Origin of the sequence: Nocardia sp. NPDC006630 (assembly GCF_040611495.1) — a bacterium.
Classification (GTDB): domain Bacteria; phylum Actinomycetota; class Actinomycetes; order Mycobacteriales; family Mycobacteriaceae; genus Nocardia.
Window position 1 is genome coordinate 172,146 of the sequence record NZ_JBEXOK010000008.1, and the last position, 356,436, is coordinate 528,581.

The following is a 356,436-nucleotide window of genomic DNA, read 5'->3' on the forward strand; positions in this document are numbered from 1 at the left end:
CTTGTAGGTGATGAGCGCAGCGCCCAACTCATTGGCCAGATTCACACCGGCCTGATACGGCGTGGCCGGATCCTCGGTGGTGGAGATCACCACGGTCTTGGGCAGATTGGGGATCGAAAGCCGGTGCGGGGTACTCGTACTGGGCACCGGCCAGATGGCGCACATCTCCAGCGGAGCCGCATTGCTGCCGTGCCCGTCGTCCAAGAACGGGGCGACGCGGCGGTAGTCGGCATCCTGCTGCGCGGCGACGGCCCGGTCGGTGATCGGCGGATCATCCACGCATCGAATCGCATTGAACGCATCGGAGCTGTTGTCGTAGCTGCCGTCGTCGTGCCTGCCGTCGTACATATCGGCCAGGGCCAGCAGGGTGTCGCCGTGTCCGGCGGCCAATTCGCGCAGGCCCTTGGTCAGCGCGCCCCAGAGCCGGTTGGAATACAGCGTCTGCTGCACACCGGTGATAGCGTCGCCGTAGTGCAGGCCACGCGGGTCGTCGGTGGGAACGGGCTTGTCCCACAGCGGGCTCACCAGCGCCCGGAAACGGGCGGTGGACTGCGCCGGGTCAGCGCCGAGCGGGCAGTCCGGCTTGGACGCGCAGTCGGCGGCATAGGAGTCGAAGGCCTTCTGGAAACTGGCGGCCTGGGCCACCGATTCCTTCACCGGATCCTGTTCCGGGTCCAGCGCGCCGTCAAGCACCAGGGCGCGGACGTGGTCCGGGAACTTCTCGGCATAGGCGTAACCGAGGCGGGTGCCGTAGGAGTAGCCCAGGTAGGTGAGCTTGGCATCGCCGAGCGCCGCCCGGATGACGTCCATGTCCTGCACGACCTCCCGCGTACCGACGTGCGCGAGAAAATCCTTACCGGTGCGCTGCACGCACTTATCGGCGAACTGCTTGTTCTCCGCTTCCGAGGCAGCGATGCCGGCGGGCGAATTGTCCTTGTTGGGTTCGGCGCGCTCGGCATCGTTCTCCGCGGCGGTCATGCATTTGATCGACGGCTGCGAGGCGCCGATCCCCCGCGGATCGAAACCGATGCGGTCGAAGCTGTCGGCCAGCGCGGTGGTGTCGGCAATGTTCACGATCGACATGCCGGGCACGCCCGGGCCGCCCGGATTGAACATCAGCGAACCGATCTTCTTGCCGGTGGCCTTGATTCGCGATACCGCGATCTTGGCGGTCGCGCCGTCCGGATTGGCGTAGTCGACCGGAACCGTGACGCGGGTGCACTCCGCGTTCTTCGGCATGTCCTCATCCCCGAACTCCGCACAGCTCCCCCACTGCACCGCCTGGTTGTAGTACTGCCCCATGCCCGCCGGGGCCGTCGCCACCGGCTTCCCGTCAACCACCGTGGAACACGCGGTCGCGGTCACTGCCAAGGCCGTCGCCAAGAGCACAACCCGCCCGGTTCGCATCAACGCCATGCCCCGATCGTGCCATCTCGCTTTACGCACCTTCGCATTCCCTTCGGTCACCACGGCGTCTTCGAATACATCGCGCTCGTCACGTGTCCCCGCAACACGGGGCACGCACCGCTAAGAGTTCGGAGCGGAGGCCGTTCGCGAGTGTGAGGAATTGCATCGAGGCGACAGGCGCGCGCGGTGGCAGACTTGGACCCGTCAGCAAAGCCCGGGGACCCGCAAGGGCCTCGAGGAAACGACGAAAGGGACGATGATGTCCGTATCAGATGCGGAAACACCCGCTTACGGCTCAGCACCTGCACCGCATACCCCCGCCAAGCGGAAGACGCGAGTGCATCACCTGCAGGAGCTCAAGGCCTCCGGCGAGCGCTGGTCCATGCTCACCGCCTACGACTACTCCACCGCCCGGCTGTTCGAAGAGGCCGGGATCCCGGTGCTGCTGGTCGGCGATTCGGCCGCCAATGTGGTGTACGGCTACGACACCACGGTCGCCATCTCCATCGATGAATTGATTCCGCTGGTGCGCGGCGTGGTGCGCGGTGCGCCGCACGCCCTGGTGGTCGCGGATCTGCCGTTCGGCAGTTATGAGTCCTCGCCCGAGCAGGCGCTGGCCACGGCCGTGCGCTTCATGAAGGAGGGCGGCGCGCACGCGGTGAAGCTGGAGGGCGGCGAGCGCATGGCCGACACCATCGCCAAGATCACCGCGGCCGGTATTCCGGTGATGGCGCATATCGGCTTCACGCCGCAGAGTGTCAATACGCTCGGCGGATTCCGGGTGCAGGGGCGCGGCGACGGCGCGGAGCAGCTTGTCGCCGATGCCATTTCGGTCCAGGAGGCCGGCGCGTTCTCCGTCGTCATGGAGATGGTGCCCGCGGATCTGGCCGGACAGGTCACCCGCAAGCTGACCATTCCGACCGTCGGCATCGGCGCCGGCGCGGAATGCGACGCACAGGTACTGGTGTGGCAGGACATGGTCGGGTACACCAGCGGCAAGACCGCCAGGTTCGTCAAGCAGTTCGGCAATGTGGGTGGCGAATTGCGCAATGCCGCAGCCACTTACGCGGACGAGGTGCGTCGCGGGGTGTTCCCCGGACCGGAGCACAGCTACTGATCCGCGCCATGAGGTTCGCCCCCGTGAACCATGACGGGGGCGGGCTACGATCCGGTTGATAGCCGATCGCTATCGACTCGGATTTCCCTACGGTCTTCACAGACCACCATCACATTTTGGTGGCAGACTCGGAAACAACGAGCTCTAACGACCAAAGGGAACTTCATGTCGCATCGCCGTTGGACCAGCACTCGCCTAGTTCGGCGCGCGCCGCTTTTCGTGACCACGGCGGCGGTCCTCGCATTGACCGCCGCCTGTGGTGGCAGCACGACCAGCGGATCGTCGCAGCCGCAGGGCTCTTCCGCACCGCTCACCACCAAATCGGGCGCGCCCACCACCGGCTCATCCACCACCCAGGCGCAGGGCGAGCAGGTCACCGTCTCCGATGACGCGGCAAAGCAGCTGTGCGACATGCTCCGTCCGCAGCTGTCGGACTGGCGGGTGCAGGGGCCGACGCTGGGCAAGATCTCGCTCAATGCCTCCGTGCACGAGTGGGCGCTGCGCAATGGCGGCATCAATCTCAAGGTGCTCGGTGACAAGGAAGTGCTCGACCGGGTCACCACCAAGAGCTGCTCCGACGTTCGCGATCAGGCGATCTCGGCGCTGGAGATCCCGAATCTGGCTGCGGGGCTGGTGGGCTGATGCGCAGTCTGTACCCGCCGATCGAGCCGTACGAGCTGGGCATGCTCGATGTCGGTGATGGTCAGCAGCTGTACTGGGAGGTCAGCGGGAACCCGGACGGGAAGCCGGTGGTGTTCCTGCACGGCGGGCCCGGCGGTGGCACCGCGCCGTTCCATCGGCAGTTCTTCGATCCGGCCGCGTATCGCATCGTGCTGTTCGATCAGCGCGGATGCGGGCAGTCCACGCCGCATATCGCGGACGGGGCGAGCCTGGAGTCCAACACCACCTGGAATCTGGTGGCCGATATCGAGGCGCTGCGCACGCATCTCGGGGTCGAGCGCTGGCAGGTGTTCGGCGGGTCCTGGGGTTCGACGCTGGCGCTGGCGTATGCGCAGACGCACCCGGATCGGGTGACCGAACTGGTGCTGCGCGGGATATTCCTGTTGCGCCGCAAGGAAATCGATTGGTACTACAATGGCGCTGCGGGGTACGTCTACCCCGATGAGTGGGAGAAGTTCCTGGCGCCGGTGCCCGAGTCCGATCGCGGCGACGATCTGGTCGAGGTCTATCACCGGCTGCTGCACTCCCCTGACGAGAAGATCGCCACCGACGCCGCCGTCGCCTGGTCCACCTGGGAGGGCGCCACGAGTTCCCTACTGCCGCAACCGGATCGCGTCGCCGAAACCGCCGATCCGCGGTTCGCGCTGGCGTTCGCGCGCATCGAGAACCACTACTTCCACCACCGCGGCTTTCTCGACGAGGGTCAGCTCCTGCGCGATATCGAGCGCATCGCACACATTCCCGGTGTGATCGTGCAGGGCCGCCACGACGTCGTATGCCCGGCGGTCAGCGCCTGGGATCTGCATCGGGCCTGGGCGAATTCGGAATTGCACCTGGTACCCGACGCCGGTCACGCCGCCGCCGAACCCGGCATCACGCACCATCTGGTCGAGGCCACCGATAAATATAGGACGTAAATGAACACCACAGCCGGTCCCGCCCTGGTCGACGCCCTCGCCGCCGACGTGGACCGGCTGCGGGTGGCCGAACCCGAAGTCCGCCAGGACCTTCCGGACTCGGTCCACCAGATGCGCGTGGCCACCCGCCGCCTGCGCAGCCTGCTCCGCTCCTACCGCCCCGCCTTCGCCCGCCGCCCCGTCACCGAGCTCAGCGACGAATTGCGCTGGCTGGCAGGACTGCTCGGCGTTGCCCGCGACGCCGAGGTCCGCGCCGACCAGTTCGAAGCGCTGCTCGGCGAGAACGGCGCGCTCTTCGACGACGGGTCCGCACCGACCGGCAAGAAGTCGGCGCCCGCGGCCGGCCGCAGGAAGGCTGCTTCCTCGAACGGTAGTAAGAAGTCAGCACCGGCGGCCGAGAAGCCCGCTGCTGGAAGCACTTTCGGCGCCCAACTGGTGGCCGAGCAACGCGACCGGTACGCCGAGGCGCACAAGGCGGCAGTGGAGGCATTCGACACCCCCCGCTACCGAACCCTGCTGGACAATCTGTCGGCCCTGCTCGCCGATCCCCCGCTGCGCGGCAAGGCGAACAAGCCCGCCGCCGACCTCTTCACCGACGTCCTGCACCACGACTTCCGCAAACTCCGCGACCTGGTCCGCACCGAACCGGAAGCCACGGGCGACGAACACATCGAGCACCTGCACGATATCCGCAAGGCCGCCAAACGATTACGCTACGCCGCCGAAGCCGCGACCACCGTCCTCGGCGACCCCGCCGCCGACCTGGGCCGCAAGGCCAAGAAGCTGCAGACCGTCCTCGGCGACCACCGCGATGCCGTCGAAGGCCTGCAAACCCTCCACACCCACGCCTCCGCCTCCGCAGAACCCGGCTACCAGCGCCTGCGCGCCGCCGAAGAAGCCGCCGCCGCCAAAGCCCTCGAGCAATACCCCGCCACCACAGAATTCCTCGACCACCACGCCCTCTAGAGCACGGTCGTCAGAGGCTATCGATATTGCGGAGGTCGATGTCGATGTCGAACGGCACGGTCAATCGCAACTGATCGTGATGGATGCCCGCGAGTGCGTAGCAGTTGGTCGCGGGATCGAGCTCGTACACGTACACGACCGGGCGACCGTCCACGTTTTCCACTCGCCAGAAATGCGGTATGCCCGCCTTCGCGTAGAGCTGCGGTTTGCGCTCCCGATCGCGACTGCGTGATTCGGGGGACACAACCTCTACCACCAGCACGACGTCTTCTGCCCGATAGGAAGTCAGGTCGAGATCACCATCCCGATCGGCGTGCACGACCAGCACATCAGGTTCTGGTCGCTGATTCCGTTCCAGCGTCACCGTCATCTCGCGGCGTGTGCGCATCGACTTCGGCGTGGACCCGCGCAGACCACTCTCCAACAGGCTGACTGCCAAGACGTGAAACTTCGCCTGCGGGCTCACGAAGACGAGACTCCCGTCGATCAGTTCGGTGTGCGGAGGCAGGTCGGGCAGGCGATCTAGATCCTCGGCGACGAATCCCCCGGTCGGTGGACGCAGCCACTGCGGAAACGGCTCGACGGTCATGGCTCCGAGTATGTCACCGAAGGCGCAGGTAAGGCAGGGAAGGCGAAGGTCACCGTGCGGGTGGCGGGGTCGGCGGTGGTGAGGCGGACGGTGACGTGCTGGCCCTCGGGCGGGGTGCCGGTGCATTTGGCGAGGACGGGTGGGTCGGCTACGAAGATTTCGGCGGTGCGGTTGCCGTTGGTTTCGCGCAGGACCACGGCGTCGAAGTCGGCGCCGAGGCGGGGGGCCAGGAGGGTGGCTTCGGTGAGGTCTATGCAGGCGCGTTCGAGTTTGCCTGCGATGGCGTCGCTGCGGCGCATGGAGTCGACGACCGGGACCAGGCCGTCGCGGACCCAGTGCGGGACTTCGGTTCCGGCGCAGTGGGCGAGGCAGATCTCGGTGGCGTAGCGGTCGGGCAATCGGCGCAGGGGTGCGGTGACATGTGCGTAGGCTGCCCCGATTCCGCTGTGCTGCAGAGTGTCCGGGGGCTGATGGTCGAGCAGGGTGTAGGCGGCGCCGCGCAGCAGGCTGGTGGCCTCGGACATGAGGACCAGGGCGGCGGGGGTATTGGGGTCCAGGCTCGCCAGCATGCGGCCGACGGATTCGACGGCGGGCCACTGGACTCCGACCGCGGCGGCGGTGCGGCGCATGGAATCGACGGTGGCCGCGGCGGGCGGCGGCATGGTGCGCAGCAGGCCCAGCCGGTCGGATCCCTGATATTCCAGCATGATTCGCGCGGCGCACATGCCGGTGAGCAGCGATACCTGCTCGTTCCAGTCGTCGGCGGCGGTGCGCGGTTCGATGACCAGTTGCCAGTGATTGCGGCCGTCGGCCTCGGAGCCGTCGCGGATCACGCTCTGGGCGGGCAGTCGCAGCGAGATCGCGCCGCGCTGTATGCCGGCTTCGATACGCAGCCGGCCGAATTCGGGCAGAGCGGCAATGGAGGGGTGCAGGCGGCCGGCGTCGGCATCACCCTGTACGCCGGCGTAATCCAGGCGGGCACGGGAGCGCACCAGGGCGCGCGTCACCGAATACCGCTGGGGCTCGGCATTCTCATCGCATTCGATGGTCCACAGCGCTGCCGGACGGTCCTGCTCGGGCAGCAGACTCGCGCGGCCCTCGGAGAGCACGAGCGGATGCAGCGGCACGGTGCCGTCGGGGAGGTAGAAGGTCTGGCCGCGAGCCAGAGAAGCCTGCGCCAGCGGCCCGTCCGGAACGACGAGGGCGGCGACATCGGCAATCGCGTAGTAGAGCAGGAACCCGGTCGGCGTGCGCTGCAGGGCCAGCGCCTGGTCCAGATCCATCGAGCCGGGCGGGTCGATGGTCACCAGCGGGATATCCCGGCGATCGACCCGAGCGCCCGCGAACGCGTCGACCGCGCTGCGGGCTTCCGAGACGGCCTCGGACGGATAGTCCGAGGCCAATCCGAATTCGGTTCGGACGGCGCCGAAATCGACCGGCGCCGAGACGATCCGCTGATGCAATTCCACTGGGTGGGGTCTGGTCAGCCCAGCCCTACTGCAGAGCCAGCATCGTGCCGTTCAACTGATCGAACGGACCGTAGACAGTGAAGACCACTCGGCCGTTGGGGTACTCCGTCGACAATGCGGCGGCAGAATCCAGCGACTCACCGAAAGACGCGGCCGACGGATGCGGCAGGCCCGCAATCGCCTGACCGATGTGGGAACTCGCGACCCAGGCGGTATCCGCCGGGGAGAGATCCACCTGCACCCCGCCCGGAAGCGGAGTCACCACGAGAGCCGAAGCGGCACCGGAGCCAAGCACAACCGAGACGGAGGCGGCAGCGGCGAGAATCGCACCGGCTGCCAGTTTGCGAGCAATTCGCATATAGACGAGACCTGCTTTCCGACGTTTGTTGAACACCCTTTGCTCCGCTGCATGGCCGCAACGGAACTTTCCAACGCGCACACTTTATGACGTCGATCACGTCTGGTGCCAGTCCCGGGTAAATCACCCAGTCGACACGCCGAGCCGCGCCGATGCACGCCATGCGACGCGCTGTCATTGTTGTCCAACTCGGCGGTTTTCGCACCCGTACGGCAAAGCGGTGTAGCTCACGCCGCTCTGCCGCGCCGGACAGCAGCTATCTCCTGCGTGCCTGGTGGTTATCGCCCGCCCGGCCGGCGGCTACTCGCTGCGCAATCCGGTCGGGTACTTGGTGGACAGCAGTTTGAACAGGTAGGCGATCACGAACAGCACGATTACCGCCAACGGCTGGATCAGTACGGACATGGTCTTGCTCCTCATCATTTTTCTTCGATCGCACCGAGGCCGTCTGCCCGCGGTTGCGCCGCTTTCTCATTCCCATCGGCTATCGCCGATTGTTGCGATCCGATGTCTTTCGCGGCCGAGTCCGCGGCCGCCGCACGCTCATTGGCCTTGGTGCTGCTCTCCAGGAAGCGCAGTAGCTCCACCGGGAACGGCAGCACCAGTGTCGAATTCTTTTCCGCCGCAACCTGAACAACCGTTTCCAGCAGGCGGAGTTGCAGTGCGCCCGGGGCCTCGGCCATCTTGGTGGCGGCATCGGTCAGCATCTGCGAGGCCTGCAGTTCGCCCTCGGCGGAGATAATGCGGGCGCGGCGTTCACGCTCGGCTTCGGCCTGCCGGGACATGGAGCGTTTCATCGAATCCGGCAGTGCCACATCCTTGATCTCGACACGATCGATGTGCACACCCCAGCCCAGCGCCGGATTGTCGATCATGATCTCGAGGCCCTTATTGAGCTCTTCCCGATTGGAGAGCAGATCGTCCAGATCACTCTTGCCGATGACCGAACGCAGCGAGGTCTGCGCGACCTGTCCGATGGCGAACAGATAGTTCTGCACCTCGATAATCGCGCGCAGCGGGTCGACGACCCGGAAGTAGACGACCGCGTCCACCCGCACGGTCACATTGTCGCGGGTGATGCCGTCCTGCGCGGGCACCGGCATGGTGATGACCTGTGTAGAGATCTTGCGCATGCGATCCACGCCCGGAATCAGCATTCGCATACCGGGTTCCCGCACCGCGCGCACCCGGCCCAGCCGGAAGACCACGCCTTTCTCGTATTGGGCGATCACCCGAACCCCCGAGGCGAGCACCAGCCCCGTCACCACGAACAGAATTGCGATCACTGCGATCAGCACAGACAGAACGTCCATTGCGCGCCAATTTCCCACCGTGCCACGGGTATCCGGCCGCAGCCCACCACCATCATGGCACCGCGCGATCATGACCGAAAGGGGCGAACGAGTCGGTCTGTAAGCCGGATCCTGTCCCCGGTGCGAACACCGGGTGGCGACCATCCATCTGGACACACCGTTGCCGGGTGCCTCGAGCAGTCAACCCGCAGGCTCGGGCGAGCAGCCCTCAGGCACCTGCGCAGCCGCACTCTCGCGAGTGCGACCTTCGACCTTGCTCCGGGCGGGGTTTACCTAGCCGCGCCGGTCACCCGGCACGCTGGTGCGCTCTTACCGCACCGTTTCACCCTTACCGGCAGTGTGCTCTCGCGAGCACGCCGCCGGCGGTTTGTTTTCTGTGGCACTGTCCCGCGGGTCACCCCGGGTTGCCGTTAACAACCGCCCTGCTCTGTGGAGTCCGGACTTTCCTCGGCGACGGGCGGCGGCATTCGCATGCCCGTTCCCATCACCGCGGCCGCCCGACCGACTCGTCCGCGCGCACCAGGGTACGGTAACGGGTCATGGAGCGTGTCGAGGTGGGGTTCCCTTCTGGTGGTGAACAGTGTGCGGGGTGGCTGTATATGCCGGACGGGCCGATGCGGCCGCGACCGCTGGTCGTTATGGGACACGGGCTCGGGGCGGATCGCGAAATGGGACTCGATCGGTATGCGCGGCGCTTCGCCGCGGCCGGAATCGCGGTGCTGGCCTTTGATTATCGGCATTTCGGGGCGAGTGGGGGTGAACCCCGGCAGGTCATCAATATCGGTAAGCAGCGGGCCGACTGGCATGCCGCAATCGCCTACGCCCGCACGATTCGTGGCATCGATGCGACGCGAATCGCGCTGTGGGGCAGTTCGTTCGGTGGCGGGCACGCACTGTCCGTAGCGCCGGACGACCACTACCTGGCCGCCGTGGTCGCGCAGTGCCCGTTCACCAGCGGCTGGGCTTCCGCCCTGGCGAAGGGGCCGATCAGCCTGGTGAAGACGGGGACGCTGGCCCTCACGGATCTGATTGTGAGCCCGATCATCCGGCGGCCGATCTCGGCGCGGCTGGCGGGTAAGCGGCATTCGTCGGCGCTGATGAGTGCCGCCGATGTCCCGGAGGGGTTCGGCCGCCTGGCCGAGGAGAGCACCCAGTACCGACCGAAAGTGCCTGCCCGAGTTGGAATGTCGACGCTGTTCGACGCTCCCGCCCGGCGCACCAAAGACATCAAGGCGCCGGTGTTCTACGCGATCTGCGATAACGACAGCGTCGCCCCCGCCGGTCCTACCCTCCGCGCCGCCGAACGCACCAAGCACGCAGTCGTCAAGCAGTACCCGATCGGCCACTTCGACATCTACTTCGACGACTGGTTCGAAAAAGCCGTCTACGACCAAACGGAATTCCTCACCGCCGTACTCCGCCCGTAGATCTCATCGAGAGGGCTCTGGTGGTGGCACGCTGCGGCGTGTCGCCACCACCAGAGCCCCCTCGGCGAAAAGGTAGTGGGGGGGCTAGAGGTATGAGGTGTCGTTGGCGAGGCGGACTGAGGAGCCGCCGTCGGGGTAGAACTCGGCGATCGAGAGGGATGCCAGGTCCAGGTGTAGGCGGTACAGGATTTCCGGGCCTACGCCCAGGGCCAGTTGCAGCAGCATCTTGATCGGCGTGACGTGGCTGACGACAAGGACATTCGCGCCCGGGTAGAGGGAGACGAGGTCTCGGCGGACGGCTTCGATGCGTTCGCGTACCTGGTCGAAGCTCTCACCGCCGGGCGGGGGCACCGACGGGTCGCCCAGCCAGCGGGCGTGCAGTTCCGGATCCTGCTGGGCTGCCTCGGGGAAGGTAAGTCCTTCCCACGCACCGAAATCCGTCTCGATCAGGCCGTCGAGGACGCGGACCGGAAGGCCGAGCGCCCGTCCGGCCGCCTCAGCGGTCTCCCGTGCCCGGCCCAGTGGCGAGGACACGATCGCGGCGATATTCCCCTTGGTCGCAAGCATTTTCGCGGCCGCGGCCGCCTGTGCGCGCCCCAACTCCGTCAGCGGCGGATTACCCCGGCCCGAATAGCGCCGTTCCACCGACAGTTCCGTCTGCCCGTGCCGCAGCAGCAACAAACGCGTCGGCGTCCCCATCGCCCCGGTCCAGCCGGGCGCCGAATCCTTAGCGCCTGATGCCGATCCCGCGCCGGCCGACAATCCAGCATCGGACGCGGCTGCGGCTGATGATCCCGCGTTGGCGGAGAGTGCGGCCGATGATCCCGCGGCCGTTCGAGCGGGACTCGCGGCGGTGTCGGTCGGTGACGAGAATGCCTCCGCGCGTGCCGATTCCACGGCGAGGTCGGCCGGTGACAGCAGCGCCGTGCGCACCTCGTCGACGGTGGGCGCGTCGTCCATGGCTTCATTGGCGAGGCGGTCGGCGTGCGAATTCTCCGCCCGCGGAATCCACGCGAAACTCACCCGATCGAATCCGGCGACCAGCTGGCGAGCACGATCGGCCAGCGGAATCATGGCCGGGTGCTTGACCTTCCAGCGCCCGGACAGCTGCTCCACCACCAGCTTGGAGTCCATCCGCACCGAAACCTCACGCGCCCCCAACTCGGCGGCAGCCTCCAGCCCGGCGATCAACCCCCGATATTCGGCGACATTATTGGTGGCGACCCCGAGGAATTCCTTCCGCTCGGCCAGCACCCGCTGCCGATCGGCATCCCACACCACCGCGCCGTACCCGGCCGGCCCCGGATTTCCCCGCGACCCGCCATCCGCCTCGATGATCACCTTGTCCACCACCGCTACACACCCTCCATAGGTCTGGAAGTCACTACCGCAACCGCGACACCACCGCCGAGCCGCATGCCCGAATCGATCGCCGCACCCTGCACTGTCCCACGCCGCCCACCCGGCACGAGCCGAGCACCGCTGCGGACGGTTCCGCGATCTCTGCGAGCGACCATAGTCGGCATCGACCACCGCCCCGGGTTGCAGGTCGGTCGGCAACTCCGGTAGGTGCTCGAGTCGCGCCACGAGGACCTCGGCGCACCCGCCCCACAGTCAGACACGTGACCGCCATGCCGCTCCCGCCGGTGCTCGAGTCCTGAATCGAGCACCTCGGCTCGCCTTCGACCACGCGGTGCACCGAACTGGATGGCTCGGCTCAGCTGATCGCCGAGGCGGGTGATGTCCGGGTGCGGTGGAGTCCGGACGGAGGGCTGGCGGCAGGTTGTCGGTGGCCTTCGCCGATCAGAGGCCGGAGTGCTTGGTGCGCACCAGGATTGCGTTGCATTCGGGGCAGCGGACGACCACGTCGGGGGCGGTCTGGGTGATGCGGGAGATTTCGCCGCGGTCGATTTCGATGCGGCAGGCGCCGCAGCGGCGGGCCTGTAGGAGGGCGGCGCCGATGCCGGTGGACGCGCGCTGCTTTTCGTAGGCGGCGATCAGGTCGGCGGGGAAGGCCTTGGACAGCGCCTCGCGGTCGGAATTGCAGCGCTGCTGGGCTACGGCGAGGTCGGCCATGGCGTCGTCGCGGCGGCGCTGGGCGTCGATCAGGTCGGTTTCGGCCTGGTCGAGGTTGGCGCCGGCGTGCGCGTGATCGGCGGCGGCGGCCTCGCGGCGCTCCAGCACATCGATCTCGTCGTCCTCGAGCACCTTGCGGCGGCGCTCCAGGCTGGTGAGCTCGTGCTGCAGCTCCGAAAGCTGCTTGGCGCCCACCGAACCGGAGGTCAGCATGGTGCGGTCGCGGTCCTCACGCTTGCGGACGGCGTCGATCTCGCCCTCCAGCTTGCGGATATCGCGGTCCAGATCGTCGATGAGGATCTGCACCTTCACGGCCGCGTCCTTGCGGGATGTCCGCTCGGTCTCCAGCCGCTGCACCTCCTGCTCCTCGGGCAGCACCTTGCGGCGATGCTCGATCCGGGTCAGCTCGGCGTCGACAGCGGCGAGGTCGAGCAGCTTGGACTGGATCGAAGGTTCGGCATTCAACGCGGAGTGTCTCCTGGACGCTATGGACGGTTCAAGACTGCCAGCGTACCCGCCCGAACAGGCCCGATCGGCCAACCCCGCATCTAGCTGGACATTCGATCGTGAAGGCCGGAAATCCCCGGGCGCGTGACGGCGCGAATATGGCAGTGTCGAGCCATGGGAGAGCACACATATGAGGTCGAGGTCACGTGGTCGGGCGCGACCACCGGCTACCGCTCGTACTCACGCAACCATGAGGTGCTGGCACCGGGTCGCCCGCCGATTCCCGGGACCGCCGATCCGAAATTCCGCGGCGACAAGAGCCGGTGGAATCCGGAACAGCTGCTGGTCGCGGCCCTGTCGGAGTGTCACATGCTCTGGTATCTGCACCTGTGCGCCGAGGCCGGGGTGGTGGTGACCGAGTACCGCGACAGCGCGATCGGGACCATGGACGACGAGCGATTCCAGCGCGTCACACTGCGCCCTGCCATCACGGTGACCGAACCCGGCATGCTCGAGACCGCCGAGCGGTTGCATGCGGATGCGCACAAGAAATGCTTCATCGCCAATTCGGTGAATTTCCCGGTGGGGCACGAGCCGACGATCGTCACGGAGGCGTGAAAACCGGCCTGAGCGGTCAATTTTCGCTGCAGAGCGTCAAATATTGACGGTCTGCGGGGTCTGTGACCGCTCAGGCCGGTATCACTCAGCAGACCCGATACTCCAGGGATCCGTGCGCACACCCGACACCCGCGTCTCCACCCCCGGCAGCGCCGCACGCACAATTCCTTCAGCCTGTGTGCACCAAGGGAATTCTGTGGCCCAGTGGGCCGCGTCGATCAGCGCGGGGCCACCGGCACGCAGATGTTCGTCGGCCGGGTGGTGGCGCAGGTCCGAGGTGACATACGCGTCGACGCCGAGCCGCGCGACGGTGTTCAGGAACGAATCACCCGCACCGCCGCACACCGCCACCGTGCGAATGATCCGGTCGGGCTCACCGGCGGCCCGCACACCCCAGGTGGTCGGGGGCAACCCCGCTCGGACGCGAGCGGTGAACTCGCGCAACGTCTCCGGTACAGCGAGCTCGCCCACCCGCCCGATTCCCAGGGTGGACGGCAGCTTCGCGCGCTCGGTCACGTCATAGGCCGGTTCCTCGTACGGATGGGAGGCGCGCAGCGCAGCCAGCACCGCCGCGCGCCGGGCGGGCGGCGCGACGACCTCGAGGCGGTAACCCTCGGAACTGTGCAGTTCGCTGATCGCACCGAGGGTCGGATTCGCACCCTCCATGGGACGGAACTGGCCGATGCCCTGCGCACGCCACGCGCTGTCCCGATAGTTCCCGGTCGCGCCCGCACCCGCGGCGAAAAGGGCGTCCAGCACCGACTCCGCATGCGACGTCGGCACCATCACCACCCAGGTATCCAGAGCCGCAAGGGGTTTCGGCTCCAGCGGCCCGGTCACCGTCAATCCGATGGCAGCCGCGAGTGCATCCGAGACGCCCGGATCGGCGGAGTCCGCATTGGTATGCGCCGTGAACAGCGCGCACCCGGAGCGGATGAGCCGGTGCAGCAGTGCGCCTTTCGGGGTGCTCGCCGCCACCGTGTCCACCCCGCGCAGCAGCAGCGGATGGTGCACGACCAATGCCTGTGCGCCCCAGGCGATCGCCTCGTCCACCACCGCGGCGGTGGCGTCCACGGCGAACAGGACGCGCGACACCGAATCGGCCGGATCGCCGCTGACCAGTCCCACCGAATCCCATGATTCGGCGAGCCTCGGCGGATATGCCGCATCCAATGCCGCCATGACATCGGAAAGTCGTACCGTCTGCGCGCTCGCCGTCACCACAACCGAACCTCCTCCGAGACACATTCACCAATATCACCCACAGTGCGGGTGATTCACAGACCGACTTCCCGAATGGCCGCCACCAGCCGATCGACTTCCCCGGCCGGGCGTACCGCCAATCGCAGGAATCCCGTTTCCAACCCGGGGAACGTATCACCGCGGCGGACCGCAATTCCCTTGTCGGCAAGCTTCTTTCGCAACAGTTCGGCATCGGGGACCCGAATCAGCAGGAAAGGTCCCTGCGCCGGTTCGTGCACGTCGATTCCGAGTTCGCGCAGTCGGGGAATCATGGCACGCCGGTTCATGACGATCGCCTCGGCCTGACGCTGTGATTCGGCGACGGCCGCGGGCGTGCTGGTGGCCGCGATCGCTTCCAATTGCAGTGTGCCCAAAGGCCAATGCGGGCGGCCGTGATTCAACCGCGCCAACAGCGCCGGGTCGCCGAGCAGGTATCCGCACCGCAGTCCTGCCAGCGCCCAGGTCTTGGTGAGGCTGCGCAGTACCAGTACATCGGAAGATGATTCTCCCGCAAGGGATTCCGGCTCACCCGGCACGGCATCGGCGAATGCCTCGTCCACCACGACAATTCGCCCCGGTCGCCGCAGCGCCCGCAGGCTCTCGGCCGGATGCAGCACCGATGTCGGATTGGTCGGATTGCCCAGCACCACCAGATCCGCAGCCTCCGGCACCTGCGCCGAATCCAGCGCGTACGGCGCCTCCAGCACCACACGAGCCACCGGAACCCCGGCCTCGCGCAGCGCCAATTCCGGCTCCGTGAACGAAGGATGAATCACCGCGGCAAGTTTCGACCCCAATCGCGGCAGCAGCGCAAACCCCTCCGCCGCACCCGCCAGCAGCAGCACCTCCTCGGCCCGCCGCCCGTGCCGCGCCGCGACCGCCTCCCGCGCAGCCCGCTCCTCCCCCGCATCCGGATACCGCCCCAGCTCCCCGAGCCGCCCCGCCAGCCGTTCCCGCAACCACTCCGGCGGCGCACCCCCCTGCACATTCACCGCGAAGTCGACCATCCCGGCATACGCCTCGACATCCCCGTGATGCCGCAGCTTCGAGTAGTCGACAGAACTCTCGTCATGACCGAGCCCGACCGTCGGTTCGCTCCCAAGTGCGCCGCCCACCACGGGTGCCGTATTCGCAGTGACGATCCGGTCGCTGCTTGCGGGAGAGTTCGATGTTCGCTCAAAGGTAGAGACCATCTCGCCGCCCACCACAGAGGCCGCGGCGACGATCGGGGCGATGCTCGCAGCGCCGTCCGATTTGTCCCTAGGGCTGGATGCCGTCTCGCCGCCCACGGCATCGGCGGTCTCACGGCGAACACCGGTGTCCGCCGCACCGGTCTCGGCGATGGCCGGGGTCATGTCCGCGGAGTTCCGGGCGGTGCCGGCGACGAGACCGGTCGCGCGGGCCGGGGCACGGCTCGCGGCGGGGTCTGGGTCGCGGCTTTCCGCCGTGTTCTGCGGCACAGCGAACACCCTACGTGGCCGGGCTCGGGGGTCACCGGACAGAATGGCTGTCGTGGGCGAGCTGCATGTGACATTCATCTGCACGGGCAATATCTGCCGTTCTCCGATGGCCGAGAAGATCTTCGCGGCGCATCTCGAGCGGGCGGGTCTGGCCGATCGGGTGCGGGTGAGCAGCGCCGGGACCGGGAGCTGGCATGTCGGGGACGAGGCGGACCGGCGCACGACCGGCGAATTGCGGGCGCACGGCTATCCGGTCGGGCATGCCGCGGCGGTGATCGGCGACGATCATCTGGACGCGGATCTGCTGGTCGCGCTGGATTCCGGGCACGAGCGGGCGCTGGCGCACCTGGGTGTGCCGCCGGAACGAAGGCGACTGCTGCGCAGTTTCGATCCGGACGCCGACGGGCCGGATGTGCCCGATCCCTACTACGGCGACCAGTCCGATTTCGTCCTGGTGCGCGAACAGATCGAGGCGGCGATGCCGGGACTGCTGGAATGGGTACACGCACAGCTCGGTGCGGGCGATCGCGCATGAGCTCGAAAACCGCACTGCTGCGCCGCTTCACCTTCCTGCTGCGACCGAGCTGGCTGATCCTCGCCGCGGTGGTCGCCGGATTCGCATACCTGTGTTTCACGGTGCTCGCGCCGTGGCAGCTGGGGAAGAACACCACCACCTCCGCACGCAATCAGCGCATTGCCGATTCGGTGCATGCCGCGCCGATCGATGTGGGCACGCTGCTCAGCGGGTCCACCAAGGACACCGAATGGCGGCGGGTCACCGCCAGCGGCAGTTACGTCCCCGAGTCGACACTGCTCGTGCGCCTGCAGCATCTCGGCTCCGCGCCCGCGTTCTCGGTGCTCTCGGCCTTCAAGCTGGACGACGGCCGCACCGTCCTGATCGACCGCGGTCTGCTGGCCGCAGTCAATGGCTCCGGCACCCCGCGGGTGCCCGACGCACCCGCCGGACCGCAGCATCTGGAAGCGCGCGTCCGGGCCTCCGAAGGCATCATCGATTCCAAGCCCCCCATGACCGGAGACGGCTACCGCCAGGTCTATTCGATCGACACCCAGCAGGAATCGACCGTTCTCGGCATCCCCCTGACCCCCCTCCCCACCAACGCCCGAGGCGGCTACCTCCAACTCGACGAGCACCAGCCCGGCGCCTTCACCCCCGTAGACCTCCCCCAACTGGACGCCGGCCCCTACCTCTCCTACGGCCTCCAATGGCTGGCCTTCGGCATCATGGCTCCGCTGGGCCTCGGCTATTTCGTCTTCGCCGAAATCCGCGCCCGCCGCCGCGAACGCGCCGAAGCCGCCCCCGCCGACCAGCCAATCCCCACCGGCGACCCCACCACCCCCACACCCGAAACCCCCACCCCACCTCCCGCCGCCAAACCCCCGACCAACGAAGCCCGCCTGGCCAGCCGCTACGGCGACACCCGCCGCTGACGCAGCCCGGCGCGCAGCACCCCACCGATCGCCGGGCACACAGCTCCACGCAGCGAAACAGCCTCTGTCTCAACCACGTACACCTTGCAGAGGTTGTACCGCCCAGCCATGCATTGTTCCGCCACATACCGGCGCTACCGGGCCTCCGGGAGCCGGTCGTAGCGGGATCCGGCGACTTCTGGCTGTTAAGGGCGTTTCCGGCGATCCGTGAGGGCGGTGGAGTGGGACGGGCCTGGGGTGGATAACCTCGCCGAGTGCGTACGGGGACTGTTGTCGCGGCCGGGTTGGTGGTGGGGGCTGCCATGGATCGGGTGCTCGGAGATCCGCGGCGGGGGCATCCGGTGGCCGGGTTCGGTTCGGCGGCACAGGCTTTGGAGAAGGTGACGTACCGGGATGGGCGCGGGGCCGGGGTGATGCACGAGGTTTTGCTGGTCGGGGCGGTCACGGGGCTGGGAATTGGGGCTCGGCGGGCGGTCCGCGGGCCGCGGCGGGCCGGGCGCGATCGGTCTCACACGGCGGGAATGGACCTCGGCGGCGCGAATGCCGGGAGGGGTGGCGCGGGGCGGGCGGTGGGCGAGATTCTGCTGACGGCGGCTGCTACCTGGACTGTGCTCGGTGGGACGACGCTGGCGCGGACCGGGCGGGAGATGGCGGATCGGCTGGAGGCGGGTGATGTGGCGGGGGCGCGGGAGTTGCTGCCTTCGCTGTGCGGGCGGGATCCGGAGTTTCTCGATGCGGACGGGCTGGCTCGGGCGGCGCTCGAGTCGATTGCGGAGAACACCTCGGATGCGACTGTGGCGCCGCTGTTCTGGGGTGCGGTGGCGGGGGTGCCGGGGCTGCTGGCTTATCGCGCGATCAATACGCTCGATGCGATGGTCGGGTATCGCAATGAGCGGTACGGGCGGTTCGGGTGGGCTGCGGCTCGCACGGATGATGTGGCCAATCTGGGACCTGCGCGAGTGGCGGGCGTAGTCACTACGGTGCTCGCGCCGGTGGTCGGGGGCAGGCCCGCCGATGCGTGGCGGGCGTGGCGGCGCGATGGCGGCAAGCATCCCAGCCCGAATGCCGGTGTGGCGGAAGCCTCTATGGCCGGTGCGCTCGGGGTGCAGCTCGGTGGGCTCACGCAGTACCGGCACGGTATCGAAATGCGGCCCACGCTCGGGGACGGCCCTGCCCCCAGGGTGCGTGATCTGCGCCGCGCGGTCCGGCTCTCCGAGGCCGTGCAGCTGGCCACCGTGCTGGCCGCCGCAGCAGTTGCATTCGCCCGCCGCTGAATCCGGCCCGGGACTCGGAACGCAACGCGGCAATGTCACAGTGGACGCGTCTGTTTCGTCGGCTGGGTGAGTGATCGTCCGGACGGGCGAGTGGAAACGAACGGTGAGGCGACAATGAGCAGCGACGAACGGCACGGTGCACCCGGTCAGGACGAATTGGCGCGCCGATTCGAGGAGCATCGCGGATATCTGCGCCGGGTCGCCTACAGCACGCTCGGCAGTCTCAGCGATGCCGACGATGTGGTGCAGGACGCATGGCTGCGGCTGCAGCGCTACTACGAGACCAGCCCGGACGGCGCCGAGATCGAGAATCTGCGCGCCTGGCTGACCACCGTCACCGGGCGCCTGGCGCTGGACCATCTGGGCTCCGCGCGCGCCCGGCGTGAGCAGTACGTCGGCGAATGGCTGCCCGAACCCGAGATCACCAATTGGGATGATCCGGCCGACCGCGTCACCCAGGACGAGCGCGTCACCACCGCGCTGCTGGTGGTGCTGGAATCGCTCTCCCCCGCCGAACGCACCGCGTTCGTGCTGCAGGATGTCTTCGGCATGACCGGTCCGGAGGTGGCCGAGGTGGTGGGCCGCACCCCGGCGGCGGTGCGCCAGTTGGCATCTCGCGCACGCAAGCATGTGGAGTCGGGCACCCCGCGCTTCCCGGCCGATCCGGCCGAGCACGAGCAGGTGGTATCGGCCTTCTCGGTGGCCTGGCGCTCGGGTGATCTGAGCGCCCTGCTGGGCGTGCTGGATTCGAACGTCACCTTCACCTCCGACGGCGGCGGCAAGGTGCAGGCGTTCCTGCATCCGCTGCACGGTTCGAGCTCGGTCGCGGAGACGCTGGTGAACTTCCAGCAGTTCATGACGAAAACCGGTGGGGCCTGGGGCCGTTCGGTGCTCGTCAACGGCCGTCCGGGCCTGGTGGTGTTCGACGGCAAATTCCTGGGCGTGCTCTCGTTCACCATCGACAACGGCCGCATCACCAATATCGATGTGGTGCGCAATCCTGATAAGCTGCACAATCTTCCGACCGAGGCCGACGCCGACTGGACGCTGGGCGACCACAGCTGATCCACGCAGCAGCGGGCCCGCCACCGAATTCGATCCGGCGGCGGGCCCGCTGTCTGTCCATGGTTACGCCCTCAGTGCGCTGCCCCGCCGACGGGGTGCAGACCGTGGGCCGCCGCGACCTCCGGCGAATACAGCTGCCCGGCATCGGCCGTAAGTCCCTGTGCCAGACCGGGATCGCCATCGCACGCGGCTCGCCAGCCCAGATCGGCAATGGCGCGGGCATACGGGAGCGTGGCATTGGTGAGCGCGACCGTGGCGGTGTGCGGCACCGCCCCCGGCATATTGGCGACGCAGTAGAACAGCGAATCCACCACGCGGAAAGTGGGTTTCGCATGCGTCGTCGGATGCGAGCTCTGGAAGCACCCGCCCTGGTCGATGGCGATATCCACCAGTACGGAACCCGGGCGCATGCGGGCGACCAGGGTGTCGGGTACCAGCTTCGGCGCCCGGGCGCCCGGTACGAGAACCGAGCCGATCACCAGATCCGCTGCCAGCACCGCCTTTTCCACCTCGACGGCATTGGATCCGATAGTGGTGATCCGCCCGCCGAACTGCGCGTCGAGCTGGCGCAGTCGCGGAATATTGGTGTCCAGCACGGTGACTCGCGCACCCATGCCCACGGCGACACCGGCGGCATTACTGCCTGCCACCCCACCGCCGAGCACCACCACATCGGCGGGCCGCACACCGGGCACCCCGCCCAGCAGTACACCCTCCCCACCCTGCGGTGACATCAGCTGGTATGCGCCGACCTGGGTGCCCAGTTTTCCGGCGACCTCACTCATGGGCGCGAGCAGCGGCAGCGAACCGTCCACCGCCCGCACGGTCTCGTACGCGATGGCGGTGATTCCGGAATGCAGAATCGCCTCGGTGCACTCGCGGGAGGCCGCCAGGTGCAGGAAGGTGAACAGCACCTGCCCCGCCCGCATGCGCGAATACTCCTGAGCGATGGGCTCTTTCACCTTCAAGACCAGCTCGGCCGCACCCCACACCTCATCGGGGGTGGCCAGCATGCGCGCCCCGGCGGCGACATAGTCGGCATCCACAAATCCGGAGCCGATGCCGGCACCCGCCTCGATCACCACCTCATGCCCCTGTCGCACCAACTCCCCGGCTCCGGCAGGGGTCAGCGCGACCCGAAATTCCTGTTCCTTGACCTCCCGTGGCACACCGATTCGCATACCCGTCATGGTGTCCCACGCACCCGGCCGCCGCCACCACCGCCACAGCTCGACTTCTGCCGTGGCAACCGGAGCAGCGTCAGCTGGAATTCACCGAATCCCCAGAAGAACTGCCGGTGTGGATCCCGGCCAGAGCATCCCGGGATTACGGAGGATCGCGGTGTCGCGCGACGGCTATCGGGCGGCTACCGCGAGGATTTCACCTGCGACCGGGATGACCAATTGGGCGGCGCGGCCCGCGTATTCGAAATTGCGGGCGAGGTAGTCGAGGGTTTCGGAGAAGTGGCCCCAGCCTTCACCGTGGACCGGGACGATCACGGCGTCACCGAGGGCGGCGGCGGCGCGGACGGCACTGCGGCCGTTGAGGGTGACGTCGCTGTCACCGAAGCGGTCGACATTCGCGGCGCCGACGAAGAGGAGGGCGATATCGATGCGGCCGATGCGCTGCGCGATCTGCTCGACGAGGTCGACGGAGGCATTGTCGCCGGAGACATAGATCGTCGGCAGCCCGGCGGCCTGCAGGACGAAACCGGTGACCACACCCGAGAGCGCTTCCGCACCCTCGGGACCGTGCAGCGCGGGCACGCCGGTGACCGTCACGTCACCGATGGTCACCGATTCCCAGTTCCGCAGTCCCTGAACGCCTTCCATGCGCCCGGCGGCGTCGGGGGTGGACAGCACCCGCTCGACGGTGGTCAGGAATTCACGGCCGGCGGGGTCGAGATTGTCGGAGTGCTGATCGTGCGAGAGCAGCACCACATCGACCGGGCCGACCTGATCGGCGGGGAGGGCGGGGCCGGTCAGCTTGTGCAGGACGAGGGGGCCGGAGGGGTAGTCGCCCGGCTCGTCGAACGTCGGATCGGTCAGCCAGGTGAGGTTGCCATAGCGGAAGCGCACGGTGGGGCCGCCGATGTGCAGGAGGTCGACGGTGGTGGAAGCGGTGCGATCGATCGTGTTCGTCATGACATGAAGTTTGCCCGGCTCCCGCAGCGGCGAACAGTGGCCCGAAGGCCGCTTATCGATATAATCGGGCCATGCGTTCGGTGGCGGTCCTCGCGTTCGATCAGATCAGCCCCTTCCACCTCTCCGTGCCCAGCCTGGTGTTCGGCCAGGTCGGCACGAGCGGTCAGAAGGATGCTCCCTACCGCGTCGACATCTGTGCCGAGCAGGCCGGAATCCTCTCTACCCCAGCAGGATTCGAGATTGTCGTGCGGCACGGCCTGGATGTGCTGGAGCGCGCCGAAACGGTGGTCATTCCGAGCTGGAAACGGCACCAGCCACTCAGCGAGCCCACACGCGCGGCACTGCAGCGGGCGCACCAGCGCGGGAGCCGCATTGTCGGACTGTGCCTGGGCGCCTGGGCCGTCGCCGACAGCGGTCTCGCCGACGGCCGCGAGATCACCACGCACTGGTCCGCGGCAGCCGAGTTGGCGCGCGCGTTTCCTGCCGTGCGGGTGCGCGCCGACACCCTCTGGTCCGATCACGGCGATCTGGTCACCTCCGCCGGTGTCGCCGCCGCTCTGGACTGCTGCTTACATCTGGTGCGCAGTGATCTCGGTAGCCGCATCGCCACCGAATTGGCCCGCACCCTGGTACTGGCCCCGCATCGGGGTGGTTCGCAGGCACAGTACATTCCGGTCGCCGTTCCCGAGGCTCTCGACAACGACCCCATCGAGCACGCAATGGTGTGGGCGCGTACCCATCTCAGCGAACCGGTCGACCTGGATACCTGGGCCCGCACCGCCCTCATGTCGCGCCGCACCTTCACCCGCCGCTTCCGCGACCGCACCGGTTCCAGCCCGCAGCAGTGGCTGTTGCATCAGCGCATCGACCGCGCCCGCCTACTGCTGGAATCCACCGACGACACCATGGACCGCGTTGCCGCCGACGCGGGACTGGGCACCGCCGTCAACCTCCGCCAGCACTTCCACCGGCAACTCGGCACCAGCCCCGCAACCCACCGCACACTGTTCCGCCTCTCCGGAACTTCAGCGGGCGGCTGAGTTCCCAACCGGCCATGCACCCGTGCCGGCGGTTAGGTGCTGGGGGAGTTCTGGGGGTACCCCGGGAGTTACCCCGACGCTCACGAGATCAGTTGTCGCCTTCGCGACGCGGGGCGGTGCCGCAGCGGGCGACGCGGACGATAGGTTCTCGAGTATGAGGATTCAGCTGGGTGAGCATGCTCCGGAGATTGACGAGAGTGCGTGGATTGCGCCGAATGCCACGGTGATCGGGCGGGTGCGGTTGGGGGCGGAGGTGAGTGTCTGGTATTCGGCGGTGCTGCGCGGGGATCTCGAGGACATCAGTGTCGGCCAGGGCAGCAATATTCAGGACGGGTCCGTGCTGCATGCCGATCCCGGGTTCCCGTGCACCGTCGGTGCGGGGGTTTCGGTGGGGCACAATGCGATTCTGCACGGGTGCACCATCGGTGACGATGTGCTCGTCGGCATGGGGGCGACGGTGCTCAATGGCGCGGTGATCGGTGCGGGCAGTTTGATCGCCGCGAATGCGCTGATTCCGGAGGGGGCGCAGATTCCGCCGGGGTCACTGGTGGCGGGTGTGCCGGGCAAGGTGCGGCGCGAGCTGGGCGAAGCCGAGTTGGATCGCATTCGGCTGAATGCCGCAGTGTACCTGCACAACACGAGTCTGCACCGTAACGGTCAAGAGGTGTGACTCGAGAGGGTGTGTGAGAGTTCCCACACTGAACAAGCGACCATATGGTCCGCTGTTAGCATTCGGCATAGCGTTCCCGGCGGCCCGGGCTGTGCCGCCGCCTGCCGGGCGCGTGCTCGTGGCTAGCAGGAGGTTTCATACGGTGTTGTACGAGCAGAACGGTATGCACCGGCAGCGGATCAGCGTGGCCGATATTGCGGACCAGCCGGGGGGCATCGAGGCGCTGCAGCGCCGAGTACACGAATTACGTTCCAATGGAATCGATTTCGCGGCCAATGCGATAGAACGCGAGATGGCCGCACTCAACGTCCACTGAGTGGACACCAGTCGACCGCCGACATTCGGGACTTCTCGCGCGATGCGATAATGACGCGTTCCCACCGCAGCGTCGCGGATGTCAACCGATCGACTGGAGACTCGATGCCGTCCGTGCCCGCCATCCTGCAACGCATTCTGGAGAAGCCCCGGGCCGAAGGCGAACAGCTCCTGGAGAGCGCGCTGTCGGCCTTCCTCGACTTCGGAATCAAGCGAACCAGCATGGGAGAGATAGCACGTCGCGCCGGCATCAGCCCCGCCACGCTCTACCGCCGCTTCGAATCCAAGAACGATCTGGTCGAGGCCGTGAGCGTGCGCGAGGCGCAGCAGTTCATCGCCGAGATCGACCAGCGGGTGCGGCAGCTGTCGCACAACGGCCAGGCCGGTGAGGATCAGCTGGTCGAGATCTTCGTCGCCTTCATCACGAATCTGGCGAACAACAAACTGCTGCAACGACTCCTGCGGACCGAACCCGATGTGATCCTGCCCCGGCTCACCACCGAGGCCGGTCCGGTGCTCGCGGTCGGCCGCACCTATCTCGCCGAAAAGCTGCGCGGGCTACAGGAATCCGGGAGCGTGGGCGATTTCGACGCCGACCTGGTGGCGGAAGTGCTCGCGCGACTGGGTCAGTCACTCGCGCTCACGCCGGACGGGCTCATCCCGCTCGGCGACGAACAGGCCGCCCGCGAATTCGCCCGGCGCACCATACTTCCCATGATCGGCGTACAGCCGAGCTGACCAGGCCGTAGTGGATCCCGGCCAAAAGCGTGCCGGGATGACAGGGGTCATTGCAAATATTTGCCGTACAGGGCGCTCGCGACCACCGAATCGCCCCTGGCCGAGGGATGGAAGGGCAGGCCGCCGGGGTCGGCACGGAAGTCGCCGAAACCGTTGAGCCAGGGCTGATCCGAGCACAGGCCGTGACCGGCGGTCGGGGTGCGGTTGTCGAGGAAGTCGATGCCGAGCAGGCCGGCGGCCTCGCGCTGCGCCCGGTCCATGCGGTCGAGGAATTCGATGAGGGCCCGGCCGCGCGGCTGGATGTAGGGGGCGACGCCGAGCACGCTGATGCAGAGGGCGTCCTGCCCCGAGGGGAACAATTCTGGATAGCCGACCAGCACGATGCGCGCATTGGGCGCGTAGTACTTGATGTAGGTCACCGCATTGCTGATGCGCTGTGCGTAGATCGCACCCGAAACGCCGTGGTAGTCGGGCATCCGGTCCTGATCCACCGCCTCCGGCCCGCACCCGTCGACCAGATCGAAGACGCATTTCTGCAGTGACGACCAGAGGGTCACATCATTCGAACCCCAGTGGTCGTTCAGTCCGAACTGCAGTGTCACCAGTTTGGTGCGCGGCCCGAAAGCTCCCGCCTGGTCGGCCATCTTCGTCTCGATACCGAGGGTGTACCCCGGCGGAGTGTCGATGGAGGCGCCCGGGCACGACCCGTCGAGCAGGTCGGAGCCGTGCATGAGCCCGGCCAACTGCGTGGGCCAGGAGGTGTCGCCGTGTACGCATTCGGCGTTCTCGGAGAAGAAGTCCCACTTGTTTGCACTGTACGAATCGCCAAGCACCACAACGGCTTTGCCGCCAGGTGCGGCATCCGCCCCCGCCGCTCCGGCCCCGCTCACCGAGGCGGCAATCGCCAGGGCGGCCGCACACATCCACCGGGCGCTGTTCCCGAATTGCATGAGATCCTCGAATCATGAACTGAAGTGTTCGTCATTCACTCCAGCGCGAGTGTACAAACCCGCAAAGGCCCCGCAGTCTCGTTCCGGGAATCCCTCCCGCCCCCAATTACCGGGGCACCCCCGCCGCGACCCGACCGGATCCAGCAGGGTTGCCCGGCCTTCACTCCGGATCGGAGTGCACAGCTTTACCGGCCTGCCGATGCTGCCGCCATTTCCAATAGGCCAGGCCGAGTATCAACAGCACCGGAATGACGATCGCCAGATCGGAATCGATCTGCTTCAGGATTACCGCGAACGATTGACCCACCAGATATCCCGCCAGCACCATCGCCGAACCCCAGATCACCGCGCCCCCGAAGCTGGCCACCAGAAACCGGCTGTAGGACATCGGTGACATGCCGACCAACTGCGGCAGCATGGTTCGGAAGAACGTGCTGAAGCGGCCGAAAACAATCGCCCAGCCGCCGTGCCGGTGCAGAAAGTCCACAGCCTTCTCGAGATTCGTGCGATACCTGTCGAAAATCGACCACTCCAGCACGCGCACGCCATAAATCTTGCCGATCGCGAATCCGACGCTGGCGCCGACTACCGCCGATACAGCTACCAGCGCCATCGCGGTCGGCAGATTCAAATGCCCTCGACTGGCCGCCACCCCCGCGAAGATCGCCGCCGTATCCCCGGGCACCAGCAGCCCGAAAACCATCGCCTCCTCGGCGAATACCAGCAGGGCGACCGCCAGATACGTCCATACCGGGGAAAAACTCAAAATTCGCTGCACCAGCGAGTCCATGGGGACGACGCTAGCTCTCCGAACCTCGGAAACACAGGAGGAACTCGCTCCACACACCTACAGGCAAAAAAACAGTGGCGTCCGAATCGGCCGACATGCTGAACCCCCTACGGCCGCACGACGAGTCCGATTCGGACGCCACTACCGATTCAATCCGCACACAGGTCGACCGAACCCGGAAGTAATCCGGTCAACCGCGATGATCAGAATGAATCGGAGACATTCCCCGCCGCGGCGCCGGCAACGCCGGCTGAGCCTGCGGCTGCGGCGCTGCCCGCGCAGAGACCAAGAAAGAGAGCTGCTAGAAGACCCATCCCGACGACCTTTCGAACCATCCATTCCCAATGAAGCAATTCGAAAACTACTGCAGCCCACGCACTTTGCCGAGCCCCGCAGCGGCATTCCCGGCAGACTCCATGACGATCCCCAGAAACCTCTCAGGCAGCCCTGAGCTGGCCCTGTGCTATACCCCCAACAGAAAAAGGGCGGAGCCTGCCGGATCGGCACAGGCTCCGCCCTTCTCGGCGGGATTCGGAACTTATACGGTGAACAGCAGCTGTGAACTACCCCGCGGAAATCTCACTGCGGTCGCCGCTCCACAGCGTGTGGTACTTGCCGTCCGCATCGATGCGCTCATAAGTGTGCGCACCGAAGAAGTCGCGCTGCCCCTGGGTGAGGGCCGCCGGGAGCCGCTCGGCGCGCAGGGCGTCGTAGTACGACAGCGAGGAGGCGAACGCGGGCACCGGAATTCCGAGCAGCGTGGCCGTGGCCACCACCCGGCGCCAGCTGTCGATGGCCGTCTCGATGGCCTCGCGGAAGTACGGGGCCAGAATCAGGCTCGGCAGCGCCGGGTTCTCGTCGTAGGCCTCCTTGATGCGGTTCAGGAACCGGGCCCGGATGATGCAGCCGCCGCGCCAGATGGTCGCCAGATCGCCGGGGTGCAGATTCCAGTTGTATTCGGCGCTGCCCGCCTCGATCTGGTCGAAGCCCTGCGCGTACGCGACGATCTTGGACGCGTACAGCGCCTGCCGGATGGCCTCGGTGAATTCCGCTACGTCGGTGGGCTTTTCGGCCAGCTGACCGGAGGCCAGGCCGACCGCGGCCTTACGCTGGGCCCGCGAACCGGACAGGGCGCGCGCGAATACGGCCTCGGCGATACCGGTCACCGGCACTCCGAGATCGAGCGCGGACTTGACGGTCCAGCGGCCGGTGCCCTTCTGCTCGGCGGCATCGACGATGACGTCCACGAGCGGCTTGCCGGTCTTGGCGTCGACCTGATTGAGCACCTCGGCGGTGATCTCGACCAGGTAGCTCTCCAGATCGCCGGAGTTCCAGTCGGTGAACACATCCGCGATCTGCTTGGCGTCGAAGCCGAGCGCATCGCGGAACAGGTTGTAGGCCTCGCCGATCAGCTGCATATCGGCGTACTCGATGCCGTTGTGCACCATCTTGACGAAGTGGCCGGAGCCGTCCGGGCCGATATGGGTGCAGCACGGGGTGCCGTCGACCTGCGCCGCAATGGATTCCAGCATGGGCCCCAGCGACTCGTAGGACTCCTTCGGGCCGCCGGGCATGATGGCGGGCCCGTTGAGCGCGCCCTCCTCACCACCGGAGATGCCCGCACCCACGAAGTTCAGTCCGCGCGCGGCCATGGCGGCCTCACGGCGGATGGTGTCGGTGTACAGCGCATTGCCGCCGTCGATGATGATGTCGCCGGGCTCCATGGCCGCGGCCAGTTCCTCGATGACGGCATCGGTGGGGTCGCCGGCCTTGACCATGATCAGCACGCGGCGCGGCTTCTCCAGCGCGGCCACGAACTCCTCGACGGTCTCGGTGCGGATGAAGTCACCGTCGCCGCCGTGCGCTTCGAGCAGCGCGTCGGTCTTGCCGATGCTGCGGTTGTGCAGCGCGACCGTGTAGCCGTGCCGTGCGAAATTGCGGGCGATATTGCTACCCATGACCGCCAGGCCGGTGACGCCGATCTGGGCACGCGCTGTAGAGGTCGCCATGAAACAGCCTCTCTCCGTTCGACAGATGTAGTTGCGAGGCCGCACGAACCCGGTCCGGCGGCAGCATCGGGGAAGACGCGGGTCTTCACAATGCCTGGACCTTTTCTACCGCACGCGGCAATCGCCACCCAGTGCGGATGCGGCCCGCACCTGCGTCCTCAGCGCTCGCCGGGGAGCTGGAACCCCACTTCCGCGCCGCCGCCGGGGCGGTTGGCGGCGAAGACCGAGCCGGAGTGGGCGGTGATGATGTCGTGCACGATGGCCAGGCCCAGACCCGATCCCGCGGTGGCCCGGGTGCGGTCGGCCCGGTAGAAGCGGTCGAAGACGGCACGCTGTGCGGCCGGGTCGATGCCCGGGCCGTGATCGAGCACCGCGAGCCGGGACCCGGTGAGGTGAATATCGATCGCGGTGTCGAGTGGGCTGTATTTGGTGGCATTGTCCAGCAGGTTGTCGATGCAGCGGGCCAGGGCCTGCGGGCGGGCGGTCACCGGGACCGGGTCCTCGATGTGCAGGGTGATGGTGCGGCCGGTGCGGCGGCGGAATCGGCGCGCGCAGTCCTCGGCGAGTTCGGGCAGGTCCAGGACCGCCGGGGTTTCCGCGGTGTGCTGGTCGGTGGCGAGTTCGACGAGTTCACCGACCAGGGCGTCGAGCGCCTTGGCCTCCTGTACGAGGGTGGTCAGCACCTGGGCCTCGTCCTCGGGGCCGAGTTTGCCGCGGGCGCGTTGCAGGAGTTCGGCGCTGCCGCGCACCGAGGTCAGCGGCGTCCGCAGTTCGTGACCGGCGTCCTCGACCAGACGGTGCTGCTGTGCGCGGGAGAAACGCAGGGCGGCGAGCATCGAGTGGAAACCGCGGGTCAGTTCGCCGACCTCGTCGCGGCCCGCCTCCGGGAGCACGGTGGCCAGATCGCGAGTGGTGGTGATCCGCCGCGCGGCATCGGCCAGCCGGCGCATCGGGCGCAGAATCCGGCCGATGGCCAGCCAGCTGATCACTGCCGCCGCGACGACCGCGGCGAGGGTGATCCAGGCTGTGCGCCACAGGAATTCGTTATCGATACGGTCGACCTCGGCATAGTTCTGGCCGACCATCAGCGCGCCGCCGCCGGGGCGGGCCCTGGTGAGCACACCGTGCGGGACATCGGCCACATCGACATCGGTCTCGGTGCTGCCCGCACCCGCGCGGGCGACCGCGCGATCGGAGTCGTTCACCGGCAACGGGTTTCGGCCCGGTGTCAGGGGTTGCACGGTGCCGTCCGGGAGCAGCAGCTGCTCGGTCATATCCGGTCGCGCCGGTATCGCCGCACCGGCATCCAGAAGGGCCAGCACCATATTCGCGCGATCGGCCAGGCCGCGATCGACCTGATCGGCGATCAGTGGGGACACACTGCGATAGGCGGTCACCACGGTGATCAGGATCGCCGCGACGGTGGCCGCGACCGCGACCGTGGTGAGCCGCGCGCGCAGCATCATGCCGACCGGATGGTGTAGCCGACATTGCGGACGGTGTGGATCACTCGCGGCGCACCGCCGGCCTCGGTCTTGCGGCGCAGGTAGCCGATATAGACGTCGAGGGAACGTGATTCGGTATCGAAGTCGTAGCCCCAGATGTGTTCGTAGATCTGGCTTCTGGAGAGCACCACACGCTGATTGCGGAGCAGTAGCTCCAGGACGTCGAATTCGGTGCGGGTCAGTTCGAGCAGGGTGGCTCCGCGCTGCACCTCCCGGGTCGCCGGGTCCAGGGTCAGATCGGCGATCGCGAGGATGGCGGCGCCGGTGTCCTCCGGTGCGCTGCGCCGCAGCAGCGCCCGGAGCCGAGCCAGCAGTTCCTCGGTATCGAAGGGCTTGGGCAGGTAGTCATCGGCTCCGGCGTCCAGCCCCGCGACCCGATCACCGACCTGCTGCCGCGCGGTGAGCACCAGAATCGGCAGGCGGTCACCGCGGCGGCGCAGCGCCCGGCACAGCGACAGACCGTCCAGGCGCGGCATGACCACGTCCACCACCGCCAGATCCGGGCGCTCGTGCGCCAGCAGATCGAGCGCCTCCTGACCGTCGCCGGCCAGCTGCACCCGATAGCCCTCGAAGCGCAGCAATTGTTCGAGAGTGCTGCGCACATTCGGATCGTCCTCGACCACGAGCACTGTTGCTGAAGTCACCGGCTCAGTCTGGCTGGCGGCGGTTGCGGTCATGGTGCTGGCCCTGTCAGTTCGTGACCGGAGCCACGACGATCGGCGGGATCGTGGTTACACAATCCGTCGGCCCGGCGGTACCGGTGCGGACGAAGTGCGCCACGATGCCGACCACGCAGCCGCTGGGTTCCAGATCCGGCACATGCCCGGTATTGGGGACCGAAACGAACGTCGAATGCGCGAATTTCGCCGCGGCCAGTTTGCCGTTGGCATCGGGGGTGATCGCATCCAGATCACCCGAGAGCACCAGCACCGGGACGTCGGGCATGGCGGTACGCACCTGATCGGGACGCTGCAGGCCCTTGATGCCGGGCCAGCGGATGCACGCGTCGCCGCCGTCACGCTGCGCGGCCGTGAAACCCTGCGCACTGAATGCGCCGAACCCGCCCGAGGCCTTCGCCAAGGCCTCGCCGAACTGCTGTTCACGCTGCGGCAGCGCCGCTTCGGGCGACCACAGTGGCGCATAATCGTTGCAGGCCACCGTGATATACAGCCCGATGTTCTCATAGGCCGGTTCGTCGGTGGTGCGGCGAACGAACTCGATCAATCCGGCGTCGTCACCGCGTACCGCCGAATGCAGTGCGGCGGGCAGCATTCCGAGTGGAGTCAGGGTTTCCGGGTCGGCGCCCACATTGCTGGTCGCGGCCTCGAACACCAGGCTGCCGAACTTGGCTTCGGTGAGCAGAATCGGCCCCTTGCCCGCCACGGTGATCGGCTTGTCCCGCAGCCGCGTCGCGACGGTGCGCAGGTCATCGACGGCCGTATTGCCGTCGCAGACGTGGCTGCGTTCGCAAATACGCTGCAGGGCAAGCGATACCGCTTCGGCGTTGGGCCGCTGCAACTGATCGCTGTCGTTCGGATAGGCGCCCGACAGCACGATCGACTGCACATGATCGGGATGCCGCTGCGCATAGATGGGGAGCAGGTAGGTCCCATACGAGATGCCGTACGGAATCACCTTGTCGATATCGAGTTTCGCGCGCACCGCGTCGAAATCGTCCACCGTCGCCGCCGAGGTGTATCCCGCCGCCTTCTCCCCCAGCTGCTGTCCGCAGTGAGCCACCGCCTGCAACTGCGCCTCCCGCGTATCCAGCTGATAAGCGTCCTGTCCCACACCGCAATCCAGCGCATCCGACACTCCCGTCCCGCGGGGATCGATCAGCAGCACGTCGTAGTCATCCAGCAGCGCCTGCGACAACGTCGCCGCCTCGGCGGCATGCCCGATCATCGGCACCCCCGGTCCACCGGGATTCGGCAGGACCGTGCCCGACGCCTCCACGTCGGCCCGGCTGTGCTTGATCCGCGCATACCCCACCTGCACGGTCCCCAGCTCCGCCCGCCCCTGCACCAGTGGCCGCTCCACCACACCGCAATCCACCCCGTGCCCCGCCACGGTCGGGCACCAACTCGGCGCGGCGCCGCCCCAATCCTCCGTTCCCCCACCGCATCCCGTGATCAGCCCGCCGAGCACAGCCGCTGCCAGCCCGAACCCCATTATCGACCGCACACCAGCGCGCATATCCCTCACTCCTCCGCACGTGACGACCCGGTTGTCTCCGAGCCACTCACGGCATCGTGCGCGGTCGATATCAAAGCCGTGTCAGACAAACGGCAAAGGCGTGTAAGAATCCGCTGCGCAAGCGAAATCTCTTGCACAGCAATATGAATGATCTATCTGAACGCCGCGAGGACGAGGGCGCCGAGCAGCGTCAGGCCGAACGCGGCCACCACCGCAAGCGCCAATGGACGCAACAGTCCCGGCCCCACGGCCCGCGCGATGAAATACCCCGCAGCGCCACCGAGCAGCGCCAGCACCACACCCTCACCCATGACCAGGTAGAACACCGAGGCCAGCGCCGCGTTCAGGGCATCACCGGCGCCACGCGCATTGTCGCCGAACGGGATCGGAAACCGATACACGATCCCCACCAGCGCCGCCGCGATCGGAGCCGTCAGCACCGCGGCGATCCCACCCCACGCCGCCACCGCCCACAGCACCAGCCCACCCGTCCGATTCTCCTCGAATCCCATGCGCGCCTTCCCGATTCCAGGTAGTCCGAGATGACTCAACTGGCACCCGCAATTGCCGAGCGAGGGGGTTCGGCGCGCACGTGCGCACATATCCCGCGCAGACCGGACAGGATCGTCAACTCGACCGCACCCCCGCGGCGCAACGCACGCCGTCGCGGCTGTACAGCGTCGAGCACGTCGTCCTCCGCCTCACGGTCCACGGGACCATCTTGCCGGAATCCCAAGATTTCGTATCAGATCGCGGTGTGTCAGCACCGTGCCCACCACTTCGCCACGTCAGCGCCGCGACCTGATCGGCAGCGACGACCGAGCGTTGATCAGGAGTCCAGCGACGGTAGCCGGGGCAACTTCGAATCTTCGGGCGCGGCGGCATCTGCGCGGAGGAGACGCTCGAGGAGTTCGGTGAGCTGTCCGAGGTCCTCGGGCGAGAGGTCGCGGACCGCCGGGGGCGGGCGCAGCAGGATGGTGTCGGCGGTCGCGATCGCATTGTGCCCGGCGGACGTGAGCGTGACCAGTTTGCGGCGTCTGTCATCGGGGTGCGGCCGGCGTTCGACGAGACCGTGCGCCTCCAATTTGTCGACGATCAGGGTCGCGTAGGGGGCGTCGACGCCATTAGCGTCCGCGAGTTCGCGGAGGGTGGCCGGACCTTCGCGGAGCTGGAAGAGGATTTTGCCGCGGCCGCCGCCCAGCCGGAATCCGAGCGCCTCGGCGAGTTCGCCCCGGCGATTGTGCGCCTCGACGAATCGGTGCATCAGAGCCCACGCCTGTTGGACGGGATCGGCCGAGGGTTTCGCGGAGTCGGTCACCACGCCACCGTCCGGCCGAGGAAGTCGACGTACCGCAGACCGGGTACCCCGCGCAGGGAGTCGATCGTTTTGACGATATTCGGGATGCTCTCGTCGATGCTGTACCGCGCGTCGGGGCCGCCGAGTTCGGTGCGCACCCAGCCGGGAGCCATGAGAACCAGCGTGCGCTCGCCGCCCTGCCGTGCCGCGTAGCTGCGCATGAAGGTATTGAGCGCGGCCTTGCTGCCGCGGTACACCTCGTGCCCGCCACGCACGTTATCGGCCACACTGCCCTGGCCCGAGGACATAGCGCCGATCGTGCCCGCGGGCTCGACAAGGTCCTGCAGCGCCTCGATGACGCGCAGTGGGCCGAGCGCATTGGTGACCATCACCCGAGTGAACTCCTCGGCCGAGGTCTCCGCGACCGTGCCCTCCGGCTCGTTGGTGACGCCGGCGTTCACGAACAGCAGGTCGAACCTACGGTCCGCCAGCCGGTCGTGCAGCGCCTCGATCTGCGCGGGCTCGGTGATGTCGACGGTTTCGATTTCGATGCGCCCGGCGGAGTCTTCGGCCAGATCGTGCAGCGGGGTTCGGCGCGCGCCGCGCACGGTGGCCACGACCTGCCAGCCGTTGTTCGACCACTCCTGCGCGAGTGCGAGGCCCAGGCCGCGAGAAGCGCCGATCAGGAGCACTCGTTTGCCCGGATCAGAGTTCGAATTAGTTGTAGTCATAGCAATCATTGTATGATCTATAAGTAAATCCGTAAAGCTTGGCGACTCGGAACGAGATCAAGGCCCGCCCTCCAGCGATCCCCGGGCACACTGGAGAGATGGACCCCGTGGTCGCCCTGCGCCGGATCGCGTACTACAAGGACCGAGCCCGCGAGGACTCGCGACGTGTGATGGCCTATCGCAATGCCGCCGATATCGTCGAGCGGCTCGACGATGCGCAGCGGGCGACGCTGGGGAAGTCGAACGGCTGGCAGTCGCTGCCGGGCATCGGCCCGAAGACGGCCACCGTGATCGCGCAAGCCTGGTCCGGGCGCGAGCCCGACGCCCTGGTCGAATTGCGAGCCGCGGCAAAGGATCTGGGTGGCGGGGCATTGCGGGCCGCGCTCCGGGGCGATCTGCACCTGCACTCGAACTGGTCGGACGGGTCCGCGCCGATCGCTGAGATGATGGGCGCGGCAAAGGAATTGGGGCACGAGTACTGTGCGCTCACCGACCACTCGCCCCGATTGACCGTCGCCAATGGGCTGTCGCCGGACCGGCTGCGGCAGCAGCTCGACGTCATCGACGAACTCCGCGAACAGTTCTCGCCGATGCGCATTCTCACCGGTATCGAGGTCGATATTCTCGACGACGGCTCGCTCGATCAGGAACCGGAACTGCTCGAACGACTCGATATCGTGGTGGCCAGCGTGCACTCCAAGCTCAAGATGGACGCCGCCGCGATGACCAGGCGGATGGTGCGTGCGGTCTCGGGCGGGCAGGCCGACATTCTCGGGCACTGCACCGGCCGGCTCGTCGAGGGCAATCGGGGCACCCGGCCGGAGTCGGCGTTCGATGCCGAGCAGGTCTTCACCGCCTGTCGTGACCACGGCACCGCCGTCGAGATCAATTCCCGGCCGGAACGCCGTGATCCGCCGACCCGGCTCTTGCGGCTGGCACTCGATATCGGCTGCGATTTCTCCATCGATACCGATGCGCACGCTCCCGGCCAGCTCGATTTCCTCGGGTACGGTGCGCAGCGCGCGCTGGATTGCGGCGTGCCCGCCGAGCGGATCGTCAATACCTGGCCCGTGGACAAACTGCTGACCTGGGCAGCATCCGAGTGAGGCCGATACCCGGGACAGCACCTGCCCCGGGCGAGCAATTACGTGGCGAGGTGGTCACGCCGCGTGCTGTGCGGTGCGCCGCCGTCCGAGAAGGCCGGGGACCGGCCCGACGCCGGCACCAGATCGCGCGCGGCCTCGGCTGCGGCGAGTCACGGCGGGCCGGGCCGGTGCGATCGGCGCGTAGCCTGTGAGGCGTGCCTCTCGATCACGGTGACCCGGGCGATGCCCCGTCCACTCCCCCGCCGCTGACAGCCGTCCGCAATGCTGATCGGCCGTCTCCCGCCGAGGAAGCCAGAACCGTTGTGGCGGCCACGAATACCGCCACGCTGGCGAGTCTCACGGCCGACGGTGCGCCCTGGGCCTCCTTCGTCACCTACGGACTACTCGATGGTCAGCCGGTGCTGTGCGTCTCGCGGATGGCCGAGCACGGCCGCAATCTCGCCGCCGATCCCCGGGCGAGCCTGTCGATCGTCAGCCCTGATCTGCCGTCCGATCCGCTGGCGGGTTCGCGAGTCACCTTGGCGGGCAAGGTCGAACAGCCGCAGGGTGACGAAGCGGCCGCGGCTCGCGAGGCGCATCTGGCCGCGGTTCCGGCCGCCAAGTACTACATCGACTTCAGCGATTTCACGCTGTGGGTCATGCGCGTGGAGCGGGTCCGCTGGGTCGGCGGCTACGGCCGCATGGATTCCGCTACCGCAGAACAGTATTCCGCCGCAGCCCCCGACGCGGTCGTGTCCGCGGCGGCCCGCGCCATCACGCACCTCAATGACGATCACGCCGACGCCCTGCTCGCCATGGCCCAGGCCCGCGGCGGCTACCCGGACGCCACCGCCGCCGTCTGCGAACGCGCCGACCGCTACGGCCTCGACCTGCGCGTCACCACCCCGCGCGGCATCGCCGTCACCCGCATCGGCTACGTCGCACCGCTCGATTCGGTCGGCGAACTCCGCGCCGCCACAGTCGAATTGACCCGGCTCTCGCGCGCGGAGTAGCAACGATCAACAGCCTGCGCGCGGATCGAAGCCATCGACCCGGCCCGCGCGAGTCGGCGGTTCAGTCCATATCCGTCAGCAGCTCGGTCCGCACTCCGCCAGCAGCTCGACCTGCGCAGTCAGCGACCCGGGCCACACCGGTCTGGTCGAGGCCGTCCCGTGGCCGACCCGTCCAGATCGGCGAACCGCGGCGGCATCCACCTTCTTCGCGATCCCCGGAAGTCGGCTCGCTACACCGCAATCCCCACAAGGTGGCCGATGCAGTAGGTCACCGCCATGGCGAGCGCCCCGCCGATCGCTATGCGAACGGTCGACGGGAGCGGCGCGGCGCCGCCGAGGCGGGCACTGATATTGCCGGTCAGGATGAGCGCGATCATGACCGCGGCGAAGGTGACGGGTAGTCGGTCGGCGGCGGGCGGAACCAGAATCGCCAGCAGCGGCAGTAGCGCTCCGAGGATGAACGACACCGCCGACGACAGGGCGGCGTGCCAGGGGTTGGTGAGATCGTCCGGGTCGATGCCGAGTTCGGCTTCCGCGTGCGCGGCGAAGGCGTCGTGTGCGGTGAGTTCCTCCGCGACGGTCTGCGCGGTGGCCTCGGTGAGCCCTTTCGCACGGTAGATCGCCGCGAGTTCGGCAAGCTCGGCTTCGGGCTCCTCGGTGAGTTCGCGACATTCGGTGGCCAGCAGCGCACGCTCGCTATCGCGCTGTGTGCTGACCGAGACGTATTCGCCCAGGGCCATCGACACCGCACCGGCGGCCAGCCCCGCGATCCCCGCGGTGAGAATCGGCGTGCGCTCGGAGGTGGCGGCCGCCACGCCGATCACAATGCCCGCGACCGACACAATGCCGTCGTTCGCGCCGAGCACCCCCGCACGCAGCCAGTTCAGCCGGGACGCCAGGCTGCCCGTATGCGGCTCGGACTCGTGCGGCACAAGCAGGTGTTCGGCGAGTTCTTCGCTCATAGCGGTCACCGTAACCAAAACCGCAGCAGCTTTCCAGCAATGAGAGCCTCACCAAAGTGAGGTAATGCGCTGCATACCAAGGTATTTCAACCCTTACCCACGGCCCGCCGAGCGCACCGCCGCGGACCTCTCACCGGCCGAGCGGTTTGCCGAGTGTTCATCCAGCAACCACGAGACCCCGAGTGCACCCCTCATCCTGGCCGAAGTGGTCGGAAAACCGCTGGGCGAGTACGCGCATTCGCCGATACAGTGCCGGGATGACACGTTTGAATCAGATTGTCGCCGTGGAGAAAGGGATCAAATCCCGGACCTTTTCCGAGCTCACCGAGGCCCATCACCAACTGGCCAAGAATCCGCTGCTGAGCGGCATCGCGCGCACCTACCGTCCGAAAGATGAAGAGGGCGAGCAATTGCCGCCCGAGTCGACGCGCGTACAGGTGAAGTCCGAGGGAGTGCTCGAGACCACGGCGGAGATCCTGACCAAACTGTTCGATGTGGTGGCCACCAAGGATTGGGCCAATTGCGCGGCGAAAGCCGATGTGGTGGTGGACGGCCGGACCCTGGTGCAGGATGCGCCCGTCACCTATCTGCTGTTCCTGGAGAAGCAGCTGGTCGACCTGCACACCTTCGTCCGCAAGCTCCCCGTGCTGGACGCCTCCGAATCCTGGGAGTACGACGCCTCCGCCGACTGCTACGCGACCGAACCGGTACAGACGGTGCGCACCAAGAAGATTCCGCGCAACCATGTGAAAGCCGAAGCGACGGAGAAGCATCCGGCGCAGGTCGAGGTGTACCACGAGGATGTGGTGGTCGGTTACTGGCGGACCATCAAGTTCTCCGGCGCACTGCCGGCCAAGCGGGTGAACGATCTGACCGAGCGCGTCGAAAAGCTGCAGCACGCAGTCAAGTTCGCGCGCGAGGAGGCCAACAATGCCGAGATCACCCAGCTGAAGCCGGGCGCGGAGATCTTCGGATATCTGTTTGGCTGACCGCCGCACCACCGGCTAGTGTCGGTGTTGCGCAATGAGCGCAAGCTGAATCAGAAGTTCAATGTGACAGGCACAGCGGCCAAGTGGAGGTTCGAATCCTCCCCCCGCCACTCGCGGCGGGGTAGCCCAATCGGCAGAGGCACCGCGCCCTCAAACTCACATTATCGCTCCAGAATCAGCATTCGCCGCCCAATGCCGAATCGAGAGAACGGATTGTCAACGTGGAGGTTGCGGGTTCAACTCCCGCCGGCTCAGCCACCAATGGGCCGTAGCTCAATCGCAGAGCACCGCGTTCATCAGACTGAGTCCGTTCTTAAACGTGTCGGCGTGTTGCAAATGGGCGGACACCGAGGCCCCGGGGCAGGCTAGTCCCCGGGGCTTCCCCATGTCTCCACCGTGGTGATCGATCACCGTTCCAGGGCTTTCCAACTTGTGACATAACAACATTTCACTAGTTTTCCGATTCCCTAGACAAGCGTCCAGTAGGTGCCGTTTACTCATACGCCAGATGACCTGTCACCGCCGAGCGGGACAGGTCATCGATCGATGAGGAATCGGTTCCGGAAGCCCTGGAACCACCGGAAGGAAACATGCGCCACACTTCACGATTGCTCGCGGGAATCGCGGCTTCCACCCTGATCGTCGCCGGTGCCGGCACTGCACTGACGACCGGAGTCGCGACCGCCGATACGTCGGCCTGCTCGGTGACCAGCCATGCCACCAAGAACGACATCAGCACGGTCGGCATCACCCACGTGTACGACAAGACCGTCAGCTCCGGTTCCATCGGCGTCGGCACGACCGTCACCTACACGATCGTCGTCGGCACCACGAGTATCGGTAATCCGTATGTGAATACGATTACCGACTACCCGCCGGCCGGTTTCGCGGCGCCCATCAAGACCACCATCACCGCGTATCACGCAATCGGCGGCCAGACCACCGAAGACGTGACCCCCGAGCCGAATGCGGGCGGTTGGAAGGTCACCAGCACCGGCTGGTTCGTCAATTCGGGCAACCCGGTGACCATGACCATCACCTACGCGGTGCCCGCCAGCGTCTCGGCCGGTCAGATGATCACCAGCGGTGGCATCGGCGTGGCCGGCACGGTCGGTGTCAGCAACAACCTGCCGAACCTGACCGCATGCTTCACCGCGCGCAGCGCCAATGCCGGTGAATCGCTGCTGGGCAGCCTGGGCAATAACGGCCTCGGCTCCTCCGACGGCCAGCTCAGCTCCACTGGTTCGGTCGGCGACCTCCTCACCGGAGTGCTGAAGAACCTGATCGGCAGCTGATCTCTCCGACTGTGGCCGGCAATGCTTTTCGCCGGCCGCAGTCCGGGGTGAGCGGACCCGCCCGGAATTCCGTCACCATCGAAACATTCCCCCGAGGACCATTTCTTGCTCGCGCGTAAACATGCGGTGCTGATCGCCGCTTCCGCAGTCGCCCTCTCCCTGTTGTCCGGCGCGCCGGGTTCCGTGGTTGCCGCCCACGCCGAACCGACCGTGTCGCATCTGGACCACATAGACCGCGCCGGGCAACGGCAGCAAACCTTTTACGTGTATTCGGCCGCGATGGACCGCGTGATCCCGCTGCAGGTGCTGACACCTTTCGATACCAGCGCGCCGCGCCCCACCCTCTATCTGCTGAACGGCGCGGGCGGCGGCGAGGACATCGCGAGCTGGTACAACCAGACCGATATCGTGCAGTTCTTCGCCGATAAGAACGTGAACGTCATTACTCCTGCCGCAGGGGCCTTTTCGTACTACACCGATTGGCAGCGGGACGACCCGAAACTCGGCCGCAACCAGTGGGAGACCTTCCTGACCCGCGAGCTGCCGCCGATCGTGGACGCGGCCCTGGGCGCGTCGGGCGTCAATGCGATTGCCGGTGTGTCGATGTCGGCCACCTCGGTCCTGGATCTGGCCGGTACCGCACCGGACCTCTACCGCGCCGTCGGCGCGTACAGCGGCTGCGCCTCCACCTCCGACCAGGCGGGCCGGACCTATATCCAACTGGTGATGGCACGCGCGGGCGCCGACCCCGAGAACATGTGGGGCAGCGACAGCGACCCCGCCTGGCGCGATCACGACGCACTGCTCAATGCGGATCGCCTGCGCGGCAAGGCAATCTATCTCTCCAGCTCCAGCGGCCTCCCCGGCCCCGCCGAGGCCATCGTCCCCCCGTTCACCGTCGGCCAGGCCGCCACGAAGGCGAATCAGATTCTGCTCGGCGGCCTGATCGAAGCGGCGACCAACTCCTGCACCCACCAACTCGCCGATCGACTGAACGCCCTGAATATCCCCGCCCAGGTCGAATTCCGCTCCGCCGGAACCCATACGTGGCACTACTGGGAGGACGACCTCCACAAGTCGTGGCCCCTGTTCGCGCAAGCCCTCGGCACGAACTAGCTCCGGCGGTATCCGGCCCGGCGTTCAGAGCGGCATGGCGGCTCACAGACACGCGGTGTGAGATGCGGAAATGCGAGGGTCTGCGGACTTGCGGGCGAAGCGCCGACAGGACTGGGCAGTTTCTTGGTATGTTCGGCGCGGTTCTCCTCCGCTTGCCGGATATTGGCTAGAACTCGGGCAGCAGCTCTGTGCGGGGGTGTGACCGCGAGTTGCTGAACTGCCAACCTAGGTACGGTCTGAGCAAGGAGTGTGGGCCTTGTCATTTCGAACAACCCAGTCTTTCAGAACAGTATGCGCTGCCGCCGCATCGACCGTGGCCGTCGCGGCGGGTTTGCTATCGACGGCCGGCGCACCGTTGGCTGTCGCGGCGCCGGGTAATTGCCCGGACCTCAATGTGATCGCCGTGCCGGGCACCTGGGAAACCTCCCGCGACAATCCGCATCCCGGCATGCTGTCCCAGGTCACTCGCGGACTACCCGGCAATGTGCGCACCGACTACGTCAGCTACGCGGCCACCGCCCTGCCCTGGGAGGGGGAGGTCTACGGCCGTTCGAAGCGGGAGGCCGTCGCCAATGCCCGCGGCATGATCGCGGATATGGCGGCCCGGTGCAGCGCAACGCGTTTCGCACTGGTCGGCTACAGCCAGGGTGCGGACGCGGCCGGTGATCTGGCGGCGGAGATCGGTTCGGGACACGGTGTGGTGCCGCCGGAGCGAGTGGCGGCGGTCGGTCTGCTGTCGGATCCGCGGCGCGGGCCCACCGATGCGCTGATCGGCCCGCCGGTGCCCGGCGCCGGTGCGGGCGGGGCGCGGATCGGCGGCTTCGGGTTTCTGAGCCAGAATGTGCGAACCTTCTGCGCGGCGGGCGATTTGTACTGTTCAGTGCCCACCGATGATCTGGCCGGACGCTTCGCCGGATTCCTCACCCAGCTGTCCGCACCCGATCCGCTGCAGATCGGCAACTACGTGCTGACCGTCCAGTCGATTCTCGGCGAGGCGCTGCTGCCGGGCGGATCGGCCATCCTGTCGGCCTCCCCCGACGATCCCGCCGGCGAACAGTGGACCCGCCAGGTGCAGGATTTCCTCTCCTCCGGCGTTCACCAGTCCTACCCGCGCTACACGGTGGACACCAATGGCGAGACAGCGACCGCGTGGCTGCACAACTGGCTCGCGGACGTGGCCGAGCACCCCTGACCGACCGCACGAAGGCGGGGCCTGTCACCGATTCCGGTGGCAGGCCCCGCTTTTCGTGACAGCGAGCGGCTAGAACGCCGGCAGTCGATCTCCTTGCACCAGCTCGATGTCGAGCTCGACCTTCACGGTGGTACCCACCGCGGCAATGCCCGCCCGGACCACGGCGTTGTAGTCGATGGCGAAATCGTCGCGGTACAGCAGGGTTTCGGCATGGAATGCCGCGCGCACCCCGCCCCACGGATCGGGACCGTGACCGCCGTAGGTGACGGCGAGATCGACCGGGCGGGTGTGACCGTGCAGGGTCAGGTCGCCCGGCATCACCCAGGTGTCGGCGCCGGTGCGGCGAAAACGCTTGCCGGTGAACGTGATCACCGGAAACCGCTCGACGTCCAGGAACTCCGCCGAGCGCAGGTGATCGTCCCGCATGCCGATACCGGTGTCCACGGTCGCCGCCTTGATCTCGGCGTAACCCGCTGACTGCTCGAAGGTTTCGGCGATATCGAGTCGCCCGCCGACCTCGGCGAAGCGGGCCTTGATGCCCGCGATGCCGAGATGCCGCGCGGTGACGATGACCGTCGAATGCATCGGATCGATCGTCCACGGCCCCGGCGGAGGCACGGTCACCGCATTCGCTTCCGGCGCCAGCATGATCTCACCCAGCGTGCCCGTGCCCGCCGCGGAGATGCGGGCGAGCTGCGCCACCGGCTGGTGACCGGGCGCGGTGATCACCGCGGTATGCATGCCCGGAGGCAGCGGATCGGTCTCCGCCGCCCCGGTCGCACCGGCCACCGCACGGGCGAGCTGCTGCCCGGTCAGATCGGTGACGGTCAGCACCGCACCGGATACCGGCCACCCCTCCGCGCTGCGAATTTGTGCGGTCAGGCCACTCATGACAACTCCGTGGACCGTTCGGCAGCGGATTGCTCGACGTCATAACCGAGTTCGACATCATGGTCGATCTCGCCGCCGGTCAGGCGCACCCGGCTGGTCACCGGCGGATATCCGCGCGCGACGACGGTGTACCCGCCCTCGACCAGATCGGGCACCGTGTAGCGGCCCTGCTCATCGGTGCGGGCGGTGCCGATCGGCGTGCCCTCGTCGTCGAGCACGGTGACCGAGGCGTCCGGCACCGGTCTGCCCTGTGCCCACACCTTGCCGGTCAGCATGGCCATCGCGGTCAGTTCGAGGTCGTAGCGCAGCAGACCGCTGTCGGGCACGACCAGGGCGGCGGCGGTCGGCCGCATATGCTCGGCCGCCGCGACCAGCGTGTAGGCGCCCGACACCACGCCGAGGCAGACATAGCCGCCGTCGGGTCCGGTGACGGCCGCGCCGACCACTTCACCGCGCGGATCGGTCAGCGTGATCGTGGCGCCCGGCAACGGTTCGCCACGACCGGCCGTGCGCACGGTGCCGGACAATTCGCCCGAACCCTGCAGGATCAGATCGCGATGCTGCGGGCGGCTGTCCACCGTGACGTTCACCGCGGCGGGCAGATGCCCGCCCGCCGAGACGATCAGCACATAGCTGCCGGACGCGGGCGGCTCGATGGCGTAGGCGCCGCCACTGTCACCGGTGGTGCGCGAAACCTGTTGCCCGCGTTGGTCGATCAGCGTGACCGCGGCATTGGGCACGGGACGGCCGTCCTCGCGCTGCACCCGTCCGCCGATCGAACGACCGCCGGTGGAGGCATTGACGACCGGCAGGGTCGCCGTCGCGGCGCCGGCCGAAACATGATGTGCGCCATAACCATTGGTCCCGGCGATCGGCGCAGCGGCGGCTATGCCATTGACCTGCGCACCGGCCTCGTAACCGTCGGCGGTATGCCGTCCCGCGGCCGCGAGCACCGGTTCGGGCTGCGAGATCGCCTGTGCGGCGCCCTCCCACACCTGCTCCTCGGACCACTCCGCCTCGGCGGCCTGCTCCGGATCCGCCGGCACCGGGGCCGCCGGCGCGGAATCCTGCAACGGAATCTCCTTCATGAACAGCAGCACCACGCACGCCAGCAGTGCCACACCGGCCGCGACCCAGAACACGCCGTGCATGGCATTGGTGAAGCCGATCAGAATCGGATCACGCACCTGCGCCGGAAGTGCCGCGATGCCCGCGGTATTGGACTGCACGCTGCTGAGCTTGGACGCGTCGAATCCTGGCGGCAGATGCCCGCCGAAGGCGTCGACGATCTTATTGGGCAGCAGGTTGAACAGAATCGTCAGGAAGACCGCGACACCCAGCGTGCCGCCGACCTGACGGAAGAACGTCGCCGATGCGGTCGAGACACCCATATCCGAACGCGGACCGGCGTTCTGCACGGCGATGATCAGCGTCTGCATACAGCCACCGAGGCCGAGGCCGACAATGCCGCTGAAGAGCAGCGGCTGCCACAGCGCGCTGTCGTAGTGCACCGTCGCGTACAGCGCCGCACCGCAGGCGATGATGAACGTGCCCGCCACCGGCAGAATCTTGTAGCGGCCGGTGCGCTTGGTGACCTGCCCGGACGTCAGTGAGCCGATCATGATGCCCGCCACCAGCGGCAGCATCAGCAGACCTGCCTTGGTCGGCGAGAAACCACGCACCACCTGCAGGTACAGCGGGACCATGGTGATCGCGCCGAACATGGCGATACCGACGATGAAGCCGCCGACAATGCAGACGGTGAAGGTCGAATTCTTGAACAGGCGCAAGGGAATCAGCGCCGCGTCCTTCATCACGTGCTCGATCCAGACGAACAGCGCCAGGCCGATGACACCGATGACGTAGCAGAGAATCGCCCGGCCCGAACCCCAGCCCCAGCCGCGACCCTGTTCGGCGACGATCAGCAGCGGCACCACGCAAATGGTCAAGGCCACCGCGCCGCCCCAGTCGACCTTCAACTGGCGGCGCTGCTGCGGCAGATTGAGCACCTTGGCGACCACAATCAGCGCGATGATGCCGACCGGCACATTCACCAGGAACACCCAGCGCCAGCCCTCGATGCCACCGAGGTGGTCGAAGCCGGACAGCCAGCCGCCCAGCACCGGGCCGAGTACGGTGGCGATACCGAAGACCATCATGAAATAGCCCTGGTACCGGGACCTTTCCCGCGGCGGGACGATATCGCCGATGATGGTCATGGCCAGCGACATCAGACCGCCGGCGCCCAGGCCCTGGAATGCGCGGAATCCGGCCAGCTCGTACATGGAGGTGGCGAAGGTGCACGCCGCCGAGCCGATGACGAACAGCGCGATCGCGGTGAGGAAGAACTGCTTCCGCCCGTAGATATCGGCGAGCTTGCCGTACAGCGGGGTGCTGATGGTGGCGGTGATCAGATACGCCGTCGTAGCCCAGGCCTGCTGATCGAAGCCGTGCAGACTATTGGCGATCTTGACGATCGCCACGCTCACGATGTTCTGGTCCAGCGCCGCCAGGAACATCCCCAGCAGCAGACCGGACAGGATGGTGAGGATCTGCCGGTGCGACAGTTTCGGCGGGGCTGCCGCCTGCACGTCCGGCGACGCCTCGAGAGTCGCAGATGTCATGTTTCGAAGCCCTATTTCGGATCGGTTGTCGTGGTAGTTCTTTCGATGTCGCTCACGAGTCGCTCGAGCAGTTGGGTCAGCGTCGAACGGTCGGTCGCGGACCAGTCCGCCAGGAAGCCGGCGAGCCAGACATTGCGCAATCGGCGGTTCTCCGCGAAGACACGCTCCCCCTCCTCCGTGGCCTTCAGCACGCACGCGCGGCCGTCGATCGGATCGGCCCGGCGTTCGACCAGACCGTGGCCGACCAGGGTTCTGGTCTGCCGGCTGATCGTCGAGATCTCGGCGTGCAATGACTCGGCCAGTTTCCCGGTACGTTGCGGCCCGTCGTGGACCAGGCAGAACAGCACCGCGTAGGCGAGTTGCTCGAGCCCGTCGGGGCCGCTCTTGATCACCCGGTGCTTGGTTCTGCCGATGGCCCGCATGAGCCGAACCAGCTGTGCGCCCAATAGATCGGCGCCCTCGAGTTCGGTCGTAGCACTGGGATCACTGGCAACATTCGCCATGATCGGCCCTTCTCTTTACTGCTTATTTACTTAGCGAATACAACTACTTGCCTTTGCCAACTATACACAAAGCGAGGGCACGGTTGAAGGGGTGCCGGGCATTCGCTACGGACTCGTTCGCATCATCGGATATCAAGCGTTACTCGCGAATTGAGCACCGCGGTCAGCGAGAGGCCGAAGGTGCGCCGGAAGGTCTCGCTCAAATGGGACGGGGAGGCGAATCCGGCATCGGCGGCACAGCGGGTGAGGTCGTAACCGGCTTCCACGCCCACAAAAACCATCCGCACCCGAGCCCACTGCCGGTAGCGGCGGAAGGTGGTGCCGGTGTGCGCGGCGAACATGCGCAGGAAGTAGTACTCGGACAGGCCCGCGGCGGTGGCCGCGTCCGCGGCGTGCGGGTGCGCGGCGGGATCCGCGCGAATCTCGCGCACGATGGCTTCGATGCGAGGATCGATGGGACGCAGGGGTTTCGGGTTCGAGATCAGGCGCTCCAGACTTGCGACGCCCGCGCGTGCGGCAGCGATGAGGGCGGCCTCCTCCCCCGGATCGATCGCACTGGGCCCGGTGCTCCCGGACAGGGCGCAGCCGGTCACCGCGCTACCGGGTTCGGCGAAGAGCAAGGCGATCCGGCCCGCCGAGACGATCCGGTGCCGCACCCGGGCCGGGACGAAAACGCTGCTGGTGACAAAGGTTCCGTGCTCGGCGGTGTCCACGGTGAACGGGCCGTCCAAGGCCAATCCCAGGCAGGCGATCGCCGTGTCGTGCATGCCGACGCCCAGATCCGGACCGAGATACCCGGCATGGCGGGGCCGCATCCACAGCACGGGCGCCGCACCGCAGGTTTGTGAAAGCGCGGCGACGGTCATATCGACCAGGCTAATCGGGCCCGGCGCGGCCGGTGCGAGCAGCAATGACAGGGAGCTGAGCGGATATGACACCCCAGGGAGAAACGGCGAAGCCGAGTTGGCAGACGAGAGCGGTCACCGCACTGTTGCGGGCCTCGGGCGGGCGCAAGCTGCTCGGCGATCCGGCACTGCTGCACGCGGCGCTGGAAAAGCGTGATCGGAAGGTCGAAGAGGTTCGGCCCCCGGCCTTCCTGAACAAGGCCGCGACCGTCACCAGGGACGACCTCGACGGCTGGCCGGTGTACCGGATCACGCCGACCACCGGCCCTGCCGAGGTCACCGTCGTATTCCTGCACGGCGGCGGCTTCTTCCGCGAAATCGTGCGCCCACACTGGAGTTTCGTCCGGGACCTCGCCGCCGCCGTACCTGCGGAGTGCGTGGTCCCCATCTATCCGCTTGTCCCCCATGGCCATGCCGCCGATATGGTCGCCACCACCGCCGCGATCCTCGCCCGCGCGATCGAGCAGCGCGGCTCCGGAAAGACTGTGGTGATGGGCAATTCGGCCGGCGGCGGACTGGCGTTGGCTGCCACCCAGGTCCTGCTCGAGCAGGGCGGCCCGCAGCCCGATCGCGTCGTGCTGATCTCCCCCTGGCTCGACGTCACCATGACCGACCCCACCCTGCCCGCCCTCGAAAAGGACGACCCCTTCCATCAAATCCCCGGCCTGCTCGAAATCGGCCGCCTCTACGCCGGTGACCTCGACCCCCGAGACCCGCGCGTCAGCCCGCTGCGCGGCCGCATCGAAGGCCTGCCACCCCTGACTGTCTTCTGCGGCACCCGCGAAATGACCGTGGCCGACACCCGAACCCTGGCCCGTCGTGCCGCGGCCGCCGGCACCCCGATCGACTATCACGAGGGCCCGGCGCTTCCCCACAACTACGCCCTCATGCCCTCCCCCGAAGGACGCGCGGCTCGCAAGATCATTGTCGACGCCTGCCGCGCCCCGCATCAGGTGTCGGCCATCGACCCGAAACCCAGCCCGCACAACGCCGGGCGATAACGACCGGCAACCCGAGTCGCCATTCCGGCGAGAATCGCACTTTCTCTCGACGCTCCTCTCGAGCGGCTGCTATTTTCACTGTGACAATGTCCCAGACATTGTCACATTGCTGCTAGCCGAACAGCGTGTGGCACAACGGCACACCGCGTTCGCGAATCGCGAGAGATACGCATATGGCTGATTCAGAGTTCTCCCGCCGGACACTCCTCCTCGGTGCGGCCGCGGGTGCGGTTGTCGCGAACACCTCGTTCCGGCGGGCGGGCGCCGCCCCACCGGGACGGCGAGTTGCGGTGCTGGGCGGGGGAATTGCGGGCCTGACCGCTGCCCACGAGCTCATCGAGCGCGGCTTCGAGGTGACCGTATACGAGCGTCGAATGCTGGGCGGGAAGGCGCGCAGTATGGACACCGATCTGCCGGTGACCGACGGCCGGTGTCCGCTTCCCGGGGAGCACGGGTTCCGGTTCTTCCCCGGCTTCTATCGCCACGTGCCGGAGACCATGCGACGAATACCGTTCCCGGGCAACAGGAATGGTGTGTGGGACAATTTCGTGCCGGTGCTCACCGCAACGGCGGCGATCGACGGACCGAACCTGACCGCGCCGTTCGAGCTCAGCCTCGAGGCCATCGGAAAGTCCGTTGCCACACCGGAATTGCTGCTGGACACCCTGCTCGGCGGGCTCACCTACGTACCCCGGGTGCCGTATCTCGATCTGCTCGGCTTCGCGCAGCGGCTGCTGACGTATTTCACCAGTTGCGACGAGCGGCGGCTCGGGCAGTGGGAACGTATGGCGTTCATCGACTTCGCGCGAGCGCGGGGCGCGAATCCGAACTATCTGTTCGTGATCTCCACCGTCACCCGCACGCTGGTCGCGGCGAAGGAGAACCTGGCCAGCGCGAACACCATCTGCAAGGTGGCCGAGTCGTTCCTGCTCACACTGATCGACCGCGGTTCCGACGGTGCGCCGGACCGGGTGTTGAACGCGCCGACCAATGAGGCCTGGATCGATCCGTGGGTGGAATATCTGAAGCAGCGCGGCGTGCGGTTCGAGGTCGGCAGCGAGGTGCAGGGACTGGAAGTCGAAGGCGGACAGATCGGTTCGGCGGTCGTGCGCTCGGCGGGTGGGGCGGCATCGCGGGTGGAGGCGGACTATTTTGTCGCCGCACTGGCCGCGGAACAGGTGGTCCGGCTGTGGAGTCCGGAAGTGCTGGCGCTGGATCCGGACCTGGAGCGGATCAGTCAGCTGTTCGTGGACTGGATGACCGGTATCCAGTTCTATCTGCGCACCGACAATCCGATCTCGGCGGGGCATATCGGTTTCATCGAATCACCGTGGCGGCTCACCGGTATCAACCAGGCGCAGTTCTGGAAGGGCCGCGATATCGCACGCGATTACGGCGACGGCCAGGTCCGCGACATCCTGTCGGTCGACATCTCCGACTGGGATGCCCCCGGCATGCTGTACGGCAAGCCCGCCAAACAGTGCAGTCCAGACGAAATCGCCAGGGAGACTTGGGCTCAGATCATGAAGACGCAGTCCGGGCGATTGCTGCTGCCCGACACACTGCATGACAGCGATCTGCATTCCTGGTTTCTGGACCCGGGCATCCACTGGGACCCTGCGGCCGGCGTCAACTCCAATGACGATCCGCTGCTGGTGAATACGGCCGGATCGTGGGACAACCGCCCGACCGGCGCCACCGGAATCCCGAATCTCTTTCTGGCCGGGGACTATCTGCGCACCAATGTCGATCTGGCCACCATGGAGGGGGCCAATGAGGGTGGGCGGATGGCGGCCAACGCGGTGCTCGATGCCGCGGGTTCCCCGGCCCCGCGCGCGGCGCTGTTCCCGCACGTTTCCATTGCCGAGTTCGACGGAGCGCGCGCCCTGGATCGGGACCGCTGGTTCGCCGGCCGGCCGAACCTGTTCGACCTACCGTGAATCCGATGCGCCTATCTGCGCTCATCCTCGGCGGATTGCGAAATCCCGTGCAGCACAAGTGGAACAATGGCGGCCCGCACAAATCCGCGCGCCTGCCGCGCATCCGAGAAATCCGAACCGCCCACCGGTGTGAGCAGCAGCGAATGCGCGAACCGGGCGAGCAATTCGGCCACCGGCCGCGGATCGTACCGCTCGATCACCCCGCGCTCCTGCGCCGCTGTGAGCGCCCCCGCAATGTAATCGATCCCCAGCCCGACACCGACTTCCCCACGCACCGTGTAGAACTCGAGAATCTCCTCCGGCGCAACCTCGAGCAACTGCTTCACCAGCGGATGACTACGAGTCTGCTCGATGACATAGAGCACCGTCTCCTCGATCTGAGCCGATACCCCCGCGACCGCCGCTCCGATCTCCGAAACCCCCTGCAGTACACGCTGATTCTCCCGAACCAGCACCGCATCAACCAACTTCTCCTTACTACTGAACCGCCGGTAAATAGTCATCCGATTGACCCCGGCCCGCCGAGCGATGTCATCCAAACTGCTCCGCCGAATACCCACCTGCAATATCCGCGCCAACGCGGCATCAAGGATCTTCTCGCCGGTCTCATCACGCGCGGAATCCATGCGGCAATGCTACGTGCCCTGCCACTTCGCACACCGGCGTCCCGCGACGGTCTCCGACGTCGCAACCCTGCGACCTATACGGTCGCCGCCGGGGCAGCACAGCGGCTGCACCGGCGCATCTTTCGGACCGCGAGCTATCCCACGTCGGCTGTCACCGGCGCCGGGACATCGCCCGCCTGCGCGACCATCTGCGGATACGTCGGGTATTCGATGCCCGAGATGTACTGCACCGTCCGGACAACCTGGCAGGAATAGCCGAATTCGTTGTCGTACCAGAGGTAGAGGATTGCGGTGTCGCCGTCGACGATGGTCGCGTTGGCGTCGACGATGGAGGCTGCGCGGGATCCGATGAAATCGCTCGAGACCACGTCGGTGGCGGCGGTGTAGTCGAGGTTGCGGCTCAGGGGGCCGGAGAGGGAGACCTGGCGGAGGTAGTCGAGTACTTCGGTTTTGGTGACTTCGCGCTCGAGTTGCAGGTTCAGGATCGCGACCGAAACATCGGGGGTGGGAACGCGAATCGAGTTGCCGGTGATCTTGGCTTTGAAGTCCGGCATGGCCTTGGCGACGGCGGAGGCGGCGCCGGTTTCGGTCAGTACCAGGTTGAATGGGGCGGAGCGGCCGCGACGGTCAGCGGGGTGGTAGTTGTCGAGCAGGTTCTGGTCATTGGTGAACGAGTGGACCGTCTCGACGTGGCCGCGGACGATGCCGTATTCGACGTCCATCGCCTTGAGCGGCGGCACGATCGCATTGGTTGTGCACGAGGCGCAGGAAACGATCTGCTCGGAGAGATCCAGCGCGAGATGGTTGACGCCGTGCACGATATTCGGGACGTCGCCTTTACCGGGCGCGGTGAGAAGGACTTTCGCGATACCGGGGCGCAGGTGCTGCTCCAGGCCCGCACGGTCGCGCCACTTACCGGTGTTGTCGATCAGAATGGCGTTGTCGATCCCGAATTCGGTGTAGTCGATGGTCGCCGGATCGTCGCTGTAGATGAACTTGATGACATTGCCGTTCGCGATGATCGCGTTATTGGCGGCGTCGACCTTGATCGTTCCGTTGAACTGCCCGTGCACCGAATCCCGGCGCAGCAGCGACGCGCGCTTGGCCAGATCGTCGGCGCCGCCCTTGCGCACCACCACGGCCCGCAGGTTCAGCCCGTTGCCGGAGCCGGTCTTCTCGATGAGCAGACGGGTGACCAGACGGCCGATCCGCCCGAAGCCGTACAGCACCACATCCCGGGGACCCTGCGACTGCGCCTTGTTGCCATCGGTGACATCGGCCAGCACCGCGGCGGTGAACTCCGGAATCGACAGCCCGCGGCCATCGGCGCGATAGGCCATGACCAGGCGGCCGAGGTCGATCTTGCACGGACCCAGATCCAGCCCGCTGAGCACCTCGAGGATCGGCAGGGTCTCATCGATCGACAGCTCCTCGCCCTCGATCTGGCGTGCGAACCGGTGCGTCCGCAGAATGCTGATCACCGATTTGTTCACCAGCGACCGGCTGTGCAGGAGGATGGTCACCCCCTTCTCGCGATACAGCCTTCCGATTATCGGAATCATCGCCTCCGCCGAGGCTTCGTGAGCGTTCCAGCGGTCAAGATGGTCGTTAGTCAACACACGTCCTCGGGGTTTCCTAGATCTGTTCGACAGCTCGATGCTATCCAGCGGCGCGATGTCACAAAGCCCCGCTACCCCGCTGTGAGGCCGAACAGCCGCGGCCGGGCACGATCATCGGCGAATTGCCTTGGGAGGCATCGCCTGCCGTCACTGTGACGGGTACGTCACATTTGCGGCGTCCTCGCCGCGCTGATGGCCGCGGCGGGCATCGCTGTCGAAGATCCCCAGGAACTCGCACGGCCGGCCGCCCTCGGCGCTCGGCTGGACCCGGGCTGCGGTCCACCCCTTCAGTCCAAAGGTGCTGGAGCCCAGCGCTGTTCGACCTTGGCGATGCGCCAGTAGGCCACGGCAGCGATCCAGGCCAGGACGAACAGCGCGACTATGGCGAATCCGACATTGTTGAGATCGATTCCGGCGATGGCGTCGGTGACGGGATTGCTGAAGCCCGCATCGTCGTGCAGGACGGTGATGAGTTCGATGGAGCCGATGAGCAGGGCGACCGCGATCGACAGGCCCGTGATGGTCAGGTTGTAGTAGATCTTGCGGATCGGGTTGGCGAAGGCCCAGTCGTAGGCCACATTCATGAACAGACCGTCGATGGTGTCCATCAGGCTCATGCCCGAGGCGAACAGCAGCGGCAGCACCAGAATCGCGTACCAGGGCAGGCCGGCGGCGGCGCCCGAACCGGCGAGGGCGAGCAGCGCGACCTCGGTGGCGGTATCGAAGCCGAGACCGAACAGCACCCCGACGGGGTACATCTGGAACGGCCGCTTCACCCCCCGCATGATCGGACCGAGCAGACGCGCCAGGAATCCGCGCGCCTGCAGCGCGGCTTCGAGTTCCGCGTGATCGAATTCGCCCTGGCGGGTCTTGCGGTAGACCCGCCAGATCCCCACCAGGGCAACAATATTGACGAGCCCGATCAGGTACAGGAACGATCCGGACGCCAGGGTCGACACGATTCCCAGATTCTTCCGGGTGGGCGAATCGTCCTCGACGAGCGTGCCGACCACCCGCGCACCCGCCACCACCAGCCCCGCCATCACGAACACGATGGTCGAATGCCCCATGGCGAACCAGAATCCGACCGCCTTGGGCCGGTGACCGTCGCCCATCATCTTGCGGGTGGTGTTGTCGATCGCGGCGATATGGTCGGCGTCGAAGGCATGCCGCAGCCCGAAGGTGTACGCGGTCAGCCCCAGGCCGACACCGAAGACCTGGGTCCCGATCTGATAGCTGTGCGGCGCGATCGCCCCGAACAGCAGCCCGAACGCCACCGCGTGCATAACGGCGACAACCCCGAGCAGCACCCCCGCCTCGACCCAGTCCCGGCGGGTCCAATCGTGCAGGACATGGCGCAGCATTCGCCCACGGACGGCGGGAGTCGTGCCGGATTCCGGCGTGGGCTCGATAGCCATATGTCGCTGAAACCTTCCAGGGCAGCCGCGCCCCCGAACGTAGGGACGTGACAAGGCGAGGTCTGGCTCCCAGCCGAAACTGGACACAGTGGCGCGACCGCACCGGATTTACACCGGTTTCCCGTCCTCATCACGAGTTTCCAGCGGACTATACCGACCGACCGAAACCCTTCAGACAGCCTGCACAGCTACCTCAGGCGCCGCCCGACCTAATCCGAAGTCACCGCCAACTGCCCGAACCGATTCACAGCAGCATGGTGATGCCCATCAGGGCTGGTGAGCACTACCTCCGTCGGATTGGTCAGAGCGATACAGCAGTAATTCCCCCGATCCTGCTGCACGCTGATAGACAACAACCGCTTGTTATTCGCCAGCTGCCATCCCTCCATGCTGTCGTACAGCCCCCGCATCGAAGGGTTTTCGAAGTACACAAGATTCTGCTTGTTCATCTCCGGCATGACACTGCTCTCCATTCCAGCAACGGGGCAGTCCACAACACCCCTGCACCCATGGTAGAACGCCACGACAGTCGCTCTGACACAACAGATTTCACCACGAAATCCGCCGCTGATCAGCACTCACGCAGTCACCGAAGGATCAGGTTTCACCGTCGCGGAGTCCACCGCTGTGCCGGAATGCGGCGATTCGGGCTGTTTCGGGGCGGCAGGCACCCATCCGCGCAGCTGCTGCACCACCGATCCGTAGAACGTATCGGTTGCCGAAGTCACGCTGGCGATGAAACTGGCCGCTGTCCCGGATCGCCGGCTTCCCATCGGGAAGGTCTGCTCCAGCGTGAACGAGACGATCGCACCGGGACGATCCGCCGTCAGCGACCGCGGATTCGTGCGGACTACGGCGAGGTGCTCGCAGGTTTCGTTGCCGGGAACCGAGAACACCGCTTCGACCTGCAATTCGCCCGGCGCGTCCTGAAGTTGCTTGAGCAGCCACGACAATCGGCGCGCCGAGGTTCCCTCGTTCGGCGCATCCAGAGTGGTACGGCACCGGATCCGGTTCGTGCGCAGGTCAACGACCACGACCAGATCACCTGCGGCATCAGGAATCTTGAGCACAGCGTCGAAGGTGCCGTCGGCCGCCAGGTGCTCGGCGACGGCGCCGTTGCGAGCAGCCGGATCGCTGCGGTACCGGCGAGGCAGCACGTGCTTTACCGGCACGCCGAGCTCGGCGGTCAGCCGCAACGCGAGATGCCGGGACAGTGCCACCCACGTTGCGGCGACCGACAGAGCCTTCTGATCGCCCGCACGTAAAGTGCCCGCGGTCACCGCATCTCGCACCGCCACCCAGTGCCGACCCATATCGACGAACTCGGTCGCACCGGATCGGGGATGATCGAGATAGCGCAGGAACTCGCTCAAGATCCAGGCGTGCATATCGTCTTCGATACCGCCGTGCGAGAGCAACATTCGAGCCTCGTGCGCCACCTCTGCCCAGGAAAGATGCCGCAGGGCGACCTTCGCTAGCTTGCGGCGGTCCACCTCGACCGGCAGTTCCCCGGGACCGGCAGGAATATCGTTCGACAGACTGACAACGACGTCGTACTTCCGCTTACGCGCTACATCGAGATAGTTCTCGAGCTGATCACGTTTGAGCTTGCCGTTGCCGGTCTTGACCTCGAGCAGAGCGGTCCACAAGCGGCTTCCCCGAACCACCTTGAGCACCGCATCCGGAATGACCTTCGTATCACCCCGCTCGTACTGCACCTCGACGAAACCTTCGAAAGCGCCTGTGGGAGCACCCATTCGCGCACACAGCGCTCGCGCGAAGGGGCGAACCGCCTGCATCGTCGCAATGAGCGCGGAGGTAGCTCGCCGTTCCTGCTCCTCACCGGCACCGACCCCGATCACCGAGAACAGCCGAGCCGGCTGCCAGGTGTCGTGCTCGGCAAGTTTGAATTCGATCGGCTTGGTCTTCTTCGCAACCTGCTTCGCAGTGCGCACGCCTCTGCTCCGCGCCGTGGTTTGAGCGTCCGGCTGTGTCGACCTGCCGTCCGCCGCGGCGATATCGGAGCCGTCCCCCGCCGCCTCGACAGTCGTACCGGGCTGGCTCGACGGCACCACACCGGATGACGGGTCGGCCGATTCGGTTTCCGGTTCGTCGTCGATATCCACACCGAAATCCGTTGCCAGACCTGCCAAACCGGAATCCCAGCCCTGCCCCACCGCGCGCACCTTCCACACGCCGCCCCGGCGATAAATCTCGCCGAACAGAAACGCCGACTCTTTGTCAGCATCCGCGGTCACGTACTCGGCCAGGGATTTGCCGGCTCCGTCTACGACACAAAATGCGACCTTGCCCAGATCGCCGAACGTACCCGTGCCGATACTGCCCGCCAATACCACCGCGTCGACGTTGTCCGGAAGGGCTGAGAGGTCGAGGGCAATCCTGGTCTGCGCTCCTTCTTCGGTCACACTCGTCCCCAGAAACCGCACGGAACCGTCCGCCGATTCGGGTTGGTTGTAGAAAACGAAATCGCTGTCGGACCGCACCTTTCGATCGCCTCCGAGCAGTAGAGCCGAAGCGTCGACCACGATCTCCGATTCCGTCCACCCGATCACGACGTCGACGCGGATGACATCATCCGGCAGCGCCAGATTCTGCCCCTTGGACATGATCGAAGACGTCACGACTTCCCCTTCTACGATTCAGCGCGCACAACCACGGGCAATCCGTGCACAGCCGCCGGAGATGCTGCCCTGCGCCATCGACACCCCATATCGATGGCGACGCAAGGGAATTCGACCGCGGCAAGCCTCCTGTTACACAACCGCGCGGCCGGTATGTCAAGCTCGCCCTAGGTGGACGGGTAGATGTCGCGGAACGCTTCCCGAACAATCGCCGCGTCGGCTACCCCGCGGCCTTCGATACCGGAGACCACCTCGGCCACCCGCCAGTAGTTCGACGGAACCAGACGCCCGGATTCCACCGCAGTCAGAGCCACGTCGGCGGCTTCGTCGGGCTTGTCCGCTACGACGAGGGCCAGGCCCAAATCCAGGTTCGCCGAAGCGATTCGACGTGGACGTACAAACGCAGCGCCTGCGAGATCGGCGAGAACATGCCGGGCGTAGGACTCGGCCGCAGGATCGCCGAGCCACGCCAGCGTGGTGGCGACGTAGGCATCCGACTTTGCGGGGTCATACCGGAAGTGATGCTCTGGCCGATCCGGAACGTTCAGCCCGGACACCAGCCTGGCGACTCTGCGCAACGCACCATATGTGCCCTCGCGGTCGCCGAGCCGCGCCAGAGCGCGGCCCTCCTGAGCAGTCGCCTGTATGAACGCCGAGCTGTCGTCGGGAGCAATGACCTGCGCGGCGCGGGACAGCTCCGCCGCCGCCGCGAAGCCACCTCCCGTGAGCTGTTGCCATGCCCGTGTTTCGAGGCACCACGCCGCTATCTCGCGATGCCCCGCTTCGTCTGCGAGCTTCCACGCCAGGTGACCGCGCGCCGCCGCGGCCGGCAACTCCCCCAGGTCGATATGGCAGGTGCTCGCCAGCAGCGAGAGCCAGCCGACCGTGACGAGCAGACGGCGATGCTGGGTCAGCGTCTTGCGGCTGTCCATCAAGCGTCCGGCATAGCCGAGATGCTGCCGGATACGAACCAGCAATTCACCTGGAGGAGTCGTTGGATACGCTGCCGCCAGATCGTCCACCGCCAACTCCAGGCGGTCCAGCGCATCACCTCCGATGTCCGACAACGCAACCCGCTCAATCCATTCGGCCGCTGCTTGTTCACCATCGGAGGGTTCGACGAACAGGGCGCACCCGATCCCCAGCGCATCGGCGTAGGCACTGACATGCTCGGGCCAGACCTGGCGCTGCCCGGTTTCCAGCATCCCGAGCAGCGCCTTGCTGTAATGCGTACGCGCCGCCAGGGCGGACAAACTGAGCCCCGCTGCCTCCCGAGCCGCCCGCAGCCGGGCACCCGAGATCGCGGAGTTCAGGTCTCCGGGGTTCATGAAAGACACGATAGGCGCGGGATGTGGTCCTTGTGGACGGTTGTGGACGGCAAGGCGGTTACCGGGCCAAACACGCACGGATAGCGTTGTTTTCGGCCCCATCGCCGGGTAGCTGCCGTGCCCCGCTCGATCCCCGGTGGTGGTTCCTCCCCAACCGCACTACCGAAAGGGCGGCTCGTGGACATCCCCACACGACACGATGATGAGGACGCTCGGAAAATGGCGCTGGCTCCAGACGACGGCGTGCGCCTCCTCCAACACCAAGATGGGTCATGGGGACTGGTCGGCGACGACGGATGGGAGATTGATTCGGAGGCGCTCCACGAAGTCCACGCCGACACGCTGCGCGCGCTCGCGGCCGCGAGTGTGAAGCCGGTCGTGTGTCTGGCCTATGAGGCCGTCTCGCTGGGAGCTGTGCCGGTGGCGAAGTGGCGGCGGTAGCGCTCGGGGGTGGTGGAGAGGCGGCGGGTGAAGAGGCGGTGGAGGGTTTCGGGGTGGCGGTAGCCTACGGCGCGGGCTATGGCGGTGATGGTGAGGTCGGTGGATTCGAGGAGGCTGCGGGCGGCTTCTATGCGGAGGTCTTCGACGAATGTGGCTGGGGTGGTGCCGGTTTCGGCGCGGAAGGCGCGGGCGAAGTGGCGTTCGCTCATACCGGCGCGCGCGGCCAGGGTGGAGACTGCCAGGTTGTCGGCCAGGTGGTCGGGGAGCCACTGCTGGACGGCGCGGATGGCGGGGGTGCGGGCGGGCTGGGCGCGCATCTGGGCGCTGAATTGGGCTTGGCCGCCGGAGCGGCGGGTGAAGACGACGAAGGCGCGGGCGATCTCCTGAGCCTTCTCCCTGCCGTGATCGTCCTCGACGAGAGCCAGGGCCAGGTCGATGCCCGCGGCGACGCCGGCGGAGGTCCAGCGATTGCGGTCGTGAACGAAGATGCGGTCGGGCTCGACGGTGACACGCGGATAGGTGCGCGCCAGCCGATCCGTTGTGCCCCAGTGGGTGGTGGCCCGGTAGCCGTCGAGCAGGCCGGCGGCGGCGAGCAGCAGCGCACCGGAGCACACCGAGGTCACGCGGCGGGATTTGCGGGCCAGGGCGGGCAATTCGCGGACCACCTCGGCCGACACCGGCCCGGTGATCCAGCCGCCGACGACCAGCAGGGTGTCGATCTCCTCGGCGGAGGCGGCCAGATCATGCAGTGAATGCTCGACCGCAATGGTCAAACCGCCGTCCGCCGTGATCGACCGGCCCGCCGGCGAGGCCGTGACGAGCCGGTACACCTCATCCTCGGCGAGCGCGTTGACAAACCCGAAAACATCCATCGGCCCGGCCAATTCGACCAGTTGCATCCCCTGGTAGGCGACAAAAACAATGGTGCGCGGCGCGGGCATGCCGCCATCATCGCAGCCGGGCCGCATGTCCGCCATGGTCAGCGCATGACCGTGACGGCCGTCTGCTCACGCACCACATGCTGTTCGAGGAATGGGATCACCACCGCGGCAATCCGATCCGCGAACTGAGCGTGCGGATAGTGCCCGCCGTTGTCGACCATCACGACCCGGCCCACACCCTCCGGCATGGCGGCCACGATCGCATTCGCCTCGGCCTCGGGATCGGCCCAATCCGGCTCCGCCGAACCCATGATCACCAGGGCGGGACAGCGGACGTCCGCCAGCCGGGCCTGCGCATCCGCAGGGGTGGTCTTCTGGGTTTTCATGAATTCCGCCCAGCGCCCCGGCTGCCGCAGCGTGTTCTCGAGTCCGGCGAGATACTCGCCGAAGTCGGCGGGCTTGGTCGGATAGGCGACGTCCAGATACCGCCGCCACCAATTCAGCGAATTCAGCATTGCGGTGAGCGCGAGGCGGACCATGCCGCGGCGATACCGGCGGCGGGTGAAAAGCGCTCCGATATGCAGACTCTGGGTGAGGGTGAAGGGTTCGATCTCGACGATCGCGCTCACCAGTTCCGGAGCCTGCGCCGCCGCGATCGTCGCCGAGCCACCCGACAGCGAATGTCCCAGGATCACCGCCGGACCGCCGAAGTGCCGGATCACACCCAGCAGATCCCCCGCCACATCGGTACGGCTGATGGCGGCCTTCCCGGTCACCGACGGCCAGTCGAGACTGGACTCCCCGTGCCCGCGCATATCCACATTGACCACCCGGTAGCCCGCGTCGACCAGCGGCCCGACGAGATGGCGGAAATCCTGTCGCACGGTGCCCATACCGTGCGAGAGCACCACCAGCGGCCCCGCACCCGCCACATCGCAGGCCAGCCGTCCGTGCTCGAGCGTCACATACTCGGTCATTGTCGTTTCCTTCCAGCGGAATCATCCGGTGGCCGCTGTCGCGACCTGCTGAAAGTGAACGCCGGAAACGCGGTTCGGCCGATACCGAAGGCCGGAACGGTCAGCCACCCGGCCGATTTCGTCAGGCGCTGACCGAGGTCGCCACGAAACCGGCAATCTTCCAGCAGGACCCACGCAATGCGGAATTCCCGACAACTCGGACGCGTACCAGATTATGCCGACCTACGGCGCCGGCCATGCGCAATACTGTGCCGCAGTGCGCCGGCTCCGGGCTGGTGGACGCGATGCGAAAGGAGTCCGAGTTGGCAATCCTTGGTGCACTTTTGGTGATTGTGAGTATGTTCGCTTTCGTAGTCGGGTTCATCGCACTGTTTCAGGGTCATATAAAAACGTTCCGAATCAATGACAAGAAGGCAGCGGTAGCGCTGCTGGTAGTCGCTTCGCTGATGTTCATCGGCGCGGTCATCATGCTGCCCTCCAGCCAATCGCCTTCTACCGCTTCGACAACGGCAGCTGCCCTGCCGACGAGTGCGGACACCGTGCCCGCATCGAGTCAGACGACCTCCGACCCCGCGACCGCGATCTCCCAGCCGGCGCCGAATGCGGTGCGCGGAATCCTGAGCCCGGTCGACTACTGGCGGCAGACATTCGCTCCCGACACCTCGAATGACTGTGTGGCAGAGGGTGAAAACCAGCTGAACTCGCAGGACGCCTGGCGATTGCCGGGGGCCGCCCTCGCCTGCGCCCAGGATCCGATCGCCCCGATCGCGAATGCTTGGAACGGGTCGATAGTCAGCGCCGACGTCTACTTCAACCCGCATCAGGATGCCGCGGGAGCGCTGGCGGCCGCCACGGCGCTGCTGCCCGCCGATATCCAGCAGATCGGCACCTATGACGGCGTCGATACCACCGCGGCGTACCCGAACGGCTCATGCCATACGGTCGTCTACCACTCCGACGCGGCCGCCGCCGCGGTCCGCCAGACCCAGCCGACATGGGCCGATCCCGATAAGGTCTCGATCACGCTGTACACCGGAAACACCACTCCGGCAGACGGTTCCGACAGCACCTACGTGCCGACCGATGTGCACCTCGCCATCGTCGGCATCGGAGGCGAGAACCGCGGCGCGGACGGCACCGTGCACTGCTGAATCAGCAACCGGCGCGCGGGGCAGCCGCCAGCGGGTGACCGGCGTCGGCGGCCTCCTGGGGCCGGTTCGGGCCCTCCGGGCGACCCCACCAATTGTCCCGCGCAACCAGTGGCATGCCGGACACGTCCACTTGCGAACCGCCCGCAGCGAGGCAATTCATCCCGGCACTGCCCAGCGAGCCGCCTCCGAAATCGATTGCGGCGCTGCCGATCGTCCCGTCCCGATTACTGACCCGCACCAGCACCTGTTGCGCACCGGCAACGGTGGTTCGCGCGACGCTCCCCTCCAGCACCGCCGTGTCGCCGACATTGGCAATATTTATTCCGTTGGCAGCGGTGGAGCTGACCGAGGTGTCGCGGATATCGAACGTCAATGCCGCAGTGGAGGGTTCGGAGCCTTGCGGAGTGAACGCGATCAGGCCGATGCCGTCCGCACTGCAATTCGCGAAGTCGGAGTTCGCGACACTGAGGTGAGTGTGACCGGTGCGGCCGAAATTCGTTGTGACCAGGCATGTTCCGAGATTCGCCGGGACGATCGGATTGAGCGCGGCCCCCGGGAACACCGAATTGAGCGCCCGGACATGATCCAGACTCAGTGAGTGGCGAGCGCCGTCGGTGCTGAGGTTGTAATTCTCGATGACGTCACCGGTGACCGTATCGAAATCGCTGTCGGTGACCGTGACTTCACTGTCGGGCGTGCCACTGGTGGTGACGTACTCCAGCCCGTTGGCCGAGAAATGCCCGCCGCCATTGCGGAATTGGTTGTCGGAGACGGTGACTCGCATCCGAGCCCGCCCCAGCGGGTTGATGAACAGTCCCTCGCTGTCCGCGAGACTATTGAGCGGTGACGTCGCCGGTGAGGCGATATCGGTCTGCGAATTGCCGTCGAGCGCCGCGGTCAGATCCGCCGAATCCGCGGCCTGTACACCGATCGCGAGCACCGACAGCTTCGCCAGGCCGAGGTTGATGTCCCGCAGTGCATTCCCCTCGACCTGAGCGGTCAGTTTGCTCGTGCCGGTGGCTCGCACGTCGATGCCGTCACCGCAGGCGGTGTCGTGGACGGTGTTGTTCTCGATCCGCACCGCGCCCGCCGCCGTCGAGAAGTCGGTCATAATGGCCGCCCAGCCATTGTTCAGCGTGATGAAATCGGGCAGCGGAGGCGCCGTCACCCCTACTGCGATCGAGGGCGGCAGAGTGAACGGTCCGATCATGAAGCCGTCCGCACAGCGCTGATTCGTAGCGGACACATCATTGCCCGCGACCACCGAATCCACGGCATCCGAACCGTAGATGCCACCCCGCAGCGCGCCGGTGATGACAAGATTGCGCACCTCGCTGCCACGGGCCAATTCGACCGCATCACCGTTTCCGGCGGTGGTGGTATTGGTCAGGCGCGGCAGGGCGGCGCCGGGCGCACTGCCCCGCACCGCGGGGCCACCGCCGATGAGTTTCTGCCCGGGCTTCAAGACGATTCCGCCATCGAGCGGCGGCACGTTCGCCGCCGCCGGCAGCACCAGGATGGTGTCATCCGTGCCGGCGGCGGCCGATACCGCGGCCAGTGAGCCGAACGGGGCGTCCATACTGCCGACGCCACCCGGAGCCGCGCCCGCCTCGACATACCAGGTAGCTGTATTGTCCTGCGCCACCGCAGGTTCCATCGATATCGCGCCACACGCCGAAACGGTGACCGCGAAGACCGAGGCGGCGCGCAGGACGTGACTCCTGGTGTGCATCAATTGCTCCATCGGGAAAGAGAGTGAGGGTTCCGGGCCATAGTGCGGCGCACCATAATTCAGCCCGTGGGCTGGGTCATGAACGCGGCGATATACGAACTCGCGGGCTCCGGAAGACCGTTGTTCTGCTTCTCGGCCGCGGTGACGACGTCGTAATGCCGGTATCCCGGAATGTATTTCGCGTTGTACGGGAGCAGACCGCCGAGCCCGGCATTCTGGACCGGCGAATCCCCCGACAGCAGCGTCAGATTCCGGCGTCCGGCGGGAGTGCTCTGCCAGCGGTCACCGTGCAGCAGGAAGTTCAGGATGCCGCCGGAGCGGTACTGCAGATTGGCGAGATCACCATCGCGACCCAGCCCGAGAGCGAAGACCATATCGGTGATCAGCCGGAACGAGGTGTACTCCTCGAAGTAGCTTGCCGGCTGCCATCCCGGATTCATCGCGTGCGCGAACTGCCGGACGTCGGTGACCTCGTGATCACTATCGGTCGGCGGACCGTGACCGATGCCGGGTGCGTCGATGCCGGAGGGCCAGACCTGATCGTAATTGCGCCACCCGCACAACTGATCGTGAGCGGCGGGCGTGTAGTTCTGCCCGTAGCCGACCCGCATCGGGATGACGAACAGCGTCGGACCCAGAATCGGCACGGAGGCAAGGCCGTTCGGGACGGGATAGGTCTTCCCGGCCACCGGGCAGTCATAGAACCCGAGACCGGCCTGCAGGACGTACTCGGCGGAGTTCTGATCGAAATCCATTGCCAGAGCGGCGGTATTCGTCAGCCGGAAGTCACTCGGCAGATTGGCGCCGGTGAACAGGTCCAGATAGTCCTTGCCATAGAACGTGCGCATCCAGGGTTCGGTACGCAGATCACGCGGTATGACGGTCTTCAGATCGCTTTCCGCATCCGGCTGCTGATCAGCCGCCATCGCGGCCACCTCGTAGGCATGCAGCACCTCCGATGCCGACAGCACCGGGAACTGCGCGACCGAAAGCCCGCCCTGCAGTACCGCATTGATCATGTTCTTCACCGCTCCCCCGGCGGCGGAGGCGAATTGGTCGAGCAGACCGGTGCCGGACAACCCGGCCGGATCGGTCATGGCGAATCCGTCCTCCGGAATGATCCCGCCGCCGCACAGATTGAATCCGGCGTAGTCGGCGGCAGCCGGGTCGCCCGCGAAGTTCCAGGCCATCATCGGCCCGGTGAGGAACGCGCCCAAAGAGTGTCCGCCACAGAACATCTTGGTCCGCTGCCCCGGATCGGGCAGCAGATGTTCGATCACGGCACGCCAGTCGTCGAGCACCAGCGACAGCCCGTACTCGCCCAGGAACGCCAGATCCTGCGGCGTCTGATAGTGGTAGGTCTGCCCGTTCACGGGCTTGTCGTGGAAGTAGTAGTCGGCGGCGACATGGTAGTCACCGGCCTGCTGCGCGGCCTGCCAGCCGGTGCGGTCCTCCGCGCAGCTGCTGCGCCGGACCAGCGCGATGTACTCGACATGTTTGCCCTGGGCGGCGGCCTTGCGCACCACCTGTGGAGCCTGGATATCGAGATTCGCCGCGCTGGAAAAGGTTCCGGGCTGAACGGTCAGCACCGCGTCGGCGTCCGCAGTGGCCGCCGGTCCCGCTGTAGACCGGTATCGCACATAGGAGATCCAGTCGCAGGCCTCCGGATGAGCCATCGTGGAGAACGGGCTCGGATAGTGCAGGCGCACATACGTGGCCTGCACATCGTCCCCGAGACCCGGATCGCCCGTGATCGGCGTGACAATCTCCTGATCCGGAACCCCGGGCCGAGCGGGCTCGGCCGAGGCGAACGGCACCGCAGCGGCGGCGATACCCGCAAGCGTTGCCACCAGCAGACTTCCGGCACGACGCCCGATCATCCGAGGCTCCCGACGAACTGTGCCAGCTGCTGTCCGCTGTAGTCCGGCTGACCGTCGTTCTGGATCGCCGCGGCGCCGATCGTATCGATGTGGTCATAGCCCGGCAGCGTCACCACGCGGGCCGAAGCCGGTGGCGGGAACAGGGTTCCGGCGCTGGCCTGCACCGGACTGTCACCGGCGAACGCCACGAAATTCGGCTTGGTGCGGCTCATCCCGTGATATTTCAAACCGGCCATCTCACCACTGCGGGCGCCCCCGTAGCCCGCGCCGATATCGACAACCAGCCGGAGCGGAAAGTAGGTCTCCCAGTACGCATCCGGTGATCCGGTCGACAATTGCCGTGCGACGTCGCGAATGTCAGCGACCTCATGGCCGGGGCTGGTGAAGGGCACACCGCGCACATCGTCATAGTTTCGCCAGGTGTACAGCGCCGTCCGATCGGCCGGCGCGACACGGGTCTGATTTCCGGCGCTGATCCGCAGATAGCTGCCCAGCAGCGGCAACTGGGTGAGCTCGCCCGGATTCGGGAAACTCTTGTCCTGCACCGGCCCGCCGGCCAGCGCACCCACCCCCTGCTGGAAGAGCGAGAAGTTGCTCGAATTGTTGTCGATCAGCACACCGAGCAGGGCGGTATTGGTGAAGCGGTAGTCGCGGATGGATCCGCTGCCGTCGGCGCCGTTGGTCATGAACGCCGCATAGGTGGGAGCGAAAAGATAGTTCAGCGTCGAATCGATCTCGAAATCGTGTGGCAGATGCGCCAATAGCTGACTCTCACCGTCCGGATCGAGATGCGCCGCCAGCCCGGCCAGCCGCAGCAGCAGGAAGGCCTTGGTGCCCAGCACCGGAACCGGGCCGAAGATACGGGGCATCACCCCGGCGCGAAATCCCGCCTGCACCACGCCATCCGCAGGCCCGACAATGGCATCGGTCAGGGCATGCAGCACCGGAGTGTTCTGGATCGCCACCGGATCCGAGCTGATCATCGAGTCCTGGGCGGCGAAGGCGGCGCACTGGTCGGCACCTGACGCACCGTCGAAATCCCAATCGGAGAAGAATCCGGTGACCAGACCGCCGAGGGAGATGCCCGTGCACACGAACTTCTGCTGGCGGCGCGCCTGATCGGGAATCTCGTGCAGCATGATCTCGTACTGATCGCGCACGACCCGCTCCAGGCCCATGAAGTCCAGCACCGGCAGATCGGCGGAGGACTTGAATCCCGGAAAGGTCTGCCCGTCAATCGATTTGCCGTTGAAGTAGTAGTCGGCGGCATCGAGATAGTTGCCGGTCCGCAATGCGTAATCGAATCCGGTCATTTCATCCAGGCAGGCACTGCGGCGCGCCAGCGCCCAGAATTCGATGTGCTGCCCCATCGCCCGGGCCGACTGCACCGTATTGAACGCGACACTGTCGGAATTGGCTGTGCCACCGCCCAAGCCCTGCTGCTGGATGACCACGTGGTCGGCATCGGCGGAGTTCTGCGGACCGTCCGCGGATCGATACCGCACGAAGCCCACACGGTCGCACGCGGCCGGATGCGCGGGCGCCCCGGCGGGTAACGGCAGTGCGAGACTGACGTACGACACCACAATTCCATTGCGCGCCGCCAGCTCCTGCTCCTGCCGATCCGACGCCGCGCTCTCCGGAGCCGCGGCCGCCGGACCCACGCTGGTGAAGGTCGTAGCGACAAGGGTGGCAAGCGCCAGCACGCCGATCCAGCGGCGCCGCACGGCGGCACGGTTCATCGAAAGAACAACGGTGTTCATGCGGATGAACGATTCCAGCGCCGCCCGAGTACCGGTAGCCACAAAACGACAGGAACCAGCAGGTTCGATTGGCAATGTGCACAGAACCGCGGGTGCGGCCGATCAGCGGAATGTCGATTTCAGGTATTCGACGACTTCGGATTCGTGCGTCGCGCGCTGTGCGAATCCGAGATAGCCGTCGGGCCGAATGACGAAGACCGAGCGGTGCAGTGCTCGATAGCTGCGGGCGAAATCGCCCGCGGTATCGCGGACGAGCGGCAGAATCGTCTCGGCGACATCGGCTTTCGGGTCGGCGATGAGATATGCGTCGAGATGACCGTATGCCGCCGCGACCGCGACTTCGGCAAGTCGCTCCAACTCGCGCAGCACGGGCCGGGTGGTGGTTTCGTCCGCGTAGAGCAGGATCGTGTGGTCGAGCCGCCCGAGGAGCGAGAACAAGCGCAGGTCGAAGCTGACGGCGTCCCGGGTGAGACCACGGGCATCGGGCGCCCGGGTGCCTGCCCGGGGCCGCAACTGACCGGCGTCGGCCCCGGCGACGATCGGACTGTCCCCGTAATCGATCAGCAGCTGGGCTTCGCGCCGGATCACATAGTCCGGATCCGCCGAATCCGCGCCGATGCCTTCCCGGGCGCTGCGCACGGTGCGGCCGACCACCTCTTCGCCGACAGGTCTGCGTTCGGCGTCATAACTGGCCGTCAGGCCCGTGGCCGCAATGCCCGCCACGGCGAGGGCGAGCTTCCATGCGAGATTGTGCGCATCCTGGATGCCGGTATTCATGCCCTGCGCACCGGTCGGCGGATGAATGTGCGCGGCATCGCCGGCGACGAAAACCGCACCGCGACTGTAGGAATCGACGATGCGATGACTGACCCGGAATACCGAGGACCACCGCAGCTGCGATGCGCGCGCCGGCTCGGGGGCGAGCCTGTCCAGCACGGCTTGCAGATGCGACAGTTTCGGCTGCGGCCCCCCGGATTCGAAGCCGTGCTCGATAGCGTCGCTGCTCGCCGCCGGTGCGCTCGCGAGTTCCGGGGGCACCAGCATCGAGACGCGGTACCGGCGCCTGCCCGGCAGCGGAATGCACACCAGCAGGTCGTCGGTGACGCCGTCGGTCTGATGCGTCGAACGAAGACCGTAACCGTGCGGCAGCGACCAATCCAGTTCGACATCGCCGAGCATGTACTGCTCGGCGAACGCCGCACCCCCGAAGGTCAGGCCGAGTCCCTTGCGGACAGTGCTGTGCGCACCGTCGCAGCCGACCAGATAGCGGGCCCGGACCGTCTCTTCGCCGTCGGTGCGCGACAGCACCGCGCGGACGCCGTCCTCGTCCTGCTCGAACCGGGACACTCGGGTGCCGCGTTCGATGGTCGTGCCGAGTGCGGTCAGTCGTTCGCGCAGGATCCGCTCGGTCTCGTACTGCGGGAGCCCGACGAATTCGAACGGGACGTCCGAGGGCAAGGCCAGGTCGAACCGCCCGGTCTCCGCGCCGTTGACGTAGAGAATCTGGCCGCGCATCTGAATGGATGCGTCCAGCACCTCGCGCAGCATGCCCATCCCCTCGAAGATCTCGAGCGTACGGGGTTGAATACCAACGGCTTTCGCATACTGCGGAGGTAGGAGCAAGGGGTCCACAATGCGGCACGACACTCCGCGGCGGCGCAATTCGATCGCGGCGGTGAGGCCGATCGGCCCGGCTCCCGCGATGAGTACCTCGGTATCGGTCATCGGCCGGCGGTGGTCGGGCCGCTGCCGGGCCCCGCACTGTGCTGGGCGGGGTCGCCGGGCAGGGCATCGGCGCCGTAGAAGACCGGCATCATGCCCTTGAGCAGCGTCACGGCCGACCCCTCGCCCGAGGGCACCGTCGCGAGATTCGTGGCGACCACAATCGTGAGATCCGAGTCGGGGTCATTGGTCATGACGGTCATGTACCCGGGGATCTGCCCGTCGTGTCCGATGAGATGCGTACCGAATCGGACAATGCCGAGACCGTATCCGGCGACCTCCGGTTGGGCCGGATCGATCGGCTGGATGCTGTCCATGCGCACCTGCTGCATCTTCGGGTCCAGCAGGCCACCGTGGACGAGTGCCTTGACATAGGTGGCCATGTCATCGACCGTCGAGATCACGCCACCGGCGGTCCACGTCCACGACGGGCTCGCATCGGTCGCATCGGCGGGTTTCAGCGTGCCCGCGACGGCGGCGGCCTGCTCCGCGGGCGGCAGCGCGAAGGTGTCGATGGTGGAGACATTGGTGCCGAACGCATAGCCCTGTGGATGCGGATTCGGAATCGAGGAATCCGTCGCCGCGGGCAGCGAGGTGTGCGTCAGGTTGAGTGGTTCGAAGATGCGCTGCTGGAAGTTCTTCGCGGCCGACATGTTCGTGATCTTCTCGATGACCAGGCCGAGCAGGATGTAGTTCGTATTGCAGTAGTCGAATTTCTCGCCGGGCGGAAAATTGACCGGATGCGAGAACGCGATCGCCAGTAACTCCTGTGGCGTCCACACCTTGTTCGGGTCACTGTCGAGCGAGGCGTTGAATTGCCGGTCGGCCGTGTAACTGTAGAGCCCGCTTCGCATTTCGGCGAGCTGGGCAATGGTGATCTGATCGCCGTTCGGCACACCGGGCAAGTACTTGGCAATCGGATCATCGAGGGCGAGCCTGCCCTCCTGCACCAGTTGCAGAATGACCGTCGACGTCATGGTCTTGGTATTGCTGGCGATGCGGAAGTAGTCGTCCGCCCGGATGGGGTCGGTGGTGCCGATGGCTCGGGTGCCGAAGGTTCCGGTCCAGTCGCCCTGCTTCGGGGATTTGACGACCACCACCGCGCCCGGAATGACGTTGTCCCTCATCAGCTTGGAAATTATCGGCGTGATAGCGGCGACGTACGCGGGCTCGGCCCCTGCCGAGGTGCTGGTGGCACTACTACCGGAGTCCGAGGAAGTACCGCAGCCCGCGGCGATGAACAAACCCGCGGTCGCGACCAATATTGCGATACTCGTCCGGTGTCCCATAACTCTCCGTCCAGCGCGGAACGTGGTCATGTAGCGCAGTGCAACTCTAACTCCGGGCCATGGAGCTTCGGGTAGGAATCAGCCAGCTAATCCGAAGTCGGTGAAATAGAACGAGCACCCGGGCAAAAGCCCGGGTGCTCGGAATACAGAGCTTGTTCAGCGAGTGGCGATGATTGCCGATCCATGACCGAAAAGGCCCTGATTCACGGCAATACCCGCGCTGGCGCCCGCTACCTGACGGCCGTCGGCCTGGCCGCGCAGCTGCCAGGTGAGCTCGCAGATCTGCGCGATGGCCTGCGCCGGGATCGCCTCACCGAAACAGGCCAGCCCGCCACTGGGGTTCACCGGCACGCGTCCGCCCAATGTTGTTGCGCCGCTGCGCAACAACTCCTCGGCGCCGCCCGCCTCACAGAGCCCGATATCCTCGTACCAGTCCAATTCCAGCGCGGTCGACAGGTCGTAGACCTCCGCGAAGGACAGGTCCGACGGCCCGATCCCGGCCTCCTCGTACGCGGCGTGCGCGATGGCGGAGCGGAAGGTCCGCGACTGCGGCTCGACGGCCACGGAGGAGTCCGTCGAGAAATCCGGCAGATCGAGGACGGTTTTCGGGAACGTCGGCGTGACGGTCGACAGCGCCTTGATGCGCACCGGATCCGCGATGCCGTGGCGACGGGCGTAGTCCATCGAGGTCAGCACCAGCGCGGCGCCGCCGTCACTGGTCGCGCAGATATCGAGCAGCCGCAGCGGGTCCGAGACGATCGCCGAAGCGGCGATCTCCTCGACCGAAACCTCTTTGCGATAGCGGGCATTCGGGTTGTTCAGGCCGTGCTTGGCGTTCTTCACCTTGACCGCGGCGAAATCGTCGAGCGTGGCGCCGTGCAGCGCCATCCGGCGGCGCGCGTAGAGCGCGAAGTAGATGGGGTTGGTCGCGCCGAGCAGATGGAAGCGCAACCAGTCCGGATCGTCGCGGCGTTCGCCGCCGACCGGCTGGAAGAAGCCCTTCGGGGTGGTGTCCGCGCCGACCACCAGCGCCACCTCGCACAGCCCGGCCAGAATCTGGGCGCGGGCATTGGCGATGGCCTGCGCACCGGAGGCGCAGGCGGCGTAGCTGCTGGAGATCTGCGCACCCGACCAGCCCAGCGCCTGGGCGAAAGTCGCGCCGGAGACGAAGCCGGGGTAGCCGTTTCGGATGGTGTCCGCACCGGCGATATACCCGACATCGCGGTGGTCCACGCCGGCATCGGCCAGCGCCGCACGCGCGGCGACCAGCCCGTATTCGACGAAATTACGCCCCCACTTACCCCACGGGTGCATGCCCGCGCCGAGGACGGCGATATCGCGATTGCTGTCAGTCATTGACCGGCCTCCACATCCACACCGTGTGCTCTGCCTCGTCGTCCTCGTACAGCACGCCGGCGGTCAATTCGACCGCCATGCCGACGGCCAGATCATCGACGGTGAGGCCGCGTACGACCTGCCCGAGCACGACCATCTGCTCGACCTCGAGCTCCACTGCCGCAACGACATACGGCACGAACGGATCGGGCGAGACATAGGGCGGCGGCGGCTTGTAGCGGGCATCCGCGTACGACCAGATCCGGCCGCGCGTGGAAAACAGGTACTCGGCGAGCTCGGAGCCGTCCTTCTTGCCCGAGCACTGCGGGTTTCGGCAGGCCAGCGTGTTCTTCGGAAAATACGGTGTGCCGCAATCATTGCAGCGAGTTCCCTGCAGACGCACCACACCGTCGTCCGCAGTGAACCAGTCTGCCACGGCGGGCCGTTGTTCTTTCTGCACAAAGCCGACGGTATAGGAACACGTTCTACTTTGGGAAGGAAACCGGCCACAGAGCCGCGCGAGCGGAGGTACGGTGAAGTCGAATTGAGGATGCCCTGACATCCTTGAGTCGATCTGGAGTACCTCGACACGATGGGCACCAAAGCTATTGACCCGCAGGCGATCCGCAATGTCACAATCGTCGGCGACCCCGATGAGACGACGCCGCTGATCCACCGCCTGCTCGGCCGGACCGGTTCCGGCCCGCAGACCGCCACGCACTGGTCGGCGAGCCGTATCGAACACACGATCCGCCTCACCGAGCTCTCGAGCCGCACCCCCGCCGCAGAACTGGAGCGATCCATTCGCGTGGCCGACGGGGTGATCGCGGTTGTCAACGCGGCTGCACACAACATGGCCCGACTCGAAACGACATTACGAGTCGCCGACGACCACCAGGTCGCCCGGCTGTGCCTGCTGACCGGACTGGATCAGCCCCGCGCCGACTTCGACCGCTGCCTCCGAACGATCGCCGACACCCGCGGCGCAGTACCGCTGACCCTCCAAATCCCCCTCGGCACCGGCCCCGCCTTCGAAGGCACCATCGACCTACCCCCGATGTGGACACTCGAACCCATGGCCGCCGAATTCTACGGCCCCCATTGGCAAGTCGCGATCCACTGGTATCGCACCCTCGCCAAAACCCTCATGGACACCGCAGACCCGGACCCGTCCCCCGCCCTCCGCAACATCTCCCTGGAACAACTACACCGCCGCATCCGCCGCCTCACCCGCATAGGCGACGTAGTCCCCGTCCTCTGCAGCGCAGCGCCCAGCAGCGAGGACATCACCCCACTCCTGGACGCCATCGTCCGCTACCTACCCTCCCCCCTGGACGTCTGCCAACCAGAACACGCCCTCGACTACTGAGACTGCTCCAGGGGGTTCTCGCCCGGCTGATCGCTAGCCGGCAGTGACCTTTTCGGCTTCCTCGACCTTCGGCTCGTCGGCGAATCCGACCAGCTTCACGTCCTTGATGAAGAACGAGACGACCAGGCCGACGACGCCGGCGGCGGCGCCCGCCCAGAACACTCCGACAATGCCGTGGGTGACTGCGGCGCGCAGTGCGTCCAGCAGGGGCTTGGGCAGGGTGTGCAGCATGGACGGGGGTAGCTGGGCGCCCCCGGAGATCAGTTTCGAGCCGGCGTCGCCTGCCTTGGCGGAGAGTTCGTGGGTGAGGCGTGTGGTGTACACGGTGCCGAGTACCGCTGTGCCGAGGGACATTCCCATTGTTCGCAGGAAGGTGCTCGCGCCCATGGCCGCACCCATATCGCGCAGGCCGACGCTGTTCTGTGCGATCAGCATCGAGGGCTGCATCAGGCCGCCGACGCCCAGGCCGAGGACGGCCATGAACAGTCCGAGCGTGAGTTTGGTTGTGTCCGTGTGCACCTGGGCCAGCAGCACCATTCCGGCGACGAGGACGACCGAGCCGATGATCGGGAAGATGCGGACCTTACCGGTGCGGGAGGTGATCTGGCCGATCGCCACGCTCGCGAACATCATCGGAAACATCATGGGCAGCAACAGAAGTCCGCTGTTGGTGGCGGACGCGCCCTGTACCAGCTGCTGGAACTGCGGCAGGTAGGCCGCCGAACCCATCATCGCGAGACCGATGATGAAGGCGAGCGCTCCCGCCAGCGAGAAGTTGCGGTTGGTGAAGACGTGCAGGGGCATGATCGGCTCGGCGACCCGTCGTTCGATGGCCACGAAGGCCACGAATCCACCGATCGCCACCACAATGGTCGTGATGATCTGCCATGAGCCCCAGGCATATTGGGATCCCGCCCAGCTGCCGAGCAGTACCAGCGCACTCGCCCACAGCGCGAGTGTGCCCGCGCCCCACCAATCGATCTTCGCCTTACCGGTGCTGCGCCGCGGTACGTGCAGCGTGAACCACACGGTGACCAGCGCGATGGCGCCCAGGGGCAGATTCACGTAGAACGCCCAGCGCCACGACGCATTATCGGTGATCCAGCCGCCGATGAGCGGGCCGCCGAGCATGGCCAGCGGCATCACCGCCATGAACAGACCCTGATACTTGCCACGTTCCGCGGGCGGAATCAGCTCGCCGAGGATCGACATGACACCGACGATCAGACCGCCGGCGCCCAAACCCTGCACGCCGCGAAATCCGATGAGCTCCATCATGTTCTGCGACATTCCGGTGAGCGCCGAGCCCGCCAGGAAGAGCACGATCGAGGCGAGGAAGGTCGGCTTGCGGCCGAACAGATCGCCGAGTTTGCCCCATAGCGGCGTGGAGACCGCCGTCGCCAGGGTGTACGCGGTCAGCACCCACGCCAGGTGCTTCAATCCGCCGAGATCGCCGACGATGGTCGGCAGTGCCGGACCGACGATGGTGTTGTCGAGCATCGCGAGAAGCATCGCGATCATCAGCCCGCTCATCACGGTGATGATTTCGCGGTGACTTCGCCGCTGGAATCCTTCGGTTTCGACCGCCGTCGATTGATCTGTCATGTCCCACTCATTACTTGCCGACCGGTCAGCTGCTTACCTGCCGTATAGTAATCTTCGGATTCGGCTTGTCAATCACACGGCAGCGGACAGGAGTGTGGGTGGATGGCGCCCAGCGACGGCAGCATGCGGGAGAAGATCCGGCAGGTCGCCTTGGAGTCTTTCACCGAGCGCGGCTACGACGGCACCTCACTGCGCGAGATCGCCGAGCAGCTCGACGTCACGAAAGCCGCGCTGTACTACCACTTCAAGTCCAAGGACGCGATCCTGCTCAGCCTCATCGTCGAACTCCTCGACGCCATGAGCGAGCTGGTCACCTGGGGCCGCGAACAGCCCTTCTCCCCCGACTTCCAGGACGACATGCTCGACCGCGTCGCCGACCTGTTCTTCGGTGACGCCAACCGCGTGGTCCGCCTCATCCAGCAGAATCAGCCCGTCCTGCGCTCGCTGGCAGCCGATGCCGCGAACAAGCAGGTCCGCGACGTCGGCGAACTCAAGGCCCTGATCGGCGAGGTGATCACCCTGATGACACCGGCCGACTGCGACCTGCACACCCGCATGCGAATCCGAACCGCGGTGGCGGCCATCATCTTCGGCCCGATCACCGGCGAGCAACTCGGCGACACCCTCGAAGCCAGCCCCGACGAGCAGAAGAAAGTCTCCCTCGCCATCGCCCGAGAACTACTGGCGATCTAGCCCATAACTTTTCAGTGCCCCGCTGGAAATCGGCGCACCCCGCCGCGCGTCGGGCGGATTCTCCCGGCCCGCCGCCATTACGATCGTCGCGAGATCTGCGATCAACTCCGCGAAACACGGCATAGGAGATCCATGTCTTACTCGCGCTTACCCGCTGCACTCGCATTCGTTCTGGGAATCGGAATCGTCTCGGCGGGTTTCGCCGACGCAGATCCCATTGCGCCACAGCCCGCCCCCGGACATGCCTTCGGTCTCGATATGCAGGCGGCGAAGGCCAGCCAGAACAAGGACACCAGCGTCGGCGACGCACTTCCTATTCTGCACTTGAGCACCATCAGCGAATCACCGGCTGAGTTTTCGCTCCGGCAATACGCCCTGCCCGCTGGCGACCAGGGGCAGGTCGGCGCCTGTGTCGCGTGGGCGACCGGCTACACCGGGTACGGCGTGCTGATGAACGAAATGAACATCAGCGGTGGGCCGATGGCTCCGATGTTCATCTACTCCCAGATCGCCAAGGGTCACGACTACGGCACCTCCGCCTCGGTCGCGCTGCCGATGGAATGGCGCGAGGGCAACGACACCAAATCCGATTACTGGCAGGGCGATTTCGACTACACCACCCAACCGGACGCCAAAGAGCTCGCGAACGCCGCCCACTACAAACTCTCCGGGGCCAAAGACCTGTTCTCCGGGGATAAGGTGGCCAACATCAAGATGGCCATCGCGGCCGGGCTCCCTGTCCCGATCGGATTCGATGCCCGCGAAAGCTTCATGAACCTGAACTCGGGCAACTCCCGGTACTCCCCCGCACCCGGCGAAGCGGTTCTGGGTGGTCATGAAGTCACGATCGTCGGCTACGACGCCAATGGCGTCACCCTCGAAAACTCCTGGGGCCCCGGCTGGGGTGACAATGGATTCTTCACCGCGCCATGGTCTTTCATCACAGGCGGCGATATCGCCGAAATCCATTCGATGGGCAGACTGGTCACCGAATAGGGCGTTTCATCCTTGTGCAGCCGTTCATCCCGGTGCGGCCCTTCAGCTTTGGGCGGCCGTTCAGGCGCTCGGCACCGTGGCCGGCCTGTCCAGCACCTGGTCCAAGACCTCGGTGAGGTACCGCACCGGGTCCGGAACCGACGCCGTAGCGCGCATCGCGACAATCCCGTCCGGACGGACGAGCATGGCGCCGTCGGACGGGAGCCACGGGACCGCGACGCGGTGCGCGGGGAGTCCGACATCCACTGCCGCGGTGAGCCAGCGTTCGCCCTCGGCGCCCACCAGCAGGGTCCATCCGGACGCGACCAGATCAAGGGTCGATACCCCGTCGATCCACGCGTGCGGCACCCGCGAACCCGGTGAACCATCCAGTGCCACAGCAAGATCCACTGTGGACGGGAGTTCCGGCCGCGGGTCGACGACGGCGCCCGAGTCGTACCGCTGGCCGAGGTGCACGACCGGTGCCGCCCACACCCCCGCCGTCACCCGGGCGGCATCGGCCTCGGGTCCGCGTCCCCAGTGCAGCTGCGGATCGGCGAGCCGGCGCAGCGCCTGATCCAGCGTCGCCGCGGCGACCGGTTCACGTTCGTGCGCATAGGTTTCGAGCAGGCCCGCACCCGCCTCACCGTGGTGGACGGCAGCCAGTTTCCACGCGAGGTTGTGCGCGTCGGCAACGCCGGTATTGAGGCCGAACGCTCCCAGGGGTGACACGGTGTGCGCGGCGTCGCCGACGAGGAACACGCGGCCGACCGCGAAGCTCTCAGCCGCAGCGCTGCGGGGGCGCCAGGGCAGCACGCTGCGCACCTCGACGTCGAGGCCGGGATCGCCGACCGCGGACCGGACGATCGCGGCGCAGCGCTCGGGCGTGAAGTCCTCGGGGCGTTCGCCGGCGTCGATATCGCAGGCCGCGTGGAAGACCCAGTTCGTCTCGCCGTCCACAGTGACCAGCAGGCCGGGCGTCTCCGGCACGGTGATGGTGCAGGTGGCGAAAGACATGCCCCGCAGGTGAGGTCGGAGGTCGGCGCGGAACAGGATATTGATCATCGACTTGCCGAGGTCGCCGGGACCGGAGGTGTTCACGCCGAGGGTGTTTCGCAAGATGCTGTGCGCGCCGTCCGCGGCGACCACGTGCGCGCACCGCAGCGAATAGCGGCCGTCGGGTCCTTCCAATTCGACATCGACCCCTTCGGCGTCCTGCGTGATGCCAATCAGGCAGGTCGACCAGCGCAGATCGGCTCCGCGGCGCGTCAGATCCGCGGCCACTACGGCATCGAGCCGGTCCTGAGCGCAGACGCCACGCAGCCTGAACGGGGTCACATCCAGTTCGCCGGCAGACGAGGTCGGCATGGGCACGGTCACGACATCGCCCGCGCCCATCTCGACGACGGTCCGCGCCACCGCCTTGCCCACAGCGCCCCGGAGGTCGACCGCGGTGGCATCCACCGCCGCGTCGAGCCCGAGTTCACGCAGGATTTCGACGGTGCGCGCCCCAATTCCGGTGGCGCGCGGGTGAATCGACGGACCGGCCCGGCGTTCGACCAGCACCGCCCGGACGCCGTGATGGGTGAGCAGCGCCGCGGTCAGCAGACCGACGCTGCCACCTCCGACCACGAGCACCGGCACTTCTGGATACGTTGTCTCCGTCATGGCTACACTGTATCCAGAAGGTAGGATGCGGAGCAACGAGGAAAGGAACCGCCCCGATGACCGAACCCGCTGCCTCATCGGTGTGGACACGGCCGCGCCCCGAACCGCGTCGCCGTGCCCCCGGCGTGGACCAGTACGTGGCCGCCGCACTCGCCGTCGCGGACACGGAGGGATTGGCAGCGGTCTCGATGCGAAGGGTCGCAGGCGATCTCGGCTCCGGAACCGCCTCGCTCTACCGCTACATCACCAACCGCGACGAACTCGTCGACCTGATGATCGACGCGGCGCAAGGCGAAGATCCGCTCCCCGAATCCACCGAGGACTGGCGTACCGATCTGGGAGCCGTCGCACGCGCACTGCGCACAACACTGCTGCGCCACCCCTGGCTGGCAGGCGAACTGACAGGACGCCCCGCCCTCGGCCCAAACTCCTTGCGCCGCTCCGAATCCGCCCTCCGCGCCGCAGTCGCCCTCACCCCCGACATCACCCTCGCCTCCCGAGCCCTCACCGCCGTACACGCCTACGTCCTAGGCTCAGTCGCCGCCCAACTGGCCTCCCGCCGCGCCGAGCAGCGCACCGGCCTGACCGAAGAACAATGGCAACGCAGCGTCGGCCCCTACATCCGCGAGGTAATCGCAGCAGGCCAACACCCCCTGCTCGCCCGCCGCATCCACGAAGCCGAAGACCTCGACCCCGACATCGAATTCACCTTCGGCCTGGACTGCGTCTTCGACGGCCTCGCAGCCCGACTGGGCCACTGAACAAAAAACCGGCAGATACATTGCTGCATCTGCCGGTTCATGGTGGGCACAGAGGGTTTCGAACCCCCGACCGCTGGTGTGTAAAACCAGAGCTCTACCACTGAGCTATGTGCCCGAGATTCCGGCGGGAGGCCGGGATCCGGATGTTGCCGCCGGGACCGGAGTCCGGGGTAACGGGTTATGAATCTAGCGCGGCCAAGGCTTTCTCCCAAGCCTGCTGGTCACGGGCTTCTCCGGGGCCGTTCATTTCGGCGAAACGGATGATTCCGTCCTTGTCGATGACGAAGGTGCCGCGGTTGGGGTAGCCGGATTTTTCGTTGAAGACGCCGTACGAGGTGGCTACCTCGCCGTGCGGCCAGAAATCGGAGAGCAGGGGGAAGGTGTAGCCCTGTTCGGCCGCCCAGATCTTGTGGGTGGGCGGGGGACCTACCGAGATGGCGAGGATCTCTGCACTGTCGTTCTGGAACTTGGGAAGTTCATCGCGGACCTTGCAGAGCTCGCCTTGGCAGATACCGGTGAAGGCCAAGGGGTAGAAGACAACCAGAACGTTCTTCTCACCGCGGTAGCTGGAGAGGGAGACGTCCTGATTGTTCTGGTCCTTCAGTGTGAAGTCCGGTGCGACCGTGCCGACCTCTAGGGGCATGCAAACCTCAATCCTGTCAGGGCATTCGTGGACGGCGCATCACAGCGTGATGCGCCGTCCATATCGAAAACCTTAGCGAAGACGCGGGTTAGCGCTGCTTCGAGGGCGTCTTGGGTTGCACCAGGCGGGAGCCGGACCAGTCACCGAGGCTGATCGACGAGGTCTGGGTCAAACCGGCCGGGGTTGCGGATTCGGCGATTTCCGCCGGATCAACATGCCCGCTCTGGCCGGTCTTGGGTGTCAAAACCCAGACAATGCCTTCATCCGACAACGGAGTAATGACGTTGAGGAGCTCGTCGACAAGGTCGCCGTCTCCGTCACGCCACCAGAGCAGCACGACATCGACCACCTCATCAGTGTCCTCATCGAGCATCTCCGAGCCGATGGCTTCTTCCACGGCGGCTCGCAAGCCGTCGTCGGTATCCTCGTCCCAGCCCAGCTCCTGAATCACCAGTCCGTGAGTAATGCCAAGCTTCTGAGCGTAGTTCTGCGCGTCCGCCGCGGCGACCACGGTGGCGTCCTCCTCAACTCCAGACAATAGGTAGATGCAAGCGAACATGGTTCTTGCTCTCAGCGCAAGCTGATCGAACGAATTCGCAAGCTAAATGTCGTATGTGCGACGCGCCGCCGGCTCGGCGCGAGGCCCCCCCGCGACCCCGGCTCACTTCGCCGGGCACGCGCCCCGAACCGCGTTCAAAGCGTCGTTGACCTTGTGACTCGCATCATTCAGCGGTCCGACGGGCGAGGTGCTCGCCATCTTCTGAACCTCCGCCGAGAGCCCCCGGGCGGCCGTCACATAATCCGTGAATTTTTGTGCGAGGTCTGTCGGCAAGTCGGGGCCGGAAGCGCCCACTCGGGTCTCGACGGTCTTCGCCGCGTCCTCCAGAGCGCCCGCGGCGGCGTCCCGCTTGGCGGTCTGATCGCCGGTATTGCCGTCGTGCGCGTCGACGAAATCGTTGTAGCGATCCACCGCCGTGCCCGTGGTCGCGCGGAACGGGTCGCAATTGTCGGCAATCGCCTTCGTTTGCGCGGCGGCCGCTTTCGCGGAGGCGGCTGCGGCGGAAGAGGTGGCCGCTTCCGCGCGATACGAAGTCGCGTCGGCCTGATTCACCGTCGGCGTACCCTCGACAGTGCTGGCGCAACCTGCGATAACCAGGCCCAGCCCCACCGCCGCGGCCGCGCCCGCCAATCCGAACCCACGTGGGTTCAGTTTCATCGTCCTCCCCGTTCCTGCCTCGGCCGGTTCCCTGAAGAACCGTACTGGATCAGCGGCTGACATGATGACCCATGACGCACCATGCACAAGGATGTGAGGTGCGCCGCAAACCAATCGTTACGGGTATGCCGCCTACCAGCGACAACCCGGGGTAATGGCACTTATCAGATGTCTCATCCCTGTGTACGAGGAGCAAACGTCTTGACCGACCTGATGCACCCGATTTCTTCGCCGAGTCCCACAAACGGCCCGGCACGCAACCTCCCGGCAGGGGGCCGGGTTCGAGTGATTCGCGAGGGGGTGGCGTCATACCTGCCGGACATCGATCCGGAAGAAACCAGCGAGTGGCTCGACTCCTTCGACGAAATGCTCGAACGCGAAGGCCCCGGCCGCGCGCGCTACCTGATGCTGCGGATGCTGGAGCGCGCCGGCGAACGCCATGTCGCGATTCCGGCGCTCACCTCCACCGACTACGTCAACACCATCCCCACCGAGAACGAACCCTGGTTCCCGGGCGATGAGGAGACCGAGCGCCGCTACCGCGCCTACATCCGCTGGAATGCCGCGGTCATGGTGCACCGCGCGCAGCGGCCCGGAGTCGGTGTGGGTGGCCATATTTCGACCTACGCGTCGTCATCCGCCCTGTACGAGGTGGGTTTCAACCACTTCTTCCGCGGCAAGGATCATGTGGGCGGTGGCGACCAGGTCTACATCCAGGGTCACGCCTCCCCCGGCATCTACGCCCGCGCGTATCTCGAAGGCCGGCTGACCGAAGACCAGATGGACGGGTTCCGCCAGGAGTACTCCCACGGCGGCCCGGGCAAGGGTCTCTCGTCCTACCCGCACCCGCGGCTCATGCCGGACTTCTGGGAATTCCCCACGGTCTCCATGGGTTTGGGCCCGATGAACGCCATCTACCAGGCGCGCTTCAACCACTACCTGAATGATCGCGGCATCAAGGACACCTCCGATCAGCATGTGTGGGCGTTCCTCGGCGACGGCGAGATGGACGAGCCGGAATCGCGCGGCCTGATCCAGGTCGCCGCGAACGAGGGCCTGGACAATCTGACCTTCGTCATCAATGCCAATCTGCAGCGCCTGGACGGCCCGGTGCGCGGTAACGGCAAGATCATCCAGGAACTGGAGTCGTTCTTCCGCGGCGCCGGCTGGAACGTCATCAAGGTGGTCTGGGGCCGCGAGTGGGACTCGCTGCTGCAGGCCGATCGCGACGGCGCTCTGGTCAACCTGATGAACTCCACACCCGACGGCGACTACCAGACGTACAAGGCCAATGACGGCGCGTACGTGCGCGAGCACTTCTTCGGCCGCGACCCGCGGACCAAGGAGCTCGTGAAGGGCTTATCGGACAACGACATCTGGAACCTCAAGCGCGGCGGCCACGACTACCGCAAGATCTACGCGGCCTACGCGGCGGCCATGGCGCACAAGGGACAGCCGACGGTCATCATCGCCAAGACCATCAAGGGCTACGGCCTGGGCAAGCACTTCGAAGCCCGCAATGCCACGCACCAGATGAAGAAGATGACCCTGGACGATCTCAAGGCCTTCCGCGATGTGCAGCGCATTCCGATCAGCGATGCCGATCTCGAGAAGAACCCCTACCTGCCCCCGTACTACCACCCGGGCATGGACGCTCCGGAGATCCAGTACATGATGGGCCGGCGCGCGAACCTGGGCGGTTTCGTCCCCGAACGACGCACTGCAGCAAAGCCTCTGCAACTTCCGGGCGACGAGGCCTACCGCAGCGTCCGCAAGGGCTCGGGCAAGCAGAGCATCGCGACCACGATGGCCTTCGTGCGCCTCATGAAGGACCTGTTGCGGGACAAGGAAATCGGCAAGCGCATCGTGCCGATCATCCCGGACGAGGCCCGTACCTTCGGTATGGACTCATGGTTCCCTTCGTTGAAGATCTACAACCGTAACGGTCAGTTGTACACATCCGTCGACGCCGAGTTGATGCTTGCCTACAAAGAGTCGGCCACCGGACAGATCCTGCACGAGGGCATCAACGAGGCCGGTTCCACCGCATCCTTCACCGCGGTGGGCACCTCGTACTCCACGCACGGCGAGCCGATGATCCCGCTCTACATCTTCTATTCGATGTTCGGATTCCAGCGCACCGGTGACGGTCTCTGGGCCGCCGCGGATCAGATGGCACGCGGATTCGTACTCGGAGCTACCGCCGGGCGAACCACACTGACCGGTGAGGGCCTGCAGCACAACGACGGTCACTCGCTGCTGCTGGCGTCCACCAATCCGGCGTGTGTCCCCTACGATCCGGCGTTCGCCTTCGAAATCGCCCACATCGTGCGGGACGGCCTGCGCCGGATGTACGGCGGCGGCGTCGGCACCACCGGTTATCAGGAGGCCCTGCCGGGCACCGATCCCGAGGCGCATTCGGTGCACCACGAGTTCGGCGGCGAGGACATCTTCTACTACATCACCCTCTACAACGAGCCCCAGCAGCAGCCGACCGAGCCGGAGAACCTCGATGTGGAGGGCCTGCTCAAGGGCATCTACCTCTACAAGCGCGGCGGCGAGGGCCAGGTGCGCGCGCAGATCCTGGTGGCGGGCGTGACCATGCCCGACGGTCTGCTCGCACAGCAGATGCTGGCCGACGAGTGGGGTGTGCAGGCGGACGTGTGGTCGGTGACCTCCTGGGGTGAGCTCCGAAAGGACGCTCTCGCCAAGGAGATCGCCAAGCTGCACCACCCGGATGTCGATCCGGGCCTGCCGTACGTCACCAAGGCACTCGGCACGGCGGGACCGGCCTCGGGTCCGTTCGTGGCCGCCTCGGACTGGATGCGTGCGGTGCCGGATCAGATCCGCCAGTGGGTTCCGGGCACGTTCATCTCGCTCGGCACCGACGGTTTCGGATTCTCCGACACGCGTCCGGCGGCGCGCCGCGTTTTCAATGTCGATGCGGCGTCCATCGTGGTCGCGGCACTCGCCGGTCTGGCCGAAGCCGGAACGATCGACCAGGCCAAGCTGGTCGAGGCCGCTGCCCGCTACCGCATCGACGACGTCAACGCCGCGCCGAAGGCGGCACCCGGTACCGAAGGTGGCGACGCATAACGCACCATAAGCACTGTGGAACGTAAACCGCCGAGGCCGCGCCGGATCAACGAAGGCTCCTCAGAACACGAGGTCTACCTTCCCACCGGCGCGCTCTCGCCGAATCGGCAGACACGCGACCCACTACCGGACACCCTGCTCAAGCGGGTGAAGCAGTTCTCGGGTCGCCTGTCCACCGAGGCGGTCTCCTCGATGCAGGAGCGGTTGCCGTTCTTCGCCAATCTGGATGCCGCCCAACGGGCCGGTGTCCAGATGCTGGTGCAGACGGCGGTGGTGAACTTCCTGGAGTGGTTGCAGGATCCGGAGAGCGACATCAGGTTCAGTCTCGATGCGTTCCAAGTGATTCCGGACGATCTGGCGCGGCGCCTGACGCTGCGCCAGACCGTCGACATGGTCCGGGTGGCCATGGAGTTCTTCGAACAGTGGCTGCCGGCGCTGGCACGCAACGACCGGCAGCTGGTGGCGCTCACCGAGGCGGTGCTGCGATACGGGCGTGAGCTCGGTTTCGCGGCCGCCTCGGTGTACGCCAGCGCCGCCGAATCGCGCGGCGCCTGGGATACCCGGCTGGAGGCCCTGGTCGTCGACGCCGTGGTGCGCGGCGATACGGGTCCCGAAATGCTTTCGCGCGCCGCGACTCTCAATTGGGATGCCAGCGCGCCCGCCACCGTACTGATCGGCACTCCCCCGAAAGATCAAGTGGCAGTGGTCGGTTCGGTGCACTCGGTGGCAGCCCGGCACGGCCGCAACGCACTTGCCGTGGTGCAGGGTTCCCGCCTGGTGATGGTCGTCAGCGGCCATCTGGGCGACACCCTGTATCCCTCGCCGTTCCTGGCCGATCTGCTCAGCGAGGCCTTCTCCGACGGTCCCGTGGTGATCGGCCCGACCACCCGCACCCTCGGTGTCGCACACATCAGTTCGGTGGAGGCGATGGCCGGAATGGAGGCGGTGGTGGGCTGGCGCAGCGCGCCGCGCCCGGTGCACGCGACCGAATTGCTGCCCGAACGAGCACTGCTCGGAGATCGTGCCGCGGTAACCGCCCTCAACGAATTGCTTGTGCTACCGTTGGCCGCTGCTGCGGGCGAGCTGTCCAATACTTTGGAGGCTTACCTGGACTGCGGCGGGGCCGTCGAGACCTGTGCGCGGCAACTGTACGTTCATCCAAACACCGTCCGGTATCGGTTGAAGCGCATCGCCGACATCACGGGCCGGGATCCGATGAATCCGCGCGATGCCTACGTGTTACGAATCGCCTCCACTATAGGAAGGCTGACTCGAACACGTAACGAATCGCCCACTTCAGCCCCAGATGTTGCGTCCGTCACAGATCCTAAGGACGGGCTGTAACGCAATTCGCGAACCGGACGATCGGCTCGACTCACTTGCCCTTTTGTGGACACCTCACAAAAGACCCCCCAAAGCTTCATTCGCGCCGACATCTCGTGAGAGCGCCCTCACAGTGTTGTCTTAGAGACGTGATCGCGTTGCTTGCCCCAGGACAGGGGTCTCAGACACCCGGCATGCTCACCCCTTGGCTCGAACTGCCCGGCGCGGCTGATCGAATCGCGTTGTGGTCGAAGGCCTCGGGACTGGACCTGCTGAGGTTGGGTACCACCGCTACGGCCGAGGAGATCACCGATACGTCGGTGACCCAGCCTCTGGTCGTGGCGGCCGCACTGCTGGCGTTCGCGGAAATCCCCCCGGATGCACTTCCCGCGGATACGATCGTCGCCGGACACTCGGTCGGTGAACTCGCCGCCGCTGCCATCGCCGGAGTCATCTCCCCTGATGACGCGGTGGCCCTGGCTGCACTCCGTGGCGCGGAGATGGCCAAGGCCTGTGCACTCGAGCCGACCGGTATGTCGGCGGTGCTCGGCGGTGACGAAGCCGCCGTGCTCGCCCGGCTCGAGGAACTCGGCCTGATCCCGGCCAACCGCAACGCGGTCGGCCAGATCGTGGCGGCGGGTAGGCTGGACGCGCTCGCGGAACTCGCGAGCAACCCGCCCGAAAAGGCTCGTGTCCGAGCCCTTCCGGTCGCCGGCGCCTTCCATACCGCGTTCATGGCACCTGCCCAGGACGCGGTGGCGGAGGCTATCGCCAGGATCGCTCCCAGCGAGCCGATCCGGGTATTGCTGTCGAATTTCGACGGTAAGCCGGTCACCTCCGGCCAGGATGCGGTAGACAAGCTTGCTGCCCAGGTCACCCGGCCCGTGCGCTGGGACCTGTGCACCGAATCCATTCGTACGGCGGGAGTTTCCGCAGTGGCAGAGTTGCCACCGGCGGGAACCTTGGTCGGCATTGCCAAGCGGGAGCTCAAGGGCACCCCGAATCTGGCGCTGAAGACCCCGTCGGACATCCCCGCGCTGGCCGAACTCACCACCACGGACTAGCTTGACTCGCGGTCTTGCTTCGTCAACGGCGACGGGCACGGTGACTTTTCAGTGACCGGACCGCAAGCACCAAAAAATCCCAACCATCGACATGAATTAAGAAGGGAGCCACCACAGTGGCCGCTCTGACCCAGGAACAGATCGTCGAAGAGCTCGGCAAGATCATCGAAGAGGTGACCGGTATCGAGCCCTCCGAGGTGACCATCGAGAAGTCCTTCGTCGACGACCTGGACATCGACTCGCTGTCGATGGTCGAGATCGCCGTTCAGACCGAGGACAAGTACGGCGTCAAGATCCCGGACGAGGATCTGGCGAGCCTGAAGACCGTCGGCGACGCGGTGTCGTACATCCAGAAGCTCGAGGCCGAGAACGCTGAGGCCGCCGAAGCCATGAAGTCCAAGTTCGGAAACGAGTAGGACCGACCTGTGACCACTCCTTCCACCTTGAATGGGAACTTCCCCAACGTCGTCGTCACCAGCATGGCGGCGACCACGTCGATCGCTGGTGACGTCGATGCGACGTGGAAGGGCCTCCTCAACGGCGAGAGCGGCATCGACGTTCTCGAAGACGATTTCATCGCGGAGTACGACCTTCCGGTTCGCATCGGCGGACATCTGAAGGTCGCGCCGGACACGCTGCTCACTCGGGTCGAGTGCCGGCGGATGGCTTACGTCGAGCAGCTCGCGACCGTTCTCGGTCGCGAGGTGTGGAAGAACGCCGGTTCTCCGGAGGTCGACCCGCTGCGTCTGGGTGTCGCTATCGGCACCGGTCTCGGCGGCGGCGACGCGCTCATCGATTCGGTCGACAAGCTGAAGAACGGCGGCTATCGCAAGATTTCGCCGCTGGCTGTTCAGATGGTCATGCCGAACGGTCCGTCGGCGGTTGTCGGTCTCGAGCTCAAGGCCCGGGCAGGAGTGATCACTCCGGTCTCGGCGTGTTCGTCGGGTTCCGAGGCAATCGCCAATGCGTGGCGCATGATCGTCATGGGTGACGCGGATATCGTTGTCACCGGTGGCGTCGAGGGCTTCATCGATGCGGTGCCGATCGCGGCATTCTCGATGATGCGCGCGATGAGCACCCGCAACGACGATCCGAAGGGCGCCTCGCGTCCCTTCGACAAGGATCGTGACGGCTTCGTCTTCGGCGAAGCGGGCGCGCTCATGGTCATCGAGACCGAGGAGCACGCCAAGGCTCGTGGCGCCACGATCCACGCTCGATTGCTGGGCGCGGGTATCACTTCCGATGGTTTCCACCTGGTCGCTCCCGATCCCACGGGTGACGGTGCGGCGCGTGCGATGACACGGGCGATGCAGACTGCCGGTCTGACCAAGCAGGACATCACCCACATCAACGCCCATGCGACTGCCACCCCTATCGGTGACGCCGCGGAAGCGAACGCGATCATCAAGGCCGTGGGCAACCACGCCTCGATCTACGCACCGAAGTCCGCCCTGGGCCACTCGATCGGCGCCGTCGGCGCGCTCGAGTCGGTACTCACGGTTCTGGCGATTCGGGACGGCATCGTCCCCCCGACGCTGAATCTGGAGAACCAGGATCCGGAGATCGACCTTGATGTCGTGCACGGCGAGGCTCGCCGTCAGGACATCCAGTACGCGATCAACAACTCGTTCGGTTTCGGTGGGCACAATGTCGCGCTCGCCTTCGGCCGGTACTGACGCACTGCTGAGCCCGTAACAGGTTCACCATCAGCGCCGGTTTGTAAGACAGGTGGTCCCGGCGGGGACTCGGATCGAGAACCCGCACCCCTCTGGGTTCTCTCGATGAATCCCCGCCGGGACTTCGACATTGGCAGCCGCTCTCTAGCGACCGCACTTCCTTAATCCAAGGAGAGTTTGCGATGACCATCATGGCTCCCGCGCACGCGGATACCGTGACCGATCCCCGTGACCCGCTGGGTCGGTTGCAGCGTTTCTTCGATCCCGGAACCGTTCTACCGCTGCACCCCCGCGACAAGTCCGGCGTGCTCGCCGCGATCGGTGAGGTCGACGGCGTTCGCACCGTCGCCTACTGCTCCGACGCGACCGTCATGGGCGGCGCCATGGGTGTGGACGGCTGCAAGCACATCGTCGATGCGATCGATACCGCGATCGACTCCAAGACTCCTGTTGTCGGCATCTGGCATTCGGGCGGCGCCCGGCTCGCCGAAGGTGTCGAAGCGCTGCACGCTGTCGGCCTGGTCTTCGAGGCCATGGTCCGCGCGTCCGGCCTGGTCCCGCAGATCTCCGTGGTGCTCGGCTTCGCCGCCGGTGGCGCCGCCTACGGTCCTGCCCTGACCGATATCGTGATCATGGCCCCCGAGGGCCGTATCTTCGTCACCGGCCCCGACGTGGTCCGCAGCGTCACCGGTGAGAACGTGGATATGGCGACCCTGGGCGGACCGGTCACCCACGGCAAGAAGTCCGGTGTCTGCCACATCGTCGCCAATGACGAGGCCGATGCGCTGCACCGCGGCCGTCGCCTGGTCTCCATGTTCGCCGAGCAGGGCGAGTTCGATCTCGTCGCTGCCGCGCATGGCGATGTGGATCTGAAGGCCATGCTGCCGGCCTCGGCCAAGCGCGCCTACGACGTGAAGCCGATCGTCAACGAGCTGCTCGACAATGTCGACGGCGAAAGCACTTTCGAGGAGATGCAGGGCGGTTACGCCCGCAGCATCGTCACCGGCCTGGGCCGCCTCGGCGGCCGCACCGTCGGCGTGCTGGCCAACAACCCGATCCGCATGGGTGGCTGCCTGAACTCCGAAAGTGCCGAGAAGGCAGCGCGTTTCGTGCGCCTGTGCAACTCCTTCGGCATCCCCCTCGTGGTCATCACCGACGTTCCCGGCTACCTGCCCGGCGTCAGCATGGAGTGGGAGGGTGTGGTGCGCCGCGGCGCGAAGCTGCTGCACGCCTTCGCCGAAGCCCGCGTCCCGCGTGTCACCCTGGTGACCCGGAAGATCTACGGCGGCGCCTACATTGCCATGAATGCCCGCTCGCTGGGCGCCACGGCCGTGTACGCCTGGCCCGAGTCCGAGGTCGCCGTCATGGGCGCCAAGGCCGCGGTCGGCATCCTCCACAAGAAGGCCATCGCGGCCGCCCCGGAGGAGGAGCGCGAGGCCCTCATCGAGCGTCTCACCGTCGAGCACGAGCAGATCGCGGGCGGCGTCGAGCGCGCCGTCGCCATCGGCGTCGTGGACGAGATCATCGATCCGGCCAAAACCCGCTCCATCGTCGCCGCCGCGCTGGCCGCGGCCCCGTCGCGGCCGAGCCACTTGAAGAACATTCCGCTGTAAGTCCTTATGCGGCAACAACTGTGGGCGGTCTCCTCGGAGGCCGCCCACAGTTGTCGGCTCCTGCGGCTATCTTGCTTCGTATGCAGGACTCCGAAGGCTGTGCAGGACACCGAAGGCACTGCCGTGCGGCGTAAGCCGGTCGTGGTGACGGGATTCCATGAGCCGCAGCCCCTCTCGCTCGCCTGGGAGGACGGCGAACAAGCCGTGTGGGCCGCGATCGATCTCGACAATCGGAACTGGCGGATGCCGGGCGATTGGCAGAAGTCCATCGACAGCGAGCTGAAGTACCCCACTCCGAGCGGTATGCGGCTGTCCTACATCCTGGCATTGGCGCCCGGCGATATCGCCCTGCCCTACCTTCGCCGCCCGCCGTCGGTCAGCCCCGTGGTCCCGATTCAGCCGCTGTGCCGCCTGCTGGCCCGTTTCGGCACGGAGGCAATCGATTTCGTCCTCACCATCGCCCAGACCAGACGGTCCCTCGTCCCCGCCGTCATGATGCCGATCACCGGATCGGCCATGACCCGGTGGATGGCCAACTGGCTGAACGGCAAGACCTATCACGAGTCGGCTCAAGCCTGGTTCGATCGCCATATCGACTGGGCCGCAGCCGATCTCATCGCCACCGCACTCGACAAACCCGGCCGGGACCGAAGGTCCGCCGAAACCGCCTTGCGCACACTCGCACTCGTCGAGGCCTATCGCGACCTGTTCCTGGCGGTGGCAGCGGATTTCGGACCGTCGGTGGCCGCGCCGATCACGGCACTACTCGAAGCAGCCGAGCCGGAGGGCGATTGATCTCGTCCTGCCACAGCTGATCGACGCACCGGAATACCGCGCAACGATTCACGAGTAGAGGCGGACCTTTTCGGCGGACTCGTTCTGGCTGGCGCACTCCTGGTAGGAGTTCGGGCTGCCCTGTCGCTCACCGCATACCCAGCGAATGTTGTTGACGGTGACGGGGATGTCGCCCTTGGGCTGGGCTTTGCGCGCGTCGCCGTAGGCATTGGTGACCGCGAGGGCAGTCGCGCAGAAGTCGGTGCCCTTGGTGGTGAGTGCGACAACCGAGAGACCGTTCACGCCGGGGCCGCAGTCGACCGCACCATCGGAGGTGACCGTCGGATAGGCATTGTCGCTCGGCGCGGCACTGGACGGAGAGGGTCCCTGAATGGCCTCTTTGGTCGCAGGTGCGCCGTTGCAGGCCGCGAGACTGAGGGCCACGGCGCCGGCTAGGGCGAAGGTGGCGACGGTGCGCCGCATGGAAGCTCCTTGATCGAAGGGAGGTGGGCCGGCCGTGCGGGGTGTGTCAGCCGACGTCGCGGCGCAGCCAGGTGACCTCCGCGCCGCCTTCGTCGCCGAGTCGGAGGGGTTCGAGTGCATCGTCCCAGGCGGTGCCGAGGGCGCGGTCGATTTCGGCGGCAATGTCGGTGGCGCTGCCCTGGCCGCGGCCGCGGGCCTCGGCGACGATGGCGCGCAGTCGCATCTCTCCGACCATGACGTCACCGCTGGCGCTGGTCGCGCCGTGCCACAGGCCCAGTCCGGGGACAAAGCTGTAGCGCTCGCCGTCGACGCCTTCGCTGGGTTCCTCGGTGACTTCGAAGGCCAGCACGGGCCAGTCTCGCAACGCACCAGCTAACCGACCGCCGGTACCGACCGGGCCGTACCAATCGGTGGTGGCCCGCAAATTCCCGGGGGCTGCCGGCTGCGCGGTCCAGCGCAGTTTGGCCGGGGCCTTGAGAGTCGAGGTGAGCGTCCATTCGATATGTGGGCACAGCGCGGCAGGCGACGAATGAATGTAGACAACACCAGACGTCGCGTCGGCGAACTGACTAGATCCGCGCACTACTAACACCTCCGGCTTCGACGGGTGCGTCTTCCCCAACGACCCTCCGAGCCAGCGTTGCCCGAGTGTACTGGAGTGCCCGGTGTTGCGTGTGTTACTTATTGGCCGTGTCGGATTTCAAGCAAACTCCGCGATCACAGCGTCACTGAACTTCGGCCACGCCACGCGCGCCCAGTCTCCGAAATTTTCGTCCGTCAGCGCGAGACACGCCATGCCGACTTCCGGATCGATCCACAGAAAAGTGCCGGATTGCCCGAAGTGCCCGTAGGTCCCGGCGGAATTCGCGCCACCGGTCCAGTGCGGGACTTTATGGTCACGAATTTCGAAGCCCAGGCCCCAATCGTTGGGCCGCTGCGACCCGTAGCCGGGAAGTACACCATTGCGTCCTGGGAACTGCACTGTGCTTGCCTCGGCGAGCAATTCCGCACTCAGGATAGCGGGGTTCAGCAATTCTTCGGCGAACCGTAGGAGATCTGCGACCGACGAGTTCGCCGCATGACCCGCCGGACCGGCGAGCACCGAGGATGCCATGCCGAGCGGCTCGAATACGCCCTCGTGCAGGTACCGGTCGAAAGGGATTCCGGTCTGCTGGGCCACGAAGTCCGCCAGGACCTCGAACCCGGCACTGGAGTAGATGCGCCGCGCGCCCGGTTCGGCGAGCACCTCGCTGGTATCGAAGGCCAGTCCGGAGGTATGCGCGAGCAGATGCCGCACGGTGGCGCCCGGCGGGCCCGCGGGCTGGTCCAGCTCGATCGCGCCCTCCTCCACGGCCACCAGGACGGCGTATGCGACAAGCGGTTTGGTCACCGAGGCGAGCCGGAACACCCGATCGAGGTCGCCCGCGGTATCCAGCACGCCCTTGCCGCGGACCACAACACCCGCCGCGGCATTCCGGACCGGCCACTCTCGAATCTGCTCCAGCGCTCGCACAGGAACGAGCCTACGAGTCGGCATGTACCGCGGCCGGCCGGGGCCGATTCAGCGCGGACCGGCGGCGGCCGTAGGTGAAGTAGACGACCAGGCCGACTGCCGACCACAGCGTGAACGCCAGCCAGGTCACGCCGGGCAGATGTGCGAGCAGCCAGACACACATGCCCACGCCGAGCAGCGGCACCACCGGCACCAGCGTCCGGAAGGTGCGCGGCAGATCGGGTTTGGTGCGGCGCAGCACCAGCACGCCGATATTGACCAGGCCGAAGGAGACCAGCGTGCCGATATTGGTGGCGTTCACCAGTTCGCCCAGCGGAACCAGTGCGGACAGCACCGCGACCAGGCCGCCGACCATGAGGGTATTGGTCGTCGGCACCCGCTTGGCGCCGACTTTCGACAGCACCTTGGGCATGAGCCCGTCACGGGACATGGCGACCAGAATGCGGGTCTGCCCGTACAGCACGGTCAGCACGACGGAGGCGATGGCGATCACCGCGCCCGCGGCCAGAATCGTTGCGGGCCAGCCCCTTCCGGTCACCTGCTCGAGGACGGTGGCCAGCGAGGCGCCGGAACTGCTCACATCGCCGACGCCGACCGCGGCGACCGCGGTGAGTGCGACCAGCACGTACATGAGGGTGACGATGCCGAGCGAAATGATGATGGCGCGCGGCAGATCCCGCTGCGGGTTCTCGGCTTCCTCACCGGCGGTGGAGGCGGCGTCGAAGCCGATGAAGGAGAAGAACACCATCGACGACGCCGCACTGATGCCCGCCACTCCGGCCGGGGCGAAGGGATGCAGATTCCCGGAATCGAACGCGGTGACCGCGACGACCACGAAGAAGATCAGCACCGCGATCTTGATCATGGTGGTGACGGTGGTGACGCGCGCACTCTCCCGAACTCCGCCGAGCAGTACCACTGTCGCCAGGAGCACCACCACCGCCGCCGGTAGATTGACGACCCCGCCCGCACTGGGCGCGGAGGACAGCGCATCCGGAATCCGCCATCCGACGGTCGATCCCAGGAATTCGTTCAAATACGCGCCCCACCCGACCGCGACGGCCGCGACCGACACCCCGTACTCCAGCAGCAGGCACCACCCGCACACCCAGGCGACAATCTCCCCGAGCGTGGCATAGGTGTACGAGTACGCCGACCCCGAGACCGGTACGGCCCCCGCCAATTCCGCGTACGACAGCGCCGAGAACAATGCCGCCAAGGCCGCGACCGCGAACGAGATGACCACAGCGGGCCCGGCCAAGGGCGCGGCCTCACCGAGCACCACGAAAATGCCGGTGCCCAGCGTCGCCCCGACCGACAGCGAAATCAGCGGAACAAGCCCCATGCTCCGGCGCAGCGCGGTGTGCTCACTATCCGACGTGAGCTGTTCCACCGGCTTGGTCCGCAGCAATGATGTGGCGATTCGAGGGAGTCCTGGCACGTTCCCGCACGCTACCCGGTCAATGCACCCAAATTCGACAGCCGCACACAGGATCGCTGGTGGCAGCGCAACCATTCGGCATCCCCGGCCGAGCTCACTCCGAACGGAACAGCGGGTCTCTCAGCGGCACAACGATTAGCAGGCCTGTGCCGCGGGGAAGAACGCTGCGCGGTCCGAGCAGGCTGTGCCGTCCGGGCACGGCTGGACGGTCCGAGCACAGCTGGACGATCCGAGCACAGCTCTGTGCGATCCGAAGCACAGCTGGACGATCCGGGCACAGCTCTGTGCGATCCGAGCACAGTTCTGTGCGACCCTGGCGCGGCCGCGCGATCCGGGCACGACCGCACGATCCGAGCACGGCTGTGTCGCCACGGGGTTGCGCACCGTCGTGGGGAATCTGTTGCTGTGTTGTCAGCGGCGGAATCGCGGTTGTAGGCGCGGTGTGCCGTCCGGGCGGGAGGGGGTGCCGCCCGGCTAGCATCGGATGCACCATGAGTGAGCAGGTCACGGTCCACGGTGAGGTGGACAGCGGGTTCGGTCCGGTAGCGGATGCATTTCGGCGCAACTTCGAGCAGCACGGGGAGATCGGGGCGGCGGTCGCCGTCTATGCCGGGGATCGGCCGGTGGTGGATCTGTGGGCGGGGTCTCGCGATCGCAAGCGCAGGCTGGGGTGGGAGCGCGACACCATGGCGCCGGTGTGGTCCACGACCAAGGGGATGACGGCTTTCGTAGTGGCTTCGGCTGTTTCGCGGGGGCTGCTCGACTACGAGGCGCCGGTGGCGAAGTACTGGCCGGAGTTCGCGGCGCACGGCAAGGAGTCGATCACCGTCCGGCAGCTGCTGGATCATCAGGCCGGGCTGGCGGCGCTGGACCGGCCGGTGCGCCTGCGGGAGATGGCCGATCTGGACAGCCTGGCGGTACTGCTGGCGGATCAGAAACCACTGTGGCGGCCGGGAACTCGGCACGGCTATCACCCGATCACCGCGGGGCTGTATCAGGGTGAGCTGATTCGCCGGGTCGATCCGGCGCATCGCACGCTGGGCCGGGTGTTCGCGGAGGACTTCGCCGCGCCGCTGGGCCTGGAGTTCTATATCGGCCTGCCGGAAGAGATCTCGCTGGATCGGGTGGCCACGCTCTCGGCGACCGAGGGCTTGGACATTCTCAAGTACGAGCGGGATCTGCCGCTGCGCATCGGGGCTCAGCTGTACGCCAAGCGCGGGCTGTCCTTCCGCGCCCTGAACAGCCCGCAGGTCGGTGCGCCCGCCCGGGCCACGCGCCGCGAATTCCTGGAGGTCGAATCTCCGGCCGCGGGCGGTGTGGGTACCGCGCGCTCCCTGGCCCGGGTCTACGGCGCGGCGGCGGGCGATACCGGCGAACTGCCGATCGACTCGGACCTGTTGCAGCGCTTGGCCGCCGCCGAGACCGCACAGGATGTCCCGGCCGACGATCTGGTCCTGCTCACTCGGAGCCGGTATCACCTGGGCTTCCGGAAGTCCTGCGGCAGTTTCCGTTTCGGCGCCGACGCGCGCGCGTACGGCACCACCGGTTACGGCGGCTCCTTCGGATTCGCCGATCCGGCAACGGGTCTCGGCTTCGGCTACACCATGAACCGGCTCGGCATGGCCGTCCTCGACGATGTCCGGGCCCGCAATCTCCGTCAAGCTCTGCGCCGCTGTCTCTGACCGCTCCCGGCCGGGAGCGCGACCACCTGATGTGAGGAGCGATTTCGATGCCCTGGGAGATGCCCGACGAAGGCAGGCCACACCGGCGCACCTGGATGGCATTCGGTGCGAGCGAACAGGTCTGGACCGCCGATCTGCTACCGCTGACGCAGCAGACCCTGGCGAATATCGCGCGCACCATCTCCCGTTTCGAACCGGTGGCCATGCTGGTGCGCCCGGCCGAGCTGGAGCTGGCCCGAAACCTGCTGGGCCCCACTATCGAACTGTTCGAGGCTCCGCTCGATGATCTGTGGCTGCGCGATTCCGGTCCGGCCTTCGTCGTCGATCCGGAGGTGCTCGGAGCCAAAGCCGGCGTCGACTTCAATTTCAACGGCTGGGGCGGCAAGCAGGAGCACAGCGAGGATGCGCTCGCCGCCAGTCTTGTCACGGCGCACGCCGGTGCGGAGGCCCTGCACACCGAACTGGTACTGGAGGGCGGCGGCATCGAGGTCGACGGTGCGGGCATGGCGATCATCACCGAAAGCTCTGTGCTGAACGACAATCGGAATCCGGACTGGACCAAGCCGGAGGTGGAGCGGGAGCTGCAGCGGCTGCTGGGCATCGAGCGGATTCTGTGGCTGCCGGGCATCGCCGGACGCGATATCACCGACGGGCACACCGATTTCTACGCGCGTTTCGCCGGGCCCGGTGTGGTGGTGGCGGGGCTGGAGAACAATCCGGACGCGTACGACTACGAGGTCACCCGCATCCATCTCGACATACTGCGCGAGTCCAAGGATCTGTACGGCCGGCCGCTGCACGTCGAGGTGATCGAGGGACCGAATGCCGTGCGGCCGGAGTGGGTGGACGAGGATTTCGCGGCGGGCTACATCAATTTCTATCTCTGCAATGGCGGGGTCATCGCACCGCAGTTCGGTGACGAACCCGCCGATGCCGCCGCCAAGGCCACGCTCGAACGGCTGTATCCGGATCGCGAGGTGGTGCAGATCGAGATCGATGCCATCGCGGCCGGTGGTGGCGGCATCCACTGCACCACCCAGCAGGAACCTGCGGTGCGTTAGGTCGTTGCGGCGCTGCGCTTCTCGACGTCGTGGACGTGGTGCACCACATCGTGGGTGAAGTAGCGCGCCAGTGACTCCACCGTGAACAGCGAACCGTTGCTGCGCTTGGCGGGGAGCTGATGCTCGCCGGCGGCAACGGATTCGAATGCGCGAGAAGTGGTTTCACCGGCGGCGCGTAGTTCGGCGGCGACCAGCGCCGGCTGCTGCGCGCCGTAGTTCTCCGCGAGCGCGGTGACGTCCTGATCCCAGTCGGCGAACATGGGGATGCCGGAGTCGTCGACGACGACCGAGGTGTCGTATCCGCCGATCGCCGGTCCGGGGCGCGCCGAACCGGTGCGGGTGATATCGAGGCGATGCTCGAAGATGCGGCACACATCGCGGACATGTGCGGCGTACTCGAGGGCCGACCAGGTCGAATCATCCGGCCGCACGGCGGCATTCGGGTGATCGAGGGCATCGGCCAGCGCGGCGGCGCTCGCACGCACCCGGCCCGGAATCGACTCGTACGTCATGGCGTCCGGGTCGAATCCGCATTCGGCGCAGGTGCGTTCGAGCACCCAGGTCCAGTCCTTGGCATCGGGAGCGATCGGCATGCCCCTGAACCTACTGTGGCAATAACTTACCGTCCACCAACATTCAGCCAACCGTCGCCAAATTAGCGACACCTGCGCCAGACCGTCGCACAACTCACTCCATCAGCTGATGCGCCAGCTCGAACAGCTCCAGCGTGATCGCGTGCAGGAAATCGCCGACCTGCTTGGGCGCCTTGCCCGCACAGGCGCGCGCATGCGTGCCCTCCAGCACGATGCCGAGCTTGAAGCAGGCCAGCACCGTGTACCAGGTGACATTGCTCAGGTCGCGGTCGGAGAACTTGCCGTAGTGCGCGATCATCTCCTCCGGCGTGGGCAGCCCGCCGACCGCGCCGAGGGTGCCGATGAGCGCCGAACCGGTGGTGCCGGGGCGCGGCCGGGTGGCGATCTGCCAGCCGAGGTCCAGCAGCGGGTCGCCGATGGTGGACATCTCCCAGTCCACGAGGGCCGCGACCTGCGGGCCGTCGTAGGAGAACATGATGTTGGCCAGATGGCAGTCGCCGTGCAGGATGCCGGCTTTCCATTCGGCGGGCCGATTGCGGTCCAGCCAGGCGCCGACGCGGTCGACGCCCGGAATCTCGGGTCCGGGGTAGCCCTCGTTGACGCTGTAGGACTCGAGTTCCTTGGTCCAGCGCGGCACCTGCCGTTCCAGGAAGCCCTCGGGCTTGCCGTAGTCGGCCAGGCCGAGCGCCTCGTGATCGAGCGAGCCGAGCCGGGCGATGGCCTCCACCGCGGACAGCCCCATCTGCCGCCGGATCTCCGGATCGCCCGCGTGCAGGTCCGGGAGTTCGGTCTGCGGATTGAAGCCGATGATCGGCTCCATGAGATAGAACGATGCGCCGATGAGGGATTCGTCCTCGGCGGCGGCGATCACCTTGGGCGCGCGCACGCCGGTGCCGTCGAGGGCGCCGAGAATGCGGGATTCGCGGCGGATCACGGTGTTGCTGGCGGTGCGCAGATGCTTGGGTCCGCGCCGCAGGACGTAGTCCTGCCCACCTCGGCGGAACTGCAGCATGACGTTCTGGGTGCCGCCGCCGAGCGGTTTCACCCCCTCGAATTCACCGCTGGGCAAGCCCTGCTCATCCATCCACTTCCCGACAACTGCGAAATCGACGAGGTCGCGATCAACATCGACCGGCTGCACTTCAGACATGCCCCACATTGTGCCGTAACCGTCCAGAGCAACTGAAGGCATATGCCAGCACAAGTGGCGGGCGCCTCGTTCACGCAGGTCAGGCATGACTATTCGAGCGCGGTGGTGCGCAGTGCCCGCCCGGTGGTGGCGTAATGTGCCTGCCAAATGCGCACGCTGCTGATCGACAACTACGACTCGTTCACCTACAACCTGTATCAGCTGATCAGTGAGGTGAACGGGGTGGAACCCGTGGTCGTGCGCAATGACGAGGCAGCCGAGCTGTCGGCGCTGGGTCTCGAATCCTTCGACAATATCGTCATCTCCCCCGGTCCCGGGCGGCCCGATATCCCTCGCGATTTCGGCATCTCCGCCGCGGTGATCGCACACTCGAATCTGCCGTTGCTCGGAGTGTGCCTCGGGCATCAGGGCATTGTGATCGCCGCCGGTGGCCTGGTCACTCCGGCGCCGCAGGCCCGGCACGGCTTCCCGGACCGCATCACCCACGACGGCCGCGACCTGTTCGCCGATGTGCCGCAAGACTTCACGGCCGTCCGCTATCACTCGCTGTGCGCGGCGCGACCGCTGCCGGAAGACCTCGAGGTCACGGCGACCACCTCGGACGGCGTCATCATGGGTGTGCGGCACCGAACCCGGCCGCAGTGGGGTGTGCAATTCCATCCCGAATCCATCGCGAGCTCGCACGGGGCGACGCTGCTGCGAAACTTCAAGGCCCTCACCGCCGCTCACGGTGGGTCGCGGCGGTTGCGCGGGGAGACGGTGACTGTTCGACCCTCGCCGAAGGAAACCCGCACTCCCCCGGTCGATTACACGGTCGAGCAGACCGTAGTGGAGCGGGCCGTGGATGCCGAGGCGATATTCCTGCGGCTGCACCGGGATTCGCCCACGGCGTTCTGGCTCGACAGTGAGCATGTGGAGCCCGGGCTCGATCGGTTCTCCTTTCTCGGAGACGCGTCGGGGCCGCTGGCCGAAACGGTGCGATACCGGGTCGGATCCGGGCAGGTGGAGGTCGAGTCGGCGGCCGGGCGGCGGATCGTGCCGGGCGGGGTGCTGGACTATCTATCCGAGGAGCTACGGCGGCGGCGGATCGAATTCCCGGATGTGCCTTTCGATTTCGTCGGCGGCTATGTCGGATACCTCGGCTACGAGATGAAGGCCGAATGCGGGGCGAGCGCCGCGCACCGCGCAGCTACCCCGGATGCGCAGTGGCTCTTCGCCGATCGGCTGATCGTGGTCGATCACGAGGCGGGCCGCACCCACCTGCTGACCCTGGCCGAGCCGGATTCCCTTGCCGCCGCGCAGGATTGGCTGGCGACCACGCGCGCCCTCGTGGAAACCCTTCCGACCTGGGAAAATCCGCCGGATCTCGAATTGCGCGCCGAGGAGCGCACGGTGGCCCCGCTGCTGACGCGGGGCCGGGAGCGCTATCTCGCCGATGTGCGCGCCTGCCAGGACCAGTTGCACGCGGGCGAGTCCTACGAAATCTGCATTACCGACAGCGCGTATCTGCCCGCCGACAGCGACGGTCTGAGCGTCTACCGCACGCTGCGCCGCTGTAATCCCGCGCCGTACGCGGCTTTCCTGCGCTTCGCCGATCTGGAGGTGGCGTCCGCCTCGCCGGAGCGCTTCCTCAAACTGGATCGCGCGCGCACCGTGGAGAGCAAGCCGATCAAGGGCACCGCCCCGCGCGGCGATACGCCCGCCGAGGACGAGCAGCTCGCCGCCGAACTCGCGCGCAATCCCAAGACCCGCGCCGAAAACCTGATGATCGTCGATCTGCTCCGCAATGATCTCGTCCGCGTCTGTGAGGTCGGCTCGGTGCATGTGCCCAAGCTCATGGCCGTCGAGACGTATACGACACTGCACCAACTGGTTTCGACGGTCCGCGGCACGCTGCGGCCCGGCCTCGGCATTATCGACTGCCTGCGCGCCTGCTTCCCCGGCGGTTCCATGACCGGCGCACCCAAACTCCGCACCATGGAGATCATCGACGACTTGGAAACCGAGGCCCGCGGCATCTACTCCGGCACCATCGGCTTCCTCGGCCTCGGCGGCACCGCCGACCTCAACATCGTCATCCGCACCGCGGTCCGCCACAACAACCACTGGCGCATCGGCGCCGGCGGCGCCATAGTCCTGGACTCCGACCCCGAGGACGAATACCAGGAAATGCTCTGGAAAGCCGCCACCGCCCTCCGCGCCCTCCCCGGCCTGGGCATCACACCCCCAACCCCACTCCCCTCTGCCTGACCCACGCCTCGGTTTTCATGATCACCAGGAACTGACGCAGGTCTCCTCTCGGCGAATGCCGCCACCATTTCCTGGTGAACGGTCTTTGCGGGCGCGAGCGGCTTCCCCGACGAGCACGTCCGGTGTCGGTCAGCAGGTTCGGATCGGGCTCGCGGTGTGACGACTGCTCTCGGGCAGCAACGCAGAGTGGAGGGGCCGAAAGCGGCCGAGGCCCTGCTACTTGCCGCCGCGGCGGGGTTTGGATTGGGGTGGTTCGGGTTCGGGGGTGTCGCGGGCGCCTGCCAGGCGGGTCAGGAGCGAGATGCCGGGGAGTTTGTCGAGGCGGGAGAGGGCTTCTTCGCCCAGGGCGGTGAGGGATTCGAGGCGCGTGAGGAGGCGGTCGTAGGCGACGAAGGCGGGTTCGGCGAGGGCCAGGGTGCGGTCGAGGCGGTCGATGGTGGAGTTGAGGCGTTCGACTGCGGTGGTGAGGTTTTCGATGAGGTCGGGGAGCTGAGCGGCCAGTTGGATGGAAGCCGGCGGGAGGCGGACGGCGGTGTCGAAGGCCTGGGTGGCGGTGACCTGGGCGGAGCCGAGGGCTTGGCCGGCGGCGGCCTGGGCGGCATCGACGGCGGCCTGGGCGGCGGCGAGTACGTCACCGACGGTGGGGACTCGCGGGGGCTGGGGTTTGCCGCGCGGTGGTTGGCGGCCGGGGTCCTTGGGTGTCGTCATGATTCCACTGTGCCGCAGGTTCGGTACCGCGGCTGGAGGTTCGATACGACGTGGATCAGGTGTCGGACCGGGTGGTCTTGCGGGCTGCGGAGGGTGTCGTAGCCGCGTGGCATAGTTCGATCACAATGAAACTCACCGAGGGTGGCCATGCGCCGGTTCCGACATCGCTTCTGACGGTTGTCCTTTCGTGGCAATCCGATCACGAGGTCGATGCGCACGCCTTGCTGCTGTCGAACGCCGGGCGGGTCAGATCGGACCGGGATTTCGTCTTCTTCAACAATCCCCGGCACGTCTCCCAGGCCGTGACGGTGGATCCGGAGCCCGCACCCGGCACCGCGCGCCTCTCGGTCTCGCTGCCGCGCACCGAATCCGAGGTCGAGCGCATTGTGATCACCGGTTCGGTGGCGAGCTCCTTCGCGGAGGTCCCGGGGCTCATCCTCACGGTGTTCGACCACAACCGCCCGGTCGCCTGGTTCGAGATCGCCGCCGAACCGGTGCGGGCCATGATGTTCGGCGAGTTCTACCGCAGCGACGGGCACTGGCAGTTCCGTGCCGTCGGCCAGGGCTGGACGAGCGGATTGAGCGGCGTCGTCACCGAATTCGGCGTACGTGTCGACGACCCCGGCGAGCCCGCACCGGCAACCGAACCGGATCGGCAACAGTCAGGTACGAACGGACAGCGTCGGAGTTTCACGATCGAGCGTGAGGTCCAGCCCGAGCCCCCGCGATTGCCGCCGGATCCGGAACGAGCGGACTGGCATCCGGACCCGGAGGGTGCGGGGGTGCTGCGCTGGTGGGACGGTGCGGAGTGGACCGCGGCCACGCGCTCGCAGCTGATCGCCGATGCGCGCCATTGCCCGCGTTGCGGGCGAGCGCGGCGGTGGCGGGTATTCGGCGGAGCGGCGCTCTGCCGGGATTGCACGGATCAGGTCGAGCAGTATCTGGCGTCCTGGCGCGGCCGGGCCGAGCGGGTGCTGCGTTCCACCGGCCCGAAGGGTGCTGACTGGGAGGCGCTGTGGGCCGGGCTGCGCTATCAGCGAATCGATGCGAACCCGGCGCGGGCGGCGCTGCGGCCGGTCGCGCACGATCACGTGGAGCGCCTGGTGGCCTTCGCTTTCGCGGACGGCAGCATCGACGAGCAGGAGATGGACGCCTTCGACGCGGCCGTCACCGCGCTGACGCTGGACGGCCCGCTCATCGAGGATCTGCACCGCCGTATGCAGCGCGGCCGCATGCTCACGCGCCTGCGCGCGGGCGAACTGCCGGTGCTCGGCGCGGCAGGCCTGCATTTGGATCCCGCTGAACAGCTGCACCTGAATGTCGCCGCCATCCATATCCGCCAGCTCTCGCGCGGTCCGAAGCTCACCGAGGGCCGCCTGATCTGCAGCAATAAGAAGCTCCGCTTCACCGGCCCGGACACCGGCACCGAAATGCCTTGGACGCGTGTTGTTTCGGTGATCGCGGAGAGCGGCCGCGTAGAGGTCGCCGCCACCTCGGCACGCGGCGGCGCGATCTTCGAGGTCGCCGATCCCGATCACGTGGCCGCCACCATGGAGGGCGCACTACGGGTCGCCAAACGCCTCGCACTCACGCCCGGCCGCCGCGACACCCGCACCATCGGCCAGGACATCAAAGCGCAGGTGTGGCAGCGCGACGGCGGCAAATGCGTGGAATGCGGCGACAGCCACTACCTGGAATTCGACCACATAATCCCGCTCAGCCGCGGCGGAGCCACCAGTGCCACCAACCTCCAAATCCTCTGCCGCGCCTGCAATCGCGCCAAGGGCGCCCGCATCTGACGGCACGTTTCGGGCGGTGCGCGACACTGCGCTCCGCCTCGACGCCGATGGCGAGGCGGAGCCGATCCGGAGTGCTGTGGTGCAGCGGGCCGGATCGGCGACCTGACTCAATCTTCGGCGCGCGGCACCGCCGGCGGTATCCGGAATCCCCCGGAGAATCCCCGGATTCCCGCACCAGGGCGCGGATCACCCGCTGCAGCAGCTGGTTCCGGCACGATGGTCGGCTCCGGCGCGCGACGGCTGTTCTGGCGCAGAAGCCAGCTATCGCGTGGCAGTCAGTTTCGGCGCGGCGGTCGGTTGCGCGGCGGTAGTCAGTTGCGGCTCACTCGGACTACTGCGGGTTCGGCGCAGAACTGGGTGTCGGCTTGGGTGGGGGTCAGGCCGGTGCTGGCCAGGCCGCCGGAATCTATTACGGCGCAGGTGGTTCCGGCTACTTTGCCATTGCCGTCGTCGATCGGGCGGACCTGGGCGGTGACGATGGGGCTGAGGTCGTCGGCGGCGAATTTCCAGAATTCCACGTCCCAGCTGGCATATTCGGCGCGGGCCGAGACCACGACGTAGCCCGTGGCCGAGGTGTCTATGCCGATTCCGGCGAGCTCACCGGCGCGGTGGTACTCGAGGGAGTCCCCATTGGCGTGGTAGACGGCGTAGCGCACATTGGCGGTGGCCAGGAAGATCGGAATGACGAGTTCGTCGCGGCCGTTGCCGTCGAGATCACGCAATTTCGGTACCGCGCCGGGGGCATCGGCTTCGGGTTCGACCAGGGTCTGCACGAACGCACCGGCGGAGTCGAGCAGGGTGACGGTGGTGACGAGGTGCGCCGGACTGCCGGTGTGCCGGATTTCGAAGGTGACGCCGGCGGGATCGCGGGATTGCAGCTGGCAGTCGGCAGGCATTGCGGCGGTACCGATATCGCCGCAGGGCGGCAGTTCCGAGGCGGGTTCGGGCGGCGCTTCCGTCGGCGGGGCGGATGCGGTCTCCGGCACCGATGCGGTCGTCTCGACCGTGGGTGCGGGCACGTCGGCCGGGTGCGATGAGCAGCCGGAAATGAGCAGTGTCGAAACCGCGGCCACGGAGCAGACCGCGAAATTCCTCACCATGGGGCGAGAATAGTCGCCCACTGGCGGATAACCGACAACATGTGCACAACTGCGCACCTATTGTCATATAGTGGGGTCGTGCTCGACGTCCTACGCCATACCCAGTTCCGGCGATTGTTCACCGCCCAGGTGGTCGCGCTGATCGGTACCGGCCTGCTCACGGTGGCACTGGGCCTGCTGGCATACGACTTGGCCGGAGCCCATGCGGGCGCGGTGCTCGGTACCGCGCTGGCGGTCAAGATGGTGGCGTATGTGGCTGTGGCGCCGGTGATTTCGGCGCTCACCGAGCGAGTGCCGCGCACCACGCTGCTGGTGTCCGCGGATGTGACGCGGGTGGCGATCGCGCTGGTGCTGCCGTGGGTGACACAGACCTGGCAGATCTATGTCCTCATCGCGCTGCTGCAATCGGCGTCGGCGACATTCACCCCGGCCTTCCAATCGGTGATCCCCTCGGTGCTGCCGGAGGAGGAGCAGTACACCCGCGCCCTGTCCCTGTCCCGCCTGGCCTACGATCTGGAATCGCTGCTGAGCCCGATTCTGGCGGCCGCCGCGCTGACGGTCATCAGCTATCACCTGCTGTTCGTCGGCACCGCCGCGGGTTTCGTGGCCTCGGCCGTGCTGGTGCTCACCACGCGACTCCCCCGGCTCACCTCGGACCGGCCCGAGCCGCTGTGGGAGCGGATCACCGGCGGCGCCCGGATCATGCTGGATCGCCCCGTCCTGCGCGGCCTGCTCGCCATGAATCTCGCAGTGGCCGCGGCGACTTCGCTGGTCGTCGTGAATACCGTTGTGTACGTGCGTGATCGGCTCGACGGCTCGAATACCGGGGTGGCACTCGCCCTGGGCTGCTTCGGATTCGGTTCCATGGTGGTGGCGCTGGCACTGCCCCGCGTGCTCGCGGATATCCCGGATCGCCAGGTCATGATGACCGGATGCCGCATTCTCCCCGCCGGGTTGGTCGCCGCGGCGGTGATTCCCCTGCTCGGCCCGGTCGCCGGCGCCTGCCTACTGGCGGTGACCTGGGCGGTGCTGGGCGCGGGCACCTCCATGATCAATACGCCCTCGGCCCGGCTGCTGCGCGCCCAGTCGGATTCCGATTCCCGCACAGCCGTTTTCACCGCGCAGTTCTCGCTCTCGCACGCCTGCTACCTCCTGACCTATCCCGTCGCGGGCACCCTCGGCGCGCTGGCGGGCCTGCCGATCACGGCGGTGGTGCTGGCGGTGATCGCTACACTGGCTGCTACTACGGCTGTCCGCATGTGGCCCGTGTCCGCGCCCGCGGACAGTGAGGCGGTAGCGGCGGAAAGGTGAGCGATGGCGAGCAAGCGCGACGCACAGGCATTGCCCGCCGCGCGTTCCAGCCTCGCCCACCCCGTAGAACCGGATCCGGCGCGCCTCGATGCCGCCACCGCGACGTTCCGCATGCTGTCGGATCCCACCCGCCTGCATATCCTCTGGATCCTCGCCAATGCCGAAGCCGACGTCACCGCCCTCACCGAGGCTTGCGGCGCCTCCCGCACGGCGGTCAGCCAGCACCTGGCCAAACTCCGCTTCACCGGCCTGGTCGACACCCGCCGCGACGGCCGCCGCATCATCTACAGCATCCGCGACGGCCACCTCTCCCGCCTGATCCGCGAGGGCCTCAACCACGCCGATCACATCGTCACCGGCGAACCCGCCCACGAATAGGGCGATCGAGCCGACACTGTCCGATCTGTCCGGCGAATAACCGCCCGTCCGAGCAGCCGTTCGCCGGCAGCGTCCGCTCGCTGCGGCCTCGATCGCCGGACCGCGGCTCCTGGTCAGTGGGACGAGGGGTCGCGACCAGCCGCTGTCGGCCCGACGATATGCCTATTCGAAATAGTTGTGGACGAGTCGAGAGGGCACGCATGTTTGCCAGCGCCGAGCAGGCCAGTCAATACGATGTGATCATCATCGGCGCCGGATTCGCCGGACTCTACGGCGTCCATCAGGCGGCCCGGGCCGGTCTGAACGTGCTCGGCCTGGAGGCGGGCGAGGATGTCGGCGGCACCTGGTTCTGGAACCGCTATCCGGGCGCTCGCTGCGATGTGGAGAGCGTGGACTACTCGTACTCGTTCGACGAGGAGCTGCAGCAGAGCTGGACGTGGACCGAGCGTTTCGCGGCGCAGCCGGAGATCCTCGCGTACATCAATCACGTCGCGGACCGATTCGAACTGCGGCCGCGTTACCGCTTCAACCAGTCGGTGACGGCAGCGCACTTCGATGACGAATCCTCGACCTGGACTGTGCATTCCGCCGCCGGTGACGAATTCCGCTCCCGCTTCGTGGTTTTCGCCACCGGCTGCCTGTCCGCGCCGATCAAGCCGAATATTCCGGGCGTGGAAACCTTTGCGGGCGAGGAGCTTTTCACCGCCCGCTGGCCCGAGGAGGGCGCGTCCCTGGCCGGGAAGCGGGTCGGTGTCATCGGCACCGGCTCCTCCGGCATCCAGGTCTCGCCGATCATCGCCCGGCAGGCCGAGGCGCTGACCGTCTTCCAGCGCTCCGCCAATTTCAGTGTGCCCGTGCCGAACCGGCCGTGGACCGCCGAGGAGCAGGAGCAGATTCGCGCCACCTACCCGCAGCGGCGCGCCAAGTCCTACTACGCTCCCGCCGCCACCCCGCACCCCAGCCTGCAGACCAAGGCGCTGGAGTTGAGCGCGCAGGAGCGCGAGCAGGCCATGGAGGACCGCTGGAACGGCGGCGGCGTGCTGTTCAACAAGGTCTTCCCCGATCAGAACAGTGATATGGCCGCCAATGATCTGGTGCGCGATTTCGCCGTGGCGAAGATCCGCGCCAAGATCGACGATCCGGTGGTGGCCGATGATCTGATCGCCACCGATCATCCGATCGGCACCAAGCGCATCTGCACCGACTCCGGCTACTACGAGATGTTCAACCGGCCGAATGTCACGCTGGTGAACCTGCGCCGTGAGCCCATCGAGGAGATCACCCCCACCGGGATCCGCACCGCGGACAAGTTCATCGAGATCGACACCCTGGTCTACGCAACCGGATTCGACGCCATGACCGGTGCGCTGCTGCGCATCGATATCCAGGGTGCGCGCGAATCGCGGCTGCGCGACACCTGGGCCGACGGTCCGGTCACCTACCTGGGCTTCGGCGTCCACGGATTCCCGAACATGTTCAGTATCAACAGCGTCGGAACCCCGTCGGTGATGGCGAATATGGTCCTGCATTCCGAGCAGCAGCTCGATTGGGTGATCGACCTCATCGAACACTGCCGCGCACAGGGCATTCGGCAGGTCGAGGCTCGCGAGGAGGCCGCGGCCAAGTGGACCGATCACCTCATGGAGGTCGCCGAGGGCACCCTGTTCGTCAAGGCGAACTCCTGGTACATGGGCGCGAACATCGAGGGCAAGAAGCGCGTATTCATGCCCTACATCGGTGGTTTCGGCAATTACCGCCGCTTCTGCGACGAGGAACGCGACAACGGCTACCCGAGTTTCGAACTCACCGCATAGCGAAAGGCGCGGCCGCGGTCGGCATCCCCACCGACCGTGGCCGCACCGCTGAACCCCGAATTCAGTTGGCGGGCAAACCCAGTCCGGCCGCGAGCACCGGCCACGAATTCTTCAGATCATCCTGCCAGTAGCCCCAGGAGTGGGTGCCGGTCGGCGTGAAGTTGAAGGTGGCGGGAATGCCCAGCTGACCCAGCTTGGCCTGCAGATTGTGCGAGCAGTAGTTGGTGGCGGCCTCCAGCGCGCCGCCGAGGGTGGTCTGATTCACCACTCCGCCGACACCCGGCAGGGTGTGCGGACCGTTCAGCGTGTCCCACGGCCCGGGCAGGCCGGAGCCGCTGGAGATGTAGAGATTCATGCCGCGCAACTGGTCGGCGTGCACGTACGGATCGTTGGCCGCCCACATCGGATCACCCTTGGGCCCATACATGTTCGCGGTATTGCCCCCGCCGGCCGCGACCACCAGATTCACGGCGTTGTAGCCCACCGGATCACTGATCTGCGCGCAGCCGCTGTAGGAGGCCACCGACTGGTAGAGCCCCGGCGCGGCGATCCCCAACTGCAGCACCGAGGTGCCCGCCATGGACAGCCCGGCAATCGCATTGCGGCCGTTGGTGTTCAGCGCCTTGTCGACGAGCGGGGGCAACTCCTGGGTGAGGAAGGTTTTCCACTTGTTCACGCCCAGCGTGGGATCCGCGTCGCGCCAGTCGGTGTAGTAGCTGAATCCGCCGCCGACCGGCTGCACCACATTCACGTTCTTGTCCGAGAGGAAGTTCAGCGCGTCGGTCTGCCGCTGCCAGGTGGCGGAATCCGTGCCGCCGCCCGCGCCATTGAGAAGGTAGAGCACCGGGCTCGGCGCGGAGGTGTCGGCCGGGCGCTGCACATCGACCTCGATGTTCTTGTCCATGGCAGCCGAGTAGACCTGCAGCTTCACCGTGCGGGCGTCGGTCGGTTCGCTGGAGGCGATGTGCGAACCGTCCGTCGAGGTGCCGCCGGCGCGCAGGGCAACTCCGGATGCTGCGGAGGCAGTACCCGCGGCGACTGGTAGCAGGATGGTTGCGGTCAACGCGAGAACCACGCTGCCCCAGGTCTTCGACAATCGCACGCCGGGTATCTCCTCAGTAGATGACTAATTCTGATCGGCAGATTTTCACACTGCCCTAGTTCACTGAGCGTTTGCTAGCTCCCTCCTGAATGGGTCCTGAGAGAAGCCTCCGACCAGCGCCGATACCCCGCCGATCGGTGTTGTCAGCGGGCCTGTCCGCGCTGTCGGCGCACTGTCGGCCTGCTGTCAGCGGCGCTCGGCAATCTGGTTTCAGACCGGATGAGCGGCCGAAAACGAGAGCCGCACACCGAGCACAGGAGAGGTACTGCAATGTCGAACATCGCACTGTCGAACATCGAAGCGTCGTCGGATATCGCGCTGTCGGAGATCGTCGAAGCCACCGCCACCGAATTCGGAATCCCGGGCGTCACCGTCGGCATCTGGGTCGACGGCCGCGAGATCTTCGCCTCGCACGGCGTGACCAGCATCGAGAACCCGCTGCCCGTCGATCCGGACACGCTCTTCACCATCGGCTCGATCAGCAAGAGCTTCACCGCCACCGTGCTCATGCAGCTGGTCGCCGAGGGCAAGCTCGACCTGGACGCGCCGGTCCAGCGGTATGTGCCGGAGCTGCGCCTCATCGATGCGGAGGTCGCGGCGGCCATTACGGTGAAGCAGCTGCTCAACCACTCCGCCGGGCTGGATTGGAACCTCATCAACGACACCGGCGAGGGCGATGACGCGCTGGCCGAGTTCGTGGCACAGCTCGCCGAGATCCCGCTCATCGCCGCTCCCGGCGCGCGGTCCTCCTACAGCCAGGCGGGCTTCAATCTGCTCGGCCGGGTCATCGAGAAGATCACCGGCCAGACCTTCGAACAGGCCGTCACCACGCGCATCCTGCGCCCGCTCGACCTGTCCACCAGCAGCTACTCCCGCAACGAGATCATGACGCGGCGGTTCGCCGCCGGGCACGAGCGCGGTGAGGACGGCGCGCTGTCGGTGCAGCGATCCTGGAACGGGACCCGCGCCAACAACCCCGGCGGCGGCCTCTCCTCCTCGGTCGTGGAGCAATTGCGCTGGGCCCGTTTCCATCTCGGCGCCGCCGCGAACGGTGAGACCGTGCTGCCCGCCGAACTGCTCAACCTCATGAAGCAGCCGACCATCGAGATGAAGGCGAGCACCCTCGGCGACGCCCTCGGGCTGTGCTGGTTCCTGCGCGACGTCGACGGTGTGCGCACCGTCGGGCACGGCGGATCAGGCTTCGGCCAGTTCTCCGAACTGCTGCTGGTCCCCGAGCGCAATTTCGCCATCTCGATCATGTCCAATGCCAGCCCCGACGGCATTCCGTCCAACCAGGCCATTGTGCGCTGGGCGCTGGAGCACTACCTGGGCGTCATCGACAAGGATCCGGAACCTTTGGCCTACAACGCATCCCGCGCCGAGGAGCTGGTCGGCACCTACGAGATCGACGCCATGACCATGACCGTCCTCGCCGGCGCCGAGGGCCTGTCCCTGGAATGCCGCATCCGCCCCGAGATCCGCGCCGCCTCGGAAACCGAACTCCCCCAGGACCATCCCGCGTTCCCCTTCGGCATGCTCCCCGGCAACACCGACGAGTACATCATCACCGAGGGCTCCTTCAAGGGCCAGCGCGGCTACTTCAGCCGCGACGCCTCCGGCGCCATCACCGGCCTCGACCTCGCCGGCCGCCTCTTCACCCGCGCCTGACAATCACCGAGAGGGCTCTCACGGTGGGGACACGCCGAAACTCCCCACCGTGAGAGCCCTCTCGGCGTTTGGCGTGGGAGTGCGACGCGCTATCGATCGGCGGGTGGGGGAGGATTCGGCCGGAGTGCTCGCGGTGGAGGGGTCAGGGGCGGGGGGTGGTTTCGGAGCGGAGTTGGTGGAGGGCTCGGTCTCGGGGGAGGTGGGATCCTTGGAGGTAGGCCGCGTGGAAGGGCTCGTCGCCGAGGCGGTTTACGAGTTCGGTGATGAGTGTGCGCAGTTCTGGTTCGCCGTTGTCGAATGCGCCTCGGATTGCCTCGGTCATGCCCAGTGTGGCGGCTGCGGACGGCGGATCGTTCTCCAGGAGTTGGAGTTTCGCCAGCAGTTCCGTTGTGTTGGCTACGGCCTGGGTGACGGCCGCGACGTCTCCGTTGACGAATGAGCTTTCGATGATTTCGGGCAGCAGGGTCCGGGCCTGGGCGGCTGCACCCTCTGCGAGCCGGTTGGCCATGCGGGCGACCGCGATTCGGTGTGCGGCCAGGCCCTCCGGGAACGGCAGTCGGCGGATGCGCTGCTCGAGCTGGTCCAGGTCTCGGTCGGCTTGCGCGATATCGCCTGCACGCCGGTGCAATTCGGCCAGGCTGAAGCCCATGACCGCGGCCATGCGGGAGTAGCCCAGTTCCTCGGCCTGCCGCTGCGCCACCTGGATATCGCGTTCGGCTTCCGGCAGATCACCGCTGCGCATGCGCTCGCGCGCCAGTTCGGTGCGCGCGATGAAGACATCGTCCTCCATGCCGAGCTCGGACGCGATGACCACCGCCCGCCCGAAGGCCGCCATCGCCTCCTGATGCGCGCCCCGCAGCGAGTGATCCCGCCCGACCGCCAGCAAGGCCATCCCCAGCCCCCACCGATCCCCGGCAATCTCGAAGTCGCGCAGCGCTTCCCGCCGCTCCACCGCCCCCGCGGCCAACTCCCCCCGCCCGGTGAACGCCAGATCCCGCGCCAAATGCGCACTCGCCCGCAACCATGGATCCGGCGACTCCAGCGCCTCTTCCAGCAGCCGCTCCCCCACCTCCTCCTCGCCTGCCTGAAACGCCACCAGCGAAGTCCACAGCGGCAATCCCGGATGAAACGCCGGCGCCCCCGTGCGCACACAATCCTCGACCAACCCACGCACAGAACCGGATTCATCCCCCGGCCCCCCGGCCATCAACTGAATAACCCCGAACGCCGCCCGCACCTCCGCCGGCAACGCCGCCCCGAACCGCAGCACCCCGGCAATCGCACTCTCGAACTGACTACTCATCCCCCGAATCCCCCAGTACCAGAACATCGCCCGCGCAAACCGCGAAGCCAACTCCGGCTGCCCGGCGGGCTGCCCCACCAGCAGGTCACCATGATCGGTGGAGGCGGTGCGGAGGGCGGCGGCCATATTGGCGTGTTCGGCGTCGAAAACGGCTATGGCGCTGAGTTGTTCGCCGGTGCGGAGGAGGGGTTCCTGCTGTTCGGCGAGGGTGAGGTAGTAGTGGGCGAAGGGTGGGGTCAGGTTGTCGGCGGAGTTGGTGAGTTGGGCGGCGGCGTAGGCGCGGATGGTTTCCAGCATGCGGTAGCGGGGCTGGTCGCCGCCGGAGGATTGCACGAGGGACTTCTCGACCAGGGCGCCCAGGATGTAGAGGATGTCGTCGGCGGGGAGGGTCTGGTCGGCGCAGATCGCTTCCAGCGCTTCGACTGTCGCGCCGCCGGGGAAGAGGGAGAGTCTGCGGGCCAGGATGCGCTCGGCGTCTTCGAGCAGATCCCAGCTCCATTCGACCAGGGCGAGCAGGGTGCGCTGGCGGGGCAGCGCGGTGCGGCTGCCCGAGGTGAGCAGGCGGAAGCGGTCGTCGAGGCGGCGGGCGATCTGGTCGACGCTCATGGATCGCAGTTTGGCGGCGGCCAGTTCCAGGGCCAGCGGGATGCCGTCGAGCTTGCGGCAGATCGCCACGACGGGCGCGGTGGTGTGCTCGTCGAGAGTGAAGCCCGGGCGGACGGCCGCGGCCCGGTCGAGGAACAGCCGTACCGCCGGAGAGCGCTGCGCCGCAGCAGGTTCCGTCGACTCGGACGGGAGATCCAGCGGACCGAGATGACACAGCGCCTCGCCGATGATCGTCAGCGGTTCCCGGCTGGTGGCCAGGATTCGCAACTGCGGCAGTCGATCCAGCAGATGCTCGGCAAGCTCGGCGGCGGCGCCGATCAGGTGTTCACAATTGTCCAGAACCAGCACCGCCGCACCGACATCCAGCAATTCGGCCAGCCGTGCGGTCTTGTCCGCGGGCAGTCCATCGGCATTCTCGAGCGCACCGGCGACCGCATCGGCGAGCTGATCGGGCGCACCGATCTCGGCAAGAGGCACGAAAAACACCGGGCCGCCCTGATATCGGGACATGGCCTCCAGCGAAAGCCGGGTCTTCCCGGCCCCGCCCGGCCCGACCACAGTGACCAGCCGGGAGGCCGCGAGCAGCTTCGCGAGCCCTTCCAGCTCACTGTCCCGGCCGACAAAACTCGTCAGTCGCGCCGGAAGCGTGCTGCCGACGGGTTCCCTTCGCGCAGTGTGGCTTTCGAGCTCGCCGCGCAAGAGCGCGAGATGGGTGTCCCGCAATTCCGCCGACGGGTCGATGCCGAGCTCATCGCCCAGCCGCTCCCGCATGCCCTCGTACACCGCCAGCGCATCGGATTGCCGCCCGGCCGCGGCCAGCGCCCGCATGCGCAGCGCCGCCAGCCGCTCACTCAGCGGATGTTCGGCCCCGGCGACCTCCAGATCCGCGAGAATGTCTGCGTAGCGCCCTAATTGGAGTTCGGCCGCGAACCGGTCCTCCACGGCCGCCGCCCGCAAATCGTCCAGCCGAGCCGCGACAACCTGCACGAACGGCGCATCCCGCACATCCCCGAGCACCGGTCCCCGCCACAATTCCAGCGCCTCGCCGAGCAGCCCGGCCGCATACTCCGCCCGCCCGGCCGCCAACTCCCGCCGCCCCCGCTTGACCAGCTCCTCGAACCGCTCGGAATCCACCACGACCCCGGGCAGCCGATACCCACCGGCCGTGAGCTCCACCGTCCCCGCCTCGCGCAGGGCGCGCCGCAACCGCGATACCAGGGCCTGCAGCGCACCGGGCGCGTCACCGGGCGGCTCCTCGCCCCACAGCCCGTCGATCAGCGCCGCCGCCGACACCGTCCCGCCCGCCTCGAGCGCGAGCCGGGCCAGCAGCATGCGCACCCTGACCCCGCCGATCTCGATCGGCGCCCCCGTATCCGTCGACGCCTGAACCGGCCCCAGCACCTCTACCCGCACCCGGCGAGTCTCGCAGAATCGCCGACCACTCCGATACTCGCCGCGTCGGACCTCTGCGCGGTGCGGCCTCCTACCCGCTGCCGCCGGTCTCCGCCCCGGCATTACCCCCGGGGTAATCGCGGCGCGGCACCTCATGCGGCAGAGTCGAACCCATGACCGAAACAGCACTGGATCCGATCGGAACCCAACTCTTCAGCACCATGCCGTTCGCCGATCGTCTCGGCATCGAGGTGCTCGAGCACGGACCCGAGCAGGTCCGCAGCCGCCTGGCCTGGGACGAATCCCTGTGCACCCTCGGTGGCGGCATGCACGGCGGCGCGCTGATGGCGCTCGCGGATTCCACCGGCGCGGTCTGTGCCTTCCTGAATCTGCCGGAGGGCAAACAGGGCACCACGACCGTCGAGTCCAAGACCAATTTCCTGCGCGGTGTGCGCTCGGGGTACGCCACCGCCACCGCGCGGCCGCTGCACGCCGGGCGCAGTTTCATTGTCATCGAGACCGAGATTCGGGATGATGCGGGCAAACTGGTCGCCAAGGTCACGCAGACGCAGGCCGTGCTCTGAGGCCCGCATCTCGGTGAGCCGAACCCACCTGTGAACCACCTCGGGGGCTGCGGATAGCGTCAGAGCAATTGTTCGCGGCACGAGGTGGGTAGATGAGGCAGATCTTTTTCGCGGTCCTGATCGCATTGGCGGTGTCGATCACACTGACACCGCTGTTGATCAAGCTGTTCGCGAAAAGGAATGTCGGGCAGGAGATCCGGTCCGACGGTCCGGCCAGTCATCAGGCCAAGCGCGGTACGCCGACGATGGGCGGCATCGCCATCATCATCGGCATGTGGGCCGGTTATCTGGGCTCGCATCTGATCGGAATTCGTTATGACTCAGAGGGTTTGACCGCCTCCGGGTTGCTCGTCCTCGGCCTGGCGACGGCACTCGGCGTGGTCGGCTTCCTCGACGACTTCATCAAGCTGTACAAACACCGCAATCTGGGCCTGACCGCCAAGGGCAAGTACCTCGGACAGCTCACCGCCGCCATCGTCTTCGGCGTCCTGGCGCTGCGTTTTCCCAGCAATTCGGGCCTGACCCCGGCGAGCCGGCACCTGTCGTACGTCCGCGACTATCCGTTCCTGTCCTTCGGCATCATCGTGTTCCTGGTGCTCGTGGTCTTCCTCGTGATCGCCTGGTCGAACGCGGTCAATATCACCGACGGCCTCGACGGCCTGGCTGCCGGATCGATGGCGCTGGCACTGGGCGCGTACGTCATCGTCACCATCTGGCAGTACACCAATGCCTGCTCGATCAAGCCCGGCGTCGGCTGCTACACGGTCCGCGATCCGCTCGACCTGTCCCTGGTGTGCGCCTCCGGCGCCGCGGCCTGTATCGGCTTCCTGTGGTGGAATGCGGCCCCCGCCAAGATCTTCATGGGCGATACCGGTTCCCTCGCCCTGGGCGGCCTCATCGCCGGCATTTCCATCACCACCCGCACCGAACTTCTCATGACGGTCATCGGCGCTCTGTTCGTCGCGGAAATTCTCTCCGTCGCTCTCCAGATCGCGGTCTTCAAGGCCAACCGCACCCGCCTGTTCAAGATGGCCCCCTTCCACCACCATTTCGAACTGAGCACCTGGCCGGAAACAGCCGTCATCATCCGCTTCTGGCTGTTGGGCGGCATTGCCGCCGGTGTCGGCCTCATGCTCTTCTACGGCGAACACCTCGCCGCCACCAGGTAACCCATTGACGCGCCGATGGCACCCATCGGAATTCCTATTTGTGCGATCCTCACCTCGTCAGCACGATGGGGGCATGCAGCAGCATCAGCTCGGCAGCGAATTGACCACTTCCGCAATCGGTTTGGGATGCATGGGCTTCTCCCAGGGCTACGGCGCGACCGATGACGACGAGTCGATCACCGCGATCCACACCGCGATCGACGCCGGCGTAACCCTTTTCGACACCGCCATGAGCTACGGCAGCGGCCACAATGAGCGCCTCCTGGCCCGCGCCCTGCGAGATGCGGGCGAACAGGTCCGAGTAGCAACAAAATTCGGCATCGTCCGCACCGATTCCGGTGTCCGCCTGGACGGCAACCCAGCCCACGTCCGCGAATACTGCGACGCATCACTGCAGCGACTCGACCGCGACGTCATCGACCTCTACTACCTGCATCGCATCGACCCCGAGGTACCGGTCGCCGAAACCATCGGCGCCATGGCCGAATTGGTAGCCGCCGGCAAAGTCCGCCACCTGGGCATCTCCGAAGCCACCCCGGCGCAGCTGGCCGAGGCCGCCGACGTCCACCCCATTGCCGCAGTCCAATTCGAATGGTCGATGCTCTGGCGAGAGCCCGAACACGACATCGTCCCCACCGCCCGGAAACTCGGCATCGGCCTCGTCCCCTACAGCCCGCTCGGCCGCGGTCTGCTCACCGCCACCCTGGACCCAACCACCGTGGCCAACAGCGACTTCCGCCGCAACGACCCTCGCTTCCAGGGCGACCACCTGGAAAACAACCTCACCCAGGTAGCCGCCCTCCGCGACCTGGCCACCCGCCTCGATATCACCGCCGGCCAACTGGCCCTGGCCTGGCTCCTGGCCCAGGGCCCCGACGTAGTCCCCATCCCCGGCACCCGCCGCCCCACCCGAATCCTGGAAAACGCTGCCGCCGCCGACGTCGCGTTGTCCCCCGCCGACCTCGAAGACCTGGAAATGCTCGTCTCCCCCGAGGCCTGGACCGGCGACCGCCAATCCTTCGCCGCCCCCGGCACAACAAGATCAACCAGCTGACTCCGGCGGTGGTCGGCGGCACTCACAGAAACTGAATCACAATCATTTCAGATTCTGGTCCGCCGACCAGTTCACCGTGATGTAATCACGCCGAACTCGGGTGCGGAAACCCTTCGACGACCGTGTCAAGGGACATCCGAGGTCTGTGGGAGATGCAAATGATGGACAGCAATACGCGGCGGGCAGCCGGTGCGGTGGCCGCGATCGCGGTAGCGGGCGGTCTCGCGGTGACGATGATCCCCGGCACGGCCGTGGCCGCATCGGGAACGGTCACCTGGACCGACGGGAGCAGCAAGTTCACCCGAACGGTCTCGGACACCACCCCGATCGCCGGCGAGACCATCACCGTCACGACGATGTTCGAGCGGACCGGCATTCCGGTGGAGTACATCTACTCGATCGCGGACGCGCACCCCACCTGCCTGACTCCGGTCGCGGGCTCGGCCACGATGGGCGGCGATCAGGTCTCGCTCGACACCTCGGCCGCGGGCACGGCCAGCGCCTCCTTCAGCGTCATCAAATACCCTGTGTACCCGAACATCTCACCCAAGTCCCAGACCTTCTCGGTGCAGTACACGGTGGGCGTCAACTGCGCCCGCGACACCCCGCTGCCGACCTCCATGAGCTACAACGGCTCCCTCGGCGCCGGCAACTACACCGATAAGGGCCCGGCCATCACCGTGTCCAGCGACGCCGTCTCGACCACCACGCTCGCCCCCGTGAGCGGCCTCCAGGTCAACACCGCCACCACCCTGCAGGCGAGCGTCTCTCCGGCGGCAGCGGGCGGCACCATCGAGTTCAAGGCAGGTGACCAGGTTCTCGGCAGCATCCCCGTCGCCGCGAACGGCACCGCCTCGATCGGCTGGACTCCAGGCGCCGCGGGCACCTACAACATCACCGCCACCTTCTCCGGGCGCACCGGCGTCGCCGGCTCCACCACGACCCAGGCGGTCACGGTCGCCGACGTCACGACCACCACCACAACGCCCCCCAAGCCCAGCACCGGCTCCTTCTGATCGTCACACCCGGCACGCCATGACCACTGCGGTCGCGGGTACTCCGCGACCGCAGCGTCGTGAATTCCATTGCAGCGCATCGCTGATCAGCTGCCACGCAATCTGGACGAGCGCTCGGCGCCACACAGACGCAAACAGCGCCCCCTACCCTCTGAGGATGCGCGATCTCCACGCCTCCCTCCCCCGCCCCGCGGCCGACGACGACCTCTCGGCCCGGATCCGTCAGGCGGCCCATCTGACCGGCGAGTTCCTCCTGCGATCCGGCGAGACCGCCACCCAGTTCCTGGACGAATACCGCTTCGCAGCCGACCCCGCCCTCCTCGACGCCGCCGCCCGCGCCATGGTCCCCCTCATCCCCCCGACCACCGAGGTCCTAGCCGGCCTGGAACTCGGCGGCGTCCCCGTCGCAACCGCCCTCTCCCTCCACACCGGCCTCCCCATCGCCTTCATTCGTAAGAAGGCCAAGATCCACGGAACCTGCCGACTGGCCGAGGGCGCCGACATCACCGCCAAACACGTCCTGATCATCGACGCCGTAGTAAACACCGGCGGCCAAATCGCCCTCTCCGCAGCCGACCTCCGCCCCCTCGGCGCCACCATCACCCACGCCCTCTGCGTCATAGACCGAGGCCGCAGCGGCCGCACCACCCTGGCCACCCATGGCGTGGAGTTGCTGAATCTCCTTGAACTGACCTGATACCGAACTACCTCGCGGTGGTGATTAGACCCATCTACTGATTGTGCGAGAGCTAAGACGATGGCCACGCACAGCACGCTGAGGCCGAGCCTCGCGAAGAGCACAACCTTCAGGTGGTGGTTGCGCCTGGCGAGGCCCGCGGTCAGCGGCGGCGCACCAGCTTGAGGAACCGCGGCTTGCGCAACGCGCTGGTGTCCAGCACGACATCGAGAGGAGCCGGCAACGTCAGTTTGGCTCCGAAATCGATGATCTCCACATGCTGATAGCTGCCGTCCTTCAGTCCCGAATGTATCCGCAACTGGCCCTTGCTCACATCAATCAGCAGATATAACAACACCCCAGCACCGGCATAGAAGTGACGCTTGTAGGCACGCGCGTCCGCGATGTCGGTGTCGAAACCGATATCGATCGCCAGCCATGCTCCGCGCCCGGCAAAAGCATCCCCGCAATGGCTACTACTGGTCCTGGGCGCATCGATCGGTACGGCAAGCAGCGTCGAGGTCGCGAATAATCCCGAACCGTCATCCAGGACAACGCCATTGGGCTGCACCACCAGGTTGCCGATCGAGTCGCAGTCGCGAATCAGCTGAGCGAAACACTGAGCATTCCGCAACACCGCGGACCCTGCCCGCCGCCCCAGCGAGGGGCGAATGACGATCCAACCCTGGTAGATGCCCTCTACCGACCCCCTGCCTCCCAGCTCACCACGGATGACTCCAGCCAGATCCCGGACACCGTCATCGACCATCCGATCCGATCGACAGACCCGAATCCTGTTGTCCAGCAACTCGGATTCGTATCCGGCCGTCAATCGGATATCGCGGCACAGCATAGATAGCTCATCGCGCCCGGCGAACACCGTTGCGCACATCAACCGGTGCAGTCTGCCACGGTGTCGGACGATCGCATCAGGCGCCTTCTGGCGCCCGTACTTGAAAAGCTGACGGACTGCCCGGTGCCCCATATTGTCCAGCAGAACCTGCACGATGGTCATGCGACGCACATCATCGGGGGCGGTGTCCTCGACGATGTCCCGAATCTGCTTGATGGTCGCTTGCCGGGTACGAGTTTTCGACAGTTCAGGCAACGAGCGGCGCTTCACATACCGCTCGGCCCAATCCCCCAGATCTCTGATGCTCAAACACGCCACCTGGACGATCTCTTCTCGGATCCAGATCGTTTCCTCGGCTGTGCAAATGTCCTCCACGTCCCGTTCTGCTTGCTGCTGCAGCTTGCGAACCGGGCCCATGAGACGACGCCCACCCAGAAATCCTCGCCAACGGTCGGGAGTCTGCGCACGCAACACCCCCGGCGCGGCAATCCCGCACAAGACAGTCGGCAGAAGAGTCGGCGCCAAACCGGACATCTCCCCCAGTTCTCCATGGCGAAACTGTTGAAAAACGGCGTTCACCGCAAGAAGGCCGGTACTGGCGATGGCATCGAAAAGAATGACATACGAGAATGGCAGCCATGCCTGCCACCGCAACGCCTTATCGTTCCCAACAGCTCTCAACATAAGGGACGAAAGTACCGCAATAAGTGCAGCAAGCGCCCACAAGGGGATATTCAAGGTAAAGAAACCGCCTAGTCGCCGATCACCGCGAATGCATCGCTACGGCGATATCTGATTCCGTCTAGCCTCTCGAGCGGCGTATCGATTGCGCCGATATCACGCAACGCCTGCAGTGCGACCGCGACCCTGCTCGGTGTCAACCTTGAACGGCTACACACCTGACACAGGTCATAACTGATACCAGATTCCATCGCAGCGAGAACGTGGCGTTCGTCCGATGTACCGAGATGAACCCGGTTTCCGGCCTCGCTCGGCGTGATCGAATCCCCCGAACTCGCTGCGACATAATCGTAAACCGCCTGCCGCGCGGCTTCCTTGTTGCCCAGTACAGCTTCGCAGATGCCGTACAACAAGATCGAGACCGAATGCTTGCTCGAATCCGGAACACGACTCGCAGTCAAGTAGGCAATCTTCGCGTCACCGTAATTTCCGGCCGCGTAGAACTGATTGCCCAGAGCAAGCGCCGGAGCTGCCGGATCACGACTGTCCTTCTCGCGGGCACCGCTCGATCTCGTCCCCACGGTCTCGGCCCTGGACGCGGCGACCAAGCCCAACATCAGGTTTTCGCGAATACTGTCGTCCTCCATAAGATCACGCAGTATCCGCACCGACTTGTCCACGTCCGGACGATAGGCCGGCGCATCCTTCGCGACATGGATCTGCCCCATGGCAGACTCCAGATAGTCCATCAACTGCGTCTCGGGATACGCCTGAAGCCTGGCGATCCGATCCACCTGGATCGCGGATATCAGCGCGGGAAGACCCGCCGCCGAGGACCGGCACGAGATGACCATCCGGGCGCTGTTCACAGCGTGCCATCGGTTGATCTCGTCCAGGAGCCGACCTCGCCGATCCTGCCGGACCTCGTCATACCCGTCGAGAAACAGGATGAGACTGCCACGGGTGAGCCAACGATGGGTCACCGATGGCGGAATCGCATACAGATAGGACGCTTGATCGCTGACCCACTCCGACAACGACACATCCGATGTCCAGTCCCGCAAGGGAAGTACCAGCGGAACGTGGGCCGTCACCCTCTCCAGATAGTCGTTCGCGATGAACGCGGCCAGCTTGAGCGACAGCACGCTCTTACCCGAACCCGGGTTGCCGAGCAACACCGTGCACAGTACGTCGTCCCGATACAGGTGTGGAACCAGGAATTCATCGGTGACGGTATCTGCATGATCGAGTGAGCTTTCGATATCGACCCTGCCATCCACAGGCACAGGGCAGGGTCCGATCGTGACATGCGGTGCGATATTGGGAGCATCGACGCAGTACGACTTCGCAAGCGATACATAGTGATTGCGCAGCCTTTTGACCGATTTGTTCGCATCCGCCGCGCTGTGCGAGTCCGGCTTTTGTGAAAACTTGAACAGCTTCTCCAAGGCCAATGCCGCGGGCACGACACCGAGTACCAGCGACAGCGGTGCGGAAAGGCCCGCATCGGCGGCCACCGCCAAAGTTGCCACCGACGCCGACGCGGCAGCAACCGAACTAACTCGCGCCACCCACGTGCGAAAGTCAGGATTGTGGGCCGTGATATCCATGAGGCGGCGCCCATCCTGATCGGCGGTGGCGCCGATCGACATAGCTGGTCCTGAGTTCATTACGCACGTCCTGGCTCGACGCCGGCTGACTGCAGCACGGCTGATCCCACCCTGCCGCCGCTATGACAGCAATAGAGTAGGGGCCTGATGGCCTGCGCGTGTGCCGGGAACCGACACAAATAGATAACGGTCGAGTTGCCAATAGTCAGGTCGACTGACCGGGATTGTTTGGCACTGAGGGCGTTTCGGCCGGTGCGCCCCCGCCGCACCCTCACAGCTGAACTGCAAGCCATCACGAAACCGCTCAGGTGCTCCACCCTGACGACGTCTTTTATCGTGCTCACCGGCAACGATCCCCTCTACTTCTTCGAGGCAGCCAAAACCATCACAGCTACCTCAAGCGCTGCAGGAATAATTGGATCATCTCGGGGTCACGATTTCGCCCCAGCCAAGACCGCACTGCACAGAATGTCCCACGGTTGGCACGGAATGCCGCACGTGGTCGAGAGGACAAGCCGCAGTACGGGGCGCAGCGCACCATCGCCAGGGCCCCACCACATGTCATCCAGCCGGCCAACCACATCGAAAGACCCAGCGCAGAGCGCCACCAGAGCCGACATCGACCGCCTCCGCTACCCGCACCTCTCACGACTCATCCCCGAACGCTGAGCCCGGCAAGCCCCGTGTGGGTCCGTCTCGATGATGTCTTCGACCACAAGGTATTTGAGAATTGTTGCTAGCTGCGGTACTGGCCGTGGTGGGTACCGCGACGAGAATGGTTGGCCTTGTGCCTGTTCGGGCGCTTCAGCAGCGACTCAACCAAAGCGCCGAGGTGCTCACGGGTGATGGCCAGCGTGGTGGTGGTCGGCAGCTCGTTCCCAACGAGGTAGTCGATGAAGTAGCCGATGCGGACCGGATAGATCGGTTGTGGCGTAGTTCGTTCGAGGCGGATGCTCTGGTCGATGTCCGGGAGATACCAGCAGCACCTGCGGCTGGTGTCCTGTATTCCACGCGTCACCACGACGCCGTGCTGCCGCGCTGGAGCCATTCGCCGACGACGAACAGCTCGTAGAATTCGGTGTCGGAGTCGATCGCGATCTCCGGTCTTCCAGAGTCTCGACATCTATGTGTCAACCAGCGGCCCAATGGTTTTGACATGTACATCGCACCGCAGAGGCTCCCGGACCAAGGACGAATTTCCGCACACGACCACTGCCCATTGGACTTCGGCGTGGCGGGATGTCAGTCTGCGGCGATTCGGGACTTGCCGTGGAATTCGTAGTCATAGGCTTCGTCGTCCCACGCCTCATCCCTCGCCGTGGACGGCGGCGCGGTGACGGTGGCTCGAGAGAGGACATCGCGGGCAGCATCGCTGGCGGCTCGCACCTCCTCCCGCTCGGCGATCGCATCGAGTTCTGTTCGGATGCTTTGCTGCGCAGTGGTGTGGGCCTGCCCGATCAGCTCGAGAAGATTCGTCACGAGTCGGTTTGTGTGATCGTCGGCACCGGCGATGCGCCAGTCGTGCACTGCGCCATCGGCGCTCACTGCCACGGTGATCCAGCCATCCGCTGAGGTCGCAGTGGTGGTGCGAGTCCGGATCGCGGCTTGCAATCGTTCAGTGTCCTCAGCGACCGCATCCAGCACAGAGCGGTTATGTGCAGAAATGTGATCAGCCATGGTAAGAGTCCCCTACTCGCTGGTCGCGGCTGCCGACCTCGTCGAGAGGGCGGAGCATCGCTGAATGGCGCTGTGTAATAAGCGCAGCTAAATTTGTATCATCACTTTCACCGATTGTTCAGTGTCGGCGACAAAAGGGGGGCCTCGGTCATGAGTGGGCGACTAGATGTGGATCCGAATCGCGTGCGCACGTTGGCATCCGGGTTCAAAGATGCCTCGAACACGCTCGGAGGGATGAGCGGCCATGATTCGGCGGATCAGATCACTGCGGGCCTCGCCGACACGTCGGTCGGTGGTGCATGCTCGGCCGCGGCTGCTGCCGCCGGTGCAGCGCTGACCGCGGTCTCCGGCCACTACGACACGCTGCACACTCATGGGCACAACAGCGCCAACGACTATGACCGGACAGAGGATGTGTCGGTCGACAAGTTCACCACCCTGGGGGACTCGATCTGATGGGTACGCCGACGATCCCGCAGGTAAAAGCGTGGGACCCGGGCGTACTCAACACCCAAGCCACCGAATGGGACCAGAAAGCACAGAGCCTCGGCAGCACGCTGGATGCGGCGGCACACTCGGTCGACGGCTCGCACCATTACTGGATCGGTGACGCCGGTGACGCGATGCGCGACAGACACGACGAAATCCATGGTGACGCAACAACGATCAAGACAGCACTGGAAAACGGCGTGACCGCCGCCCGCAACGGAGCAACCGCGATCCAGGCCGCCAAAACGGCACTGCTGAACCAGATCACTACCGCCGAAGGTGCAGGCTTCACCGTCAGCGACACCGGCGAGGTGAAGATCGGCACCTACATGCTCATGATGCTCCAACTCATGGGCGGGGACACCGCGCAAGGTCCACAGGCAGGGTTGGAATCGCGGGCGCAGGACTATCAGAAGGCAATCCAGGCCGCGCTGACCGATTGCGGCACCGCGGACGATCAAGCGATGACCGCGATCAACAACGCCTTCGCCAATCTCACCACCACCCAGGTCCAGCAGCCGACAACCGATCAGCTCGACCAACTCACCGCCGATCAGGCTCGCAAGGATCTCCAGGCCGTGAAGGACGGCACCGCCGACGATGCGACCCTGGCACGAATCCGGATGGCCACCACACTGTCCGATTACGACAAACAGGAACTGAACAACGGCGACACCGTCGGCCTTGCCCAATACCCTTATCTCCAAACACTCACCCAGGGCATGAGCGATATGTCCAGCGATGACATCAACCAGCTGGGGAGCAAGCTCAAAGGAAATGGTCCTGATCAGGTGAAAGCGGCAATCGCCAACGATTTCCGCATCATTTCCGACCCGCAGGTGCACAGTCTCGACGGCAAGGACACCGGCGGCTTGTCACAGCTGCCCAAGAATGTTCAAAAGGTACTCACCGAGAATCCCTCTGTACTCACCGGTACCGCGATCAGCGTGGCTCCCATCGCTGTCCCCGATCAACCGAACTACGACGCGTTGCATGACGCGGACAACATGCTGGCGCTCGGCCAGTTGATGAGTAACGGGGATTCGTCGATTCAGGGCAGCGATATCAACCGCGCCATGATCAAACAAGGCGCCGAGATCGCCACCCTGAACCCGAGCGCCGACACGATCAAGGGCATGACCGGCACCCTCGCGAACAACTTCCTTCAAGACGCTTCGGGCGACCACACCGCCGTTCACGATGCACTCGTCAACGCCCACGGTGTCATGGACGTCACCTGCACCCCGGGCGGTCACTACAACGCCAACAGCCACGTGCTGGATATCCTGCAACATCAATGGTCACCTGACCAGCACGGCGCGGAAAATATGCTCAAATTCATCGGGGACGACGCCGGTGCATCCAATCAATTCCAACAGCAGCGGGCAGGAGAATCAGCCCAATCACTGGCCACGATCATCGCTCACAACGAAGTCACTCTGTCCCACGACGTACCCGGCTATGGAGGTCGCGTTTCGTTCGGCGAACTCAATCCGGGTCTGAGTCAAGTCGTGGCGAAATCCCTCGAGCCTTATATCCCCAACCTTGCCGGCGTCACTCAAAATGACCTTCTCGTCAATCATTACTGCGGCAATCTTGATACGGCGAGTGGCACCGACACCAGTGTAACCGTCGACGGTACGGAGCTCACCCACACTCCCGGCGACCTGTCGAACCTATTCAAAGTGATCGACTCCAATCCGCAGGCCGCCACCGAATTCAATACAGCCGCAGCCCATCTGGCCGGACAACTCGACTTCGCCTACGGTGCGGGACACCACGACGCGGCCTACGAGCAGGGGCAACTCACCGGGGCCATGAAAAACGGTCTCGCCGATGAACTGTCAACCTTGATCAAAATCGATCATCAGAACACACTCGACCACGACACCTCGGCATATAATCAGAAAGCCGAAATCGCCGACATCGTTACCGGAATTGTGAATGGTGCTGGAATCTCCGAGAACCCTGCAGGCGGGGTTGTCTCCACTGCGGCGTGGATCCTCGACCCAATCATCAAAGCTCAGATACCCTCTCCGGACGCCTACGGCATCGATCACACAACGACCCACTGGGACAAAGATCTCGCACCGACAACCCTTGTAGACGGCAATAACACTTTCCGTCAGGATGCCAACATCATAAATGGATATAATTCGATTCACCACGACACCTTCGACCGATTCAACAACCACGAATACGGTGGCCACACCTACCAGTTCTTCGATTCGCAAGGCCGACCGAATATGGATGTCATCGAGCACAATCGGGATGCTTTCGATGATGCGAAGAAGAATATAATAGTAGAAAATGATTTTTTCGGCGACTATCGCGATACTCAACGCGCCGGGCTGACAAACCCAGCCATTACGCCTCAGAAGGATGGACCGAAATGAGACGGCTCGCCATCAAGACGATATCGATACTCGCGGTCGTGCTCGGGGCGGTTTTTCCGGCAGCCGCCTGCTCGACTGAGGTATCGAATCAACAGACGAGTGGTACGACGACATCACCCTCCGTCGCAACATCCACGCCAGCCTACCCTCAATCGTTCGTGGACGACGCCCGCATAATTACCGACTACGCTAGAACCGATCCGGGGATATTCGAGAAGTTCAATACCTATCACAACAAATTCACAGGGGAGACACGCGAATTTTTCGATTCGAACGGGCAGCCCAATATGGATACCATCATCCACAATAGGGAAACGTTCTTCGAAGCAAGATACGACCTCATTCCAAATGACTTCTATCAACAAGAATTGCAACGCGTACAGGAAGGCCGGGTCGAGGAGTCGCCTACCACGGTGAAGCCGACATCGTGACGATGCGCAAATTGTGGCCGCGAGCGTACTGCGGCGGCTGGCATGTGCACCTGTTCGGACGCGTCAGCAGTGCGTCGATGTAGGCGCCGAGGCGCTCACGGGCGACGGCAGGCGCGATCGTCGGTGACTTCTTCTCGACGATAAAGCCGGTGTGGATCAGATAGCCGTCGATGGCGATCTTGCCGTGGTTCTTGCGGCGCAGCCCAATTGCGAAGTCGTCCTTCAGTTCCCGGAGATCATCCACGTCGAGCGGCCCATACGGGCTCGTTTTCGCGCAGAATCCATAGCTGGACGTGTTTTGCGCTTGGCCAAATCGGCGGCACCCGATCGTATCGGTGCAGGTCAGAGGCCATACGTGGGGCGGGCGGGGCTCGAACCCGCGACCAATGGATTATGAGTCCACGGCTCTAACCGACTGAGCTACCGCCCCTGACCGCGGCGGTGTGCTGCGGGCCTCGCGATGCTACCGCGAGGGTTGGGGGGATGCCTAGTGGGGCCCCGGGTTTCTACGGTGTCGTAGGTTGGGGTGCGGAAGACCCCCGGCGGGGATGGCGCCGGGGGTCTTTCGTTGCGGTGGCTCGGCCCGAATCGGGCGGGGCGGGGCGGGTTTCGGTTATTGGGTGAAGCGGTCGGCGATCTTGTTGAGCTCGAGCTGGTAGTAGAGGATGCCGAGGCCGAAGACGAAGTTCAGGAGGAAGCCGAGGACCGGGTTGCAGGTGCCTTCGAGGCCGGCGGCCTCCTGGGATTCCTTGATGCGGGTGCCGGTGCGCCAGAAGCTGATGAGGGCGGCGATACCGGTCCAGGACAGGAAGATCATCACCAGGAGCGGGCCGGCGACGGGCGCATCCGGGTCGCGGCGCAGTTCCGCCATCTCCTTGTGAATCTTGTAGTACCAGACCAGGAAGTAGATGCCGAGCGTGATGAGCGGCCAGACGAGCCACACCAGCACGGCATTGCGGTTCTTGATCGGGGAGGCCACGAGGGCAGTGTTCATTTCTTCGATCCTGTTGTTGTCGACCGGAATTGGAGGCTCCGGCAGCGCGAGCAAGGCCACCGTATCGGCGGCTTCATGATCAGATCGTGAACCGCATAGGCTGGCGTTAACCGCGCAACAGGAGGAACCATGGCGAATCTGTTCGTGAACGTGCTTCGAGGCCACCAGTGGCTGTACGAGAACACCGGCGGGCTGGTCGGGCACCGTCTGCTCTTCGGCAATCCGACGCTGCTGCTGCGGACGGTCGGCCGCAAGACCGGGCAGCCGCGCACCTCGGCGCTGACCTATGCCAAGGACGGTAAGGACTATCTGGTGACCGCATCCAATGGCGGCTCCTCGAAGCCGCCGGGCTGGCTGGCGAATGTGAAGGCCGCGCCGGAGGTCGAGATCCAGGTCGGCACCACCAAGATCCAGGTGACCGCGCACCCCACGTATCCGGACGATCCGGACTACGCGCGGCGATTCGCGCTGGTCGACAAGGTCAACGGCGGCCGGTACGCGGAGTATCAGAAGAAGACGTCCCGGCCGATCGCGGTGGTCGTACTCAGCCCGCGTTAGCCCGGATTGCCGCGCCGGGTGACCACGCACACGGCGCGGCTTGTTGGACAGGTGAGTTAAGGGTCGGTTATCCTCTGCGGCGAGGGGAGTACTTCCCAAGAATCATTCCGGTCAGTACGGATTGCGCCATCGCGATCCCCGGGTGGTTGCCCGAGGACACGGGTGAAGGAGACCTCAGGCGGTTTTTCCTGCCCGAGGAGGTCCTGAATGAGTCCCGAACTTTCACTATTCGCAAGTCCCGCGGTAATCCACACCATCGGCACACCGTGGTTGTGGGGCGGCACCATCGCAGTCGTGCTGGCCCTGCTGGTCATGGACTTCGCGATCACCCGCCGCCCGCACGAAGTGTCCATGCGCGAGGCCATCGGCTGGACCGTCTTCTACATCGCCCTGCCGATCGCGTTCGGCATCTTCCTGTGGGCCGGCCACGGCTCGACCACCGGCATGGAATTCTTCACCGGATATCTGCTGGAGAAGTCGCTGTCGGTCGACAACCTCTTCGTCTTCATGCTGCTGCTGTCGGCTTTCGCGGTCCCGGCCGCGCTGGCGCAGCGAGTCCTGCTGTACGGCATCGCCGGAGCGCTGGTGCTGCGCGGCATCTTCATCGCACTCGGCGCCGCGGCCCTGGCCACACTGGACTGGGCGTTCCTGCTGTTCGGCCTGATCCTGCTGGTCACCGCCGTGAAGCTGCTGGCCGACGCGGCCGGCGGGCACGAGCAGGAGGTCGACGTATCGTCGATGAAGTCGGTCAAGCTGATGCGCCGGTTCATGCCCGTCACCGACGATTACCAGGGCACCCGCATGACCGTCCGGCAGGCCGGTCGCCGCGCACTCACCCCGCTCGCCCTGGTGGTGGCCGCGGTCATGGCCACCGACCTGGTCTTCGCCGTCGACTCCGTCCCCGCGGTCTACGGCGTCACCGGTGACCCGTTCCTGGTGTTCGCCACCAACGCCTTCGCGCTACTCGGTTTGCGCGCACTGTATTTCGTGCTGCACGCCGCGTTGTCACGACTGGTGCACCTGGCCTACGGCCTGGCCGCCATCCTCGCCTTCATCGGCGTGAAGCTGGTGCTGCACTGGGCGCACGGCATCTGGAGCGGCGTGCCCCAGATTCCCACCGCCGCTTCGCTGGTGTTCATCGTGGTGGTGCTGGCGACGGTCACCTTGACCAGCCTGCGCGCAACCCGCGGAGAACAGCGGCATGCGGGCGAGGAGCCCACTGTCGTACCGTGAATCATGGTGCTGCAACGCTTCCGGCGTCCACGACTCGATGAGCTGAATCGAGTCGTGGACGCCCTGGAACTCCCCGAGGCCGTCTTCAAGACCTGCCCCTGGCAGCCGCGCGAACTGGTGGAAACCGGTCTGCGGCAATGGCTTCGCTGCTGCGGAGCCGCCATGCGGGAGGACCGGATCATCGGGATGCCCTCGCACGCGGTGGATGAGGCCTGGCACGGCCTCATTCTCTGCACCAGGAGGTACGCGATGTTCTGCGACAGCGCGTACGGGCGGTTCCTGCACCACTTCCCGGATGGTGAGGGCGTACGCGGAGCAGCCGCCGCGGCCGATCCCATGGCCAATCAATTGGGACGCACCGTAGTGGCATGGTCGCTGGTGACGCGGCCGGGTGAGCAGTGTGTGCTGTGGAATCTGGATTCGGTAGCAGGAGTGGACACCCCATGGGGCATTCCGCATGAGCGGGTCACGGCTATCGAGCAGGCGTTGGCGGCCGAGGCCTGAACCTCGGCCGCTCCCCTCCGCCGGAGACTCAGCCGCCGCCTCCGCCACATCCGCCGCCCCCACCGCAACCGCCGCCCCCGCAACCTCCCCCGCCACAGCCGCTCCCTCCCCCGCACCCGCTGCTCCCCCCGCCGCAGCCACTGTGGCCGCCGTGACTGTGGCCACCGTCGAATCCGCCACCGCCGCCGCACGAACCCGCACAGCTTCCGCCGGAAACCCCATGGTTCCAACGGTTTCCACTGGTACTGCGACTTCTCGAGTCACTGCCGCCGAGCCCGGCGAACAGCATGGCGCCGAAGAAGATGATCCCCAGCACCACCGTCACAACAATCATCGGACCGCCTCCCCTCCGCTGCCGCCGGCAGCTTCGTGCTATAGCCGAAAGCTACTGGCCCCCCGAGCACTTCGACAGCCCCCTCAATTCGGGGAACCCCTCCTGGTGTGAACCACGTTTGTGCTGGGTACGAATCTCCCGCGCCACCGCAGCGACGACCGCGCGGTCACGGCGGCGATACCCGTACCCCGGCAGCACCCCGTGCACACTCGCGAGCCAGGACAGAGATGGGTGTGCCCCCTGCGGATATTCGCGGGGGGCACATGCTTACTCAGTAGTCCGCGCGGCTACGTCAGCTTCACCCGCGCCGCGAAGAAGCGGGCGACGGTCGGCGCGAAGCGGTTGAACCGGTACTGCAACCACGCCTCGGGCGTCACCGGCACGATGTCACGTCCCTGTTCGACGGCCTTGACGATCTGCGCCGCGACCTTCTCCGGCCCGTAGCGGCGGGCCGCGTAGAGCTTGTCGAAGCGCTCCTGCTTGGCCGCCTCCTCCTCGGCGGAAACGCCCGAGAAGCGGGTCGTGGCAACAATATTCGTGTGCACGATGCCGGGGCAGATGGTGTGCACGCCGATGTTCTTGCCCGCCAGTTCGGCGCGCAGGCAGTCGGAGAACATGAAGACGGCCGACTTGCTGGTGGAGTACGCCGAGAAACCACGCTGCGGGGTGTACGCCGCCATGCTGGAGAGATTCACGATGTGACCGCCGAGTCCACGCTCGGCCATGGCTTTGCCGAACGCCCGGCAGCCGTTGATCACACCGTGCAGGTTGATATTGAGCACCCGATCGAATTCGGCTGCGGGAGTGTCGAAGAAGTCCCCCGCCTGCCCGATCCCCGCATTGTTGATGAGGATGTCCGGCACACCGTGCGCGGCGATCACCGCGGCGGCGTGCTCATCGACGGCCTCCGCGGAGGATACGTCCAGCTGGTACGCGTGCGCCGTACCGCCTTCGCGGGCAATGAGTTCCACCGTCTCCTTGGCGGAGTCGAGGTTGATGTCCGACAGCACCACCTCCGCGCCGCCCCGCGCGAACGCGAGTGCGGTCTCACGGCCGATGCCACTGCCGCCGCCGGTGATGACCAGCAGCTGATCCTCGAATTTCCGCTGCTGCCTGCCGACTTCGGCGCGGCGCAGCGTGCGCGGGGCATCCCCGGTGCGCAGCGAATCGATGAGTTCGGCGGTGGAGGTGGCCAGCAGCTCGGGATGCGAGAACGGCAGCCAGTGCCCGCCGCCGACCTCACGCCGGTACAGGTTGGGCGCGTACTCCTTGGTGTCGGCGTATCCGGCCGGCCGCACCGCCACATCGCGGCGAGCGATGATGAGCTGCACCGGAACCTCGGTGCGGCGATCCCGCGGACCGGCCATGCGCTGCACGATATTCGCCCGGTAGATGCGCATACCGTCGAAGAAGTCGCGCCGGAACTCGGGCCCGAATTTGATGTTCTCCGGCGAGGTGTCGTTCATCAGCCCGACAAACCGCGACCACACCTTCTCGGTGCCCAGCGGGCGCAGCACCACCTTCGGCAACCCGGGCGTCATGAACAGCCCGGTGTAGGCCGAGGACAGCAGCTGGGTGAACGGACCCCACACCTTGCCGCGCGAGAGATCGGCGCGCACCCAGGCGCCCATGTGGTCCAGGTTCGGCCCGGACACCGACGTGAAAGACGCTACGCGCGTGGCGGCTTCGGGCTCGCACACCGCCTCCCACATCTCCACCGAACCCCAGTCGTGCGCCAGGATGTGCACCGGCTCATCGGGGCTGACCGCCTCGGCGACGGCGAAGAAATCGGCGGCGAAATGTTCGAGCCGGTAGTCCTCGGTGCGATCGGTACGCGTGGAGCGACCGTGCCCGCGGGTGTCATAGGTGACCACGTGGAAACGGTCGGCCAGCAGCGGCACCACCCGATCCCACAGGTGATTGTCATCGGGCCAACCGTGCACCAGCACAACAGTTTCGGCAGACGGCTCACCGTATTCGTAGACGGCGATATCGAATTCGCCACTGCGCACGATGCGCTCGGCGGCGGCAATGACGGTCGGTTGATCGGTCACGAGGTTCTCCTGAGCGGGTGTCACAGGTCCAGGACCAAACGGTCGCCGGCGCAACGGGATACACAGATGAGCATGTCGCCGGCGGCCCGTTCACCGTCGGTGAGCACGGTGTCGCGGTGCTCGACCGCACCGGCGAGCGTATTGACCTTGCAGGTACGGCAGAAGCCCTGGCGGCACGAATACGGGCTGTCGGGGCGAACCTTGAGCACTTCCTCGAGCACCGACTTGTCGGCGGGAATGTCGATGACCTCGCCGGTGCGCGCGAGCTGCACCTGGAAGGCGGTGCCGTTCACCACCGGCGGCGGCGAGAAGCGCTCGGAATACAGTTCCACGCCCGGCATCTCGCGCACCGAGTCGGCAATGACCTGCGTCATGACCACGGGTCCGCAGCAGTAGACGGAGGTATCGGTCCCGACGCCGGCCAGCAGCTCGGCGGCGGTGGGTATGCCGTGCTCGTCATCGGTGCGGATGGTGACGCGATGCCCGAAGGATTCGACCTCCGACAGGAACGGAATGGTGTCGCGACTGCGCCCGGCGTACACCATGGTCCAGTCCACGCCGAGCCGATGCGCCATCCGCACCATCGGCAGGATCGGGGTGATGCCGATACCGCCCGCCACGAAATGCACTCGCGCGGCGGAGGATCCGTAACCCGGCAGCACGAAGGGGAACGCATTGCGCGGCCCGCGCACGGTCACCGGCGTACCCACGGTCAGCGAATCGTGCACCTCGAGCGATCCGCCGCCGCCGTTCGGTATGCGGCGCACCGCGATTCGATAGGCGTGCCGATCCGCCGGATCACCGCACAGCGAGTACTGCCGCACCCGCCCCGACGGCAATTCGAGATCCAGGTGCGCACCCGGCCGCCATTCGGGCAGCGCCCGCCCGTCGGCCGCGGTGAACATCAGGCTGATGACATCGGTGTCGTGCGCTTCCACCCGGCGCTGCACCAGCACCAGCGGCAGCCGCCGATCATCGACGCGGGCGGGCGGTTCGTGCCGGTTCACCAGGGTGGTCCAGCGCAGCCGGGTCTCCGCGATGGCATCGAGCACGCGGGTGGCGCGGTCGGAACGCCCCTTCCCGTACAGGTCGAGCGGCGGCTGCGCGGGAACCGGTCGGCTCCCGCTCACGAGGCCATGGCTCGGGCAGCCGGCGACTGCGCGAGGTAGGCGATGGCCTGCGCGCTCGAACCCACGGGCTCGGGGGTGTACCCGGGCTTGAAGGTGGACAGCGCACTGATCAGCAGCGACGGAATGCCGGGTACCGCACCGCGCCACATGGAGGCGAAGATGCGGGCGACCAGCACCGGATACCGGTGATTGGGCAGCGACGGATCCTGATGCACCAGATACTTGGTGCCGCGCAGCAGCAGTGCGATGAAGATCGGGAAGACGATCAGCATGAGCGCACCGCGCCGCAGATACCCGACCCCGAAGTACTCGGCCACATCGTGCGCGACCATGCGGTGTTCGACCTCTTCGGCCCCGTGCCAGCGGAACAGGTCCAGCATCTGCGGATCGGCGTCGAACTTCTCCAGATCGGCATTGAGCACCCAGTCACCGAGGAATGCGAAGAAGTGCTCGAGCGTGGCGATGACGCCGAGCCGCTCCACCAGCACCTGCTGCTGGGCGGCGGCGGAACCCATCTCACGGTGGCCGAGGGTCTTGCGGAACAGGTATTCCGCCTGTCGCACATACGGTTCCACATCGATGCCGTGCCTCGCGAGCACCTCTTCGAGGGCGCCGTTATGGCTCTCGGCGTGCATGGATTCCTGGCCGATGAAGCCGATCATGGCCTCGCGCAGCTTCTCGTCCCGGACGAGTTCGAGGGCTTCCCCGTAGGTCACCAGGAACATGCGCTCACCCTCGGGCAGCAGCATGCTCAGCGCGTTCAGCACATGGGAGGCGATCGGTTCGGCGGTCATCCACACCGGGGCGGTATTGGACCAGTCGAAGTGCACGTTGCGGGCGTGCAGGGCTACCTCACCGGGTTCGGTCACCGGCCGGCGGCCCAGTTTCGGAAGTAGCTTCATCGATACTCCTGGTGTCGAGTTCTTGACAGCGTTGTCGGTGACCCGGGTGAGCAGACCCACAGTCGCCTGTTGCTTCGTGAGCGTAGCAATATTCTACGCGTACATGAAACCCACGGTTACAGCTAAAACGCGAACCAGTTGAGAACGGCCCCGCTGCACAGTGCGTCAGCGGGGCCGGGCGGGTTCTGGGAGGTCAGCTGTCGACGTGCACGTGCGGTCGCTGCGACCGGCGGGGCACGGCCCGGCGCAGGATCTCCCGCGTCACCGGAGCGACCTCACCCTCACCGAAGAACATGAACCGCATGAGGTTGGTCAGCGGATTGCCCTCGGTCCATTCGAAATACACGTGCGGCGGAGCGCCGGTGCGATCGCGAATGGCCAGCAGGATGGCGGCAATGCAGTTCGGCACGGCCGCGGCCTCGACCGAAAGAATGTGGTACTGGTCCACATCCACCTCGGTCACCAGCAATTCGGTGCTGAACTCCGAGGGGTCGCGCACGATGACCTCGAGGAAGAGGATCGGCTCCTCCGCCGGAATATGGCTCTCGCGCCGCTGATCTGCTTCCTTCTCCGCGTACTCCTCGGGCTCCCGATTGTCGATATCGTGCGTGACGATGCGGACCTCGCCGCGCGCGGCCAGATCGTCGATCATCTGCCCGGCCTTCTCATCGAAGGTCACGTGCACGGCCCGCAGTTCGAAGGCCCGGCGGAAGCGGGAAGCGAAGGACACCACCAGGATCGCCAGAATGAACAGCAGCGCCAGCTGCGCGCCCTCCGGCTTCTCGATCACATTGTCGATGGTGGTGTAGACGAAGATCGCCGACACCACACCGAACGCGAACACCCGCGACCGCTGCTTCTTGCGCGCCGCCGAGAGCGTCACCGCGACCGCCGCCGAGGTGATGAGCACCAGCACGCCGGTCGCGTAGGCCGCGCCCTGCGCATCGACACTGGCATTGAAATACCAGGTGATACCGAACGAGACCGCCGCGAAAACCAGTACCAGCGGCCGGATCTGGCGTGCCCACTCCGGCGCCATGCCGAAGCGCGGCAGATAGCGCGGCACCAGATTCAGCAGGCCCGCCATGGCGGAGGCGCCGGCGAACCACAGGATGGCGATGGTGCTGATGTCGTAGACGGTGCCGAAGCCATTGCCCAGATACTGATGCGCCAGATAGGCCAGCGCGCGGCCGTTGGCCGGTCCGCCGTCCTTGAACGCATCCTCCGGAATCAGGATGGTGGTGATGAAACTGGTGATGATCAAGAAGCCGCTCATGATGAACGCGGCAGTGGTCAGCAGTTTGCGCGCGCCGACAATGCGCATGCGCGGGAATTCCTCGGTGTCCTCCGGGCAGCCCTTGATCTGCGGCATGACCGCCACACCGGTCTCGAATCCCGAAAGACCAAGTGCCAGTTTCGGAAACACCAGCAGTGCGACGCCGATCATGGCTATCGGACTGCCGTGCTGCGCGGTCAGCGCATGTGTCCAGTCGGTGACCATGGACCCGTGCTGGGCCACCTTGACGATGCCGACCACCGACACCACCACGTTCAGCGCCAGATACACCCCGACCAGGACGACCGCAATGCTGATGGCCTCACTGAAGCCCTTGAGGAACACCGCCGCCAGCAGGGCCAGCAGCACCAGCGTGATGATCATGTTCTGGTCGTGCAGGAAGCCCGGAACGTTCGGGTTCTCGACGATATGCGCCGCGCCGTCGGCCGCCGACAGCGTCATGGTGATGGTGAAGTCGGTGGCCGCGAAACCCAGCAGCACCAGAATCAGGATCTTGCCCCACCAGTTGGGCAGGAAGTTGGCGAGCATGGCGATCGAGCCGCCGCCGTGCGGACTCTCCTTGGCCACGCGCCGGTAGACCGGCAGCGCGCCCAGCAGTGTGAGCGCCACCAGCACCAGGGTCGCCAGCGGCGAAAGCACGCCTGCGGCCAGCGCCGCGATACCGGGCTGATATCCGAGCGTCGAGAAGTAGTCGACACCGGTCAGGCACATCACCTTCCACCAGGAATGCTGATGTTCCTTGGGCGGGCGTTTGGTCATGGGCCCGGGTAGCTGGGAGTGCTGCTCCCCCGCGTCCTCGAGCAGCCAAGCCGCGAATCGCGAGCGTGGCTGTACGTCGGTCGTGGTCAACAGAGTCCTCCCCGGAACCCATGTGTCCGGTTTCCCGGAGTCTGCAATGACCTGGTCAATGTACTCACGACATAAACGACATATTTACACCCCGCGCCGTGAGTCGCGCAGACCGTTGTGCTAGCCGATGTACGCCGTGATCGCGTCCGCGAGGGAAGCCGCCAATCGGGCACGCCCGTCCGGGGATTCGAGCATGGCGATATCACCCGAATCGCGCATATTGCCGCACTCGACCAGCGCGGCCGGGACCGTGGCGAAATTCAGCCCGGCGAGATCCGCGCGCGGGTCCAGGCCGTGAGAGCCGACATAGTTGGATTCGGTGAAACCCTTGCCGTCCAGACCGTCTCGCAGCGCGGTGGCCAGCCGGATCGACGGATCGCCCTGCGCGTCATTGACCGCCGGCGAGGAGTAGGCGACGTGGAACCCGTGGTCACCCTCGGGAGCGCCATCGGCGTGAATGGAGACGACCGCCGCCGCACCGACCCGATTGCCGAGCGTGCCGCGCTCGTCCACACACGGCCCCCAGCCGGTGTCGTTATCGCGGCTCATGACCACCTGGATGCCGCGCGCGGTCAGCAGATCCCGCACCTGCTGCGCCAGCACCCAGTTGAATTCGTGCTCGCTGTACCCGTCATTGGCATTGGTGCCGGTGGTGTTGCAGGGCTTCATCCCGCCGCGCCCGTCCGGAACCTGCGCATTGATCTCATCGGGATGCGCACCGCCGCCGCCATTGTGGCCGGGATCGAGGACCACGATCCGGCCGGCGATCGGAAAGACCGGCAGCGCGGGCTGATCCAGGGCCGGACGGTGCTGCACAGGGGTCGGCACGGCCGCGGACCCCGTTCCCCCCGCCGCGATCAGTAGTGCACCGCAGATGGCCGCCGTCGATTTCCAGTGTCGGTTGCGCACCCGGCCCACCCTACGGGCCGAATGGCCCACCAGTGGGTCACTCTTCGAGCTTGCGCAGCAGATCCGCGAGTGTGCGCAGTTCCGCCGGGGTGAGGGCGGCGACGGGCGGCGGCGCCGGATCGGGCGTGGCGAGCACTTCGGCGACCGCCTCCTGCCCGGCCCGGGTCAGCGACACGAGTTTGCAGCGCCGATTGGTCGGATCGATTTCGCGCACGACCAGACCGCGTTCCTCCAGATCGTTCACCGCGACCGTGGCCGCGGGCGCGTCCAGGGTGGCGGCGTAGGCGACCTGTTTGACGGACATCGGCCCGGCGGCCAGGCGGCGCAGTACTCGAATTCGACTGAACGGCAGACCTGTTCGCTCTATCACCGCCCGCCGGTAGGCGTCGCGGCTGTCCATCACCAGATGGGTGAGCTGTCGCCACACCTGGTCCGGGGTGGGTGTGTCATCCGGCATGAGCGGGGACCTTCTGTTCGAGCAGCGGGGCGACGCGATCGCGGGTCCGGTATGCCCACGAGGTGTTCGCGGCGACTCCCAGCATGGGGATGGTGACGGCGAACATGGCGATCGTCCACCACAGCCCCGAACCGGTGAGCGCACCACACAGTGCCACACCGAGACTCACCCCGACCTGACGACTGGTCGAGGCCACCGCGGCCGCGGCCCCGGCGCGATCGAGCGGCATACCGCTCACCGCGGCCGTGGTGATGGGTGCGTTGACCATGCCGAAACCAATGCCGAACAGCGCGAACATAATGATCAGCTGCCACACCGGGGTGTCCGGCGCGAGCCGGGTCAGGCCGATCGCGGCGACCGTCATGAAGGCGCCGGCCGCCAGCAGCGAGGGCCGGGTGCCGTACCGGCCGACCAGCCGGCCCGACAGCGGCGAGAAGATGAGCATGCCCAGCGCCATCGGCAGATACAGCAGACCGGTGTGCACGGCCGAGAAGCCCCGCACCCCTTGCAGATACAGCGAGACGTCGAAGAGGAACGCACCCAGCGCGGCGAAGGCGGCGACCGCGATGACGGTGGCGGAGGTGAACGGGAAGCTGCGGAAGAAGCGCAGATCGATGAACGGCGAGGGGTGGCGCGACTCGTGCCAGAGGAAGCCGACGAGCGCCACGGCCGTCACGGCGAACATGACCGGCTTCTTCTCGATCAGGCCGAATACCAGCGTGAACATAATGGTGATGGCCAGAGCCTGTCCGGCCCAATCCATTCCGCGGTATTTGGCCGACTTGGATTCCGGCACGAAGAGCGTGGTCAGCACGAGCGCAATCGCGACGATCGGCAGATTGACCCAGAACACCGACTGCCAGCCCAGCGAATCGATGAGCACCCCGCCGACCAGCGGGCCAATGGCCGTCGAAATGCCGACCACGGCGCCCCAGACACCCACGGCGCGAGCACGTTCCATGCGCCCGGTGAAGACGGTGGTGATGATCGACATGGCGACCGGGTTCAGCATGGAACCGCCGACGGCCTGTAGAAACCGGGCGCCGATGAGGAAGTCGATACTGGGCGCCAGGCTGCACAGCAGCGAGCCCACCGCGAAGGTGAGCAGGCCGATCCGGAAGATCCGCTTGCGGCCGAAGCGGTCGGCGGCCGCGCCCGAGAGCATGAGCAGGCTGGCCAGGGTCAGGGTGTAGACGTCCACGATCCACTGCAGCCGGTTGAGCCCCGCGCCGAGATCGTCCCGAATGGTGGGGATGGCGACATTCACGATGGTCGCGTCCATCGACGAGATCAGCAGGCTGAGACAACAGGTGACCAAGATCAGCGTCTTACGCTGCTTGCTGAGTTCCCCGACAGTTGTAATCACACAACGATTGTGAAACTAAAACTATCCAGCCGCAAGCCCGGAATAACGTGCAACAGCTCACGCCCCGGCGCCGGCACCATCTCGTCGAGCATGGTGTTGACCGCCCCGAGCACATCCTCGGTCTGCTGCTCGGGCGTGCCGTAGGTATGGGCGGTGACCGCGAAGCCCGGGCCGAACGAGGCCGACGACACCTCCGGCACCCCGGTGTCCGACCAACCCCACTTGGTGCCCTGCACCCGGGGCAGGCGTGCGGTGCCCCAGTCCTGCCTGGTGCCGTCCGCGGCGACCTCGCCGGGCTCGCGCATCCAGGTGAGGATGGGGCTGTCCGGATCCGAGCGCAGTTTGGCCACCAGGAATTCGGACACATCGGCGGTGCTCGTCGAGGAGTTGCCCCACTCGGCGGCACCGTGCGTGGCGGTGAGCCCGTACTCGGCGGCGATCTCATCGATGGCATGCGGATATTTCGCGTCGATGGCGTCCGCGGCGGCATTGTCGGAGTAGCGAATCATGCGCTCCCCCAGGTCTTTATCGCCCGCGGACGCGTCGCCGTGGCGCAGCGCGTAGTCGATCAGGTACAGCTTGGCGAGCGATAGCGCGCTGACGCTCTCCGACTCATTGGCCGTGCCCCAGGCCAGTCCGGGCACCACCGAGCGCACGGAGATCGCGGTGCGAGCGGGAACCTGCCCCGGCGCCGGCACCGGCACGCTCGGCTCGGCTGCCGCGGTGGGCACGACGCAGAGGCACATACCCGCCGCGAATGCGCCGATCAGCCCTGCCCAATCGCGCGACCCAGTCCAATCGCGCAGCCCTGTCCAATAGCGCACAGCTACCTCCGGGTCGAGCCCCGCCCGGCTCCCAGCTTGCCCGCCGATTAGAGCGGGAGCTGGGAGAACAGCCTCGACACGCCGAGCGCCGCGCCGACTGTCAGACCGTGAGGATGGTGCGACCGGAGGCGGTGCGGGCCTCGATGGCGGCATGCGCGGCGGACGCCTCGGCCAGCGGGAAGCTCTGGCCGATGACCACTTCGAGCCGCCCGGCCGCCACCTCCGCGTGCGCCCGCTCGTGCAGCGCCGGCCAATCGACATCGCTGCCGGTGAGTTCGAACAGCGAGACCACCGTGATGTCCTGCGCCGCAGCCGCTTCGGCATCGATCGGCGCGAATCCCCCGGCGGCATTGCCGTATCCGATGATCCGGCCGCCCGGGACGGTGACCGCCAGCGCGGCCGCGCCGATCGCACCGCCCGCGCCGTCGAGCACCACCTGCACACCGCCGGTGCGCGCCCGCACCTGATCCACCCAGTCGGGCTGCGAGTAGTCGACCACCTCGTCCGCGCCGAGTCGTTGCGCCAGTGCGAGTTTGGCCGCACCGCGCGCCGCCGCGATGACCCGCGCACCCGCCGATCGGGCGAGCTGGATCAGCAGTGTGCCCAAACCGCCTGCGGCAGCGGTGATCAGCACCCACTCGCCCGGCTGAATGGCGGCCCGATCGGTGACCGCCATCACGGTGCGGCCGTCATGGGCAAGGGCCACAGCCTGTTCCAGGCTCAATTCCTCGGGCACGACCGCGAGGGTGCCGACCTTGGCGAGGGCCTTCTCGGCGTAACCACCGGTCGGGGTGCCGCCGCCGATCCCGCTGGCGGCGGTCGGCGTGGCCACGCGCGTGCCGATCCATGCCGGATCGACCTCCGGCCCGACCGACTCCACCACGCCGGAGATCGCGCCGCCGGGCACGAACGGCGGTTCGACCGGGAAGAAGTCCTTGGCCCAGCCGCTGCGCAGCAGGGTATCGAGGAACATCACGTCCGCCGCGGCGACGGCGACCACCACCTGGCCCGGACCGGCCACCGGATCGGGCGCCTCGTTCACCGTCAGCACCTCGGGTCCACCGAACGTCTTCGCTTCGACAACTCGCATTGTTCTGCCTCTCTGGTTGTTTCGTTCGGACACCAGCCTCCGACCTCGACAAAGGTTGAGGTCAAGTCGTCGCGTCGGCATTACGCGCAGAGCGAACCCCCGCCGAACTACATCTGACGCATGGCGAACCACATACGCCCGGACGGCGGGTCCGGTGTGCTCAGCACAACAACGATGTTTGCCAAGCCACTGACCTTGGGCTCTACCGAGCCCGGCGGTGAAGGTGAGTCATTTTCGAGTCAAACAGCCTTGACTACGACTCAGCAATTCGCCTACGGTTTGCCTCGAACCCCGGCACCCGCGGAAGGAATCCGAGATGACCACGCAGCAGTACCTCGAACAGGTCCGCGCGGCCACCGATGCCCGAGAGGCCGCCAAACAGGCGGCGCAGACGGCAGACGACCTCTGGCGCAACAAGATCAAGGAGGCGACGGTCGCGGGCGCGCGCGTCTTCCTCATCGCCAAGGCCGCCGGCGACATCACCACCTCCCGCGTCTATCAAATCCGCGACGGCGTGCGCACCGGCAGTCGCTAGCCGGCCGGTCGGCCACGACTCCGGACCCCGGTCACGTGTCCCGAACTCGAGGCAGCCGCATGCGACAATGACACCGTGCATGAGCCGTTGAAACAGTGGGTCGAGGAGCTGACGGGGGGCGACAGCACCCGGGCGATGGCCGTGGTGACAGGTATCCCGCAGGCCACCCTCGCCCGGCATCTGACAATGGCGACGCCCCCGGTGGAGACCCTGATCGAAATCGCCCGCGCCTACAGCGCCAATCCGGTCGAGGTGCAGGTGGTCGCCGGCATCATCACCGAAGCCGAGGCACAGCGCGCCGGATCCGGCAGCGCGATCCGGCAGGCGAGCACCCGGCAATTGCTCACCGAGTTACTGCGCCGGGATAAAGAGGAGAACGACTCGCCGCGTCGCAAACCCTCCCGCGGCGAGGCCGGCGCCAGGCTGTTCCAGTGAACAACGCCGTTCCGCTGCTGGCCGCCATCGCCGCGGCGGTGCGCGCACCGCGCTGGCGGAATCCCGTATCCCGGCCATTGACACTCGGTGTGGCGCTGTTGGCGGTGTGGGCACTGCTGCGCGCGCCCGCGGTCAACCGCTGGGGTGACGATCTCACCACGTCGGCAACACAATTGGAGCGACTGCCCGGGCTGATCGCCGATGTCTCCCTCGTGGCGGCCGGGGTGCTGCTCGCCATCGCGGTCGCCCAGGCCTGGGGGCGGTCCGGATTGATCAAGGCGGCGTACACGGCGCTGGCCGCCGTCGAAGTCGTCCTTCTCGCGACCTATGACCCGTTCGACGCGCCCGAATGGGTGCTCACCGCGCAGAAGTGGATCATCGCCGGAGCCGTAACCCTCGGCAGCGCGGCGATATTCGCGGCGGCCTGCATCACCTATCGCGCCCTGCCGTCCCGGCTGCGCCTGCCCATGGCGGTATTCATGCTGGGCGGGCTGCTCGGGGTGACCGTCGGCATCGTCCGGGGAGTTGTCCTGCTGCTGCCCGGTGTTCACCTCGGCGATTCCTGGGCCGTCCTGGGTAGTCTCCCGGTCTACGCCTTCGCGATAGGGTCGCTGATAGCAGCTGCTCGCACCCGCCACGCCACTACTACCGAGAAGTAGCGGACCAAGAGTGAGACGGCATCCGATGCTGTAGCAGCCTCGATCCCAGATCACCGAGAACCCCTGCTGTACAGCGGATTGCCGATACCGGAAGTTCGTCCCAACTATCGGGACCGACCTTTGCCAGGCCGGTTTCCCTCAGGTAGCGCCAACCTTCCGAGCCGCCTATGCTCGTCCGCTAGATCCGAATCCGCTTGCCGGTCCCCACTTTTCACGTGTGCGGAGCCGCTGGCGTGCTCGATCCCACCGCGGTGCCTGCCGTGGTGAACGTGAGTGCGGAAGTGCAGAGCTTGTCGGAGTCATCGAATCCCCCAGGCGGCGAGCCGAATACCGTTCGGGGTGCGCGGCTGCCGTTCGGGACGCTGTCGGCCGGTGCCGCGGCGGCCGTCGCGGCGGTATGCGTCGCGGTCTTCACCGCGCCCGGCGATATCCGGATCGCGGTGGCGATCAGCGCGAGCATTGTCGCCGTACTGCTGTGCGCGGCAACCACTGCGGCCGTGTACTTCCGCGCCCAGATCGGGCGGGAGCGACAGCTCGCCGCCCTGCGGGTGGAGCAGGCCGAAGCCCGCACCGCGGCGATCATCGCCGAGGCCGAGGCGCGACTCGCGGACGGCCACCGCCGGATTCAGACCATTACCGAGGCCGGCGCGGAACAGGCGCGCGAGACCAAGGACAGCGATAACCGGCTGTCGGCGGCCATGGCGGCCTTCGCCGGTGCGGCCGGGCGGATCCAGGCCATGAGCACCAGCATGCTGGCCGAACTGCGCGAAATGGAGCATCGGCACGCCGATCCCAAGGTCCTCGCCGATCTGCTGGAACTGGATCACCGCACCGCGCAGGCGGGTCGGCTGGCCGACAGCATCGCGGTGCTCAGTGGTTCGCGCTCCGGTCGGCGCTGGGCCAAACCCATTGCCATGGAATCGATTCTGCGCGGCGCCATGGGCCGGGTGGCGGGGTATCAGCGGGTGCGGATGCGGGCCGTCGCCGAGATCGCCATTGCCGGACATGCGGCCGAGGGCATCATGCACGCGCTGGCCGAACTGCTCGACAATGCCTGCAATTTCTCGCCGCCCACCACCGAGGTGCACGTCTACGCGGCGGAAGTCCCCGCGGGCGTGGTGATCACCATCGAGGACAGCGGCCTGGTGATGAGCGAATCCGCCCTGCGCCGAGCCGAACTCACCGTTTCCGGCCGGGGCGAACCCGGAGCCACCGGCGACCCCGCCCAGCGCGGCGGCCGCTCGCGCTACAGCGGCGCCGGCTCCGACCTCTCCTCACTGTCCGGTACCCGCCTGGGCCTGGCGGTTGTCGGCTATCTGGCCCGCAAACACGATCTCACCGTCTCCTACCGCCCCTCCGCCATCGGTGGCACCGCCGTGGTCGTGGTCGTTCCCCGCGAACTCACCACCCGCCTGGACCGCACCCCCGGCTCCCTCGCCGCCATCCCCCTGCCCGCCCGGAATCCCGGTGCGGCCACCGGCCGCTCCGCCCTCACCAGCCCTGAACCGGCTCGCCCCGCCGCGCTGACCAGCCTGGAACCAGGCCGCCCGGCCACCGCACATCCCGGCGCGGATGCCACCCGTTCCGGCGCGGGGACCGCCCTGCCCGGCGGCGAGGCGGCCCGTATCGGCTCGGCACCGGCCCTTGCCAGTGGCGATGCGGGCACCGGGCCGAGCCTCAACGCCACGGATTCGGCCCGGCCCAGTTCGCCGCCGATGTTCACGAATTCCGGCCCCTCCCACCCCGCGCATACGGAGACCCCGTACCTCCCGCCCGCCTTCACCAGCCGGGAACCGGGTCGACCCGGCGCGGCGGCCGAATTCACCGGCGGCGATTCGGCCGGACCGCGCACGAGTCCCGGCATGCGGCGCATCGATGCCTTCCTCGCCGAGGCCGATTCCGCGCTCTTCGGCGTGAACAGCGCGAGTGCCGTCAACGCCCTGGCGTTTCCGGAGGGGGCGGCCGGGTTCTCGGGCAGCACTTCGGTTTTGGGCGACCGGCCGATCGAGGCGGCCGTGGTGGACGAGAATGCTCCGACCTCCACCGCGTCCGGGCTCCCGAAGCGCCGGCGCGGTCAGACGCTCGCGGCCGTGCATCCCGAGGGGTTGGCCGCGCTGCACGATCCGGCGGGCCCCGCCCATGCCCGGCCGGTATCCCCGTCCGCGCTGGGCGCTTTCCAGCGCGCGGTGAACGGGCGCGAGAATGCCAGTGCCGCAACCCCTTCCCCGTCCGCCTTGGAGACCGATAAATGACACTGTCCGCAACTCAGCTGGGCTGGCTGCTGGAGCAACTGCTCACCCGTACCCCGCGCGCCAGGCATGCCCTGCTGCTGTCGGGTGACGGCCTGAAGATCTGTCACACCCCGGAACTGGGGAACGACAGCGCCGATCAGCTGGCCGCGATCGCCGCTGGTATTCAAAGCCTTTCGCACGGCGCCTCCGTGGAGTTCGGTGACGGCCGCGGGGGTGTGCGCCAGTCCATGACCGAGTTCTACGGCGGCATTCTGTTCATCGTCGAGGCCGGGGTGGGCGCGCATATCGCGGTGGTCGCCGCGGAGGACGCCGATGCCGGACTGGTCGGCCACAATATGCGCGAGCTGGTGGAGCAGCTGGGCGACCACCTCGCCGCCGCACCGCGCACCCGCGACACCTCCGGCGCGCAGGCGCGCGATACCGTGGCGCCACGAGGAGCGGGCGTGTCGTGACCAGGCCAGACGAGGATCCGGACCGGCTCTACACGCTGACCGGCGGCCGCAGCAGCCCGGATTCCGACGCCTTCGATCTCGTGACTCTTGTTGTCAGCGAGAGCGATCCGGCGCCGGGCATGCAATCGGAGCATGCGGCCATCCTCGAGATCTGCCGGGCGCCCACCGCCGTCGTGGAGATCGCGGCGGAGCTGCGGCTCCCGGTCGGCATAGTCACGATCCTGCTGTCGGACCTGCTGCATGCGGGCCGGATCACCGTGCGGCATCCGCGGCACAACCCAGCCACGCAATGGCATTCGCTGCCCGACACCACCACCCTGGAGAAGGTGCTCGTTGGACTCCGCAACCTTTGACCCCCGGCCGGCCCGCGCCGACGCACCCCTGCACGCCTCGGCCAGCCAAGGCCTCAAGATCGTCATCGTCGGCGGTTTCGGCGTCGGCAAGACGACAATGGTGCGCGCTGTCAGCGAGATTCGGCCCCTGGACACCGAGGCCACCATGACCCAGGTCAGTGTGGGCGTCGACGATCTGGCGGGCGCGCCGGGCAAATCGACCACCACCGTGGCCTTCGACTTCGGCCGCATCACCATCGACGCCGAGCATGTGCTGTACCTGTTCGGCGCGCCCGGACAGGAACGCTTCTGGTTCCTGTGGGACCGGCTGTTCACCGGGGCGCTGGGCGCCATCGTGCTGGTGGATCAGCGCCGAATCGCCGACTCCTGGTACGCCATCGACCGGCTGGAGCATCAGCGCACCCCGTTCATCGTGGCGTGCAACAACTTCGGTGAGTCCTACCGCCCCGCGGAAGTTCGCGAGGCGCTGGATCTCGATCCGCACGTGCCGCTCATCGATTGTGATGCCCGCCACCGTGATTCGTGCAAACAGGTGCTGATCACGCTGGTCGAGTATCTCTACACCCCGGAGAACGTGCGATGACCCCGACCGATCGAGGGTACTGCCCCGTACAGCCGGGCGCGGTGCTGCTGGGCGGCCCCCGGTTCCAAGCCGACCCGCATCACCTCTACAACGATATGCGGCGCGAACACGGTTCGGTGGTCGCCGTCGAACTCCCCGGCGGCGTACCCGCCTGGCTGGTCATCGGCTATCGCGAAATGCATCAGGTCACCAACAGTCCCGAACTGTTCCCGCGTGATGTGAGCCTGTGGAATCAGTGGGGCAATATTCCGGAGGACTGGCCGCTGCTACCCATGGTCGGCCAGCCCATGCCGTCCATCTATTTCACCGCCGGGGCCGAGCACCGCAGGCATCTGGCCATGGTCGAACCCGCGCTCGAATCGGTGGATCCGTTCGAATTGCGCCGCGTCTGCGAGGATTTGGCGGATCGGCTGATCGACGGCTTCTGTGGTCGCGGTACCGCCGAACTGATGGCCGAATTCGCCGAACCGCTACCGGTGCTGGCGCTGGGCGCACTGCTGGGACTTCCGAAAGAGGAAGGGCCGCATCTGGCCTGGAGCATGAAGGTGATGGCCGACGGCGGCGCCGATGCCCAGGGCGCGCACCTGCAGTTCATGGGGCATATGCAGCGGCTGGTGGCCATGAAGAAGGCCGCGCCGGGCGATGATCTGGTCTCGCGCATGCTCGCCTATCCCACACCGTTCACCGATGAGGAGTACGTCAACGATCTGATGGCGATCACCGCCGCCGGTCATCTGACGACCTCCGACTGGGTCGGAAACTCGGTGCGGCTCATGCTCACCGACGATCGCTTCGCCGCCGCGCTGGGCGGCGGCCGGCGCAGTATCAGCCAGGCCATGAACGAGGTGCTGTGGGAGGAGGGCCCGACCTCCATTCTCGCCGGGCGCTGGGCCGCCCGCGACACCCGGCTGGGCGACAAGGTGATTCGCGCCGGGGACCTGCTACTACTGGGCCTGGCGGCCGCCAATACCGATCCGCATGTGCGCCAGCACGTCTCGGATGCGGTGCAGACCGGCAACAATGCGCACTTCGCCTTCAGCCACGGGGAATACCGCTGCCCGTTCCCGGCGCAGCATATTGCCGAGATCATCGCCCGGACCGGTATCGAGGTGCTGCTGGACCGGCTGCCCGATCTGGATCTCGCGGTGCCCGCGCAGCAGCTGACGCGCCGTCCTTCGCCGTTCATGCATGGAATGTCCGCTCTTCCAGTTGTTTTCACACCAGTTCGCGCAGTCGGAGGTTTCCAGTGAGTTCAGCATGTCCCCACGCCATGGCGATCGATCCCATGGTCGGTGATCTGGCCGGCGAGACCGCCACCCTGCGCGCCGCCGGGCCGCTCACCCGTATCGAACTGCTCGGCGCCCCCGCGTGGACCGTCACCGACCATTCACTGGCCCGCCAGCTGCTCACCGATACCCGGCTCGTCAAGGACATCAATGCCTGGGGGCTGTGGACCTCCGGCGTGGTGACCCGGCAGTGGCCGCTGATCGGCATGATCGATGCCGGGCGCTCCATGTTCACCGTGGACGGGTCCGAGCACCGCCGGCTGCGCATCAAGACCACGCAGGCGTTGACCGCGCGCCGGCTGGAAGCGTTGCGGCCCTTCATCGAAGCGCTCACCGCCGAACTGCTCGACGATCTGGAGGCTGCGGCGCAGGAGGGCGCAGTCGTCGATCTCAAGCAGGTTTTCGCCTACCCGCTGCCCATGCGCGTGATCAGTGAGCTCATGGGGGTGCCGCCGGCCGATCAGGCCAAACTGCTGGACTGGTACAAGAAGTTCTTCTCGATGATGACGCCGCAGGACGAGCGACTGCGCGTGATCGATGAGCTGGACGTCTATTTCACCGAGATGGTGCGCCGCAAGACCGCCGCACCGGGTGACGATCTCACCAGCGCGCTCATCCTGGCCGACGAGGGCGGCGATCCGCTGACCGAGGAGGAGGTGGTCGGCAATCTCAAGGCGCTGGTCGCCGCCGGGCACGAGACCACCGTGAGCCTCATTGTGAATGCGGTGCGCGCCTTGCTCTCTCGCCCCGAGCAGCTGGAGACGGTGCGCAGCGGCGATGCGGAGTGGAAGCAGGCCATCGAGGAGACCCTGCGCTACGACGGTCCGGTCACCCATCTGCTCATGCGCTTCGCCACCGAGGACATCACCGTGGGCGACACCGTGATCGAGCGGGGTGAGGGTGTGGTCATGTCCTACCGTGCGATCGGCCGCGACACCGCCATTCATGGCGAGGACGCCGACGAATTCGACGTCACCCGACCGACCGCCGGCCGCAATATCTCCTTCGGCTACGGCCCGCACATCTGCCCGGGCGCGGCGCTGGCCCGGCTGGAGGCCTCGATCGGCCTGCCCGCACTGTTCGACCGCTTCCCCGGTCTGAAACTCGCTGTGCCGGAGCAGGAAATCGGCAATCTGCCGGTGCTCACCCAGAACGATGTGGCGGCGCTGCCCGTCCACATCTGATGCCGCGCGCCGTGGTGGCTCGAATTCTCGAGCCACCACGGCGACAGGGCCCGCATCTCCCCGAGATGACAGCGACTTGCTGGCATGCTGTGCCGCGTGATGAACAAAGGAGCATGGATCTCGACCGCCGTGTGCGCGGTACTGCTGAGCGCCGGATGCGGTGGGAGCACCAGCGATACGAAAGCTACCGCCGCCGGCCCGGCGCCGAGCACACCGCGCGATCAGCTGGTGCTGGGCGCCGCGGAATTCCCCGCCGACACCACCCCGCTGACCCTGCCGCCGGACAAGCTGCGCTCCAGCGTCTCCGATCTCGGTGACGCCATGGCGAATTCGACGGTCACCCCCGCGGACTGCAAACAGCCGCAGGTGGATCTGGCCGCACTCAGCAATGATCTGATCGGCAATTCTGCCGTGGCCGCGGCCACCACCGAGGATATGACCGTCTACGTGGAATTCGTCGCGAACAAGCTGGCCGACACCGGAACCATGGCCGCCACCAATGAGAAATGCGCCGCCCTCACCTCGGCCAGCACGGTGAACGGCCAGCACATCGACACCGTCGTCAAGATGGAGCGCCTCCCCTCCCCCGACGCCCTCTCCGGCGTCCAAACCCTCGCCTACCGCGCCACCAGCACCAGCACGGTTTCGGACACCAAACCCCAAACCCGCACCTCCTACCAGGCGTGGGCCACCCTGCGCGGCATGACCGTCGGCGTCCGCGCCGCCGCCCTGGCCGGCACCCCCGACCAAGCCGCCTTCGAAAAGCTCTTCACCGACGCCGTGCAAAAGGTCCGCACCGCCCAGTAGTGAAGGGGCAGGATGACCGTATGACGTCCGTTCCACCGCAGGCCGATCTGGCGGATCTGCTCGTACAGTCCCGAAAGCTACTGGACTCGGCGATTTCCGCCGTCGGCGCTTCGAAGACGGCCAGCGACAAGGTCATCCGCATCAGCCCGGACGCGAGCTGGGGCACCGCGCTGCATCGCATGCTGCGTGAGGCGCGCAATGAGACGCTGCTCGCTATCGCGGATCCGATCCGGCTGGAGCGCAGCTACTCTCGCGGTGGCTCCCTGCTGCAGCAGATGCACAGGGCGGGGAAGCAGGTACGCCTGCTGCTCTCCCCGTCCTATGCCGGAACCCGCCCACCCGACCTGTATTCGCATTCGTTCCAACTGGATTCGCAGGTGCGCGTCGCCGCATCCGACTTCTGCAACACCATTGTCATCGACCGGAAGACGGCCGTGCTGTGGACCGGTCCGCAGGCAGCCGAGCCGCGGGGCCTGATCGTCACCGACCCCATGCTGCTCAGCGCGATTCACGAGTCCACCCTGCGGACCTGGTCGGCATCCCGGCAATTTCGCGATCACCGCAACGGCGCGGACTTCAACGACACCGCGATCGCTATCGTCACCCTGCTCAACAGCGGCGTGAAAGATGAAGTGGCAGCCCGGCGATTGGGCGTTTCGCTGCGCACCTATCGCCGCCATGTTGCCGATCTCATGGTCCGGCTCGAGGCGAGCAACCGCTTCCAGCTCGGCGTGCACGCCGCCGAGATGGGGCTGCTGCGTTCGGCGCAATGACCTTCCGCACAGTGACATTCAGTGCGGTGACATTCAGTGCACGGACACCGCCGCATCGGCATGGTCTGCGGCGTACTTCTTGGCTGCGGGGTAGTTGGCCTTGCCGCTGGGCTGGCGGCTGACCTCCGCTACGATCCAATAGCTGCGCGGCGCTTTGTATCCCGCCACCTTGGTGCGCACGTGGCTGTCCACCTCGGCCAGATCGAACGTCAACCCCGTGCGAGGCTGTATTAGCGCCGCGACGCCCTGGCCGAACCTCTCGTCCCGAATGCCGATCACCAAGGCGTCCAGCACCTTCGGATGCGATTTCAACGCGGTCTCGATCTCTTCCGGATACACCTTCTCGCCACCGGTATTGATGCACTCCGAGCCGCGGCCGAGCAGGGTGACGGTGCCGTCCGCCTCGTAGCGGGCGTAGTCGCCCGGGACCACATAGCGTTCGCCCGCCACCTCGACGAATATGGTCGCGGTCTTGGCCGGGTCCCGGTAATAGCCGAGTGGTACATGTCCGGTGCGCGCCATCCGGCCGACCGCTCCCGGTGTGCGCGGCAACAGCTTTCCGTCCTCGTCCAGGAGTGTGGTCTGGGCATTGAACCGCACCCGTGCGCCCTGGGAGTGGTCGGAATCCCCGGTGACCACTGCCAGCCCGGTGCCGCCACTCTCCGAAGAACCGACTACATCGGTGATGAACAGCTTCGGAAACTGCTGCACGTACTGCTGTTTCAGCGCCTGCGAGAACAGCGCCGCATGGCTGCTGAAGGCGAAGAGCGACGGCGCCTCGTAGGCGCCCGCCTGGTACGCCTCCAGCAGTGGCCCGGCCATGGCGTCGCCGGCCACCGTGAGCACATTCACCCGATGCCGCTGCACCGCCCGCCACACCGCGTGCGGATCGAACTGCGGGACGAAAACCAGTGTGCCGCCGGAGTTCAGCGTCATGAAGGCGGCCCACTGCGCCGCGCCGTGGATCAGCGGGGAAAGCGGGGCCATCACCATGCCCTCGGGCGCGGCGGCCGCGTTCTTCGCCAATTCCCATTCGTCGGCGACGTATTCGCCGGTCACGAAGTTGATACCGCCGCCGAGGGCGCGCCACACATCCTCGTGCCGCCACATGACACCCTTCGGCATGCCGGTGGTGCCGCCGGTGTAGAGGATGTAGAGATCATCGCCGCTGCGCTCCCCGAAATCGCGCCCGGCCGGCTGAGCAGCCAGTGCCGCGGCGTATTCTGTACCGCCGTATCGGGTGAAGTCCTTATCGGTGCCGTCCTCGATGACCAGCACCTCGGTCAGCCCGGGGGTGTGGGGCAGCACCTCGGCCAGTACGTCGGCGTAGGCGCGCTCGTGCACCAGTGCCTTCAGCTCGGCATTGTCGACGATGTATCGGACCTCCTCCGCGACATAGCGGTAGTTCACGCTGATGGAGACCGCGCGCAGTTTGTAGGTCGCGATCATGGTCTCCAGCGCCTCGATGGAGTTGCGCGAGTAGATCCCGACATGGTCGCCGCGGCCGATGCCCGCAGCGGCGAGGTGATGTGCGAGCCGATCGGACCGCTCATCCAGTTCCCGATAGGTGACGCGGCGGTCCCCGCAGATGACCGCGGTGCGGTCGGGGACCGCGTCCACAGCGTGTTCGAAGAGGTCAGCGACATTGAAGGCCATGGTTGACGATGGCATCGGAACCGGTTGCGCCGGAAGGCGCTGCGCCGGCAGGAAGCGGCCATCGGTGGCAGCAAGATGTCACGGACGAGCTGGGCCGGATGTTCGTCTCCCGGGCACGCTGATGTAATGCGACACGCACTGATGTCCGTCTTGTCCTGCTACCGTCGAATTAGCGACATCAGCTAGACAAGGAGCACGACATGGGCATTATCGTCATGATCGTTATCGGTCTCATCGCCGGTGCCATCGCCCGCCTCCTCGTCCCGGGTAAGGAAAATTTCGGGTGGATCGGGACCATCCTGCTGGGCATCGTCGGTGGCTATGTGGGCGGGACCCTGGGGAGTCTGGTCTTCGCGCCGCACAAGTTCAGCGTTCATGCACCGGTGCAGCACACGTTCCTGGGTGCGATCGTGGGCGCGGTCGTTCTGCTGGTCATCTACAAGTTCGTGCGCGCCCGCGTCTGATACGCGACCACGCAATCGCCATGCGGCAGTGGGACTGCCGCATGGCGGCGCGTCAGTTCGTCGCGCGCAGAATTCGGGGCGTGTTGCCCGCGCTCGGCTGCGGTGACGTCCCGGCATATCCGGCGATCACCTCGGTCGCGGTCCGATCTTCGACCTCGGTGAATCCGGCGTCGGCCAGTGCCGCCGCCATATCGTCCGCGGTGAAGTAGCTCAGGAACGGTTCGCCGACCGCCCCCACTCGATCGGCGCGGGCCTTGAGGTCGGTCGCTTCCTCGGAAGTTGTTGCGGGAACCAGGTAGTCGAGCACCACCCGGGTCGGCGGCGCCTGCTGCGAGATGTACTTCAGCGTGCCCGAAATGGCGTCCCGGGTCAGGTACATGACCACGCCGAGCCAGACGAAGACGGCAGGCTCGTCACGCGGGAATCCGGCCTCGGCCAAACCTTCTGCCAGCGTGCGCGTTTCGAAGTCGATGGGGACGAAGGCGAGGGAATCGGGCACATCGATACCCGATTCCGCCAGCCGATGACGCTTCCACTCCTGGGTATCGGGATGGTCGACCTCGTACACCCGCAGCTCGGGGAACGGATTGCGGTAGGCGAAGGTGTCCAGGCCCGCGCCGAGGATCACAACCTGCCGCGTACCGGCCGCGACGGCGGCGCGCACCGTGTCCTCGGCGAAGCGCGCCCGGCCCGCCAGGAACATCCGCCGCCGGCGCGGCCACCTGGGGTCACCGGATTCGAGCGTCGCGGTATTCCGCTCGATCAGCTCGGCCTCGTCCACGCCGAGAATGCGCATGGCCAGCGGATCGGTGAATATCCGTGGCGCATCGGCGATCTGATGGTAGGCACGCTGGTATGCCGTTGCCAGTGCGGTGCGGCTCGGTTGACCCAGTTCCATATACCGTTCCTCTGCCATTCCTGATTCGGTTCAGCGACTGCGTATCTCGACTCGCACCTACGTTCGCCGTTTACAGCAGCCCGCGCAATCGGAGATCCGTCACGTACTTGCGAATCAGTTCCGGTCCCAGGTGTGGGATATCGTGGTCGGCGCCGATCTCGGCCTCCTGCACGGCGGCCTGGAATCGCTTGGCGGGCAATACCGATCCCGGAATCGGAACGCCCGGATACCGGTACGCGTGCAGCAGTGGCAGCACCGAATTCTGCCGCTGCTGCTCGGGCAGCGCCCGCAGTGCCGTCTCGAAACGCGCGAACCAGGCGTCGTAATCGTCGAACCGTTCGATGGGATGACCGTCCACGATCAGCCAGTCCACGAATTCGTCGAGCGAAATCCCGTCATCGTGCGGATTGAAGACATCGAAGGTGCGGAACCCCTCGGTGGCCCGGGCCCCGAGCGTGGTGATCGCCTCGGCGGTGAAATCGGCGGGCAGGCCGTCGTAGTGGGCACGCCGCCGATTTCCGGCACTGTCGGTGCGGTAGAACGACTTCGGGGCAATGCCGGTGGCGAGCAGGCTCAGCAGCAGGCGGCTGAACATATCGGTCAGATTGAACTGGCCCGCGAAGGTGCTGTGCGCCAGGATCATATCCGAACGGAATACCGCGACCGGCAGTCCGCACAGATCGTTGGCCTCGCGCAGCAGGACCTCGCCCGCCCACTTGCTATTGCCGTAACCATTCGCATACCCGTCGCCGACAATACGTTCCGCGCTGACCTCGCGAATATCGCCGTCCTCGTCGAAGAACTCCGGATCGACCTGATCGGCCACCCCGACGGTGGACAGATAGGTGACCGGCTTCAATCGGGTGGTGATCGCCAGCCGGATGACCTCGGCGGTGCCGACCACATTGGGGCCGAACAATTGGTCGTAGGGCAGCACATGATTGACCAGCGCTGCCGGATGCACGATCAGGTCGGCCGTTTCGGCGAGATGCCGCCAATCCGCCTCGCTCAGGCCGAGATTCGCATCACCGATATCACCGGCGAGTACCTGTAGTCGCCGGTCGGCCAGGTCCCGATAGGTGCGCAGCAGTTCCGGGTCACCCGTATCGAAGGCCGCATCCAGCCGCGCCCGCGCCGCCGCGGCGGTGCTCCCGCGGACGACGCAGATGAGGGTGCCGTCCACCTCGTCCATGCGCCGCAGCCATTCCAGGCACAGGAAGCGGCCGAGGTAACCATTGGCTCCGGTCAGCAGCACCGTGCGGGGTTGCTCGACAACACCCGGAATCTGCGTGGCAGCGGCGAGTGTCGCAGCATCGATGAACTTGTCCAGGGTCAGATCGGCAGCCCGGATCTGCGGACCGACACCGTGCACCGAGGCGGGCGTGGGACGGCGGACCACCGAATTCCGCTCCTGCTCGATATATTTCGCCAATCCCGCGAGATCGTTGGCCGGGCTGACGATGACGCCCACCGGCACCTCGACCCCGAAGATCTCCTGCAGCAGCGTCGAGAACGACAGCGCCGACAGCGAGTCTCCGCCCAGATCGGCGAAGTGCGCATCGGGCCGCAGATCGGTTTCGGCACAGCTGAGCAGCGCCCGTGCGGCGCGGCCGACACTCTCGAGCACCGGGCGCTGCGCGGCCTCGGACCGCAGTGCCGCCAGTTCATCGGCCTGCTGGGTGGCCAGATCGGTGTACAACTGCTCGAGTCGCTCCCCGTAGCGCTCTTTGAGCTTGGGCCGCAGGGCTTTTCCGATCCCGGACAGCATGCCGTTCTCCATGGTGAACGGCTCGGGCTCGACGAGGAAGTTACGCGGAACCTCATAGGATTCGAGTTCGGCATCCTTCGCCAGTCGCTGCAGCGATTCACTCAGCGCCGTGTGCAGCGAGTCGCCGGCCGCACCGCGCAGCGCCGCCGCGGTGGGCACGATCACCGCGAGCAGGTACGCGCGTTCACTGCTGCCGTAGACGTAGATCTGCTTGATCAGCGGGCTGGTCGAGTACACCGCCTCCAGCTTGGCGACGGTCACGAACTCACCCTGTGACAGCTTCAGCACGTTATTGCGGCGGTCGACGTAGACCAGCTCGTCCGGCGCGAGTTCGGCGACGATATCGCCGGTCCTATAGAAGCCGTCCTCATCGAATATCTCGGCGGTGACCTCCGGCCGGCGGTAGTACCCGGGAATCATGACCGTGGACTTGAGCAGCAGCTCACCGCGCGGGTACGGCCTATCGGTGCGGAAGTACCCGAGGTCGGGCACATCGACCAGCTTGTAGTCGATGACCGGCGGACGATTGATCCGATTGTCCATGAGAATGCCGCCACCGGCCTCGGTCGAGCCGTAACCGTCGTGCAGTTCGAACCCGAGCACGGACTCCATGAAGGTCTTCATCTCGGCGGAGATCGGCGCACTGCCGACGATCGCGCCGAACAACCGGCCGCCCAGCAACTGATCGCGCAGTTCGGATTTCACCTGCCGCACAGTCGTTTCCGGGTCCGCACCGGTGGGGAGCCGGCGGGCCACCTCACCCTGGTAGCGCTGGAAGATCATGTCGCAGACGCGGGGGACGAAGAAGAACTCCGTCGGCCGCACCAGCGCGATATCTTCGAACAGCGTCGACAGATCGCTGGCGGCCGCGAAGTGGGCGGTGCCGCCGCGGGCGATCGCCCCGATCAGCGCCATGCGACCGGCCACATGGCTCATCGGCATGTAGTTGAAATTGATTGCGGGCACAGGTGATCGCGCCGGTCCGCCGATCCACATGGACGCCACCAGGCGCTGCGGGTACATCGCGCCCTTCGGCGCACCGGTGCTACCGGAGGTGTAGATGAGCAGCGCGAGCGGATCCTCGTCCGGGCCCGGAACAAAAGTCTGTGCGGGCGGCAATGCGCGCCCGCGCTCGAGCAACTCCTCCAAGGTCTCGACAGTTACCGGGCTGCCGGCCTCCGCAAGCCGTGTACGTGCGGATTCCAGTGCCGCACAGTGATAGTCGTCATCGCTGTGATGGTCGAAGACCAGCAGCTGCAGCGGTGCGGGCGCGGCCAGCGCCGCGTCGACCGCGCCCTCGAGCAGCTCCGAACTGGTGGCGAGCAATCGCGGCCCGGTCTCGGCGAGAATCGAATTCCACTGCGCCACAGAACTACTCGACTGCAGGGGCACACAGACCAGACCCGAGATCTGGCAGGCCAGATCCAGCGCGATGTAGTCGGCGCTGGTGAAGCCGAGAATGCAGACGAAATCGCCGGTGCGCAAGGGATTTCGCGAATCGTGCTGCCAGGCGGCGGCAACGGCGCCGATACGCGCCGACAGCTCCAGGTAGGTGGTCGTCGTGAATCCTGGTAGCAATTTCCGGGTCCGCCGACCCGTGTCATCGGTGACGAGTTCAAAGGCCCGCTGCCCGAGCGCGGGGCGATCGGCGTATCCGTCCAGAGCCGTCGTGATGATCTCCGCCAGGCTCTGTCCGGGCTGCTGCATGGCCGCGCTCACCTCGGGGCGCTGCACAGCGGCACTGATCTGTTGATCGGCGAGCAATTCGGCGATGCGCTGCGAGCGCACGGCCTCCGGCGTGTCATTACCCACGTTGACCCTCCTGCGTATCCCCGACCGTGATCACACCCCTGGGCATACGGTGTCGCCCAGTACCCGAGCGCAATCCGACACATTTAGCCAAGCTAATCAATTCACGGTGCGCTCGCGCCGCCGGAATGTCAAGCACCGGCCGTCGGGTGTGATGACGATGGCGGGCAGCAGGGTGCCGTCCGCCACCACAATCATGACTCAGGAGGGATAAATCACCACTCAGACGTCGATGCCGTAGTCGCGGGCGATTCCCGCCAGTCCGGAGGCGTAGCCGCGGCCGATCGCGCGGAACTTCCATTCCGGGCCTTGACGATAGAGCTCGCCGCACACCACGGCCGTCTCCTCGGCGGCGTCCTCGGTGAGGTCGTAGCGGGCCAGTTCGGTCCGGGTGGCGCGGTCGACCACCCGGATATAGGCATTGCGGACCTGGCCGAAGGTCTGGCCGCGGACCTCGGCATCGTGAATCGATACGGAGAAAACGACATTGGTGACGGTGGGCGGCAGGTCGACCAGGTCGACGGTGATCACCTCGTCGTCACCGGCGCCGGAACCGGTCAGGTGATCACCGGTGTGTTCTATGGCGCCGTCCGGTGAGCGCAGATTGTTGTAGAAGACGAAATGCCGGTCGGTCGGTACTCGTTGATCCCCGCCCACCGCGAGCGCGCTGGCGTCCAGATCGAAATCGTCACCGACAGTGGCGCGTACATCCCAGCCCAGTCCGACCGCCACCGCCGTGAGATTCGGCGCGCGGTGCGAGAGCGAGACATTGCCGCCGCGGAGCAGGCGTACGCCGGTCGCCTGCGCGGCATCCCAGGGGAAGGCGGTCCACGGCCAGTCACCGGCAGCTTCGGTTTCCGGAGCGCCGCTCTCCTCGACCGCGGCGGACCCGTCGTCGAGCTGGTCGGCAATCCGAATGATCCGGCGCTGCAACTCGATCAGCTCGACCAGATCCCGATTCACCGCCAGCCCGGACCCCTGCGCCGCGGTCATCGCCCGCACCGCATCCTCGTGCGCCGCGGATACCGCACCCCGCAGCCGGGCCGCCACCCCCGCTCTGCGCGTGGATGCCGACCGAACCCGAGGTCCCCCCTCATCGGTAGTCACCCTCCCACCGTACCGCGCCGCCACCGCGCCGAAACGCGATGGCAAACCCGCACTGCCCGTGTTGCTTTGGCCGCACCACCAGCAAGATCGTTCGCGCGGCGGCTACCGGGCCTGCGGCGGCAGCGTGTCGCGCAGTACCTGGACGCCGGCGGTCAGGGCGGAGCCGGCGGTCTGCAGGCTCATGGTGGGCTGTGAACTCAGGACGACCACGGCGTAGCGCAGATCGGAACCAACCAGTCCAGTTGTGTTGAGAATCAGCGAGGAGGACATCCACATCCAGCCCTGCTTGACCGCCCACGGGGAATCGGACAGTGCGCTGGGAATGCCGAAGTACTGATCGACACCGTCGGCCGCGGTCTGGGAGGCTTGACCCAGCGCGTCCAGCACCAGATCGCGCACCGGAGCCGGGGCGCCCGAGGTGAGGTAGCGGTAAGCGGACACCACATCCCTTGCGGTGGTGAGCGTTTCGCCCCACTGCCCGGAATCGGACGGGGGCGTGGTGCCGGACATGCCGATGCGGTCGGCCATGCGCGTCACGATCGCCGCACCGCCGTGCGACTCCCACAGCTGGTCGGCGATACCGTCGTCACTGGCCGACAGCATGCGCCGCACGGCGTCGGTGGTGGACGAATCCGACTGTGCCGCAGGATCATCGAGCACATCCAGGGCGATGAGCAGTTTCACCACCGAGGCGGTGTAGAACTGCTGATCCTGATTGGTGGCGGCGAGCATCATCCCGTTCTGGGTATCCATGACCTCGATACCGGCCTCGGCGCCCGGCGATACCTCCTGGATCGCGGCCAGCATGCGCTCGGCCAGCGCGACCGACGATACGGTCGCCGTGGCAGCGGGTTTCGCATGCGACGGCGGTAGTGGCACCGGAGCCGGATGCGCGAACGACACCGGCACAGCGAACAGAGTCGAAATTCCCATCGTGGCTACCGCGGCAGCGACCCGTACAACGAAAGCCATGACTCTCCCTCACAACGAACCGGCTGAGCGAGACAGAGCCCGGCAGCCCGTTGTCTCGCCGCCGCAGCGAACCATTCGGATAGTACTAATTCCGAATTAATTCGCAAATCCGTTGGGTGGGGTATTTGTTACGTTCAGAAGAAGCGACTATTTCCGTAAAATTTCGGCAGCGAACGATTTACCGTGCTACCTCGTAGTAAGAGGACAGGTGAGGCTTCCGCTCACCCGAGATCCGCAGAACTCGGAGATGTGCCATGCACCTTCTGACCACCGAAACAAAGGCCGGACCGGCGCCATCCACGCTCGGCGCCGTCGTGCTCGGCCTGTTCCGCATCCTGATCGGCGCCTCGTTCGCCCTGCACGGCTACTCCGAACTCTTCGGAAAACCCGTACACCCCTACGGTGCCCAACTCCCCGCCTTCGGCAGCTGGCCGCACTGGTGGGCAGGCATCATCGAACTGGTAGCCGGTATCGCCGTAGCCCTGGGCCTCGGCACCCGAATCGCCGCCCTACTGTGCTCCGGCTCGATGGCCTACGCCTTCCTCACCGTCCACCTCAAACACGGCATCCTCCCCATAGTCAACGGCGGCGAACCCGCGGCCCTGTTCTGCTGGTCCTTCTTCCTGATCGCCGTCCTGGGCGCGGGCGCCTTCTCCGCCGACGCCCTGATCACCCGTTTCACCCGCTCACAGCGACATTCGGCCCCGGCTCGGGCGGTAGCGCCACACCTGGGATGAGGACCTCAGCGCCGGCTGAGGAACAGGGTTTGGGTGCTGCGGCCGATCGGGCCCTTTTCGTCGAAGAGGCGGGATTCGGCCAGGCCTACGCCGGTGCGCTCGGGGTAGGTGGCGGCATCGAGGCAGACCCATTCACCGACGGGCTCGCGGTGCAGGGTCACGGTGAGGTCGGTGTTGATGAAAACGTAGCGGTCCCAGTCCAGTACGGCGCTGACGCCATTGCCGGAGTCGGCGGCGGCGAGGGTGCGCTCCAGGGGGCTGGGGGTGGTGCCGGCAACGATGGGGTGGCGCAGGCGAATCCAGCAGACGGCGGGGCCGGGATCGGTGAAACTGCCTGTGATGAAGCGGTATTCGATGGCGGTATGGAAGCCGACCGGCTGGGTCGACGGGAAGCGCGCGCTGCCCGAGGCGGTGTCCGGGCCGGGGCGGGTGCCGGTGGGCAGTACTTCGGCGGGGAGGTCCAGCTCCGGGTCGGCGCTGCGCAGTCGCCAGGCATTGGCCTTCATGACCGGGCCCTGATCGGAGCTCAGCGTGGCCTCGATCAATTCGACACTGCGACCGGGGCGGACCACCCGCGCCCGGGCCGTGAGCGGGGCGATCGGAATCGGACCGAGGATTTCCACGGCGACGCGGCCGATGCGGAACCCGTCCCGCGGCTCACAGCGCTCGATAATGTGCCCGAGCAGCGCCGACGGCGGTCCGGCGTGCTGTGCGTCCGGCGACCAGGGACCGCGGGTGAGGTCGGTGGAGTGGAACCGATCGGGGCTCTCGGGATCCGGTAGGTAGAAGGCATCCATAGTGGTCCCGAGCCTACGTCGGGCTTCCCGAGGGCTGCTGCGGGCAGTCGGTGGTGAGCGGCGCGCCCCGCAGGGCGGCGTCGATCAGCTCCTGCAGTGCGCCGTCGATGGGCTCCTCGCCGTGTGAGACCGTCCGGCCGGGGCAGAACGACTGGATGCTGGCATTGGTCGCGCCGGGCAGCGAATTCTTTTCCGCCCCCGCGCTTTCGGAGAAGAAGTGATAGGCGGTCAGGCCCGGAGGCACCGCGGGATCCGCATTGAGCCGGGTCAGAAAGGGAGAACCGGGGACCAGATCCCGGCACCCCGGCGATACCGCGGAGCAGACCGATCCGAGGTCGTCGCCCTGCTCCGGCGTGCCGTAGTCGACGTAGACACCCACGGAATCGAGTCCGCCGAGGAATTTCACGTAATCGCGTTGGGCGAGGCCGCCCATGGAATGCCCGACCAGATCCACCCGCTGCGCACCGGTCTGGCTGCGGATATCGGCTACCTTATCGGCCAAAGCCTGCGCCGAATCCGAAATCGCCGCTGTGCCAGTGGGATTCCCCAGCAGCACCATCGAATACGCGGTATACCCGCGTGAACCTAGCCAGGCTCGAAGGGTTTCCAGTCTTGCCTGATCGGCGTAGATGCCACCGATCACCAGCACCGGATTCCGACTGTCGCCGCCCGCCGTGGCGGTCGCGTGCCCGGACACAAGACCCATTGCCACACACAGCATTACGACGATCGAGCGCGCGATTCGTGCGAGGGAGTACATCGACCTGCTTCCGAGTAGGACCCGACCATCTCCGAAACTAGCAGTCGCACCCTCGCCGATCTGCCCCCGGTTTGTGTGAACCTGCTAAAAAATTGAGGCCGGAACGCCGATCAACGCGCAGTGTTGCTCACCGACGCGATTGTTCGCCGTGCGCGCTGTGCCGATTGCTCCACGTGCTCCCGTGGCGCGCCCATGCCCACCAGCAGGTCGATGGTCGCGGGCACGAGAACCGTTGTCTGGCCGCGGCCTTCGGGCCCGAGACTGCCGGTCATCTCCAGCAGGACCGCGCCGTGGATGAGCGCCCACAGCCGTGCCGCCACCTGGCGCGGCGGATCCGCGCGCAGATGTTCACCAGTGATCATCCGCTCGACCACGCCGACCAACTGCTCGAAGGTCTCCGCACCGACGGCGTCGACGGGGCTCTCGGCGGTGAAGTCGCAGATCGGCGGCGGTTGTTCGGCGTGCGGTGCGGTGAGGCCGAACATGAGCCGGTAGCGCTGCGGGTTGGCCAGCGCGTAACCGCGATACGCGGCGCCCATGACCAGAAAGTCGGCCACCGGATCGTCCGACGCCGGGACCGCGGCCAGCGCCGCACCGAATCGCGAGAAGGCCTCGGCCACAACGGCGCCCAGCAGTCCGGTCATACCGCCGAAATGCGTGTAGACCGCCATGGTCGATGCTCCAACGGCGGCCACCACCCGCCGGGTCTGCAATGCCTCCGGGCCGTCCTGTTCGAGCAGCCGGATGCCGGCCTCGATCAGTTCCGCCCGCAGGGCCGCGCCGCGGGGTGGATTCGACGGGTCGGTTCGGGAACTCACTGTTGAAACACCTCCATAACAGCGTTATCCTAGTCCGCATAACACTGTTATTCCTCTTGGGGGCAGGCTATGGAGAACCGGTATCTCGAGGGCGGCTTCGCCCCGATCGAACACGAGTACACGCTGACCGAACTAGCGGTCACCGGCGCCATCCCACCCCATCTCGACGGCCGCTATCTGCGCAACGGCCCCAATCCCATCGGCGAGATCGATCCGCAGCTCTACCACTGGTTCAGCGGCGACGGCATGGTGCACGGCATTCGCATTCGCGACGGCCGGGCCGAGTGGTATCGCAATCGCTGGGTACGCGGACCCCAGACCTCGGTCACGCTCGGCGAGCGACCGCTGTTCGATCCACAGACCGCAGCGGGCATCGGCGCGAACACGAACGTAATCGGCCATGCCGGAAGGACTTTCGCACTCGTCGAGGCGGGCCTGACCAATTACGAACTGTCCGATGAGCTCGACACCGTCGGCATCTGCGATTTCGGCGGCACGGTGGGCGGCGGGTACACCGCGCACCCCAAGCGCGATCCGGATACCGGTGAGCTGCACGCGGTGTCGTATTCGTTCATGCGCGGCAACAAGGTTCAGTACTCGGTGATCGGCACCGACGGCAGCACCCGCCGCAGCGTCGACATCGAGGTCGGCGGGGCACCGATGATGCACGACTTCTCCCTCACCGAAAAGTACGTCGTGCTCTACGATCTGCCGGTCACCTTCGACGCGCGCCAGGCTGCCGAGATGACGGTGCCCCGCGGCCTGCGCCTGCCCGCGCGGCTGCTGCTGTCCGCACTGATCGGCCGCGTGCCGATCCCCAGTCCGCCACCGCGGGAACCGGAACCGTCGCGCGACCGCCGCCTGCCGTACGCCTGGAATCCGAAACACCCCGCGCGCATCGGCGTCCTCCCGCGCAACGGAGAGGGCTCATCGGTCCGCTGGTTCGACGTCGAACCCTGCTACGTCTTCCACCCCATGAACGCCTACGACGATGGCGACACCATCGTGCTCGACGTGGTCCGATACCCGAAGATGTTCGACACCAACAGATTCGGCCCCGATGACGGCGCACCCTCCCTCGACCGCTGGGAGGTCGACCTGCTCGCGGGCAAGGTCCGCCAATCCCGCTTCGACGACCGCGCCCAGGAATTCCCGCGCATCGACGAGCGCCTCATCGGAAAACAGCACCGCTACGGCTATGTGCCCGCCGTAGGCCCCGGCGTGAGCGGCGACTCGATGCTGTACAAACACGACCTGATCAAGGGAACCACCGCCACCCGCTCCTTCGGCCCCGGAAAAGGCTTGGCCGAGTTCGTTTTCGAACCCTCCGCCCCCGACGCCGCCGAAGACGAGGGCGTCCTGATGGGCTTCGTCTACGACGCCCCCACCGACACGAGCGAATTGGCGATACTCGACGCCGAAACCCTGGAATCGATCGCGAGCATCAAACTCCCCCACCGAGTCCCCGCCGGCTTCCACGGCAACTGGGTCCCGGCAACCTGACCCGACCTCCGGCGGCAATGTCTGCCGCTGGTCTTGTTCCGGTCGGGCCGCTACGGTTTCAGTGTACAGTTGTACACAGAAACCGATGGAGCTGCTTGTGGGCCTTCTGAATTGGAGTACTCGTCCGACCGCGGGCGTTGACGCAAAGAAACCCCAGGTCAACATCCTGCGCGGACTGTTGGCCAGAGCCACGACGCCGCTGCTTCCCGATGATTACCTACATCTGCTCAACCCGCTGTGGACGGCCCGTGAACACCGCGGCAGGGTTGTCGGGGTCGTCAAGGAGACCGAGGACACCGCGACGGTGACGATCCGCACCGGGTGGGGATTCCCGGCCGCGTACAAACCCGGCCAGTATGTCGGCATCGGGGTGCAGCTGGACGGCCGCTGGCGGTGGCGCTCCTATTCGCTCACCTCGATCGTCGGGTCGGCCGCGGAGAAGACCATTGCGATCACCGTCAAGGCCAACCCCGACGGCTTCCTGTCGAGCCATCTGGTCGATGGTGTCGCGCCCTCCACGATCATCCGGCTGGCCGCGCCGCGCGGGGATTTCCAACTGCCGGAGCCGGTTCCGGGCAAGATCCTGTTCGTCACCGCGGGCAGTGGCATCACCCCGGTGATCGCCATGCTGCGGTCGCTCGAATCGCACGGGCAGCGGCCCGATATCCGCCACATCCATTCCGCACCGACCCGCGACGAAGTCATCTTCCTCGACGAGATGGAAGCCCGCGCCGAGAAGACTCCCGGCTACGACCTGCAACTCCAGCTCACCCGGAAAATGGGCAAGTTCACCGTGTCCCGGCTCGATGAGTGGGTACCCGACTGGCGTGAGCGCGAGTGCTGGGCGTGCGGACCGCCGGCCCTGCTGGACGCGATGGAGTCGCACTACGAGGGTGGTGGCCTGCGGGATCGTCTGCACGTCGAGCGGTTCGCGATCGCTCGTACCGATCACGGTGGCGAGGGCGGTACGGTGCGGTTCGCCGTCTCGGGCAGGGAAGCCGAGATCGACGGCGCGACAACACTTCTCGAAGCGGGCGAGAAGTTGGGCATCAATATGCCGTTCGGTTGCAGGATGGGCATCTGCAAAACCTGCGTCCTGCCACTGGCGGGCGGTTACGTCCGCGACCTGCGCACCGGTGAGGAGCGCCGCGAAGGAGAACGAATCCAAACGTGCATCAGCAGTGTCTCTGGTGAATGCACTCTCGATATTTAGGAGCCCGATGGCCATCACAGACATCGACACCTACGCACATCTGACCGCCGAGGATATCGACGCTCTCGGCGCCGAACTCGATGCCATCCGCCGCGATATAGAGGAGTCACGCGGCGACGATGACGCTCGCTACATCCGGCGTGCCATCACGCTGCACCGCGCTCTTGCGGCCGGTGGCCGCGTCGCCCTGATGTTCAGCAACCGCAAGCCCGCATGGCTCGCGGGCACGGTGATGCTCTCGCTGGCCAAGATCATCGAGAACATGGAACTCGGCCACAATGTGATGCACGGGCAATGGGACTGGATGAACGATCCGGAGATCCACTCGTCCTCATGGGAGTGGGACACCACCTGCCCCAGCGTGCAGTGGAAGCATTCGCACAACTTCGTCCATCACAAGTACACCAATATCGTCGGGATGGACGACGATGTCGGGTACGGCATTCTGCGCGTGACGCGGGACCAGCGGTGGGAGTGGTGGAACGTCGGCAATCCGGTGTACAACCTCGTTCTCGGAACGTTTTTCGAGTGGGGCGTGGCCCTGCACCACCTCGAGGTGGAGAAACTCCGCAGCGGCGAGAAGACCTGGCGGCAGGCGTTCAAAGACCTGCGCATCATCGGAACCAAGGTCGGCAAGCAGGCGGCCAAGGATTATCTGATCTTCCCGGCGCTGGCCGGCAAGAATTGGAAGACGACCCTGACCGCCGATGCCACCGCCAATTTCGTCCGCAACTACTGGACCTACATGGTGATCTTCTGCGGTCACTTCCCCGACGGCGCCGAGAAATTCACCGTGGCGGAGTTCGAGGCCGAGGATCAGCCGCGCTGGTATCTGCGACAGATGCTGGGGTCGGCCAACTTCCGGGCGGGACCGTTGATGCGCTTCATGAGCGGCAATCTCAGCCACCAGATCGAACACCACCTGTACCCCGACCTGCCTAGCAATCGCTATGAGGAAATCGGCGTACGCGTGCGGGAGCTGTGCGACAAATACGACCTCCCCTACACAACCGGTTCACTCGGCGGCCAATACCTGCAGTCGTTCCGGACGATCGCCAAGCTGGCCCTGCCGAACGCCCTACTCGAAGCAACCTCCGACGACGCGCCGGAAACAGCGTCGGAACTGCGCTTCGCCATCCGCGACGGTCTCCAGACCCACTTCGGCGTCGATCCCGAAACCGGCAAGCGCCGCGGACTGCGCACGGCCCTAAGGGAATTGAAGCGCGCACCGGTGCGAACCGAGTGACGGCGGGCCGCACTGCGTAGTGGTCGCGAGGCACCGCGAATTTCGCGCAAGGGCTACACCTTTTCGCCCCGCGCCCGCGCAGCCGCGGCCTGAACCCGCCACTGCCCGGCAGCGGCCACAATCGCCTTGTTCCGCTCCGCCGCCGCATTCAACCGGGCGTCCCACAACGCCCCTGCCAGCAACACCCCGACCCCAATGAGGCCGAGCACCACACCGAACACCGGCTGTATCGGATCCGCCCACGCCAGAACGAGAAACTCCCGATTCTCCCGCCGCAACAGCAACGACCCGAACCCCAGCACCATCAGCCAAAAGCCCCACCGCGCCACCGCGTAACTCCCCTGTAGATGAAAAGCGTGCCGCGACAGCGTAACTGCGCCTCCGCGCCTATCCCAGCCCAGTCTCTACCCGGCGTTTGCCCCGAGGGGTACGACCCCGACCGACGGCGGTCCCAATCCCCCACTTTGCCGACACTGTGGTTTCGGGAGCCGCGACTGCCCGGCTATGCTGGCGCGGTTTGCTGTCTTGGGGAGGGGCACCGTTGATGAATGGCCAAACTGCCTGGTTGCGTGTGGATGTCGGGGCAGCCGAATCAGCGTCGATGGTCACGGCGATGATTCGCGACGCCGTCGCACGCGCGCAGGCTGAGTCCGGGTGGGCCCCTTCGGGGCTGACACTGGCCCATCCGGCGTGGTGGACGGCGGCGCAGACGCAGCTGCTGGTGGCCGCGGCAGCCGAAGCCGGATGCCCGCCCGAACGACTGCAACTGCTTCCGCAACCACACCGAATGATATCCACCGCACCACAATTCGAGCCGTCGCCGAGCGCTCCACCGATCGGCGCACCGTCATCCTCGCTCTCCCCCCGGCTCGCGCTGATCATCGCCGCGCTGGTAGTGCTGCTGGGCGGAACCGCGATCGCCGGCGCTGCCGTGCTGAAGTCACAGGATTCATCGGCCCGGTCGTCGATGGCGCCGCAGTACAAGACGATTGCCGTCGGCCGCTCGCAGGGCGTCGGCATCACGATCGCCGATCCGATCAATCATCGGGTGTACACCTCGGACACTCTCGATTACACCGTGTCCGTCGTCGATACCGTCGCGGAGAAGACCGTCGCGACGATCCCTCTCGGTACCGACAGCAGTCTCGGCGGTATGGCGGTCGATCCACAGAACCACACGCTCTGGATACTCAGTTCGGGCACCGACAAGAGCAGCAGGAGCAGGCCGCTGCTGAAGGTCGACACGCTGACCAACAAGATCGCGGGCACGGTGAACGTGCCTGCCAATACGAGCGATATCGCCGTTCATCCTCGCACCCACGAGGTGTACATCAGTCAGGCCAACGGCGACGTCGTGGACAAGGCCAGCGGTGGCACCGTGGTGGCCACGATCGTGGACCCCACCACCCTGCAAACCAGCCGAATCGTCCTGCCGGGCCACGGCGTCAGCCTCGCCATCAACCCCGACACCGGTCTCGTCTACCTCAACGGAGGCGTCAGCGGCAGTGTGAGGATCATCGATCCGAACACGAAAACGGTTGTGGGACAGATTGATTATCCGGCCGCCGCCACGCAGGAATTGATGGTTATGGACCCGCGGACGAACACCGCGTACATCCCCTCGGGAACCGGCGTCGTGGTTCTCGATCTCGGGAAGGGCGCCTACGTTCGGACCATCGACATGGGGCACAGCGTGTACTGGATGGCGATAGACCCCGAGCTCGGCAATGTCTACGCACCGGATACCCGGGGCAACCAGCTCACCGTGCTCGATACCGCAACCCTCAGCATCAAGGGCACCATAGACATGGGAAGTTCGGCCGAGGGCATTGCCGCGGACTCGGTGTCGCACAAGGTCTATGTGCGCCCGTGGGACGATCTCTCGGTGATCGATCCGTGCACCACATTGCAGTGCCGCTGAATTACCAGCTCGAACCACACCGCGATGAGCGCGCCACGATGACGGCCGAGCGGTCGCTGCGAGCGCGACATGGTGGAAGCTTCACACAATGACACTGAGCCGGGGCAGCGTGTGTTCGTGAACCGATCACGGTAGGCAAGCGGGCGGCCTACTATCCCGCCGAAGACCGTCACATCGCGACCGATTCCTGACTCGCATACCTGTCCCCGAATCCCATCACCCCGCATCACGTAATCGGTGCGGGCTCAGGCGGTTCCGGATCGCTTGGAATCCGGCGCCGACTCAGCTCTGACAGAAAGTGGACACGATCACCTTATTGGTGCCGTCGATCCGCAGGAAAGCGGCCCCGGAAACGAGTCCGGCCCCTGACCAGATGATTTCTCACGCTGGTCAGGGGCCGTTTCGAGCTCCCCCAGATGGACTCGAACCAACAACCTGCCGATTAACAGTCGGCTGCTCTGCCAATTGAGCTATAGGGGATTGGCGGTGGTTACCCTCTCGGGCGACCGGAGAAAACTTTAGCGTATCGGTTGTTCACTTCCCAAATCGTGTCTCTACCTGGGCACATGTTGATGAGAACGTACGGAGAGGCGGATCGACAGGGGGGTGGGGTGTCGGGCAGGATAGAGGCGCGGACAGGCCTATGGGAGGAGCTTCTCGAGATGCTGCGGTTGATCATCGGTGTCGCGGCCGGGTATGTGCTCGGCGCGAAGGCCGGGCGGGTTCGGTACGAACAGATCAGCAAGACCACCCGTGCGATCGGTGAGAGCCCCGTCACTCGGAAGTTGGTACAGGTCGGACGGCAGAAGCTGTCGGACAAGCTGAGTACGGAGCCCAAGCTGGAGCCCATGGTTCCACTGGACGAGCGCACCACCATTCTGGTGCCGCACGACCAGCTGCGACGGTAGGGAGTGCGGCCGCGCTAGCGGCCGCTGTTGAAGTCGGATGAATTGCCCATGGCCTGCGTGAGCAGGCTCTTGCGGTACTGCTCCAGCGCCACCAGATCGCCGAACAGCGCGAAGTACGCCTCGGACTGTTCGGTCGAGGAGATGCGCTGCAGCTTGGACTTCAGTTCGGCGATCTGGCGGCCGACCCATGCCTCCTGCACGCGAGCCAGCACCCCGGTGATCAGACGGGGGATATCGGCCTCGGTTTTCACCGGCAGCTGCTCTGCGGCCAGTTCCGAGACCAGGGAGCGCATGGTGAGGTCGTCGGTATTGTCGGCCACCGCGGCCACCCATTCCGCGCCGCCCAGACCCTTACCGGTACCGCCCGCCGCGGCGATAGCGGCGAGCATCGCCTTGTAGGCGGGATGCGTAAAGGCTTCGGGCTCCAGCGAATCGAAGACCGGTCCGGCGAATGCCGGGTACTGCAGTGCGGCGGTGAGCGTCTGGCGCTGCACGATGAGCGCCGGATCGCGCGGGCTGGGCAGGGCCGCCGGTGGTGGGGTAACCGGTTGTGCCGCTTCCCGTTCCGCACCGGCGCCCCGGCGCGCGGGTGTGGCGGCCGGACCGCGTGCGTTCTTGCGCGCCTCGTCGCCGACCCGCCGGACCACCATCTGAATATCGTCCCAGCCGACCCAACCGGCGAGCTTGGTCGCGTACGCCTTGCGCAGCGCATTGTCCTTGATCTGCGCCACCACCGGCACGCCGCGCCGCAGCGCGTCCACCTGACCCTCGGGGGTGTCGAGATTGTGTTCGGCGAGCTGGCCGCGAATCACGAACTCGTACAGCGGAACCCGGCGCGCCACCAGATCGCGCACCGAGCCGTCGCCGCTGCGCTGGCGCAGTTCGCACGGGTCCAGGCCGTCGGGGGCGACGGCGATATAGGTCTGCCCGGCCAGCTTCTGGTCGCCGGAGAACGCCTTCAGGGCCGCCGCCTGGCCGGCCGCGTCACCGTCGAAGGTGTAGATGATCTCGCCGCGCCAGAAATTGTCATCCATGAGCAGTCGCCGCAGCATGGCGAGGTGTTCGTCACCGAAGGCCGTACCGCAGGACGCCACAGCGGTTTTCACGCCGGACAGGTGCATGGCCATCACATCGGTATAGCCCTCGACCACAACGGCCTGATGGCCCTTGGCGATATCGCGCTTGGCCAGATCCAGGCCGAACAGCACCTGAGACTTCTTGTACAGCACCGTTTCCGGCGTATTGACGTACTTGGCGGTCATGGTGTCGTCATCGAAGAGCCGGCGCGCGCCGAATCCGATCACATCGCCGCCGAGATTGCGGATGGGCCACAGCAGCCGGCGGTGGAAGCGGTCCATCGGGCCGCGCTGGCCCTGTCTGGACAGGCCCGCGGCCTCCAGCTCCTTGAAGTCGAAACCCTTGCGCAGCAGGTGCTTTGTCAGCGTGTCCCAGCCTGCGGGGGCGAAGCCGCAGCCGAACTGGCGAGCGGCATTGGCGTCGAAATTGCGCTCGGTGAGGTAGTTGCGGGCCGCCTCGGCGTCGGGCTCGGCCAGCCGTGCCATATAGAACTCGTGCGCGGCGGCATTGGCGGCGACCAGGCGCGAGCGCGTGCCGTGGTCGCGCTGCACCGAGGTGCCGCCGCCCTCGTAGTTGATCTTGAAGCCGATACGGTCGGCCACCTGCTCGACCGCTTCGACAAAGCCCACATGCTCGATCTTCTGCAGGAAGGCGAAAACATCGCCGCCCTCACCGCAGCCGAAGCAGTGGAAATGACCGTGATTCGGACGCACATGGAACGACGGAGATTTCTCGTCGTGGAAGGGACAGAGCCCCTTCATGGAGTCGGCACCGGCACGCTTCAACGTCACGTACTCGCCGACCACATCCTCGATCCGAGCACGTTCACGAATCGCCGCTATATCGCGGTCTGGAAGTCGGCCGGCCACGGACGCGAGTCTAGCTCCCCCGCCTCCCCGGGACCTTGGCGCACGGCTTGGGAGCCGTGGACTGTTGGGGACGCGTGGGAGCGGTTGGGGGGCGAGAGGATTTTGGGGGTGCCCGGGGAGTTACCCCGAGCTTGCGAAATCAGGCGTTGCGGATCGAAGGGCCGGAGCGCTTCGTGCTGCGGCGCTCTGGTCTGCCAGGATCTAGCGGTGCTCAGCCTGTTTCACGATGCCCGGACGCCGGTGCACGGCGCGCCTGCCGGGGTGAAGGTGCTGGTGCTGGCTGTGACGGGGGCGGGGCTGTTCTTTGTGTCGTCGATGGTGTGGCTGGCTGGGGCGCTTGTGGTGGTGCTCGGGCTGTATCGGGTGGCGCGGATTCCGTGGCGGGTGACCGGGCGGGCGGTACTTGGAATTGCCCCCTTTCTGGCGCTGATCATGCTGGCGCAAATCCTCTTCACCGGCTGGCAGAGTGGCGTGCTGGTGGGTGAACGTGTGCTCACTCTGGTCTTGCTGGCGAATCTGGTGACCTTGACCACTCGCACCTCTGCCATGGTGGAGAACATCGAAAAAGCGCTGCGCCCCTTGCAACCGCTGGGGGTGCGGCCTGATCGGGTGGGGCTGCTGGTGGCCATGACCATTCGCTTCATTCCGGTCATTCGGGAGCAGGCCGAGATGGTGCGTGCCGCGCAGCGGGCGCGTGGGATCGAGCGGAGCACGGTGTTCCTCATCCCGCTGCTGATTCGCACGCTGCGGATGGCGGATCAAGTCGGCGAGGCGCTCGATGCTCGCGGCTTGGATTGATGCGAGGCTCATCAAGATCAACCGACCTGCCGGATGCGCCGGATTTGCCCGAACCCCCGTCCGCTTAGAATCCCCCGAGTGCGTAGTAGGGATTTGGCGCAGATAGCGCTGTTCGCGGCAATTATGGTGGTGCTCGGGTTCTTCCCGCTCATCCAGTTGCCGGGGGCGTTCGCGCCGTTCACCTCGCAAACGCTCGGCGTGATACTCGCGGGCTCGATTCTGGGAGCTCGGCGGGGTGCGCTGGCGATGCTGCTGTTCGATGTGCTCGTGTTGGCGGGGCTGCCGGTGCTGCCGGGTGGACGCGGTGGGTTGTCGGTGATCATGGGTCCTACGGGGGGATTCATCATTGCGTATCCGATCGGTGCGCTGGTGATCGGTTTTCTCACCGAAAGGCTGTGGAAGCACTACAACCTGCCCATTGCCGTGGTGATCAACTTTGTGGGCGGGGCGCTGGTGCTCTATGTGATCGGCGTGCCCTGGATGGCGGTGGCAGCGGATCTGCCGCTGCACAAAGCGATCGTCACCTCGGTGGCGTTCCTGCCGGGCGATGTGGTCAAGACTGTCATCGGGTCACTGGCTGCCATTGCCGTGCGCCGGGCCTATCCGATGATTCCGGCGCGCGCGTGATCGAGCTGGAGGGCGTCTCCCATCGCTTCGGCGAGCGAGAGGTACTGCAGCGCCTCGATCTGACGCTGACCGAGCACCGCATTGCCGTCGTCGGGTCGAACGGCTCGGGCAAATCCACCTTCGCGCGGTTGCTGAACGGTTTGCAGGTGCCCACCGAGGGCAAGGTGCGGGTCGACGGACTCGATACCCGCAAGCAGGGCAGGGCCGTTCGCCGCCAGGTGGGATTCGTCTTCCAGGACCCCGACGTCCAGATCGTCATGCCCACCGTCGCCGAGGATGTGGCCTTCGGCCTCAAGCACCACGGCCTCACCAAAACCGAAATCCCCGAACGGGTTTCGGAGGTCCTCGCCGAATACGGTCTCAGCGATTTCCGCGATCACCCCGCCCATCTGCTCAGCGGCGGCCAGAAACAGCTGCTCGCCATTGCCGCGGTGCTGTCGGTCCGGCCGCGCTACGTCATCTTCGACGAACCCACGACCCTGCTCGATCTCCGCAACAAACGCCGCATCTCCCAACTGCTGCACGAACTTCCGCAGCAGATCGTGGTGATCTCACACGACCTGGATCTACTCGCCGACTTCGACCGCGTACTGGTCTTCGATGAAGGCCGCCTGGTCGAAGACGGCCTCCCCGCCCAGACCATCCCCCGGTATATCGACCGGTGCCGACTCTGATCGGGACGTGACCTCCACGCCGCCGCAGTGCCCATCATGGCGGGCCCCGTTCACAGTCGCCATCCCTCACGCACGTGACAGGACATCTCCGCCGGGGATGGCCGGTATCGAAAACGACTGCGACAGCCAGGCGTAGGAGCTGTCGACAGGACACAGACTCGTGGCATGGCTGAGCACAGCCATGTTCTGGCTCAGGGGATGACGGCGGCGACGCGCTCGAGGCGGCTTTCGGTGTAGGAGGCGATCTGGTCGACGATGACTCGGACGCGGGCGGTGTCGTCGGCGGCTTCTTCCCACCATGGCAGCAGCAGGCGGTCCAGGCCGCGGGGGGCGACGTGGAGGAGGTGGTTGGCGACCAGGTGGATGCGTTCGCGCTGGCCGGCCTGGCGGACCTGGTGGATGGGGTCGGACAGGACGTAGCGCAGGGCCATGGTCTTGAGGATGGCGACCTCGGCGGCCACTATGCGCGGAACTTCGAGATCGGCTGTGTAGCGGCGCAATTGGCGTCCGCCCCAGGCTGCGCGGGTGGCCTCCACGGCGGCGGTGGCGAAGCGGCCGACCAGGTCGCTGGTGAGACGCTTCAGGGCGACCGAGGCGATCAGGGAACCGTCGTAGGCGGCTGCCGCTTTGACCACCGGCAGTTCGGAGAGGCGCCCGGCGGCGGCGATCAATTCGTCGGCCGTCGGCGACTTGTGCTGGCGGGCACCGATTTCCGCGAGGGCGGCCTGTTCGATGGGATCGGCCAGGGCGCGCAGGTCGATGCGGCCGACAATGATGCCGTCCTCGACATCGTGCACCGAGTACGCGACATCGTCGGCCCAGTCCATGACCTGCGATTCCAGGCACTGGTGACGATCGGGCGCACCCTTGCGCACCCACGCCATCCGATCCATATCGACGTCGTACGCGCCGAACTTGGTACCGGGACCTGTTCTGCCCCAAGGGTATTTGATGACCGCATCGAGCGCGGCCCGGGTCGGATTGAGCCCGTAGCTATTGCCGTGCTCGTCGAAGACCTTCGGCTCCAGCCGGGTGAGAATGCGCAGATTCTGCGCATTGCCCTCGAAACCGCCGTGCGCATCGGCGAATTGGTCCAGCGCCGTCTCGCCATTGTGCCCGTACGGCGGATGCCCGATATCGTGCGCGAGCCCGGCCAGATCGACCAGATCCGGATCGCAGCCCAGTCCGTCGGCGATACTGCGGCCGATCTGCGCGACCTCCAGCGAATGGGTGAGCCTGGTGCGCGGCGTATCACCATCGCGCGGACCCATGACCTGGGTCTTGTCCGCCAGCCGGCGCAGTGCGGCCGAATGCAGCACCCGCGCCCGGTCGCGCGCGAATTCACTGCGCCGGGCGGGGGAAGGCGACCAGCTCAGTCCGGCGGTCCGGTCGGTCTCGGGAACCAGGCGTTCCCGGTCGTGATCGCTGTAGACCTGGTCGTAATCGATACGCGAACTCATGTCACTGCTCCGCCGTGTAGGTGAAATCGGCCGAATAGTGGGTGAGCTGGTACCACAGCAGCGCGAAGGTCTCGCGGAAAATGCCGTGCGCCTGCGATTCCCGCGTGTAGACCGCGGGCCCGGTGCGCACCGGCGCGGTCCACGCCGAGAGTCCGGCGTCGCGGGCCATGGTGCGGGTGCGCAGCGAATGCCAGGGGTCGCTCACCAGCACCACCGAGGATTTCCCCCGGGCCAGTAGCGCTTTGGAGACCGCTTCCACACTCTGCAGGGTGTCCGAGCCGGTCTCCACGGCCAGGATGTGCTCGGCCGGGACGCCGAGATCCTTCAGATAGATCTTGCCGGAGGCGGCCTCGGTGTAGTTGTCGCCCAGCTGTTTTCCGCCGACGGTGACGATCATGGGCGCGACGCCCTTCTGAAAGAGCTTGCGCGCCTGATCGAGTCGAGCCTGGAAGACCGAGGACGGGGTGCCGTCGTACTGGGCCGCGCCGAGCACCACAATGGCGTCCGCGCGCGTGTAATCGTCGATGCGGGCGACCTGCCACACCCGCACCGCCGTGCCGGCGACCACCAGCAGCGCCATGAGCAGGCCGCCGATCAGCAGCCTGCGTGCCCAGCGTGCCGCGCCCGCGCCGAAGCCGCCCCGGGGCTTATCGGCCGGTGCGGGCGCCCAGGCGGGCTCGGGGTCGCGGTTCCGGAGTTTTACCAACCGCGCCGCCGCCACTCGGGCACTTGCGGGCGCTCCTCGCCGAGGGTGGTATCAGCGCCATGGCCCGGGTACACGACGGTGTCGTCCGGGTAGCGGGCGAACAATTTGGTCTCGACATCGCCGAGCAGGGAGGCGAATTCCTCGGGCGTACCGGTTTTCCCGACCCCGCCCGGAAACAGCGAATCCCCGGTGAACAGGTGGGTGCGACCGTCACCGTCGGTGAATGCGAGCGCCACCGAACCGGGCGTATGCCCGCTCAGGTGGATGACCTCGAGCTCGAGGTCGCCGATGCGCACCTTGTCACCATCGGTGAGCAGGCGGGTCGGCGGCACGGGTAGGCCCTCGGCATCGAGTTCGTGGGCGGCGCTGGGAATCCCGGTGGCGGCCAGCACATCCTGCAGGGCCCACCAGTGGTCCGGATGCCGGTGCGTGGTGACCAGCAGCTCGACCCCGTCGGGGGCCTCCTGGGTGAGCAGTTCGAGAATGCGTTCCGCCTCGTTGGCGGCATCGATGAGCAGGGTCGCGCCGGTGTTCGCACACTGGACCAGGTACACGTTGTTGTCCATGGCGCCGACCGACATCTTCACGATGCGCGCGCCCGCGACGGCCCGCTGCTGCGGGTTGGAACCGGGAGCGACATGACCCGTGTACGGGGAATCGATCGTGATCACGTCTTCGATCGTAGTCATCGTCGCCGACACGGGTGACCGGAAGAAAGTGTGTGCCGCATTCGGGCGGATAGATTCATGTGATGCGGCAACCGAAGCACCGCCCCGCCTCCCCGCGCTGGTCCGTGCTCGTCTCGGCCTTCGTGCTGGCCCTGGCGGTGCTCCTGGGCGGCGGGAGCGTTCCGGCGGGTGCGGAACCGCCACAGCGACTGCCCGGCTATGTCACCGATGTGGCGGGCGCGTTGCGCGGCGGGCAGAGCGCGGAACTGCAGGCCGCCATCGATGCGCTGTATTCGAAAGACCATGAGCGGCTGTGGGTTGTGTATGTGCACAATTTCGGCGGGCTGAATTCGCAGGCCTGGGGTGAGCAGACCGCGCAGGCCTCGGGGTTCGGCGATCGGGACGTGCTGCTGTCCGTCGCGGTCGACGATCGGGCGTACGCCTTCACCGGCAGCGCGCCCAGCTCGGTGACCGATAAGCAACTCGATGACCTGCTCATCGACCAGGTCGAGCCGAAGTTGCGCGCGGGAGACTGGGCCGGGGCCGGGGTGGCGACCGCGAACGGACTGTCGGCGGCGATGAACGGGTCCGGCGGTGGCGTGAGCCTCTGGGTGGTGCTGCTGCTCGTGCTGGTGGTGGCCCTGGCGGTGGGCGCGCTGTGGCTGTGGTCGCGTGGTCGCAAGGAGCGGCGGGCGCGGGCGGACGTGACTGCCGCCCGCAAGGTCGATCCGGCCGATACCCAGGCGCTGGCCGCGCTGCCGCTGGCGGCGCTGGACGCGCGTTCCAAGGAGCTGCTCACCGATACCGATGACGCGCTGCGCACCAGCGGTGAGGAATTGCGGTTGGCCACCGATGAATTCGGGGCGACCGCCACCGCACCGTTCGCCGCGGCGCTGAACGGTGCGAAGAACGCGCTCGCCAAGGCGTTCGCCATCCGGCAGGAACTCGACGACGATATTCCGGAGACGCCTGATCAGCAGCGGACCATGCTGGTGGAGCTCATCAGCACCTGCGGGCGCGCCGATCGCGAACTCGATGCCAAGGTCACCGAATTCGATGCGATGCGCAATCTGCTCATCAATGCCGGTGAGCGGCTGGATGCGCTGACCCGCGATGTGGTCGATCTGACGACTCGGGCGCCGAATTCCGAAGCCACGCTGGCCCAACTGGTGGCCACGCAGCCCACCTCCGTGCTCGCGCCGATTCACGAGAACGTGACCATGGCTCGGGAGCGAATCGCGTTCGCGGAGCGTGGAATCGAGGACGGGCGCACGGCGGCGGCCAAACCCGTCGGGCAGCAGGGTGCGGCGGTCGCGGCGATTCGGAGTGCGGAGTCGGCCATCAATACCGCGCGCACGCTGCTGGATGCGGTGGATACCGCCGCCACCGATATCGAGCAGGCTCGCGCCGGACTCCCCGGCATCATCGAAGAGCTGCGCCGCGATCTCGGCACGGCGGCCACCCTCACCCAGCACGGCGGACCCGAACTCCTCACGGCAGCCACCGCCGCGCGCACCGCTCTCGACCGGGCGAGTACCGAGGGCGCGGCCGATCCGCTCGGCGCGTTCCAGCAGGCCGTGGCCGCGGATACGGTGCTGGACAAGGCGATTGCCGATGCCACCGATCGCAAGGCCGCCGCAGAGGAGGTCGCCCGCCGGCTCGACCAGGCCCTGACCGCCGCACGCAGCCAGATCAATGCCGCCACCGACTTCATCAGCACCCGGCGCGGTGGTGTCGACGCCGAACCGCGCACCCGCCTCGCCGAGGCGCAGCGCAGCCTGGACCAGGCCCAACAGCTCGCCGCGACCGACCCCGCCCAAGCCCTCCCGCACGCCCAGCGCGCCGTGGAACTCGGCACCCGCGCCCTGCAAACCGCCCAGGCCGCGGTCCGCGATTGGCAAGCGAGCCAGCCGCGCTCGAACTCCCAGACCGGCGCGGTCCTCAGCGGCATCCTCATCGACGGCATGCTGCGCGGCATGGGCGGCGGATACCGCAGCGGCGGAGGCGGTTTCGGCGGCTCCCGAGGCGGCGGCAGCTACGGCCCCGGCTCCTTCGGCGGCTCCGACGGCTCCCGCCGCATCAGCCGCGGCGGGCGCTTCTAGCGGGTCAGAGCCAGCCGAGGCGTTCTGCTGCGCGGACGGCCTCCGCGCGGGTGCGGGTGCCCGTCTTGCCGATGGCGGCGGAGAGGTGGTTGCGGACGGTGCCTTCGGAGAGGTGGAGGGATTGTGCGATGGCGCCCGCCGTGGCGCCGTCGGAGGCGGCGGCGAGGACTTCGCGTTCGCGGGTGGTGAGGGGTGAGGTTCCGGTGGTGAGGGTTTCGGTGGCCAGGGCCGGGTCCACTACGCGCAGGCCCATGTGGACGCGGCGGACCGCGTCGGCGAGTTCTCGTGCGGGAGTGTCCTTCACGACGAAGCCGCTGGCTCCGGCGTCGATGGCGCGGCGCAGGTAGCCCGGGCGGCCGAAGGTGGTGACCATGAGGATGCGCACCTGCGGATGCGCGAGATGCAGCTGCGCGGCGGCGGTGATGCCGTCCATTCCGGGCATTTCCACATCCAGCAGCGCCACATCGGGTGCGGTGCGTTCGACGGCCGCGAGCACCTCGTCACCGCGGCCGACCTCGCACACCACCTCCAGGTCCGGTTCCAGGCTCAGCAGTGCGGCGAGCGCACCGCGCACCAGCGCCTGATCATCGGCGAGTAGCAGTTTGATCATCGCGACGCCCCTATCGTTCCCGCCGGAAAGCTTGCCAGCACTCGCAATCCGCCCTCCGGCCGATTCGACAGGGTGAGCGTGCCACCCGCCGCCTGCACCCGCTCCCGCAGCCCCGACAATCCGGATCCGGCGCGCGCGCCGTCACCCATACCGCCGCCGTCGTCACTGACCTCGATACTGGTCGGCGTGACCCGCACGGCGGCATGCGCGGCTCCGCTGTGCCGCACGACATTGGTGATCGCCTCGCGCAGCACCCAGCCGAAGACGATGCTGTGCCGGATCGGCAATTCGTCACCGTCGGGCAAATCGGCGTCGATTCCCGCGGCGCGCAGGGCGGTTCGCGCATTGACCAGCTCACCGGCCAGCGATACCTCGCGCAGCCCGCCGACCGTGGAGCGAACACCGGCCAGCGATTCCCGCGCGAGTTTCTCGATATCCACCAGCTCGGTTCGGGTGCGCTCCGGATCGATATCGAGAAGTCGTTGCGCCAGTTCGGTTTTAACGGTGATGACGGTCAGCGAATGGCCGAGGATATCGTGCACGTCCCGCCCGACCCGCAAACGCTCCTCGGCCACCGCGAGCTCGGTCAACTGTTTTCGGGCCAGATCCAGCGCCTGATTATTGATAATGATCAGGCGCACACCACCGACCGCGATGGCGGACAGGGCCATGCCCTGCATGATCGACCAGTCCGGCGCTTCGCCGACGATCAACTGCGGCACCACCGCGGTCGCCAGTAGCAGCACGACCACCAGCGGCACCGCACGCCGTATCGGCAGCGCGAAGGCGACGAAGGTGCCGATATAGGTGGCGAGTCCGTTCGCACCGGTATGCAGGGTGACCGTCGCCGCCAGCAGCAGGGCGACGAGGACGGCCAGCAACCTGCCCACCAGCCACGGGCTCGGACTCGGCCAGGTGGGTCCGTGCATCGGCAGCCGGAACAGCACCCAGTACGAACCGAGATAGCAGATGACGAAGGCGATGAGCACCGCGATCGTGTAGATGCGCGCCACCGGCTGATCGAGCGCCCAGGCATTCTTCAGGGGGTCGATCAGATATACCGTCCACACGACCACGAAGATCCACCCGACCCGCCGTCGCCGGCCGATCTGCTGATCTTCATAGGTCATATCGCCGGACGCTACCGCAGGTCCGGGCGCTGCGAGCCGACGCAGCGTCCGGATCGCCGCGGCGTCGTCCATACCTGAGGTATCGCCGATCGATCGCATGCGCTTCATGGACTCAGCGTGCCGTATCGCGGCGGAAGAGGAATGCCGACCCGAGGGTGAAGACTGTCGCCCAGGCGAGCACATTGACCACCGCGAGCACTACGGCGGCACCGCTCGGATCGGTGAACGGCGCACGCGCCAGGACCGCGATTCCATTGGTGGGGAACACCTTCGATACGGTGTCGAACCAGCCGTGCAGCGGCATGAACAGACCACCGGCGAAGGCGAGCAGCGCCAGCACCACGCCGAGCAGCTGCATGACGTTCTCCGAGGGCAGCAGGTATCCGATGAAGAGCCCGAAGGCGGCGAAGACCGCGGAGCCGAGCCAGGCGATCAGGAAGCAGACCAGCCAGGCCGACGCCGGGAGTTGCGCGCCGGACAAAGCACCGACGGTGAAAACCACTGCGACCGAAGCCAATCCGAGCGCCATGGCAACAATGATCTTGGTGGCGATGTAGGCGAGCGGTGGCAGTGGAGTCAATCGCAATTGGCGGCTCCAACCCTGCGCCCGCTCCACCGCCACCATGGCCCCGCCGCTGGTGTTGGCCAGCATGGCGCCGTACACGGCCATGGACACCATGACGTAGCCGGTGGTGTTGCCGGAGCCGATCATCTGGGTCTTGTAGCCCGATTGCAGGCCGAAGGACAGGAAGAACACCGGCGGCATGATCAGCGAGAAGATCAGCGCCCGCTTGTTGCGCAGCATGCGGCGCATCTCCAGAGCCACGAAGGCCGGGCGTATTCCGCTGCGGCGCAACCCGGTTCGGGCCTCGAGGACAGTCATATCAGTGGTCTCCCGTCAGAGCGAGGAAGGCATCCTCGAGGTTGTGCGCCGAAATTTCGAGATCGGTGGCCGTGGTGGCGGTGAGCAGATAGCGGGCCACCAGATCGGAATCCGTGGCGCGCACGGTGATTCGATCGCCGCGCTGTTCGACGTGCTCCACGCCGGGAATCCGCAGCAGCACCGTCGCATCGGCCGCGGGCAGGGTCGCGCTGATCGTGCGCCCCGAGGCCATGTTCTTGACCTGGGCGGCACTGCCATCGGCCACCACCCGGCCCGCACGCATCAGCACGATGCGGTCGGCGTAGGCGTCCGCCTCGTCGAGGTAGTGGGTCGCGAAGAGTACCGTCCGGCCGCGCCGCGAATCCTGCCGAATGGCGTTCCAGAAGTCCCGCCGGCCCTCCACATCCATGCCGGTGGTCGGCTCGTCGAGAATGATCAGGTCCGGATTCGGCAGCAGGGCCAGCGCGAATCGCACGCGCTGCTGCTGCCCGCCCGAGCATTTGCCCACCGGGCGATCGGCGATATCGTCGATCCCCGCCCGGATCAGCACCTCGTTCACCGGCCGGGGCCGCGCATGCAGCGTGCCTATGAGCCGCACGGTCTCGGCCACGGTCAGATCCGGCAGCAACCCACCCGACTGCAATACAGCCGAAATCCGCCCCGCCGCAATGGCATCCGCCGGATCACCGCCGAAGACCCGCACCACCCCCGAGTCCGGCCGCGCCAGCCCGAGCACCATATCGATGGTGGTCGTCTTCCCAGCGCCGTTCGGCCCGAGGAACGCCACGATCTCCCCCGGCCGCACCACCAGATCAAGTCCGTCCACCGCGCGCACGGTCTCCCCGCGCACCTCGAAGGTCTTGACCAATCCCCGTATTTCGATGGCCGCAGCGGGCACGACCCCGGACCGCGCGTACACAGTCCCCTCAGCTGGAGCGTTCATCCCCCTACTGTCGGCCGAATCCACCCCATCCACCTCCCCCGACCGTCACGACTCCCCCATGACAGATGTCATTTCCTGGACTCCGTCGCCCCCGTCAGGTCTCGTCGCCGAGCGTCGACACCATCCAGCGGTACCACGCGACTCGGACTGATAGCCGAGACCGCACGCAGGGAGACACACTGTCAGGCGGCGTAGTCCTTGGCCTCGACGGTGCGAGCGACTTTCTGCGGAGCCCCACCGATCAGGCCCCGCCAGGGCAGGTAGGGCAGCAGGCGAACATTCAGGTCGCGGAAACGGATCATGGCCTTGCTGGCGGGCGCGTACCAGGCGCCGGTTCCCTCGGCGAACTTCTGGCAGGCCTCGACCATCGGTCGCAGCTGCCGATCGTAGTTCGCGAATCCGGCAGTGTGATCGCCTGCGGCAGCGGCTAATTCACCGGCCAGGATGTAGGCCCCGACCAGTGAAAGATCCGCACCCTGACCCGACAGCGGGGAGGCGCAGTATCCGGCGTCACCGACGAGCGCGACGCGGCCGGTGTGCCAGGAGTCCATGCGGATCTGGGTCATGGCGTCGAAGTAGAAATCCGGTGCGTCGTCCAGATGGGCGAGCAACTGCGGAACCTGCCAGCTTTGTCCTGAGAAAGCTTCGGCGACGATCTTCCGCTGCTGTGCGCCATCGCGGTAGTCGTAGTCGATCGGATCGGAGGCCCACGCGAAAATCGCTTTGGCTTCGGTGTTCTCGCGAGCGCTGTAGGCCCCGGCAATGGTGCCTGGAGTGTTGTAGTCCTGCTCCCAGTGGTCGAGGCCGAGGAAGTTCGGAACCGTGTAGATGCTGATGTAGTAGCCCATATGCCGGGCGAACCGCGACTCCGGACCGAAAGCCAGTGTGCGCGTGTGCGAATGAGCACCATCGGCGCCGATCACCAGATCGAAAGTGCGCGGTGCGGCGTGCTCGAACCGCACCCGCACACCGTTCTCGTCCTGCACCAGTTCCGCGATGGAGTCACCGAAGATGTACTCCACATCGTCGCGGGTGGCCTCGTACAGCACGCGGGCCAGATCGCCGCGCTGGATCTCGGTGTCCCCGTTCGCCCCGACACCGTTGAACGCCTCGCTCGAGATGCTCGCGCGCACTTTGCCGTTCGCGTCGACGTAGGAGGTGCCGCGCTTGCCGGTGCTCATCTCGTGCACACGGTCGAGCAGGCCCATGCGCCGTACCACCTCGGTAGCGGTGCCGAGCACGTCGATGGCCTGCCCGCCCTCCCGCAGCGCCGGGGCCTTCTCCACGACCGTCGGCGTGAAGCCGTAGCGCTTCAGCCAAAAGGCAAGGGCCGGACCGGCAATGCTCGCGCCGGAAATCAGGACGTTGCGGTTCTTCATCTCGTTCATGAGAACGACCGTACAACCGATTTGGGCAAATGCGCAAGACAAATGTCTAAGGCAAATGCGCTACCATGGGTGACATGGGAAATCGTGAGGATCTGCTGGCCGGTGCACGGGCCTGCCTGTTCGACAAGGGCTACGCGCGCACCACCGTGCGGGACATCGCCACCACGGCCGGGGTAAGCATGGCGGCCATCGGCTACCACTTCGGCACCAAGGAGGCCCTGCTCACCGCGGCGCTGGCCGAAGCCACCCGCGAATGGGGCGCTGATCTGGAGCAGGCCCTGGCCCAGGTACCCGAAAACGAGGGCGATCCGTGGCAGCGGTTCGCCGCCCGCTGGGATGCGGTGCTGGCCACGATCGCCGCTCATCGCGGGGTGTGGTCGGCCACCTTCGACGCGCTCGCCCACCCCGATGCACGCGCAGAGCTCGCCGGAAACCTCGACGAGGCTCGCGCCGGCCTGGCCCGAGTCTTCGATGGCACCGACGAGGACGACCCGGTCGCCGCCCGCAGTTCCGGCGCCCTCTACCAAGCCCTGCTCACCGGCATCGCGGCCCAGTACCTCATCGATCCCGACCATGCTCCGACCGGGCGCGATCTCGCCGATGCGCTGCGCCGAATCACTGCCTGAACAGGGTGAACACCATGGCGCCACATCACTTTCGACGAGCAGGCCCGTGGCAAGTCGAAGAAGTCGGCGGACTATTCGTTCGAGGCGTGCCTGCGTGATATCGATGCCGTGCTGGCCGCGCGGTGTGGAGCGGGCGCTGATCGTGGGGTGGTCGTACGGGGCCGCGCTGGCCGCGCATTGGGCCACAAGGAATCCCGGCCGGATCGCCGGGGTCGTCATGGTCGATGGCGGCTATCCGTGGGACTGCCTGGCCACCGTCGACAGCGGTGATCGGGAGGCCGGGCGGGCAGAGATCCGGCGGCTGTTCAAGAAGCTGCGGTTCCCGATGATGATTGCCAGCATGCTGGGTTTGACCGCCCGGATGAGCGCCGCGCAGGCCGCCGAGGTCAATATCGAGCTGAACGAGATCGTCGCGGCCAGTGGCCTCGTCTTCGACCTGGTCACGTTCCCGATGCGTTTCGTGGTGGGCTCGGGTGCCGTCCAGGGCGCCACCGAAGAAGGGCACGCGGCAATGCGCGCCACGCTGGATCCGATCATCGTCCGCAACTCCAACGTCCGGATGAGCGCGAAGGTCACCAGCAACCACACCGACATCGTGCGTAAGGATTTTCGCGCCATTGCCGCCGCCGTCGGGGAAATCGCCGCCGGATCGCACAGTGCAGTTCGCTGACGATACGGCGGCGAGCACCGCTCAGATAGCGACCGTCACCGTGTGGAAACCGCTGGGGCCCTGCGGGAACGGGGCGCGGACGGCGCCGTCCTGGACTTCGCCGGAGCGGCCGGTGACGCGGGCCTGGATGGTGTGGGTACCGGGCGGGAGATCCACGACCGTGCGCCAGCGGCGCCAGGCCGCGGGGGCTGTTTCCGCGCCGAGTTCGACTGAGAGCCAGTCGGTTTCGTCGACTCTGATCTCGACACCGGCCACACCCTGGGGCGGGGCCCAGGCGACGCCTGCCACGGTGGTTTTGCCCGGTCCGTCGCTGCCGGCGGCGGCCACGTCGATGCGGGCCTGGGGGCGCACCCACAGGGCGTCCCTCGGCCAGCCGCGCTTCCACCAGTAGTCGACCTGGGTGTCATCGGAAAGTTCCAGTTCGGCAAGCCATTTCACGCCGGTGTACTGGCCGTAGAGGCCGGGGACGAAGACTCGGGCGGGGAAGCCGTGTTCGGGCGGCAGGGCTTCGCCGTTCATGCCGATGACCAGGTAGCCGGGCCATTCGCCGGTGCGCAGCGGTTCCAGCGGCAGCGAGATGGTGTAGCCGTCGACAGCGCGGGTCACCAGGCGGGTGGCGGTCGCGTCGGGCATGGCGTGCTCCAGCAGGGCGGTCAGCGGGACGCCGAACCAGCGCGCATTGCCCGCGCGGCCCGCGCCGGGGGTGTTGTGCACGCACACCATGACGGCATCGAATTCCACCGCCTGCTCGGCCAGATCGGCGAGCGAGAACCGCAGCGGATGCGCGACCTTGCCGGTGATGGCAAGCCGCCACTGATCCGGATCGATGCGCGGCGCGCGCGAATTCACGTCTGCCACATAGAATCTGCCCGCTTTGGTGATCAGGGGTGTCAGACCCGGCTCGGTGCCGAATCCGTCCTCCGCCATGGACGGATGCGAACCCATCGGCCCGAGCTGCCGAACCCGCTCGGTATGCCGCCGATCCTCACGGCGAATGAGCGTTTCGGCAGCGGCGAGCAACCCGGCACCGGCTGTGGCCCACAGCAATTCGCCGCCCGCCGTGGTCGGCAGCCGGCGCAGTCCGGCGCGCAGCACGCCCGCGGCCGCGAGGCCGCCGAAGGCCGCGGGCACCGACTGGTTCGCGCCCCGCAGCGCCAAGGCGGCGGCCCCGGCGCCGAATGCCGCTGCGGCAGGCGCCCGTAGCCGCTGCGGCAATAACGCCATACCGGCGGTAGCGGCGACGGTCCCGAGCACCACGCCCGCCCGCGTGGTCTCCTTGTCGTATCGGCCGGCCATGGCCACGGTCGTCTCGACCACCGGAATCGGCGCGGTATCGGCCAGCAACCGCCCGACCCCGTCGATGACCGAGCCGCCGCGGGTCGCGGCGATCAGCTCTCCGGCGCCGAGCGCACCGAGCCCCACCGCCGCCGCACCCAGTAGCCGTCGCTTACCGTTGACCGACACAGTACGAACCTCTCCTAGCCGAGCGGGTTGTCTGCGCCCATTCTTCCCCAGCGCACTGTGTCCCAGAAGTTTTCCCGGCTTACCGCTCCAGATAAGCGCTGATGATCGGGCCGATGAATGTCAGCGCCGCGGCGCTGACGAGTTGATTGTGGCCGAAATCGATGAGGTGATCGGTGATCGGCCCGGTGATATAGGGCCGCCACGTGGCGACATTCGGCAGCGGGGCCGGATTACCCGCCGCGCTGAAGAACAGCAGATCACCGTCGAAGATGCTGGGGCGGTGGTCCGAGATCTGCCGCAGCAGGTGTTGCATATCACTATAGAAGTGCTCGATTTCGGTGGCGGTGAAGGAGATTCCGGACGCCGCCAGCAGTTCGGCGGCCTGCGGAGCGGTGATTCCCGCGGCACCGGGCGGCACCTCGATGCCGCCGAATTCGGCGAGCAGCAGTGCCAGCGGCGGAATAGTGCCGTCGTCGAGGATCTCCACCTCGGCACGGCCATCCATCATGATCAGCGCGGGCACCTCCGCACCGCGCCGGCGCAGCTCGACCGCCATGGCATGCGCAAGGACGCCGCCCGCCGAATAGCCGAGCAGGTGGTACGGGCCGTCCGGTTGCACACGCCGGATCTCGTCGACATAGCGCACGGCGAGATCGTGAATGGTGCGATCGGCCGTGCCGCCGTCCACCACACCCGGCGACTGGAGACCGTAGACCGGGTGCACGCGGTCGATGTACTGCACCAAACCGCCGTAGCACCAAGCCAATCCGACAGCCGGATGAACGCAGAACAGGGCGGGTCCGGTCCCGGCCGGGCGCATAGGCAGCATGACCCGCATGGACGGATCGACCTCCGGCTGTTCGGCGGCCTCGGACAGGCGCAGGGCCAATGCGGCAGGTGTGGGGTCGAGGAACATCCACTGCAGCGGTAGCGGGATACCGGTGCGCTCGCGAATCAGGGTGACCAGGCGCACGGCGGCCATGGAATTGCCGCCTACCTCGAAGAAGTTGTCGTCCACTCCGATTCGATCGGATTCCAGGACGGCTCCGAAGGCTGCGGTGAGCGCACGCTCGGCGTCGGTGCGCGGGGCTCGGTAGGCGCGACGCTCCGGGCGAACCTGCACCGCGGGTGCAGCGTCGTCGTGAATCTCCCCAGCGAGCTCGGGCAGCCCGCCGGGCACCTCGATCACACCGATTGCGGCATCGGGAGTTTCGGTGAGCGCGGTGAGCAGTTCGAGGAAGCCGCCGGCCATGGATTGGGCGGTGGTGCGATCGAACAGATCGGTGGCGAAGATCAGCGAGGTGGTGATGCCCGCCGGTTCGCCTGCGGGCCCGAACTGTTCGGCGACCATCCATTCCAGGTCGAACTTCGAGCCGGGAGCAGGCGCTTCGACCGGGCGAATCTCGAGACCCGGCAGCGTGGTTCGCGCGGGCTGGACATTCTGGAAGGCGAGCAGCACCTGGAAGAGCGGGTGATGAGCGGTGGAGCGGACCGGGGCGAGCGCCTCCACCAGGCGTTCGAAGGGCAGATCCGTATTGCCGTAGACGGCCAGATCATCACGGCGGACGGTGTCGAGGGTCGTGGCGAAATCGGCGGCCGGGTCCAGATGCGAGCGCAGGACGACCGAATTCACGAACATGCCTACGAGGTCGTCGAATTCGCCGTCTCCGCGGCCCGCGACAACCGAGCCGAGGACGATATCCGGGGTACCGGACAGCCGGGCCAGCAATACCGCCAGGACCGCGTGCACCACCATGAACGGGGTCGCCCCGTGGGCTCGTGCCAAGACCTGCATTCGGTCGTGAACCAGTGCGGGGATGGTGAATTCGATACGGTCACCGATCCCGGACGGGACCTCGGGGCGGGGACGATCGGTGGGCAGCCGATGGACTTCGGGCAATCCGTCGAGACGGGTGCGCCAGAATTCCAGCTGGTGGTGGGCGAGGCTGGTGCGGTCGGTATCGGCGCCGAGCAGTTCCCGCTGCCAGAGTGCGTAATCGGCGTACTGCAGCGGTAGTTCGGTCCATTGCGGCCGATCTCCCGCTGCCCGAGCCACGTACGCGGCCAGCACATCTCGTGCGAGCGGCGCCATCGACCAGCCGTCAGCGGCTATGTGGTGAACGGCGAGCGCCAGTACCGCATGCTGCGGGGCGGTGTGCAGTACGCAGACTCGTAGCGGCACTTCCCTGGTGATGTCGAAACCGCGAGACAGCTGGGCGATCAGCTGCTGCGCGACTTCCGCTGGAGTCGTGTCGATTTCAACGATCGGTGTGGAGCCCGCCCGGGCGGGCAGGATGTTCTGGTACGGCATCCCGTCGGGGCCGGCAGGATAGCTGGTGCGGAGCGTCTCGTGACGGTCCGCCACATCGTCGACGGCGGTGCGCAGCGCCGTAATATCCAGGCTCCCTTCGATATCGAAGGCACCGGGGATGTTGTAGACCGGCGAACCGGGATCGTAGCGGTTGAGGAACCACATACGCTGCTGTGCGGCGGAGAGCGGAATGCGCTGCGGACGGGGACGAGGGCCGGGCCGGGGTCGATCGGTCAGGGATTCGGCGGCAACCAATGCCGCCAATTCGGCCACCACCGGCGCATCGAAGAGCGCCCGCACCGGGACGGTCGTCTGCAGCGCGGTACCCAGTCGGGCGGCCACTCGGGTGGCGATGAGCGAGTTTCCGCCCAGGGCGAAGAAATCGTCGTCACGCCAGATCTGTTCGATGCCCAGGACTTCGGCGAAAACGGCGGCCACCGCCTCCTCCTGCGGGCCGATAGCAGGCTTCCGGGCGCCTGTGGTGAGCTCCGGCGCGGGTAGTGCGGCGCGATCCAGCTTGCCGTTGGGTGTGCGCGGCAGATCGTCCAGCGTCATGAGGGCGGCGGGGACCATATACGACGGGACCCGCTGTGCGACTGCGCTCTTCAGGCTCGGGAGCGAGATCTCCGCGCCGAGTTCCGGGACCACGTAGGCGACGAGCATTCCGCCGTGCGCGTCCTCGCACACCAGCGCGACCGCACGGGCCACCGCCGGGTCGGCGGTGAGCGCGGCCTCCACCTCTCCGAGTTCGATGCGCAGGCCGCGCAGCTTCACCTGAGTGTCGGTGCGGCCCAGGTACTCCAGAGCGCCGGCACGCCTGCGCACCAGATCACCCGTGCGGTACATGCGGCGGCCCGGCGCGTACGGGTGGGCGACAAAGCGGGCGGCGGTCAGGTCCACACGGCCGAAATAGCCTCGTGCCAGGGCGATGCCCGCGAGATAGAGCTCGCCCACCACACCGTCCGGCACGGGGCGCAGGCGGTTGTCCAGGACGAGTGCCTGGCCCCCGGGAGCGGGTGTGCCGATGGTGATCGTCGCGCCCGGCCGCAATGGTGCGCTGCCGGTCGCCCAGACGGTCGCCTCCGTGGGGCCGTAGTCGTTGAAGTGCAGCCGGTTCGGTGCGGCCCAGGCCGCCACCAGTTCGGGCGGGCAGGGTTCGCCGCCGGTGACGATTGTGCGGAGGTCGTGCAGCCCGGCGGGTTCCACGGTGGCGAGCGCCGAGGGGGTGAGGGCGATGTGCGAAACATGCTCTCGTGCCAGAAGTTCGGTGAGATCGGGACCGGCGAAAACGGCAGGCGGCGCGATCACCAGGGTGGCTGCCGCGCCGACCGCCATGACGAGTTCCACCACCGAAGCATCGAAACTCGGGGAGGCGACGTGCAGTACTCGCGAATCGGAGGTGATCCGGTCGCGATCGCACTGCGCCATGGCGAGATTCGCCAGACCCGTGTGAGTCACCACAACACCCTTGGGAGCGCCGGTGGATCCTGAGGTGAAGATGACGTACGCCGGGTTCTCGGGGCGGCACTCGCGGGATGAAGACTTCTTCGACTGTGCCGCAGCGACTTCTGATGACATCGGGTCGTCCACGCACCACCAGTCGACGGTGTCCGGTAGCCGGTCGCACTGGGCCAGAACGGTCAGGCCGATTCCCACGCCTGAGACCTCGATGATCCGCCTTATGCGGTCGAGTGGGTATGCCGGATCGATCGGGACGAATGCCGCTCCGGTGCGGGTGATCGCCCAGACGGCCAGCACCGATTCGATGGAGCGCGGAATACCCACTGCCACCGGCATTTCCGGTCCCGCACCGGCCTGTATCAGCCGCTCGGCGAGCAGGCTCGCACGCTCGTCGAGTTCGCGATAGGTCAGCTGCTGGTCGCCGCATACCACCGCCACACCGCTCGGGTTGGCGGCGACGGCGGCGGCCATGAGTTCCGCCAGTGGGCGCGGTGCGGTGACCGGTTCTGGTTCGATACGAGCCTGTTCCCGCTCGACGTCGGTGAGGAGGTCGATATCCCCTACCGTAGAGGCACTTTCAGCGGTGACAACGGTGAGCAGTCGTACGAGACGGTCGGCGAAAGCCGCGACCGTGGCCTCGTCGAACAGGTCGGTGGCGTAGCAGCAGCGCAGTTGCAGGCCGTCCGGATCGGCGACAACGGTGAGACTCAGATCGAATCGGCTGTTGGTCTGCGGCAATTCCATGGGGATGACCGTTGTTTCGGGCAGCTCCAACTCCGGCATCGCCAGATTCTGGAAGACGAGCATGACCTGCGCCAGCGGATGGCGAGCCTCGGAGCGGGCCGGGGACAGCACCTCGACCAGTCGCTCGAAGGGGACGTCGGCATGTTCGAGAGCGGCGAGGTCGGTATCGCGGACCCGGTCCAGCAGTGCGCCGAACGTCTCGCCGGCGTGAATGCCGGTGCGCAACACCAGCGTATTCACGAACATGCCGACAAGGTCGTCGAGATCACGATGGCCACGACCGGCGACCGGGGTCCCGATCACTATGTCCGCGCTGCCGCTCAACCGGGACAGCAGCACCGCCAGGGCGGCGTGCACCACCATGAACGGGGTGGCCCGGTGGGTTCGGGCGCAGTGTTCGATCGCGGCGCTCACATCGCTGTCCACGCGGGCGGTGCATTCGGCGGCTCGATGCGAGGCATGCGCCGGCCGTGGGCGGTCGGTGGGCAATTCCAGATGATCCGGCAGCTCCTCCAGGGTGCTGGACCAGTAGTCGAGCTGCTGTGCCAGCAGGGATTTCGGATCGTCTTCGGCGCCGAGCCGGGCATGCTGCCACAGCGTGTAGTCCGCGTACTGCACCGGCAGCGGCTCCCATGCGGGCTGCTGACCCGCGGCACGGGTCGCATAGGCAGCTGCCACATCCCGGGTCAGCGGGGCCATCGAGAAGCCATCGGTCGCAATGTGATGCGCCGCCAGCACAATCACATGTTCGCCGGGTGCGATGCGGAAGAGCTTGAAACGCAGTGGAACTGCTGCCGTGACGTCGAAACCTTCAGTAACTGTGCGCAGCACGGCCGCGGGCAGCTCGTCGAGAGTCATCGGCACAGGTTCGAGATCCAGTGGCACCTCGGCCGCCGACAGGATGCGCTGCCCACCGACACCGTCGATATCGGGGTATACGGTTCGCAGCGTCTCATGCCGCTCGATCACGTCGTAGAGCGCCGTTCGCAGTGCGGCGAGATCCACACACCCGGAAAGTCGCAGTGCGACAGGCACGTTGTACGCCGGAGACGCCGGGTCGTAGCGATTGACGAACCACATGCGCTGCTGCGCCGGGGACAATGGCACCGGTTCCGGCCGGGGCCCTCGAACCAGCTCCGGGCCCGTCGCCTCCGATCCGCCCACACCCAATACCCGCGCCAGCTCGGCCACCACAGGCGCTTCGAACAGCAACCGCACCGGAACCGAAGTCCCGAGCGCCGCACTCAGCCGCGCCGCCACCCTGGTGGCAATGAGCGAATCCCCGCCCAGCGCAAAGAAGTCGTCCCGCGAACCAACGCGCACATGCCCCAGCACCTCGGCATAGGTCTCGGCAACAAGCACCTCCCCACCGACCGGCGCCACATATTCAGCCTGCGCCACCTCAGGTTCCGGCAGCGCCCGCACATCGATCTTCCCGGTCCGAGTACGCGGCAACTCCGCCAGCACCTGAATACTCGACGGCACCAGATACCGCGGCAGCCGCACCGCCACCCACGCCATCAGCACTGCGGCAGTGGGCACAACAGCACCCGATGACGGAGAATCCTCACCAGCCGTACCCACAGCTCGCAACCCACCTCCGGTTGCACCCGCAGTTCGCGGCGCGTCAGCAGACCCGCCGGCCGATCGCACGGCGCTGGCACCGCGGCCGGTTGATCCAACCGGACCAGCGGCCGTGCCGGTCAATCCGAGTTGACCGGCGGGATCGGCGGGATCGAGCAGGTCGGAGTTCGCAGCGGCGTGCCAATTCAACCGTCCGGGACCTGCCACCGGATGGGCTTGGGCCGAGGAGGCAGGGCGTCCGGACTCGATCGCCGGACCGCGGGTGGGCACTGCGCGTTCCCAGGGCGGGGCCGTCGCGGGAACGACGAGGGTGACGTAGGAGTGCAGGGCTGTGGTGGCGGTGCGGGTGCGGCGGGCGACGGTGATCGATGTTTCGACCTGGGGGTGGGTCGAGAGGACCGCGTCCACCTCGCCGGGTTCTACGCGAATGCCGCGGACCTTCACCTGGAAGTCGCTGCGGCCCGCGTATTCGAATCCGGCTGCGGTGCAGCGCATCAGGTCACCGGTGCGATACAGGCGGCCGCCCGCGCTGTAGGGGTCGGCAATGAAACGGGAGGCGGAAAGCGCTGGGCGGCCGGCATATCCGCGGGCTACGCCGGGGCCGCGAATGTAGAGCTCGCCGGTGGCTCCCGGAGGTACCGGGCGCAACCAGCGGTCCAGCACCAGAAGGCTGGCGCCGGGGATCGGGGTGCCGATCACGGCGGCGGTCTGCGGTGTCGTATTCACGCTGTAGGCGGCGGCGATGGTGGTTTCGGCGGGGCCGTAGGAGTTCACCAGGAGGCGGCCGGGGCTCATGCGGGTGATGAGGGCGGGCGGGCAGGTCTCACCGCCGGTGGCGATCACCCGGACTCCGCGCAGGTCTTCGACATCCAGGGTGGCCAGGACCGTCGGCGTGCAGAGCAGATGGGTGGCAGCGCCTTCGGTGAGTGCCGCCGCCAATTCGGCGCCGGCATTGGCGTCCGGCGGAGCGACAATCAGCGTGCCGCCTGTCGCGAAAGTGGAGAGCCACACCAGAATTGCCGCATCGAATGCGGGGTTGAGGCAGTGCAGCACACGGGATTCGCGATCGATCGAGCACTGCTCCACCGCAGCCGCAGCCATATCGGCCAGGCCGATGTGGGTGACGACCACGCCCTTCGGAGTACCGGTGGATCCCGAGGTGAAGACCACGTACGCCGGATGTTCGGGGTAGAGAGGACGAAGGCGGTCCGTATCGGTCACCGGGACCGGCGGCGATGCCGCGATTCGGGCAGCGGTATCCGGATCATCCAGCACCACCCAGGACACCTCGTATGGCAGATCCTCAGTGACGGAATCGGCTGTAATACCCAGTACCGCTGCACATTCGGCCGCGATGACGGCGGTGCGAGCAGCAGGCTGCGAGATATCGACGGGCACGAAGGCCGCACCCGTTTTGGCGACCGCCCACAGCGCTACCATTGCTTGCACCGAACGTGGCAGCGCCACCAGCACCGCCCGCTCCGGCCCCGCGCCCGCCCCGATCAATATGCGCGCCAGCCGATTCGACATCACATCCAGCTCGCCATACGTCAGCTCACCGGCCATGGCGAATGCGCGAGGGTACAGCGCGCCGACCTCGCTCCGGACGTCGCGAACGGCTGGCAAGTCGCCGAGATCACCACCGGAGCGCAGCGGGTGCGACGCGCTGCCGAGATCGCGATCGCCCGCCATATCGCGCACGACGCCGGAGTGCAATCCGCCGCCTGGATCTCGGTGATCGGCAGCCACAGTGCGTGCCGGCGCATGCGCGTCGACGACTGCGACGGTGCTGTGGATTCCTTTGCTTGCGAGAAGATCTGGGAGCAGTTGGGTATGGGCGGCGGGGGCGCCGTGGCGGATGGCGGGCGACTCTACCGGATCGATGCTTCGTGCCGAGGCGGTGCGGCGGTGCGGATCCTCCGCGAGGACTGCGAGCAGTCGCGCTAATCCCGTGGCGATCGAATTCGCCTGCTCCGCATCGAAATACCGGGGTGAGCGGGTGAGTTCCAGGCGGAGGCCGTCGTTCGCGTATGCGGCCAGCGACAGGGGGTAGTGGGTGCCGTCGTGGGTGCGAATATCGGTGACCGCGAGTTGTGCTTGACGTGTGGCGGCGGTGAGGGCGGCCGCGTCGACGGGGTAGGACTCGAAGACGGTGGCGGTGTCGAAGAGTGGGCCGAGGCCGGTGCGCGCGTGGATTTCGTCGAGGCCGAGGAATTGGTGTTCGGAGAGGGCCGCCTGCTCGCGCTGGATGCGGGACAGCAGGTCGGAGAGGTGTTCGGCCGGGTCCAGGGCAATGCGGACCGGGACGGTATTGACCAGCATGCCGACCATACGCTCCGCGCCGGGCAGTTCCGGCGGGCGACCGGAGACGGTGGCGCCGAAGACGATATCGGCGGAACCGGTGAGCTCGGACAGCAGTAGCGCCCAGGCGACCTGCACGATGGTGTTGACGGTGACCTGGCAGTTCGCGGCGGTGGTGCGCAGCCTCTCCGGGAGGCCACTCGGCAGCGGAATCTTGTGCGCGACAGGCATGGTGGACACATCGGTGTGCGGAGCGGTCGGGGCGACCAGGGTGGGGCCGTCCAGATCTGCCAGCGATTGTGCCCAGGCCGCACGCGCACTGTCGAAATCGCGATCGGACAGCCATTCGAGGTAGCTCCGGAAGGGCACGGGTGGCACAAATCCACGGTCGTCACCGCCGGTTTCGTACAGTCCGACGAGTTCGGCCAGGAGCAATGGCATGGACCAGCCGTCGAGGATCAGGTGATGGTTGGTGATGACTATCCGGAAACGGCGCTGCCCCAGAGCAATACACCGGAAGCGAATGAGCGGGGGCGCATCCACCGCGAAAGGTGTTCGCAGTTCCGCCGCTGCCATCTCGTCGAGTTCGGCCGCCGTCGCGCCATAAGCCTCGCGGTAGACACATGGCACTGCCACCTGCGCGGCAATCACCTGCACCGCACGATCACCGGCTTGCACGAATCCGGCGCGCAGCACCTCGTGCCGCCGGACCAGCGCCTCGGCCGCGGCCGTCAGACGGCCGAGTTCGAGATCGGCCTCCACATCGATCACCGCCTGCACCGAGTAACCATCCGGTCCGCTTTCGGCCAACTGCGCTTGAAACAGCAATCCACGCTGCAGCGGAGTCAGGGGCAGCACATCATCGAGCAGCCCGTAATCCCGCTCCCACAGCTCGATTTCGCCTTGATCAGCAGCCAACAGCGGCAGATCGCTCGGCGTGAATCCACCCGCCTCCGGCGCACTCACCAGCTCGGCGATCTCCACCACCGCCGAAACCCACTCCCGCGCCAGCACTTCCACCTCCGCACCGCCGAGAGCACCCGGCGCGAACTGCCACACCGCCCGAATCCGCGACCCCTTCTCCGACTCGAGCGTCACCGCATCCACCGAAAGCACCGCCGCCAGCGGCATATCCGCAGCCGCATGCCCACCCAGCCGCGCCGCCATTCCCACCGGCAGCCAATCCCCCGCCGCCTCCATCTCCGGCACCTGCCCCAGATAGTTGAACCCCACCTGCGGCTCCCCCAACACCCCCAACTCCCCCGCGGTCCCAGCATCCAGATACCGCAGCACCCCAAACCCGAACCCACCCTTGGGAACAGCCCGCAACTGCTCCTTCACCATCTTCAAAGCCGCCTCCGCAGCACCGATCCGCGTCGACTCGCCGCGCAGCGTTGCCTCCCGGGATTGCACCCCCGCAGAGTCCGATCCCGTACCGGCGAAGCAACCTGGGGAAACTTGCAGCGCCGTCCCGATGAGGTTCGGCTCCGTATAGCTCGTTCCAGCACGGGCAGGCGACGAAAAGCCCGCCCCCACTACCGGTCCCAGCCGGACCGGAACCTGCGCGGTGAACCAGCCGACCGTGCGCGACAGGTCGGCTCCGGCGATAGCGGCCTCGTCACGGCCGTGCCGCTCGATACCCACCACTGTCGCCGCCGCACTCGCACCGAATTCGCCACGGGCAGAGCGCCATCGAGACAGAGCCAAAGCCAGCGCCGCCAGCAACGCATCCTCCACACCGCAGCGATAAGTCGATGCGATCCGCCCGACGAGCGCCGCCGACGCAAGCCCGGGCACCTCGATCTCGACCCGCTCTGCACACCCGTAGGTATCGAGCGCCGGATCCAGTCGCCGCGTGCCCAGCAGCGGATCAGGCGCCAATACCGCACGCCAATAGTCGAATTCGCGCCGGGGCCACCCCACCGGGGTCGGCTGCTCCGCGACCGCGCGGACTGCCGCCGCGCAGGCCGCGCCTTCCGTGAAATCTGCGCCGGTCGAGTCCGGCGAATGAAATGTCCCGAGCCGACCTGACGACACCCGCACTGCCCTGTCCGACTCGTCACCAGGCGCGTGGGCCGCGTCTTCCGGCGCAGAGGTTCCGCTGAACCCCGGTTCGTCTCCACCGCCGGCCCGGCCCACCGAGGTGGGTGTATCCGCTTGTTCGGCCAGGGCGCGGAGGGCGTGGGCCCAGGTGCGCATGGATGTGCCGGTTTCCTGAAGGGCGGGGGTGGTTCCGGCTGCGGCTTGGGCCCAGGCGGATATGAGGTCGGGGAGCAGGATGCGCCAGGAGACCATGTCGCAGGCGAGGTGGTGGATCGCTATGAGGAGTAGGCCGGGGGTGGTGGGGCCGGGGTCCAGGCGGGTGAAGGCGGTCATGATGCCGGCGCGGGGGTTCAGGCGGGCAACTGCGGCTTCGAGTTCGCGGTCGATGTCGGCGGCGGGGGTGGCGATTGTTGTCAGGAGGTCTGCGGCGTCGACGCGGTGGGGTGGGGGGACCTCGAGTTCGAGGCCGGAGGCGGTGTCTACGACGCGGGCGCGGAGCATGTCGTGGCGGTCGAGGAGGGCTTGAAGGGTGTGGGTGAGGGCTTCGGGTTCGATGCCGCTGGGGAGTCGGACCACCATGGACTGGGCGAAATGCTCCCAGCCGGGGCGGGCCAGCAGCCAGGCGGCGACCGGGGTGAGCGGCAGGCGGCCGAGGCCACCGCCGGGGAGTTCCGGGAGTTGTGCGGTGCGGTCCGCGACTCGGGAGACGATGGCGGCCAGGGCGGCCGGGGTGCGGTGCTCGAAGACCTCTCGGGCCGAGAAGACAAGTCCGGCGGCGCGGGCGCGCGAGACCAGGGTGATGGCCATGATGGAATCGCCGCCGAGGGCGAAGAAGGAAGTGTGCGGGCCGATTTCGGAGGTGCCGAGGATCTCCGCGAAGAGGGTGCAGAGGATGCGCTCGGTATCGCTGGCGGGTTCGCGCAGGATCGGCTGTGCGACAACGGGTTCGGGGAGAGCTCGGCGGTCCACTTTGCCATTGACGGTGAGTGGGAGCGCGCCCAGCACTGTGACGGTGGCCGGCACCATATACGGCGGCAGGCGACGTGAGACATGATCGAGCAGGTCGGCTTCGCCGACCGTCGCGCCGGCATGCGGTACGACATAGGCCGCCAGCATGGTGCCGCCGCTCGGTGCGGGACGCGCGACGGTGACCGCGATCTCCACTGCCGCATGTGAATCCAGTGCGGCGTCGATCTCGCCGAGCTCGATGCGCATGCCGCGCAGCTTGACCTGGAAATCGGCGCGGCCGACGTACTCCAGAATCACCTGCCCGCCGCCATTGGTGGCCACCGCCTCACCACCGATGAGGCCGCCGTTCAGCGGCTCGCCGTTGACGGCTGGATCGGACTCCCCACCGGCACTCACCTTCCCGTGCACCGCAGCGGTCCAGCGCACCAGATCGCCGGTGCGGTACATGCGGCTGCCGGGGACGCCCGCCGGGGCGGGGACGAAGCGTTCCGCCGTCAATCCAGGGCGGCCGGCATAGCCTCGGGCGACTCCCGGACCGGTCACATACAGTTCGCCCGCGACGCCGATCGGCACCGGGCGCAGCCAGCGATCCAGCACCAGCAGGCCCGCACCGGGTACCGGATCGCCCAGCCCCGAATTCTTTCCGGGGACAAGGCCTTTCGTATAGGTGACGGCCACTGTCGTCTCGCTGGGGCCATACGAGTTCAGGAGATCGCGGCCGATCCCGAAGCGCGCCACGATATCCGGAGGCGTGGGTTCACCGCCCGAGGACACCGCGCGCACCCCGTCCAGGGCATTCGGTTCCAGGGTGGACAGCACCGCCGGGGTGGAGCAGACCTGGGTGATCCCGTGCTCGCGCACCAGCGCGGCCAGCTCGGCGCCGAGGATCGGATCCGGCTCGGCCACCACGAGTGTGGCGCCCGAGGCGAAGGCCATCAGCCATTCCAGGACGGCGGCATCGAAGCTCGGGTTCAGGCACTGCAGCACCCGTGAGCCGGGAGCGACTCGATACGAATCCACTATTGCCGCAGCCAGACCCGAGAGACCGGCATGGGTCACCACAACACCCTTGGGCACACCCGTTGAACCGGAGGTGAATACGACGTAGGCCGGATTCGACAGCCGCGGACGACCTGGCAGGTCGGTGACGTCCAACGGCTCGGATGACAGTGCGGCCCAGGCTGTATCGGACAGCAGGTCATCAAGGGCGATCCACTGCACCGCATCCGGAAGATCAGCGACCGCCCCAGCGGTCAGCCCCAGCCGGGCTCCACATTCAGCGGCAATGCGCGCCACCCGATCACCGGGCATTCCGGTGCCGAGCGGTACGAAGGCCGCGCCGGTCTTGGCCACCGCCCACAGCGCAACCACCGCTTCGACGGATCGCGGAAGTACCAGCAGCACAGTTGATTCCGGACCTACCCGACCCGAGGACCCGGCACTCCGCAGCAGCCTGCGCGCCAGCCGATTCGACAGTTCATCCACTTCGCCATAGGTCAGCGACCCACCGGTCCCGACAACTGCCACCGCATCCCGGCCCGTACGCCGCAGTCCCGCCTGCAGAATCTCCGGCAGCACTTGCGGTTCCGGCGCCCGCGCACCATGGGAACCCGCAAGAACCCCCCGCTCGTCCGCAGTGCAGTACGCCAACTCCGCCAGCGGCGTATCGACCTCGGCCCCGAGCAACGAATCCAGCAGTGCCAGGAACCGCCGATGATGCCGCCCGAGCGAATCCTCGTCATACAGCCGGGGATTCGCCGCGAAGTCGACATGAATAGGCGCACCCGCACCGTGCTGATAGAAGTTGACGAACAAATCCTCGATCGGCCCGGACGTCAGCACATGCAGACTCGACCGCACCCCCGCGAAGTCGATCCCCGCCGGAAACAACATGATATTGATAACCGGCCCGACAAACCCCCGCCCGACCTTCGGCTGCCCCTCGGCACCCGCCCCCTGCTCAGCGGCACCGAACTCCAGCCCACCGGCCATCCCGTGCTCACTCATCCCAGACTCGCGCGGCTCCGCCGCGCCCTCCCCCGAAGGCCCTTGCCCAAACCCCTCCGATTCGGCAGCGCTCCGCCCAGCCGCCGCCTGCTCGACAGCACCCGGCTCGGCCGCGCAATCCCCCGCAGCCCCTTGCTCAACCGTCTCCGACGCGGCAGCGCTGCGTCCGACAGCACCCGGCTCCGCAGCACCCCGACCCGCATCCTCGACCTCGGCCTCGGCCTCGACAAGGCTCTGCTCCGCAGCGCCCCAGTGCATGTCCTCGGCGCGGAATCGCTGGTGTCGCAAGGCTCCCGAGGCAGCGACGCGGACCGCGTCCAGGACTTCGCCGACCGTACCGGTGCGCGGCACCCGTACCCGCAGCGGCACTACATTCGCGATCATGCCGCCGGAGCGGCGGAGCAGTGCGGTGGTTCGGCCGGAGACCGGCAGGCTCAGTACCACGTCCTCGGTGGTGGTGAGGCGGGCGTAGTACAGCGCGACCGCCGCCATCACGACCGTGGCCGAACTGGCGTCGAAACGGTGGGCCGCGTTCTCCAGGCGGGTGGCGGTGCCCGCTTCCAGCTGGGCGCGAGCTTCCCTTCCCAGTGCGCAGGCGGGGGCAGTGGCGGACACAAGGCTGCAGCGCGGGGGCATGCCGGTGGTCACTGCGCGCCAGTACCGCTCGTCGGTCGCGAAGCGATTGGACTCGCGGTACGTCATTTCGGCCTCGTGCACCGCGAGCAGTGATGCGGCGGTCCCGGCGGGGGCGGGCTCGTGGCGGACGGCGGCGTTGTAGAGCTCGGCGACGCGGTACAGCATGGTCACCGAGCCGAACCCGTCGATGAGGATGTGGTGGCCGCGGGTGAACCACAGGTGGTGGTCGTCGCCGACCCGGATCACCGTGGAGATTCCGGCGCGGGCGCCGAGCAGATCGATGGGTGCGGCGACATCGGCGCGCATCCACTCCAGGGCGGCCGCAATGGGTTCCGGTTTGTCCCGGAAGTCCAGGAATCCCACCGCGGGCACCAGACCCGGATCGACCACCTGATACGGCCGATCGTCGATCTCCGCCAGTCGCAGTACGCCGGAACCGAATTCGCGCCCGGCGACCAGTGCGGCGCTCCGCAGCGCGGCGAGATCCAGTGGCCCGCGCATCTCGATGTATTGCGCCTCCGAGAGCGGCACGCTCGGATCCAGTTGCTGCGCATACCACATGCCGAGCTGCGCCGGAGAGAGCGGAAAAACCGTGGCGGTCTGTTCCGCCGCTGATTCGCGCGTCATAACGCCTCATCGAGTCGAACACGGTCAGAAAGGAGACCGGGCGTCCTCCGGCTGTTCGTGATAGGCCGGAACCCAGTTATCGGGGCGAGCTGTCAACCGCCCCACCATGACTGCGCGCACATGCGCGGGCAGCCCAGGTGCGAACTTGCGCACATAAGCATTCATCCATTCCGGTCGGTTCAATAGGAATGGGAAATCAGTTGTCATCATGGATCGAACGACCAGCATCGGCATCGGCGCATCCAAAGGCCGAAAGTCCTTGTTCCACAGGCCCGGCTGATCGCATCCCGGGTAGAATTGGCCGAGCATCGCACCGCGTTCCACGAATCTGGTCTTGAATTCCAGGTGCATCTCATCGATCAGCGACAAGTCGGCCAGATTCGGGAACACGGTTATCAACGCGCGCAAGACCGATGTGGAACCGCCGTTCCCCGTAGGCAATTCGGGATAAACCTCAAGTGCGTCCTCGATAATTGCGCGCAGCCACTCGGGCCGCGGCCGTGCGGACGGAACCTGCGCGATCCACAGCAGATCCCGCCGCATCGACGGTCGTACGTACGGGCACACGGGCCCGTCTCTTCCCAGCTCATCACAGGGCTGGGTCAGGAAGGACTCCGCCCAGGATCGGAAGGCCACAGTCGTAGACCCGGCGACAGGACAGGATGATCCGGAATCCCCCAATGAGATCCATTGCAGCCCCGAGCGGGGGCCGATAAAACGCTCGCTCATGACTCACCTCGGCAGATCGAGCACAGCGGCAGTCGCCGTTGCCCCATACATATAAATATGCACCGATCGGGAGCCGTTAACACGAGTAGTGCGATACCTGAATGATTATTCAGCGCCCCGAATTTCAGGGGCAATCCGAATAAAGAAAAGACCGGTCAGGCATTGACCGGTCTTCTCAGGTTGCCGTGAGTCAGGCGCCGATGAGGCGCGCTGCCAAGTAGCCCTCTACTTGATCGAGAGCAATGCGCTCCTGGGCCATGGAGTCGCGCTCACGCACGGTGACCGCATGATCCTCGAGAGTGTCGAAGTCCACCGTGATACAGAACGGCGTACCGACCTCGTCCTGACGGCGATAACGGCGGCCGATGGCGCCGGCATCGTCGAACTCGACATTCCAATTCTTCCGCAACTGAGTGGCGAGATCCTTCGCCTTGGGCGAAAGATCCGCATTGCGCGAGAGCGGCAGCACCGCGGCCTTGACCGGAGCCAGCCGGCGATCCAGGCGCAGCGTGGTGCGATCCTCCAGCCCGCCCTTGGCGGTCGGAACCTGCTCCACGTGATACGCGTCCACCAGGAAGGCCATCAGCGAACGGGTCAGACCGGCCGCCGGCTCGATCACGTACGGCGTGTAGCGCTCACCGGTGGTCTGATCGAAGTAGCTCAGATCCTGGCCCGAATGCTCGGAGTGGGTCTTCAGGTCGAAGTCGGTGCGGTTGGCGACACCCTCGAGCTCGCCCCACTCACTGCCCTGGAAGCGGAAGCGGTACTCGATATCCACCGTGCGGGTGGAGTAGTGCGAGAGCTTCTCCTTCGGGTGCTCGTACAGCCGCAGGTTCTCCGGATCGATGCCCAGATCCGTGTACCAGGCCAGGCGCGTGTCGATCCAGTACTGGTGCCACTGCTCGTCCTCGCCGGGTTTGACGAAGAACTCCATCTCCATCTGCTCGAACTCGCGCGTGCGGAAGATGAAGTTGCCGGGGGAGATCTCGTTGCGGAAGCTCTTGCCCATCTGGGCGATACCGAACGGCGGCTTCTTGCGCGCGGTGGTCTCGACGTTCTTGTAATTGACGAAGATGCCCTGCGCGGTCTCCGGGCGCAGGTAGTGCATGCCGTCTTCGGTCTCGACCGGGCCGAGGTAGGTCTTGAGCATCATGTTGAAGTCACGCGGCTCGGTCCACTTGCCGACGGTGCCGCAGTCGGGGCACACGATGAGCTCCATGGACACCGAATCCGGGTCCTCGATGCCCTTGTGCTTCTCGGCGTACGCCTCCTGCAGGTGATCCTGACGATGCCGCTTATGACAGTTCAGGCATTCCACCAGCGGATCGTTGAACACCGCGACGTGACCCGAGGCCACCCACACCTGACGCGGCAGGATGATCGACGAGTCGAGGCCGACCACATCCTCACGGCTGGTGACCATCGAACGCCACCACTGCCGCTTGATGTTCTCCTTGAGCTCGACTCCCAGCGGGCCGTAATCCCACGCCGATTTGGTGCCGCCGTAGATCTCACCGCTCGGGTACACGAGACCCCGGCGCTTGGCGAGGTTGGCGACGGTGTCCACCTTCGACTTGGGTGCCACTGAAGAAATCTCCATCCGGTCCGGAAAACTACAAGGGACGTCCTCAAGCCTATCGGTACGGAGCGAGCCGTTTTACGCCGGGAGCAGGGCCTGCCGCTGCCCCCACTATTCGGGGATCCACCCGGCACCCCCACCGCGAGATAGTGGAATTGCGACCGGTCGGATACGCCGATGTCGACGGGCGGTCGCGGCGTAGACGAGCTGGACCGCGGGGGTCGCTGCCATGCACGGGTTTCCGACCGATCTATCGGACGACAACTGGGCCAAGCGTGTCGAGCGACGCGAGCTCCGGCGCCTGCGGCGGCGCAGGCTTCTCCCCTGGATGGGCATACCCGCGGTGCTGGCGGTGCTGATCACCGCCGCCCTGCTGTATCACCCGCACTCGAACGCCCTGAACGTGAACATCCCCCTGACGTCCGCCGCCCCGCCGGCCTTCCAGGTGGACCAGGCCCGGCCCTTCGACAACACGCCCGCCGCGAACTGGGCCTCCGGCGCCGCGGGCATCGTGCTGCCCGCCGCCGCACCGATCGGCCGGTATTCGGCCGCGCAGGTGGAGTCGGCCATGACCCGCGCGCAGCAGCTCATCGTGCTCGAGCGACTGGATCCGCATGTGCTGGAGACCGGTGACGCCGAGCCGGTGCTGGCACTGCTGGCGCCCGGGCAGGTCGCCGAGCTGCGGCCGAAACTGACGCCGGGCAATGAGAGCCAGAACTGGTGGGTCACCGCGAAGATCGCGCCCGGATTCCGGCTGCTGCCGGCCGCGCCGCGCATCAACGGTGACATGTCGCCCGCTCTCGACAAGGACGGCGAGCTGACGATCAAGACCAATTACATTGTGGCCTATGCCTTCTCGGCTCCGGATCCGAGCACGGTGCATGATCCGATGGACATCATCGTGGTGGCGCGGCAGGAGACCGAGTACACCCTCATCGACGATTCCGGCTATGACGCCGCATCGCAGGGCATGTGGTTCGGCGAGATCAATGCCTTCACCTATGCCGGGGATTGCGCCTGGTTCCGGAAGGGGTTCCTGGCGCCCTCACTGGGTGAAGCCGGCGTGGGACTGCCTGTGCGACCGACCGAACAGTACTTCGACCCGACCATTCCGCTGCCCACCGAACACGATTGCTGACGCGCCGCGCCCGACTCCACCGCGCGCCCATTTGACATGCATATGCTTGCATATAAGAATGGCATCGGTTTCCAATAAGGAGTTGGTTCGATGACCACGGACAGCGGTGCCCCTCTGCGGCGCTCCCGCGTCGCGACCGAGGCACCAGCCGCGATTCCGCACGACCCGTACCCGTACCGGTCGCCCATGCCGCCGATCGTGCCCTCGCGCACCATCCTGGACTCGGCGGGCGAGCTGCTGCGCGCACTGGCCGCACCGGTGCGCATCGCCATTGTGCTGCAGCTGCGGGAGTCGCCGCGCTGCGTGCACGAGCTGGTCGATACGCTCGGCGTGACCCAGCCGCTGATCAGCCAGCATCTGCGGATCCTCAAATCCGCGGGCGTGGTGCGCGGTGAACGCACCGGGCGCGAAGTGATCTACGAACTGGTCGACGAGCATCTGGCGCACATCGTCATCGATGCCGTCGCACATGCCGAGGAAGGGTGATCGTGGGAACAACCGAGAAGACGGTCGGTGTCCGCAGCACTCGCCAGCGCAGCGCCATCGCCGCCCTGCTCACCGATATCGACGAATTCCGCTCCGCCCAGGAACTGCACGATGAGCTGCGCCGCCGGGGCGAGGGCATCGGACTGACCACCGTCTACCGCACGCTGCAATCGCTGGCCGAGGCGGGTCTGGTCGACGTATTGCGTACCGACTCAGGCGAATCGGTGTACCGGCAGTGCTCCACCGGACATCACCACCACCTGGTCTGCCGCAGCTGCGGAAGCACCGTGGAGGTCGAGGGGCCGACCGTCGAAGCCTGGGCGGACTCCGTCGCCGCCGAGCACGGGTTCACCGATATCAGCCACACCATGGAGATTTTCGGCACCTGCCGAAACTGCTCCAGCCGCAACGGCTGACGCCCGAAAACAGCTCGATGTCCGAGGTTCGGGACAACCCGGACATCGAGCTGTCATCTTGTTGCGAACGGATATTCGTTTTAGTTTTGGGTCCATGCCCAGAGTCAGCGAAGAACACCTCGAACGACGCAGACTACAAATCCTCGACGCCGCGCAAATGTGCTTCGCCCGCAAGGGAATTCACACCACCACCATGCAGGATGTGTTCGCCGAATCCGGCCTCTCCGCAGGTGCGGTGTACCGCTACTTCAAATCCAAGGACGATCTCATCGCGGCCCTCACCAGCGAGGCGACCGTCGATCTGCGCGCCGCCCTGAGTGAAGCCGTCTACAGCGATCCGCTGCCCACACCGGCGGAACTGGTGCGCTCCATTACCGAAACGATTGTCCGCCTCAGCGGCGCGAGCGGGCCGGTGCGCGTCATTCCGCAGGCCTGGGCGCTGGCCCTGACCGACGCCAATATCGGCGACTACGTCCGCACCGGCATCAGCGGTATCCGGCGCCTGTGGATCGACTATGCCATTCGTATGCGCGATATCGGCTGGCTGCCGATCGATGCCGATACCGAGGCGGTGGGCAAGGCCTTCCTCGGACTGCTTCCCGGGTTCATACTGCAGCATCTGATCCTGGGCGATACCGATCCCGAATCCTTCAGCCGCGGTGTGGCACAGCTGCTGCCCGCCTACGGGCCGATCACCACGGTCCCCGAAATCTCGCCCAACTGAACAGGATTCGGCTGGGCGGAATTCGTCAGGGCAGGACCAAACCCTGCCGGGCACGGCCCGCGCCCGAGAGCACCAGCAGCAGCATGGTGGCGAGCGCCTCATCCTCCAACCCGGCGGCCGGGAAGGTGTAGCGCAGGATGATGTCGGCCAGCTTGTCGTGGCCGACAATGGTGATCGAGCCGAACTGCAGTGCGGCATTGCGCTCGGCAACACGCTTGTGCAACTGCGGTTTCAGCGGTCGGTCCCAGGCCAGCACGCAGGTCAGGGTCAGCACGTCCAGGCCGGGGGCCAGGTTCACACCGCGCAGGGAGCACAGCGAACCATCGAATTCGAACCCGAGGCCGCCGCCCTCCTCGACGCGGACGTTCACCTCGTAGCGGGCCAGTGCGGCGCCGGCGCGCGCCTGCAGGTCCTCGGCCGGGGACAGTTCGTCGCTCACTTCGCGCCACCGAAACGGCGGTCGCGCTTGGCGTACTCGAGGCAGGCGGCCCAGAGATTGCGGCGGTCGAAATCGGGGAAAAGCGTTTCCTGGAACACGAATTCGGCATACGCCGACTGCCACATGAGGAAGTTCGAGGTGCGGAACTCACCCGACGGGCGCAGGAACAGATCCACATCCGGCATATCCGGCTCATCCAGGTAGCGGGCGACCGTCGCCTCGTTCACCTTCTCCGGATCGATCTCGCCCCGTGCCACCCGGCGCGCGATTTCCCTTGCGGCATCGGCGATCTCGGCACGACCACCGTAGTTGACGCACATGGTCAGGGTCATCACCGTATTGTCCTGGGTGAGCTCTTCGGCGACCTCGAGCTCCTTGATCACGCTGCGCCACAGGCGCGGTCGCCGCCCCGCCCAGCGCACCCGCACACCCATCTCGTGCATCTCGTCGCGACGGCGGCGGATCACATCGCGGTTGAACCCCATGAGGAACTTGACCTCATCCGGGCTGCGCCGCCAGTTCTCGGTGGAGAAGGCGTACGCCGACAGCCACTTCACGCCGATTTCGATACAGCCCTCGACGGTGTCCATGAGGACCGCCTCGCCGCGCTCGTGCCCCGCGGTGCGCGGCAGGCCCTGCTCCTGCGCCCAGCGGCCGTTGCCGTCCATCACCAGGGCCACATGCCTGGGTACGAACTCCAGGGGAATCTCCGGCGGCGTGGCGCCGGAGGGATGCGGCGAGGGCGGACGCACCGTGCGCTGGGCTGCGGAAGGCTTGCGAGTACCGATCACGCCCCCCATCCTGCCCGACGCTCCGCACCGCTCGACCGCGCCCACGGAATTCGCGCAGCATCTCCACAAATCACCCCGGTTGGGGCCGACCGCACAGCCCGTGCCGCTACCGAACAACCGTCATCGGCGCTGTTCGGTAGCGAAGGACTCTGCGTGATCGCTCGGGTCAGGAGACCGGCCAGGTGTCGAGGTAGGCGCGGTAGGAGCCGAAGGGCAGGGAAGCGTCGTAGACGAGGTCGCCCGAGGAGGTGAATTCCGAGATGCGCGGGACCATGCCCCAGCTGACCAGGGTATTGCCGTTCGGGAGGGCTTGGGCATTGCCCATGGCGAAGCTCGTCAGCTTTTCCGGATGCTGCTGATTGCGGACCAGTGTGGCCTGCTTGGCAACCGGATCGATGTGGATCCACTCGACGCTGGAGGGACCGCGCGACTCCAGGCCGTCGGAGTTGTTGTTGAACAGCCGCAGGGTGGAGGCGTCGCTGAACTCGGCGTCGTGCTGGAAGGCGAATTCGATATCCGGGCTCGCGGTGAGGGTCGGATTCTTGCCGCCGAGCTGCCAGCGGATCGTGCCGGTGTGCGGGTCGATATCGTAGACCGCCGCCGTATTACGCAGTGAGACAACCAGATTGCCCGACGGATCGAGGCTGATGGAATTCATGTGGTACGGGTCGTACACGTCGCCGCCCAGTTTGCCGGGCGTCTCGGAATCGGCCAGCGGCACATGTTCGGCCGCACTCCAGTGCGAGATCTCCTTACCCGTCGCGACGTCCATCACCACGGCGACGGTGTCGAACATCTTGCCGTCCCGCGGGCCGCCGAGAGCTGTGAGATCGGCATTCACCTGCGGGTAGGACGTCAGCAGGGCGCGACCGTCCGGGGTCAGCCGGAATTCGTGCACATCCGCGCCCGCTCCGCCCGGATCCACCGTGGTGATGACATTGAAGTTCTCGTCCGCGATCACGCCGACACCCGATCCGTGCCCGGCCACGGTGCTGCCCTGCCACCAGGTGAGCACCTTGCGGCCCTGATAGATCTGGCTGCGGAAGTTCGAAACATCCTGTCCCGCAGGCGGAGTGAACCGCTTGATCTCCCTGCCCGAGCGATCGGCGATCACATTCGCCGGCTGCCCGCCCGGCAGCGCCTGCGCGACGGTCCCCAGCCCGGGCACCAGCGCCGCCGCGCTCACACCGCTGGTGTAGTAGATGTAGCCGTCGGCGATCCCGGGCTGCTGCACCTTGACCGTGTAGGACAGCCCGCCGAACGGCAGGCTCGGCAACACCGGATCGGCGGCCGCGGGAACAGCGGCGACAGCGGCGGCGAGAGCGCAGGCGGCGAGTGGAACCGGCAGGCGGCGAAGCGCGCCGCGCGAGGACTGTCGAACACGGGAGACCAACACGCATTGAACTTTAGGCTCGCTAATCTTCGCAGTCGCTGTATCGAATCTCACTGATCCTGAAGTACCGGCGAGTATCACTCAACGAGACTCTCAGGGCGAAAACGAAAAAGCGGCCAACTCACGCACAAGCCTGGAAGAAATCTCGAGCCCGAGCCTGAAGGAAGTACCGGATTCAGCTGACCGCGGCGGATTCCACTGCCTCATGGGGGCGGGTGCGTTCGATCAACGGCAGGGTACGGAGTTGGCGTTCCAGGTGCCACTGCAGGTGGGCGGCGATGAGACCGCTGGCCTGGCGGCGCATATTGTCCGGAATCGCCTGCACGCCGGACCAATCGCCGCGGTTGAGGGCGCTCATATGTTCCAGGACGCCGACCATGGGGGTGGCGGAGCCGGGGGGACGGCAGTGGACGCAGACCGCGCCGCCCGCGGCTACGTGGAAGGCGCGGTGCGGGCCGGGGGTGGCGCAGCGGGCGCATTCGTCGAGAGAGGGGGGCCAGCCGGAGAAACCCATGGCGCGCAAGAGAAATGCGTCCAGGATCAGCTCGTGCGGGCGATGGCCGAGGGCGATGGCGCGCAGCGCGCCCGCAGTGAGAGTGTGCAGGCGGGGCGCGGGGGCGCGCTCCTCACCGGCGAGGCGTTCGGCGGTTTCCAGCACCGCGCAGGCGGTGGTGTAGCGGCCGTAATCGGCGACGATATCGGAGGCGAAGGCCTCCACGGTGTGCACCTGGGTGACAACGTCGAGATTGCGGCCGGGGTGCAGCTGCACATCGATATAGGCGAAGGGTTCCAGCCGCGCACCGAATTTGGATCTGGTCCGGCGCACCCCCTTGGCGACCGCGCGCACCAGACCGTGCTGGCGGGTGAGCAGCGTGACAATACGGTCGGCCTCGCCCAGCTTGTGCTGGCGAACCACTACCGCATGGTCTCTGTACAACTGCACCGCAACAGTCTCGCACGCCCTCCCGACCGATTGCGCACGCATCGCTCGCGTCGCCGAAACCGCTGTTCGTGAGGTCAGCGACATGTCCGAATACCGCCAGTCATGCTCGGGCGGCTGAGGCAGATTCGAGAGCGGAACGACAATCGAGAGGAGACGCGACATGACCGTGTACGCGAAAATCGACAGCCCGCTCGGCGAACTGCTGCTGGTCGGCGAGCGCTCGGCGACCGCGCCGGGCGGCATCGCCCTGACCGCCTTGTCCGTGCCGGGACAGCGGGGCGGGGTCACCGTGCGGCCCGAGTGGACCGAGGACGCCTGCGCGTTCGTCGCGATCATCGTCCAGCTGCGGGCGTACTTCGCCGGTGTCGAAACCCGCTTCGATATCGAATTCACCTCCAGCGGAACGGATTTCCAGCAGCGGGCGTGGCGGGCGCTGGAGGAGATCCCGTACGGCGTCACCGCGACATACGGTGAGATCACCGCGCGGATCGGCGCGCCGCGCGAGCGCACCCGCGCCGTGGCGGCCGCAATCGGCGCGAATCCACTGCTCGTGGTGCGGCCCTGCCACCGGGTGATCGCGGCGGGCGGGGCGCTCACCGGCTACTCCGGCGGACTGGAACGCAAGCAGCGCCTGCTCGAACTCGAGCAGGTACTGCTGCCTGTGTGAATGCGCGGCGCCTTCCGATAGCACCTCGCTGGACGTGTGACCAGAATCGCGCTACGTTTCCCAGCGGACGGCAGGGAGACGGGACTCAGCATGACGACGGCGGCGGTAAACGAACTCGGGCTGGCGCAACTGGCGGCAGCATTGACACAGGGGAAGATCACCTCGGTAGCGGCGACGACCGCCGCGCTCGATGCGATCGACGCAAGTCAGGCCGGGCTCAACGCATTTCGGATCGTGCGGCGCGAACAGGCGCTGATCGAAGCCGCCGACGCCGACCGCCGGCTCGCCGCCGGGGAGCGCGCGCCGCTGCTCGGAGTGCCGCTGGCCATCAAGGATGATACCGATATCGCCGGTAGCCCAACGGCTTTCGGATGCGGCGGCGACTTCCCGGTGAAAACCGAAGACGCCGAATCGGTTCGGCGACTGCGGGCCGCCGGTGCGGTGATCGTCGGCAAGACCAATACCTGTGAGCTGGGGCAGCTGCCGTTCACCAGTGCGGAGGCCTTCGGGCACACCAGGAATCCGTGGAGCGCCGAGCACACGCCGGGCGGCTCGTCCGGCGGTTCCGCGGCGGCCGTCGCGGCCGGATTGGTGCCTGCCGCACTGGGTTCCGACGGTGCGGGCTCCGTGCGCATCCCCGCGGCCTGGAACAATCTGGTGGGCATCAAACCGCAGCGCGGGCGCATTTCCACCTGGCCGCTGCCCGAGGCGTTCTACGGGCTCACCGTGAACGGGCCGCTGGCGCGCACTGTCGCCGATGCCGCGCTGCTGCTGGACGTCGCCGCCGGACCGCATCAGGGCGATCTGCATACGCCGCCCGCCGTGCGCGTCTCCGAGGCGGTCGGCCGTGATCCGGGACGGCTGCGCATCGCGCTCTCGCTGCGAACTCCGTTCACCGCCATCAAGACCGAACTCGATCGCGAGGTGCAGGCGCGGGTGCACGCGACCGCCGATGCCCTGCGCCGCCTCGGCCACGAGGTCACCATCGCCGATCTGCACTACGGCGTACTGCTCGGCGCGACCTTCCTGCCCCGCTCCATGGTCGGCATCCGCGAGGTCCTGAACCGCATGCCCGGAGCCGAGGTCGACCCGCGCACCACACACAATGCGCTCACCGGCCGTATCCTCTCCCCCGCGCTCTTCGCCGCCCGCCGGGCAGAACCCTTGCTGCGCAAGCGAATCGGCCGCTTCTTCAACGACTACGACGTAGTCCTGGCCCCCACCACCGCCACCCCGCCGCCCGGCGTCCACGACATCGACAACATCAGCTCCTGGGCCACGGATCAGCTCATCACCACCGCCTGCCCCTACACCTGGCCCTGGAACGTCCTCGGCTGGCCCTCGGTCAACGTCCCCGCGGGCTTCACCGCCACCGGCCTCCCGGTCGGAGCCCAACTCATGGGCCCCGCCAACTCCGAACCCCTACTCGTCTCCGTCGCAGCCCAACTCGAAGCCGAACTCGAGTGGCACAAGCACCGCCCGACGCCCTGGTGGACCCCCGCCGCCTGACCCACCCCAAGCGCACGACCCCCCAGCGCAAGAGCCACCCCAGCGCATAAGCCACCCCGGCGCATGAGTCACCCCGTCGCATGACCCACCCCAGCGCATAAGCCACCCCAGCGCATAAGCCACTCCGGCGCATGAGTCACCCCGTCGCATGAGTCACCCCAGCGCATGAGTCACACCAGCGCATGAGTCACCCCGTCGCATGAGTCACCCTGTCATCCCGGCGCGCTTTTGGCCGGGATCCAGACCCGATGCGGCTCAGCCGAGTTGGGTGGATCCCGGCCGAAAGCATGCCGGGATGACGGGACTCCCCCGGGGGGGTGACGGAGGCATGCCGGGATGACGGGGACTCCCCGGGGGTAGCGGAGGTTCCGGAGGGGTTCCGGACCCCCCGCGGAGCTAGAATCCGAGCTTGCCGAGCTGCTTGGGGTCGCGCTGCCAGTCTTTGGCGACCTTGACGTGCAGGTGCAGGAAGATGCGGGTGCCGAGGATCTTTTCGATCTGCAGGCGGGCGTTGGTGCCGATCTCCTTGAGGCGGGCGCCGCCGCGGCCGATGATGATGGCCTTCTGGCTGGGGCGTTCCACGTAGAGCAGGGCGTGCACGTCGAGCATGCCCTCGTGGGTGCGGGTGCCGTCGGTGTCGGTGTCCTCGTTCTCCTCGCGCTCGAGCACATCCTCGATCACAACCGCGAGGGAGTGCGGGAGTTCGTTGTCCAGGCCCTCGAGCGCGGCTTCGCGAATGAGCTCGGCCATGAGGGTTTCCTCGGGCTCGTCGGTGAGGTCGCCGTCGGGGTAGAAGGCCGGGCCCTCGGCCATCTGCGAGGCGATGACGTCGACCAGAACCTCGACCTGCTCACCCTTGACCGCCGAGACCGGCACGATTTCCGAGGCCGGGCCGAGCAGTTCGGAGAGCGCGATGAGCTTGGCCGCGAGCTGATCCCGGCTCACCTTGTCGATCTTGGTGAGCACGCCCATGAGCTTGGTCTTGGGCGCCATCAGGCGGATCTGCTCCACGATCCAGCGGTCGCCGGGGCCGATCTTCTCGTCCGCCGGAATGCACAGCGCGATCACATCGACCTCGGTGTACGTATCACGCACCAGATCGTTGAGCCGCTGCCCGAGCAGCGTGCGCGGCCGGTGCAGACCGGGGGTGTCCACCAGAATGAGCTGCGCGTGCTCGCGGTGCACAATGCCGCGAATGGTGTGCCGGGTGGTCTGCGGGCGCGAGGAGGTGATGGCGATCTTCTGCCCCACCATCGCATTGGTCAGCGTGGACTTGCCGGTATTCGGCCGTCCCACGAAACATACGAAGCCCGAACGGAATACGTCTTTACTGCTGCTCACTCGAATACCTCCGACTCGGATTCCAGATCGAAGCCCTCGGGGATTCCGGGCCGCTGTGCCGGATCGCCTTCGACCGGCCCCTCCACTACCTCGAATACCGCGCCCTTGGCATCGGTGAAAACGATCCGCGCCGCCGCCGACACCTCACGCACCGCGGGGACACCGGGATCGGAGAACCGGCCCGCCACCACCACCGCGGCCTCGAAACCCTCTGCGCCACTGGAGATCGCGGCCGCCACCGCCGCCTGCAGGGCGGTCAGCCTCAGACTCGCCAGACCCACCTCACCGGCGGCGTAGGTGCGCCCATCGGTATCGCGCACCGCCGCGCCCGCGCTGCCGCCGGTGCGGCCCATCGCGCCGCGCGCGAGGACCAACAGCTTGTTGTCCTCGGCATCCAGATCAGTCATCGGTCTCTCCATCTTCCAGTGCGCCGTCCGGCTTACCTTCGGCCGCTTCGTTTTTGGTCTTCTCCGGGGCCCGCCGCACCACCACCGTGTGCACCCGCACCCGGCCGCGCGCGTCCGAGCCGCCCTCACCGCGCAATTGCAATCCGTGGATCACGGCCTTGGAACCCGGCAGCGGCACGCGGCCCAGCGCGTGCGCGAGCAGGCCGCCGACGGTATCGACATCTTCGTCGTCGATCTCCAGGCCGAACAGATCACCGAGGTCTTCGACCGGAAGTCGCGCCGAGACACGGTATTTCCCGTGCCCGATCTCCTCGACCGGCGCGGTCTCATCGGTGTCGTACTCATCGGCGATCTCGCCGACGATCTCCTCCAGCACATCCTCGATGGTGACCAGCCCGGCAATGCCGCCGTACTCGTCCACCAGCACCGCCATATGGTTGCGGACGCGCTGCATTTCATCGAGCAGCGCATCCAGCGGCTTGGAGTCCGGTACGAAGATCGCCGGGCGCATGACCTCGCGCACATGCACCTTCTTGGCCCGATCCGCATACGGGACAAGGTCTTTCAGATATACGACGCCGAGAATGTCGTCGACGTTCTCCCCCACCACCGGAATGCGCGAATGACCGGACCGCACCGCCAGCGACATCGCCTGCGCCGCAGTCTTGTCCGCCTCGATCCACACCATCTCGGTGCGCGGCACCATGACCGCGCGGGCGGCCGTCTCGCCGAGTTCGAACACCGACTGGATCATGCGGCGCTCCTCGGCATCCACCACCCCGCGCTCACCGGCGAGATCAACGACCTCACGCAGCTCGATCTCGGAAGCGAAGGGGCCGTTGCGAAATCCCCTACCGGGAGTGATCGCATTACCGACCAGAATCAACAGGCGGCTGATCGGGCCGAGTAGCGTGCCGATGGCCTGCAGCGGCAGTGAGGCGCCCAGCGCCAGCGAATACGCGTGCTGGCGGCCCAGCGTGCGCGGCCCGACACCGATGACCAGATAGTCCACCAGCACCATGACCGCCGCGGTCACCACCAGCGCCGTCACCTCGGGCAGCCAATCCATGAGCACCGCCGCCAGCAGCACCGTCGAGGTGATCTCGCACAGCACGCGCAGCAGCACCATGAGATTCACATAGCGCGGCCGATCGGCGATGATGCGGGCCAAGCGCGCCGCACCCGTCCGATCGGCCCGGACCAGATCGTCCACCCGCGCAGGGGAAATCGTATTCAACGCCGAATCCAGCGCGGCGAACGAACCGCCGGCGGGCACCAAGATTATCGCCAGCAGTAAGAGGACGAACGAATTCACGCGGGATCCAGTGGATCACCGGGTGCGGTGAATCCGGTCTTCCCCAGCAGTTGCGCATCACGCTGTGCATCACGTTCGGCGAGCTCGGCGCGGTGCTGCGCCTCGCGCAGGCTCTCGTACCAGCCTTCGAGCAGCGAGGCCTGCAGCGCGAACATTTCCTTCTCCTCCTCCGGCTCGGCATGGTCGTAGCCGAGCAGGTGGAGGACGCCGTGCACGGTCAGCAGGGCGAGTTCGTGGCCCATGGCATGGCCGGCCTTCTCGGCCTGCTGCGCCGCGAATTCGGGGCACAGCACGATATCCCCGAGCATGGACGGGCCGGGCTCGGCGGCGTCGGGACGCCCGCCGGGCTCCAGCTCGTCCATGGGAAAGGACATGACATCGGTCGGACCCGGCAGGTCCATCCAGCGCATGTGCAGGTCTGCCATGGTGTCGAGATCGACCAGCACCATCGACAGCTCGGCGGCCGAATGCACATCCATCTGACCGATCGCGAACCGCGCGACGCTGATCAGTTCCTCTTCGGATACTTCGATACCCGATTCGTTGGCGATCTCGATACTCACCCGCTCAGCCTATCGGCCGAGCTCAGTGACGCCCCTCCCGGCTCGCTGCACGCCGCTGCGCCCGGTTGCCCGGATAGTGGGCGACCTGCGGGCGGGAGTCGTTCTCATAGCGGTCGTAGGCATCGACGATCTCCCCGACCAGTCGGTGACGAACCACATCACTGCTGGTCAGGTAGGAGATCGCAATATCGTCGACATCGGTGAGGATCTCGGTGGCCGCCCGGAGCCCGGAGCGGGCACCCGTGGGTAGGTCCACCTGACTGACATCGCCGGTCACCACCATTTTGGAGCCGAAGCCCAAGCGGGTGAGGAACATCTTCATCTGCTCGGCGGTGGTGTTCTGCGCCTCGTCGAGAATGATGAACGCGTCATTGAGCGAACGACCGCGCATGTACGCCAGCGGCGCGACCTCGATGACACCCGCGGCCATCAGCTTCGGAATGGCCTCGGGATCCATCATGTCGTGCAGGGCGTCGTAGAGCGGGCGCAGATACGGGTCGATCTTGTCGTTCAGCGTGCCGGGCAGGAAGCCCAGCCGCTCACCCGCCTCGACCGCCGGCCGCGTCAGAATGATGCGGCTGACCTGCTTGGCCTGCAATGCCTGCACGGCCTTGGCCATCGCGAGGTACGTCTTACCGGTACCGGCCGGGCCGACGCCGAACACGATGGTGTGCTTGTCGATGGCATCGACATAGTGCTTCTGGTTCAACGTCTTCGGGCGGATGGTCTTACCGCGCCGGGACAGGATGTCGAGGCTCAGCACCTCCGCCGGGGAGTCCGAGGAACCCTCGGTGAGCATGGAATACGTGTGCCGCACGGCTTCCGGCGTGACCACCTTGTTGCGGGCCGTCAGCGCCACCAACTGGGCGATGACACGTTCCGCGAGGGCGATATCGGCAGGTCTGCCGGTGAGTGTGACGGAGTTGCCGCGCACGTGGATGTCGGCGTCGAGCAGCCGCTCGAGTTCACGCAGGTTCTCATCGGCCGAACCCAGGAAGCCGAATACCGACTCCGGTTCCAATTCGATGCTGGAACGAACGGTCCGGCCCGCCGGTCCGGACCCATTGTCGCCGACACCGATGCCGGCAGTAGGGGTACTCTGGTCGCCGATTTCGCCTGGTGTTCTCAAAAGTCGCTATGGCCTGCTTCCCGGTCTCGAGCACTACCTCTTTAAGGGAAGTTTACCGCCGACCACCGACACCGCCCAGTGAATAGATCGCTACCAGCTGCGGTGACACGAGACCGTCGCGCCCTCGCGGCCTGGGCGTTATTCGATTCCGGGCCGGACCCGGGCCCAGTCGAAGGTGAAATCCCGGAAACGGCGCACCGCCTCGGACGGCGTCGCGGCGGTCGACCAGACCAGGCCGACCTCGCGCATCGGCTCCGGATCGGCGAGCGGGATCAGCGCGGGATCCGGTTGCGGGCCGCCCATCGGCGGGTACTCCAGCGGCAGAATCGACACTCCGAGACCCACTGCGACCAGGCCCGCGATGGTGTCCAGATTGCTGCACTCGAAACCGATGCGGGGGCGGAAATCGGCTGCGGCACAAAGCTCGTCGAGAACGCGGCGCATGCCGAATCCCGGGTGCATGGCGATGAATTCGGCGTCCGCGACCTCCGCGAGGCGTACCTGCCGCCGGGTCGCGAGGCGATGGTCGGGCGGCACGGCGAGCGCCAGGCGCTGCCGCAGCAGCGGCCGCCAGCCCACCCCGGCAGCGGACGGTCTCGGAGACACCAGCCCGAGATCGGCGGTGCCGTCCAGGACCGCGGCGGTCACCACATCGGCGGCGTCCTGGTTCAGCGTGAAGGTGATGCGCCCGGAGAGGCGGCGAAAACCCGCGATGAGTTCGGGCACCACCCGCGCACCCAGGGAATGCTGGAAGGCCAGGCGCACCACACCCCCGGCGGGATTGGCCAGATCGGCGAGTTCGCCTGCGGCGGCATCGAGTTCGGCCTGGGCGCGGCGGGCGTGCTCATAGTAGACACGGCCGAACTCGTTGAGGGTCAGGCGTTTTCCGTGCCGGTCGAAGAGCAGGACGCCGAGGCGGCGTTCCAGGCGGGCCAGCATGCGGGAGAGCGTCGGCTGCGTCAGATGCAGGCGCTCGGCGGCGGCTCCGACGCGTTCGAGCTCGGCGAGCGTGAGAAACCAGTGCAGATCATCACTCGCCACCGCGGCACCCCCTCCGATAACCCCGAAACCGTCCGCACCTCGGTTGGGCGGCCCGGGCTTGACCATGTTGATCGTCACTCGCCGCGGTCGGCTCCGCGCCGATACCTCCACTAATACCGCCGCCGCATCAGTTCTGCAATCATTATGCATTTCCTTTCGAAGCACCGCGCGCCCATGCTCGGCATATGACCACCGCGGCCGCTCTCGCCCCCGTCGACACCGCTGCGCACGAACGCCGGATCACGGTGGCGCTCTTCGCCGCCGGGCTGACCACCTTCGCCTCGATGTACAGCGCACAGGCGCTACTGCCGAGTCTGTCGGCGGCATTCGGTGCGACACCGGCGCGCGCGGCCCTGGCGGTATCGCTGACCACCGGACTGCTGGCGGTCACGATCTTGCCGATGAGCGTGCTGTCGAACCGATTCGGCCGGACCCGGATGATGATCGGCTCGGCGGTGGCCGCCAGTGTGATCGGGCTGCTGCTGCCCTTCAGTCCCTCGCTGGGAGTGCTGCTGGCCGGGCGGGCGGTGCAGGGAGTCGCGCTGGCCGGGGTGCCCGCGGTGGCGATGGCATATCTGGCGGAGGAGATCGGCGCGGCCGGGCTGGGCGCGGCCATGGGCGTCTACGTCGCGGGCACCACGGTGGGCGGGCTGGCCGGGCGGCTCATCCCGGCCTTCACCCTCGAAGTGGGGTCGTGGCGCTGGGGTCAGGCCACCGTCGCGGTGGCGGCGGCGCTCTGCGCGGGGATATTCGTGCGAATGCTGCCGCCGTCGCGCCGATTCAGCGCCCGGCCGCTCGATATCCGCACGCTCACCACCGATTTCGCGGGGCACCTGCGGGATCGCACGCTGCTGCCGCTGTTCGCCCTCGCGTTCGTCATGATGGGCGGCTTCGTCTCGGTCTACAACTTCCTCGGGTATCGGCTGACGCGTGATCCGTTCGGATTATCCGCAGCCACAGTGGGTTTGGTGTTCGTGCTGTATCTGGCGGGCACCGTCACCGCCGCCGCGGCGGGCCGGTTGACCGATCGGCACGGGCGGTCCCGGGTGCTCGGGGTATCGATTCTCGCCATGGGCGCCGGGCTGTCGCTCACCCTGCCGGATTCGCTGCCGATCATTCTGCTCGGCGTACTGCTGTGCACCGCAGGGTTTTTCGCCATTCACGCGGTAGCCAGTGGCTGGGTCGGCAGTGCGGCCACCGGCAATCGCGCAGCGGCTTCGGCCCTGTACCTGTTCGCCTACTACCTCGGGAGTTCGATTGCCGGAGGGGCGGGCGGGATCGCCTACGGCCGCTACGGCTGGACCGGACTCACCGCGTACGTGGCGGTTCTGCTCGTACTCGCGGCCGGGCTCGTGGGAGTGCTCGTCGTTCGGTCCCGCGCGGCCGGCGCAGGCGAAACAGCGCGCGCCTGAACGAGTTCAGCGAACCGGGCCAACGGACACGAGGTATCGCCACCCGCTTGAAGGCACTACCCGCCAACGCGGGGTCGGTGCCTACTACCAGCGCGGGGTCAGTGCGCCGAGAGCGCCGAGAGCGACGGCCGCCGCGGTGGAGGTGCGCAGGACGGTCGGGCCGAGCAGCACGATATCCGCGCCCGCCTCGGCCAGTGCCTTCAGTTCGGCATCATCGAGGCCGCCTTCGGGGCCGACAATGAGCACAACCTCGGCCACGTCCTCGAAGGACAGCTCGGTGAAGCGTCCCGCTCCGGATTCGTGCAGGGCGGCGACAATTGCGCCGCCGGACTTGGCTTCTCGTACCAGCGCCACCAGATCGCGGGTGCTGTGCAGATCCGCCACATCGGGGATATAGGCGCGGCGGGACTGCCGGGCGGCCGATTTCGCGGTGGCACGCCATTTCTCGACGGCCTTGTACGCCTTGTTCTCCCAGTTGGAGACGCAGCGCGAAGCCTGCCACGGAACGATGGCGTCGGCCCCGGCCTCGGTCATGAGTTCGACCGCGAGTTCGGAGCGGTCGGACTTCGGCAGCGCCTGCACCACGGTCACCTGCGGGGTCGCCGGGGCTGCGACCCGGCGATCGAGGACCTTCAGTTCGAGGCGATCCTTCTGGGCCGCAATCACTTCCGAATCGGCGAGAATCCCGTGCCCGTCCGAGAGCGTGATCGGCTCGCCGACCCGGATGCGCCGGACGGTCGCCGCATGGCGACCCTCCGGGCCGTCGAGGACGGCGGTGGCACCCGGCTCGGGAACCTCGTCGAGGTAGAAGACGGTGGCGGCCAACGGATCAGCGTCCGCTGAAGGATGCTCGCAGCCGCGCGAACAACCCGCTGTTGTGCTCGGACTGGGTCGAGAGCACCTCGGTGCGCTCGTTCGGACGCATGGCCTTGTACTTGCGCATGAGATCGGACTGCTTGGAGTCCATCTTGGTCGGCACCACGATATCGAGGTGCGAGATCAGATCTCCGCGCGAATTGGCGCGCAGCTTGGGCATACCGTGGCCGCGCAGCACCGAGACCTCGCCCGGCTGGGTGCCGGCCGGGATGGTGAGCTCGACCGGGCCGTCGAGGATGGTGTCGATGACGACCGTGGTGCCCAGCGCCGCATCCACCACGGGAACCCGGATGGTGCAGTGCAGATCGTCACTGTCGCGCACGAAGGTGTCGTGCGGCTGCTCCACGATCTCGACGTAGAGGTCGCCGGCGGGACCGCCGCCGGGGCCGACCTCCCCCTGTGCGGCCAGGCGCACCCGCATACCGCTCGCGACACCGGCCGGAATCGGCGCGGCGATCTCGCGGCGGGCGCGCACGCGGCCGTCGCCACCGCACTTGCGGCAGGGATCGGGAATGGTCTCGCCCGCGCCGCGGCAGGTGGGGCACGGCCGCGAGGTCATGACCTGGCCGAGGAAGGAGCGCTGCACCGTCTGCACTTCACCCGCGCCGCCGCAGGTTTCACAGCGGACGGGCTTGGAGTTGCCATTGGTGCCCGCGCCCACGCACACATCGCAGATGATGGCGGTGTCCACGGTCAGGTGCTTGGTGACACCGACCGCGCACTCCTGCAGCGAGAGGCGGGTGCGCAGCAGCGAATCCGCTCCCGGCTGCACCCGGCCGCGTGGTTTGCGCGGGTTGGAGGTGTTCATCCCGCCGAAGAAGGCCTCGAACACGTCGCCCAGGCCGCCGAAACCGGCGCCGGAGAATCCGCCGCCACCGCCGCCGGACTCCATGGGGTCACCGCCGAGGTCGACGATGCGCCGCTTCTCCGCATCGGTCAGCACCTCGTAGGCCGTCGACACCTCGCGGAATCGCTCCTGCGCCTCCGGTTCCGGGTTGACGTCGGGATGCAGTTCACGCGCCAGCTTTCGATAGGCGCGCTTGATCTCCTGGTCGGTCGCGTTGCGTGCGACGCCGAGCAGTGCGTAATAGTCCCGTGCCACTTGTGCTCTCTAGTCCGTTTCGTCTCTCCGCTTGCTCACCGTTCGGCGAGCACCTCACCGATATACCGGGCCACGGCCGCCACCGAGGCGATGGTCCCCGGATAGTCCATGCGGGTGGGGCCCAGCACCCCCATACCTCCCAGAACGGTACCGGGCATCCCGTATCCGGTGGACACCACCGCCGTTCCGCGCATCTGTTCGACCTTGGTCTCCTCACCGATCTGCACGGTGACCGTACCCGGCTGCTGGGCCGCTGCCAGCAACTTCAGCACGATCACCTGCTCTTCGAGGGCCTCGAGCACCACGCGTAGCGAGCCCGGAAATCCGTTCCCGGCGAAGTCGCCGGCATTGCGTGTGAGGTTCGCCGTACCGCCGAGCACCAGTCGTTCCTCGGGATGTTCGACGAGCGTCTCCACGAGCAGTGTGGACACCCGGACGAGGACGTCCCGCAGCCGCGCGGGCGAATGTTCGGGTAGTTCGGCCACCGAGGCGGAGGCGGCGGCCAGCCGCTTGCCCTCCATGGCCTTGCCGAGCATGCCGCGCAGGGCGGCCAGATCCTCTTCACCGATGACATTGCCCAGATCGACCAGGCGCTGATCGACGCGGCCGCTGTCGGTGATGACCACGAGCAGCAGGCGGGCCGGATTGAGCGCGACCACCTCGATGTGCCGGACCGTCGAGGCCGACACCGTCGGGTACTGCACCATGGCGACCTGACGGGTCAGCTGTGCGAGCAGGCGCACACCCCGGCGCAGGACGTCGTCGAGATCGACGCCGCTTTCGAGGAACTCCATGATCGCCCGGCGCTCGGCATTGGAGAGCGGCTTGACCTCGGAGATGTGATCGACGAACTGCCGGTAGCCCTTATCGGTGGGGATGCGACCGGAACTGGTGTGCGGCTGGGCGATATAGCCCTCGGCCTCGAGCACCGCCATGTCATTGCGCACAGTCGCGCTGGAGACGCCCAGATTGTGCCGTTCCACCAGGGTTTTGGAGCCTATCGGCTCCTTGGTCGATATGTAGTCCGCGACGATCGCCCGCAGGACTTCGAGCCGTCGCTGCTCCGTGGTCGCCATCGGCCCCACCTCCTCGCTCGCCGTCGGGTTCCGCCGCGCAGGCCTGTGGGGCATATTCGCAGGAATTCCCGGATGTTCCCGCCAGTTTAGTTGGCCGTTCGCAGATTGCCTGTACGCCGCCGCTCGGGTGCGGGCCGGCGGCGCAGATGTCAGGCGAGCAGATCGGTGAAGAAGGAGCGGATATCGGCGGTCAGCAGATCGGGGGTCTGCATGGCGGCGAAGTGACCGCCGGTGTCGAACTCGGTCCAGCGCACGATGGTGTTGAGCTGTTCGGCGAAGCGGCGGATGGCCATATCGCCGGCGAAATTGGCGACCGCGGTCGGAACCCGCGAGTGCGTCGGCTGATTCGGGGAGTGCAGTGATTCGTAGTACAGCTGCGCGGACGAGCCGCCGGTTTCGGTGAACCAGTAGATCGAGATTCCGGCCAGCATGTGATCACGATCCAGCCGATCCTCGAGCGTGCCCGCGGCGCCCGTCCAGGCGTGGAACTTCTCCACGATCCAGGCCAGCTGGCCGGCCGGGGAATCGTTGAGGGCGAAGGCGAGGGTATGCGGGCGGGTGCCCTGAATCTGGTAGTAGCCTCCGCCGTCGGAGAGGAATTCGCCTATGAGCGTGAGCTTTTCGCGCTCCGGCGCGGTGAGGGTGGCGGCGGCGTCCGCGGGCAGCGGGCCGTGCGGGATGAAGCCCCAGGTGGCGGCATTGACGTGCACGCCGATCACGCGGTCGGCATCGAGGCGGCCCAGATCGGGGCCGATGAACGCACCGAAGTCGCCGCCCTGCACGCCGTAGCGCGGATAGCCCAGGCGGCGCATGAGTTCCGCGTAGGCGAGCGCGATGCGCGGGCTGTCCCAGCCCGGATCCGGTGCGGGACCGGAGAATCCGAAATTGGGATGCGAGGGAATGATGAGATCGAAAGCGGGACCGCCGTCCTCGGGATCGGTGAGCGGTTCGATCACCTCGAGGAACTCCAGCACCGAACTCGGCCAGCCGTGCAGCATGAGCAGCGGGGTGGCGCCGGAGCGGTGGGATCTGATGTGCAGGAAATGAATTCGGGTGCCGTCGATCACCGTCGTGTACTGGGGATAGGAATTGAGCCGCTTCTCCCAGGCGAGCCAGTCGAAACGCTGCGCCCAATAGTGCGCCAGGTCCCGCAGATATTCTACTGGTACCCCGCGCGCCCAGCCGACGCCGGGAACCTGTGCGGGCCAGCGGGTTTCGCTCAACCGTCGGCGGAGATCCCGCAGTCGATCCTGCGAGATCTCGACCCGAAATGGAACAATATCCTCGTCGAACATAGCGATGGACAGCAGCGTAACCCCGCACTCCGGCACCCGTGGGGGATTACCGAACGCGCTCAGGTGAGCAGCGTGCGCACCACCGCATCGGCCAGCAGTCGCCCGCGATCGGTCAGGATCAGGCGCTCGTCCTGTCGCAGCGCCAGACCGTCGGCGACCACGCGCTCCGCGGCCACGCGGCCATCGGAATCCAGGTCCTCGAGTGGCAAGCCGGTGCGCAGCCGAGCGGTGAGCATGACGCGCTCGGTGTAGCGCTCTTCATCGGTGAGCGCCTCCCATCCCGCGGCGGGCAATCCACCGTCGGCGACCCGATCCGCATAGCGCGCAGGGTGTTTCACGTTCCACCAGCGCACCCCGCCGATATGACTGTGCGCACCCGGCCCGGCACCGAGCCAGTCGCCGCCGTCCCAGTAACCGAGGTTGTGCCGGCAGCGCGCACCGTCGTTCGCGGCCCAGTTGGAGACCTCGTACCAGCGCAGCCCCGCCGCCTCCAGCCGCGCATCGATGCGCTCGTAGCGGGCGGCCAGCACATCGTCATCCGGCGCGGGCAGCTCACCGCGCCGCACCCGCCGCGCCAGCGCGGTGCCGTCCTCGACGATCAGCGAATACGCGGAGACGTGATCGACCCCCGCCGCCAGCACCGCATCCAGGCTGGCGTCCAGATCACCGTCCCGCTCCCCCGGCGTCCCATAGATGAGGTCCAGATTCACATGCTCGAACCCCGCGGCCCGCGCCTCCCGCGCCGCCGCGACCGCCCGCCCCGGCGTATGCGTGCGATCGAGCACCTTCAGCACATGCGCCGCCGCCGACTGCATCCCCAGCGACACCCGCGTGAACCCACCCTCGAGCAGCCGCTCGAAGAACTCCGGCGACGTCGACTCCGGATTCGACTCGGTCGTCACCTCGGCCCCGGCAGCCAGCGTGAAGTTGTCCCGCACCGCACTCATGACATTCGCCAGCCCGTCCCCACCGAGCAGCGACGGCGTACCCCCACCCACAAAAATGGTCTGCACCGGCGGCGTAGCAGTCGGAAACGCCGCGAACTGCGCGGCGGCCGTCGCCAATTCACCGCGCAGCGCCTCGAACCAGGACTGTGGCGACGCCGAGGTACCCAGCTCCCCCGCCGTATAGGTGTTGAAGTCGCAGTATCCGCACCGCGTGGCACAGAACGGCACGTGGATGTAGATCCCGAACGCGCCGCCCCCGAAGTCGCGCAGCACCGGCGTCAGCTGGTCCGCGGTGGCGGGGTCGGCGATCATCTCCATCCCTCCAGTGTGACGAGTCGCGCCCATCACACTGCATGCGCCTCGACCGTGCGGCGTCTGCGCCCGGGCTCGAGCGATCCGCACGGCGTTGTCCACCGTGCCGGAGATCGCCTCGGAAACACGCTGATCACGAGAACTCCGCGCCGCGAAGCCACGAGAACCTCACGCGTGCGGGATATCACAAAGCTGCACACTCGAAACGCACTGCACCACATGGCAGATCGCGAGTCGGTGCTCTAGCCTTCTCTCCCGAAGGGGGATCTTCATGGGGAGAAATCGTATGAATCTGCTTGTCGTACAAACATGTCCAAGCAAGGTGCGGAAGATCGGCGCATTCGCACTCACGATCGCGGCGGTGGGCGCACTCGCCGGATGCGGCGGCAGCGACAGCGGTGGTGGCATCACCAAGAGCCCGGATCAGAGCCAGATGGAGTCGAATCTGCGTGCGGTGATGGCCGCGAAGAACCCGAACGACGTCTCGGACAAGTTCTGCAGCCAGTTCGGCGATCTCATCAAATCGATGCCTGCGGAAATGTTGAGCAATGCCTCGACCGTGCGGCCGAAGGGCCAGTTCACGAAGCTCGAGAAGGTTCAGATCACCGGCGAGAAGGCCACTGCCGAAGCCAGCGGCAAACTCGACAACGGGAGTGACTACAGCGGACCCGTCACCTTCAAGAAGGAGAGCGGCGAATGGAAGTACTGCCCTGACCTGGGTATTACCATGCCAACGCCGCAGGCGAAATGATGGCGGCTCCGCGTACCCGGAAGTTACTCATCGGACTCGCGGCGTTGGCGATCGTGGCAGCTGTCGCTGGTATCGGCGCTTTCATGCTGATCGGCCCCAGTTCCAGCCCTGCTGATCAGCAGGCACGCGACGAGGTCGAGATCGAGACCGTGCTGCGGAGCGTGCTGGGAGCCGACCACCCCAGCAAGGTCATCAACCTCTACAGCGCGGCGGTGCGCGAGCGATTCCGAAACGCGCAGTTGCCGGCCACGATCGATCGATCCGATGCGGGAGAAGTGCTGTACGTCAGCAACTTTCTGATCGACGGCAATGTGGCGAATGCCGATGTGACGCGAACATATCCGGACTTGACGGAACTCACCGACACCTTCGTCCTGGTCCGAGAGGAGGGGAAGTGGCGCGTCGCCGAGTAGTGCATGCACCCAGTTCGAGAATCGGCACTCACCGATCAACTCGGCTCCTCAGCCTCGCCGTAGCCGTCCTATGGATGCTGAGCATCGGGAGTGCCGGCCACACACAGCCGCCCGCGACCCCTGCAACGATGCCGGCCCCGTCCTGCGCGACCTTGGCGCAGCGGGCCGTGGCGCACAACAAGGTCACCGAGGAGCACAACGCCCAAGAGCCGACCCTCGATCACGCGAATATCGGTGCCGTTCAGGCGTTCAACGATGTGAGCGCATCGCTCAACGCCGAGAAAGCAACGTTCGACCAGGAGAAGGCGTCCTGCAGCGCAAGCCTGCAGCAGCTGCGGCAGAACAACAGCAAAACAACAGGGGCGGGAATCCCCGGCGTCGCCCCGAAGAGCCCCCGCGGCCCGCCAACCGCAGTCGAACTCGCGAATGCTTCACTGAATGAGAAGGCCAACGACCCGGCCTATCTCGATCTCTACTATGTCCGCGCCGGACCGGACGGCGAGTTGCGGCGCAAAGACTCGAATGCCCTCGACCGCAATGGAATTCCTGTTCCACTGATCCGACAGGATCCCGCCGACGCCACTAAGTACATCCCGGTCCTCACCGCCGCGGACAACGCGATGCCACCGGTGTATCGGCTCGACACTCGGGCGCGCGAGTCAGCATCATTGCCGGTGTGGATGGGTGTCGCCGAGGAGATGTCCGCCCGGTCCTTGGCTACCTTGGCTGTGCAGGCGTGGGAGGCGCAGAAGAGCCGGGAGCTCGATGCGACCGGAGCTATCGACCCGCTGACGGCGGCATCGTTATCACAAGCCTATGTCGCGCAGCGTGATACAGGCGAGGTGATCGGCCAGTACGCGGGGAAACAGTTCATGGACGTGAACTACCCGGCCGAGAAATTCGATGCGCGACTGATCAGCGACCCCAGCAGCACTGGTTCGGGCGTATTCGACAAAGTCTACGAAGTGACGGACAAGGCGACCGGTCGACAGAAGATATTGATCTTGGAGGAGAAGGCGCCGAGCGCAGGGTTCGCCGTCCGGATGGGACTCGACGGCCGGTACTACAAACAGGGTGCTCGAGGCTATTACGACAGTGTCGTGGCCAACCTGGCCGCACGAGGAACACCCATCGAGAAGGACCTCGCGGACAAGCTGCTACTGACGCAGTCCGGCGACATCGACTACGTTCTCGTACGCGCGAATGTCGCGGAGGAAAAGAAAGACGGCGTCGCGGATCAACGCTACGACGGGTTCACCAGCATCGCCTTCGACTTGAAAGGCTGACAAGTTCTGTGACGGAAACAGTATCGCGACACCGTATCGACCGGGGTGATCTGCAAGATCTCTCGGACAGATTCACACGCCTTGCGACTGAACTGCTGCCGAAATTGCCGGCTATGCCAGACAAGGTAGGGCCTCTACTTACACGCGCCGAGGCTCAACTGGGGGTGTTGACGGCAAGTGACCCGCAGGCCGGTGCGCACCAGACCCAGCAGGCCGCGCAACTTTCCGAGCAGCTCGCTACCGGGCTCTTCTGGATCACCAGCAGCCATCTGTCGAAGTTGACCGAATCGGTCGAGCTCCGTTTCGGCGACCAGACGTATCGCATTCCTGCGGGCCCGAATTACAGCGCGCACCAAGGAAAGTGGCTCGATGCGTTCTGGTGGGCCCGAACCGCCCGGGACGACGATGCGGCAGAGATGCTGGCAGGGTTTCCCATCGATCGACTGCGAGACACCGGCGACGGTGGCGTAGCAGATGAGTTCAACTACGAGTGGGTGGCGATACTGCAGGACGCCTGGCGTGAGGGGCCGACCACGGTTGCGGGCCGCGCCCGATCCCTCGGCACGACCAGTGCACTCGGAGCGCAGCAGATTGTCGACCACTTACTGAGGCCCCCGATGGTGGTGTTCGATGCCATCGCATCGAACGACGAAGCAGGCCTCAGCCGGGCACTCGTGGAGGCACTGATGCTGCACCGGAGCTTCTTCGATTCCAAGGAGTGGCGACACGACCCTGCCGGGTTCGTATCCATCCCGCTATTGGGCCTGTCGTGCTGGGCGCACGACCTCGGCATGCGCATCGACGTCGAATCCGAATACATCCCGAAGGGCTTCATCGAAAACCCTGACTGGATAAGGATATTGGACACCATCACCTCGTAAGGCAACACATGCGCGACGAAGATCGAATGGCCGAGTGGGTGCCGCGGCACGAGATCGACAGTGCGGCAATGCAAATCGTCGATGCGGGCTCGGTGGCGCCGATCGTGTACTCGGTTCCTATGCCTGCGGTGCGGCCCGAAGGACCGAACTTCGCGCGGTCGTTCGGAGGTGAACTGCTGGGGCGGGCGCTGATATTCGATCCGCACGCCGGGCAGCCGCGAACCTGGTACTACGCCGGGATGTCCGAGGCTGCGCTGACCAAACGCTTTCGTGCCGAGGGCATCGCGTCGGGATTCGATCGCCACGACCGGGTCCCTGGATGGCGGGCAGCGTTTTGGTGGGCGGTGATCGCGCGGGATACCGAGGCCATGGAGGAGCTGATCGCCTATCCGCTCGAGCGGCTGCGGGAGTCCGGGGCGGGGGCGTTCGACGAATTCCAGTACGAGTGGGCGCTGCTGTTGCGGGAGGCCTGGCGGTACGGGCCGGAAACGGTCGGCGAGCAGGCGTGGGGGCTGGATACGACCAGTGCGGTGGGAGCACAGGAGGTGGTGGATCAGCTGTTGCGGCCGTCGATCGAGGTGTTCGCGCGGCTGGGCGCCCGGGATCAGGAGGGGTTCGGCTGGGAGTTGGGCAATGCGCTGCGGCGGCACCGGGCGTTCTTCGACCGAGCCACCTGGTGCAACGATCCGGAGGGCGTGTTTTCGCTGCCGCTGCTGGGGCTGGCGTGCTGGGCGCATGATCTCGGCATGCGGATCGACGTCGAATCCGATTATCTGCCGCGGGGGTTCGTCTACCGAGCGGATTGGCACCGCTCGCCCGAACTGGCCGCAGTGCTGGCTGCCGTCGCGGAGGCACAACGCAAGTCACCGAGGTAATCGGGCACGCGCGGGCCGGACGAGGGCGGTTGAGGACCACGCAGGGGCTCGAGGTCAACTGTCCAAGATCGAATCGGTCGTGATCTATGAGACCTGTCACAAATCGGGGTAGGTATCCAGGGGATTTCCCTTGAAAGTCCGGAAAATATCGGCGGACGGTCGGAACAGCCTGTCTGAGGTGGCACAATAGGCTCCATGACAGGACTCGGAGTGCGACTCGTGGCGCGGCGCCACGTCGACTTCAAGCGTGTCTGCAGCGCGAGCTGTCTGCCCGGAAGCCTCCGGTAGATCAGCTCCCCCTTCTTCCCGGATCGACGTCCTTCTTCGACGCCGAACTCCCCGGTTCGCTGATATCGGAGGCGTGAGTCAGCCCCTCTCGCCTGCCCGCAAGACCTTCAGGAGCGACCCCTATGACGTCGAGCACCGACGCCGACAGTTCCGGATCAGCTCGTCCCGCCCGGCCGCAACGGCCCGAAGCGGAACGACGCGTGCGTCCGGATCGCCCCCGTTCGGACGCGCCCACCGCGCCCCGCGAGCGCACCGGAAAGCCGGTGCAGCGCCGTTCGGAAGGGCAGTGGGCGCTCGGCTACCGCGAGCCGCTCAATGCGAACGAGCAGAGCAAGAAGGACGACAACCCGCTCAATGTGCGCGCGCGCATCGAGAACATCTACTCGAAGCAGGGTTTCGACTCGATCGACAAGGGCGATCTGCGTGGCCGCATGCGCTGGTGGGGTCTGTACACCCAGCGTGAACAGGGCTACGACGGCACCTTCACCGGCGATGAGAACATCGACATTCTCGAGGCCCGGTACTTCATGATGCGGGTGCGCTGCGACGCCGGCGCACTGAGTGCACAGCAGTTGCGCACGCTCGGGCAGATCTCCACCGAGTTCGGCCGCGATACCGCCGATCTGTCGGACCGCGAGAATGTGCAGTTCCACTGGATCGAGATCGAGAACGTGCCGGAGATCTGGCGGCGGCTCGAAGCGGTCGGCCTGCAGACCACCGAGGCGTGCGGCGACTGCCCGCGTGTGGTGCTCGGCTCGCCGCTCGCCGGTGAATCACTCGGCGAGGTGCTCGATCCGACTCCGGCCATCGACCAGATCGTCGAGCGCTATATCGGCAAGAAGGAGTACTCCAACCTGCCGCGCAAGTTCAAGACCGCCATCTCCGGTCAGCAGGATGTGGTGCACGAGATCAATGACATCGCCTTCGTGGGTGTCGAGCATCCCGAGCACGGGCCCGGCCTGGACCTGTGGGTCGGCGGCGGTCTGTCCACCAATCCGATGCTGGCGCAACGGGTCGGCGCGTGGGTGCCGCTCGACGAGGTGCCGGATGTGTGGGAGGCCGTGGTCTCGCTCTTCCGCGATTACGGGTACCGCCGCCTGCGCACCAAGGCGCGGCTGAAGTTCCTGGTCAAGGATTGGGGCATCGAGAAGTTCCGCGAGGTGCTCGAGACCGAGTACCTCAAGCGCAAGCTGATCGACGGTCCCGCACCGGAGAAGCCGGAGCGTCCCATCGACCACATCGGTGTGCAGAAGCTGCGCAACGGACTCAATGCCGTCGGCTTCTCCCCCATTGCCGGCCGCGTCTCGGGCACCATCCTGAGCAAGGTCGCCGACATTGTGGAATCCATCGGCTCCGACCGGATTCGGTTCACCCCGTACCAGAAGCTCATCGTGCTCGACGTGCCCGACGACAAGGTCGAATGGCTCATCGAGGAGCTGAAACCGCTGGGCCTGCACGGGCGTCCGTCGCAGTGGCGGCGGAATCTGCTGGCGTGCAGCGGTATCGAGTTCTGCAAGCTGTCCTTCACCGAGACCCGCAAGCGGTCCCAGGTGCTGGCGCCGGAGCTCGAGCAGCGGCTGGCCGATATCAATGCCCAGCTCGATGTTCCCATCACCATCAATATCAATGGCTGCCCGAACTCCTGCGGCCGTTCGCAGATCGCGGATATCGGCTTCAAGGGCATGCTCGTCGACGATGGCGAGGGGAATCAGATCGAGGGGTTCCAGGTTCACCTCGGTGGCAGCCTCGGACTCGACAGCGGCTTCGGCCGCAAGCTGCGTCAGCACAAGGTGACCAGCACCGAGCTCGGCGATTACATCGAGCGCGTCGTGCGCAACTTCGTCAAGAACCGTGACGAGAGTGAGCGTTTCGCGGTGTGGGCTGTCCGCGCCGATGAAGCGGACCTGCGGTAGTTGGAGGAGACAGCAATGACCACAACCAAACTCGCTGAAGCAGACCTGCGCGCACTCGCGGAGCGGGGCGCGGCCGAACTCGGGCCGGACGCCACCGCGCAGCAGCTGCTGCAGTGGACCGAGGAGAACTTCGGCGCCGATTACATTGTCGCCTCGAATATGCAGGACGCGGTGCTGGTGCAGCTGGCCGCGCAGGTGCATCCGGGTGTGGATGTGCTGTTCCTGGATACCGGCTACCACTTCGCCGAGACCATCGGCACGCGGGACGCGGTCGAAATGGTGTACGGCGTGAACATCGTGAATGTGCAGCCGGAAAACACTGTGGCGCAGCAGGATCAGCTGCTGGGCAAGGATCTGTTCGCCCGCGATGCCGCCGAGTGCTGCCGCCTGCGCAAGGTGGTGCCGCTGGGTAAGTCGTTGCAGCCGTACAACGCCTGGGTCACCGGCATCCGCCGCGTGGAGGCCCCCACCCGCGCCAATGCGCCCCTGATCTCCTATGACGAGGGCTTCGGGCTGGTGAAGATCAATCCGATCGCCGCCTGGTCCGACGATGAGATGGCCGCGTACATCGAGGCCAATGGCACTCTCGTCAATCCCCTTGTGGAGGAGGGATATCCGTCCATCGGTTGCGCTCCGTGCACACGGAAGCCGGAACCGGGATCCGATCCGCGAAGCGGCCGCTGGGCCGGCCTCGCCAAGACCGAATGCGGGTTGCACGCCTCATGACAATCGCAGAGACCGACTCCGACGTCCTGGCCTCGCTCGAAGAGTTCGACACTCTCGCGGCGCTGGAGAGCGAATCCATCCACATCTTCCGCGAGGTCGCGGGCGAGTTCGAGCGACCGGTGATCCTGTTCTCCGGCGGCAAGGACTCCACGGTGCTGCTGCACCTGGCGCTGAAGGCGTTCTGGCCTGCGCCGCTGCCCTTTTCGCTGCTGCATGTGGACACCGGGCACAATCTCGACGAGGTGCTCGCCTTCCGCGATCATGTGGTGCAGAAGTACGGCCTGCGCCTGCACGTCGCCTCCGTCGAGGAGTACCTCGCCGACGGACGGCTGACCGAGCGGCCGGACGGCATTCGCAATCCGCTGCAGACCGTGCCGCTGCTGGACGGCATCGCCGAGCACCGCTTCGACGCGGTCTTCGGCGGCGCCCGCCGTGATGAGGAGCGTTCGCGCGCCAAGGAGCGCATCTTCTCGCTGCGCGACGGGTTCGGACGCTGGGATCCCAAGCGGCAGCGGCCGGAACTGTGGAACCTGTACAACGGCAAGCACGCTCCGGGTGAGCATGTGCGCGTCTTCCCGCTCTCCAACTGGACCGAGCTGGATATCTGGCGCTACATCGCCCGCGAGGACATCGAGCTGGCCAGCATCTACTACGCCCACCAGCGCCCGGTGTACCAGCGCGACGGCATGTGGATGACCCCCGGCGTGTGGGGCGGCCCGGCCGAGGGCGAGGAGCTGTCGGTCAAGTCGGTGCGCTACCGCACCGTCGGCGACGGATCCACCACCGGCGCAATCATTTCCGATGCGGCCGACAACGAGGCGATTCTCGCCGAGGTGGCGGCCTCCCGGCTCACCGAACGCGGCGCGACCCGCGGAGACGATCGTGTCTCCGAGGCCGCCATGGAAGATCGCAAGCGAGAGGGCTACTTCTGATGTCCGACCTACTCAGACTGGCCACCGCCGGCAGTGTCGACGACGGCAAGTCCACCTTGGTCGGACGTCTGCTGTACGACACGAAATCGGTGCTGGCCGACCAGATCGACGCGGTCACCCGCGCCTCGGTCGACAAGGGGCTGTCCACTCCGGACCTGTCGCTGCTCGTCGACGGCCTGCGCGCCGAGCGCGAGCAGGGCATCACCATCGATGTGGCGTACCGCTACTTCGCCACGCCCGCACGGTCTTTCGTGCTCGCCGATACCCCGGGACATGTGCAGTACACCCGGAACACGGTGTCCGGTGCATCGACCGCGCAGCTGGTGATCCTGCTCGTGGATGCCCGCAAGGGTGTTATCGAGCAGACCCGCCGCCATGCCGCCGTGATGGCGCTGCTGGGCGTGCCCAAGCTGGTGCTCGCCGTGAACAAGATCGACCTGGTCGATGATCCGGCCGGGGTGTTCGCGCGCATCGTCGCCGAATTCTCGGAGCTGACAGCCAAACTCGGCTGGGCGCCGGAGGATGTGGTGGAGATTCCGGTCTCCGCGCTGCACGGTGACAATGTCGCCTCGCGCTCGGCGAATACGCCGTACTACACCGGTCCGTCGCTGATCGAGCACCTGGAGTCGGTGCCCGCGGATGCCGACAGCACCCGCCACGAGGTCGGCCTGCGCTTCCCGGTGCAGTACGTGATCCGGCCGCGCACCGCCGAATACCCGGACTACCGCGGCTACGCCGGTCAGGTCGCGGCGGGCACCGTGCGCAAGGGCGACGCGGTCGTCGTCCTGCCGTCCGGCACCCGCACCACCATCGAGCGCATCGACACCCCCAATGGTGAACTGGCGTACGCACAGCCGGGCCGCAGCGTGACGCTGATCCTGGCCGACAATGTGGACGTCTCCCGCGGCGACACCATCGCGGCCGCCGATGACGCACCCGAGCCGATCGACGCGTTCGACGCCACCGTGTGCTGGCTGGGCGACAAGCCGCTGCGCCCCGGCGCCCGCCTGCTGCTCAAGCACGGCGCCCGCACCACGCAGGCCATTGTCGGCGCCCTCATCGAGCGCTTCGACGAACAGCGCCTGGCCGCCGACCCGAACCCGGAATCGCTGGCGCTCAATGACATCGGCCGCATCGCCATCCGCGTCGCCGAACCCATTGCCGCCGACGACTACAGCGTCAACCGCTACACCGGCAGCTTCCTGCTGATCGACCCCGCGGGCGGCAACACCCTGGCCGCAGGCCTCGTCGGTGACGCACTGACCAAGGTCGAAGTCGGGGCCTGAGATGAATTCGCCTGTCCGCGGCGCTGTTCCAGCGGCCCCGCCGCCGGTCGCGCCGCCACAGGCGAACCTTCCGGCCGGCGTGGTCTCGGCGAACCTGCTGCCCGAAGCAGCCGTGCGGACGACCGCCGCGCCGCCGATCTCGGTGCGACAGAGCCTCATTCGGCCTCGCCCTACATACACGATGGAACAGACTGCAGCCGACGCCGGAACCACAGCGTGCCATTCTGTCGGCGCGACGACACTGCAGACCCCCGTGGGGGACCGGATCATCGGCCCACGGCCGGCGCTGATCGCGGTGGCGCACGGCAGTCGTGATCCGCGGTCGGCGGCGACCATGTACGCCGTGGTGGAGCAGCTGTCCACCGCACGGCCGGATCTGGATGTGCGGCTGGCATTCCTGGATTTGAATGCGCCGTCGGTGGATCAGGTTGTGGATGCGGTTGCCGCCGAAGGGCATTCGCACGCGGTGGTGGTTCCGCTGCTGCTGGGCAGCGCCTTTCACGCTCGCGTGGACCTGCCGGGCATGCTGGCGGCCGCTCGTGCCCGGCATCCCCGGTTGCAGCTGACGCAGGCCGATGTACTCGGGGCCGATACGCGAGTGATTGCGGCCCTGCGTGATCGAGTGCGGGAGGCCCTGGCCGTCTCCTCGTTGGGCCAGGTCTTCCCGGCTCGTTCACGACTGGGCATCGCCATGGCCGCGGTGGGGTCCTCTTCCGCGGCGGCCAATGCGCGCACCGCGCAGGTCGCGCGACAACTCGCGGCGATCACCGGCCTGCCCGCCGAGATCTGCTTCGCCACCACCGCACCCAGCCTGCCCGAAGCGGTTTCCGCACTCCGCGCACGCGGCGCGGACCACATCCTGGTCGCACCCTGGTTCCTGGCCCCCGGCCTACTCACCGACCGCCTAGAAGCAGCCGCACCCCGCCTCGTGCACGCTCCCACCATCGGCGCCCACCCCCTCCTGACCGACGTCATCCTGGACCGCTACATCGCAGCTTCGGCACTACCGCTGAAGCTCTCGGCCTGACGCGGGACTACCCATCGATCGGCCGCCACTGCCGGGCCGATCGGCATCTCAGCCGTCGGCCTGAGCGTTCATGAATCGGTTCGGGGCGGCGGTTTTGCCGTGTCAGCGGGGTCGGTGACCGTATATGCCGAGTCGCGCCGTGGCCGAAGGTCATCGATCAATGCGCAGCACTGAGATCCCGGCCATCCGGCGCCGCGCCGCCCGATAGGCTGGGCCGATGATCAAGGCTGTGGTGTTCGATGTGGGCGAGACGCTGATCGACGAGACGCGGATCTGGAGCCGGTGGGCCGATCGGCTCGGCATTCCCGGCTTCGCGCTACTCGGAGTGATCGGCGGCATGGCGGCTACCGGGCGGCCGCTGACCGACGCCTTCGAACTACTGCTGCCCGGAGTGGATCTGGACAGGGAGCAGGTCAGCTGGGCCATGGACGAGCCCGAAAGCCTGCGCAACAACTTCGATGCCGACGACCTGTACCCGGATGTGCGGCGTGCCCTCGCCGGGCTGCGGGAACGTGGGCTCAAGGTGATCATCGCGGGAAATCAACCGCCGCAGGCCAAAACGGCGCTGGAGAAGATGAATCTCCCAGTGGACGCGATCTACACCTCCGCGGAATGGGATCTGGAGAAGCCCGATCCCAAGTTCTTCCTGAAGGTCGCCGAGGTGGCGGGCGTCCCCGCCGGTGAGATCTGCTACGTCGGCGACCGAGTCGACAATGATGTGCTGCCCGCCAGCGGCGCCGGCATGATTCCGGTACTGATTCGCCGCGGCCCCTGGGGCTACCTGCACGCGGAGTTGCCGCAGAGCGCCTACAGCATCGTGGTCGACAGCCTGGACGCCCTCGCCGATCTGATCGCCCCGGTCTGACTTTCGCCGGCCACCGCCCGCGCCACCCGATGTTCCCGCGACCAGGAACTGGTGGCGGGGGCTACTCGCGACATGCCGCCACCAGTTCCTGGTGATCTTGAAGTACGCGCGGGGGGTGATGTGCCGCAGCGGATTCCGGCTATCGGCGGGGACTGCTGCGGAAAGGACCTGGCCCACCCTGCGCCTGGGCACTGAGCGCGGGGTGGGCCGGTCCGTTCGACGTCGGGGTGGGGGTTCGAGGGGATTCCACACCCACCCGCGTCGCCGTCTTTTATCGGGAAAGCTGCGTAGGTTGCTGGGGCACTGCGTAAGTGAGGTCGGCGGCCGTCATGACTCGGCCCGGCCGGAGCGTGTACTCGGCGCGGGTCGCTGGCCCCTGATGCACAGGAGTTGTAGTCGGCGACGAGTCGCATAGTCGTTCGGGTCCACTCGTTTGGCCGCGAGTTCCGACCACGAGCCGCCCCCGCCACCCGACCGCTCATGTGTCGGCCCGCTAGCGATGACCATCACCGCCTCCGCCTGCATGATCTCCGCCGCGAAGGGCGCCGCCACCGCCACCGCAGGATTGCACATGGCTCGCCCGGCTAGCGATGGCCGCCACCGCCACCGTGGCCTCCGCCACCACCGGCACCGCCGCCGTGGCCCGCACCGCCACCAGCGCCGCCTCCGGCACCACCACCGGAAGCTGCTCCGCCGTGCGCAGCACCACCAGCACCGCCACCGGTCGCACCGCCACCGCCTGACGTGCCACCGCCGCCGGAACTCGCGCCTCCACCGGAAGTTGCTCCGCCGCCGGCGGTTCCGCCACCGGCCGCGCCGCCACCCGAGGTCGCTCCGCCACCGGTCGCGCCGCCACCGGAAGTTGCTCCGCCGCCGGCGGTTCCGCCACCGGCCGCGCCGCCACCCGAGGTCGCTCCGCCACCGGTCGCGCCGCCACCGGACGTTGCTCCTCCACCGGAAGTCGCTCCACCTCCGGTGGTTCCGCCGCCAGCCGTCGAACCGCCGGATGTCGAACCGCCGCTGGTTCCGCCTCCCGTCGTGGATCCTCCTCCGGTGGTGCCACCCCCTGCTGTGGTACCACCGCCGGAGGTTGTTCCGCCGCCGGTCGTGGAGCCGCCGGTCGTGGAGCCGCCGGTGGTCCCGCCGCCGGTAGATGCCCCGGAGGTCGTTCCGCCCGTGGTCGAACCGCCGGTGGTCGTGCCACCGCCGGTGGTCGTTCCACCACCGGTGGTCCCGCCATCGCCGGGAGTTGTGCCGCCGGAAGAGGTTTCGCCACCGGTGCCACCCGCGGTGGTGCCGCCGGGTGCTGTCGTTCCGCCGCCCGTGCCGTCACCGGGCTTGGTCCCACCGTCCGTGGTGCCACCGCCGGTGGTTGTGCCGCCCGTCGTTGTGCCGGGACTTGCCGGGGCGGTTCCACCGGAATCCGTTCCGCCGGGCGCGGTTCCGGGTGCACCGCCGGGCGCGGTTCCCGGTGCGCCCGGGTTGGACGGTCCGGGCTGCGGTGCGCTGTTGCCGGGCTGCGCGGGTGGTCCGGGGAGGGTGCGGGGCAGGCTGACCGAAGGGATTTGGCCCGGGTAGGTGCCCAGGGGGAATGGTGAGGCGAAGGGCAGCGGGTTGATGAATTGGGCAGGGTTGGCGTAGGTCGGAATGTCCTCTACTACACGGGTTTCACAGTGCCCGCCGGGGCCGGTGTCCACGGGGTGCCCACCCGTCCAGTTCTGGGTGACCGTGGCAGGCATCGGGCCGTAGCTGGTGACGACGGCCGCGGTGACCACCCGATGCACGCGGACCATTCCGGCGGGCGCGGCGGTAGCGTCTTCGAGCAGCAGGACATCGCCCGAGCCGAGCGCCGGCCCGCCCGCATCGGCACTGGGAGCCGACTGCAACGTGGGCGGTCCCGCCACGGGCCCGCCGAGCACGGTGGCCGCCGACATGGCGAGCGCGGAAGCGACTGCGGCGCCGGAGAATACCGCCGCCCGCGGCGCATACCTGCCGATGGCGGAGCCGCTGTCGACACTGCGGAAGGCCGCGATGGCCGCGCCGACCGCGATGGTATGCGCGGGATCGGGCGACATGATGACGGGCCGCCCCAGGTCGGCGAGCACCCGCGCCACCTCGATCGGCCGAGACGCGCCGCCGATGAGCAGCACCCGGTCGATGTCCTCCATGGCCAGCCCGGTCTGATGCACGCAGGCCCGCACCACCCGTAGCGAATTGCGAATATGCCAGCTGCGCAATCGATTCGTATCGGCGGCCGAGACCACCGAGGACACCGGCTGCGCCGCATCGGGCGCGATACTGCGGGCGTACCGCGCCAGCAGCGCGCCGAGCGGTCGCCCGCCGTAGTCATAGGAGCGTTCGGCGTAGCCGAGAATGCCGCGTTCCTCGCGATCGGCCTCGGTGCGCACCACCGCGACGTCGAGGCAGTTGCCCCCCAGGTCGTAGACGAGGGTGATGCCGGAACTGGAGATGCCGTACTCGTTGTCCAGCCATTCCACCGCCGCAACGGATTCCGGCATGAGCATGACGTCCGCGGCGCCCGACCAGTCCAGCGCCCGCCGCAGCCGCGTCACATGCTTCTCGGTGTAGCAGGCGGGGTAGGTCGTCACCGCCGGCGCTTCGGGAGCATTGGTTTCGATGAACCCGTTCACCACCGCCGCGATCAGATCGGCCGGTGACCAGATACGCCCGCCGATAACCACCGGGTCCGGATCGGCGGTGAGATCGGCGAAATCGGTGACCACGGGCGCGAAGCGAGGAATGCCTCCGATGCGAGCTCCGCCCGCGCTGTCGAACGTCACCGCGGTCCGGCGAACCCGAACGGCCGGCCGGTTCGAACCACCGGCCGCAGTTGCCCATACGGAGTTCACTGTGCCGATGCTCATGCCAAATCCAACAGTCATCGCTATCCCGTCAACGCACCGAGACCACGGCCTCACAGGCGTACCAACCATGTGGACGCGGTCGTTTACCAAACAGCTGGTTCAGGTTAACTGGCACATGCCGGATGTGAATATCGAATCCGGAGAAAAGATTTCGCGTCCAGTAGCGAAGTTGGCGAATCTACTGGTCAGGCAAGTTATGTATCAAGATCGAATCGAACTGGACACCAAGAGAGTTCAAAAACAGGGGCGCTGTAGCTACAGTGCAGCGAACGACTAATTCATACCAACCGGTCGCTGATTAGTGTCCGGAAAAGAAAACCGCAACGTCTGTTCGAATGCCTGGATTGCCAATCACTGGTCGGTTGCTGCTGCCGAGTTCCCCACCCGCAGCGCCTCATCGACCGTGATTCAGACTCAAATCGGTCCCACTACCAGACATGTCGTACTGGACAAACGCAGCATTACAACTCGCACAACACAATCCGCACACAAAGAAAAAACCGCCCCGTATGACCTGAGGTCATACGGGGCGGTCGGTAGGTTTACTGCGGGCTAGCGGCTGCGCACCAGCAGCGGCAGTCGCCGTCGCGGCTTGGTCACCGCACCGCCGCGAATCGCGTGCGGCTGACGCTCACCGACCAGTCGGTCGAATTCGTGTGCGCCACGACCCGGTTCACCCAACCGGCCCGCATTGAAGTCGTCGACCAGCTGCCGCACCGTCTCCTGCGCACAGGACTTATTGGTCCCGATGAAACCGGTCGGCCCGCGCTTGATCCAGCCGGTCACATACGCACCCGGCACCACGGCGCCACCGGAGACCTCCAGCACCCGCCCGTCGAGATTCGGGATCACACTGGTCTTCTCATCGAACGGCAGACCGGCGAGCGGCACACCGCGATACCCGACGGAGGTCAGCACGAGCCCGGTCTCCAAAACCTCGGTGCCGGTGGTGGCCTCGGCGCGCACCACACCGTCGGCGCCGGTGACCAGCTCATTGCGCACCACCTCGACACCGGTCACATGGTCCACGCCGAGGAAGGCGGTGGGCGAGGACAGGTATCGGAAGACGATCCGCTTACGCGCTCCGACCGGCCGATCGGCCAACCCGCGCAACAGCTTCAGCTTCTGCTCGACCTTCAGCGGCATGCTCGCCTCGGTCTCCGGGATCTCGCCCTCGACCACGATGTCCACATCCGCCCCGAGCAGACCGACGAATTCCGGCACGGTGAAGGCGGATTCGGCCGGACCGCGGCGGCCGAGCACGACCACTTCCTCGATCTTGCTGCGGCGCAGAGCAGTCAGCGCGCGCGGCGAAATATCCGTACCGGCCAGCAGTTCCGGATCGGTGGTGAGAATGCGCGCCACATCGAGGGCCACATTGCCGTTGCCGACAATCACCACCCGCTTCTGCGACAGATCGAAGTACCGACCGGCATGATCGGGATGCCCGTTGTACCAGGCCACGAACTCGGTGGCGGAGACACTGCCGGGCAACCCCTCCCCCGCGATGCCGAGCTTGCGATCACTCGACGCACCGACGGCGTAGATCACCGCGTGGTGATGCGCCAGCAGCTCGTCGTGCGAAATATGTTCCCCGACATTCACATTCAGATACGACCCGAAACCGTGCTGCGCGGAGATCACCTCGAACAGCTCGCCGACCTGCCGCGTGCTGGTGTGATCCGGTGCGACACCGAAGCGGGCCAGACCGTACGGCGTGGCCAGCCGGTCGAAGACGGTGACCGAAACCCCGTGCTGGGTCAGCAGTTCATCGGCCGCGTACATGGCCGACGGACCGGATCCGACGATCGCCACCCGCAGCGGCTCCCGCCCGGGCTTGACCTCCGCCGCCGGAATCGGCTGCGCGAGCAGCGGCCGCGGCCGCTCCTCACGGTAGAAGTCGGCATTGATCTCGATGAAGGGCAGCTGCGCATCGGTCAGCTTCTTCGTCGAGGTGATGGCGTCCACCGGGCAGGCGGTCGCACACGCACCGCAGTCCACGCAGGCCTGCGGGTCCACGAACAGCATCTCCGCCGTCCGGAAGTCCGGCTCATCGGGCGTGGGATGGATGCAGTTGACCGGGCATGCGTATACGCAAGACGCGTCACTGCAACACGATTGGGTGACTACGTACGGCACTGTACGTCCCCTGTCCTAGGCGGCTTTGCCGGAGCGGATCGGCTCCGAGCGGTAACGCGAGGCGGTGCCGGCAATGCCGAGCATCTTCCACACCCGCTTGGAGATCGGGTTCATCAGGCCGATCTCGCTCGCCAGCGCGCGCACGTCGATGAAGTAATCGCTGAAGGCCTGCTTGGCATCCTTGGAGCCGTAGAACAGCTCCTTGCGCACCTGCTCCGGCACATCGAACTCATCGAAGAACGCCTTCGGCGGCGTCACGATGGAACGGCCCAGGATGAACATGACGATCGGCATGGCGATCGAGAGCACCACCCGGCTCGGCAGATTCTTCTCCGGCACATGGCGCTTGAGGAATTCGTGCGCGAACGAGATGTGGCGCGCCTCCTCCGCGACGTGAATCGCCATGACGCCGCGCATGATCGGGTGCACCTCCTCGCCCGAACGCAGGATCTGCTTCTGGATGTGGTCGATCGGCTCCTCGCCGGCGAGCACGGCCATGAAGAACAGGTTCGGGAACAGCACCGCGACGGGTACGGCGACCTGACGGAACTGCCGCACCAGCGGACCCATACCGGGCACGTCGGCGCCGATGCGGTTCACCATCTCCTGGAACATCAGGGTGTGGTTGAGCTCTTCGGACATCTCGTGCGTGCAGTACCGGAATTCCGGATCACCGTTCGCGAGACCGAAGGTGTGGTTCACCATGCCGCTGATCAGAATCGACTCGAACTGCAGGCCGACCTTGGCCACATTGGCCTGGCGGTACTTGCCGACCTCGATCTTCTGCTCCTCGGAGAGGGCGAGATACCAGGGGTGGCGGCCGATGGTGTCGGCGGAGGCGGGCAGAATCCAGCGCTCGGGCTTCGTATTCGGATCGAAGTCCGGGTTCTCCCAGTCGATGTCCTCGTACGGATCGAAGCTCTTGTTGACCGATCCCTCGGAAAGCAGCAGCAGCTTCTGCGCGTATTCGAGAGCTTCGGCAACTACGGGGTCATCGACGTGGGTCGCGGTCGGAGACATCGTCGTCACCTCTCCTCTTCCAGCATTGGCGTTATCTGTATCTAATGGTTACACCAAACTGGAGAAGCGTCAACCAGTGCTAGCAAGATGCTTGCACGTGTTGCGCCGCCCCGATCCATGATCGAGGGCAAACCGGCCGGTAACCGGCCGGATTACAGGGCCGCCACCCGGGTGACGCGCCGGAACAGATCAGCTAGCACATGATGGCGATGCGCCACGGAATCCTGTGACTGCGCCGCCTGCCGGGCCACAATGGCCGCACCGTCGGCGATCGTGCGCTCCGGATCGGGCGCCACGCTCACCGGGCGGGCCAGCTCTTCGGCCAGCACATCCGCCACCTCCGGCGGGCGGGCCGCACCGCCGACCACCAGCACCCGATCGACATCGGCCATGGTGACATCGGCAATGCGCAGGCATTTGTAGACCAGCCGCAGCGAACTGCGCACATGTTCGGTGCGCAGCGCCCCCGTATCGGAATCGGAGCTCACCCGGGAGATCACCGGCGCATCCGAGGCATTGCGCAAGCGTTTGGCGACCATGCCGCCGAAGGCCCGGCCACCGAAGTCGGCAGAGTGCAACGGCAACCCCACGATCGGATTGCTGGGCGCGCCCGCGCCCACCCGCACCAGCGTCACATCGAGACCGGAACCGCCGAGGTCGTACACGAGCGCCAGCCCCGGCATCAGCGGATCACGCTGCGCCGCCAGCCAAGCCGCCGCGGCCACCGGTTCGGACAGCAGCCGCACACTCGGCAGCCCGACACCGTCGAGCGCGGTGCGCAGGTCGTTCACCAGGATCTCGGAGTACCCGGCCGGATAGGTCACCGTAATAGCGGTGTCCGCCTTAGCGTCCTGCCCGGCCGGAGCCTTCCCCAGCACCTCCTCGATCACGCTGTTGGCCACGGTGGCAACAAGATCCGCGGCCGACAGCGCTCGGTGACCGACCCGCGCGACCGGCGCCCCGCGCTGGGTCAGGTCGGCGAATTCGGTAATGACCCGCCCGTGCCGCGGAATGCGGCCTACCCGGGCGGTACCGGAGCTGTCGAAGGTGAGGGTGGTGCGCCAGGTTGTGGGCGGAGGAGCACCGCGACGAACCGACCGATCGGCGGCCGTCACGCACACCGTATTCACCGTGCCGATACTCAAACCCACACCGAACGCCATCACATCCACCTCGATCGACCAGTCGATCCGCGCGGCCGCACTGTCGTCAGCCGTCGTGACCCGACCCGGGATTCATGCAACTCCTGCGCCGAATGCTTGCCAACCACCGGACACGAGGTTGTCCGCACGTGCACCTCCTGCCGCGCACAGCCACGCCTGCCAGGCCGGGGACGGCGGACACCCAGCCGGCCGCATCGATCGCGAAGTGTTTGCCCGACTTCGGTACTTCGCGAGACACGAGGCCGGAGATACCGGTCGGACGGAAGTGATCGGGAGAGACGAAAATCGCCCCCGCACCGGATGATCCGGTGCGGGGGCGATTCGGTGGAACTGTGCCGCCCGGACTACTTGGCGGCGGTCGGCAACAGCGAGGTACTCAGGGCGGACACCACGGTGTAGGCCAGGTTGACCAGATCCGAGGTGACACCGTTCTGCCCCATGAGCATCTTGGCCAGCGGGCCGAACATCTTCACGACGGACTGCACCAGACCGCTCATCGATTCGACATCCAAGGCATCGGTCGACTTGGAGTTCTTATCGGTGGTGGACGGAGCCTGCGCACCCGGAGCAGCTTGCGCACCCGGAGCCGTCTGAGCACCCGGACTCGTGATCCCTGGATTGGGAATCGCGCCCGGATTGGACTGCGGCAGTTGCGGTGCCGAATAGCCCGGCCCCTTGGGTTCGATCGGGGCGGCAATGGGCCGCACCCCACCCGGAAGACCGGCGGACGCATTGCTGACCTTGAACGGCGCACCCGGAACCGGCGGCACCGCGGGCTGCGCGCCCGGCTGCGCGGACTGACCCGGCAGGGCCAGCTGCGGCTGCACCGGACCCTCCGGCGTGGTTGTCGGAGCGACAGTCGGCCCCGGCGCCGGTGCGGGAGCCGGAGCCGCTTGCGGCGGAACCGGACCCGGCGATGTGGTCGGCGCCGGAGAGCCCGACGGGACCGGCTGCGGCTCGACCGGAGCCACGGCGCCCTGCGGCACCGACGGCTGTGTGGTCGGAACCACGGTCGGCTCCGGGCTCTGCGGCGCGGCCTGCGCCCCGCCCTGCGGCAGCGCCTGCGGACGGACATCGTTCGCCGACGGCACCTGCAATTGCGCGGGCTGTGCGGGCAGCGGCGCGGCCGGCGCGACTGCCTGTTCGGCACTGTTCGGCGGGATCGCGACGCCGAGCAGATACGACACCACACCGGTGGTGATGGTGACCGCGTGCCGCAGCTGACCCTCCTGCGATTCCAGCAGGGCCGCATCCTCGGCATTGGCGCCATTGCCCATTTCGAGGAAGACATCCGGCACGGTGGTCAGTGCCGGTCCGGCGATATCGGCGCGCGTCTGCAGGCCGTCGACCGCACCGTTGTAGGTGGCGACCGGGAATCCGGCCTGCGCATAGGCATCCCGCATGGCCTTGCTGGCCGCCAGGCCCGCACCGGACTGGACCTCATTGGCCTTGGAGTCGGCGACCGGAAGCTGCGGGACGATCAGGTGGAAGCCGCGCGCATCGGCGGCGGCGCTGTCGGCGTGAATGCTGACAGCGATGTCGGCGCCGGATTGGTTTGCGGCACGGGCACGTTCATCGACGCATCCGCCCCAGCCGATGTCGTCGGGGCGGCTCATGACGACGTGAGCCCCGAGTCCCTCCAGCGAGGTGCGCACCAATTGCGAGACATCCCAGTTGATGGTGTGTTCGGCGATTCCGTGCAGGCTGGTCATGCCGGTGGTCTGGCATGCCTTGGTGCCGCCGCGGCCGTCATTCACCTGCTTGGCGACATCCTGATTGTGGTTGGGGCCCTGATGACCCGGGTCCAGGAAGACAGTTTTCCCGGCCAGCCGTTGTGGCAGGTCCGGCAAAACGGGCGATGCGAGAGTTGTCGCCGGGATCAACCCGGCCACTGTCGAAAATGCCGCGGCCGTTACGGCGGTGAAGATACCGGCCTTGACCATGTTCGGCTTCATACGCGGCGGCGCTCCCTGGGCACGGGGCGCCCCTCCCTTCCCACTAGTAACACCAAACCCAGCAGTTCACTGTGGCCCCACAGCTATCATCTGGCAAGCATGGTCATCAAACTGTTACTTGTGGTCAGACGCCCAATATGCATGTGTCGAACCTGTTTTCGACACCCTGGGCAAAGGCAGAGCTTCGCCATCGTGCGTGGACCGGGGGATCTGCGATCAGCGCTGGTCCGGCCGCACGGAGACGACTGTTCGAATCCGGGTCGCGCTAGCCCGACACGACCGCGTCGCCCTCGACATGCACGGCCCGGGCATCGAGCGCACGCGGTGCGGGCCCGCCGGCGACACTGCCGTCGAGATGGAAGGTGCTGCCGTGGCACGGGCATTTGATCAGCCCGTCGGTGACCTCGCTGACCTTGCAGCCGAGGTGGGTGCAGGTGGAGGAGAACCCGGCGAAGGCGCCGGCGCTCGCCTGGGTGATCACCGTGTCGCCCTTGATGACTCCGCCGCCGACCGGCACCTCGGCGGTCTTGGCCAGCTCCGCGCTGCCGTCCTGCTTCTGGTCCGCAAGTCCGTTCGGCTTGTTCTGCACTCCGTTCGGAGCCGCTGATGCCTTGTCGCTGACGCTGTTACTGCTGCAGGCCACCGCGGTCAGCGCGGTGGCGGCCACTCCGGTCACGACCAGCGCTGTCCGGCGATCCAGCCGGAAGTCACCGGGCGCCACATGCTGTTCGGTCATGGGCTCACTCCTCGATCGAGGCGGACGAGTGCCGTCCACACACCTGTGTGACGTGGCAGCCACGCCGGCGGTTCACTAGGCGCTGAGGGGCAGGCGGCGCAGCGAGCGCAGGGCGTAGTGCACGCGGGTCTTGACCGTGCCGACGGGGATGCCCAGATCGGCGGCCACGTCCTGGTAGGCGCGGTCGCGCAGGATGACCTGGACAACGGCGTCGCGCTGCGGTCCGGGCAGGTGGGCGAGGAGTTCGGAGACCAGGAGACCGTCGGCGAGCCGGTCTGTGAAGTCGGGTCCGGCGCAGCGGCCCTCGGCGATATCGGTGATCTCGTCCCAGTTGGCGTCGCCGGGCCGGGCCGTGCGCACCCGGGCGATATCGGTGAGGATATTGCGCTCGATGGTGAGCAGCCAGGTGCGGACGCTGCCGCGGGCCGGGTCGTAGCTGGCGCAGGCCTTCCAAGCCCGCAGCAGAGTCTCCTGAACCGCGTGTTCGGCGAGTCCGGTATCGCCGAGCCGGCGCAGGGCCCGCCAGTGCAGCAGCGCCTTGTCGGAGGTGAGGACGTCGGAAAGACCGGAGTCGGTACAGAGCCGGGCGCAGTCGGTGGCGCAGGTGAGCGGGCCGGTACCGGCGCCGTCCGCGAGCGGGCGAAGACTTCTCATATCTGAATATCGTCGGCGGGGGCAAGAAGAGCATCGAAGTTCGCGACCGATTTCCAGCGACAAATCGCACAATCGAAACCGGTTTGTACGCAATCAATTACGCGGAACGCCCGAAACGGACGCCCGATTTCTGATAGACCCCTCCCGGGAGATAGCGGGGATCGCCCAGACCGTGCGCGTTCGCGAGGCCGCGCCGATTGAGTGAGTTCGAGGAGGGAAACACTGTGCGTGCACGCGCGCTCGTGACCGCGGGGGCCATAACTTCCGCACTGTTCATGTCCATGTCCGGAACGGCCGCCGCCACCCCGGCGAACCAGATCCCGGGTGATGGCCTCTACCTGGTGAACGTGGACATCCAGCCGGGTAACTACGTCTCCGACGGCACCGGCAATGCGGACGCCTGTTTCTGGCGGCGGCTGTGGCATGTGCAGACCGATACCGATTACAACGATCCGAACTACTACGTCATCGCCAGCGACTTCACCCGCCAGCATCCCCTGCATATCGTTATCAAAGCTACCGATGTCGCATTCCGCACCGATAACTGCGGCGCCTGGCGACCGGATCCCAATCCACTGAACACCGGCTCGTCTTAGTGACAATTGTCAATCCGTTGTGGACGCGCCGGTCCAGACCGGCCAGGATACTCGGCCGTCCCGCGTGATCGCCGCCCGCGGGACGAGCGCGCGAATGGCCTGAAATACCATCCGGGTGCGGCGGTCGCGGCACTAGCATCGGCCCGATGGCGAAGTTCACGACCTGGGACGGCTTACAGCTCAACTACCGCGTGTGGGAGGGCGAGGGCAGGCCCGTTGTGCTGCAGCACGGCGTGGTCGCCGACACCAATGCGAATTGGATGAGCGTGGGCATCGTGGCGGCGCTGCAGGCCGCCGGGCATCACATCATCTCGCTCGATGCGCGCGGGCACGGGCGCTCGGAGAAGCCGCACGATCCGGCGCGCTACTCCTGGCAGGCTATGACCGCGGATATGCGGGCGCTCTTCGACGAGCTCGGCCTGGACGAGGTTGCGCTGGTCGGATATTCGATGGGCGGGATCATCTCGATCCTGGTGGCGCAGGCCGACGATCGGGTCGAGCGGCTGGCGGTGGGCGGCATCGGGTCCGGCGTGGTGGACTGCGGCGGCATCGATTGGCGGGTCATCGAAGCCGCCGATATCGCCGCCGCCATGACGGGCGACGGGTCCACGGCCGCACCGCAGGCGCAGATGTTCCGGATGCTGGCGGACGTGCTGGGCACCGATCGCGAGGCGATCGCCGCACTGGCGGCGGGCCTGAACGAGGCGCCGATCAAGACCGTCGCCGATATCACGATCCCCACCCTGGTGGTCGCCGGTGACGCCGATCCGTTCGCGGCCGAACCGCAGCGGCTGGCGGCCGCGTTCCCGGACGCGCGCCTGGTGACGGTGCCCGGCGATCACCTGGTGGCGACCGCCGATCCCGGTTTCGCGGCGGCCCTGGTGGAGTTCCTGCGCTGAGCCGCAACAGCTCTGGACGCGGCGGTCAGTACTGGCGGCGGTGGGGCACGAACTCCAGCGTGAGCAGCGCGACCGCCGCGATCAGCACCTCACGCCAGCGGATCAGGACGAAGCGCTGATCGGCGAAGGCGTTGAATTTACGCAGGAACCGGTACAGCGATTCCAGCCGGATGAGCGGATCACCGAGTCGCACAGCCATATACGCCGCCTGCCCGAGCCGCGAGCGCCCCTTCTCCGCGAAGAGTTCCGGAAAAGCCGCGAAGGCCAGCGAGATTCGGGTGATGCCGCGCGCGCGGGCGTACTCGACGAGGTCGACGATCATGCGTTCGTCGAGCCCGTTGGGTGCGTCCTTGCGCCGCCACGGCACGTCCAGGCTCAGCTCGCGGCCGTCGCCGGAGACGCCGTAGCGCTGGAATCCGGCGACCTGGCCGTCGGCGTCGCGGGCCATGACCACGAGCATTCCCGGATGCCGTCCGTCGAGCAGGTGGTCGAGGATCATGGAGAAACCGCGGGTCTGGCGCCCGTGTCCCCATTCGTCGACAATGGCGAGCAGCGTTTCCCGCTGCGGTTCGGTGAGCGCGGCCTCCGGAATCACCTCGGTGGTGACACCGAAGTTGCGGGTGCGGCTGACCGCCTGGCGCAGATTGCGGAAGTGCCGTCCCACCATGTCGAATTTGTCGACCTCGATCACCACGTCGCGTCCGATCGGGACGGCGTGCAGGCCACGGTGCTCGAGGGCGCGGTGCTGCCAGATCTCGGTGAGTTCCGGGCTCGCGCCCAGTACCGCGATGCGCCAGCCGTGATCACTGGCGAATTCCGAGAATTCGGTGACCAATTCGCGGAATCTGCCCTTGTCACCGATGGGATCGCCCGCGACGACGGCAATACCCAGCCGGGTCCGGTAGGCGACGGCCGCGGAGGAGTCGGCATTGAAGAAGTAGCTCTTGGACGAGTGCAGCGCGAAGGGCGCGACCGGATCGTCCGTGCTGCGCCGCACCAGTTCGGTCACGCGCGGCAGCTGCTCGGGTTGCGGCTTGCTGTTCTGCGGGGCCATCAGGATCAGCCCGGTCGCGGCGAGGAAGACGAAGCCCACACCGGCGTGGTCGGTGCGGTAGCTGAAGTTCGCGATCACCAGCACGACGGCGGCCGCGGTGAGATGCGGGAGCGTGAGGGGACGCCGCAGGTACAGCCCGCGCGCCACGAACAGTCCGGCAATGGAGACCGCCACGAACCAGCCGTGGTCGTTGCCCTCACTGGACGCGCGTTCGGCCGCCCAGGTCAGCACCAGGCTGGCCAGCACCAATGCACCGATGAGCGGGACGCGGGTGCCCGGTCCGGCGGTGAAAACGGTCTCTCGATAAGCGGTCAGGCCGGAGGTCCGCACCGCCATATTCTCATCAGACATGCCGCTTCCTTTGCTTGCTATGCGGCCCGCTCACCAGTCGTCTCCCCATGGTGATCCTCCTCGGTCCCTATCAACACACTATGCGGGAGAGACGATTCGAAGCACGCGGTTATTCCGGCCATCCCCGCCACGGGCTCTCGAGTACGGGGTCGGTAATGCCTCCGGGGCAGGCCAGAGCGGGTGCGTCCCAACCAGCGAGACGCGATCCCGCAGAGTAGGCGGAGTGCAGGAAATCCAGGGTCGCGCCCACCGGATCGGCGCTGCGCCGGGCCGCGTCGTAGGCGTAGTAGGCGGCGTGCGCAGAACCGGACGGCACCCAGCGAGCCTCCGGCGGTTGCAATGGAAGTTCGGTCAGCCCTTCGGGTTCCGGGGCGGTGTAGGAGTAGAAGGTGGGTTCGGGCACCTTGCTGTCGCCGAACCAGAATCCGGCGCTGATCTCCTCGCGCGAATACGCTTCGCGCGTCACCGGATCCACGCTGGCGGGCAGGTCGATCTTGCGATCGGAGAAACGCTGCACCGCCAGATCGAAGGTGTGCCAGAAGAGTTGGACCGGGCTGATCTTGCCCGAATAGGTGGCGCTGAACTCTTCGAGAATGCGGCCCACCTGGCTGGTGACGTAGAACGCGCGCTGTGCGGCGACCGGGTCGTAGTGGTGGTGCTCCTCGTCCTCGGCGAAGGGGCGGCCGTGGTCGGGCAGATCGTAGGGCGTGGGATGCGCGATCGTGACCTCGATGCCCAGATTGTCCAGAGCCCGCATGACCTCGCCGTAGAAGCTCGCCACCGACTGGCCGCCGAGCGGGATCTCCTCCTGTGTGCCGCGATCGCTGGAGATCCGCAGCACGTGATCGAAGAAATCGAAGTCGCAGGTGAACACGGGACCGTCGGTAGCGGTGCCCAGCGGCACGGTGGACCATCCGCGCGCGGTGACGCGGTAGGTCATATGCCACCAGTGATTGCGGCGGATGCCTTTGGCCAGGGCCACCTTGCCGACGATCTGCACAAACCGGTGCAGCGTCTCCTTGGTCGGCCGCCACGCGTCCAGCGGCAGCGCGGGCAGCGCCTCCCCCGTCGCCGGGCCCAGCGTGCTGGTTCCCGCGGACTCGCCCATGTCCCTACCCACTTTCGTCGAGACGTTCGTGTTCGAGGCCGGCAGTGCGGGCGGCCGGTATGTGGCAGCCGCCGCAAAGCCTACTCAGCTACTGAGTAGCTATAACATCCGTACGTCGATCGCCCCGCAACCGGTCCCCGCCGAGCAGCTGCGCGAACGGCACCGGATCGTCGTACGGATCGGCGGTCACGCGCCCCGGGCGCAGTGCCACCAGATCGGCGAATTCTCCTGCCGCACGCAGAATTCTGTCACTCAGTCCGGTGTCCGCGCCGGAACTTCCGGACCCCCAATCCTCGGATGCGGCATACACCGACGTCGGCGCCACCACCGCACGCAGATAGGCGAAGAGCGGCCGGACCGCGTGCTCGAGCGCCAGCGAATGCCGTGCGGTGCCACCGGTGGCCGCGATGAGCACCGGCTTCCCGATGAGCGAATCCGGTTCCAGAACATCGAAGAAGGTCTTGAACAGACCGCTGTAGGAGGCATTGAAGATGGGGGTGACCGCGATGATCCCGTCCGCGGTCACGACCTTGTCGACGGCCTCCCGCAGGGCGCCGGCCGCGAACCCGGTGACCAAGTTGTCGGCCAGACCGTGGGCGTGATCGCGCAGCTCGACAATATCGAATTCGAGCTCCGTGCCGGTCAGCGCCGCCCGGGTGGCAGCAATCAGGCGATCGGCCAGCAACCGGGTCGACGAGGGCTGCGAGAGCCCCGCGGCGACCACCGCGATACGGGTCATGCCTGCACCTCCGAGGTGTCGGCTGTGGCATCGGCGTTCCGGGCGGCCAGCAGCGCGGCGTGGGTGGGACCGTCCGGAACATGCGCCGGACGCAGGGCGTCGAATTCCTTGCGCAGCACGGGAACTACTTCCTCGCCGAGCAGATCCAATTGCTCGAGCACGGTCTGCAGCGGCAGTCCGGCGTGATCCATCAGGAACAGCTGGCGCTGGTAGTCGCCGAAGTGCTCGCGGAAGGTCAGCGTCTTGTCGATGACCTGCTGCGGGCTGCCGACGGTCAGCGGCGTCTGGTCCATGAAGTCCTCCAGCGACGGCCCGTGCCCGTAGACGGGGGCATTGTCGAAGTAGGGCCGGAATTCGCGAATGGCGTCCTGCGAGTTCTTGCGCATGAAGACCTGCCCGCCCAGCCCGACAACGGCCTGGTCGGCGGAGCCGTGGCCGTAGTGCTCGTAGCGGCGGCGGTAGAGCTCGATGAGCCGCTGGAAGTGCCCGGTCGGCCAGAAGATGTTGTTGGCGAAGAAGCCGTCACCGTAGTAGGCGGCCTGCTCGGCGATCTCCGGACTGCGGATGGACCCGTGCCAGACGAACGGCGCGACGCCGTCGAGCGGGCGCGGGGTGGCGGTGAAGCCCTGCAGCGGGGTGCGGAAATTGCCCTGCCAGTCCACCACGTCCTCGCGCCAGAGCCGGTGCAGCAGCGCGTAGTTCTCGACGGCCAGCGCAATGCCGTCGCGAATGTCCTTGCCGAACCACGGATAGACGGGTCCGGTATTGCCGCGGCCCAGCATGAGATCGACCCGGCCGTCGGCCAGGTGCTGCAGCATGGCGAAGTCCTCGGCGATCTTCACCGGATCGTTGGTGGTGATGAGCGTGGTCGCGGTGGACAGGATGATGCGCTCGGTGCTCGCGGCGATATAGCCGAGCATGGTGGTCGGCGAGGAGGGCACGAACGGCGGATTGTGGTGCTCACCGGTGGCGAAGACGTCGAGGCCGACTTCTTCGGCCTTGCGGGCGATGGCGACCATGGCCTTGATGCGCTCGGCCTCGGTCGGTGTCCGGCCGGTTGTCGGGTCCGTGGTGACGTCGCCGACGCTGAAAATTCCGAACTGCACGGGGACCTCCTGGGCTCACACCCTTTTTGGTGGATATGTCAACCTAATGAACACGGACCCCCGCGACCCTATTCCGCCGGGGTGACCCAGCCCACCCCATGGCTATGATCACACGCAACTAACCTGCGACAACAACGAAACACACAGTAGTGCAATATGTTTCAAGTTAAGCTGAACATTCCCCGCGCAACGCCGGAAAAACCAGGGACCAGGGGGTAGATCCGAATGGCGGACACGAGCGTCGGTACGGCATATGCCGTCGTCGTCACCGCGGTCAGCGACCCGATGCAGGTGGAGGGTCTCGAATGGGAGCGGGCGGTGGAATATCTGCCCAGTCTGGATTCACAGGCCATGCAGAGCTGGGTCCGCGCGCAGGAGGCCACGGGTGTGGCAGTCCGGCACGGCGTGGTCATTCCCGGCCCGCAGCGCCGGGTCGCTCCACGACATCCGTACCGGGAGGTGTGCGTGCCGCCCGCGGAGTATCAGCTCTTCAGCGCGGCGGTGCGGCACCGACCGGAACCGGCGCTACGCGCCTAGCCGACCGGCGCACCGCCCCGGCCGCACGGACGAAACGGGGCCCTGCCGGACGGTCGGCGGCAGGGCCCCGCATTCGCAATTCGCCGCGCGGATGAGAGATGCGCCGCGAATTACGTTGTGCTGCTGGTCTTTACGGTGTGACGATGGCGAAGTTCGGGTCCGGCTTGCCGAAGAGCCCCTTCATCTGGGCGAGCACGGCGGCATTGCCGTCGATCGTGATGTCGCCCTTGGCTACCGCGGCCTTCATATCGCCGCCGCCGATCATGTTCTGAATGAACCCGCCGCGGGTGAGCGTGACGGTCGCATCGGGCGCGGCCAGGCCGTCGTTCGGCCAGCGGTCGTAGTGCACCAGCACGCCATTGCGCAGCTCGGAGCGGTGCACTTTGCCGTTCTGGTCGCTGAACTTCCAGTCGGTGACCACGTGCACGTCCCAGGCCTCGGGCCCGTTGACGAACAGCGAGATGGCGTCGAACGCCTGATCCACGGTGAGCGCGGCGAGCAGGCCCTTGGAATTGGCCGAGGTGGGCGTGCCGAAGGAGCCGTTGCGCAGTTCGTAGGCGCCGGAGAGGTAGAAATTGCGCCAGGTGGCGTTCTCGGATCCGTAGCCCAGCTGCTCGAAAGCACTGGCCTGCAAGTCTTTTGCCTTCTTGTTGCTGTCGTCGGCGAAGATCGCGTAGTTCAGCAGCTGTACGGCCCAGCGGTAGTCGGCGTCGTCGTAGGCCTTCTTCGCCTTCTTCAGCACCTCGTTCGCGCCGCCCATGGCATCGACGTGCCGTTTGGCACCGTCGACCGGCGGATGCTCCCACAGGTGCGCGGGATTGCCGTCGAACCAGCCCATGTACCGCTGGTAGATCGCCTTCACATTGTGACTGACGCTGCCGTAGTAACCGTGTGAGTACCAAGCCTTTTCGATCTCCGGCGGCATCTGCATGGCCTCGGCGATCTCACTGCCGACCATGCCGGTATTGAGCATGCGCAGCGTCTGGTCATTGAGGTAGCCGTACAGATCCCGTTGTGCGGAAAGGTATTCGACGATCTTGCCGGTGCCCCAGAGCGGCCAGTGGTGCGAGGAGAACACCACATCGGACTGGCGCGCATAGAGATTGATGGATTCGGTGAGGTACTTCGACCACACATGCGGATCGCGCACCAGCGCACCGCGCAGCGTCAGCAGATTGTGCAGGGTGTGGGTGGCGTTCTCGGCCATGCAGAGAATGCGGCGATCGGGGAAATAGAAGTTCATCTCCGACGGCGCCTCGGTGCCCGGCGTCATCTGGAACACCATGCGCACGCCGTCGATGACGTGCTCCTCACCCGTGGTGTTGATGCTGAGGGTCGGGTCGATGAGGGTGGTGGTGCCGACCGAGGTGGTCTGGCCCAGGCCCGCGCCGATCTGCCCCTTCGGCCCGCGCGGCAGTGCGGCGCCGTACATATAGGCGGCGCGGCGCGCCATGGCGGTGCCGGCGTAGATGTTCTCCGCGACCGCGTGCTCGAGGAATCCGGAGGGCGCGACCACCGGGCAGCGGCCCGCGTCGACATCCTCGCGAGTGGTCACACCCAGCGAACCGCCGAAGTGATCGACATGCGCGTGGGTGTAGATCAATCCGGTGACCGGCTTGTTGCCCCGATGCGCGCGGTACAGCGCGAGCCCGGCGGCGGCGGTCTCATTGGAGATGAGCGGGTCGATGACGATGACACCGGCCTGCCCCTCGATGAGCGTCATATTCGACAGGTCGAGGCCGCGGATCTGATAGAAGCCGGGCGCGATTTCGTACAGGCCCTGCTTGATGGTGAGCTGCGATTGCCGCCACAGGCTGGGATTGGCCGAGGACGGGCAGGTGCCCTGCAGGAAGTTGTAGGAGTCGGTGTCCCAGACCACCTTGCCCTTGTCATCCTTGATGACACCCGGCTGCAGCGCCTCGATGAAACCGCGGTCGGCATCGGCGAAGTCGGTGGTGTCGGAGAACGGCATGGTCTCGGTGACCTTTTTGTTCGCCGCGGTGATGGCATCGGTGGGGTCGGTCTGGGTGGTGGACGGGTTCACCTCGTCGGAGGTGCCGCAGGCGGACAGTGCACCGCCGACACCGACCGCTGCCAGGGCTGCCGCGCCGACGCCGAGCATGCCGCGCCGGGACACCTTGGGTCCGGGATTCTCCGGCTGCTGCCCGCTGTCGTTCCGATTGCCGTCGGCCACTTCGCTCTCCTACCTCGTCTGATGCTCAACCGATTCCTGTCGTCGATAGCCACCATAACCACTATTGCAGTTAGACTGCAATAGTGGGGCTATGAAATCTCACGTGCCCCATGGACCACCGGGAGACGCTGTGATCGGATGCAGACATGAGTGACGGCACCGCACAACCCGCGACCGACTCCCCCGCCGCGTCTTCGGGTGACGCCCCCACCGTGCGCCGCCGCCGTCGCAATCCGGAGCAGACCCGCCGGGCGATCATCGACGCTCTGCTGACAGCCATCAAGGACGGCAAATTCCTGCCGACCGCCAAGGACATCGCCGAGCGCGCGGGCGTTTCCGAGCGCAGCATCTTCGTGCACTTCCCGGGCCGCGACGATCTGCGCATCGCCGCGGTCGAGGCGCAGTCGGAGTACGTGGAAACCCTTATCGCGGCACCGGATCCGCAACTCCCGCTGGATGCGCGCATCGACGCGGTCATCGCGCAGAGCGAGGCGATCTTTGCGGCACAACGCAATCCGCGACTGCTCGGCCTGCTCGAATCGCAATCGATTCCGGTGCTCGACGAGCGCATGCGAACAACCGACGGCCGCACCCGCGACGGCCTGGCCCGAACCTTCGCCACCGAATTGCATCGCGACGGCAGCACCGATACCGAACTGCTGGACCTGATCGAGGCGACGGCAGGCTGGGCGTACCGGCACCAACTGGTCGACCGTCGCGGCCTCACTCAGCAGGCAGCCTCCCGCGCGATCGCCCGGGCACTGCGAGTTCTACTGGCGGGCAAGGATTCCGGCGCCGCCTAGGCCACCCCGGACGCGCCGATACCGCCGATCCGACCTCCAGCGCAGTCTTCGTCGCGCAATATGATACACAGAGACTTCAATGTCTCAAATAGCCGCCGTAGACTCGATGGCTACAGGAAGGGGCCCCATGCCGGACCAGAACCACAGCGGCGACCTCACGACCGTCGGAGTCGGCGAACTGATCGCCCACCGACATCGCGAGGGCAGCGCACCGGGGCAGCGCACCGATGGGCACCGGCTCGCACTGGTCATCGAGGGCGGATCCTCCCGCGGGGCGTTCTCGCACGGAATGGCCATGGCCATAGAGGAACTCGGCGTGCTGCCGTGCTTCGACGCCGTGTACGGGGCGTCGGCCGGCGCGCTCAACGGTGCGTGGCTGCTGTGCGGGCGGGCCATGGAATCCGAGCGCGCCTGGCATCCCGAGGTGATCAATCGGGTCATCTCCCCGGTGCGCGCACTGCGCGGCGGTCCGGTGGTCGATACCCGGTATCTGGTGCACACGGTGTACGAGCGAATCGTGCCGATGGATTTTCCGGCCATCCTGGCCAATCCGGTCACCTTTCATCCCATCGCGACCGATGCCGATACCGGCAATGCGGTCGATCTGCATTCCGAACTCACCGACGGGGCCTCGGTACAGGCCGCCCTGCGCGCCTCCACCTGCCTGCCGATCCTGGCCGGGCGGCCGGTGCACATCGGCGCGCGGCGCTTCGTGGATGCCGGACTCTCCGAATCCGTGCCCATCCGTACCGCTTTGGCGCAGGGGGCGACCCGCGTGCTGGTGCTGCGGACCCGGCGCGCGGACGAACTCATGCGCGCGCCTTCGTCATTCGAGAACCGGGTGGTGGCGCGCTTCCTGGCCCGGCACGCGCCGGGCACCGTCGAACCGTGGCGGACCCGAATGCAGCAGCACCTGCGTGACGAGGAGGATTTCGCCACCGATCCGGCGGTACTGCAGATCCGCCCGCCGCACAATGCCCCCGATATCGGCCGGGTCGACCGCGATCCGCAGGTGCTGCGCGAAGCCCTGGCGCTGGGCCGGGTGGTGACCGCGCGGACGCTGTCGGAGTACCTGACCCCTATTCTTTCGGCGTGACACGTGCGGAGGGAACCAGGGCGCCGGGGCGACCGGCCTCGGCCAGTCGCGAGGATGTCCTGAAGGCCGCCATCACCATGTTCCTGGCCGGCAAGCGCGTCGATGTGAATGCCATTGCCGCACAGCTCGGTGTCGGCCGGGCCAGCATCTATCGCTGGTTCGGCTCCCGCGACGGACTGCTCGGCGCAGCGATCGCCGGTCAGCTGGAGCGCATGGTCGGCTCGGCCGATCGGCGCTGCCGCGGCAGCGGCGGGCAGCGGCTCGCCGAGGTGCTCGATCACACCATTCACCGACTGGTCGAAGACGATTCGCTGCGAACGTATTTCGACAATGAATCCACCGCCGCACTGCGCTTGATCACCCGCAGCGACGGGGTCGTGCATCAGGCGGCGGTGGCGATTGTCGAGCAGCTGATCGAGCAGGCGCAAGAGCAGGGCTACCACCCGCCGATCGAGCGAAATACCTTGGCCTACGCCCTGGTTCGACTCTGGGAAGCATTCCTCTACAACGATGCCGTCGCCGGATTCCGAGGCGATGTGGAGCGCTTGCAGCAGGTGCAGACCGCGCTGCTACGCGCCTGAGACCGCCAGCAAGGATGCCGATTGCTAATACACAGCAATGGCTGCTGGCCGAGGTGTCACCTCCATCGAGCCCCAGCACTGCAGCAGGTAGGTCATATACGCGAGCGTCGAGGTGATCGTGCTCGCGAGGTCGCGAGTGGCGGAGCCGAGATTCAGCGAATTCGTAGCTAAGCTCCGGTGGCATTGCCATCCGGACAGACGAAGGAGCGCGACGTGCAGGATCCACTCCCCACCACTCATGTTTTCTCGCGCCGCTGGGTGCTGGGCATGGGGACCGCCGCCGTGGCGGGACTGGCCCTCGTCGCGTGCAGCTCGAACGACGACAAGTCCACGACGGCCACCACCACACCCTCGTCGAGTGATCCCAAAGCCGTTGCCGCCGATGCCTATACGTTCGGGTATCCGCTGGTGCTCATGGATGCCACCCGCGCCTCGGGCGGGGCCGTCAATCAGTTCGCCAATGCCGTCCACCTGCCCACACCGGACGACAAACAGGTGGTGCGGCTGAATCTCGACACGCTGTACTCGCAGGCCTGGCTGGATCTGGCCGCCGAACCGCTGGTGCTGCAGGTGCCCGGTATGGAGGCCGACCGGTACTGGCTCATGCAGGTGCTCGACGCCTGGACCAATACCCGCCACAATCCGAGCAGCGTCAGCCCGAAGGTCGGCGCCGGGGCGGCGACGCCGCCGTTCACCTACCTGGTGACCGGACCGGACTGGCACGGATCGGTGCCGGACGGCATGACGCAGCTGCCCGTGCCCACGAATACCTCCTGGGTGATCGGACGCATCCAGGTCAATGGCGCGGCCGATGTCGACCGGGTGCGCGCGCTGCAGGATCAGCTGAAGCTGGTACCGCTGAGCGCCTGGCTGCGCGGTGAGACCGACTCCCCCGGCCGGGTGTACGCGGTGGACCAGTCCGTGCCCCCGCCGCCCAAGCAGGTGGCGGCCATGGACGGGCCGGCGTTCTTCAACAAACTGTGCGCACTCATGGCCGCCGAACCGCCCGCGCCGGAAGATGCCCCGGCACTGGAGCGTTTCGCCGAGATCGGTATCAAACCCGGTGCGACCGTGGACAATGTGTCCGCGGATCTGCTGAATTCCGGTGTCACCCAGTCGAAATCGCAGATCACCACCTTCGACGATCCGCAATCGAAGAACGAGAACGGCTGGAAGTTCTCCACCGACCTCGGCAGCTACGGCACCGATTACGCTTTGCGCGCCGTCACCGCGGTGCAGGCGCTCGGCGCGAACCTGGCCGAGGATGCGGTGTACCCCAGCCTCTTCGGGACCGCCGACAAGGACGGTCACCCCCAGCGCTTCCGCCTGCACTTCCCCGCCGGCCAACTCCCCCCGGTAGCCGCCTTCTGGTCCATCACCGCCTACGACGGCGACAGCTACCTGGTCCCGAACACCGCCGACGTCTACGCCGTCGGCCACCAGATCCCCCCGGTCCCCAACCCCGACGGCTCGGTAGATATTGCCGTCCAAAGCGAGGACCCGGGTTCCACTGTCCCCCAGGGCAATTGGCTCCCCATTCCCCCAACCGGAAAATTCTCCCTGAGTATGCGCCTCTACGCCCCGAAAAAGCAGGCCCTGGACGGCGACTGGCAACCCCCCGCCCTCGAACCCGTCAGCTGACACGCTCCCCGTCATCCCGGCATGCTTTTGGCCGGGATCCACATTTCCGGCGTGGATCCCGGCCAGAAACGCACCGGGATGACGGGGGATCAGTTACGGCTGGGGAGGTGTAGTCGCTTGAGGGACAGGGCATTCAGAGCGACGATGACGCTGGAGCCGGACATCGACAGAGCCGCGATTTCCGGGCGGAGGGTCCAGCCCAGCGCGGGTTCGAAGACGCCGGCGGCGATGGGCAGGGCGATGGTGTTGTAGCCGACCGCCCAGGCCAGGTTCTGATGCATTTTGCGCAGCGTGCCGCGGCCGATGCGCAGGGCGGTGGGCACGTCCAGCGGATCCGAGCGCATGAGGACCAGGTCGGCGGTCTCGATGGCCACATCGGTGCCGGCGCCGATGGCAATGCCGAGGTCGGCGCGAGCCAGTGCGGGAGCGTCGTTGACGCCGTCGCCCACCATGGCGACTTTCCTTCCCCCGGACTGCAATTCGGCGATCTTGTCGGACTTGTCGCCGGGCAGCACCTCGGCGATGACGGTGTCGATCCCGAGTTCGGCGGCAATGCGCTCGGCGGTGGCGTGGTTGTCGCCGGTGAGCATGACGACCTCGACGCCCATCTCGTGCAGATCCCGCACGGCCTTGGCCGAGGTCTCGCGCACCGCGTCCGCAATGCCGATGACCGCAGCCGCCTTGCCGTCCACCGCCGCGAGCACAGCGGTCTGACCGCCGCCCGCCACCCGATCACGCGCAGCGGCCAAGTCCCCCAGTGCAATTCCCTCGCGCTCGAGCAGCCGGCGATTGCCGACCACCACGCGGCGGCCGTTCACGGTGGCAATGGCGCCGTGCCCGGGAATGTTCTCGAAGTCCTGTGCCCGTTCACCATTCGCGCCCTGCCCCTCGGCATAGCGCACCACCGCCGCCGCCAGCGGATGCTCGGATTCGCGTTCCACGGCCGCCAGCAGCGGAATCAATTCCGCGGCGGTGATCACGCCGTCGGTGACGATTTCGGTGACCTCCGGCTCACCCTTGGTGAGGGTGCCGGTCTTGTCCATGACCACGGTCTGGATTCGCGCCGAACTCTCCAGCGCCATCGCATTCTTGAACAGCACACCGCGTTTCGCGCCCAGACCGGTGCCGACCATGATGGCGGTCGGAGTGGCCAGTCCCAGCGCGTCGGGGCAGGTGATGACCACAACGGTAATGGCGAACAGCATGGCCTTGGCGAAGGTGGCCCCGGCCAGCAGCCACACCACGAGAGTCAGTGCGCCACCGATCAATGCGACCAGCACCAGCCAGAAGGCCGCGCGGTCGGCCAGTTTCTGGCCCGGCGCCTTCGAACTCTGCGCCTCCCGAACCAGATTCACGATCTGCGCCAGGGCGGTATCGGCGCCGACCTTGGTGGCCCGCACCCGCAGTACGCCGTTCTCGTTGAGCGTCGCGCCGATGACCGTCGCGCCCGGATCCTTGTGCACCGGAAGGCTTTCGCCGGTGACCATGGATTCGTCGACTTCGCTCTCGCCCTCGAGCACCTCACCGTCGACGGCGATCTTGGACCCCGGCCGCACCAGCAGCACATCGCCGACAATCACGTCGGCCGTGGGGATTTCGACCTCCTGCCCGTCTCGGATCACCACGGCCTGCGGCGGCGCGAGATCCAGCAGCGCGCGAATGGCGTCATTGGCCCCGCCGCGCGCCCGCATCTCGAACCAGTGCCCGAGCAGGACGAAGGTGGCCAGCATGGTGGAGGCCTCGTAGAACACCTCACCGCCGCCGGTCAGGGTGATGGCGAGGGAGTACAGCCAGCCCGCGCCGATGCCGACCGCGACCAGCACCATCATGTCGAGCGTGCGCGCCTTCAGCGCGGCCACCGCACCGGTGAAGAAGATGGCCGAGGAGTAGAAGATCACCGGCAGGCTCAGAATCAGCGCCCAGATGTCCTGCCGCAGCCCGAACGGGGTCGGCAGATCCAGCCCGAACATATCCTTCGCCATCGGCGACCAGAACATCACCAGCACCGAGAAGACCAGCGCGACCAGGAATCGATTGCGCATGTCCTCGGCCATCTCGTCCATGGACATGCCGCCGTGCCCGGCGTGCCCCATGGCGGCATGGTCCATATCCGCATGCGTGGTGTCGGCGATCGCGGCGTGATCCATTACCGCGTGCGTGGAGTGATCCATGGCGGAGTGGTCCATCTCGGCGTGACCGCTATGCCCGTTCTTCTGGTCCATACCCTGACCATATACCCTCCGGGGGTATATGGTCAGTAGATGTGACGGGCGAGCCACGCGGTAACCGGGATACGTCCTACCGAATGCCCGGCGTCGCGGGATCGGTTCCGAAGCAGCCGACGATGTAGCAGCCGGGCGGCCAATCCGACACCGGCGGCGCCAGCGGTTTGTCGAGGCAGGTCAGCAACCCACAGCCGGGATAGGCCATGGGCCCCAGACCCAGCGCGGCGAGAGTCGCGTCCGGATTGGAGATCATGGGATCGGACAGGCTGATATCCGGCCCGGCCACATAGGGCCCCGGATCGGGCAGCACCGGATCCCGGAAGGCAGCGGTCAGCGAACGCATCGCCTCGTGCGGGAAGCTCACCGAACCACCGGGCACCGTCACCCCGGTCCAGCTGATCAGTAGGCCCAGGCTCGGCACAATGGTGTTGTCCTGCCGCATCATTCCCGACATCTGCACGGCGTCGGCGGGCATGCCGGGGAAGATCGACCCGCAGTCCGGGCCATTGACCACGAAGAGGAAGCCGTAGCAGTCGTTGGCGGCGATCGGCGTGGTGGCCTGGGTCAGATAGTCGGCGGAAATCACCTGTGTGCCATGCCAATTCCCATGGTTGGCAACCAGGAGTCCGAGCTTGACGAAGTCATCGGGCGGCAGCACCAGATGCGCGTAACCGTAGGTGTTGTTGCTGCGATCCCGCGCCCAGTGATAATCGGTGCGCTCGATCCCCAAGGGCTCGAAGAGTTTTCGCTGCGCGAACGCCTGAAAGTCCTCCCCCACCGCCTGCTGCACCACATAGGCCAGCAGGTCGACGGCCCGCTGGCTGTACTGCCACTGGGTGCCCTGCGGGTGCACGATGGGCATGGCGAGCGCCTGCGCCACCACATTCGGATCGAGCTGCACCAGCCCGGTGACCCCCTCCGAGGCCACCGCCACCTCCATACCGGAGGTCTCGGTCAGCAGGCTGCGCACGGTGATCGCGCGATGTGCCGAATCCCCCAGCCCCGCAGGCAGATACCTGTCGATCGGATCATCGATGCGCAATCGCCCCGCATCCACCGCCAGCCCCGCCACCATGGACACCACACTCTTGGTGCTGCTCCACAGATTCCACGGCATCCCGCCCGCGCGTTGATTGTTCGGCCCGCTCGCCACCAGGCAGTTGTTCCGATACACCGAGACCGTGAACCGCGAAGGATCGGCCACGAACCCCATCGCCTGCTGCAATCGCTGCGAATCCAGCCCCACCGCTTCGGGTGCCGCGGTCTCCGGCGTTCGGCCGGAGCTGACCGCACACTGCTGCAGCTGCGCCGGATCGGCCCGCACGCCGGGCGCACCGACCAGCAGCATTGCGGCGGCGACCACCGTCACAATACCGACCGTCCAAGTCCGAATCACACCAAACCACCTCTCCCGAAGTCCCATTCGGGACATCGGCAGGTAGAGCGGCTCGTTATCTTTCCGTGACCCCCGAATTATCGGGGCGGAACTTCCAGGGGCGCACTACAGCGACACTCCCGCTATCGCCGCGGCGGTAAACAGCGGCCTCCCACCGGTTCCCCGTGTTGCGCACCCACCCGGGCATACGATAAGAAGCTGACGATACGTGGTCCGGGGGTTTCGGGCGCGTGCGTACGTAGTCCGCTCAGCCGCAAAGGAATCGCCCGATCATGGCCGCACCGGTCGTCTTCACCAGCTCCTATTACGACGAGTCCAATGACAATGGGTTCCAGTGGGAGTTCCGCTGCGATCGCTGCAGCACCGCCTACAAATCCCCGTTCGAACAGAACTACCTCTCGCGAGGGCGCGGCGCGCTGCGCGTGGTGCGAGATCTGCTCGGCGACCACTTCAGTTCGATCACCAAGGTGTCCAACGCCGCCGAGGACTTCTCCAATACCTGGGGTGGCGGCTCGGCCTCGGCCACCAAGGACAAGGCGTTCAACAACGCGGTCGCGCACGTCAAGGACGACTTCCGGCTGTGCAGCGGCTGCGGGTCCTGGGTGTGCGCCCGCATCTGCTGGAACGACCATGTCAGCCAGTGCACCCGCTGTTCGCCGCTGGTCGCCAATCAGATCGCGCAGGCGCAGGCCGAGGCGCGCGGTTCGCAGATCCGCGATGCCGCGCACCAGCAGAATTGGACGCAGAACCAGGATCTGTCCACACCGGCCCGGGTCACCTGCCCGACCTGCGGGACCACCACCACGGGTGGTCGCTTCTGCGGCACCTGCGGGACCGGTCTCGATATGCGCGCGCACTGCACGGGCTGCGGGCATCAGCTCCAGGTGGGCACGGCCTTCTGCTCGAACTGCGGTCAGTCGCAGTAACTTCGGGCCCGCATGAGAAAGCCCCGTCCGGTCCTCTGGGACCGGACGGGGCCTTTCAGGCAGCGCTCGTTACCCGGCGGAGCCGGTGTTGAACGGAACCGGGAACGGGATGCCCTGGTTCCAGTCGCCCGGGTTGTTCCAGTCGTGGTCGTGGTGATCCCAGTCATGGTGATCGCCATGATGATCCCAATCGTGGTGGTGCCAATCGACATCGGTGGCGCTGGGCACGGTGGCATCGGCCGAGGCCGGAATGGCCAGCGCCGTAAGCGGCACCGCGGCGAGGACACCCGCGAACGCAACGCGGACAGCGATCTTTCGGGTCCCGGACGTCCTCATCAGGTTGGAGAGCATCGGAATTCCTTTCTCTCTAGCGATGAATCGCAGCAATACGATTCATTCACCTATCGAACGAGGTATTCCTCAAGGACCCATCCGAGGAGCCTGGCAAGACCCTGGGAATCCGGCTGAGCGGGACGCCGTATTTCTCAGGCGACCTTGTGCAGCGCCGGTGGCTTCCAGGTGCCGTCGATGACCTTCTGATCCGGCGCGTAGAGCCGCAGGGTGAGCGAGAACCGGCCCGAGACCGGGATGGGCAGCCAGTTGCCGGGCGGGACGGCGGTGCCCGGATCCGCGTTCTGCACAGTGATATCCACCGAACCGTCGGCGTTCTTCACCACCGGAATCTGATGGCCGATCGCGTAGATGCCGGCCGGATTGTCGATGAGGAAACTGTCGGCGTCGTATGCGGTGATCGACCAGAAGGCATGGGCCGGCGGCAGCTGACCGTCCGGGAAGTGCAGGATGTAGCGAATCGGCGTGCCATTGTCGTCGGCGGTGCTGAAGACGGTCGGGTAGACGGCATCCTTGGCCAGGTTCGCGCCCAGGCCCTGCAGGGCGATATTGGCGCGCAGCAGGTAATCGGTGTCGTAGGCACCGACATTGGTGGCGAAATCCCACCCGTTCTCGTCCTTCATCTGCGGATTCCGGTAATTGGCGATGGTCGTCTTGGCCGCGGCTTCGCCGGCGTTGAGCACATCGGCGGAGACCTTGTCCGCGGTGCCGCCGGGCGATACGCCGATCTTGGCGAATCGCTCCATGGCCGGGGCGTCGGCCGCGGCGGGCGGGTCGGCGACCATGAGTTCGTTCAGCTTGGCGAAGAAGGCCGGACCGTCCATCTGCGCGACCTGCCGGGACGGGTTGATCGACTTGTCACTCGGGGCCGCGGGGGGAGGATTGTCATGATTGCCGCTCACCCACTGACTCAGCGGCACCAGCTTCATCCGGCTCTGAACGGCTTTCACATTCTCGACATCGCCGGGCCCGTTGATCTGTACGCGGCCCAGCAGCCATGCGGTATCGGTCGGCATGGCCAGCGGGGTGACATCATCCGGCAGCGTGCCCGTCCAGCCCGGTCCGGTGATCGCGTAGGTGAAGGGACCGGTCTTCGCGCCCGAGCGCAGCTGCGGATCGACGCTGCCGGGGTCCTGCTTCGTATTGGACCAGGCATCCAGGAACTGCATGAGCCAGTACCGATTCGGGTCCATCTCCGGCACCTGGAGAATCATGGGCTCGTTCTTCACATCCAGCCAGGCCTGCGAGTAGAAAGTGTCCAGATTCAACCGCACCACCTGCCGGTCGGCGGGGGTCGGCAGGGTATCGGCGTGATCGAAGTGATTGGCCGCCGCCGCCGAGGCGCGGGTGGCGTCCATCAGGACCAGCGGATAGCCGAAGGTGAAGGCATCGGCCGCAATGTCTTTCGGATCGTCCGAGGCCGCGGCGGTCGAAGTTGCCGAACTATCGCTCGATGACGAATCTGTACCGCAGGCGCTCAATCCCACCGCGGCCAGGACCACCGCGAGCGTGGTTGCCGTAGCTCCCGCCCATGCCCGTCGTGAACACATCCTGCTGCGAATAGTCATCGGACTCCTTGCCTCAGCGCGACTGGCGCGACACGATCACGAGCGCCGACAGTTTGCCAGCAGTGCGCTGGGGCAGTGAGCCGACACTCCACGCTGGCATGATCGGTCAGGAGCGGCCTCACCCGAAGCGGGTGAATTCACCTCTACGGCTCAGGGGGCGTCGCAGTCCAGGAGCGTCAGCGCGATCGAGCACAGCGGCGGTGCGAGGCCGGGCAGCGCGGCCGGTCCGACTGTCTGCATGCATTCCCGAATGCGGTCGTCGATACCGCCGATGAGGAAGTCGTAGACCACCTCCGGCAGCTGCCCGCTGAGCTCGCCCTGCTGCACGGCGAGTTCCCGCGCCGCGCGCATGCGATCAGCGAACACCGTCATCAGACGCCTGCGGTATCCGGCCAGCGGCGGACCCGCGATGAGCGCCTCCACGTGCAGCGCCCGCGCTATGGCCGGCTCCTCCGCGAGAATGTCGAAGTACGCGGTGAGCGAGGTGCAGACGAGCTGCCGCCAATCCAGTTGGCCCGCAGCCTTGATCGCGGCGGTGAGCCGCCCGTTCGCCACCTCGACGACCGTTTCGAAGGCCGCGGCGAAGCATTCCTCCTTCGAATCGAACAACTCGTAGAAGGTGCGGCGGGAGATCTTGGCCCGCGCCACCAGATCCGCGACAGTAACCGGGTGATAGCCGGATTCGGCGACCGCATCGAGCATGGCGATGAACAGGCGCCCGCGCTGCGATTCGGCTACCTCTGCGCGCGTCAACCGGTGCGGGCCGCGCGGCAACCGGTCGTCGGGAACTGACACCTTCACCTCGACACGATAGCAACCGTGAACTGCGCGATTGTCATGCCGCGCCACCCGTAATGAGAACCGGCCCAGCCGTTTTGCTTGCCCTCGATAGTGAGGAACGTTACGGTACCCGACAGGTAGTGAGGTACAGCACTGTTTTTATCCGCCTCTACAGCGGATGTCCAACGAAGGGCTGGTCGGGTTTCGATGAGGTTGTTCGCACGATTAGGGGCAGCAAGCGCTGCCGCGGTCGTCGCCACACTGGCGCTGACCACACTGACGGTTCCGGCGGCCCATGCCGATCCGCCGGACAATGACCCCGCCGCCGCGTGGACGGCCGCACAGGACGGGCCGCCACAGTATCCGGGCGTGCATGTCGACTGGGATGTCCCGATCACCATGAGCGACGGAACCGTCCTGAAGTCCAATGTGTATCGGCCGATGGACGCGGCCGGCCACATTGTGGACACCCCGCTGCCGACCATCGTCAATATGACCCCGTACACGAAACTCGCGTACATGCTGCTGGATTCGGCCGTCTCGATCCCCGGCCTGTTCGACGGCGTCACCGATCTGATCAACCGATTCGATCTGTTCGACCTCAATGGCACACCGCTGTCCAGCCTCGGCGATCAGATCAAGGTGCTGTCCGGAGGCGGCGGGCGCGTGGTCGCGGCCGACCGCCATCTGATCCAGAGCGGGTACACCGAGATAGTCGCCGATGTCCGCGGCACCGGATTCTCCGAGGGCGTCTGGCCGGTCTTCGGTGAACGCGAACAGCAGGACACCGCCGAAATCGCGCAGTGGGCAGCGAATCAGCCGTGGTCCGACGGCAAAATCGGACTGGCGGGCGTCTCCAATGGCGGCATCAGCGCACTGCAGGGCGCCGAACAGCAACCCGAATCGGTCAAGGCGGTGTTCTCCGTCGTTCCCGGCAGCGATCTGCTCCGCGATACCGTCGCGCCCGGTGGCGGATTCGATATCGGGTTCGTCCCGTTCTGGCTGCTCGCCGTCAATACGGCCAAATGGTTGCCGGATCTGTCCTCGATCGCCACCGGCAACTTCGATTGGAAGTGGCTCGCCGACCGGGTTGCCAGCCCCATCACTTTCATCGACACCCTGCTGCGCGCTCTCGTCGTGCCATCGGTCGACGCGATACCCGCTGATATGAAACAACTTCTGGATCCCGAGGGCCCGTTCCGGTCCGGGATCACCGGACATCCCGATCGGATCACCGCGCCGACCTTCATCGTCGGCGGCTGGCACGATATCTTCAACAACTCGGAATCGACTGCCTACAACGCGATTCCGCTGCCGGCCGATCAGAAGAAGCTGCTGATGGGCGATTGGTACCACGTCACGCTCGGTTCCGGACTGGGTGTCGCCGGTGCGCCGCCGCGCCTGGACGTTCTGCAGCATGCCTGGTTCGACAAGTGGCTCAAGGGAATCGACAACGGTATCGATGCGTACAGCCCGGCGACCCTGTTCCAGCAGGGTGGCGGGTGGACCAGCAGCGACCGGTACCCGCGTGCCGGAATGACGTACGCACGCCAGTACCTGTCGGCCGATCCGAGCGGCACCGCGGGCACGGTCGTGCACGATGGATCACTCAGTGCGACAGCACCTTCGGAGCCGACGACGCTGACCGTCTCGCCCGGCCTGTCCACCGTGTGCTCTCGGGACGGAGCACAGGGCACCGCGGGGGTCCTGGGCATTATCGATGCCTGCGGCAAGGATTCCCGACTCGCCGAGGTCGCGGCGCTCACGTTCACCGGACAACCCGTCGGCGCGCCCACCGCCATCTCCGGATCGGTGAACGTGCACTTGAACACCGTCCTGGACGCGACCGACGGATACTGGTCGGCCACGCTCAATGATGTTGCGCCCGACGGGCAGTCGACCGTACTGACCACCGGACAGCTCACCGCGTCACTGCGCAAGCTCGACGAGGACAAGAGCAAGAAGTCGCCCAATGGCGATTACACCGCCCCCTTCCCGACCCTCACACTGGAGGATCGGCAGGCCATCGTGCCCGGCGAGCCCACCACACTCGAGGTGGGACTGGAGCCGACCGATGCGGTGCTGCAACCGGGTCACCGGCTGCGCGTCGATATCTACGCCGCCAATTTCCCCAAGGGCATGATGATTCCCGCACTGCTGCTGGAATCACAGCTCCGGCCACAGCACCTGGTTCTCGACCCCGCCGCACCCAGCTGGGTGAATGTGCCTTCCAGCACAACGTTCTGACGGCTCGCGCCCCGCATGGATGCCCGCTGACCTGTCAGCGGGCATCGACCGTCGCGAAGGCGGCCCAGACGAGCGGTGAGTGCTCGATGCCGCCGGTGGCACGCCAGGCCGCCAACCGGCTCCGCTGCCAATCATTGAGCGCCGCAACAGGATCTGTCTGCTCGTGGGCGGCATCGATGGCGCACACCGCCTCCTGTAGCGGACGGCATTCCGGCCCCGCGCCGCCCAGCCGCTGGAAAGCCAGATCTGTGGGCAGTGCCCAGCGTCCCGCCGTCACGAGTTCCGCACCGCCGGTGAGCATTGCGGCGACCAGGCCGAGCGCCTCACCGAAGCGCAGATCGCCGCCGCTCTCACAGGCGATCAGTGCCACCCGGCTCGGAATCGGCCACAACTGCGGGCCGCTGCGCGGTTCGGCGGACAGCGTATAGGTGCCGAGCAGCAGATCCCGCGCCGAGAGCGGCCGGTGATCACGCTGCGCGGGTGCGAATCCCACGGTGCCGGCCGTGCAGGCCAGGTGCATGGTGGCGGACTCGCTCTGCCCGGAGGACGGAGGGGCCGCCGTCACATGCCCCACGTACAGCAGCCGCGCCGCGCCGGCGCGCAATACCTCGCCGAGCCACACCCGATCCACATCGGTGCGCCGGAATGCGGCGACCGGATCACTCACCCTCGGCACCAATCGATCCCGCGCCGCGAGAGCGGCGACCAGGGCCGCCAGCGGCGCGTCCGCATCCATCCGCCCGAGCACCGAGCCCAGCGCGGAATCGGCCCGGAATCCCGGCACCCGGGGATCGAGCACGGCGACCACCGGCTGCTCCCGGGTCTGCGCCCAGGACCGCGCCACCCGGGCCGGCGCATGCACAATGCCCGGCGGCGCAAGCAGACTCACCTCGGCGATATCCACCAGCCGCAGCCCCGGATCCGGCGCCAGCAACTCCCACGGAATCTGCGCCACCCGCGGCGAAGGCTGAATCCGCAATCGCGGCCGCACGCCCCGCACATGCAGCTCGTACAGCGCCACCGCCAGCTGATGCGGCAGAAAGGTCGCCGAAAGCACCTGCGCCAAGGCATTTTCCGCCTCGTAGGACGCCAATTCCCCACTGGTGAGCGCTGCTTCGAGCCCACCCCCCACCCCCGGCGCCGGCAGCGCCCCGGCGAACCGCTGCACCGCCTTCTCCACCTGCGCCTCGGGAACCACCCCCACACCCCCGGGCGCATCGTGATCGACCCACCGCCACGTCAGATACAAATCCCCCGCATCCGCCATCCGCACATACGCGGTCGGCTGCACCCCTGTCATGCCCGAACCTCTCGTCCGACAGCGGATACCGTCGCTTCGAACCGCTCATACCGCTGACGGCCCGCTGCCATCCATCCCGACGGATATCGGCCCTCTGTCACGCACCAGCGACGCACTCGTCGCGGCGATTGCGGCCGTAGCGCTGCTCGTATATCCCAGCCGCGCACGCGATCCGGCCGTTCGGCGACGAATGTTCCGGCCCGCGTCATGCCTGGACGACCCGATCGTCGCGGATGCGGCGGCCGTAGCGCTCTTCGGCGGCGGCTATCCAGCCGGCGAGGGCTATGTGGCCGTCGGGGGCGACCGCGACCTGTGGGGGCGGGGTGACCGGGAGCCCGGCGCCGGCGGCGACCGAGGCGAGGGCGGTGCCGAGTTGGAGGGCGTCGTTCACCGGGGCGGAGCTGGCCGGTGGCGGGGCGAGCGGGTCCAGGGTGTCGAGGGGGAGGCGGGGCGGGGCGGCGGAGAGCCTGCCGATATCGAGGGTGGTTCCCGCGCAGGCGGTTTCGATGAGGTCGGCGACCAGCAGGGCGTCGCCGGAGAGGTAGGCGTAGCGGAAGGCCAGGCGCAGGGCCGGATCGGCCATGCGGCGGTTCCAGGTTTCGCGCTGTGCGCCGTCGGGGAGTTCGTAGCGAACCGCGTCGAGGGCGAGGGCCGCGGGGATGGCCAGGTCCACGGCTTGGGCGAGCAGGCCGGGCACCGAATCGATGAGCGGTTCCGCCAATCCCGCGTGCCAGTAATCCAATTGGGCGCACAGCAGACCCAGGCCGTGTTCGGCATAGGTGCTGCGGGCGGCGGCCAATTCGGCTTCGCCCTCCTCCAGCCGTCCGGTGGCGAAGGCGACGGTCGCCAGCCGGGTCCGCACATCGGCGGCGTCCACCACCGCACCGGATTCGTCGAAACGCTGCAGCGCCTGCCGGTATCGGGTGACCGCCAGCTCGGGCTGGTCCCGGTCCTCGGCAATGAAACCCATGACCTTCCAGCCGATTCCGGCGCGATGCGCATATCCGGCCGCCTCGAAATACTCCTGCGCGGTGATCAGCAGTCGCTCCGCATCGTCGAAACGGCTGGAGCGCGTGTACATCACGGCCAGGTTCTGGCGGGTCTCTGCGACACCGTCGTGGTCGGCCGCGGCCTCGAAGGCGACCAGCGCCTGACCCGCGAAATCCTCCGCCAGCTCCCAGCGTCCCGTCTCGAAATGCGCGGTCGCCAGATTCATCAGCGAATGCCCGACCTGCCCGGGCGCGAAATGAATTGCGGCATCCAGTGATTCATTGGCCAGCTCGATCCCGCGCGCCCACTGCTGCCGATGCAGCGCCACCGCGGTCAAGGACACCAGACAGGCGTACCGCAGCTCACCGGGCGCGGTATCGGCGCTCAGTAATTCGCGCGCCTGCTCCAGCGCCTCCTGCGCACCGTCCAGATCACCCAGGCGCTGCAGGGCCTGGGACAGATTGATCAGCGCGGCCGGCCGCATCCGCGGCGCCTGCGGACCCATCTGTCCCAGCGCGTCCCGGAAGCGCACCACCGCACCGGCGTGATCACCCAATTGATCTGCCACACAGGCGGCATTGACCATGGCGCACACCTGGATATCCCCGGTCTCGGTGCGCACGGCATCCTCGAAGATCCGCAGCGCCTCCCCCAGTTCACCGCGCGCCATCGCCTCGGCCCCGGCGCGCAGTACCGCGGATTCGTCGGCGGCCCCCCGGCCGGTTGTGCTCACCAACTCAGAAGTCCGAATCGTCGGCGGCGGCGGCGATCTCGGCGAGCAGCGGGGCATCGGGCGCCCCGTCGACCGAGCCCGGAACGGCGGTGCGCCGCAAGCGCTCGACCGCGAACGCACGAATCCGCTGCCGCATTTCGGTGGAATCAGAGCCGGGGTTCACTCCGAACCCGGGCACGTGAATATCCACGTGCACACTCGGATCCGCACCGGCCACGGCGAGTTCGCCGACCCAGGCGCCGCCCTCGGCGCGTAGTGCGATCTCCCCCACGCCCGCACCGGTATCGATACGCGCCCACGGCCGCAGATGCGCGGGCACGTCGGCGGGAACTCCCGGGGCCGCCACCGCGCTGACCGCCACGGTCGTCGCACCCGCCTCCCGAACCGCCTGCCAGGACACCGCCCGCTCGGACGCATCCACCAGCCCGGGCGGGCACCGCCGCCAATCCCAGCCGCCGACCCCGCGCGCCAGCACCAGCCCATCGGCTGTCTTCTCACCCGCAGCCAATGCGTAATCCGCAGCCCGCAAACGAGTTTCGACCATCTGGGCCACCGCCGGAACCAGAGCGTCCGCGCCATCCACCAGCGATTCGCACTCCAGCGTGAGCGCCGCGATATCGCGCTCCAGCAGCCCCGCATCGAGCGGCGCGATCCCATCCAGCGTCGAGGCGGGCCACCATCGAGCCGCCCAGTGCGCGTACGCAAGTCGCCAGGCGCTCACCGCCAGCGCCGGTAGCGCGGGCGCCGCCGTCGCCTCGCCGGCCTGGTCCCGATCGAGAGCGAGCGCGATCGGCGCGCCGTACATGGCCCACACCCACTCCTGCGCGAGCTCCAGATCGTCGATCACCGCCGCCGGAACCGATTGCCCGGCAAGCACACTCCAGCTCAGATAGCCACCCGTGACCTCGAGCACCATGGTGTCCACCTCGGCCGCCGCATCGAGCACCGTCGCGGCGCCGGCGGGCACAATGCCGCTCAGCCCGCCCCCGTAGCGCCGGATCTGCAATGCCGAGCCGCTCATCCCACCCTCGATTCCAGGTCATCGAGTTCGGCCGCGACCGCTGTCGCCGCCAAGGCCCGCTTCACCCGCATACGGTGATCGAGAATCACCGAACGCGCCACGCCATCGAGCAGATCCCACAGCTCATCCGGCGCGTACACCGGCATTTCCCGCACATCGCGCCCGTGTAGCCGCGGCCAGAGCCGGCGCAGATACGGCCGCCAGGGCACCTGGAGATCCGCCGCGATCACCGCCAGCGGTCCCGCCGTCGCATCCGACCGCACCACCATCCTACGAGCCTGCAGGACATACGCTTCCCGCTGCCAACGCCCATTGATCACCCGCGCGGCGCCCGCCGTCGCGACGGCCCGGTCCTCGTCGATGGGCCGCAACTGGATGGCGAGCACGGTGCCCGCGGCGGCGGTGACCCGCAGCGATTCGTCCAGCAGCGCCCACGGCGCGCAGGCCCGGGCGATCTCGGCGTCCACCAGCTCCGGAATCGGCGGCAGGTCGGCGCGTTCGCTGGCGGCCTGCAGCACGGTGAAGACCCGCTCGTGAATGGTGCGGTCGAACGGCAGGCTCAGGCTCGCCTTCGAGGCCGACTCCCCCACCCGCGGCGGCTGCGGCAGCGGATGCGTGGTCAGCCCCAATTCCGCTGCCGCACCGCCGTTTTCCTCCCGCCACAGCCGAATCCCGCTGTGCGTTCCCATGGACGCAGCCACCAGATCGTCGATATCGACGTCCTTACCGCCGTCACCGAGCCGCGCCGCCGCGCAGCCATCGAGCAGTTCGGCCAGCGCCTGCGCGTGGTCGGGGGTGGCCGTGAGCGGCCGCCGCCGCCAGGCCGTCCCGATCAGCTCGCTCACCTCGCGTGCCCGCGCCGGATCGGTCAGATACTCCTTCAGTGCCTGGGTGGTGCGCCCGGCGGTCAGATCGTGGATCTCCCGCAGGGCGGCCTCGGCCGCGGCCCCGTCCCGCGCGGCGTTCGGCATGCCCGAGACGGTCGCCAGCTCGAAGCAGCGCTGGAAGTACAGATCCTGCGCATTGCCCTCGGTGATGCGCAGCGCCCGCCGGGTCTGCTTGAGCAGGGTGAACCAGGCGGCGGTGGCCCGCAGGACGTCGGCGGCGGCGTGGATGCGGGTTGCCAGCAGTACCGCCCCGTCGGCGGTCAGGATCGTGCCCGCACACAGCGGATGCTGCACCGGGCGGATGACCAGCGGATCCAGAATCAACTTCACGGTGCGGCGCAGCGGACCGCCATTCGGCCCGCTCAAGGCTTCGACACCGGCCAGCCGGCGCCAGACCTCATCAAGCACCATTGCCCGCGGCTGTCGCATTCGCCCAGGTTAGCGGAGTTTCCCCCACTCTCGCGCGCTGAAAGTTGGTATCGGTAGGGCGTGGGGTGCTTCCTACGGTTCTCTCATCGGCTCCGACAGCGAACCGAACCAGAGAACAAGGAACCACCATGAACACCAAGTCGATTCGCCTGACCACCGCCGCCCTCGCCGCCACCGCCGCCACCGCGATGCTGGTCACCGGTTGCAGTAGCAACTCCAGCAGCTCACCCTCCTCCTCGGCGGCCCCCACCACGTCGGCCTCCGCAGCCACCTCGGCCGCACCCGGCACCGCCGCACCCGCCGGAAAGTCCAGCGCCTCCGTCGACGGCAATGCCCTGACCGCCAACTTCACCACCACCTGCGCCAAGCAGGGCGGCACCCTGGCCCTGGCCCTGACCGATACCGGCAATTCCACCTACGGCCAGCTCAGCGTGAGCGCCGCCATCGTCGGCGACAACACCGTGCAGGCGGTCGGCATCGCCGGCTCCAAGGGCGGCCAGAACGGAATGCCGTACGCGGTCGGCTACGGCAACGGCGCTCCCGGCGGCTCCGCCACGGTCACCAAGAGCGGCAATACCTATCACGTCACCGGTGAGGGTGTCGGCGCCCCCGACCTCACCAATCCGACTGCCGGAGTCAAGAACTCGAAGTTCGACATCACCTTCGCCTGCTCCAGCATCGTCGGCGGCTGATCCCGCGCAACGGCGATTCCACCCGCCCCGCTCATGCCGCTCCGGGCATGAGCGGGACTCATACTTCTTGCCCAGCAATTGATTTCGAGGAAATCATGAAGACTCCGATCCGTATTGCCGCCGCCGCGTTCCTGGTGCTGTCGGTCGCCTACTACCTGTGGCACGGCCTCACCTCCGATGACTTCCTCCCCTGGGTCGGCTGGCAGATGGGGCTCCCGATCGCCGCCCTCACCATCGTCCCCATCGTTTTCGCCTTCACCGGCGACAGCATCATGTCGGCCCTGACCGGCAACAACAGCTCAGAGTTCCGGCACGGCCCGATCGGTCTCGGCACCGTCGAATCGGTGCGCAATACCGGCGTCTCCCTCAATGAGCAGCCGCAGGTGCGCATCGACTTCCGGGTCGAGGGCGTCGACGGCAAGACCTTCCCCGCTTACGCCAAGATGATCGTGCCGTTCACCGAACTGGCCCTGCTGCGCCCCGGTGTGGTGCTGCCCGTCCGCTATCTGCCCGACCGCCCCGGCCGGGTGGAGATCGACCTCTCCGGCAACAGCGCCGCAGCGCAGGATGCCATGAACCAGGCCATGATTCGCAAGGGCATCACCACCGAGGCCAAGCTGAATATCGCCCGCAACGGCATTCCCGCCCAGGCCGTCGTCCGCGCGCTCTCGGTCCCCGGTGAAATCCGCGACGGCCACCCCCGCCTGGACCTGACCCTGATCGTCACCCGCCCCGACGGCAGCAACTTCGAGGCCCGCACCGAAAAGTTCCTGCCCCCGACCCAGGTCGGCCTCGTCCAGATCGGCCGGGTGGTGCAGGTGCACTACCTCCCCCAGAACGAACAGGACCTCGTCATCTCGCTGCCGGTCAATACCGGAGCCTGAGGGCAGTGACCGACAACCGAAAAGCACAGCGCCGCAGGCCGAGAGCCTGCGGCGCTCCTGCGTATCCGATGGTGCCGTCAGTGTGCCGTTCTGCGGTCGAAGACCTGAGGTCGAGCAACGCGCAGCGCGGTGGCTATGGCCCCCAAAAGCACTGCATCGTCGCCTAATTCGCTGGAGGCCACCCGGGGCCGCAACGGCGTCGATCGGGCCAGAGCCTCGCGGACCTGGTCCAGGTACAGGTCGGCACTGTGGCCGAGCCCGCCGCCCAGGGCGATCACATCCGGGTCGAGTACCGCTGTCACCGCGGCTACCACCAGGGCGACGCGTTCGCCTTCCTGCCGAACGACATTCGCGGCAATGGGGTGTCCCGCACGGGCCTGTTCGAAAACACGCTTGGCGGTGAGACGTCCCGTCATCCCCTGCGCCCGGGCGGCGCGCACCACAGCCTCCGCCGACACCGCCTCCTCGAGGGCACCCCGGCGCGGCGGATCAACCTCCGGGACACCGAAAGTCGTCGGCAGGAACCCGACTTCACCCGCCGCCCCGTGCGCGCCGGTGAACAGTTCCCCCTGCGACACGATGCCGACACCGAGCCCGGTGCCGATCAGCACGTAGACGAACAACCGGCTGCCGCGACCGACCCCGAACACGTATTCGCCCAGCGCCGCGAGGTTCGCGTCATTATGCACCGACAGCTCCGGCCCGCCGAGCCGCTGCCGGATGGTGTCGAGCAGTCCGGCACGACCCCAGCCGGGCAGGTTCACCGCGAAGTGCATGCGGCCGTCCTCGGGATCGAAGACGCCGGGACTGCCGAGCGCCGCGTGAATCACCTGATCGGCCGTGACATTCGCAGCGGCCAGCACCTCTTCGGCGGCCTGCACCGCGCTGTCGGCGACAGCGGTCGCGGTGCGCGCCCGGTTCGCGATATCGGTGCGCGCCAGCACCTTTCCCGACATGTCGGCGACGGCGGCACGCAGATTGGCGCGGCCGATATCGATGCCGAGCACATATCCGGCGGTCGGATCGGGCTCGTAGAGCACCGCGGTCCGGCCACGTTCCGGGGACACCGTGCCCCTCTCCCGGGCCAGCCCGCTCTGCTGCAGTGCCGCAAGGGCACTGGACACCGTGGGCTTGGAAAGTCCGGTGTCCCTCGCGAGTTGGGCACGGCTCGACGGGCCCGCGGTGCGCAGCTGTTCGAGCAGGAGCCATTCGTTATTGCTGCGCAGGCGTTGCCGGTTCCAGGGGACTTCGTCCATCGCCTTCCATTTCTCGCTCGGGTTGCCGCCCCAACTCTAGGCAGTCGAATCTTGATGACCTCTTGACGCCAATAGTAAAGGAATTTAACTTTACTAAACCACTCGCTCCGCTCCCACCGGAGGAACCCATGTCCGGCCCCCGCCAACTCCCCCGAAGAATCGGCCTGTTCCAGGCCACCGCCATCAATATGAGTCAGATGGTCGGCATCGGCCCCTTTGTCACCATCCCGCTGATGGTCGCGGCATTCGGCGGCCCGCAGGCCGTCATCGGCTGGGTCGCCGGCGCGGTACTGGCCCTCGTCGACGGCCTCATCTGGGCCGAGCTCGGCGCCGCGCTGCCCGGCGCCGGCGGCACCTACATCTATCTGCGCGAGGCGTTCCAGTACCGCAGCGGACGGCTCATGCCGTTCCTGTTCGTCTGGACCGCAATGCTTTTCATCCCGCTCATCATGTCCACGGGCGTGCAGGGACTGGTCCAGTACCTGGGCTACCTGTGGCCGTCCATGAGCACCGGCCAGGGCGATCTGGTCGGCATCGCGGTGGTCGTCGCGGTGGTGCTGCTGCTGTGGCGGCGGGTCGAGAGCATCGGGAAGATCACCGTCGTCATGTGGACGATCATGATCATCTCGGTGGGCGCGGTCATTCTGGCCTCGTTCACGCATTTCCATCCCGACCTGGCCTTCACCTGGCCCGAGCACGCCGTCGAACTCGGCCACGGCAGCTTCTGGCTGGGCTTCGCCTCCGGCCTGACCATCGGCATCTACGACTACCTCGGCTACAACACCAGCGCGTATCTCGGTGCGGAGGTGAAGAATCCGGGCCGGGTGCTGCCGCGCTCCATCGTGTTCGCCATCGTCGGCGTCATGGCCGTCTACCTGCTCATGCAGATCGGCGTCCTGGGCGTGACGCACTGGCAGGACATGCTCGACCCGAACAATGTCGCCTCCCAATCGGTGGCGTCGGCGGTACTGGAAACCACCATGGGCAAGGGCGCCGCCCAGGTGGTCACCGGACTCATCCTGATCACGGCATTCGCCTCGATCTTCACCGGACTGCTCGGCGGCTCGCGAGTGCCGTTCAACGCGGCACACGATCGAGTGTTCTTCCGCTCCTTCGGAAAGCTGCATCCCAAGCACGAGTTCCCGGTGCTCGGACTGCTGGCCATGGGCGTGGTCACCGCGGGCGGCTTCCTGCTGGCCCGCCATATCGGCACCAGCGCCGCGCATCCACCGCTGACGGTGCTCATCTCACTGCTCACCACGGTCATGGTGATCGTCCAGGCCTTTGCGCAGATCGCCGCGGTCATCGTGCTGCGCCGCCGCCAGCCGGATCTGCCCCGGCCCTATCGCATGTTCCTCTATCCGCTGCCCGCCATCGTCGCCGCGATCGGCTGGCTGGTCATCTACGGCTATGCCGACAAGTCGAATCCGGGTGTGCATCCCATCGAATGGTCGCTGGTGTGGGTCGCGCTGGGCATTGTCGCCTTCGCCGTCTGGGCCCGGGTCGAACACGTCTGGCCGTTCGGCCCCAAGGACATTCGAGAGGAGTACCGCAACCCCGAACCCACCGAGGCCGTCGTCGACTGACCCGCTCCCGCCGGGCCGACGCACTCGCAGGGCCCGGCCGACTCCGAGGATTCCGCATGCACGAAGCCAGCGAATTCGCCGTCATAGGCGTCGATTTCGGCGGCACCAAGACCGAGATAGCCCTCGCCGACGCCCGCGGCGCGGTGCTGGAGCGGGAGCGCCTGGACACCCGCACCGATCTCGGTCCCGACCACATCCTGGCCCGCACCGCCGCATCCGTGCGACGACTCGAGCAGGCCGCGCATGAGGGGCTCGGTCTGCCGGTCACCGCGTGGGCGGCGGTGTGCCCGGGCGTGATCCGGGCCGACGGCATCGCGCTCACCCCCAATCTGCCGGGTTGGGAAACGCTGGCGCTGTCGGCCCGGCTCGCCGCCGAATTCGGAGTGGCGCGGGTGCAGGTGGCCAATGATGTGCGGGCGGCGGCGCTGGCCGAGGTCCGGTTCGGAGCGCTGCGCGGCATCGACACCGGGATCTATGTCAGCCTCGGCACCGGGATTGCGGCCGCGCTGATCGTCGGCGGGCAGGTGGTGCCGGGCGCGCATTCGGCGGCGGGCGAAATCGGTTATATGAACCCCGGTTTCGCGCGGGTCGGGGCGGTCGCCGCCGGGCGCGCCCCCCTGGAGGAGTACGTCGCCGGGCGCGGGCTGGCGCAGCGCGCCTCGGCAGCGCTGGGCACCGAGATCACCGGCGAACAGCTCTTCCGGCGCACCGATCCGGAGGCCCGGAAACTGGTGCGGCACATGCTGGAAACCCTTGCCACCGCACTGGGCAATCTGGCCGCGCTGGTGGACCCGGCACGGATAGTCATCGGCGGCGGCATGATGGCCGCCGCCGATGTCATCCTGCCGCCGCTCACCGATCTGGTGGCCTCCGCCACCGCCTTCCCGCCCGAGGTCCGGGCGGCCCACTTCCTGGCGGACGCCTCCCTGCACGGGGCCGTCACCCTGGCCCTCGCCGCCGAAACCAGTACGCCACCACTACCATCGACCACCGGAGGACCCTGATGAATGCCACCCGGCTCGGCCGCCTGATGGATGCCGAGATGCGCCAGCAGCCCGCGGTTCTGGCGGCCATGGCCGATCGCTTCGCCGATGTCGGCGCCCAGGCCGCCGCGCTCTTCGGCGGCGGCGGCGGTCCCGCCGGTGTCGCCTTCCTGGCGCGCGGCTCGTCGGACCATGCGGCGCTACTGGGCCGGTACGCCGTGGAGTTGCAGACCGGACTGCCCACCTGCCTGGTCGCACCCAGCCTGGCGACCGCCTACGGCCGTGAGCCCGAAGGCTTCCGGGGCTGGCTGCTCATCGCCCTGTCGCAGTCCGGCCGCACACCGGAGATCGTCGACCTCACCCGGCGCTACGCGGCGGTCGGGGCCCGGGTCGTCGCGATCACCAATGACCCGGACTCCGCACTGGCCCGAACCGCGCACTACACCGTCGGGCTCGAGGCCGGGCCGGAGCGCGCGGTTCCGGCCACCAAAACCGTCACCAGCCAAATGCTCGCCGTCCTCGCCCTGGCCTCCGGTCTCGGCACCGGCGGCATGACCGCCCCGCAGGCCGCCGAATTACCCGCTGCCGCAGCACAACTCCTCACCGATACCGCCGGCGTCGATCGCGCCGCGGCCCTGCTGGCCACCGTCGACCGCCTGGCCGTCGTCGGCCGAAGCGCCTGCTACCCAGCCGCATTGGAGACGGCCCTCAAACTCCAGGAAACCACCGGCCTGATGGCACACGGCTTCTCCACCGCCGATTTCCGCCACGGCCCGATCGCCGTCACCGGCCCCGGCACCCCCGCCCTCCTGCTGGCCGGCTCCGGCCCCGCCGACACCGACACCCTCGACCTCCGCTACCCCCTCACCGCCCGCTACGCCCCGATCGTCTTGGCGGGCACCGCCAACGAAGCCACCCTCACCTGGCCCACCCTGACCCACCTCGGCGAATGCCTACTGGCCACCATCCGCGGCCAGCAACTCGCCCTGGCAATCTCCCGCACCCTCGGCATCGACGCCGACCATCCCACGGGCCTCGCCAAAGTCACCCTGACCCACTGAACCTGAAGCACAACAAGTTCGGGATCAGCACAGACCGCCCCCGACCTCTACCGCGAGCCACCACTCGTTCACTCATCGAGTGGGCTCTCATGGTGGCGACACGCCGCGAATGGCCACCGTGAGAGCCCGCTCGATGCGGCGCTCCATTGATTGGAGCGCCGGGGCGCATCGCTGATGGTTCGCCCCAGTTGGCATGACGCGGAGGGTGTTCGGGGTCAGGGGAGGTTTTGGGGGATTCGCTCGAGTACGCCGCCGGCGAAGACGTCGTAGAGCGGGAGGGTTTCGAGGTGGACGTAGCCGATGTGGCAGTCGCACAGGGCCAATGGGCAGGGGCGGGGGGTCAGGGCGGTGCGGTAGGAGCCGTCGTAGAGGTTGCCCAGTTCGGTGCGGACGAAGTGGCAGCGGCGGACGGTGCCGTCACCGTCGACGGAGATGACCGATTCCCCGGTGCGGCAGGGCATTCCCGCTGAGGTGTGCGGGTGTCTGCTGTATTCGAAGAGCGGGTCCAGGGCCAGCCAGTCGGCGGACTCCTGCTCCGAAAGCTGTTGTCCCTCCGGTGCGTTCACCCACAGATAGACATGGCCGGGGAGATCTGCGCGGAGACGGCGCGCGGCTTCGAGGTGTTCCGGGAAACCCACCACGCCGACGCTGAAGCGGATGCCCAGGCGTTCGAGGTCGGCGATTTTGGCGGTGAAGCGGTCGTACGGCGTTTGGCCCGGGTGGTAGGTGCACCACAGCGCCAGGGTGCCGGGGTCGGCATCGGCGAGCCAGTCGGTGCGACAGCTCAGATTGGTCTGGATGGCGACTCGGGCGACATTCGGCAGATGGGAGAGTTCGGTCAGCGTGCGCCGGTACCAGGAGCGGACCAAACCCTCACCCCACGGCGTGCACAGGATCGACAGCCGGTCATCGTGCTGCTGCGCGACCCAGGCGGCGAACCGTTCGAGAGCCGCGCGATCGGCTCGCAATTGCTCGCGGCTGTCGCGCCGCTTGGCGAAGGGGCAGTACGGGCAGTCGTAATCGCAGGAGGCCAGCGGGCCGCGGTAGAGAATGGTCAGGTCCATCGGCTCACTTCGGTTCGTAGGCCGCCATGGCGGCGTGCACCGCGGGCGAGAAGAGCCTGGGGCCCAGCGCATCCGAGTAGGCGAGACCCTCCGGGGTGAGGCGCAGCAGGTCCGATCCCGAATCCAGCCAACCTGATTCGGCGAATTCGTGTAGCTCCGCGGCGAAGTGCTCGGCCGGATGCGCGCCGAAACGCGTGCGATAGGCGGCGATATCCATGCCCTCGGCCTGCAGCAGCGATTGCAGCAGATGGCGGCGGCGGGCCTCGTCCTCGTCGATCCGGCGACCGACCTCGGCGCGACTGAAATCGCTTGTCCGCGTGTAGGTATCGATAATGCCGCGCACCTCGCGGGTCTCGACCGCGTAATCGAACGAATAGTGCAGACCGGCGGTGTACGAGCGTGCGCCACAACCCAGGCCGATCATGCCGTCGGTCTGGCACGCGTAGTCACCGGGTCCGGCACTCACGGAACCGATTCGGCGGAACATGCGCATGGAGGTCTGCTCATACCCGTGTGCGAGCAGATGATCGCGGCCGAACGCGTACAGCCGCAGTCGCTGCTCGTCCCAGTCGGCATCCGCATCGCGTCTGCTCAACCCCGTCAGCGGCCGCACATACAGCGGGTACAGATAGAGCTCCTCGGGCCGCCAGGTCAGCGCCGCATCCAGTGAGGTGCGCCAGGTCTGTTCCGTCTGCCCGTCGATGCCGTAGATCAGGTCGATGTTCAATATCGGAATCCGTGCTGCCCGAATGGTTTCGAGCGCGGCCTCGACCTCCGCCCGGCGCTGCGGCCGCACCGCCGCCCGGGCCTCGGCATCGACGAAGCTCTGCACACCGATGCTCACCCGGGTGGCGCCGCGCTCGGCCAGCACCGCGAGCCGATCCGCCGTCGCCGTCGCCGGTGAGGTCTCCACGGACAGCGGAATCGACCGCAGATCCGCGCCCATCTGCCGCTCGGCGATATCGCAGAGCCGCGCCAACTCCGCGGCCGAGAGATAGGTGGGGGTGCCGCCACCGAAAGCCGCCGCCGCGAACCGGACCGGGCCGTCATCGCCCAGGGCCGCCCGCACCGCCCCGGCCTGCCGCTCGAGTGCATCCAGGTAGCGGCCGGTCAGGTCATCGGGCGCGCCGACTCGGGTGAACAGATTGCAGAAACCGCAACGGTATTCACAGAACGGAATATGCGCGTACAGCGAGAGCGCGTCCTTGGGCTCGTTCGCCCACAGCTCGCTCAGCAGCGGACTGTCCGCGCCGAGCGGCCGGTACGCCGTCTTGTGGGGATAGCCGTAGACGTAGTTCTGATAGGGACGCGGTCGGGTGATCGTGCTCATGTGTGGGCCTCGAGAAAGAACTGGGCATAGGGAACTGTCCACACGGCTTCGTGCCCGAGCCGGTGCCCGGTGAAACCGTCGTCGCCGTAGGCGGTTCCGTGATCGGAGCAGACAATGGTGAAGCAGCGGCGGCGGCTTCCGGCGGCGGCGAACAGGCGGCCGATATGCCGATCCACGTATTCCAGTGCGGCGGCATGGGTTTCGCGGGAGTCCCCCGCATCCCTGGTCGCGCCCGGCAGATGGAACCAATTGGGCTGGTGCAGCGCGGACACATTGACGAACAGGAAAAGCCTGCGCTCCTGCGGCAATTCGGCGATCACCTGCTCGGCGCGGGCGATCTGCGCCTCGAAGGAAGTCTGCGAGGCGACGGAGAACTCCGATTCCCAATGGCTTTCCTGGAACATGCCCGGCAGCACCGAGCCCAGTGCACCCTGCTTGTTGAAGAAGCCGACACCGCCGAGGCATACCGTGCGATACCCCGCCGCGGCCAGCGCGGAGACGAGATCGGGAGTGTCATAGACGAAGGTGCGCCCCGCCGTCGTCTCGCTGCCCGCGAATCGGGAGGCGAACAATCGTGGATGCGGGCCGGGCGTCGCGGGTGTCGGGAGGAAGCCGGCGAATATGGCCTGATGCGAGGCATAGGTGAAACTGCCCGGCGCATGGCGTTTCTCCCACCCGCCGGGCAGATGGCGCGCCAGATTCGGTAACCGGCCCGCCTCGAACAGTTCGGCGGCCACATCGAAACGCAGCGTATCGAGGGTGACCAGCAGCAGATCGTCGCGGCCGATCACCTCGTTCATATCCGGCTGCGCGCTAGGCGTTGACATGGTGCTCGTTCCTGGCTTTCCGGACTATGGCGGTGACCTGCGCATCGTAGGTGTCGCCGGATTCCGCGCCGCTGCCGTCCAGGCCCCGGAGGCCGGGCAGCAGGTCGCCGAAGGCATTCACCTCACCGACGGCGAAACGCCGCCAGCCTATTCCGGGCAGCACGTCCACTCCGACCCGGGAGAAATGCGGGAAGCAGGCGGCGGCGCGTTCGCACAGCGCAAGCATCTCGGCCCAGCTTCCGCCCGCGGTCTCGATGGCGGTGCGCGCCGCGGTGAGATCGCCGCGGGCTCCGCCGAGATGCAGGTTCGTCATGGGCGAAGGACTGGTCCGCACCACGGCATGGGTGGCTGTGCCGTCCACGACCACCACTCGCAGGTCGGCGCTGCGGCCGCCCTGCGCAGCCTTGGGCAGCCAGCGTTCGATGTGCAGACCGTCCGGTGCGAGGGTGTCGACCATGGCCGCCAGCTCCATCTCAGTGCGGTAGCGCCGCACCCGCAGCGAGTTGAAGAGCCTGCCCTGCGCATCCCGCTGCACGGACGTCGTGGCCTGCACCCGGCCACCACTCGCCGTTTCGACGGCCAGCACACCGGACGCCGAGGAACCGTGCGCGAGCTTGATGAACACCCGGCTCGCACCGGCTTCGGCCATCAGGCTGCGCGCGTGGTCCCAGCCGCGCACCGGCGTCGATACCCCCGAGGTAGGCGAAAACGGCACGGCGACACCCGCATTCCGCAGCACCTCGTGACACCGGCGCTTGTCGAAGAGCACCGCGAGCTCGGACGGGTCGTCGAGAAGTGTTGCGCCGCATGCGAACACTTGGGCCGCGACCGATCGGGCAGCCGCGGTGAAGCGCTCGTACCAGAGCGCCGTGCCCTCCACGCGGGTCGGATCGGTGACACCGCGCAGCGCCAGCTCGAGCGCCGGATCCTCACCCGGTGAATCGAGGCGAACCAGCTCACCGGCGTGGAATTCGGCCCGGCCGGCGAGCACCTCGGCCCAGCCGACCGGGCGGGCCTCGGGTAATCCCGCCCGGTGCACCGCATCCCGGAACAGCGCTACCCGGCGATTGCCCGGATTCCCGACTATCGCGATCCGGGGCGGGTGCGCAATGGTCACTCCGAGACGGCGGTGTAGCGGCGATCCTCCGGATCTTCCTCTTCGTCCTCGACCTCGGCGTCCGAGAGATCCAGGACGACACCGGCCGGTTCCAGCGCCGCGAGCAGCCGCTTCTGCATCTCCGGACCGATGAAATGATGGTGCAGATCGAGCTTGCGCAGGTGGGTGAGGGGCTGCCCGGCGAGCAGCGCCTCGGCGCCCTCATTGCCGAGGGTGCCCATGGATAGGTCCAGTGTGGTCAGGCGTGCCACCACCGGCGCACCCGCCACGGCGGCGGCGACCTCGTCCTGAATCTCGCTGTTGCGCAGGGCCAGATGCGTCAGGCGCGGAAACTTCGCGCCGGACAGGATGGGTTCCAGATCGGCGATCGTGGTGGTGCCGCCGTACCAGGAGACGCCGAGCCAGATATCGAGCGACTCCAGCGCGGGCAGTTCACTCGCGCCGATACCCTGTACTACCTCCGCACCCAAACCGCCGGCCTGCACCGACAGGGTGCGCAGCGCGGTATGCGTGAGAACCGGGAACGCGAGTTGTTCACCACCGCGTACGCCGAACTCCTCGAGCTCCGGAAAGCCTGCGAGCAAAGGCGATACATCGGACTGGTGGATCCAGGAGATCTCGTTCTGCTCGTAGGTGATGTCACCGAGGAAGACGCCGCGCACTGCGGGCAGTCGATCCTTCGCGTCGACCAAGGCGGCGATGATCGGCGCGGAATCCTCTTCCGACTCACCCCAGGAGCCGATGACCAGGGCCCGAACCTGCGTGCTGTCAACCGTTTCGAGGAAGCGTGCGAAGGCCTCCGGCCACGTTTCCGCGGAATCGCCGTACGGTTCGATCGCGATACGCCACGCCACGGTCGCGGGCTGCGGTAGCTCGACTTTCGCAGCGGCGTCGGGGAACTCGAACACGGGCAGTCCGTGGAACTGCTGCAGGTGGTCGGAAATTGCCATATCGCGTGTACTCCCCCGCCAAGGCTGTGGGTGGTCTGATGTGCCAGCCAGTTCTATCAAGTCCCTCCGACAGGCCGGGGCGCGGGCGGTGAACAGCTCGGGGCCGCCGCGAATTGTCGTACCCCACCGCTACTTTCGATATCGAGCCGGCGCACGGGGTGCCGGCACAGGAGGGAAGCGCTCATGTTCCGACAGGGGGATGTGCTGGTCGTGCCGATCGCCACCGAAGGAGTGCCCGCATCGGCGCTGCAGGCGCCGGGCGAGCCCCGGGATGCCCGCGGGCGCATGGTGCTCGCACTCGGCGAGGTCACCGGCCACGCCCATGCGCTGGCCGCGCCGGGACGACTGGTGCGGGCGAGCGCGCCGCATATGTTCCTGCACCTGCCCGAGGGCGGGCGGCTGGTACACGAGGAGCATGCGGCGATCGTGCTGCCGCAGGGCTGGTTCCGGGTGGTGCGCCAGCGCGAGTATCTGCCCGGCGCCGTCCGCATTGTCGCGGACTGACCGCCGCGCCCGCCGAATATCGAATCATCACCGCACCGGCCACAGACGGGATTTCATGCAGACCATCGATGAGTGGCGCGCCGTGGCGACGGCCACCGCGCCCGCCGACCGCCGCGCCGCCGAGGCCGCGGTGCGCCGCGCCTATACCGACGCGGGACTGACCGCACCGAGCCGCTACCTCTGGGTCGATTCGCCACTCGCGGCGGTGGCCGCGGTGCGTGCCCTGGAGAACCCCGGCCGCGCCGTGCTCGGCGAGATCCGCACGCGGCCGTGGGCGGCCGAACGCCGGAGTGTCCATGCGGAACTCGGCCCCGAGGGGTGGGCGGAGCGGTGGAATGCCACCGGCGCGCAGCTGTGGGACAACACCCGCATGCTGACCGACCGTATTCGCGCGGGCGTCGTGGCGGCGCTGCTCGGACCCGAATCCGAGAACGAGGACCGCAAGGTCCGCGCCGCCGCCGCGAGCGATATTCGCGGCCTGCTGCTGGATGCCGTACTCGGACAGCACGATGCGCCCTGGCTGGCCGCGTTCGAGGGCAGCGACCGGCTCGCCGGGCTCGCCGCGGTGGCGCGCAATGCCGGCTGGTGGTGGCCCTTCGAACAGGTGGTCGTCCTCTCCGAGCGCCCCGTCCGGCTGCTGCGCGACGAGGCGGGCCGACTGCATGCGGCCGACGGCCCCGCCCTGGTCTATCCCGACGGTTTCGCCCTGCACGCCTGGCGCGGCATGCCCGTCCCCGCGGACTTCCTGGCGAATCTGAATGCGCTGACTCCCGGGCGCATTCGCACCGAGGAGAATGCCGAACTCCGCCGCGTCATGCTCGAGATCTTCGGCTACGACCGCTACCTCGCCGAATCGAACGCCGAACCGGTGCATCGTGACGAGACCGGAATCCTCTGGCGCATACCCCTTCCTGACGACGAGGACGTGGCCATGGTCGAGGTCGTCAATTCCACCGCCGAGCCCGACGGCACCTTCAATACCTACTGGCTGCGCGTGCCCCCGGGCACCCGCACCGCCAAGGAGGGCGTCGCCTGGACCTTCGGCCTCACCGCCGCCGATTACGAACCGCTGCGCCAGACCTGAGTGTCGAGCGACACGCCCCTGATTCCTCGCACACGCGTGGCGGTCCGCCGGCTATCAGCGCACCGCCGAACTGAGGCCTGGGTCACTCTGAAACCGGAGGCAAGCGACATCACATTCGGCGGATGGCTGGGAATCAGCGGGGTTGAGCTATGGTTGTAGCCGTCGAGTAGCGATCTTGCATACTCCACTCCGTCGTGGATGTCTTTTCTTCGCGTCGGCCACGCAGCGAGGTCAGCAAGTGCGGACGACAGTCCGGCACGCCCCTGCGATTCACCCCGATGCTCGAAAGGCACCAGGAACCTTTATGACGACTCCCTCATCCAGCCCCACCACGTCTTTCGCCGCTCTCGGCGTACGCAAAGAAATCATCGCCGCGCTGGCCAAGGGCGGTATTACCGCACCGATGCCGATTCAGGCCGCCACGCTGGTCGACGTCCTCGCCGGCCACGATGTGCTGGGCCGCGGCCGGACCGGTAGCGGTAAGACGCTGGCCTTCTCCATTCCGCTGGTCGAGCGGCTCGCCGGTGGCGCCGGAGGCGCTCGCCGCCCGGGCCGCCCGGTCGGTCTGATTCTTGCCCCGACACGTGAGCTGGCGACTCAGATCGCCACCGCCATCGAGCCGATGGCCAAGGCCACCGGGCTGACGGTGACCACCATTTTCGGCGGCGTCCCGCAGAACCGCCAGGCCAAGGCCCTCAAGGCCGGTGTCGACATTGTCGTCGCCTGCCCCGGTCGCCTCGAAGACCTGATGAAGCAGCGTCTGGTGTCGCTGGACGGGGTGCGGATCGCCGTGCTCGACGAGGCCGACCACATGGCCGACCTCGGCTTCCTCCCCGGCGTCACCCGGATTCTCGCGGCGACCCCCGCCGACGGGCAGCGCCTGCTGTTCTCGGCCACCCTCGACAATGGCGTGGACAAGCTGGTCAAGCGGTTCATGCGGAACCCGCTGACGCACAGCGTCGATTCGGCCGATTCGCATGTCCCGGATATGACCCACCACGTCTTCGAGACCAATGGCGCCGACGCCAAGCGCGATCTGGTCTATGCCCTGGCCTCCGGGGCGGGTCGCCGAATCCTGTTCATGCGCACCAAGCATCACGCGCGCCGGCTCGCCAAGCAGTTGACCGCCGCGGGCATTCCGGCCACCGATCTGCACGGCAACCTCTCGCAGGCGGCCCGCGATCGCAACCTGGCCGCCTTCTCCGCGGGCACCGCCCGGGTCCTGGTCGCCACCGACGTCGCCGCCCGCGGTGTGCACGTCGATGACGTCCAGCTGGTCGTGCACGTGGATCCGCCCGCGGAACACAAGGCGTACCTGCACCGTTCGGGCCGTACCGCCCGCGCCGGCAGCTCCGGCGATGTGGTCACGGTGGTCCTGCCCGAGCAGCGCAAGGATGTCGCCATCCTGCTGCGCAAGGCCGGCATCAATGTCGAGCCGCAGCGCGTGACCGCGCACTCCCCCTCCGTGGCGGAGCTGGTCGGCCCCGTCGCCGCCCTCGTAACGCCCTCCGCCGCATCCCTTTCCGATGACCGCATCGACAACCCGCGGCGCGCGGACAGCCGTCGCGGCGCGTCCGGTGGTCAGGGCGCCCGCCCGCAGCGGGCCCGCACCCCGGGCGCCGGAGCGTCGCGTGGCACCGGCAACGGCGCGGTACGTGGCACGGGCGCCGGAAACGGCCGCAGTGGTGGTACCGCCGCCGCACGCAGCGCCAATGGCGCCGAGCGCCGTGGTGTCAGCGGTGGCCGCGGCTCCGGCTACGACCGTGGCGCGAGCGCCCCGAGCACCTACTCCACCAGCACGGGCGATGACCGCGCGAGCAGTGGAACCTCCGCTCGCAATGCCGGTTCCACCGGAAACGCACCTCGCGGCGCCAGCGCTGCCGGCACCGCCACCCGCGGCGCCGACCGCGCCCATGCCGCACCTGCTCGCCGCCGCGCCTCCCGCCCCCAGGCGGCCGCGTCGCGCGATCAGTCCGCCTCCCCGCGCACCGGTCGCCGCTGATACCAGCGCCCGACCCGCAAGACCCGAAACCGGCCGCCCCTTCCACAGGGCGGCCGGTTCGCGTTTCCGCATACCACCCGTAACCCCTGCCCGGCCCGTCATCCCGGCACCGGCCCGTCATCCCGGCGCGTTTTTGGCCGGGATCCACACCGGCTGCGCTCCAGCGGTTTCAGTGGATCCCGGCCAAAAACATGCCGGGATGACGGGGGTTACTGCGAGGCGCGGCGCTCATTGTCGAAGTAGGGCTGCAGGTAGGGCGCGAGGGCGTGGGCGAGGTTGGGGAGGGGCATGCTCTGGAGGCAGATTTCCCCGGGGCCGGTGAGTGCCACGAGCAGGAAGCCGTCACCGCCGAAGAGCTTGTTCCGAATGCCGGGCACCGTGGTCATCTTGAATTGCACGCTCTGGTCGAACATTCCGACATGCCCGGGATGCACCAGCATGGTCTGACCTTTTTCCAGCGTGTAGCGGGTCAGCTCGCCGGAGAGCTCGATCCAGGACCGGCCCTCGCCCTCCAAGCGCTGTAGCTGGAAACCGGTGCCGCCGAACAGACCGCCGCTGAACCGCTGCTGCAGTGCGAGACTCACGTGCACGCCGGGCTGACTGGCCAGCCACCCGTGCCGATGCACCAGAATGCTGCGCTGCGGCGCGATATCGACCGGAATGATGTGACCGGGCAGTTTGGCCGCGAAGGCCACCAGCCCCGTCCCGTCGTTCGCCTGATACCTGGTCACCAGCAGTCCGCCGCCGCCCGCGACCCGCTTCACGGCTTTCAGCAGCCCGCCGCTACCGGTGCTCGCGGTCTGCGACATGGCGATATTCGTTGTCATCCAGGACAATTCGCCGTGCGGGGTGATCACGGCCTCCCCGGGCTCCGAGCTGGATCTCCAGCACCGGGAGGGTACTGCCCCTGACATCTGCCCGCATATCCCGCTCCCCGGCCGCATCGCACTCACCCGAACGCCAGCATACGGCCGCTGCCACGCCTGCGCCGCTGCCCGAATTCCGATCACCGGGCATTCCCGGATTCGGCGTCGTACAGTGGCGATGGTCGTCATCGGAAGGGCAGGAACCGTGCAACCGAATACCGGATCACCGCTGGAACCGACCGCGAGTGAACGCCTGTCCCATGCGGGGCGGATCTTCACCTCGGACCTGTCGGTCAATGAGTTCGCGCTGTTGCACGGTGCGGGCTTCGAGCCGATCGACCTGGTCATGGGCGTTTCGGTCTATCACGTCGGTTTCCAGTTCACCGGTATCCGCCAGCAGCAGGAGCTGACGGTGCTCACCGAGGCCACCTATCGGGCGCGCTGGAATGCCATGTCGCGCATGCAGGCCGAGGCCGACGCACTGCACGCGGACGGCATTGTCGGGGTGCGGTTGCAGTGGCGTCATGTGGGCGCCGAAGCCAGTCATCTGGAGTTCATCGCCGTCGGCACCGCGGTCCGCTTCACCGGTGAGCCGGGTAAGTTCCGCCGCCCCAACGGCCAGGCCTTCACCAGTCACCTCTCCGGTCAGGACATGGTGACGCTGCTGCGTTCCGGCTTCGCGCCGGTGGCGTTCGTGATGGGCAATTGCGTATTCCACATCGCCGTACAGGGTTTCATGCAGTCGCTGCGCCAGATCGGCAACAATGTCGAGATGCCGCAGTGGACCCAGGGCAGCTATCAAGCTCGCGAACTGGCCATGTCGCGCATGCAGGCCGAGGCGGAGCGGGACGGCGGCGCCGGTGTGACCGGGGTGGAGTTCCGGATCGAGAACTACGCCTGGGGCGCGCACACGGTGGAGTTCTACACGGCGGGAACCGCGGTGCGCCGCATCGGCAGCGGCGAGACCATCACCCCGCAATTCGTGCTCCCCATGGGCGGCTAGGCGATGACCCTTCCCGGATTCGATCCGGAGCGCGCCGCCGGTGTCATCGGTTCCGCGCTGCACGGTCCCGGCGGTGTCGGCCTGGTCTTCACGGTGTTCGCCGGAGTGCCGGGCGCGATCCGCACACCGGCGCGGCGCGGAATGTTCCGCTCCGAACCCGAACGCCTGCAGCTGGGTAGCTGGCGCTACGAGGTCACCGGCGATCAGCGCATCCGTGCCGCGCACGTGGTCAACGGCATCGTGCTCGCCGAGGACGTGCTGACCGCCGCCGCGGTCGGACCACATGTGGCGCGGGCGCTCGCGGATCTGGTCGCGGGTTTCGGCCCGCCGGTACTGCCACAGATCGCCGCGGCGCTGGAAGTTCTGGAAACAGCGGGCTGAAACACAGTTCGGCCGATTCCGGCTATTCGCCGGTGATTTCGCCGCACCATTGCACGATGCACACCTCCGACACCGTTCTCATGCCGCGATTCATCCTCTCGCGCGCGGCAGCGGCGGGTATCGACCCGAACCGGCTGGCGCGCGAGGCGGGGATGCCGACCTGGCTACTGGCCGACAACAAGTCCCGAACCCCCAGCGACTATTACCCGCGACTGTGGGAACTACTCGAACGTGAAGTGGGCGACCCGAATACGACGCTGCGGATGGTCGGCACCTACCGCGTCGGGGAGCTGGGCCTGTTCGACTATCTGATCTCCACCGCCGATACCCTCGGTGAGGGCCTGGCAGTGGTGGGCCCCTACGTCGGCGCGGTGAGCACGAATTTCCGGATGGACCCGGGCGAGCAGACCGAGACCGAGGCGACCTTCGATCTGCATATGATCAATGCCGAAGGGCGCGGCCGGGACCTGGCCGTGCAGTCCTCACTCGGCATTCTGGTTTCGCGCATCCGCCAGGTGACCGGACGGCCTGTCAACCCGGTGCGCATGACGTTCCGGCAGCGGGCGCCGCAGGAGCACAGCGCTTTCATCGAGCACTTCGGTACCACCCGGCTGGATTTCGGTGCGCCGGTCGACAGCATGACCTACCGGCTCACCGACTTCGAACTGCCGCAGGTCACCGCCGATCCCATGCTGGCCGCGGTGCTGCGCCGGTACGCGGCGAGCGCACCGCCGCCGCCCCCGCACGCCACCGAATGGCCGGACCGGGTGGCCATCGAGCTGCGGCGGGAGCTGCGTCACGGCGAGCCGTCGCTGGATCAGGTGGCGCGCAGGCTCTTCACCAGTCCGCGCACCTTGCAACGACGCCTGGCCGATTCGGGGACGACCTGGCGGCTGGAAGTGGACCGGGCGCGCAAGCGGCAGTCGGAGACGCTCGACGTCACCGGCGATCCGCACGCCGATGCCGAACAGCATTGAGACCGCCTCTATCCGGTGAGTTCCGCCGGTGAGTACCCGCTCGGATCGAGCCGACAGCATTCTCATGGCGCGGTTCGTCCTGCGGCGCGCCGCGCGGGCGGGACTCGATCCCGACCGCCTGGCGCAGCGAGCCGGAGTGCCCGGCTGGTCCGACGGCGGTGAGCGGGACCGGGTCTCCAGCCGGCACTGCCTGCGGCTGTGGGAGTTGCTGGAACAGGAGTCGAACGATCCGGATATCGCGCTGCGCTCCGCCACCGGCACGGACGGTGAGCTCGGGCTGCTGGAGTACCTGTTCCTCGCCGCACCGACTCTCGGTGCGGCGCTGGATGATTGCCTGCGCCTGTCCGGATCGCTCACCACCAGCTACGGCATGCGCATCACCGACCGCAGCGATCGGGAGGTCACCTACGAACTGCAATTGCTGGTGGAGGAGGGCCGCGGTCGCGAGCTGACCGTGCACGCGGCCTTCGCCTTCCTGCTGGGCCGGGCTCGTGCGGCCACCGGCTGCCGCGTGGATCCGGTACGGGTGACATTCCGGCAGCGCGCACCCGATTCGCGGCGCGCCTTCGACGAGTTGTTCGGCACTGCGGCAGTCGATTTCGGGGCGATGAGCGACAGCTTCACCCTGGGTGTGGCCGACCTGGCACTGCCGCTGCGGACCGCCGATCCCGACCTGTCCGCCGTCCTGCACGGCTATGCGGCCACCCTGCCCGCGACACCGCCGTTTCCCCCGACCTGGGCCGACCGCTTGGCGGAGGCACTCGACGCGGCCCTGGCGCAGGGCACGGCCACCCTCGATGCCATTGCGCGCGAACTTCATACCTCGCCGCGCTCACTGCAGCGTCGACTGGCCGAGTCCGGGACGAGTTGGCGTCGCGAGCTCGATCGAGCCCGCCGCCGGCGCCTGGATCGCGCCGGGCCGGTCCCGCGCGCCGCGCAGGCGGAGATCCTCGGCTACTCCGACGCCGCCAGTCTCCGCCGTGCCATTCAGCGCTGGCAGGAACCCGGCCGGAGCTGAAAACTCCCCTGCGAGAGCGCATTCCAGCACCCTCACAGCAAAGTTTGGCGTGTTGCCGACCGAGTTGGCGCTTTCGGTCCTCCCCCGCACCCATGCCCCGAATGAAACTGAACGGAAACGTTTTCGGCCCGGTACTTCGATTGGAGCTCTCCCATGCCCCACAGCGCAGCATCCGCCACCGTCTATGTCATCACCGCACTCGAGGCCACCGGCGCCGCCACCCGCAATGATTTCGATATTCCGGCCATTGTCACGACCACCTACAGCGTCACCGACACCTGGGATTTCGACAGCGTCGACCCGACGATCTTCTGGAATATCGCCGCCACGTTCATCAACCAGTAGAACGGTGGCACGATTGAGGTGTGAAGCGCGACGTCTCCGTACATCTCGACGTCAAAGTCCATGCCTCGACCGTCCTCGAATTCCAGATTGCCGTCGCCCGGCAGCCGGGAATCGAGCTGAACGAATCACTGGTGTTCGAACTCAACGGCAGCCCGCTGCAGCCGCAGGAGGTACTGGGGCCGCACGGCACCCGGATACACGTAATACACAGTGGCGCAGGGAATCTGCACGCGTACTACAGCGCGACGGTATTCGGCGCGGCGGCGCCGGAACCCGTCACCGACTACGACCGCTCGATCTATCTGCGCCCGAGCCGATTCATCGACTCGGATAAGATACTCGGCTTTGCCGCAGCCGAATTCGGCTGCGGCATAGACGATCCGGAGATGCCGGCCCGAGTCTCGGCCTGGGTGGCCCGGCGCATCTGCTACGCGCCCGGCAGCAGCCTGCCCAGCGATGGCGCGGTGGAGACGCTGCTGTCGGGAACCGGTGTGTGCCGGGACTTCTCCCATCTGGTGGTGGCCCTGCTGCGCGCCATCGGCGTCCCCGCCCGCGTCGCATCGGTCTACCCGCCCGGCTGCTTCCCCATGGATTTCCATTCGGTCCCGGAGGCCTATGTGCGCGGCGCCTGGCAGGTCTTCGATCCCACCGGCCTGGCCCCGCGCACCAGCATGGTCCGAATCGCCACCGGCAGAGACGCTTCCGATATCGCCTTCCTCGGCAATCACGGCGGCGACATCACCGTCAACGGCCTCTGGGTCAAGGCCTTCATCGACGGCCCCCTACCCCGCGACGATTTCAGCCAACCGGCCACCCTCTGGTGAGCCTCAGTCGGCGTCGTGCGCGGACTCGTACTCGCTCTCGAACGAGCGCTCGCGGCGGCGTTCGCGCACCTTCCATACGATGAGCGCCACCACCACGATGACGACGGCCGCGATGGCGGCGTCGCGCCCCACGGTCTTCGCGACCTTCTCATAGGACTGTCCGGCAACAAATCCGAGCACCACGAATGCCGTGCCCCAGACAATGCCGCCGAGTGCGTTGAAGGCGAGGAAACGGCGGTAGGGCATCTTGGAGGTGCCGGCGAGTGCGGGCATCATGGCGCGGAAGAAGGCCACGAAGCGGCCGAGGAAGACGGCCCAGCCGCCGCGGCGGGCCAGGAAGTCCTGGGCCTGGTCCAGCCGGCCGCGGTGCCGATCCAGGATGGAGACCTGCAGCAGGCGCGGGCCCACGCGCTTGCCGATCTCGTAGCCGACACTGTCGCCGAGGATCGCCGCGACCACCACGAGCAGGATCATCGCCCACAGGTACACGTGCCCCTGACTCGCAGCGACCCCGCCGAGCACCGCGGCGGTCTCCCCGGGCACCACGAATCCGACGAATATCGCGTCCTCGACGAAGACCAGCGCCGTGACGATGAGGTACACCCACACCGGGGCGATATCCAGGATCCGGTGCAGCAGCGAGTTCATGACCGCAACGGTACCCAGTACCCGGCGACACTCCTCGCCCGCAGCCGACTCACTCGGCCGGTTGCGGGCGCTGCGCCCCGGGCCAGCCGCCGCTGGTGGCCGCGTACACGGCCAGCGCCACCATATAGAGCACGAGCGCCACGATCGGCTGCACCAGCCCGATGAGCGCGATCACGTCGAACGCGATGAATCCGATCCACGCCAAACGGCTGTGCACACGCACGAATTCGGCATCGTGTCCCGGCTTGAACAGCGTCGTATCACGTCGCAGCGCCACCCACATGATCAGCCAGGCCATTGCCTGCACCGCGGCGACCACACCGTAGAAGGCGGTCGCGACGCGTGCGTTCCAGGGGTCGCCATCGATATGGTGCGCCAGCGCCGTGGTCGGGAACGGCAGAAAGCCCACACAGAGCAACAGCAGCATATTGCCCCACTGCAGCAGCGAATCCACATGCTGGATACGGGCGAAGAAATTGTGATGGCACACCCAGATGACCCCGACGGTGGCAAACGAGGCCACATACGCGAAGTAACTCGGCCACAGCGACAGCAACTGATGCAGCAGATTCTCCCGACCGTCCTCCGGCAGCCGAATCTCGAGCACCAGCAGCGTGATCGCAATGGCCATCACACCATCGCTGAACGTCTCCACTCGCGCGGGCGTCCACCGGGTACGAACTTCGGCGTGGTCTGTCTCGGCCGTCGAGCGCGGAAACTGCATCGTCGAATTATGGTCGATGATCACCAACCCTGAACATGCCATTTCGAAGCTGCCGAGGGTGCGATCGGCCGTCCGCAACGGATACCGATTCTCCGGACCGGAAAACACTCCCCAGCAGCGTCTTTCGCCCTGCTACCCACCGGAGTGGGACGGCGCGGACATTCCGGACTTCATACGATGCGGCGGTGGCCTGGTTCCAGCCCGGCCACGCGGGGTGCCGGGCTGGGGCCGAGCTGTGGCGCGGTGGCGGGTCGGAGCGGGTTGGTGGTGATCGTCGACAAAGATCTCCAGGGGGTGCGATGATGCTGGTCGGAGATCGTGGCCGCTTCGCGATCGAGTACGAGCTCGATCGCCTGCCCGGCGGCTCCGCGGGACTAGGACCGGGGCTGGGACACTGGATGTTCGGTCGAATTCGGTGGTGGTGTGGCGGTGAGAAGATCGGTCGATATCAGCCGAACACCGCGATCAGAGATGTGGCGGCCGCGGCCGAACGCATACTGCTGTGCGATGGCGCCCGCCGCAGTCCGGCATTGATGGCGCTGCCCGCGCCCGAAGTGGCACATATCGTCACCGCGGCCCTCTTCGCCGACGACGATCGCTCCGATGAGCAGATCGCGGCGGACGGCGCGCGGTACTGGCCGTTCTTCGTAGGTCCGCGCACCGAATCCTTCGAGCCGTGGGACATTTTCGTAGTCGAGGACGATCTGGCCGCCAGACTCATCTGGGGCCAAGCGGGTCTGCCGGAAGTCCGCGAACGCGGTCTGCGTCGCGGTGAATTCGCCGGGGTCCTAAGGGATTTTCTGGGCACACTGGAGTGGGGTGATCGGCAATGACCGGATCGAAGCCGGTATCGACCTCCCGCCTGGCGCGGGGTTCCAAGCTGGGCGCCGTGGTGGCCGTGCAGGCGGTGCGCAAACGCCGCACCAAGCTGTCCATGATCGGCCGTTCCGCCGAGGTCCGGGCCCGGATGGCCGATGAATCGGTGCTGCGCCTGGCCGAACAGCTGGTGGGCGTGTTCGGTGAGATGAAGGGCCTGGCAATGAAACTCGGGCAGCTGCTGTCGCTGCTCGATCTGGAGCTGGTGCCGCCCCGGCAGCGCGAGGAATTCCAGCGCCGCCTGGCGGTGCTGTTCGATCATGCGCCCAGCGTCGAATTCGATGCCATGCGCGAGGTCATCGAGGAGGACCTCGGCGCACCCCTGCGGCAATTGTTCGCCGAATTCGATCCGGAGCCGATTGCCGCCGCCTCGATCGGACAGGTCTATCGCGCAACACTTTTCGACGGCACCGAGGTCGCGGTGAAGGTCCAGTACCCCGGCATCGATCTGGCGGTGCGCGCGGATCTGCGGAACCTGGGGCTGCTGCGCGTCATGCTGCAGCAGGTCGCACTGCCGGGCTTCACCCTCGCGGTACTCGACGAGCTGCGCACCAATTTCGAGAAGGAGCTGGACTACACCGTCGAGGCGAACACCCAGCACCATGTGGCGACCATGTACGCCGGCCACCCGTTCATCACTGTGCCGCAAGCCTTTCCGGAGCTGAGCAGCCGCCGCGTCCTGGTCACCGAATACTCCCCCGGCATCGATTTCGACGCCATGCGACAGCTCCCGGACGCCGAACGCGATCGCATCGGCGAGATCATCTACCGGTTCTATGTGGGTTCCCTGTTCGAGCTCGCCGAGTTCTGCGGTGATCCGCATCCGGGCAATGTGCTGCTGCGCGCCGACGGCCGCGTGGTCTTCCTCGATTTCGGCCTGTACAAGCGAATGGCCCCGGAGCACATAGCTTTCGAGGCCACCTGCCTGCGCGCCGCGGCGGAGGATCAGTACGACGAGCTCTTCCGTCTCATGATCGAGCGCGGCGTCATCGACGAGCACTCCGCCGTGACCGCCGAGGAGTGCTACAACTACGTGCTCTCGGCGGCCGAATGGTGTCTGGTCGACGAGGAACTCCCGATCACGCCCGAACTGGCCTCCGGCGCCTTCCTGCACGCCATCGACCCGCGCATCACCGAATTCGACGGGATGCGGCGACAGAACCTGCCGCCGGAACATCTGTTCTCGCGCCGCGTCGACTTCTGGACCTGCGCCACGCTGGGCCAGCTGCGCGCCACCGCGAACTGGCACCACATCGCCCGCGAGTGGATCAACGGCGCGGATCCGATCACCGAATTGGGCCTGCAGCACCGGGATTGGAAGATCCGCCGCCAGACCGAGACCACTACCTAGCGGTATCGGGCACCGGCAGATCCCGCCAGACACGGCGCTTCTTCCAGCGCACCTGGATCTCGCGCACCAGCCGGGTCGCATCGACATACGACACCACCGCATCCTGCGGCGCGCTGAATTCCCAGAGCGCGCCGAGCTTGTCGAGCAGTTCGGCCTGGCCGGGACGTTCGCCGATCTCCCGGAAGGTGGCCAGCAATTGCTGCACCAGATCGGCGGCCCCGGCATAGTCGCCGGCCTTGTACCGGACCAGCCCCAGCCCCATGAAGGCGTACACCTCGCCGAGGCGGTCGCCGATCTCGCGGAACAGTGCGGGCGCCTGTTCCACCAGTTCCGCAGCACCGGCGAGATCACCCGCCTGATAGCGCAGCAAACCCAGGCCGATGAACGAATACGCCTGGCTGACACGATCATTGATATCGCGGAAGATCTCCACCGCCTGTTCGGCGAGCTGGGTCGCGGCGGCGAAGTCACCGGTCGAATTCCGCAGAATGCTCAGGCCGCCCAGTCCGAAGGCATGTCCGAAGCGGTCACCGATCTCCTGATAGATGGTCAGCGCCTCCTGCACCAGCGCATCGGTGCCCGCCGCATCACCGGTGGCGAAGCGCAATCGGCCCAGACTGCTCAGGGCGTAGGCCTCACCGACCCGATCACCGATCCCGCGAAAGATGTCCAAGGCCAACTGCACCCGCCGCACCGCACCGGGCAGATCACCCGCCGCGTATTCCAGTCGCCCGAGACTGCACAGCGCATACGCCTCACCGACCCGATCACCGATCTCCCGGAAGATCACCAGCGCCCGCCGCATGAGATCGCCCGCACGGTCGTATTCACCACCGGCATACCGCACCAGCCCCAGCACGATCAGCGTGTAAGCCTGCCCGACCCGGTCACCGATCTCGGTGAAGATGGCCAGTCCCTGCTCCATCCGATCGGCCGCGCCCGCGTAGTCGCCGGTCGAATACTGCACCAGGCTCAGGTCATTGACGGTGTACGCCTGCCCGACCCGATCGCCGATTTCGGCGAAGATGGCCAGTGCGGGCTCCATGCGCTCGGCCGCGCCGGGCAGATCGCCGGTGGCATGCCGCAGCCGGCCGAGGCTGCAGAGGGCGTACGCCTCCCCCAGCCGATCACCGACATCCCGGTAGATCGCCAGCGCCTGCCGCACCAGCTCGGCCGCATCGGGATAGTCACCGGTCGCGAAGCGCACCGAGACCAGATCCTCGAGCGCGTTCGCCTCGGTGAAGCGATCGCCGATATCCCGGTAGATGGCCAGCGCCTCCTCCACCAGCTGCACCGCGCCCGGGTAGTCGCCGGTCGAATACCGCAGCACGCCCAGCTCATTGAGCGCATGGGCCTCGCCGAAGCGATCACCGATCTCCCGGAAGATGCCCAGAGCCTGCCGCAGCAGTTCCGCCGTCCCCGGATAGTCACCCGTCGAGTAGCGCACCACGCCGAGCCCGATGAGGGCGTACGCCTGCCCGCGCCGATCGCCGCTCTCCTGATAGATCGCCAGCGCCTGCCGCACCAGATCCGCCGTCGCCGGATAGTCACCGGTCGCATATCCCAGGCGTCCCAGGCTGCTCAGCGCGCGGGCCTGTCCGATCCGGTCCCCGATCTCCTGATAGCTCACCAGTGCCTGCCGCACCAGATCCGCGGTCCCCGGATAGTCACCGGTCGCGTATCGGACCATGCCCAGATCGCTGAGCGCATCGGCCGCGCCGACCAGATCACCGCTGTGTTCGGCAATGGTGGCCGCGCGCCGATGCAGTTTGATGGCCAGCGGCCAGGGCCCGTCCAGCCGCAGCAGCCCGGACAGCACGCTGGTCAGCCCGACCACCCGGGCCGACTGATGCTGGGAGGCAGCGTATTCCAGACAGCCGAGCAGATTGCCCCGCTCGGCCCGCAGCCACGCCAGCGCCTGCGCCCGATCGGAGAAGTGCGGTGCGCCGGTATCGGCCGCCGGGCGCAGCTGTCCGGCCAGATAGCGGTCCGCGCCCTCGCCGAGGTGCTGGTAGTGATCCAGCAGCCGCTCCACGACCTCGCGCCGGTCCTCCACCGGATCGGCCGCGACGAGCGCGACCGCGTACTCCCGCAGCAGATCGTGCATCCGATAGCGCCCGCCCGCCGGTTCGTCCAGCAGGTGATCGGTGAAGAGCGCGTCCAGCTCTCGCCGCGCGGCGCTCACCGGAATGCTGTCCAGCACCGCGGTGGCGTGCGTATCGATATCGGGACCCGGATGCAGGCTCAGGCGGCGGAACAGGCGCTGCCGCTCCGGCGGCAGATCACGATAGGACATGGTGAAGGCCGCGTAGACGGCCCGCTCCCCGGCCTCGAGCTCGCTGAGCCGATCCTGCGCCGTCGCGACATCCGCGGCCATACCGGTAATGGTCCAGGAGGCGTGATGCGCCAGGCGACTGGCGAGCAGCACAATGGCCAGCGGCAGATATCCGCACAGCCGGACGATTTCGGCAACCGCCGGGCGTTCCTCCGGACCGGGTGTGCGGCGCGCGAGCGTGCAGAACAGTTCGCCCGCCTTCGCCGGATCCAGGGTGTCCAGTGCGAAGGGCTGGGAACCGTCCAGTGCCACCAGTCGCCGCCGGCTGGTGATCAGCGTCAGGCAGCCGGGACCGTTGGGCAGCAGCGGCTCCACCTGCGCGTGATCCAGGGCGTCGTCCAGCACCAGCAGAATTCGCTTGCCCGCCAGTCGATCTCGCCACATGCTGCGGCGATTGTCGAGGCTGTCGGGAATGCTGCGGGGGTCTGTGCCCAGATCGGTGAGCAGCCCGGCCAGGACATCGGCGGGTTTCGCGGTGACATGCCCCGGGGTGTGCGCATGCAGGTTGACGAAAAAGCGGCCGTCCGGAAACTGGTCCGCGAGCCGGTGCGCGGCCCGAGTTGCCAAGGCGGTCTTGCCGATTCCGGGCATACCGTCGATGGTGTGGATGGACACCACCCGCTCGGCCCCGGCGACCGCGAGAATGCGCTGCAGTTCGTCCTCGCGGCCGATCAGTGTGTCCACATCACGCGGGAGGGTGTCGGTCAGGGTGAGGCGCGGCGGGATCGCCTGCTGCGGGACCGGCGCGGCCACCGATCCGGCGCCGGCCTCCACCAGGGCGTCTTCCCAGAGCCGGTGCCAGGCAACAACATTCAACTGCACCCCGGCGACCTGATCGCGCTTCTGCTGCGTGAGATAGATCAGCGTCGCCAGCACCGGTTCCAGTGAGGAGAACTTGGCAGGCACATTCTTCCCGGACCGCCAGTCACTGAGCCGCTGGATCGTCGGCGTTCCCTGCGTGCGGCGCATGCGGACCTTGGTCATCCGCACCACCTGGTCCAGCGTCGGATTTCCCGCCGCCTCGAACAGTTCCGACAACCGCTGTGCGAACAATTCCCGTGCCGAGACGGACTTTCCCTGTGCGCCCGCGCGGGCCGATAGTGCCACGCAAACAGGCTAACCGCGCTGATCATCCACGGGAATGGCCTAGACCGTTCTGCTGTCCCACATCCTTTGTGCCCGTTGCTTTTTCAATGGTTGCCACCGTGTAGCCGAAGTCGTGATCATCATGTGACGACAATCACCCGGTTAACGGTGGGGCACTCCAGGAAGATTTCATTGCGAATAATTCGTCCGGAAGCTCCGGGCGACGCGCACTGAGATTATCAATCTCCTGGGAGGCAGCGTGCGATCGATCATGAAACCGTCGGTTGAGGTGGGGCGAAAGCGCCGTATTTGCACCAGCATCGGGGCAGCGATGCTCATCGGCACATCCGCACTATTACTTACCGCGTGCAATGACAAGGACACCAAGGCGGGCCCGACCTCGGAGGCCGCGGCGCCGATGGGCACCGGCCAGCCCGGGGAAACCACCGCCGCCGCCAATGGTCAGGCCACGGTTCGCACCGTCGGCAAGACCGGCTGGTACGACGGCTTCGACATCACGGTGGACAAGGCGACCGTGGTGCCGGACCAGTACGGCGGGGCCAAGGTGCGGATCGACCTCACCTACAAGAACAACACCACCGACAACAAGACGCTGAGCGAAAACCCGTACCTGCAGGTCGGCAAGGAGGTCGATGCGGGGGCGAGCTTCGATAATCCGACCGTGCCCGGAAAGGGTTCGGCCGCAGGCGATATCACCACCTCGGTGCAGAAATTGGGCGATGCCCAGCACCTGCTCGATACCATTTCGGTGGTCTACGGTCAGGCCGCGGACAACCAGACCACCATTCCGCTGCAGGCCGACGGCAAGGTGGACAGCATTGCGCCGAAGACCCTCGATGTGAATGGCACGCTGGTTCAGGATCAGACCACCATCCAAATCACCGGCGGCACACTATCTCCCAGTTACACCAAGAACGAGCACGGCAAGATGGATCTCGCGCTGCATATCAAGATCATCGGCGGGACCGGGATTTCGGATGGCGGGCTGAATATCTTCACCGAATATTTCAGCGTCAAAACACCGGACGGCCAGTCCCTCACGGCCGATGATCGCTCGCCGATCAATGAGTTGCTCGCACGGAGCCAAACCATCGACAATGCCAAGGATTTCGTCGATTTTGTGGTCCCCGCCCCGGGCCCCGGCACCTACGTGGTGGCCTACGACGCCACGAAGGGTGCGAGCACGGCGCCGACGTTCTCCTTCACCGTCAGCTGATTCGGCAGTCGCCCCTCGTATGAAGTACAGTCAAACTGCACAGTTTGACTGTACTTCTGTTTCGAGCGGAGGCGCCCATGACGGACGAACTGATCGCCTGTGAACTAACGGTAGCCGGGCGAATAATGCACGAGTGGACCAGTTTCGCCGCACACGGCCACACCTGGCCGAGCATGTCGGTGCCGCCGGAGTGGGTGAACAGCCCGGACGCGGACAACACGCGGGAGTTCGACGCCGCCGTGGAGATCTACCGCTTCGCGCGGCCCCTGCGCTTTCCCGCAGACGCACGAAAACTGTGAAAACCGCTCTATCCCAGGGAGTTTCTCTTGGCCATCATCGGAAAGCTGCTCAAGAACCGGCGCGCGGGCGAGGACGGATTGGCATCGAATCTGCCTGATCTGGCCGGAGGCAAGACCTTCGAGCTCACCAGTCCCGACTTCGCGCACGAGAGCGTGCTCGACAAGATCCACGCGTCGAAGCGGGTCGGCGGCCAGGACCTCTCCCCCGCGCTGGCCTGGTCCGGACTTCCCGGTGACGCGGCCCAGCTGCTGGTGGTCATCGAAGATCCCGATGCGCCGACCGGTCTGCCCTTCGTGCACTGCGTCGCACTGCTGGACCCGGCGCTCACCGCCCTGCCGCAGGGCGCGCTGCACGCCGACACCACAACACCCGGTGTGCGGGTGCTCCGCTCCGGAATGGGTCGCGGCTATCAGGGTCCAGCACCGATCAAAGGGCATGGCCCACACCGCTATACCTTCCAGCTCTTCGCCCTGACCACCCCGATCACGGAGGTCGCCGGCAAGTCCCCGGAGTCCGCCAAGCCCCGCGACGTCCTCGCCACCGCCGAAGCCAATGCACAAGCCCGGATCGACGGCTTCTACGAACGGCGCTGACCCCGGCTTGCACCTCCACCTACCCAACCGCCCCCTCCGCTCGAGCTGATCGGCCACACCAGCCGATCTCCCGCGCACAGGAAGCTGATCTCTCGCGCATGAAGCCGAGTCCCGCGCATGAAGCCGATCTCCCGCACAGGAAGCGGCTCGTGAATCATGCGCGGGACTCCGAATCGTGCGCGAGGCATAGGCGACTCGGTGCGGTGGCTAGGCCGCCGCGACGAGCTGATCCGGAGCGGAATCCGTTGCGGCAGTAGGACGCCGCAGCACGGTGACGGCTACGACCAGCGCGGTGGCCAGCAGTCCGGCGGCCACCGCGAAGGCCAGCCGGTAACCGCCGGTCAGTGCCGCCGCCTCGGAAGCGCCTGCGGCCAGCTGATTTCCGGTGCGAGAGGCGGCGAGGGTGGACAGCACCGCGACTCCGATCGCCATCCCGACCTGCTGGGTGGTGTTGAACAATCCGGAGGCGAGTCCGGCGTCGTCGGCCGCCGCGCCGGACATGCCCAATCCCGTCAGCGCGGGCAATGCCAGACCGCCACCGGCGATCAGCACCATCATCGGCAGTAGATCCGGGACGTAGGCGGCGTGCACGGGAAGCCTTGTCAGCCAGAGCATTCCAGCCAGCAGCAGCACCAATCCCGCGATGAGCACCGTGCGCTCACCGAATCGGGTGATGAGCCGCGCGGAGATGAACAGCGAGACTCCGCCGATCGCCAGGGCCGCGGGCAGCATGGCCAGACCGGTCTGCAGCGCGCTGTAACCGAGTACCTTCTGCATGTACAGCGCGACAATGATCTGGAAGGCGAACATGGCCGACAGTGTCAGCATCTGCGCCAGGTTCGCACCGGAAACATTGCGCGAGTGGAAGATCCGCAGTGGAAGCAGCGGGGTCTTCGCCGTCTTCTGACGCACCACGAAGGCGACCAGCAGCGCCAGGGACACCGCGCCCAGGCCCAGCGTATGCACCGACAACCAGCTGTACTGCTCGACCTTGACCACGGTGTAGATGCCCAGCATCAGTCCGGCGGTCACCAGCAGCGCGCCGAGCGCATCGGCGCCCGCGGCCAACCCCACCCCGCGATCAGCGGGCAGCGCCTTGACGGCCACAACCACGGTCAGCACGCCGATCGGCACATTGATCAGGAAGATCCAGTGCCAGTTCAGCGCATCGGTCAACACCCCGCCCAACACCTGACCGATCGAGGCTCCAGCAGCCCCGGTGAAGCTGAAAACGCCTATGGCCTTTGCCCGTTCGCGATTGTCGGTGAAGATCGTCACCAGAATGCCGAGCACCACCGAGGCGGCGATCGCACTGCCGACACCCTGTAGAAAGCGGGCGGCGATCAGCATGCCGGGACTTGTCGCCGCACCGGCCAGCAGTGAGGCGGCCGTGAAGACCGCATTCCCGGTCACGAACATTTTCTTGCGCCCGATCAGGTCACCGAACCGCCCGGCCAGCAGCAGTAGACCGCCGAACGCGATCAGATAGGCATTGACGGTCCAGCTCAATCCGGCGGGCGTGAACCCCAGATCACGCTGGATCACGGGCATCGCCACGGTCACGATACTGCCGTCGAGAATCGTCATCAACGCGGCGGCCGAGAGCACCGCGAGGGCAATACGTTTGGACACGGTCATGGTCTTCTCCTGTTCGAACCCACAAGAGAGACCGTACTAGATAGTTCCGTTACAGACAATCTCCAACGGACTATTGCCGCGCCCGGCGTGCCGTAGATGCCTCCGCCGCAGTCGAAAGATGGCCGTCCACCAGGCGATTCAGCGCCTTCAGTAGAATCTCGCGCTCCCGCACGGGCAGTGCGTCGAGCGCCTCCCGATGGACGCCGTCGACGATTTTCGCGCTGCGCCCGGCGAGTTCCGCACCCTTCGGAGTGACCGCGATAATCCGCGCGCGCCGGTCCGCGCTGGAGGGCCGGCGCTCGGCCAGCCCTGCCTTCTCCAGCGCGTCCACGGTCACCACCATGGTGGTCTTGTCCATATCCCCCAGCTCGGCGAGCTGCGCCTGCGTGCGCTCATCCTCGAGCGCGTGCACCAGCACACAGTGCATCCGCGCCGTCAGTCCGACCTCCGCGAGCGCCGCCGCCATCCGGGTGCGCAGCACATGACTGGTGTGGTCGAGCAGATACGACAGGTCCGGTTCGGTACGCGCGGGCGCCAATGCGGTCATGCCACCATCATAGTTTTGTTGCAGATAATCTGCATTGCCCTCTATACGACGGTGAAGGAGGCGCTGCGCCCGCGTGCGTCGAGCCGCCCGTCACCCCAGCTCGCACTGCCGTAGGCATCGATCTCGATGGCATACTCACCGGCGGCCAGCGCCTCTGACAGTTGGAGCGATGTCGCAGGGTGCCGGTCCACTATGTCGAGATAGATCCGCTGCGGCTCAGTTCCCAAGGCCACCAGGAAGATTCGCGCGTACTCGAGCTTCTTGCAGTGCGCGCCCGAGACCGTATCCGGCGACCAGCTGACCGCGAGTGATCGCGGTGCCGCAGCGGAGAATTCGATGGCGACTCGCAGTGCCGCCGTTCCCCCGAGCCCTGCCCGACAGCTCACGACCGCCTCCTCGAGTAGCTACTGCCGCCCAGCCTCCACAATACGTCCCGCCTGCGCCTGAGCGATGATGGCGGAGCCCATCCAGCGGCGGAGATATCGGCGGAGATCGGCATCGCTGCGCGGCGGATTGCCCGGGGCGATGAAGAACGACTGCATGGTTCGCAGCAGGTATTCGACGAGTTCGTGCAGCGATTCATCGTCGTAGCCGTAGTGCTCCCAATCGACGTCGAAGCGCCGGATCATGGTCATGCCGAAGGCCTGCGCCTCCTCCGAGGTGATGCCCTCGGGATGGACGCTGGAGTAGGTGGCCGAGAGCAGAATGCCCAGGTGCGGGGTCCGGTGCACCTGCGTCAGGGTGTAGACCACAGCTTCGGTCATGGCTTCGACCGGGTCTTCCATCCCCTTCACCTGCTGCGTCAGCCGATCCAGGTAGCCGTCGACCGAAGCGATCGCCGAGGCGCGCATGAGCGCATCCGCGCTCGGGAAGTACCGGTACACCGTCTGACGGATGACACCCAGGGATTCGGCGACATCGGCAATGCTGATTTCCGAGCCGGTGCGGTCGATCAATTCGACTGCGGCAGCGACGATTCGACGCGATGCCTCGTCATCGGTCTCCGGCGGACTGCCGCCCCACCCGCGCCTTCTTGCCACTGCGCCGACGCTACCAGGGGGTTGTCACCTCTTCGTCGTATGCCTCGCTGATCGAGGCAATCATACACTTGTACGTTGCGCTGTATGTTTGTATGTTGACCTGATGACTGATCTGGTTGTGCGGAAGATGAATTTCGCCTTCGAGGACTACGACGTCCCCTTCCTCTGGAACGAGGAGAATCCGGCCTTTTCGAGCATGGCCAATGCCGTCTCATTCCTGGCCATCGGCTTCGAGAAGATGATCGTGCAGCTGATCACGCAGCTGAAGCCCGTGATCACCGATCCCGAGGTCGCCGAGGAGGCCGATGCCTTCATGCGGCAGGAGGGGCAGCACTCCACCGCCCACCGCCAGCATGTGCGCGGGCTGATCCGAAGCCATCCGGGACTGCAGGAAACGCTGGATGAGGTCATCGGCGAATTCGACCGGCTCACCGCGAATACGTCGCCGAACTACCGGCTGGCCTACACCGCCGATCTGGAGGCGACGTTCACCTCGGTGTTCAAGCTGATGCTCGACAATGAGGCAGCCCTTTTCCGGCCCGGCGACGATCGCGTCGCCTCCCTGTTCATCTGGCACTTCGTCGAGGAGGTCGAGCACCGCAGTTCCGCGCTCATCATCTTCGATTCCGTTGTCGGCAGCGATCTCTACCGGATGCGCATGGCTCCATCGATCTTCAAGCATGTGCTGAAGGTCGTCGAAATCGCCTGTGCGGGCTTCAATAAGCATGTGCCGCTGGAAGATCGGAAGGTCGACGCGGAGGCCATGTTCGCCAAGTACCGGAACAAGCAGCACCTGCGCAGATGGCTGCCCGGCCTGACACCGCAGAACACCGGCCCGATGCTGCGCGCGTTCGACGCTCTCCCCCTCGGCGAGCAGCTCATCGCACTGCGCGGCATCATTCGCAGCCAATTGCCGAAACACAATCCCGCACACGAGAAACTGCCGGCCCTGGCGGATGTGTGGTTCAAGCGCTACGACGCCGGATACGACGTCTCGCGCTGGTACACCGCGGATGCGAAGGTGCAGTGATGTCCGACCATTGCGCACCCACCTTCGACCAGCTGGCGAAGTCGCTCGGGTTCTCCTGTCAGCAGGCCGGTGGCCTCGTCGAGTTCCGAAATCCGTTCGGGCTGGAGAACTGGACCCTGCCGGTGCTCGAATGCACCGTCATCCTCGGCTCGATCCTGGCGCTCGTGCTCGCCATTGTGCGCCTGCGCCGCGGTGATCCCACCAACCTGGTGCTCTGGTTCGGCGCCACCGCGTACCTTTTCATCATCGAACCCCCGCTGTACTTCCCCGCGGCGTTCGGCATCAGCGGTCACGTCGACACCATGTTCGCGCACAATGTGTTCACGGTGGACTTCCTCTGGGGCCGCCTGCCGCTGTACATCGTGGCGATCTACCCGTTCATGGCCACGGTGGCATACGAAATCGTCCGAATGCTAGGCGTTTTCAAGCAATACGGCGCCCTCGTCGGCGCAGTCTGCGTCGGCTTCGTCCACCACGCCTTCTACGAGATCTTCGACCACCTAGGCCCCCAGCTCCGCTGGTGGGAGTGGTCGACCAAGAACTCTTTGAACCAGCCCTTCTTCGATTCGGTCCCCCTCCCGAGCGTGGTGGTATTCGCCGCCCTGTGGCCGATGTCCCTGGCCTTCTGCGTCTACTGGTTCGCCGGCCGCCACTCAGACCGAGGCCGCAGCTTCACCGGCCTCCAATTGGTCTGGCGCACAATAGTAATCGGCCTACTGGCCTCCCTGGGCACCTTCATCCTGCCCCTCCCCGCCACCATCGCCGGCTCATTCAGCACCACAGCCGGCGGCGTCCTCTACGCCGCGGAACTGATCATCCTGAGCGTCGTAGCCGCCATAGTCCTGTTCCGCCAATGGCAACGCCTGCGCCAAGCCCCCGCCGACACCCCCCACTACACAAACAACCTCATCCGCTACTACAGCGCGGCCTACCTGGCCGTCTTCGCATTGCTCTGGGCCACAGCCCTACCCGACTTCTTCCACGCAGTCGACGGCAAAACCTCCAACGGCGACCCCATAGGCAACCTCTGGTACACCCTGGCCTGCTTCGCAGTAGCAATCCTCTGTGTCCTAGCCACTTTCACCGCGCAGCACAAAGCAACTCGAACCACCCCCGCCCTAGCCACAGTCTGAAGCCACCTCTCCGACGCCCAGCGGCCCTCACCCTCAGCAACGGGGTGGGGGTTTGGTGCATTGAACCGCGATCCGGCGGCGGTCGGTGGCATCACGTTCCACCCGATTGTCAACCACCCGACTACCTGGACCATCTGATCTGCAGCGCCTGGAAGCCGCCATCGCCAGCATTCGATGTCGAACCTACCGTCTCGCGTCGCAACATCCGGCGGACCTTTCGGTTCGACTCCGAGCAGGATCGCTGGCTGTGTTTTGCGTGATCTTGTTCGAATTTCCGGGGGTATGGCGTGACCACATCTGATGAGGCTGTTGCGGATCCGAACGCGCCGGTCGAACGAAAAGTTCGGACCCGGGGCGGCCGCTTCGAGTTTCTGGACGCGCTGCGCGGTCTGGCGGCATTGGCCGTGGTGATCCACCATTGTTCAGAAGTGCTGTGGCCAGGCTATATTCGATTTTCGACGGAATATTTCGGGGCCGGCGTGTTCGGGGTCATCGTCTTCTTTATCGTCAGCGGCTTCATCATTCCCGCCTCGCTGGAGCGCGGGCGGTCGCTGGGCGCGTTCTGGGCAGGACGGTTCTTCCGGCTGTTCCCGCTGTTCTGGGGCTGCCTGATCGCGGCGCTGATCCTGCATGCCGTGGGCGTTTACGGTGGGCCGCCCGGATGGATGGCCAGCCCCGCCTGGAACATCTTCACGAATTTCACTATGGCGCACTGGTTTCTGAGCGGCCCGAACTCTCAGATGGTGATCGTCGCCTGGACACTGTCCTACGAGCTGGTGTTCTACATGTTCGTATCGCTGCTGTTCATCGGCAGACTGAACCGCCGATCGGTGCCCCTGGCCGTGCTCGCGATCGGTGCGATCTTTCTCGCCGCACTGTTCCTGCCGGTCTCGATGATCAACGGCTCCGGCGCGACCCTCACCACCCGCCTGGCCGTCGTGATCGCGACAGCAGTGGTCGCCGTCTTCTTCGCTCGCCGGGCGGCCACCAAACGCTCAGCCGCCGCCGCGGTCCTACTCGCATCACTCGCTATTCCGTTGGCGCTCAACCAACCTGGGCCGTCCGGGTACTCCGCCGCCATCTTCGCCACGATGTTCGTCGGCACGGTGATGTATCGGATGACAGCGGGCGAGATCTCCGCCAAGCTCGGCTGGGGAGTGTTCGGACTCGCCATCTGCGCGATCATCGGACTCGCGCTCCTGCAACGGCCCGACCTGGAACCGGTGGGCGGCGCCGTCGTCATCTGGAAGAAGTACGGCATCACCATGATTGCCGCCTACCTCCTCTTCGCCGCGGCACTACTGCTGCGCCGCCATTCCTTCCCCCGCCCATTGCTGTTCCTGGGCCGGATCAGCTACTCGCTCTACTTCGTACACGCCCTCGCCATCAACTTCCTCCCGAAGTGCCCAGTGTCGGTCGCCGGCATCGCCGCACCCTGGCTCACCTTCTGCCTCTGGGTATTCGGCTCGATCGCCCTAGCCACCCTGACCTACCACAAGGTCGAAAAACCCTTCCTCGACCTCGGCCACCGCCTGATCGCCAAGCTCGATGCGAGAGCACAACCCCGGTAGCGGAAACGGCTACAACCAGGGCTGCAATGAATTCACTCCGGAGCCCCGGAGATCGGGGGCATCGACTGTCGGGGCTGTCGGAGGTGAGGCGCGGGTTGAATACTGGCTCGCGCCGGGGTTCGACAACTCGCGCCAGGTTCGAGACATTGTGGGGTCCTGATGAATTCGAAGAAGACCGCCGGAGCTTTCGCCGTGGCTGCAGCATTGTGCACCCCGGTCGCGATGCTGGCAGGGCCAGCACAGGCGGCACCGGCCAGTGCGATGCAGCCTGTTGATTCGGGGATCCCCATGGGGTCGGCGGATTCGGCGTCGGGGATTCTCGGGCCGCGCACCGGTTCCGCCTATCAGACCCTGAACCATCTGGTCTGCGAGCTGTTCCACACCAGCTTGGACGGATCCGTGGGCATTATGCGCTGCTGACAGATCGGCGAATGGGGGAGCATTGAGACATCTCTCCCGTTGTGCTGAATAGCATTTCGTGCCTTTCGCGAATGAAATCAGCCCGCGCCGACACCGTGACCTGGGGCGGGCCGTCTTCGACGGCAGGACGAGCGCGTGAGTTCGTCAGTGAAGGCGGCCCGCTCGACTTTCCGATTGTGCGAAATGACATTTTATGGCTTCCGAGGCTGTTCGATAGCGTCGAATTCATGGAATGGAGTTTTCTTGCAGTAGAAGAACTTTCGGCCGCGTTGCGGGCCGGTGAGGTGACCTCGGTGGAACTGACCGAGGAGGCGATCGCTCGTATCGAGCGTGACGACAAGGCGATCAACGCGATCTGCGTGCCGGACTTCGATCGTGCACGGGCCGCCGCGCGCCGTGCCGACGAGGCGCTCGCCCGCGGCGAGGAGCGGCCGCTGCTCGGTATTCCGGTGACGGTCAAGGAGTGCTACAACATCGCCGGGCTGCCCACGACCTGGGGCATGCCGCAGTACGCGAACTATATGCCCGCCGAGGACGCGGTACAGGTGGCGCGACTCGAGGCCGCCGGCGCGGTAATGCTCGGGAAGACCAATGTGCCGCTGGGGCTACAGGATATTCAGAGCTTCAACGAAATCTACGGCACCACCAACAATCCGTGGGATCACGATCGCACGTCGGGCGGGTCCTCCGGCGGATCGGCGGCGGCCCTGGCGTCCGGATTCGGCACACTGTCCATCGGCTCCGATATCGCCGGTTCGCTGCGCACCCCCGCGCATTTCTGTGGCATCTACGCGCACAAGCCGACACTCGGGCTGGTGGCGAACCGCGGTATGGTCGCGCCGCCGGAACCGGCATTGCCGCTCGACCTCGACCTGGCCGTTGTCGGCCCGATGGCGCGCACCGCCCGCGACCTCACGCTGCTGCTCGATGTGATGGCCGGCCCGGATCCGCTGACACGCGGCGTCGCCTACGATTTGGCGCTGCCGCCCGCGCGCCACGAGCGGCTCGCCAACTTCAATGTCCTTGTCCTCGAGGATCATCCGCTCATACCCACGGGGTCCGCCGTGCGGGCGGGCGTGAACCGGGTGGCCGATGCGCTTGCCGACGCCGGCGCCCGCGTCGAACGGCACAGTCCGCTGCTGCCCGATCTGACCGAAGCCGCGACGCTCTACACGCAATTGATGTTCGCGAGCTCCATCGCTCGTTTTCCCGTCGAATCGTACGAGCAGCTGCAGACCCGCGCTGCCGGACTGAGTGCGGACGATCAAAGTCTCGATGCAACTCGGTTGCGCGCCATGGTGTTCAGCCTCCGCGACTGGCTCGAGGCGAACAACCGTCGAGAACTCCACCGCCACGGCTGGCGGCAACTGTTCGCCGAGTTCGATGCCGTGGTGTGCCCGATCACGCCGACTCCCGCGTTCCCGCACGACCACAACCCCAATCCGCTGGAACGCCGGATCGACATCGACGGTGTCGAGTACCCGTACTTCGACCAGCTGGTGTGGGCCGGTGTGGCGACCATGCCCGGCCTGCCCGCCACCGCCATACCAGCGGGCCGGTCTCCCGAGGGCCTGCCGGTGGGAGTGCAACTCATCGGGCCGATGTTCGAGGACCGCACCCCGCTGCGGCTGGCCGAACTGCTCGAGCAGCGGATCGGCGGGTTCCAGGCACCGGAACAGGACCTCCCGCGCGGCCCGGAACGGTAGTCGGAAGATCAACGGGCAGTAGCCATCCGGCCTCCTCGAAACAGATTCCGTACCGCTTCGCCCCTCGAGCCGCTCGCGAATCCGGTGTCAGGACAGTTTCGCTTCGGGTGCGAATGCGGGCAGCTTCTCGAGGCTGCTGCGCACGGCCTCGGCGCCGTACTCGAACATCTGCCGTTCGTAGTCGTCGACCGCGGCCAGCAGATCCTGGCGGCCCTCGTCGGCCTGAATCAGGCAGCGGCGCAACAGGTCTGCATCGCGCAGTGCGGTGTTAGCGCCATTGCCGCCGGTCGGGGAGGTGGCGTGGATCGCGTCGCCGAGCAGTGTGACCGGGCCGGACGCCCAGCGCGCACCGGGCTTGACCACCCGGATGGACAGCAGTGCGCTGTTGCCGAGATCGGCCTGCTCGATCAGCGCGCGTAGCTCCGGATGCCAACCTTCCATCCTGGACAGCACGGCGTCCTGCGCGGTCAGATCCTCCAGCGAGCCGTTCGGCGGCAGGATCATCGCCCAGCGCACGTAGTCGCCGATATCGGGCAGCGTGACTTCGGGGGCGAGCTGTTCGGCGGCCTGCTTCGGCGGGGTACGGAAGCACATCGCGCCGAGCAGCAGGCTGACGCCGTCGCCTGCGATCTTCGAGCCGTAGGCCTTGGACAGGCTCGCGAACTCGTCGGTCAGCGGGGTGCGGCCGATGACGAACCGGACGCCGGTGTCGGTCGGGACGGTCTGCGGCGACAGCACGCCGCGGACCGCGGAGGTGACGCCGTCCGCGCCGACGAGCAGGTCCGCGATGGCCGGGTCGCGGTGGGCGAACCGGGCTTCGACCTTGCCGTCGGCCAGCAGGTCGTAGCCGGTCAGCGCGGCATCGGTGTGCACGGTGAGGCCGGTCAGCAGCAGGTGTCGCAGCATCTGCCGATCGACGACGATGCCGGTGCGGCCCGCGCCGAGCTTGCCGATCTCGTTCAGCTGCGGGTCCAGGATCAGCTGCTCGGCGGAGGCTTCCATGACGATCTCGTCCAGCAGCGGGTGCCAGCGTGTCGGCAGGCAGTCGCGCACCGCCTGGAAACCGATCGGGTTCAGCACGAGCCGGTAGCCCTGGAACCGGGCGACGATGCCCGGGTCGCGTTCGAAAACCTCGGCCTCGATTCCGGCTCCACGCAGACCCTGCGCGAGAGCCAGACCACCCAGGCCGGCTCCGATAACGGAAACTCGCATCACACACCTCCGGGATATCGTGACGAACTTAGTTCGTTGTTGACGATCTAAGTTCTACCGAACGAACTAAGTTCGTGTCAAGCTATAGTTGTCGCCATGCCCGCCGATCCCCGCCAACGCCGCGCAGCTCGCCACGCCCAATCCGCGACGGACGCCGCCGCACCGGCGCCACGCAAGAAGCCGATCACCATCCAGCGGATCACCGATGCCGCCCTGGAAGTCGTCGCCACCGAGGGGTATGACGCGCTGACCATCCGCCGGGTCGCCGCCGTGCTCGGCACCGGTCCGTCGTCGCTGTACGCGCATATCGTCAACAAGGACGATATCGACGATCTGCTGATCGGCAGGCTCTACTCCGAAGTCGTTCTCCCCGAACCGGACTCGACCGTCTGGCGCGAACAGCTACTCGAGGTATACACGCAGATCCGCGACCTCTACCTGAAATATCCGGGAATCTCGCGCGCCGCCCTGGCCATGGTGTCGACCAACCTGGAAACGCTACGGGTCGGCGAAGGAATCCTGGCGATCCTGCTCGCGGGCGGCATCGAACCGAAGACGGCCGGCTGGGCCCGAGACGCGCTATCCCTCTACGTCAGCGCCTATGCACTGGAGCAGTCACTGGTCCAGCAACGGCGCCAGCACCAGGACCAGGAATGGGTGCTCAGCCACGAAGAGCTACTGGACCGCTTCACCGCCCTGCCCGCCGAGCAATTCCCCCAAACCCGACGCCACGCCGCCGACCTGATCTCCGGCACCGGACAAGACCGCTTCGACTTCACCCTCGGCCTACTCACGAACAATCTCCGGCCGGCATCCGACTGACCCGCGGCGTGGGCTGAAATCCCGTCAGGCGCCCGCGATCTCGATGATGAACACCGAGTTGCCGTCTGGATCGGTGAAAGGAGCCTTGCGTCCTGCTGCGCCATCCGGTCCGACGCGGAACAGTGGTCCGGGATCGATTCCACGCGAAGCGATTTCGGCTACTGCGGTGTCCAGGTCTGATACCGCGATGTTCACGAGTGCCTGGCCGGCGTGGTCTGGGTCGACTATGAGGTAGAGCAGCGCCGTGTCGGTCAATTGCCACATCACCTCGATGCCCGGTGTCACGAGTACATCGGCTTCGCGCCCGAAAAGTCGGGTGTACCAGTCGACTGCGGTCTCGAAGTTCGTCACGGCCACACCTGTGAACAGGAATTTGATGTCCATGCCTCTATAGAAGCTCAACGACTGTCCTGTTGCGGGGACCGCCACATCAACCACACTCTCGGGCCGCCGAAGCGCATCGTGATCTCATCGAAGACCGTGAATCCGAAACGCTCGTAGTACGCGAGGTTCTCTGGATTGCTGGTTTCCAGGTAGGCGGGGGTGCTGTCGTGGTCACAAGGAGTGAGTCGAGTCTGTAGAAGCGAGCGACCATAACCCAGCCCACGTACACCCGGCGACGTTCCGATTGCCTGTAGGTACCAGTGCGGCTTGCTCGGGTGTACCTGCTGCTTTTGACGATCGGCCAGTCCCAATCGCGGGATACGCGGACCGAATGCCCGCACGAGGCCGGGCATCATGCTCATCTGCGCGCGAATGGTGTGCTGCCAGCGACCGGGTGGCGTCCACAGGGTCGCGCCCTGCACGGTGCCGGTGTCGTCGACAGCAATATCGACACGACCGTGCAGCAGATGGTATTTCGTCAGGGCCTTGAACATGTGCGTCGCTCGCGCCACCCGCCGCTCCGAGTCCGGAAGCAGCCACCCGACATAGGGATCGTCGTCGAATGCCGTCGCAAGCACGCCTGCGACGGCGTCGATATCGCAGGTGTCGGCAGCCCGGATGACTACGGCCATAACCGCATTCCCAACAAACCGACCCCCGTAAGTCGCCGCACCGGCCCCCGCGCAGCTTCAAACCTGTTGATACACACCAACAATCAAGTGCGATCTTCGCTATCGACATGCGACGTTACCCCAACCGATGCTGCATCCACCCGACAACGCATCCAAGGGGTCGGCCTGAGCGGTCAAAGATCGCACCAGAACGGCATTTTTTGCCGCCGCGACGGGGTTTGTGACCGCTCAGGCCCGATGCAGCCGCCGTCGATGTCGAGAACGCTCGAGTGGCTCCGTCCCAGGGGTACGAGCAACCGAACCGGCCTCGACAACACCGACGAAGGAGCGACCGCCATGGAACCGAACCAGATCACCGCGATCCTGAACCTCCCGATCAGCCAGGAATTCCTGGCCCGTGATCCGCTGCGAATGGCCTACGTCGCCGAGCGTCAGCACGCCTGAACCGAACAAGCCCGGTCAGAATGGGCCGAAGCGAATCCGAGGAGGACATCATGACGATCCAGCGGATGGATCACGTCGGCATTGTGGTCGACGATCTCGCGGCTGCCATCGCGTTCTTCGTCGAACTGGGACTGGAATTGGAGGGCGAGGCAACGGTCGGTGGCCAATGGGCCGACGACCTGCTCGGGCTGCACGGCGTCCGAGCCGATATCGCCGTCGTACGCACTCCGGACGGCCACAGCCGAGTCGAACTCTCGACATTCCACTCGCCGAAGACCACCGGCACTGCGCCGAACGTGGCGGTGAACACCCCGGGCATCCCGCGCCTGACGTTCGCCGTCGATGACGTCGACAACGTCCTCGACCGCCTGCGCCGCCACGGCGCCGAACTCGTGGGCACGGTTGCTCGATACGAAGACATCTACCGGTACTGCTACGTCCGCGGCCCCGACGGCGTCATGATCGGACTGGTCGAGGAACTCCGCTGAACGACACTCCTCGCCACGAGGCTCCCGGGTGATCCTTTGCGGTCATGACCCGGGTAGCGCCGTCCGGAAGGCGTTGAGGGTGGCCGCTTCTGGGGTTCGGTCCAGTATTGCGAAGGTGATCTCGTCGAAGTGCCCGTCGAACCGCCCACCGTCGGCCAGCAGTGCGAGGAAGACACCGGCCACCAACCCCGGGTCGTTGCCGTACGCGCCGCAGCCCCAGGCGCCCAGCACCACACGCCGGTAGCCGGCGGCTGTTTCGAGAATGCGCTCGGCGCGGGCGGCCAGCACCGCGGGAATTCGATACGCCTCGCTCGGCTGCTCCTGCACGATCACGTTGGTCCGGGGCGCCGGGCAGGTGAGGAAGCCGACCTCGTAGGGACTGTCGAGCAGGAGGCCCGTGTCGTCGCGGAAGACGGGCACGGCGGGAGACAGGATCACGCGGTCGCTGTAGAACGGGTCCGGTGTGCTGCGGTGATGCTCGTAGTACTGCGGCACGGCCAGCAGGGTGGTGTACAGCGCCGACGCTCGGCACAGGGCCTCTTCTTGAGTGCGAGCGCCGATGAGGTAGTGGCCGCCGGGATTACGAGCGGATGCGAAATTCAGGACGGCGACCGGCTCCGGATCGGTGTCGAGCATCCGGCGCGCCGCGGCAAGGCTGCTCTCCGCGGTCACCGTGATGACGGTGGTGGCCTCGCTGCGAGTGATGACCGGGACCGGTTCAGGACCGTACATCCGGGTGCCCTGAACGGCGGCGTGCACCCTCGATGTCAACGACACATAGTGTCCACCGGACGTCCGGTAACCGCCGGCTGCGATGATCCGCTCGTTGTCGGCGGCAATGGCTCGCAGTTGTTCGGTCACGCCCACGATGCTCTCACGGCCCGAGACGAACCGGGCATCACCGCCGGACGGGCACCATCCCTGCACCCGAAGACCAACGGGCTCAGTTGATCTCGGACGCGCGAGAGCACTGAATGGCGCACTGGGTTCAATGGACTCAGTGGAAGTCCGTGTTCGAATGGGCCGAGTTCGCCTATAAGGTCCAGTCCGCCACAGCGAAGGCTAGTTTCCCGGCTGTACCGAGTCGCGTTGCTCGGCGATCCGGCGGCGGATCTCATCCCACGACATGGGTAGTTCGTCGGCCGGCGCGGTGAAGTAGACGAAGGTGGCTTCCTTCATGACCTTTCGCTTGCGCTCGACCGTCGACTTGTGCGGCTCGGCGCCTGCGTAGGCGTAGATGGCCGCCTTGTCGGTCCACGCCGAGTAGGTCCAGAAGGTGCCCTTCAGGATCTCCGCCTTCAAGGCGACACCCAGTGCTCCCGGGGAACGTCGCGCCTGCCGCCACAGCGCCAGTGAAGCGATCAGGAAGGCGGGGGCGTTGAGCGGGGACTTGACCTCGAGGCGAGAGGCCATGCATTGCACCTCGGGTGCGCTGGGCGTGCCGACTGTCATCCACGGAATCGTGGGCATGGGCCACTCTTTCGATAGCAGGGGGCGGATCACCGACCGCTCCTGCAATACTCCACAGTGGAATGAATCTTGTCAACAGCAAGTTCGCCGTTTGCGCGCCACGCGGGGCTGGTACGGACTATGCCGACTCTTGCCGGGGCAGCAGTATGGCGCGCCCGGTCGCCAGTAGCGGCTGCAGGTTCTGATCATCCGGCAGATCGAGGTAGGCCGGGCGGACGCGACGCCAGCGGGTGTGGCCGGGCTGCCGACTCATGACTGCGATCCTCCCGTTGGTGGTCACCACCGTGACGCATTCGGGGCCGCAGCCGCGGCGGTGCCCGCGACAGCCTTCCAAACTCCAGCCGACCAGCGTGATCGATTGCGCCCGACCAGGCATTCCGGGCTGAAAATGCTCCGTCGGCCGGATCCCCGCGTGGGCGAGTTCGGCGATGAACGCGGCGATCTCGGCTCGGATTTTGACCCGGCCGCGGTGTGGGCGGGGGTTTTGGGGCGAGGCGAGATCGGCTGACATATCGGCTCTTTCGGTGAGGCACTCCGAAACAGGGGTGTGGGATGGACTTGCCCCTCCACGATCGAGTCGAAACCGCCCGGGCGCAACCTCCATCGACGTGCACCGGCGCAGCGGTAGGAACAGCGCATTCGGGCAGGATCAGGGGTGGGGCGGGAACTGGCCGCTGGCGGTGACGGTGGTGCCGTTGAGGGTGAAGGTGACGACGCTGGGGCCACCCTGGGGGCAGCACATCGGATCGCTGCCGACCGTCCAGTGGTAGGTGAGCGAGATGCTGGTGCGGGTGTGGGCGGTCAGCATGGTGAACATGTACGGGTCGGAGGTGGTGGTACCGAGGTAGGCGCCGCCGGTGAACAGCAGGACCTGCGTGTAGGGGTGATTGGTGTTGGTATCGGCCATCATCCAGGACAGCAGGCCGTCGCAGCCGGAGCTGATCGGATCGTTGCTGGTCTGCCCGATGGACCAGGTGCCGATGGGTGCGGCGGGGAGTTTGGCCAGGGCGGATTGCGCGAGGGCGGAATTCGGGTCGAAGCACAGTCCGTTGGCGCTGCCGTTCGGGGCGCTGCGCTGCTGCGCGACGGGGGCCACGGCGCTGGTCGGCTGCGAGGTCGTGGAGGTTGGTGAGCAACCCGTCGCGATCATGGCGACGGCCGCCGCGAGGACACCGATCGCCGCCGGCCGGACTGTGCTGAAGATGCTTCGAGTGCGCGCCACGTGATAGAGATCGCGGCGGTTGCCGATTGTGTTAGCGCAGGTAGAAGGGTCGCGATTGCCGGGGGTCGCGGATTCGGGGTGCGGTGTCGTTGAATCGTTTGCGCGGACGGCGGTTTCGCCGACCGGTGAATGAACGGAGACGGATATGACAGGGCGTTTCGATGGCCGGGTCGCAGTGGTGACCGGAGCCTCGTCCGGGCTGGGACAGGCGGTAGCTCAGTCCCTGCAGGCGGACGGGGCGAAGGTGTTCGGCGTCGGACGCGATAGGGAACGCCTCGGCGCCACTCTCGACGGCCCCGAAACCGCCTGGCTGGCAGCCGATCTCACCGATCCCGCCGCGAGCGCCGCGGTGATCGAAGCCTGCGTCGAGCGTTTCGGCGGAATCGACATCCTGATCAATGCCGCAGGTGCCCACACCATGCGTCACACCGCACAGACCTCCGACGCCGACTGGCAGCACGACCTCGCCATCAACCTCAACGCCCCCTTCTTCCTCTCCCGTGCCGCCCTCCCCCACCTGCTCGAACGACAGGGCAACATAGTCAATGTCGCCTCCATCGCGGGCCTCGAAGGCCAGGCCTACTCGGCCGCCTACTGCGCCGCCAAACACGGTCTCATCGGCCTCACCCGCGCCATGGCCCTGGAATTCGACAGCCGCGGCATCCGCATCAACGTCGTCTGCCCCGGCGGCATGACCACCCCCCTCCTGCAGAACTTCACCTTCCCCGAAGACCCCGACTACACCCTCATCATGAAAACCGCCGCCGCCCGCGGCCTCATGGACCCCACCCAGGTAGCCAACGTCATCACCTTCCTCTGCTCCCCCGAAGCCTCCGCCGTCCACGGCGCCGTCTACACCGTCGACAACGGCAAAATGGCCCTCTGAAACCGCTTTGCGGGATGTGCGATCGCTGGTTACGGTGAGGCCGTGATAATTTCTCGCGGGAAAGGCGCCGTGCGCCTCAGCCGTTGACCCCCGGAAAGGCCCCGGCTGCTGACGCACGTCGTCGTGCGCACGCGGTCAGGGATCGAGAGCGCTTGCGGCAGAGGCGCTTAATCGCCACCGGCGATTTCAGATTCGACTACCGCTCTGGACCCGGTGAGGTCCGGCGGGTCATCCCCTGTATCGACACCATCCCCCTGACTGATCTCCTCGGCACTTTCGAGATCAACGCGGGTATGCGGCCCGCTGGCGGTTGGTATGCCGGTCTCGCTCTGCGTTTCGGCCGATTCGAGCGACCGATGGCCCACTTCCACGGATCTGCTCCCCACACCGAGGAACACAAGACGCCTGTACTCGTGTGCACCTGTGGGGAATTGGGCTGCGGCGGGCTACTGACCCGCATCTCTCTGACCGGCAATCTCGTCGTGTGGGATCGCTTCAGCCTGCCCTACCCCACCGATCGTGACTACAGCGCATTCGACCCCTTCCTGTTCGACCGCGGCCACTACGACAAAGCCGTCCGTGCGCTGGGCGCCGAACTCGCCACCGACAAATCAATAGGAGCTATCGCTACATGCCCGGTTCGCTGATCATTCGCCGCATACTCGGTGACCGCCCTTTCGCCGAGATCGGCGAGCCTACGGCTGTAGTTGTCAACGAGGAGCGCGACCGTATTGCCGTAGGCGGTGACATGGGATATTTGATGTGGTCCGGCTGCGGGACCACCGACTACCGGTGGCGCCGATACCGCGTGGGAATCTATGGTGCACAGGATCTTCGGTGCCGGTGGGTCGTGGATTCCCGGTGGCCCGTGCATTCGGTGGCGTTTCACCCGACGCTGCCGATAGTGGCCGTGGGGACCGGGTCGTACGACGGGGGTTACTTCTACGAGGGCGAACTGCTGATCCTCGATCTGCGGTCGGGACTCTCGACCTCGGTGCTGCGCTGGGCTCGGGAGCTGATGCACGTCGAATGGGCCGGTGAGCGGGCTTTACGGGTCCTGGCCGCTCCAGTAGACAGCTTCCCCGGCGGCCACTACGACGCGACGGCGCACTCCTACGCGTACTCCGCGGTCCTCGAACGGTCCGACTGGAGCGATGTCGCGGGCGGCTCGGTGCAGCAGGAAGAGCTCATCGGGCCGCGAGTCGAATTCCAGCACCTGACAAGGGAATCGGTGAGCAGTCGAGGAATCGCGGCGCTCGCCGCGTTGACCGGGACGCAATGGGAGCCGCGCCGGCAGGTGTGGGATGTGCAGCAGCTGCCGGACGGGCGGGTGCTGGCCTGCGTGGAAGGTGTTGTGGCCGAATCATGGCTGCCCGACGGCCAACTGCAGTGGTGCATCAGGGACGAGGGCGACGGCCGACAACTTGTGATTCGATCCGATCAGCTCGAGGCCTGGGTCAATGTGCCGTGGCGATCGCGCCGCGTGGGCGCGGAATGGGTCACCGAGCCACCGCTCGTCGCCCGAGTGTCGCTCGAGGACGGAAGAGTGCTGGACTCCCTTCGCCTGGACTCTGCCGTCACCCTCACCACACGCGAAGATGGCTGGCTCGCACTGCGTTCCACAGACCACGAACGCAGCAACGGTTGGCTCGCACTGATCGACCCGGCGGGCGAAACTCCCGAATTGCAGGTGCCGCTCGGAGGATTCGAGGCCTGCAACAATGCTTTTCCGATCCGCCGCAGCAGGCAGTTGCTCATCCTGCAGGGCAAAGACCATGAGGAGCCATGGCAGGACAAGCACGTTGTTGCCGTCGATCCGACCGGACCCGATGGCGAGCCATCGGTGCGGGAACTGTTCCCCCTCGAATGGGATACCGCACGCGCCGGTCAACTCTTCGGCGGGCCCGGCATCGAAGTGGGCAGTGCAGGGAACCGAGACCTGGTGCACGCCAAGTTCGTTCACGACGGTGCCGGACTATTGCCCGCCAATGTCTTCGTTGTCCGGCGCAGCGGGCTGTACGGTGCTGTGCGGTGGGTGTTCACCGCCGACTTCCCTGCCACCGCGCTGGACGGGGACGAAGACACGGTCTACGTCGGGTTCAATTCCGGTGAGCTGGTCGCCCTGCACACTTCGGACGGGACCGTGCGGTGGCGGCAGCATCTGGAAGTGGGCGGCCAACCCGTAGTTCCCCTATCCCTCACACTTACCGGACCGGGGCGGCTGTTGATCGGAACCGTCGACGGACGGATCTTGGACTGTTCAGTCGAGTAGGCCGGACGGTGGCGGGGGTCTCTGTTCGCGAAGCGGGCGATGGCTACGAAGGCCGCGAGTAGTGGCGGGACTATTCGGTCAGGAGTAGTCGGGGAGGTAGTGGTAGCCCGGGATTCGCTTCTGGCCGTTGCAGTTCGGGCATACCAGACGCTTCGGCATGCCGCTGGGGTAGCGGTCTGTGTCCGAGTGGACATAGCCCCATCCGGAACAGAGGTCACAGGGGACGATGCCCTCGACGCGGCGGACCTGGCCGGTGGCGTTGCAGGTTTGGCAGTGGCCCAGCGGCTTGTAGATATAGCCGTTTCCGAAGCAGGCGCCGCAGCGGACCGGGCGGGTCACCCACTGGGCAGAGGTTTCGAAACCTTCTTGGGTGGAGTACTCGCTCCAGCCCCGTCCATCACACTCACCGCATGGTCCGGAGAGTGTGCGGTGACCCGCCCCGTTGCAGTCCGGGCACTTCATCGAACTACTAAGCGCTGCCGAATGCACCGAGGATCGCGTTGGCGGCACCGTTGCCGAGACCCCAACCGAGACCATTGACCAAGCTGTTGGCAAACATCTGAATCAAGTTATCCATATCGCTCCATAGCCTTTCGATCCGAAATCTTCGCCGCCATCCTACGCCGAGAAAAACGAGTAGATCGGTCTGTTCATGCCGGAGGAAAATTGAACGACCCTTGATCCCGCTGCGGCACAACGGATTCGATCTATTGCACGGTGGTGAAGGTCGCCATCATGGCCATATCCTCGTGCTCCAGATTGTGGCAGTGCAGAACGAACCGCCCCGCATAGTCGGTGAACCGAATAGCGACTTCGGCCACCTCGGTAGCCGCCAGATTGAGGGTGTCCTTCCAGCCCGCATCGGTCGCATGCGGCGGATTGCCATTGCGGGAGAGCACCTGGAACTGATTGAGGTGCACATGGATCGGATGATTGAGATCGGTGCTGAATCGCCAGATCTCCACTTCCCCCAGCTTCGGCTCGGCGATGACCTCGTCGACGGCATACGCGCGGCCGTTGATCGTCCAGCCGACCATGCCGCCGACATCGCCGCGGCGAAAGTCGAACAGGCGGGTACGCACCGCGGCCGCCCGGTCCAGCCGCTCGATCGGAACGAGCGCGTCCGGGACCACCGAGGGATCATCGGCGCGCTCCCCCACCACAAAGCGCATGACCTGCGCGGTCTTTCCGGAGCCGAGATCATTGTGAACGGTCACCTGATCGCCCGGTGCGCAACCGGAGAAGTCCACCACCACATCGAAGCGCTCACCCGGCGCGATATCCAACGCCGAAAGATGTTGTGCGCGTTCCAGCAGACCACCGTCGGATCCGATCTGCACGAACCCGCCCGCCCGGCCACCGGGTGAATCGATACGCAGCCGATAGACCCGAGCATTGGACGCATTGAGCAACCGCAGCCGGTAACGCACACCCGCAATTCGATGCACCGGCCACGGCACGCCATTGACGAGAACGACATCGCCGAGCACACCCTGCACGTACTTCCCTGTCACACCGGGCTTTTCCATCATCGCCGGGTCCAGCGCCGGATACCTGAGCGACCCGTCCGCACGGAACGCCCGATCGGTGATCATCAGCGGCAGATCACGCTCCCCGGAGGGCAGCCGCAGCCGGTTCTCCGCCTCGTCCACGATGAGATGGAATCCGGCCAGCCCGTGCCATACCGAAGCGCCGGTGAAATCCATCCGATGGTCGTGGTACCACAGCGTGGCCGCCGGCTGCTGCGTCGGATATTCGTAATCACGTTCGCCGGTCATGGTCCGCGCCAGCGAATCACGCTGCATACCAGCCATATCGGCCATTGAATCCGAGCCGACCGGATACAGCAGATCGGTGGGATAGCCGTCGGAATCGTGCGGCACATGGCCGCCGTGCAGATGAACGACGGTCGGCACGGGCAACTCATTGCGATGAGTGACAACCGTGCGCCTGCCGCGCGCCGAGACGAGCGTCGGACCGGGAAAAGTCCCGTTGTAGCTCAAAATCGGTGTGGCATAACCGGGCAGGATCTGCGCCATCGCCCTGCGCTGGGTAATGCGGTAGTAGTCCGTATCCGCGTCCCGGCGCTCCGGCGCCAGCACCGCGGGCACCACAAGCGACTGCGTGAACGGTTCGGGCAGTGCCACTTCCGAGGTGAGCTGCGCGCCGACGGTCGCGCTGTCACCGGCGAACCGGAAGCCCGCGGCCACACCCGTCGCGCCCACCACACCGAGCGCCCCGGCCAGCCGGAAGACGTCCCGGCGGCTCATCGCATTCATCTGTCCCCCAGCGCATCAGCGCCGACCAGCACCGGAGTACGCCACGCCTGCACGAGCAATGCCAGCAACCCGGCGATAATGAGCACACCGAGCGGGACATGTATCGCCAGAATCGCCTTGTGCCCCAGCATGATCTCGATACCGCAGGCCAGGGTGAGCCCCAGACTCGTCCAGAAGGTCCACGAGAGCGCCCCGAGCCGCCAGGCGACCGCGAAAGCAATGGTCAGCAGTAGTGAGATGACCCCGAGAATGAGCCCGTTGAGCGAATGCGCGTCCAGCGCACGGTAACTGCCGGACATGAATCGCCCCGCGAACATGGCCTGCGTCAGTCCGTCCACCCCGGCGAGCAGCGTCAGCCCGCGCAGCATCCAGTGCAGCGTCCGGTTCATCACGCGCTCTTCCGAGCGGTGAGCAGCCATGACGGGATCGAGGCGGGGCCGCGTCCGGGCAGCGATCCCAGCATCTCGCCGCGGCGCAGCACCTCGATGGCCCAGCCGGTGGCGAACGCTTCGCGCAATTCGGCTTCGGTAATGCGGCGCGGTCCCGGTCCAGGCGGTGCCGCATCGCTGACCGCCAGGATATGCACTGCTCCAGCGGAATTCGTCACCCGGCGCAGGGCTGCGACATAGCGAACTCGATCCGGTCCGGTGAAGGTGTGGAACAGACCGGAGTCGAGAACGGTGTCGAAACTGTCCTCGTAGCCGGTGAATTCACGGGCATCGGCGGAGTCGAACTCGGCCCGGATGCCCAGTCGCGTCGCCTTCGCCCGGGCATTCGCAATGGCGGTAGCCGCGAAATCCAGTCCGGTGACGTCATATCCGCGGCCCGCGAGATACAGCGCGTTCTCGCCGGTACCGCAGCCGGCGTCCAGCACCCGTCCGCGGATCCGGCCGGTATCGGCCAGTTCGACCACCATCGGCTGCGGCTGACCGATATCCCAGCCCGCGGCCGAGACGACGGCCCCGGTCGGTGGTTGCGAACGGTAGACGGATTCGAAGTACTCCCCGGCTTCCGGCTGCTGTGGACCTGTCATGGCCATCCTCCCGACGCCCCGGCGCACACCGGGATCAGATAGTTCATATTTAAGAACTATTCAGAAGTTTGAAGTTGTAGAGTGACCCTGTCAAGGACGGATTTTCGAGAGCACAGGGGAGGACGGGTGGCCGAGCCACAACCGGTCAGCGCCGAGGACCGCAGCCGATTGCAAGCGGTCGTGCCGATGATCTCCAGCTATATGCGGCGCGCACACGGCGATATGCCCACCGCGCTGCGAGAGGCCTTCGAGGCCAACGGGCTCGGCCCCCGGCACGGCGCGGCGCTGGTCTACGCCCTGTCCGCCGGCCCGGTCGGCGTCGGCGATCTGGCGCGCAAACTGGGTATCGGCCTGACCAATGCCAGCCAGCTCACCGGCGACCTGTCCCGCGCGGGCTGGCTGCGCCGCGACAGCGATCCGGCCGACCATCGCCGGACCCTGCTGTCGGTTCCGGAGGAGCGCCGCGCGGATGTCGCGGAATTCGTCGGCCGCAGGTCCGAACCCCTGATGCGTGCCATGGCCCGCCTGACCACGGAGGAGCGCGCCGCCTTCCTCGCAGGCCTCACCGCCTGGGTGGACGAGCTCAGCAGATGAGCAGCAACCCGTGTGAGCCCCCGGTTTGCGGAGATCTCATGTGAAAGTATCGCTGGGATAACGGAATAGGTATGTTGTGGGCTACGGTCGGTCGTGTTTGCGTAAGTGCGCCTGACCTTGGTGTAGCCGACAGGATTGACGAAACCCCTATGGCCGTGATGTTTCTCTGGATACTTGTTCCCCTACTTGTGCTCGCCGTCGCCGCGAATGCCTATACCGCGGTGCGTTTGCGCGCGGAGCGGACCCGCGCCAATGATCTGACCGCGCAGGTGCGGGGCTGGGAGCAATTGCTCGAACAGCTGGTCCGCAAGACGCTGCCGTCGGTCGCCGAGTCGATCCGCCGCCCCGGATTGCCGCTGACCGCCCTGGAAGTGCCACCGAGCCTGGAAGATTCGGCTCTGCCCCCGCTGGCGTGGCAGGGCGTGGAATACCACGCGGACGATCTCCGACTGCTCTGCGCGGAAGCCGCGGATCAGGGCAAACGGGAGATCGAGGCGGAGGCCCGGCTCGCAATCGCCAACGCGGAGCAGGCCGTTCGCGCCGAGATGCAGACCGTGCGCGACGCCGCGCAGGGCGCCTCGCGCGATGTGACCGGCGCCGCCGTGCGCTCGTTCGGCACCTCGGTGGTCAGCCTCGGCGCGGACGTCGGCAAGGTGGTCAGCGCCGCCCTGCGCGAGCATCGTGATGACGCGGTGTACGAAACCCTCATCCGCATCGACCACAGTGTGCAGCAGATGATCCGGCAGGCGCAGTCCTATGTGATCGTCAGCGGCGGCCTGCCCGGACGCCGGTGGCCGCAGCAGTCGGTGACCGATGTGGTCGGCGGCGCCACCGGGCGCGTGCGCGACTACCTGCGGGTGCGTGCCACCCAGGCCGATCGGGTGGTGGCCAGCCGCGTGGTGGAGCCGCTCGTGCACACCGTGGCGACGCTGCTGGACAATGCGCTGCGCTATTCGCCGCCGACCTCGTTCGTCGATATCAGTTTCCAGGAAGGTCACCACGGCGTGACAATCCTCATCGACGATGCCGGGGTGCGTATGAGCCCGGAGCAGTTGGAGGATGCCCGCCAGGTCCTCGCGGGCGAGCGCTCGATCGATATTCTCGAGCTCGGCCCGGCGCCGAAGATCGGCTTCCCCAGTATCGCGGCGCTGGTGCGCCGGTACGGATTCAGCGTCTACGTCGACGGTCCCAATATGTACGGCGGTGTGCGGGCGATGGTGTACATCCCCGAATCCCTGCTCATGGCACCGCAAGAAGTCAAGGAGGAGCCCGCGGCGGCAACGACGACAGCAGTGTTCCCCGTGGAAGAACCCGCAGCCGACAATGCCGAGATCGCCGCGGCGCTCACCGCGAGCGGACTGGCGAAACGGCGGCGGCGCACCGTGGTTCAGCCGGGCGTGCAGCAATCCTCCACCCCCGCACCGACTCTCCAACTCGCTCGACCCGATATCGCAGTGGCGTGGCGCAGCGGTTCGGTCAGCGGCCGCGTCGCCGCCGCCGAAGCCGACCAGACCGAAGGGATGAACTCGTGAACTCACCGACAGCGACCGGCCCGCACAATGCGGCGCCGTCCGCGAGCCCGGCCGACAGCTCCAACCGGCTCGGCTGGATGCTTTCGGACCTAGATATCCCGGGGGTGCGGTTCGCGGTACTGCTGTCCGAGGACGGCCTGCGAATCGCGCACTCGGGCAATATCACCCGGGACAATGCCGAGCGATTCGCGGCGGCCGCGTCCGGGCTGCGCTCGCTGGGTAAGGCACTCGGTGAATTCTGCGGCGGCCCGCACGACAATGTGCGCCAGAACGTCACCGAGTACGACGACGGCATGATCTTCATTACCGCCGCGGGCGACGGTGCGGTCATCGGTGTGTCCGCGACCGTCGAGGTCGATGTGGCGCTGGTCGCGCATCGGCTCAACGAGCTCGCCGCGCGGGTCGGGCACGAGCTCGGCGCTGTGCCGCGCGGCGGCGCTCTGACATGACCGGGCCGCGACGTGATCCCGATCTGGTCCGGGCGTACGTACGCACCGGCGGACGTTCGCGTCCGACACGCCTTTTGGACCTCGTCACCGTGATCGTCGCCGCCGATGTCCCGCTACAGGGCGGGACTCCCGACGGACGCCGCATCCTCGCGCTGTGCCGCAGTGCGCTGTCACTGGCCGAGGTCGCGGCCCATCTCGATCTGCCGCCCTCGGTGGTGAAGATCGTCGTCGCCGACCTGCTCGACAGCGGTCACCTGATAACCCGGACGCCTGCGCACACCATGCCGGACGTCAGCTTGCTGGAAGAGGTACTGAATGGGCTTCGCGCCCTTGCGGTCTGAGTCGGATCGACCGCAAATACAGCCCCCGGGTGTCGAATATCTGCCGCCCACCGTGACCAAATCGGTAAAACTCTTGGTGGCGGGGAGTTTCGGCGTCGGCAAGACCACCTTCGTCGGCAGTGTCTCGGAGATCAAGCCGCTGCGCACCGAGGAGACGATCACCGAGGCCAGTGTCGGCGTCGACGATCTGGCGGGCCTGCGGGAGAAGACCACCACCACGGTCGCCATGGACTTCGGCCGCATCACCCTCAATCCCCAACTGGCCCTGTACCTTTTCGGTACGCCCGGCCAGCGGCGCTTCATTCCGCTGTGGGAGGAGCTGGCCATCGGGGCGCTCGGGGCGCTCGTGCTCGTCGACACCCGCCGGATCGAACAATCCGATGAGGTGCTGTCGGTGCTCGAACAGCGCGCGGTGCCGTATGCGGTGGCGGTCAACGAATTCGAGGGCGCGAAGCGGTATCCGCTCGCCGAGGTCCGCGATGCCCTCGATCTCGCCGAGGGCACCCCGCTGACCGCCCTGGACGCACGCGATCGGCGTACGTGCGTGCAGTCGCTCATCACACTCGTCGAGTTCTTGTTTCAATCTCGTCAGGAGTCACACCTTTGACCACTTCGACCGAGCCGTCGGCGGTAGCCGGCGCGACGCGCTTCCCGATCTACACCGAGGAGTTCGCGGCCGACCCGCAGGCGAGCTACCGCGAAATGCGCCGCCGCTACGGTTCGCTGGTGCCGGTGGAACTGGCGCCCGAAGTGCCCGCCACCCTGGTGATCGGCTATCACGACGCGGTGCGGATCCTCAATGATCCGGACCACTTCCCGGCCGATCCGCGCATGTGGGAGCAGACGATTCCCGCCGACTGCCCGGTGAAGCCGATGATGCAGTGGTATCCGAACGTGCTGCGCAATGCGGGTGCGGCGCACTGGCGGTACCGGCAGGCGAATGTCAGCGCGGTCGACGGGGTGGACCTGCACGGGCTGCACGCCATCGTCGAGCGCGAGGCCATTCCGCTGATCAATACCTTCTGTGCCAGTGGCGAAGCCGAGCTGATCACGCAGTACGCGTTCCCGCTCGTATTCGCCGGTCTCAATGACATGCTCGGCTGCCCGCCCGCCATCGGGCAGCGGGTCGCGCAGGGCATGGCCGCACTGTTCGATTCGGTCGACGAGAAGGCCGAACAGGGCATGGCCATGCTCAGCGGCGCGCTGCTGGAGCTGATCGAGCTCAAGCGGCGCGAACCCGGCGACGATATGGTGACCCGGCTGCTGCAGCACGATGCCGGGCTCGACGACACCGAGATGCTCGCCAACATCATCAGCCTCTACGGCGCCGGGCTGGAACCGCAGCAGAATCTCATCATCAATACGCTGCGGCTGATCCTCACCGACGACCGTTTCGCGGGCGATGTGCTCGGCGGAAGTCTTTCCACGCGTGACGCATTGGACGAGGTGCTCTTCAACGACCCGCCCATGGCGAACTTCCCCACCTCCTATCCGCGCCAGCCCATGCTCATCGGCGATACCTGGCTGCCCGCGCACCAGCCGGTCATCATCAGCCTCGCCGGGTGCAATAACGACCCCGCGATCAGCGGTGGTGAGCGCATCGGAAACCGCTCCCACCTGGCCTGGAGCCTCGGACCGCACGGCTGCCCGGCCAAGTCGGTGGCCACGCTGGTCGCCCAGGAGGCGATCGACCAACTCCTCGACGCGCTGCCTGAGCTGCGTCTCGCCATTCCGGTTGATGAATTATCTTGGCGTCCAGGGCCTTTCCACCGCGCGCTGACCGCGCTGCCGGTGGTCTTCCCTGCGTGCCCGCCGTTGAATGTGAAGTAGGAGAACAGCAGTGACGATCGAACCCCTGGCGCTGGACCTCACCGGCGTCGACATTCAAGGCGAGAATGCCCGTATCCGCGCGCGCGGACCGGTGACCCTGATCGAGCTCATGGGCGTGCCCGCGTGGTCGGTGACCGATGCCGATGTGCTCAAGCGGCTGCTGGCCGATCCGCGGGTGTCCAAGGATCCGGCGCAGCACTGGGCGGCCTTCGGCAATGGTGAGGTCACCCCCGAGTGGCCGCTGTTCCCGTGGGTGGCGGCGACCAATATGTTCACCGCCTACGGCGCGGACCACCGGCGCCTGCGCAAGCTGGTGTCGCCGGCCTTCACCAATCGCCGGACCCTGGCGCTGCGCCCGCGCATCGAGGAGTTGGTGACCGACCTGCTGGACCGGCTGGCCGCGACCCCCGCGGGCGAAACCGTCGACCTGCGTGAGGGTTTCGCCTATCCGGTGCCGATCCAGGTGCTCACCGAGCTGATGGGCGTGCCGGACGATCGCGAGCCCGCGCTGCGCACCTGTGTGGCCCGGTTCTTCGATACCGAGATCTCGCCGGAGGCCGCCGGGGCCAACTACCTCGAAATGTTCGGGCTCATCGAGGAACTCGTGGCCTTCCGCCGCGACAACCCCGGCGAGGATATGACCAGCGTGCTGATCAATACCCGCGATGAGGACGGCGAGCGGCTGACCGAGAAGGAGATGGTCGATACGCTCATGCTGGTCATCAACGCCGGTCACGAGACCACGGTCAATCTGCTCGATCAGGCGATCTTCGCGCTGCTCACCCATCCCGAGCAGCTCGCCACCGTGCGCGCGGGCGAGGTCAGCTGGGACGAGGTCATCGAGGAGACCCTGCGGTACGAATCCCCCGTCGCTCATCTGCCGCTGCGCTATGCCGTGGAGGACATCGAGATCGACGGTATTCGAATCCCCAAGGGCGAGGCCATTCTCGCCTCGTATGCCGCCGCCGGACGTGATCCGAAGATCCACGGCGAGACTGCCGACTCCTTCGATATCACCCGGGTGAACAAGGATCATGTGGCCTTCGGTCACGGTGTGCACCACTGCATCGGCGCTCCCCTGGCCCGGCTCGAGGCGAGCATCGCCCTCCCGGCGCTGTTCGCCCGCTTCCCGGAACTGCGACTGGCCGGCGATCCCGCTGACGTAGCCCCCGTCATCGGCTTCATCTCCAATGGCCACCGCGAACTCCCGGTGCGCCTCACCGCCGAGTAATCAGCCCAGCAACCGACCGGGTCCGGCAGCTGCCGGGCCCGAGCCGGTTCGGCGACCCGATGCCCTTATGCCGGTAGGACTTTCAGGCCGAGGGTGAAGGCGAGGGTGATGGCCTGATCCGGATCGATCACCGCGCGCGCCACCTGCACGTTGTACGGATCCAGCGCCGAGATATCGCTGCCCCGCAGATCCGAATCGGAGAAGTCCGCCTTGGTCAGCCAGGCGCCGGAGAGATCGATATCGCGAAAGGTCGCCTTCTGGCAGCGGGCTCCGGTCAAATCCACCTCACGCATGCGTAATTCGCGGAACGAGGTGCCTCGCAGATCGGCGCCGGGCAGTCCGGCAAACGACCAGTCGCCGCCCGAAGCCTTCAGTAGCGAGTAGGTGCACCCGTCGAACATGCTGCCGGTGAGCTTGCAACTGGTGAAGGTGGCGTCGAAGAACGAGCAGGCGCTGAACGTGCAGTTCAGGAACCCGCTATTGGTATGCGCCGACAGATTGAACGCCACCCCGCGGAAGCTGCACTCGTCGAAAACCGTATTCTCCGTGGTTATCTCGGCCATATCCACATCGAGGAACTCGACCCGCCGGTACTGCTCCGCCCTCAGCGTCCGGCCGTACCAGTCCGCACCACGAATGGTGCTGGTGGTGGGCGGCGCGGGCTCACCGTACTTACGGTCAGCCACAACGATTCCCGAGTTCGCTCATACGGGAACCGTAGCGACAGCCACCGACAACACTTCGGATGGAAACGGGATGCCGACATTCGCCTCGAGTGAGAGCGATAGGCGGATCGGCGCGGCTAGCCGATCGGCAATGCGCTCAGGACCGGGTCGTAGGCCCAGTTCAGCATGCGCTCGGCGTCTTCCTTGGCTGCGATGCCGCTGCCCGGTGAGCTGTGCAGAACCACGCCGATCAGCGGGATTCCGGCCCGCACCGTCTCGAACAGCAGACAGGCTCCCGCGGCGTCGGTGGATCCGGTCTTGATGCCGATGGTGCCGGGATAGTCCCGCAGCAGCAGGTTCGTGGTCCGCCAGACGTGATCACGATTGCCCGGACCGGCGGGCAGGTGATAGTCCCGCGATCCGGCGACCTCGCGGAACATCGGCTGGCCCATCGCACGCAGACCGAGGGCCAGCAGATCCGCGGGTGTGGAGTAGGTGGAGTAGTCGTCCGGGTTCGGCAGTCCGCTGGGATCGGCGAAATTTGTTGCCATCATGCCCATTTCACGCGCGGTGGCGTTCATCTTGGCGATGAACCCGTCCTGGCCGGGTCCATACCCCTCGGCCAGGGTATAGGCGGCATCACACCCCGACGGCAGCACCATCGCAAAGAGCAACTGTCGCGTGGTGAGCACCTCGCCGGGGGCCAGGCCCGCATTGCTGCCGTCGTACCTGGTGCAGTAGGCAATGCTCTCCGGCGGCACCGTGATCGTCCGGTCCAGGTCACCGGCATTGATCACGACCAGTGCCGTCATCACCTTCGCAATACTGGCGATCGGCACCGGCGTCGTCGCCTGTCGCGACCACAGCACCGTACCGACCACCCCATCGGCCAGAGCCGCCCCCGGCGCCTGCACCCCATCCGGCTCGGCAGTCGGCCACGGCAACGGACCGAACGGGGCGCTCGCGGCCGGCGCGGCCGTGACCCCATGACTGAACGCCACAACCAAGGCCCCCGCGACGCTGACCTGCAACAATCGGGCAAATGTGCGCATGGCGACATTGTGCCTTCAGCCCCCGCCAACCAGCGGGATTTCACCACCCGAATCACCGCAGCATGGGAAATACCGGCGATGCCGCCCGCATACAGCCCCGGAGCCGCGTGCGGTTGAGGTGGCGTCGGTGAGGCGCGGTTCTGGTCTCGGCGATTTCCGGCACCGGGCAGCTTCATCCGAGCTGGCCGGCTCTGCGTCGACAGCTGTTGGAGAGTCTCGAAGCGCTCAGCGCGTGAAATAGCGAGGACGGGCTCGAGGCTTCCGCGCGACCGTCGCGCCGAATGGTGGTAATACGAGTGATTTGTGCGCATCTTCTCGAAACTGCACCGCCGCAATGGGTTCCGTCATACCGCTTGGCTATCGACGGTCTTGATCGCCGCGGCGTGTACGGCGCAGGCCAGCGCGCCCGAGGGGCTTGCTGTGCACGATGGCCTGGCGGCGAGCTTCGCGGAACTGCAGGCGCATGTGCCCGGCCGTCTGGGGCTGGCGCTCATGCCGGTGGGCGGAGACCGTGCGCTGACCTTCGGTGATTGGACCACCGGCATTGCCTGGTCGACCATGAAGGTACCGCTGGCGGTGGCCGCGCTGCGCAATGATCCGGACATTCAGCAGGACGATCTCACGGCGGCGATCACCACCTCGGACAATGACGCCGCGCATGCGCTGTGGACAACGCTCGGCGACGCGGAACAGGCCGCCGAGGCGGTCGAGCGGGTACTGCGCGAAACCGGCGACACCACAACCGATGTCGCCGATCGGCACAACCCGGCGACCCCGGCCTGGGCCGAGGACCCGCTGGTCTTCGGCGCCACCGTCTGGCCGCTCACCGACCAGGTGCATTTCGCCTCACGGCTGCCGTGCCTGCACAGCACGGCGAGTGTGGTGGACCTAATGGGCCGGGTTATCGCCAGTCAGAGTTGGGGATTGGGCGGCTTCATCGGCGCCTCGTTCAAGGGCGGCTGGGGTCCGGACGAGATCACCGGCGCCTACACCGTCCGCCAGTTCGGCCTGATTCCCACCCGCACCGGATCTGTCGCGGTAGCCCTTGCCGCACAACCTGATTCGGGGACATTCGACGATGCCGCGGCCGCACTGTCGAAAATGGCGGTGGTGCTCGCCGAGAACGCCGCCGAACTCACCGGCGGTCACTGCTCGTGACGCCCCGGACCGGCGCTGCATGACCTCCGGCTCCGGATGGTATTCGACCCGGTACGGCGATCAGATTGATCCGGCCGTGACCCCACCCAGAGAACTCACGCGCCGGAATCTACGCGATAGCAGTGACCGGCGCAGAGCGACGGCGGCGTCAGCTGATGGTTGTGGATGTACCCAGGGTGAAGGTGTGGCCGTGTGAGGAACAGGTGAGTGCGCCGCCGTGCGGCTGGCCGCCGAGGCAGCTCGCGCCCGCATAGTCGAATCGTGTTCCGGAGTAGATATTTCCGTCGGGCCGGGGCACATCGGTCAGCCAGCGGCTACCCGGGCGGCCGTGCTGGCCGCCGAGGCCGAAGGTCGGATGGGCCGGCAGGAACGATCCGTCGATCACGATATCGCTGATCGGCAGAATGCCCCACAGCTTGTTGCCGGGACTGAGATCGCAGCCGACATTGCCGTCGGCGGTGATCGCGCAGTTGTTCACGCCGAGCCAATCCGAGAAGTACAAGGTGTCGCCGACCATGAAGTCGGCATTGTTGGCTTCGATAACTCCGGAATCGGCGGCGGCCACGCCATTGCCGGCCAGGGTCAAGCCCACAGCGGCCACAGCGGCCCACAGAAATTTACGAGTCATGGTCGCCCACTCTATGGCAACCATGAATAACCGAAAAACGGTACTACACAATCGAATCCGTATCAGATTCGACTCCTCGGCGAATGCCCCGGATTGCCGGGGCAAGTCCTCACACGCCCCCGACGACCCGAACCACGCCCGGCGGCAAACCAGTGGCGCACAGGCGACCGATCGACCTCGAATCCGGGCCAGCTATCGGACAGAAAATTGGCTACTGTTCGCCTCTATCCCAGCGCCCGTGTCCGTGCAACAGTGGTGCACTACAGCGGGATCGGATAGAACCGGGAAGTCGAACCATGATGTACGTGCTATGGGTTCTCCTACCCGGCGCCGCGCTCGCCTCGTGTATCGCGGGGCATGTCTGGCGCTACCGGACCGATAGGTTCCTCGGCTACCTGTACTGTCCGCGCGCCGATCGGGGACAGCAGTTCGGGAGTGTGGCCTTCCGGCTCGGGGCCGCGGGGATGTTCACGGCACGAATCGCCGAAGTGCTGCTGGCCGGACCGCATTCACGCACCACCGGCAATGCCCACCTGCTCCTCTCGGCACTGCAGATCATCGCCGTCCCGCTCGCGGTGATCGGCGCCGGTGTCATCCTGATTCCGCCGTTGATCTCCGCCGAGGCCCGCCCCCGGATCACGCCGATCGACCGCATCACCATTCCGCTGGTCGTCGCCGCCCTGCTCTCCTCGGTCCTGATCACCTTCGACCCCTACTCCACCAACGACCGATATCGCACCGCGGAAACGCTTTTCACCTGGTGCCGCTCGCTGGTGGCACTGCATCCCAACCCCGGGGTCATGGCGCACGCGCCCGCCATCTACCAGGCGCGCGGCCTGATAGTCATGCTGCTGCTGGCCATTTGGCCCTACACCCGGCTGGCCGGGATCTTCAGCATCCCGCTGCTGCGCCTACTGCGACGCGTCGGCCGGGTGACGCAATCGTGGCAGGTCGCGATGCCGAGTCGGCTACGGCAGTCCGTGTGAGCCGGCATTCCGCATGAGCGCCGAGGTCACTGCGCGCGGTATACGACGATTCCGGGAGTCGTCCGCACGTAGTCGCTGAACGACGAGTCGACCACCTTGTTGTTCGCCGACAGCGAGGACGCATTGCGGAAGACCGGGCCGGCGGGAGTCGAGACGAAGATCCCCACGTGCGTGACATCCAGGCCGGGCTGGTCCGCGTACGCGCCGATGTAATCACCGGTGCGGAGCTGTCCGATGACATTGCCGTCCACCGCAGAGCTGGGAATGTAGGTGATTCCCCGGGCCACCACCGGCAGCCCCGGCAGGTAGTTGCTGCCGTCGGACTTCTCATTGAGGTTCTTGTCCACCGTCACCGCGGCGGGACTCAGGGACCCGGTGATATCGGCGGCGGCGATGCGCGGGGCGTAGGCCCAATCGCTGAAGAAGTGTTTGCGGTGCAGGAAGTCGACCTGCCCGTCCCGGTACCGCGTCTGAATCAGGTTCGCCACGAACTGATCCCGATCGGCAGATCGGCTGAGCGCCTCCACATAGTCGAGGTAGGTGAAGCAATCCACCCCCCGGAAGTCGATGACCAGCTGTTCGGGCTGGTTCGCCGAGCCGATGAGCATATCCGCGGTGTAGGGCGTACCCAGGAACTGCCGCGACAGCAGCTCGACCAGGTCGCCCTTGCTCGCACCGCTGCTGCGCGCCGCCAGCAGTTCGTCGATCTTCCGCGAGGTGAAGTCATCGATATTCGCCGCGTTCGGTGTGGCCAGCGCGGCCGGCAGGATCGATGCCATCCCGCACATCACAGCCAGCATAACGAGCAGTACCCGAGCAATTCTGCGCAAGACGCCTCCTCAAGGTGAACACGTCGATCGTTGCACACTCCGATCGCCATCTGCCTGAACCGCCCGCTCCCGGCACTTCCGCACCAACCGGCCTTGGCGAGTCATGGCCGAACGGTGTTCATATTGACCGTTCATCGGGCCGTCACACCGGGGTTGACACGCGCGCAGCATCTGACCATTCTGAACCTTGTTCAAAATGAACCGTGCTCCACGGCTGTCAACGAATGAATGAGGGTCAACGATGACGTCTCTCCCGTCACCGCCCACGCAACATCCACTGGTTCATCACCCGATCGCGCGGGGGCTCGCCCACCTCGTCGGCCCGCGCGGTCTGCGCGGCGACAACCGGCTGCGGTCGGAGGTTGCCGGAAAGGTTGTTGTCATCACCGGCGCCTCCTTCGGTGTCGGCGCGGCGACCGCGCGACTGTTCGCCGCGGCGGGCGCGACCGTGGTGCTCGGCGCGCGCAGTATGGACGCGCTGCGCGAGCTGGCCGCGGAGATCGACAAGGCCGGCGGTACCGCGCGGGTGTACCCGCTGGATCTGACCAGCGAGCAGTCGGTGACCGAGTTCGCAGCGTCGGTCCTGTCCGACCACGGCCACGTCGACCACCTGATTCACAATGCGGGCAAATCATTACGCCGTTCCATCCACCTGTCCTACGACCGCCCCAAGGATCTCGCGGCGACCACCGGCGCCAACTACCTCGGCCCGATGCGCCTGACACTCGCGCTGCTGCCCGGAATGCGCGAGCGCGGCAGCGGGCACATCGTGAACATGTCCACGGTCGGCGTGATGTTTCCGGTCGTACCGAAGTGGGGCTTCTATCTGTCCTCGAAGCTGGCGTTCGACTGCTGGATGCGGGCGGTCGGCATGGAGGCCCGCGTCGACGGGGTCACCCTCACCACCGTGTACGGCGGATTGATGCATACCCGGATGAGCGCGCCCAGTCGATGGATGCGAACCCTGCCGGGCCAGACGCCCGAGGACGCCGCGCGCGTGATCGCCCGTGCGGTGGCGCGGAAACCACGCACCCTGACACCGATCTACGGGCATCCGTCGGCCATCCTGTCGGCGGTCGCGCGCACCCCGCTCGAGGTGCTGATCGGCTTCGTCTACAGCCATCTCGGCGATACCAGGGAATCGCTCGCGCGGGTGCACGCCATCGCTCCCGATGCCCGGGAGGTCCGCAGCAATGTTCAGTGACCGTGGTGCTGCGCGTCCGTGGCGGGCCGCGATATCGGCACTGCTCACCTCCGGTCTGCTCAGACCGCCCACGCCCGCCCAGGCGACCCGAATTGTGCGCGGGCTGTGGCGATTCGGGCCGACACCGGCATCCCTGCTCGCCACCGCCGCCGCCCGATATCCGGCCCGGATCGCGGTCATCGACGATGCCGGGACGATCACCTATGCCGAATTGCAGGCCAGAGCCGAAGCGATTGCCGCCGGACTGCATGCCGTTGCGCGCGAACCCCGGTCGGTGGGCATCCTGTGCCGCAATCACCGGGGTTTCATCGAAGCCACCGCTGCCGCAGCACAATTGGGCTGTGAACTGATCTTCGTCAATACCGAGCTGCCCGCGGCGCAGCTCAGCGCCGTGCTGCGGCGGCATGATCCGGACATCCTCATTGCCGATGACGAGTACGACGATGCGATCGCGGCATCGGATTTCGCCGGATCGCATATTCACGCCTGGCGCGACGGACAACCCGCAACGGCGCGCCCGAGCCTGGATTCCCTTGCCGCCGAGCGGCATCCGCGCCCACCGCGGGTGCGCAGCAGCGTGGGCGTCACACTGCTCACCTCCGGAACCACCGGACTGGCCAAAGGCGTTCCCCGCTCGGTGAATCTGCGATCCATCCTCGAAATGGGCGCCAGCGCAATGGGTATCACCCGCTTGCGCTCCGGGGATACGATCTGGGTGGGGCCGCCGTTCTTCCACGGCTTCGGCCTGGTGGCCATGTTCGGCGGTATCAGCCTCGGCGCAACCGTGGTGTGCCGACGCCGATTCCAGGTGCAGCAGATGCTCGACGATATCCGCACCCACCGCGCCGATGCTCTCATCGCGGTACCGGTGATGTTGCAGCGATTACTGCGCGTACCCCTCGAACAGCGGCAGGACATGTCATCGCTGCGGGTCGTGATGACCGGGGCGTCGCCGATCAGTCCGGCCACCATCTCCGAATTCACCACGGCCTACGGCCCGATCCTGATCAACGGGTACGGCTCGACGGAGGCCGGGATCGTCTCCATCGCCACCCCGGCCGATCTGATCGAAGCGCCGGGCACGCTCGGCAGGCCCGCGATCGGCGTTTCCGCCCGGGTGCTGCGCCCCGACCATACCGATGCGGCGGTCGGCGAAATCGGGTCGATCTTCATCCGCAGCGGGTTCGTCTACAGCGGTTACTCCCCCGACCCGCAGGCGGCGGTGCCGGCGAAAACCGTTGTGCACGACCATGTCGACACCGGTGACAAGGGCCATTTCGACCGGCACGGCCGACTCTATATCGACGGCCGCAGCGATGACATGATCGTCTCCGGCGGGGAGAACGTGTTTCCCGGTGAAGTCGAGAACGCGCTCGCCGCCCATCCCGCATTCACCGATGTGGTGGTGATCGGCATGCCCGATCCCGAGTACGGGCAGATTCTCAAGGCCTTCCTGGTGCTGCACGAGAACACCCCGCAGCCCAGCGTCGAAGATCTGAAAACCCATGTTCGCCAACGTCTGGAGCGCTACAAGGTGCCCAAGGAGTTCGAATTCGTTCCCGAGATCCCCCGCAATGCCAGCGGCAAGATCCTGCGGAATCAACTCCGATGACCTGGGCGCCGCGGCGGTTTGACAAGCTCCGCGGCACGCCAGCATTCTGAACCGTCCAGTGATGAGCGGCATTTCGAAAGGCGGGCGATGGCGACCAAATGGGGTGACCGGGACAGCCGCCGCCGGGACATTGTGGCCGCGGGCCGGCAGCGGCTGACCGAAGCCGGTTATGCGGCACTGCAAATGCGGGATGTCGCCCGGGTCGCCGGTATCAGCACGGCCACGCTCTACACCTATTTCGCGAACAAGGAAGCGCTGTTCGCCATGCTCTACGCCGAACGCCTCGACGAGCTCTCCGCCGAGATCGGACCGGCCTGCGAATCGGTCAACGATATGGAGGAGCTGTTCGCGACCGTCGCCACCGCGTATCTGCCCGTGTATCAGGTGTTCGGGCGCGAACTCAATATCTGGGTGCTCATCGCGGGCGAATCCGGTCTGGACCCGGAGGCCGCGATCGCGCTGGCGGGTTCGGCGGGACGACTACTGGGCACGCTCGGCACCACGGTGGGCAGGCTGGCCCGCGAACAGCTCGACGTGCCCGAGGACGAACTCGGGCTGGTGCTGCCGCTGGCCTGGTCCACCATTACCGGCCTGGCCGATCACTTCACGTCGGTGCGGCAGACGCTGCACCCCTACACCTGGGATCAGCTGGTCCGGTTCACCGCGCGCACCTTCATTCGCGGACTGAGCCGGACGGCGGCGGATATTCGGCCGGGTGGGTAGCCCTCGGCCTGGCGAAACGCCGACCGGTCCGCAATGCCTGGAGCGCCTGGCGCGGATACGTTGGTATTCGTGGAAGATCGACGGGTAGTCGGCGAGGTTCGCCGGGGGGACGATGCCGAGCCGTTCGACGAGCTGCGGCCGCTGCTGTTCACCATCGCCTACGAGATGCTCGGCAGCGCGGCCGATGCCGAAGATGTGTTGCAGGACAGCTATCTTCGCTGGCGCGAGACCGATCCGGAAACCGTGGAGAATACGCGCGGCTATCTGACGCAGATCGTTACGCGGCAGTCGCTCAACCGATTACGGTCGCTGCGGCGGCGGCGCGAGGACTATGTGGGCGCGTGGCTGCCCGAACCTATCCGCATGGAGCACGACGCCAGTCATGATGTGCTGCTTGCCGAATCGGTGTCGATGGCCATGCTGCTGGTACTGGAGACACTGGGCCCGACCGAGCGGGCGGTCTTCGTGCTGTCGGAAGTGTTCGGCCACAGCCTGGTCGAAATCGCCGACATGATCGGCAAATCCGATGCCACCGTGCGCCAGATCGCGCACCGGGCGCGGGAGCATGTTCGGGCCCGCCGCAAGCGGTTTCAGCCCGACAGCGATACCAGCCGGGCGGTAATCAGCCAGTTCGTGCGGGCCGCCAATACCGGTGATGTGCAGACCCTGATGGATGTGCTGGCGCCGGACGTCGTGCAAATCTCCGACGGCGGCGGAAAGGTCCATGCCGCGCTCCGCCCGATCAGCGGCGCCGCGCAGGTGGCCAATTTCCTCATCCGCCTGGCCCGGACCAGCATGGCGGATATGCGCGCCGAATTCGGCATCTTCAATGCACTGCCCGCGGTCCTGTTGCGATCCGCCGACGGGCGGCTCGATTCCGTCCTCATGGTCGAAATGGCCGATGGCCGCATCACGATGCTGTATGCGGTCCGCAACCCCGACAAACTGCATTCGACCGATACCGTGCGCACCCTGCGGCGTGACGGAGACCACAGCTGACCGGATGTCACGGTCGCGCGGCGGGCGGTGTCTCAGAGGTATGGAAACAATCACCGTCGAACGTGTCATCGCCGCCCCGATCGAGCAGGTCTTCGATTGGTGCGCAACAACAACGAACTATGAGCGCACCCGCTGGGTGCTGCGCTGCACCCTGACCCACCCCGGTCAGGACGCGCCCTACGGCGTCGGCGCGATCCGCGTGCACACCTGGCTGATCGGGCGCTTCGACGAGCGGGTCACCCGCTACGACCCGCCCCGCTCCTTCGACTACGTCGTCGACCGCAGCTTCCCCCCGGCCCGGCACAAGATCGGAACCATGACCTTCACGACGGTCCCGACCGGCACCAAGGTGGTCTGGTCGACCACCGTCGAAATGGCGATCCCCGTCGGCACCGCCTTCGCCACCCACTGGATCAGCCGACCGGTCATCAGCCACGTCTTCGGCCGAATCCTGCGCGCCTGCGCCGCGGATCTCGAAACGTCGAAGACCTCGCAGCGGTCTACCGGCAGCGCCCGGTAGGACAGCGCCGGAACTCGCTCGACGCCGCGATGGATGATTCGTCCGCGGCCAGCCGGTGGCCGCCGTCTGCTACATGAAGGACGATTCCTTTGTGAGACCGAGAGATTCGTCGCCGCCGGTGATGATCGGCTGGCAGTTGCCGTAGCCGATCGCGCCGGAGGAATCGGTGACGCGGATGACGGTGTCGCGGATCTGGTGGAGCCGGCGGGCGGCCTCATAGGTGGAGCAGTCGGGGATGCGTTCGCCGTCGATGTGCTGCTGGGGGCCGCGCCAGGATCCGTGGTGCCGGCCGTCGAAGCCGAAGTAGAGACCGGCGCCGAGGTGGAAACCGGTGTCCGACACCGCTTCCAGCGTGAGCACCCGCTCCTTGCCGTCCTCGGTGGTGGCGAGGATCTCGCCGCCGCGCAGGCGGCGGTTCACCGGGTCGAAGGTCAGGTCGGGGACCAGATCCTTCCACTTCTCGAACCAGGTGCCGTGCTCCACGCCGCCCATGACGGTTTTGCTGAAATAGCCGTCCATTTGGATGATTTGGTAGTGCAGGTGCAGGCCGTAGCGGGAACCGTCGGGGCGGGTCATCAGGATCGGCGCCCAGATCATCCGGAACGACACCTCCGGCGGCAGGTCCATCGATTCGACATCGGTGAGCGGCGCACCGACGTCGTAGCGCACACCCCAGGAGTGGTCTCTGGTCGAGATCCAGTCGTCGAACGAGGTGCGCACACCGTCGACGCTCACCCAGCCGGAGGCGGTGCCGATCTGGTGGTAGCGCACCAGATCCGACATCACGCGGTAGCCGCGCCGCATATGGGTGCGGTCCTCCAGCTGCGCGGGCAGGGCGGCCTCGAACAGCCAGTCGAAAGCTATGGGCTGGCAGTCGTTTTCGTCGAGGCGGAACCGAATCTTGCGCAGCGGCTCGATGATCTCGTAGTGGATCGGCCCGATCGAGGTCAGTTCCGGTTCGGGCGCCAGCGTGCGGCTGCCACGCACGGTGATCTGCTCGACGCCCTGCGAGATGCCCGCATACGCGTCGAGCACATTGCGATTCTTGTACTGCCCCAGGCCGAAACCGAGCTGCCGCGAACCGTCCGGCGCGCACGCCATGGCGCACACCTTCTCGGTCCAGGCCAGGTCACTGGTGGCCACCGTGGCGACGGTATCGGCGATCTGATGATTGAAGCCTTCATCGCCGGGGCCGAGCGGTCCGATCGGATTCATCCACAGGACTCAACGCACTCCGCGGGCAGGCGTGAAGTAGCGGTCCCGGCCAGCGGACCGCGCGCGATCAGGAAGCCGTAGACGAGCACGGCGAGGAACACCAGGACGTGGGAGTTCTCCAGAATCGGCTCGCTGTGCCAGGGCTTGGGGAGCAGGAAAATGCCTACGGACACATAGTTTTCGCCCCAGTGGTAGGCCCAGGCGCCGGTCGAGACGAACAGCAGGGCGGCCGCGATCCACCAGCGCGGGTTCGACTGGGCCCGGTGTACGAGGTGCACCAGCAGGGGGACGAACCACACCCAGTGGTGGCCCCAGGAGAACGGCGATACCGCGCAGGCCGTCATACCCGCGATGGTCACGGCCAGCAGCCGCTCACCGCGGCGGTGCAGTGCGGCGGTGAGGGCCAGGCTCGCGATCGCTACCAGGCCGGTCAGCACGACCCACAGCCACAGCGGAGACGCGCCGTCGGTCAGGTGTGCGAGGAGACCGCGAATCGATTGATTGGCCGGATTGGTATCGGGCGCAATGCGATCGGACTGGAAGAACGTCGAGAACCAGTACTGGTGCGAATCTTCGGGCAGGACGATCCAGGCCAGCGCGATGGAGCCGAGCAGTACCGCCGTGGCAATGCAGGCCGAACGCCATTGGCGCAGAGCGAGATACTGTGCGATGAAGTAGGCCGGGACGAGTTTGACCCCCGCTGCCACACCGACGCCGACGCCGCGCAGCCTGCTGTTGCCGGGGCGCGAGAAGTCCCAGAGCACCAGCAGCATGAGCACCAGATTGATCTGGCCGTAGAACAGCGTGGTGCGCACCGGCTCGAGGAAGAGGCAGGTAATCGCAAGCAGCGCACTGATTCCCGCTAGTCGGCCGGAGATGCGGTATCCGAGGGTGCGCCAGCACAGCAGCACACAGCCGTAGAGCACCGCTACGTTCAGCAGCAGTGAGGAATAGGTGAGCCAGGTCCAGGGCACCACGACAATCGGCAGAAAGACCAGTGCCGAGAACGGCGTATAGGTATACAGCAGCCCGAAGAAGGTCGACTCCGTATACAGCGGCCGCCCCTCCAGTACGCGGTCCCCGCCATCCCGGTACACGTGCGCATCCAACCCGCCGGCGAGAATCCCGCCCGACTCGTTCAACCACGGATCAACCGTGGCGAACACCAGCACCAACGCCACCACCGCACTCACCGACAGCACGAAAACCGTTGACACCGAATATCTGAACTCCCACAACCCCACTCTCCACACGGGTCTTTACCTTACGTAAAGAACTCGCTGGGTCATGACCCCGAAACTCGGGGTGTCGGGTACCACGGCCCCTCAGCTGGTGCGGATCCGCAGCCCCGGATTCTCCGCGACGATATCGGCGACCGCTTGGGCGGTCATGGTGACCTGCGGCACCAGCGGTAGCAGCTGTGTGATGAAGGGGGCGATCTGCTCGAGGCGTTGCGGGCCGATCTGCTGCAGAATGCGCCCGAGATCGATCGGAGGTGCGGGCGAGCCCGGGGTGCCGAGCACTCCCGGCTTGTCATCGGAGAATCCCGGTTCGCTGCTCACGCCGCCCTCGCTGACGAGGCCCATGGCCAGAGTTCCGGAGATGAGCGCACCGCCGCTGTCGCCGGGCAGGGCAAGTGCGGTGTGCTGGAATCGGATCGGTGGCCGCAGCGGATCGGGCTGATCCACGGCGGTGATCACACCGCAGGTGAATCCGGTGGTGACACCCGACTTGCACACCGGAGCGCCGACAACCGGAATCCCGACGCCGGTCACGGCGATCGCGGAGGCGCCGACCGGCCCCCGAACCAGATTGTTGTCGAACGAGTCCCGCGCAGCGTCGTCCAACCGAACAATCGAATAGTCACGGGTCCCGTCGACGACCGACTTGTCGAACGAACCGAGACGCTCGCCGAGCTTGCGGTCAGGCAAGAGCTGATATGCCTTCTGATCGCTGATATTCGGCTCGTCCGCGAGCGCCAGCAAATTACAGTGCCCCGCCGTGAGCGCCACCGATGTGCCATCACCAGCCGCCGCATTGAACGCCCAGGAGCACAGACTCCCCTTCGGATTCGAACTCGGCGGCACCCCTGTCGGTCGCGCGACAGCGATATACCCATCACCGCCCGCACTCTCGCCGAGGTCAGCCGCGTCCGACAGCCCGGAAACCCGCTGATCGATCCGATCCGCACGCGGATCCCACTGCGCCGCAGCGGTATCCGCCAAGTGAAAACCGGCCTGCCGAGCCGCAATGCGAACGTCATCGTGGCCGGGCTCCACCGAGACCACTCCCCCACCACCAGAATCGAGCCAGACTCCCCCCAACGCCCCGGCAGACCGCCTGTTCTGCTCCGCCGCGAACAACCCCAGCCGCTGAGCCACCTCAGCCCGGCGCACATACTCCCCCGGCGACAGTCCCAAATCACGCCCGACCGCCGCACCCAGCGCCGCAGGCAAACCCACCTCCGGCACAGCCTCCCCACCCGCCGAACCGACCGCCGGCGTGGACAAAACCAGAGTGAACAGAGCAACAACCGCACTGTGACACATCATGTTTTTGACCTTCACACCTACGAAAGTACTGCGTGCCACTTCCCGTAGCGGTGATTTCCCAAGCCGCTCCGGCCGCGCCGGAGGTGCGAACAGTTCGGATTCAGCCGAACGGCCGGGTGGCGGTCAGTGGGTCGGGAGGACTCGGGAGAGGAAGGAGGCGGTGTCGGGGTCGGATTGCTGAAGGACTGTGAAGTGGGTGGCTGCGGGGTAGAGCAGGAGTTGGCTGTCGGTTGCGCCCTGTTGGAGTTGTTGTTGCAGCAGGAGGGTGGTGGGGATCGGCTGGAGGGTGTCGGCTGCGCCCTGGAGGAGTAGGACCGGCTGGCGGAAGCCGGCTGCGGGGACGGTGAGGTAGTCGCGGAGGGCCTCGGTTATCGCCGGGTCCGAGAGGGGTTTGGTGAAGAGTTGGCCGGTCGGCTGGGTTGCTGCTGCGCTCTCGAAGGAGGTTCCGCAGTCCTGTGCGGTTTCGGCGATGGCGAGCAATTGGTTGCCGAGGGGGGTGAGGTAGTCGGTGAGGTGAAGGTCCGGGCGGGCATGGTCCAGGCCGGCCACGCTCATCAGGAGTCTGGTTTTGAAACCGTCGAGGAATGGCAGGGCGGGCACACCGGGGCGGGCGAGGGCGGAGATCAGGTCCTCGACATTGCTTGTCGGGGCGTAGGCGACGGTGCCTCGCAGATCGAGTTCCGGGGCATAGGACGGGGACACCTGCGCACCGGCGAGTACGGAGTGGCCGCCGATCGAATGTCCGGCCAGGACATACGATTCCGACAGTCCGGGGTCGAGGGTGTGGGCGGCACGGACGATATCGAGGACCGCGTGCCCGTCTGCTCGTGCGGCCAGGTATTCGTAGAAACCCGGTGCGCCGAGGCCGATGTAGTCCGTGGCTTCCACCGCATATCCCTGGGCGAGATAGGTTGACAGCTCGGGCCTTTCATTGAAATCACCCGCCATTCCGCCATCGAGATTGGGGGCACAGCCCGGTGTCATCCCGATTGTGCCGTGCGCCCAGGAGATCACCCGCCAGCCGCCCGGCGGGGGCGTTCCCGCGGGCAGAAAGACATCACCGCCGCTGACTTCCGGCTCGCCGCTCTGTCCGGTGGTCCGGTAGACGATTCGAAATCCCTTGGCGGAATTGGTGATCAGCTCGGATTCGGGCAGGGGCTGGGACTGAACAATCGTCCCGGGACCGCCGAGGTCCGGGGGCTGTGCCGTTGATACAGCTGCGGTGACGGTTGCCGTTGATACGACGACAAGCGCCGCTAGAACCACGCTGCGCATAGCAGATCTCTCTTCGATGGTGTCGGTAATGCTTGTTTCAGCGACGATGCTCAGCGACCGGCCGCATAACCTTGCATCCCACGCGGATTGGCGGCCGCCGACAGCACGCCCGTCGCGGGGTCGCGGGCGACAGCGCATATGCGCCCTTCCGACCACGGGTCGCCGACGGTGATCCGGTGGCCGCGGCGGCGCAGGTCGGTGACGATTTCGGCGCCGACCCGCGATTCCATGGTCACCCCGCCCGGATTCATGGCATGCGGATAGAACGAGCCCGGGAAACTGTCCTGATGCCAGTTCGGCGCATCGATGGCGCCCTGCAGATCCCAACCACCGCGGACCTTTCCGCCCAGGGCCACGGCCAGGAAGAAGTGCAGACTCCACTGGTCCTGCTGATCGCCGCCCGGAGTGCCGAACGCCAGCACCGGCTCGCCATCCCGTAGCGCCAAGGTCGGGCTGAGCGTGGTGCGCGGGCGTCGGCCGGGAACCAGCGAATTCGGCAGGCCGGGCTCGAGCCAGGCCATCTGCAGCCGGGTGCCCAGCGGGAATCCCAGTTCGGGGACAACAGGATTCGACTGCAACCAGCCGCCGCTCGGGGTGGCGGCGACCATATTGCCCCAGCGATCCACGACGTCGAGATGACAGGTGTCACCGCGGGTGGCACCCGTCCTGGCGACGGTAGGTTCCCCGGCTCCCAGTGGAATCTCGTGCAGTGCAGCAGAATCCACATGTTCGCCCAGCATGGGCAGCCGGCCGTCCGGAGCGCCGGGCCGCAGCCGGTAGGACGCTTCCTCGCCGATCAACGCTCGACGCGCGGTGTTGTAGTCCGCGGAAAGCAGCGCGTCCAGCGCGATATCCGCACTGTCGCCGTACCAGGCCTCGCGGTCCGCCATGGCGAGCTTCGAACCCTCGATCAGGGTGTGGAAATAGTCGGCCGCGCCGTAGTCCAGTTTTTCCGGCAGCAGGGCGAGCTGTTGCAGGAATACCGGGCCCTGGCTCCACAGTCCGGGCTTCGCAATCGTCCACCCGTTCCAGGTGTAGGTGGCCGGATCTTCATACACCGCCCGGTAATTCGCGAGATCGCCGCCGGTGAGCGTGCCCGCGTGCCGCTCGCCGGAGGTGTCCATGGCGGGCCGTGCGGCGCATGCGACCAGCGCCTCGGCAATGAATCCCTCTCGCCACACGCGCCGCGCGGCCTCGATCTGGGCGTCGCGGTCCGTGCTCGCGGCCTCGGCTTCGGCGATCACGCGGCGCCAGGTCTGCGCCAACGCCGGATTCTTCAGCAATTCCCCTGGGGCTGGCGGCTTTCCAGCGCCGAGGTATACCGGCACCGATGTCGTCCACTCGGTCTCGAACAGGTGCCGCATCGCCGCTATGGTGGCCCCGACGTCCTCCAGCACAGGATGCCCCTGCTCTGCGTACCCAATGGCGTAGTCCAGCACCTCGGCCAATCGCTTCGTGCCGTGGTCACGCAGCAGCAGCATCCAGGCATCGAAGGCCCCCGGCACCGCCGCGGCCAGCGGCCCGGTGCCCGGCACCATATCCAGGCCCAGGCCGGAGTAGTGCTCGATGGTCGCGCCGGCCGGCGCGGGTCCCTGCCCGCACAGCACTTTCGGCGCCTGTCCCGCCGGTGCGAGAATGATCGGGACCTCACCGGCCGGACCGTTCAAATGCGGCTCGACGACATGCAGCACGAACGCCCCGGCCACCGCCGCGTCGAAGGCATTGCCGCCGTCCTCGAGCACCGCCATCGAGGCGGCCGAGACCAGCCAGTGGGTGGATGACACCATGCCGAATGTGCCCTGCAATGTAGGACGCGTAGTGAATGTACCCATTTCCGACCCTTCAGATGACGCTGTTGTTCTCGATGACTTCTTGGGCAGCACGGTGCCCGGATTCGATCGCGCCGTCGATGTATCCGGCCCAACGGGTCGCGGTTTCGGTGCCCGCCCAGTGCAGCGGGCCGACCGGGCAGCGCAGTTGGGATCCGAAGCGGGTCAACGTCATCGGAGTCGCGAAGGCGCCGTAGCAGCCTCGGCTGTAGGTTTCGGCGGCCCAGTCCTGCTCGAGGTAGTGCACCGGATTGCGCGCTTTGGGGCCGAAGTAGGCAGCTAGATCGTCGATGACCAAGTCGCGCCGCTCTTTCGGCGTCAGGCGCGCGGCGGCCTGGGCGTGACCAGCTTCGAGGAAGCCCACCAGGGCTGCGGGTTCGGCGTCCGGCGGACCGGCGTCGAAGACGGTGCCGAGGGCGCGGCGGTCGCTATTGGCTTGTCCGGACTGCCCGTCCGTACGCCAGAAAGCTTCGTCGTAGACCACGTTGACCTTGATCGTCCAACCCATCGGCAAACGCTGCAGCAGCTGGGCGCGCTCGGACGGCAGGTCCGGCGCGAACCGGATCCGCGATACCAGCGGCGGCGGGACCGCGATGATCGCGTGCCGCCCGCGGAACCGCCGATTACCGGCTCGCACAAGGACTTCGGCATCACCCCACTCGATCTCCGACACCGGAGCGCCGAGGATGACGCGATCACCCAATTCCGCGGCGACGGCGATCGACAGTCCCTGCGTACCGCCGATCACCCGGTCCTGCTGCGCACCGCCGGTGGTATTGATCAGCGAGTCGATGCCGCCGCCGGAGTGAATATAGAACTGCGCCCACAGGGCTGACATATCCTCCGGCTCCGCGCACCACACCGCATTGGTGACAAGGCGGAAAAACGCACGGCCGGTGGCGGTATGGGTGTGGTTCCGCAGCCAGGTGCCGAAGGTCTGACCGTCGAGCTCGGCGGCATCGGGCGCGGTCCATGGCGATTGCAGCGGCACGCGCCGTGCGGCGCGATCGAGCCGCAGCTGCGCGATTCCGATATCAGCGAGGGCCAGCGGATTCAGCTTGGGAATGCGGCCCTGATAGCGGGTGACCCGGCCACCGAATTCGCCGATGTGGACGCCGGTGTCGTGGGTCCGGTAGGTGGAGGCACCGAGCTCCTCGATCAATGCGAGCACTCGGTCCTGCCCCGGCCCGACCCACATGCCTCCAGCTTCGACATACGAGTCGCTGCCCGGTATCTCGACATTGAGTGTGCGCCCGCCGACCCGATCCCGGGCCTCGAGCACCACCACATCACGACCGGCTGCGGTGAGCGCACGTGCGGCCGCCAAGCCGGCCGCGCCGGCTCCGACCACGATGACATCCCTGAGATCAGTCATTCATATACACCTTGCATCTCAAATACACGTTGTATGTGAGAGTACTATTGCCGGTGTGGCTGTCAAGGGACTACGTGCGGAATACGCGGAAGCGACCCGGTCTGCCCTGCTCGACGCAGGTCGCCGGCTGTTCATCGAACGGCGCTATGCCGACCTGTCCGCCGAGGAGATCGCCCGCGCCGCCCGTCTCACACGCGGCGCGCTGTACCACCACTTCGGGGGCAAACAGGGATTGTTCGAAGCCGTCTTCGAGCAGATCGAAGAGGAATTGACCGGCCGCCTCGCCGCCTCGCTCACCGAAACCGACGCCTGGCACAGCGGACTTCAGGCCTTGGACGCGTTTCTGGACGAGTGCACGAGCGTGCCGTATCAGCGCATCGTCCTACAGGAGGGTCCGGTCGCCCTGGGCTGGGATCGCTGGCGCGAACTCGACGAGCGTCACATGCTGGGCCTGGTCCGCAATCTGGTCGACGATCTCACCGAGGCCGGCATCTTCCAGCCCCGCTCGACCGACCTCGTCGTGCGCGCCATATACGGGCTACTCACCGAAATGGCCTGGGGTATAGCCGAAGCCGACGATGCCGCCCAGGCGCGCCGCGATGCCGGACAGATCGCCCTCGACATGATCGGCGCCCTGCGCCGGAGCACGCCGGCGTAGGGCGCCGATGAATACCGACAGCCCGGAACCGGACTGCGGCGCCGGGCGGTGCGACGCCCGGCGGTAGCTCGACGAGGTCAGGGCAGCGGAAACCCCAGTGCCCGTGCGGCTTCCGCGGGTGTGGGCTGTGCCCACCGCTGCTGCAGATGCTCGTTGGTGGTCACCGATCGGGTCTGCGCCTTGTCGATGTAGACGATGCCGGCGAGGTGGTCGGTCTCGTGCTGGAAGATGCGGGCGGGCCAACCGGTCAGCTGCTGGGTGTGGCGGGTGCCGTCCAGATCCTCGTAGGTCGCGCGGATGGATTCGGGGCGGGCCACCACCGCCTGGTATCCGGGCATGCTCAGGCAGCCTTCGTAGAACCCGACCTCGTCGCCCTCGGCGGTATACGCGGGATTGATGATGGTGAACTCCGGCAGCGGCCGCCGCCCGCGCGCCACCGCCACCTCCTCCGCCACGCCCGCCGGATCCCCGAGCACCGCCACCCGCAACGGAATTCCGATCTGCGGTGCGGCGACACCCACCCCCGGAGCCGATCGCATCGTGGCGAACAGAATCTCCACCAGCTCCCCCAGCAGTTCGGCCCCCACCTGCCCGTCCACCGTCTCCGCCACTCGCCGCAGCACCGGATCGCCCATCTGCACCAGCGGCGCGGGCCCACCCCGATACGCAGCAACCAGTTCCGCCACCAAGCCCGCAGTCTCCATACCGGTCATTATCGACGGCTCCGGATGCCCGCAGCCGGTCGCCCTGTTGTGTAAGCGCGGATACACAGTGGGTGTTGTCGCGGTGGCAGAACTCTGCTCCGAGTGGGGCCAGTATTGGTGTCAGACCGAACGCCGGCCGACAGGGCAGGTGAAATTCCTTGGAGGACAACATGATCAATGCATTCCGCCGGACCGCCGCCACGCTCTCCGCTCTCGCCGTGATCGGCGGCGCCGGAGCCGGAATCGCCAGTGCGGCAACACCGGATGCAGGTGGTCCGATGCAGACTTCGGTGACAACAGGTGCGCGCACCTGGTTCGAACCCTCCTGCCAGTGGGGCGAAGGCTTCGACTGGCATTACTACCGCTACTGCGATACCAACTACTGGCACGGCGGCCACTTCAACGACTGGCAGCGGTTCGACCACAACAACCGCGGCTACGACTACGGCTGGCGTCGCTGAATCCGACGCCGTACTGCGGTGGCGCCACTGGCAATTCGACAGCTGGAGTCCGGTGGGTAGAGTCCAATAGTGTCGAAAGTGAGCGTGCTCACCTGGGCCGCGGCGATAACCCTTCCCGCGGCCGGGCTCTGGTTGCTGCTGTCGCATCCGAAGCTCGACGCTCACTACGAACACCATCCGCAGCACTTCTGGCTGGTCCTGGCCGCGGCGGCGCTGGCGATGACGCTGGGCGTCATCCTGTTCCGCGCCGCACGCGCCCGCCGCGATGTGCGACTCATCCTGGTGTCGTTGATGTTCCAGTTCGCGGCGGGCTTTCTGGGCCTGCACGCGATCGCCACGCCGGGTGTCATTATCCAGATGCCCAATGCCGGATTCGTCTACGCGGTTCCGGTCGGGCTGACCCTGGGCGGATTCGCCGCGCTGGCCTCGGCGATCGAATACGGTCCGGTCGCCGCGGCGCGACTGAACCGGCTGGTGTGGTTGCTGTCGGCCTTGCCGATCCTGGCGCTGGTGGTGTGGGCGGCGTTCTCGCTCACCGGATTACCGCCGTTCAATGGGATGCCCAGCCCCACAGAAACATCGCGGCCGCTGGTCATCCTCGCCTATCTGGGTTCGCTGTCGTATCTGGGCGCGGCGATCGCCTACGCCCGGCAGTTCTCTCGCCGCCGCGGACTGCTGCTATTGAGTGTGCTGACCGCATTCGTGCTGCTGATCGAGGCACTGCTGGCGGTCGGTTACGGGCGCAGCTGGCAGGCGTCGTGGTGGGAATGGCATGTGCTGATGGTGGCGGCCTTCGCGCTCATCGCACTGAGCAGTCACGCGCAATTCCGGCGGGAGGGTTCGGCACTGGGTCTGTTCGACAGTGTCACGCTCAACCAGACCATGGCCGCGCTGGAGCGCGACTACAGCCGGGCGCTCACCGAGATGGCGGAGGTCTTGCGCCAGCGCGCGGCCGTCGGCGTGCCGGCGGATCAGCCGCTCGGTTCGGTCGGTGTCGAGCTGTCGAAACGGTTCGGGCTCACCGAGCGCCAGTTCGCCGTGCTGGAGCAGAACGCACGGCTGTACCGGCAATTGGATGAGCTGTTCCGCTCGTACATGTCTCCGCAGGTGGCCACGGCCTTGCTCGCCAATCCGGCCGAGGCCGATCTGGGTGGCCGGATCGCCGAGGTCAGCGTGCTGATGGCGGATCTGAGCGGATTCACCCCCTTTGCCGAGCACACCGATCCTGCGCTCGTGGTGCAGATGCTGAACACCTACTACGGCGCCATCGTCCCGGTCATCCTGGGCGAGGGTGGTGTGGTGGTGCAGTTCGTCGGCGATGCGGTGATGGCGGTGTTCAATGTGCCTACCGCACAACCTGATCACGCGCTGCGCGCCGCCCGGGCGGGGCTGGTGCTCCAGCAGGCGGTCGCGCATATTGCGGCGGGACGGCCGGACTGGCCGCGGTTCCGGGTCGGGGTCAATACCGGACCGGCGCTGGTCGGCAATATCGGTGCGGCACAGATGCGCAACTACACCGCGATCGGCGACACCACCAATACCGCGGCCCGGCTGCAGGGCGTGGCGCAGCCCGGTGATGTGGTGATCGGGCCGCTCACCCAGACCCAGCTCGGTTCCCGGGCGCTGGTGCAGCCGTTGCACGCGATCTCGGTGAAGGGCCGCCGCGAGCCGGTGACCTGCTTCGTCCTGCGGGGTCTGCGGTGACCACCGAATTCACGCTGCTGCGCAGTCTCGATCCGGCCGAACGCCGCGAGGTCCTCGCCTCCTGCATTCCCCGCCGCTTCAAACGCCGCGAAATCCTCTGCCACGAGGGCGATCCCGGCGACTGTCTGCATCTGATCAAGTCCGGATTGCTGCTGATCCGGGTCGCGACCCCGCTCGGCTACACCGCCACCCTGACCATGATCGGCCCCGGCGATTCGTTCGGTGAACTGGCGGTGCTCAGCCCTGATGCCGTCCGGACGGCGACTGTGGAGGCGGCGGAGAATGCCGAGACCCTCACCCTGAGCCGGGCTCAACTCGACGTGCTGCGCGCCGCCAATCCCGGTATCGACCGCATGCTCACCGCCACCCTGGTCGAACAGGTGCGGCGACTGTCCGCGAATGTGCTGGAAGCGCTTTACCTTCCGGTCGAGGCGCGAGTGGTGCGCCGACTGGCCAACCTCGCCCGCATCTACGGCGGACCCGCACCGATCGCCGAAATCCGGCTCACCCAGGACGATCTGGCCTCGATGGCCGGAACCACCCGGGTCACCGCCAACCGAGTGCTGCGCGATCTGGAACAGCGCGGCATCGTCGCACTGCGGCGCGGGCGGATCATCGTCACCGATCGCGCCGGACTGCTGGCCGCGGCCAACTCCCAGCACTAATCCGAATCCCCCTATCCGCAGCCCATTTTCGGACCACAATCGTGATGTTCCAGGAATTTCCCAGGAGGACACCATGATTCGCAAGATCGCAGCGGCAGCGGCCATCACCACCTCACTTCTCGGAGCCGGCGCGGGCATCGCGCAGGCCGAATCCCCCACAGTCGAACCCGTTGCTGTGCAGCCGGTCGCCGCGGGACAGAATCAATCACTCGCCGGCGAGCAGGTCGGCACGGTTGTCGGAACGGTCGTCGGCGTCGGCGTCGGCGCGGTCGTGGGCGGCGCCATCGGGTGCGTTGTCGTAGTACCCGTCTGCCCCGCCACCACGATCATCGGCATCGGTATCGGCGGTGTGACGGGCGGTGCTCTCGGCGCGACCCTCGGGGCCGGCGCCGGAGCAGCTCTCGGCGCACAGATCCCGGGTTAGCCCTCCTGCAAGCTCTTATGGCTCGAGTCTTGCGAGGTGGCATCGAGCCGGGGGCGCCGGGTGCTGAACAGGAACAGTGCTACCAGTAGGACACTGAACCAGACGTAGGTGTTGCCGATGATGTGCTGCATTGGCGTCCAGTGTGATTCGCGGTGTTCGCCGTCGGGGAGCCAGTTCTGCGGGCCGATCACGAAGATCGCGGCGGTGATCGCGGTGACCAGGTACCAGCCTGCGGCTCGGCGCCAGGGTAGTCGGGTGGCGTAGCCGACCATTGCCAGGAGGGCGGGGGCAATCCAGATCCAGTGGTGCGACCAGGAGATCGGGGACACCAGCAGTGTGAAGACGGCGTTGATCGCCAGGGCCAGGGGCGGGAAGTCCGCGGCGCGGCGCATGGCGGGCAGCACCAGTGCCAGCAGTGCGGCGCTCAGGACCAGCCACAGGACCGTGAGCAGTGGCTTGTGGATCTCCAGTCGAGCCAGCACGGCTTGAATCGACTGGTTGGTGTGGAATGCCGAACCGCTGAGGCCGGACACATTGCCCAATCCGCCGAACCAGTACTTCATCGACGCGTGCGGCAGGACGGCAAAGGTGAGAGCGGTTGCCACGGCGCCGGTGATCGCAGCGGTGACAGCGGCCTTGTAGTCACGCCGGATCAGGAAGAAGAGGATGAACGCGGCGGGGGTCAGTTTCACCGCGGCGGCGATACCGATCAGCATGCCGCGCCGCCACGTCGGCTTCTCCGCCAGGCAGTCGGCCACCACCAGCACCATCAGCAGCAGATTGACCTGGCCGAAATCCAGCGTCGAGTGCGTCGGCTCCAGCAGTAGGCCCAGCGGCGTGGCACAGGCGGCCACCCACAGCCCGAGGCGCCGGCGGCTCTCCCCCTGCCACACCCGCCGCGCCACCAGATAGAAGGAGATCGCCAGCGCGGCCACCGAGGTCACAAAGAATGCGATACGAGCCGCATCCCAGGGCACCAGCGCGAACGGCGCGAGCACCAGCGCGGCGAACGGCGGATAGATGAACGGCAGCCCGATCCCGATGGTGGTCTGCGGCAACTGCCCATACATATCCCCGCCGTGCCACAGCGCCTGCACGCCCAGCCGATACACCTGCAGGTCTATGAACCCACCCGTGATCTTCTTGAACGGCCACACCGGCAGCATGAGACACAGGGCGGTGAAGCCCACACAAAACGCCGGAACCAGCCACATCACTCGCCCTAAACGGCGGTCCAGCGACTTCGGCACATCAACAGCGGTAGAACTCGTCATCCGCGACTACTTTATCGGCGTCCTCGACCGGTGTCGCACCCGCACCGACCGGGGCCTCCCGCGAGGGATCGCGGCCTGGTCGCAGGCGCGAGGATTCCGCGATGGACAGGCGAGAGGGTGAGCCAGCAGTCACCGACGACCGGGCACGCTCGCGCTGCTCGATGACCTCAACGTCATGCAGACGCTGGAGGACAACCGCACAAACTGCGCTGCCGAGTCAGGGCGAGTCGGCCAAGCGAGCCGATCCGTGCGGAGCCGACCCCTGTCCCGACCCGTGGTCCAGGAAGTCACCCACTTGATTGCGTCGACGGCTATCTCGGGAATGCAGCTCTGGCCGCGGACCGCAGGAATCCGGCCTGAGCGGTCAAAGATCGCACCTGGACGGCAAATTTTGACGCCGAGAAGGGATTTTCGACCACTCAGGCCGGATGTACGACCGAAGTGCTTCTCTCACAGGCGAAATGCCCGGCGGAAGGCCGGCGGGTGACAACGATGGCACCTATCGAGCCGACCGGGCCGCGAGAGCTTCGGTCTTGTACCCGCACCCTGTCCCGACGCTTTCTGTCGGATGAGGCACGGACGCGAGGTCAGTTGTTGTTCTGGAACAGCAGCTTTCCGAGCATCGAGCCGATGGCGTGGCCGGACCCGGCGGCGCTGCCCGAGCCGAAATCGCTGATCTCGGAGTTCTGCTGGGTGTTGTCGATCGGCTGCAGTTGCACGTCGGCGCCTGCGGCGGCTGCGGTGCTCACGAGGGCGGCGGCGATGGCGGCCGTGCCCAGCGCCGTGCGGACGAGTGCGCTCTTGGTGTTCATGGTTCCTCCCCGTGCCGCCGGTGGGCGGCAAAAACGATCTTGACGCAAGGGATCATGCACTGCCACAACGCTTCTACACAAGCCTTGATTCAGGTCGTGAGCGGGCGAGTCTTGACTTGTCTGAATCAAGATGGTTCGATCTGAATCATCATGGTTCCAGTAAATCAGCCGACACAGGGCGCGACCGAGGCGGCAGCACCTGCCGCGAATTCGGTTGCGTACCAGTCGCGTCCGCGCCAGCAGTTGGCCGCGGAGCTGCGTCGGCTGCGGGACCTGGCCGGAATTTCAGGAAGGGAGCTCGCCAAACGAGTCGGAATCAGTCAGTCGACGTTGTCTCGGATCGAAGCGGGCACCGTGGTTCCACCGCTACCGCAGGTGCTCGAATGGGCCAAAGCGGTTGGGGCGGACGCGGATTGTCAGCAGTCGTTACGCGCTCTCACCGAAGCGGCACACTCACCCGAGGTGCATGACTGGGCGGCCTCACTCGCGGAGCGCCCGCATCTACAGGACGATGTGCGGGCATTCGAAGAGGACGCGCACGTGGTGCGGAACTTCCAGCCCACGCTGGTGCCCGGACTGCTGCAGACCGCCGACTATGCCCGCCGGGTGTTCGCGACTTTCGATCCGCCGTATACGCCGGACGCTCTGACGGCCGCGCTCGCCGCGCGCCTGGATCGCCAGCGTGTGCTGTACGACCCCGCGAAACGCTTCGAATTCCTGATTACCGAAGCGGCCCTGCGCTTTCGGCCCGGACCGCATCGCATACTGCTCGCCCAGCTGGACCGCATCATCTCGATCGAGACCCTCGATACGGTCGTCATCGGGGTGATTCCGCAGGACGTCGAGGCGAGCACCACGATCCCGCACGGATTTGTCATCTACGAGAACGAGGACCACGCGCTGGCCTCCGCGGAACCTATTCCGGGAAGTATGGTCACGCGCGGCCCCGAACTTGTCGATGCCCATCGCCGACGCTGGGTGGCTTTGACTCGAATGGCTTTGTTCGACACCGATTCCCGAGAATTTCTCGCGGAACTCCGGGACGAAATTCACCACATCACAACCCATTGACCAGATTCCAGCGGCCGTCGAGGGGTCGGCCGCATGTGGGGGTGGTGGGGGGGGGGGGGGGGGGGGGGGGGCCCCCCCCAAAAACAAAAAAAGAAAAAAAAAAAAAATAAAAAAAAGCACCCCCAG

317 protein-coding genes, 3 tRNA genes, 1 other RNA gene, 2 pseudogenes and 1 riboswitch (1 of these 324 cut by a window edge) are annotated in these 356,436 nt (G+C 66.6%); of the genes and pseudogenes, 154 read left to right on the top strand and 169 right to left on the bottom strand.

The window, feature by feature from the left end:
• Positions 1–1,407: the 5' portion of an alpha/beta hydrolase gene (locus tag ABZX86_RS24570; RefSeq protein WP_355127286.1), read on the bottom strand. 105 nt of this gene lie to the left of the window's left edge; only the first 1,407 of its 1,512 coding nucleotides appear in the window; the start codon lies at positions 1,405–1,407; its stop codon lies beyond the left edge, outside the window.
• A gap of 259 nt (positions 1,408–1,666) precedes the next feature.
• Here ABZX86_RS24570 and panB point away from each other — a divergent pair, with 259 nt between their 5' ends.
• From panB to ABZX86_RS24590, 4 genes are all read left to right on the top strand, one after another.
• Entirely contained in the window at positions 1,667–2,524 is an 858-nt protein-coding gene (panB, locus tag ABZX86_RS24575) for a 3-methyl-2-oxobutanoate hydroxymethyltransferase (protein WP_355127018.1), read from the top strand.
• A 165-nt stretch (positions 2,525–2,689) separates the two neighbouring features.
• Positions 2,690–3,166 carry a hypothetical protein gene (locus tag ABZX86_RS24580; RefSeq protein WP_355127019.1) on the top strand — a complete coding sequence of 159 codons (477 nt, stop codon included), beginning with the start codon at positions 2,690–2,692 and terminating at the stop codon, positions 3,164–3,166.
• Positions 3,166–4,122: a prolyl aminopeptidase gene (gene pip / locus ABZX86_RS24585; RefSeq protein ID WP_355127020.1), complete on the top strand. Its 957-nt coding sequence runs from the start codon at positions 3,166–3,168 to the stop codon at positions 4,120–4,122. Before ABZX86_RS24580 ends, pip begins: the two co-directional genes overlap by 1 nt.
• Entirely contained in the window at positions 4,123–5,088 is a 966-nt protein-coding gene (locus ABZX86_RS24590; protein ID WP_355127021.1) for a CHAD domain-containing protein, read from the top strand. It begins immediately after the preceding gene.
• A 10-nt stretch (positions 5,089–5,098) separates the two neighbouring features.
• Here ABZX86_RS24590 and ABZX86_RS24595 read toward each other — a convergent pair whose 3' ends face one another.
• From ABZX86_RS24595 to rnpB, 5 genes are all read right to left on the bottom strand, one after another.
• Positions 5,099–5,677 carry a Uma2 family endonuclease gene (locus tag ABZX86_RS24595; protein ID WP_355127022.1) on the bottom strand — a complete coding sequence of 193 codons (579 nt, stop codon included), beginning with the start codon at positions 5,675–5,677 and terminating at the stop codon, positions 5,099–5,101.
• Positions 5,674–7,146, bottom strand: coding sequence for an RNB domain-containing ribonuclease (locus ABZX86_RS24600; protein ID WP_355127023.1), 1,473 nt, complete (start codon positions 7,144–7,146; stop codon positions 5,674–5,676). Before ABZX86_RS24600 ends, ABZX86_RS24595 begins: the two co-directional genes overlap by 4 nt.
• A gap of 25 nt (positions 7,147–7,171) precedes the next feature.
• Positions 7,172–7,540, bottom strand: coding sequence for a hypothetical protein (locus ABZX86_RS24605; RefSeq protein ID WP_355127024.1), 369 nt, complete (start codon positions 7,538–7,540; stop codon positions 7,172–7,174).
• A gap of 383 nt (positions 7,541–7,923) precedes the next feature.
• Positions 7,924–8,817, bottom strand: a complete 894-nt coding sequence (locus ABZX86_RS24610) for a slipin family protein (protein WP_355127025.1) — start codon at positions 8,815–8,817, stop codon at positions 7,924–7,926.
• Positions 8,818–8,901: 84 nt separating this feature from the next.
• Positions 8,902–9,326: RNase P RNA component class A (gene rnpB / locus ABZX86_RS24615), an RNA gene on the bottom strand.
• Positions 9,327–9,416: 90 nt separating this feature from the next.
• On the opposite strand from rnpB, the gene ABZX86_RS24620 reads away from it, so the two are divergent.
• A complete protein-coding gene (locus tag ABZX86_RS24620) occupies positions 9,417–10,244 on the top strand; it encodes an alpha/beta fold hydrolase (RefSeq protein WP_355127287.1) in 828 nt (275 codons plus the stop codon).
• An 84-nt stretch (positions 10,245–10,328) separates the two neighbouring features.
• On the opposite strand, the gene ABZX86_RS24625 is transcribed toward ABZX86_RS24620, so the two are convergent.
• Together ABZX86_RS24625 and ABZX86_RS24630 are read right to left on the bottom strand one after the other, a co-directional pair.
• Positions 10,329–11,594, bottom strand: coding sequence for a bifunctional RNase H/acid phosphatase (locus ABZX86_RS24625; RefSeq protein ID WP_355127288.1), 1,266 nt, complete (start codon positions 11,592–11,594; stop codon positions 10,329–10,331).
• A 453-nt stretch (positions 11,595–12,047) separates the two neighbouring features.
• Entirely contained in the window at positions 12,048–12,785 is a 738-nt protein-coding gene (locus tag ABZX86_RS24630) for a C4-type zinc ribbon domain-containing protein (protein WP_355127026.1), read from the bottom strand.
• Between the two features lie 156 nt (positions 12,786–12,941).
• Between ABZX86_RS24630 and ABZX86_RS24635 the strand changes: the two genes are divergently transcribed.
• On the top strand, positions 12,942–13,385 hold the full coding sequence (locus ABZX86_RS24635) for an OsmC family protein (protein WP_355127027.1): 444 nt from the start codon (positions 12,942–12,944) through the stop codon (positions 13,383–13,385).
• Between the two features lie 81 nt (positions 13,386–13,466).
• Here ABZX86_RS24635 and ABZX86_RS24640 read toward each other — a convergent pair whose 3' ends face one another.
• Together ABZX86_RS24640 and cobC are read right to left on the bottom strand one after the other, a co-directional pair.
• Positions 13,467–14,606, bottom strand: a complete 1,140-nt coding sequence (locus ABZX86_RS24640; RefSeq protein WP_355127289.1) for a Nif3-like dinuclear metal center hexameric protein — start codon at positions 14,604–14,606, stop codon at positions 13,467–13,469.
• A 56-nt stretch (positions 14,607–14,662) separates the two neighbouring features.
• On the bottom strand, positions 14,663–15,742 hold the full coding sequence (gene cobC, locus ABZX86_RS24645; protein WP_355127290.1) for an Rv2231c family pyridoxal phosphate-dependent protein CobC: 1,080 nt from the start codon (positions 15,740–15,742) through the stop codon (positions 14,663–14,665).
• A gap of 388 nt (positions 15,743–16,130) precedes the next feature.
• Between cobC and ABZX86_RS24650 the strand changes: the two genes are divergently transcribed.
• From ABZX86_RS24650 to sigJ, 4 genes are all read left to right on the top strand, one after another.
• Positions 16,131–16,622 carry a low molecular weight protein-tyrosine-phosphatase gene (locus ABZX86_RS24650; protein WP_355127028.1) on the top strand — a complete coding sequence of 164 codons (492 nt, stop codon included), beginning with the start codon at positions 16,131–16,133 and terminating at the stop codon, positions 16,620–16,622.
• Positions 16,619–17,536 (top strand): SURF1 family cytochrome oxidase biogenesis protein, encoded by a 918-nt coding sequence (locus ABZX86_RS24655; RefSeq protein ID WP_355127029.1) that lies wholly within the window; start codon positions 16,619–16,621, stop codon positions 17,534–17,536. Before ABZX86_RS24650 ends, ABZX86_RS24655 begins: the two co-directional genes overlap by 4 nt.
• Before the next feature lie 254 nt (positions 17,537–17,790).
• A complete protein-coding gene (locus tag ABZX86_RS24660) occupies positions 17,791–18,810 on the top strand; it encodes a cobalamin biosynthesis protein (protein ID WP_355127030.1) in 1,020 nt (339 codons plus the stop codon).
• 114 nt (positions 18,811–18,924) lie between these two features.
• Positions 18,925–19,875 (top strand): RNA polymerase sigma factor SigJ, encoded by a 951-nt coding sequence (sigJ, locus tag ABZX86_RS24665; protein ID WP_355127031.1) that lies wholly within the window; start codon positions 18,925–18,927, stop codon positions 19,873–19,875.
• A 71-nt stretch (positions 19,876–19,946) separates the two neighbouring features.
• On the opposite strand, the gene ald is transcribed toward sigJ, so the two are convergent.
• Together ald and ABZX86_RS24675 are read right to left on the bottom strand one after the other, a co-directional pair.
• Positions 19,947–21,056, bottom strand: coding sequence for an alanine dehydrogenase (gene ald / locus ABZX86_RS24670; protein ID WP_355127032.1), 1,110 nt, complete (start codon positions 21,054–21,056; stop codon positions 19,947–19,949).
• A gap of 174 nt (positions 21,057–21,230) precedes the next feature.
• Positions 21,231–22,019, bottom strand: coding sequence for an MBL fold metallo-hydrolase (locus ABZX86_RS24675; protein WP_355127033.1), 789 nt, complete (start codon positions 22,017–22,019; stop codon positions 21,231–21,233).
• Positions 22,020–22,090: 71 nt separating this feature from the next.
• Here ABZX86_RS24675 and ABZX86_RS24680 point away from each other — a divergent pair, with 71 nt between their 5' ends.
• The 4 genes from ABZX86_RS24680 (at position 22,091) to ABZX86_RS24695 (ending at position 24,782) form a co-directional block, all read left to right on the top strand.
• Positions 22,091–23,059: a helix-turn-helix domain-containing protein gene (locus tag ABZX86_RS24680; RefSeq protein ID WP_355127034.1), complete on the top strand. Its 969-nt coding sequence runs from the start codon at positions 22,091–22,093 to the stop codon at positions 23,057–23,059.
• A gap of 154 nt (positions 23,060–23,213) precedes the next feature.
• Complete coding sequence (locus ABZX86_RS24685; protein ID WP_355127035.1) at positions 23,214–23,729, top strand: gamma carbonic anhydrase family protein; 516 nt, start codon at positions 23,214–23,216, stop codon at positions 23,727–23,729.
• Between the two features lie 142 nt (positions 23,730–23,871).
• The gene (locus ABZX86_RS24690; protein WP_355127036.1) at positions 23,872–24,045 is read left to right on the top strand and encodes a hypothetical protein; all 174 of its coding nucleotides are present in this window, start codon (positions 23,872–23,874) and stop codon (positions 24,043–24,045) included.
• 104 nt (positions 24,046–24,149) lie between these two features.
• Positions 24,150–24,782: a TetR/AcrR family transcriptional regulator gene (locus ABZX86_RS24695; protein WP_355127037.1), complete on the top strand. Its 633-nt coding sequence runs from the start codon at positions 24,150–24,152 to the stop codon at positions 24,780–24,782.
• Positions 24,783–24,829: 47 nt separating this feature from the next.
• Here the strand turns inward: ABZX86_RS24695 and ABZX86_RS24700 are convergent, their stop codons facing one another.
• From ABZX86_RS24700 to ABZX86_RS24740, 9 genes are all read right to left on the bottom strand, one after another.
• Positions 24,830–25,732, bottom strand: coding sequence for an SGNH/GDSL hydrolase family protein (locus ABZX86_RS24700; protein ID WP_355127038.1), 903 nt, complete (start codon positions 25,730–25,732; stop codon positions 24,830–24,832).
• 160 nt (positions 25,733–25,892) lie between these two features.
• On the bottom strand, positions 25,893–26,522 hold the full coding sequence (locus ABZX86_RS24705) for a DedA family protein (RefSeq protein WP_355127039.1): 630 nt from the start codon (positions 26,520–26,522) through the stop codon (positions 25,893–25,895).
• A 563-nt stretch (positions 26,523–27,085) separates the two neighbouring features.
• Positions 27,086–28,531, bottom strand: coding sequence for an NADP-dependent phosphogluconate dehydrogenase (gndA, locus tag ABZX86_RS24710; RefSeq protein ID WP_355127040.1), 1,446 nt, complete (start codon positions 28,529–28,531; stop codon positions 27,086–27,088).
• Between the two features lie 158 nt (positions 28,532–28,689).
• The gene (locus ABZX86_RS24715) at positions 28,690–29,997 is read right to left on the bottom strand and encodes a HAMP domain-containing sensor histidine kinase (RefSeq protein ID WP_355127041.1); all 1,308 of its coding nucleotides are present in this window, start codon (positions 29,995–29,997) and stop codon (positions 28,690–28,692) included.
• Positions 29,994–30,680 (bottom strand): response regulator transcription factor, encoded by a 687-nt coding sequence (locus ABZX86_RS24720; protein ID WP_355127042.1) that lies wholly within the window; start codon positions 30,678–30,680, stop codon positions 29,994–29,996. Before ABZX86_RS24720 ends, ABZX86_RS24715 begins: the two co-directional genes overlap by 4 nt.
• A gap of 46 nt (positions 30,681–30,726) precedes the next feature.
• Positions 30,727–32,232 carry an alpha/beta fold hydrolase gene (locus ABZX86_RS24725; RefSeq protein WP_355127043.1) on the bottom strand — a complete coding sequence of 502 codons (1,506 nt, stop codon included), beginning with the start codon at positions 32,230–32,232 and terminating at the stop codon, positions 30,727–30,729.
• A 152-nt stretch (positions 32,233–32,384) separates the two neighbouring features.
• Positions 32,385–32,744 carry a hypothetical protein gene (locus tag ABZX86_RS24730; protein ID WP_327141226.1) on the bottom strand — a complete coding sequence of 120 codons (360 nt, stop codon included), beginning with the start codon at positions 32,742–32,744 and terminating at the stop codon, positions 32,385–32,387.
• 317 nt (positions 32,745–33,061) lie between these two features.
• Complete coding sequence (locus ABZX86_RS24735) at positions 33,062–33,550, bottom strand: MarR family winged helix-turn-helix transcriptional regulator (RefSeq protein WP_355127044.1); 489 nt, start codon at positions 33,548–33,550, stop codon at positions 33,062–33,064.
• Positions 33,547–34,260 (bottom strand): SDR family oxidoreductase, encoded by a 714-nt coding sequence (locus ABZX86_RS24740; RefSeq protein WP_355127045.1) that lies wholly within the window; start codon positions 34,258–34,260, stop codon positions 33,547–33,549. Before ABZX86_RS24740 ends, ABZX86_RS24735 begins: the two co-directional genes overlap by 4 nt.
• 98 nt (positions 34,261–34,358) lie before the next feature.
• Between ABZX86_RS24740 and ABZX86_RS24745 the strand changes: the two genes are divergently transcribed.
• Both ABZX86_RS24745 and ABZX86_RS24750 read left to right on the top strand, forming a co-directional pair.
• Entirely contained in the window at positions 34,359–35,366 is a 1,008-nt protein-coding gene (locus tag ABZX86_RS24745; RefSeq protein WP_355127046.1) for a PHP domain-containing protein, read from the top strand.
• A 194-nt stretch (positions 35,367–35,560) separates the two neighbouring features.
• Positions 35,561–36,358 carry a DUF2470 domain-containing protein gene (locus ABZX86_RS24750; RefSeq protein ID WP_355127047.1) on the top strand — a complete coding sequence of 266 codons (798 nt, stop codon included), beginning with the start codon at positions 35,561–35,563 and terminating at the stop codon, positions 36,356–36,358.
• Positions 36,359–36,588: 230 nt separating this feature from the next.
• Here ABZX86_RS24750 and ABZX86_RS24755 read toward each other — a convergent pair whose 3' ends face one another.
• Positions 36,589–37,320, bottom strand: coding sequence for a VIT family protein (locus ABZX86_RS24755; protein WP_355127048.1), 732 nt, complete (start codon positions 37,318–37,320; stop codon positions 36,589–36,591).
• A gap of 257 nt (positions 37,321–37,577) precedes the next feature.
• Here ABZX86_RS24755 and ABZX86_RS24760 point away from each other — a divergent pair, with 257 nt between their 5' ends.
• The 4 genes from ABZX86_RS24760 (at position 37,578) to ABZX86_RS24775 (ending at position 41,912) form a co-directional block, all read left to right on the top strand.
• Positions 37,578–38,309: a hypothetical protein gene (locus tag ABZX86_RS24760; RefSeq protein ID WP_355127049.1), complete on the top strand. Its 732-nt coding sequence runs from the start codon at positions 37,578–37,580 to the stop codon at positions 38,307–38,309.
• Positions 38,310–38,899: 590 nt separating this feature from the next.
• Complete coding sequence (locus ABZX86_RS24765) at positions 38,900–39,604, top strand: hypothetical protein (RefSeq protein ID WP_355127050.1); 705 nt, start codon at positions 38,900–38,902, stop codon at positions 39,602–39,604.
• Positions 39,605–39,763: 159 nt separating this feature from the next.
• A complete protein-coding gene (locus ABZX86_RS24770; RefSeq protein ID WP_355127291.1) occupies positions 39,764–40,720 on the top strand; it encodes an alpha/beta hydrolase family protein in 957 nt (318 codons plus the stop codon).
• Between the two features lie 256 nt (positions 40,721–40,976).
• Positions 40,977–41,912, top strand: a complete 936-nt coding sequence (locus ABZX86_RS24775; RefSeq protein ID WP_355127051.1) for a cutinase family protein — start codon at positions 40,977–40,979, stop codon at positions 41,910–41,912.
• A gap of 69 nt (positions 41,913–41,981) precedes the next feature.
• On the opposite strand, the gene ABZX86_RS24780 is transcribed toward ABZX86_RS24775, so the two are convergent.
• From ABZX86_RS24780 to ABZX86_RS24795, 4 genes are all read right to left on the bottom strand, one after another.
• Positions 41,982–42,803 (bottom strand): YceI family protein, encoded by an 822-nt coding sequence (locus tag ABZX86_RS24780; protein WP_327141237.1) that lies wholly within the window; start codon positions 42,801–42,803, stop codon positions 41,982–41,984.
• Complete coding sequence (locus tag ABZX86_RS24785; protein ID WP_355127052.1) at positions 42,800–45,427, bottom strand: MFS transporter; 2,628 nt, start codon at positions 45,425–45,427, stop codon at positions 42,800–42,802. The genes ABZX86_RS24780 and ABZX86_RS24785 overlap by 4 nt, the downstream gene beginning before the upstream one ends.
• 11 nt (positions 45,428–45,438) lie before the next feature.
• Positions 45,439–45,930, bottom strand: a complete 492-nt coding sequence (locus tag ABZX86_RS24790; protein ID WP_355127053.1) for a MarR family transcriptional regulator — start codon at positions 45,928–45,930, stop codon at positions 45,439–45,441.
• Positions 45,931–46,052: 122 nt separating this feature from the next.
• On the bottom strand, positions 46,053–46,796 hold the full coding sequence (locus tag ABZX86_RS24795; protein WP_355127054.1) for a helix-turn-helix domain-containing protein: 744 nt from the start codon (positions 46,794–46,796) through the stop codon (positions 46,053–46,055).
• Positions 46,797–46,861: 65 nt separating this feature from the next.
• Between ABZX86_RS24795 and ABZX86_RS24800 the strand changes: the two genes are divergently transcribed.
• Positions 46,862–47,836 (top strand): alpha/beta hydrolase, encoded by a 975-nt coding sequence (locus ABZX86_RS24800; RefSeq protein ID WP_355127055.1) that lies wholly within the window; start codon positions 46,862–46,864, stop codon positions 47,834–47,836.
• A gap of 173 nt (positions 47,837–48,009) precedes the next feature.
• Complete coding sequence (locus ABZX86_RS24805; protein ID WP_355127056.1) at positions 48,010–49,776, top strand: FAD-dependent oxidoreductase; 1,767 nt, start codon at positions 48,010–48,012, stop codon at positions 49,774–49,776.
• A gap of 11 nt (positions 49,777–49,787) precedes the next feature.
• On the opposite strand, the gene ABZX86_RS24810 is transcribed toward ABZX86_RS24805, so the two are convergent.
• The 8 genes from ABZX86_RS24810 to ABZX86_RS24845 form a co-directional block, all read right to left on the bottom strand.
• Positions 49,788–50,402, bottom strand: coding sequence for a TetR/AcrR family transcriptional regulator (locus tag ABZX86_RS24810; RefSeq protein ID WP_355127057.1), 615 nt, complete (start codon positions 50,400–50,402; stop codon positions 49,788–49,790).
• 134 nt (positions 50,403–50,536) lie between these two features.
• Positions 50,537–52,018 (bottom strand): glyceraldehyde-3-phosphate dehydrogenase, encoded by a 1,482-nt coding sequence (locus tag ABZX86_RS24815; protein ID WP_355127058.1) that lies wholly within the window; start codon positions 52,016–52,018, stop codon positions 50,537–50,539.
• Between the two features lie 290 nt (positions 52,019–52,308).
• Positions 52,309–53,439, bottom strand: coding sequence for a HoxN/HupN/NixA family nickel/cobalt transporter (locus ABZX86_RS24820; protein WP_355127059.1), 1,131 nt, complete (start codon positions 53,437–53,439; stop codon positions 52,309–52,311).
• 36 nt (positions 53,440–53,475) lie between these two features.
• Positions 53,476–53,607: riboswitch (cobalamin riboswitch) on the bottom strand.
• A 41-nt stretch (positions 53,608–53,648) separates the two neighbouring features.
• Positions 53,649–53,897 (bottom strand): hypothetical protein, encoded by a 249-nt coding sequence (locus ABZX86_RS24825; RefSeq protein WP_355127060.1) that lies wholly within the window; start codon positions 53,895–53,897, stop codon positions 53,649–53,651.
• Positions 53,898–54,017: 120 nt separating this feature from the next.
• Entirely contained in the window at positions 54,018–56,081 is a 2,064-nt protein-coding gene (locus tag ABZX86_RS24830; RefSeq protein WP_355127061.1) for a TerD family protein, read from the bottom strand.
• Between the two features lie 167 nt (positions 56,082–56,248).
• Positions 56,249–57,409, bottom strand: coding sequence for a helix-turn-helix transcriptional regulator (locus ABZX86_RS24835; protein ID WP_355127062.1), 1,161 nt, complete (start codon positions 57,407–57,409; stop codon positions 56,249–56,251).
• Between the two features lie 389 nt (positions 57,410–57,798).
• Positions 57,799–58,791, bottom strand: a complete 993-nt coding sequence (locus ABZX86_RS24840) for a helix-turn-helix domain-containing protein (RefSeq protein WP_355127063.1) — start codon at positions 58,789–58,791, stop codon at positions 57,799–57,801.
• A gap of 38 nt (positions 58,792–58,829) precedes the next feature.
• Positions 58,830–59,708 carry an alpha/beta hydrolase gene (locus tag ABZX86_RS24845; RefSeq protein ID WP_355127064.1) on the bottom strand — a complete coding sequence of 293 codons (879 nt, stop codon included), beginning with the start codon at positions 59,706–59,708 and terminating at the stop codon, positions 58,830–58,832.
• A gap of 338 nt (positions 59,709–60,046) precedes the next feature.
• Here ABZX86_RS24845 and ABZX86_RS24850 point away from each other — a divergent pair, with 338 nt between their 5' ends.
• A complete protein-coding gene (locus ABZX86_RS24850; protein ID WP_355127065.1) occupies positions 60,047–60,859 on the top strand; it encodes a hypothetical protein in 813 nt (270 codons plus the stop codon).
• 1 nt (position 60,860) lies between these two features.
• Here the strand turns inward: ABZX86_RS24850 and ABZX86_RS24855 are convergent, their stop codons facing one another.
• From ABZX86_RS24855 to ABZX86_RS24885, 7 genes are all read right to left on the bottom strand, one after another.
• Positions 60,861–62,591, bottom strand: coding sequence for a hypothetical protein (locus ABZX86_RS24855; RefSeq protein WP_355127066.1), 1,731 nt, complete (start codon positions 62,589–62,591; stop codon positions 60,861–60,863).
• Positions 62,592–62,650: 59 nt separating this feature from the next.
• The gene (locus tag ABZX86_RS24860) at positions 62,651–64,471 is read right to left on the bottom strand and encodes a hypothetical protein (RefSeq protein ID WP_355127067.1); all 1,821 of its coding nucleotides are present in this window, start codon (positions 64,469–64,471) and stop codon (positions 62,651–62,653) included.
• A complete protein-coding gene (locus ABZX86_RS24865) occupies positions 64,468–66,276 on the bottom strand; it encodes a hypothetical protein (RefSeq protein WP_355127068.1) in 1,809 nt (602 codons plus the stop codon). Before ABZX86_RS24865 ends, ABZX86_RS24860 begins: the two co-directional genes overlap by 4 nt.
• A gap of 60 nt (positions 66,277–66,336) precedes the next feature.
• A complete protein-coding gene (locus ABZX86_RS24870; RefSeq protein ID WP_355127069.1) occupies positions 66,337–67,959 on the bottom strand; it encodes an FAD-dependent monooxygenase in 1,623 nt (540 codons plus the stop codon).
• Positions 67,956–69,275, bottom strand: coding sequence for a serine hydrolase domain-containing protein (locus tag ABZX86_RS24875; RefSeq protein WP_355127070.1), 1,320 nt, complete (start codon positions 69,273–69,275; stop codon positions 67,956–67,958). The genes ABZX86_RS24870 and ABZX86_RS24875 overlap by 4 nt, the downstream gene beginning before the upstream one ends.
• A gap of 126 nt (positions 69,276–69,401) precedes the next feature.
• A complete protein-coding gene (locus ABZX86_RS24880) occupies positions 69,402–70,601 on the bottom strand; it encodes a lipid-transfer protein (RefSeq protein ID WP_355127071.1) in 1,200 nt (399 codons plus the stop codon).
• Positions 70,594–71,040 carry an OB-fold domain-containing protein gene (locus tag ABZX86_RS24885; protein WP_327141263.1) on the bottom strand — a complete coding sequence of 149 codons (447 nt, stop codon included), beginning with the start codon at positions 71,038–71,040 and terminating at the stop codon, positions 70,594–70,596. The genes ABZX86_RS24880 and ABZX86_RS24885 overlap by 8 nt, the downstream gene beginning before the upstream one ends.
• 132 nt (positions 71,041–71,172) lie before the next feature.
• Here ABZX86_RS24885 and ABZX86_RS24890 point away from each other — a divergent pair, with 132 nt between their 5' ends.
• A complete protein-coding gene (locus ABZX86_RS24890) occupies positions 71,173–71,949 on the top strand; it encodes a GTP-binding protein (protein WP_355127072.1) in 777 nt (258 codons plus the stop codon).
• Positions 71,950–71,982: 33 nt separating this feature from the next.
• On the opposite strand, the gene ABZX86_RS24895 is transcribed toward ABZX86_RS24890, so the two are convergent.
• The gene (locus tag ABZX86_RS24895) at positions 71,983–73,554 is read right to left on the bottom strand and encodes an MDR family MFS transporter (protein ID WP_355127073.1); all 1,572 of its coding nucleotides are present in this window, start codon (positions 73,552–73,554) and stop codon (positions 71,983–71,985) included.
• Positions 73,555–73,656: 102 nt separating this feature from the next.
• Here ABZX86_RS24895 and ABZX86_RS24900 point away from each other — a divergent pair, with 102 nt between their 5' ends.
• Both ABZX86_RS24900 and ABZX86_RS24905 read left to right on the top strand, forming a co-directional pair.
• On the top strand, positions 73,657–74,247 hold the full coding sequence (locus ABZX86_RS24900; RefSeq protein ID WP_355127074.1) for a helix-turn-helix domain-containing protein: 591 nt from the start codon (positions 73,657–73,659) through the stop codon (positions 74,245–74,247).
• Between the two features lie 132 nt (positions 74,248–74,379).
• Positions 74,380–75,243 (top strand): C1 family peptidase, encoded by an 864-nt coding sequence (locus ABZX86_RS24905; RefSeq protein WP_355127075.1) that lies wholly within the window; start codon positions 74,380–74,382, stop codon positions 75,241–75,243.
• Positions 75,244–75,303: 60 nt separating this feature from the next.
• On the opposite strand, the gene ABZX86_RS24910 is transcribed toward ABZX86_RS24905, so the two are convergent.
• A complete protein-coding gene (locus ABZX86_RS24910; RefSeq protein ID WP_355127076.1) occupies positions 75,304–76,890 on the bottom strand; it encodes an FAD-dependent monooxygenase in 1,587 nt (528 codons plus the stop codon).
• A gap of 56 nt (positions 76,891–76,946) precedes the next feature.
• On the opposite strand from ABZX86_RS24910, the gene ABZX86_RS24915 reads away from it, so the two are divergent.
• The gene (locus tag ABZX86_RS24915; protein WP_355127077.1) at positions 76,947–77,651 is read left to right on the top strand and encodes a TetR/AcrR family transcriptional regulator C-terminal domain-containing protein; all 705 of its coding nucleotides are present in this window, start codon (positions 76,947–76,949) and stop codon (positions 77,649–77,651) included.
• 40 nt (positions 77,652–77,691) lie between these two features.
• Here ABZX86_RS24915 and ABZX86_RS24920 read toward each other — a convergent pair.
• From ABZX86_RS24920 to ABZX86_RS24935, 4 genes are all read right to left on the bottom strand, one after another.
• Positions 77,692–77,766 (bottom strand) — tRNA-Val (locus ABZX86_RS24920).
• Between the two features lie 63 nt (positions 77,767–77,829).
• On the bottom strand, positions 77,830–78,294 hold the full coding sequence (locus ABZX86_RS24925; RefSeq protein WP_355127078.1) for a peroxiredoxin: 465 nt from the start codon (positions 78,292–78,294) through the stop codon (positions 77,830–77,832).
• A gap of 88 nt (positions 78,295–78,382) precedes the next feature.
• Positions 78,383–78,805 carry a DUF3052 domain-containing protein gene (locus ABZX86_RS24930; protein ID WP_327141357.1) on the bottom strand — a complete coding sequence of 141 codons (423 nt, stop codon included), beginning with the start codon at positions 78,803–78,805 and terminating at the stop codon, positions 78,383–78,385.
• Between the two features lie 150 nt (positions 78,806–78,955).
• Positions 78,956–79,573, bottom strand: a complete 618-nt coding sequence (locus ABZX86_RS24935; RefSeq protein WP_327141358.1) for a hypothetical protein — start codon at positions 79,571–79,573, stop codon at positions 78,956–78,958.
• Between the two features lie 150 nt (positions 79,574–79,723).
• On the opposite strand from ABZX86_RS24935, the gene aceE reads away from it, so the two are divergent.
• From aceE to ABZX86_RS24970, 7 genes are all read left to right on the top strand, one after another.
• On the top strand, positions 79,724–82,606 hold the full coding sequence (aceE, locus tag ABZX86_RS24940) for a pyruvate dehydrogenase (acetyl-transferring), homodimeric type (RefSeq protein ID WP_327146668.1): 2,883 nt from the start codon (positions 79,724–79,726) through the stop codon (positions 82,604–82,606).
• 45 nt (positions 82,607–82,651) lie between these two features.
• Positions 82,652–83,950, top strand: a complete 1,299-nt coding sequence (locus ABZX86_RS24945; RefSeq protein ID WP_327146669.1) for a helix-turn-helix domain-containing protein — start codon at positions 82,652–82,654, stop codon at positions 83,948–83,950.
• 128 nt (positions 83,951–84,078) lie between these two features.
• A complete protein-coding gene (locus ABZX86_RS24950) occupies positions 84,079–84,993 on the top strand; it encodes an ACP S-malonyltransferase (RefSeq protein WP_355127079.1) in 915 nt (304 codons plus the stop codon).
• 116 nt (positions 84,994–85,109) lie between these two features.
• Entirely contained in the window at positions 85,110–85,409 is a 300-nt protein-coding gene (gene acpM, locus ABZX86_RS24955) for a meromycolate extension acyl carrier protein AcpM (RefSeq protein ID WP_297616963.1), read from the top strand.
• A gap of 9 nt (positions 85,410–85,418) precedes the next feature.
• Complete coding sequence (locus ABZX86_RS24960; protein ID WP_355127080.1) at positions 85,419–86,669, top strand: KasA/KasB family beta-ketoacyl-ACP synthase; 1,251 nt, start codon at positions 85,419–85,421, stop codon at positions 86,667–86,669.
• A gap of 182 nt (positions 86,670–86,851) precedes the next feature.
• Positions 86,852–88,282, top strand: coding sequence for a carboxyl transferase domain-containing protein (locus ABZX86_RS24965; protein WP_327141361.1), 1,431 nt, complete (start codon positions 86,852–86,854; stop codon positions 88,280–88,282).
• A gap of 99 nt (positions 88,283–88,381) precedes the next feature.
• Positions 88,382–89,077, top strand: a complete 696-nt coding sequence (locus tag ABZX86_RS24970) for a hypothetical protein (protein ID WP_355127081.1) — start codon at positions 88,382–88,384, stop codon at positions 89,075–89,077.
• A 48-nt stretch (positions 89,078–89,125) separates the two neighbouring features.
• Here ABZX86_RS24970 and ABZX86_RS24975 read toward each other — a convergent pair whose 3' ends face one another.
• From ABZX86_RS24975 to ABZX86_RS24990, 4 genes are all read right to left on the bottom strand, one after another.
• Positions 89,126–89,539 (bottom strand): hypothetical protein, encoded by a 414-nt coding sequence (locus tag ABZX86_RS24975; RefSeq protein ID WP_355127082.1) that lies wholly within the window; start codon positions 89,537–89,539, stop codon positions 89,126–89,128.
• Positions 89,540–89,585: 46 nt separating this feature from the next.
• Entirely contained in the window at positions 89,586–90,122 is a 537-nt protein-coding gene (locus ABZX86_RS24980) for a DUF3145 domain-containing protein (RefSeq protein ID WP_355127083.1), read from the bottom strand.
• A 117-nt stretch (positions 90,123–90,239) separates the two neighbouring features.
• The gene (locus tag ABZX86_RS24985) at positions 90,240–91,052 is read right to left on the bottom strand and encodes a serine hydrolase domain-containing protein (protein WP_355127084.1); all 813 of its coding nucleotides are present in this window, start codon (positions 91,050–91,052) and stop codon (positions 90,240–90,242) included.
• Between the two features lie 10 nt (positions 91,053–91,062).
• Entirely contained in the window at positions 91,063–92,493 is a 1,431-nt protein-coding gene (locus ABZX86_RS24990; RefSeq protein WP_355127085.1) for an amino acid permease, read from the bottom strand.
• Positions 92,494–92,984: 491 nt separating this feature from the next.
• Between ABZX86_RS24990 and ABZX86_RS24995 the strand changes: the two genes are divergently transcribed.
• Both ABZX86_RS24995 and ABZX86_RS25000 read left to right on the top strand, forming a co-directional pair.
• Positions 92,985–94,175 carry a serine hydrolase domain-containing protein gene (locus ABZX86_RS24995; protein WP_355127086.1) on the top strand — a complete coding sequence of 397 codons (1,191 nt, stop codon included), beginning with the start codon at positions 92,985–92,987 and terminating at the stop codon, positions 94,173–94,175.
• A 53-nt stretch (positions 94,176–94,228) separates the two neighbouring features.
• Positions 94,229–95,236 (top strand): annotated as a pseudogene (locus ABZX86_RS25000) (agmatine deiminase family protein); the annotation flags it as partial.
• Here the strand turns inward: ABZX86_RS25000 and ABZX86_RS25005 are convergent.
• Positions 95,233–95,829 (bottom strand): DinB family protein, encoded by a 597-nt coding sequence (locus ABZX86_RS25005; protein ID WP_355127087.1) that lies wholly within the window; start codon positions 95,827–95,829, stop codon positions 95,233–95,235. The pseudogene ABZX86_RS25000 and the gene ABZX86_RS25005 overlap by 4 nt on opposite strands.
• A gap of 94 nt (positions 95,830–95,923) precedes the next feature.
• Positions 95,924–96,988, bottom strand: coding sequence for a phosphotransferase family protein (locus ABZX86_RS25010; RefSeq protein ID WP_355127292.1), 1,065 nt, complete (start codon positions 96,986–96,988; stop codon positions 95,924–95,926).
• A 138-nt stretch (positions 96,989–97,126) separates the two neighbouring features.
• On the opposite strand from ABZX86_RS25010, the gene pabB reads away from it, so the two are divergent.
• Positions 97,127–99,229 carry an aminodeoxychorismate synthase gene (gene pabB, locus ABZX86_RS25015; RefSeq protein WP_355127088.1) on the top strand — a complete coding sequence of 701 codons (2,103 nt, stop codon included), beginning with the start codon at positions 97,127–97,129 and terminating at the stop codon, positions 99,227–99,229.
• 216 nt (positions 99,230–99,445) lie between these two features.
• On the opposite strand, the gene ABZX86_RS25020 is transcribed toward pabB, so the two are convergent.
• A complete protein-coding gene (locus ABZX86_RS25020; protein WP_355127089.1) occupies positions 99,446–99,937 on the bottom strand; it encodes a hypothetical protein in 492 nt (163 codons plus the stop codon).
• Positions 99,938–100,062: 125 nt separating this feature from the next.
• Between ABZX86_RS25020 and ABZX86_RS25025 the strand changes: the two genes are divergently transcribed.
• Positions 100,063–101,736 (top strand): TerD family protein, encoded by a 1,674-nt coding sequence (locus ABZX86_RS25025; protein WP_355127090.1) that lies wholly within the window; start codon positions 100,063–100,065, stop codon positions 101,734–101,736.
• Between the two features lie 311 nt (positions 101,737–102,047).
• Here the strand turns inward: ABZX86_RS25025 and ABZX86_RS25030 are convergent, their stop codons facing one another.
• Positions 102,048–102,836 carry a hypothetical protein gene (locus tag ABZX86_RS25030; RefSeq protein ID WP_355127091.1) on the bottom strand — a complete coding sequence of 263 codons (789 nt, stop codon included), beginning with the start codon at positions 102,834–102,836 and terminating at the stop codon, positions 102,048–102,050.
• 78 nt (positions 102,837–102,914) lie between these two features.
• Between ABZX86_RS25030 and ABZX86_RS25035 the strand changes: the two genes are divergently transcribed.
• The 3 genes from ABZX86_RS25035 to ABZX86_RS25045 all read left to right on the top strand — a co-directional run bounded on the left by ABZX86_RS25035 (position 102,915) and on the right by ABZX86_RS25045 (position 106,339).
• On the top strand, positions 102,915–104,147 hold the full coding sequence (locus tag ABZX86_RS25035) for an MFS transporter (protein WP_355127092.1): 1,233 nt from the start codon (positions 102,915–102,917) through the stop codon (positions 104,145–104,147).
• A 3-nt stretch (positions 104,148–104,150) separates the two neighbouring features.
• Entirely contained in the window at positions 104,151–104,525 is a 375-nt protein-coding gene (locus ABZX86_RS25040) for a metalloregulator ArsR/SmtB family transcription factor (RefSeq protein WP_355127093.1), read from the top strand.
• 200 nt (positions 104,526–104,725) lie between these two features.
• Positions 104,726–106,339 carry an NAD(P)/FAD-dependent oxidoreductase gene (locus tag ABZX86_RS25045; protein ID WP_355127094.1) on the top strand — a complete coding sequence of 538 codons (1,614 nt, stop codon included), beginning with the start codon at positions 104,726–104,728 and terminating at the stop codon, positions 106,337–106,339.
• A gap of 61 nt (positions 106,340–106,400) precedes the next feature.
• Here the strand turns inward: ABZX86_RS25045 and ABZX86_RS25050 are convergent, their stop codons facing one another.
• On the bottom strand, positions 106,401–107,339 hold the full coding sequence (locus tag ABZX86_RS25050) for an alpha/beta hydrolase family protein (protein ID WP_355127293.1): 939 nt from the start codon (positions 107,337–107,339) through the stop codon (positions 106,401–106,403).
• Between the two features lie 372 nt (positions 107,340–107,711).
• Between ABZX86_RS25050 and ABZX86_RS25055 the strand changes: the two genes are divergently transcribed.
• On the top strand, positions 107,712–109,109 hold the full coding sequence (locus ABZX86_RS25055; RefSeq protein ID WP_355127095.1) for a serine hydrolase domain-containing protein: 1,398 nt from the start codon (positions 107,712–107,714) through the stop codon (positions 109,107–109,109).
• 142 nt (positions 109,110–109,251) lie between these two features.
• On the opposite strand, the gene ABZX86_RS25060 is transcribed toward ABZX86_RS25055, so the two are convergent.
• Positions 109,252–112,431 carry a BTAD domain-containing putative transcriptional regulator gene (locus ABZX86_RS25060; RefSeq protein WP_355127096.1) on the bottom strand — a complete coding sequence of 1,060 codons (3,180 nt, stop codon included), beginning with the start codon at positions 112,429–112,431 and terminating at the stop codon, positions 109,252–109,254.
• Positions 112,432–112,583: 152 nt separating this feature from the next.
• On the opposite strand from ABZX86_RS25060, the gene ABZX86_RS25065 reads away from it, so the two are divergent.
• The 5 genes from ABZX86_RS25065 (at position 112,584) to ABZX86_RS25085 (ending at position 116,930) form a co-directional block, all read left to right on the top strand.
• Positions 112,584–112,994 (top strand): PaaI family thioesterase, encoded by a 411-nt coding sequence (locus ABZX86_RS25065; protein ID WP_355127097.1) that lies wholly within the window; start codon positions 112,584–112,586, stop codon positions 112,992–112,994.
• 92 nt (positions 112,995–113,086) lie between these two features.
• Positions 113,087–114,163 (top strand): phospho-N-acetylmuramoyl-pentapeptide-transferase, encoded by a 1,077-nt coding sequence (mraY, locus tag ABZX86_RS25070; RefSeq protein ID WP_355127098.1) that lies wholly within the window; start codon positions 113,087–113,089, stop codon positions 114,161–114,163.
• 73 nt (positions 114,164–114,236) lie between these two features.
• Positions 114,237–115,217: an aldo/keto reductase gene (locus ABZX86_RS25075; protein WP_355127099.1), complete on the top strand. Its 981-nt coding sequence runs from the start codon at positions 114,237–114,239 to the stop codon at positions 115,215–115,217.
• A gap of 158 nt (positions 115,218–115,375) precedes the next feature.
• Complete coding sequence (locus ABZX86_RS25080; RefSeq protein WP_355127100.1) at positions 115,376–116,233, top strand: Ig-like domain-containing protein; 858 nt, start codon at positions 115,376–115,378, stop codon at positions 116,231–116,233.
• A 157-nt stretch (positions 116,234–116,390) separates the two neighbouring features.
• Positions 116,391–116,930 carry a phosphoribosyltransferase family protein gene (locus ABZX86_RS25085; protein ID WP_355127101.1) on the top strand — a complete coding sequence of 180 codons (540 nt, stop codon included), beginning with the start codon at positions 116,391–116,393 and terminating at the stop codon, positions 116,928–116,930.
• 142 nt (positions 116,931–117,072) lie between these two features.
• Here the strand turns inward: ABZX86_RS25085 and ABZX86_RS25090 are convergent, their stop codons facing one another.
• The 4 genes from ABZX86_RS25090 to ABZX86_RS25105 form a co-directional block, all read right to left on the bottom strand.
• Positions 117,073–118,446, bottom strand: a complete 1,374-nt coding sequence (locus ABZX86_RS25090; protein ID WP_355127102.1) for a Uma2 family endonuclease — start codon at positions 118,444–118,446, stop codon at positions 117,073–117,075.
• 68 nt (positions 118,447–118,514) lie between these two features.
• Positions 118,515–120,095: an NACHT domain-containing protein gene (locus tag ABZX86_RS25095; protein WP_355127103.1), complete on the bottom strand. Its 1,581-nt coding sequence runs from the start codon at positions 120,093–120,095 to the stop codon at positions 118,515–118,517.
• A gap of 694 nt (positions 120,096–120,789) precedes the next feature.
• Positions 120,790–121,101, bottom strand: coding sequence for a hypothetical protein (locus tag ABZX86_RS25100; protein ID WP_355127104.1), 312 nt, complete (start codon positions 121,099–121,101; stop codon positions 120,790–120,792).
• Between the two features lie 194 nt (positions 121,102–121,295).
• Entirely contained in the window at positions 121,296–121,730 is a 435-nt protein-coding gene (locus tag ABZX86_RS25105; RefSeq protein ID WP_355127105.1) for a hypothetical protein, read from the bottom strand.
• Positions 121,731–121,880: 150 nt separating this feature from the next.
• On the opposite strand from ABZX86_RS25105, the gene ABZX86_RS25110 reads away from it, so the two are divergent.
• The 3 genes from ABZX86_RS25110 to ABZX86_RS25120 are packed head-to-tail and all read left to right on the top strand — an operon-like array spanning position 121,881 to position 125,046.
• Complete coding sequence (locus ABZX86_RS25110) at positions 121,881–122,186, top strand: type VII secretion target (RefSeq protein ID WP_355127106.1); 306 nt, start codon at positions 121,881–121,883, stop codon at positions 122,184–122,186.
• A complete protein-coding gene (locus tag ABZX86_RS25115; RefSeq protein WP_355127107.1) occupies positions 122,186–124,615 on the top strand; it encodes a hypothetical protein in 2,430 nt (809 codons plus the stop codon). Before ABZX86_RS25110 ends, ABZX86_RS25115 begins: the two co-directional genes overlap by 1 nt.
• Positions 124,612–125,046 carry a hypothetical protein gene (locus ABZX86_RS25120; protein WP_355127108.1) on the top strand — a complete coding sequence of 145 codons (435 nt, stop codon included), beginning with the start codon at positions 124,612–124,614 and terminating at the stop codon, positions 125,044–125,046. The genes ABZX86_RS25115 and ABZX86_RS25120 overlap by 4 nt, the downstream gene beginning before the upstream one ends.
• On the opposite strand, the gene ABZX86_RS25125 is transcribed toward ABZX86_RS25120, so the two are convergent.
• From ABZX86_RS25125 to ABZX86_RS25135, 3 genes are all read right to left on the bottom strand, one after another.
• A complete protein-coding gene (locus ABZX86_RS25125) occupies positions 125,021–125,290 on the bottom strand; it encodes a hypothetical protein (protein WP_355127109.1) in 270 nt (89 codons plus the stop codon). The genes ABZX86_RS25120 and ABZX86_RS25125 overlap by 26 nt on opposite strands.
• Positions 125,291–125,402: 112 nt before the next feature.
• A tRNA-Ile gene (locus tag ABZX86_RS25130) sits at positions 125,403–125,476 on the bottom strand.
• 183 nt (positions 125,477–125,659) lie between these two features.
• On the bottom strand, positions 125,660–126,040 hold the full coding sequence (locus ABZX86_RS25135) for a DUF4234 domain-containing protein (RefSeq protein WP_355127110.1): 381 nt from the start codon (positions 126,038–126,040) through the stop codon (positions 125,660–125,662).
• A 129-nt stretch (positions 126,041–126,169) separates the two neighbouring features.
• Between ABZX86_RS25135 and ABZX86_RS25140 the strand changes: the two genes are divergently transcribed.
• From ABZX86_RS25140 to ABZX86_RS25150, 3 genes are all read left to right on the top strand, one after another.
• The gene (locus ABZX86_RS25140; RefSeq protein ID WP_327141390.1) at positions 126,170–126,598 is read left to right on the top strand and encodes a nitroreductase family deazaflavin-dependent oxidoreductase; all 429 of its coding nucleotides are present in this window, start codon (positions 126,170–126,172) and stop codon (positions 126,596–126,598) included.
• A gap of 207 nt (positions 126,599–126,805) precedes the next feature.
• Positions 126,806–127,831 (top strand): TerC/Alx family metal homeostasis membrane protein, encoded by a 1,026-nt coding sequence (locus tag ABZX86_RS25145; protein ID WP_355127111.1) that lies wholly within the window; start codon positions 126,806–126,808, stop codon positions 127,829–127,831.
• A gap of 3 nt (positions 127,832–127,834) precedes the next feature.
• Complete coding sequence (locus tag ABZX86_RS25150; RefSeq protein WP_355127112.1) at positions 127,835–128,335, top strand: hypothetical protein; 501 nt, start codon at positions 127,835–127,837, stop codon at positions 128,333–128,335.
• 621 nt (positions 128,336–128,956) lie between these two features.
• On the opposite strand, the gene ABZX86_RS25155 is transcribed toward ABZX86_RS25150, so the two are convergent.
• The 9 genes from ABZX86_RS25155 to ABZX86_RS25195 form a co-directional block, all read right to left on the bottom strand.
• The gene (locus tag ABZX86_RS25155) at positions 128,957–130,723 is read right to left on the bottom strand and encodes an SDR family oxidoreductase (RefSeq protein WP_355127113.1); all 1,767 of its coding nucleotides are present in this window, start codon (positions 130,721–130,723) and stop codon (positions 128,957–128,959) included.
• Positions 130,724–130,743: 20 nt separating this feature from the next.
• Positions 130,744–131,853 (bottom strand): PDR/VanB family oxidoreductase, encoded by a 1,110-nt coding sequence (locus tag ABZX86_RS25160; RefSeq protein WP_355127114.1) that lies wholly within the window; start codon positions 131,851–131,853, stop codon positions 130,744–130,746.
• Positions 131,850–132,755 (bottom strand): metal-dependent hydrolase, encoded by a 906-nt coding sequence (locus ABZX86_RS25165; RefSeq protein ID WP_355127115.1) that lies wholly within the window; start codon positions 132,753–132,755, stop codon positions 131,850–131,852. The genes ABZX86_RS25160 and ABZX86_RS25165 overlap by 4 nt, the downstream gene beginning before the upstream one ends.
• Positions 132,756–132,948: 193 nt before the next feature.
• Positions 132,949–134,811 carry an amino acid transporter gene (locus tag ABZX86_RS25170; RefSeq protein WP_355127294.1) on the bottom strand — a complete coding sequence of 621 codons (1,863 nt, stop codon included), beginning with the start codon at positions 134,809–134,811 and terminating at the stop codon, positions 132,949–132,951.
• 210 nt (positions 134,812–135,021) lie between these two features.
• The gene (locus ABZX86_RS25175) at positions 135,022–135,810 is read right to left on the bottom strand and encodes an N-acetylmuramoyl-L-alanine amidase (protein ID WP_355127116.1); all 789 of its coding nucleotides are present in this window, start codon (positions 135,808–135,810) and stop codon (positions 135,022–135,024) included.
• Between the two features lie 37 nt (positions 135,811–135,847).
• Positions 135,848–136,267 (bottom strand): MarR family transcriptional regulator, encoded by a 420-nt coding sequence (locus tag ABZX86_RS25180; protein ID WP_327141397.1) that lies wholly within the window; start codon positions 136,265–136,267, stop codon positions 135,848–135,850.
• Positions 136,257–137,633, bottom strand: a complete 1,377-nt coding sequence (locus ABZX86_RS25185; RefSeq protein ID WP_355127117.1) for an MFS transporter — start codon at positions 137,631–137,633, stop codon at positions 136,257–136,259. The genes ABZX86_RS25180 and ABZX86_RS25185 overlap by 11 nt, the downstream gene beginning before the upstream one ends.
• A complete protein-coding gene (locus tag ABZX86_RS25190) occupies positions 137,630–138,364 on the bottom strand; it encodes a hypothetical protein (RefSeq protein ID WP_355127118.1) in 735 nt (244 codons plus the stop codon). The genes ABZX86_RS25185 and ABZX86_RS25190 overlap by 4 nt, the downstream gene beginning before the upstream one ends.
• A gap of 193 nt (positions 138,365–138,557) precedes the next feature.
• Positions 138,558–139,547, bottom strand: a complete 990-nt coding sequence (locus ABZX86_RS25195; RefSeq protein WP_355127119.1) for a zinc-binding dehydrogenase — start codon at positions 139,545–139,547, stop codon at positions 138,558–138,560.
• A gap of 316 nt (positions 139,548–139,863) precedes the next feature.
• Between ABZX86_RS25195 and ABZX86_RS25200 the strand changes: the two genes are divergently transcribed.
• From ABZX86_RS25200 to ABZX86_RS25250, 11 genes are all read left to right on the top strand, one after another.
• Positions 139,864–140,082, top strand: coding sequence for a hypothetical protein (locus ABZX86_RS25200; RefSeq protein WP_297620524.1), 219 nt, complete (start codon positions 139,864–139,866; stop codon positions 140,080–140,082).
• Positions 140,083–140,157: 75 nt separating this feature from the next.
• Complete coding sequence (locus ABZX86_RS25205; RefSeq protein ID WP_297620521.1) at positions 140,158–140,517, top strand: hypothetical protein; 360 nt, start codon at positions 140,158–140,160, stop codon at positions 140,515–140,517.
• The gene (locus tag ABZX86_RS25210; RefSeq protein ID WP_355127120.1) at positions 140,514–141,176 is read left to right on the top strand and encodes a hypothetical protein; all 663 of its coding nucleotides are present in this window, start codon (positions 140,514–140,516) and stop codon (positions 141,174–141,176) included. The genes ABZX86_RS25205 and ABZX86_RS25210 overlap by 4 nt, the downstream gene beginning before the upstream one ends.
• Positions 141,177–141,409: 233 nt before the next feature.
• Complete coding sequence (locus ABZX86_RS25215; protein WP_355127121.1) at positions 141,410–143,428, top strand: ATP-binding protein; 2,019 nt, start codon at positions 141,410–141,412, stop codon at positions 143,426–143,428.
• Positions 143,425–143,880: a roadblock/LC7 domain-containing protein gene (locus ABZX86_RS25220; protein WP_355127122.1), complete on the top strand. Its 456-nt coding sequence runs from the start codon at positions 143,425–143,427 to the stop codon at positions 143,878–143,880. The genes ABZX86_RS25215 and ABZX86_RS25220 overlap by 4 nt, the downstream gene beginning before the upstream one ends.
• Positions 143,877–144,233, top strand: coding sequence for a DUF742 domain-containing protein (locus ABZX86_RS25225; protein WP_327141406.1), 357 nt, complete (start codon positions 143,877–143,879; stop codon positions 144,231–144,233). Before ABZX86_RS25220 ends, ABZX86_RS25225 begins: the two co-directional genes overlap by 4 nt.
• Before the next feature lie 28 nt (positions 144,234–144,261).
• On the top strand, positions 144,262–144,816 hold the full coding sequence (locus ABZX86_RS25230) for an ATP/GTP-binding protein (protein ID WP_355127295.1): 555 nt from the start codon (positions 144,262–144,264) through the stop codon (positions 144,814–144,816).
• The gene (locus ABZX86_RS25235; protein WP_355127123.1) at positions 144,813–146,066 is read left to right on the top strand and encodes a cytochrome P450; all 1,254 of its coding nucleotides are present in this window, start codon (positions 144,813–144,815) and stop codon (positions 146,064–146,066) included. The genes ABZX86_RS25230 and ABZX86_RS25235 overlap by 4 nt, the downstream gene beginning before the upstream one ends.
• Positions 146,067–146,086: 20 nt before the next feature.
• A complete protein-coding gene (locus ABZX86_RS25240; protein WP_355127124.1) occupies positions 146,087–147,286 on the top strand; it encodes a cytochrome P450 in 1,200 nt (399 codons plus the stop codon).
• Between the two features lie 96 nt (positions 147,287–147,382).
• A complete protein-coding gene (locus tag ABZX86_RS25245) occupies positions 147,383–148,093 on the top strand; it encodes a hypothetical protein (protein WP_355127125.1) in 711 nt (236 codons plus the stop codon).
• A gap of 20 nt (positions 148,094–148,113) precedes the next feature.
• Positions 148,114–148,866, top strand: coding sequence for a hypothetical protein (locus ABZX86_RS25250; protein ID WP_355127126.1), 753 nt, complete (start codon positions 148,114–148,116; stop codon positions 148,864–148,866).
• 33 nt (positions 148,867–148,899) lie between these two features.
• On the opposite strand, the gene ABZX86_RS25255 is transcribed toward ABZX86_RS25250, so the two are convergent.
• A complete protein-coding gene (locus ABZX86_RS25255) occupies positions 148,900–150,537 on the bottom strand; it encodes an acyl-CoA synthetase (RefSeq protein WP_355127127.1) in 1,638 nt (545 codons plus the stop codon).
• 185 nt (positions 150,538–150,722) lie between these two features.
• Here ABZX86_RS25255 and ABZX86_RS25260 point away from each other — a divergent pair, with 185 nt between their 5' ends.
• Positions 150,723–150,986 (top strand): GlsB/YeaQ/YmgE family stress response membrane protein, encoded by a 264-nt coding sequence (locus tag ABZX86_RS25260; protein ID WP_297620495.1) that lies wholly within the window; start codon positions 150,723–150,725, stop codon positions 150,984–150,986.
• 52 nt (positions 150,987–151,038) lie between these two features.
• Here the strand turns inward: ABZX86_RS25260 and ABZX86_RS25265 are convergent, their stop codons facing one another.
• The 4 genes from ABZX86_RS25265 to ABZX86_RS25280 all read right to left on the bottom strand — a co-directional run bounded on the left by ABZX86_RS25265 (position 151,039) and on the right by ABZX86_RS25280 (position 157,540).
• Positions 151,039–151,884, bottom strand: a complete 846-nt coding sequence (locus tag ABZX86_RS25265) for a class I SAM-dependent methyltransferase (protein ID WP_355127128.1) — start codon at positions 151,882–151,884, stop codon at positions 151,039–151,041.
• A 70-nt stretch (positions 151,885–151,954) separates the two neighbouring features.
• Positions 151,955–155,425 carry a carboxylic acid reductase gene (gene car / locus ABZX86_RS25270; RefSeq protein ID WP_355127296.1) on the bottom strand — a complete coding sequence of 1,157 codons (3,471 nt, stop codon included), beginning with the start codon at positions 155,423–155,425 and terminating at the stop codon, positions 151,955–151,957.
• Positions 155,426–155,683: 258 nt separating this feature from the next.
• The gene (locus ABZX86_RS25275) at positions 155,684–156,247 is read right to left on the bottom strand and encodes a TerD family protein (RefSeq protein ID WP_355127297.1); all 564 of its coding nucleotides are present in this window, start codon (positions 156,245–156,247) and stop codon (positions 155,684–155,686) included.
• A gap of 423 nt (positions 156,248–156,670) precedes the next feature.
• Positions 156,671–157,540: a hypothetical protein gene (locus ABZX86_RS25280; protein WP_355127129.1), complete on the bottom strand. Its 870-nt coding sequence runs from the start codon at positions 157,538–157,540 to the stop codon at positions 156,671–156,673.
• A 254-nt stretch (positions 157,541–157,794) separates the two neighbouring features.
• Between ABZX86_RS25280 and ABZX86_RS25285 the strand changes: the two genes are divergently transcribed.
• Entirely contained in the window at positions 157,795–158,277 is a 483-nt protein-coding gene (locus tag ABZX86_RS25285) for a DoxX family protein (RefSeq protein ID WP_355127130.1), read from the top strand.
• A gap of 5 nt (positions 158,278–158,282) precedes the next feature.
• Here ABZX86_RS25285 and ABZX86_RS25290 read toward each other — a convergent pair whose 3' ends face one another.
• The 3 genes from ABZX86_RS25290 to ABZX86_RS25300 form a co-directional block, all read right to left on the bottom strand.
• A complete protein-coding gene (locus ABZX86_RS25290; protein ID WP_355127131.1) occupies positions 158,283–159,074 on the bottom strand; it encodes a thioesterase family protein in 792 nt (263 codons plus the stop codon).
• A 13-nt stretch (positions 159,075–159,087) separates the two neighbouring features.
• Positions 159,088–159,834 (bottom strand): alpha/beta fold hydrolase, encoded by a 747-nt coding sequence (locus tag ABZX86_RS25295; RefSeq protein ID WP_355127132.1) that lies wholly within the window; start codon positions 159,832–159,834, stop codon positions 159,088–159,090.
• A 110-nt stretch (positions 159,835–159,944) separates the two neighbouring features.
• Positions 159,945–160,652, bottom strand: coding sequence for a TetR/AcrR family transcriptional regulator (locus tag ABZX86_RS25300; RefSeq protein ID WP_355127133.1), 708 nt, complete (start codon positions 160,650–160,652; stop codon positions 159,945–159,947).
• Positions 160,653–160,721: 69 nt separating this feature from the next.
• On the opposite strand from ABZX86_RS25300, the gene ABZX86_RS25305 reads away from it, so the two are divergent.
• From ABZX86_RS25305 to ABZX86_RS25315, 3 genes are all read left to right on the top strand, one after another.
• A complete protein-coding gene (locus ABZX86_RS25305; protein WP_355127134.1) occupies positions 160,722–162,155 on the top strand; it encodes a carotenoid oxygenase family protein in 1,434 nt (477 codons plus the stop codon).
• Between the two features lie 97 nt (positions 162,156–162,252).
• Positions 162,253–163,368, top strand: coding sequence for a ferredoxin reductase (locus ABZX86_RS25310; protein WP_355127135.1), 1,116 nt, complete (start codon positions 162,253–162,255; stop codon positions 163,366–163,368).
• A 7-nt stretch (positions 163,369–163,375) separates the two neighbouring features.
• Entirely contained in the window at positions 163,376–164,614 is a 1,239-nt protein-coding gene (locus tag ABZX86_RS25315; RefSeq protein ID WP_355127298.1) for a fatty acid desaturase, read from the top strand.
• Positions 164,615–164,667: 53 nt separating this feature from the next.
• Here the strand turns inward: ABZX86_RS25315 and ABZX86_RS25320 are convergent, their stop codons facing one another.
• Positions 164,668–164,943, bottom strand: a complete 276-nt coding sequence (locus ABZX86_RS25320) for a hypothetical protein (protein ID WP_355127136.1) — start codon at positions 164,941–164,943, stop codon at positions 164,668–164,670.
• A gap of 284 nt (positions 164,944–165,227) precedes the next feature.
• Between ABZX86_RS25320 and ABZX86_RS25325 the strand changes: the two genes are divergently transcribed.
• Positions 165,228–166,535, top strand: coding sequence for a hypothetical protein (locus tag ABZX86_RS25325; RefSeq protein WP_355127137.1), 1,308 nt, complete (start codon positions 165,228–165,230; stop codon positions 166,533–166,535).
• 407 nt (positions 166,536–166,942) lie between these two features.
• On the opposite strand, the gene ABZX86_RS25330 is transcribed toward ABZX86_RS25325, so the two are convergent.
• Positions 166,943–167,015: transfer RNA gene (locus ABZX86_RS25330), tRNA-Asn, on the bottom strand.
• Positions 167,016–167,197: 182 nt separating this feature from the next.
• Here ABZX86_RS25330 and ABZX86_RS25335 point away from each other — a divergent pair.
• Positions 167,198–167,443: a hypothetical protein gene (locus tag ABZX86_RS25335; RefSeq protein ID WP_297627006.1), complete on the top strand. Its 246-nt coding sequence runs from the start codon at positions 167,198–167,200 to the stop codon at positions 167,441–167,443.
• A gap of 14 nt (positions 167,444–167,457) precedes the next feature.
• Here ABZX86_RS25335 and dnaG read toward each other — a convergent pair whose 3' ends face one another.
• On the bottom strand, positions 167,458–169,389 hold the full coding sequence (gene dnaG / locus ABZX86_RS25340; protein ID WP_355127138.1) for a DNA primase: 1,932 nt from the start codon (positions 169,387–169,389) through the stop codon (positions 167,458–167,460).
• Positions 169,390–169,629: 240 nt separating this feature from the next.
• Here dnaG and ABZX86_RS25345 point away from each other — a divergent pair, with 240 nt between their 5' ends.
• The 3 genes from ABZX86_RS25345 (at position 169,630) to ABZX86_RS25355 (ending at position 171,488) form a co-directional block, all read left to right on the top strand.
• Positions 169,630–170,187, top strand: coding sequence for an energy-coupling factor transporter transmembrane component T (locus tag ABZX86_RS25345; protein ID WP_355127299.1), 558 nt, complete (start codon positions 169,630–169,632; stop codon positions 170,185–170,187).
• A gap of 78 nt (positions 170,188–170,265) precedes the next feature.
• Positions 170,266–170,814 (top strand): biotin transporter BioY, encoded by a 549-nt coding sequence (locus ABZX86_RS25350; protein ID WP_355127139.1) that lies wholly within the window; start codon positions 170,266–170,268, stop codon positions 170,812–170,814.
• Positions 170,811–171,488: an ABC transporter ATP-binding protein gene (locus ABZX86_RS25355; protein WP_355127140.1), complete on the top strand. Its 678-nt coding sequence runs from the start codon at positions 170,811–170,813 to the stop codon at positions 171,486–171,488. Before ABZX86_RS25350 ends, ABZX86_RS25355 begins: the two co-directional genes overlap by 4 nt.
• A 191-nt stretch (positions 171,489–171,679) precedes the next feature.
• Here the strand turns inward: ABZX86_RS25355 and ABZX86_RS25360 are convergent, their stop codons facing one another.
• The 3 genes from ABZX86_RS25360 to ABZX86_RS25370 all read right to left on the bottom strand — a co-directional run bounded on the left by ABZX86_RS25360 (position 171,680) and on the right by ABZX86_RS25370 (position 174,343).
• The gene (locus ABZX86_RS25360; RefSeq protein ID WP_355127141.1) at positions 171,680–172,948 is read right to left on the bottom strand and encodes a deoxyguanosinetriphosphate triphosphohydrolase; all 1,269 of its coding nucleotides are present in this window, start codon (positions 172,946–172,948) and stop codon (positions 171,680–171,682) included.
• Position 172,949: 1 nt separating this feature from the next.
• Complete coding sequence (locus ABZX86_RS25365) at positions 172,950–173,528, bottom strand: YdcF family protein (protein ID WP_355127300.1); 579 nt, start codon at positions 173,526–173,528, stop codon at positions 172,950–172,952.
• Between the two features lie 119 nt (positions 173,529–173,647).
• Positions 173,648–174,343, bottom strand: coding sequence for an MBL fold metallo-hydrolase (locus tag ABZX86_RS25370; RefSeq protein ID WP_355127142.1), 696 nt, complete (start codon positions 174,341–174,343; stop codon positions 173,648–173,650).
• Between the two features lie 62 nt (positions 174,344–174,405).
• Between ABZX86_RS25370 and ABZX86_RS25375 the strand changes: the two genes are divergently transcribed.
• Positions 174,406–176,424: a TPM domain-containing protein gene (locus ABZX86_RS25375; RefSeq protein WP_355127143.1), complete on the top strand. Its 2,019-nt coding sequence runs from the start codon at positions 174,406–174,408 to the stop codon at positions 176,422–176,424.
• A 4-nt stretch (positions 176,425–176,428) separates the two neighbouring features.
• Here ABZX86_RS25375 and ABZX86_RS25380 read toward each other — a convergent pair whose 3' ends face one another.
• The 5 genes from ABZX86_RS25380 to ABZX86_RS25400 form a co-directional block, all read right to left on the bottom strand.
• Entirely contained in the window at positions 176,429–177,034 is a 606-nt protein-coding gene (locus tag ABZX86_RS25380) for a response regulator transcription factor (protein WP_355127144.1), read from the bottom strand.
• Positions 177,031–178,272, bottom strand: a complete 1,242-nt coding sequence (locus ABZX86_RS25385; RefSeq protein WP_355127145.1) for a histidine kinase — start codon at positions 178,270–178,272, stop codon at positions 177,031–177,033. The genes ABZX86_RS25380 and ABZX86_RS25385 overlap by 4 nt, the downstream gene beginning before the upstream one ends.
• Before the next feature lie 4 nt (positions 178,273–178,276).
• Entirely contained in the window at positions 178,277–179,047 is a 771-nt protein-coding gene (locus ABZX86_RS25390; protein ID WP_355127146.1) for an ABC transporter permease, read from the bottom strand.
• 1 nt (position 179,048) lies between these two features.
• Positions 179,049–179,990 carry an ABC transporter ATP-binding protein gene (locus ABZX86_RS25395; RefSeq protein WP_355127147.1) on the bottom strand — a complete coding sequence of 314 codons (942 nt, stop codon included), beginning with the start codon at positions 179,988–179,990 and terminating at the stop codon, positions 179,049–179,051.
• 182 nt (positions 179,991–180,172) lie between these two features.
• Positions 180,173–181,378 carry an FAD-dependent monooxygenase gene (locus ABZX86_RS25400; RefSeq protein WP_355127148.1) on the bottom strand — a complete coding sequence of 402 codons (1,206 nt, stop codon included), beginning with the start codon at positions 181,376–181,378 and terminating at the stop codon, positions 180,173–180,175.
• Between the two features lie 74 nt (positions 181,379–181,452).
• On the opposite strand from ABZX86_RS25400, the gene ABZX86_RS25405 reads away from it, so the two are divergent.
• Together ABZX86_RS25405 and ABZX86_RS25410 are read left to right on the top strand one after the other, a co-directional pair.
• Positions 181,453–182,004, top strand: a complete 552-nt coding sequence (locus ABZX86_RS25405; RefSeq protein ID WP_355127149.1) for a TetR/AcrR family transcriptional regulator — start codon at positions 181,453–181,455, stop codon at positions 182,002–182,004.
• Positions 182,005–182,128: 124 nt separating this feature from the next.
• Complete coding sequence (locus ABZX86_RS25410; RefSeq protein ID WP_355127150.1) at positions 182,129–182,674, top strand: hypothetical protein; 546 nt, start codon at positions 182,129–182,131, stop codon at positions 182,672–182,674.
• Positions 182,675–182,695: 21 nt separating this feature from the next.
• On the opposite strand, the gene ABZX86_RS25415 is transcribed toward ABZX86_RS25410, so the two are convergent.
• From ABZX86_RS25415 to ABZX86_RS25430, 4 genes are all read right to left on the bottom strand, one after another.
• Positions 182,696–184,138, bottom strand: coding sequence for a molybdopterin-dependent oxidoreductase (locus ABZX86_RS25415; protein ID WP_355127151.1), 1,443 nt, complete (start codon positions 184,136–184,138; stop codon positions 182,696–182,698).
• A 79-nt stretch (positions 184,139–184,217) separates the two neighbouring features.
• Complete coding sequence (locus tag ABZX86_RS25420) at positions 184,218–198,821, bottom strand: amino acid adenylation domain-containing protein (RefSeq protein WP_355127152.1); 14,604 nt, start codon at positions 198,819–198,821, stop codon at positions 184,218–184,220.
• Between the two features lie 24 nt (positions 198,822–198,845).
• A complete protein-coding gene (locus ABZX86_RS25425; RefSeq protein WP_355127153.1) occupies positions 198,846–199,550 on the bottom strand; it encodes a DUF6875 domain-containing protein in 705 nt (234 codons plus the stop codon).
• 190 nt (positions 199,551–199,740) lie between these two features.
• The gene (locus tag ABZX86_RS25430) at positions 199,741–201,135 is read right to left on the bottom strand and encodes a glycine--tRNA ligase (RefSeq protein ID WP_327141434.1); all 1,395 of its coding nucleotides are present in this window, start codon (positions 201,133–201,135) and stop codon (positions 199,741–199,743) included.
• A 223-nt stretch (positions 201,136–201,358) separates the two neighbouring features.
• On the opposite strand from ABZX86_RS25430, the gene ABZX86_RS25435 reads away from it, so the two are divergent.
• From ABZX86_RS25435 to ABZX86_RS25450, 4 genes are all read left to right on the top strand, one after another.
• Positions 201,359–202,267, top strand: a complete 909-nt coding sequence (locus ABZX86_RS25435) for a hypothetical protein (RefSeq protein ID WP_355127154.1) — start codon at positions 201,359–201,361, stop codon at positions 202,265–202,267.
• A gap of 186 nt (positions 202,268–202,453) precedes the next feature.
• The gene (locus ABZX86_RS25440; RefSeq protein WP_297613800.1) at positions 202,454–202,753 is read left to right on the top strand and encodes a metalloregulator ArsR/SmtB family transcription factor; all 300 of its coding nucleotides are present in this window, start codon (positions 202,454–202,456) and stop codon (positions 202,751–202,753) included.
• Positions 202,754–202,755: 2 nt separating this feature from the next.
• Positions 202,756–203,169, top strand: coding sequence for a Fur family transcriptional regulator (locus ABZX86_RS25445; protein WP_355127155.1), 414 nt, complete (start codon positions 202,756–202,758; stop codon positions 203,167–203,169).
• 94 nt (positions 203,170–203,263) lie between these two features.
• Positions 203,264–203,893 (top strand): TetR/AcrR family transcriptional regulator, encoded by a 630-nt coding sequence (locus tag ABZX86_RS25450; RefSeq protein ID WP_355127156.1) that lies wholly within the window; start codon positions 203,264–203,266, stop codon positions 203,891–203,893.
• Positions 203,894–203,918: 25 nt separating this feature from the next.
• Here the strand turns inward: ABZX86_RS25450 and ABZX86_RS25455 are convergent, their stop codons facing one another.
• From ABZX86_RS25455 to recO, 4 genes are all read right to left on the bottom strand, one after another.
• Positions 203,919–204,302, bottom strand: a complete 384-nt coding sequence (locus ABZX86_RS25455) for a hypothetical protein (RefSeq protein WP_355127301.1) — start codon at positions 204,300–204,302, stop codon at positions 203,919–203,921.
• Positions 204,303–204,328: 26 nt separating this feature from the next.
• On the bottom strand, positions 204,329–205,132 hold the full coding sequence (locus ABZX86_RS25460; protein ID WP_327141437.1) for an isoprenyl transferase: 804 nt from the start codon (positions 205,130–205,132) through the stop codon (positions 204,329–204,331).
• A gap of 157 nt (positions 205,133–205,289) precedes the next feature.
• On the bottom strand, positions 205,290–206,519 hold the full coding sequence (locus tag ABZX86_RS25465; protein WP_355127157.1) for an arylsulfotransferase family protein: 1,230 nt from the start codon (positions 206,517–206,519) through the stop codon (positions 205,290–205,292).
• Between the two features lie 172 nt (positions 206,520–206,691).
• Complete coding sequence (gene recO / locus ABZX86_RS25470; protein ID WP_327141439.1) at positions 206,692–207,459, bottom strand: DNA repair protein RecO; 768 nt, start codon at positions 207,457–207,459, stop codon at positions 206,692–206,694.
• 160 nt (positions 207,460–207,619) lie between these two features.
• Here recO and ABZX86_RS25475 point away from each other — a divergent pair, with 160 nt between their 5' ends.
• Positions 207,620–208,126: a methylated-DNA--[protein]-cysteine S-methyltransferase gene (locus tag ABZX86_RS25475; protein WP_355127158.1), complete on the top strand. Its 507-nt coding sequence runs from the start codon at positions 207,620–207,622 to the stop codon at positions 208,124–208,126.
• Positions 208,127–208,216: 90 nt separating this feature from the next.
• Entirely contained in the window at positions 208,217–209,635 is a 1,419-nt protein-coding gene (locus ABZX86_RS25480) for an amidase (RefSeq protein WP_355127159.1), read from the top strand.
• Positions 209,636–210,031: 396 nt separating this feature from the next.
• On the opposite strand, the gene era is transcribed toward ABZX86_RS25480, so the two are convergent.
• From era to ABZX86_RS25510, 6 genes are all read right to left on the bottom strand, one after another.
• Complete coding sequence (era, locus tag ABZX86_RS25485; protein WP_327141442.1) at positions 210,032–210,976, bottom strand: GTPase Era; 945 nt, start codon at positions 210,974–210,976, stop codon at positions 210,032–210,034.
• Complete coding sequence (locus ABZX86_RS25490) at positions 210,973–211,383, bottom strand: cytidine deaminase (RefSeq protein WP_355127160.1); 411 nt, start codon at positions 211,381–211,383, stop codon at positions 210,973–210,975. Before ABZX86_RS25490 ends, era begins: the two co-directional genes overlap by 4 nt.
• Entirely contained in the window at positions 211,376–212,698 is a 1,323-nt protein-coding gene (locus tag ABZX86_RS25495; RefSeq protein ID WP_327141444.1) for a hemolysin family protein, read from the bottom strand. Before ABZX86_RS25495 ends, ABZX86_RS25490 begins: the two co-directional genes overlap by 8 nt.
• Complete coding sequence (gene ybeY / locus ABZX86_RS25500; RefSeq protein WP_327141445.1) at positions 212,695–213,261, bottom strand: rRNA maturation RNase YbeY; 567 nt, start codon at positions 213,259–213,261, stop codon at positions 212,695–212,697. The genes ABZX86_RS25495 and ybeY overlap by 4 nt, the downstream gene beginning before the upstream one ends.
• Before the next feature lie 22 nt (positions 213,262–213,283).
• Positions 213,284–214,342 carry a PhoH family protein gene (locus tag ABZX86_RS25505; RefSeq protein WP_327146679.1) on the bottom strand — a complete coding sequence of 353 codons (1,059 nt, stop codon included), beginning with the start codon at positions 214,340–214,342 and terminating at the stop codon, positions 213,284–213,286.
• A 186-nt stretch (positions 214,343–214,528) separates the two neighbouring features.
• The gene (locus ABZX86_RS25510; RefSeq protein ID WP_355127302.1) at positions 214,529–215,431 is read right to left on the bottom strand and encodes a LysR family transcriptional regulator; all 903 of its coding nucleotides are present in this window, start codon (positions 215,429–215,431) and stop codon (positions 214,529–214,531) included.
• A gap of 185 nt (positions 215,432–215,616) precedes the next feature.
• Between ABZX86_RS25510 and ABZX86_RS25515 the strand changes: the two genes are divergently transcribed.
• A complete protein-coding gene (locus ABZX86_RS25515) occupies positions 215,617–216,843 on the top strand; it encodes an MFS transporter (protein WP_355127161.1) in 1,227 nt (408 codons plus the stop codon).
• An 84-nt stretch (positions 216,844–216,927) separates the two neighbouring features.
• On the opposite strand, the gene ABZX86_RS25520 is transcribed toward ABZX86_RS25515, so the two are convergent.
• From ABZX86_RS25520 to hemW, 5 genes are all read right to left on the bottom strand, one after another.
• Positions 216,928–217,668 carry a 16S rRNA (uracil(1498)-N(3))-methyltransferase gene (locus tag ABZX86_RS25520; protein WP_355127162.1) on the bottom strand — a complete coding sequence of 247 codons (741 nt, stop codon included), beginning with the start codon at positions 217,666–217,668 and terminating at the stop codon, positions 216,928–216,930.
• A gap of 4 nt (positions 217,669–217,672) precedes the next feature.
• Positions 217,673–218,821: a molecular chaperone DnaJ gene (dnaJ, locus tag ABZX86_RS25525; RefSeq protein WP_327141449.1), complete on the bottom strand. Its 1,149-nt coding sequence runs from the start codon at positions 218,819–218,821 to the stop codon at positions 217,673–217,675.
• Positions 218,822–218,856: 35 nt separating this feature from the next.
• Positions 218,857–219,897 carry a heat-inducible transcriptional repressor HrcA gene (gene hrcA, locus ABZX86_RS25530; protein ID WP_355127163.1) on the bottom strand — a complete coding sequence of 347 codons (1,041 nt, stop codon included), beginning with the start codon at positions 219,895–219,897 and terminating at the stop codon, positions 218,857–218,859.
• Positions 219,898–220,046: 149 nt separating this feature from the next.
• Positions 220,047–221,192: an epoxide hydrolase family protein gene (locus ABZX86_RS25535; protein WP_355127164.1), complete on the bottom strand. Its 1,146-nt coding sequence runs from the start codon at positions 221,190–221,192 to the stop codon at positions 220,047–220,049.
• Positions 221,193–221,251: 59 nt separating this feature from the next.
• Entirely contained in the window at positions 221,252–222,457 is a 1,206-nt protein-coding gene (gene hemW / locus ABZX86_RS25540) for a radical SAM family heme chaperone HemW (protein ID WP_355127165.1), read from the bottom strand.
• A 280-nt stretch (positions 222,458–222,737) separates the two neighbouring features.
• Here hemW and ABZX86_RS25545 point away from each other — a divergent pair, with 280 nt between their 5' ends.
• The 12 genes from ABZX86_RS25545 to ABZX86_RS25600 all read left to right on the top strand — a co-directional run bounded on the left by ABZX86_RS25545 (position 222,738) and on the right by ABZX86_RS25600 (position 233,694).
• Positions 222,738–223,202 carry a hypothetical protein gene (locus ABZX86_RS25545; protein ID WP_355127166.1) on the top strand — a complete coding sequence of 155 codons (465 nt, stop codon included), beginning with the start codon at positions 222,738–222,740 and terminating at the stop codon, positions 223,200–223,202.
• Positions 223,203–223,255: 53 nt separating this feature from the next.
• The gene (locus ABZX86_RS25550; protein WP_355127167.1) at positions 223,256–223,615 is read left to right on the top strand and encodes a hypothetical protein; all 360 of its coding nucleotides are present in this window, start codon (positions 223,256–223,258) and stop codon (positions 223,613–223,615) included.
• Positions 223,616–223,782: 167 nt separating this feature from the next.
• Complete coding sequence (locus tag ABZX86_RS25555) at positions 223,783–224,901, top strand: hypothetical protein (protein WP_355127168.1); 1,119 nt, start codon at positions 223,783–223,785, stop codon at positions 224,899–224,901.
• 113 nt (positions 224,902–225,014) lie between these two features.
• Positions 225,015–225,782: an immunity 49 family protein gene (locus tag ABZX86_RS25560; RefSeq protein ID WP_355127169.1), complete on the top strand. Its 768-nt coding sequence runs from the start codon at positions 225,015–225,017 to the stop codon at positions 225,780–225,782.
• Positions 225,783–225,790: 8 nt separating this feature from the next.
• Positions 225,791–226,657: an immunity 49 family protein gene (locus ABZX86_RS25565; RefSeq protein ID WP_355127170.1), complete on the top strand. Its 867-nt coding sequence runs from the start codon at positions 225,791–225,793 to the stop codon at positions 226,655–226,657.
• Between the two features lie 195 nt (positions 226,658–226,852).
• A complete protein-coding gene (locus ABZX86_RS25570) occupies positions 226,853–226,945 on the top strand; it encodes an Ms4527A family Cys-rich leader peptide (RefSeq protein WP_354835468.1) in 93 nt (30 codons plus the stop codon).
• Between the two features lie 122 nt (positions 226,946–227,067).
• Positions 227,068–228,858: a nitrite/sulfite reductase gene (locus tag ABZX86_RS25575; protein ID WP_355127171.1), complete on the top strand. Its 1,791-nt coding sequence runs from the start codon at positions 227,068–227,070 to the stop codon at positions 228,856–228,858.
• A 15-nt stretch (positions 228,859–228,873) separates the two neighbouring features.
• Entirely contained in the window at positions 228,874–229,584 is a 711-nt protein-coding gene (locus tag ABZX86_RS25580) for a phosphoadenylyl-sulfate reductase (protein ID WP_297613766.1), read from the top strand.
• Entirely contained in the window at positions 229,581–230,516 is a 936-nt protein-coding gene (gene cysD / locus ABZX86_RS25585) for a sulfate adenylyltransferase subunit CysD (RefSeq protein WP_355127172.1), read from the top strand. Before ABZX86_RS25580 ends, cysD begins: the two co-directional genes overlap by 4 nt.
• The gene (locus ABZX86_RS25590) at positions 230,516–231,802 is read left to right on the top strand and encodes a GTP-binding protein (protein ID WP_355127173.1); all 1,287 of its coding nucleotides are present in this window, start codon (positions 230,516–230,518) and stop codon (positions 231,800–231,802) included. The genes cysD and ABZX86_RS25590 overlap by 1 nt, the downstream gene beginning before the upstream one ends.
• Before the next feature lie 181 nt (positions 231,803–231,983).
• A complete protein-coding gene (locus ABZX86_RS25595) occupies positions 231,984–232,829 on the top strand; it encodes a CbiX/SirB N-terminal domain-containing protein (protein WP_355127174.1) in 846 nt (281 codons plus the stop codon).
• Positions 232,830–233,046: 217 nt separating this feature from the next.
• Positions 233,047–233,694: an HAD family hydrolase gene (locus ABZX86_RS25600; protein WP_355127175.1), complete on the top strand. Its 648-nt coding sequence runs from the start codon at positions 233,047–233,049 to the stop codon at positions 233,692–233,694.
• Positions 233,695–234,278: 584 nt separating this feature from the next.
• Here the strand turns inward: ABZX86_RS25600 and ABZX86_RS25605 are convergent.
• The 7 genes and pseudogenes from ABZX86_RS25605 to ABZX86_RS25635 all read right to left on the bottom strand — a co-directional run bounded on the left by ABZX86_RS25605 (position 234,279) and on the right by ABZX86_RS25635 (position 244,246).
• Entirely contained in the window at positions 234,279–236,579 is a 2,301-nt protein-coding gene (locus tag ABZX86_RS25605; RefSeq protein ID WP_355127176.1) for an Hsp70 family protein, read from the bottom strand.
• Between the two features lie 552 nt (positions 236,580–237,131).
• The gene (locus ABZX86_RS25610) at positions 237,132–238,718 is read right to left on the bottom strand and encodes an FAD-dependent oxidoreductase (protein WP_355127177.1); all 1,587 of its coding nucleotides are present in this window, start codon (positions 238,716–238,718) and stop codon (positions 237,132–237,134) included.
• 15 nt (positions 238,719–238,733) lie between these two features.
• Positions 238,734–239,738 carry a diiron oxygenase gene (locus tag ABZX86_RS25615; protein WP_327141460.1) on the bottom strand — a complete coding sequence of 335 codons (1,005 nt, stop codon included), beginning with the start codon at positions 239,736–239,738 and terminating at the stop codon, positions 238,734–238,736.
• A gap of 152 nt (positions 239,739–239,890) precedes the next feature.
• Entirely contained in the window at positions 239,891–240,901 is a 1,011-nt protein-coding gene (locus ABZX86_RS25620; RefSeq protein ID WP_355127178.1) for an Hsp70 family protein, read from the bottom strand.
• 1,172 nt (positions 240,902–242,073) lie between these two features.
• Positions 242,074–242,856, bottom strand: a pseudogene (locus ABZX86_RS25625) (N-acetylmuramoyl-L-alanine amidase); the annotation flags it as partial.
• A gap of 265 nt (positions 242,857–243,121) precedes the next feature.
• The gene (locus ABZX86_RS25630) at positions 243,122–243,592 is read right to left on the bottom strand and encodes a Rieske (2Fe-2S) protein (protein ID WP_355127179.1); all 471 of its coding nucleotides are present in this window, start codon (positions 243,590–243,592) and stop codon (positions 243,122–243,124) included.
• A gap of 75 nt (positions 243,593–243,667) precedes the next feature.
• The gene (locus tag ABZX86_RS25635) at positions 243,668–244,246 is read right to left on the bottom strand and encodes a sigma-70 family RNA polymerase sigma factor (protein ID WP_355127180.1); all 579 of its coding nucleotides are present in this window, start codon (positions 244,244–244,246) and stop codon (positions 243,668–243,670) included.
• Between the two features lie 224 nt (positions 244,247–244,470).
• On the opposite strand from ABZX86_RS25635, the gene ABZX86_RS25640 reads away from it, so the two are divergent.
• On the top strand, positions 244,471–244,842 hold the full coding sequence (locus ABZX86_RS25640) for a hypothetical protein (RefSeq protein WP_355127181.1): 372 nt from the start codon (positions 244,471–244,473) through the stop codon (positions 244,840–244,842).
• 146 nt (positions 244,843–244,988) lie between these two features.
• Positions 244,989–245,741: an alpha/beta hydrolase gene (locus tag ABZX86_RS25645; RefSeq protein WP_355127182.1), complete on the top strand. Its 753-nt coding sequence runs from the start codon at positions 244,989–244,991 to the stop codon at positions 245,739–245,741.
• A gap of 25 nt (positions 245,742–245,766) precedes the next feature.
• Here the strand turns inward: ABZX86_RS25645 and ABZX86_RS25650 are convergent, their stop codons facing one another.
• From ABZX86_RS25650 to ABZX86_RS25665, 4 genes are all read right to left on the bottom strand, one after another.
• Complete coding sequence (locus ABZX86_RS25650) at positions 245,767–247,146, bottom strand: phosphatidylglycerol lysyltransferase domain-containing protein (RefSeq protein WP_355127183.1); 1,380 nt, start codon at positions 247,144–247,146, stop codon at positions 245,767–245,769.
• A 109-nt stretch (positions 247,147–247,255) separates the two neighbouring features.
• Positions 247,256–248,254, bottom strand: a complete 999-nt coding sequence (locus tag ABZX86_RS25655) for a DUF5996 family protein (RefSeq protein WP_355127184.1) — start codon at positions 248,252–248,254, stop codon at positions 247,256–247,258.
• Positions 248,255–248,342: 88 nt separating this feature from the next.
• The gene (locus ABZX86_RS25660) at positions 248,343–248,993 is read right to left on the bottom strand and encodes an FMN reductase (RefSeq protein WP_355127185.1); all 651 of its coding nucleotides are present in this window, start codon (positions 248,991–248,993) and stop codon (positions 248,343–248,345) included.
• Positions 248,990–250,099, bottom strand: coding sequence for an LLM class flavin-dependent oxidoreductase (locus tag ABZX86_RS25665; protein WP_355127186.1), 1,110 nt, complete (start codon positions 250,097–250,099; stop codon positions 248,990–248,992). The genes ABZX86_RS25660 and ABZX86_RS25665 overlap by 4 nt, the downstream gene beginning before the upstream one ends.
• Before the next feature lie 225 nt (positions 250,100–250,324).
• Between ABZX86_RS25665 and ABZX86_RS25670 the strand changes: the two genes are divergently transcribed.
• Entirely contained in the window at positions 250,325–250,636 is a 312-nt protein-coding gene (locus ABZX86_RS25670) for a hypothetical protein (protein ID WP_355127187.1), read from the top strand.
• Positions 250,637–250,766: 130 nt separating this feature from the next.
• Here ABZX86_RS25670 and ABZX86_RS25675 read toward each other — a convergent pair whose 3' ends face one another.
• Entirely contained in the window at positions 250,767–252,608 is a 1,842-nt protein-coding gene (locus ABZX86_RS25675; RefSeq protein ID WP_355127303.1) for an alkyl sulfatase dimerization domain-containing protein, read from the bottom strand.
• A 368-nt stretch (positions 252,609–252,976) separates the two neighbouring features.
• Here ABZX86_RS25675 and ABZX86_RS25680 point away from each other — a divergent pair, with 368 nt between their 5' ends.
• The 4 genes from ABZX86_RS25680 (at position 252,977) to ABZX86_RS25695 (ending at position 256,951) form a co-directional block, all read left to right on the top strand.
• Positions 252,977–253,633 carry a TetR/AcrR family transcriptional regulator gene (locus tag ABZX86_RS25680; protein ID WP_355127188.1) on the top strand — a complete coding sequence of 219 codons (657 nt, stop codon included), beginning with the start codon at positions 252,977–252,979 and terminating at the stop codon, positions 253,631–253,633.
• A 127-nt stretch (positions 253,634–253,760) separates the two neighbouring features.
• Positions 253,761–254,729, top strand: coding sequence for a patatin family protein (locus tag ABZX86_RS25685; protein WP_355127189.1), 969 nt, complete (start codon positions 253,761–253,763; stop codon positions 254,727–254,729).
• Positions 254,726–255,310, top strand: coding sequence for a QsdR family transcriptional regulator (locus ABZX86_RS25690; protein WP_355127190.1), 585 nt, complete (start codon positions 254,726–254,728; stop codon positions 255,308–255,310). The genes ABZX86_RS25685 and ABZX86_RS25690 overlap by 4 nt, the downstream gene beginning before the upstream one ends.
• A gap of 213 nt (positions 255,311–255,523) precedes the next feature.
• Entirely contained in the window at positions 255,524–256,951 is a 1,428-nt protein-coding gene (locus ABZX86_RS25695) for a DUF1254 domain-containing protein (RefSeq protein ID WP_355127191.1), read from the top strand.
• A gap of 89 nt (positions 256,952–257,040) precedes the next feature.
• Here ABZX86_RS25695 and ABZX86_RS25700 read toward each other — a convergent pair whose 3' ends face one another.
• Both ABZX86_RS25700 and ABZX86_RS25705 read right to left on the bottom strand, forming a co-directional pair.
• The gene (locus ABZX86_RS25700; protein ID WP_355127192.1) at positions 257,041–259,173 is read right to left on the bottom strand and encodes a heavy metal translocating P-type ATPase; all 2,133 of its coding nucleotides are present in this window, start codon (positions 259,171–259,173) and stop codon (positions 257,041–257,043) included.
• 76 nt (positions 259,174–259,249) lie between these two features.
• On the bottom strand, positions 259,250–260,572 hold the full coding sequence (locus ABZX86_RS25705) for a serine hydrolase domain-containing protein (RefSeq protein WP_355127193.1): 1,323 nt from the start codon (positions 260,570–260,572) through the stop codon (positions 259,250–259,252).
• A 272-nt stretch (positions 260,573–260,844) separates the two neighbouring features.
• Here ABZX86_RS25705 and ABZX86_RS25710 point away from each other — a divergent pair, with 272 nt between their 5' ends.
• Entirely contained in the window at positions 260,845–261,498 is a 654-nt protein-coding gene (locus tag ABZX86_RS25710; RefSeq protein WP_355127194.1) for a zinc ribbon domain-containing protein, read from the top strand.
• Between the two features lie 69 nt (positions 261,499–261,567).
• On the opposite strand, the gene ABZX86_RS25715 is transcribed toward ABZX86_RS25710, so the two are convergent.
• The 3 genes from ABZX86_RS25715 to ABZX86_RS25725 all read right to left on the bottom strand — a co-directional run bounded on the left by ABZX86_RS25715 (position 261,568) and on the right by ABZX86_RS25725 (position 264,218).
• Positions 261,568–261,849 (bottom strand): hypothetical protein, encoded by a 282-nt coding sequence (locus ABZX86_RS25715; protein WP_327141482.1) that lies wholly within the window; start codon positions 261,847–261,849, stop codon positions 261,568–261,570.
• 134 nt (positions 261,850–261,983) lie between these two features.
• Positions 261,984–263,417: a DUF1254 domain-containing protein gene (locus tag ABZX86_RS25720; RefSeq protein ID WP_355127195.1), complete on the bottom strand. Its 1,434-nt coding sequence runs from the start codon at positions 263,415–263,417 to the stop codon at positions 261,984–261,986.
• Positions 263,418–263,567: 150 nt separating this feature from the next.
• The gene (locus ABZX86_RS25725; protein ID WP_355127196.1) at positions 263,568–264,218 is read right to left on the bottom strand and encodes a TetR/AcrR family transcriptional regulator; all 651 of its coding nucleotides are present in this window, start codon (positions 264,216–264,218) and stop codon (positions 263,568–263,570) included.
• Between the two features lie 186 nt (positions 264,219–264,404).
• Between ABZX86_RS25725 and ABZX86_RS25730 the strand changes: the two genes are divergently transcribed.
• Positions 264,405–266,444 carry a CocE/NonD family hydrolase gene (locus ABZX86_RS25730; protein ID WP_355127197.1) on the top strand — a complete coding sequence of 680 codons (2,040 nt, stop codon included), beginning with the start codon at positions 264,405–264,407 and terminating at the stop codon, positions 266,442–266,444.
• A 34-nt stretch (positions 266,445–266,478) separates the two neighbouring features.
• Here the strand turns inward: ABZX86_RS25730 and ABZX86_RS25735 are convergent, their stop codons facing one another.
• The 4 genes from ABZX86_RS25735 to ABZX86_RS25750 form a co-directional block, all read right to left on the bottom strand.
• A complete protein-coding gene (locus ABZX86_RS25735; protein WP_355127198.1) occupies positions 266,479–267,744 on the bottom strand; it encodes a CHAT domain-containing protein in 1,266 nt (421 codons plus the stop codon).
• Between the two features lie 205 nt (positions 267,745–267,949).
• Positions 267,950–269,467, bottom strand: a complete 1,518-nt coding sequence (locus ABZX86_RS25740; protein ID WP_355127199.1) for a tetratricopeptide repeat protein — start codon at positions 269,465–269,467, stop codon at positions 267,950–267,952.
• Positions 269,468–269,471: 4 nt separating this feature from the next.
• Positions 269,472–270,488, bottom strand: coding sequence for a hypothetical protein (locus tag ABZX86_RS25745; RefSeq protein ID WP_355127200.1), 1,017 nt, complete (start codon positions 270,486–270,488; stop codon positions 269,472–269,474).
• On the bottom strand, positions 270,485–271,786 hold the full coding sequence (locus ABZX86_RS25750) for a hypothetical protein (RefSeq protein WP_355127304.1): 1,302 nt from the start codon (positions 271,784–271,786) through the stop codon (positions 270,485–270,487). The genes ABZX86_RS25745 and ABZX86_RS25750 overlap by 4 nt, the downstream gene beginning before the upstream one ends.
• A 146-nt stretch (positions 271,787–271,932) precedes the next feature.
• Between ABZX86_RS25750 and ABZX86_RS25755 the strand changes: the two genes are divergently transcribed.
• Positions 271,933–272,496, top strand: coding sequence for a lipoprotein LpqH (locus ABZX86_RS25755; RefSeq protein ID WP_355127201.1), 564 nt, complete (start codon positions 271,933–271,935; stop codon positions 272,494–272,496).
• Between the two features lie 95 nt (positions 272,497–272,591).
• Positions 272,592–273,380: a hypothetical protein gene (locus ABZX86_RS25760; protein ID WP_355127202.1), complete on the top strand. Its 789-nt coding sequence runs from the start codon at positions 272,592–272,594 to the stop codon at positions 273,378–273,380.
• 77 nt (positions 273,381–273,457) lie between these two features.
• Here the strand turns inward: ABZX86_RS25760 and ABZX86_RS25765 are convergent, their stop codons facing one another.
• The gene (locus ABZX86_RS25765) at positions 273,458–274,636 is read right to left on the bottom strand and encodes an ROK family transcriptional regulator (RefSeq protein WP_355127203.1); all 1,179 of its coding nucleotides are present in this window, start codon (positions 274,634–274,636) and stop codon (positions 273,458–273,460) included.
• A gap of 128 nt (positions 274,637–274,764) precedes the next feature.
• Here ABZX86_RS25765 and ABZX86_RS25770 point away from each other — a divergent pair, with 128 nt between their 5' ends.
• The 3 genes from ABZX86_RS25770 to ABZX86_RS25780 are packed head-to-tail and all read left to right on the top strand — an operon-like array spanning position 274,765 to position 278,266.
• Positions 274,765–276,222, top strand: coding sequence for an APC family permease (locus ABZX86_RS25770; RefSeq protein ID WP_355127204.1), 1,458 nt, complete (start codon positions 274,765–274,767; stop codon positions 276,220–276,222).
• Between the two features lie 56 nt (positions 276,223–276,278).
• Complete coding sequence (locus ABZX86_RS25775; protein ID WP_355127205.1) at positions 276,279–277,226, top strand: ROK family protein; 948 nt, start codon at positions 276,279–276,281, stop codon at positions 277,224–277,226.
• Positions 277,226–278,266, top strand: coding sequence for an SIS domain-containing protein (locus ABZX86_RS25780; protein WP_355127206.1), 1,041 nt, complete (start codon positions 277,226–277,228; stop codon positions 278,264–278,266). Before ABZX86_RS25775 ends, ABZX86_RS25780 begins: the two co-directional genes overlap by 1 nt.
• Positions 278,267–278,481: 215 nt before the next feature.
• Here ABZX86_RS25780 and ABZX86_RS25785 read toward each other — a convergent pair whose 3' ends face one another.
• The 5 genes from ABZX86_RS25785 to ABZX86_RS25805 are packed head-to-tail and all read right to left on the bottom strand — an operon-like array spanning position 278,482 to position 283,554.
• Entirely contained in the window at positions 278,482–279,330 is an 849-nt protein-coding gene (locus tag ABZX86_RS25785) for an STM4011 family radical SAM protein (RefSeq protein WP_355127207.1), read from the bottom strand.
• 4 nt (positions 279,331–279,334) lie between these two features.
• Positions 279,335–280,660 carry an STM4012 family radical SAM protein gene (locus ABZX86_RS25790; RefSeq protein ID WP_355127208.1) on the bottom strand — a complete coding sequence of 442 codons (1,326 nt, stop codon included), beginning with the start codon at positions 280,658–280,660 and terminating at the stop codon, positions 279,335–279,337.
• Entirely contained in the window at positions 280,657–281,487 is an 831-nt protein-coding gene (locus ABZX86_RS25795; protein ID WP_355127209.1) for an STM4013/SEN3800 family hydrolase, read from the bottom strand. Before ABZX86_RS25795 ends, ABZX86_RS25790 begins: the two co-directional genes overlap by 4 nt.
• Positions 281,474–282,604, bottom strand: a complete 1,131-nt coding sequence (locus ABZX86_RS25800; RefSeq protein WP_355127210.1) for an STM4014 family protein — start codon at positions 282,602–282,604, stop codon at positions 281,474–281,476. The genes ABZX86_RS25795 and ABZX86_RS25800 overlap by 14 nt, the downstream gene beginning before the upstream one ends.
• Positions 282,601–283,554 carry an STM4015 family protein gene (locus tag ABZX86_RS25805; RefSeq protein ID WP_355127211.1) on the bottom strand — a complete coding sequence of 318 codons (954 nt, stop codon included), beginning with the start codon at positions 283,552–283,554 and terminating at the stop codon, positions 282,601–282,603. Before ABZX86_RS25805 ends, ABZX86_RS25800 begins: the two co-directional genes overlap by 4 nt.
• A gap of 183 nt (positions 283,555–283,737) precedes the next feature.
• Between ABZX86_RS25805 and ABZX86_RS25810 the strand changes: the two genes are divergently transcribed.
• The 3 genes from ABZX86_RS25810 to ABZX86_RS25820 all read left to right on the top strand — a co-directional run bounded on the left by ABZX86_RS25810 (position 283,738) and on the right by ABZX86_RS25820 (position 287,144).
• On the top strand, positions 283,738–284,058 hold the full coding sequence (locus ABZX86_RS25810) for a hypothetical protein (RefSeq protein ID WP_355127212.1): 321 nt from the start codon (positions 283,738–283,740) through the stop codon (positions 284,056–284,058).
• 55 nt (positions 284,059–284,113) lie between these two features.
• Complete coding sequence (locus ABZX86_RS25815; RefSeq protein ID WP_355127213.1) at positions 284,114–285,142, top strand: DUF6745 domain-containing protein; 1,029 nt, start codon at positions 284,114–284,116, stop codon at positions 285,140–285,142.
• Between the two features lie 304 nt (positions 285,143–285,446).
• Positions 285,447–287,144 carry a DEAD/DEAH box helicase gene (locus ABZX86_RS25820; protein ID WP_355127214.1) on the top strand — a complete coding sequence of 566 codons (1,698 nt, stop codon included), beginning with the start codon at positions 285,447–285,449 and terminating at the stop codon, positions 287,142–287,144.
• A gap of 209 nt (positions 287,145–287,353) precedes the next feature.
• Here ABZX86_RS25820 and ABZX86_RS25825 read toward each other — a convergent pair whose 3' ends face one another.
• A complete protein-coding gene (locus ABZX86_RS25825) occupies positions 287,354–288,199 on the bottom strand; it encodes an AIM24 family protein (protein ID WP_355127215.1) in 846 nt (281 codons plus the stop codon).
• Between ABZX86_RS25825 and ABZX86_RS25830 the strand changes: the two genes are divergently transcribed.
• From ABZX86_RS25830 to ABZX86_RS25855, 6 genes are all read left to right on the top strand, one after another.
• Complete coding sequence (locus ABZX86_RS25830; protein WP_327141503.1) at positions 288,189–289,013, top strand: heavy metal-binding domain-containing protein; 825 nt, start codon at positions 288,189–288,191, stop codon at positions 289,011–289,013. The genes ABZX86_RS25825 and ABZX86_RS25830 overlap by 11 nt on opposite strands.
• Before the next feature lie 3 nt (positions 289,014–289,016).
• The gene (locus ABZX86_RS25835; protein WP_355127216.1) at positions 289,017–289,394 is read left to right on the top strand and encodes a DUF5073 family protein; all 378 of its coding nucleotides are present in this window, start codon (positions 289,017–289,019) and stop codon (positions 289,392–289,394) included.
• Between the two features lie 56 nt (positions 289,395–289,450).
• On the top strand, positions 289,451–290,371 hold the full coding sequence (locus tag ABZX86_RS25840) for an AraC family transcriptional regulator ligand-binding domain-containing protein (protein WP_355127217.1): 921 nt from the start codon (positions 289,451–289,453) through the stop codon (positions 290,369–290,371).
• Between the two features lie 28 nt (positions 290,372–290,399).
• Entirely contained in the window at positions 290,400–291,389 is a 990-nt protein-coding gene (locus tag ABZX86_RS25845; protein WP_355127218.1) for an AraC family transcriptional regulator ligand-binding domain-containing protein, read from the top strand.
• Between the two features lie 153 nt (positions 291,390–291,542).
• The gene (locus tag ABZX86_RS25850) at positions 291,543–291,734 is read left to right on the top strand and encodes a hypothetical protein (protein WP_297613687.1); all 192 of its coding nucleotides are present in this window, start codon (positions 291,543–291,545) and stop codon (positions 291,732–291,734) included.
• A gap of 20 nt (positions 291,735–291,754) precedes the next feature.
• Entirely contained in the window at positions 291,755–292,558 is an 804-nt protein-coding gene (locus tag ABZX86_RS25855; protein ID WP_355127219.1) for a transglutaminase-like domain-containing protein, read from the top strand.
• A 3-nt stretch (positions 292,559–292,561) separates the two neighbouring features.
• On the opposite strand, the gene ABZX86_RS25860 is transcribed toward ABZX86_RS25855, so the two are convergent.
• Both ABZX86_RS25860 and ABZX86_RS25865 read right to left on the bottom strand, forming a co-directional pair.
• Positions 292,562–293,206 carry a DedA family protein gene (locus ABZX86_RS25860; protein ID WP_355127220.1) on the bottom strand — a complete coding sequence of 215 codons (645 nt, stop codon included), beginning with the start codon at positions 293,204–293,206 and terminating at the stop codon, positions 292,562–292,564.
• A 49-nt stretch (positions 293,207–293,255) separates the two neighbouring features.
• Positions 293,256–293,930 carry a TMEM175 family protein gene (locus ABZX86_RS25865; RefSeq protein WP_355127221.1) on the bottom strand — a complete coding sequence of 225 codons (675 nt, stop codon included), beginning with the start codon at positions 293,928–293,930 and terminating at the stop codon, positions 293,256–293,258.
• Positions 293,931–294,229: 299 nt separating this feature from the next.
• On the opposite strand from ABZX86_RS25865, the gene ABZX86_RS25870 reads away from it, so the two are divergent.
• Both ABZX86_RS25870 and ABZX86_RS25875 read left to right on the top strand, forming a co-directional pair.
• Positions 294,230–294,763: an Imm42 family immunity protein gene (locus tag ABZX86_RS25870; RefSeq protein ID WP_355127222.1), complete on the top strand. Its 534-nt coding sequence runs from the start codon at positions 294,230–294,232 to the stop codon at positions 294,761–294,763.
• Positions 294,760–296,157, top strand: coding sequence for an AarF/ABC1/UbiB kinase family protein (locus ABZX86_RS25875; RefSeq protein WP_355127223.1), 1,398 nt, complete (start codon positions 294,760–294,762; stop codon positions 296,155–296,157). The genes ABZX86_RS25870 and ABZX86_RS25875 overlap by 4 nt, the downstream gene beginning before the upstream one ends.
• Here the strand turns inward: ABZX86_RS25875 and ABZX86_RS25880 are convergent.
• Positions 296,150–299,599 (bottom strand): tetratricopeptide repeat protein, encoded by a 3,450-nt coding sequence (locus tag ABZX86_RS25880; protein ID WP_355127224.1) that lies wholly within the window; start codon positions 299,597–299,599, stop codon positions 296,150–296,152. The two genes, ABZX86_RS25875 and ABZX86_RS25880, sit on opposite strands and share 8 nt — an antisense overlap.
• Positions 299,600–299,909: 310 nt before the next feature.
• Here ABZX86_RS25880 and ABZX86_RS25885 point away from each other — a divergent pair, with 310 nt between their 5' ends.
• The 3 genes from ABZX86_RS25885 to ABZX86_RS25895 all read left to right on the top strand — a co-directional run bounded on the left by ABZX86_RS25885 (position 299,910) and on the right by ABZX86_RS25895 (position 301,708).
• Positions 299,910–300,815 (top strand): hypothetical protein, encoded by a 906-nt coding sequence (locus ABZX86_RS25885; RefSeq protein WP_355127225.1) that lies wholly within the window; start codon positions 299,910–299,912, stop codon positions 300,813–300,815.
• A 77-nt stretch (positions 300,816–300,892) separates the two neighbouring features.
• The gene (locus ABZX86_RS25890) at positions 300,893–301,114 is read left to right on the top strand and encodes a hypothetical protein (protein ID WP_355127226.1); all 222 of its coding nucleotides are present in this window, start codon (positions 300,893–300,895) and stop codon (positions 301,112–301,114) included.
• A 27-nt stretch (positions 301,115–301,141) separates the two neighbouring features.
• Positions 301,142–301,708, top strand: a complete 567-nt coding sequence (locus tag ABZX86_RS25895; protein WP_355127227.1) for a YbhB/YbcL family Raf kinase inhibitor-like protein — start codon at positions 301,142–301,144, stop codon at positions 301,706–301,708.
• A gap of 207 nt (positions 301,709–301,915) precedes the next feature.
• Here ABZX86_RS25895 and ABZX86_RS25900 read toward each other — a convergent pair whose 3' ends face one another.
• The 4 genes from ABZX86_RS25900 to ABZX86_RS25915 all read right to left on the bottom strand — a co-directional run bounded on the left by ABZX86_RS25900 (position 301,916) and on the right by ABZX86_RS25915 (position 304,933).
• Positions 301,916–303,346: an MFS transporter gene (locus tag ABZX86_RS25900; RefSeq protein ID WP_355127228.1), complete on the bottom strand. Its 1,431-nt coding sequence runs from the start codon at positions 303,344–303,346 to the stop codon at positions 301,916–301,918.
• 70 nt (positions 303,347–303,416) lie between these two features.
• The gene (locus ABZX86_RS25905) at positions 303,417–303,893 is read right to left on the bottom strand and encodes a MarR family winged helix-turn-helix transcriptional regulator (protein WP_355127229.1); all 477 of its coding nucleotides are present in this window, start codon (positions 303,891–303,893) and stop codon (positions 303,417–303,419) included.
• 41 nt (positions 303,894–303,934) lie between these two features.
• Entirely contained in the window at positions 303,935–304,279 is a 345-nt protein-coding gene (locus ABZX86_RS25910) for a hypothetical protein (RefSeq protein ID WP_355127230.1), read from the bottom strand.
• Positions 304,280–304,297: 18 nt separating this feature from the next.
• Positions 304,298–304,933, bottom strand: a complete 636-nt coding sequence (locus tag ABZX86_RS25915; protein WP_355127231.1) for a TetR/AcrR family transcriptional regulator — start codon at positions 304,931–304,933, stop codon at positions 304,298–304,300.
• A 103-nt stretch (positions 304,934–305,036) separates the two neighbouring features.
• Here ABZX86_RS25915 and ABZX86_RS25920 point away from each other — a divergent pair, with 103 nt between their 5' ends.
• From ABZX86_RS25920 to ABZX86_RS25940, 5 genes are all read left to right on the top strand, one after another.
• Positions 305,037–305,963, top strand: a complete 927-nt coding sequence (locus ABZX86_RS25920; RefSeq protein ID WP_355127232.1) for a metal-dependent hydrolase — start codon at positions 305,037–305,039, stop codon at positions 305,961–305,963.
• Positions 305,963–307,096 (top strand): hypothetical protein, encoded by a 1,134-nt coding sequence (locus tag ABZX86_RS25925; protein ID WP_355127233.1) that lies wholly within the window; start codon positions 305,963–305,965, stop codon positions 307,094–307,096. Before ABZX86_RS25920 ends, ABZX86_RS25925 begins: the two co-directional genes overlap by 1 nt.
• A 287-nt stretch (positions 307,097–307,383) precedes the next feature.
• On the top strand, positions 307,384–308,667 hold the full coding sequence (locus ABZX86_RS25930; RefSeq protein ID WP_355127234.1) for an acyltransferase: 1,284 nt from the start codon (positions 307,384–307,386) through the stop codon (positions 308,665–308,667).
• Positions 308,668–308,826: 159 nt separating this feature from the next.
• Positions 308,827–309,087 carry a hypothetical protein gene (locus ABZX86_RS25935; protein WP_355127235.1) on the top strand — a complete coding sequence of 87 codons (261 nt, stop codon included), beginning with the start codon at positions 308,827–308,829 and terminating at the stop codon, positions 309,085–309,087.
• Between the two features lie 227 nt (positions 309,088–309,314).
• On the top strand, positions 309,315–310,793 hold the full coding sequence (locus ABZX86_RS25940) for an amidase (protein WP_355127236.1): 1,479 nt from the start codon (positions 309,315–309,317) through the stop codon (positions 310,791–310,793).
• An 87-nt stretch (positions 310,794–310,880) separates the two neighbouring features.
• Here the strand turns inward: ABZX86_RS25940 and ABZX86_RS25945 are convergent, their stop codons facing one another.
• Positions 310,881–312,005 (bottom strand): FAD-dependent monooxygenase, encoded by a 1,125-nt coding sequence (locus ABZX86_RS25945; protein WP_355127237.1) that lies wholly within the window; start codon positions 312,003–312,005, stop codon positions 310,881–310,883.
• A gap of 96 nt (positions 312,006–312,101) precedes the next feature.
• Between ABZX86_RS25945 and ABZX86_RS25950 the strand changes: the two genes are divergently transcribed.
• Positions 312,102–312,827, top strand: coding sequence for a TetR/AcrR family transcriptional regulator (locus tag ABZX86_RS25950; protein WP_355127238.1), 726 nt, complete (start codon positions 312,102–312,104; stop codon positions 312,825–312,827).
• A gap of 24 nt (positions 312,828–312,851) precedes the next feature.
• On the opposite strand, the gene ABZX86_RS25955 is transcribed toward ABZX86_RS25950, so the two are convergent.
• Together ABZX86_RS25955 and ABZX86_RS25960 are read right to left on the bottom strand one after the other, a co-directional pair.
• On the bottom strand, positions 312,852–313,211 hold the full coding sequence (locus ABZX86_RS25955; protein WP_355127239.1) for a VOC family protein: 360 nt from the start codon (positions 313,209–313,211) through the stop codon (positions 312,852–312,854).
• A 14-nt stretch (positions 313,212–313,225) separates the two neighbouring features.
• Positions 313,226–313,843 (bottom strand): GNAT family N-acetyltransferase, encoded by a 618-nt coding sequence (locus ABZX86_RS25960; RefSeq protein WP_355127240.1) that lies wholly within the window; start codon positions 313,841–313,843, stop codon positions 313,226–313,228.
• 494 nt (positions 313,844–314,337) lie between these two features.
• Here ABZX86_RS25960 and ABZX86_RS25965 point away from each other — a divergent pair, with 494 nt between their 5' ends.
• Positions 314,338–314,775, top strand: coding sequence for a VOC family protein (locus tag ABZX86_RS25965; RefSeq protein ID WP_355127241.1), 438 nt, complete (start codon positions 314,338–314,340; stop codon positions 314,773–314,775).
• Between the two features lie 42 nt (positions 314,776–314,817).
• Here the strand turns inward: ABZX86_RS25965 and ABZX86_RS25970 are convergent, their stop codons facing one another.
• The 4 genes from ABZX86_RS25970 to ABZX86_RS25985 all read right to left on the bottom strand — a co-directional run bounded on the left by ABZX86_RS25970 (position 314,818) and on the right by ABZX86_RS25985 (position 317,467).
• Positions 314,818–315,636, bottom strand: coding sequence for a TIGR02452 family protein (locus tag ABZX86_RS25970; RefSeq protein WP_355127242.1), 819 nt, complete (start codon positions 315,634–315,636; stop codon positions 314,818–314,820).
• A 201-nt stretch (positions 315,637–315,837) separates the two neighbouring features.
• Positions 315,838–316,245 (bottom strand): hypothetical protein, encoded by a 408-nt coding sequence (locus ABZX86_RS25975; protein ID WP_355127243.1) that lies wholly within the window; start codon positions 316,243–316,245, stop codon positions 315,838–315,840.
• A gap of 118 nt (positions 316,246–316,363) precedes the next feature.
• A complete protein-coding gene (locus ABZX86_RS25980; protein WP_355127244.1) occupies positions 316,364–316,498 on the bottom strand; it encodes a hypothetical protein in 135 nt (44 codons plus the stop codon).
• Positions 316,499–316,894: 396 nt separating this feature from the next.
• Entirely contained in the window at positions 316,895–317,467 is a 573-nt protein-coding gene (locus tag ABZX86_RS25985; protein WP_355127245.1) for an LppP/LprE family lipoprotein, read from the bottom strand.
• Positions 317,468–317,612: 145 nt separating this feature from the next.
• Here ABZX86_RS25985 and ABZX86_RS25990 point away from each other — a divergent pair, with 145 nt between their 5' ends.
• The 3 genes from ABZX86_RS25990 to ABZX86_RS26000 all read left to right on the top strand — a co-directional run bounded on the left by ABZX86_RS25990 (position 317,613) and on the right by ABZX86_RS26000 (position 320,625).
• A complete protein-coding gene (locus ABZX86_RS25990; RefSeq protein ID WP_355127246.1) occupies positions 317,613–318,353 on the top strand; it encodes an SDR family oxidoreductase in 741 nt (246 codons plus the stop codon).
• A gap of 152 nt (positions 318,354–318,505) precedes the next feature.
• Positions 318,506–319,000: a hypothetical protein gene (locus tag ABZX86_RS25995; RefSeq protein ID WP_355127247.1), complete on the top strand. Its 495-nt coding sequence runs from the start codon at positions 318,506–318,508 to the stop codon at positions 318,998–319,000.
• A gap of 257 nt (positions 319,001–319,257) precedes the next feature.
• Positions 319,258–320,625, top strand: coding sequence for a hypothetical protein (locus ABZX86_RS26000; protein WP_355127248.1), 1,368 nt, complete (start codon positions 319,258–319,260; stop codon positions 320,623–320,625).
• 707 nt (positions 320,626–321,332) lie between these two features.
• Here ABZX86_RS26000 and ABZX86_RS26005 read toward each other — a convergent pair.
• Genes ABZX86_RS26005 through ABZX86_RS26015 form a run of 3 tightly spaced genes read right to left on the bottom strand, consistent with a single transcriptional unit; the run spans position 321,333 to position 323,937 of the window.
• Positions 321,333–322,904, bottom strand: coding sequence for a multicopper oxidase domain-containing protein (locus ABZX86_RS26005; RefSeq protein ID WP_355127249.1), 1,572 nt, complete (start codon positions 322,902–322,904; stop codon positions 321,333–321,335).
• A complete protein-coding gene (locus tag ABZX86_RS26010; protein ID WP_355127250.1) occupies positions 322,901–323,293 on the bottom strand; it encodes a hypothetical protein in 393 nt (130 codons plus the stop codon). Before ABZX86_RS26010 ends, ABZX86_RS26005 begins: the two co-directional genes overlap by 4 nt.
• Positions 323,293–323,937, bottom strand: a complete 645-nt coding sequence (locus ABZX86_RS26015) for a class I SAM-dependent methyltransferase (RefSeq protein WP_355127251.1) — start codon at positions 323,935–323,937, stop codon at positions 323,293–323,295. Before ABZX86_RS26015 ends, ABZX86_RS26010 begins: the two co-directional genes overlap by 1 nt.
• Before the next feature lie 126 nt (positions 323,938–324,063).
• Between ABZX86_RS26015 and ABZX86_RS26020 the strand changes: the two genes are divergently transcribed.
• The 7 genes from ABZX86_RS26020 to ABZX86_RS26050 all read left to right on the top strand — a co-directional run bounded on the left by ABZX86_RS26020 (position 324,064) and on the right by ABZX86_RS26050 (position 329,914).
• Positions 324,064–324,531 carry a MarR family transcriptional regulator gene (locus tag ABZX86_RS26020; protein ID WP_355127252.1) on the top strand — a complete coding sequence of 156 codons (468 nt, stop codon included), beginning with the start codon at positions 324,064–324,066 and terminating at the stop codon, positions 324,529–324,531.
• A gap of 149 nt (positions 324,532–324,680) precedes the next feature.
• Positions 324,681–326,063, top strand: coding sequence for a sensor histidine kinase (locus tag ABZX86_RS26025; protein WP_355127253.1), 1,383 nt, complete (start codon positions 324,681–324,683; stop codon positions 326,061–326,063).
• Positions 326,064–326,140: 77 nt separating this feature from the next.
• Positions 326,141–326,512 carry a roadblock/LC7 domain-containing protein gene (locus tag ABZX86_RS26030; protein ID WP_327146683.1) on the top strand — a complete coding sequence of 124 codons (372 nt, stop codon included), beginning with the start codon at positions 326,141–326,143 and terminating at the stop codon, positions 326,510–326,512.
• A complete protein-coding gene (locus ABZX86_RS26035) occupies positions 326,509–326,853 on the top strand; it encodes a DUF742 domain-containing protein (RefSeq protein WP_327141545.1) in 345 nt (114 codons plus the stop codon). Before ABZX86_RS26030 ends, ABZX86_RS26035 begins: the two co-directional genes overlap by 4 nt.
• 52 nt (positions 326,854–326,905) lie before the next feature.
• Positions 326,906–327,460, top strand: a complete 555-nt coding sequence (locus ABZX86_RS26040) for an ATP/GTP-binding protein (RefSeq protein WP_327141546.1) — start codon at positions 326,906–326,908, stop codon at positions 327,458–327,460.
• A complete protein-coding gene (locus ABZX86_RS26045) occupies positions 327,457–328,683 on the top strand; it encodes a cytochrome P450 (protein ID WP_327141547.1) in 1,227 nt (408 codons plus the stop codon). Before ABZX86_RS26040 ends, ABZX86_RS26045 begins: the two co-directional genes overlap by 4 nt.
• A gap of 10 nt (positions 328,684–328,693) precedes the next feature.
• Entirely contained in the window at positions 328,694–329,914 is a 1,221-nt protein-coding gene (locus ABZX86_RS26050; RefSeq protein ID WP_355127254.1) for a cytochrome P450, read from the top strand.
• A 65-nt stretch (positions 329,915–329,979) separates the two neighbouring features.
• Here ABZX86_RS26050 and ABZX86_RS26055 read toward each other — a convergent pair whose 3' ends face one another.
• Together ABZX86_RS26055 and ABZX86_RS26060 are read right to left on the bottom strand one after the other, a co-directional pair.
• On the bottom strand, positions 329,980–330,600 hold the full coding sequence (locus tag ABZX86_RS26055) for a pentapeptide repeat-containing protein (protein ID WP_355127255.1): 621 nt from the start codon (positions 330,598–330,600) through the stop codon (positions 329,980–329,982).
• A 116-nt stretch (positions 330,601–330,716) separates the two neighbouring features.
• Positions 330,717–331,631 carry a serine hydrolase gene (locus tag ABZX86_RS26060; RefSeq protein WP_355127256.1) on the bottom strand — a complete coding sequence of 305 codons (915 nt, stop codon included), beginning with the start codon at positions 331,629–331,631 and terminating at the stop codon, positions 330,717–330,719.
• 303 nt (positions 331,632–331,934) lie between these two features.
• On the opposite strand from ABZX86_RS26060, the gene ABZX86_RS26065 reads away from it, so the two are divergent.
• On the top strand, positions 331,935–332,789 hold the full coding sequence (locus tag ABZX86_RS26065; RefSeq protein ID WP_355127257.1) for a hypothetical protein: 855 nt from the start codon (positions 331,935–331,937) through the stop codon (positions 332,787–332,789).
• A gap of 148 nt (positions 332,790–332,937) precedes the next feature.
• On the opposite strand, the gene ABZX86_RS26070 is transcribed toward ABZX86_RS26065, so the two are convergent.
• The gene (locus ABZX86_RS26070; protein WP_327141554.1) at positions 332,938–333,417 is read right to left on the bottom strand and encodes a hypothetical protein; all 480 of its coding nucleotides are present in this window, start codon (positions 333,415–333,417) and stop codon (positions 332,938–332,940) included.
• 296 nt (positions 333,418–333,713) lie between these two features.
• Here ABZX86_RS26070 and ABZX86_RS26075 point away from each other — a divergent pair, with 296 nt between their 5' ends.
• On the top strand, positions 333,714–334,403 hold the full coding sequence (locus ABZX86_RS26075; RefSeq protein ID WP_355127258.1) for a respiratory nitrate reductase subunit gamma: 690 nt from the start codon (positions 333,714–333,716) through the stop codon (positions 334,401–334,403).
• Positions 334,404–334,429: 26 nt separating this feature from the next.
• On the opposite strand, the gene ABZX86_RS26080 is transcribed toward ABZX86_RS26075, so the two are convergent.
• Positions 334,430–335,182: a DUF1460 domain-containing protein gene (locus ABZX86_RS26080; protein WP_355127259.1), complete on the bottom strand. Its 753-nt coding sequence runs from the start codon at positions 335,180–335,182 to the stop codon at positions 334,430–334,432.
• Between the two features lie 292 nt (positions 335,183–335,474).
• Here ABZX86_RS26080 and ABZX86_RS26085 point away from each other — a divergent pair, with 292 nt between their 5' ends.
• The 5 genes from ABZX86_RS26085 to ABZX86_RS26105 all read left to right on the top strand — a co-directional run bounded on the left by ABZX86_RS26085 (position 335,475) and on the right by ABZX86_RS26105 (position 340,291).
• Entirely contained in the window at positions 335,475–336,437 is a 963-nt protein-coding gene (locus ABZX86_RS26085) for an SDR family NAD(P)-dependent oxidoreductase (RefSeq protein ID WP_355127260.1), read from the top strand.
• The gene (locus ABZX86_RS26090) at positions 336,427–338,049 is read left to right on the top strand and encodes an AMP-binding protein (RefSeq protein WP_355127261.1); all 1,623 of its coding nucleotides are present in this window, start codon (positions 336,427–336,429) and stop codon (positions 338,047–338,049) included. Before ABZX86_RS26085 ends, ABZX86_RS26090 begins: the two co-directional genes overlap by 11 nt.
• A gap of 87 nt (positions 338,050–338,136) precedes the next feature.
• Positions 338,137–338,772, top strand: a complete 636-nt coding sequence (locus tag ABZX86_RS26095) for a TetR/AcrR family transcriptional regulator (RefSeq protein ID WP_355127262.1) — start codon at positions 338,137–338,139, stop codon at positions 338,770–338,772.
• Between the two features lie 69 nt (positions 338,773–338,841).
• On the top strand, positions 338,842–339,771 hold the full coding sequence (locus tag ABZX86_RS26100; RefSeq protein ID WP_355127263.1) for an RNA polymerase sigma-70 factor: 930 nt from the start codon (positions 338,842–338,844) through the stop codon (positions 339,769–339,771).
• Positions 339,772–339,811: 40 nt separating this feature from the next.
• On the top strand, positions 339,812–340,291 hold the full coding sequence (locus ABZX86_RS26105) for an SRPBCC family protein (protein WP_355127264.1): 480 nt from the start codon (positions 339,812–339,814) through the stop codon (positions 340,289–340,291).
• Between the two features lie 69 nt (positions 340,292–340,360).
• Here ABZX86_RS26105 and ABZX86_RS26110 read toward each other — a convergent pair whose 3' ends face one another.
• The 6 genes from ABZX86_RS26110 to ABZX86_RS26135 all read right to left on the bottom strand — a co-directional run bounded on the left by ABZX86_RS26110 (position 340,361) and on the right by ABZX86_RS26135 (position 348,537).
• The gene (locus tag ABZX86_RS26110) at positions 340,361–341,506 is read right to left on the bottom strand and encodes a hypothetical protein (RefSeq protein WP_355127265.1); all 1,146 of its coding nucleotides are present in this window, start codon (positions 341,504–341,506) and stop codon (positions 340,361–340,363) included.
• Complete coding sequence (locus tag ABZX86_RS26115) at positions 341,503–342,723, bottom strand: glycosyltransferase 87 family protein (protein ID WP_355127266.1); 1,221 nt, start codon at positions 342,721–342,723, stop codon at positions 341,503–341,505. The genes ABZX86_RS26110 and ABZX86_RS26115 overlap by 4 nt, the downstream gene beginning before the upstream one ends.
• Positions 342,724–342,831: 108 nt before the next feature.
• Entirely contained in the window at positions 342,832–344,016 is a 1,185-nt protein-coding gene (locus tag ABZX86_RS26120) for a S1 family peptidase (RefSeq protein WP_355127267.1), read from the bottom strand.
• 165 nt (positions 344,017–344,181) lie between these two features.
• Positions 344,182–345,333 (bottom strand): alpha/beta fold hydrolase, encoded by a 1,152-nt coding sequence (locus ABZX86_RS26125; protein ID WP_355127268.1) that lies wholly within the window; start codon positions 345,331–345,333, stop codon positions 344,182–344,184.
• Positions 345,334–345,383: 50 nt separating this feature from the next.
• Positions 345,384–347,120, bottom strand: a complete 1,737-nt coding sequence (locus tag ABZX86_RS26130; RefSeq protein ID WP_355127269.1) for a gamma-glutamyltransferase — start codon at positions 347,118–347,120, stop codon at positions 345,384–345,386.
• 55 nt (positions 347,121–347,175) lie between these two features.
• The gene (locus tag ABZX86_RS26135) at positions 347,176–348,537 is read right to left on the bottom strand and encodes an FAD-dependent oxidoreductase (RefSeq protein ID WP_355127270.1); all 1,362 of its coding nucleotides are present in this window, start codon (positions 348,535–348,537) and stop codon (positions 347,176–347,178) included.
• A gap of 55 nt (positions 348,538–348,592) precedes the next feature.
• Between ABZX86_RS26135 and ABZX86_RS26140 the strand changes: the two genes are divergently transcribed.
• Positions 348,593–349,195, top strand: a complete 603-nt coding sequence (locus tag ABZX86_RS26140; RefSeq protein WP_355127271.1) for a helix-turn-helix domain-containing protein — start codon at positions 348,593–348,595, stop codon at positions 349,193–349,195.
• A gap of 77 nt (positions 349,196–349,272) precedes the next feature.
• Here ABZX86_RS26140 and ABZX86_RS26145 read toward each other — a convergent pair whose 3' ends face one another.
• Positions 349,273–349,899, bottom strand: coding sequence for a peptide deformylase (locus tag ABZX86_RS26145; RefSeq protein ID WP_355127272.1), 627 nt, complete (start codon positions 349,897–349,899; stop codon positions 349,273–349,275).
• Positions 349,900–350,069: 170 nt separating this feature from the next.
• Between ABZX86_RS26145 and ABZX86_RS26150 the strand changes: the two genes are divergently transcribed.
• From ABZX86_RS26150 to ABZX86_RS26165, 4 genes are all read left to right on the top strand, one after another.
• Complete coding sequence (locus ABZX86_RS26150; protein ID WP_355127273.1) at positions 350,070–350,360, top strand: hypothetical protein; 291 nt, start codon at positions 350,070–350,072, stop codon at positions 350,358–350,360.
• A gap of 69 nt (positions 350,361–350,429) precedes the next feature.
• Entirely contained in the window at positions 350,430–352,064 is a 1,635-nt protein-coding gene (locus tag ABZX86_RS26155) for an adenylate/guanylate cyclase domain-containing protein (RefSeq protein WP_355127274.1), read from the top strand.
• Complete coding sequence (locus ABZX86_RS26160; protein ID WP_355127275.1) at positions 352,061–352,729, top strand: Crp/Fnr family transcriptional regulator; 669 nt, start codon at positions 352,061–352,063, stop codon at positions 352,727–352,729. Before ABZX86_RS26155 ends, ABZX86_RS26160 begins: the two co-directional genes overlap by 4 nt.
• Positions 352,730–352,802: 73 nt before the next feature.
• On the top strand, positions 352,803–353,153 hold the full coding sequence (locus ABZX86_RS26165) for a hypothetical protein (RefSeq protein WP_355127276.1): 351 nt from the start codon (positions 352,803–352,805) through the stop codon (positions 353,151–353,153).
• Here ABZX86_RS26165 and ABZX86_RS26170 read toward each other — a convergent pair.
• Both ABZX86_RS26170 and ABZX86_RS26175 read right to left on the bottom strand, forming a co-directional pair.
• Positions 353,150–354,427 carry a glycosyltransferase 87 family protein gene (locus tag ABZX86_RS26170; protein ID WP_355127277.1) on the bottom strand — a complete coding sequence of 426 codons (1,278 nt, stop codon included), beginning with the start codon at positions 354,425–354,427 and terminating at the stop codon, positions 353,150–353,152. The genes ABZX86_RS26165 and ABZX86_RS26170 overlap by 4 nt on opposite strands.
• Positions 354,428–355,014: 587 nt before the next feature.
• Positions 355,015–355,239 (bottom strand): hypothetical protein, encoded by a 225-nt coding sequence (locus ABZX86_RS26175; RefSeq protein ID WP_355127278.1) that lies wholly within the window; start codon positions 355,237–355,239, stop codon positions 355,015–355,017.
• A gap of 150 nt (positions 355,240–355,389) precedes the next feature.
• Here ABZX86_RS26175 and ABZX86_RS26180 point away from each other — a divergent pair, with 150 nt between their 5' ends.
• A complete protein-coding gene (locus ABZX86_RS26180) occupies positions 355,390–356,310 on the top strand; it encodes a helix-turn-helix transcriptional regulator (RefSeq protein WP_355127279.1) in 921 nt (306 codons plus the stop codon).
• The last annotated feature ends 126 nt before the right edge of the window (positions 356,311–356,436 follow it).

Excerpts from the sequence above, each read along its gene's own strand:
- panB (WP_355127018.1), top strand. The coding sequence starts at position 1,667 with ATGTCCGTATCAGATGCGGAAACACCCGCTTACGGCTCAGCACCTGCA.
- ABZX86_RS24580 (WP_355127019.1), top strand. The coding sequence starts at position 2,690 with ATGTCGCATCGCCGTTGGACCAGCACTCGCCTAGTTCGGCGCGCGCCG.
- pip (WP_355127020.1), top strand. The coding sequence starts at position 3,166 with ATGCGCAGTCTGTACCCGCCGATCGAGCCGTACGAGCTGGGCATGCTC.
- ABZX86_RS24590 (WP_355127021.1), top strand. The coding sequence starts at position 4,123 with ATGAACACCACAGCCGGTCCCGCCCTGGTCGACGCCCTCGCCGCCGAC.
- ABZX86_RS24595 (WP_355127022.1), bottom strand. The coding sequence starts at position 5,677 with ATGACCGTCGAGCCGTTTCCGCAGTGGCTGCGTCCACCGACCGGGGGA.
- ABZX86_RS24610 (WP_355127025.1), bottom strand. The coding sequence starts at position 8,817 with ATGGACGTTCTGTCTGTGCTGATCGCAGTGATCGCAATTCTGTTCGTG.
- ABZX86_RS24620 (WP_355127287.1), top strand. The coding sequence starts at position 9,417 with ATGCCGGACGGGCCGATGCGGCCGCGACCGCTGGTCGTTATGGGACAC.
- ABZX86_RS24635 (WP_355127027.1), top strand. The coding sequence starts at position 12,942 with ATGGGAGAGCACACATATGAGGTCGAGGTCACGTGGTCGGGCGCGACC.
- ABZX86_RS24650 (WP_355127028.1), top strand. The coding sequence starts at position 16,131 with ATGGCTGTCGTGGGCGAGCTGCATGTGACATTCATCTGCACGGGCAAT.
- ABZX86_RS24655 (WP_355127029.1), top strand. The coding sequence starts at position 16,619 with ATGAGCTCGAAAACCGCACTGCTGCGCCGCTTCACCTTCCTGCTGCGA.
- sigJ (WP_355127031.1), top strand. The coding sequence starts at position 18,925 with ATGAGCAGCGACGAACGGCACGGTGCACCCGGTCAGGACGAATTGGCG.
- ald (WP_355127032.1), bottom strand. The coding sequence starts at position 21,056 with ATGCGAATCGGTGTGCCACGGGAGGTCAAGGAACAGGAATTTCGGGTC.
- ABZX86_RS24675 (WP_355127033.1), bottom strand. The coding sequence starts at position 22,019 with ATGACGAACACGATCGATCGCACCGCTTCCACCACCGTCGACCTCCTG.
- ABZX86_RS24680 (WP_355127034.1), top strand. The coding sequence starts at position 22,091 with ATGCGTTCGGTGGCGGTCCTCGCGTTCGATCAGATCAGCCCCTTCCAC.
- ABZX86_RS24685 (WP_355127035.1), top strand. The coding sequence starts at position 23,214 with ATGAGGATTCAGCTGGGTGAGCATGCTCCGGAGATTGACGAGAGTGCG.
- ABZX86_RS24695 (WP_355127037.1), top strand. The coding sequence starts at position 24,150 with ATGCCGTCCGTGCCCGCCATCCTGCAACGCATTCTGGAGAAGCCCCGG.
- ABZX86_RS24700 (WP_355127038.1), bottom strand. The coding sequence starts at position 25,732 with ATGCAATTCGGGAACAGCGCCCGGTGGATGTGTGCGGCCGCCCTGGCG.
- ABZX86_RS24705 (WP_355127039.1), bottom strand. The coding sequence starts at position 26,522 with ATGGACTCGCTGGTGCAGCGAATTTTGAGTTTTTCCCCGGTATGGACG.
- gndA (WP_355127040.1), bottom strand. The coding sequence starts at position 28,531 with ATGGCGACCTCTACAGCGCGTGCCCAGATCGGCGTCACCGGCCTGGCG.
- ABZX86_RS24715 (WP_355127041.1), bottom strand. The coding sequence starts at position 29,997 with ATGATGCTGCGCGCGCGGCTCACCACGGTCGCGGTCGCGGCCACCGTC.
- ABZX86_RS24725 (WP_355127043.1), bottom strand. The coding sequence starts at position 32,232 with ATGCGCGCTGGTGTGCGGTCGATAATGGGGTTCGGGCTGGCAGCGGCT.
- ABZX86_RS24730 (WP_327141226.1), bottom strand. The coding sequence starts at position 32,744 with ATGGGATTCGAGGAGAATCGGACGGGTGGGCTGGTGCTGTGGGCGGTG.
- ABZX86_RS24740 (WP_355127045.1), bottom strand. The coding sequence starts at position 34,260 with ATGACTACAACTAATTCGAACTCTGATCCGGGCAAACGAGTGCTCCTG.
- ABZX86_RS24745 (WP_355127046.1), top strand. The coding sequence starts at position 34,359 with ATGGACCCCGTGGTCGCCCTGCGCCGGATCGCGTACTACAAGGACCGA.
- ABZX86_RS24755 (WP_355127048.1), bottom strand. The coding sequence starts at position 37,320 with ATGAGCGAAGAACTCGCCGAACACCTGCTTGTGCCGCACGAGTCCGAG.
- ABZX86_RS24760 (WP_355127049.1), top strand. The coding sequence starts at position 37,578 with ATGACACGTTTGAATCAGATTGTCGCCGTGGAGAAAGGGATCAAATCC.
- ABZX86_RS24765 (WP_355127050.1), top strand. The coding sequence starts at position 38,900 with ATGCGCCACACTTCACGATTGCTCGCGGGAATCGCGGCTTCCACCCTG.
- ABZX86_RS24780 (WP_327141237.1), bottom strand. The coding sequence starts at position 42,803 with ATGAGTGGCCTGACCGCACAAATTCGCAGCGCGGAGGGGTGGCCGGTA.
- ABZX86_RS24785 (WP_355127052.1), bottom strand. The coding sequence starts at position 45,427 with ATGACATCTGCGACTCTCGAGGCGTCGCCGGACGTGCAGGCGGCAGCC.
- ABZX86_RS24790 (WP_355127053.1), bottom strand. The coding sequence starts at position 45,930 with ATGGCGAATGTTGCCAGTGATCCCAGTGCTACGACCGAACTCGAGGGC.
- ABZX86_RS24795 (WP_355127054.1), bottom strand. The coding sequence starts at position 46,796 with ATGACCGTCGCCGCGCTTTCACAAACCTGCGGTGCGGCGCCCGTGCTG.
- ABZX86_RS24800 (WP_355127055.1), top strand. The coding sequence starts at position 46,862 with ATGACACCCCAGGGAGAAACGGCGAAGCCGAGTTGGCAGACGAGAGCG.
- ABZX86_RS24805 (WP_355127056.1), top strand. The coding sequence starts at position 48,010 with ATGGCTGATTCAGAGTTCTCCCGCCGGACACTCCTCCTCGGTGCGGCC.
- ABZX86_RS24810 (WP_355127057.1), bottom strand. The coding sequence starts at position 50,402 with ATGGATTCCGCGCGTGATGAGACCGGCGAGAAGATCCTTGATGCCGCG.
- ABZX86_RS24820 (WP_355127059.1), bottom strand. The coding sequence starts at position 53,439 with ATGGCTATCGAGCCCACGCCGGAATCCGGCACGACTCCCGCCGTCCGT.
- ABZX86_RS24825 (WP_355127060.1), bottom strand. The coding sequence starts at position 53,897 with ATGCCGGAGATGAACAAGCAGAATCTTGTGTACTTCGAAAACCCTTCG.
- ABZX86_RS24835 (WP_355127062.1), bottom strand. The coding sequence starts at position 57,409 with ATGAACCCCGGAGACCTGAACTCCGCGATCTCGGGTGCCCGGCTGCGG.
- ABZX86_RS24840 (WP_355127063.1), bottom strand. The coding sequence starts at position 58,791 with ATGCCCGCGCCGCGCACCATTGTTTTTGTCGCCTACCAGGGGATGCAA.
- ABZX86_RS24845 (WP_355127064.1), bottom strand. The coding sequence starts at position 59,708 with ATGACCGAGTATGTGACGCTCGAGCACGGACGGCTGGCCTGCGATGTG.
- ABZX86_RS24850 (WP_355127065.1), top strand. The coding sequence starts at position 60,047 with ATGTTCGCTTTCGTAGTCGGGTTCATCGCACTGTTTCAGGGTCATATA.
- ABZX86_RS24855 (WP_355127066.1), bottom strand. The coding sequence starts at position 62,591 with ATGCACACCAGGAGTCACGTCCTGCGCGCCGCCTCGGTCTTCGCGGTC.
- ABZX86_RS24860 (WP_355127067.1), bottom strand. The coding sequence starts at position 64,471 with ATGATCGGGCGTCGTGCCGGAAGTCTGCTGGTGGCAACGCTTGCGGGT.
- ABZX86_RS24870 (WP_355127069.1), bottom strand. The coding sequence starts at position 67,959 with ATGACCGATACCGAGGTACTCATCGCGGGAGCCGGGCCGATCGGCCTC.
- ABZX86_RS24875 (WP_355127070.1), bottom strand. The coding sequence starts at position 69,275 with ATGACCACGTTCCGCGCTGGACGGAGAGTTATGGGACACCGGACGAGT.
- ABZX86_RS24880 (WP_355127071.1), bottom strand. The coding sequence starts at position 70,601 with ATGACTGACAGCAATCGCGATATCGCCGTCCTCGGCGCGGGCATGCAC.
- ABZX86_RS24890 (WP_355127072.1), top strand. The coding sequence starts at position 71,173 with ATGGGCACCAAAGCTATTGACCCGCAGGCGATCCGCAATGTCACAATC.
- ABZX86_RS24895 (WP_355127073.1), bottom strand. The coding sequence starts at position 73,554 with ATGACAGATCAATCGACGGCGGTCGAAACCGAAGGATTCCAGCGGCGA.
- ABZX86_RS24900 (WP_355127074.1), top strand. The coding sequence starts at position 73,657 with ATGGCGCCCAGCGACGGCAGCATGCGGGAGAAGATCCGGCAGGTCGCC.
- ABZX86_RS24905 (WP_355127075.1), top strand. The coding sequence starts at position 74,380 with ATGTCTTACTCGCGCTTACCCGCTGCACTCGCATTCGTTCTGGGAATC.
- ABZX86_RS24910 (WP_355127076.1), bottom strand. The coding sequence starts at position 76,890 with ATGACGGAGACAACGTATCCAGAAGTGCCGGTGCTCGTGGTCGGAGGT.
- ABZX86_RS24915 (WP_355127077.1), top strand. The coding sequence starts at position 76,947 with ATGACCGAACCCGCTGCCTCATCGGTGTGGACACGGCCGCGCCCCGAA.
- ABZX86_RS24925 (WP_355127078.1), bottom strand. The coding sequence starts at position 78,294 with ATGCCCCTAGAGGTCGGCACGGTCGCACCGGACTTCACACTGAAGGAC.
- ABZX86_RS24935 (WP_327141358.1), bottom strand. The coding sequence starts at position 79,573 with ATGTCAGCCGCTGATCCAGTACGGTTCTTCAGGGAACCGGCCGAGGCA.
- aceE (WP_327146668.1), top strand. The coding sequence starts at position 79,724 with ATGCACCCGATTTCTTCGCCGAGTCCCACAAACGGCCCGGCACGCAAC.
- ABZX86_RS24965 (WP_327141361.1), top strand. The coding sequence starts at position 86,852 with ATGACCATCATGGCTCCCGCGCACGCGGATACCGTGACCGATCCCCGT.
- ABZX86_RS24975 (WP_355127082.1), bottom strand. The coding sequence starts at position 89,539 with ATGCGGCGCACCGTCGCCACCTTCGCCCTAGCCGGCGCCGTGGCCCTC.
- ABZX86_RS24995 (WP_355127086.1), top strand. The coding sequence starts at position 92,985 with ATGAGTGAGCAGGTCACGGTCCACGGTGAGGTGGACAGCGGGTTCGGT.
- ABZX86_RS25005 (WP_355127087.1), bottom strand. The coding sequence starts at position 95,829 with ATGCCGATCGCTCCCGATGCCAAGGACTGGACCTGGGTGCTCGAACGC.
- ABZX86_RS25010 (WP_355127292.1), bottom strand. The coding sequence starts at position 96,988 with ATGTGGGGCATGTCTGAAGTGCAGCCGGTCGATGTTGATCGCGACCTC.
- pabB (WP_355127088.1), top strand. The coding sequence starts at position 97,127 with ATGCGCACGCTGCTGATCGACAACTACGACTCGTTCACCTACAACCTG.
- ABZX86_RS25020 (WP_355127089.1), bottom strand. The coding sequence starts at position 99,937 with ATGACGACACCCAAGGACCCCGGCCGCCAACCACCGCGCGGCAAACCC.
- ABZX86_RS25025 (WP_355127090.1), top strand. The coding sequence starts at position 100,063 with ATGAAACTCACCGAGGGTGGCCATGCGCCGGTTCCGACATCGCTTCTG.
- ABZX86_RS25030 (WP_355127091.1), bottom strand. The coding sequence starts at position 102,836 with ATGGTGAGGAATTTCGCGGTCTGCTCCGTGGCCGCGGTTTCGACACTG.
- ABZX86_RS25040 (WP_355127093.1), top strand. The coding sequence starts at position 104,151 with ATGGCGAGCAAGCGCGACGCACAGGCATTGCCCGCCGCGCGTTCCAGC.
- ABZX86_RS25045 (WP_355127094.1), top strand. The coding sequence starts at position 104,726 with ATGTTTGCCAGCGCCGAGCAGGCCAGTCAATACGATGTGATCATCATC.
- ABZX86_RS25055 (WP_355127095.1), top strand. The coding sequence starts at position 107,712 with ATGTCGAACATCGCACTGTCGAACATCGAAGCGTCGTCGGATATCGCG.
- ABZX86_RS25065 (WP_355127097.1), top strand. The coding sequence starts at position 112,584 with ATGACCGAAACAGCACTGGATCCGATCGGAACCCAACTCTTCAGCACC.
- mraY (WP_355127098.1), top strand. The coding sequence starts at position 113,087 with ATGAGGCAGATCTTTTTCGCGGTCCTGATCGCATTGGCGGTGTCGATC.
- ABZX86_RS25075 (WP_355127099.1), top strand. The coding sequence starts at position 114,237 with ATGCAGCAGCATCAGCTCGGCAGCGAATTGACCACTTCCGCAATCGGT.
- ABZX86_RS25080 (WP_355127100.1), top strand. The coding sequence starts at position 115,376 with ATGATGGACAGCAATACGCGGCGGGCAGCCGGTGCGGTGGCCGCGATC.
- ABZX86_RS25085 (WP_355127101.1), top strand. The coding sequence starts at position 116,391 with ATGCGCGATCTCCACGCCTCCCTCCCCCGCCCCGCGGCCGACGACGAC.
- ABZX86_RS25090 (WP_355127102.1), bottom strand. The coding sequence starts at position 118,446 with ATGTTGAGAGCTGTTGGGAACGATAAGGCGTTGCGGTGGCAGGCATGG.
- ABZX86_RS25095 (WP_355127103.1), bottom strand. The coding sequence starts at position 120,095 with ATGTCGATCGGCGCCACCGCCGATCAGGATGGGCGCCGCCTCATGGAT.
- ABZX86_RS25100 (WP_355127104.1), bottom strand. The coding sequence starts at position 121,101 with ATGGCTCCAGCGCGGCAGCACGGCGTCGTGGTGACGCGTGGAATACAG.
- ABZX86_RS25105 (WP_355127105.1), bottom strand. The coding sequence starts at position 121,730 with ATGGCTGATCACATTTCTGCACATAACCGCTCTGTGCTGGATGCGGTC.
- ABZX86_RS25110 (WP_355127106.1), top strand. The coding sequence starts at position 121,881 with ATGAGTGGGCGACTAGATGTGGATCCGAATCGCGTGCGCACGTTGGCA.
- ABZX86_RS25115 (WP_355127107.1), top strand. The coding sequence starts at position 122,186 with ATGGGTACGCCGACGATCCCGCAGGTAAAAGCGTGGGACCCGGGCGTA.
- ABZX86_RS25120 (WP_355127108.1), top strand. The coding sequence starts at position 124,612 with ATGAGACGGCTCGCCATCAAGACGATATCGATACTCGCGGTCGTGCTC.
- ABZX86_RS25135 (WP_355127110.1), bottom strand. The coding sequence starts at position 126,040 with ATGAACACTGCCCTCGTGGCCTCCCCGATCAAGAACCGCAATGCCGTG.
- ABZX86_RS25140 (WP_327141390.1), top strand. The coding sequence starts at position 126,170 with ATGGCGAATCTGTTCGTGAACGTGCTTCGAGGCCACCAGTGGCTGTAC.
- ABZX86_RS25145 (WP_355127111.1), top strand. The coding sequence starts at position 126,806 with ATGAGTCCCGAACTTTCACTATTCGCAAGTCCCGCGGTAATCCACACC.
- ABZX86_RS25150 (WP_355127112.1), top strand. The coding sequence starts at position 127,835 with ATGGTGCTGCAACGCTTCCGGCGTCCACGACTCGATGAGCTGAATCGA.
- ABZX86_RS25165 (WP_355127115.1), bottom strand. The coding sequence starts at position 132,755 with ATGAAGCTACTTCCGAAACTGGGCCGCCGGCCGGTGACCGAACCCGGT.
- ABZX86_RS25170 (WP_355127294.1), bottom strand. The coding sequence starts at position 134,811 with ATGACCAAACGCCCGCCCAAGGAACATCAGCATTCCTGGTGGAAGGTG.
- ABZX86_RS25180 (WP_327141397.1), bottom strand. The coding sequence starts at position 136,267 with ATGCCGGATGACACACCCACCCCGGACCAGGTGTGGCGACAGCTCACC.
- ABZX86_RS25195 (WP_355127119.1), bottom strand. The coding sequence starts at position 139,547 with ATGCGAGTTGTCGAAGCGAAGACGTTCGGTGGACCCGAGGTGCTGACG.
- ABZX86_RS25200 (WP_297620524.1), top strand. The coding sequence starts at position 139,864 with ATGACCACGCAGCAGTACCTCGAACAGGTCCGCGCGGCCACCGATGCC.
- ABZX86_RS25220 (WP_355127122.1), top strand. The coding sequence starts at position 143,425 with ATGACACTGTCCGCAACTCAGCTGGGCTGGCTGCTGGAGCAACTGCTC.
- ABZX86_RS25235 (WP_355127123.1), top strand. The coding sequence starts at position 144,813 with ATGACCCCGACCGATCGAGGGTACTGCCCCGTACAGCCGGGCGCGGTG.
- ABZX86_RS25240 (WP_355127124.1), top strand. The coding sequence starts at position 146,087 with ATGGCGATCGATCCCATGGTCGGTGATCTGGCCGGCGAGACCGCCACC.
- ABZX86_RS25250 (WP_355127126.1), top strand. The coding sequence starts at position 148,114 with ATGACGTCCGTTCCACCGCAGGCCGATCTGGCGGATCTGCTCGTACAG.
- ABZX86_RS25255 (WP_355127127.1), bottom strand. The coding sequence starts at position 150,537 with ATGCCATCGTCAACCATGGCCTTCAATGTCGCTGACCTCTTCGAACAC.
- ABZX86_RS25260 (WP_297620495.1), top strand. The coding sequence starts at position 150,723 with ATGGGCATTATCGTCATGATCGTTATCGGTCTCATCGCCGGTGCCATC.
- ABZX86_RS25265 (WP_355127128.1), bottom strand. The coding sequence starts at position 151,884 with ATGGAACTGGGTCAACCGAGCCGCACCGCACTGGCAACGGCATACCAG.
- ABZX86_RS25280 (WP_355127129.1), bottom strand. The coding sequence starts at position 157,540 with ATGGCTTTCGTTGTACGGGTCGCTGCCGCGGTAGCCACGATGGGAATT.
- ABZX86_RS25285 (WP_355127130.1), top strand. The coding sequence starts at position 157,795 with ATGCACCTTCTGACCACCGAAACAAAGGCCGGACCGGCGCCATCCACG.
- ABZX86_RS25290 (WP_355127131.1), bottom strand. The coding sequence starts at position 159,074 with ATGGATGCCTTCTACCTACCGGATCCCGAGAGCCCCGATCGGTTCCAC.
- ABZX86_RS25295 (WP_355127132.1), bottom strand. The coding sequence starts at position 159,834 with ATGTACTCCCTCGCACGAATCGCGCGCTCGATCGTCGTAATGCTGTGT.
- ABZX86_RS25305 (WP_355127134.1), top strand. The coding sequence starts at position 160,722 with ATGGAGAACCGGTATCTCGAGGGCGGCTTCGCCCCGATCGAACACGAG.
- ABZX86_RS25315 (WP_355127298.1), top strand. The coding sequence starts at position 163,376 with ATGGCCATCACAGACATCGACACCTACGCACATCTGACCGCCGAGGAT.
- ABZX86_RS25325 (WP_355127137.1), top strand. The coding sequence starts at position 165,228 with ATGATTCGCGACGCCGTCGCACGCGCGCAGGCTGAGTCCGGGTGGGCC.
- ABZX86_RS25335 (WP_297627006.1), top strand. The coding sequence starts at position 167,198 with ATGCTGCGGTTGATCATCGGTGTCGCGGCCGGGTATGTGCTCGGCGCG.
- ABZX86_RS25360 (WP_355127141.1), bottom strand. The coding sequence starts at position 172,948 with ATGAGTTCGCGTATCGATTACGACCAGGTCTACAGCGATCACGACCGG.
- ABZX86_RS25365 (WP_355127300.1), bottom strand. The coding sequence starts at position 173,528 with ATGGCGCTGCTGGTGGTCGCCGGCACGGCGGTGCGGGTGTGGCAGGTC.
- ABZX86_RS25370 (WP_355127142.1), bottom strand. The coding sequence starts at position 174,343 with ATGACTACGATCGAAGACGTGATCACGATCGATTCCCCGTACACGGGT.
- ABZX86_RS25375 (WP_355127143.1), top strand. The coding sequence starts at position 174,406 with ATGCGGCAACCGAAGCACCGCCCCGCCTCCCCGCGCTGGTCCGTGCTC.
- ABZX86_RS25380 (WP_355127144.1), bottom strand. The coding sequence starts at position 177,034 with ATGATCAAACTGCTACTCGCCGATGATCAGGCGCTGGTGCGCGGTGCG.
- ABZX86_RS25385 (WP_355127145.1), bottom strand. The coding sequence starts at position 178,272 with ATGAAGCGCATGCGATCGATCGGCGATACCTCAGGTATGGACGACGCC.
- ABZX86_RS25390 (WP_355127146.1), bottom strand. The coding sequence starts at position 179,047 with ATGACTGTCCTCGAGGCCCGAACCGGGTTGCGCCGCAGCGGAATACGC.
- ABZX86_RS25395 (WP_355127147.1), bottom strand. The coding sequence starts at position 179,990 with ATGAACGCTCCAGCTGAGGGGACTGTGTACGCGCGGTCCGGGGTCGTG.
- ABZX86_RS25400 (WP_355127148.1), bottom strand. The coding sequence starts at position 181,378 with ATGAACGAGATGAAGAACCGCAACGTCCTGATTTCCGGCGCGAGCATT.
- ABZX86_RS25405 (WP_355127149.1), top strand. The coding sequence starts at position 181,453 with ATGGGAAATCGTGAGGATCTGCTGGCCGGTGCACGGGCCTGCCTGTTC.
- ABZX86_RS25420 (WP_355127152.1), bottom strand. The coding sequence starts at position 198,821 with ATGACGCGCGAATCAGCGGCGGAACAGACCGCCACGGTTTTTCCGCTC.
- ABZX86_RS25425 (WP_355127153.1), bottom strand. The coding sequence starts at position 199,550 with ATGAGCGAGCGTTTTATCGGCCCCCGCTCGGGGCTGCAATGGATCTCA.
- ABZX86_RS25435 (WP_355127154.1), top strand. The coding sequence starts at position 201,359 with ATGCACGGGTTTCCGACCGATCTATCGGACGACAACTGGGCCAAGCGT.
- ABZX86_RS25440 (WP_297613800.1), top strand. The coding sequence starts at position 202,454 with ATGCCGCCGATCGTGCCCTCGCGCACCATCCTGGACTCGGCGGGCGAG.
- ABZX86_RS25450 (WP_355127156.1), top strand. The coding sequence starts at position 203,264 with ATGCCCAGAGTCAGCGAAGAACACCTCGAACGACGCAGACTACAAATC.
- ABZX86_RS25460 (WP_327141437.1), bottom strand. The coding sequence starts at position 205,132 with ATGGGGGGCGTGATCGGTACTCGCAAGCCTTCCGCAGCCCAGCGCACG.
- ABZX86_RS25475 (WP_355127158.1), top strand. The coding sequence starts at position 207,620 with ATGACCGTGTACGCGAAAATCGACAGCCCGCTCGGCGAACTGCTGCTG.
- ABZX86_RS25480 (WP_355127159.1), top strand. The coding sequence starts at position 208,217 with ATGACGACGGCGGCGGTAAACGAACTCGGGCTGGCGCAACTGGCGGCA.
- ABZX86_RS25490 (WP_355127160.1), bottom strand. The coding sequence starts at position 211,383 with ATGACTGATCTGGATGCCGAGGACAACAAGCTGTTGGTCCTCGCGCGC.
- ABZX86_RS25515 (WP_355127161.1), top strand. The coding sequence starts at position 215,617 with ATGACCACCGCGGCCGCTCTCGCCCCCGTCGACACCGCTGCGCACGAA.
- hrcA (WP_355127163.1), bottom strand. The coding sequence starts at position 219,897 with ATGGCGACCACGGAGCAGCGACGGCTCGAAGTCCTGCGGGCGATCGTC.
- ABZX86_RS25535 (WP_355127164.1), bottom strand. The coding sequence starts at position 221,192 with ATGTTCGACGAGGATATTGTTCCATTTCGGGTCGAGATCTCGCAGGAT.
- hemW (WP_355127165.1), bottom strand. The coding sequence starts at position 222,457 with ATGGAGATGATCGCCGACCCCGCCACCGCGGACCAGCTGACGCCGGTG.
- ABZX86_RS25545 (WP_355127166.1), top strand. The coding sequence starts at position 222,738 with ATGAATCTGCTTGTCGTACAAACATGTCCAAGCAAGGTGCGGAAGATC.
- ABZX86_RS25560 (WP_355127169.1), top strand. The coding sequence starts at position 225,015 with ATGCCAGACAAGGTAGGGCCTCTACTTACACGCGCCGAGGCTCAACTG.
- ABZX86_RS25565 (WP_355127170.1), top strand. The coding sequence starts at position 225,791 with ATGCGCGACGAAGATCGAATGGCCGAGTGGGTGCCGCGGCACGAGATC.
- ABZX86_RS25570 (WP_354835468.1), top strand. The coding sequence starts at position 226,853 with ATGACAGGACTCGGAGTGCGACTCGTGGCGCGGCGCCACGTCGACTTC.
- ABZX86_RS25575 (WP_355127171.1), top strand. The coding sequence starts at position 227,068 with ATGACGTCGAGCACCGACGCCGACAGTTCCGGATCAGCTCGTCCCGCC.
- ABZX86_RS25580 (WP_297613766.1), top strand. The coding sequence starts at position 228,874 with ATGACCACAACCAAACTCGCTGAAGCAGACCTGCGCGCACTCGCGGAG.
- cysD (WP_355127172.1), top strand. The coding sequence starts at position 229,581 with ATGACAATCGCAGAGACCGACTCCGACGTCCTGGCCTCGCTCGAAGAG.
- ABZX86_RS25590 (WP_355127173.1), top strand. The coding sequence starts at position 230,516 with ATGTCCGACCTACTCAGACTGGCCACCGCCGGCAGTGTCGACGACGGC.
- ABZX86_RS25595 (WP_355127174.1), top strand. The coding sequence starts at position 231,984 with ATGGAACAGACTGCAGCCGACGCCGGAACCACAGCGTGCCATTCTGTC.
- ABZX86_RS25600 (WP_355127175.1), top strand. The coding sequence starts at position 233,047 with ATGATCAAGGCTGTGGTGTTCGATGTGGGCGAGACGCTGATCGACGAG.
- ABZX86_RS25605 (WP_355127176.1), bottom strand. The coding sequence starts at position 236,579 with ATGAGCATCGGCACAGTGAACTCCGTATGGGCAACTGCGGCCGGTGGT.
- ABZX86_RS25615 (WP_327141460.1), bottom strand. The coding sequence starts at position 239,738 with ATGTCTCCGACCGCGACCCACGTCGATGACCCCGTAGTTGCCGAAGCT.
- ABZX86_RS25620 (WP_355127178.1), bottom strand. The coding sequence starts at position 240,901 with ATGGCGTTCGGTGTGGGTTTGAGTATCGGCACGGTGAATACGGTGTGC.
- ABZX86_RS25630 (WP_355127179.1), bottom strand. The coding sequence starts at position 243,592 with ATGACCGAACAGCATGTGGCGCCCGGTGACTTCCGGCTGGATCGCCGG.
- ABZX86_RS25635 (WP_355127180.1), bottom strand. The coding sequence starts at position 244,246 with ATGAGAAGTCTTCGCCCGCTCGCGGACGGCGCCGGTACCGGCCCGCTC.
- ABZX86_RS25645 (WP_355127182.1), top strand. The coding sequence starts at position 244,989 with ATGGCGAAGTTCACGACCTGGGACGGCTTACAGCTCAACTACCGCGTG.
- ABZX86_RS25650 (WP_355127183.1), bottom strand. The coding sequence starts at position 247,146 with ATGTCTGATGAGAATATGGCGGTGCGGACCTCCGGCCTGACCGCTTAT.
- ABZX86_RS25655 (WP_355127184.1), bottom strand. The coding sequence starts at position 248,254 with ATGGGCGAGTCCGCGGGAACCAGCACGCTGGGCCCGGCGACGGGGGAG.
- ABZX86_RS25660 (WP_355127185.1), bottom strand. The coding sequence starts at position 248,993 with ATGACCCGTATCGCGGTGGTCGCCGCGGGGCTCTCGCAGCCCTCGTCG.
- ABZX86_RS25670 (WP_355127187.1), top strand. The coding sequence starts at position 250,325 with ATGGCGGACACGAGCGTCGGTACGGCATATGCCGTCGTCGTCACCGCG.
- ABZX86_RS25675 (WP_355127303.1), bottom strand. The coding sequence starts at position 252,608 with ATGCCGTTCTCCGACACCACCGACTTCGCCGATGCCGACCGCGGTTTC.
- ABZX86_RS25680 (WP_355127188.1), top strand. The coding sequence starts at position 252,977 with ATGAGTGACGGCACCGCACAACCCGCGACCGACTCCCCCGCCGCGTCT.
- ABZX86_RS25685 (WP_355127189.1), top strand. The coding sequence starts at position 253,761 with ATGCCGGACCAGAACCACAGCGGCGACCTCACGACCGTCGGAGTCGGC.
- ABZX86_RS25700 (WP_355127192.1), bottom strand. The coding sequence starts at position 259,173 with ATGGACCAGAAGAACGGGCATAGCGGTCACGCCGAGATGGACCACTCC.
- ABZX86_RS25710 (WP_355127194.1), top strand. The coding sequence starts at position 260,845 with ATGGCCGCACCGGTCGTCTTCACCAGCTCCTATTACGACGAGTCCAAT.
- ABZX86_RS25715 (WP_327141482.1), bottom strand. The coding sequence starts at position 261,849 with ATGCTCTCCAACCTGATGAGGACGTCCGGGACCCGAAAGATCGCTGTC.
- ABZX86_RS25720 (WP_355127195.1), bottom strand. The coding sequence starts at position 263,417 with ATGACTATTCGCAGCAGGATGTGTTCACGACGGGCATGGGCGGGAGCT.
- ABZX86_RS25730 (WP_355127197.1), top strand. The coding sequence starts at position 264,405 with ATGAGGTTGTTCGCACGATTAGGGGCAGCAAGCGCTGCCGCGGTCGTC.
- ABZX86_RS25735 (WP_355127198.1), bottom strand. The coding sequence starts at position 267,744 with ATGACAGGGGTGCAGCCGACCGCGTATGTGCGGATGGCGGATGCGGGG.
- ABZX86_RS25745 (WP_355127200.1), bottom strand. The coding sequence starts at position 270,488 with ATGAGCGGCTCGGCATTGCAGATCCGGCGCTACGGGGGCGGGCTGAGC.
- ABZX86_RS25750 (WP_355127304.1), bottom strand. The coding sequence starts at position 271,786 with ATGGTGCTTGATGAGGTCTGGCGCCGGCTGGCCGGTGTCGAAGCCTTG.
- ABZX86_RS25755 (WP_355127201.1), top strand. The coding sequence starts at position 271,933 with ATGAACACCAAGTCGATTCGCCTGACCACCGCCGCCCTCGCCGCCACC.
- ABZX86_RS25760 (WP_355127202.1), top strand. The coding sequence starts at position 272,592 with ATGAAGACTCCGATCCGTATTGCCGCCGCCGCGTTCCTGGTGCTGTCG.
- ABZX86_RS25765 (WP_355127203.1), bottom strand. The coding sequence starts at position 274,636 with ATGGACGAAGTCCCCTGGAACCGGCAACGCCTGCGCAGCAATAACGAA.
- ABZX86_RS25770 (WP_355127204.1), top strand. The coding sequence starts at position 274,765 with ATGTCCGGCCCCCGCCAACTCCCCCGAAGAATCGGCCTGTTCCAGGCC.
- ABZX86_RS25775 (WP_355127205.1), top strand. The coding sequence starts at position 276,279 with ATGCACGAAGCCAGCGAATTCGCCGTCATAGGCGTCGATTTCGGCGGC.
- ABZX86_RS25780 (WP_355127206.1), top strand. The coding sequence starts at position 277,226 with ATGAATGCCACCCGGCTCGGCCGCCTGATGGATGCCGAGATGCGCCAG.
- ABZX86_RS25785 (WP_355127207.1), bottom strand. The coding sequence starts at position 279,330 with ATGGACCTGACCATTCTCTACCGCGGCCCGCTGGCCTCCTGCGATTAC.
- ABZX86_RS25790 (WP_355127208.1), bottom strand. The coding sequence starts at position 280,660 with ATGAGCACGATCACCCGACCGCGTCCCTATCAGAACTACGTCTACGGC.
- ABZX86_RS25795 (WP_355127209.1), bottom strand. The coding sequence starts at position 281,487 with ATGTCAACGCCTAGCGCGCAGCCGGATATGAACGAGGTGATCGGCCGC.
- ABZX86_RS25805 (WP_355127211.1), bottom strand. The coding sequence starts at position 283,554 with ATGGCAATTTCCGACCACCTGCAGCAGTTCCACGGACTGCCCGTGTTC.
- ABZX86_RS25810 (WP_355127212.1), top strand. The coding sequence starts at position 283,738 with ATGTTCCGACAGGGGGATGTGCTGGTCGTGCCGATCGCCACCGAAGGA.
- ABZX86_RS25815 (WP_355127213.1), top strand. The coding sequence starts at position 284,114 with ATGCAGACCATCGATGAGTGGCGCGCCGTGGCGACGGCCACCGCGCCC.
- ABZX86_RS25820 (WP_355127214.1), top strand. The coding sequence starts at position 285,447 with ATGACGACTCCCTCATCCAGCCCCACCACGTCTTTCGCCGCTCTCGGC.
- ABZX86_RS25830 (WP_327141503.1), top strand. The coding sequence starts at position 288,189 with ATGGTCGTCATCGGAAGGGCAGGAACCGTGCAACCGAATACCGGATCA.
- ABZX86_RS25825 (WP_355127215.1), bottom strand. The coding sequence starts at position 288,199 with ATGACGACCATCGCCACTGTACGACGCCGAATCCGGGAATGCCCGGTG.
- ABZX86_RS25835 (WP_355127216.1), top strand. The coding sequence starts at position 289,017 with ATGACCCTTCCCGGATTCGATCCGGAGCGCGCCGCCGGTGTCATCGGT.
- ABZX86_RS25840 (WP_355127217.1), top strand. The coding sequence starts at position 289,451 with ATGCACACCTCCGACACCGTTCTCATGCCGCGATTCATCCTCTCGCGC.
- ABZX86_RS25850 (WP_297613687.1), top strand. The coding sequence starts at position 291,543 with ATGCCCCACAGCGCAGCATCCGCCACCGTCTATGTCATCACCGCACTC.
- ABZX86_RS25860 (WP_355127220.1), bottom strand. The coding sequence starts at position 293,206 with ATGAACTCGCTGCTGCACCGGATCCTGGATATCGCCCCGGTGTGGGTG.
- ABZX86_RS25865 (WP_355127221.1), bottom strand. The coding sequence starts at position 293,930 with ATGCAGTTTCCGCGCTCGACGGCCGAGACAGACCACGCCGAAGTTCGT.
- ABZX86_RS25870 (WP_355127222.1), top strand. The coding sequence starts at position 294,230 with ATGATGCTGGTCGGAGATCGTGGCCGCTTCGCGATCGAGTACGAGCTC.
- ABZX86_RS25875 (WP_355127223.1), top strand. The coding sequence starts at position 294,760 with ATGACCGGATCGAAGCCGGTATCGACCTCCCGCCTGGCGCGGGGTTCC.
- ABZX86_RS25885 (WP_355127225.1), top strand. The coding sequence starts at position 299,910 with ATGCTCATCGGCACATCCGCACTATTACTTACCGCGTGCAATGACAAG.
- ABZX86_RS25890 (WP_355127226.1), top strand. The coding sequence starts at position 300,893 with ATGACGGACGAACTGATCGCCTGTGAACTAACGGTAGCCGGGCGAATA.
- ABZX86_RS25900 (WP_355127228.1), bottom strand. The coding sequence starts at position 303,346 with ATGACCGTGTCCAAACGTATTGCCCTCGCGGTGCTCTCGGCCGCCGCG.
- ABZX86_RS25905 (WP_355127229.1), bottom strand. The coding sequence starts at position 303,893 with ATGACCGCATTGGCGCCCGCGCGTACCGAACCGGACCTGTCGTATCTG.
- ABZX86_RS25920 (WP_355127232.1), top strand. The coding sequence starts at position 305,037 with ATGACTGATCTGGTTGTGCGGAAGATGAATTTCGCCTTCGAGGACTAC.
- ABZX86_RS25925 (WP_355127233.1), top strand. The coding sequence starts at position 305,963 with ATGTCCGACCATTGCGCACCCACCTTCGACCAGCTGGCGAAGTCGCTC.
- ABZX86_RS25935 (WP_355127235.1), top strand. The coding sequence starts at position 308,827 with ATGAATTCGAAGAAGACCGCCGGAGCTTTCGCCGTGGCTGCAGCATTG.
- ABZX86_RS25940 (WP_355127236.1), top strand. The coding sequence starts at position 309,315 with ATGGAATGGAGTTTTCTTGCAGTAGAAGAACTTTCGGCCGCGTTGCGG.
- ABZX86_RS25945 (WP_355127237.1), bottom strand. The coding sequence starts at position 312,005 with ATGCGAGTTTCCGTTATCGGAGCCGGCCTGGGTGGTCTGGCTCTCGCG.
- ABZX86_RS25950 (WP_355127238.1), top strand. The coding sequence starts at position 312,102 with ATGCCCGCCGATCCCCGCCAACGCCGCGCAGCTCGCCACGCCCAATCC.
- ABZX86_RS25955 (WP_355127239.1), bottom strand. The coding sequence starts at position 313,211 with ATGGACATCAAATTCCTGTTCACAGGTGTGGCCGTGACGAACTTCGAG.
- ABZX86_RS25960 (WP_355127240.1), bottom strand. The coding sequence starts at position 313,843 with ATGGCCGTAGTCATCCGGGCTGCCGACACCTGCGATATCGACGCCGTC.
- ABZX86_RS25965 (WP_355127241.1), top strand. The coding sequence starts at position 314,338 with ATGACGATCCAGCGGATGGATCACGTCGGCATTGTGGTCGACGATCTC.
- ABZX86_RS25975 (WP_355127243.1), bottom strand. The coding sequence starts at position 316,245 with ATGCCCACGATTCCGTGGATGACAGTCGGCACGCCCAGCGCACCCGAG.
- ABZX86_RS25980 (WP_355127244.1), bottom strand. The coding sequence starts at position 316,498 with ATGAGTCGGCAGCCCGGCCACACCCGCTGGCGTCGCGTCCGCCCGGCC.
- ABZX86_RS25990 (WP_355127246.1), top strand. The coding sequence starts at position 317,613 with ATGACAGGGCGTTTCGATGGCCGGGTCGCAGTGGTGACCGGAGCCTCG.
- ABZX86_RS26005 (WP_355127249.1), bottom strand. The coding sequence starts at position 322,904 with ATGAATGCGATGAGCCGCCGGGACGTCTTCCGGCTGGCCGGGGCGCTC.
- ABZX86_RS26010 (WP_355127250.1), bottom strand. The coding sequence starts at position 323,293 with ATGAACCGGACGCTGCACTGGATGCTGCGCGGGCTGACGCTGCTCGCC.
- ABZX86_RS26015 (WP_355127251.1), bottom strand. The coding sequence starts at position 323,937 with ATGACAGGTCCACAGCAGCCGGAAGCCGGGGAGTACTTCGAATCCGTC.
- ABZX86_RS26025 (WP_355127253.1), top strand. The coding sequence starts at position 324,681 with ATGGCCGTGATGTTTCTCTGGATACTTGTTCCCCTACTTGTGCTCGCC.
- ABZX86_RS26030 (WP_327146683.1), top strand. The coding sequence starts at position 326,141 with ATGCTTTCGGACCTAGATATCCCGGGGGTGCGGTTCGCGGTACTGCTG.
- ABZX86_RS26035 (WP_327141545.1), top strand. The coding sequence starts at position 326,509 with ATGACCGGGCCGCGACGTGATCCCGATCTGGTCCGGGCGTACGTACGC.
- ABZX86_RS26060 (WP_355127256.1), bottom strand. The coding sequence starts at position 331,631 with ATGCGCACATTTGCCCGATTGTTGCAGGTCAGCGTCGCGGGGGCCTTG.
- ABZX86_RS26070 (WP_327141554.1), bottom strand. The coding sequence starts at position 333,417 with ATGACTCGTAAATTTCTGTGGGCCGCTGTGGCCGCTGTGGGCTTGACC.
- ABZX86_RS26075 (WP_355127258.1), top strand. The coding sequence starts at position 333,714 with ATGATGTACGTGCTATGGGTTCTCCTACCCGGCGCCGCGCTCGCCTCG.
- ABZX86_RS26080 (WP_355127259.1), bottom strand. The coding sequence starts at position 335,182 with ATGGCATCGATCCTGCCGGCCGCGCTGGCCACACCGAACGCGGCGAAT.
- ABZX86_RS26085 (WP_355127260.1), top strand. The coding sequence starts at position 335,475 with ATGACGTCTCTCCCGTCACCGCCCACGCAACATCCACTGGTTCATCAC.
- ABZX86_RS26090 (WP_355127261.1), top strand. The coding sequence starts at position 336,427 with ATGTTCAGTGACCGTGGTGCTGCGCGTCCGTGGCGGGCCGCGATATCG.
- ABZX86_RS26095 (WP_355127262.1), top strand. The coding sequence starts at position 338,137 with ATGGCGACCAAATGGGGTGACCGGGACAGCCGCCGCCGGGACATTGTG.
- ABZX86_RS26105 (WP_355127264.1), top strand. The coding sequence starts at position 339,812 with ATGGAAACAATCACCGTCGAACGTGTCATCGCCGCCCCGATCGAGCAG.
- ABZX86_RS26110 (WP_355127265.1), bottom strand. The coding sequence starts at position 341,506 with ATGAATCCGATCGGACCGCTCGGCCCCGGCGATGAAGGCTTCAATCAT.
- ABZX86_RS26125 (WP_355127268.1), bottom strand. The coding sequence starts at position 345,333 with ATGCGCAGCGTGGTTCTAGCGGCGCTTGTCGTCGTATCAACGGCAACC.
- ABZX86_RS26130 (WP_355127269.1), bottom strand. The coding sequence starts at position 347,120 with ATGGTGTCATCCACCCACTGGCTGGTCTCGGCCGCCTCGATGGCGGTG.
- ABZX86_RS26135 (WP_355127270.1), bottom strand. The coding sequence starts at position 348,537 with ATGACTGATCTCAGGGATGTCATCGTGGTCGGAGCCGGCGCGGCCGGC.
- ABZX86_RS26145 (WP_355127272.1), bottom strand. The coding sequence starts at position 349,899 with ATGGAGACTGCGGGCTTGGTGGCGGAACTGGTTGCTGCGTATCGGGGT.
- ABZX86_RS26150 (WP_355127273.1), top strand. The coding sequence starts at position 350,070 with ATGATCAATGCATTCCGCCGGACCGCCGCCACGCTCTCCGCTCTCGCC.
- ABZX86_RS26165 (WP_355127276.1), top strand. The coding sequence starts at position 352,803 with ATGATTCGCAAGATCGCAGCGGCAGCGGCCATCACCACCTCACTTCTC.
- ABZX86_RS26170 (WP_355127277.1), bottom strand. The coding sequence starts at position 354,427 with ATGACGAGTTCTACCGCTGTTGATGTGCCGAAGTCGCTGGACCGCCGT.
- ABZX86_RS26175 (WP_355127278.1), bottom strand. The coding sequence starts at position 355,239 with ATGAACACCAAGAGCGCACTCGTCCGCACGGCGCTGGGCACGGCCGCC.
- ABZX86_RS26180 (WP_355127279.1), top strand. The coding sequence starts at position 355,390 with ATGGTTCCAGTAAATCAGCCGACACAGGGCGCGACCGAGGCGGCAGCA.